The 345,395-nt window shown below is 56.2% G+C and carries 315 protein-coding genes, 2 rRNA genes, 1 other RNA gene, 2 pseudogenes and 1 riboswitch (1 of these 321 running past the window's edge); of the genes and pseudogenes, 172 read left to right on the top strand and 148 right to left on the bottom strand.

Annotation, left to right across the window (positions count from 1 at the left end):
* From M2407_RS12880 to M2407_RS12870, 3 genes are all read left to right on the top strand, one after another.
* Nucleotides 1-197, top strand: a 23S ribosomal RNA gene (locus M2407_RS12880); the annotation flags it as partial.
* Between the two features lie 102 nt (nucleotides 198-299).
* A 5S ribosomal RNA gene (gene rrf / locus M2407_RS12875) occupies nucleotides 300-415 on the top strand.
* A 233-nt stretch (nucleotides 416-648) separates the two neighbouring features.
* On the top strand, nucleotides 649-1,959 hold the full coding sequence (locus tag M2407_RS12870; RefSeq protein ID WP_020828328.1) for an MFS family transporter: 1,311 nt from the start codon (nucleotides 649-651) through the stop codon (nucleotides 1,957-1,959).
* Between the two features lies 1 nt (nucleotide 1,960).
* Here M2407_RS12870 and M2407_RS12865 read toward each other — a convergent pair whose 3' ends face one another.
* From M2407_RS12865 to trxC, 5 genes are all read right to left on the bottom strand, one after another.
* Complete coding sequence (locus M2407_RS12865) at nucleotides 1,961-2,293, bottom strand: YfiM family lipoprotein (RefSeq protein WP_020828327.1); 333 nt, start codon at nucleotides 2,291-2,293, stop codon at nucleotides 1,961-1,963.
* Nucleotides 2,294-2,532: 239 nt separating this feature from the next.
* Nucleotides 2,533-3,888, bottom strand: a complete 1,356-nt coding sequence (pssA, locus tag M2407_RS12860; RefSeq protein WP_020828326.1) for a CDP-diacylglycerol--serine O-phosphatidyltransferase — start codon at nucleotides 3,886-3,888, stop codon at nucleotides 2,533-2,535.
* Nucleotides 3,889-4,041: 153 nt separating this feature from the next.
* A complete protein-coding gene (locus M2407_RS12855; RefSeq protein WP_122080066.1) occupies nucleotides 4,042-6,690 on the bottom strand; it encodes a bifunctional acetate--CoA ligase family protein/GNAT family N-acetyltransferase in 2,649 nt (882 codons plus the stop codon).
* 169 nt (nucleotides 6,691-6,859) lie between these two features.
* On the bottom strand, nucleotides 6,860-7,555 hold the full coding sequence (locus M2407_RS12850; RefSeq protein ID WP_259218358.1) for a tRNA-uridine aminocarboxypropyltransferase: 696 nt from the start codon (nucleotides 7,553-7,555) through the stop codon (nucleotides 6,860-6,862).
* Nucleotides 7,556-7,675: 120 nt separating this feature from the next.
* Nucleotides 7,676-8,095, bottom strand: a complete 420-nt coding sequence (gene trxC, locus M2407_RS12845) for a thioredoxin TrxC (RefSeq protein WP_041414882.1) — start codon at nucleotides 8,093-8,095, stop codon at nucleotides 7,676-7,678.
* A gap of 208 nt (nucleotides 8,096-8,303) precedes the next feature.
* Here trxC and M2407_RS12840 point away from each other — a divergent pair, with 208 nt between their 5' ends.
* A complete protein-coding gene (locus M2407_RS12840; RefSeq protein WP_020828322.1) occupies nucleotides 8,304-9,404 on the top strand; it encodes a tRNA/rRNA methyltransferase in 1,101 nt (366 codons plus the stop codon).
* Between the two features lie 72 nt (nucleotides 9,405-9,476).
* Here the strand turns inward: M2407_RS12840 and emrB are convergent, their stop codons facing one another.
* From emrB to M2407_RS12805, 7 genes are all read right to left on the bottom strand, one after another.
* Nucleotides 9,477-11,012, bottom strand: coding sequence for a multidrug efflux MFS transporter permease subunit EmrB (gene emrB / locus M2407_RS12835; RefSeq protein WP_048761023.1), 1,536 nt, complete (start codon nucleotides 11,010-11,012; stop codon nucleotides 9,477-9,479).
* Between the two features lie 17 nt (nucleotides 11,013-11,029).
* On the bottom strand, nucleotides 11,030-12,202 hold the full coding sequence (emrA, locus tag M2407_RS12830) for a multidrug efflux MFS transporter periplasmic adaptor subunit EmrA (protein WP_259218357.1): 1,173 nt from the start codon (nucleotides 12,200-12,202) through the stop codon (nucleotides 11,030-11,032).
* A 25-nt stretch (nucleotides 12,203-12,227) separates the two neighbouring features.
* Nucleotides 12,228-13,679 carry an efflux transporter outer membrane subunit gene (locus tag M2407_RS12825; RefSeq protein WP_116691875.1) on the bottom strand — a complete coding sequence of 484 codons (1,452 nt, stop codon included), beginning with the start codon at nucleotides 13,677-13,679 and terminating at the stop codon, nucleotides 12,228-12,230.
* A 24-nt stretch (nucleotides 13,680-13,703) separates the two neighbouring features.
* A complete protein-coding gene (gene mprA / locus M2407_RS12820) occupies nucleotides 13,704-14,225 on the bottom strand; it encodes a transcriptional repressor MprA (protein ID WP_020828318.1) in 522 nt (173 codons plus the stop codon).
* A gap of 159 nt (nucleotides 14,226-14,384) precedes the next feature.
* The gene (ygaH, locus tag M2407_RS12815; RefSeq protein WP_020828317.1) at nucleotides 14,385-14,738 is read right to left on the bottom strand and encodes an L-valine transporter subunit YgaH; all 354 of its coding nucleotides are present in this window, start codon (nucleotides 14,736-14,738) and stop codon (nucleotides 14,385-14,387) included.
* Complete coding sequence (locus tag M2407_RS12810) at nucleotides 14,728-15,474, bottom strand: AzlC family ABC transporter permease (protein ID WP_020828316.1); 747 nt, start codon at nucleotides 15,472-15,474, stop codon at nucleotides 14,728-14,730. Before M2407_RS12810 ends, ygaH begins: the two co-directional genes overlap by 11 nt.
* Before the next feature lie 124 nt (nucleotides 15,475-15,598).
* Nucleotides 15,599-16,798: an MFS transporter gene (locus tag M2407_RS12805; protein WP_048761032.1), complete on the bottom strand. Its 1,200-nt coding sequence runs from the start codon at nucleotides 16,796-16,798 to the stop codon at nucleotides 15,599-15,601.
* Nucleotides 16,799-16,899: 101 nt separating this feature from the next.
* Between M2407_RS12805 and M2407_RS12800 the strand changes: the two genes are divergently transcribed.
* Entirely contained in the window at nucleotides 16,900-17,778 is an 879-nt protein-coding gene (locus tag M2407_RS12800; protein WP_020828314.1) for a LysR family transcriptional regulator, read from the top strand.
* A 29-nt stretch (nucleotides 17,779-17,807) separates the two neighbouring features.
* On the opposite strand, the gene proX (M2407_RS12795) is transcribed toward M2407_RS12800, so the two are convergent.
* The 6 genes from proX (M2407_RS12795) to M2407_RS12770 all read right to left on the bottom strand — a co-directional run bounded on the left by proX (M2407_RS12795) (nucleotide 17,808) and on the right by M2407_RS12770 (nucleotide 24,935).
* The gene (gene proX, locus M2407_RS12795) at nucleotides 17,808-18,809 is read right to left on the bottom strand and encodes a glycine betaine/L-proline ABC transporter substrate-binding protein ProX (RefSeq protein ID WP_259218355.1); all 1,002 of its coding nucleotides are present in this window, start codon (nucleotides 18,807-18,809) and stop codon (nucleotides 17,808-17,810) included.
* Between the two features lie 50 nt (nucleotides 18,810-18,859).
* Nucleotides 18,860-19,855 (bottom strand): glycine betaine/L-proline ABC transporter substrate-binding protein ProX, encoded by a 996-nt coding sequence (gene proX, locus M2407_RS12790; RefSeq protein ID WP_020828312.1) that lies wholly within the window; start codon nucleotides 19,853-19,855, stop codon nucleotides 18,860-18,862.
* A 63-nt stretch (nucleotides 19,856-19,918) separates the two neighbouring features.
* Nucleotides 19,919-21,037, bottom strand: coding sequence for a glycine betaine/L-proline ABC transporter permease ProW (gene proW / locus M2407_RS12785; protein WP_115058162.1), 1,119 nt, complete (start codon nucleotides 21,035-21,037; stop codon nucleotides 19,919-19,921).
* Nucleotides 21,030-22,232 carry a glycine betaine/L-proline ABC transporter ATP-binding protein ProV gene (proV, locus tag M2407_RS12780; protein ID WP_020828310.1) on the bottom strand — a complete coding sequence of 401 codons (1,203 nt, stop codon included), beginning with the start codon at nucleotides 22,230-22,232 and terminating at the stop codon, nucleotides 21,030-21,032. Before proV ends, proW begins: the two co-directional genes overlap by 8 nt.
* A gap of 406 nt (nucleotides 22,233-22,638) precedes the next feature.
* Nucleotides 22,639-23,325, bottom strand: coding sequence for a response regulator (locus M2407_RS12775; protein ID WP_041415640.1), 687 nt, complete (start codon nucleotides 23,323-23,325; stop codon nucleotides 22,639-22,641).
* An 11-nt stretch (nucleotides 23,326-23,336) separates the two neighbouring features.
* Nucleotides 23,337-24,935 carry a sensor histidine kinase gene (locus M2407_RS12770; protein WP_020828308.1) on the bottom strand — a complete coding sequence of 533 codons (1,599 nt, stop codon included), beginning with the start codon at nucleotides 24,933-24,935 and terminating at the stop codon, nucleotides 23,337-23,339.
* A 326-nt stretch (nucleotides 24,936-25,261) separates the two neighbouring features.
* Between M2407_RS12770 and M2407_RS12765 the strand changes: the two genes are divergently transcribed.
* On the top strand, nucleotides 25,262-26,617 hold the full coding sequence (locus M2407_RS12765) for a 2-hydroxycarboxylate transporter family protein (protein WP_020828307.1): 1,356 nt from the start codon (nucleotides 25,262-25,264) through the stop codon (nucleotides 26,615-26,617).
* Between the two features lie 134 nt (nucleotides 26,618-26,751).
* Nucleotides 26,752-27,696: an MBL fold metallo-hydrolase gene (locus tag M2407_RS12760; RefSeq protein WP_259218352.1), complete on the top strand. Its 945-nt coding sequence runs from the start codon at nucleotides 26,752-26,754 to the stop codon at nucleotides 27,694-27,696.
* Between the two features lie 5 nt (nucleotides 27,697-27,701).
* Here M2407_RS12760 and M2407_RS12755 read toward each other — a convergent pair whose 3' ends face one another.
* Nucleotides 27,702-28,595 carry a LysR family transcriptional regulator gene (locus M2407_RS12755; protein WP_259218351.1) on the bottom strand — a complete coding sequence of 298 codons (894 nt, stop codon included), beginning with the start codon at nucleotides 28,593-28,595 and terminating at the stop codon, nucleotides 27,702-27,704.
* A 123-nt stretch (nucleotides 28,596-28,718) separates the two neighbouring features.
* Between M2407_RS12755 and M2407_RS12750 the strand changes: the two genes are divergently transcribed.
* Together M2407_RS12750 and M2407_RS12745 are read left to right on the top strand one after the other, a co-directional pair.
* Nucleotides 28,719-29,459, top strand: a complete 741-nt coding sequence (locus tag M2407_RS12750; RefSeq protein ID WP_115058164.1) for an SDR family oxidoreductase — start codon at nucleotides 28,719-28,721, stop codon at nucleotides 29,457-29,459.
* A gap of 73 nt (nucleotides 29,460-29,532) precedes the next feature.
* A complete protein-coding gene (locus M2407_RS12745; RefSeq protein WP_130016836.1) occupies nucleotides 29,533-29,745 on the top strand; it encodes a DUF1289 domain-containing protein in 213 nt (70 codons plus the stop codon).
* Between the two features lie 76 nt (nucleotides 29,746-29,821).
* Here the strand turns inward: M2407_RS12745 and nrdF are convergent, their stop codons facing one another.
* The 5 genes from nrdF to M2407_RS12720 all read right to left on the bottom strand — a co-directional run bounded on the left by nrdF (nucleotide 29,822) and on the right by M2407_RS12720 (nucleotide 34,291).
* Nucleotides 29,822-30,793 carry a class 1b ribonucleoside-diphosphate reductase subunit beta gene (gene nrdF, locus M2407_RS12740; RefSeq protein WP_020828302.1) on the bottom strand — a complete coding sequence of 324 codons (972 nt, stop codon included), beginning with the start codon at nucleotides 30,791-30,793 and terminating at the stop codon, nucleotides 29,822-29,824.
* Nucleotides 30,794-30,801: 8 nt separating this feature from the next.
* Entirely contained in the window at nucleotides 30,802-32,946 is a 2,145-nt protein-coding gene (gene nrdE, locus M2407_RS12735; RefSeq protein ID WP_020828301.1) for a class 1b ribonucleoside-diphosphate reductase subunit alpha, read from the bottom strand.
* Entirely contained in the window at nucleotides 32,928-33,332 is a 405-nt protein-coding gene (gene nrdI, locus M2407_RS12730) for a class Ib ribonucleoside-diphosphate reductase assembly flavoprotein NrdI (protein WP_020828300.1), read from the bottom strand. Before nrdI ends, nrdE begins: the two co-directional genes overlap by 19 nt.
* Before the next feature lie 8 nt (nucleotides 33,333-33,340).
* Nucleotides 33,341-33,577 (bottom strand): glutaredoxin-like protein NrdH, encoded by a 237-nt coding sequence (gene nrdH / locus M2407_RS12725; RefSeq protein ID WP_259218348.1) that lies wholly within the window; start codon nucleotides 33,575-33,577, stop codon nucleotides 33,341-33,343.
* 282 nt (nucleotides 33,578-33,859) lie between these two features.
* Nucleotides 33,860-34,291, bottom strand: coding sequence for a carboxymuconolactone decarboxylase family protein (locus M2407_RS12720; RefSeq protein WP_020828298.1), 432 nt, complete (start codon nucleotides 34,289-34,291; stop codon nucleotides 33,860-33,862).
* A gap of 96 nt (nucleotides 34,292-34,387) precedes the next feature.
* Between M2407_RS12720 and M2407_RS12715 the strand changes: the two genes are divergently transcribed.
* The gene (locus M2407_RS12715; protein WP_259218347.1) at nucleotides 34,388-35,821 is read left to right on the top strand and encodes a PLP-dependent aminotransferase family protein; all 1,434 of its coding nucleotides are present in this window, start codon (nucleotides 34,388-34,390) and stop codon (nucleotides 35,819-35,821) included.
* 66 nt (nucleotides 35,822-35,887) lie between these two features.
* Here the strand turns inward: M2407_RS12715 and M2407_RS12710 are convergent, their stop codons facing one another.
* Nucleotides 35,888-36,196, bottom strand: coding sequence for a YqjD family protein (locus tag M2407_RS12710; protein WP_020828296.1), 309 nt, complete (start codon nucleotides 36,194-36,196; stop codon nucleotides 35,888-35,890).
* 231 nt (nucleotides 36,197-36,427) lie between these two features.
* On the opposite strand from M2407_RS12710, the gene asr reads away from it, so the two are divergent.
* Nucleotides 36,428-36,904, top strand: coding sequence for an acid resistance repetitive basic protein Asr (gene asr / locus M2407_RS12705; RefSeq protein WP_048761059.1), 477 nt, complete (start codon nucleotides 36,428-36,430; stop codon nucleotides 36,902-36,904).
* 196 nt (nucleotides 36,905-37,100) lie between these two features.
* Here the strand turns inward: asr and M2407_RS12700 are convergent, their stop codons facing one another.
* Both M2407_RS12700 and M2407_RS12695 read right to left on the bottom strand, forming a co-directional pair.
* Nucleotides 37,101-37,481: a cytoplasmic protein gene (locus tag M2407_RS12700; RefSeq protein ID WP_048761063.1), complete on the bottom strand. Its 381-nt coding sequence runs from the start codon at nucleotides 37,479-37,481 to the stop codon at nucleotides 37,101-37,103.
* Nucleotides 37,478-38,860 carry an MFS transporter gene (locus tag M2407_RS12695; RefSeq protein ID WP_259218346.1) on the bottom strand — a complete coding sequence of 461 codons (1,383 nt, stop codon included), beginning with the start codon at nucleotides 38,858-38,860 and terminating at the stop codon, nucleotides 37,478-37,480. Before M2407_RS12695 ends, M2407_RS12700 begins: the two co-directional genes overlap by 4 nt.
* Before the next feature lie 106 nt (nucleotides 38,861-38,966).
* Between M2407_RS12695 and M2407_RS12690 the strand changes: the two genes are divergently transcribed.
* Nucleotides 38,967-39,863 carry a LysR family transcriptional regulator gene (locus tag M2407_RS12690; RefSeq protein ID WP_259218345.1) on the top strand — a complete coding sequence of 299 codons (897 nt, stop codon included), beginning with the start codon at nucleotides 38,967-38,969 and terminating at the stop codon, nucleotides 39,861-39,863.
* On the opposite strand, the gene M2407_RS12685 is transcribed toward M2407_RS12690, so the two are convergent.
* Nucleotides 39,823-40,863, bottom strand: a complete 1,041-nt coding sequence (locus M2407_RS12685) for a dienelactone hydrolase (protein WP_259218344.1) — start codon at nucleotides 40,861-40,863, stop codon at nucleotides 39,823-39,825. The genes M2407_RS12690 and M2407_RS12685 overlap by 41 nt on opposite strands.
* Before the next feature lie 138 nt (nucleotides 40,864-41,001).
* Here M2407_RS12685 and M2407_RS12680 point away from each other — a divergent pair, with 138 nt between their 5' ends.
* Together M2407_RS12680 and M2407_RS12675 are read left to right on the top strand one after the other, a co-directional pair.
* A complete protein-coding gene (locus M2407_RS12680; protein ID WP_259218343.1) occupies nucleotides 41,002-42,006 on the top strand; it encodes an AraC family transcriptional regulator in 1,005 nt (334 codons plus the stop codon).
* A gap of 267 nt (nucleotides 42,007-42,273) precedes the next feature.
* Nucleotides 42,274-42,612: a DUF2002 family protein gene (locus tag M2407_RS12675; RefSeq protein ID WP_020828289.1), complete on the top strand. Its 339-nt coding sequence runs from the start codon at nucleotides 42,274-42,276 to the stop codon at nucleotides 42,610-42,612.
* Between the two features lie 27 nt (nucleotides 42,613-42,639).
* On the opposite strand, the gene M2407_RS12670 is transcribed toward M2407_RS12675, so the two are convergent.
* Together M2407_RS12670 and M2407_RS12665 are read right to left on the bottom strand one after the other, a co-directional pair.
* A complete protein-coding gene (locus tag M2407_RS12670) occupies nucleotides 42,640-43,086 on the bottom strand; it encodes a DUF1198 family protein (protein WP_020828288.1) in 447 nt (148 codons plus the stop codon).
* Between the two features lie 66 nt (nucleotides 43,087-43,152).
* Nucleotides 43,153-43,491, bottom strand: a complete 339-nt coding sequence (locus M2407_RS12665) for an MbeD/MobD family mobilization/exclusion protein (RefSeq protein ID WP_020828287.1) — start codon at nucleotides 43,489-43,491, stop codon at nucleotides 43,153-43,155.
* 173 nt (nucleotides 43,492-43,664) lie between these two features.
* Between M2407_RS12665 and smrA the strand changes: the two genes are divergently transcribed.
* Nucleotides 43,665-44,237 carry a DNA endonuclease SmrA gene (smrA, locus tag M2407_RS12660; RefSeq protein WP_041415633.1) on the top strand — a complete coding sequence of 191 codons (573 nt, stop codon included), beginning with the start codon at nucleotides 43,665-43,667 and terminating at the stop codon, nucleotides 44,235-44,237.
* A 49-nt stretch (nucleotides 44,238-44,286) separates the two neighbouring features.
* Here smrA and M2407_RS12655 read toward each other — a convergent pair whose 3' ends face one another.
* A complete protein-coding gene (locus M2407_RS12655; RefSeq protein ID WP_020828285.1) occupies nucleotides 44,287-44,700 on the bottom strand; it encodes a DoxX family protein in 414 nt (137 codons plus the stop codon).
* A 118-nt stretch (nucleotides 44,701-44,818) separates the two neighbouring features.
* On the opposite strand from M2407_RS12655, the gene M2407_RS12650 reads away from it, so the two are divergent.
* On the top strand, nucleotides 44,819-45,097 hold the full coding sequence (locus M2407_RS12650) for a GNAT family N-acetyltransferase (RefSeq protein ID WP_020828284.1): 279 nt from the start codon (nucleotides 44,819-44,821) through the stop codon (nucleotides 45,095-45,097).
* 211 nt (nucleotides 45,098-45,308) lie between these two features.
* Complete coding sequence (locus tag M2407_RS12645) at nucleotides 45,309-45,815, top strand: DUF1543 domain-containing protein (protein ID WP_259218342.1); 507 nt, start codon at nucleotides 45,309-45,311, stop codon at nucleotides 45,813-45,815.
* A gap of 104 nt (nucleotides 45,816-45,919) precedes the next feature.
* Here M2407_RS12645 and M2407_RS12640 read toward each other — a convergent pair whose 3' ends face one another.
* Entirely contained in the window at nucleotides 45,920-46,654 is a 735-nt protein-coding gene (locus M2407_RS12640; RefSeq protein WP_020828282.1) for a bifunctional 2-polyprenyl-6-hydroxyphenol methylase/3-demethylubiquinol 3-O-methyltransferase UbiG, read from the bottom strand.
* A gap of 161 nt (nucleotides 46,655-46,815) precedes the next feature.
* Between M2407_RS12640 and M2407_RS12635 the strand changes: the two genes are divergently transcribed.
* A complete protein-coding gene (locus M2407_RS12635) occupies nucleotides 46,816-47,268 on the top strand; it encodes a GNAT family N-acetyltransferase (RefSeq protein ID WP_259218341.1) in 453 nt (150 codons plus the stop codon).
* A gap of 26 nt (nucleotides 47,269-47,294) precedes the next feature.
* On the opposite strand, the gene M2407_RS12630 is transcribed toward M2407_RS12635, so the two are convergent.
* Nucleotides 47,295-47,966, bottom strand: coding sequence for a winged helix-turn-helix transcriptional regulator (locus tag M2407_RS12630; protein ID WP_259218340.1), 672 nt, complete (start codon nucleotides 47,964-47,966; stop codon nucleotides 47,295-47,297).
* Between the two features lie 264 nt (nucleotides 47,967-48,230).
* Between M2407_RS12630 and M2407_RS12625 the strand changes: the two genes are divergently transcribed.
* Nucleotides 48,231-49,016, top strand: a complete 786-nt coding sequence (locus M2407_RS12625; RefSeq protein ID WP_259218338.1) for a MipA/OmpV family protein — start codon at nucleotides 48,231-48,233, stop codon at nucleotides 49,014-49,016.
* Nucleotides 49,017-49,206: 190 nt separating this feature from the next.
* On the opposite strand, the gene M2407_RS12620 is transcribed toward M2407_RS12625, so the two are convergent.
* Nucleotides 49,207-50,142 (bottom strand): LysR family transcriptional regulator, encoded by a 936-nt coding sequence (locus M2407_RS12620; protein WP_020828278.1) that lies wholly within the window; start codon nucleotides 50,140-50,142, stop codon nucleotides 49,207-49,209.
* 136 nt (nucleotides 50,143-50,278) lie between these two features.
* On the opposite strand from M2407_RS12620, the gene M2407_RS12615 reads away from it, so the two are divergent.
* The 3 genes and pseudogenes from M2407_RS12615 (at nucleotide 50,279) to M2407_RS12605 (ending at nucleotide 52,465) form a co-directional block, all read left to right on the top strand.
* Nucleotides 50,279-50,932 carry a DUF3313 domain-containing protein gene (locus tag M2407_RS12615; protein WP_115058173.1) on the top strand — a complete coding sequence of 218 codons (654 nt, stop codon included), beginning with the start codon at nucleotides 50,279-50,281 and terminating at the stop codon, nucleotides 50,930-50,932.
* A 40-nt stretch (nucleotides 50,933-50,972) separates the two neighbouring features.
* Nucleotides 50,973-51,322 (top strand): annotated as a pseudogene (locus M2407_RS12610) (DUF3302 domain-containing protein).
* Between the two features lie 6 nt (nucleotides 51,323-51,328).
* Nucleotides 51,329-52,465, top strand: coding sequence for an HlyD family secretion protein (locus M2407_RS12605; RefSeq protein WP_122080054.1), 1,137 nt, complete (start codon nucleotides 51,329-51,331; stop codon nucleotides 52,463-52,465).
* Nucleotides 52,466-52,564: 99 nt separating this feature from the next.
* On the opposite strand, the gene ssrA is transcribed toward M2407_RS12605, so the two are convergent.
* Nucleotides 52,565-52,928, bottom strand: a transfer-messenger RNA (tmRNA) gene (ssrA, locus tag M2407_RS12600).
* Nucleotides 52,929-52,977: 49 nt separating this feature from the next.
* Complete coding sequence (gene smpB / locus M2407_RS12595; RefSeq protein ID WP_020828274.1) at nucleotides 52,978-53,460, bottom strand: SsrA-binding protein SmpB; 483 nt, start codon at nucleotides 53,458-53,460, stop codon at nucleotides 52,978-52,980.
* 161 nt (nucleotides 53,461-53,621) lie between these two features.
* Between smpB and M2407_RS12590 the strand changes: the two genes are divergently transcribed.
* Together M2407_RS12590 and M2407_RS12585 are read left to right on the top strand one after the other, a co-directional pair.
* Nucleotides 53,622-54,056 carry a type II toxin-antitoxin system RatA family toxin gene (locus M2407_RS12590; protein WP_020828273.1) on the top strand — a complete coding sequence of 145 codons (435 nt, stop codon included), beginning with the start codon at nucleotides 53,622-53,624 and terminating at the stop codon, nucleotides 54,054-54,056.
* Nucleotides 54,049-54,333 carry an RnfH family protein gene (locus tag M2407_RS12585; RefSeq protein WP_020828272.1) on the top strand — a complete coding sequence of 95 codons (285 nt, stop codon included), beginning with the start codon at nucleotides 54,049-54,051 and terminating at the stop codon, nucleotides 54,331-54,333. Before M2407_RS12590 ends, M2407_RS12585 begins: the two co-directional genes overlap by 8 nt.
* A gap of 114 nt (nucleotides 54,334-54,447) precedes the next feature.
* On the opposite strand, the gene bamE is transcribed toward M2407_RS12585, so the two are convergent.
* From bamE to nadK, 3 genes are all read right to left on the bottom strand, one after another.
* Nucleotides 54,448-54,786, bottom strand: coding sequence for an outer membrane protein assembly factor BamE (gene bamE / locus M2407_RS12580; protein ID WP_012146393.1), 339 nt, complete (start codon nucleotides 54,784-54,786; stop codon nucleotides 54,448-54,450).
* A gap of 113 nt (nucleotides 54,787-54,899) precedes the next feature.
* Nucleotides 54,900-56,561, bottom strand: coding sequence for a DNA repair protein RecN (recN, locus tag M2407_RS12575; protein ID WP_259218331.1), 1,662 nt, complete (start codon nucleotides 56,559-56,561; stop codon nucleotides 54,900-54,902).
* 86 nt (nucleotides 56,562-56,647) lie between these two features.
* Entirely contained in the window at nucleotides 56,648-57,526 is an 879-nt protein-coding gene (nadK, locus tag M2407_RS12570) for an NAD(+) kinase (protein ID WP_020828270.1), read from the bottom strand.
* A gap of 124 nt (nucleotides 57,527-57,650) precedes the next feature.
* On the opposite strand from nadK, the gene grpE reads away from it, so the two are divergent.
* A complete protein-coding gene (gene grpE, locus M2407_RS12565) occupies nucleotides 57,651-58,223 on the top strand; it encodes a nucleotide exchange factor GrpE (RefSeq protein ID WP_020828269.1) in 573 nt (190 codons plus the stop codon).
* Between the two features lie 51 nt (nucleotides 58,224-58,274).
* Here grpE and ung read toward each other — a convergent pair whose 3' ends face one another.
* A complete protein-coding gene (gene ung / locus M2407_RS12560; RefSeq protein WP_020828268.1) occupies nucleotides 58,275-58,958 on the bottom strand; it encodes a uracil-DNA glycosylase in 684 nt (227 codons plus the stop codon).
* 346 nt (nucleotides 58,959-59,304) lie between these two features.
* On the opposite strand from ung, the gene grcA reads away from it, so the two are divergent.
* The 3 genes from grcA (at nucleotide 59,305) to M2407_RS12545 (ending at nucleotide 61,587) form a co-directional block, all read left to right on the top strand.
* Nucleotides 59,305-59,688: an autonomous glycyl radical cofactor GrcA gene (grcA, locus tag M2407_RS12555; protein WP_020828267.1), complete on the top strand. Its 384-nt coding sequence runs from the start codon at nucleotides 59,305-59,307 to the stop codon at nucleotides 59,686-59,688.
* 188 nt (nucleotides 59,689-59,876) lie between these two features.
* Nucleotides 59,877-60,839, top strand: a complete 963-nt coding sequence (locus M2407_RS12550) for a phospholipase (RefSeq protein WP_259218328.1) — start codon at nucleotides 59,877-59,879, stop codon at nucleotides 60,837-60,839.
* A complete protein-coding gene (locus tag M2407_RS12545) occupies nucleotides 60,832-61,587 on the top strand; it encodes an ankyrin repeat domain-containing protein (protein WP_259218326.1) in 756 nt (251 codons plus the stop codon). The genes M2407_RS12550 and M2407_RS12545 overlap by 8 nt, the downstream gene beginning before the upstream one ends.
* Before the next feature lie 58 nt (nucleotides 61,588-61,645).
* Here the strand turns inward: M2407_RS12545 and srmB are convergent, their stop codons facing one another.
* On the bottom strand, nucleotides 61,646-62,971 hold the full coding sequence (srmB, locus tag M2407_RS12540) for an ATP-dependent RNA helicase SrmB (RefSeq protein ID WP_020828264.1): 1,326 nt from the start codon (nucleotides 62,969-62,971) through the stop codon (nucleotides 61,646-61,648).
* Nucleotides 62,972-63,070: 99 nt separating this feature from the next.
* Between srmB and trmN the strand changes: the two genes are divergently transcribed.
* The gene (trmN, locus tag M2407_RS12535; RefSeq protein ID WP_259218324.1) at nucleotides 63,071-63,853 is read left to right on the top strand and encodes a tRNA(1)(Val) (adenine(37)-N(6))-methyltransferase TrmN; all 783 of its coding nucleotides are present in this window, start codon (nucleotides 63,071-63,073) and stop codon (nucleotides 63,851-63,853) included.
* Between the two features lie 42 nt (nucleotides 63,854-63,895).
* Here the strand turns inward: trmN and nadB are convergent, their stop codons facing one another.
* Nucleotides 63,896-65,497: an L-aspartate oxidase gene (gene nadB / locus M2407_RS12530; RefSeq protein WP_020828262.1), complete on the bottom strand. Its 1,602-nt coding sequence runs from the start codon at nucleotides 65,495-65,497 to the stop codon at nucleotides 63,896-63,898.
* Nucleotides 65,498-65,710: 213 nt separating this feature from the next.
* Between nadB and rpoE the strand changes: the two genes are divergently transcribed.
* From rpoE to rseC, 4 genes are read left to right on the top strand one after another with little or no spacing between them, the layout of a single operon-like run.
* Complete coding sequence (gene rpoE / locus M2407_RS12525) at nucleotides 65,711-66,286, top strand: RNA polymerase sigma factor RpoE (protein ID WP_012146382.1); 576 nt, start codon at nucleotides 65,711-65,713, stop codon at nucleotides 66,284-66,286.
* Nucleotides 66,287-66,316: 30 nt separating this feature from the next.
* Entirely contained in the window at nucleotides 66,317-66,970 is a 654-nt protein-coding gene (gene rseA / locus M2407_RS12520) for an anti-sigma-E factor RseA (RefSeq protein WP_128865105.1), read from the top strand.
* On the top strand, nucleotides 66,970-67,929 hold the full coding sequence (gene rseB / locus M2407_RS12515) for a sigma-E factor regulatory protein RseB (RefSeq protein WP_020828260.1): 960 nt from the start codon (nucleotides 66,970-66,972) through the stop codon (nucleotides 67,927-67,929). Before rseA ends, rseB begins: the two co-directional genes overlap by 1 nt.
* Nucleotides 67,926-68,402 (top strand): SoxR-reducing system protein RseC, encoded by a 477-nt coding sequence (rseC, locus tag M2407_RS12510; RefSeq protein WP_046372820.1) that lies wholly within the window; start codon nucleotides 67,926-67,928, stop codon nucleotides 68,400-68,402. The genes rseB and rseC overlap by 4 nt, the downstream gene beginning before the upstream one ends.
* Here the strand turns inward: rseC and M2407_RS12505 are convergent.
* Nucleotides 68,399-69,237, bottom strand: a pseudogene (locus M2407_RS12505) (hypothetical protein). The gene rseC and the pseudogene M2407_RS12505 sit on opposite strands and share 4 nt — an antisense overlap.
* 542 nt (nucleotides 69,238-69,779) lie before the next feature.
* Between M2407_RS12505 and lepA the strand changes: the two are divergent.
* The 7 genes from lepA to acpS all read left to right on the top strand — a co-directional run bounded on the left by lepA (nucleotide 69,780) and on the right by acpS (nucleotide 76,282).
* Entirely contained in the window at nucleotides 69,780-71,579 is a 1,800-nt protein-coding gene (lepA, locus tag M2407_RS12500; protein WP_020828257.1) for a translation elongation factor 4, read from the top strand.
* Nucleotides 71,580-71,611: 32 nt separating this feature from the next.
* Nucleotides 71,612-72,589, top strand: coding sequence for a signal peptidase I (lepB, locus tag M2407_RS12495; RefSeq protein ID WP_128865102.1), 978 nt, complete (start codon nucleotides 71,612-71,614; stop codon nucleotides 72,587-72,589).
* Nucleotides 72,590-72,771: 182 nt separating this feature from the next.
* The gene (rnc, locus tag M2407_RS12490; protein ID WP_041414862.1) at nucleotides 72,772-73,452 is read left to right on the top strand and encodes a ribonuclease III; all 681 of its coding nucleotides are present in this window, start codon (nucleotides 72,772-72,774) and stop codon (nucleotides 73,450-73,452) included.
* Nucleotides 73,449-74,357: a GTPase Era gene (gene era / locus M2407_RS12485; protein WP_020828254.1), complete on the top strand. Its 909-nt coding sequence runs from the start codon at nucleotides 73,449-73,451 to the stop codon at nucleotides 74,355-74,357. Before rnc ends, era begins: the two co-directional genes overlap by 4 nt.
* An 8-nt stretch (nucleotides 74,358-74,365) precedes the next feature.
* Entirely contained in the window at nucleotides 74,366-75,097 is a 732-nt protein-coding gene (gene recO, locus M2407_RS12480) for a DNA repair protein RecO (RefSeq protein ID WP_020828253.1), read from the top strand.
* Nucleotides 75,098-75,170: 73 nt separating this feature from the next.
* Nucleotides 75,171-75,902: a pyridoxine 5'-phosphate synthase gene (gene pdxJ / locus M2407_RS12475; protein ID WP_020828252.1), complete on the top strand. Its 732-nt coding sequence runs from the start codon at nucleotides 75,171-75,173 to the stop codon at nucleotides 75,900-75,902.
* Nucleotides 75,902-76,282: a holo-ACP synthase gene (gene acpS, locus M2407_RS12470; RefSeq protein ID WP_020828251.1), complete on the top strand. Its 381-nt coding sequence runs from the start codon at nucleotides 75,902-75,904 to the stop codon at nucleotides 76,280-76,282. The genes pdxJ and acpS overlap by 1 nt, the downstream gene beginning before the upstream one ends.
* Before the next feature lie 63 nt (nucleotides 76,283-76,345).
* On the opposite strand, the gene M2407_RS12465 is transcribed toward acpS, so the two are convergent.
* The 3 genes from M2407_RS12465 to M2407_RS12455 form a co-directional block, all read right to left on the bottom strand.
* The gene (locus M2407_RS12465; RefSeq protein WP_044554541.1) at nucleotides 76,346-76,606 is read right to left on the bottom strand and encodes a YfhL family 4Fe-4S dicluster ferredoxin; all 261 of its coding nucleotides are present in this window, start codon (nucleotides 76,604-76,606) and stop codon (nucleotides 76,346-76,348) included.
* Between the two features lie 128 nt (nucleotides 76,607-76,734).
* The gene (locus M2407_RS12460) at nucleotides 76,735-78,273 is read right to left on the bottom strand and encodes a phosphoethanolamine transferase (protein ID WP_259218313.1); all 1,539 of its coding nucleotides are present in this window, start codon (nucleotides 78,271-78,273) and stop codon (nucleotides 76,735-76,737) included.
* Nucleotides 78,274-78,407: 134 nt separating this feature from the next.
* Nucleotides 78,408-79,256, bottom strand: coding sequence for a MurR/RpiR family transcriptional regulator (locus M2407_RS12455; protein ID WP_041414843.1), 849 nt, complete (start codon nucleotides 79,254-79,256; stop codon nucleotides 78,408-78,410).
* Nucleotides 79,257-79,424: 168 nt separating this feature from the next.
* On the opposite strand from M2407_RS12455, the gene murQ reads away from it, so the two are divergent.
* The 3 genes from murQ to yfhb are packed head-to-tail and all read left to right on the top strand — an operon-like array spanning nucleotide 79,425 to nucleotide 82,370.
* Complete coding sequence (murQ, locus tag M2407_RS12450) at nucleotides 79,425-80,318, top strand: N-acetylmuramic acid 6-phosphate etherase (protein ID WP_122080034.1); 894 nt, start codon at nucleotides 79,425-79,427, stop codon at nucleotides 80,316-80,318.
* 18 nt (nucleotides 80,319-80,336) lie between these two features.
* On the top strand, nucleotides 80,337-81,710 hold the full coding sequence (locus M2407_RS12445; RefSeq protein WP_259218307.1) for a PTS transporter subunit EIIC: 1,374 nt from the start codon (nucleotides 80,337-80,339) through the stop codon (nucleotides 81,708-81,710).
* A 3-nt stretch (nucleotides 81,711-81,713) separates the two neighbouring features.
* Nucleotides 81,714-82,370, top strand: coding sequence for a phosphatidylglycerophosphatase C (gene yfhb, locus M2407_RS12440; RefSeq protein ID WP_020828194.1), 657 nt, complete (start codon nucleotides 81,714-81,716; stop codon nucleotides 82,368-82,370).
* Between the two features lie 40 nt (nucleotides 82,371-82,410).
* Here yfhb and yiaY read toward each other — a convergent pair whose 3' ends face one another.
* Both yiaY and M2407_RS12430 read right to left on the bottom strand, forming a co-directional pair.
* Nucleotides 82,411-83,562 (bottom strand): L-threonine dehydrogenase, encoded by a 1,152-nt coding sequence (yiaY, locus tag M2407_RS12435; protein WP_130016685.1) that lies wholly within the window; start codon nucleotides 83,560-83,562, stop codon nucleotides 82,411-82,413.
* Nucleotides 83,563-83,761: 199 nt separating this feature from the next.
* The gene (locus M2407_RS12430) at nucleotides 83,762-84,814 is read right to left on the bottom strand and encodes a DUF2157 domain-containing protein (protein ID WP_128865098.1); all 1,053 of its coding nucleotides are present in this window, start codon (nucleotides 84,812-84,814) and stop codon (nucleotides 83,762-83,764) included.
* A 183-nt stretch (nucleotides 84,815-84,997) separates the two neighbouring features.
* Between M2407_RS12430 and tadA the strand changes: the two genes are divergently transcribed.
* Complete coding sequence (gene tadA / locus M2407_RS12425; protein WP_044554547.1) at nucleotides 84,998-85,510, top strand: tRNA adenosine(34) deaminase TadA; 513 nt, start codon at nucleotides 84,998-85,000, stop codon at nucleotides 85,508-85,510.
* Here tadA and mltF read toward each other — a convergent pair whose 3' ends face one another.
* Nucleotides 85,511-86,971 carry a membrane-bound lytic murein transglycosylase MltF gene (gene mltF / locus M2407_RS12420; RefSeq protein ID WP_128865118.1) on the bottom strand — a complete coding sequence of 487 codons (1,461 nt, stop codon included), beginning with the start codon at nucleotides 86,969-86,971 and terminating at the stop codon, nucleotides 85,511-85,513.
* Nucleotides 86,972-87,247: 276 nt separating this feature from the next.
* Between mltF and purL the strand changes: the two genes are divergently transcribed.
* From purL to M2407_RS12345, 15 genes are all read left to right on the top strand, one after another.
* A complete protein-coding gene (gene purL / locus M2407_RS12415; protein WP_217331814.1) occupies nucleotides 87,248-91,141 on the top strand; it encodes a phosphoribosylformylglycinamidine synthase in 3,894 nt (1,297 codons plus the stop codon).
* An 810-nt stretch (nucleotides 91,142-91,951) separates the two neighbouring features.
* Nucleotides 91,952-93,388 (top strand): HAMP domain-containing sensor histidine kinase, encoded by a 1,437-nt coding sequence (locus M2407_RS12410; protein WP_046372891.1) that lies wholly within the window; start codon nucleotides 91,952-91,954, stop codon nucleotides 93,386-93,388.
* A gap of 2 nt (nucleotides 93,389-93,390) precedes the next feature.
* The gene (gene qseG / locus M2407_RS12405) at nucleotides 93,391-94,263 is read left to right on the top strand and encodes a two-component system QseEF-associated lipoprotein QseG (protein ID WP_130016682.1); all 873 of its coding nucleotides are present in this window, start codon (nucleotides 93,391-93,393) and stop codon (nucleotides 94,261-94,263) included.
* Nucleotides 94,260-95,597 (top strand): two-component system response regulator GlrR, encoded by a 1,338-nt coding sequence (gene glrR, locus M2407_RS12400; RefSeq protein ID WP_020828186.1) that lies wholly within the window; start codon nucleotides 94,260-94,262, stop codon nucleotides 95,595-95,597. Before qseG ends, glrR begins: the two co-directional genes overlap by 4 nt.
* A gap of 128 nt (nucleotides 95,598-95,725) precedes the next feature.
* A complete protein-coding gene (locus M2407_RS12395; RefSeq protein ID WP_115058250.1) occupies nucleotides 95,726-97,348 on the top strand; it encodes an NAD+ synthase in 1,623 nt (540 codons plus the stop codon).
* A gap of 10 nt (nucleotides 97,349-97,358) precedes the next feature.
* Nucleotides 97,359-97,697, top strand: a complete 339-nt coding sequence (glnB, locus tag M2407_RS12390; RefSeq protein WP_004847623.1) for a nitrogen regulatory protein P-II — start codon at nucleotides 97,359-97,361, stop codon at nucleotides 97,695-97,697.
* A gap of 530 nt (nucleotides 97,698-98,227) precedes the next feature.
* Nucleotides 98,228-99,151, top strand: a complete 924-nt coding sequence (locus tag M2407_RS12385; protein WP_020828183.1) for a LysR substrate-binding domain-containing protein — start codon at nucleotides 98,228-98,230, stop codon at nucleotides 99,149-99,151.
* Between the two features lie 116 nt (nucleotides 99,152-99,267).
* A complete protein-coding gene (locus M2407_RS12380; protein WP_259218298.1) occupies nucleotides 99,268-100,731 on the top strand; it encodes a gamma-aminobutyraldehyde dehydrogenase in 1,464 nt (487 codons plus the stop codon).
* A 247-nt stretch (nucleotides 100,732-100,978) separates the two neighbouring features.
* A complete protein-coding gene (gene ydcS, locus M2407_RS12375) occupies nucleotides 100,979-102,133 on the top strand; it encodes a putative ABC transporter substrate-binding protein YdcS (RefSeq protein ID WP_259218296.1) in 1,155 nt (384 codons plus the stop codon).
* A gap of 54 nt (nucleotides 102,134-102,187) precedes the next feature.
* Entirely contained in the window at nucleotides 102,188-103,216 is a 1,029-nt protein-coding gene (locus M2407_RS12370; RefSeq protein ID WP_128865094.1) for an ABC transporter ATP-binding protein, read from the top strand.
* Between the two features lies 1 nt (nucleotide 103,217).
* Complete coding sequence (locus M2407_RS12365) at nucleotides 103,218-104,162, top strand: ABC transporter permease (protein WP_046372894.1); 945 nt, start codon at nucleotides 103,218-103,220, stop codon at nucleotides 104,160-104,162.
* Nucleotides 104,152-104,958: an ABC transporter permease gene (locus tag M2407_RS12360; RefSeq protein WP_128865093.1), complete on the top strand. Its 807-nt coding sequence runs from the start codon at nucleotides 104,152-104,154 to the stop codon at nucleotides 104,956-104,958. The genes M2407_RS12365 and M2407_RS12360 overlap by 11 nt, the downstream gene beginning before the upstream one ends.
* Before the next feature lie 172 nt (nucleotides 104,959-105,130).
* On the top strand, nucleotides 105,131-106,555 hold the full coding sequence (gene patD / locus M2407_RS12355) for an aminobutyraldehyde dehydrogenase (RefSeq protein ID WP_259218294.1): 1,425 nt from the start codon (nucleotides 105,131-105,133) through the stop codon (nucleotides 106,553-106,555).
* An 86-nt stretch (nucleotides 106,556-106,641) separates the two neighbouring features.
* Entirely contained in the window at nucleotides 106,642-108,552 is a 1,911-nt protein-coding gene (locus M2407_RS12350; RefSeq protein WP_046372897.1) for an FAD/NAD(P)-binding protein, read from the top strand.
* Nucleotides 108,549-109,736, top strand: coding sequence for a cytochrome c (locus tag M2407_RS12345; RefSeq protein WP_129983508.1), 1,188 nt, complete (start codon nucleotides 108,549-108,551; stop codon nucleotides 109,734-109,736). Before M2407_RS12350 ends, M2407_RS12345 begins: the two co-directional genes overlap by 4 nt.
* 163 nt (nucleotides 109,737-109,899) lie before the next feature.
* On the opposite strand, the gene hmpA is transcribed toward M2407_RS12345, so the two are convergent.
* Nucleotides 109,900-111,090, bottom strand: coding sequence for an NO-inducible flavohemoprotein (gene hmpA / locus M2407_RS12340; protein ID WP_201896083.1), 1,191 nt, complete (start codon nucleotides 111,088-111,090; stop codon nucleotides 109,900-109,902).
* 373 nt (nucleotides 111,091-111,463) lie between these two features.
* Between hmpA and glyA the strand changes: the two genes are divergently transcribed.
* Both glyA and M2407_RS12330 read left to right on the top strand, forming a co-directional pair.
* Nucleotides 111,464-112,717: a serine hydroxymethyltransferase gene (gene glyA / locus M2407_RS12335; RefSeq protein ID WP_020828173.1), complete on the top strand. Its 1,254-nt coding sequence runs from the start codon at nucleotides 111,464-111,466 to the stop codon at nucleotides 112,715-112,717.
* A gap of 155 nt (nucleotides 112,718-112,872) precedes the next feature.
* Nucleotides 112,873-114,024 (top strand): 3-phenylpropionate MFS transporter, encoded by a 1,152-nt coding sequence (locus M2407_RS12330; RefSeq protein WP_020828172.1) that lies wholly within the window; start codon nucleotides 112,873-112,875, stop codon nucleotides 114,022-114,024.
* Here M2407_RS12330 and csiE read toward each other — a convergent pair.
* A complete protein-coding gene (gene csiE, locus M2407_RS12325) occupies nucleotides 114,021-115,286 on the bottom strand; it encodes a stationary phase inducible protein CsiE (RefSeq protein ID WP_142814575.1) in 1,266 nt (421 codons plus the stop codon). The two genes, M2407_RS12330 and csiE, sit on opposite strands and share 4 nt — an antisense overlap.
* A gap of 144 nt (nucleotides 115,287-115,430) precedes the next feature.
* Here csiE and M2407_RS12320 point away from each other — a divergent pair, with 144 nt between their 5' ends.
* Both M2407_RS12320 and M2407_RS12315 read left to right on the top strand, forming a co-directional pair.
* Nucleotides 115,431-116,099: a DUF1007 family protein gene (locus M2407_RS12320; RefSeq protein WP_259218290.1), complete on the top strand. Its 669-nt coding sequence runs from the start codon at nucleotides 115,431-115,433 to the stop codon at nucleotides 116,097-116,099.
* On the top strand, nucleotides 116,090-117,112 hold the full coding sequence (locus tag M2407_RS12315; RefSeq protein WP_259218289.1) for a nickel/cobalt transporter: 1,023 nt from the start codon (nucleotides 116,090-116,092) through the stop codon (nucleotides 117,110-117,112). The genes M2407_RS12320 and M2407_RS12315 overlap by 10 nt, the downstream gene beginning before the upstream one ends.
* A 175-nt stretch (nucleotides 117,113-117,287) precedes the next feature.
* On the opposite strand, the gene suhB is transcribed toward M2407_RS12315, so the two are convergent.
* Nucleotides 117,288-118,091, bottom strand: coding sequence for an inositol-1-monophosphatase (suhB, locus tag M2407_RS12310; RefSeq protein WP_020828168.1), 804 nt, complete (start codon nucleotides 118,089-118,091; stop codon nucleotides 117,288-117,290).
* 119 nt (nucleotides 118,092-118,210) lie between these two features.
* Here suhB and trmJ point away from each other — a divergent pair, with 119 nt between their 5' ends.
* The 11 genes from trmJ to sseB all read left to right on the top strand — a co-directional run bounded on the left by trmJ (nucleotide 118,211) and on the right by sseB (nucleotide 127,222).
* The gene (trmJ, locus tag M2407_RS12305; protein ID WP_020828167.1) at nucleotides 118,211-118,945 is read left to right on the top strand and encodes a tRNA (cytosine(32)/uridine(32)-2'-O)-methyltransferase TrmJ; all 735 of its coding nucleotides are present in this window, start codon (nucleotides 118,211-118,213) and stop codon (nucleotides 118,943-118,945) included.
* Between the two features lie 195 nt (nucleotides 118,946-119,140).
* Nucleotides 119,141-119,635: a Fe-S cluster assembly transcriptional regulator IscR gene (gene iscR, locus M2407_RS12300; RefSeq protein ID WP_020828166.1), complete on the top strand. Its 495-nt coding sequence runs from the start codon at nucleotides 119,141-119,143 to the stop codon at nucleotides 119,633-119,635.
* A 55-nt stretch (nucleotides 119,636-119,690) separates the two neighbouring features.
* Nucleotides 119,691-120,905, top strand: coding sequence for an IscS subfamily cysteine desulfurase (locus M2407_RS12295; RefSeq protein WP_020828165.1), 1,215 nt, complete (start codon nucleotides 119,691-119,693; stop codon nucleotides 120,903-120,905).
* 24 nt (nucleotides 120,906-120,929) lie between these two features.
* Complete coding sequence (iscU, locus tag M2407_RS12290) at nucleotides 120,930-121,316, top strand: Fe-S cluster assembly scaffold IscU (protein ID WP_020828164.1); 387 nt, start codon at nucleotides 120,930-120,932, stop codon at nucleotides 121,314-121,316.
* A gap of 125 nt (nucleotides 121,317-121,441) precedes the next feature.
* Complete coding sequence (gene iscA / locus M2407_RS12285; RefSeq protein ID WP_004952089.1) at nucleotides 121,442-121,765, top strand: iron-sulfur cluster assembly protein IscA; 324 nt, start codon at nucleotides 121,442-121,444, stop codon at nucleotides 121,763-121,765.
* A gap of 62 nt (nucleotides 121,766-121,827) precedes the next feature.
* Complete coding sequence (gene hscB / locus M2407_RS12280; protein ID WP_259218286.1) at nucleotides 121,828-122,349, top strand: co-chaperone HscB; 522 nt, start codon at nucleotides 121,828-121,830, stop codon at nucleotides 122,347-122,349.
* Nucleotides 122,350-122,499: 150 nt separating this feature from the next.
* Nucleotides 122,500-124,350 (top strand): Fe-S protein assembly chaperone HscA, encoded by a 1,851-nt coding sequence (gene hscA, locus M2407_RS12275; RefSeq protein ID WP_128865087.1) that lies wholly within the window; start codon nucleotides 122,500-122,502, stop codon nucleotides 124,348-124,350.
* 2 nt (nucleotides 124,351-124,352) lie between these two features.
* Nucleotides 124,353-124,688, top strand: coding sequence for an ISC system 2Fe-2S type ferredoxin (gene fdx, locus M2407_RS12270; protein WP_004952086.1), 336 nt, complete (start codon nucleotides 124,353-124,355; stop codon nucleotides 124,686-124,688).
* A 32-nt stretch (nucleotides 124,689-124,720) separates the two neighbouring features.
* Nucleotides 124,721-124,921: a Fe-S cluster assembly protein IscX gene (gene iscX, locus M2407_RS12265; protein ID WP_020828161.1), complete on the top strand. Its 201-nt coding sequence runs from the start codon at nucleotides 124,721-124,723 to the stop codon at nucleotides 124,919-124,921.
* Nucleotides 124,922-125,004: 83 nt separating this feature from the next.
* A complete protein-coding gene (pepB, locus tag M2407_RS12260) occupies nucleotides 125,005-126,300 on the top strand; it encodes an aminopeptidase PepB (RefSeq protein ID WP_044554573.1) in 1,296 nt (431 codons plus the stop codon).
* A gap of 91 nt (nucleotides 126,301-126,391) precedes the next feature.
* A complete protein-coding gene (gene sseB, locus M2407_RS12255; RefSeq protein ID WP_020828159.1) occupies nucleotides 126,392-127,222 on the top strand; it encodes an enhanced serine sensitivity protein SseB in 831 nt (276 codons plus the stop codon).
* A gap of 57 nt (nucleotides 127,223-127,279) precedes the next feature.
* Here sseB and M2407_RS12250 read toward each other — a convergent pair whose 3' ends face one another.
* The 3 genes from M2407_RS12250 to M2407_RS12240 form a co-directional block, all read right to left on the bottom strand.
* Nucleotides 127,280-128,464, bottom strand: a complete 1,185-nt coding sequence (locus M2407_RS12250) for a MalY/PatB family protein (protein ID WP_259218278.1) — start codon at nucleotides 128,462-128,464, stop codon at nucleotides 127,280-127,282.
* A gap of 1 nt (nucleotide 128,465) precedes the next feature.
* Nucleotides 128,466-129,905, bottom strand: coding sequence for a Na+/H+ antiporter NhaC (gene nhaC, locus M2407_RS12245; RefSeq protein WP_020828157.1), 1,440 nt, complete (start codon nucleotides 129,903-129,905; stop codon nucleotides 128,466-128,468).
* 123 nt (nucleotides 129,906-130,028) lie between these two features.
* Complete coding sequence (locus M2407_RS12240) at nucleotides 130,029-131,066, bottom strand: LacI family DNA-binding transcriptional regulator (RefSeq protein WP_115058259.1); 1,038 nt, start codon at nucleotides 131,064-131,066, stop codon at nucleotides 130,029-130,031.
* Between the two features lie 370 nt (nucleotides 131,067-131,436).
* Here M2407_RS12240 and ndk point away from each other — a divergent pair, with 370 nt between their 5' ends.
* The 11 genes from ndk to M2407_RS12185 all read left to right on the top strand — a co-directional run bounded on the left by ndk (nucleotide 131,437) and on the right by M2407_RS12185 (nucleotide 142,552).
* A complete protein-coding gene (gene ndk / locus M2407_RS12235) occupies nucleotides 131,437-131,862 on the top strand; it encodes a nucleoside-diphosphate kinase (protein ID WP_004952077.1) in 426 nt (141 codons plus the stop codon).
* Between the two features lie 237 nt (nucleotides 131,863-132,099).
* Nucleotides 132,100-133,296: a bifunctional tRNA (adenosine(37)-C2)-methyltransferase TrmG/ribosomal RNA large subunit methyltransferase RlmN gene (locus M2407_RS12230; RefSeq protein WP_020828155.1), complete on the top strand. Its 1,197-nt coding sequence runs from the start codon at nucleotides 132,100-132,102 to the stop codon at nucleotides 133,294-133,296.
* Between the two features lie 85 nt (nucleotides 133,297-133,381).
* On the top strand, nucleotides 133,382-134,131 hold the full coding sequence (pilW, locus tag M2407_RS12225; RefSeq protein ID WP_046372902.1) for a type IV pilus biogenesis/stability protein PilW: 750 nt from the start codon (nucleotides 133,382-133,384) through the stop codon (nucleotides 134,129-134,131).
* Nucleotides 134,121-135,098, top strand: coding sequence for a cytoskeleton protein RodZ (rodZ, locus tag M2407_RS12220; protein ID WP_020828153.1), 978 nt, complete (start codon nucleotides 134,121-134,123; stop codon nucleotides 135,096-135,098). The genes pilW and rodZ overlap by 11 nt, the downstream gene beginning before the upstream one ends.
* Nucleotides 135,099-135,145: 47 nt before the next feature.
* Nucleotides 135,146-136,267 carry a flavodoxin-dependent (E)-4-hydroxy-3-methylbut-2-enyl-diphosphate synthase gene (gene ispG / locus M2407_RS12215; RefSeq protein WP_020828152.1) on the top strand — a complete coding sequence of 374 codons (1,122 nt, stop codon included), beginning with the start codon at nucleotides 135,146-135,148 and terminating at the stop codon, nucleotides 136,265-136,267.
* A gap of 138 nt (nucleotides 136,268-136,405) precedes the next feature.
* Entirely contained in the window at nucleotides 136,406-137,680 is a 1,275-nt protein-coding gene (gene hisS, locus M2407_RS12210; RefSeq protein ID WP_020828151.1) for a histidine--tRNA ligase, read from the top strand.
* A gap of 13 nt (nucleotides 137,681-137,693) precedes the next feature.
* Complete coding sequence (locus M2407_RS12205; protein ID WP_046372904.1) at nucleotides 137,694-138,314, top strand: YfgM family protein; 621 nt, start codon at nucleotides 137,694-137,696, stop codon at nucleotides 138,312-138,314.
* Nucleotides 138,315-138,325: 11 nt separating this feature from the next.
* Nucleotides 138,326-139,507, top strand: a complete 1,182-nt coding sequence (gene bamB, locus M2407_RS12200) for an outer membrane protein assembly factor BamB (RefSeq protein WP_142814583.1) — start codon at nucleotides 138,326-138,328, stop codon at nucleotides 139,505-139,507.
* 254 nt (nucleotides 139,508-139,761) lie between these two features.
* A complete protein-coding gene (der, locus tag M2407_RS12195; RefSeq protein WP_020828148.1) occupies nucleotides 139,762-141,249 on the top strand; it encodes a ribosome biogenesis GTPase Der in 1,488 nt (495 codons plus the stop codon).
* 99 nt (nucleotides 141,250-141,348) lie between these two features.
* Nucleotides 141,349-142,305 carry an AEC family transporter gene (locus tag M2407_RS12190; protein WP_020828147.1) on the top strand — a complete coding sequence of 319 codons (957 nt, stop codon included), beginning with the start codon at nucleotides 141,349-141,351 and terminating at the stop codon, nucleotides 142,303-142,305.
* A gap of 13 nt (nucleotides 142,306-142,318) precedes the next feature.
* Nucleotides 142,319-142,552, top strand: coding sequence for a zinc ribbon domain-containing protein (locus M2407_RS12185; RefSeq protein ID WP_128865081.1), 234 nt, complete (start codon nucleotides 142,319-142,321; stop codon nucleotides 142,550-142,552).
* A gap of 46 nt (nucleotides 142,553-142,598) precedes the next feature.
* Here M2407_RS12185 and M2407_RS12180 read toward each other — a convergent pair whose 3' ends face one another.
* The 3 genes from M2407_RS12180 to M2407_RS12170 form a co-directional block, all read right to left on the bottom strand.
* Nucleotides 142,599-142,940: a protealysin inhibitor emfourin gene (locus tag M2407_RS12180; RefSeq protein WP_046372907.1), complete on the bottom strand. Its 342-nt coding sequence runs from the start codon at nucleotides 142,938-142,940 to the stop codon at nucleotides 142,599-142,601.
* On the bottom strand, nucleotides 142,940-143,965 hold the full coding sequence (locus M2407_RS12175; protein ID WP_115058262.1) for a M4 family metallopeptidase: 1,026 nt from the start codon (nucleotides 143,963-143,965) through the stop codon (nucleotides 142,940-142,942). The genes M2407_RS12180 and M2407_RS12175 overlap by 1 nt, the downstream gene beginning before the upstream one ends.
* A gap of 82 nt (nucleotides 143,966-144,047) precedes the next feature.
* Nucleotides 144,048-145,130, bottom strand: a complete 1,083-nt coding sequence (locus M2407_RS12170; RefSeq protein WP_020828142.1) for a LacI family DNA-binding transcriptional regulator — start codon at nucleotides 145,128-145,130, stop codon at nucleotides 144,048-144,050.
* 365 nt (nucleotides 145,131-145,495) lie between these two features.
* Between M2407_RS12170 and M2407_RS12165 the strand changes: the two genes are divergently transcribed.
* Both M2407_RS12165 and M2407_RS12160 read left to right on the top strand, forming a co-directional pair.
* Complete coding sequence (locus M2407_RS12165; RefSeq protein WP_020828141.1) at nucleotides 145,496-146,803, top strand: MFS transporter; 1,308 nt, start codon at nucleotides 145,496-145,498, stop codon at nucleotides 146,801-146,803.
* 11 nt (nucleotides 146,804-146,814) lie between these two features.
* The gene (locus tag M2407_RS12160) at nucleotides 146,815-149,181 is read left to right on the top strand and encodes a glycoside hydrolase family 31 protein (RefSeq protein ID WP_259218264.1); all 2,367 of its coding nucleotides are present in this window, start codon (nucleotides 146,815-146,817) and stop codon (nucleotides 149,179-149,181) included.
* 131 nt (nucleotides 149,182-149,312) lie between these two features.
* On the opposite strand, the gene xseA is transcribed toward M2407_RS12160, so the two are convergent.
* Complete coding sequence (gene xseA / locus M2407_RS12155) at nucleotides 149,313-150,689, bottom strand: exodeoxyribonuclease VII large subunit (RefSeq protein WP_259218263.1); 1,377 nt, start codon at nucleotides 150,687-150,689, stop codon at nucleotides 149,313-149,315.
* 170 nt (nucleotides 150,690-150,859) lie between these two features.
* Between xseA and guaB the strand changes: the two genes are divergently transcribed.
* The 5 genes from guaB (at nucleotide 150,860) to M2407_RS12130 (ending at nucleotide 157,986) form a co-directional block, all read left to right on the top strand.
* Nucleotides 150,860-152,323 carry an IMP dehydrogenase gene (gene guaB, locus M2407_RS12150; protein WP_020828138.1) on the top strand — a complete coding sequence of 488 codons (1,464 nt, stop codon included), beginning with the start codon at nucleotides 150,860-150,862 and terminating at the stop codon, nucleotides 152,321-152,323.
* Nucleotides 152,324-152,499: 176 nt separating this feature from the next.
* Nucleotides 152,500-154,077, top strand: a complete 1,578-nt coding sequence (gene guaA, locus M2407_RS12145) for a glutamine-hydrolyzing GMP synthase (RefSeq protein WP_020828137.1) — start codon at nucleotides 152,500-152,502, stop codon at nucleotides 154,075-154,077.
* Nucleotides 154,078-154,476: 399 nt separating this feature from the next.
* Nucleotides 154,477-155,823, top strand: a complete 1,347-nt coding sequence (locus tag M2407_RS12140; protein ID WP_259218259.1) for an MFS transporter — start codon at nucleotides 154,477-154,479, stop codon at nucleotides 155,821-155,823.
* 41 nt (nucleotides 155,824-155,864) lie between these two features.
* Nucleotides 155,865-157,001: an NAD(P)/FAD-dependent oxidoreductase gene (locus M2407_RS12135; protein ID WP_259218257.1), complete on the top strand. Its 1,137-nt coding sequence runs from the start codon at nucleotides 155,865-155,867 to the stop codon at nucleotides 156,999-157,001.
* Nucleotides 157,002-157,095: 94 nt separating this feature from the next.
* Nucleotides 157,096-157,986 (top strand): alpha/beta hydrolase, encoded by an 891-nt coding sequence (locus M2407_RS12130; protein WP_259218256.1) that lies wholly within the window; start codon nucleotides 157,096-157,098, stop codon nucleotides 157,984-157,986.
* Between the two features lie 93 nt (nucleotides 157,987-158,079).
* Here M2407_RS12130 and M2407_RS12125 read toward each other — a convergent pair whose 3' ends face one another.
* The gene (locus M2407_RS12125; protein ID WP_020828133.1) at nucleotides 158,080-158,454 is read right to left on the bottom strand and encodes a helix-turn-helix domain-containing protein; all 375 of its coding nucleotides are present in this window, start codon (nucleotides 158,452-158,454) and stop codon (nucleotides 158,080-158,082) included.
* Nucleotides 158,455-158,578: 124 nt separating this feature from the next.
* Between M2407_RS12125 and M2407_RS12120 the strand changes: the two genes are divergently transcribed.
* Complete coding sequence (locus M2407_RS12120) at nucleotides 158,579-159,412, top strand: enoyl-CoA hydratase/isomerase family protein (RefSeq protein WP_217331791.1); 834 nt, start codon at nucleotides 158,579-158,581, stop codon at nucleotides 159,410-159,412.
* An 80-nt stretch (nucleotides 159,413-159,492) separates the two neighbouring features.
* On the opposite strand, the gene M2407_RS12115 is transcribed toward M2407_RS12120, so the two are convergent.
* Both M2407_RS12115 and M2407_RS12110 read right to left on the bottom strand, forming a co-directional pair.
* On the bottom strand, nucleotides 159,493-161,274 hold the full coding sequence (locus M2407_RS12115) for a hybrid sensor histidine kinase/response regulator (protein ID WP_217331792.1): 1,782 nt from the start codon (nucleotides 161,272-161,274) through the stop codon (nucleotides 159,493-159,495).
* Nucleotides 161,271-161,903 carry a response regulator transcription factor gene (locus tag M2407_RS12110; protein WP_129983491.1) on the bottom strand — a complete coding sequence of 211 codons (633 nt, stop codon included), beginning with the start codon at nucleotides 161,901-161,903 and terminating at the stop codon, nucleotides 161,271-161,273. Before M2407_RS12110 ends, M2407_RS12115 begins: the two co-directional genes overlap by 4 nt.
* 178 nt (nucleotides 161,904-162,081) lie before the next feature.
* Between M2407_RS12110 and M2407_RS12105 the strand changes: the two genes are divergently transcribed.
* A complete protein-coding gene (locus M2407_RS12105; protein ID WP_041414827.1) occupies nucleotides 162,082-162,396 on the top strand; it encodes a lipoprotein in 315 nt (104 codons plus the stop codon).
* A gap of 218 nt (nucleotides 162,397-162,614) precedes the next feature.
* A complete protein-coding gene (locus tag M2407_RS12100) occupies nucleotides 162,615-165,701 on the top strand; it encodes an autotransporter domain-containing protein (RefSeq protein WP_259218252.1) in 3,087 nt (1,028 codons plus the stop codon).
* 94 nt (nucleotides 165,702-165,795) lie between these two features.
* Here M2407_RS12100 and rluF read toward each other — a convergent pair whose 3' ends face one another.
* Nucleotides 165,796-166,581, bottom strand: coding sequence for a 23S rRNA pseudouridine(2604) synthase RluF (rluF, locus tag M2407_RS12095; protein WP_259218251.1), 786 nt, complete (start codon nucleotides 166,579-166,581; stop codon nucleotides 165,796-165,798).
* A gap of 166 nt (nucleotides 166,582-166,747) precedes the next feature.
* Between rluF and M2407_RS12090 the strand changes: the two genes are divergently transcribed.
* Nucleotides 166,748-167,008, top strand: coding sequence for a type II toxin-antitoxin system Phd/YefM family antitoxin (locus M2407_RS12090; RefSeq protein WP_130016662.1), 261 nt, complete (start codon nucleotides 166,748-166,750; stop codon nucleotides 167,006-167,008).
* Nucleotides 167,009-167,137: 129 nt separating this feature from the next.
* Nucleotides 167,138-167,314 (top strand): type II toxin-antitoxin system RelE/ParE family toxin, encoded by a 177-nt coding sequence (locus tag M2407_RS12085; RefSeq protein ID WP_310445667.1) that lies wholly within the window; start codon nucleotides 167,138-167,140, stop codon nucleotides 167,312-167,314.
* An 18-nt stretch (nucleotides 167,315-167,332) separates the two neighbouring features.
* Here M2407_RS12085 and M2407_RS12080 read toward each other — a convergent pair whose 3' ends face one another.
* Complete coding sequence (locus M2407_RS12080; protein ID WP_020828124.1) at nucleotides 167,333-167,782, bottom strand: helix-turn-helix domain-containing protein; 450 nt, start codon at nucleotides 167,780-167,782, stop codon at nucleotides 167,333-167,335.
* 93 nt (nucleotides 167,783-167,875) lie between these two features.
* Between M2407_RS12080 and M2407_RS12075 the strand changes: the two genes are divergently transcribed.
* The 4 genes from M2407_RS12075 to M2407_RS12060 all read left to right on the top strand — a co-directional run bounded on the left by M2407_RS12075 (nucleotide 167,876) and on the right by M2407_RS12060 (nucleotide 172,371).
* A complete protein-coding gene (locus tag M2407_RS12075) occupies nucleotides 167,876-169,108 on the top strand; it encodes an MFS transporter (protein ID WP_259218248.1) in 1,233 nt (410 codons plus the stop codon).
* Nucleotides 169,109-169,303: 195 nt separating this feature from the next.
* Nucleotides 169,304-170,011, top strand: a complete 708-nt coding sequence (locus tag M2407_RS12070) for a GntR family transcriptional regulator (protein WP_020828122.1) — start codon at nucleotides 169,304-169,306, stop codon at nucleotides 170,009-170,011.
* 9 nt (nucleotides 170,012-170,020) lie between these two features.
* Nucleotides 170,021-170,998 (top strand): sugar phosphate isomerase/epimerase, encoded by a 978-nt coding sequence (locus M2407_RS12065; protein ID WP_259218245.1) that lies wholly within the window; start codon nucleotides 170,021-170,023, stop codon nucleotides 170,996-170,998.
* A 107-nt stretch (nucleotides 170,999-171,105) separates the two neighbouring features.
* Complete coding sequence (locus M2407_RS12060) at nucleotides 171,106-172,371, top strand: MFS transporter (RefSeq protein WP_259218243.1); 1,266 nt, start codon at nucleotides 171,106-171,108, stop codon at nucleotides 172,369-172,371.
* A gap of 46 nt (nucleotides 172,372-172,417) precedes the next feature.
* On the opposite strand, the gene M2407_RS12055 is transcribed toward M2407_RS12060, so the two are convergent.
* Nucleotides 172,418-172,843 carry a GNAT family N-acetyltransferase gene (locus M2407_RS12055; protein WP_046372925.1) on the bottom strand — a complete coding sequence of 142 codons (426 nt, stop codon included), beginning with the start codon at nucleotides 172,841-172,843 and terminating at the stop codon, nucleotides 172,418-172,420.
* Nucleotides 172,844-172,911: 68 nt separating this feature from the next.
* A riboswitch (TPP riboswitch) is annotated at nucleotides 172,912-173,013 on the top strand.
* 36 nt (nucleotides 173,014-173,049) lie between these two features.
* On the opposite strand from M2407_RS12055, the gene thiM reads away from it, so the two are divergent.
* The 4 genes from thiM to M2407_RS12035 all read left to right on the top strand — a co-directional run bounded on the left by thiM (nucleotide 173,050) and on the right by M2407_RS12035 (nucleotide 176,578).
* On the top strand, nucleotides 173,050-173,844 hold the full coding sequence (thiM, locus tag M2407_RS12050) for a hydroxyethylthiazole kinase (RefSeq protein WP_259218240.1): 795 nt from the start codon (nucleotides 173,050-173,052) through the stop codon (nucleotides 173,842-173,844).
* Nucleotides 173,841-174,641 carry a bifunctional hydroxymethylpyrimidine kinase/phosphomethylpyrimidine kinase gene (thiD, locus tag M2407_RS12045; protein ID WP_046372927.1) on the top strand — a complete coding sequence of 267 codons (801 nt, stop codon included), beginning with the start codon at nucleotides 173,841-173,843 and terminating at the stop codon, nucleotides 174,639-174,641. Before thiM ends, thiD begins: the two co-directional genes overlap by 4 nt.
* Nucleotides 174,642-174,726: 85 nt before the next feature.
* The gene (locus tag M2407_RS12040) at nucleotides 174,727-175,185 is read left to right on the top strand and encodes an inhibitor of vertebrate lysozyme family protein (RefSeq protein ID WP_115058278.1); all 459 of its coding nucleotides are present in this window, start codon (nucleotides 174,727-174,729) and stop codon (nucleotides 175,183-175,185) included.
* A 358-nt stretch (nucleotides 175,186-175,543) separates the two neighbouring features.
* Nucleotides 175,544-176,578, top strand: coding sequence for a methyltransferase (locus M2407_RS12035; protein WP_061069179.1), 1,035 nt, complete (start codon nucleotides 175,544-175,546; stop codon nucleotides 176,576-176,578).
* A 57-nt stretch (nucleotides 176,579-176,635) separates the two neighbouring features.
* On the opposite strand, the gene gutQ is transcribed toward M2407_RS12035, so the two are convergent.
* The 16 genes from gutQ to M2407_RS11955 all read right to left on the bottom strand — a co-directional run bounded on the left by gutQ (nucleotide 176,636) and on the right by M2407_RS11955 (nucleotide 192,685).
* Entirely contained in the window at nucleotides 176,636-177,607 is a 972-nt protein-coding gene (gene gutQ, locus M2407_RS12030) for an arabinose-5-phosphate isomerase GutQ (protein WP_142814649.1), read from the bottom strand.
* Nucleotides 177,600-178,373, bottom strand: a complete 774-nt coding sequence (locus M2407_RS12025) for a DNA-binding transcriptional repressor (RefSeq protein WP_020828112.1) — start codon at nucleotides 178,371-178,373, stop codon at nucleotides 177,600-177,602. The genes gutQ and M2407_RS12025 overlap by 8 nt, the downstream gene beginning before the upstream one ends.
* Nucleotides 178,374-178,456: 83 nt before the next feature.
* Entirely contained in the window at nucleotides 178,457-178,813 is a 357-nt protein-coding gene (gutM, locus tag M2407_RS12020) for a transcriptional regulator GutM (RefSeq protein WP_259218233.1), read from the bottom strand.
* 52 nt (nucleotides 178,814-178,865) lie between these two features.
* Complete coding sequence (gene srlD / locus M2407_RS12015; RefSeq protein ID WP_130016651.1) at nucleotides 178,866-179,645, bottom strand: sorbitol-6-phosphate dehydrogenase; 780 nt, start codon at nucleotides 179,643-179,645, stop codon at nucleotides 178,866-178,868.
* 10 nt (nucleotides 179,646-179,655) lie between these two features.
* A complete protein-coding gene (gene srlB / locus M2407_RS12010) occupies nucleotides 179,656-180,018 on the bottom strand; it encodes a PTS glucitol/sorbitol transporter subunit IIA (protein WP_046372931.1) in 363 nt (120 codons plus the stop codon).
* A 22-nt stretch (nucleotides 180,019-180,040) separates the two neighbouring features.
* Nucleotides 180,041-181,018: a PTS glucitol/sorbitol transporter subunit IIB gene (locus M2407_RS12005; RefSeq protein ID WP_020828108.1), complete on the bottom strand. Its 978-nt coding sequence runs from the start codon at nucleotides 181,016-181,018 to the stop codon at nucleotides 180,041-180,043.
* Between the two features lie 15 nt (nucleotides 181,019-181,033).
* The gene (locus tag M2407_RS12000) at nucleotides 181,034-181,582 is read right to left on the bottom strand and encodes a PTS glucitol/sorbitol transporter subunit IIC (RefSeq protein ID WP_020828107.1); all 549 of its coding nucleotides are present in this window, start codon (nucleotides 181,580-181,582) and stop codon (nucleotides 181,034-181,036) included.
* A 264-nt stretch (nucleotides 181,583-181,846) separates the two neighbouring features.
* Nucleotides 181,847-182,896 carry a class I fructose-bisphosphate aldolase gene (gene fbaB, locus M2407_RS11995; RefSeq protein ID WP_012146277.1) on the bottom strand — a complete coding sequence of 350 codons (1,050 nt, stop codon included), beginning with the start codon at nucleotides 182,894-182,896 and terminating at the stop codon, nucleotides 181,847-181,849.
* 205 nt (nucleotides 182,897-183,101) lie between these two features.
* Nucleotides 183,102-183,788, bottom strand: a complete 687-nt coding sequence (locus tag M2407_RS11990) for a GntR family transcriptional regulator (RefSeq protein WP_259218230.1) — start codon at nucleotides 183,786-183,788, stop codon at nucleotides 183,102-183,104.
* Nucleotides 183,789-183,933: 145 nt separating this feature from the next.
* Nucleotides 183,934-185,427 carry a mannitol dehydrogenase family protein gene (locus M2407_RS11985; RefSeq protein ID WP_259218228.1) on the bottom strand — a complete coding sequence of 498 codons (1,494 nt, stop codon included), beginning with the start codon at nucleotides 185,425-185,427 and terminating at the stop codon, nucleotides 183,934-183,936.
* Nucleotides 185,428-185,481: 54 nt separating this feature from the next.
* Complete coding sequence (locus M2407_RS11980; protein WP_020828104.1) at nucleotides 185,482-186,771, bottom strand: MFS transporter; 1,290 nt, start codon at nucleotides 186,769-186,771, stop codon at nucleotides 185,482-185,484.
* 67 nt (nucleotides 186,772-186,838) lie between these two features.
* Nucleotides 186,839-187,855 (bottom strand): Zn-dependent oxidoreductase, encoded by a 1,017-nt coding sequence (locus tag M2407_RS11975; protein WP_259218367.1) that lies wholly within the window; start codon nucleotides 187,853-187,855, stop codon nucleotides 186,839-186,841.
* A gap of 14 nt (nucleotides 187,856-187,869) precedes the next feature.
* A complete protein-coding gene (gene manD / locus M2407_RS11970) occupies nucleotides 187,870-189,084 on the bottom strand; it encodes a D-mannonate dehydratase ManD (RefSeq protein ID WP_020828102.1) in 1,215 nt (404 codons plus the stop codon).
* A 212-nt stretch (nucleotides 189,085-189,296) separates the two neighbouring features.
* Nucleotides 189,297-190,214: a lipid kinase YegS gene (gene yegS / locus M2407_RS11965; protein ID WP_020828101.1), complete on the bottom strand. Its 918-nt coding sequence runs from the start codon at nucleotides 190,212-190,214 to the stop codon at nucleotides 189,297-189,299.
* 473 nt (nucleotides 190,215-190,687) lie between these two features.
* Nucleotides 190,688-192,040: a tRNA 5-hydroxyuridine modification protein YegQ gene (gene yegQ / locus M2407_RS11960; protein ID WP_041414820.1), complete on the bottom strand. Its 1,353-nt coding sequence runs from the start codon at nucleotides 192,038-192,040 to the stop codon at nucleotides 190,688-190,690.
* A gap of 306 nt (nucleotides 192,041-192,346) precedes the next feature.
* Nucleotides 192,347-192,685, bottom strand: a complete 339-nt coding sequence (locus M2407_RS11955) for a YegP family protein (RefSeq protein WP_020828098.1) — start codon at nucleotides 192,683-192,685, stop codon at nucleotides 192,347-192,349.
* 350 nt (nucleotides 192,686-193,035) lie between these two features.
* Here M2407_RS11955 and M2407_RS11950 point away from each other — a divergent pair, with 350 nt between their 5' ends.
* Complete coding sequence (locus tag M2407_RS11950; protein WP_020828097.1) at nucleotides 193,036-193,299, top strand: antitoxin; 264 nt, start codon at nucleotides 193,036-193,038, stop codon at nucleotides 193,297-193,299.
* 2 nt (nucleotides 193,300-193,301) lie between these two features.
* Nucleotides 193,302-193,688 (top strand): type II toxin-antitoxin system VapC family toxin, encoded by a 387-nt coding sequence (locus tag M2407_RS11945; RefSeq protein ID WP_020828096.1) that lies wholly within the window; start codon nucleotides 193,302-193,304, stop codon nucleotides 193,686-193,688.
* 6 nt (nucleotides 193,689-193,694) lie between these two features.
* Here M2407_RS11945 and baeR read toward each other — a convergent pair whose 3' ends face one another.
* From baeR to M2407_RS11915, 6 genes are read right to left on the bottom strand one after another with little or no spacing between them, the layout of a single operon-like run.
* A complete protein-coding gene (baeR, locus tag M2407_RS11940; protein WP_020828095.1) occupies nucleotides 193,695-194,411 on the bottom strand; it encodes a two-component system response regulator BaeR in 717 nt (238 codons plus the stop codon).
* Nucleotides 194,411-195,793, bottom strand: coding sequence for a two-component system sensor histidine kinase BaeS (gene baeS / locus M2407_RS11935; RefSeq protein ID WP_046372938.1), 1,383 nt, complete (start codon nucleotides 195,791-195,793; stop codon nucleotides 194,411-194,413). The genes baeR and baeS overlap by 1 nt, the downstream gene beginning before the upstream one ends.
* Nucleotides 195,793-197,223, bottom strand: a complete 1,431-nt coding sequence (locus M2407_RS11930; RefSeq protein WP_020828093.1) for an MFS transporter — start codon at nucleotides 197,221-197,223, stop codon at nucleotides 195,793-195,795. Before M2407_RS11930 ends, baeS begins: the two co-directional genes overlap by 1 nt.
* Nucleotides 197,224-197,233: 10 nt before the next feature.
* Nucleotides 197,234-200,314 (bottom strand): multidrug efflux RND transporter permease subunit MdtC, encoded by a 3,081-nt coding sequence (gene mdtC, locus M2407_RS11925; protein WP_259218206.1) that lies wholly within the window; start codon nucleotides 200,312-200,314, stop codon nucleotides 197,234-197,236.
* Nucleotides 200,311-203,430: an MdtB/MuxB family multidrug efflux RND transporter permease subunit gene (locus tag M2407_RS11920; protein ID WP_259218205.1), complete on the bottom strand. Its 3,120-nt coding sequence runs from the start codon at nucleotides 203,428-203,430 to the stop codon at nucleotides 200,311-200,313. The genes mdtC and M2407_RS11920 overlap by 4 nt, the downstream gene beginning before the upstream one ends.
* A complete protein-coding gene (locus tag M2407_RS11915) occupies nucleotides 203,430-204,677 on the bottom strand; it encodes an MdtA/MuxA family multidrug efflux RND transporter periplasmic adaptor subunit (RefSeq protein WP_041415587.1) in 1,248 nt (415 codons plus the stop codon). Before M2407_RS11915 ends, M2407_RS11920 begins: the two co-directional genes overlap by 1 nt.
* A gap of 269 nt (nucleotides 204,678-204,946) precedes the next feature.
* On the opposite strand from M2407_RS11915, the gene M2407_RS11910 reads away from it, so the two are divergent.
* Entirely contained in the window at nucleotides 204,947-205,900 is a 954-nt protein-coding gene (locus M2407_RS11910; RefSeq protein ID WP_128865061.1) for an aldo/keto reductase, read from the top strand.
* 5 nt (nucleotides 205,901-205,905) lie between these two features.
* On the opposite strand, the gene M2407_RS11905 is transcribed toward M2407_RS11910, so the two are convergent.
* Both M2407_RS11905 and yegD read right to left on the bottom strand, forming a co-directional pair.
* Nucleotides 205,906-206,430: an AAA family ATPase gene (locus tag M2407_RS11905; RefSeq protein ID WP_115058291.1), complete on the bottom strand. Its 525-nt coding sequence runs from the start codon at nucleotides 206,428-206,430 to the stop codon at nucleotides 205,906-205,908.
* A gap of 89 nt (nucleotides 206,431-206,519) precedes the next feature.
* Nucleotides 206,520-207,872, bottom strand: coding sequence for a molecular chaperone (yegD, locus tag M2407_RS11900; RefSeq protein ID WP_020828087.1), 1,353 nt, complete (start codon nucleotides 207,870-207,872; stop codon nucleotides 206,520-206,522).
* A gap of 166 nt (nucleotides 207,873-208,038) precedes the next feature.
* Between yegD and alkA the strand changes: the two genes are divergently transcribed.
* Nucleotides 208,039-209,535, top strand: coding sequence for a DNA-3-methyladenine glycosylase 2 (gene alkA, locus M2407_RS11895; RefSeq protein ID WP_259218203.1), 1,497 nt, complete (start codon nucleotides 208,039-208,041; stop codon nucleotides 209,533-209,535).
* Nucleotides 209,536-209,545: 10 nt separating this feature from the next.
* Here the strand turns inward: alkA and M2407_RS11890 are convergent, their stop codons facing one another.
* From M2407_RS11890 to M2407_RS11875, 4 genes are all read right to left on the bottom strand, one after another.
* Nucleotides 209,546-209,896, bottom strand: coding sequence for a DNA-binding protein (locus M2407_RS11890; protein WP_115058292.1), 351 nt, complete (start codon nucleotides 209,894-209,896; stop codon nucleotides 209,546-209,548).
* Between the two features lie 212 nt (nucleotides 209,897-210,108).
* A complete protein-coding gene (locus M2407_RS11885) occupies nucleotides 210,109-213,450 on the bottom strand; it encodes a diguanylate cyclase (RefSeq protein ID WP_201896104.1) in 3,342 nt (1,113 codons plus the stop codon).
* 164 nt (nucleotides 213,451-213,614) lie between these two features.
* Nucleotides 213,615-215,048 (bottom strand): magnesium transporter, encoded by a 1,434-nt coding sequence (mgtE, locus tag M2407_RS11880; RefSeq protein WP_020828083.1) that lies wholly within the window; start codon nucleotides 215,046-215,048, stop codon nucleotides 213,615-213,617.
* 196 nt (nucleotides 215,049-215,244) lie between these two features.
* Nucleotides 215,245-215,424, bottom strand: coding sequence for a YfgG family protein (locus M2407_RS11875; protein ID WP_020828082.1), 180 nt, complete (start codon nucleotides 215,422-215,424; stop codon nucleotides 215,245-215,247).
* Between the two features lie 575 nt (nucleotides 215,425-215,999).
* Between M2407_RS11875 and M2407_RS11870 the strand changes: the two genes are divergently transcribed.
* Nucleotides 216,000-218,219 carry an EAL domain-containing protein gene (locus tag M2407_RS11870; protein ID WP_240504899.1) on the top strand — a complete coding sequence of 740 codons (2,220 nt, stop codon included), beginning with the start codon at nucleotides 216,000-216,002 and terminating at the stop codon, nucleotides 218,217-218,219.
* A 31-nt stretch (nucleotides 218,220-218,250) separates the two neighbouring features.
* On the opposite strand, the gene ppx is transcribed toward M2407_RS11870, so the two are convergent.
* A complete protein-coding gene (gene ppx, locus M2407_RS11865) occupies nucleotides 218,251-219,801 on the bottom strand; it encodes an exopolyphosphatase (protein ID WP_128865056.1) in 1,551 nt (516 codons plus the stop codon).
* A 10-nt stretch (nucleotides 219,802-219,811) separates the two neighbouring features.
* Nucleotides 219,812-221,875 carry a polyphosphate kinase 1 gene (ppk1, locus tag M2407_RS11860; RefSeq protein ID WP_020828079.1) on the bottom strand — a complete coding sequence of 688 codons (2,064 nt, stop codon included), beginning with the start codon at nucleotides 221,873-221,875 and terminating at the stop codon, nucleotides 219,812-219,814.
* Nucleotides 221,876-222,271: 396 nt separating this feature from the next.
* Between ppk1 and M2407_RS11855 the strand changes: the two genes are divergently transcribed.
* From M2407_RS11855 to pstB, 3 genes are read left to right on the top strand one after another with little or no spacing between them, the layout of a single operon-like run.
* Nucleotides 222,272-224,434 carry an ABC transporter permease subunit gene (locus M2407_RS11855; RefSeq protein WP_259218195.1) on the top strand — a complete coding sequence of 721 codons (2,163 nt, stop codon included), beginning with the start codon at nucleotides 222,272-222,274 and terminating at the stop codon, nucleotides 224,432-224,434.
* Nucleotides 224,431-226,083 (top strand): phosphate ABC transporter permease PstA, encoded by a 1,653-nt coding sequence (gene pstA, locus M2407_RS11850; protein ID WP_116689996.1) that lies wholly within the window; start codon nucleotides 224,431-224,433, stop codon nucleotides 226,081-226,083. The genes M2407_RS11855 and pstA overlap by 4 nt, the downstream gene beginning before the upstream one ends.
* Nucleotides 226,084-226,111: 28 nt before the next feature.
* A complete protein-coding gene (gene pstB / locus M2407_RS11845; RefSeq protein ID WP_020828076.1) occupies nucleotides 226,112-226,924 on the top strand; it encodes a phosphate ABC transporter ATP-binding protein PstB in 813 nt (270 codons plus the stop codon).
* 80 nt (nucleotides 226,925-227,004) lie between these two features.
* Here the strand turns inward: pstB and speG are convergent, their stop codons facing one another.
* From speG to purM, 3 genes are all read right to left on the bottom strand, one after another.
* The gene (gene speG, locus M2407_RS11840) at nucleotides 227,005-227,559 is read right to left on the bottom strand and encodes a spermidine N1-acetyltransferase (RefSeq protein WP_020828075.1); all 555 of its coding nucleotides are present in this window, start codon (nucleotides 227,557-227,559) and stop codon (nucleotides 227,005-227,007) included.
* Nucleotides 227,560-227,690: 131 nt separating this feature from the next.
* Nucleotides 227,691-228,329, bottom strand: a complete 639-nt coding sequence (gene purN / locus M2407_RS11835; RefSeq protein ID WP_198640018.1) for a phosphoribosylglycinamide formyltransferase — start codon at nucleotides 228,327-228,329, stop codon at nucleotides 227,691-227,693.
* Nucleotides 228,326-229,366 (bottom strand): phosphoribosylformylglycinamidine cyclo-ligase, encoded by a 1,041-nt coding sequence (purM, locus tag M2407_RS11830; protein ID WP_128865052.1) that lies wholly within the window; start codon nucleotides 229,364-229,366, stop codon nucleotides 228,326-228,328. The genes purN and purM overlap by 4 nt, the downstream gene beginning before the upstream one ends.
* A gap of 255 nt (nucleotides 229,367-229,621) precedes the next feature.
* On the opposite strand from purM, the gene upp reads away from it, so the two are divergent.
* Both upp and uraA read left to right on the top strand, forming a co-directional pair.
* Entirely contained in the window at nucleotides 229,622-230,248 is a 627-nt protein-coding gene (upp, locus tag M2407_RS11825; protein WP_020828072.1) for a uracil phosphoribosyltransferase, read from the top strand.
* A gap of 209 nt (nucleotides 230,249-230,457) precedes the next feature.
* The gene (gene uraA / locus M2407_RS11820) at nucleotides 230,458-231,747 is read left to right on the top strand and encodes a uracil permease (protein WP_259218191.1); all 1,290 of its coding nucleotides are present in this window, start codon (nucleotides 230,458-230,460) and stop codon (nucleotides 231,745-231,747) included.
* Nucleotides 231,748-231,798: 51 nt separating this feature from the next.
* Here the strand turns inward: uraA and M2407_RS11815 are convergent, their stop codons facing one another.
* Nucleotides 231,799-232,047, bottom strand: coding sequence for a GlsB/YeaQ/YmgE family stress response membrane protein (locus tag M2407_RS11815; RefSeq protein WP_002487967.1), 249 nt, complete (start codon nucleotides 232,045-232,047; stop codon nucleotides 231,799-231,801).
* Between the two features lie 28 nt (nucleotides 232,048-232,075).
* Complete coding sequence (locus tag M2407_RS11810; protein WP_020828070.1) at nucleotides 232,076-232,591, bottom strand: hypothetical protein; 516 nt, start codon at nucleotides 232,589-232,591, stop codon at nucleotides 232,076-232,078.
* Nucleotides 232,592-232,819: 228 nt separating this feature from the next.
* Here M2407_RS11810 and hda point away from each other — a divergent pair, with 228 nt between their 5' ends.
* A complete protein-coding gene (hda, locus tag M2407_RS11805) occupies nucleotides 232,820-233,521 on the top strand; it encodes a DnaA inactivator Hda (RefSeq protein WP_044554653.1) in 702 nt (233 codons plus the stop codon).
* Nucleotides 233,522-233,537: 16 nt separating this feature from the next.
* Here hda and M2407_RS11800 read toward each other — a convergent pair whose 3' ends face one another.
* The 4 genes from M2407_RS11800 to M2407_RS11785 all read right to left on the bottom strand — a co-directional run bounded on the left by M2407_RS11800 (nucleotide 233,538) and on the right by M2407_RS11785 (nucleotide 236,364).
* Nucleotides 233,538-234,077: an AlpA family transcriptional regulator gene (locus M2407_RS11800; RefSeq protein ID WP_142814659.1), complete on the bottom strand. Its 540-nt coding sequence runs from the start codon at nucleotides 234,075-234,077 to the stop codon at nucleotides 233,538-233,540.
* A gap of 11 nt (nucleotides 234,078-234,088) precedes the next feature.
* Nucleotides 234,089-234,319 (bottom strand): hypothetical protein, encoded by a 231-nt coding sequence (locus M2407_RS11795; protein WP_130016636.1) that lies wholly within the window; start codon nucleotides 234,317-234,319, stop codon nucleotides 234,089-234,091.
* A gap of 199 nt (nucleotides 234,320-234,518) precedes the next feature.
* Nucleotides 234,519-234,872, bottom strand: a complete 354-nt coding sequence (gene arsC, locus M2407_RS11790; protein ID WP_020828066.1) for an arsenate reductase (glutaredoxin) — start codon at nucleotides 234,870-234,872, stop codon at nucleotides 234,519-234,521.
* Nucleotides 234,873-234,894: 22 nt separating this feature from the next.
* Nucleotides 234,895-236,364 (bottom strand): M48 family metallopeptidase, encoded by a 1,470-nt coding sequence (locus M2407_RS11785; protein ID WP_020828065.1) that lies wholly within the window; start codon nucleotides 236,362-236,364, stop codon nucleotides 234,895-234,897.
* Nucleotides 236,365-236,748: 384 nt separating this feature from the next.
* Here M2407_RS11785 and M2407_RS11780 point away from each other — a divergent pair, with 384 nt between their 5' ends.
* Together M2407_RS11780 and M2407_RS11775 are read left to right on the top strand one after the other, a co-directional pair.
* Nucleotides 236,749-237,291, top strand: coding sequence for an Rrf2 family transcriptional regulator (locus M2407_RS11780; protein ID WP_048762778.1), 543 nt, complete (start codon nucleotides 236,749-236,751; stop codon nucleotides 237,289-237,291).
* A 146-nt stretch (nucleotides 237,292-237,437) separates the two neighbouring features.
* Nucleotides 237,438-238,646 (top strand): NAD(P)/FAD-dependent oxidoreductase, encoded by a 1,209-nt coding sequence (locus M2407_RS11775; RefSeq protein WP_259218181.1) that lies wholly within the window; start codon nucleotides 237,438-237,440, stop codon nucleotides 238,644-238,646.
* 106 nt (nucleotides 238,647-238,752) lie between these two features.
* Here the strand turns inward: M2407_RS11775 and M2407_RS11770 are convergent, their stop codons facing one another.
* Together M2407_RS11770 and M2407_RS11765 are read right to left on the bottom strand one after the other, a co-directional pair.
* On the bottom strand, nucleotides 238,753-238,959 hold the full coding sequence (locus M2407_RS11770; protein ID WP_020828062.1) for a DUF2767 family protein: 207 nt from the start codon (nucleotides 238,957-238,959) through the stop codon (nucleotides 238,753-238,755).
* Nucleotides 238,960-238,988: 29 nt separating this feature from the next.
* Nucleotides 238,989-239,444: an Lrp/AsnC family transcriptional regulator gene (locus M2407_RS11765; protein WP_020828061.1), complete on the bottom strand. Its 456-nt coding sequence runs from the start codon at nucleotides 239,442-239,444 to the stop codon at nucleotides 238,989-238,991.
* A gap of 200 nt (nucleotides 239,445-239,644) precedes the next feature.
* Between M2407_RS11765 and M2407_RS11760 the strand changes: the two genes are divergently transcribed.
* On the top strand, nucleotides 239,645-240,262 hold the full coding sequence (locus tag M2407_RS11760) for a LysE family translocator (protein ID WP_046374993.1): 618 nt from the start codon (nucleotides 239,645-239,647) through the stop codon (nucleotides 240,260-240,262).
* 60 nt (nucleotides 240,263-240,322) lie between these two features.
* Here M2407_RS11760 and M2407_RS11755 read toward each other — a convergent pair whose 3' ends face one another.
* On the bottom strand, nucleotides 240,323-240,751 hold the full coding sequence (locus tag M2407_RS11755; RefSeq protein ID WP_122079986.1) for a molybdopterin-binding protein: 429 nt from the start codon (nucleotides 240,749-240,751) through the stop codon (nucleotides 240,323-240,325).
* A 351-nt stretch (nucleotides 240,752-241,102) separates the two neighbouring features.
* Here M2407_RS11755 and M2407_RS11750 point away from each other — a divergent pair, with 351 nt between their 5' ends.
* The 3 genes from M2407_RS11750 (at nucleotide 241,103) to M2407_RS11740 (ending at nucleotide 245,775) form a co-directional block, all read left to right on the top strand.
* Nucleotides 241,103-242,188: a YncE family protein gene (locus tag M2407_RS11750; protein ID WP_259218175.1), complete on the top strand. Its 1,086-nt coding sequence runs from the start codon at nucleotides 241,103-241,105 to the stop codon at nucleotides 242,186-242,188.
* A 59-nt stretch (nucleotides 242,189-242,247) separates the two neighbouring features.
* Complete coding sequence (locus M2407_RS11745) at nucleotides 242,248-244,446, top strand: TonB-dependent siderophore receptor (RefSeq protein WP_115058303.1); 2,199 nt, start codon at nucleotides 242,248-242,250, stop codon at nucleotides 244,444-244,446.
* A 258-nt stretch (nucleotides 244,447-244,704) separates the two neighbouring features.
* A complete protein-coding gene (locus tag M2407_RS11740) occupies nucleotides 244,705-245,775 on the top strand; it encodes an AI-2E family transporter (protein ID WP_020828056.1) in 1,071 nt (356 codons plus the stop codon).
* Nucleotides 245,776-245,818: 43 nt separating this feature from the next.
* On the opposite strand, the gene bcp is transcribed toward M2407_RS11740, so the two are convergent.
* Entirely contained in the window at nucleotides 245,819-246,283 is a 465-nt protein-coding gene (bcp, locus tag M2407_RS11735) for a thioredoxin-dependent thiol peroxidase (RefSeq protein WP_020828055.1), read from the bottom strand.
* Between the two features lie 2 nt (nucleotides 246,284-246,285).
* On the bottom strand, nucleotides 246,286-246,891 hold the full coding sequence (locus M2407_RS11730) for a glycine cleavage system transcriptional repressor (protein WP_197022814.1): 606 nt from the start codon (nucleotides 246,889-246,891) through the stop codon (nucleotides 246,286-246,288).
* Between the two features lie 110 nt (nucleotides 246,892-247,001).
* Here M2407_RS11730 and dapA point away from each other — a divergent pair, with 110 nt between their 5' ends.
* The 6 genes from dapA (at nucleotide 247,002) to ypfH (ending at nucleotide 254,092) form a co-directional block, all read left to right on the top strand.
* Nucleotides 247,002-247,883 (top strand): 4-hydroxy-tetrahydrodipicolinate synthase, encoded by an 882-nt coding sequence (gene dapA / locus M2407_RS11725; RefSeq protein ID WP_259218162.1) that lies wholly within the window; start codon nucleotides 247,002-247,004, stop codon nucleotides 247,881-247,883.
* 16 nt (nucleotides 247,884-247,899) lie between these two features.
* Nucleotides 247,900-248,952 (top strand): outer membrane protein assembly factor BamC, encoded by a 1,053-nt coding sequence (gene bamC / locus M2407_RS11720; RefSeq protein ID WP_020828052.1) that lies wholly within the window; start codon nucleotides 247,900-247,902, stop codon nucleotides 248,950-248,952.
* 249 nt (nucleotides 248,953-249,201) lie between these two features.
* Nucleotides 249,202-249,915, top strand: coding sequence for a phosphoribosylaminoimidazolesuccinocarboxamide synthase (gene purC / locus M2407_RS11715; RefSeq protein ID WP_020828051.1), 714 nt, complete (start codon nucleotides 249,202-249,204; stop codon nucleotides 249,913-249,915).
* A 436-nt stretch (nucleotides 249,916-250,351) separates the two neighbouring features.
* Nucleotides 250,352-251,218, top strand: a complete 867-nt coding sequence (locus tag M2407_RS11710; RefSeq protein ID WP_012146218.1) for a neutral zinc metallopeptidase — start codon at nucleotides 250,352-250,354, stop codon at nucleotides 251,216-251,218.
* Nucleotides 251,219-251,272: 54 nt separating this feature from the next.
* Nucleotides 251,273-253,285 (top strand): tRNA(Met) cytidine acetyltransferase TmcA, encoded by a 2,013-nt coding sequence (locus M2407_RS11705; protein ID WP_259218158.1) that lies wholly within the window; start codon nucleotides 251,273-251,275, stop codon nucleotides 253,283-253,285.
* A 117-nt stretch (nucleotides 253,286-253,402) separates the two neighbouring features.
* Entirely contained in the window at nucleotides 253,403-254,092 is a 690-nt protein-coding gene (gene ypfH, locus M2407_RS11700; protein WP_020828049.1) for an esterase, read from the top strand.
* A gap of 28 nt (nucleotides 254,093-254,120) precedes the next feature.
* On the opposite strand, the gene M2407_RS11695 is transcribed toward ypfH, so the two are convergent.
* Genes M2407_RS11695 through M2407_RS11680 form a run of 4 tightly spaced genes read right to left on the bottom strand, consistent with a single transcriptional unit; the run spans nucleotide 254,121 to nucleotide 256,469 of the window.
* The gene (locus M2407_RS11695; protein WP_020828048.1) at nucleotides 254,121-254,306 is read right to left on the bottom strand and encodes a YpfN family protein; all 186 of its coding nucleotides are present in this window, start codon (nucleotides 254,304-254,306) and stop codon (nucleotides 254,121-254,123) included.
* A gap of 2 nt (nucleotides 254,307-254,308) precedes the next feature.
* The gene (locus M2407_RS11690; protein WP_234529409.1) at nucleotides 254,309-254,983 is read right to left on the bottom strand and encodes a M15 family metallopeptidase; all 675 of its coding nucleotides are present in this window, start codon (nucleotides 254,981-254,983) and stop codon (nucleotides 254,309-254,311) included.
* Nucleotides 254,980-256,107: a succinyl-diaminopimelate desuccinylase gene (dapE, locus tag M2407_RS11685; protein ID WP_020828046.1), complete on the bottom strand. Its 1,128-nt coding sequence runs from the start codon at nucleotides 256,105-256,107 to the stop codon at nucleotides 254,980-254,982. Before dapE ends, M2407_RS11690 begins: the two co-directional genes overlap by 4 nt.
* Nucleotides 256,104-256,469, bottom strand: coding sequence for an ArsC family reductase (locus M2407_RS11680; protein WP_046374994.1), 366 nt, complete (start codon nucleotides 256,467-256,469; stop codon nucleotides 256,104-256,106). The genes dapE and M2407_RS11680 overlap by 4 nt, the downstream gene beginning before the upstream one ends.
* 231 nt (nucleotides 256,470-256,700) lie before the next feature.
* Here M2407_RS11680 and M2407_RS11675 point away from each other — a divergent pair, with 231 nt between their 5' ends.
* Entirely contained in the window at nucleotides 256,701-257,126 is a 426-nt protein-coding gene (locus tag M2407_RS11675) for a GNAT family N-acetyltransferase (protein WP_122080661.1), read from the top strand.
* A 12-nt stretch (nucleotides 257,127-257,138) separates the two neighbouring features.
* Here M2407_RS11675 and M2407_RS11670 read toward each other — a convergent pair whose 3' ends face one another.
* The 5 genes from M2407_RS11670 to M2407_RS11650 all read right to left on the bottom strand — a co-directional run bounded on the left by M2407_RS11670 (nucleotide 257,139) and on the right by M2407_RS11650 (nucleotide 262,084).
* The gene (locus tag M2407_RS11670; protein WP_020828043.1) at nucleotides 257,139-257,747 is read right to left on the bottom strand and encodes a GNAT family N-acetyltransferase; all 609 of its coding nucleotides are present in this window, start codon (nucleotides 257,745-257,747) and stop codon (nucleotides 257,139-257,141) included.
* 31 nt (nucleotides 257,748-257,778) lie between these two features.
* Complete coding sequence (locus M2407_RS11665; protein ID WP_259218155.1) at nucleotides 257,779-258,210, bottom strand: GNAT family N-acetyltransferase; 432 nt, start codon at nucleotides 258,208-258,210, stop codon at nucleotides 257,779-257,781.
* A 9-nt stretch (nucleotides 258,211-258,219) separates the two neighbouring features.
* Nucleotides 258,220-258,699, bottom strand: coding sequence for a tetratricopeptide repeat protein (locus M2407_RS11660; protein ID WP_020828041.1), 480 nt, complete (start codon nucleotides 258,697-258,699; stop codon nucleotides 258,220-258,222).
* A gap of 133 nt (nucleotides 258,700-258,832) precedes the next feature.
* Nucleotides 258,833-261,004, bottom strand: a complete 2,172-nt coding sequence (locus tag M2407_RS11655) for a TonB-dependent siderophore receptor (protein ID WP_020828040.1) — start codon at nucleotides 261,002-261,004, stop codon at nucleotides 258,833-258,835.
* A gap of 9 nt (nucleotides 261,005-261,013) precedes the next feature.
* On the bottom strand, nucleotides 261,014-262,084 hold the full coding sequence (locus M2407_RS11650) for a YncE family protein (RefSeq protein ID WP_259218151.1): 1,071 nt from the start codon (nucleotides 262,082-262,084) through the stop codon (nucleotides 261,014-261,016).
* Nucleotides 262,085-262,477: 393 nt separating this feature from the next.
* Between M2407_RS11650 and M2407_RS11645 the strand changes: the two genes are divergently transcribed.
* Nucleotides 262,478-264,517, top strand: coding sequence for a TonB-dependent receptor domain-containing protein (locus M2407_RS11645; protein WP_048762771.1), 2,040 nt, complete (start codon nucleotides 262,478-262,480; stop codon nucleotides 264,515-264,517).
* A gap of 238 nt (nucleotides 264,518-264,755) precedes the next feature.
* On the top strand, nucleotides 264,756-264,815 hold the full coding sequence (gene ypfM, locus M2407_RS11640; protein ID WP_100396732.1) for a protein YpfM: 60 nt from the start codon (nucleotides 264,756-264,758) through the stop codon (nucleotides 264,813-264,815).
* A gap of 269 nt (nucleotides 264,816-265,084) precedes the next feature.
* On the opposite strand, the gene acrD is transcribed toward ypfM, so the two are convergent.
* Nucleotides 265,085-268,198 carry a multidrug efflux RND transporter permease AcrD gene (acrD, locus tag M2407_RS11635; RefSeq protein ID WP_259218144.1) on the bottom strand — a complete coding sequence of 1,038 codons (3,114 nt, stop codon included), beginning with the start codon at nucleotides 268,196-268,198 and terminating at the stop codon, nucleotides 265,085-265,087.
* 280 nt (nucleotides 268,199-268,478) lie between these two features.
* Here acrD and M2407_RS11630 point away from each other — a divergent pair, with 280 nt between their 5' ends.
* On the top strand, nucleotides 268,479-268,757 hold the full coding sequence (locus M2407_RS11630) for a helix-turn-helix domain-containing protein (RefSeq protein ID WP_020828036.1): 279 nt from the start codon (nucleotides 268,479-268,481) through the stop codon (nucleotides 268,755-268,757).
* Between the two features lie 26 nt (nucleotides 268,758-268,783).
* Here the strand turns inward: M2407_RS11630 and narL are convergent, their stop codons facing one another.
* Entirely contained in the window at nucleotides 268,784-269,416 is a 633-nt protein-coding gene (gene narL, locus M2407_RS11625) for a two-component system response regulator NarL (protein WP_020828035.1), read from the bottom strand.
* A gap of 161 nt (nucleotides 269,417-269,577) precedes the next feature.
* Nucleotides 269,578-271,260 (bottom strand): nitrate/nitrite two-component system sensor histidine kinase NarQ, encoded by a 1,683-nt coding sequence (narQ, locus tag M2407_RS11620; protein ID WP_046372966.1) that lies wholly within the window; start codon nucleotides 271,258-271,260, stop codon nucleotides 269,578-269,580.
* 401 nt (nucleotides 271,261-271,661) lie between these two features.
* Here narQ and napF point away from each other — a divergent pair, with 401 nt between their 5' ends.
* From napF to nudK, 6 genes are all read left to right on the top strand, one after another.
* Complete coding sequence (gene napF / locus M2407_RS11615; protein ID WP_048762772.1) at nucleotides 271,662-272,162, top strand: ferredoxin-type protein NapF; 501 nt, start codon at nucleotides 271,662-271,664, stop codon at nucleotides 272,160-272,162.
* Nucleotides 272,152-272,418, top strand: coding sequence for a chaperone NapD (napD, locus tag M2407_RS11610; RefSeq protein ID WP_259218138.1), 267 nt, complete (start codon nucleotides 272,152-272,154; stop codon nucleotides 272,416-272,418). The genes napF and napD overlap by 11 nt, the downstream gene beginning before the upstream one ends.
* Nucleotides 272,415-274,901: a nitrate reductase catalytic subunit NapA gene (gene napA / locus M2407_RS11605; RefSeq protein ID WP_046372967.1), complete on the top strand. Its 2,487-nt coding sequence runs from the start codon at nucleotides 272,415-272,417 to the stop codon at nucleotides 274,899-274,901. The genes napD and napA overlap by 4 nt, the downstream gene beginning before the upstream one ends.
* Before the next feature lie 54 nt (nucleotides 274,902-274,955).
* Nucleotides 274,956-275,405 (top strand): nitrate reductase cytochrome c-type subunit, encoded by a 450-nt coding sequence (gene napB, locus M2407_RS11600; protein WP_041414810.1) that lies wholly within the window; start codon nucleotides 274,956-274,958, stop codon nucleotides 275,403-275,405.
* Nucleotides 275,406-275,416: 11 nt separating this feature from the next.
* Nucleotides 275,417-276,034, top strand: coding sequence for a cytochrome c-type protein NapC (napC, locus tag M2407_RS11595; RefSeq protein WP_020828029.1), 618 nt, complete (start codon nucleotides 275,417-275,419; stop codon nucleotides 276,032-276,034).
* Nucleotides 276,035-276,164: 130 nt separating this feature from the next.
* A complete protein-coding gene (gene nudK, locus M2407_RS11590; RefSeq protein ID WP_046372968.1) occupies nucleotides 276,165-276,740 on the top strand; it encodes a GDP-mannose pyrophosphatase NudK in 576 nt (191 codons plus the stop codon).
* A gap of 48 nt (nucleotides 276,741-276,788) precedes the next feature.
* Here nudK and M2407_RS11585 read toward each other — a convergent pair whose 3' ends face one another.
* The 5 genes from M2407_RS11585 to M2407_RS11565 all read right to left on the bottom strand — a co-directional run bounded on the left by M2407_RS11585 (nucleotide 276,789) and on the right by M2407_RS11565 (nucleotide 282,504).
* A complete protein-coding gene (locus tag M2407_RS11585) occupies nucleotides 276,789-277,211 on the bottom strand; it encodes a helix-turn-helix domain-containing protein (protein ID WP_122079973.1) in 423 nt (140 codons plus the stop codon).
* A 114-nt stretch (nucleotides 277,212-277,325) separates the two neighbouring features.
* Complete coding sequence (gene ureE / locus M2407_RS11580; protein ID WP_259218132.1) at nucleotides 277,326-277,874, bottom strand: urease accessory protein UreE; 549 nt, start codon at nucleotides 277,872-277,874, stop codon at nucleotides 277,326-277,328.
* Between the two features lie 778 nt (nucleotides 277,875-278,652).
* Nucleotides 278,653-280,647 carry a transketolase gene (gene tkt / locus M2407_RS11575; RefSeq protein WP_020828025.1) on the bottom strand — a complete coding sequence of 665 codons (1,995 nt, stop codon included), beginning with the start codon at nucleotides 280,645-280,647 and terminating at the stop codon, nucleotides 278,653-278,655.
* Between the two features lie 17 nt (nucleotides 280,648-280,664).
* Nucleotides 280,665-281,615, bottom strand: a complete 951-nt coding sequence (tal, locus tag M2407_RS11570; RefSeq protein WP_046372969.1) for a transaldolase — start codon at nucleotides 281,613-281,615, stop codon at nucleotides 280,665-280,667.
* Between the two features lie 295 nt (nucleotides 281,616-281,910).
* On the bottom strand, nucleotides 281,911-282,504 hold the full coding sequence (locus M2407_RS11565) for a lytic polysaccharide monooxygenase (RefSeq protein WP_020828023.1): 594 nt from the start codon (nucleotides 282,502-282,504) through the stop codon (nucleotides 281,911-281,913).
* Nucleotides 282,505-282,909: 405 nt separating this feature from the next.
* Here M2407_RS11565 and M2407_RS11560 point away from each other — a divergent pair, with 405 nt between their 5' ends.
* A complete protein-coding gene (locus M2407_RS11560; protein WP_020828022.1) occupies nucleotides 282,910-283,851 on the top strand; it encodes a LysR family transcriptional regulator in 942 nt (313 codons plus the stop codon).
* 361 nt (nucleotides 283,852-284,212) lie between these two features.
* On the opposite strand, the gene M2407_RS11555 is transcribed toward M2407_RS11560, so the two are convergent.
* Nucleotides 284,213-285,712 carry a glycosyl hydrolase family 18 protein gene (locus M2407_RS11555; RefSeq protein ID WP_115058347.1) on the bottom strand — a complete coding sequence of 500 codons (1,500 nt, stop codon included), beginning with the start codon at nucleotides 285,710-285,712 and terminating at the stop codon, nucleotides 284,213-284,215.
* A gap of 296 nt (nucleotides 285,713-286,008) precedes the next feature.
* On the opposite strand from M2407_RS11555, the gene M2407_RS11550 reads away from it, so the two are divergent.
* From M2407_RS11550 to maeB, 5 genes are all read left to right on the top strand, one after another.
* Complete coding sequence (locus M2407_RS11550) at nucleotides 286,009-286,335, top strand: phage holin, lambda family (protein ID WP_020828020.1); 327 nt, start codon at nucleotides 286,009-286,011, stop codon at nucleotides 286,333-286,335.
* On the top strand, nucleotides 286,325-286,726 hold the full coding sequence (locus M2407_RS11545) for a M15 family metallopeptidase (RefSeq protein ID WP_259218124.1): 402 nt from the start codon (nucleotides 286,325-286,327) through the stop codon (nucleotides 286,724-286,726). The genes M2407_RS11550 and M2407_RS11545 overlap by 11 nt, the downstream gene beginning before the upstream one ends.
* Nucleotides 286,723-287,106 carry a hypothetical protein gene (locus M2407_RS11540; protein ID WP_259218123.1) on the top strand — a complete coding sequence of 128 codons (384 nt, stop codon included), beginning with the start codon at nucleotides 286,723-286,725 and terminating at the stop codon, nucleotides 287,104-287,106. Before M2407_RS11545 ends, M2407_RS11540 begins: the two co-directional genes overlap by 4 nt.
* Entirely contained in the window at nucleotides 287,096-287,260 is a 165-nt protein-coding gene (locus tag M2407_RS11535; protein WP_162302858.1) for a hypothetical protein, read from the top strand. The genes M2407_RS11540 and M2407_RS11535 overlap by 11 nt, the downstream gene beginning before the upstream one ends.
* Nucleotides 287,261-287,591: 331 nt before the next feature.
* A complete protein-coding gene (gene maeB / locus M2407_RS11530) occupies nucleotides 287,592-289,871 on the top strand; it encodes an NADP-dependent oxaloacetate-decarboxylating malate dehydrogenase (RefSeq protein WP_259218122.1) in 2,280 nt (759 codons plus the stop codon).
* A gap of 48 nt (nucleotides 289,872-289,919) precedes the next feature.
* Here the strand turns inward: maeB and mmuM are convergent, their stop codons facing one another.
* Together mmuM and mmuP are read right to left on the bottom strand one after the other, a co-directional pair.
* On the bottom strand, nucleotides 289,920-290,858 hold the full coding sequence (gene mmuM / locus M2407_RS11525; protein ID WP_259218120.1) for a homocysteine S-methyltransferase: 939 nt from the start codon (nucleotides 290,856-290,858) through the stop codon (nucleotides 289,920-289,922).
* Entirely contained in the window at nucleotides 290,848-292,257 is a 1,410-nt protein-coding gene (gene mmuP / locus M2407_RS11520) for an S-methylmethionine permease (protein WP_020828013.1), read from the bottom strand. Before mmuP ends, mmuM begins: the two co-directional genes overlap by 11 nt.
* Nucleotides 292,258-292,451: 194 nt before the next feature.
* On the opposite strand from mmuP, the gene M2407_RS11515 reads away from it, so the two are divergent.
* From M2407_RS11515 to M2407_RS11500, 4 genes are all read left to right on the top strand, one after another.
* Nucleotides 292,452-293,291, top strand: coding sequence for a ChaN family lipoprotein (locus M2407_RS11515; RefSeq protein WP_048760987.1), 840 nt, complete (start codon nucleotides 292,452-292,454; stop codon nucleotides 293,289-293,291).
* A gap of 102 nt (nucleotides 293,292-293,393) precedes the next feature.
* Nucleotides 293,394-294,194, top strand: a complete 801-nt coding sequence (locus M2407_RS11510) for an energy transducer TonB (protein ID WP_259218117.1) — start codon at nucleotides 293,394-293,396, stop codon at nucleotides 294,192-294,194.
* Nucleotides 294,195-294,271: 77 nt separating this feature from the next.
* Nucleotides 294,272-296,404 carry a S9 family peptidase gene (locus M2407_RS11505; protein WP_259218116.1) on the top strand — a complete coding sequence of 711 codons (2,133 nt, stop codon included), beginning with the start codon at nucleotides 294,272-294,274 and terminating at the stop codon, nucleotides 296,402-296,404.
* A gap of 131 nt (nucleotides 296,405-296,535) precedes the next feature.
* The gene (locus tag M2407_RS11500; RefSeq protein WP_115058354.1) at nucleotides 296,536-298,776 is read left to right on the top strand and encodes a TonB-dependent receptor domain-containing protein; all 2,241 of its coding nucleotides are present in this window, start codon (nucleotides 296,536-296,538) and stop codon (nucleotides 298,774-298,776) included.
* Nucleotides 298,777-298,793: 17 nt separating this feature from the next.
* Here the strand turns inward: M2407_RS11500 and M2407_RS11495 are convergent, their stop codons facing one another.
* The 3 genes from M2407_RS11495 to amiA all read right to left on the bottom strand — a co-directional run bounded on the left by M2407_RS11495 (nucleotide 298,794) and on the right by amiA (nucleotide 301,126).
* The gene (locus tag M2407_RS11495; protein ID WP_020828008.1) at nucleotides 298,794-299,249 is read right to left on the bottom strand and encodes a YaiI/YqxD family protein; all 456 of its coding nucleotides are present in this window, start codon (nucleotides 299,247-299,249) and stop codon (nucleotides 298,794-298,796) included.
* Entirely contained in the window at nucleotides 299,249-300,169 is a 921-nt protein-coding gene (gene hemF / locus M2407_RS11490; protein WP_259218112.1) for an oxygen-dependent coproporphyrinogen oxidase, read from the bottom strand. Before hemF ends, M2407_RS11495 begins: the two co-directional genes overlap by 1 nt.
* A gap of 69 nt (nucleotides 300,170-300,238) precedes the next feature.
* Complete coding sequence (amiA, locus tag M2407_RS11485) at nucleotides 300,239-301,126, bottom strand: N-acetylmuramoyl-L-alanine amidase AmiA (protein ID WP_198639918.1); 888 nt, start codon at nucleotides 301,124-301,126, stop codon at nucleotides 300,239-300,241.
* A gap of 205 nt (nucleotides 301,127-301,331) precedes the next feature.
* On the opposite strand from amiA, the gene M2407_RS11480 reads away from it, so the two are divergent.
* Nucleotides 301,332-301,757, top strand: coding sequence for a GNAT family acetyltransferase (locus tag M2407_RS11480; RefSeq protein ID WP_020828005.1), 426 nt, complete (start codon nucleotides 301,332-301,334; stop codon nucleotides 301,755-301,757).
* A 42-nt stretch (nucleotides 301,758-301,799) separates the two neighbouring features.
* On the opposite strand, the gene M2407_RS11475 is transcribed toward M2407_RS11480, so the two are convergent.
* Nucleotides 301,800-302,198, bottom strand: coding sequence for a YgiW/YdeI family stress tolerance OB fold protein (locus tag M2407_RS11475; protein WP_020828004.1), 399 nt, complete (start codon nucleotides 302,196-302,198; stop codon nucleotides 301,800-301,802).
* A gap of 171 nt (nucleotides 302,199-302,369) precedes the next feature.
* Here M2407_RS11475 and M2407_RS11470 point away from each other — a divergent pair, with 171 nt between their 5' ends.
* The 8 genes from M2407_RS11470 to cysM all read left to right on the top strand — a co-directional run bounded on the left by M2407_RS11470 (nucleotide 302,370) and on the right by cysM (nucleotide 309,880).
* A complete protein-coding gene (locus M2407_RS11470) occupies nucleotides 302,370-302,834 on the top strand; it encodes a DUF2919 domain-containing protein (RefSeq protein ID WP_046374996.1) in 465 nt (154 codons plus the stop codon).
* Between the two features lie 156 nt (nucleotides 302,835-302,990).
* Nucleotides 302,991-303,575 (top strand): RpoE-regulated lipoprotein, encoded by a 585-nt coding sequence (locus tag M2407_RS11465; protein ID WP_046372982.1) that lies wholly within the window; start codon nucleotides 302,991-302,993, stop codon nucleotides 303,573-303,575.
* Between the two features lie 433 nt (nucleotides 303,576-304,008).
* On the top strand, nucleotides 304,009-304,908 hold the full coding sequence (locus M2407_RS11460; protein ID WP_115058356.1) for a Dyp-type peroxidase: 900 nt from the start codon (nucleotides 304,009-304,011) through the stop codon (nucleotides 304,906-304,908).
* Between the two features lie 200 nt (nucleotides 304,909-305,108).
* Nucleotides 305,109-306,131 (top strand): sulfate ABC transporter substrate-binding protein, encoded by a 1,023-nt coding sequence (locus tag M2407_RS11455; RefSeq protein ID WP_020828000.1) that lies wholly within the window; start codon nucleotides 305,109-305,111, stop codon nucleotides 306,129-306,131.
* Entirely contained in the window at nucleotides 306,131-306,961 is an 831-nt protein-coding gene (gene cysT / locus M2407_RS11450) for a sulfate/thiosulfate ABC transporter permease CysT (RefSeq protein ID WP_020827999.1), read from the top strand. Before M2407_RS11455 ends, cysT begins: the two co-directional genes overlap by 1 nt.
* Nucleotides 306,961-307,836: a sulfate/thiosulfate ABC transporter permease CysW gene (gene cysW, locus M2407_RS11445; protein WP_115058357.1), complete on the top strand. Its 876-nt coding sequence runs from the start codon at nucleotides 306,961-306,963 to the stop codon at nucleotides 307,834-307,836. Before cysT ends, cysW begins: the two co-directional genes overlap by 1 nt.
* Nucleotides 307,826-308,914, top strand: coding sequence for a sulfate/thiosulfate ABC transporter ATP-binding protein CysA (gene cysA, locus M2407_RS11440; RefSeq protein ID WP_020827997.1), 1,089 nt, complete (start codon nucleotides 307,826-307,828; stop codon nucleotides 308,912-308,914). The genes cysW and cysA overlap by 11 nt, the downstream gene beginning before the upstream one ends.
* 84 nt (nucleotides 308,915-308,998) lie before the next feature.
* A complete protein-coding gene (cysM, locus tag M2407_RS11435) occupies nucleotides 308,999-309,880 on the top strand; it encodes a cysteine synthase CysM (protein ID WP_142814721.1) in 882 nt (293 codons plus the stop codon).
* 3 nt (nucleotides 309,881-309,883) lie between these two features.
* On the opposite strand, the gene M2407_RS11430 is transcribed toward cysM, so the two are convergent.
* Both M2407_RS11430 and M2407_RS11425 read right to left on the bottom strand, forming a co-directional pair.
* The gene (locus M2407_RS11430; protein WP_259218365.1) at nucleotides 309,884-311,836 is read right to left on the bottom strand and encodes a MacB family efflux pump subunit; all 1,953 of its coding nucleotides are present in this window, start codon (nucleotides 311,834-311,836) and stop codon (nucleotides 309,884-309,886) included.
* Nucleotides 311,837-311,838: 2 nt separating this feature from the next.
* Complete coding sequence (locus tag M2407_RS11425) at nucleotides 311,839-313,032, bottom strand: efflux RND transporter periplasmic adaptor subunit (protein WP_122079960.1); 1,194 nt, start codon at nucleotides 313,030-313,032, stop codon at nucleotides 311,839-311,841.
* A gap of 174 nt (nucleotides 313,033-313,206) precedes the next feature.
* On the opposite strand from M2407_RS11425, the gene M2407_RS11420 reads away from it, so the two are divergent.
* Nucleotides 313,207-313,887 (top strand): response regulator transcription factor, encoded by a 681-nt coding sequence (locus tag M2407_RS11420; protein WP_020827993.1) that lies wholly within the window; start codon nucleotides 313,207-313,209, stop codon nucleotides 313,885-313,887.
* 5 nt (nucleotides 313,888-313,892) lie between these two features.
* Nucleotides 313,893-315,209 carry an ATP-binding protein gene (locus tag M2407_RS11415; RefSeq protein WP_041415561.1) on the top strand — a complete coding sequence of 439 codons (1,317 nt, stop codon included), beginning with the start codon at nucleotides 313,893-313,895 and terminating at the stop codon, nucleotides 315,207-315,209.
* Nucleotides 315,210-315,473: 264 nt separating this feature from the next.
* On the opposite strand, the gene crr is transcribed toward M2407_RS11415, so the two are convergent.
* Genes crr through ptsH form a run of 3 tightly spaced genes read right to left on the bottom strand, consistent with a single transcriptional unit; the run spans nucleotide 315,474 to nucleotide 318,064 of the window.
* Nucleotides 315,474-315,983 (bottom strand): PTS glucose transporter subunit IIA, encoded by a 510-nt coding sequence (gene crr / locus M2407_RS11410; RefSeq protein ID WP_012146162.1) that lies wholly within the window; start codon nucleotides 315,981-315,983, stop codon nucleotides 315,474-315,476.
* Nucleotides 315,984-316,032: 49 nt separating this feature from the next.
* On the bottom strand, nucleotides 316,033-317,760 hold the full coding sequence (gene ptsI / locus M2407_RS11405; RefSeq protein ID WP_020827991.1) for a phosphoenolpyruvate-protein phosphotransferase PtsI: 1,728 nt from the start codon (nucleotides 317,758-317,760) through the stop codon (nucleotides 316,033-316,035).
* A 46-nt stretch (nucleotides 317,761-317,806) separates the two neighbouring features.
* On the bottom strand, nucleotides 317,807-318,064 hold the full coding sequence (gene ptsH, locus M2407_RS11400) for a phosphocarrier protein Hpr (RefSeq protein ID WP_004936458.1): 258 nt from the start codon (nucleotides 318,062-318,064) through the stop codon (nucleotides 317,807-317,809).
* 107 nt (nucleotides 318,065-318,171) lie between these two features.
* On the opposite strand from ptsH, the gene M2407_RS11395 reads away from it, so the two are divergent.
* Nucleotides 318,172-318,321 carry a hypothetical protein gene (locus tag M2407_RS11395; protein ID WP_020827990.1) on the top strand — a complete coding sequence of 50 codons (150 nt, stop codon included), beginning with the start codon at nucleotides 318,172-318,174 and terminating at the stop codon, nucleotides 318,319-318,321.
* Between the two features lie 138 nt (nucleotides 318,322-318,459).
* On the opposite strand, the gene cysK is transcribed toward M2407_RS11395, so the two are convergent.
* Together cysK and cysZ are read right to left on the bottom strand one after the other, a co-directional pair.
* The gene (gene cysK, locus M2407_RS11390) at nucleotides 318,460-319,428 is read right to left on the bottom strand and encodes a cysteine synthase A (protein ID WP_128864650.1); all 969 of its coding nucleotides are present in this window, start codon (nucleotides 319,426-319,428) and stop codon (nucleotides 318,460-318,462) included.
* Nucleotides 319,429-319,612: 184 nt separating this feature from the next.
* On the bottom strand, nucleotides 319,613-320,374 hold the full coding sequence (gene cysZ / locus M2407_RS11385) for a sulfate transporter CysZ (protein ID WP_020827988.1): 762 nt from the start codon (nucleotides 320,372-320,374) through the stop codon (nucleotides 319,613-319,615).
* A 221-nt stretch (nucleotides 320,375-320,595) separates the two neighbouring features.
* On the opposite strand from cysZ, the gene zipA reads away from it, so the two are divergent.
* From zipA to M2407_RS11370, 3 genes are all read left to right on the top strand, one after another.
* A complete protein-coding gene (gene zipA / locus M2407_RS11380) occupies nucleotides 320,596-321,594 on the top strand; it encodes a cell division protein ZipA (protein ID WP_020827987.1) in 999 nt (332 codons plus the stop codon).
* Between the two features lie 78 nt (nucleotides 321,595-321,672).
* Nucleotides 321,673-323,694, top strand: a complete 2,022-nt coding sequence (ligA, locus tag M2407_RS11375) for an NAD-dependent DNA ligase LigA (protein WP_020827986.1) — start codon at nucleotides 321,673-321,675, stop codon at nucleotides 323,692-323,694.
* Entirely contained in the window at nucleotides 323,694-323,909 is a 216-nt protein-coding gene (locus M2407_RS11370) for a DUF3820 family protein (RefSeq protein WP_020827985.1), read from the top strand. The genes ligA and M2407_RS11370 overlap by 1 nt, the downstream gene beginning before the upstream one ends.
* A 34-nt stretch (nucleotides 323,910-323,943) precedes the next feature.
* Here M2407_RS11370 and M2407_RS11365 read toward each other — a convergent pair whose 3' ends face one another.
* Nucleotides 323,944-324,936, bottom strand: a complete 993-nt coding sequence (locus M2407_RS11365) for a bile acid:sodium symporter family protein (RefSeq protein ID WP_048760964.1) — start codon at nucleotides 324,934-324,936, stop codon at nucleotides 323,944-323,946.
* A 96-nt stretch (nucleotides 324,937-325,032) separates the two neighbouring features.
* On the opposite strand from M2407_RS11365, the gene M2407_RS11360 reads away from it, so the two are divergent.
* Nucleotides 325,033-325,953, top strand: a complete 921-nt coding sequence (locus M2407_RS11360; RefSeq protein WP_020827983.1) for a LysR family transcriptional regulator — start codon at nucleotides 325,033-325,035, stop codon at nucleotides 325,951-325,953.
* Between the two features lies 1 nt (nucleotide 325,954).
* Here M2407_RS11360 and M2407_RS11355 read toward each other — a convergent pair whose 3' ends face one another.
* Entirely contained in the window at nucleotides 325,955-326,431 is a 477-nt protein-coding gene (locus M2407_RS11355) for a FlxA-like family protein (RefSeq protein WP_020827982.1), read from the bottom strand.
* Between the two features lie 59 nt (nucleotides 326,432-326,490).
* The gene (locus tag M2407_RS11350; protein WP_115058363.1) at nucleotides 326,491-327,039 is read right to left on the bottom strand and encodes a nucleotidyltransferase family protein; all 549 of its coding nucleotides are present in this window, start codon (nucleotides 327,037-327,039) and stop codon (nucleotides 326,491-326,493) included.
* Nucleotides 327,040-327,251: 212 nt separating this feature from the next.
* Between M2407_RS11350 and M2407_RS11345 the strand changes: the two genes are divergently transcribed.
* On the top strand, nucleotides 327,252-328,637 hold the full coding sequence (locus M2407_RS11345; protein ID WP_259218098.1) for an ethanolamine ammonia-lyase subunit EutB: 1,386 nt from the start codon (nucleotides 327,252-327,254) through the stop codon (nucleotides 328,635-328,637).
* A complete protein-coding gene (eutC, locus tag M2407_RS11340; RefSeq protein ID WP_259218096.1) occupies nucleotides 328,634-329,425 on the top strand; it encodes an ethanolamine ammonia-lyase subunit EutC in 792 nt (263 codons plus the stop codon). The genes M2407_RS11345 and eutC overlap by 4 nt, the downstream gene beginning before the upstream one ends.
* Here the strand turns inward: eutC and M2407_RS11335 are convergent.
* On the bottom strand, nucleotides 329,404-330,306 hold the full coding sequence (locus tag M2407_RS11335; protein ID WP_020827978.1) for a LysR family transcriptional regulator: 903 nt from the start codon (nucleotides 330,304-330,306) through the stop codon (nucleotides 329,404-329,406). The two genes, eutC and M2407_RS11335, sit on opposite strands and share 22 nt — an antisense overlap.
* Nucleotides 330,307-330,743: 437 nt before the next feature.
* On the opposite strand from M2407_RS11335, the gene budA reads away from it, so the two are divergent.
* The 3 genes from budA (at nucleotide 330,744) to M2407_RS11320 (ending at nucleotide 334,983) form a co-directional block, all read left to right on the top strand.
* A complete protein-coding gene (budA, locus tag M2407_RS11330; protein ID WP_122079954.1) occupies nucleotides 330,744-331,523 on the top strand; it encodes an acetolactate decarboxylase in 780 nt (259 codons plus the stop codon).
* Nucleotides 331,524-331,562: 39 nt separating this feature from the next.
* Nucleotides 331,563-333,248 carry an acetolactate synthase AlsS gene (gene alsS / locus M2407_RS11325; RefSeq protein ID WP_020827976.1) on the top strand — a complete coding sequence of 562 codons (1,686 nt, stop codon included), beginning with the start codon at nucleotides 331,563-331,565 and terminating at the stop codon, nucleotides 333,246-333,248.
* A 160-nt stretch (nucleotides 333,249-333,408) separates the two neighbouring features.
* Nucleotides 333,409-334,983, top strand: a complete 1,575-nt coding sequence (locus tag M2407_RS11320; protein WP_409049651.1) for an ABC transporter substrate-binding protein — start codon at nucleotides 333,409-333,411, stop codon at nucleotides 334,981-334,983.
* 181 nt (nucleotides 334,984-335,164) lie between these two features.
* On the opposite strand, the gene M2407_RS11315 is transcribed toward M2407_RS11320, so the two are convergent.
* Nucleotides 335,165-337,444, bottom strand: a complete 2,280-nt coding sequence (locus M2407_RS11315; RefSeq protein ID WP_122079953.1) for a TonB-dependent siderophore receptor — start codon at nucleotides 337,442-337,444, stop codon at nucleotides 335,165-335,167.
* Nucleotides 337,445-337,763: 319 nt separating this feature from the next.
* Between M2407_RS11315 and fes the strand changes: the two genes are divergently transcribed.
* Genes fes through M2407_RS11300 form a run of 3 tightly spaced genes read left to right on the top strand, consistent with a single transcriptional unit; the run spans nucleotide 337,764 to nucleotide 343,292 of the window.
* Nucleotides 337,764-339,134 carry an enterochelin esterase gene (fes, locus tag M2407_RS11310; RefSeq protein ID WP_071844543.1) on the top strand — a complete coding sequence of 457 codons (1,371 nt, stop codon included), beginning with the start codon at nucleotides 337,764-337,766 and terminating at the stop codon, nucleotides 339,132-339,134.
* Nucleotides 339,109-339,315 (top strand): MbtH family NRPS accessory protein, encoded by a 207-nt coding sequence (locus M2407_RS11305; protein ID WP_020827972.1) that lies wholly within the window; start codon nucleotides 339,109-339,111, stop codon nucleotides 339,313-339,315. Before fes ends, M2407_RS11305 begins: the two co-directional genes overlap by 26 nt.
* Before the next feature lie 32 nt (nucleotides 339,316-339,347).
* Complete coding sequence (locus M2407_RS11300) at nucleotides 339,348-343,292, top strand: enterobactin synthase subunit F (RefSeq protein ID WP_259218088.1); 3,945 nt, start codon at nucleotides 339,348-339,350, stop codon at nucleotides 343,290-343,292.
* Nucleotides 343,293-343,369: 77 nt separating this feature from the next.
* Here M2407_RS11300 and M2407_RS11295 read toward each other — a convergent pair whose 3' ends face one another.
* The 3 genes in view from M2407_RS11295 to fepD are tightly spaced (each overlapping or abutting the next) and all read right to left on the bottom strand, a layout consistent with a single transcriptional unit that may run on beyond the window.
* Nucleotides 343,370-344,170, bottom strand: coding sequence for an ATP-binding cassette domain-containing protein (locus tag M2407_RS11295; protein ID WP_020827970.1), 801 nt, complete (start codon nucleotides 344,168-344,170; stop codon nucleotides 343,370-343,372).
* On the bottom strand, nucleotides 344,167-345,192 hold the full coding sequence (fepG, locus tag M2407_RS11290; protein ID WP_020827969.1) for an iron-enterobactin ABC transporter permease: 1,026 nt from the start codon (nucleotides 345,190-345,192) through the stop codon (nucleotides 344,167-344,169). The genes M2407_RS11295 and fepG overlap by 4 nt, the downstream gene beginning before the upstream one ends.
* Nucleotides 345,192-345,395: the 3' end of a Fe(3+)-siderophore ABC transporter permease gene (fepD, locus tag M2407_RS11285; protein ID WP_129983444.1), read on the bottom strand. It continues 870 nt past the right edge of the window; 204 of the gene's 1,074 nt are visible here — the last part of the coding sequence; the start codon falls outside the window, past its right edge; its stop codon occupies nucleotides 345,192-345,194. The genes fepG and fepD overlap by 1 nt, the downstream gene beginning before the upstream one ends.

Below are 345,395 nucleotides of genomic sequence, written 5' to 3'. Positions count from 1 at the left end.
GGCACTGCCCGGTAGCTAAGTGCGGAAAAGATAAGCGCTGAAAGCATCTAAGCGCGAAACTTGCCTCGAGATGAGTCTTCCCTGGGCCTTTAAGGCCCCTGAAGGAACGTTTAAGACTAAGACGTTGATAGGCTGGGTGTGTAAGTGCAGCGATGCATTGAGCTAACCAGTACTAATGATCCGTGAGGCTTAACCTTACAACACCAAAGGTGTTTTAGAGAGATTGTAGAGATTTTCAGCGAGTTCCGAGATTGGTTTCAATGGCTACGGGAGTAGCGGTTGGAATGAAACAGAATTTGCCTGGCGGCAATAGCGCGGTGGTCCCACCTGACCCCATGCCGAACTCAGAAGTGAAACGCCGTAGCGCCGATGGTAGTGTGGGGTCTCCCCATGCGAGAGTAGGACACTGCCAGGCATCAATTAAGCCAAGAGGCCATCCGCAAGGATGGCCTTTTTGCTATGTCCGCTATATAAATATTTGCTGTTATTTCGCCCAATTTTCACGCCAGTCTTCAATGTGCATCACAAAAATCACGCTATATTCTTCGCCCGCTATTTGTTTTAATTGTTAACTCAATATTAACAATTGAGTTACATTTAAACGGCAGGACGCCGACTTCACGGTTTATCTGGCTCGGAGAATAGAAAATGACAGAAACAACCTCGGCCATTGAGGATGGAAATACCGTCGATCCGGCAGTGCAGGACAAAAAGAAACGCATTTTCGCTATTGTTGGCGCTTCATCGGGTAACCTGGTGGAGTGGTTTGATTTTTACGTCTATTCCTTCTGTTCTATCTACTTTGCCGCTTCATTTTTCCCCGCCGGTAACAGCACCACCCAATTGCTGCAAACTGCCGGCGTGTTCGCCGCCGGTTTCTTCATGCGCCCGATCGGCGGCTGGTTGTTCGGTTATATTGCCGATAAGCATGGTCGCAAAAACTCGATGCTGATCTCTGTTTGCATGATGTGTGCAGGATCGCTGGTGATCGCCTGTTTACCGACCTATGAGTCGATCGGAAGTTGGGCTCCGGTGCTACTGTTGGTTGCGCGTCTGTTCCAGGGCCTGTCGGTCGGCGGTGAGTACGGTACCAGCGCCACCTATATGAGCGAGGTGGCAATAAAAGGGCGACGTGGTTTCTATGCTTCTTTCCAGTATGTCACGCTGATTGGTGGCCAATTGCTGGCGTTGCTGGTTCTGGTGGCTCTGCAGCAGATCCTCTCTGCTGAGGAATTAAAAGCTTGGGGCTGGCGTATTCCCTTTGCGATTGGCGCGGTATTGGCGGTAGTGGCGTTATATCTGCGTCGGTCGCTGAATGAAACCTCCGATGCCAAAACCCGTAACCATAAAGATGCGGGTTCACTGAAGGGGCTATGGAAAAATCGTAAAGCCTTCCTGATGGTGTTGGGCTTTACCGCCGGTGGTTCGCTGAGTTTTTATACTTTCACGACCTATATGCAAAAGTATCTGGTCAATACTTCCGGGATGGACGCCAAGCTGGCCAGCGGCATTATGACCGCTGCACTCTTTATCTACATGCTGCTGCAGCCCTTGGTCGGGGCATTGTCAGACAAGATCGGTCGCCGCAGTTCAATGCTGATCTTTGCCTCGTTGGCGACCTTGCTGACCGTGCCTATCTTGCTGACGCTGAAAAATGTCAGCAACCCTTATGCGGCCTTCGGTCTGATTGTGCTGGCGTTATTTATCGTCAGTTTCTATACCTCGATCAGCGGGCTGCTGAAGGCTGAAATGTTCCCGCCGGAGGTGCGCGCGTTAGGCGTTGGTCTGTCTTATGCGGTGGCTAATGCGATGTTTGGCGGCTCGGCGGAATATGTTGCACTGTCGCTGAAGTCGTTTGGCTTCGAGAATGCCTTCTTCTGGTATGTTTCCGGCATGTGTCTGCTGGCGCTGATCGTTTCTCTTCGCTTGCACCGCAAAGGGAAAGAGATCCAGCTGTGAATCAGCGGGTTGCGTGGTAAAGGCTATAGCCGGTCGCTGCTCCCGCGACATCCCAGGCAAAATCTTTCCAACTCCAGCCGGTGCCGCCTTCGCGACTGTCATACAGTTCTTTGGCGGCGCCGAGCCCGATTGAAAACATCAGGCCAAAGCTGCGGCTGCGTGCCTCATTCCAGTTTTGATGATCGCCATAAGCCGCACCGGCGGCAGCGAAAGCCGCAGAGGCGACAAAGTGTTGTGCCTTGTCTTTCCCGGTCCAGCTGTCATTTGCAAGGTGGGTACAGCCGCTGGTGAGCAATAAAAAGGGGAGCACGGCCAGGCAGCGGAGTGGGCGCATAATGAAAACATCCTGTTGTCATGACACATAAAAACCCCGGCATAGGCCGGGGTGAGACTGCTGAAAAACATACAATGTTTGTCAGCAGGCGTTAAAGGTTTTGAAAATAAATCAGGAAAATCAATTTATTGATTTTCGGCTGATGACACAAAGGGGGAAAAACCACGCTTTTATCCCCCTTTGTCAACAATCTGACCCCGACATAGGCCGGGGTCTGCGATAGCTAAATTATAGCGGGATTACAGTATACGGCTAATCAACCGGTCAATACGGATACGGCGCAGACGGCGGATCAGCTTGCGTACTTTGATCGGGTACTGCTGGATGCTTTGCAGTTCCAGGTAGTTCCCCACCACGGTGGTGTGAGTGCGGATGCACTCCAGCTCTTTATGCCGTTGCTCACGCATCTCCTGCTTGGGATCGTGGATCAGAATGGCATTCTCCAGATCCAGCCGCCAGGCGCGCGGATTGAGGTTATTACCGGTAATCAACTGCCATTCGTCATCCACCCACATGCCTTTCAGGTGGTAGCTGTTATCGCCGTCTTTCCACAGGCGAACAATCAACTGGCCGGTATCGACGTAGCGCTGCAGGCGACTGAGAAAGCGTCGCAGGTTGATTTCGTACAGATAAGGCAGGGCGCCGATAATTTTGAACGGCTGATCTTCCGGAATATAGAAATCATTGGCGGTTTTGTCGCCCACAATAATTTCCACCTGTTTGCCCTGGCGCAGCAGATAGATGATATTGCGCACCAGCAGGGCCGGCAGGTTGAAGTAAGGGGTGCACAGCGTCAGTTTCTGATCGGCACAGGACATCAGATGGTGAATGGTTTTATTCAACACGCTTTGCTTACCCAGCCCAACCAGCGGCGTTACCGCCAGCTCATCGTTGCCCGCCTGGTTGCGAAACTGATAACCGGCTCGGCGCAGACCGAAACGAAATAAGCGAGTTTCGTTTTTGATCTCCGGGCTCTTGGGGCGATCGTCACGATCCAAACGTTGCACGGCACCGGCGGTCAGCAGGTGCTGCTTGATGTAATCGATCATGGTATTGGCCAATTCGCCATTGGTGATCAACTGGTAACGATCGTAGCGGTATTTCTCATGCTGATGCAGGTAAACGTCATTGATGCTGGCACCGCTGTAAACCACGGTATCGTCGATCACAAAACCTTTCAGGTGCAACACGCCCAGGGCTTCGCGGGTATTCACCGGCACGCCGTAGATTGGCACGGCAAGCTCTGGGTGCTGGTCTGCCATTGAGCAATACCAATCGGCGTTGGTATTGGCGGCCGCGGCGCCGATGCGCCCACGCTGGGCACGATGCCAGTCGACCAGAATGCAAATCTCCAGCGCCGGGCACCGCTGCTTGGCTTGATAAAGCGCGTTGAGAATATCGCGTCCGGCGTCGTCATGCTCCAGATACAGAGCGACCAGATAAATGCGTTGGGTGGCGTTAGCGATCAATTCCAGCAGCGTGGCACGGTAATCAGACGGTGTGTACAAAGTACGTACATCAGCTACCGTCTGGGGGAGTTTGGGCAGTTGTGCAAGGTGTTGTTGATGTTTGCTACGTTTAAATTTTGACAACATCACAGTGCGCTTCTTCTCTCATGATTAGATGGCCGGAACGCCAAATACGGGAAAACAGTAAATCGAATAATCGGGCGATAATACCACTAGTTGTCCCGATTGTGCGTATGTTTTGGCGTTAAGTGGTGGATTCGTAGCGCATTGCGACACAGGTCACTGCGCTTCTTCCGCCTGCAGCGGCAGGGTCAAATTGACGATACCGTCCTCAAGCTGCACATCGATGCCAAAGCCCAGCCGTTGCGCCAGCGCTATCATTCCGCGGTTATTAGGCATGGTGATGCCGGTCAGGCGGGCCAACCCGTGGGCGCGGGCATAGGCAATCATTTTTTCCAACAGTTGACGCCCCAGACCGAGCCCTTTCAGATCTGAACGCACCAGCACGGCAAATTCCGCGTCGGTATTATCCGGGTCGGAGAGGGCTCGTGTTACGCCAATGATTTGGTCATCCCGCACCGCGACAAAAGCCATCTCCCGATCGTAGTCGATCTGCGTCATGTTAGCCAAATCGTCATGGGTAAACTCGTTGATCTCACTGAAGTAGCGATAGTAGAGATCTTCCTTGGTCACGCGATCGATAAAGTGTTTCAGCGCGGGTTCATCTTCCGGCAGGATTGGCCTGAACAGGCATTGCGAGCCGTCTTTCAATCCGATGGTTTCTTCCAGCTCATGAGGGTAAGGACGGATCGCCAAGCGTGCCTGCGGATCACCTTCGAACGGAGCAAGCTGCATGGAAACGTCGAGCAGGGTGAATTCGCTGCCAGAGGCCAGAACCGGGTGGATATCCAGACGGGTAATTTCCGGGCAGTCGAGGATCAGATTGGACACCTGCACCAGCAAGCGGCTCAGTCCAGGGATATCCAGCGGTCGTAAAGCGCTGCGGCCGCGAATTTTTCCGCCTTTCACCGCCTGCAATACCAGATAACGTGCCAGCGCCATATTCAGCGGCGGCAGCGCTACGGCGACCTGATTTTCCTGGCGCCATTCGATACCGCCTTCACCCAGCATGATCAGCGGGCCGAAAATGGCATCTTGCTCCACCGCGATACGAAGCTCCTGCGCTCCGGCGCGGTTGGCCATGCTCTGAACCAGCAGGCCGTGAATGCGCGCTTGTGGATAGGTACGTTTAACGCGGTCGAGAATTGCCTCAGCGGCGCGTTGTACCTCGGTAGCGGTGCGCAAATAGAGCATTACACCCTGAACTTCAGACTTGTGCGGAATATCGGGGGAGCGCAGCTTCAGGGCCACCGGATAGCCAATTTGCTCGGCAATATGCACGGCTTCGGCGCTGTCTTCGGCAATCCAGGTAGGCAGCGTCGTCAGGTCATAGGCCTTTAGAATCGACTGTACCTCGTGGGTATCGAGCTGCGTTGCGCCTTCCGCCAGCGCCTGCTGAATCAATCGGTGAGCGTCGGCGGTGTTGGCCGTCAGACCGACCGGAAGCGCCGGGGTTTCTTTAAGCTGTTTCTGATTACGGCGATATTCCACCATATGCATAAACGCGGTTACTGCACCTTCCGGCGTTCGGTAGGTGGGAATACCGGCTTCGGTAAATAACCGGCGGGCTTCTTGCGAAGAGTACTCGCCGCACCAGTTGGTCAGCAAAGTCACGCGTTTGCCACGCGGGTGCTGACGCACGGCCTCGATAATACGTTCGGCGGTCAGGGTGCCTGGGGCTGCCGCGCTAGGTGCGTGGATCAGCAATAAAGCGTCGTAGTCGTGGCTGTCGAGCAGGGTCTTGACCGCCGCCAGATAGCGCTGCGGTGTTGCATCGTCTCGCAGGTCAATCGGGTTGCCGGCGCGTATAAAGTCGGGCAAGGCGTCACCCAACTGCGCCAGGATCTCGTCTCCCAGCGGCGCCAGCTTGCCGTTGCGTCCCAGCAGTTCGTCCAACGCCATTGCCGCCGGTGCCGCACCGTTGCTGACGATCATCAACCGCTCTCCGCGCAACGGATGCATATGGCTCAGCGTTTCCACTGCCGAGAACAGCTCGTGGGTATCCTGTACGCGCAGTAAACCGGCGCGTTGGATTGCGGCATCGTAAGCGGCATCCAGCCCCTGCTGACTGTTTAGCAACAGCTGGGCCTGCTGACTGCGTCCGCTTTTGACCACCAGAATGGGTTTGTTGCGCGAAGCACTGCGCGAGGCAGATAAAAAGCGGCGCGCATCGCTGATGTTTTCCAGATACAGCAGGATGGCGCTGGTTTTACTGTCGCGCGCCAGAAAATCCAGCAGGTCGTCGACGTCAATATCCAGGCTGTCGCCCAGCGCGATAAAATAGGAAAAGCCGACTTCGCGTTGCTGTGCCCAGTCGAGAATGGTATTGGCCACCGCGGCGGACTGGGAAATAAACGCCAGCTTGCCCTTGAGGATCGGTACCGGCGAGAAACTGGCGTTGATGCCTTGCCAGGGGGCCAGCAGGCCCAGGCTGTTCGGCCCCAGCAGGCGCATCGAATAACGCTGCGCGCAGGCTTTCAGCTCGGCGAACTGTTCTGGCGGCGAGGAGAGCACAATGGCCGTTTTGCAGCCGCGTTTGCCCAAATCCTCAATCAAGGCCAGATTGCGATGCGCATGGGTACACAGTATGGCCAGATCGGGGCTGAGCGGCAGGCTGGCGACGTCCGGGTAGGCCATGACTCCGCATACCGCCTTATAACGCGGCGTGACGGGCATGACCGGCCCGTTGAAGCCGCCGGCCAGCAGGTTGCTCATCATCAGGTTGCCGGCGCGGCCAGGCTGCTGTGAAGCGCCGAGAACGGCAATCGATTTAGGACGTAAAAGCGCTTCTAACCCTCGCTGGCTCATGCACGGCTCCTTTATATCCGTTATCCTTCAAAAGACAGGGGTGTTGGCTGCCCTCTCTCACCCTGGTCACTTAGTTAACTAAGCTCCCTGGGATGCGTTCAGTTGCCGCCTACCTGTCTTTCGAATGCTATTGGCTATAGGCAACATTACCGCCTTGATTCTAGGCGTTTTACAACGGCTTTGCTGTGACCGATGCCTCCGGGCGAGTAGGTTTCCCTGCCAGATACTGTTGACGGAAGTAGCGAAAATGCTCAGCCAGGCCGTCGGCCGCGGCGGTATCACCGGCCTGTTGCAACAGCGCTGTCGCCACTTCCGCGGTGCAGTGCTGCTCGGTGCGGCTGGCTTCACGCAGTTGGTAATTTGAGGCAGCGGTAACATTGAGCGAAAACACCGGAAACTGATTGAGGTACGGGCTTTTGCGGAACATCTTGCTCGCCTCGGTCCAGGTGCCGTCGAGCATAATAAACAGCGGCGGTTTGCCACCGACGGGCAGTTCGCTGAATACCGGTCGTTCAGGGGCGGCATAAGATGCGGGAAACACCACGTAAGGCTGGCGTTCGGGATCGTTAATCGCCGCCAGCAGGCCAGGGTCAACCTCGGTACGCGACCAAAGAAACGCCTGGGTGTCCGGCAGAATATCGGCGATCAATCTGCCGGTATTGCTTGGTTTGAGCGGTTCTGCGCCAAACATGATCAGGTAAAAACGGCTGGCGGCCGGCTGCGGCTGGATAGTGTCACACAGGCAGTTTTTTTGTGGCAGCAGACACCCCTGACAACGCGTAATGCGGTTGCCACGCGCCAGAAAAGGGCGGGTTGATCGTTCCAGGCGAAACTGGCGCAGGCGAAGTACGGCGTTGTCGGTCATAAAGATCCCGGGGAAAAAAACGCCATTGTAACGCAGAAAAAAGCCCGACGGGAGCGTTCGGGCCGGTTTGAAATGCGGCGGTGTCATTGACAATGGGCAACACCGCCTGGACTTTCTGCGTTAAACTAGTTCATTGAGCCAGTTATCAAACGGCGTTTTCGGCATGGCGCCATTGAGCATGTCGACCATTTTTCCGTCGCGGAAGAGCATAATGGTCGGGATGCTGCGGATGCGGAAACGGGCGCTCAGTTCCGGTTCAGCCTCGGTATTCACTTTTACGAAGCGGACTTTACCGGCGCGCTCTTCGGCAACGTCTTCGAAGATCGGCGCAAAGCTGACGCAAGGACCACACCACGGTGCCCAAAAGTCGACCACCACCGGCAGGCCATCCTGCAGCAGCGCGTCCAGTGTCGCGGCGGTGGCATTGATCACTTCACCGTCAAAAAGCGCATGGCCGCAACGGCCGCATTTTGCGCCGTCAGCCACACGATCTTCAGGTACGCGGTTGGTGGCATTACAAGCGGGACAAACTGTATTCATGATGACCTCGGATACTGGGAAAGCACGACATACCGCATTCGGGTTGCGGAGATGTATCTTTAATGCTGCTTATTATCGTTAAAAGCGCGTCAATGAACAAAGAGGTTTGTTCAATGAATACGATAGTTGTTAGCTTTTAGCGCAAGTAGGTGGCTTAGCACCCCAACATCAGGTAATCTTCGCGCCCTGCGCGTTGGTGGAGAAGAAAATGAACGATTCATTTAGTGGCAAGAACGGTAAAGTTAAAGTGATGTACGTCCGCAGTGACGACGACAGTAACGGCGACGACCGTAACAAGAATAAGCGTCCGGCCGGCAAAGGCCGTCCGGCAGACGGTGCTCGCTCTTCGGGCCGTACCGGTCAGGACAAGCCGCGCGGTAACAACGATCGCCGTGGCTCTGGCTCTGATTCCCGCCGCAGTGAAAGCGATCGTCCTCGCCGTCCAGCGCGTACTGAAGACCGTGGCGGTTATGATTCGCCATGGAAAACCGTGTCTCGTGGTCCGGAAGAAGAGCCGGCGTTCGATCACGGTGGCATCAGCGGCAAAAGCTTTATCGATCCAGAGCAACTGCGTCGCCAGCGTGCGGAAGAAACCCGCGTGTACGGTGAAAACGCCTGTCAGGCGCTGTTTGCCAGCCGTCCGGACGCGATCGTCCGCGCCTGGTTCGTGCAGTCGGTCACGCCGCGTTTTCGTGAAGCGCTGCGCTGGATGGCAGCCAACCGCAAAGCCTACCACGTGGTAGATGAAGAAGAGCTGGCCAAAGCGTCCGGCACCGAGCACCACGGCGGCGTATGCTTCCTGATCAAAAAACGTCAGGGCCTGGATGCGCAAACCTATCTGAAAGAAGCACCGGCGAAAGACTGCGTGCTGGCATTGGAAGAGGTGGGCAACCCGCACAACCTGGGCGCTATCGTCCGTTCTTGCGCACACTTTGGCGTGAATGGCGTTCTGTTGCAGGATCCGGCATTGCTGGAGTCCGGTGCGGCGGTACGTACCGCAGAAGGCGGCGCGGAACACATCAAGGCGATCAGCGCAGATGACTTCCTGTCGGTGCTGGATACTTTCCGCAAGGCCGGTTACGCCATCGTGACCACATCTAGCCATAAAGGCACCCCATTGGCACAGGCTAAGCTGCCGGCCAAAATGGTGCTGGTGTTGGGGCAGGAGCGTGATGGCCTGAGCGACAGCGCCTGGCAGCAGGGTGATATGAACGTGTCTATCGGCGGTACCGGCAAGGTAGAAAGCCTGAACGTATCAGTCGCGACCGGCATTTTGCTGGCCGATTGGTGGCGTCAAAACCAGGCTTAATATCCGTCGCCTGGCTGCAACGGTATAAATAAAAAACGGGCGCCTCTGGGCGCCCGTTTTGCTTTCTCTGGTTTAGTGAGCGCCGCCGCCCCCACCGCCGGAGCTGAACGGCGGTTTCGCCACCCAGACCAGCACCAGCAGGACCAGGAACACCCCGGCCGACAGCCAGAAGATCTCGTTGGCGGAGATAATCAGCCCCTGCGCGGTGATCTCGTTGGCGATGTAGGCCGAAGCCTGCTGCTTGCTCATGCCAATTTGTTCCAACTGCCGGTACATCTCTTGCGACTGTGGGTTGTAAGGATTCACAAACTCCGTCAGCTGCGAGTGATGCTGCGATTCTCGCTGGGTCCACAAGGTCGTGGTGATCGATGTCCCGATCGACCCCGCCAGTGTTCGAGTAAAGTTCGACAGGCTCGATGCCGCCGCCATGCGCTCCGGCGGCAGGCCGGACAGCGTAATGGTGGTCAATGGCATAAAGAAGCAGGCGATGGCGAAGCCCTGAATAAACTGCGGCCAGGCCGAGGCGCCAAAGTCCATTCCCGGTTCAAAGGTATAGGCGCGCCAGTAGAAGCACACCGCATACATAATGAAACTGAAGGTCACCAATCGTCTCATATCGAGCCGGTTGCCGAACTTACCGATGATCGGCGACAGCAATACCGGTATCAACCCGACGGGCGCCGAAGCCAGTCCTGCCCAGGTGGCGGTATAGCCATAAACCTCCTGCAGCAACTGTGGCAATAGCACAATGGCGCCGAAGTACAGCATGTAGGCCAGGCTGATACACAGGCAGCCGACGGTAAAGTTGCGCGATTTGAACAGTGACAAATCCACCACCGGGTGGTCGTCCGTCAGTTCCCAGACAATCAGGAACAGCAGCGCCACCACCGCCACCACCGTCAGAACGATGATCTCGGTCGAGTTGAACCAGTCGAGCTCCTTGCCCTGATCGAGCATCACCTGCAACGACCCTATACCGACGATCAGCAGCACCAGACCGACGGTATCGATCGGTTTGATCTCGGTTTTGGTTTCCCTGCCTTTCAGCGTCGACATCGCCACCAGGATCACCACGGCACCGATCGGGATGTTGATGAAGAAGATCCAGCCCCAGTGATAGTTGTCACTGATATAACCGCCGAGGATAGGCCCGAAAATGGGCGCAACGATCACCGTCATCGACCATAGTGCCAGGGCCATCGCTCGCTTGGCGGGCGGATAGTTGTTCAGCAACAGACTCTGCGACAGCGGGATCAACGGCCCCGCGACCACACCCTGGATCACGCGGAAGAAGATCAGCATGCCCAGACTGTTGGAAATGCCGCACAGCCAGGAGGCGAGTACGAACAGCGCGGTGGACCAAAGGAACAACCGCACTTCACCGATGCGCTTTGCCAACCAGCCGGTGATCGGGATGGAAATGGCGTTCGCCACGCCAAACGAGGTGATCACCCAGGTTCCCTGCGAGTTGGAAGACCCGAGGTTACCCGCAATCGTTGGGATCGCCACGTTGGCAATGGTGGAGTCCAGCACCTGCATAAAGGTCGCCAGGGCAAGCGCGACCGTCATCCAGGCGAGCTGAGCGCCTTCAAGCGGTTTCTGTGCCAAGGTAGCCTCCCGCGCGCTTAACCGGCATTCGCATGGATCACGTCGGTGATCATTTGGTTAACCGGTGCCAGGTTCAACGCCAGGGCGTCGCTTTGGTACAGCGGTTTGTCGCGCACCACGTCAGACAGCACGCGGCCGTCCAGATTGGTGGTGTCAACTTTAACCAGGGTCGACAGACCGATGCGCAGCGGATGATCGGCGATTTGCTTGGCGTCCAGTTCAATACGTACCGGCAGACGCTGAACCACTTTGATCCAGTTACCGGTGGCGTTCTGCGCAGGCAGCAGTGAGAAGGCGCTGCCGGTACCCATATCGATACCGACCACTTTGCCGTTATACACCACGTCATCACCGTAAATGTCACTGACTACGGTAGCCGACTGGCCGATACGCATATTGGCGATTTGGGTTTCTTTGAAGTTGGCATCAACCCAGATGTGATCGGCTGGCACCACTGCCATCAGCGGGGAACCGGCGGCGATTTGCGCGCCAACCTGTACGCTGCGGCGTGAGACATAACCGGTGATCGGGCTGATGATTTTGGTCCGTTGCAATGCCAGCCAGGCGTCACGCATTTGCGCTGCGGCCTGTTGAATGGCCGGCTGCTGCTCCAGCGGGGTATTCAATACCATCGCCTGGTTAGCGTTGTATTGCTGCACCGCCACTTCCAACGCCGCCTTGGCGCTGTCGACTGCATCGCGAGCATGTTGCAGCTCTTCACGGCCGATAGCGTCAACGCTGCCGAGCACGACGCGGCGTTTCAGATCGTTTTCAGCCTTGCTCAGGTCAGACTTGCGCAGGGCAATGTTGGCCTGATACTGCTTGCTGTTGATGATCAGCTGGTGGGTCTGACGCACGCTATTGGCCAGGCCGGTTTTGGCGCGTTCCAGCGCCTGTTCGGCATCGGTCGGATCAAGGGTAATCAACACGTCACCCTGTTTCACATAGTCGGTATTGTCGAAGTTGACGCGGTTAACGCTGCCGTTCACCTGGGCCATGATCTGGACCTGGTTACCGGAAACATAGGCGTCGTCGGTTTCCTGATGATGACGTAACACCAGGAACCAATAGACTAAATATGCCACCCCAATAACGATGAAAATAACCGTCAGCAGCAGCAGCCAAAATTTACGCTGCTTCTTTTTGCCTGCCGGTTGCTGCGGGTTTTGAGTCTCCGCGCTTGCGCTCATGGTGTTCTCCAAGCTCTCTATTTTATTATGCTTTTGAACCCGTAGCGGCCGGGGCCTGATAGCCACCGCCCAGCGCACGGATCAGTCCTATCTTCGCCTGCAGCAAATTGCTGCTGGCATTCAGTTCCGCCTGCTGCTGCTGCAAAAGCTGCGTTTGGCTGGTCAACAACTGGTCGCGCCCGATAATCCCTGCCTGGTATCGAGCGTTAGCGACGCGGTACACCTGTTGCATCGATTCGGACGCAGATGCCGCCTGCAGCTGCTGTTGCGCAGTGCTTTGTTGGACGGTGATGGCATCGGCGGTTTCCTGCACGGCATTCAGGATGGTTTGGTTATAGGACTCCACCGCCTGGTCATACAGCGCGGACTCCTCACCCAGCTTGCTGCGCAGCGCACCGGCATGGAAGATCGGCAATGAAATTGCCGGCATCACGTTCCAGGCCTGGCTGGCCGCTTCAAACAGATTCGGGCTGGTCCCACTGGTGTTGGTGGTGGTCAGGCCGGCAAAAGCTGAAATGGTCAGGCTGGGGTAAAATTCTTTACGGGCGGCGCTGACGCGCTGGTTATAGGACTCCACCAACTGGCGCTGTGCGGCGATATCCGGACGTTTACCGAGCAGATCGGCGGTCAGTTCACCTTTTGGTGCCATCAAACTGCTGGCGGGAAGGGCCACCGGGCGCAGGTGCTGCATGGCGTTCGGGCCCTGGCCTGCCAATGCGGCCAGTTGGTGTCTGAGCTGTTCAATCTGCGATTGCAGTTGCAGGATCTGCTGCTTGGCGCCGTCGGCTTGCGCCTGGGTTTGTTGCGGAACATCAACGCCGGTGATGCCGGCCTTGTATTGCTGTTGGCGCAAGTCCGCCAGGCGTTGGTTGTTGTCCACTTCCTGCTGCAACAGCTTTTCAAGCGCGAAATTGCTCTGCAACTGGTAATAGGCGGAGGCTACCGAACTGGTCAGCGTCAACGCGGCCTGTTCCTGCTCGGCGCGGGCCGCATCGACCTGTGCCTTGGCGGCGTTGACCTGGTTGCGGTATTTGCCCCACCAGTCGAATTCATAGGCCAGGTTCAGCCCTAGCGAGTTGGAGGTTTCGTAGATCGGTTGATGAGGATACCCCAGCCCCAGGTTCACGTTTTGCGGCACTTTCTGGCGGTTGCTGCTGGCGTTGAGATCCAGATTCGGCCCGTTGGCGGCACTGGCTTCCCCCATTACGCTTTGTGCTTCGCGTACGCGTGCCGCTGCCTGTCGCAGCGAAGGGGAGCTTTGCAGCGTCTGGGTCATCAGCGCGTCAAGTTGCTGGTCGTTAAGCGCGCGCCACCACTGCGGGCTGACGTTCAACGAGCTGACCTTCGGCTGCGCAAGCTGCAGAGCCTGCGGATCCATCAGGGTGGATTGCGGGGCAATATTATCGGTAGACGCACACCCGGCCAGCAGTAATACGGCGAACAGTGGGGTGAATCTCCAGTTAAATGGGGATCGCATAGTATGTATGTACCTGAACAGAAATTATTGGGATAACTGTTCTGTAACTTCCATCTGGTCCAGGCGCGTCAACAGCTTACGCGTCAGCTTTTCAAGCTGTTGCTGTTCATCATCGTTCAGCGTGGACCACAGGAAATGCAGACACTTGTGCTGCGGCGGCAGCAATTGATTGAGAAACTCTTCTCCCTGCGGCGTCATGTGCAGGTGCAGGCAGCGACGATCGTTGTCGCTTTCACGGCGTTCAATCCAACCGCGTTTCTCAAGTTCGTCGGCAATGCGCGTGGCATTGGTCCGTGACGAGCCCAGGGCAGAGCTTAGCTCAGAAGGCTGAATGCTGTGGCTTTCCTGCGCATCCAGGGTAATCAGCGCCATAAACAATGTTTCGTTAATCCCTTGTGCTTTCAGCATTTTATTGCGGTTTTCCAGCAGCTTGCTTTGCATGTGCATGCACAGGCGGGTCAGCAGGATTTCCTGATAAGGGAAATCTTTCTGACGCTTGGCGCGGAAATTAAGCATTTGTTCAATGGGAGCAAACGAGCTTTCCATAATTTTGGGCCTCATTAGTTTCGTCCGAGATAGTAACGATAGTGATTAATAATGTAAATGTTCAGCAGGGTGATTAATTTAGCAATTCGTGTCATTTGTCAGCGGATTGTCAATAAACCCACTTTAAGCAAAAGGGTTAATGCGACGTGCTGCCTAAGATTAAAGGTTACCCTGACTGAAAATCATAAATAACTTTAATGTAATGCCAAAGGATGCCGCGCCAATCAGCGTCGACAAAATGATGCTTTTGGTTCGGTAAAAACACAGGCCCAGCGCGGCGAAACCGACCAGAGTGGGCCACAGCTTGTCCGGTTCACGCATCACTACCGGGGTGCTGGAAACCACCAGCAACGCGCAGATTGAGGCGATGCCGATGCTGTCGAGCAACAGTGCGGTTTTACCGCGTTTGATTCCCGGTTGTGCCCGCGCAGGCGCCAAACGCAAGGGTAAGTAGCGGAACAGATAATTAGCACAGCCGACCACCAGGCCGATCACCAGCACATCAGTGTTCATCAATGGACTCCGTTGCTGTGGGTTGGAACAGGGCTGCGATACAACCGGCGCTGATGCCGGCCAAAATGGCCACTGGGATAGAGAACAGCACTACGCCAAGCAGCGCACCGGCCAGCGCGGCGGCGATGGTCAGGCTTTGCGGGCGTTTGAATGCCGCCAGCAGGAAGCTGAGGAACAGCGCCGGCAACATAAAGGATAATGAGGCTTCAATCACCGGGAACTGCTCTAGTGGCCCATTGCCGAACACGGCACCCAGCGCGGTGCCTGCGACCCAAGACAGCCAGGAGCATAGCGAGATGCCGATCATCCAGTTCTCGCTCCAACTGCGGTTATTGCGCATCAATTTAGCGGTGGCCGCGGCGAACACTTCATCAGTCAGGCCAAAGGCCCAGAGCGCAGTTTTGCCAGCCGACATGCGCGAGACGATGCGGTGGCGCAAAGCAGGACCATACAACAGGTGCCGTATATCCATTGCCATCACGGTCAGCGCGGAAACCCACAGTGACATACCGGCGCTTAACAAGGCGGTGATCACGAACTGGCTGGCGCCCGCATAGATGATGCAGGAGAAGAAAATGCTCTCTAGCGGGGAGAACCCCAGCTTAACGGCGCTAAGGCCAAACGCAAAAGCCACCGGCACATAGCCGATAACGATCGGTAGACTGTCGACAATGCCGTGGGTGAAGGTGGAACTGACGGCTGGGGGATTGATACTTTCTGCAGCTTGGCTTTGCATAATGTATTTGAATCGCAGGGTATATAGGGAACCAATAGTTTATCCCCAGAACATTACCAGAGAGTAAGTAATGTTTATACCCTGCGCCGCTAATAAATTTCCGCTATGACTATTCGCGTGCTAATCAGATGGCCGCCGGTCCCTGGGGATCATGGCGCTTGCCCAACCACCAGGTGAGCAGGTTAAACAGGCACAAAATGCCCCCTGCTGCAGCGACCCCTGTCCACCCCGCGTGCTGATAGGCTGAGGCAGACAGCAGCGAACCCAGAGCGCCGCCGATAAAATAGCTGGTCATGTAGCCGGCCGTCAGGCGATTGCGCGCTTCCGGCATAATGCGATAAATCACGCTCTGGTTGGTAACGTGTACGGCCTGCACGGCCAGATCGAGGATCAGAATGCCGACGATCAGTGCCCACAGCGATTGTTTAGCGAAAGCGATAGGTATCCACGACAGCAGCAGCAGTACCAGGCCTACCGTAGTGGTTAATCCCGCCTTGCCCTGATCCGCCAAATGCCCGGCGCGGGAGGCGGCCAACGCTCCGGCGGCCCCCACCAGCCCGAACAGGCCGATGACCCCTTCGGAATAACCAAAAGGCGGGGCCGCCAACAGGAAGGCCATTGAGGTCCAGAGCACGCTGAAGTTGGCAAAGGACAGCGCACCGAGCACTGCACGGGTTCGCAGCAGCGGTGAACCGCAAAACAGGGTGAAAATAGACTTCAGCAACTGAGGGTAATTCAGTCCGGAGTGCTGTTTGTAACGTGGCAGCGCGCGCCACAAGATCAACGCCATCAGGATCATCAGCACGCTGGCCACCCAGTAAATGGTGCGCCAACCGCCGATTGATGCCAGTGCGCCCGCTACGGTACGTGCCAGCAGAATGCCGAGCAGCAGGCCGCTCATAATGATGCCAACGGTTTTCCCGCGTTTTTCCGGGTGTGCCAGCGTAGCGGCCAACGGCACCAAAATTTGCGCCACTACCGAGAACAACCCGGTGAGGGCAGTCCCCAGGATCATCATCGGCAGCGTGGTGGAGCTGGCGGTGATCAGCATGCCTCCGGCGGCCAGCAGCGTCATAAAGACGATCAGCCCACGACGTTCAAACATATCGCCGAGCGGCACCAGCAGCAGCAGGCCTACGGCGTAGCCCATTTGGGCGGCGGTGACGATAAAACCGGCCTGATTGACCGATAGCCCAAAGTTTTGAGCGATGGTTTCCAGCAGTGGCTGCGCGTAGTAGTTACTGGCGACGGCCAAACCGGTGGCGATGGCGATCAGCACAATCAGTGCCGGGCTGAGGCCTGGAGGTGAATTTTGTTGGCTCATTGGTTTCAATCACAAGAAAAAGTGGTGCAAGTATCGGGCAGGACAGCGGGTTAAACCAATGTATAATTTTCATCTGATTAATCTCATTTAGAGATAAATGAATGAACCTGAAACAGATCCGTTTTGCGCTGGCGGTTGCCGAAGAGCAGAGTTTTACCCGGGCGGCGCAGCGCTGTCATACGGTGCAATCGGCGCTCAGCCACCAGATCGCCAAATTGGAAGAGGAGCTGGGCTGTGCATTGTTTGAGCGTACTTCGCGCCGGGTCAGGTTGACCACCGCCGGGCAGGCATTTATTCAACCGGCGCAGCGACTGCTGGCGGCAAAACAGATGCTGGTGGAAGAGGTTGTCGCCGCCAGCGGCACGGTTTCCGGTACCCTGACCATCGGCACAATTTCCACCATAAACGCGATTGATCTGACCGAAAAATTGGGTAACTTTCACCGCCATTATCCCGCAGTGAATATCCGGCTGTACGTGGGCATGAGTGAAGAGTTGTTGGAAGACGTTCGTCAGCAAAAGACCGATGTGGCGTTTGTCGGCCTCTGGCCGGGGGATATCGATATGCTGCCGGTGTCCCATCGGCAACTGACCGACGAGCCACTGGTGGCGTTGGTGTCACCACAACACCCGTTAGCCAGTCGGGAACGCGTGAATTTGCAAACCTTGTCGGAAGTGCCGCTGGTGGACTTTTACAGCGGGACCGGTGCCCGGCGCCAGACCGACCGCGCGTTTCAGGCGGCAGGCATCAAGCGTCACGTCAGTTTTGAGATTGACCATATCGAATGGCTGGAGAATTTGGTACGCCGTGGGTTGGCGACGGGCATTGTGCCGATTTCGACGGCGCAGCGCTTGAGCACGCTGGTGTCGATTCCGATAGAAGATGGTCCACGGCGTCAGGTGTACTGCGTTTGGCCACAGCCGCTGCCACGGACCGCCGAGCGTTTTTTACAGTTTAGCGGGATTGAAATCAGCGAATAGGGCGCGACAGGCTGCCGCGCCCAGGGTGATTATTTCTTCGCGGCTTCCGCGGCGGTTTTCACCCAGCCGTCGAAAGTGGCCTGATGCGCCTTGATCCAGCCATTTACATGGTTTTGGATATCGGCTTCGGAGGCCTGGCCTTCATGCATCCGCAGGTTCTGCGCATTCACGTCGGCAATCGGCAGCTTCATGATGGCAAACAGCTTGGCGGCCGCCGGGTTGGCTTCGGCCCACTGCTTGTTGGCGGCGATGCGCATGGTGTTGACCGGGAAACCATAGTTGGCACCGTTAGGCAGCTTGGTATCGAGGTTTTTCTGCTCGCCCGGCATGGCGGAGAACGGCACCTGCAACCAAACAACGTCGCGGCCCGGCACCAGCACGTCACTCACCCAGTACGGCGTCCAGGTGTAGTACAGCACCGGCTTACCTTCTTTGTAGCGAGTAATGGTATCGGCAATCATCGCCGCGTAGTTGCCCTGGTTGTGCTCGACGGTTTTCTCCAGGCCGTAGGCTTTGATGTGATGGTTAATGGCCGCCTCGCAGCCCCAGCCTGGCGTACAGCCGGTCAGGTCGGCCTTGCCGTCGCCATTGGTATCGAACAGCTTGGCAATATTGGGATCTTTCAACTGTTCAACGTTGGTGATGTGGTATTTATCGGCGGTTTTCTTGTCGATCAGATACCCCTGGGCCGCCCCGTTGACGTAAACCCCTTCACGGTAAAACTTGGCGTCGCCGCCTGCAGCCTTGTATTGATCGGCGTGGAGCGGATCCCAGTTTACCGCCAGGAAGGTCGCGTCGCCGGAGGCGATGGAGGTGTAGGCGACGTTGTAGTCCACTTCTCGGGTGTCTTTAACGTCATAGCCCAGCTTTTCCAGCGCCTTGCTGACCAGCTGCGTCTGGAAGGTCTCTTCTGAAATGGTGCTTTGCACCGGTTGAACGGTGACGCCTTTACCGGGCAAATCGGCGGCGGAAACCGCCTGTGAGCTAATCAGTGTGGTAAGGGCAACCGCCCAGATTCCTGTAGTGCGCATAGTGAAATACCTTTTTATGTTATGAAGCCGGGATTTCCGGCACCCTGGGATTATTTCGCTGCTGCCGCAGCCGTAGTGATCCAGCCGTCAAAAGTGGCCTGATGCGCTTTGATCCAGCCGTCTACGTGACGTTGTATGTCGGCGGCGCTGTTCTCGCCTTTATGCATGCGCAGGTTCTGCGCGTTCACGTCCGCCAACGGCAGTTTCATGATGGCGAACAGTTTGGCGGCGGCCGGGTTAGCCTCGGCCCATTGCTTGTTGGCGACGATATGTTCGTTGTTGACGGAAAAGCCGTAATTTTTGCCGTTCGGCAAGGCGGTATCGTTGTCTTTCAACGAACCTGGGCTGGCGGAGAACGGCACGGTTAACCAAACCACATCACGACCCGGTGCCAGTTCGTCGCTGACCCAGTACGGCGTCCAGGTGAAATACAGCACCGGTTTACCCTGTTTGTAGCGAGTCAGGGTGTCGGCGATGATGGCGGAGTAATTGCCCTGGTTTTGAGTGACGGTGTCGCTCAGGCCATAGGCTTTGATATGGGTGTTAATGACGTTGCCGCACACCCAGCCCGGTTCGCAGCCGGCCAGATCGGCCTTGCCGTCGCCGTCGGCATCGAACAACTTCGCCAGCTTGGGATCTTTTAACTGGGAGATATCGCTGATGTGGTATTGATCGGCGGTTTTCTTGTCGATCAAATAACCCTGGGCCGCATTGGTAATATAGGCACCCTGGCGATAGAACTTCTTGTCGCCGCCGGCGCTTTGGTACATGTCGGTTTGCAGCGGATCCCAGTTCACCGCCATATAGGTGGCGTCGCCGGAAGCGATAGAGGTGTAGGCGATATTGTATTCCACCTCGTCGGTAGGCTGGACGTCATAGCCCAGCTTGACCAGGGCGCGGTTGACCAATTCGGTCTGGAAGCTTTCTTCGGCGAGGGTGCTTTGCAACGGTTTTACCGTGACGCCTTTGCCGGGTAATTCGACGGCGAACGCCTGTGTGCTTAGCAATGAAGTCAGGGCCAGGGCCCAAATTCCTGTCGAGCGCATAGTGGTTCCTTCGTTTTTATAAATGCTGTCGGTGCCCCCGACGTTTGGCCGGGGGCAGGGCGATTAAGGCTTTTTGATGAAGGGCCGGGTGACTAACCCGATCGGGCCGTGAGCATACCAACGGCCGATGCCTTTGCTGCGGCGATCGCGCCCCAGCGATTGGGTGAGGCGGTCGAGAATAATCGCCAGGATCACGATACCGACCCCGCCAACGGCGGCCAGCCCCATATCCAGACGACCGATACCGCGCAATACCATCTGGCCCAGGCCGCCAACGGCGATCATCGAGGCGATAACCACCATCGACAGCGCCAACATCAGCGTTTGGTTTACGCCGGCCATAATGGTCGGCATCGCCAGTGGCAGTTGCACTTTAAACAGCAGTTGGCGCGGGCTGGCACCAAAGGATTCGGCGGCTTCGATCAGATCCTCAGGCACTTGGTTAATGCCCAGAATGGTCAGTCGCACGATCGGCGGCAGCGCAAAGATAATGGTCACCACCACCCCCGGCACGTTACCGATACCGAACAGCATGACGATCGGCACCAGATAGACGAAGGCCGGCGTGGTCTGCATGGCGTCGAGCAGTGGCCGGATCACCTTGCCGGCATGTTTGCTGCGCGCCAGCCAAATGCCGAGCGGCAGACCGATGACGATACAGAAGAACAGGGCGGTCAGGACCAGCGCCAGGGTCACCATGGCTTGCGACCAGGCGCCAATCGCACCAATGGCAATCAGCGAGACCAGCGTCGCAGCACCCATACCCAGGCTGGAGAGCTGCCAGGCAATCAGCGAGAACAGCAAAATGGCGATCGGGGCAGGCATGCCGAGCAGCAACTGCTGAAAGCCGCTGAGAATAAAATCGACCGGTACGCGAATGCCCTGAAACAGCGGGCGAAAGTGCAGCACCAGCCAGTCGATGCCGTGGGTCACCCAGGAGTCAAACGGCACCCAGGTTTTGTGGAACGGATCCAGCAGGCTGAAATGTTCCTGTTGGACCGGTGCGCTGTTAAGCCAGTCGGCACCCTGAGCGGCCTGATTGGCGGCGTCATGGGTTTCTGGTGGCGGTGCGCTGGACCAGGCATCGCCGGCGGGCGCTGTCGAGGTTGCGGCGTCAGTCGCCGGTGCGGCGCTGGGGTCGGCAGGCGCAGTCGCCCATGGATCCTGTGTAGTGTCACTCATTCGCTGGGCCCTCTTTATCTAAGGCCTGCAACAGCATGGCCTTGGAAATAATTCCGATATAGTTATTTTCTTCGCAGACCACGGGGACCGCACAGGGCGCCAGGGCAACCAATGAAATCAGTTCGCTCAGCGGCATGTCGGCCGGGACCGGGGCAGGGGCTTCCAGCAGGGCGTCATCCAACGTCTGGTTGGCCGCCAGCGCCTGCTTGAGTGAATCTACCGACACCACGCCGATAAATTTCTTCCCGCGTTCAATAACATAACCATAATCGCGGTCTTCATCGCGCAGCAGCTGCAGTGCTGAACGCGGACCAAAACCGGGGGTTTTACGAATAAGGGCGACAGGACGACGCTGGGCGATATCCTTGGCGCTGAAAACGTGGCTGATATCGACGCCACGGAAGAAGGTGCGGACATAATCGTTGGCCGGATTATTTAATATTTCCTCCGGCGTACCGACCTGAATAACCTCTCCACCTTGCATAATGGCAATACGATCGCCAATACGCATTGCCTCATCCAAATCATGGGAAATAAAGACGATGGTGCGCTGATGCTGGGCCTGTAATTTGACCAGCTCATCTTGCATCTCGGTACGGATTAATGGATCCAGTGCCGAGAAGGCTTCATCCATCAATAATATGTCCGGATTATTCGCCATGGCACGGGCTAATCCCACGCGCTGACGCATCCCGCCGGAAAGTTCATCGGGATAAGAATAGGCATAATTCTCCAGCCCGACCTGACGTAATGCTTCCAGGGCTTTTTCCTGGCGCTCCTGCGGTGGAATGCCGGCCAATTCCATACCGAACGCGGTGTTATTCAATACATTCATATGCGGCATTAAAGCGAATGATTGGAACACCATGCTGATCTTATTACGGCGTACGGCGCGCAGTGCGCTGTCGGATATTTTAGATATATCCTCGCCATCAATCAGCACCTGACCGCGGGTGGGTTCTATCAGACGATTGAGAAGGCGTACCAGGGTAGATTTTCCAGAACCGGAAAGCCCCATGATGACAAATATCTCGCCTTCTTCAATGGCCAGAGAGGCGTCTTTTACGCCCAGTGATAATCCGGTTTTTTCAAGCAATTGGTCTTTTGTCAGGCCTTTTTCAATCAGTTTGAAAGCGCGATCCGGATGTTCGCCAAATATCTTATACAGGTTCTTTACTTCGAGTTTAATTGCCATGCAATTTGCTGTTTCCTCTGATGAATTATCAAACGATAAAAATTTCCCAATAGAAAATAATAGTCCCCTATACCCTAACACAGTGAATATCTGAGACAACCCTCAATGTCCGATGAATGGGATATTGACGATTTACATCAAGTTTTCGATTAGTTATGGTAATGAGGTGAGTGCTCAATTATCAGTGGCTGATATTTCCGATAAACGGTTGGTTTTAAGTAAGAATAATCCGCTCGGATTATTGCTGTTATTTGCCTGCCCAAGCCTGTTTTCGGACAATAAAAAACCCGACCAGAGGCCGGGTAAAAGTCATCAGTATTTCATCAATTTTCAACGACAGGTGCCGATATCGAGGGGATATCGCCGAAGTTATATTACCCCTTAAATATGACAGCCAGATGGCAGCTTATGCCTTGCGATACAGACGCCGCGGATGACCAATATTGCCGTACATCATTTCAACGCGCACAAACTGGGTGGCGACGCAGTATTCCAGATAACGTCGGGCCGTGGTTTTGCTGATCCCGACCTGTTCGACCACGTCTTCTACCGCATGCGCGGCTTCCGGTTGCTTGATAAACAGCGCCTGCACCAGCTCCAGCGTGTTGGTTTCTATGCCTTTGGCGCTGGGTTCGCTGGAGAACTGCTTGGATTGCAGGTTATACAGCGCGTCGACGTTGCTTTGGTCGATTACCTTGAAGGTGCGCTGGGTTTGCACAAACTGCATAAAGCGCTCCAGTGAGTTGCGCAGCCGCTTGTAGGAGACCGGTTTAATGATGTAATCGAAGGCGCCATTGCGGATCGCCTGGCTGCAGGTATTCATGTCGCTGGCGGCGGTAATAAAAATCACTGAACAGCCGGGGTTTTTCACCGCCGCTTCTTCCATCAGTTCAATGCCCTGGCCGTCAGGCAAAAAATTGTCCAGCAGGATCAGCCGTGGCTGGTGGGCATTGACTTTGACTCTGGCCTCGGCCAGCGTGGCGGCATAAGCCACCACCCGCAGAGCAAAGTTCTGCTCAATAAATTCCGCGTGCAGCGTCGCCAGCTGTGGCTCATCTTCCACGATCAAAACGTCCAGTGCTTCTGGTTGCATCATTCGGGTGCTCAAGATTGTTTAGGGATAAACAAAGAAAAAATAGCGCCGTGCGGATCGTTGTCCGACACTTCTATGCTGCCGTGCGCCTGCGCCACGTGGCTGGCAACCAGGTGCAGGCCGATGCCGTGGTCACCCTTGTCATCTTTGGTGGTGACGCCCTGTTCGAACAGCGTATCGCGCACCTCAGGGGCAATACCGGTGCCGCGATCGGCCACTTCAATCACCAGTTCATTGCTGCTGTCGCTGATATAAAGTTCTACCGCCTCATAGGGCGCGCCGTAATGCAGCGTAGCGTCTACCGCATTATCCAGCAAATTGCCGATGATCGACATCAATTCGGTTTCATTCAATGCCGCCGGGATCTGCCGCAGCTGGCAGGCCGGGTCGAAGCGAAGCTCCACGCCTTTTTCCTTCGCGCTGGAGTATTTGCCCAGCAGCAGGCCGCATAATGCCGCCGAACTGAAACGCTGTGAGATAAAGTCGAGGATCTCCTGCGCACCTTCCGATTGCGCCTCCACATAGCGGATGGCCTCGTCGTAGCGTTGCATATGCAGCAGGCCGGCGAGGGTGGCGGTCCAGTTCAGCTGTTCGTGGCGCATGATGCGCAGATTGTCAGCATAGCGCTTCACCTGGCTAAGCTGGCTGCTCAGGGTGTTGATGTCGTTTTTGTCGCGGAAGCTGATCACCCAGCCCTGCAGCTCTTCTTCCTGCATGATGCGTACCCGGCTGGCGATAACCCGGACATGGTTGAAGCGACAGACCTCGTCATGGGTGTCATGCCCTAGCTGTGAGGCGCCGAAGAAATCCGGCTGGGATTGGATCACCTCACCGATTTCTCTGCCCATCAGGGCGGCGGCGGGCTGACGCAAATCCAGCAGTTCGCGGGCCGCGTGGTTAATGGTGATGATCCGCAACTGAGGATCGACGGCAATCACCCCTTCATAGATTGCTTCCAGCAATGCTTTCTGTTGGCGTACCAACAGGGCAATTTCTTTCGGTTCCAGCCAGAACATTTGGCGTTTTAAATTCTTCGATAACAGCCACGAAAATACGAACAGCGCGATTAATAAAAGCACTATCGACCCAAGAATTTGCGTCAGAGTTCTGGAATTTAAATTGTCGATATGTGATTTGAGATAACCCACCGAAACAATGCCGATGACGTTATTATTTTCGTCCAAAATGGGCGCTTTACTGCGCAATGAAATGCCGATGCCGCCTTTGCGAATGGAAATAATGCTTTTGCCTTCGAGAACCTCTTTATTATCGCCGCCGACCATCGGCGTGCCGATACGGTTGGCATATTCAGAGTGATAAAGATGCCGGGTTTGCTTATCGCCGATAACGATATAGCTGGCATCGCTGCTGGCGCGAATTTTCTTCATTAGCGCTGCAATTTTAACCGGGTCTTTTTTTTCCACTGCGGTGATCAGGGAAGGGATCAGGGCAATCTCTCGTGCCTGCACCTGCGCTCGTGCACCGAGGTCGCGGTGCAGTTGCGCATCGAGCTGGTAGTAGGTGTAAGCACCAATAAACGTCAACAGCAGGCAGGAGAAGGCAACCAGGCACAGGAATAGCTTGATTTGAAATGAGAGTTTTATACGCATGACCGGGGTTCGCCCTGATAAATCCTGAAGGCTTACCCTATCATGAGTGGCCGTTAATGTAATATTGCGCCGGATCAACTTGTGATCGCAGCCACGGGATTATTCTTGTCGGGGGGGGTAATGCAGCAGCTGCAATAAAACTGATAATTCTTAAAGTAAAAATAACGTTAACACCATTAAAACCACGGCAAATTTTACATAATCCTAATTAACACCATAGAAACCATAACCACCATTAAAAACCCTTTTTAACTTTGAACAAAATCACAGCAGATAATCCGTGCGTTTCTCTATGATGGCTGAACAAACTAATAAGAGGCCAGATTATGAGCACAACAGATGATTCTTTCCTCGCCGCCAAAGACAAAACCGCTGAAATACCGCTGCGGGAAAAATGGTGGCATATACTGGACAATTACAAAGTAGGAATTATTCCGTTGCCGTTCTTTGTTCTGGCCGGCGTACTTATTTTATTGGATTGCCTGGAAGGGAAATTACCGAGCGATATCGTGGTCATGGTTGCCACATTGGCGTTCTTTGGTTTTGCCTGCGGCGAGTTTGGCAAACGCCTGCCGCTGATCGGCAAAATGGGGGCCGCGGCGATCTGCGCCACCTTTATTCCTTCTGCGTTGGTGCATTACGGCTTGCTGCCGGACGTGGTGGTGGAATCGACCACCAAATTCTATAAATCGACCAATATTCTGTATCTCTACATCTGCTGCATTATCGTTGGCAGCATTATGAGCATGAACCGTCAGGTGCTGATCCAGGGCTTTCTGCGCATTTTCGCGCCGATGCTGTGCGGTGAGATTGTCGGCATGCTGGTAGGAATGGCGGTGGGCATGGCGTTGGGGCTGGAGCCGTTCCAAATCTTCTTCTTCCTGATTTTGCCGATCATGGCCGGTGGCGTCGGTGAAGGCGCGATCCCGCTGTCGATGGGGTATGCGGCGATTCTGCATATGGAGCAGGGGGTAGCCTTGGGGCGCATTCTGCCTATCGTCATGCTTGGCAGCCTGACCGCCATTGTTCTGGCCGGCTTGCTTAACCAACTGGGTAAACGTTACCCGCACCTGACCGGCGAAGGCAGCCTGATGCCGAGCAAGCAGGGCGAAAGCGAGATGAGCGCGGTGGAAAAAATCAGCGGTAAGGTGGATGTCAGCACCATTGCCTGCGGTGCGCTGCTGGCTATCCTGCTGTACATGGTAGGGATGTTGCTGCACCGCATGATTGGCCTGCCGGCACCGGTTGGCATGCTGTTCGCCGCGGTGGCGGTGAAGCTGGCACATGGCGTGTCCCCACGCATTCAGGAAGGTTCGCAGGTGGTCTATAAATTCTTCCGTACTGCGGTCACCTACCCGATTCTGTTCGCCGTCGGCGTAGCGATCACTCCGTGGCAGGAACTGGTTAACGCCTTCACCTTCCAAAATCTGGTGGTGATCGTCAGCACCGTGTCTGCACTGGTGGCGACCGGCTTCTTCGTCGGCAAGAAAATTGGCATGCACCCGATCGACGTGGCGATTGTCTCCTGCTGCCAGAGTGGGCAGGGTGGCACTGGCGATGTTGCCATCCTCACCGCCGGCAACCGTATGTCGCTGATGCCTTTTGCTCAGATAGCTACCCGTATCGGCGGCGCGATCAATGTCTCGCTCTCTTTGCTGGTACTGGCCAAATTCTTCGTATAACTCAAAAAAATCCTTAGTGTTTCTTTGCCTTTCCCCGCCCCCGCGGGGATTTTTTTATTCATTTTTTGCCTCCGGCAGGCGTCATTTCCGCTTTGGGTTAATACTTAGCGCTCAAATGACAACAAGGAGTCACCATGTTCTGGAAACGTTACCTGCTGGGGGCGGCGCTGGCCGTTATGTCGCTGCAAACCCTGGCCGCCGCACCGCAGGTGAAAACCCCCGCGCCGGGTTTTTATCGCATCATGCTGGGCAGCTATGAAGTCACTGCCTTGTTTGATGGCGTGCTCCGCTTGCCGGTTGACAGACTGCTGCTGAACAGTTCGCCAAAGCAGATAGAGACCGCTCTGGCTGAGCACCATCAGGGCCTGCCGGTCGTCACCTCTGTTAATGCCTACCTGATCAATACCGGCAGCAAGCTGATCCTGGTTGATACCGGTGCGGGTTCGCTGCTGGGGGACGGGTTGGGCAAACTGGTCGTAAACCTCAAGGCTGCCGGTTATCAGCCACAGCAGGTGGATGAAATTTACCTGACGCATATGCACCCGGATCATCTCGGCGGTTTAACGCAAAACGGTAAAGCTGCTTTTCCAAATGCAGTGGTGCGTGCCGGGCAGCAGGATGCGGATTTTTGGCTTAGCGAGAGTCGGTTGAAACAGGCGCCGCCGAAGGAGAAAGCCTCGTTCGAGAATGTTATCGCCGCGCTCAAGCCTTATCAGGCCGCCGGACATTTTAAAACGTTCAGTAATGATGGTGAGCTGTCGCCGGGGATCAGTGCGTTTGCCGCCCATGGACATACGCCAGGCCACAGCATCTATCTGGTGGAAAGCCAGGGCAAAAAATTGTTGCTGCTGGGGGATTTGATCCACGTGGCGGCGGTGCAGTTCGCCCATCCGCGTGTCGCGATAAGTTTTGATAAAGATGCCAAAGCGGCAGTAGCCCAGCGGCTGCGGGTGTTTAGTGATAGCGCTCAGCGCAGTGTGCTGGTGGGCGGACCGCATCTGTCATTCCCCGGGCTGGGTTACCTGAATAAACAGGGCGAAGGCTACGACTGGGTGCCGCTGGAATATGGCGCCATGTAAGGCGTTTATCGGTTACGGGCGGCGAACACTTTGCTGAACCAGTCGATGAAGACCCGAACGCGCGGTGAAAGTTGGCGGTTGCGCGGGTAGAGCAAGGAGACCGGCATCGGAGTGGAGGGGAATTGCGGCAGCAGGGGCAGCAAGCTGCCGTTGTCCAGGCTGTCGCGCAGGTGATAACGCGGCACCTGAATGATCCCCAGCCCCATGCGCGCCGCAGCAACCAGGCTTTCCGCCGCGCTGACCGACACCGTGCAAGGCAATGTCACCTGCCGCGCCTGGCCGGCCATAGTAAATTCCAGCGGCATCAGGGTGCCGCTGGCCGAGGAACGGAAGCCCACCATGCGGTGGCCTTCAAGTTCGCTGATGGAATGCGGCGTGCCAAAACGTTGCAGGTAGTCCGGGGCGGCGCAGGTAACCTCTTCAAGCTCGCCTAACCGACGCGCCACCATATCGCTGTCTTTCAGTTTGCCGACCCGCACCACGCAGTCGATACCTTCGCGCACCGGATCTACCAGCCGATCGCCCTCGCTCATAAAAAGTTCGATATCCGGATATTGCGTCAAAAAGTCGGGAAGTTCCGGCATTAAAAAGTGACGTGCCAACGTGCCGTGCACGTCGATGCGCAGCAGCCCACGCGGTTTGGCACCGGCAAACGCCATCTCGGCATCTTCGATATCCGCCAGAATAGTCAGGCAGCGTTGATAGTAAGCTTCGCCATCCAGCGTTGGGCTGACGTGACGGGTGGTGCGTTGCAACAACCGCACCTGCAGCCGGGTTTCCAGTTGCTTGATGGCATCGGTCACCGTCGATCGCGGCAGGTTCAGATCCTGTGCGGCCTGGGTAAAGCTGCGTTGTTCCACCACGCGGGTAAACAAGCGCATGGCATCGATTCTGTCCATGGTTATTGTTCGCTAAATTCGGATAGTGATAACGAAGAGTAGGGGATTATTCGCCGGGGCGAAAGGTGCATGATGTTGTCACGCCGGTAAGTCGCCGGCGCATAGCCGACGAGGATAGAGAGCATGAACACCAAGACTCAGCAAGTTGCCATTGTCACCGGCGCATCGCGCGGTATAGGCGCGGCCATTGCCGAACGCCTGGCTGCCGACGGTTTTACCGTGATCGTCAACTATTCAGGCAATCAGGCATTGGCCGATGAGCTGGTGCGCAAAATTGAACAAAGCGGGGGGCGGGCGCTGAGCGCCAGGGCGGACGTCAGCGACGCCGCCGCCGTTGCCCAGCTGTTTGACCGGGCCGAGCAGGCTTTCGGCGGCGTGGATATCCTGGTGAATAACGCCGGGGTGATTGCGCTGGCTCCGGTCGCAGAAATGAGCGATGCCGATGTCGATCGGCTGATCGACATTAACCTGAAGGGGACCTTCAACACGCTGCGAGAGGCGGCGAAACGCCTGCGCGACAACGGGCGCATCATCAACTTTTCATCCAGCGTGGTCGGGCTGCTGCAGCCGAGCTACGGCATGTATGCCGCCAGCAAGGCCGCCGTCGAAGCGCTGACCAGCGTGCTGGCGAAAGAGCTGCGGGGGCGCAATATTACCGTCAACGCTATCGCGCCGGGCCCGACCGCCACCGGGCTGTTCCTGGACGGTAAAACGCCGGAGCTGATCGACCGGCTGGCGAAAATGGCCCCATTGGAGCGTCTGGGTCAGCCGCAGGATATCGCCGCGGCAGTGTCATTCCTGGCCGGTGCAGACGGTGCCTGGATCAACGGCCAAACCCTGCGGGCCAACGGCGGCATTATCTGATTTTACCGGGGCGGTTTCTCTCGCGGCAGGATCGGGTATCCTGTCGCGAGAAATCCACCGGAGGAAGCGCCTTATGGTAGGCCGCAGCAGAAGAAAAAAAACCGGCAGTCAGATTGACGATGGCGTGCGTTCACCCTGCAATAATGTTTGCCAGATCGACACCGAAAACGCGTGGTGCCGGGGCTGTTGGCGCACGCTGGAGGAAATCGCCGCCTGGTCGAGTGCCGATGACGAGGAAAAGCGGGCCATTTGGCAGCGCATCCGACAGCGTACCGGAAATATCTAAACTGTAAGGGCGCGGTAGCCTGCGCCCGTTCAGCGGTTATGGTTTAGAGCGAAGTGATTCGCCCCCGCGATTTCACTCAGAAATCCCAGTCGTCATCTTCAGTGTTGACCGCTTTACCAATCACGTAAGACGAGCCTGAGCCGGAGAAGAAGTCGTGGTTCTCGTCGGCGTTTGGCGACAGCGCCGACAGAATGGCCGGATTCACCTGCGCCATCGACGGCGGGAACAGCGCTTCGTATCCCAGATTCATCAACGCCTTGTTGGCGTTATAGTGCAGGAAGGTTTTCACGTCCTCAGTCCAGCCTACACCGTCGTACAGCTCTTCGGTGTAACGCACCTCGTTATCGTACAAATCCTGCATCAGATCGAAGGCGAAATTTTTCACCTGTTGGCGGCGCGCCGCGTCGACCTTCTCCAATCCTTTTTGGAATTTATAACCGATGTAATAACCGTGCACCGCCTCATCGCGGATGATCAGACGGATCAAATCGGCGGTGTTGGTCAACTTGGCGCGGCTCGACCAGTACATCGGCAGATAAAAGCCCGAATAGAACAGGAACGACTCCAGGAATACGCTGGCGACCTTCTTCATCAGCGGATCGTCGCTGCGGTAGTGGGCCAGAATGATGCTGGCTTTTTTCTGCAGCGCGCGGTTTTCCTCGCTCCAGCGGTAGGCATCGTCGACGTCCGGCGTCTGGCACAGCGTAGAGAAAATTGAGCTGTACGAACGAGCATGCACCGCTTCCATAAAGCTGATGTTGGAGTACACCGCCTCCTCATGCGGCGTAATCGCATCTTCGATCAGCGCCGGCGCGCCCACGGTATTTTGAATGGTGTCCAGCAGCGTCAGGCCGGTGAACACCCGAATGGTCAACTGCTGTTCCTTTGGCGTCAACGTTGCCCACGACGGAATGTCGTTCGACAGTGGCACCTTCTCCGGTAGCCAGAAGTTGGAGGTCAGGCGGTTCCACACCTCCAGATCCTTGTCGTCTTCGATGATGTTCCAGTTGATCGCGCGCACCAACTGCGCCGGTTTAGGGGTATTCATAGATTGCCTCACAGTGCGCAGGACACGCAGCCCTGCACCTCGGTGCCTTCCAACGCCATCTGGCGCAGGCGGATGTAATAGATGGTTTTGATGCCTTTACGCCAGGCATAAATCTGCGCGCGGTTGATGTCGCGGGTGCTGGCGGTATCGCGGAAAAACAGCGTCAGCGACAGCCCCTGATCGACGTGCTGAGTGGCGGCGGCATAGGTATCGATAATTTTTTCCGGCCCTATGTCGTAGGCATCCTGGTAGTACTCCAGGTTGTCGTTGGTCATATAGGGCGCCGGATAATAGACGCGACCAATTTTTCCCTCTTTGCGGATCTCGATGCGTGACACGATCGGATGGATGCTGGAGGTCGAGTTATTGATGTAGGAGATGGAACCGGTGGGCGGTACCGCCTGCAGGTTCTGGTTGTACAAGCCGTGCATCATCACCGACTGGCGCAGTGCCAGCCACTCTTCGCGGCCAGGGATGGCGATATTGGCGTCGGCGAACAGCGCGCGAACCCGTTCGGTTTGCGGCTGCCATTCCCGTTCGGTGTATTTGCTGAAGTATTCACCTGAAGCATAGGTCGACTCTTCGAAGCCGCCGAATGCGCTACCGCGCTCGATGGCCAACCGGTTAGAGGCGCGAATGGCGTGGTAAGCGACGGTATAGAAATAGATGTTGGTGAAATCAATCCCTTCTTCTGAGCCGTAGAAGATGCGTTCGCGGGCCAGGTAGCCGTGCAGGTTCATCTGGCCGAGGCCAATGGCATGCGAACTGCGGTTGCCTTCGGCAATCGACGGCACCGAGCGAATGTCGCTCATGTCCGCCACCGCCGTCAGCGCACGGATCGCGGTGTCGACCGCTTTGCCAAAGTCGGGGGCATCCATGGTTTTGGCGATGTTGAGCGAACCGAGGTTGCAGGAAATATCCTTGCCTACCTGGTCGTAGCTCAAGTCATCGTGATAGGTGCTGGCGCGGTTAACCTGCAAAATCTCGGAGCACAGGTTGCTCATGTTGATGCGCCCGGCGATCGGGTTTTCACGATTGACCGTATCTTCAAACATCATGTACGGATAACCGGATTCAAACTGGATCTCCGCCAGTACCTGGAAGAATTCACGCGCATTGATGCGTGATTTGCGGATGCGCTTGTCATCCACCATTTCGCGGTACTTCTCGCTGACGCTGATTTCCGAGAACGGCACGCCATACACCTGCTCGACGTCATAGGGCGAGAACAGGTACATCTCTTCGTTATTCTTCGCCAGTTCGAAAGTGATATCCGGGATCACCACCCCCAGCGACAGCGTCTTGATGCGGATTTTCTCGTCGGCATTTTCACGCTTGGTGTCGAGGAAACGCAGAATATCCGGGTGATGAGCGTTGAGATAGACCGCACCGGCACCCTGACGCGCACCCAGTTGGTTGGCGTAAGAGAAGGCGTCCTCAAGCATCTTCATGATAGGGATCACCCCTGAAGACTGGTTCTCTATGCGTTTGATCGGAGCACCGACCTCGCGAATGTTGGTCAGTAAAAACGCCACGCCACCGCCGCGTTTTGACAGTTGCAGCGCAGAGTTCACCGCCCGACCGATGGACTCCATATTGTCTTCGATGCGTAACAGAAAACAGGACACCAGTTCGCCGCGCTGCTGCTTACCGCAGTTGAGGAAAGTGGGCGTCGCCGGCTGGAAGCGGCCCGAGATCATCTCCTCCACCAAATCTTGTGCCAACGCGGTATCACCTGCCGCCAGCGTTAAGGCGACCATGCACACCCGGTCTTCGTAGCGTTCCAGGTAGCGCTTACCGTCGAAGGTTTTCAGCGTATAGCTGGTGTAATACTTAAAGGCGCCGAGGAAGGTCTCAAAGCGGAATTTTTTCGCATAGGCCTGTTGGAAAAGCTGTTTGATAAAGGCGAACTCGTATTGCGCCAACACGCTCTGTTCATAATAACCTTCCTCCACCAGATAGCGCAGCTTCTCCTCCAGGTTATGGAAGAACACGGTGTTTTGGTTCACGTGCTGCAGGAAGTAGTGCCGCGCTGCTAACCGATCCTTGTCGAACTGGATACGGCCTTCGGCATCATAAAGATTGAGCATCGCGTTGAGCGAATGGTAATCCAGCGCGCTTGCGGCGGGCCGGGTCAGTTCTGTCGTTGCCAAAATGCGGTTACTCCCTGTCGAACGTTTGCAACGTCTTGTGTGGTGCCGAGCAGCTCAAAGCGGTAAAGAAAAGGCACCTGACATTTTTTGGCGATGATGTCGCCGGCAATGCCGTACGCTGCGCCGAAATTGGTATTCCCGGCGGCGATAACGCCGCGCAGGAAAGCGCGATTTTGTGGATCGTTGAGAAAGCGGATCACCTGGATCGGCACGGCTCCTACGGCGCTGCCGCCGCCATAGCTGGGCACGATCAAAATATAGGGTTTATCCATCAGCAGTTTGCTGCGGGCGCCGGCGATAGGGATACGTATCGCCGGCAATCCCAGTTTTTCAACGAACCTGTGGGTGTTCTCCGAACTGCTGGAGAAATAGACCAGCGGGTTCATGGGCAACCTCAGGACGCCAGGGCGTGGGCCAGCGCGCCGATTTTGTCCGGCCGGAAGCCAGACCAGTGATCTTCACCGGCGATAATCACCGGAACTTGCTGATAGCCAAGGGATTTAACATGCTTCAGCGCCTGCTGATCCTGGGTGAGGTCGATCACCTGATAACCAATCCCTTGTTTATCGAATGCGCGATAGGTGGCGTTGCACTGGACACAGTCCGGTTTACTGTAAATAATAATGCTCATGATTCGCATTTACCTTTTAGGCTGAAGGAAAGGCGGACAGGTCAGATAACGGAGCATTGAACGGCGTTTCTGACGGCGTTACCAACCGCTACATGTTCCCTGCGGTTGATGGGTTAAATACTATATGTGGATATTTAATTTATCAACCACGCTATATATGGTGTTTTGGTGGGATTCACGTTGAGACCGCATCAGGGCTGGAAAAGCAGAGGGAAAAATTTTTTTTGGCGGTTGTTGGCGGGAAACCCCTCTCGGGCGAGAGGGGGGATAAGTGCGGTTTCGTCATTGACGCATGCTGATGGCCAGGCGGTTAAAGGCGTTCATGATGCTGATGGCGAAGGTTAAATCGGCAATTTCCGCTTCGCTAAAGTGCGTCTGCAGCGCTTCAAACGCGCTGTCCGGTGCGCCAGTTGCGGCGATCAGGGTCACGGAGTCTGCCCACTCAAGCGCCGCGCGCTCGCGGTCGCTGAACGCATGACTCACGCGCCAGCCCGCAAGTTGGTCCAGCTTGGCGTTGTCAACGCCACTTTCTCTCAGTGCTTTACCATGCATATCCAGGCAGTAGGCACAGCCGTTAATCTGCGATACGCGCATAAACATCAGCTCAATTGTCGCCTTGTCCAGCGCGCCTTTCTCCAGTGCCATCAGGGCGGTCACCATGCCTTTGTAAGGGGCGGGAGAGAGTTCGGAATATTTCAAACGTTGCTTAATCATGGTCAACCTCAGTTAGCGAACAGCAGAATAATGAGGCTACTTTAATGGCGATATGGACTATGCTATAGAGCCATAAAATGATTATTTAACCAGGCCATGATGCGTCAGTTTCTCTCCTCTTTGCGGCTGGATGCTCAGCTCGCAGATCCTTTGTACCGGCAGATTTATCTGCGGATTAAAGACGCCATTGCGCAAGGAAGCCTGCTGGCGGGCAGTCGGCTGCCTTCGGTGCGTGGGCTGGCGAGCGATCTGGGCGTGGCGCGGGCCACGGTGGAAAGCGCTTACGGCCAACTTATCGCCGAAGGTTTTCTGCAAAGCCGGGGACAGGCTGGCACTTATATTTCGCCGCAGTTGCAGAATCTGCCGGTACGCGCAGCATTGACGACGGAAGTGTTGCCGGCGGTGGCGGCGAATCCATTGCATCCGAGTGGGGCAACGCAGCCTTTTCAATTGGGGTTGCCGGCGCTGGATGCTTTCCCGCGCGCACTATGGCAGCGGATTGTCGGTCGCCAATTGCGTACTGCTCCTTTGGCGGCCATGGCTCATCCGTCAACTCAAGGGTTGCCAGAGCTGCGCGCGGCGATCGTGAATTATTTGCAGCTTTCGCGTGGTATCAATTGTCGACCGGAACAGGTTTTTATTTGTGCCGGCTATCAGGCATTGCTGGATTTGGTGATCGGCACTTTACTCAAGACCGGTGACGAGGTGTGGCTGGAAGACCCTGGCTACCCGGTGACCCTACCGCTATTTCGCGCCGCCGGCATGCAGCCGGTGGCCGTGCCGGTTGATGAGCAGGGGATGAATATCGCCGTCGGTGTTGCCGCTGCACCTCGAGCACGCATGGCGGTGCTGACGCCGACCCACCAGAGTCCCCTGGGCGTCTCGCTTAGCCTGGCGCGGCGTATGGCCTTACTGGAGTGGGCACAGCAGCAGGGGGCATGGATACTTGAAGACGATTACGACAGCGAGGTTCGTTATCATGGTCGGCCGCTGCCGCCGTTGAAAAGTCTCGATCGTCAGGGCAGGGTGCTGTACGCCGGGACTTTCAGTAAAACCTTGTTTCCGGCACTGCGTATGGCTTATTTGGTCGTGCCGCTTGAACAGGTGGACGCTTTTGGACGCAGCAGCCGGTTACGCGGTTGCGGCTGCCCGCCACTGATGCAGGCCAGCGTGGCTGATTTTATCCATCAGGGGCATTTCTATCGCCATCTGAAACGTATGCGGCCTCTCTATCGCCAGCGCCGTGAATGGCTGGCGCAGGCGCTTGCACGACAGCTGGGGGAGTATTTGACGGTATCGTCGCAGGCTGGCGGCATTCAATTACTGGCACGATTGACGGCAAAAGGCTTGGATCGGAGGATCGCGCAAGAGGCCTGGCAACGCGGGTTGTCGATACAGGCACTTTCGGATTGGCACATAGCCAGTGCGGCGGGAGATGGCCTGCTGATGGGGTTTGCCAACTTTACCCAGCAGAGCGAGGCTGAGCGGGCAGTGGCCAGGCTAGCCGAGTTGTTTGACGCCACAAATTAAACGGCCCGCGGTTTCCCACGGGCCAGACGCACATCTGTTGTTTTATCTTTATGACTGCAAGGGGTGTTAACGCCGGGCCAGCAGAACGCCGAGGACGATGCCAACCGCGGCCCCGATCCCTACGCCCTGCCAAGGTTTGTCGCGCACGTAACTGTCGGCTTGTTCGACGGCATCGCGGGCGTGCTGTGTCAGATTGCTGGAACCATTGAAGCGAGCACGGGCGTCGCGTAACACGCCTTTGGCTTTGCTGTGCAGCTCTTTCAGTTCCTCTTTGGTTTTGTCACCGGATGCACGTAGCACCTCATCCAATGTATCAGCCAAAAGAGTGACGTCCTGATCAATGTCGCGTTCTACTTTTTCTGATTTCTTAAACATTCGACTCTCCGTTTTTGACACATGTCTCTTAAGTGTAGACCATTTCTCAAAATGTGCCGGCGATCACGGTAAAATACCTTGTGGGATAACGTCACCGGCGATGCCTGTCTGTGTTGTACATTTGGTTACTCGGCGAAACCAATCACTCACGGAAGCGGCTCATCGATTCCTCTAGTATCTGCTTCAACGGCCCAACGGGGCTTACTGAAAAAACACTCTGAGGAATTAAAGATGAAAAAAGTATTAGCCCTGATCGTTGCTGCCACCATGGGTCTGTCTTCTGTTGCTTTCGCTGCTGATACTGCTGCAGCTCCGGCAACGGCTGCTCCGGCTGCAACCACCACTACCGCTGCGCCAGCTGCTGCTGAGAAGGCTCCTGCTAAAGCCACTCATCATAAGAAAGCGCACCACAAAGCGACCAAGAAAGCCCCAGCTCAGAAAGCCCAGGCGGCTAAAAAGCACCACAAAGCCACCAAGAAAGCCCCAGCTCAAAAAGCTCAGGCCGCTAAAAAGCACCAAAAAGTAAGCAAAAAAGCTCCAGCACAGAAAGCTCAGGCTGCTAAAACTCACCACAAAGTAAGCAAAAAAGCGCCAGCTCAAAAAGCCCAGGCTGCTAAAAAACACCACAAAAAAGCGCCAGTGCAGAAAGCTCAGGCCGCTAAAAAACACCACAAAGCCACCAAAAAAGCAGCAACTCCAGCCGCTTAATTGAGTGAGGAATGCGGTGCCTGAGGGGGCCGCATCATCCCGACGTTATTGAGACACCCGGCTTAGCCGGGTGTCTTCTTTTGAGGGCTAGCTCATGATGATCAATCGCTATCTGTTCGAAGTGATTTTCAGCGCCGTCACGCTGTGTGGGCTGATCGTGGCCTGGGAACTGTTTCTGGCCGACGGTTTTCTCTGATTACTGCGCGATGGGCGTTTCATGCAGGTGCCGCCAGCCCAGCCCGGTTTCGGTTTGCTCAAACACCACGGTGGAATTGCGCAGCGTCGCCGCCTGTCCAGGCAGCCTCTGTTTCTCGCGATAGCTGACCACCGCTCCCGTCGGCCATTCGGCCACCAACGTCATCTCTTCTATGCTGATTGCCAACCCCGGTTTGGCGGCCCGATGCGCACGGAAAAACGCGCTCAGTGCGGCAAAATCCAGTCGGCTGCCGTTCAGCGCGATCATGCTGAAGGCGGGATCAAAACGTGCCAACAGCCCTTGTTCATCTCCGGCCCCTTTTTCCAGCCAGTTTTCAATGGCGACGTGTGCGTCGATCACTTCGGTAAAATATTGGTTCATTGGTGTTCCTGTTGAGTATTGAGACGGCGCACTATGGCGCGGTTTGCGATGCGCAGGCACAGCAGCATGGGGATCAGCGTGCTGGCGGCGGCCAGGTAAAAACAACTTTTGTAGGCGACGGCGGGGGTAAAATGTTCCAGCAGCAGGTTGAGTAACAAGCTGAGCAGGGCGACACCCAGGCAGAAGCTGAGCTGTCGGTTGATATTCCACAGCGCACTGGCGTCGGCCAATTGCTCATCGGCAATATGCAAAAATGCGCTGCTCTGCGCGGTGCTGCTGCACAGGCTGCCGCCAAAGCCCATCAGGGCGAAGGCCGCAACCTGCAATCCGTAATCCCCAGCGTGCGCAATCTGCGACAGCGCCAAAATGCCCAACCCTTGCAGCAGACAGCCGAAGATAAACAGCGGTTTCGGGCCAAAATGGTTAAATTTTCTGCCGGTCAACGTGATGGCCAGGAACGAGGCCAGCGACCAGGGCAGCATCAGGCTGCCGACCTGCGCGGCATGCATGCCCAACTGATTTTGCAAATACAGCATGGCGATCAGGCTGACGCCGATAAACAGGCCGGGGATGCACTGATAAATCATCATCGACGTGCGCAACAGCGGATCCTGAACCAGGCGCAGGTTCAGCAAAGGGTGGGTAATGCGCAGGCTACGGCGCAGGAAATAGGTCAAGGCGATCGCTCCTGCGGCCAACAGTAACGCGCCTTGCGCAAGGCCCCCGTTTTCCCCCAGTCGGGTGAGGCCCAGTAAGATCAGCGTCAGGGCCGTACAGGCGCTAAGCAGCCCCTTGATCTCGAGCGGTCGACGTTGCGGATCGGGTACCTGAGGGCGCAGCCAGAGTGCGGCCAACAGCAGCGCCAGCGCGGCGAGCGGCAGGTTGGCAAAGAACACCCAGCGCCAGTCGAGCCGGTCAACAATAAGCCCTCCCAATGCCGGTGACAGTGCCGGGGCCAGCAGGCCTACCAGCATAATGGCGGCGGAAAGCCCCGCGCGCTCATGGCTACGGTACAGTTGGTAGGTCAGCGTTTGGCCGATCGGGATCAGCAGTCCGCCGCCCATGCCCTGCAGCACTCTCCAGCCAACCAGTTCGCCGATGGAATCGGCATAGCCCGCCGCCGTCGTTGCCAGCATAAACAAGGTTAACGACAGCAAAAACACCCGCCGTCCGCCAATGCGCTGCGCTAACCAGGCGCTGAGCGGGATCACCAGCGTCAGGCCGAGAATGTAGCCGTTACTGACCCAGGCCAATTCACCGACCGAAGCCTGCAGCGCATGACCGATTGAGGGGTAAGCGACGTTGGCGATAAACATGTTGATCAGATCGACAAAAAATCCGAGCAGGTAGACGATTGCGACTTTGATGCGATAGGGCATGGTGCCTCCGGTTGAAGGCCAGCAGTGTAACGGGCGGGAAAGTGCGGATAAATCGGCTACGAGCGATTACACTGTCAAAATTATTTTGACAATAAGGGGCGACAACATGCTTAACCTGCAGCGTTTGGCTATCTTCGTGGCCGTGGTGGACGCCGGCAGTTTCACCGCTGCTGCGGTGGTGTTGGGGCAAACCAAGGCGGTGGTCAGCTTCAATGTCAAACAGCTGGAGGGCGAACTGGGGGTGTCGCTGCTGGTGCGCAGCACCCGACGGCTGGCACTGACCGACGCCGGCGAACGTTTTTATCAACGTTGTCTGCGGTTGTTGCAGGATGCGGAAAACCTCTTGGATGACGTACGTCGGGATCACCATGGATTGAGCGGCGTATTGCGCATCACCACTACGCCGGAATACGGCGCTCAGGTGGTGGTACCGGCGCTGGCGGCGTTTTCCCAATTGCATCCGCGCCTGCGCATTCAGCACGTTTCCTCTTCCTATCATGCCGATTTGATTTCAGAGCGTTTCGACGTGGCCATCCGGCTGGGACAACTGGCGGATTCCAGCCTGCGGGCGGCACTGCTCGACAGCTTTGCTATTGTGCCGGTCGCCTCGCCAGCCTACCTGGCCCGCCATCCCATTGCGTCTCTGGCCCAACTGGCACAGGCACAGTGGATTGCCCACAGTCGCCTCAGTTCGCCGCTGAGTTGGCAGGTCATTACCCCTGAGCGCCAGGCGGTGCTGTTCAAGGTGGAAGATGCCGCCACGTTGATGGGCGACAGTGCCGCAGCGCTGTTGGCGTTTGCTTTGCACGGTGCCGGGGTGGCGCTGTTGCCCGAATGGCTGGTGCGGCCTGCCCTCGCCGAGGGCAAGCTGTGTCCGCTACTCACGGACCATCAGTTTCCTGCGCAGAGTATTTATGCGCTATACCCCAACACCCGCCACGTACCGGAAAAGGTGAGGGCGTTTATCGATTTCCTGCGGGCGCGGGTAGCCACGGATGAATAAATGCCATGATGGCGGCCAGCGTTTGCCGGTGTACGGCTTCGCGTTGTTCGCTGGAAGAGGCGCAAAGCACCGCCCCATCATCTTCTTCACTCGCCAGGATTTGCCGGCCTTTGGGCTGACAAACCGGCAGGAAATCGAAATGATTGCCGCTGGATAGCCTCAGTGCATGAATAGGTTGCTTTCCGTTATCCGCCGCCAGCGTGGCACCGCCAAGCCCGGGTTCCTGGCCGTCGGGCAAAAAGTGCTGTGGCTCGACGATCAGTAACGGTGCGCTGAGCCGACGCAGGCTGGTCGGCAGCAGGTAGGGCACCATGCCGGGATCTAGAGCCACCGCAAAGCGAATGCGCGGGTCGGTGTAGTCGGCGTCAAATGCCCTGGCGGAAAGCTTGGTCAGTGCGACGTTGGCTTGTGTATAAAACTGACAGTTGGGCGACTGCGGTGCTTGTCGGCAGCCATCGATGAAATCGCTCAGCCGGACTTTACCGCCGATAGCTGCAATGGTGCTGTAACCACCCTTGGAGTGGCCGATAACGCCAATCGCCTGAGGGTTGAGCATCGGCTTCCAGCGAGGGTCGGTGGTAACGCCGCTAATCAAGGCGGAAATATCGCTGGTTTGTAACCACAGCTCGGCAGATAAAGCCGGAACCGAGTTACCGGTAGTGCTGCCTGGGTGGTTGGCCGCCACCACGATCGCGCCTTGTTGGGCCAGCGCTGCCGCCAGCCAGGCCTGGCTGGCGTTATTGCCGCCGCTGCCGTGGCTGATCACGATCAGCGGAAAATGCCCACTTGCTGCCGGCGCGTCCGGCTGACTCTCAATGCCGGTAAAGACCCGGTTTGCACCGATGAGCTGCGGTTTAGCCGTTTCAGTGGTGGGGTAGTAAATTCGGCTGACTAACGAACGCGAGCCGGCCTGAAAGGTTTCATCGTGGGTGGCGACCTGATAGGGGGACGCGCTCGCAGTACCGCACCACAGCATCAATAACAACAAGGTTGTTTTCATTTTCACTCCTCAAGGTATCGAGATTGAGAGGGTGGCATTGGCGGTGCCATCCGGCGACCTCGATCGCGATCCGGGTCGTTAAATGATTGTTTTAACAGTACACTGTTGATTCCGTGTGCAAACGACAAGACCTTGATGATGCCGCTTATTCCTCTCACATTTCTGTTCGGTCTGCTGTGCCTGGGGCTGCTGTATCGCCTCGGTCGTCCAACGGCGCGGCGCTGGGTCTTTCAGCTATTGTTGTTGCTGTGCGCGTGGCAAAGCCTGCTGGTGGGTATCCGTTATGGCTACGGCATAACGCAATTCAATGGGCTGCAACCGTTCGGCGCGATGGCGATCCCTTCACTGGCTTATGTCGCGTTTTTGGTGAGTACCCAGGGCCGTTTGCGGCGGCGCGAACTGTGGCATCTGATGCCACTGTGCCTGACGCTGTTGGCCAGCCTGACGGCGCCCTTTTTGCTGGATGCCATGATTGTCGGGGGTTATCTGGGGTATGGAGCCGCATTGCTGTATGCGTTGCGGCGCGGTGAAAACGCTTTGCCGCAGGTGGCGCTGGCGGAAAGTTGGCTGAGCTATCGACTGTGGCGCGGTTTGGGGGGCCTGCTGATCATGGTGGCGGTAGCCGAAGGGGTGATTGCGCTCGACTTTTCCCTGTTTGACGGGCGGCACGCCGGTTGGCTGGCAACGATCGATAATCTGTTGGTGGCGTTGAGCCTATGCTTGGTACTGTCGCGCAGCCGACCTGCGGAAAGCCCGGTTGAGGTCATATCGGAAACGGCGGATAGCGGGGGGGAAGATGAGGATCAACTGGCCGAGTGGTTTGAGCGGGTGCAACAACGGCTGCTACAAGATGACTTCTACCTGGAGCCTGAGCTGAACCTGGCCCGGCTGGCGCGCAAGGTGGGCTTGCCGGCGCGACGGGTTTCGCAGGCTATCAATCGGCATACGGGAATGAATGTGTCGCAATATGTGAATCAACTGCGTATTCGTCAGGCGGCGCAGTGGTTGCTCGCCGGTGATGAGCCGGTGACTGATATTATGCAAAAGGCCGGATTCACTACCAAATCGAATTTTAACCGCGAATTCTTGCGCATTCAGGGTGTGAGCCCAAGTGAATGGCGCAGGCAACAACAGCGGCTTTAAATAATACTTTGTTATCCCTTGCCGGGTTTGGATCGGAACTATGCTAAATGCTGTTGATGAGCCGTACGGGCGTGCCGTCAATCTCTTGATTTTGCGGTACTGAGGGTGTTTCCGGGCGTGATGTTGACGCTGTGCCTGCTGTTGCAAAAACGGCAAAATACCTGGTTAAGGAATATTCCTAAACCCACATCCATACCGAAAAATTTATTGTTTCATCTCATGATTACGGTAAGGTCGCTCAGCGGTCCAGAACGAGAGGAGAAATCGATGTATTTACGGCCGGATGAAGTGGCTAGAGTGTTGGAGAATACGGGGTTTGAGCGTGATTATGTCACCGATCAAGCCTATGGTTACCGCAAGGGTGAGCACTACGTGTATGTGAATCGTGAAGCGCGGATGGGCAGAACCGCGTTGGTGATCCACCCGGCGCTGAAAGAGAAAAGCGTGCATTTCGCCACGCCGACCTCGCCGATACGCACCAGCGATCAGTACCTTGAGTTTCCCCTGGATTTAAGCAGCGATACCCCGAGTGCGCGTTATGGCATTCCCCACGGTTTCAGCTCGCGTGACGCGCTTTCGCGCTATATCTACAGCATGTTTCTGTAATGCATCCCCCGCCTGCGGGGGACATCTTCACCAATTGGCAATGGCTTCCTGGTTAAAACGCTCGTTGTAGGCGCGGCGGAACTGTGCCAGCTCGAAAGCATCGATATCCAGATCGGCAAAATAAAACAGCGCGGCTTCGGTGTGCTCGGCATGTAACTCTGGCGACAGACCGGCACGCAGCAGGGTTTCCCGCCACAGGGCAATCTGGTGGTCGTCTGCCTGTTTGATAAAGGTCAGATAGATAAACAGCAAATAGGCCGCCTGGTGCATCTCTTCGGTGTAACCGTTGTTCAGCATGCGGATAAAGGTCTGGCTGTTGCGGCTCCCCATCTCCTGAATCATCGATTCAATCAGCATAGGTTTCACTTTCAACAGGTGGGCCAGAGAGTCAATGGCTTTGCGGGTATCGGAAGTCAGAATGCGGTAACCAATAATAAATACAACGATCAGGGCAGCGATGATGATCCAGGTCATTTATGATTTATTACACTCTCGGAACGCCAGTATTTGGCAGGAGGCGCTGCAGGACAGCGCCCGGTGTCAACGTTGTTCGCCGCTGAAATTGTCGGCTGCCCGCTGCTGATTGCGCAGGTGGTGGTTGAAGCTGGCGGCATCTTTGGCCAGTGCGTCCAGATGGGCGCCCAGCATTTTAATTTGCTTCACCAATGCGTGCTGCTCCGGCACTGAACTGGCGGTGCTCAGCTTGCGTACCAACTGTTCGTTCTGCATACGCAGTGCGACTTCGCGCTGTTTAGCCTCTTCCAGCAACTGCTGCAGGGCCTGATAGCTGTGCTGCCATTCACGGTGCTGCTTTTCGAAGCTGGCCTGCAACTCACTCATGGCATTTTGAAACTGGGTTTCCAGCTCGCGCATTTTCATGGGATCGATCCTTTGCGGCACTCAATAATGGTTTTGCAGTATAACGAAAACTGCACAGAACCTCACCCGTTGACGACGATTGCGGAAAATTCCCGGCTTGCAACCGGAGCTGTGGGTCTTACAATCAGGCTTATTCCGGCATGAAAGGCTTAGTGTCCAAGAGTGGCTTTGAGATGAGCAACCAAGACAAAGATTTTTTTGAACAGGCGATGGCGGATGTCATTCCGTTATCCCGCGGCCCCGAGACGTTGTACTTGAAGCCGCAGGAGACCATGGATAAGCGCGCGCGCCGTGAAGCGCAGGCGCTGCAGCAGGAAAACTTTCTCAGTACCGGCTTTCTCGAACTGATCCCCTGTGAGCAACCGTTGGAATATAAAGGCGAGGGCATTCAACAGGGCGTGCTCGATAAGCTGAGCCATGGCCGCTACCCGCCACAGGCCAGTCTGAACCTGTTGAAACAGCCGGTGGAGGCCTGTCGGCAAGCTCTGTTCCGCTTTATTGTACAGGCGGAAAAGCAAAGTCTGCGTTCGCTGCTGATCGTTCACGGCCGTGGGCGAGATGATGAAAGCCACGCCAACGTGATCCGCAGCTATGTCGCCAAGTGGCTGGCCCAGTTTGAGCAGGTGCAGGCTTTTTGTCGGGCGTTGCCGCGCGATGGCGGTGAAGGTGCCTGTTACGTGACGTTGCGCAAATCTGCACAGGCGAAAGCCGATAACTTCGAACGTCACGCCAAACGTAGTCGATAAACGGGGCAACAGAAGGCCAGCCGGTAGCGAGGCCACCGGCTGGTGGGGGTTATTTATTGAAGAATTTATAATCCAGTGAATAACGTCCGGCGCCGGTGACCGCCAGCAGCAATAGCCCGCCAATAATGCTGATGTTTTTGAAGAAGTTTATTTCATTGCCCATCATTTCCATGCCGGTCATTTTCCAGAATGGGTGGCCGATAAACGCGGTGCCGAGTACGTAAAGGGCAAAAATAACCGCGATAGGGCGGGTAAATAACCCAAGAATAAGCGCAATGCCGAAAAAGAACTCCACCACCACGGCGATAATCGCCGCTAAATAAGGCATGGGCGTACCATACCCTTCCATTGCCGTGACGGTTGCACCAAAGCCAACCAGCTTCATCCAGCCAAATATGATAAACAGGATCATCAACAATATTCGGGATAGCAGAATAACGCCGTCTTTTGAGCTTTCACCCATTTTGAACTCCTCAGCCACTGTCACAATTATGTTGTGTTACTGATTAAAGAGTAGACTAATATTGGCTTTGTTGTAGCGACAACCGAGAGTTACGCACTTTTTTATAGGAATAAATTCTATGGATCTTAAATTTTTGGAAGATGAAAAGCGTTTCTATATAAACGATCAGCAGGGGAAGATGATTGCCGAGATATCTTTTGTGCCCAGCGGCGACAAATTAACCATCATTGATCACACCTGGGTTGACGAAGTGCTAAAAGGCCAGGGGGTAGGTAAAAAGTTGGTGGCGCTGGTGGTCGCCAAAATGCGCGCGGAAAACCGCAAAATCATTCCGTTATGCCCGTTCGCCAAACACGAATTCGACACCACGCCAGAATATCAGGATATACGCGCCTGAAACCTAGCGGGGCGTAACCACGTCCCGCTGCTCAGCGCATGTCAAAGTTGTTACTACTGCGTTGGCCGGAACCTGCGGTCTTTGCGCGTAATCCATGCTGATAAGCTTTTCCCCCAATAGCGAACTCGCTCTTTGTGGCAGCGCTGGTTGCATAATAATCGCTATATAATATATTACATAACGATTATTAAAACAGAGGGATAGCAATCTAATGCCGGGATTATTGATGTTCTATGTGGGCGGCACCGCACCGGGTGCCAATATCGAATTGCACGACGTACAATTCGTTGCAGCGGAGCGGCCAGAACAGGCTTATCCCTTGCTGCGCGAGAAATGGTTTGGCGATAAGAACAAGGTGCATGTTGATGGCTATGCGCGTATTGAATGGGCGGATGGCTATGACGTGGCGCTGAAGGCAGAGCCGTTCGTCGGGCCGGAGAAGCTGTTCTTCGTTAACGTGGGCGGTTACCGCAGTGACGAGTTGGCTGAGCTGCACGAGTTTGGCCTGTTTGTCGCGCACAGTGCGGATGAAGCCAAAGAAAAAGCCAAGCAGACGCTACTGACCGGCAGCTTCAAGCTGCATAAGGATGATCTGGCAGAGGTGGATGATTGCCTGCTGTTGCAGTCACTGCAGGGTTACCATGTTCATTTGCAGGCCAATGCGCAGGGTAAAGCGGCGCAACCGCTGTGGCAGGGCTATTTACCGATCGGCGAGTAGAACGTGATAGCGGCGCCGATGCCTGCAACCGCGGCCTAAGCCATTGGGGGGAGGCAGCCTCCCCAATATTGGATGTGTTCAGGATTTATTGCGGAAAAAAAGCATTAAGCAGGTTTATGAGCGGCGAGAATAAATATCATTGGGCGCTCTTTTTCTTCGTCCAGCGCTGGGTTTTCTGCGATTTGTTGAGCCGAAGGGCCCCATTCGTTCAGATAGCTAATGACGAAGCCTTGCCGGATCAGCAAGTTTACGTAGCTGCCAAGCGTGCGGTGCTGCTTGATGACCCCATCTGCCAACCAATTTGAAATCCGCTGACCTTCCTGCTGATAGCCGTTAACCGGCCACGACTTCTGCCCGTTTTGATCGACCCACCATCCCTGATGCTGCGGTGCGGTATAAATGGGGTGCTCAGCGGTGAAGATAAACTGCCCGCCAGCCGCCAGCGCCTGATAAACCGTGGCGAACAACCGCGCCAGATCTTCGATGTAGTGCAGCGTCAGTGAGCTGTAGGCGATATCAAAAGACGCCTGCGGCAACTGAAGCTGTTCCAGATCCTGCTGGCGGTATTCAATGCCGGCATCCTGGGTCATCGACTGCGCTTTACCGAGCATTTTTTCTGAGACGTCCAACCCCAGTACGCTTACGGCACCTTGTTCACGAGCGCTGCGGCAGAACCACCCGTAGCCGCACCCGAGATCGACTACGCGCTTGCCGTGCAAATCCGGCAGTATGCTGCGGATAGTCGGCCATTCCGGTGCGCCGTCCAGCCCGTTCACCGAGCGGCTGAGCTGGGCATAGCCGTCGAAGAAGGCCTGATTGTCATAAATATTTTGCGTCATAATGACTCCTGTTTTGGTGAAATCGCTGCCGGTTAAGGGGCAGCGTCGCCATATTATCTGCCCACCCTGCTGATTTCCATGATAAAGGCCGTGCTAACCTCTACGGGTTACCGCATAATTTTACGCCAGAAAAAGAATGAAAAATCACCTCAGGAAAAGATATGAAGATTATTTCGGTGCGTCAGTCCCCCGAGTTTAAACAGCAAGCGATCGGTTATTTCCAACAACAATGGGCTTCGCATGAAACGTTGATGATGTATGAGGATGCCATCACTCGTTGCATCGGTGCGGCTAATCCATTGCCGCAGTGGTATTTGCTGGTGGATAACAGTCAGATCCTGGGGTGCGCAGGATTAATCACCAATGATTTCATTAGCCGCGGTGAACTCTATCCATGGCTGTGCGCGCTGTATGTGGAGGAGGCCCACCGTAACCGCGGTTACGGCAGGTTGTTGATTAACCATGTGGCGCAGGAGACTCGTCAGTTGGGTTTCCCACAGTTGCATTTGTGTACCGATCTGGAAGGCTACTACGAGAAACAGGGGTTTGCCTTTAATGGGTTGGGTTACCACCCCTGGGGTGAGGCTTCTCGAGTGTATACGCGTGATCTGTAAGAGGATTAACGGGCTCTGATAGCCAGTTAATAACGCTTTGGCAGCCGGTTAACCGCCAGCAAAATACCTTTTTCGACGGTAATATAATCTCCCTTGCGCAGGTCAGATAATATTTTCATGATGCCACTGCGCGAGAGCTGGGTTCGTTGCTGAATATAGCGCGGAACCGTGGTGGATAAGCGAAAGGCTTCTTTTTCATTCATTAGCATCAGCAAGTGATTGCAGACAACTTCGTAGGCATCGTTGCCTGACAATAACCTGTCGCGGATGCTCAGAACTTGGATGATATAAGCTTGTATATGCACTAAGTTTTGCCAAAGGTTTTCCCGTTCCAGCGTTTCCAGCACATCACTTTCCTGGTACATCACCAGTTCAACCGGTGATTCGGCCAGGAAAAAGATCAACTCTTTAGGGAAGAAGGTTTCCGCGATACCGGCGAGCGAGGGTTCTCTAAAGTTGGCTATTTTCAAACCATCACTGTCGCGGCATGCGGACATTTCACCGGACTGGAGCAAGAACCAATGCCGAATGCCATTGTGAAATAAGCGAATTTTTTTGCCTGCTGGAAAAGAACATTTTTTACCATAGGGCATTAAGGCATGCTTAATCGCCAATATATGCTCTATCGGCTTATCATCTTTATTAAATAAAGTGGCTGAGTTTCTTTTCCCAAGAGTGAAGGGAACGTCTGTTTCCATAATGTCATGTTCCAGGGGCGTAAATTTATTACGGTGAAGCCAGGGTCGAATTTTTCCGCATACTATATTATGCCTTGTAGCTATGCAATTATGCGGCTCTGTCTGGTGGGTGATGGCGGGCAGTGAATGGTAAAATAGGGTGAATGTGATTAAAAATCAATTTGTTGCCTGGTGTGCATTTTTGGACACTTAAGCCGCTATCAGACAATTACCCTGGTGGAGTAGTATGCACGGCGTTTGATGCTCCCACTATGGATGATAATAATGAAACCGTGCTCAGATTTTCTAACTCCTCGCATTAGGGGGAGTAAGTTTAGTATTTCTCTTTCGCTAATTTTCGCTTACCTTATTTATTCGCCTTTTTCAGCTGCAGCGAGCTGGTCCTTAGGGGCAGCTGCGATGGTGAATGATTATGGTTATGTTGATACCGATGCTAAAACCCAGGGATTGCCCACGTTAAACTATGAGAAAGGGAACTTTTATATTCACTCTTTGGCGGCGGGATATTATCTGCTGAATATGCCAAAGGATCAGATTTCGATCATCACCTATTATTCCCCCCTGGGTTTTGATCCGGATGATAGCAATAACAGCCAAATGAAAAAGCTGGATAAGCGCGATGGCACATTAATGGCCGGGATGGCCTTCACCCATAAAGAAAAATGGGGGGTTATTCGCGCCTCGCTGGCTGGTGATACCCTTGATAACAGTAACGGTGTGGTAGGGGACGTGGCCTTCCTGTATCCAATCAAGGCGGGCAAGCTACGCCTTGTTCCCGGTATTGGCGCGGTCTACAACAACGGTAACCAGAACGATTACTACTATGGCATTGGCCATGCGGAGGCAAAAAGCAGCGGTTTCTCAACGTATTCGGCCGGAGAGAGCTGGAGCCCTTATGTGGAGCTGAGCGCCAACTACCAGTTTAACGAACATTGGTATGCCTTGGCGTCAGTGCGTGCCGTGCAGCTGAGCAGTGAAATCACCGATAGCCCAATGGTGGATAAAGATATCTCTAGCCAGGCTTTACTGGGCGGTGGATACCGATTTTAAGCTACATGTTCGTAAGCCTGTGCCGCCTTCAGGGCATGCGTGCCTGTCTGCTCTGGCGACGCGACCAGGTTGCGAGCGAAGTGACGATCGGGAAAGACCGGTAAACGAGTAACTGTCGACGGTTCGGAAAGACGAACAGCATCACCTCGCTTCGGCGGGGTTTTGCTTTTAGTGTTTGTGGCCGTTATCGCTAAATCAGGCGCTGCTCATGCAATTTCATGTTATGCATGATGCTGTCCATCATCACCTGAACCCTGTGGGGTAACACCCCACGCTGGCGATAAATAAGAAAGGCTTGCATATCGATACAGCGCTCACGTTCAATGCAAGGCATCAGTGACCCCGATTCCAGCGCAGAAGCGACGGAGTAATAAGGGGCATAGACGATGCCAAGCCCCTGTTTTGCCAGCTCGATGGCCGGCAGAATATTGTCGCATATGCTGCTGCCGGTGACTGCTACCTGCATCAATTGGCCCTGAGAACTATAACAGCTCCAGGTATTGTGGCTCCCTCCCAGCACCCGCAAGGTAATGCAGCGATGCGCAGTCAGCTCCTCTGGCTCGACAAGAGGGGCGTTCGCGATATAGTCCGGTGAGGCAAATAACCCGACGCGAAAACGGGTCAGGGGCCTGGCGATCAGGCTTTCATTTTGCGGCTGGAAGAAACTGATCAACAGATCGCAGTCACTGTCGAATACTGCACCGTACTTCTTCTCACGTTCATCCGGATTGCGGGTGACCAAATCGACGATCAGCTCCGGCGATTCGCGTAACAGCGGCGGCAGCAGATAACGGGTCAGGAATGAATGGATACCAATAGGTGCGCCCAGCGTCACCATGCCATTCAGACTGCGTTTATAGGTACCTGATATATCGAGCAGATCGTTATGCTCATCTAACAGTTGAGTGGCTCGGCGTAAAAATTGTTCGCCAAATTCGGTTAGCGACAAGCTGCGCGGGGTGCGTAAGAAGATCTCCAGGCCAAGCCGGCGCTCCAGCGCCGTCAGGGTGCGCGACACATTTGACTGTGGCATGTCTAGCCGCTGAGCGGCCTTGCTGACGCTGGCCGTTTCGGCAATGCAGCGAACGATCCTGAGTTCGTCGATCTTGAAGTCTTTTGATTTCACTCTACGCGCCAGTCTGATTTAGTATATCAAAAATGATATACATTTTTGCCTGTATTGTCATATGACTTATCAGTCACTAGCGGGTACTATTTCGATTAATTATTTATTGCTTATTAAATTAATATTGGAAGTTATGATGAGAAAAAAACGTGCGGCCATTTTGCCCTTGGTATTCATTCTGGCCGCTTGTTCATCCAAGGTCACCGAAAAAGAAAAGTATTCTACGTTCCTGAATAATTACAATGATATTACCCAGGGGAAATCGGCCTCCGGTAAGGACGTTTTATATTGGAAACAAACTAACGTTGACTATTCTAAATATAAATATTTGGTTTATCAGCCGATGATCTATTTCCCGCGTCCGAAACCCACTGAGATGGTAAGCCAGCGCGCACTTGATAATATCCTGAACTACACCAACCAGCAGTTTAAGCAGTCCATGGCATCCCATTTTATCTTGGAGGATGTGCCACGTGAAAATACGCTTATTTTCCGAGGGGCTATAACGGCTATCGATACCCATAAAAAAGGGCTTCAGGTGTATGAGGTATTGCCAATCACGCTACTGGTGGCGGCAACACAGAGCGTAACCGGTCACCGCACCATGGAGAGCTCTGTGTATATGGAAGGCGAGTTTATCGATGCTTCGACTAATCAGCCGGTTATCAAAGTGGTGCGCAAAGCGTCCGGAAATAATTTGAATAATGAAAAGGCAAAACTCACCGTAGACGATGTTAAAAATGCCATTGATATCATTGCCAAAGATATCAAAGAGTATAAGACAACATAAGCCTCGATGTGTTATTTAGCGTTACCACCCAGGGTGTAGCATGTTTCTAGATTATTTTGCTTTAGGCGTATTGATCGCCGTGTTTTTGATTTTATTTTACGGCGTGATAATTATTCACGACATTCCTTATTTGCTGCCAAAAAACGGCAACATCCCCATCAGGATGCCATTCACGTGGCAGGCTGGGTAAGCCTGTTTACCCTGCATGCTATTTGGCCACTGCTGTGGATCTGGGCGACGTTATATCGGCCAGAGCGGGGATGGGGCATGAGCGAGAAGGCCGAACACCCTGAAGTGCTGCAAGCGCGAATTCATCAGTTACAAAGCGAGTTACAGCGAATGCAGATGCCCGTTGCAGATGAAAGCTCGTCGTCCAATAAAGGGTGTTGAAAGGGTATGGATCTCTTAATTATTCTCAGCTACGTAGCGCTGAGCTACGGCGTTTTCAAACTGTTCCGTATCCCCATCAATAAATGGACCGTGCCGACCGCAGTATTGGGCGGCATTTTTATCGTAGGAGCTTTGATTCTGGGGATGAATTACAACCATCCTTATACCTACCGGGCGCAGAAAATCGCTGTTTCGGTGCCCATTGTTCCCCAGGTATCGGGAGTGATTGTCGAGGTTACGGATAAGACCAATGTGCTATTGCATAAGGGCGATGTGCTGTTTCGCCTGGATGATACCCGCTACCGTGCCCGGCTGAACAAGCTGCAGGCAGATCTTGCCAGCGCGCAGGCGGATGTCAGAACACGACAGGCTACGCTAAATGAGTCCTCGGCCAATGTGCAGCGGGTTTATGCCGAGTATGAACGCACGCGCCAGGATTATCAGCGTTACGCCAAAGGCGCGGCAATGGCAGTTAACCCTTTCTCGGAACAAGACATCAGTCATGCCCGGCAGCAGTATCAAGCGCAATCTGCAGCGCTGCAGGCTGCCAAAGCTCAGCATCAGCAGGCGCAGGAGCGGCTTTCGGGCCACTACAATGGTGAGGACGCCCGCATTGCCAGCCTGAAATCACAGATTGCGGAAGCGACCTACAATTTGGAACAAACAACCATTCGAGCACCCAGCGAGGGTTATGTTACCCAGGTGCTGGCTCGGCCTGGCACCACCGCAGTGCGCTTGCCGTTCAAGCCGGTGATGATTTTTATTCCGCAGCAAAAACGGCAGGTGGTGGCGGTATTCCGTCAAAACTCGATCCTGCGTTTAACCCAGGGCGATAAAGCCGAGGTGGTATTTAACGGCTTGCCGGGGAAAATCTATGGCGGCTCGGTCACGCGGGTGCTGCCGGTAGTCCCCGACGGCAGCTATCAGGCCAGTGGTGTTATGCAAGGGCTAAACGTTGGCGCTCAGCAGGAGGGTGTTTACGTGATGATCGATTTAGACCCTGTTCCCGCGCTGGACAAATTGCCCGATGGCGTTACCGCACAGGCTGCGGTCTACACCGAGCACTTTGAGCATCTTTCCATCATGCGCAAAGTCCTGCTGCGCATGACCAGCTGGCTGCATTATCTCTATCTGGATCACTAACGACCAGTCTGCGCTACAGACACAAAAAAGCCCGCAACGTGAATTGCGGGCTTTTTCGTTATTGCCACCGGATCTATCTGGGGTCACCGGTGACCTATTTGGTGGAGCTGGGGGGATTTGAACCCCCGTCCGAAATTACTACACCGTCGGCACTACATGCTTAGTCCAATCTTTACATTCGCCGGTCAGCTGCGGATGGACACGCCACTAACAAACTAGCCTGATTGGATTTAACGCTTCAGCCCCAGGCAGGACATCCACGCGATCTCTTTTGGGTTTGACCTCTCTTGATCCCCGTCCTAAGAGCGGAGGCTAGGGAGAGAGGGCTCTTAGCAGGGTATTAAGCTGCTAGGGCGTAGTTTTCGTCGTTTGCGACTATTTTTTTGCGGCTTTTTACGAGGCCAACCGCCCCTCGGCATGCTCCTAGGGCTTCGCAAATCCCGTCGAATCCAGAATCAGCCCCAAGTAACTTTGTGCAGTATACCAGAAGTTTAACCCGTTAAGCCAGAGGCTTATCGGTTGGCGTGCTTCATGATACGGGCTTTCGCCGTCTGCCACTCACGATCTTTGATGTCATCGCGCTTATCGTGTTCTTTCTTGCCTTTGGCTACGCCGATTTTGACCTTGACCCAGGCATTTTTCCAATACATGGACAGGGCAACAACGGTATAGCCTTCGCGGTTAACGCGGCCGAACAGCGAGTCCAGCTCGCGCTTGTTCAACAGCAGTTTGCGGGTACGTGTCGGGTCGCAGACCACATGCGATGAAGCCACGCTGAGCGGCGTGATGGTGGCGCCAAAAAGATAGGCTTCACCGTCACGGAAGGTCACGTAGCTGTCGCTGAGGTTGGCTTTGCCGGCACGCAACGATTTGACTTCCCACCCTTGCAGGGACAGGCCCGCCTCGATTTCTTCTTCAATGAAGTATTCGAAACGTGCTCGCTTGTTTTGCGCAATGGTGGCTGAACCAGGTTTGTGAGCTTTTTTCTTTGTCATAGTGCGTTCATTATACTGGATGCGTCAGCGAAAGAAATCCTTTACCGCTCAGCACCTGCGCAATTTTTCGCATTTTTGGCTCCTGTCTTGCATAGCAGATTTTTTGTTTGCCGATAGATAAATGGTATGATTTGTATGTTTTGTGTCTCACAGGAAATGATATGCCCCAGATCAGTCGGTCTGCGTTAGTGCCGTTCAGCGCCGAGCAGATGTATCAGTTGGTTAACGATGTTCATTCTTATCCCGATTTTCTGCCAGGTTGTACCGGTAGCCGGGTGATTAACGCGTCCAACAATGAAATGACCGCCGCGGTGGACGTTGCCAAAGCCGGTATCAGCAAAACTTTTACCACGCGCAATACGCTGCTGGATAACCAGAGCATCAATATGCAACTGGTTGACGGCCCGTTCCGCAAGTTGATGGGGGGCTGGCACTTTACGCCGCTCAGTCCGGAAGCCTGTAAGGTTGAGCTGCACCTGGACTTCGAATTTACCAACAAACTGATCGAGTTGGCGTTCGGCAAGGTATTTAAAGAGTTGGCCGGCAATATGGTGCAGGCATTCACCCAGCGGGCGAAAGAGGTTTACAGTGTCTGAGATACGGGTTGAGGTGGTTTATGCCTTGCCGGAGCGTCAGTATCTGCGCAACGTGAAACTGGCAGAGGGCAGCAATGTTGAGCAGGCGATTGTGGCCTCCGGATTGCTGGAACTGCGCAGTGACATTGATTTGCAAAGTAACAAGGTGGGCATTTATAGCCGACCGGCCAAGTTGGGCGATGTGCTCAATGATGGCGACCGGGTGGAAATCTATCGCCCATTGATTGCCGATCCCAAAGAGCTGCGCCGTCAACGGGCAGAGAAGGCAAAAAAATAAGGCGCTGAGTGCGCCTTATTTTTTATCAGAATTTTATCTTCCGAGTTGCAGCCTGTGACTGTCATGAAGAACTTGATTCGTCCCTCACGGGCCGGACGACAGTTCCTGTACTGATTATTTGGTCAGCGCAGGCTTGTTCTGAATATCCGTCAATACGCCCGCGCTGTTAAAGGTCAGCGTCAGAGTTTGCTGGGTGATATTTTCATGACCCGGCTGCTGGCGGAACACATAGAACCACGTCTGAGTACCGAACGGATCCTGCAGCATTGGGGTTCCCAATGTATAAGCGACCTGTTGCTGGGTCATACCTTTTTGGATTTTAGCTACGTCGGTTGACGTCAGGTAGTTCCCTTGGTTGATGTCAGGCCGGTAAACCACCTTCTCAAAAGTAGAACAGCCTGCAGTCAGCATCACAAGAACCACAGCGGCGGCAGTCAGCGTTTTACAGCGCATAGTAATCACATTCCTTTAGGGCATAGGATGCCGATGATAATAGACCTTGCAGCAGTTGGAAACCTTTACAGGGCCCCAATATGACCTCAGGAAAGTAAAAAAGTTGAGCTTTTCTATGCAGCAAGCAGTTCTTTTGCGTTCGCCAGGGTGTTTCGGGTGACTTCACTGCCGCCAAGAAGGCGCGCCAATTCTTGCAAACGAGCACGTTTATCCAACGGTGACATCTGCGTTTCGGTTTCCGTGCCGTCAGTCTGCTTGCTGACAAACAGGTGCTGATGCCCACAACCGGCCACCTGTGGAAGGTGGGTGACGCACATAACTTGGGTAGATTCTCCAAGTTGACGCAACAGGCGCCCAACAATGGCTGCCGTCGGGCCGCTGATGCCGACGTCCACTTCGTCGAAAATCAGCGCCGGGGTTTCCATCTTGCGAGCGGTAATCACCTGGATAGCCAGCGCAATGCGGGACAGTTCGCCACCGGAGGCCACTTTCGCCAGCGCTTGCAGCGGTTGACCTGGGTTGGTGGACACACAGAATTCAGTGCGGCTGGCCCCTTCAGCACTCAAATGCTGCGGCTCGAAGCGAACGTCGATATTGAATTTGCCGTGCGGCATGGAGAGGGCCTGCATGCTGTCGGTAATCAACGTGGTCAGTTCTGCAGCATAGTGCAGACGCTTCTGGTGCAATTGTTCCGCTAACAGCAACGCCTGCTGATGATGCAGATTGACCGCCTCGTTAAGGTGTTCATGGTCGTTCTCTTGCTGCGACAGCAACTGCTGCTCATCCAGCATCTGTTGGTGCAGCTGTGGCAGTTCCTCTGGCGCAACGTGATGTTTCCGCGCCAGGTTAATTTGGCGCGACAGACGCTGTTCAAGTTCTTGCAGGCGGTTGGGGTCCAGATCCATGCGATCGGCATAGTGACGCAGTTCGTCGCTGGCCTCACTGATTTGGATCGACGCCTCTTCCAGCATGTCCAGCAGCCCGCTGAGTTTCTCATCCATGCCGGCAAGCTCAACCAGCAGATGTTTGGCGGTGTAAAGCTGGCTCAGCATGTTGTTTTCTTCATCGTCAGCCAGCAATTGCAGGGTCTGCTGGCTGATGGTCAGCAATTGGCCGCTGTTGGCCAGGCGTTTGAACTCCGAATCTATCTGTTCGAACTCACCGGCCACGGGCGCAAACTCGTTCAGCTCTTTCAATTGGTATTGCAGCAACTGTTGGCGTGCGTCGCGTTCGATGGACTGTTGCTGATGATGGGCCAGTTCGCGACAGCTTTGGTGCCAACGCTGATAAGCCTGTTGCATCTGCGCCAACAGGGCAGGTTCGTCGGCATAGGCGTCGAGCAGCTGCTTCTGGTGATCGGGCTTGAGCAGCAACTGGTGGGCATGCTGACCGTGGATTTGAATCAGCAACTGACCGAGTTCGCGCAGTTGCGAAAGCGGTACGGAAGTGCCGTTGATAAAGCCGCGTGAGCGGCCGTCTGCATTGATGACCCGGCGCAGCAGGCACTCATTGCTGTCGTCCAGGTGATTCTGTTCGAGCCATTGGCGTGCAGAAGGGGTATCTGCCAGTGAAAAACGGGCGCAGATATCGGCACGGGCGGCTCCCAGCCTGACGACGTTACCGTCGGCGCGGTTGCCGAGGCACAGCCCCAGCGCGTCGATGGCGATAGATTTACCGGCGCCGGTTTCACCGGTAATCGCCGTCATACCCGGTTGAAAATCAATTTCCAACTCACGAACGATAGCAAAATTGCTGATGGTCAATTGCGCCAGCATGGGAACCTTCCTGTGTATAAACACATAACTGTAGTTTCATACAGTATAAACTGGTTTTATATACAGTAAAGGGGCTGGCGATATTTTTAGAACAATTTTTTAGACCAGCCCAGCTTGGTGCTTAACGTGTTGAAATAGCTGTAGTCCTTTGGATGAATAAGATTCAAATGGAAATCACTGCGGCGTATCAATACTTCCTCGCCTTCCTGGATAGGCAGTGCGATCTGGCTGTCGCAGCTGATTTCCAGATCGCTGCCAATCTGCGAAAACTTCAGGCGAATGGTGCTGTTGCCGTTGATCACCAACGGGCGGGCCGAGAGGGTATGCGGGAACATCGGCACCAGCGCGATGGCTTCCAGCGATGGCGTCAGGATCGGGCCGCCGGCAGAAAGCGAATAGGCAGTCGAACCGGTCGGGGTAGCGATAATCAGACCGTCTGAGCGTTGCGAGAAGGCGAAGCGATCGTCGATATACACTTCGAACTCGATCATGTGCGCCACTTTACCGGGGTGCAGTACCACTTCGTTGATAGCAGTGCTGATGCGGCACTGCTGGTTCTCTTTGTGCACGATGGTTTCCAGCAGGAAGCGCTGTTCATCGATGTATTCGCCCTCCAGCACGTCGGCCAGTTGCTGCAGTGCGTTGTCGGGATCAAGATCGGTCAGAAAACCGAGATTGCCGCGGTTAACGCCGATCACCTTGATGTCGTAGCGGGCCAGAACGCGGGCTGCGCCGAGCATATTGCCGTCGCCGCCGACCACTACCGCCAGGTCGGCCTTTTGGCCAATATCCGCCAGGCTGCCGGTAACCGCATCTTTTAACCCCAAATCCTGAGCGATTTGGCGTTCAATCATCACTGAATAGCCTCGGGCGACTAACCAGTGAAACAACATCTCATGCGTTGCCAGCGCCGAAGGGTGACGCGGGTGGCCAACAATGCCAATACAGGCGAATTTTTTATTCATTGTTGTGATTTTCCTCACCGGGACCAGTTTATGCCCCACATTGTGACCGGTTGACTTGAAACCCCGGTTTTGATCCCCATAATAAGCCAAGTTGCGAGATTAATGCTAAAACGCGGAGATATTCATGAGTAGTAAAGAACAGAAGACGCCAAACGAGCAAGTCTCGGAAGAAATGGAACAGCAGGAAGTCTTGCCGGAAGCGGCTGAGGGCGTCGATCTGCGGGATGAGCGCATTGCTGAGCTGGAAGCTCAACTGGCCGAAGCCCAGCAGCATGAACGCGACAGCCTGCTGCGTGCCAAAGCGGAAATGGAAAACGTCCGCCGCCGCACCGAGCTGGATATCGAAAAAGCACACAAATTTGCGCTGGAGAAGTTTTCCGGTGATCTGCTGCCGGTGCTGGATAACCTGGAGCGCGCGCTGGAACTGGCGGATAAAAACAATCCGGAACTGACGGCGATGATTGAAGGCATCGAGCTGACGCTGAAGTCCCTGCAGGACGTTGTGCGTAAGTACGGGATTGAAATCGTTGGTGATATTAACGTGCCGTTCAACCCGGATGTGCACCAGGCAATGAGCCTGATGGAATCTGCCGATCACCAGCCGAACCACGTCATGATGGTGATGCAGAAAGGCTATACGCTGAATGGTCGCCTGCTGCGCCCGGCGATGGTGGCGGTTTCCAAAGCCAAGGCTTAAGCCGAATTCAATAAGGAAAAGGCACCTGCGGGTGCCTTTTTTGCGTCAGGGTTATGCCTGCGGCAGTCGCGGTAGCCAGTCGATAGGCGCCAGCCCCTGCTGTTCCAACAGTTGGTTGGTTTGCGAGAAGTGGCGACAGCCCAAGAACCCTCGGTGGGCGGAAAGCGGCGATGGATGTGGCGCTTTCAACACGTGGTGGCGGTTGCGATCGATAAAGTTGCCTTTTTTCTGCGCATGCGATCCCCAGAGCAGGAACACGATGCCTTCGCGGTTTTCATTCAGCGCGGCGATCACTCTGTCGGTAAAGGTTTCCCAGCCCAGTTTGGCATGGGAGTGCGCCTGGCCGCCTTCAACGGTCAATACCGTGTTTAACAACAGCACACCCTGTTCCGCCCAGCTTTGCAGGTAGCCATGGCTGGGGCGCTCAAAGCCCGGGATATCCGTCGCCAGCTCTTTGTACATGTTTACCAGCGAAGGGGGCGCGGGTACGCCAGGGAGCACCGAAAAGGACAGCCCGTGGGCCTGATTCGGGCCGTGATAGGGATCCTGACCGAGGATTACCACCTTCACGTCCGCCAGCTCGGTATAACGAAAGGCGTTGAACACGTCTTTTTGCGGTGGATAAATGGTCTTACCGGCCTGGCGTTCAGCGGCAACAAAGGCAAGCGTTTCATGAAAATAGGGCTGCTCTTTCTCCTTGCCGATAACATCATGCCAGGTGAGGGAGGTGGACATAAACGCTCTCCTTTGTTTTCGTTAACAATTCACTGGGCATAGCTTACCGTTTAGTGCCACGCAGCGAAACCCGCTTTTCTTTTTCCACCGCGCCCCTGCATATAAATATTTTTTAAAATTTACAAAAATAATTGCGATGTGCTCTACAGGGAAAATTGACATAAAACATAAACTTGCCCATTCTCGCTCTGTGGGTACCCCGTGAAAATTGACTTTAATCAAAGAATTGCCCCGGCCAGACTGGTATACAGAACAACAAGACAACAATGGTTTTACCAAATGGCCGAAACCAACATTGGGTTTTCTTTCGAAGTAGAATTTTTCGCCCTTGTACGGAGGCAACAAAATGATTACTGGTATTCAAATCACTAAAGCGAACGACCAGGCGCTGGTGAACTCTTTCTGGCTGCTGGACGACGAAACATCAGAAGCCCGCTGCGTTTGCGCTAAAGCCAACTATGCGGAAGATCAGGTGGTACCGGTCAGCGAACTGGGCCAGATCGAGTACCGTGAAGTGCCATTGGAAATGCAATCGACCGTTCGCGTAGAAGGTGGCCAGCACCTGAATGTGAACGTGTTGCGTCGCGAAACTCTGGAAGACGCGGTTAAGCATCCGGAAAAATACCCGCAGCTGACCATCCGCGTGTCCGGCTATGCAGTGCGTTTCAACTCGCTGACGCCAGAACAGCAGCGTGACGTGATTACACGTACTTTTACAGAAAGTCTGTAATTTTACGCACGCTTAATATAAGGGAGCTTCGGCTCCCTTTTTTCTTGTCGCAACGGCCAGAAAGTGAATCCGGATCACATTCCTCGCAAAGATAATTCTTCTCATTACAGAACTGCTCCGACCTGCCGATAGCTACATCAGCACCCAATGAGGTGCGGCATTGATAAGTCTATCGACAAGGAGTCGGCATGAGTATGTCTTTGAGTTTTACCTCTGCGGTCAGCCCTGCGGCGATTCACCCCCCGGCAACGCGTACGCTGCCAGAGCGTTTGGATCCTTCCCAGCCTACTGAACCCTCGGCATCAAAGGCCCCCGCGGCCACGCTTTCCCAGAATAGCCTGAATGCCCAGAACCTGCTGAACACGCTGGCGAGCGATTTGTCGGCAGCAGCGCCGGCGGCGGCGAATCAGGGCGTGACACGCGGTCAGCAGCCACAGCAGGGGGACTATACGCTGGCGTTACTGGCTAAAGACGTTTACAGCATCGGCAGTCAGGGCATCGAGGGGTTCAATCGGTTGAGTGCCGATGCTTTGCTGGGGGTTGGCATTGATCCTGCCAGTCTGCAAGATGCAGCGTCGGGTTTTCAGGCCGGGATTTACAGTGATAATCAGCAGTATGTGTTGGCCTTCGCCGGCACCAATGATATGCGCGACTGGTTGAGCAACGTGCGCCAGGCGACCGGCTATGACGATGTGCAGTACAATCAGGCGGTATCCCTTGCGAAAAGCGCCAAGGCAGCCTTTGGTGATGCGCTGGTGATCACCGGTCATTCGCTTGGCGGCGGTCTGGCGGCTACGGCAGCGCTGGCAACGGGCACGGTGGCGGTGACTTTTAACGCTGCCGGGGTTTCCGATTATACGCTGAATCGTATGGGGATCGATCCGGCAGCGGCGAAGCAGGATGCACAAGCCGGCGGTATCCGCCGTTACAGCGAGCAATACGACATGCTGACCGGCACGCAGGAATCCACTTCGCTGATCCCGGATGCCATTGGGCATAAAATCACGCTGGCCAATAACGACACCCTGAGCGGCATTGACGACTGGCGCCCGAGCAAACACCTGGATCGCAGCCTGACTGCTCATGGGATTGATAAGGTGATCGGCTCGATGGCGGAGCAAAAGCCATGGGAGACGAAGGCCAATGCCTGAACGGCGGCGCCTATGGCAGACGTTAATGGTCGCCACGCTGGCGGTAATCGCGATCGCCGGTTTGCTGATGATGGCTAAGGAACAACAGATGAATCAGGAAATTTCTCCGTTTAACGGGCGCAGCAATCTGGCACTGGCTCAGGCAGTGGCGCGTGGTGACACCAACGGGATTGCCGAACAGGCAACTGAGGCGCGCCTGCATGAACAGGGGGACCGTCAGGTCACTTTGCTGCAATGGGCCATACTGTCGCAGCAAACGCAAAGCCTAAGCTTGCTGCTGGCGTTGGGGGCCGATGCGACCACTCCGGGCCTGGATGGCAATAGCGCGTTGCATACTGCCGCTGCGGTGCAGGACCCGCAGTATCTTCGATTGCTGTTGGCACACGGAGTGCCGCTGAATCCGCGCAATGCGGTGACCGGTGCTACGCCGCTGGCAGCGGCAGTCTTGGCGGGGCGTGAGGAGCAAGTACGGCTGCTGTTGGTGTCCGGTGCCGATGTCACCCTTAGCGATCGGCTGGGGGATACGCCTTTGCACCTGGCGGCAAAAATCAATGCGCCGCAGTTGGCGCTGATGCTGTTGCAGGCGGGGGCGGACGCCAAAGCGCGCAATCAGCAAGGCGTGGCCTTCCAGTTCTATTTATCGCAGACGCCGACGGCATTGCAGAATGAAGAAATGCGCGATCGCTATCGTCAACTGAACGCCTGGTTGAAAGCCCATCAACAGGCGGCGCAATACGGACAGCAGTAACGGGGCATAAAAAAACCGCCTGCGGAAAAGGAGGCGGTTTTTATTCACTGCGGCGGTATTACTTCGCGCCGCTGCCCTCAGGCTTGGCCTTTGGCTGGCGGCGTTTGCCTACGTTTTTCGCATCGCGATGACGTACTTTTACCTTGGCTTTTTCTTTGTTCTTTTCTTTGTCTGACGCGCGTTTGGCCAGTACCTTCTTCGAAGGCTTGCCGTTGCTCTTTTCGCTTGGCACTTTGGTTGATGGACGCAGCTCATCGATCACGCGTGCTTTCAGCGGCTCGTTCAGATAACGGCCCACTTTGCCCAGCAGCAGGTGGTCGTGTGCTTCAACCAGCGAAATTGCGGTGCCCTTACGCCCGGCACGACCGGTACGGCCGATACGGTGCAGATAGGTATCTGCGGTGCGCGGCATGTCGAAGTTGAACACGTGGGTGATATCCAGGATATCCAGACCTCGGGCGGCAACGTCGGTTGCGACCAGCACGTTCACACGGCCGTCCATCATACGTTTTACCGCTTCGTTGCGCTTGGCCTGCACCATTTCGCCTTCGAGGTAACAGGTGTTGATGCCTGCCTCGCGCAGCCAGCCGGCCAGCTCATGCACACGCTCACGTTTGCGCACGAAGATAACGGATTTCTGCACGTCCGGTTGCTGCAGCAAGTGCACCAACAGGGCGGTTTTATGCTGTACGTCGTCGGCGCGGTAGTACCATTGCAGGATCTTTTTACGTTCGCGGCGTGACGGATCGGCTTCGACCTCTACCGGTTCTTTCAGAATGCGTTCGGCGAATTCGCGGATGGCATCGCCTTCCAGCGTCGCGGAGAACAGCAGGGTCTGGTTACGCCAGCGGGTCTCGGCGGAAATGGTTTCGATGTCCTGCGCGAAGCCCATGTCGAGCATGCGGTCGGCTTCATCGAGGATCAGCGTCTCTACTGCGCGGCAGTCGAAGTTTTCTTCTTTAATATACTGCAGCAGGCGGCCGGTGGTCGCGACCACCACGTCCTGGTTTTCACTGAAGACTTCCGCGTGGTTCATATAGGCGACGCCGCCGGTGATGGTGGCGATATCCAGCGAAGTATGAGCAGCCAGTTCACGAGCCTGATCGGCTACCTGCATCGCCAGCTCGCGCGTCGGAGTCAGGATCAGTACGCGCGGTGGGCCGGACTTCTTACGTGGGAAGTCGAGCAGATGTTGCAATACCGGCAGCAAAAATGCCGCGGTCTTGCCGGTGCCGGTTGGCGCCGAACCCAATACGTCGCGCCCATCCATCGCAGGCGGGATCGCCTCGGCTTGAATGGCGGTTGGGCGTTCGTAGCCTTTATCGCGCAGGGCGTTTATCAGGCGTTCATCGAGTTCGAGTTCGGAAAAATTGGTTACTGTCATGGTCTACCTCTACTTGGGGCGCCGATTATAGACGGGTTGGCCGCGTTCTTCACCTATTTAAGCGGAAAGCATCTCTTTTCCCAAAAATCAGATTGCCTTATGCTACGCCAGTTTTGTCTTCAGGTGGTTATTGTGAGTACTCAATCGAAAGCAAATTTCACCCCGCGTCGCGGTGGTTTTACCTTTAAGCAGTTTTTTGTTGCTCACGATCGCTGTGCAATGAAGGTGGGCACCGATGGCGTGCTGCTCGGCGCATGGGCGCCCTTGGCACAGGCGCAACGCGTGCTGGATATCGGTAGCGGTAGCGGACTGATCGCGCTGATGTTGGCACAGCGTTCAGCCGAGTCCGTGCTGATTGACGCCGTGGAGCTGGACGAGGCTGCCGCCGCGCAGGCGCGTGACAACGTGCAGGAATCGCCTTGGCCTGAGCGTATCCGGGTGCATGCGCAGGACATTCATCATTATGCCCAGCACCATGCCGGCCAATACGACCTGATCGTCAGCAATCCGCCATATTTTGAGCCGGCTGTCGCCTGCCGGGACCAGGCTCGTCACAACGCGCGTTATACTGAAACGCTTACCCACGATGCTTTGTTGGAAAGCGCGGAACGGTTGATTGCCCCACAGGGGAATTTTTGCGTAGTGCTGCCGCATGATATTGGTGAGGCCTTTGAAAGTAATGCACAACGCCGTGGATGGCATACTGCGCAACGGCTGAACGTCAGCGATCGTGCTGATACGCCGTTGCATCGGGTGCTGCTGGCTCTGACCCGTCAACCGACGGAAGAAAAAGCGGCGCAAAGCCTGGCGATCAAGCTGGCTGATGGCAGTTACACCGAGGCGTTCCGCCGTTTGATTACCGATTTCTACTTGTTCTATTGAAATGAAAAGGGCACCACAGTGGGCGCCCTTGCGGTGTTGCTGCTAGGGTTGCAGTATGGTCGGCAGCGCTTCCGGCAGCATATCCGGATAGTCCAGCGTAAAGTGCAACCCACGGCTTTCCTTACGCGCCATGGCGCTGCGTACGATCAATTCCGCCACCTGCACCAGATTTCGCAGCTCCAGCAAATTGTTGGAGATACGGAAGTTGGCGTAGTACTCATCAATTTCCGCCTGCAGCGTATTGATGCGGCGCAGTGCACGCTCCAACCGTTTGGTGGTGCGCACAATACCCACGTAGTCCCACATAAATAGCCGCAACTCATGCCAGTTGTGCTGAATGACCACTCGTTCATCCGCGTCATCCACCCGGCTCTCATCCCATTGCGGCAGCTGTTTCGCCAACTTGATAAACGGCAGACGCATCTTGATGTCTTCTGCCGCTGACCAGCCGTAAACCAAGCACTCCAACAGCGAGTTGGACGCCATGCGGTTGGCGCCATGCAGGCCGGTATAGCTGACTTCGCCAATGGCATACAGCCCATCCAGATCGGTACGGCCATGCTGATCGACCATTACGCCGCCGCAGGTGTAGTGCGCGGCGGGTACGATAGGGATAGGTTGCGTAGTCAGATCGAAACCCAGCGTCAGCAGTTTTTCATGGATCATTGGGAAATGCTGAGTAATGAATTCAGCCGGTTTATGGCTGATATCCAGATACATGCAGTCCGCACCCAGGCGCTTCATTTCGTGGTCGATGGCGCGGGCAACGACATCGCGTGGTGCCAGTTCGCCCCGTGGGTCAAAATCGGGCATAAAGCGGCTGCCGTCCGGGCGCTTCAGATAAGCCCCTTCACCGCGCAAGGCTTCGGTCAGCAGGAAGTTACGTGCCTGCGGGTGGAACAGGCAGGTCGGGTGAAACTGGTTAAATTCGAGGTTGGCGACCCGGCATCCTGCGCGCCAGGCCATGGCGATGCCATCTCCGGAAGAGATATCAGGGTTGGTGGTGTATTGATACACCTTGGCGGCACCACCGGTTGCCAGCACCACCGTTTTGGCACGATAGGTTTCTACCTGCTCCAGCTCGCGGTTCCAGACGTAGGCGCCGACGACTCTGCGGGTGCCCGGCAGGCCGATTTTGTTGGAGGTGATCAGATCGACCGCATTGCGGCGTTCCATCACGCAAATATTGGGGTGGGCGCTTGCTTTCCCTACCAGTGTGGTCTCTACTTCTTTACCTGTAGCATCAGCGGCATGCAGGATACGGCGGTGGCTGTGCCCCCCCTCCCGCGTCAGGTGGTAATGCTCTTCGCCCTGAGCGTTGACTTCGGTGTCGAACAAGACCCCTTGGTCAATCAACCACTGCACGCAGTGGCGGGCATTGCCAGCGATAAACTCAACGGCGTCTCTGTCACACAGGCCGGCTCCGGCAATTAAAGTGTCATCAACGTGTGAGGCAATACTGTCCGTTTCATCGAAAACCGCGGCGATCCCGCCTTGGGCATAGAATGTTGCGCCTTCGTTGAGCGGCCCCTTGCTGAGTACGGTAACCTTGCAATGCTGCGCCAGGCGCAACGCCAGTGACAAGCCCGCAGCACCGCTGCCGACGATCAGTACATCGCTAACATGTTCAGATGATGGTTGCATAACGTATGATGTGTGCAGAAGAAGAGTGAAATTCATGTTAGCCTAATTGTCCGGGCAAAAGCCACGGATGGGTGACATCAACATAAAAAACAATGGCAATACGGAACTTCGCGTTCTGTATGAACTCCAAGCGAGTGCTTGCTCAGGAAAATAATGTATGGCTGGCAGTACAATTTTACGCGTGGAGACGGATTTGGGGAGAGTTTACCTCGGATGAGCGAGCAGTTAACGGATCAAGTTCTGGTTGAGCGGGTCCAAAAGGGCGATCAGAAATCGTTTAACTTACTGGTAATTCGTTACCAGCATAAAGTTGCGAGTCTGGTTTCCCGGTATGTACCGCAGGGCGATGTGCCGGATGTGGTGCAGGAGTCGTTTATTAAAGCCTATCGCGCACTGGAATCATTCCGTGGGGATAGCGCTTTCTATACCTGGTTGTATCGAATCGCCGTGAACACGGCAAAGAATTATTTGGTTGCTCAGGGCCGTCGTCCGCCATCCAGCGATGTGGATGCCAACGACGCAGAAAATTACGAAAGTGCGGGTGCACTGAAAGAAATTTCGAACCCTGAGAACTTAATGTTGTCAGAAGAGCTGAGACAGATAGTTTTCCGTACCATTGAGTCTCTCCCTGAGGATCTTCGCATGGCGATTACCCTGCGGGAGCTGGATGGTCTAAGCTACGAAGAGATAGCGGCCATCATGGATTGCCCGGTCGGAACCGTACGTTCGCGTATTTTCCGCGCCAGGGAGGCTATCGATAATAAAGTTCAACCGCTGATTCAACGTTAGCAATGGCGGACACAGGAAGGGTACTTAGGCATGCAGAAAGAAAAGCTTTCCGCTCTGATGGATGGAGAATCGCTCGACAGCGAGCTACTGAGTTCATTGTCTAAAGACAGGGCGCTTCAACAAAGCTGGCAGAGCTATCACCTGATACGTGACACACTACGGGGTGATATCGGGCAAGTCATGCATTTCGATATCGCAGATCGTGTTGCTGCTGCACTTGAGAAAGAACCCGCACGTCTGGTTCCTTCTGCCGTGCCGGAGTCTCAGCCGCAACCGCACACCTGGCAAAAAATGCCGTTCTGGGACAAAGTTCGTCCTTGGGCCAGCCAGATCACACAGATTGGCATGGCGGCCTGCGTGTCGCTCGCGGTGATTGTCGGCGTTCAGCAGTACAACCAGCCGGCTGAGCAATCGGCTGCCGCTGAATCACCAGCGTTCACTACCCTGCCAATCATGGGGCAGGCGTCACCGGTTAGCCTCGGCGTGCCGGCAGACAGTTTCTCTACCGGCAGCGGACAACAGCAGCAGGTGCAGGAACAGCGCAAACGCATTAACGCTATGCTGCAAGATTATGAGTTGCAACGTCGTTTGCATTCTGATCAGCTGCAGCTTGAGCAAAGCACACCACAACAGGCTGCCGTTCAGGTTCCCGGAACTCAGTCTTTAGGAATGCAACAGCAGTAATGAAGCAAATTTGGTTCTCCGTCTGTCTATTGACGGGCAGCCTGCTCTACTCAAGCATCGCCCCGGCGCAGCCCACTGCGTCCGGGGCGTTGTTGCAACAGATGAGCAGTGCCAGCCGTTCGCTCAATTATGAACTCGCCTATATCAGCATCAGCAAGCAGGGGATTGAATCGCTGCGTTATCGTCATGCGGTGATCGATCAATTGCCGCTCGGTCAATTGCTGCATATGGATGGTCCACGTCGTGAAGTGTTACAGCGCGGCGGCGGGATCAGCTATTTCGAACCCGGTTTGGAACCCTTTACGCTGTCCGGCGATCATATCGTCGATGCGTTGCCGGCGATTGTTTATGCCGATTTCAGCCGCCTGGCGAAATATTACGATTTCATCTCCGTTGGCAGCACCCGTATTTCCGATCGTCCCTGCGAAGTGATCCGCGTGGTTGCGCGTGATGGCTCGCGCTATAGCTATATAGTCTGGATGGACGAAGATACCAAGCTGCCACTGCGGGTTGATCTGATCGATCGCGACGGCGAAACGCTGGAGCAATATCGGGTGATTTCGTTCGTGGTCGGGCCGCAAGTGCAGGGCGTGATGGAAGGGCTGATCAAAGCTAACCTGCCACCATTGCTGTCGCTGCCTGCGGTAGATAAAATCAAGCTGAGCTGGAGCACGGGCTGGTTACCGGCTGGGGTGGACGAGGTGGCGCGTAATCGCCGTAAACTGCCGAATGTGACAGAGCCGGTAGAGTCACGGCTTTACAGCGATGGTTTATTCAGCTTCTCGGTCAATATCAGCCCTGCGGGCAGCGGTGCGGGCCAGCAGTATTATCGTCAGGGTCGACGCACGATTCAAACCGAAGTGCGTAACGGTAATGAAATTACCATTGTTGGCGAATTACCGCCGGCAACGGCCAAACGTATTGCAGACAGTATTTCCTTCAAGGTATCACCACAATGATGAAAGAGTGGGCCACGGTCGTTTCGTGGCAACAGGGCGTGGCGCTGTTGCGTTGTGAGCCGAAAGCCGGATGCGGCAGCTGCACTGCTCGCTCTGGATGCGGTGCGCGCGCGTTAAACGAATTGGTGCCGGAAACCGAACACCAACTGCAGGTACGCATTGAGCAGCCGCTCGAGCCGGGTCAACGCGTCGAAGTAGGCATTGCAGAAGGCAGCTTGCTGCGTTCTGCGATGCTGGTTTATCTGACGCCGCTGGTGGGAATGATGCTGGGTGGCAGCCTGTTGCAATACTGGCTGGGTACTGACGCTTCTGCCGCGCTCGGTGCATTGCTTGGCGGTGGCCTGGCTTTTATTCTGGCGCGTGGTCTGGCTCATCGTCTCGGCGAGCAAGCCAATTACCAACCTGTCGTTTTGCAAATTGGTTTACCGCCTGGGGCCATGCGCCTGCAGACGGAAAACGAACCTCTGCGTTAAAACTTCGGCCGCGTCACCGCCGGTTATGGTAGGCGGGGATGCGGCTGTAGATCATATGCTCTAACAGTGCGACAAACAGGTCTGCGCTGAGCAGCGAAAAATACCCTATCGTAAACAACGCATTCCCCTGGTTATCCAGCAGTCGAATGGTGCCACGTCGTGGATTATTCTCGAGTTCACGGATCTGTTCAATCGGGATTGATCCTTGTGCCGTGATAACCGCAGTTGCGCTCAACTGTAGCGTTTGAACCTGTTTTCCTTGTCGGTTTCCGGGCAATAAATGATTCAGCCAGCGAGCTCCGCAGCTGAGATAGTGAAACGACAGCACTTCCCCCTGATACAACGCATTCAGCGCCAGCGGCCCACGTTGCTGGATCTGCTGATTAATAATGGTATCCGCCAGCCGCCAGGAGTGAGACAGGTTGCTGAACACCGGGTACCAGGGGTGTTCAGCCGAGGCACGAAATGCCATTACGTCGAATAGCCCGCCAAACAGGCGCCCGCCGCGAAAACGATAAATATCCCCAATTTTTTCAAAGGGGATAAAGCGTTCTTTGTGACTATGTTGGTTTATCACCCTAACGCCATGTTCGTACAGACGGTAAGTCACCGCTGGCCGCAGATAGTGGCGTAGCGCCAGAAGAATACAGCCGAGTACAATAGTGGCTGCGCCGGTTTGCAGTAGGGTCAGTATTGCATTTTCATCCATATTGCTCAGCAGCGGCAGCAACAGCAGCGCCGCACCAATGGTTAACAGCAGCGCCGCTGCCGTCAGAATGCCCCAATTGACCTTAGAAAAATCGTGCCGGCTCAGCATTTGCCCTTTATCGATCATTTTGCACCTTCCAATCAATACGTAGAGATATGCTGGTGAACCCCGGTGGGCATGCCGATGTAGTGCCCTGAATTATGTTTTGTCACGGTGTTCACCTTCATTTCTATAGAAGCTACCGGGAGGCGTATATGGGGTTTTTCCTAAAGCCGAAGGGGGAGACTGCAATTCTAAGATATTGATCCAGATATTATTTAATCAATAACTCGGAGAGGGTTTATTGCGTTATTGGCGGTTATGTATTACTGCCGGATCCCGCCGATGGCGGAGAAAGAAATGCGGAGGGCAACGGCTGTTGCAACTCGGTGTTGTGAGCACGCTGAGTTTTGTTAACATCGGCTTTCATAACCCGGGGCGCTCTGTAACATTAAAGTGCACATAATAGAATGCCTTCACTGCACCGATCGCTAGGTTTTCAGTGTTGTGACATGTAGAATGCAGCGATTCAGGCGCAAGACGGCCGAACCCATTCACTGTCGCTTTAGGTCCATGCGGGTTTCTATAGGCGAGTAATTCAGAAATACCAAGGCAGAAAAACTTTTATAATGAAGCATATACGAAATTTCTCCATTATTGCCCACATTGACCACGGTAAGTCGACGCTGTCCGACCGCATCATTCAAATTTGCGGTGGCTTGACCGAACGTGAAATGGCCGCGCAGGTGCTCGATTCTATGGATCTGGAGCGCGAGCGCGGTATTACCATCAAAGCGCAGAGCGTTACGCTGGATTATAAGGCGCAGGACGGTCAAACCTATCAGCTCAACTTTATCGACACCCCAGGGCACGTTGACTTCTCTTACGAAGTTTCGCGCTCACTGGCCGCCTGTGAGGGCGCGCTGCTGGTGGTCGATGCCGGGCAGGGCGTAGAAGCTCAGACTCTGGCTAACTGTTACACCGCGCTGGATATGGATCTGGAAGTGGTGCCGGTACTGAACAAAATTGACTTGCCGGCTGCCGATCCTGACCGCGCCGCGCAGGAAATTGAAGATATCGTAGGCATCGACGCGACCGACGCGGTGCGTTGTTCCGCCAAAACCGGTGTTGGCGTGCCGGAAGTGCTCGAACGTCTGGTGCGCGATATCCCGGGGCCGCAAGGCGATCCGGATGCGCCACTGCAGGCCCTGATCATCGACTCCTGGTTCGATAACTACCTGGGCGTAGTTTCCCTGGTGCGCGTTAAAAACGGCACCATGCGCAAGGGCGACAAGATTAAAGTCATGAGCACCGGCCAAACCTACAACGCCGATCGTCTGGGTATCTTCACGCCGAAGCGTGTCGATCGCGACGTGTTGAACTGTGGCGAAGTAGGCTGGTTGGTCTGTGCAATCAAAGACATCCTCGGTGCGCCGGTGGGTGATACCCTGACGTTGGCGCGCCAGCCGGCGGACAAGGCCTTGCCGGGCTTCAAAAAAGTGAAGCCGCAGGTTTATGCAGGCCTGTTCCCGATCAGCTCCGACGACTATGAGTCCTTCCGCGATGCGTTGGGCAAGCTGAGCCTGAACGACGCCTCCCTGTTCTATGAGCCAGAGAGCTCCACCGCGCTGGGCTTCGGCTTCCGTTGTGGCTTCCTCGGCCTGCTGCACATGGAGATCATCCAGGAACGTCTGGAGCGTGAATACGATCTGGAGCTGATCACCACCGCACCGACGGTAGTGTATGAAGTGGAAACTACCAGCAAAGAGACGATTTACGTTGATAGCCCGTCCAAGCTGCCGCCTCTGAACAATATCGAAGAGTTGCGTGAGCCGATCGCCGAGTGTCACATGCTGATGCCGCAGGAATTCCTGGGTAACGTCATCACGCTGTGTATCGAAAAACGCGGCGTGCAAACCAACATGGTTTATCACGGCAATCAGGTTGCGCTGACTTACGAAATCCCGATGGCGGAAGTGGTACTCGACTTCTTCGACCGCCTGAAGTCTACGTCACGCGGTTATGCGTCGCTGGATTACAACTTCAAGCGCTTCCAGACCTCTGACATGGTGCGTGTCGACGTGCTGATCAACAACGAGCGTGTGGATGCGCTGGCGCTGATTACCCACCGCGACAATGCGCAATACCGTGGCCGCGAGCTGGTGGAGAAGATGAAAGAGCTGATCCCTCGTCAGCAGTTCGACATCGCCATTCAGGCGGCGATCGGCACCCATATCATCGCGCGCTCCACGGTGAAGCAGCTGCGTAAAAACGTTCTGGCAAAATGCTACGGCGGCGACGTTAGCCGTAAGAAGAAGCTGTTGCAGAAACAGAAAGACGGTAAGAAACGTATGAAGCAGGTCGGTAACGTAGAGTTGCCGCAAGAAGCGTTCCTGGCCATTCTGCACGTTGGCAAAGACAGTAAGTAAGAGCGATTAGTTCGCGTAATTAGGGAGTTTGCATGGCGAATATGTTTGCCCTGATCCTGGCGCTGGCAACGTTGGTCACCGGGATCATTTGGGCCTTTGAGCGCTTTAAATGGGCGCCTGCCCGCCGCGCCAAAATTGCGGCGGTGAATGCGCAGACTGCGGGTGCCGTGGACGACAAAACGCTGGCGAAAGTGGCGAAGCAGCCGGGTTGGATTGAAACCGGCGCGTCGGTGTTCCCGGTGTTGCTGCTGGTCTTTGTGGTGCGTTCGTTTATTTACGAACCTTTCCAGATCCCGTCCGGTTCGATGATGCCGACGTTGTTGATTGGCGATTTTATTCTGGTGGAGAAATATGCCTACGGCATTAAAGATCCTATTACCCAGACCACGCTAATTGAAACCGGCCATCCGAAACGCGGTGATATTGCGGTATTTAAATATCCGTTGGATCCTAAATTGGATTATATCAAGCGCGTAGTCGGCCTGCCGGGCGACCGTGTAAGTTACGATCCGGTCAATAAGCGCGTAACCGTTCAGCCATCCTGTAATAGCGGTCAGTCATGCGATACCGCGTTAGCGGTGACTTACAACGATGCGCAGCCAAGCGACTTTGTTCAATTGTTCAGCCGCAGCGGTATGGGCGAAGCCAGCAATGGCTTTTACCAGATCCCGCTGAGCGACAACGTGCCGCAGGGCGGTATCCGTCTGCGTGAACGCCAGGAGACGCTGGGCTCGGTTTCTCACCATATTCTGACCGTGCCGGGCACGCAGGATCAGGTGGGCGCTTACTACCAGCAGCCGGGTAAACAGTTGGCGGAATGGGTTGTGCCGGCGGGTCATTACTTCATGATGGGTGATAACCGCGACAACAGCGCCGACAGCCGTTACTGGGGCTTCGTACCGGAGAAAAATCTGGTGGGTAAAGCCACGGCTATCTGGATGAGTTTTGAAAAGCAGGAAGGCGAATGGCCTACCGGCGTAAGATTTAGCCGCATCGGTGGAATTCATTAATCAGGCGTCTATAAACGCAGCATTATATTTCCACTCGTTGTAGAATACCGGCTCGAGCGATAAAAAGTTGGCTCCCTGTTGGGAGCCACTGCAAACGAAACAGCTTTGGATTGGCTTTCGGCGAAGCAGGCCTGTTCCGTATGCTGCAAGTTTTTGACGCATTCTTGATCTATTGGTAACTCATGAACCCCATCGTAATAAATAGGCTACAGCGGAAGCTGGGCTACACTTTTCAACAGCAGGAGCTCTTGCTGCAAGCGTTAACTCACCGTAGCGCCAGCAGTAAACACAATGAACGTCTTGAGTTTCTGGGTGACTCTATTCTTAGTTTTGTCATCGCCAATGCGCTCTATCATCGTTTTCCTCGCGTAGACGAGGGCGATATGAGCCGCATGCGTGCCACGCTGGTGCGTGGCAATACGCTGGCGGAGATGGGGCGCGAGTTCGATCTGGGCGAGTGTCTTCGCCTCGGGCCGGGTGAGTTGAAAAGTGGTGGATTCCGCCGCGAATCAATCCTGGCGGATACGGTGGAAGCTTTAATTGGCGGCGTGTTCCTGGATAGCGATATTCAAACTGTTGAACGACTGATTTTGGACTGGTATCGCAGCCGGTTGGACGAAATCAGCCCCGGTGATAAGCAGAAAGACCCCAAAACCCGTTTACAGGAGTTTTTGCAAGGTCGTCATCTGCCATTACCTTCTTATCTGGTGGTGCAGGTTCGCGGTGAGGCGCACGATCAGGAGTTTACTATCCACTGTCAGGTGAGTGGTTTGAGCGAACCCGTGATGGGTACCGGCTCAAGCCGTCGTAAAGCCGAGCAGGCGGCAGCGGAACAAGCGCTGAAAAATCTGGAGCTTGAATGAGCGAAGTAAAACAATACTGTGGTTTTATTGCGATAGTCGGTCGTCCCAACGTGGGCAAATCCACGTTGCTGAACCAACTGCTGGGGCAAAAAGTCTCCATCACCTCGCGTAAACCGCAGACGACCCGTCACCGCATTATGGGTATCGACACCGATGGCGCCTATCAGGCCATTTACGTCGATACCCCGGGTCTGCACATCGAAGAAAAGCGCGCCATCAACCGTTTGATGAACCGCGCCGCCAGCAGCTCAATCGGCGACGTCGAGCTGGTGATCTTCGTAGTTGAAGGTACTAACTGGACCGCCGACGATGAAATGGTGGTCAACAAACTGCGCAGCCTGAAATGCCCGGTTGTGCTGGCGATCAACAAGGTCGACAACGTCACCGACAAGTCCAAGCTGTTGCCGCACATTGCGTTCCTCAGCCAACAGATGAACTTCCTCGATGTGGTGCCAATCTCTGCGGAGAAAGGCATGAATGTCGATACCATCGCCGCTATCGCGCGCAAGGTATTGCCGGAAGCGGAACACCACTTCCCGGACGATTACATCACCGACCGTTCCCAGCGCTTTATGGCGTCGGAAATCATCCGTGAAAAGCTGATGCGTTTCCTGGGTGAAGAGTTGCCTTACTCGGTGACGGTTGAGATCGAACAGTTTGTGCCGAACGAGCGCGGTGGTTACAACGTGCACGGTCTGATCCTGGTTGAGCGCGAAGGCCAGAAGAAAATGGTCATCGGCAACAAAGGTGCGAAGATCAAAACCATCGGTATCGAAGCCCGTCAGGACATGGAACAGATGTTTGAAACCAAAGTGCATCTGGAACTGTGGGTGAAAGTGAAATCGGGCTGGGCGGACGACGAACGTGCGTTGCGTAGCCTGGGCTATACCGACGATCTGAAATAACCTCTCCAATGGACGGCTGGGAGCGCGCTTTCGTCCTGCATGGACGCCCGTACAGTGAAACCAGCCTGATGCTGGATATGTTTACGGAAGGTCATGGACGGGTGCGCTTGCTGGCAAAAGGCGCGCGCAGCCGTCGTTCTAATCTGAAGGGTTGTCTGCAGCCCTTTACCCCTCTGTTAGTCCGCTGGGGCGGTCGTGGCGAAGTCAAAACGCTGCGTAACGCCGAAGCGGTGTCCCTAGGTTTACCTCTCAGCGGCATGATGCTGTACAGCGGCCTCTACGTGAATGAGCTGCTGTCACGGGTGCTTGAGCAGGAAGCCAATTACTCGGTATTGTTCTTCGACTATCTGCAATGTTTGCAGGCGCTGGCGGCAGAAGACGTTTCGCCGGAGCAGGCACTGCGCCAGTTCGAATTGGCCTTGCTGAATCACCTGGGTTACGGTCTGGACTTCCTGCACTGCGCCGGCAGCGGTCTGCCGGTCGATGATGGTATGACCTACCGCTACCGTGAGGAAAAAGGCTTTATCGCCAGCCTGGTGGTGGATCACTACAGCTTTACCGGCCGCGAATTACGCGCGCTGGCGGAGCGTCAGTTCCCTGATGTGCAAACCTTGCGTGCCGCCAAGCGTTTTACCCGTATGGCGCTTAAACCCTACCTGGGCGGTAAGCCGCTCAAGAGCCGTGAGCTGTTCCGTCAGTTTGTCCGTAAACAGCCGGATACGCCGGTCGACGACGCCTGACCTTTTCTCCTTTTGCGCTACTGCACCCGCGTGTAAACTACCGCTACTGAAAATCGTTTTTTAGAGGGTTGTCATGGCTGATTTGCTGCTGGGCGTCAATATCGATCACATCGCCACGTTACGTAACGCGCGCGGAACCCAATATCCGGATCCGGTTCAGGCGGCATTTATTGCCGAGCAAGCAGGGGCTGACGGGATCACGGTGCACCTGCGCGAAGACCGTCGTCATATCACCGATCGCGATGTTCGCATTTTGCGCCAGACCATCCAGACGCGCATGAATCTGGAAATGGCCGTGACCGATGAAATGGTGGATATCGCCGTTGAGCTGAAACCGCACTTTTGCTGTCTGGTACCGGAAAAGCGCGAAGAAGTGACGACCGAAGGTGGGCTGGACGTTGCCGGGCAGCAGGACAAAATGGCCATCGCCGTTGAACGCTTGGCGCAGGCCGGTATTCTGGTTTCGCTGTTTATCGATCCCGATCATCGCCAAATTGATGCAGCGGTCGCGGTGGGCGCCCCTTACATTGAAATTCATACCGGCGCCTATGCGGAAGCTGAAGGCGAACTTGCGGTCAAAGCCGAGCTGCATCGTATCGCCGTTGCCGCCACCTACGCCGCAGAGAAAGGCCTGAAGGTTAACGCTGGCCACGGCCTGACTTACCATAACGTTCAGCCGATCGCGGCCCTGCCGGAAATGCATGAGCTGAATATCGGTCATGCGATTATAGGCCAGGCGGTCATGTGCGGCCTGCCGGCGGCGGTGACGGATATGAAACTGCTGATGCGTGAAGCGCGCCGCTAATGGCCGTGCTGGGGCTGGGCACCGATATCGTTGAAATGGCGCGTATCGAAGCGGTCGTAGAGCGCAGCGGCGATCGCCTGGCGCGTCGCGTACTGAGCGATGCCGAATGGGAAGTGTATCAGCAGCATCAGCAGCCGGTGCGCTTTCTCGCCAAGCGTTTTGCAGTGAAAGAAGCTGCCGCCAAGGCCTTCGGCACCGGGATACGAAACGGATTGGCGTTTAATCAGTTTGAAGTGTTCAACGACGGTCTCGGCAAGCCGAATATCCGCTTGCATGCTCGCGCCGCCGAGCTGGCGCAGCAAATGGGGGTGACCTCCATTCACGTTTCGCTGGCAGATGAACGCCGTTATGCTTGCGCGACGGTGATTATCGAAGGGTAAGCCGGCGATCGGCCATTAAAAAAAGGGCGCCTGTTGGCGCCCTTGTCGATCTGAATTTCTGTGTCACAGCCGATCGGCATGATGCAGCACCACAAATTTGTCCCACAGCTGTTCGTTGGTTTCGCGGTGCTCTGGATTGACGATAATGGTGTTGTCGATCGGACACACCTGCTGGCAGGTTGGGATATCGTAATGACCGACGCATTCGGTACAGCGATCGGTATCGATCTGGTAGATATCATCGCCCATCGAAATGGCCTGATTTGGGCATTCCGGTTCGCACATGTCGCAGTTGATGCATTTTTTGGTAATCAGCAGTGCCATTTCAGTTATCTTTTAATCGGTGCACACGAACAGGCGCGCAATCTATCATAAAACCCATTTTATTGGGCGTTTTTCCACCGGCGCCCGCCAATGCGTTGCTGCAGAGCGCTCACCCCTTGAGATGGCCGTCATAATAACTCTGGCGGGTCATTGGCCAACTGATCGAAATCAACCATTTCCTGACCATTGAAAGTAGGCCGCTTACCAGGCCCTGCTACTCGCGTATTCAGTTCTGGATGAGTCACGACTATGCCTGCCTGCCGGGCAAAAAGACGGATAAACTCAAAGGCACTGTGTGGCTCGTCAACAAAGATACGTTGGCGATCGGTATCAGAAAGCACCAAGAGCGGGACTTCGTAATTCTGTCGTGTATCGCCGCTATGTCGCAGATACACTTTGCCATCAATAGTTCGCTGAGAGAGACCGTGATCAGAGAAATAGATTAATTTAAACGGTGAATGGGTATCTTGCAGCATTTGGTAAGTATGTTCGATGAACCTATCCGTCTTGCGGTAGGTGGAAAGGTAGCAGGCGAGCTCAGTATTGCTGCTGGTGAAAACCGGCGGCTCACCACCGAGTCGTTCGCAAAAGTCAGAATGCGAACCCATAATATGCAGAACATATAGGTTCCCCGGTGAGTTGTTAGCCAACGCGGTTTGTAACAATGGCAGCAGTTCATCATCATCGGTGTTACGCGATTGATAATCTCCTTTTTTCAGGAACTGATATTCATCACTGAACATGGCTATTTTGGATACCGGTGCATCAAATTGACCAAGCAGTCCCTGATTGGAAAACCAATAAGTATGTAATCCTGCTGCTTTTGCCAACGTGATAATATTATCTGAGATATAGCTGATTTTTCCGTCGCTCAGTGCCAGAGTTCTCGGCAGGGATTCGAAGGTGTTCGGCGCGGTAGAAATATAATTACTGTAAAAGGTGCCGTTTACGCGATCCAAAAATGGGGTTGTTGACGTCGGGTACCCAAATAAGGACATATAATCCCTGCGCATGCTCTCACCCACTATAATGACATAGTTAGTCTGATTACTATTTACGCTATCAATAGTCCAGCGGGGCTCGGCCAGCATGCCGGCATTGATTTCTATCATTTGCCGATTATAACTTTGGTATGAGGACATCAATGAGGAAAAGAAATCTATCAACTTAATATTTCCGGCGTTTCCACTGAGTATTCTGGCAAACAGTACCACAATTAAAATCAGAAAAAACGGCATAGCCTTACGCGCCGAGAGCGGTTGACGCCAGCAATAGCGGGCGAGAAGAAACAGCATCATCAGTGTAGCGAAGGGTAACAGATAACAGCCTGTCGGTATGGCATGCAGGAATTCAACGGCCTCGACCCTGTTGGTTTGAAACAGCGCCGAGACCACTGCAACGGAAGGTGGGCCATATATCATGCCGACAGGGGCATAGATAGCACAAAGTATAATGTAGGGAATGACCAGGAAATACCGAGTGAGAGGAGAAATAGACAATAATAATAGCGTAAGGGAAATAAAAATAATATCAACCCCTTTACCGCCGCCGTAGCCCATCGATTTTATTAATATCAACGAAGTGACAACGAAAAGTAATAAATCTCGGAGTGCGTAAAGTGTTACGGATGTGTGGAGTTTATTTAGAATGGCTGTGTGTGTTTTCATTAAGCTCAGTTGTCAATATATTGCTGTCCATGCCAGTTCAAACCCTGCTCGGAATTTGAACAATAAGAGCCACGTACTCTATTATTAGATAGGTTTTTTATACCTGGATATTTGTGGCCCGGACATTATACGACTCAGACGAGTTTTTTCATTAATTGTTCGCTGTGTTTGATGCGTTCGGGGGCGCGATCGAGATCGTGCTGAATTAAGGCCATAAACAGCAGGTCGGTGAGGGCATATTGAGCGGTACTGGAAGAAATGGCAGCGCTGCGGGTATTGGGCTCTTCGGCAATGGTATACAAACAGTGATCGGCACGTTGCTGCAGGCCGTTGGGTGAAAAACTGGTGAGCGCCAGCACTTTTGCGCCGGCAATGCGGGCTTCTTCCGCCGCCAGATTGATTTCCCGCCGTTCACCGCTGAACGAAATTGCCAGCAATAAATCCCGCTTATCCAGCGCCTGAACCGCCGCCAGCTGAACGTGCATATCCTGCTCGGCTACGGCAATAACGCCGATTTTCAACAGCTTGTATGAGAAGTCCTTGGCGACCAATCCGGAAGCGCCGATCCCCAATAAAATGACCCTCCGCGCCTGACGCAGCATTTCCAACGCTTGATGCAGACGCTCTTCACTGTTGATATCCAGCGTGGCGCGCAGTGCAGCCTGCTTTTCCACCAACAGTTTTTCGCCGACGGCTTTCAACGAGTCGCTGCTGAGGATCTGGTTATGCACCGTGACCACAGGTTCCTTTTGCGGCTGGGCTAGCGTTTCACTCAGTGCCAACTTTAGCGCCGGGAAGCCTTTGTAGCCCATCTTCTGAGCAAACTTCACCACGCTCGACTGGCTGATGCCGGCCAGTTGAGCCAGCTTCTGCGAACTGAGATGGCGTGCCTGCTCCGCGTTATGCAGCAGAAAGTCCGCCAGCTTGCGGTCATTTTGAGCCAGCGTTGGATACATCTGGCGAATACGAAGAAGGGTACTCATTCATTTTTCCCTTGAGGCCAGCGGCCATTCTGCCACGTGGGAGGCGAAAACGCGCGGTGAAAATTTTTTGTGAGCGAGACTTTAAAATAGCAAAAAGCGCTCGCTTTGTTGAATAAAATATTCAAATAATGATTTCAGTTTGTGAATTAAAAATTCAAAGGTGAAGAGATGAATTTAGGCGCATTAGTATCCGAAAGCCGCAACCCGGCCACGCTTCGACTCGACGAGATGACAACGTTGGAAATGGTGAGTTGCTTCAATCAGGAAGACCGCAAGGTGCCGGAGGCGATAGAAAAGGTGTTGCCGGCTATCGCACAGGCAGTGGACCTGGCGGCGGCGGCATTGAAGGCCGGCGGTCGGCTGATTTATCTCGGTGCCGGGACCAGCGGCCGCCTTGGCGTGTTGGATGCCTCTGAATGCCCACCAACCTTCGGCGTGCCGCACGGCATGGTCATCGGGTTGATTGCCGGCGGTCCAGGTGCGTTGCTCAAAGCGGTAGAAGGCGCGGAGGATGATGCGGCGTTGGGTGAAGCCGATCTTATCGCACTGGATTTGACCGCGACCGACATGGTGGTGGGGCTGGCGGCATCCGGGCGCACGCCTTATGTGATTGGTGCGCTGCGCTATGCGCGACAACTGGGCTGCCCGACGGCGGCAATCTCCTGCAATCCGGACTCACCGATCGCCCATGAAGCGCAGGTGGCGATTTCGCCGGTAGTGGGGCCAGAGGCCCTGACGGGGTCCACTCGGCTGAAGTCGGGCACCGCACAGAAGCTGGTGCTGAACATGTTGTCGACCGGGGCGATGGTCAAACTGGGGAAGGTCTACCAAAACCTGATGGTGGATGTAAAAGCCACCAACGTCAAACTGGTGGATCGTGCCTGCCGCATCGTGGTGGAGGCCACCGGTGCTGAACGCAGTCAGGCCGAAGCGGCGCTGACACAGACCGGTTTTGAGGTTAAACCGGCAATCCTGATGATTCTGGCCGGCGTCGACGCTGAAGAGGCGCAGTTGCGCTTAAAGCAGCACGACGGCTATTTACGCGCGGCGTTGACGCGCTAACGACACCTGGGGCGGGCGATGGACAAAACAACGGCACTGGCAACACAGATTCTGGCAGGCATGGGTGGGGAAGGGAATATCCTGCGGCTGGAGAACTGCATGACACGGGTACGCGTCGAGGTTAGCGACGAGCAACGCCTTGATCTGGCGGCGCTCAAGCAGTTGCCAGGCGTCAAGGGCTACATCAAACAGGGCGAACAGCATCAGTTCATTGTCGGGCCCGGCGCCGCCGCCAAAGTGGTGGACGCGATGCGCTCATTGCTTACGGGGGCCCCTGCGGTTGCAGTTGCGGCTGCCGGGGACAACATCGCCCGCAACAAGGCGCAGGCCAAGCAGAAATATGCCGCGCCGATGAGCGGCGCGCTGAAAAAGCTGGCCGATGTCTTTATCCCTTTGATCCCGGCTTTCATCGCCTCAGGCCTGATTACCGGCATCATCAACCTCTTGAAGCGGCCGGACATTGCCGGCGAACTGGCGGTGAATTACCCCAACGTGCTCGGGCTGCTGGCCATTTTCGGCAGCGCGGTGTTTGCCATCATGAATATTTTGGTGGGGGTTAACGCCGCACGGGTGTTTGGCGGTTCGCAGGCGATGGGCGGTGTGATGGCCGGGATTCTCTCAAGCCCGGCATTGGCGCAGATTACTTTATTCGGCGAAGCGCTGCAGCCGGGGCGCGGTGGGGTGATTGCCGTGCTGTTGGTGGTGGCGTTGATGTGTTGGGTAGAAAAACGCCTGCGCAACTGGCTGCCGGAGTCGATAGAGCTGATCCTCAACCCGCTGATCACCACCTTGGTGACCGCATCCCTGGCTATTGTGATCCTGCAGCCGTTGGGCGGTTATATTTCAGACGTGATTGCCCACGGCGCCAATCTGGCGATCGATAAAGGTGGCTTACTGGTGGGCGCGGTGCTGTCCGGGCTGTTTCTGCCGCTGGTGCTGTCCGGTTTGCATCAGGGCCTGGTGCCGATCCACGTCGAACTGGTTCAGGCGCATGGTTCCAACCCGCTATTGCCTATTTTGGCGATGGCCGGGGTTGGGCAGGTCGGGGCCGCGTTGGCGGTATTGATGAAAACCCGCAATGCGCGCCTCAAAAAGGTCATCAAAGGGGCGTTGCCGGTCGGCATTCTCGGTATTGGCGAACCCTTGATTTTTGGTGTCACTCTGCCGCTGGGCAAACCTTTTATTGCCGCCTGTCTCGGCGGTGCGGTGGGCGGGGCGCTGATCAGCTATTGGAAAGTGGCAACGGTGATCACCTTTGGCATCTCGGGTTTACCTTTGGCGTTAACCATCGTCTCGGGTAAGGTGATGTTGTATCTGACCGGCCTGGTGATTACCATTGCCGCTGGATTTATTTTCACCTGGATAATGGGATTCAACGATCCTGAGGAGTAGCCCTTGAGCGAGAAACAGAGCCAGCAGGCCGGGGAAGGCCGCCGCGTGGTGTTCTTTGATCTGGACGGCACGCTGCATCAGGAAGACATGTTTGGCAGTTTCTTGCGTTTTTTGCTGCGCCATCTGCCGTTGAATCTGCTGCTGGTGGTGCCGCTGCTGCCGGTTGTCGGGTTGGCGCTGCTGGTGATGGGCCGTGCAGCCCGTTGGCCAATGAGCGTACTGCTGTGGTCGATCACCTTTGGGCGTTCGGAGGCCAGGTTAAAGGCGCTGGAGCAGCGTTTTGTGACTTATTTCCGCAATAAGGTGACCGCTTTCCCGGTGGTGCAAATGCGTTTGCGGCAGTACCTCGAGGCGCATGATGCGCAGGTATGGTTGATTACCGGTTCACCGGAACGGCTGGTGGAGCAGGTGTATCAGGATTCGGCCTTTCTGCCGCAGATTCACTTGGTGGGCAGCCGCATCCTGCGGCGTTACGGTGGTTGGGTGCTGGCTTTACGTTGCCTGGGTGTCCAGAAGGTGACGCAGTTGGAACAACGTCTAGGCACGCCGCTTAAGCTGTATAGCGGCTATAGCGACAGCAAGCAGGATAACCCGCTGTTGTATTTCTGCGAGCACCGCTGGCGAGTCAGTAAACTGGGTGAGCTGCAGCAGTTGGAATAACCAAAGGGCGGATTTTCCGCCCTTTGCCGTTTTTGATGACTTACATTGCCGCGCGGAAAATGGCGACAATCTGCGCGTGAGTGGCCTGTATTGGGTTAGTGAAGCCGCAAGCGTCTTTCAGCGCGTTGGTGGCCAACGTATCCAGATCCTGTTCTTTCACCTGCAAATCACGCAGCCCGGCCGGGATGCCAACGTCTTGTGCCAGTAATCGAATGGCGGCAATACAGGCCGCGGCACCCTGCTGATCGTTAAGGTAGCTCACATCCAACCCCATGGCGGCGGCGATATCCTTCAGGCGAGACGCACAAACGCTGGCGTTAAATTCCTGCACGTGTGGCAGCAACACCGCATTACACACCCCATGCGGCAGGTCGTAGAAACCGCCGAGCTGGTGCGCCATCGCATGCACATAACCGAGAGAAGCGTTGTTGAAGGCCATCCCAGCCAGGAATTGGGCATAGGCCATATTTTCGCGCGCTTGCATATTGCTGCCGTCGGCAACGGCGTCGCGCAGCGATTCGGCGATCATGGTGACGGCCTTCAACGCACAGGCGTCGGTAATCGGGTTGGCGGCGCTGGAAACGTAGGCCTCAATCGCGTGGGTTAAGGCATCCATGCCGGTAGCGGCGGTCAGGCCTTTCGGCATCCCGGCCATCAGATGCGGATCGTTTACCGACAGGAGCGGCGTAACGTGTTTGTCGACAATCGCCATTTTTATGTGGCGTGCTTCATCGGTGATGATGCAAAAACGGGTCATTTCAGAGGCGGTGCCGGCGGTAGTATTAATGGCGATCATCGGTAACTGCGGTTTTGCAGAGCGGTCTACGCCTTCATAGTCCTTGATGTCGCCGCCGTTGGTGGCCAGCAACGCGATGCCTTTGGCACAATCGTGCGGTGAGCCGCCCCCCAGGGAGATCACGCAGTCGCATTGATGCTCTTGCAGCAGGGCCAGGCCCTGTTTCACGTTCAGCGTGGTGGGGTTAGGGTGAGTGCCGTCATAAACGCAGCTTTCGATTTGCTGCGCGGCGAGCAACTGTTGAACCTGGGCGACTACGCCAATGTTATTCAACACTTTGTCGGTCACGATCAACGCCTGACGCAATCCCTGCTGTTTCAGGGTTTTTGCCGCTTGGTCCAAACAGCCGGAGCCAATCATGTTGACGGAAGGGATAAAGAAAGTTGAGGCAGCCATAAGTCACTCCTGGATAAAAGCTTTATTGCTTGCCCCAAACACTACTCCGCTAATTATTAAGTCATCATGATCTATCGCAACATCACAGAGATTAGGTCAGGTGATTGATTTAGTTTTAGTTTAACCATTTACACTTTGTGGGTTTGGCCCGGTCAGAGTCAAACCCAGCAGTAACTCTTACCGTTAAAACCGGCGAGCCTTAATCATCGGTTTGGTCATGCGGTTTACGGCCCCATTGCCAGACTTTTTCCGCGTAATGTCCCAGCGCCCACAGGCTCAGGCCGAGCACCACAAAGAAAATCGCCTTGGGCATGGCGTCCCAGAAAAATTCGAAGAAGCGGGTATAGAGGTTAATACCGAGGAAGGTCAACCCAAACCCACGTAGCATGGCGTCGTCGCGTTTCAGCCCCAGCCAGATGCACCCGACGGCGGCGAGGCCGAACAACAGACTCCAGTGGAGCAGTTCAATCTGACGTGCGTTATACCAGCTGTCGAGATCGCCATAATTCCCGAAAATCGACAGCAACCATAGGGCGATGAACAGATACAGCAAGCCCATCGCCAGCGAAACTCGCTCCAGTCCACGGCGAGCGAGCAGTGGTTGCAACAGCAATGCTGCGGCGATCAGCACCACGCCAAAGGCGATAAAGCGAATCGGGAAGCTCATGCCCAGCCAATAAGCCCCCCAGCCGGACAGATAGCCGGTCTCGGCACCAAAAGCATTGCCGAGCGACAGCAGGGCAAACCACCACACCAGCCCGGAACGGCTGCACCAGCCAATCACGCCATACAGCAGCGCGGCGAACGTCAACAGCAACGAGACCCGGCCACTGCCGTTATCCAGCCAGACGCCCATTTGCCACAGGGCGCAGGCGGTGAACAGCACGGCAACGAACAAGGCGGCTTCATTACCGTAGCGTTTCTCCGGATGCCGACGGCGGCGTCTCAGCGCCCAGACATAGCAAAGCGCGGCCACTACGGCGGCGATCGCCATACGTACTGGCGCATCAAAGCGGAATAATTCCCCCAGGCGATAAAGCAATTTGCTGTCAGCGAACAGGCTGCTGATGGCAATCACCAGCGAAGCCAGCGCGGCGAGAAACGCATAACGTGCCAGCCGTCGCCAATCGAAGGGTTGTACCTCAACGTGTTGCAGCAGCTGTTGCTGCTGTTGCGCCGTCAGCGCACCTTCATCTACCCAGCCGTCCAGCGCTTTGCGCACGACGGTGGCGTTTTTCTTGCTGAGTTTCATGTTTCCTGTCCCTGAAAAACACCGTGATTCAATCAGTATATACCCGTTGTATTTCAAGCCGCAGTGAGTCATTTCTCCGCCGCTGAGAAGGGACGGCTATATTTTCCCCGGTTAACACGGGCGCAGCATGCAGCGCCGCTACTGTGTATAATGCCCGCCGCAAAGTGCACGAGGAATAATGCAATGACTGAATATAACGATGAATACTGGATGCGTCAGGCATTGCGGCTGGCCCTGCGTGCGCAGGAAGAGGGAGAGGTGCCGGTCGGGGCGCTGTTGGTACTGGACAATCAGGTGATTGGCGAAGGCTGGAACCGGCCGATTGGCCGCCACGATCCGACCGCGCATGCAGAAATCATGGCGCTGCGGCAGGGCGGGGCCGTGTTGCAGAATTACCGCCTGTTGAATGCGACCTTGTACGTGACCCTGGAGCCGTGCGTGATGTGTGCGGGGGCGATGGTGCATAGCCGCATTCGTCGATTGGTTTACGGTGCTGCCGATGTGAAAACCGGGGCAGCGGGATCGCTGGTGGATATTTTACGCCATCCCGGAATGAATCATCAGGTGGAGATCCTCTCCGGCGTGCTGGCCGAGGAATGCGCGGCTACCTTGAGCAACTTTTTCCGCATGCGTCGTGAACAGCAAAAGGCGTTGAAGCAAGCGCAACGCGCGCAGGCAGATAAGGATCCCGAATAATCAGAAGTTAAGTGCCAACTCCGGCGCCACTGCCGGATAGCCTTTCCCCAGCTCCGCCTGTTCGGCCGCTTCCTGCGCCGCCTTTCTTTCCCTTTCTTGCAGATACCCCACCAGGCTGACCTGATAGCGGCGGATGTTTTCCACGTAGTTATAGGCTTCGCGTCCGCGCGCATAGCCGTAGGTCAACTGCGGGTAGTAGCGCTTCTGGCTGAGCATCGGCAGGCGCTGTTTGACGTCGACCCAACTGTCCGGGTTGCCTTTTTGCATTTTGGTCAGCTTGCGGGCGTCGAGCATATGGCCCCAGCCCATGTTGTAGGCCGCCAGCGCAAACCAGATACGCTCATCTTCCGGCACGGTGTCGGGCACCTTGGCCATCAGCCGCTGTAAATAGAGTGCGCCGCCCTGAATGCTCTCCTCGGGATCGAGGCGATCGTTAACCCCCAGACCGTCGGCGGTGGCCCGCGTCAGCATCATCAGACCACGAACGCCGGTGGGTGAAGTGGCCTGCGGGTTCCAATGCGATTCCTGATAGGCAATGGCGGCCAGCAGCTTCCAGTCGATCTCGCTGGCGTATTTTTCAAACAGCGAACGGAAGGTGGGCAGTACCGAATCTATCGCCGACAGGAAGGTTTTGGTATCAACGTAATCGAAACTGCCCACGTGGCCGAGGTATTTCTCTTCCAGCCGCGCCAGCGTGCCGTCATCCACCATCTGGCTGTAAAAATCCAGCATGGCCGCGTACAGGCTGTCGTCGGTGCCGCGCTTCAGGTACCAGGTGACAGGTTCTTCATCGGTGACGTCGAAAGCCACCGCCAGCTGCGGATGGATGCGCTGCAGCAGGGCGATGGTCACGGAGTCGCCGAGGGTGTAATCCAGTTTGCCGTCGGCGACCTGCTCGAGCAGCTCTTTGGAGGTGAGATCGCTGGAAGCTTCCCAACTGAGGTCTGGGAACTTACTTTGTTTGAGCTGTTTCAGCGTACTGACGTGGGCCGAGCCGGAGGCGACCGCCAGCTTGCCTTTAATATCGGCAAAGCTTTTGGGGCGTGCGGTGCCCAGGCGATAAACCAACTGCTGGGAAACGGAATAGTAAGCCGGGCCGGTTCGGGCGCGACTGAGACGATCCTGATTGTAGATCAGGCCGGCGGCCAGCAGGTCGGCATCGTCATCGTCCAGATCGTCGAACAGGTCGTTGATGTTCTTATGCGGGATCACCACCAACTTCACCCCCAGATAGTTGGCGAAACGTTTCGCCAACTCGTAGTCGAGACCACTTGGCCCCTGCTTGGTGGTGAAATAGGTTAACGGCGAGTTTAGCGTACTGATACGCAACTCTCCGCGGGATTTGATCTCTTCGAGTTGCCCGCCCTGGCCGCCGCGCCAGGTAATATTGGGCCACAGGGCGAGCGCCAGAAGCAGGGTGACAACACCGATTAGAATGTAGTTTATTTTAAGGCGTTTCAAATAGTTATCCAGTGGTGGCACAGGTGCACTGCCGATTGTCATCCCGCTTTTTCTTATGGTTAAATCACCAGTGCCGGGGCATTTTGCGCAACAAAACGCCAGCGTGCAACTTTATTGATACGTTATGACAATTCGATGGCGCGAACAGCTTTTATCAATAATAGCTACGCAAACGGTTTCGTCTGTCGCGCAGATTCTCTATAATGGCGCGCGTTTTCCCCCTGTTGCGCCCAATGAAGTGCTGAAGTCAGTTGCTTCGAAGACGAGAGAACTTTGATTATGGAAATACTGCGTGGTTCGCCCGCTTTGTCGGCTTTTCGTGTTACCAAACTGTTGTCCCGCTGTCAGGACGCCCAACTTCCGGTCAGTGATATCTACGCCGAGTACGTCCACTTTGCCGATGTCAGCGCACCGCTCAATGCCGAAGAACACGGCAAGCTCACGCGCCTGCTCAAGTACGGTCCCTCTCTCGCCGAACATGCCCCTGAAGGTCGCCTGCTGTTGGTGACACCGCGTCCGGGCACCATTTCTCCCTGGTCTTCCAAAGCCACCGATATCGCCCATAACTGCGGTTTGAAGCAGGTGGTGCGGTTGGAGCGCGGTCTGGCGTTTTACGTCAAGGCACCGACGCTGACTGAAGCGCAGTGGCAACAGCTTGCCGCATTGCTGCACGACCGGATGATGGAAACCGTCTTCAGCAGCTTGCAACAGGCAGAACAGCTGTTTGCTCAGCATCAGCCGACGCCTTATCAGGCGATCGATATGCTGGGGGAAGGGCGCAGCGCGCTGGAACAGGCCAACCTCAAGCTGGGTCTGGCGCTGGCCGAAGATGAAATCGACTATCTGCTGAATGCCTTTACCGGGCTGGGGCGCAACCCGACGGATATCGAACTCTATATGTTCGCGCAGGCCAACTCGGAGCACTGCCGTCATAAAATTTTCAACGCCGATTGGATCATCGACGGCGAACAGCAGCCGAAGTCGCTGTTCAAAATGATCAAAAACACCTTCGAGCAGACGCCGGATTATGTGCTGTCGGCTTATAAAGACAACGCCGCCGTGATGGAAGGTTCGCAGGTTGGCCGTTTCTTCGCTGCGCCGCAAAGCGGTCAGTATGACTATCATCAGGAAGAGGCCCATATCCTGATGAAGGTGGAAACTCATAACCACCCGACGGCGATCTCCCCGTGGCCGGGTGCCGCTACCGGTTCCGGTGGCGAGATCCGCGACGAAGGCGCTACAGGTCGCGGTGCCAAACCCAAAGCCGGTCTGGTGGGCTTCTCTGTTTCCAACCTGCGCATTCCCGGCTTCGAGCAGCCCTGGGAGCAGGATTTTGGCAAGCCGGATCGCATCGTAACCGCACTGGATATCATGACCGACGGCCCACTGGGCGGCGCGGCGTTCAATAATGAATTTGGCCGTCCGGCGCTGGTGGGATACTTCCGTACCTACGAAGAACAGGTTAACAGCCATAACGGCGTCGAACTGCGCGGTTATCACAAACCGATCATGCTGGCGGGCGGTATCGGCAACATCCGCGCCGATCACGTGCAAAAAGGTGAAATCACCGTCGGCGCCAAACTGGTGGTGCTGGGTGGCCCGGCGATGAACATCGGTCTGGGCGGCGGCGCAGCCTCTTCTATGGCCTCCGGCCAGTCCGACGCCGATCTGGATTTTGCCTCGGTACAGCGCGACAACCCGGAAATGGAACGCCGCTGCCAGGAAGTGATAGACCGCTGCTGGCAGTTGGGCGAACAGAACCCGATTCTGTTTATCCACGATGTGGGGGCGGGCGGTTTGTCTAACGCCATGCCGGAGCTGGTCAGCGACGGTGGCCGCGGCGGCCGTTTCGAACTGCGCGATATTCTTAACGACGAACCGGGCATGAGCCCGCTGGAAGTCTGGTGCAATGAATCGCAGGAACGCTATGTGATGGCGATTGCCCCGGCGCAGATGGCGCAGTTCGACGAAATTTGCCGCCGTGAGCGTGCCCCTTATGCGGTGATCGGTGAAGCCACCGAAGAACAGCATTTGACGCTGAACGACAGCCATTTCGACAACCAGCCGATCGACATGCCGTTGGACGTGCTGCTGGGCAAAACGCCGAAGATGACGCGCGATGTGACTCGTTTGCAGGCTAAAGGCCAGCCGGTACAGCGCGACAACATTACTCTGGCCGATGCGGTAAAACGCGTTCTGCACCTGCCGGCAGTTGCCGAGAAAACTTTCCTGATCACCATCGGCGACCGTACCGTGACCGGCATGGTGGCACGCGATCAGATGGTCGGGCCATGGCAGATCCCGGTAGCCGACTGCGCGGTTACCACCGCCAGCCTGGACAGTTACTACGGTGAAGCGATGTCGATCGGCGAACGTGCGCCGGTTGCCCTGCTGGACTTTGCCGCTTCCGGCCGCCTGGCGGTGGGGGAAGCGCTGACCAACCTGGCGGCGACCGAGATCGGTTCGCTCAAGCGCGTCAAACTTTCCGCTAACTGGATGGCGGCAGCCGGTCACCCGGGTGAAGATGCCGGCCTGTATGAAGCGGTAAAAGCGGTGGGCGAAGAGCTTTGCCCGGCGCTGGGCATCACCATTCCGGTGGGCAAAGACTCAATGTCGATGAAAACCCGCTGGCAGGAAGGCAACGAGCAGCGCGAAATGACGTCGCCGTTGTCTCTGGTGATCACTGGTTTTGCCCGCGTGGAAGATGTTCGCCACACCGTGACGCCACAACTGCGTACCGACAAGGGCGACACGGCATTGCTGCTGGTTGACCTGGGTAACGGCCATAACGCGCTGGGTGCCACTGCGCTGGCGCAGGTTTACCGTCAACTGGGCGACAAACCGGCCGATGTGCGTAACGTCGAGCAACTGGCAGGCTTCTTCAACGCGATGCAACAATTGGTCGCCGACCGCGCACTGCTGGCCTACCACGACCGCTCCGATGGCGGCCTGTTGGTGACGCTGGCGGAAATGGCGTTTGCCGGCCACTGCGGTGTACAGGTAGATATTCAAGGGTTGGGCGACGACGCGCTGGCAGCGCTGTTCAACGAAGAGTTGGGCGCGGTGATTCAGGTGACGGCCGATCGGCTTGAAGCGGTCCAACAGGCGTTTGCTCAGCATGGCCTGACGGACAATGTGCACCACATCGGCAGCGTACAGGCCGGCGATCGCTTTGTGATTACCCAGGGCGACAAACCGGTGTACAGCGAAAGTCGTGCCACGTTACGCACCTGGTGGGCGGAAACGACCTGGCAGATGCAGCGCCTGCGCGATAACCCTGAATGTGCCGATCAGGAGCATCAGGCCAAGCAGAATGAACGCGATCCTGGCCTGAACGTCAAACTGAGCTTCGCACCTGAAGAAGATATTGCAGCACCTTATATCGCCAAGGGGGCTCGCCCTAAAGTGGCGGTACTGCGCGAGCAGGGCGTTAACTCCCACGTTGAGATGGCGGCGGCATTCCATCGCGCCGGTTTTGATGCGGTGGACGTACACATGAGCGATCTGCTGGAAGGGCGCCGTGACCTGCAGGACTTCCATACCCTGGTGGCCTGCGGCGGTTTCTCTTACGGTGACGTGTTGGGCGCAGGCGAAGGTTGGGCGAAGTCGATTCTGTTCAACGAGCGCGTGCGCGACGAGTTCGAATCTTTCTTCCACCGTCCGCAGACCCTGGCACTGGGCGTGTGCAACGGCTGTCAGATGATGTCGAACCTGCGCGATCTGATCCCCGGAGCCGAACATTGGCCGCGTTTCGTACGTAACCTGTCAGACCGTTTCGAGGCTCGTTTCAGCCTGGTGGAAGTGGCGGCCAGCCCGTCGCTGTTCATGCAGGGGATGGCGGGTTCGCGTATGCCGATTGCGGTATCGCATGGTGAAGGTCACGTCGAAGTGCGCGATACGGCACATCTGGCGGCGTTGGAGCATCATGGTCTGGTGGCGTTGCGCTTTGTCGATAATGCCGGTCAGGTAACGGAAAGCTACCCGGCCAACCCGAACGGTTCGCCGAACGGTATCACCGCCGTCACCAGCGCCAATGGGCGTGCGACGGTAATGATGCCGCATCCGGAGCGTGTGTTCCGCACCGTCAGCAACTCATGGCATCCGGAAGAATGGGGTGAAGACAGCCCGTGGATGCGCATGTTCCGCAACGCCCGTAAGCAGCTGGGCTAAGCGATAACGCTGTGCTAGCCGAAAGGGACGCAAGAGATTGCGTCCCTTTTCTATTTATTTATGGCCATGGTTAAGACGATGGCGATTGTCTGCATTTTGCGACAGAGGGTATTTTCATTGTCTCTAAAAAGAGACACGTAACTTATTGATTTTTAATGACCAGAAATTAATTGGCTTAAGTTGTCGGTTTTTGGCGACAGGACGGTGTTTTTTTCTTCGCCAGCACATCTGAAAATGAGAGTGCTTTGGCATGGGTTTTTGTTTTTTTTATTTTAAATTCAGTTGGTTAATAAATTTATTGAAAAGTTGGCACGTTAAGTGCATTATTCTGCTCAGTTGCTCATTCAACTTTTTATGACGGCCCCGTAAATAGACGGAACAGTTACCTCATAAGCCCCCCGAATGATGCCAAAGAAATGGTGCCTATCGTCCAACTAAACCGATAATAGCCGCGTAAGCGCTTTATCAAGCATCGGGCGACACGTGGAGTGAGGCACCGCCTGTATCCAACTGTGATGAGTGTTCATCAATTCCGGATACTTACGGATGCTATTCGTCCTGTTCGATGCCAGCCCTTGGGCTACATCACCCTGGGGACGAGAAATTAAGGGCATCCACACTTTCTTGCGATGGGGCAGTCTTGCCCCAACGTCAAATACCAAAGCATGCTCACCACTCTTTACCGATAAGTTCTGACCCGTACTCCCTACCTATGGCCTGATTCTCCTTATTTCCTGACGCTCCGCTGAACGCCGGGCTTTCCTCTCATCGGCGACTCGGTTAGCATCGAAGCAGACTAGAGACAATGAGATGATTTCGTTGAAAAGATGGCGTTTATTTCCCCGTTCGCTACGTCAACTGGTGTTGATGGCGTTCTTGCTGGTGCTGTTGCCGCTGCTGGTGTTGGCCTATCAGGCTTACCAGAGCCTGGATCACCTCAGCGCCCAGGCGGCGGACATCAACCGCACTACGTTGGTGGATGCACGACGCAGCGAGGCGATGACCAGCGTGGCGTTGGAAATGGAGCGTAGCTATCGCCAATATTGCGTGCTGGTGGATCCCACACTGGCGCGCCTCTATCAGAATCAGCGCAAACAGTATTCGCAAATGCTGGATGCCCATGCCCCAATCCTGCCGGATGAACGCTACTATCAAACCTTGCGCGATCTGTTGACTCAACTGGCAGCGATTAAATGCCAAAGCAGCGGTCCGGATCCGCAGGCTTCCACGCTGTTAGAATCGTTTTCACGCTCCAATGCCGAGATGGTACAGGCGACGCGTGCCGTGGTGTTTTCACGTGGCCAGCAGCTACAGCAGGCGATTGCCGAGCGCGGCCAGTTCTTCGGCTGGCAGGCGCTGATGCTGTTTTTAGTCAGCGTGATGCTGGTGGTATTGTTCACCCGCATGATTATCGGCCCGGTCAAGGCGGTAGAGCGAATGATCAACCGTTTGGGGGAAGGGCGAGCCTTGGGCAGTACGGCTTCCTTTAAGGGGCCGCGTGAATTACGTTCGCTGGCGCAGCGCATTATTTGGTTGAGCGAGCGCCTGGCCTGGCTGGAGTCGCAGCGCCATGAGTTCTTGCGCCATATCTCGCATGAACTGAAAACGCCGCTGGCCAGCATGCGTGAAGGCACCGAACTGCTGGCAGATGAAGTGGCAGGGCCGCTGACCTCCGATCAAAAAGAGGTGGTGACCATCCTCGATCAAAGCAGCCGACACCTGCAGCAACTGATTGAACAACTGCTGGATTACAACCGCAAACTGGCCGATGGCCCGGCAGAACATGAAAATGTCGAGTTGACCGAAATGGTCGAGATGGTCGTGGCTGCGCACAGTTTGCCGGCCCGGGCAAAAATGATCCGCACCGAGATCCAACTGGATGCGGAAATATGCTGGGCAGAGCCTACTCTATTAATGCGCGTGCTGGATAATCTCTACTCCAATGCGGTGCACTACGGCAAGGAATCCGGTAACATTTGGATCCGCAGCCGTCAGGTTGGACAACGGGTGCAGATTGATGTCGCCAACAGCGGCACGCCAATCCCCGAGGCCGAGCAAACCATGATTTTCGAGCCTTTTTTCCAGGGTAGCCACCAGCGAAAAGGGGCGGTAAAAGGAAGCGGTCTGGGGCTGAGCATCGCGCAGGATTGTATCCGCCGGATGCGCGGTGAACTGCAGCTGGTTGAAGTCGCCGGCGCAGACGTCTGTTTCCGTATTGAATTGCCATTAACCGCCGAGAATGAATAATAATGTACACATGGTCTAAACGCCTTCGTCTTACGCAGACCGAACGTTCACCGCGTGCCGCACTGGGTACGCCACTCGGCAAGCGTCGATTTTCTTTTTTAGGCAGCGTGCTTTTTATGCCGTTTCTGTTGGCAGGCTGTGTCGATCGCGCAGTCAGCGGTGGTCTGAATCAACCGCAGCAGGAAGCGATCCCGGACACCAAAGTGGTGGATTACCGCATTGCGGCCTGTGACAGTCTGTGGGCGCTGGATGATAAAGATGCGTTGAATAATTCACTGTACTGGCTGCGCGCTATGGACTGTGCCGATCGTATCGGTTCTACCCAGGCACGTGCGCTGGCGAAAACTCTACCCGGCAACAGCTGGGACGGCATTTTCAAACAGAGCATTCTGCTGGGCAGCGCCGAACCGACTTCGGGCGAGCGACGCCAGATAATTGACCGCCTGAACAGCTATCGCCTTGAGTTCCCAAGCTCGCTGCGCCCGCTGCTGCAGCTGTGGCGTCAACAGCAGGTACTGCAGGTCACCCTGTTTGATGAAAAAGCACGTTATCAGCACCTGCAGGAAAGCTCCGACAGCCAGATAGATCTGCTACGCCAGAATCAAATACGCCTACAAGCGCAGCTGCAGGACACGTCACGCAAGCTGGAAAACCTGACCGATATCGAACGTCAGCTCTCTTCACGCAAGCAGCTGCAAAGTGAAATCCCGGATAACAACGGGACACAGCCAAAAACCGACGCAGCGGGCAAGAAAGTGGCGCCGGCCAAGGCCGAAGAATCGGACGCCGAGCCGGAAAAGGGCACCGCCCTGCCGGTCGAGCCGGAAGATACTTACGCGCCGCCCCCCGCTAATAAGGAGTCTCACGCGCAATGACAGCACGCAAACCGGCCAATTTGTTATTGGTTGACGACGATCCCAGCCTGCTCAAGCTGTTGGGCATGCGCCTGACCAGCGAAGGGTTTCATGTCACCACCGCCGAAAGTGGCCAGGAAGCGCTACGCCTGTTAGGGCGCGAGAAGATTGATCTGGTGATCAGCGATCTGCGGATGGATGAAATGGACGGCATGGCGCTGTTTGCCGAGATCCAAAAGCACCAACCGGGCATGCCGGTGATCATCCTGACCGCCCACGGCTCGATCCCGGACGCGGTGGCGGCCACTCAGCAGGGGGTGTTTAGCTTCCTGACCAAACCGGTGGACCGCGATGCGCTTTACAAAGCCATCGACGAAGCGCTGTCCCAATCATTACCGGCCGGTGACGACAGCTGGCGTGAGGATATCGTCACCCGCAGCCCCATTATGCTGCGCCTGCTGGAGCAGGCAAAAATGGTGGCGCAGTCAGATGTCAGCGTCTTGATCAACGGCCATAGTGGCACTGGTAAAGAAGTGTTGGCACAGGCGATCCACGGCGCCAGCCCGCGCGGCAAGAAGGCGTTTATCGCCATTAACTGCGGTGCGTTGCCGGAGCAACTGCTGGAGTCCGAGCTGTTCGGTCATGCCAAAGGGGCGTTTACCGGCGCGGTTAGCAGCCGTGAAGGTTTGTTCCAGGCGGCGGCAGGTGGGACGCTGTTCCTCGACGAGATTGGCGATATGCCGCTTTCGCTGCAGGTGAAGTTGCTGCGCGTGCTGCAGGAACGCAAGGTGCGTCCGCTGGGCAGTAACCGCGATCTGGACATCGATGTACGCATTATTTCCGCCACCCACCGCGATCTGCAAAAGGCGATGGCGAAAAACGAATTCCGCGAGGATTTGTATTATCGCCTCAACGTGGTGAACCTGAAGATCCCGGCGCTGAACGAGCGGGCCGAGGATATTCCACTGCTGGCCAATCATCTGCTGCGCGAATCTGCCAAGCGACACAAGCCGTTTGTCCGCAGCTTCTCTTCGGACGCCATGAAACGCCTGATGACCGCCACCTGGCCGGGCAACGTGCGCCAATTGGTGAACGTGATCGAGCAGTGCGTAGCCCTGACTTCCGCACCTGTTATCAGCGAAGCGCTGGTAGAGCAGGCGTTGGAAGGGGAAAACACCGCCTTGCCGACCTTTGTCGAGGCGCGTAATCAGTTTGAATTGCATTACTTACGCAAACTGTTGCAGATCACCAAGGGTAACGTCACCCAGGCCGCGCGCATGGCGGGCCGTAACCGTACCGAGTTTTATAAATTGCTGTCGCGCCATGAGCTGGACGCCAACGATTTTAAAGAATGATGTTTTCCGCCGCGGCCTGCGCACGCAGGTTCTCAACAAACGCGGCGGAATGATTTACACTCCGTTCTCAATTGCTGGCATGACCAAACGCAAAGCACCATGGAACGTATTAAGCGGGACCCTAAACAATGAGCAGATCACTTTCCATCGCACTGGCCCAGTTGAATCTGTTGGTCGGTGACATCGAAGGCAACACCGAACGAATGTTGCAAACCGTGCAACAGCAGCAGAAGGCGGGAGCCGATCTGGTCATGTTCACCGAACTGGCGCTGTCCGGTTATCCGCCGGAAGACCTGCTGTATCGCAACGATTTTTACCAACGTTGTGACGAGCAACTTTTGCGTTTGCAGCAGGCCTCCACCGACGTGGCGATCCTGGTCGGCCACCCGTGGCGCGAAGGCGACAAACTCTATAATGCGCTGTCGCTGTTTTCTGAAGGGCAATTGCTGGCGCGTTACTTCAAGCAGCAGTTGCCGAACTACGGCGTATTCGACGAGAAGCGCTACTTCCAGGCCGGTAACGACACCTGCGTGGTTGAGCTGAAAGGCTACCGTTTGGGCCTGCTGATTTGCGAAGATCTGTGGTTCCCGGAGCCGGTGGATGCCGCCAAGGCCGCCGGAGCCGAAATGATTCTGTCGATCAACGCCTCACCTTACAACCGCGAAAAACCGTACATCCGTAAAACCCTGATGGCCGGTCATTGCCAGCGCACCCATTTGCCGCTGGTCTATCTGAACCAGATTGGCGGACAGGATGAGCTGATTTTTGACGGTTGTTCGAAAGTCTTCGACGCGGCTGGCAACATGACCCATCGCCTGGCGGCGTTTGCCGAGCAGGTAACCCTGCTGGAGTTCAACGAGCTGGACGTGGTGCCGATGACCGCTCCGGCCGCCGAGCTGCCGCAGTTGGCGCAGGTCTATGAAGCCCTGGTGCTGGCGGTGCGCGATTACGTGACCAAAAACGGCTTCAAGGGTGCCGTGCTGGGGCTTTCTGGCGGTATCGATTCGGCGTTGACGCTGGCGATTGCCGTCGATGCGCTGGGCAAAGACAAGGTGCAGGCGCTGATGATGCCGTTCCGTTATACCGCGGACATCAGTATTGCCGACGCCAGGGAAGAAGCAGAAATCCTGGGCATTGAATTCGATATCGTCTCGATTGAGCCGATGTTCGACGCCTTTATGGGCCAGCTGACGCCAATGTTCGCTGGGACCGAGCGTGATACCACGGAAGAGAACCTGCAGGCGCGCTGTCGCGGCGTGGTGTTGATGGCGCTCTCCAACAAGCGTCGCAGCATCGTGTTGACCACCGGCAACAAAAGCGAGATGGCCGTAGGTTACGCCACGCTGTATGGTGATATGGCCGGTGGCTTCGACGTGTTGAAGGACGTGCCTAAAACGCTGGTGTTCAAGCTGTCCGAATACCGCAATACCGTCTCTTACGTGATCCCGCAGCGCGTTATCGATCGTCCACCGTCCGCCGAGCTGGCGCCGGATCAGCTCGATCAGGACAGCCTGCCGCCGTACGACATTCTGGATGCGATTCTGGAAGGTTACGTCGAGCGCGATAAATCGGTTGCCGATCTGGTGGCAGAAGGCTTCGACGAGGCGATCGTTCGCAAGGTGATACGCCTGGTGGATATTAACGAATACAAGCGGCGTCAGGCCGCCGTCGGGCCGCGCATCACCGCCCGCAATTTCGGCAAAGACCGCCGCTACCCAATCACATCCGGCTTTGGCCGCAAAAATTGGTAAAGGAAAGAAGATGAAAAAGATCGACGCTATTATCAAGCCGTTCAAACTGGATGATGTCCGTGAAGCGCTGGCTGAAGTTGGCATTACCGGGATGACCGTGACCGAAGTGAAAGGCTTCGGCCGTCAGAAAGGGCACACTGAGCTGTACCGTGGCGCTGAGTACATGGTCGATTTTCTGCCGAAGGTGAAAATTGAGATCGTCGTGGCCGACGATATCGTCGATACCTGCGTGGAAACCATCATGCAGACCGCGCAGACCGGTAAAATCGGCGACGGTAAAATCTTTGTCTTCGACGTGGCGCGGGTGGTGCGTATCAGGACCGGCGAACAAGACGAAGAAGCTATTTAATGTGATCGTCTACCGAGCACCGCCAGCTTGAGCTTGGGCTGTGCTCGGCCTCCTCGTGTACTGCGTGTACACTCCGGGGCACTGCGCGCAGGCCGCACCCAATCTGGCTGGCGCTCGCTACGCCCTTGATTCCCGAGTCTGTGATCCTCTACCGAGCACCGCCAGCTTGAGTTTGGGCTGTGCTCGGCCTCCTCGTGTACTGCGTGTACACTCCGGGGCACTGCGCGCAGGCCGCACCCAATCTGGCTGGCGCTCGCTACGCCCCAAATCTCCTTCAACCTCTCCGCTGTTCTGATTGTTTTCATCATTAGCATTCTAAAAAAGCGAAGGCTATCGCGTTTTTGATACTTTTCCCGATCGCTTTACGCGCGGCGTCTACACTCAACTCAACTATTTTGATTAAGGCGATCCCCAATGAATTTCAGGTTGCGGCTAGGCGGCAAGGGCGTGCATCCCCAGGAGCTTACTCAAGTAAGTGACTGGGGTAAGCGCACGCAGACAACAACGCAGCGGCTTAAAAGGCGATGGGGATGATGACGCTGCGCCAAATCCGCCATTTTATCGCGGTGGCCGAAACCGGCTCGATCTCTGCCGCCGCCCAGGCGGTGTTTGTTTCCCAGTCTTCGCTGACGCTGGCTATTCAGCAGTTGGAAACCGACATCGGCGTACGTCTGTTTGAGCGTCACGCCAAGGGCATGAACCTGACGCATCAGGGTCACCAGTTTCTGCGCCAGTCATATCTGATCCTTGCCACGGTGGACAACGCCAAGCGCAGTTTGCAACTGGGAACCGAAAGCCTGACCGGCAAGCTGACCATCGGTGTGACCAGTCTGGTAGCGGGCTACTTTTTGGTCGAGCTGCTTAAGCGCTTTAAATCGGCATACCCCAACGTCACCATTCAGGTGATTGAAGACGAGCGGCCCTATATTGAGCATCTGCTGGTCAGTGGGGAAATCGATATCGGCGTGCTGATCTTGTCGAACATCGAAGACCGCGATGCGCTGCAAAGCGAAGTCCTGATGCATTCACCTTATCGCCTGTGGTTACCGCCGCTGCATCCACTGCTGGATCATGAAAGCATCAGCCTGGCGGATGTGGCGAAGCTGCCGCTGATCCAGCTTAATGCCGACGAAATGGACGTGCATGCGCGGCGTATCTGGGCGCGCGCAGGCTTAAAACCGGAAATAGCCATGAAAACCGCTTCAACGGAGGCGGTACGCAGCCTGGTGGCGGCGGGAATGGGCGTTTCTATCTTGCCGGACATGGCCTACCGTGCCTGGTCTCTGGAAGGCAATATGATTGAGGCGCGCAAGCTGGCGGATCTGCTGGAACCGTTGGATATCGGTTTGGCATGGCGGCGCGGCAGTGCGCGGCCGGAGCTGGTTACGCCGTTCCTCACTATTGCGCGTGAAAACGGCAATATGCACGCGGCTGGGCTGAAGCATTCGATTTAATCGAACGCGTCGTTCAGTATTTAGAATTTGTTGGCTGCCTGATGCTCGCTTAGTCTGATTAAAACTAACTTATTTCACATTTAGTTAACGTTTTTGTCACTCAGAGGCGATACGCAATGGCAGATGTGCACCTCCTTTCAGGTTTATCCTGTCAGCAATTTATTAACGGTCAATCGGTCGAAGGCGAAGGCCAGCAAGAGTGCATCGTTAATCCGGCGAATGGCGAGACGCTGGTCTCGATCACCGAAGCCTCATCTGTCCAGGTCGGCAACGCAGTGAAAGCGGCGCAACAGGCGTTCGCTTCCTGGTCGCGGACTACCCCCGCCTACCGCGCGGCTATTCTGTTGCGTATTGCCGATGCCATCGAGCGTCAGGCCGAGCGCCTGGCCGGTCTGGAGGCGCTCAACTGCGGCAAACCGCTGCATCAGGCGCTTAATGACGACCTGCCGGCGGCCATCGACGTCTTTCGCTTCTTTGCCGGCGCGGTGCGCACCCAGCAGGGGCAGTTGGCCGGGGAATATATCGAAGGGCACACTTCAATGATCCGCCGTGATCCGATCGGCGTGGTGGCCTCTATTGCGCCCTGGAATTACCCGTTGATGATGGCGGCGTGGAAAATTGCGCCAGCGCTGGCCGCGGGCAACACCGTGGTATTCAAACCTTCCGAACACACCCCTCTGACCATTTTGGCGCTGGTGCCCGCGTTACAGGAGATCCTGCCGCCGGGGGTGCTGAATATCGTCTACGGCGGCGGGGAAGGGGTCGGCAGCCATTTGGTCGGTCACCCGCAGGTGCGGTTGGTGTCGGTCACCGGCGATATCGTTACCGGGCAGAAAATTCTGCAGGCGGCGGCGAAAAGCGTCAAACGCACGCACCTGGAGTTGGGGGGCAAGGCACCGGTGATTGTCTGCGATGACGCCGATTTGGACGAGGTGGTCAACAGCATTCGCACCTATGGCTACTACAACGCCGGGCAAGACTGCACCGCGGCTTGCCGTATCTACGCGCAGGCGGGGATCTATCCAAAGCTGGTGGATGCGTTGGGCGAGGCGGTTGCCAGCCTGCGTTTTGCCCGTAAACGCGATGAGGATAACGAAATCGGTCCGCTGATCAGCAGTCGTCAGCGCGATCGCGTCGCCAGCTTTGTCGAACGTGCGCTCAGCCAGCCACACATTGAATTGATCACCGGCGCCGCCGCGCATTCCGGTCCGGGTTTCTATTACCAGCCCACGCTGCTTGCCGGCTGTCTGCAAAACGATGAAATCGTCCAGCGGGAGGTGTTTGGCCCGGTGGTGAGCATCACCCGCTTTGAACATCTGGAGCAGGCGGTCAACTGGGCAAACGATTCCGAATACGGCCTGGCCTCATCGGTCTGGACGCAGAATATCGATCGGGCGCTGCATATCGCCGCTCATCTGCAATACGGCAGTACCTGGATCAACACCCATTTCACCCTGGCGAGTGAAATGCCGCACGGGGGCCTGAAACGCTCCGGCTACGGCAAGGATCTTTCCAGCGATTCACTGCAGGACTACAGCGTTGTCAGGCATGTGATGGCGAAATTTAAAGCCAGCTTCTAAAGGCAGCATACCCGTCGCTTTTCAAGCTGCAGCGATGTTACCTGCACTCATCCCAGTAGCTTACTCAAGTAAGCGCCTGGGGATGAGTGAGCTGGTCGCCTGGCTGTGCTGTACAGGGATGTACAAATGCCGCGAGCGCATGGACGCGCTAGAGCGGCCAACTTGAAATTCATAGGGTAAATAAAATGAGACTAGGGCGGCAGCCGTTCCCTGCCGCACACAGATAGGCCACACAGGGGTAATTACGATGGGAAAAACTACCGCAGTCACCACCACAGTTTCCGCACTTTGTTTCACCGTACTTTGCGGTTTGGCCCAGGCGGCCGATCTGCCGCAGGTGCTCGGCAAGGGCGAAGGGCGACTGGATATCATTGCCTGGCCCGGTTACATCGAACGCGGTCAGTCCGATAAAAACTACGACTGGGTCAGCCAGTTTGAGAAGCAAACCAGCTGCGCGGTGAATGTGAAAACCGCCGCCACTTCCGACGAAATGGTCAGCCTGATGGCAAAAGGAGGCTACGACCTGGTCACCGCTTCCGGCGACGCTTCGCTGCGGCTGATTTTCGGCAAGCGGGTGCAGCCGATCAATACCGCGTTGATCCCTAACTGGAAAAACATCGACCCGCGCCTGTTAAACGGTGCCTGGTACACCCTGGACGGCAAAACTTACGGCACGCCCTATCAGTGGGGCCCGAACCTGCTGATGTATAACACCAAAACCTTCCCGACACCGCCGGACAGTTGGGCAGTAGTGTTCCAGCAGCAGAACCTGCCGGATGGCAAAACCAACCAGGGCCGGGTTCAGGCCTACGATGGGCCAATCTATATCGCCGATGCGGCGTTGTTCCTGAAGGCCACGCAACCGCAGCTTGGCATCAGCGATCCGTATCAGCTTAACGAAGAGCAGTATCAGGCGGCGTTGAAGCTGTTGCGTACCCAGCATGCACTGATCCACCGCTACTGGCATGACACCTCGGTACAAATGAGCGATTTCAAAAACGAAGGCGTGGTCGCCTCCAGCGCCTGGCCGTATCAGGCCAATGCCCTGAAAGGGGAAGGCCAGCCGATCGGTACGGTATTCCCGAAAGAGGGGGTGACCGGTTGGGCCGACACTACCATGCTGCACGCCGATGCCAAACACCCGAACTGCGCCTATCTGTGGATGAACTGGTCGCTGGAACCGAAAGTGCAGGGCGACGTTGCCGCCTGGTTCGGTTCTGTCCCGGCGTCACCGGCGGGTTGCAAGGCCAGCACGCTGTTGGGTGATAAAGGTTGCGAGACCAACGGTTTCAACCAGTTCGACAAGATTGCCTTCTGGAAAACGCCACAGGCGCAGGGCGGAAAATTCGTGCCCTACAGCCGCTGGACTCAGGATTACATTGCCATCATGGGCGGTCGGTAACCCGTGCGGGCGTAGTTCGCTACGCCCGATTAACGTCAATCAGGAGCGCAGATCATGACCATTGCCGTGCAATTTATCGATGTTTCGCGAAGCTTCGGCGAGGTTCGCGCCGTGGACCGGGTTTCAATCGAGATACAAGACGGGGAATTCTTCTCCATGCTCGGGCCTTCCGGCTCGGGGAAAACCACCTGCCTGCGGTTGATCGCCGGTTTCGAACAGCTTACTGCCGGCTCGATTCGTATTCACGGGCAGGAGGCCGCCAATTTGCCGCCGTATCAGCGCGACGTGAATACCGTCTTCCAGGATTACGCGCTGTTCCCACATATGTCGGTGCTGGAAAACGTCGCTTACGGGCTGATGGTTAAAGGCGTCGCCAAGCGTGAACGCCTGGCCCGTGCGCAGGAAGCGCTGGACAGCGTGGCGTTGGGGTTTGTAGCCGAGCGCAAACCGGCGCACCTTTCCGGCGGCCAGCGGCAGCGTGTCGCACTGGCTCGCGCACTGGTCAATCGGCCGCGGGTGCTGCTGTTGGATGAACCGCTCGGCGCGCTGGATCTCAAGCTGCGCGAGCAGATGCAGGGGGAGTTGAAAAAGCTGCAGCGCCAGCTCGGCATCACCTTTATTTTCGTCACCCACGATCAGAGCGAAGCATTGTCGATGTCCGACCGGGTGGCGGTGTTCAACAATGGCCGTATTGAACAGGTGGACGCGCCGCGCGAACTCTACATGCGACCGAAGACGCCGTTTGTCGCCGAGTTTGTCGGCACCTCTAACGTGGTGCACAGCGATTTGGCGCAGCGGTTGTTGGGCCAGGCCGCCACCTTCTCGATCCGTCCCGAGCATATTCGGCTCGCGGATCAGGCCGGCGCAGCGCAGGGGGAAATTCAGGTGCAGGGTACGCTGCAGGAGATCCATTACCAGGGGGCGGCGACGCGCTACGAAATTGCCTTGAACAGCGGTGAGAAACTGCTGGTCAGCCAGGCGAATCCTCAGTGGCACGCCGACGGGCAGCCACATCTGATCGGCCAACCGGTCACCGCCTGCTGGTCGCGTGAGGCGATGGTGCCATTGCTGGAGGCGAGGTGAAATGGAGATGAGCATCGATTATCCCGCGCCGCGCCGCGGTACCTTGCGCACCCTGTCGACCTACCTCTATCGCCGGCCGACGCTGTACCTGCTGCTGTTACTGGTGCCGCCGCTGCTGTGGTTTGGCGCGGTCTACCTCGGCTCATTGCTGACGCTGCTGTGGCAGGGTTTTTACACCTTCGACGACTTCACCATGACGGTGACGCCGGATCTGACCTTCGATAACCTGCGGGCGCTGTTCAATCCGGCCAATTACGACATCATTCTGCGCACGCTGACGATGGCGATACTGGTGTCCCTGGCCAGCGCGGTGCTGGCGTTTCCCATTGCCTATTACATGGCACGCTACACCAGCGGCCGCACCAAGGCGTTTTTCTACATCGCGGTAATGATGCCGATGTGGGCCAGCTATATCGTCAAGGCCTACGCCTGGACGCTGCTGTTGGCGAAGGATGGCGTAGCGCAATGGTTCCTGCAGCATCTCGGGCTGGAGCCGTTGCTGGCGGCGATCCTGACCGTACCGGGTGTCGGCGGTAACACGCTATCCACCTCCGGGTTAGGCCGTTTTCTGGTGTTTGTTTATATCTGGCTGCCGTTCATGATCCTGCCGATCCAGGCGGCACTGGAACGCCTGCCCCCTTCGCTGCTGCATGCTTCGGCGGATCTGGGCGCACGCCCTGCGCAGACCTTTCGTTACGTGATCCTGCCTTTGGCGGTGCCGGGGATCGCCGCCGGGTCAATCTTTACCTTTTCGCTGACGCTGGGGGACTTTATCGTGCCGCAACTGGTGGGGCCGCCGGGCTACTTTATCGGCAGCATGGTGTACGCCCAGCAAGGGGCGATCGGCAATATGCCGATGGCTGCGGCCTTTACTCTGGTGCCGATCGTGCTGATCGCGATTTATCTTTCCATTGTGAAACGTCTGGGGGCTTTCGATGCACTCTGAACGCGCGCCGTTAGGGCTAAAACTGGCCGCCTGGGGCGGACTGATTTTCCTGCATTTCCCGTTGGCGATTATCGCCATCTACGCCTTCAACACCGAGGATGCGGCTTTCAGCTTCCCGCCGCAGGGGTTTACGCTGCATTGGTTCAGCGTTGCCGCCGGGCGCCAGGACATTATCGATGCGATGCTGCTGTCCGCACAGATTGCCGCGCTGGCCACCGTCGTGGCGCTGGTGCTGGGCACGCTGGCGGCAGCGGCTCTCTACCGGCGTGACTTCTTCGGTAAAGACAGCATTTCGTTGCTGCTGCTGTTGCCGATCGCGCTGCCGGGCATTGTCACCGGTCTGGCACTGCTGGCGGCGTTTAAGGCGCTGAATATCGAACCTGGGGTGCTGACCATCGTTATTGGCCATGCCACCTTCTGCGTGGTGATCGTGTTCAACAACGTGATTGCCCGTTTCCGCCGAACCTCCTACAGCCTGATCGAGGCCTCTATGGATCTCGGTGCCGACGGCTGGCAAACCTTCCGCTACGTGATATTGCCCAACCTTGGTTCGGCGCTGCTGGCCGGGGGCATGCTGGCGTTCGCGTTGTCGTTTGATGAAATCATTGTCACCACCTTCACCGCCGGCCATGAGCGCACGCTGCCGCTGTGGTTGCTGAACCAGCTCGGTCGCCCGCGTGACGTGCCGATCACCAACGTGGTGGCGCTGTCGGTGATGTTGCTGACCATGATCCCGATTTTGGGGGCCTATTACCTGACCAAAGGTGGCGAAAGCGTCGCCGGCAGCGGCAAATAGCTTTCCCCTTCGTCTTTCAAGCTGCAGCGTTGTTGGCTGCGAGCGTAAACCCCAGTCACTTATTTTGTATAAGCTCCGGGGGATTTACGCTCTTGCCGCCTAGCTGCAACTTGAAATCCATTGGGGAAAGGGATCATGTCGCTAAAAATAAATAACTGAGGGGTTCGTCTATATGCAAAGCCAATTGTTGATTAACGGCCAACTGGTTGCCGGCCAGGGGGCGTTGTTGCCGGTGTATAACCCGGCGACCGGAGAGGTGGTGGTGCAGGTGGCTGAAGCCAGTGCAGAGCAGGTCGATCAGGCGGTGTTGGCAGCCGACGCCGCGTTTGTCGAATGGGGCCAGACCACACCGAAAGAGCGTGCCGAGCACCTGCTGAAGCTGGCGGACCTGATCGACCACCATGCGGAAACCTTTGCCCGTCTGGAGTCGCTTAACTGCGGCAAACCTTACCACTGTGTATTGAACGATGAGTTGCCGGCGGTGGCGGATGTCTTCCGCTTCTTCGCCGGTGCCAGCCGTTGCCTGAGTGGGCTGGCGGCCGGTGAATACCTTGCTGGGCACACGTCAATGATCCGCCGCGATGCGTTGGGGGTGGTTGCTTCAATCGCTCCCTGGAACTACCCGCTGATGATGGCGGCGTGGAAGCTGGCTCCGGCATTGGCGGCAGGTAACTGCGTGGTGCTTAAGCCTTCGGAACAAACCCCGCTGACCACCTTCAAGCTGGCGGAGCTGGCCGCCGATGTGTTCCCTGCGGGCGTATTCAACGTGCTGTTTGGCCGCGGCGCCAGCGTCGGTGACCGGCTGACCGGCCATGACAAGGTGCGCATGGTGTCGCTGACCGGCTCAATCGCTACCGGCGAACATATCATTGCCCATACCGCGCCCGGCATTAAACGTACCCATATGGAACTGGGCGGCAAGGCGCCGGTACTGGTGTTCGACGACGTCGATCTGCAACAGGTGGTGGACAGCATTCGCAGCTTTGGTTTCTACAACGCTGGCCAGGATTGCACCGCCGCCTGCCGGATTTACGCCCAGAAAGGCATTTACCCGCAGTTGGTAAAGGCCTTGGGTGAGGCTATTGGTAGCCTGAAGATAGGCCCGCCGGAAGATCCAGACAGCGAGCTGGGCCCGTTGATCACCGCTCAGCATCTGGAGCGGGTGGTGGGTTTTGTGGAGCGAGCCAAGGCGCTGCCGCACGTGCAGGTGGTAACCGGCGGTGAGCGAGTCAACGGCCCCGGCTACTATTTCCAGCCAACGCTGCTGGCCGGTGCGCGTCAGGAAGATGAGATTGTGCAGCGTGAAGTGTTCGGGCCGGTGGTAACCGTCACGGAGTTCGAAGATGAGGCGCAGGTATTGGCCTGGGCCAACGAGTCACAGTATGGCCTGGCGTCGTCGTTGTGGACCCGGGATGTTGGTCGGGCACACCGTCTAAGCGCTCGCCTGCAGTATGGCTGCACCTGGGTGAATACCCATTTCATGCTGGTGAGCGAGATGCCGCACGGTGGCCAGAAGCTGTCCGGCTACGGCAAGGATATGTCGATGTATGGCCTGGAAGACTACACTGCGATACGCCATGTGATGTTCAAACATTGATTTTACAGTATTTATCCGCAAAATAACGCGGCCTTCAGACCGGCCCCGCCGGTCTGATGATAATAAAAACTGAAAGGAAGCCAATTATGGGTATCACCAGACGCGATTTTCTTAATGGGGTGGCGATCACCATCGCTGCCGGGCTGACGCCGATGCAGATCCTGCGGGCATCGCCGCAAACCGCCAATCAAACCCTCTACTATCCGCCGACGCTGACCGGACTGCGGGGCAACCACCCCGGTTCCTTTGAACATGCGCACCAATTGGGGCGTGACGGCCGAGCCTTCGATTTTGCCGCCGTACCGGCGACGGAAGAGTTTGATCTGGTGGTGGTCGGTGCCGGGATCAGCGGGCTGGCCGCGGCCTGTTTCTGGCAGCAAATGAAGGGGACGCAGCAGCGTATTTTGCTGATCGACAACCATGATGATTTTGGTGGTCATGCCAAACGCAATGAATTCAGCAGTGAGAACGGGACCATCCTCGGCTATGGCGGCAGCGAGTCGCTGCAGTCGCCGCGTTCCAACTTTAGCCCGGTAGCGATGGGGCTGCTGAAAAAACTGGGTGTCAGCATCGACAACCTGGAAAAGGCTTTCGACACCACTTTTTACCCCAATCTGAACCTGAGCCGCGGTGTCTATTTCGACCGTAAGAACTTTGGCGTCGACAAAGTGGTGAGCGGCGATCCCGGGCGTATGGTGGCGGACGATATTCCGCATGACCGACTCAACGGCCGTTCCTATGAAGCTTTTATCGGCGATTTCCCGCTGCCGGAAAGCGACCGTCAGGCGCTGATTGCACTGCATACGGTGGACAAGGACTACCTGCCGGAAATGAGCCAGGAGCAGAAAAGCGAATGGCTCGACAAGCACAGCTATACCGAATTCCTGCGTGAAAAGGTGGGGCTGAGCGAAATGGCTATCCGCTATTTCCAGCAAACTACCAGTGATTTCCAGGCGGTGGGCATTGACGCGACTTCATGCAGCGACGCCCGTATTTGTGACCTGCCGGGCCTGAACGGTATGAACCTGCCGCCGCTGGACGAAGAGTCGCAGGCGGATCTCGACGATCCTTACGTGTTCCACTTCCCGGACGGCAACGCTACCCTGACGCGTCTGATGGTACGCCATCTGATCCCGGCGGTTTCACCGGGCGGCAAAGACATGAATGACATCGTTCTCGCCAGGTTCGATTACAGCCAGCTAGACCGGGCCGATTCGCCGGTAAAACTGCGATTGAACAGTACCGGATTGCACGCGGCTAACGTCGGTGACAAGGTCGAAGTGACCTATATGACCGGCGAGAAAATGACCAAGGTGCGCGCCGGGCAGGTGGTGATGGCCGGGTACAACATGATGATCCCGTACCTGGTACCGGAAATGTCGGCCGAACAGCAAGAGGCGCTGAAGCAGAACGTGAAGTCACCGCTGGTGTACAGCAAAGTGGTGATCCGCAACTGGCAGCCGTTTATCAAACTGGGCGTACATGAAGTTTACTCCCCAACCGCCCCTTATTGCCGCGTGAAGCTGGATTATCCAGTGAGTATGGGCGGCTATCAGCACCCGCGCGATCCCAACCAGCCCATTGGCCTGCATATGGTATACGTGCCGACGTTGGCGGGCAGCGGACTCAGCCCGCGCGAACAGTCACGTAAAGGCCGTGCCCTGCTGTTGGGTACGCCATTTGAAGTGCATGAGCAGATGATCCGCGAACAATTGCAGGGCATGCTGGGGTCGGCCGGATTCGATCACCAGCGTGATATTGAAGCCATTACCGTCAACCGCTGGTCGCACGGTTACTCCTATTTCCTCAACGGCTTGTTTGACGACGAGGACGAAGCGAAGAAAATCATTGAGACGGCGCGCCAGCCGATCGGCAAAATCGTGATTGCCAACTCGGATTCAGACTGGAGCCCGTACGCCAACTCGGCGATCGACCAGGCATGGCGTGCGGTCAATGAGCTGGCCTATGGCAAGGTTGCCGCGAAGGAGGGAGCATGAGAATGCGTTCACTGTATTTGCTGACCTTACTGGTGGCGGGCGGTTCGGCCCAGGCGATGTCGGCCGGGGAATACGTGGCCAAGGCCGGTGACTGTACCGCCTGCCATACCTCGCCAGGCGGCGCATTGTTTGCCGGCGGCATGAAGTTCCCGACGCCGCTGGGCAATATCTACGCCACCAATATCACGCCGGACAAACAGCAGGGCATCGGCGCTTATTCTTTTGATGAGTTTGACCGCGCCATGCGTCAGGGGATCGCTAAAGACGGCCACCGGCTTTACCCGGCGATGCCGTATACCTCTTACGCCAAAATGAATGCGGAAGATATGCGCGCGCTGTATGACTACCTGATGAACGAAGTGCCGGCGCAGAATACCGCCAACCGCGCCAGTGACATCAGTTGGCCGTTGTCGATGCGTTGGCCGCTGGCGGTATGGAATCAGCTGTTCCATGACGATACGCCTTACCAGCCTGACCACAACCAGAGCGCAGAGTGGAATCGCGGCGCCTATTTGGTTCAGGGGGCGGGGCACTGTGGCAGTTGCCATACGCCGCGTGGCTGGGCGATGCAGGAAAAAGGTCTGGACAGCAAAGAGCCAGCCTTCCTGAGCGGCGCCGAGCTGGACGGTTGGTACGCTTCCGGGTTACGCGGAATGAAGCAGGACGAAGTGGTTGCCCTGTTGAAAACCGGGCGCAGCCAACATGCCGCGGTTTCCGGGCCGATGAGCGAAGTGGTGAGCCACAGTACGCAGTATCTTACCGACGGCGATCTGAACGCTATTGCCACCTATTTGCACAGCCTGGCGGCGGAACAACCCGCGGCGCAGAAAGTGACGCCGCTGGCCGCCGACCATCAGCAGGCGGGGCAGCGCAGCTATGCGATGTACTGTTCAACCTGTCATGGCAATAAGGGCGAGGGCAGCGACAACACCATTCCTGCGCTGGCGGGCAACACGACGGTGACGGCGGAAAATCCGATCACTGCGCTACGCGTGGTGCTGGAAGGTGCACACACGCCAATCACCCAGCACGCCACCGCGATCGCCATGCCGGGCTACGCCTGGACGTTGAACGACCAGCAGGCAGCCGATCTGATGAGCTATCTAAGAGGCAGTTGGGGGAATCAGGCTGCGCCGGTGACGGCGCAGCAGGTGCAGGAGACACGCAAGCTGGCGGAGAAATAATCATACCCGTCATACTTGAAGCTGCCTCTTTGTTGGCTGCCTGCGCTTACCCCAGTCACGTACTTATTGTACATTTCTGGGGATGCGCTTAGTTGCCGCCGCGATGCAACGCCAATTATTTAGCGTATAGGGCGCGGTTGTGGATGAACTGCGCCCTTTTCAATTACATCACTTTATGTGGGCCGAAGCATTCGTAGTGGATACGATCGTCGCTGACGCCCATCTCCAGCAACTGTTTGCCCACGTGTTGCATAAACGGCACCGGTCCGCAGAAGTAGTAATGCATCTGCGGGGTGCTGAGCGTTTCGCGCAGGGCGCTGAGATCCATCAGGCCACGGCTCTGGTAGTCTCGGCCTTCCACATCATTAGCATTCGGTTGGTTGTACCACACGTGGCGGCTCAGGTTTGGCATGCGCCCGGCGATGTCCGCCACTTCATCGGCAAAGGCGTGAACGCTGCCATTTTCCGCCGCGTGCAGCCAGTGCACGTCCGCCTGATGCTGGTTATCGTGCAGGGTATTGAGCATGCCGAGCATAGGCGTTTGGCCAACGCCGGCGGAGATCAACGCCACCGGAGTATCCGGCTTGGCTTCGAGGAAGAAATCCCCGTGCGGCGGAGCAAGGTAAATTACGTCGCCTTCTTTGGCCTGCTGATGCAGGAAATTCGAAACCTTACCCTGATCTTCACGCTTCACCGCAATGCGATAGTATTCGCCGTTCGGTGAGGTGGTCAGCGAGTATTGGCGAATCTCCTGATTCTCCATGCTGTCGTGCTTGATATAGACCGCCAGGTATTGCCCCGGTTTGAAGTCGATCACCCGGCCACCGTCAACCGGCGCCAGCACGAAGCTGCAAATCACCTCGCTCTGCGGTTGTTTTTTGACGATGCGGAAAGCGCGCAGATCGCGCCAGCCGCCGTCGGCGCTTTCGCTGGCCTGATAAATCTGGCCTTCACGCTGGATAAACACGTCCGCCAATACGCCATAGGCTTTGCCCCAGGCGTCCAGCACTTCCTGACCCGGGCTGAACATTTCGTCCAGGGTCGCCAGTAAATGGCCACCGACAATCTGATATTGATCCGGCTGAATATTCAGGCTGGTGTGCTTCTGGGCAATACGTTCTACCGCCGGCAGCAGCGCCGCCAGATTTTCGATATTCGCGGCATAGGCGCAGATCGCATCGAACAGCGCCTGACGCTGATCGCCATTGCGCTGATTGTTCATATTGAACACGTCTTTGAGCTCGGGATTGTGCTCGAACATACGATCGTAGAAATGTGCGGTCAGCTTCGGCCCGGTAGCGGCCAGCAGGGGAATAGTAGATTTTACGGTGGCGATGGTTTGGCTATCCAGCATGGCAGCGCTCCTTGGTCGATCATTATTGGAATAATGTAATGATGCATTTTAAATGCATCTTTAAGTTTAAGCGCATCCTAACGGTTTCTGTGGTGGCTGTAAATACCCCTGTTTTTGTTGCGGGGTCGGCGAGCGGCGATCCCGCTCACAGAACATGAAAAAACCGCATTCCCAGCATGAGTAAAAGTCCGTTGCCGAATGGGGAGATTTATCGGATCAAAGCCTTGCCGCGCCTAATGCCAATCGTTTGCGTAAAAACCTCTGTCAAGGCCTATCCTCGGTGGGGGGAAACAGTTTACACTGTGCCCCAGAACCCAAACGGGTAGTTATTTGGTGATTTTTTAGTTAGCCGATTTAAGTCAGGAGAAGCCGGATGTTAAAGCGTGAAATGAACATTGCTGATTACGATGCCGAACTGTGGCGTGCAATGGAGCAAGAAGTGGTGCGTCAGGAAGAGCACATTGAGCTGATTGCGTCTGAGAACTACACCAGCCCGCGCGTAATGCAGGCTCAGGGTTCCCAACTGACCAACAAATACGCTGAAGGTTATCCGGGCAAGCGCTATTACGGCGGCTGCGAATACGTGGATATCGTTGAGCAACTGGCTATCGACCGTGCCAAAGAGCTGTTCGGTGCCGATTATGCCAACGTACAGCCGCACTCCGGCTCCCAGGCTAACTTCGCCGTTTACACCGCGCTGCTGCAGCCGGGCGATACCATTTTGGGGATGAACTTGGCGCACGGTGGCCACCTGACCCACGGTTCTCCGGTTAACCTGTCCGGCAAACTGTATAACGTGGTGCCTTACGGTATCGACGATAAAGGTCAAATCGATTACGAAGATCTGGCCAAGCAGGCGCAAACTCACAAGCCAAAAATGATCATCGGCGGCTTCTCTGCCTTCTCCGGTATCGTAGACTGGGCAAAAATGCGTGAAATCGCCGACAGCATCGGCGCTTACCTGTTCGTTGATATGGCGCACGTTGCGGGCCTGATCGCCGCCGGCGTTTATCCGAACCCGGTTCCACACGCTCACATCGTGACCACCACCACCCACAAAACCCTGGCGGGTCCGCGCGGCGGCCTGATCCTGGCGAAAGGCGGTGATGAAGATCTGTACAAGAAGCTGAACTCCGCCGTGTTCCCGGGCGGCCAGGGCGGCCCGCTGATGCACGTGATTGCCGGTAAAGCGGTAGCGCTGAAAGAAGCGATGGAGCCTGAGTTCAAGATCTACCAGCAGCAAGTGGCCGATAACGCCAAAGCGATGGTGGAAGTGTTCCTGGAGCGCGGCTACAAAGTGGTTTCCGGTGGCACCCATAACCACCTGTTCCTGTTGGATCTGGTTGACAAGAACCTGACCGGTAAAGAAGCCGACGCCGCCCTGGGCCGCGCCAACATCACCGTGAACAAAAACAGCGTGCCAAACGATCCTAAGAGCCCGTTCGTCACCTCAGGTGTGCGTATCGGTACTCCGGCTGTAACGCGTCGCGGCTTCAAAGAAGCGGAAGTGCGTGAGCTGGCCGGTTGGATCTGCGACGTGTTGGACAACATCAATGATGAGGCCACCATCGAACGCACCAAGAAGAAAGTGTTGGATATTTGCGCCCGCCTGCCGGTTTACGCTTAATTCCGCTTTCTGTTTAAAAACCCGCTTCGGCGGGTTTTTTTATGCCCGTGGCAGGCAAACTGTGAACTGCTTAGCAGTCTATGGCCTCGTACCTGAATGTACATTGCTAGCCAGTGTGAGCTCTGTCAAAGTATTGCCTTCACACCGGAGGGATCATGGTACTGCAATCAACGCGTTGGCTCGCTCTCAGTTATTTCACCTACTTCTTTTCTTACGGCATTTTCTTACCCTTTTGGGGCGTTTGGTTAAAAGGCGAGGGGATACCCCCTGAAACCATCGGTATTCTGCTCGGTGCCGGGTTGGTTGCGCGTTTCCTCGGAAGTTTGCTGATTGCTCCCCGGGTTAAGGATCCCTCTCATTTGGTGACGGCTTTGCGGCTGCTGGCATTGCTGACGCTGGCTTTTGCCATCGGGTTCTGTTTCGGTAACGGCTGGGGCTGGCTGATGCTGGTGATTGCCGGTTTCAACCTGTTCTTTTCGCCGCTGGTGCCGCTGACCGACGCACTGGCTGCGACCTGGCAAAAACAGATCACCATGGATTACGGCCGGGTCAGACTGTGGGGCTCGCTGGCGTTTGTCATCGGTTCGGCGCTGACCGGACAGATGGTTTCCGTCTGGGGGCATAACGCGATCCTTTACAGCCTGATCATCAGTATTTTGGCGATGCTGTTGGGCATGATGCTGAAACCGAGCGTGATGCCACAGGGAGAAGCGCGCAGCCACAGCGAAGCCGACCGTTCATTGTGGGAGATGTTAAAAGAGGGGCCGGTCTGGCGCTTCCTGCTGTGCGTCACCTTGTTGCAGGGCGCACATGCCGGCTATTACAGCTTCGGTTCGATCTATTGGCAGGAAGCGGGGTATTCGGCTTCGACCATTGGCTACCTGTGGTCGTTGGGTGTGGTAGCGGAAGTGATCATTTTCGCTAGCAGTAATTTCCTGTTCCGTCGCTGGAATGCCCGCAATCTGCTGCTGCTTTCCGCCTGCTGTGGCGTACTGCGCTGGGGCCTGATGGCGTCCAGTACCGAACTGGGGTGGTTGCTGGTGATCCAAATTCTGCATTGCGGCACTTTCACCGTTTGCCATCTGGCGGCCATGCGTTTTATCGCCGCGCGCAAGGGGCCGGAAGTGATCCGGTTGCAGGCGGTCTACTCGGCGCTGGCGATGGGCGGCGGCATTGCGATTATGACGGTGATTGCCGGCTTCCTGTTCGAACATCTGCAGGGCGGGGTGTTCTGGGTGATGGCAGCGGTGGCTCTGCCGGCGATGTTTATTCGCCCGCCGGCGGTGGCAGTCAGCGGCAGCCGTTAAGAGGTTTCCAGCAGCGCACGGATGGCTTTGCGCTGCTGGCGTTCCAGCGGTAATTCGGTGTAAATCAGCGGTGGCTCCGACTCGGTGTGTTCTGCGGCATAAGGGGTAATCACCAGCGTGATGCCCTGCGGCGCGCCAGAGCGCAGATAATCGCGTAGCGGCAAATATTTGATGTTCAACGGCAGCAGCGTTAATTCACGGATTTGATACTCCACTTGCTCTTCCAACTGCGGGTTGTCCAGCGTCAGCAACAGCACCTGCTTTTCCTGTAGCGCATTGCCCTGCATCAGCCAGGCGCCAAAACTGATGGCGACCAAGCCCGCCTCCTCACTGGAAAAATGAATATCGTACTCCTGCTCCAGCGGCGCCAGTGCCTCCTGAGCGGTACGCATCAGGCGTGGATACTTACGTTCGACCTCTTCCAGCAGTTGGTTATCGATGCCAATCTCAAAGCGACAGCGCTCCACCGCCGGCGCCAGATGAGCAAATAACTGGCTAATCAAATCCTCTTCACTGCTGAAGGTCATGCCGGAGATCTGTTGGAAGCGATCGACCATGTTTTTTATCGCCGCCATCAGCCGCAGATCTTCCGCTGAGTCGTTGCTGTGGTAACTGTGGTTTTTCAACATGGTGAACGTCAATACCAAAAAGTCACTTTCGTTGGCCACGGGCGGCAGGGTAAAGAGCTGATTTAACGAATGATGCAGCAAAGTGGCCGCCTGGTATTCCGGTTTCTGATGCAGCCAGTCGTGCTGAGCAGGGGTGAAAACAGGGTGTCGTTGGCGCTGGTTTTCCCAGACACAAAAGCGCAGGTAGTGCTGCAGAAACTGACGATCGCGTCGATCAAAACTGCGGTTGAGCAACGCTTCGCATTCGCCGATGCACTGCTCCAACTCTGGCGTCAGCTCTGCACCTCGTCCCAGCGCCTGCTGTAACCATTGGGAAAAGTGACGTTCGACAAACTCCGGGCTACAGCGCAGGGCTCGTCGCAGCCAGTGGATCAGGCAGAGGCGTTGGTTGAGCGCGCTGCCTCTGATCCGGTAGCCTTCGTCGGGATTGCCGTCAATTTCCAGGTGATGGAAACGCTGGATTTCACTGGCAACCTCGGCTATATCTTGCCGGGTGATGAGGGGGGCGACGCCATTAATTTGGCTGATAGTCTCCAGTTGTACTGCGGGCACCGGCGCGTACAGCATCAATAACAGATGGCAGCGTCGCTGTTGACCGGAGAGCTCAGGCACGGGGGAAGTGTCCAGGCTCATATCACCTTCTGGCGGGTAACGATTAAATTATGAATAAGCATAGCAAAAGGCGATGCGCGGCGCGGCGACGGCACCCGGTTTTACTTCGGCTTACAACTTTCGTCACAATTATTGGCTGTAATGGCGACGGTTTAAGGTTGGTTGATGTTACTTTATAACAATAATGAGTATCGTTTGATGATGAAGTTACGATTTATTCTGGCCGGTTTTTTGACGCTTTTCAGCACCGGTGCTGTCGCTCACCCACACAGCTTTATTGATATGAACACCACTTTCGTGGCTAAGGATCAACAGCTGGTTGGCTTGAAAATGGTTTGGGTTATGGATGAAATTACCTCGGCGGATCTGCTGTACGATGCGGAAAACGCCAAAGACGACTCGGAAGTGTGGAAGAAGTTGGCGGCGCAGGTGATGGCCAATGTGCTTGGCCAACACTATTTCACCGACATCTATCGCGACGGCAAACGAGTGAAGTACCTGAACCTGCCGACTGAATATCACCTGTCGCGTCAGGGGCATCAGGCGGTGCTGGAGTTTGTGTTGCCGTTGGCCGAGCCGCAGCCGCTGGCGGGCAAGCCGTTTGAAATCGCCACCTACGATCCCACCTACTTTGTTGATATGACCTATAAAGATAAAACGGCGCTGCATTTGCCGCCGGAAATGGCCGCTCAATGCAAGTTCAAGCTGATGACGCCAAAACCGAACTCCTCCTTGCAGGCTTATGCGTTATCCCTCGATAAGAACGATTCACCCGGTGAAGATATGGAGCTGGGGCAACAGTTTGCGCAGAAGGTCAGCCTGCAATGTCAGTAAATCTCAGCCAGCCCGCCACGCGTAAACGGCACTGGGTCTTCAGCCTGTGGCCGCTGTTGCTGTTTGCGCTGCTGCTGGCACTGGGGGCCCGGTTGGCGTGGCACTATTGGCCGCAGTTGCTGTTGCAAAGCGTGGTGTGGCAAAAAGGATTGCATCTGCAGATGGCCGGTCTGTTGCAGCAGGTCAAAGCGGCACCGCAGCAAGCCGGATTGGCTTTGATGCTGTTCAGCCTGAGCTATGGGGTGTTGCATGCGCTTGGCCCCGGTCACGGCAAGGTAGTGATTGCCACCTATCTGGCTACCCATCCGGCGCGGCTGAAAAGCAGTCTGAAACTGACTTTTGCCGCCTCGTTGGTGCAGGGGCTGGTGGCTATCGCCCTGGTAACGCTGATGCTGGTGGTGCTGCAACTGTCATCACGGCAGTTGCATCAGAGCAGTTTCTGGTTGGAGAAGGGCAGTTTTGTTCTGGTGATGTTGCTCGGGGTGCTGCTCACTTGGCGTGCGTTGAAGCGTTTGTATCACGCGGTGAAAACCCTGCGTCCGCAACCGGTGTTGCGAATCAACAGCCTGCAACCTCTGCCGGCGGATCACGTTCACAGCGAGCATTGTGGCTGTGGTCACCGCCATTTGCCGAGTGATACAGAGCTGCAGGCCGGCAGCGATTGGCGTACACAGACTGCCATCGTACTGGCGATGGGTATGCGGCCCTGCTCGGGGGCGATTCTGGTATTGCTGTTTTCCAAAGTGATTGGCGTTTTCGCCTGGGGAGTGGTTTCCGCATTGGCGATGGCACTCGGCACTTCACTGACTATCTCGTTGTTGGCCTTGCTGGTGCATTACAGCCGCCGATTGGCGGTGCGACTCAGCCGCTCACGTGCGCCTGCCGCCTGGAGTGCGGTGGCCTGGGGTTCGCTGGCGCTGGCCGGCGGTTTGATTTTGCTGTTTGCCGGGTTGTTGTTATACGCCAGTGCCCAGCCGGAATTCGGCGGCGGCATTCGGCCTTTCTCCCGCTAGCAGGCATAAAAAAAGCGCTGCAGTGGTTGCAGCGCTTCATTATTCAAAACAGGTTCAGGCGTGATGAGCGCAGGCAGTTTGGGTACGGCCAGCGCGGAGAACCCGGAGCGTACACGCAGTACGTGAGGAGTTCGAGCACTGCCCAAGCCTAAAATGGCCAGCGTAATAGCCTGAATTAACGCTTCAGCGCTTCGCTCAGTTCATCACGCATGGTAGAAAGCATGGCTTTCACAACGCGTGGGTTACCGGCTACCACGTTGCCGGAGCTGAAGTGGTTGTGGCCGCCAACGAAGTCGGTCACCAGGCCGCCAGATTCGCGCACCAGCAGTTCACCCGCGGCGAAATCCCATGGCTTCAGGCCAATTTCGAAGAAACCGTCCACGCGACCGGCAGCCACGTAGGCCAGATCCAGTGCGGCAGAACCGGTACGACGGAAGTCGGCACATTGGGTAAACAGCTTGCCAACCACGTTGATGTATGGCGTTGCGTGCTGCTTAACTTTGAACGGGAAGCCGGTTGCCAGGATGGTGCCATCCAGGTCTTTGGCGTTGGTGCCGCGCAGACGGTAACCGTTGAGCTGTGCGCCCTGACCGCGGGTAGCGGTGAACAGTTCGTTACGCATTGGATCGTAAACCACAGCGACTTCGGTACGGCCTTTAATGCGTACAGCGATAGAGACTGAGAAGTGTGGGAAACGTTTGATGAAGTTTGATGTGCCATCCAGTGGATCGATCACCCATTGTACGTCTTTATCTTCGCCGACCAATTCGCCGCGTTCTTCGGTAACAATAGTATGTTGCGGATAGGACTTGCGAATGACTTCGATGATCAGATGCTCTGCATCGCGATCGACGTTAGTGACAAAGTCATTGGTCCCTTTTTGACTCGCTTCTACAGCGTCTGGGGTTTCGTAGTTTTTGGCAATCAGGTTACCGGCCTTGCGCGCAGCGCGCACGGCGATCGTCAGCATCGGATGCATGGGTATCTTCCAACTAGGATGTTAAAGAACAGGAAACGGCGCGAAGTATAGCAGGTGTTCGGTAAAATGCCTACGGCTGTGTTAAGATGCTGTGATTTTCCGCTACGCTCAGAGTTTGTATGCTGCATAACATCCGCATTGTTCTGGTAGAAACCTCTCATACCGGCAACATGGGCTCGACCGCCAGAGCCATGAAAACCATGGGGCTAACCAACCTTTATCTGGTTAACCCGCTGATAAAACCCGATTCTCAGGCGATCGCCCTGGCCGCTGGCGCCAGCGACGTGATCGGCAACGCCACTATTGTTGACACTTTGGACGACGCCATTGCCGGCTGTAGCCTGGTGGTGGGTACCAGCGCGCGTTCACGTACTTTGCCGTGGCCGATGCTGGAACCCCGTGAATGCGGCGTACGCGCGGTGCACGAAGGTGAGCATGCGCCAGTGGCGTTGGTCTTCGGCCGTGAACGTGTCGGCCTGACCAATGACGAACTGCAAAAGTGTCATTATCACGTCGCCATTCCTGCCAACCCGGATTACAGCTCGCTGAATCTGGCGATGGCGGTGCAGATCCTGGCCTATGAAGTGCGCGTGGCTTACCTCGATCGTCAACAGGCGGGCGTGCCGCCGTTGGAAGAGACGCCGTATCCGCTGGTGGATGATCTCGAACGTTTCTATCAGCATCTGGAACAAACGCTGCAAAATAGCGGCTTCATTCGTCCGTCCCATCCGGGGCAGGTGATGAGTCGTTTACGCCGTTTATTCACCCGCGCACGGCCGGAAGCTCAAGAGCTGAATATTCTGCGCGGCATGCTGACGTCGATAGAGAAACAGGACAAACAGCAAGGTCATTAATTTTGGGGCTGCGTAACGGTTAACGGTAATAGCATTAGTTATCCAAGGGTTATAACATGTATTTTATATGCATTTTGCATGGCTAAGTACAAAATGTGCTAATACTTGAGTAAATTACTAGGTTAAATAGTTGACTGATTTACTCGGGAATGTCAGACTTTCGGCCATGTTTGACCAACAGGTAACCACTTAGCTATGAGACTGACATCTAAAGGCCGTTATGCCGTAACCGCTATGCTTGACGTGGCATTGCACTCCCAGGAAGGGCCAGTCCCTCTGGCGGATATTTCTGAGCGCCAAGGTATCTCGCTCTCTTATCTGGAACAATTATTCTCCCGTCTGCGTAAAAATGGCCTGGTTGCCAGCGTACGCGGACCGGGCGGTGGTTATCTGCTGGGCAAAGACGCGGGTGAGATTGCCGTTGGTGCAGTTATCACTGCCGTCGATGAATCGGTAGATGCAACCCGTTGCCAGGGTAAAGAAGGCTGTCAGGGTGGCGATCGCTGCCTGACCCATACCCTGTGGCGCGATCTGAGTGAGCGCATCAGCGGGTTCCTGAACAACATTACGCTGGCTGAACTGGTGAACAACCAGGAAGTGCTGGTGGTGGCGGACCGTCAAAACAACGATACCCGTCGCACGGCCAACGGTCGTCCGCAAGAAACTATCAACGTTAATCTGCGCGCATAAGCAGCTGGCGATACTTTTTTTAGTTTTTGGAAGTGATGTACGGAGCACAAGAGCAATGAAATTACCGATTTATCTGGATTACTCAGCAACGACGCCGGTTGATCCGCGCGTCGCTGAGAAAATGATGCAGTTTTTGACTCTGGACGGGACTTTCGGTAACCCGGCTTCCCGTTCCCACCGTTTCGGGTGGCAGGCGGAAGAAGCGGTAGATATCGCCCGTAACCAAATTGCTGAACTGGTTGGCGCTGACCCGCGCGAAATCGTGTTCACTTCCGGAGCAACCGAATCCGACAACCTGGCGATTAAAGGCGCTGCCAATTTCTATCAAAAGAAAGGCAAGCACATCATCACCAGCAAAACCGAACACAAAGCCGTGCTGGACACCTGTCGCCAGCTCGAGCGTGAAGGCTTTGAAGTGACCTACCTGGCACCGCAAAGCAACGGTATCATCAGCCTGCAAGCCCTCGAAGCCGCGATGCGCGACGACACCATTCTGGTTTCGATCATGCACGTGAACAACGAAATCGGCGTGGTGCAGGATATCGAAGCGATCGGCGAAATGTGCCGCGCACGCGGTATCATCTACCACGTTGATGCGACCCAGAGCGTGGGCAAACTGCCTATCGACCTGAGCAAATTGAAAGTCGATCTGATGTCCTTCTCCGGCCACAAGATTTATGGCCCGAAAGGTATCGGTGCGCTGTACGTGCGTCGTAAACCGCGTATCCGTATCGAAGCCCAGATCCACGGTGGCGGTCATGAGCGCGGTATGCGTTCAGGTACGTTGCCAGTGCATCAGATCGCCGGTATGGGTGAAGCCTACCGTATCGCCAAAGAAGAAATGCCGACCGAAATGGCGCGTCTGCGTACGCTGCGTGACCGACTGTGGAACGGCGTGAAAGATATGGAAGAAGTGTATCTGAACGGCGACCTGGAACACGGCGTTCCTAACATTCTGAATGTCAGCTTCAACTATGTTGAAGGTGAATCGCTGATCATGGCGCTGAAAGACCTTGCCGTCTCTTCAGGCTCCGCCTGTACCTCCGCTAGCCTTGAGCCATCTTACGTGCTGCGCGCGTTGGGTATGACCGACGAGTTGGCGCATAGCTCGATCCGTTTCTCCCTGGGGCGTTTCACCACGGAAGAAGAGATCGATTACACCATTCAACTGGTGCGTAAATCCATTGGCCGTCTGCGCGACTTGTCTCCACTGTGGGATATGTTCAAGCAGGGCGTGGATATCAACAGCATCGAATGGGCACATCATTAATTCTCAGGATTCAGGAGCAAGGTCATGGCTTACAGCGAAAAAGTAATCGATCACTATGAAAACCCGCGTAACGTGGGTTCTTTCGACAACGAAGATCCTAGCGTCGGTAGCGGTATGGTTGGCGCACCGGCTTGTGGCGACGTCATGAAGCTGCAGATCAAGGTCAACAATGAAGGCATCATTGAAGACGCGCGTTTTAAAACGTACGGCTGCGGTTCCGCCATCGCTTCCAGCTCGCTGGTGACCGAATGGATGAAAGGCAAATCTCTTGATCAGGCCGAAGCGATTAAAAACACCCAAATCGCCGAAGAACTGGAATTACCGCCGGTAAAAATTCACTGCTCTATCCTGGCGGAAGACGCCATTAAAGCAGCGATTGCCGACTACAAGAGCAAACATAACGCCAAGTAATTCTTGTGTAGGGGCGCCGTATGCCGCGCCCGCATTGATTGGGGCGAATATATTCGCCCCCTACACCGGTTAGCCCCCCAACATCGGTTTTGCTACAGGTTGGGAATATTGAGTATGAGGTTGTGATGTCAATTACCATGAGCGACAGCGCTGCGCAGCGTGTTCAGGCATTTATGAATAACCGCGGCAAGGGTCTTGGCCTGCGTCTGGGGGTGAGAACCTCTGGCTGCTCCGGGATGGCGTACGTGCTGGAATTTGTTGACGAAATGAACGATGACGACATCGTTTTTGAAAACAAAGGCGTTAAGGTGATCATTGACGGCAAGAGCCTGGTCTACCTTGACGGCACCGAGCTTGATTTCGTTAAGGAAGGCCTGAACGAAGGCTTCAAGTTCAACAACCCCAATGTCTCAAGCGAGTGCGGCTGCGGCGAAAGTTTCAACGTCTGACAGTCCGTCAAGCTCCCCCGCCGGCGCGGGGGAACTTCATCCGATAAAGCCCAGAGCACGCTATGGATTACTTTACTTTATTCGGGCTGCCAGTTCGCTATCTCGTGGACGGCAGCCTGCTTGCATCTCGCTATCAGGATATGCAACGCCAATTCCATCCCGATCGCAATGCTCTCCAGCCGGAACGCGAACGCCTGATGGCGTTGCAACAGGCGGCGACTATCAATGAAGCCTACCAAACGCTGAAGCACCCATTAAAACGCGCAGAGTATATGTTATCTTTGCACGGTTTTGATTTGGGCAACGAGCAGCATACTCTTCGGGATACCGCTTTCCTGATGGAACAGCTGGAATTGCGTGAAGAGCTCGACGCCATTGAGCGCAAAGCGGAGGCGGAAAGCCTGCTGGCCGACTTTGGCGCGCGGGTGAACGAAACGGTCAAACAGCGCACTGCGCTGATGGTGCAGCAGCTGGATAACCAGCAGTGGCCCGAGGCCGCCGATACCGTGCGCAAGCTACGCTTTTTGGACAAACTCCAGCAACAGGTTGAACAACTCGAAGAAAAACTGCTGGGTTTTGAGTAATTCTTTTCATTTATACCCAAAATAATTGGAGTTGCTTGTAGGCGGCAACTGAGTGAATCCCCAGGAGCTTACTCAAGTAAGAGACTGGGGTGAGTGAAGGCAGCCAACACCCAAGCAGCTTCAAGTATGAAGGATATGGGAAGCTTCAATATGGCCTTATTACAAATTAGTGAGCCCGGCCTTAGCGCCGCGCCGCACCAGCGCCGTCTGGCTGCCGGTATTGATTTAGGCACCACCAACTCTCTGGTCGCCACGGTGCGCAGCGGGCAGGCGGAAACGCTGGCCGATGCTCAGGGGCGCGATTTACTGCCCTCGGTGGTGCACTATCAGGCTGATACCTTGCGTGTCGGTTGGGATGCGCGCCAGCAGGCCGCACAGGATCCCGCTAACACCATCAGCTCAATCAAACGCATGATGGGTCGCTCTCTGGCCGACGTACAGCAGCGTTACCCGAACCTGCCGTACCAGTTCCAGGCCAGTGAAAACGGCTTGCCGATGATCCTGACCGCCGCCGGACCGGTTAACCCGGTAGGCGTTTCCGCCGATATCCTCAAAGCGCTTGCAGCGCGTGCGCAAACCGCGCTGGAAGGGGATTTAGACGGCGTGGTGATCACCGTTCCCGCATATTTTGACGATGCACAGCGCCAGGGCACCAAGGACGCTGCGCGTCTGGCCGGGCTGCACGTGCTGCGCCTGCTGAACGAACCTACGGCGGCAGCGATTGCCTATGGCCTGGATTCCGGGCAGGAAGGCATCATCGCGGTTTACGATTTGGGCGGCGGCACCTTTGATATTTCCATTCTGCGGCTGAGCCGCGGCGTGTTCGAAGTGTTGGCCACCGGCGGCGATTCCGCGTTGGGCGGCGACGACTTTGACCACCTGCTGGCCGATTGGCTGCGGGAACAGGCCGGCGTGGCCGACCGTAGCGATCACGGGGTTCAGCGTCAACTGCTGGACGCAGCCATTGCCGCCAAGATAGCTCTGAGCGATGCCGACAGCGTGAGCGTGGAAGTTGCCGGTTGGCAGGGCGAAGTGACGCGAGCACAGTTCGACGCTTTGATCGCCACACTGGTTAAACGCACCCTGATGGCTTGCCGCCGTGCGCTGAAAGACGCCGGCGTCAATGCTGAAGACGTGTTGGAAGTGGTGATGGTTGGCGGTTCCACTCGCGTACCTTTGGTGCGCGAGCAGGTAGGCGCGTTCTTTGGCCGCACGCCGCTGACCTCGATTGATCCCGATAAAGTGGTCGCCATCGGTGCCGCCATTCAGGCCGATATTCTGGTGGGCAACAAGCCGGACAGCGACATGCTGCTGCTGGACGTGATCCCGCTGTCGCTGGGTCTGGAAACCATGGGCGGTCTGGTCGAAAAAGTGATCCCGCGCAACACCACCATTCCGGTGGCGCGTGCCCAGGAATTCACCACTTTCAAAGACGGCCAAAGCGCGATGATGATCCACGTGCTGCAGGGTGAGCGTGAGCTGGTACAGGATTGCCGTTCGCTGGCGCGTTTCTCGCTGCGTGGCTTACCGCCGCTGCCTGCCGGTGGCGCGCATATTCGCGTCACCTTCCAGGTGGATGCCGACGGCCTGTTGAGCGTTACCGCGATGGAGAAATCCACCGGCGTTGAGGCTTCGATTCAGGTTAAACCTTCGTATGGCCTTTCTGACGCCGAAATCGCCGGTATGATCAAAGACTCGATGGCCAATGCGCAGAGCGATGTTGGCGCACGCAAACTGGCAGAACAGCGGGTAGAGGCGTCTCGGGTGCTGGAAAGTCTGCAGGGCGCACTGGCAAGCGATGCTGCTTTACTGAGCGAGGCCGAAAGTACGGCGATCGCCGCTGCGGTGGACGCTTTGCAACAGGCGACGCAGGGCACCGATCCTGCCGCTATCGAAGCCGCAATAAAAACATTAGATGCACAAACGCAAGACTTTGCCGCGCGCCGCATGGATGCTTCCATTCGCCGTGCGCTGGCTGGCCATTCTGTGGATGAGGTTTAATCATGCCTAAAATTGTTTTCCTGCCCCATCAAGATTTATGCCCGGAGGGGGCGGTACTGGAAGCTGAGCAAGGGGAGTCAATCCTCAACGTTGCACTGCGCAACGGTATCGAAATTGAGCACGCCTGCGAGAAATCCTGCGCCTGCACCACCTGTCACTGCATCGTGCGCGAAGGCTTTGACTCTCTTGAAGAGAGCAGCGAGCTGGAAGACGACATGCTGGACAAGGCCTGGGGTCTGGAGCCGGAAAGCCGCCTGAGCTGCCAGGCGCTGGTGGCCGACGAAGATTTGGTGGTCGAAATGCCGCGTTATACCGTTAACCATGCGCGTGAGCATTAATTGCTAGCCGCGGCGCAGAGCTGGAGATAATAATGGGACTGAAGTGGACCGATAGCCGTGAAATCGGCGAAGCCCTGTACGACCAATACCCGGATACCGATCCGAAAACCGTACGTTTTACCGACATGCATCAGTGGATTTGCGATCTGGAAGATTTTGACGACGATCCACAGGCTTCCAATGAGAAAATACTGGAAGCGATCCTGCTGGTCTGGTTAGATGAAGCGGAGTAAATAGCGTAACGGGCTGCCATAGGCGGCCCGTTTATTTTGTATCCGACACGATTAATAAAAGAATAATCCGGAGTAAGAAGGCTATGACAACTGAATTCATGCAGGTAACGCTGTCGAACCAACCTGCCGACGCTCGCTGGGGCGAAAAAGCGCTGCTGAGCACTGATGATCGAGGAATGACCATTCACCTGACCGGCAACGATAAGCTGGGGGGCATCCAGCGTGCTGCCCGCAAGATTGACGGCCAAGGTGTCAAAAACGTCAAACTGGCCGGCGATGGCTGGGATCTGGAGAACAGCTGGGCGTTCTGGCAAGGTTTCCGCGGGCCAAAAGGCAAGCGCAGCGTCGAATGGGCAGAGCTGCCGGAAGCGGAACGCAAAGAGCTGGAACAGCGTCTGAAGATTGTTGACTGGGTACGCGACACCATCAATATGCCGGCGGAAGAGCTGGGGCCGGAACAACTGGCTACGCGCGCGGTTGATCTGATGTGTGACGTTGGCTGCGATGCCGTCAGCTATCGTATTACCAAGGGTGAAGATCTGCGCGAGCAAAACTACGCCGGTATTCACACCGTGGGCCGGGGTTCCGATCGTTCACCGGTGCTGTTGGCACTGGACTTCAACCCGACCGGCAACCCGGAAGCGCCGGTATTTGCTTGCCTGGTGGGCAAAGGCATCACCTTTGACACCGGTGGCTACAGCCTGAAGCAAAGTGCATTTATGGATTCCATGAAAGCGGATATGGGCGGGGCGGCCACCATTACCGGCGCACTGGCGCTGGCGGCGGCACGTGGTCTGAAACAGCGCGTGAAACTCTATCTGTGCTGCGCCGATAACATGGTTAGCGGCAACGCCTTCAAACTGGGTGACATCATCCGTTATCGTAACGGCAAAACCGTTGAGGTTATGAACACCGATGCGGAAGGGCGCCTGGTACTGGCTGACGGACTGATCGATGCTTCTGCACAAAACCCTGAGTTGATCATCGACTGCGCCACCCTGACTGGTGCGGCGAAAACCGCGGTGGGTAACGATTACCATGCGTTGTTCAGCTTCGATGATGCTTTGGCACAGGAACTGCTGACCAGCGCGGCTGCCGAGCAAGAGCCTTTCTGGCGCCTGCCGTTGGCTGAGTTCCACCGCAGCCAACTGCCGTCCAACTTTGCTGAACTGAACAATATTGCCGGTCCGGCCTACACTGCCGGTGCCAGCACCGCGGCTGCATTCCTGTCGCATTTTGTGCAGAATTATCAGAAAGGCTGGTTGCACATTGACTGCTCCGCCACTTACCGTAAGGGCGCGGTGGATCAATGGTCTGCCGGTGCGACCGGTCTGGGTGTGCGTGCCCTGGCCAACCTGTTGCTGAGCAAAGCCAAATAATGGCATGCCCGCCTTGGCGGGCGGCTTGAACGTCGTTTTATTGTCGGGGCCCAGCATGCTGGGCCCCGTTATTTGATTGCTGGAGTTTGTCATGAGTTCTCACCATCACGATACCGCCACAGGCGAAAACGAACTTGAACGCCTGCTGAAGCTGGCGGTGACGGAGCCGGCCCATCGCCCGGCGTTTTTCCGTGAGTTGCTCGACGCGACGGTGTTGATCCTCGGTGACAGCGAACAGGTACAGCATGGCGGTGACATCACGCTGAACGCCGATACGCCGGTGAATATTCAGCACTGGGAAAAACAGGACGGCGGCAGCATCATTCCGTTTTTTAGCTCGGTAGAAGCGCTGCAAAAGGCCGTTGAAGACGAACAGCCGTTTATCGCCATGCCGGCGCGGGTATTGTTCGAAATCACTCAGGGCGCGGATCTGTTTCTCAACCCTAAGGCCGAGTACGGCAAAGAGTTTTATCCTGAAGAAGTGGCAATGCTGCTGGCTACCGGTGGCGTAGCCAAACCGGCGGAACGTTATATCGACAAGGATACCCAGATCCTGTTGGGTCAGCCGGAGGAGTACCCGTCGGCGATGGTCGATGCCTTGACCACGCTTTTCAGTCAACGCAAGCCGGTACGCCGTGCGTTTTTGGCGCTGATGCACGATCAGGCGGTCGACGAAAAACCAAATCTGTTGGTCGGACTGGAAGTGGACGGTGAGCCGGCGGAAATTGAAGCGCTGATCAACGAAGCAGGAAGCGTTGCCAGCGAAACTGCGCCCAACGACGAGCCGGTAGATTTTTGTCTGGTCTCTGAAAAGGAGCGTGGGGTCAGCCATTACCTGATCACCCATACCCAACCCTTCTACCAGCGCCGCTGGGGCAGTTGGCTGCGTAATATCATTCCTTCGACCGATAAAACCCAGTAATCCTGCTTTTCGCTACCGGCGCGCATTCTGCCGGTAGCGCTTGCTTTTTCCTGCTGATCAAAGCGACGGTTTTAATCGCGCAAGCCCTGCAATGGCGCTTTCAAGATATTGACGCGGGCAGCCGAGATTGAGGCGGATAAATCCTTTTCCCTGTTCGCCAAAACTGACGCCCATTGAAGCAGCAATTTTTGACTGGTGGATCAGCGCCTGTTGAAGCGCATTGTCATCCAGGCCCAAAGCGCGACAATTCAGCCAGGCAAGATAGGTGCCTTCGGCCCGGGTCATTTTGCACCAGGGGGCGGCATAGGCTAAGGCCTGTTCAAACCAGCGCCGGTTGTCTGCCAGATATTGCTGCAGAGCATCAAGCCAGGTTTCCCCTTGCTGATAGGCGGCCGTGGCGGCGGTCATCGACAGCGCATTGAAGACATCCAACCCATGGGCATTGAGGCGTTCGACAAACGCATTTCGGGTTTGATCGTTGGGGATCAGGAAGTTTGAGATGCGCAGTGACGACAGGCCAAAGCTCTTGCTGGCGGAAGTCGCAGAAATCACATGGTCTTGCCAGCTCTCGTCCAGATGCAGCACGGAGGTGAAGGTCTCGCCAGGCAGCAGCAGATCGGCCCAGATTTCATCGGAGATAACCGTTACGCCATAGCGGCTGCACAGCGTCATCAACTGCGTCAGTTCGTCGCGGGTCCAGCACCGGCCCGTTGGGTTATGCGGATTGCACAGCAGCAGCAACGGGGGCTTGCGCTGTTCAAAACACGCCTCCAGATGATCGAAGTCGAATTGATAGCCTTGCGGGCCGAGGGCTAAAGGATTTTCAAGCACCTCTCTGCCGTTCAGGGTAACGATCTTGGCAAAAGATCCGTAGTACGGCCCCTGGATCACGATCGGATCTCCGGGCTGGCTTAGCAGTTGGATCAGGATCGCCAGACCGGGAACCACGCCTTCGATGGAGGTGAACCACTCCCGCTGCAAAGGCAACTGGTGCCGTTTTGAGAACCAATCCATCACCGCCTGGTAATACTGGTCATCGCGTTCGCTGTAACCGAATATGCCGTGTTCAACGCGGTGATGCAGCGCCTGTCGGACTTCCAGCGGACACTGAAAGTCAAAATCGGACACCCACATCGGCAAAAGATCGGTTTCATCGAGCTGCAGATAGCGGTCGATAAAGTCCCATTTCACCGAGCCGGTGTGGTGGCGGTTGATGATCTGGTTAAAATCGGTTTGTTTCACGTCAGGCTTCCTTACGCTGTAAATCTTGCTGTGGCTGTATCTTGGCAATGCCGAAACCGGTAAATCCGTAAATCAGGGCGAATACTACGGCGGCGTAGCATTGAATGGCCCAGGGCAGCAAATCCAGCGTGCTGACTCCCAGGGTTGTCGCCATATAAATGCCCGCGGCGGTCCACGGGATTAACGGTTCGATGACGGTGCCTGCATCTTCTACGGTCCGCGACAGGTTTTTATTGTCCAGGCCCATGCGGCGATAGGCGCCTTTGAAGAGTTCAGCGGGGATCAGCAGCGCCAATTTGCCGTCGCTGGTGGCGCCGGTGACCAGAATGGTGGTTGCAACCGTTGCGGCGATCAGTTGGCCGGTAGTGTGAACCACTTTCAGCAGCCGATTGATGATGACGGTCAATGCCCCGGTCAGGGTTAATGCGCCCGCAAAGGAAAAGGCGCAGAAGACCAGCAGGATGGTACTCATCATCGAAAACATACCGCCCCGGTTGAGCAGGCGAGGCACATCTTCGACGATACCGTTGATGCCGTGCCCTTGAGTGGCAAACATTGAAAGGTTAAAACCATCCATCAGCGCATTTAAGCCTTGTTGCAGACTGAACCCCTGCAGAAGTACGCCGATGGCGATAGCCAGCGCACAGGCTGCCAGCATGACTGGGATCACCGGACGTTTGGTCACCGCGCCCCACAGCACCAGAACCGGGGGCAGGATTAGCAACAGGTTGAAGTGATAAAGGCTCTCTAGCGCCGTCACGATCTCGGTGACTTTTTCCGGTGTAGCCACGCTGCCGACGGCGCTGGTGTGTCCGGCAATCAGATACACCACCGCCGCTAAAATGAAGCTCGGAAGCGTTGTATACATCAGGTGCTGGATATGGCTGTAAAGGTCGGTGTCCGCAACGATGGCCGCGAAATTGGTTGAGTCAGACAATGGGGAGATTTTGTCGCCAAAATAGGCCCCGGAAACGACGGCGCCCGCGGCGGCGGCCAATGGCACATCCAGCCCGGCGGCTACGCCCATCAGCGCGACCCCGACGGTGCCTGCTGCCCCCCAGGATGTACCGGTACACACGGAAATCACGCTGGTAATGAAGAACGCGGCGATCAGGATATATTGAGGGCTGATCAGTTTGAGCCCCCAATAAACCATATAAGGAATGGTACCGCTGAACATCCAGGTGCCGATCAGCCCGCCCACGCAAATCAATATCATAATCACCGGCATGGCTTTGGCCAGTTTGGCGACGATGGAATCAATGATGTCGTCCCAGCGGTAGCCCTGCCAGTAGGCCAGCGCAGCGGCAATGCCAGCGGAAGCCAGCAGCAGCGGTTCGATCCGCAGTCCCAACTGGCCATAGCCTATGATAAGCAGCAACAGCATGGCCACAATGGGGAGCATCGCTAACCCCAGGTTGAGCTTCTTTTTGTCATTCATTTACAACTCCGGTTAAGGATGGGGAAGTGACGCAAGCCTAATGAATTTGCAGTGAATGAGGTGTGAGCGCGGGCCATTGGCGATGTAATCGGTTACATGAAGGCGCGTTATGTGAGAGATCTCTCACTTGGCGGCCTTGTTTTCTTCAAATGGGGGATTTTTTTCCACAAAGGCCACCGAGTCCCGCAGGATCAGCTCAGCGGAAAACCGATTGTTCTGCGGCGTAACGGCGGTGCCTGAATTGAGTTGCAGCGCCAAATTGGCCGCGCGTCGGGCCATTTTCTCAATCGGATAATGCACGGTGGTCAACGGCGGGTGGAGGTATTTTGCCAGGGCTACGTCATCGAAGCCGACAATCGAGATATCTTCGGGCAGGTTCATCCGCCGCTGGCGAAAGGTGCGCATCATGCCGGCGGCCATTACGTCGTTGAATGTCAGCGCGGCGGTAAAAGCCTGCTTACTGGCGAGGATTTTCTCTGCCGCTGCTTCGCCCCCTTGCTCATTGAAGGGGACGCTGATGATCCAGTCACCCGGCACCGCAATCCCGGCTTCGGCCATCGCGGTTCGATATCCCTCGAGACGCTGCTTGCGGTCATCGATCGGCAGATCTGTGGTGATGCAGGCAATGTTGCGGTGTCCGCGCTCGATGAGCATTCGGGTGGCAGCCTGAGAAGCGCTTACGTTGTCCAGCCAGATGCAGCGATTGGCGATGGCGGGCAAATAACGGTTGATCACCACCATCGCCGGAGTGTGGGCGGCATAGCGCAGAATATCGGCATCGCTCATGCGGGTGACGTGGGCAACAATCGATTCGCAGCCTTGATTGATCAGGAAATCCAGGCCGTTTTTCTCCAGTTCGGCCTGATGGCCACCGCTACAGACCATCAATTTTACACCGTCTTTGCGCGTGATATCTTCCACGCCTCGGGCCAGTCGCGAGAAAAACGGATCGTCGAGGTTACCGGTCAGCAACCCCAGCATATTGCCGCTGCGTTTCGCCAGCGCCAGCGCGGCGGCATTTCGATGATAGTTAAACTCGCGCATGGCTTTTTCAACGCGTTCACGGGTGACGGGTTCAACATAAGCGGTGCTGTTGATCACCCTGCTGACGGTGGCGGTGGAAACGCCAGCGCGTCGGGCAACGTCTTTCATGGTGGCCATATCATTTCCTGCTGGTTTCGCGGCTGCCGAAATGGGCGGGGCCAAGTCTGGATGATTTTTATTATCTTTTTGTTTTAAAAGAATATAGTCATAAACTCAACCCAGAGTGTCACGCACTGTGATCGGCATGGCAGTTCGTTGTGAAGCAGGGAAGGGTCGGTAACGGCAGCGCGTTTTGAGACTCGGTCCGTATGAGTTCGTACAACCTGTGCTCTGTGCCGCAAAGTGAAGAATCAGGATAATAATTTTTTAATGAAATGTTGATTTTCCCGTAGGCAAGCGTTAACGGCACACATATAATCTGCGCCACTTGAGAAGGCCGGCACCTGTTTTCAGACCGGCCTGTTTTGGAAGTTATACAGAGGCCATCATGACCGTAGAACGTACCTTTTCCATCATTAAACCAAACGCTGTAGCTAACAACGACATCGGCGCAATCTATGCTCGCTTTGAGCGTGCCGGTTTCAAAATCATCGCATCCAAAATGCTGCGTCTGACTCGCGAACAAGCCGAAGGCTTCTACGCTGAGCACAAAGGCCGCCCATTCTTCGATGGTCTGGTTGAATTCATGACCTCTGGCCCGATCGTGGTTCAGGTTCTGGAAGCGGAAAATGCAGTACAGCGCAACCGTGACATCATGGGCGCAACCAACCCAGACAACGCTCTGGCCGGCACCCTGCGTGCTGACTACGCGGACAGCTTCACTGCCAACGCCGTGCACGGTTCTGACGCAGTAGAATCTGCTCAGCGCGAAATCGCTTACTTCTTCAACGAAAGCGAAATCTGCCCGCGTTAATTGCTGTCATTTCGACGCTGAAGTATGGCATTCACTGGCTGAAACAATAAAAATGCCCTGAATGCCTTTCAGACGTGGAAAGCTACTACTAAAATTTGTACAATGCCGCGCCCCTGATGAGTCATCTTGTCAGGGGCGCGCTTTTAGCGCCGTCGCCCGATTTATACGGGCTGAGCGACGCACTTACTTTCCACTCTTTCGCGCCATAAAGTGTAACAACGAGGCCAGAGATCAATTATGTTAGAACCCATCACGTCCGAGCACATCGTGTCTGAAAATAATTCGCTGACTACTCAATCCGTTAACGCGGAAAAACCGGCTGTGGCCAAAATTAATCTGCTGGATCTGAACCGTCAGCAAATGCGTGAGTTTTTCGCCAAAATGGGCGAGAAACCCTTCCGTGCCGATCAGGTGATGAAGTGGATGTACCACTATTGCTGCGATGATTTTGAGCAGATGACCGATATCAACAAGGTCCTGCGCAATAAATTGCAAAGCGTCGCCGAAATCCGTGCGCCAGAAGTGGCGGAAGAACAACGCTCAGCCGACGGCACCATTAAATGGGCTATCAAGGTGGGCGATCAGCAGGTCGAAACCGTGTATATCCCGGACGGCGACCGTGCGACCCTGTGTGTTTCTTCCCAGGTGGGTTGCGCGCTGGAATGCAAATTCTGTTCGACCGCTCAGCAGGGCTTTAACCGCAACCTGCGCGTGTCGGAAATCATCGGCCAGGTGTGGCGTGCGGCGAAAATCATCGGTGCACTGAAAGTCACCGGCGAGCGCCCGATCACCAACGTGGTGATGATGGGCATGGGTGAGCCCTTGCTTAACCTGACCAACGTGGTGCCGGCGATGGAAATCATGCTGGATGATTTCGGTTTTGGCCTGTCAAAACGCCGCGTGACCCTGTCGACCTCGGGCGTAGTGCCTGCGCTGGACAAGCTGGGTGATATGATCGACGTCGCGCTGGCGATCTCGCTGCATGCGCCGAACGACAAGATCCGCGATGACATCGTGCCGATCAACCGCAAATACAACATTGAGACCTTCCTGGCTGCGGTACGCCGCTATCTGGAAAAATCCAACGCCAATCAGGGCAGGGTGACGGTCGAGTACGTGATGCTGGATCATATCAACGACAGCACCGACGACGCACACCAGCTGGCGGAAGTCCTCAAGGACACGCCATGCAAGATCAACCTGATCCCATGGAACCCGTTCCCGGGCGCACCTTACGGCCGCAGCTCCAACAGCCGCGTGGATCGTTTTTCCAAAGTGTTGATGGAATACGGCTTTACGACTATTGTTCGTAAAACCCGTGGTGACGATATCGATGCCGCCTGCGGGCAACTGGCGGGTGAAGTGATCGACCGCACCAAGCGTACCCTGAAAAAGAAAATGGCCGGGGAACCTATCACCGTGCGTGCGGTCTGAATCCTATAGCATGATTTTTGTTATCTTACAGTCTGTTATGTGAAAAGACGTCAAGGTAACATCAGACAAGGAAATGAATGCAGGCATGAAGCTGATTCTGTGGGGTACGTTGCTGGCGGCCGGGTTACTGGCCGGTTGTTCCGGTTCAGCGCCGGAAGAAAAAGACGCGCTGCCTGAAGCCGGTCAGACGCGATTGCAACTGGGTCTGGAATATCTGAAGCAGGGCGATTTAAACGCCGCGCGCCAGAATCTGGAGAAAGCGGCAGACGCCGCCCCACAGGATTACCGTACCCAATTGGGTATGGCGCTCTACGAGCAGCGGATTGGCGAGAACAGCGCGGCTGAACAGCGTTATCAGCAGGCGCTCAAACTTGCGCCGAACAATGGCACAGTGCTGAATAATTACGGTGCGTTTCTTTGCAGTTTAGGGCAGTATGTACCGGCACAACAGCAGTTTAGCGCAGCAGCCGTGGCACCGGATTACGGTCAGGTTGCCGACAGCCTGGAAAACGCAGGTTACTGTTTTCTCAAAGCCGGACAAAACGACGAGGCACGTATTTTGTTAACACGTGCTTTGAAGATCGATCCGGACAAGGGCACTCCACTGTTGGTGGAGGCGGAAAAGCAATTTGGAGAAGGGAAGCGCGCACAGTCGCAACTTTTATTGGATAGTTATCAACATGTTCTGCCGGCCAGCGCCGACAGCTTATGGTTACAGATTCGTTTCGCCGCGTTAGCCGGGCGCCAAGATAGCGTGCAACGTTATGGCAAGCAGTTATCGCGAAGTTTTCCACAATCCAAACAGTACCAGCAGTTCTTAGCTAATGAATACTGAAGCCTCCCAAGATAAAACCGTATCAATGACGACAGGCGAACGTCTGCGTCAGGCCCGTGAACAACTCGGGTTGAGTCAACAGGCCGTTGCAGAACGCCTGTGCCTCAAAATGTCTACCGTGCGCGATATTGAAGAAGACAATCTGTCCGCAGACCTGGCTTCAACCTTCGTGCGTGGTTATATCCGTTCCTATGCCAAGCTGGTGCGTTTGCCAGAGGATGAACTGCTGCCGATGCTGGCCAAGCAGGCACCGTTGAAGGTCGCGAAAGTGGCTCCGATGCAAAGCTTCTCTCTGGGCAAGCGCCGTAAAAAACGCGACGGCTGGCTGATGAGCTTCACCTGGTTGATCGTTTTCGTGGTGGTCGGCTTGACCGGTGCCTGGTGGTGGCAAAATCACAAGGCCCAGCAGGAAGAGATCGCCACTATGGCCGATCAATCTTCTGCCCAGCTTTCACAAAACAATGAAGGCCAATCCGTACCGTTGACCGACAGTAATGCCGACAACAGCGCACCTTTGGCCGACAATGGCTCCACACCGGTTGACACCGGTGCGGGCGCAGCAGCACAGCAATCACAGACTCCGGCCGTGACCGGCAGTGCAACCGCGCAGCAGCCTGCGGTGGTTTCACCAAGCCAAACCACGTTGCCTGAGACAACGCCTGCGGCGCCAACCGCACCGTTGCCGACGGCAGATGCGGGCGTAGCTGCACCGGCGGTTGATCCTAATGCGCTGGTGATGAACTTCACCGCCGACTGCTGGTTGCAGGTGACTGACGCCAGCGGCAAAACGCTGTACAGCGGTAGCCAGAAGAACGGCGGTAAGCTGAGCCTGGCGGGCACCGCGCCTTATAAACTGACCATTGGCGCACCGGCCGCAGTACAGATTCAATATCAAGGTAAGCCGGTTGATTTAAGCCGGTTTGTTAAGTCAAACCGTGTTGCTCGTCTGACCGTTGCCGCGCAGTAATTGCGCGGCCATTGTCGTTAAGTCAGAGCAACAATGGAGAGTAAGTAATGCATAACCAATCGCCCATCATCCGTCGAAAATCAACGCGAATTTACGTCGGCAATGTGCCTATTGGTGATGGTGCGCCGATTGCTGTGCAGTCGATGACTAACACCCGTACTACCGATGTCGAAGCCACGGTCAATCAGATTAAAGCGCTGGAGCGCGTCGGCGTCGATATCGTCCGCGTTTCAGTCCCCACCATGGATGCCGCCGAGGCATTCAAGCTGATCAAGCAACAGGTCAACGTGCCGCTGGTCGCCGATATCCACTTCGATTACCGCATTGCGCTGCAGGTGGCTGAATACGGCGTAGACTGCCTGCGTATCAACCCGGGCAATATCGGTAACGAGTCGCGTATCCGTTCAGTTGTGGACTGCGCACGCGATAAAAATATCCCAATCCGTATCGGGGTAAACGGCGGCTCGCTGGAGAAAGACATCCAGGAAAAGTACGGTGAACCTACGCCGGAAGCCCTGCTTGAATCCGCCATGCGCCACGTTGATATCCTCGATCGCCTCAACTTCGACCAGTTCAAGGTCAGCGTCAAGGCTTCCGATGTGTTCCTGGCGGTGCAATCCTACCGGCTGCTGGCGGCGCGTATCGATCAGCCGCTGCATCTCGGCATTACCGAAGCCGGTGGCGCACGCAGTGGTTCGGTCAAGTCGGCGATTGGCCTGGGTCTGCTGCTGTCGGAAGGCATTGGCGATACCCTGCGTATCTCGCTGGCGGCCGATCCGGTGGAAGAGGTTAAGGTTGGTTTCGACATTCTGAAGTCACTGCGTATCCGCGCTCGCGGCATTAACTTCATCGCGTGCCCGACCTGTTCACGTCAGGAGTTTGACGTTATCGGTACGGTGAACGCGCTGGAACAGCGCCTGGAAGATATCATCACGCCGATGGACATTTCGATTATCGGCTGCGTGGTCAATGGGCCGGGCGAAGCGCTGGTGTCCACGCTGGGCGTTACCGGCGGCCATAAAAAGAGCGGCTTCTACGAAGACGGCGTGCGCCAGAAAGATCGTTTCGACAACGAGCAGATGATTGACCAGTTGGAAGCCAAAATTCGCGCCAAGGCGTCGATGATGGATGAGAGCAATCGCATCTCGGTCAACCTGCTGGAAAAATAAGCATTATACCGATACGGCGGGCTTTTTAGCCCGCTTGTTTATGAACCCGGGAGCAGAACTCTGCATTCGCGTTGAATACGGGACGGCAAAGTCCCTATAATCGGGTTCATTTTTATAGACAACGGACAGAGAACTCACGTGGCAAAGAACATTCAAGCCATTCGCGGCATGAACGACTACCTGCCGGAAGAAACGGCATTATGGCAGCGTATTGAAGGCATCCTCAAGCAGGTGCTGAGCGGCTACGGTTACAGCGAAATCCGCTTGCCGATTGTAGAGCAGACCCCGTTATTCAAACGCGCGATCGGCGAAGTGACCGACGTCGTAGAAAAAGAGATGTATACCTTCGACGATCGCAATGGCGAAAGCCTGACGCTGCGTCCGGAAGGGACCGCTGGTTGCGTTCGCGCCGGCATCGAACATGGTCTGCTGTACAATCAGGAGCAGCGTCTTTGGTACGTCGGTCCGATGTTCCGCTACGAGCGTCCGCAAAAAGGCCGCTACCGTCAATTCCACCAACTGGGTGCCGAAGTGTTTGGCCTGCAGGGCCCGGATATCGACGCCGAGCTGATCCTGCTGAGCGCCCGCTGGTGGAAAGCGCTGGGCATCGCTGATCACGTTAAGCTGGAGCTGAATTCCATCGGCTCACTGGAAGCTCGCGCCAATTACCGTGATGCTTTGGTGGCGTTCCTGGAACAGCATCAAGACAAGCTGGACGAAGATTGCAAACGCCGTATGTACAGCAACCCGCTGCGCGTGCTGGACTCCAAAAACCCGGAAGTGCAAGCGTTGTTGAACGATGCGCCGCGCCTGTCCGAGTATCTGGATGAAGAATCCAAAGCCCACTTTGAAGGCCTGTGTGAACTTTTGGCCCAGGCAGGTATCCCATATACCATCAATGAACGCCTGGTGCGCGGTCTGGACTATTACAACCGTACGGTATTCGAATGGGTGACCACCAGTCTGGGCGCTCAGGGGACGGTGTGCGCCGGTGGCCGTTATGACGGTCTGGTCGAGCAACTGGGCGGGCGTGCAACGCCGGCAGTCGGTTTCGCGATGGGCCTGGAGCGTTTGGTGCTGCTGGTTCAGGCGGTCAACCCAGAGTTTAAAGCTCCGGCGACCATTGACGTGTACGTGATCTCTTCCGGTGCCGGTACGCAGAGCGCGGCGATGCAGTTGGCTGAACGCGTTCGCGATGCCGCGCCGCAGTTGAAACTGATGACCAACTACGGCGGCGGTAACTTTAAGAAGCAGATCACCCGTGCGGATAAATGGGGCGCGCGCGTTGCCTTGATCCTGGGCGAGAACGAAGTCGCAGCCGAGCAGGTGGTCGTCAAGGACCTGCGCAGTGGTGAACAAGAAACGCTGGCGCAGAGCGAAGTCGCTGTGCGTCTGGCTTTGATGTTAGGTTAAGGAGAAGGACACCGTGGAAGTCTATACCACTGAAAACGAACAAGTCGACGCCGTGCGTCGGTTCTTTGCCGAAAACGGCAAAGCGCTGGCAGTGGGCGTGGTGCTCGGAATTGGTGCCCTGGTCGGCTGGCGTTACTGGCAGAGCCACGAGAACTCCAACATGATGATTGCGTCCCAATCTTATCAGGAAGCCAGCGATCGTCTGGCGGTCGGTAAACCGGACGACGTGGCCGCTGCGGAGAAGTTCGCCCAGGCCAACAGCAACAGCTACGGCGTGCTGGCCTCGCTGGAACTGGCGAAGCATTTTGTTGAGCAGAACGACTTTGCCAAAGCGGACCAACAGCTGGTGCTGGCTCAGGGCCAGACCAAAGATGAAAACCTGCTTTCGATGATTAACCTGCGTCTGGCCCGTGTGCAGTTGCAGGAGAAAAAGCTGGATGAAGCGCTGAAAACGCTGGATGGCGTGAAAGGCGAAGGCTGGGCGGCGATGGCGCAGGATACGCGCGGCGACGTGCTGTTGGCCAAAGGTGACACCAAAGGTGCGCGCGAGGCGTACAGCAAAGGCATTGAGTCTAACGCTTCTCAGGCGCTGCAGGTTCTGCTGCGCATGAAATTGAATAACTTGTCCAGCTAAGGGGAATTCCCATGCAATTGCGTAAAACACTCTTGGTCGGACTGGTTTCCGTTGCCTTGTTGAGTGGTTGCTCACTGTTCAACAGTGAAGAAGACGTGGTTACCATGTCGCCGCTGCCGAAAGTTGAAAATCAGTTCACGCCAAGCAAGGCGTGGAGTACCTCGGTCGGCGACGGCGTCGGTGAGTTCTATTCTCACCTGCGTCCTGCTTTCCAGGACAACACCATTTATGCTGCCGATCGCCACGGTCTCGTGAAAGCGATGGATGCCGACAGCGGTAACGAAAAGTGGAAGGTTGATCTCTCCGAGAAGACCGGCTTCTTCTCCAGCAACCTGCCGGCGCTGCTGTCGGGCGGTATGGCTGTTTCGGGCGACAAAGTTTATGTCGGCAGCGAGAAAGCCGTCGTTTACGCTCTGAACACCGCTGACGGTAAGGTAGCCTGGCAGACCAAGGTGGCCGGGGAAGCGATTTCGCGTCCGGTGATCAGCGACGGCATGGTACTGATCCATACCTCCAACGGTCAATTGCAGGCGCTGAATGAATCTGATGGCGCAGTGAAGTGGACGGTTAACCTGGATATGCCTTCGCTGTCGTTGCGCGGCGAGTCTGCTCCGGCCGTTGCCTTTGGCGCAGCCATTGTCGGCGGTGATAACGGCCGCGTCAGTGCCGTGCTGATGCAGCAAGGTCAGTTGATCTGGCAGCAGCGTATTTCCCAGCCGAGCGGCGCGACCGAAATCGATCGTCTGAACGATGTCGACACTACGCCGGTGATTGTTGAAGGCGTTGTCTACGCATTAGGTTACAATGGCAACCTGACTGCGCTGGATCTGCGTTCCGGCCAGATTTTGTGGAAACGTGAACTGGGCTCGGTAAACGACTTTATCGTTGATGCAGGCCGCATTTACCTGGTCGATCAGAACGATCGCGTGGTCGCGCTGAGCACCGAAGGTGGCGTCACCGTATGGACGCAGAGCGAGCTGTTGCACCGCAACCTGACCCCGCCAGTGATGTATAATGGTTACCTGGTGACCGGTGACTCCGAAGGTTACCTGCACTGGATTAACACCACGGACGGCCGTTTTGTTGCCCAGCAGGAAGTGGATAGCTCCGGCTTCCTGTCTGCGCCGATGGTAGCCGGCGATAAGCTGGTCATCCAGGCGAAGGGCGGAAAAGTTTACGCTTTCACCCGCTAACGCCGCTCGTCGTGACCCTTCTTGCACCCGAAAGCTTTCGGGTTGCAGCCAGGCGGCAAGCGCATGAGTCCTCGGGAGCTTAGTGAACTAAGTGACCGGGGCGAAGGTGCGCAGACAACGCCGCTGTGGCGCGAAAGATGAAGGGGAAAACGGCTCCTGAGTGTTCAGGGGCCGTTTCGTATTTTATAAGCTGCACTTCTGGTGTCTATCCATAGTGCAGTAACGCATTGATTATTAAGTAATGAGGCTTCACAATGATACCTGTCGTCGCGCTAGTTGGGCGCCCGAATGTGGGTAAATCCACCTTGTTTAACCGTTTAACACATACGCGCGATGCGCTGGTGGCGGATTTCCCCGGGCTAACGCGAGACCGCAAGTATGGTCGTGCAGAAGTTGAGGGCAATGAATTCATCATCGTCGATACCGGGGGTATTGACGGTACCGAAGACGGCGTTGAAACCCGCATGGCTGGCCAGTCGCTATTGGCGATCGAAGAAGCAGACATCGTGCTGTTTATGGTCGATGCCCGCGCCGGTCTGATGCCTGCCGATCAGGGCATCGCCCAGCATCTGCGCAACCGCCAGAAAGCCACCTTCCTGGTCGCCAACAAAACCGACGGCATGGATCCAGACATGGCCACCGCCGATTTCTACTCGCTGGGGCTGGGTGACGTGCATGCGATTGCCGCTTCACACGGTCGTGGCGTGGCGCAGCTGATCGAACACGTGCTGGTGCCGTTTGTCGGTGAAAAACCGGAAGAAGTCGAGCTGACCGAAGAAGAGGCTAACGCTGCTTATTGGGCCGAGCAAGAAGGTGAACTGCCTGAAGACGAGGAAGAAGAGCCGGAAGACGACTTCAACCCGCAAGATTTGCCGATCAAGCTGGCAATCGTTGGCCGTCCTAACGTTGGTAAGTCCACACTGACTAACCGTATCCTCGGCGAGGAGCGTGTGGTGGTGTACGACATGCCGGGCACCACCCGTGACAGCATTTATATCCCGATGGTCCGCGACGAGCGCGAATACGTGCTGATCGACACCGCCGGGGTGCGTAAACGCGGCAAGGTAACGGAAACCGTAGAGAAATTCTCGGTAATCAAAACCCTGCAGGCGATCGAAGACGCAAACGTCGTGCTGCTGGTCGTCGATGCGCGCGAAGGCATTTCCGATCAGGATCTCTCGCTGCTCGGCTTTATCCTCAATAGTGGGCGCTCACTGGTGATTGCGGTCAACAAGTGGGATGGCATGAGCGAAGAAGATCGCGAGCACGTCAAAGAGATGCTCGATCTGCGCCTGGGCTTTGTCGACTTCGCCCGTGTGCACTTCATTTCCGCTTTGCACGGCAGCGGCGTGGGTAACCTGTTCGAATCGGTACAGGAAGCTTACGAGTGCGCGACGCGTCGTGTGAACACCTCGATGCTGACCAAAATCATGCAGATGGCTGCTGATGACCACCAGCCACCGTTGGTGCGTGGCCGCCGCGTGAAGCTGAAATACGCGCACGCCGGTGGGTACAACCCGCCGATTGTGGTGATCCACGGCAACCAGGTAACCGATCTGGCCGACTCGTACAAACGCTATCTGATGAACTACTTCCGTCGTTCTCTGAAGGTGATGGGTACGCCAATTCGCATCCAGTTCAAAGAGGGTGAAAACCCGTTCGCCGGCAAGCGCAACCTGCTGACGCCGAACCAGATGCGTAAACGTAAACGCCTGATGAGCCACCTGAAGAAAAGCAAATAATCAGTACGAGGGGCGCGGTAACCATACCGCGCCCCTTTTTTATTGCGCCAAAATCGTTTTATTATCTGAAGATTACCGCCGTCAGCCTGAAGGAACACCATGTCCTGGGAAACCTGGAGTTTTGCGTTCAGCGTCACCGTACCCAATCTGTTAATGATGTTGCTGGGCGTGCTGCTACGCCACTGGCGGATGATGGACGACCGCTTTATTGATGGCGCCACGCGGTTGGTGTTCAATCTGGCGCTGCCTTGCTTGCTGTTCTTCAGCATTGCCACCAATCATCCGCAACTGCTGGGTAACCTGTCGCTGGTGATCTACGGTGCGGTCGGCACCGTCGCCACTTTCCTGTTGCTGGAGATAGCCGCCGTCTGGCTGGTGAAAGAACCGCGTGAGCGCGGCGTCTTTGTTCAGGGAGGCTTTCGTGCCAATACCGCTATCGTCGGCCTGGCTTATGCCATGACCGCTTATGGCAGCGAAGGGGTTGCGCTGGGGTCGTTATACCTGACGGTCACGGTGATCCTGTTTAACGTACTGTCGGTGGTGACCCTGACCCGCAGCCTGCAGGGTGGAGAGGGTAAGAAGATCAGCCGGCTGTCGCTGTTGCGCAGTATCGTCACTAACCCGCTGATTATCGGCCTGGTATGTGGGTTGCTGTTCGCCCAGACCGGGCTGGAAATCCCACAGGTTATCCGGCAAACCGGCAGCTATATCTCAGGGTTGTCGTTGCCACTGGCGCTGCTGTGCACCGGTGCCAGCCTGGATTTGCGCGCCATGTTCCGCTCGTCTAATGTGGCGGCGCTGTCCTCCAGCGCCAAACTGTTTCTGGTGCCGATATTGATGACGTTGGGTGGCTGGCTATGCGGTTTCCAGGGCGCGGCATTGGGGATTATCTTCCTGTTCTCGGCCACGCCAACCGCCTCCGGCAGTTATGTCATGACGCGCGCCATGGGCGGCAATGCCACGCTGGCGGCGAACATTATCGCCATCACCACCGTCGGGTCGTTTTTCACCACCGCGCTGGGGATCTATTTCTTACGCTCATGGGGCGTAATTTAACTAGGGAGAGTCTATGGAAGCGCTATGTCCGCAATGTCACCAGGCAATGCAGTGGGTGAAGGGTCACTATCATTGCGAAGCCTGTCACCGCGATTATCGTCAGTTGGCCGAGTGTCCGGAATGCCGGCAGCCGCTGCAAGAATTGAAGGCCTGCGGTGCGGTAGATTATCTGTGCCAAAACGGTCATGGGCTGATATCGAAAAAGCGCGTGTTGTTCAGCTATACACCTTGGGTAGAGGGCGAATAGATTCGCCCCGATTAACTCGCCGTTGCGTCCCTCACTTTAGAACGGTTCACTCATCGACCTGACCGGTTTTCCAAAGGTCGATCAATGCCTGCGGGGCGCTGGTTTCCGGTATCAGCAGCACGATTTCACTACTCAATGTTTGGCTGTAATAGCTGATTTGCACGCGGAAGTAGCGCTGGTCGCCGCAGCCGGGAGAACCTGGCTGCCCCTCCTCTTGCGCGTAGGGCAGCGTCTGGTTCAACAGTTGATTCAGACGTTGCCGCTGTTCCGGCGTAATATCGGCCAGCGCAATGCGCCGCTGGCCAGCCAGTTTGGGAATAAAGGCGAAGCCGCCTTCACGTGCCAGCTCAATGACCGTGTCCTGATTGAGCGTCGGCAAGGGTTTCATTATTCCACCCCCACCTGATGCCAGGCCTGCTGCACCTTATCCGCCACGTCACCGTCGAAACGTTGTTGCGCATGTTTTACCGTAGTGCGGGCAAAGGTAGCGAAGTCGGCGTCCTGCGGCAGCGTCTTGTCGCAAAGCGTGTCGTACCAAATATAGCCCGCTTTTTCCCAGGCAAAACCCCCCAGTGCTTTAGCTGCCAGATAGAAAGCGCGGTTGGGAATGCCGGAGTTAAGGTGTACGCCGCCGTTATCCTCTTTGGTCTGAATATAGTCCTTCATGCTGGCCGGTTGCGGGTCTTTCCCCAGCAGCGGATCGTCGTAAGCCGTACCGGGGGCCGACATGGAACGCAGGCCCTTGCCGTTGATGCCTTTCGCCAGCAGTCCCTCGCCAATCAGCCAGTCGGCTTTATCCGCGGTCTGTTTGAGGTGGAATTGTTTAACCAGAGAACCAAACACGTCGGACAGCGACTCATTCAGCGCACCAGCCTGCTGGAAGTAAATTAACCCTGCTTCGCTTTCGGTAACGCCATGCGCCAGTTCATGGCCAACCACGTCGATGGCGATGGTAAAACGGTTAAATATTTCGCCGTCACCGTCGCCGAAGACCATCTGCTGGCCGTTCCAAAAGGCGTTTTGGTATTCCTTGCCGTAATGTACGCTGCCGGTCAGCGGCAGACCGCGATTGTCCAGAGAATTACGTTTGAATGCCTGCCAGAAGAAATCGTAGGTCACGCCGAGGTAGTCGTAAGCTTCATCTACTGCGACGTCGTGGTTACTGGGTTGGCCCTCATTACGCACCTGTTTTCCGGGCAGTTGGGTACCGTTTTCGGCGTCGTAAATATCGCGAATAACCTGGCCGGCGCTGGCGGTTTTCGCGCCGGGCGCACGCAACGGCTTGTTACCGAGCAGGCTCTGGACGTGGTTCAGGGTGTGCAATGCGCAGTCGCGCTGCGGTAGGCTGCCATGTTCAATGATTCGGCGCAGCATATAAGGGGGAATGACTGAACGTGCTGTCAGGGTCGGCATAGTGGCTCTCCTTAGGCAAAAAATTTAGCCCTCATCTTTCAAGCTATCGGGTATTTATAAATATTCTGCCACTAAGTGTAGTTCAGACATCGTAAAGGCGGTGGTCATGGGTGCTGACCGCCGGGCTGGTTTTATGGGGACTGATGCGTTTGACCGAGGCGCGTACCGCCAGTTTGCCGTGCAGCAGCAGGTTACAAGGCGGTGCATCGGCGCGCAGCATGCGGCGTTGCAGCAGTTGGATCGCCTCATAACCCAGCTCGTCGCGCGGTACCTGCACCGAGGTGAGCGGCACGTCGTGAATTTCCGCCAGATTGAAGCCGTCGGTGCTCATCACCGAGATATCGCCCGGCACGCTCAGCTGCAGTTTATTCAGTGCTTTGACCGCGCCGACCGCCATGTAGTCGCCACCGGCAAGAATGGCCGTTGGCAGCTGCGAGCGGTGGCTCACCCGGTTGATAAAGGTGGTAAGCGCCTGTTCGGCCTCTTCGCTGCCGAAGCCGGAAGTAGTCACCAGATGGCGGCCGTCGTCAAAGGCGATATTGTGCCGCGCATAGGCTTGTTTAATACCCGCCAGCCGCAGTTCCATGGTGTGGCGGCGCAGGCATTGCAGATTCAAAATATGGCTGTGCCCTTGTTGCATCAGATAGTTGGCGGAGAACTCGCCAATCAGTTGGTGATCGGGTGACACGCTGTCGAGCCGCATCTGGCGGTCGGTGCAGTTAATCAGTACGCAGGGTTTATTCAGGTCGGCGGCCAACTGGTGAATGTGTTCGTCGTCGATGCCGATAATCAGCGCCGCCTGAGTTTGCGGATCGCTCATTTTTTCCAGAAACAACGCGCCGTCGCTGTGCAGTTCTTCCAGCCCACAATAGCGGATCCGAACTTCATGCTCAGCTAATGCGGCGGAGATCCCCTGGATCACCTTGTAGTAGAAGATATCGGTGCGCACATCAAAAGCGCGCTGGGGGGCGAAGACCATCACGTTATTGAGCATCAGCCTGCCGCTGGAAATGCCCTGCAGAATGCCGTTCTGTTGAGCGCAGGCCAACACCTTTTGTCGAGCTTCGACGCTGGTATTGGACTTACCGGCTAATACACGTGAAACGGTGCTGATCGACAGCCCGGTTTGCCGGGCAATTTCCTGTATTTTCAGCTTTCCGTTCATTCTGTGATCTCCTTCAAATTCGGTAATGAAAATATTTTCACGGTGTTTTTTCAGCGTACTGTCAGGCTTCTGTCGCCATTATGGCGAGCTTTTATTCTATGCATGAGAATTTTTGCAAAAAACCTCGTTTCGCTCACGCTTCCGGCTGGTTAGTCTGAATTGGTATGTCAACTTTATAGATTTATCAGTCCAATTAATGGACTGAATTATAAATAAAACGAAAATAAATCATGTGGTTGTGATCGTGATGCGTTGGTCTTTGTCAGACATACCGCAGTTTTCCACGGCCCATACCTTCGATACCAAAACGTACCCTACCAAAAGGCGCGCTGTTGCACCGGGCAGCCGTCGTGGAGAGAAGACAGATGAGTGTTGAAATTAATCAAAGGGTCGCCGATACCGGCCGGCGCAAGTTCAAATCGCTGCGCTGGTGGATGTTGGCGCTGTTTTTACTGGGCGTAACGGTCAACTACATCACCCGTAATTCGTTGGGCATTCTGGCACCTGAACTGAAAACCAGCCTCAACATGACCACCGAGCAGTACTCCTGGGTGGTGGCGTCGTTCCAACTGGCCTATACGGTATTTCAGCCGATCTGCGGCTGGCTGATCGACGTGATTGGCCTGAAGATGGGCTTTCTGATCTGCGCCAGTATCTGGGCGGTTGTTTGCATGCTGCATGCCGGCGCGGGCAGTTGGGTTCAACTGGCTATCCTGCGGTTCTTTATGGGCGGGGCGGAAGCGGCGGCCACGCCGGCCAACGCCAAGGCGATTTCCGACTGGTTCCCTAAAAAGGAGCGGCCGATCGCCGCCGGTTGGGCGGGCGTCGGTTTCTCTATTGGCGCCATGCTGGCTCCGCCAATTATCGTGATTGCCCACGTTTCCTTTGGCTGGCAGGGCGCTTTTTTGTTCTCCGGCGCGCTGGCGTTGATCTGGGTAGTGTTGTGGTGGTTGTTCTATCACTCGCCGCAGCAGCACCCCAATCTGAGCCAGCAGGAACTGGATCTGATCCGCGAAGACAATGAACCGGAACTGCCCAGATTGCCGTTTCTCAAGTCGCTGGCGATTTTGTGCCGCAACAAAAAGTTCTATGGCATCGCCATTCCGGCCTTTCTCGCCGAACCGGCCTGGGCGGTGTTCAGTTTCTGGGTACCGCTGTACCTGGCCACCGAGCGCGGCATGGACTTAAAGCACATCGCCATGTTTGCCTGGCTGCCGTTTTTGGCGGCGGACATCGGCAGCGTCGCCAGCGGCTATCTCACCACCCTGTACCGCAAATGGTTCGGCTGCAGCCGCGTCAACTCGGTGGTTGCCAGCTCGGTGACGGGCGCCTTTATGATGGTTTCGCTGGCGTTTGTGGCGATCACCAAAGATCCCTACGTGGCGATCGCCCTGATCTCGATCGGTGGCTTCGGGCACCAGGTGATCTCCTGCATGCTCAGCGCGCTGGTGGTGGAGTCGTTCGATAAAAACCAAATGGCGACCGTCAACGGCATGCGCGGCTCCAGCGCCTGGATCGCCAGCTTCCTGTTTACGTTGCTGATCGGTGCGGTCTCCGACACCGTCGGTTTTAACCCCTTATTCATCGCCATGGGCTTCTTCGACCTGATCGGTGCCCTGTTCCTGATTGCTTTGATCGCCGAACGCGGCGGTAAAAAAACACTCAATAGTTAAGTTGGATGCCTATGAAAACCTTAAAAAACTGGACGCTGGCAGGACAGTATGCCGATCGTATTGAACTGTTGGTCGATGAACGCCATCTGTTTTGCCTGTACGTGTTGGAAAACCACCTGTGTCGCGTGTTGATCAAGCGCAGCGGAGAGCTGGCGCTGGACCGCACCTGGAGCATTGCGCCACAGACCGACGTGCCCTGGGAAGGGCGCGACCGGCTGAGCGTCGCCGGTTTCAGCCTGCCGGGTTACCACTTGCAGCAGCATGAGGATCGGTTGGTGCTGACCACCTCTACGCTGCGCGTGACCGTGCATCAGCCGCTGTGGCTGGAATGGGAACACTGTAACGCCGCCGGTGAATGGCGTCCGCTGGCAGCCGATCGGCCCACCAGCGCCTATTTGCTTAACCCGCACGGTGACGGCGTGGCCCATTATCAACGTCGCCATGCCGCCGAGCGCTATTATGGACTAGGCGAGAAGGCCGGTGATCTGGAACGCAGCGGCCGCCGTTTTGAAATGCGCAATCTGGATGCCATGGGTTACAACGCCGCCAGCACTGACCCGTTGTACAAGCACATTCCTTTCACCATCACCCGTGGAGAAGAGGCCAGCTTTGGGCTGTTTTACGACAACCTGAGCAGTTGCTGGCTGGATTTGGGTAACGAGATCGACAATTACCACCTGGCCTATCGCCGCTATCAGGCCGAGGCGGGGGATTTGGATTATTACCTGTTCCTCGGGCCAAAGGTGCTGGATGTCACCAAGGCGTTTGTGCGCCTGACCGGCAAGACACACTTCGGGCCAAAATGGAGCCTGGGCTACAGCGGATCCACCATGCATTACACCGACGCGCCGGATGCTCAACAGCAGCTACGGCAGTTTATTGAGCTTTGTCACCAACATGACATTCCCTGTGACTCCTTCCAGCTGTCCTCGGGTTATACCTCGATCGGCAACAAGCGTTACGTGTTCAACTGGAACTACGACAAGGTGCCGCAACCCAAGCAGCTGAGTCAGGCTTTCCACGATGCCGGATTGAAATTGGCGGCCAACATCAAGCCGTGCTTGTTGCAGGATCATCCGCAGTATCAACAGGCGGCGCAGTTAGGGCTGTTTATCCGCGATTCAGAAAGCGATAGGCCGGAGCGCTCCAGCTTTTGGGACGACGAAGGCTCACATCTGGACTTCACCAACCCGGCGGCAGTGCACTGGTGGCAGCAGGGCGTGACTCAGCAACTGCTGGAGATGGGCATCGATTCCACCTGGAATGACAATAACGAATATGAAGTGTGGGACGGCGAGGCGCGTTGCCACGGTTTTGGTCAGCCGATCGCCATCAAACATATTCGTCCGGTGATGCCGTTGCTGATGATGCGCGCCTCGATGGAGGCGCAGCAGCGCTTTGCCCCTGAGCTGCGGCCGTACCTGATTTCACGCTCCGGCTGTGCCGGTATGCAACGTTATGTGCAGACCTGGAGCGGCGATAACCGTACCAGTTGGCAAACCCTGCGTTACAACATTCGCATGGGGCTGGGCATGAGCCTGTCCGGTTTGTACAACCTCGGGCATGACGTGGGTGGTTTCTCCGGCGACAGGCCGGACGCCGAACTGCTGGTGCGTTGGGTGCAAAATGGCGTGATGCATCCGCGTTTCACCATCCACTCCTGGAACGACGACGCCACGGTTAACGAACCCTGGATGTACCCTGCGGTGACGCCGGCAGTGCGCGAGGCGATTGCTTTGCGTTATCGGCTGATGCCGTATTTCTACACCTTGCTGTGGCAGGCCTGCGTCGACGACGAACCGATGCTGCGCCCGACCTTCCTCGACCACGAGCATGATGAGCGCACGTTGAACGAAACCGATGATTTTATGATGGGGCGCAATCTGCTGGTGGCCAGCGTGGTGGAGCCGGGGCAGCGTCAGCGGCCGGTGTATCTGCCGGATAACGGCGACGGCTGGTACTGCTTCTACAGCGGCCAATGGTTCAGCGGCGGCCAGGAGGTGCTGCTGGAAGCACCGCTGGAGCGCTTGCCGCTGCTGGTACGTGCCGGTGCCGCGATACCTTTGTCGTCGCGATTGGCGCATGTTGACGTGACGGCGGACGATCGGCGCGAGCTGAAGCTGTATCCGCTCAAAGGCTGTGGCAGCGCTTCTGGGCTGTTATTCGAAGATGACGGGGAAAGTTATGGCTGGCAGCAGGGCGATGCGCTGTGGCTGCGCTGGGAGATGCTCAGCGACACTCAACGCATCATGCTGAACATCACTGCCGAAGGCCGGTTCAAACCGGCGTGGCAGACTTTGGCCTGCAGTTTGCCAACTGGAGAGACGCGAGAACTGTGGATTAACGGCGTGCCGCGCAGCCGTTTTACGCTGGAGTAGTAAAAGTTATACCCTAAATAATTGGAGTGGCATCAAGGCGGCAAGAACGCTCATCCCGACGAGCTTACTCAGGTAAGTGATTCGGGTGAGCGGGTGAAGCCAACACAGATGCGGCTTCAAGTATGACGGGATTATTCGGCCGCGCGTTTTTTGCGCGGCTTCTTGGCCACGGTGATGGTTTTCACCTCGCTTTCCACCCAGCCATCCTGCAGGCGGGTTTTCAGCAGTTCGCCAACCTGAGCCTGCTTAGTGGTTTTCAGCAGTTCGCCGCGCGGGGTTTGCGTCACGCTGTAGCCGCGGGCCAGCGTCGCCAGCGGGCTGACGGCCTCGAGTTGGCTGCAGGCGACGCCGAAGCGCTGGCGCAGGCCGTTAAGCTGGCGATCCCACGCCTGCTGCAAACGGTATTCCTGTTGCTGCACGCGTTGTTGGTAGCGGTGAATACGCGCCTGCGGTTGCATCTGCGCCAGCCGTTGCTGAACCCGCTCGCTGCGACGCGAAGACAGACGCAGTTGGTTTTGCATGCCGTCTTCCAACCGACGTTGCAGTTTGAACAACAGCGTTTGTTGGCGCGCCAGACGCAGGTGCGGGTGCTGCTGCTGCAAACGGTGGTTGATGCGGGTGAACTGCTGCTGGCGCTGCGCCAGGTAGTAGTCCATCGCCATTTCCATCCGCTGTTGCTGTGATTGCAACTGACGCAGCAGTTCCAACTGATTGCGACTGACCAGTTCGGCAGCGGCAGAAGGGGTTGGCGCACGCAGATCGGCGACAAAGTCGGCAATGGTGACGTCGGTTTCGTGGCCGACGGCGCTGACAATCGGAATGCGGCTGGCGAAAATCGCCCGCGCAACGCGTTCGTCGTTAAAGCTCCACAGGTCTTCCAGTGAACCCCCGCCACGGCCGACGATCAGCACGTCGCACTCGTCACGGCGGTTGGCCGTTTCGATGGCACGTACAATCTGCAGGGGGGCTTCCGCGCCCTGCACCGAAGTAGGGTAGATAACGATGGGCAACGAAGGATCGCGCCGTTGCAGCACCTGCAGCACATCGTGCAGCGCCGCGCCGCTGGCGGAGGTAATCACCCCGACGCGTTTGGCCGGGCTGGGCAGCGGCTGTTTGAACTGTTGGTCGAAAAGGCCTTCGGCGCTCAGTCGCTGTTTTAACTGATCGAACTGCTGTTGCAACAGGCCGTCGCCGGCGGGCTGCATGCTTTCGGCGATCAGCTGATAGTCGCCGCGCGGCTCATACAGCGTGATGCTGGCACGCACCAGCACCTGTTGGCCATTTTGCGGGCGGAAGGTAGTACGACGGTTAGTGTTGCGGAACATCGCGCAACGCACCTGCGCGCGGTCGTCTTTCAGCGTGAAATACCAATGACCGGAAGACGGCTGGGAGAAGTTGGAGATCTCGGCGGAGAGCCAAATCTGGCCCATTTCCATTTCCAGCAGCTGTCGAACCGTCTGATTCAGGCGGCTTACGGTAAAAATGGAAGGCGAAACAGGTATCGACATGTGACCCAGATCAAATTTCAAAACAAGCACTTAATTGGTCGATACTACATGGCTGAAAAAGGTAATCAAGAGTTTTTGTGAGAAAGTGCTGGAGGCAACCGATTACGCTCTGTATAATGCCGCGGCAATATTTTATCTTTTTCACAGCCCACTCTGGTGAGATATTGCCCATGCTACGTATCGCGAAAGAAGCACTAACGTTTGACGACGTTCTCCTGGTTCCAGCTCACTCTACGGTTCTGCCTAATACCGCTGAGCTCGGCACCCAACTGACCAAAAATATCCGCCTGAATATCCCTATGCTGTCCGCAGCCATGGATACCGTTACCGAATCCGGCCTGGCCATCGCGCTGGCGCAGGAAGGCGGTCTGGGCTTCATTCACAAAAACATGTCTATCGAGCGTCAGGCAGAAGAAGTCCGCCGCGTGAAAAAACATGAAAGCGGCGTGGTAACCGATCCACAAGCCGTAACCCCTGCCACTACCCTGAAAGAAGTGAAAGAGCTGACCGCACGTAACGGCTTCGCCGGTTACCCTGTCGTCACCGAAGAGAACGAACTGGTCGGTATCATTACCGGCCGCGACGTCCGCTTCGTCACCGATCTGAACCAGCCTGTTACCGCCGTGATGACGCCGAAAGAGCGTCTGGTTACGGTGAAAGAAGGCGAAGCGCGTGAAGTCGTGCTGCAGAAAATGCACGAAAAACGCGTTGAGAAAGCGCTGGTAGTGGACGACAGCTTCCACCTGCTGGGCATGATCACCGTAAAAGACTTCCAGAAAGCGGAACGCAAGCCAAACGCCTGTAAAGACGAGCATGGCCGTCTGCGCGTTGGCGCAGCGGTGGGTGCAGGTGCAGGTAACGAAGAGCGCGTTGATGCGCTGGTCGCCGCCGGCGTTGACGTGCTGCTGATCGACTCCTCGCATGGCCATTCCGAAGGCGTATTGCAGCGTATTCGCGAAACGCGCGCCAAATACCCGGATCTGCAGATCGTGGGCGGCAACGTGGCTACCGCAGCCGGTGCCAAAGCGCTGGCTGACGCTGGCGTCAGCGCGGTCAAAGTAGGTATCGGCCCTGGCTCCATCTGTACTACTCGTATCGTAACCGGCGTAGGCGTACCGCAGATCACGGCCATCGCCGATGCGGTTGAAGCGCTGGAAGGGACAGGTATCCCGGTCATCGCCGACGGCGGCATTCGCTTCTCCGGTGACATCGCCAAAGCTATCGCGGCCGGCGCATCCTGCGTAATGGTCGGCTCCATGCTGGCGGGTACCGAAGAATCACCGGGCGAAATCGAGCTGTATCAGGGCCGTTCGTTCAAATCCTACCGTGGTATGGGTTCACTGGGCGCGATGTCCAAAGGCTCTTCCGACCGTTACTTCCAGACCGATAACGCCGCCGACAAACTGGTGCCGGAAGGTATCGAAGGCCGCGTGGCTTACAAAGGCATGCTGAAAGCGATCGTACACCAGCAAATGGGCGGCCTGCGTTCTTGCATGGGCCTGACCGGCTGCGCCACCATCGACGACCTGCGTACCAAGGCTGAATTTGTTCGCATCAGCGGCGCCGGTATTCAGGAAAGCCACGTGCATGACGTGACCATCACCAAAGAGTCACCGAACTACCGCATGGGTTAATTTCAGGGGCTGCGGCCGGCGCATTTGTTCGCCGTCCGCTGCTCGCATTGCTCATTGACTTTATGTCAACTGCGCATGCTGTGCTGCGGGCGACCACCAACTGTTTGGCCTCGCCGACTGAAACTGTCCTAACGTTTTAGATTTTCCTTTTTCTCTGTTGCTGGAATTCGCCTCACATGACAAAAAATATCCATAAGCATCGCATTCTGATTCTGGACTTTGGTTCGCAATACACCCAACTGGTCGCCCGCCGCGTGCGCGAAATCGGCGTTTACTGCGAGCTGTGGGCCTGGGACGTTAGCGAAGAGCAAATCCGCGAATTCAATCCGAGCGGCATCATCCTGTCCGGCGGCCCGGAAAGCACCACCGAAACCAACAGCCCGCGTGCGCCAGAATACGTGTTCACCGCCGGTGTACCTGTGCTGGGCGTATGCTACGGCATGCAGACCATGGCAATGCAGCTGGGCGGCCATGTGCAAGGTTCCAACGAGCGTGAATTCGGTTACGCGCAGGTGGAAATTACCACCGACAGCGCACTGGTTCGCGGCATCGAAGACGCGCTGAGCCCAACCGGTAAACCGCTGCTCGACGTGTGGATGAGCCACGGCGACAAAGTGACCGCTATCCCGTCCGACTTCGTGACCGTTGCCAGCACCGATACCTGCCCGTTTGCCATTATGGCCAACGAAGAAAAACGCTTCTACGGCGTGCAGTTCCACCCGGAAGTGACCCACACCCGTCAGGGCCAGCGCATGCTGGAGCGTTTCGTGCTGGATATCTGCCAGTGTGAAGCCCTGTGGACCCCGGCGACCATCATCGAAGATGCGGTAGAGCGCATTCGTGAGCAGGTGGGCGAAGATCACGTGATCCTCGGCCTGTCCGGCGGCGTCGACTCTTCCGTGACCGCAATGCTGCTGCATCGCGCCATCGGTAAACGCCTGACCTGCGTGTTCGTCGATAACGGCCTGCTGCGTCTGAATGAAGCAGACCAGGTGCTGGAAATGTTTGGCGACCACTTCGGCCTGAACATCGTTCACGTGGCGGCGGAAGATCGCTTCCTGAGCGCGTTAGCCGGCGTTGACGAACCGGAAGCCAAGCGCAAGATCATCGGCCGCGTGTTCGTTGAACTGTTCGACGAAGAAGCCTGCAAGCAGACTGAAGTGAAATGGCTGGCGCAGGGCACCATCTACCCGGACGTGATCGAATCCGCCGCTTCCGCCACCGGCAAAGCGCACGTGATCAAATCGCACCACAACGTGGGTGGCCTGCCGAAAGAGATGAAGCTGGGCCTGGTCGAGCCGCTGAAAGAGCTGTTCAAAGACGAAGTGCGCAAAATCGGTCTGGAACTGGGCCTGCCGTACGACATGCTTTACCGTCACCCGTTCCCGGGCCCAGGTTTGGGCGTGCGCGTACTGGGCGAAGTGAAGAAAGAGTACTGCGATCTGCTGCGCCGTGCCGATGCGATCTTCATCGAAGAGCTGCACAAAGCCGATCTCTACAACAAAGTCAGCCAGGCATTCACCGTGTTCCTGCCGGTGCGTTCGGTTGGCGTGATGGGCGATGGCCGTAAATACGACTGGGTTGTTTCACTGCGCGCAGTGGAAACCATCGACTTTATGACCGCACATTGGGCGCACCTGCCGTACGATTTCCTCGGCCGCGTCTCCAACCGCATCATCAACGAAGTCAACGGCATTTCCCGTGTGGTTTATGACATCAGCGGTAAGCCACCGGCTACCATTGAGTGGGAATGATGAACCGCTAATCACTGACTATCAGTGATGATTTAAAAACCCCCGTTGCGGCTATGCTGTGCGGGGGTTTTCTTTTTTCCGACGCCCACGAAATATTCCCTTTGCGCGCCTCCTTGTATTCATTTTGGTTATACCAAAGATCCCTTTTTTGATTATTCCCTGATATCAGCACAGCCCTATACTCGATCAAACCCTGCTCTCTGGAAAACCTGCCCCTGCAGCGCTACCCAGTAAAACACCAGGTTATGCATAAGCTCCGGAACTGGCAGAAGGTAAATCATTACTAATCAGTATGTTGATGCCATTTTATTCACCGGTTAATCCCGGGTCTTCCTGCCGGTGGTGGCGTGCTTTTCATGATGCAAGGTAATACAAAAACAAGAAAAGAGGATTTTTGCCATGAACAAACAATCCGTCACCGACATTGTCGATCAAAGCCCGATCGGTGGTTTACAGATAATGACGCTGCTCTTCTGTTTTATTGTATTGATGATTAATGGTCTGGATGCCAGCGCGATGGGTTATATCGCCCCTGAATTGGCTCAAGAATGGGGGATTGATCGCGCCGAGTTGGGCCCGGCTTTCGCTGCAGGTCTGTTCGGCATGTTACTCGGCAGTTTCATTTGTGGCCCCGCGGCGGACCGTTATGGGCGCAAAACGGTGTTGCTGATCTGCTCGGTTATCGTCGCTTTAGGCACCCTGGGTTATGCCTTTTCCTCATCGATTACCGTGCTTGTGGCACTGCGGTTACTGACTGGCATGGGACTAGGCGGCGTATTGCCCGGTTGCATTACTCTGGTGTCAGAGTATTCGCCCATTCGCTGGCGCATGTTGCTGGTCACCTTGAGCTTTTCCGGTTTTACCTTGGGTATGGCGCTCGGCGGCTGGGTGGCCGACTTACTGCTGCCGGTGCTGGGCTGGAGAGGCCTGCTCTTTGTGGGCAGTATCGCTCCTTTGGTGATGCTGCCTGCACTGTATTTCATGCTCCCTGAGTCGATCTGTTTCCTGGCCAACAGGCCGCAACAGAGGGCTAAATTACTGCGGATCGTCGAGCGGATTGGCGGCCATAGGAATTGGCAGGACGTAATCTTTACCGACGGTATGGACAGAAAGCCCGGCGAAAAAAACCTGCAGCTGTCTCCCGTGGCAGCGCTATTTTCTGAAGGGCGAACCGAGCGTACGCTGCTACTCTGGCTGACCTTTTTCTGCTGCTTATTCTCGTTCTACCTGTTGAGCAATTGGCTACCCACGGTATTGCGCAGCAGCGGCTTTGACGCTCGGATGGCCTTACATGTTGCCGCAATGCTGCCGCTGGGGGGTATGATTGGTGGCATCATCACCGCACTTCTCATCGATCGTATCGGTATCGCCAAAATACTCCCTCCTTTAGCCTTATTGGCCTCGGTCGCGCTGCTGGTTACCGGCAGCCAGCTCGGCAGTTCTACCCGTTTATTGGTTTGCGTTTTTTTCGTGGGTTTTACCCTCACGGGAGCATTGAACAACATCAGTATTTTGAGCGCTGGCCTTTATCCCACCACGGCACGTGCGACCGGAGTGTCATGGGGGATCGGCGTGGGTCATGTGGGTTCCATCACGGGGGCTTATCTTGGCTCTTGGCTATATACCGTGGTTGGTGATTTGCAGAATTTTTTCTACTGGATGGCGATTCCCGCATTAATTGCCGCTTTGGCGTTGTTCTGCATGACCAGGAGAAAGGATCTGTTTGCGGTACAGGCGGGTTCTTAACGACGGGTACGATCAAAAACAAACGGGGCTGAGGAGAGGGTATGAAGCAACTGCATGCAGAAATTGCTGGGGCAGGTATCGCCGGGCTTACGGCGGCGGCGGCGCTGGCTCAGCGTGGCTGGAGCGTGAGAGTGCATGAGCGTTCGGCAAACCTGCGCACCTTTGGTGCGGGCATCTATATCTGGAGTAATGGGCTGCGTGTGCTCGAGGCGATTGGAGCCTATGACGAAGCTATGGTGGGGGCACACGAAGGGGCCGTATTCCAGACCCGGGATCACGGCAACGCAACGATGGAGGATATTCCGATCAACAGCAGCGGTGCCCCACGTCTGGTTACCATCCTGCGCGAGCGGCTGCTGCTGTCTTTGCTCAATGCGGCTCGCCGCGCCGGTGCTGAAATTGTCAGCGATTCCGAGGCGGTGGGGGCGACACCGGATGGAAAGCTGCTGATGGCGGACAAGCGAATGCTGTCAGCCGATTTGGTGATCGGCGCTGACGGTATCAACTCGCGGGTGAGAGAATCTCTGGACCTGCTGATGTACCGCAAGCCGCTGCACTATGGCGCGGTCAGAATGATGTTGAAGCGTGATGACGATGACGTACCGCCTGCAGATCGTTCGAACTACATTGAGTACTTTTCAGGCACGAGGCGGATCCTTTATACGCCCGCCAGCGCGACCGATCTTTATGTTGCACTGTGCTGCGCTGAGGACGATGTGGGTGCCTATCAGCTTCCGATTGCCCCGGAACTTTGGCGCAAATCCTTCCCACACCTTTCCGGCCTGATCGCACGTTTTGGCGAGGCCGGCCGCTGGGATGCGTTTGAGGTGCTGAAACTCAAGGCCTGGAGCAAAGGGCAGGTGGCGATCCTCGGCGATGCAGCCCATGCGATGCCGCCTTACCTCGGCCAAGGGGGCGGTTGCGCACTGATGAATGCTCTTGGATTGGCGGTCAGTCTGGAAAATAACCGGGATATTCCGGCGGCGCTGGCAGCCTGGGAAGCGCAGGAAAGGCCGTTGACCGAACATACCCAAGACACGGCGGAACGCATGGGGCATATGAACCTGTGGCCAGACGACGTTCGTTCGGCCGTTTTGCGTATCACCGGACGCTGCGAGCAGATCGGCGCAGAGCGTATGAAAACGGCGTTAAGCCTGCCGACGGGCACTTTGGCCTGATCATTGCTCCGGCCCGAGAAACGGGGCCGGGAGTAACCACTTTTTTAGTCCGCAGCCGCTGGGATAAGGCGGTGTTCATCAGGGAGGTTGAAAAATGACGCTTTTGGCAGACGAAGTGTTTATGGATCCGGCACGCCTCAATGAGGATTACGATGCACGCGCTACGGTAGGTGTTGACGGCTTCGCCAAAGAAATGGCGTGTTATCGCTCGCAGTCTGAAAAGATGAAACAGGCTTATGGCCTCCATTTTGATATCACCTATTGTCAGAAAAGTGGCCAGGCTCTGGATATTTATGGGCCAATGGTGAATGGAAACGGGCCGCTGCTGCCCGTTTTTCTTTTTATTCACGGGGGATACTGGCGAGCGCTGTCGAAAGCAGATTCCGCGATGATGGCGGGCACATTGGCGGTAAATGGCATTGCCACGGTGGTTATAGATTATCCACTCGCGCCGGCAGCCGGCATCGGTGACATCGTCCATGCCGTACGCAGTGCCGTGGCGTTCATTTGGCGGCGGGGACATGAGTTTGGGCTGGATCCGCAACGGATCTCGCTGGGTGGCAGCTCTGCTGGTGGCCATTTGCTTGCAACACTATTAGCACCAGGCTGGCATGTAGCTTTTGGCGTGCCGACCGATGTGGTGAAGTTTGCTTTTCCCATCAGCGGGCTTTTTGAACTCGCACCTTTGATGAAGACGCCCGTGCAGGCATGGCTGGCACTCTCCGACACCAGCGTGGCCGATTACAGCCCGATGCGTCACATCCCTGCGCCGGGGTGCCCCATCACCGTTGCCTGGGCTGAAGGCGATCCGCCCGGCTTCAAGCGACAGTCCGAAGCCTTTGCCTCTTTGTATAAAGCGGCCGGTGCGGAAACGAATATGCTCGAGGTGCCCCATTGCAACCATTTCGATGTGCTGATGGAGTGGGCTGACCCGACTTCTCTGCTTTCCAGGACGCTGATCTCGGGAATATTCCGCAACCTCTGATCGCCTCCCACTCATTTCTAGAGTTTCGGTTATCGCCGGGTGATTACTGGATGTACGCGGCCATTCATCGCAAGGAAAAGTGAGGCAGGAGCCTCACTGTTCAAGCTGCTGGTTTTGCTCATCATATCTGCGCCGGCAGTCCTGAATAGCCTCCATATTCCCCATAGTCCACTCAAACAGAATAGAGAACGGCCCTTGCAATGATTGGCCGAGCGGCGTCAGCGAATACTCGACGCCGAGCACCCGCCCATCCAAAACCTTGCGGTTCACCATGCCGTTACGCTCCAGCTTGCGCAGCGTCTGGGTGAGCACACGTTGAGTGACGCCATCAAGGCGACGCTTGATCGCATTGAAGCGCCTCGGCTCACGCAGCACCTCCAGCACCATCATTGACCATTTGTCCGCGATCTGGTCGAGAATGATTCGGCTCGGGCAGTCAGCGCGGTAGACAGTTTCATTCGTCTCCATCGGTATCCTCCAGCATCCCTGGGATGCTTCAAGTGCGTAATTGACGCCAGGTATGCAAAGTATACCATTCGATCGGCGGCGCGAAAGTCCAGCGCCGATATGCCTGACAAACAAGGACATCGACATGAAAGATACCGATTTCAGCAAACTCAGCTTGTCTCACGCAAAGGGGGTCTTGACGATCACCCTCAATAATCCGCCGGTCAACGTGCTTGATGTGGCTTTGATGTCGGAAATCAGCCGCTTACTGCGTGCCGTGCGCGACGACCCGGATACTCGCGTGCTGGTTTTCCAGAGTGCGGATCCGGAGTTCTTCATTGCTCATGTCGACATGACCTTAATCGATGAACCGCATGCTTTCGATGAGCTGGCGCGTAATGCGCCGGAAGGGCTCAACCCGTTCCAGGTATTCGGTGAGTTGCTGCGCAGCCAGCCCCAGGTGACTATCGTTAAGCTTGCCGGGCTGGCGCGTGGGGGCGGCGCAGAATTCGTTGCGGCGGCCGACATGGCTTTTGCCGCCGAAGGGCGGGCAGGACTGGCCCAATGCGAAGCCTTGATGGGCATTACGCCCGGTGGCGGCGCGACGCAATACCTGACGAACCGCATGACGCGTGGCCGAGCGCTTGAAGTGATCCTGGGGGCCGATCTTATCGATGCAGCGACCGCAGAGCGCTATGGCTGGATTAACCGCGCCTTGCCCGCATCCGAACTCGACGACTTTGTCGAACGCCTGGCGCACAACATTGCGGCACTGCCCGAAGGGGTTATCGCGGCGGCCAAGCAGGCGATGCCGGCGGCAGATCTGCGGGAAGGTTTTTATCGTGAGCATGAGGCCTGGGCGGGGCTTTTTGAACGCCCTGCAGCGGAGAGACTCATTCGGGACGGACTGAAGGCAGGCGCCCAAACCAAAGTGGGTGAGCGCAACCTCGAAGGCCTGCTGCGCAATCTTGGTGCCTAAGCGGCAGTCTCAGCCGCAATCTTGCCGATGTCGGAAATGCAACGTCGGCAGCATAAAGCCCCGAGCAGGCCTGGCACCGGCTAGCAGGATGACCACTGCGACAGCAAGGCATGCAGCTTCGCAGGTTCCAGCGGCTTTCTTAATACCAGATAACCTTCCTGTTCGGCCTCTTGCAAAATGGGGGAGTTAAATTCCCCGCTGACCATGGCGCCGCTGGTGTCCGGCAGGCGTTCGAACAGCGCTTTCAATATATCGAAGCCGCTTTCACCGGAGCGGAGCCGTTGATCGCAAAGCACGGCGAAGGGGGTGAAGCCTGCGTCGATAATCGAAAAAGCCTCCTCGGCGGAAGCGGCGCAACGCACGGTGATCCCCCAGGTACTCATCAAACTCGACCAGGCGGAGGTGACCAGCGGATCATCATCCACCACCAGGCAGGCGCCGCTCAATGACTCATAGCGGGTAGGGATCTGGCTGTGGGTATAGGCGTTGAGGTTTTCTGGCGCTTTGACTTCGCCGGTATAGAGGGCAAAACGCATCCAGAAATGCGATCCCTTGCCCTCCACGGAGCGCATGCCGTATTTCACCTTCATCAATTTGGCGCAGCGGGCCACTACCGCAAGGCCTAACCCATGACCGGCGCTATCGATTTTCCACGCCAGTTCGGGACGATAGTAGGGGGAGAAGATTTTGCCTTTCTCTTCGTCGGCGATGCCCACGCCGGTGTCCCAGACTTCGATCAGGCATTCTCCCTTTTGTGGGCGGATGGCGATCAAAACGCCGCCTTTCTGGGTGTAGCGCAGCGCATTTTGTATCAGATTAATCAGCGATTGTCGGATGAGCAATTGATCGCCCATAACGGCAATGCGTCGCTTGGGGCGCCATGTCCGCAGGGATAATCCCCGGCTGTTCGCTTCTTCACGGAACAGGGTTATCACCGAGTCAAGCAGGGTTCCAATATCGACATGGGTGGTCGCCGTACTGACGTTGCCGGACTCAATCTTGCTGAGATCGAGCAAAGAATTGAACATCAGGTGCACGGAGCGCACGCTCTGCTGCAGATCCAATAGCTGCGGGGTTAAAGAGGCATCGCGATTTTTATGGATGATGGCCTCGATCAGGAAACCCATGGCATGTACCGGTTGGCGCAAGTCGTGACTGGCGGTGGTCAGAAACTGGTTTTTATCGAGCAGGGCTTGTTCCGCCTCCTCTTTGGCCTGGCGAAATTGCTCCGCAAGGCGAGAGCTCTTCTCTTCGAGACGGGCTTGCTGAATAAAAAACTGATGAGAACTCAATGCGTGGCGGTAGATGGCGAACCCATAAAGCAGGTTGAGCATCAACACAATGAGCATGACGTCGTTTAAGCGCCAGATGATGCCAATGTTAAGCATGCCCCAGCAGGCAAAGAAGAACAGGGTAAAGGTACTGATGATGGGCGTCAAATGGGTCGCGTTCGCCGCGACGATGGCCGCGATGCTGATATTTAATAACAGGAAAAAATCGAAATTATTTATTTGTGGGGTTATTAAATATAATGAGGATATACCTATCCCATGTACGAAGGCAACTTTGTTGATATGTGGGAGCCAGCGGTTAAGAATAACGCCAGCATCCTCTTTCTCCGCTTCGCGTTGATATCTTTGGTGCCATAATCGGATAGCCAAAGCGCAGAATAAATACACTATTATCCAGCTGATTATCGGCCACAGCGGTTCACCCAGTAAATAAATCCAAATAGCAAAGGGGATGCCGACGCAGGGCACAGCACTGAAACTAAAGACCAATCGAATAAACGTATTGTTCAATAATCGGATTTGCGCGTGCGACGAAATGCCATCATCTTGTAAAGATTGAAGTAGTTTCATTCGGACGGCCCCTGCCTGCCATGCAGTAACGTAATAGCTTCTACCCGGCTGTTTACGCCTATCTTTTTAAGGATATTGCTGATGTGTTCTTTAACCGTAGGTTCGGAAATAGCAAGCTGAGAGGCTATTCTCTTATTGGGAAAACCGCGCATCATCATGGTCAAAACGTCAATTTGTCGCGGCGTTAAATTGAAGTTTTGAAGATGGTTTTTGGCACTGGAAGCCTCCAATAGATTATCCATAGGAAACCAGCTTTGATTTTCTAACAGCGCAGCAACGGCTTTGGCGAATAATTCTGGTGGCTCATTTTTGAGCACGAAACCATGGCCTCCGGCATCACGTACCTTTTGGCCTATTTCATTATTTTCATCGCCGCTGACCACTAATAATCTTACCTGTGGGTAAAGCTGTCTGATCTCTTTGAGTAATTTTAATGCCGTGCCGTCGGATAACCAAAAGTCGATGACGATTAAACGCGGGGCGCCATTTTCCAGAATATGTCGATAACAACTCTCCTCGTTTGTCATCACGTAGGCGTGTTTAAATCGACAGTGCGTATTCAGGAAATTGGCGATGCCACTTGCCACCAACGGATGGTCATCAACGACCAACGCATAATCCTGCCCCAAGGGTATCTCCTTTTGCTAAAACCTATCAGATTGGTCTGACGACTTGTTATTTTCTACCCTCCCTACTTTAGGAGGGTTTTTTCGGTTAGGAAAGGGAAATATATTATTCAGGGATTTTGATAAGGTAAAACATAAAGCCATTCAGCATTTGGAACTGTTTGGTTACAAAGGACATTTTATGAGAAAACCACTTATCGCATTAACCGTTACGCTTCTGGTAGCTGGCTGTTCCACATTGAAAACCGATCAGGCAATACCGCTGCTGCAGGCGGAAACGGCCAAAATGCTGGGCCTGGGTTCATCGGATGAAATTACCGTCACCAATGTTAATGGTGCCCAACCCGACGCCCTTGGCGGGCAAAAACTTTCTTACCGTGCCACTACGGAGAAAGGACGAATCTTTGACTGTTCCTCGATGATGATGCCGGGTATTTTAGGTTCAGCCCCGTCGTTAAGCACACCAAGCTGTACCCCGGTCGTTACGCATAAATAATTCACCTGACGCGTTTAGCGAGGGTGGATGATCAATACCGATCCGCAGTCCCCATAATTTTGGCATCGAGACGTTAGCGCTGGGGGGCAATAAGCTAGTGTCTCGATGACAAATCAGCCTGTGTTCTCGCAAAACGCGCCGCGCATCCTCTAATGCATTGAGTTTTTCATATAAATAATAACTTTGATGGCATCAGATAATTGGGCCGGAGAGAAAACATGAAAGATAAAACATCGCATAACTTAGCGGTAAGAAAACCGCTTTCGAAAGTTTACCTCGCACTTTTTTCCGCACCGTTGATATTGATTGGCCCAGCCGACGTGGCGCGTGCCGATGATGCTATTTTTGATGGTGAATCACGTATTACCGAATCTTTGACTTACACCGGGGATGTTTACGTCGGCCGTAATCAAAGCGGAAACCTGTTGATCGATAATGGCCAAATCAATGCCTATAACGTCAATATTGGCCGTCGTGCTAATGGCCAGATATACGAAAGCCTGGTCACGGTCAAAGGGCCGAATGCCGTATTAAATGCGATCAATGACCAATCCGTTATGCACGGCAGTCTGAATCTGGGACTGGGGACGTTACGGGTAGAAGAGGGAGGATTGGCGACGGCGGAAGAGATTATCGTCGGCACCACCGGGGGGTATGACAGCCATCTTAATGTCAAAGGGGCCGGTTCCCAGGTGATCAGTGAGAGACTCGGTCTCGGCTTCGGACAGGGCGCACGTTCAACCTTGCTGATTGAAGATGGCGGGGTAGTGACCACCACGGCCGCCGCCAGAATCGACAGCGGTTTTCGCCCCGATGAAGCTGACAAGCTCAACCCCAAAGCCACGGTGACCGGTAATAACTCTCTGTGGAATATCACCCAGTCGCTCACCGCCAATGGCGATGTGGACGTGCTGAACGGCGGTGCGGTCAACGTCGGTAGCGCGGAGATTGCCGGTGTTTCAGGCTCAAGAAAAACCGCAGAGCTTTACATCGCCGGCAACGGCTCGCGCTTTACCAGTGCGGGCAATGTCAACGTTGGGGATTATGGCAACGGGGTGCTGTCGGTTGTTGATGGCGGCTCATTCTCTGCCGGCAGCAACGAATTGCGGCTGGGGGATACCGGGTCCGGCTCTAACCGCGGCGCGTTGATTATCGGCAGCCGCGGCAACATGGATACCGGCACCGGCTTGACCGAACCTACGCTCGGCGCGGCGGGTGGTGCGGGTACTGTCGATGCCCAAACGGTGGTCAATCTGCGTGGCGGGTTGTTCGGCAGCTACGTTTACTTTAATCACAACTCAGATAACTACGACTTCCGCAACAAGATGGTCGGCGAAGGCGAAGTCATCAACACGGCCGGCCAGACGACGCTGAGCGGCGACCTGACTCAACTCCAGGCGAATGTCACCGCACGCGGCGGCAAAATCACCATCGCCAGCGACATCAATAAGCAGCAAGAAGACAACGTTTTCGATGTGCAGACGCTGAGCGCCGAGAATGGCGGCACGCTGATCCTGAACGCCACTGCCGGTTCCGACGTCAGCAATGGTCTGGGTTACAGCAGCGCCGCGTCAATCAAAGCCGGCGGGACGCTGGGCGGCAACGGCACCTTGGGGCAGACTGAAATCCAGTCCGGCGGCCATATTTCCCCTGGCGACGGCAACATCGGTACCCTGACGCTGAAACGCTATCTGAATTTCCTGGGTGAATCCTTCTATGACGTCGATATCGCCGGTGATGGCAGCAGCGACAAACTGGTCGTTTCAGGCAAAACCACCATCAGCGATCAGGCCAAGGTGCAGGTGACCGCGTTGGATCCGCAAACCAGCTATCAAACCGGCCAAAGCTATCGCATTTTGACCTCGGATGGCGGGATTGACGGTCGGTTTGCTGAAGCCGTCTCAAAATCTGCATTTTTGGACGTTGCGCTTAACCACAGCACCAACGCTGTGGATCTGACGATTGCACAAAAGGACGGTAATCCAGGCGAAGGTGGCAACCCAGGCGAGGGCGGTAACCCAGGTGAAGGTGGCAACCCAGGCGAAGGCGGTAACCCAGGTGAGGGCGGCAACCCAGGCGAGGGCGGTAACCCAGGCGAGGGCGGTAACCCAGGCGAGGGCGGTAACCCAGGCGAGGGCGGTAACCCAGGCGAAGGCGGCAACCCAGGTGAAGGCGGCAAGCCCGGTATTTTCCAAACGGTCGCGCAAACCAGTAACCAGTGGAATACCGCCGGTGCGCTCTCGACGTTAACGCAAAGCGGTCCTTCGCTGGCCTTGTATAACTCTGTGCTGCTGTTGAGCGCACCGGAAGCGCGCGAGGCGTTCAATCAACTGTCCGGTGAAGTTTATCCGTCCATTCAGTCTAACCTGATCGCCGGCAGTAGCATGCTGCTCAACGTGTTGAATCAGCGCATGCTTCGCGTATTTGATAATGATGCGCTGCCTGTTCCACCGATGGCGATGACGTTGGTTCAACCGGCTCAGGCTGAAAATAACGGCGTTTGGGGGCAGACGTTCGGCTCCTGGATGAGAAACAGCGGTAACGATAACGTTGGGAAATTGGACGGCCACACCAGCGGTTTCCTGTTGGGCGCCGATCGTAAACTCGCTGACCACAGTATCCGGGTTGGGGGATACGTAGGCTATAGCCGTGGCGACTATGATGTCGATAGCCGTCGCTCCAGTTCCGACAGCGATAATTACCACCTGGGTCTTTACGCTGCTGGGCAGCAGGATGCCTTCTCCCTGCGCGGTGCGCTGGGCTATACCTGGCACCGACTCGAAAATGAGCGCAACGTTAATTTCGGCAATTACTCGGATCGGCTCAAGGCGGACTATGACGCAGACTCGCTGCTGGCGTTCACCGAAGCGGGTTACCGTTTTGGTCAGTTGGATGCGAATATCGAGCCATTCGTCAACCTGAGTTATATCCGTTTGCATACCGATAACTTCCAGGAGAAAGGCGGGGCAGCGGCGCTGAGCGTCCGTAATGAAACGATGAATACGTTCTATTCAACGCTGGGCGTGCGGGGATCTACCGAACTGCCGAAAAATGTCAGCCTTTACGGTTCATTAGGCTGGCAGCACGCTTACGGCGATAAAAATACGTCATCGCGCATGGCATTTGCCGGCAGCGACGCATTTATCACGCAGGGACAGGCGGTAGATGACAATCTGCTGGTGGCGGATGTGGGGGTGAGCGTGAAGCTGTCGCGTTCCACTACGTTGGCTCTCGGTTATCAGGGGCAGTACGGTTCTGATACCCAGGTCAATTCGGTCAATGCCAATATCAGATGGTCGTTCTGATTCACTGAGGAAAAGGGCCTTTGGTCTTGAGATGTCGTTGGGCAACTTGCAGTTTTACCTGGTTGCCTGGCGATATCTCTGCTCCAGAAAACCTTCACTCCCTGTCGAGACTTTCGCTGACATCAGGCGCTAGCGAAACGGGCAGGCGAACATCCTCGCAAGATGAGTGCTCAATCAGTTTAAACAGCACGTTCTTTTCGTCACCGGTCAAATCTCGCCATTCGCCCAGCGGCAATCCTGTCAGATCGACATTCATAATGCGCACACGCTCAAGTTTGGTGACGTGATAACCAAAGTATTTGCTCATACGGCGGATTTGGCGGTTAAGGCCCTGAACCAGCGTGATGCGAAACATCTGCGGCGCGATTTTCTCCACCCGGCACTTTTTCGTCACCGTATCCAGGATGGGGACACCGGCGCTCATCCCCTGAATAAACGCGTCGGTCAGCGGCTTATCGACGGTAACCAGATACTCTTTTTCGTGGTTATTGCCGGCACGAAGGATCTTATTGACCAGTTCGCCGTGATTGGTCAGGAAAATCAGCCCCTGGGAATCTTTGTCCAGACGGCCTATAGGAAAGGTGCGCTTGCTGTGATTGACGAAATCACCGATGTTATTTTGCACGTGCTTTCCCATGCTGGTGATGATGCCCACCGGCTTGTTCAGCGCGATAAGCACCAAATCTTCCGCATTACGTGGCTCAATCCGCTGGCCGTTAACTTGCACCACGTCCCCGACAAATACCTGAGCGGCCACGGCGGCTACGTTGCCGTTGATGAAAACGTTGCCCTGTTTGATATGACGATCGGCACTGCGGCGTGAACAGATGCCGCTGTCGCTAATGTATTTATTAAGGCGAATGGATGATTGAGTCAGCATGATTTCCCCGTAAAACGCGGACTATACAGTAACCCTTAAGGCCTTGCGAAGGGGCATATGGGGTAATGCGTAAACCGAAAGATCGCCCCCAATAAAATCGTGTGAATAATTTTTGCTCAAGAAATCGAATGAGCGAATCGAACGATTCAGTCGAAAGGTAATGAAAATGCATATTCTGACAGCCAATGAAGCCAAAACCCAGTTTGGCGATTTGCTGCGTAAGGCTCAGCGTGAACCGGTACAAATCACCCGTAATGGCAAGCCCGTTGCGGTTGTGGTGTCTGCCGAAGATTACGAGCAAATTGAAGCGATGAAACTCCAACTGTTACAAATGAAGATTCAGCGTTCCCAGCATGATATGGCGATCGGCAATGCCGTTGATGGCGAGACGTTTTTCTCTGAGCTGCTGGAGCAGGATAAAGGATAAATGGCCAGTTAACGACTGACCGGTGAGGCGCAAAACGATATCCGGGAGATTCGCGACTACACATTGAGCAACTGGGGCATGCAGCAATCCAGAGATTACCTTGTAAGACTGCGCCAATGATTAACCAACCTGGCGGAAATACCAGGCATTGGGCAGCATCGAGTCGAGGATCTAGGGAACGGTGTTTATAGCTTTCCCTACCTCAGCCATATGATTTATTACGCTACAGCAAACAGCGAAATTACCATTCTTGCAGTTTTGCACCAAAGCCGCGTTCCAGCCAAACATCTGCCTCAGCGGCTCTAAGGTTCAACTAATGAGATTTTACTCTTCACCCACCTTTACCACCCGGGTATTCAGCGGTGTGAGCGTTTGCCCGACGCTGCCGGTCGGCGTCATGCGCGGGATCGGTTGGCCGCTGTCGCTTTCGACCAAGGTTGAATGCGCCTCTTGCTCGGCAAACAGATGGTCTTCCCCCCATTGGCGCAAGCCGACGATCACCGGGAACAGGGCTCGGCCCTTGTCGGTGAGAATATACTCCTGATAGGCGCTGCCGTCTGAGGCCGGTGCGATCTCCAGAATGCCCTGTGCCACCAGGGTGCGCAGACGGGTGGAAAGGATATTTTTCGCCATCCCCAGCCCCTTTTGGAATTCACTGAAGCGGCGCACGCCGTCGAACGCGTCGCGCACAATCAACAGTGACCACCAGTCGCCAATCACATCCAAAGTGCGTGCCACCGGGCACGGCGCATCTTCCAGGCTTTTACGTTTCACGTTATCCCTCCTGCCACACTATCTGGTTGCATTATAAAACCTCTGCGCGTAATGTCCATTGGGTTTAATAATGAAACCACTTTGGAGAAAACGATGAGTGACAAAACGCTGGATCCGATCTGCGTATCTCAGGCGAGGGGACTGAGCCGGCTGCCGGCTTCGCTGGTGTTGTTGCTGGCCGGCGCCAGCGCTTTTAGCGTGGCTAATGTCTATTACGCCCAGCCGTTGTTGGATGCCATAGCCCAGGAATTTGCTATCAGCGTGGCGTCGGTGGGTATGGTGATCACCGCCACCCAGCTTGGTTGCGCGTTGGCGCTGGTATTGGTGGTCCCGCTGGGGGATCGCATTAATCGCCATCGGCTGTTAGCGGTACAGCAACTGTTGTTGATTGCCGCATTGTGCATGGTCGGTTGGGCAAACAGCAGCCTGCTTATGCTGATCGGCATGTTGCTGGTGGGATTATTGGGCACCGCCATGACGCAAGGACTCATCGCTTTTGCCGCCACGCTCGCGGCACCTCATGAGCGTGGGCGGGTCGTGGGGGCGGCGCAGGGCGGCGTGGTGCTGGGTCTGCTATTGGCGAGAACCCTGTCCGGCGCGTTGGCAGACGCAGGAGGTTGGCGCACGGTGTATTTTTTTTCCGCCGGAGTGACGCTGATCTTGCTGCCGATTCTGGCACGTTTGCTGCCTGCACCGAGCACGCCGCCTTCAACGCTTAGCTACACCGCCTTGCTGCGTTCGATGCTGACGCTGTTGCTGCGCGATCGCACGTTGCAAATTCGCGGCATGCTGGCGCTGTTGATGTTTGCGGCATTCAGCATCTTCTGGAGCGCATTGGTGCTGCCGCTGAGTCAGGCACCGTTCAACTTTTCGCATGCGGTGATTGGCGCCTTTGGCCTGGTGGGCGCGGTGGGGGCGCTGGCGGCGGTAAGAGCAGGGCACCTGGCGGACCGCGGCTTGGCGCAGGTGGCGAGCGGTATCTGCCTGCTGCTGTTGGTGCTTGCCTGGCTGCCGCTCGGCATGCTGGATTATGGCCTGGGGTGGTTGATTATCGGCATTGTATTGCTCGATTTGGCAGGCCAAGCCATTCATGTGTTGAATCAGAGCCTGATTTTCAGCGCACATCCGCAGGCGCATAGCCGGTTAGTGGGCGTCTACATGCTGTTCTATGCCATTGGCAGTGGGCTCGGCGCTTTTGCCAGCACTCACGTATTCGCCCTGGCTGGTTGGCAGGGGGTGTGCTGGCTGGGGGCGGGCGTCAGCTTTATTGCCCTGGTGTTCTGGGGGCTGACGCTGCGTGCGATGCCGACGGCATTGGGAAAATGACGGCGTTTTTGATTCTGCCTGGCCCCTTGCTTAATCCGCAGTAAGAGAGGACCGGAGGGGGGATCTTGCCCAAGGTTGCCAAGATCCCTTCTGTTCTGGGACCGAAGTCACACATAAAATCCAATACCCCCATTGTTTGTCATAATTCACCGCGATACTGTTGTGCAATCTGGTTTAAACCAATTAGGTATGGATATGGAAAACAGCTCAACCGTTGAATTGGCAAAGGCCAGGTTGAATGACTGGCTGAGCCTGGGGGCAATCGCCCCCGGTGACAAGCTTCCTTCGGAGCGAGAACTGGGAGAATTGCTGAACATCAAACGCATGACGTTACGTCAGGCGCTGTTGTTCCTGGAAAGCGAATCGAGGATCTTCCGCAAGGATCGACGGGGTTGGTTTGCGGCACTGCCGCGTTTTAACTACAACCCTAATTCCTCTACCAGTTTCAAACAGGCGGCTATCGAGCAGGGCCGTTGTCCCTCCTGGGACTATATGACCAAAGAGTGCGTATTGGCAGCTCCGGGGTTTATCAAAGAGTTATTGCAGGTCGACGCGGCGAGCGAGATCTACAAGATTTCTGGTTGGGGAGCGCTGGATAATCACATCGTGTTTTATCACGAAACCTTTATCAGCCCGCGAGTGGCACCCGGTTTTATCGAACGTCTGGGTGAGAACTCGTTTGCCGAGGTCTGGGAACAGGCTTATGGCACTTCCACGCGAACCCGTCATCTGGCCTTTAAACCCACCCGGTTATCCGGAGAGGCCTGCAAGGTGATGGGCGGAAACGCCAGCACCCCTGCGATTTTGGTCGAAAAGCATCGTGCCGATGCCGAGCGTCGTATCGTGCAGGTGGATATCGAGCACTGGCGCTTCGAGTCGGTAGATTTCTTTATTAACTTATAGGTGAATATCATGGATCGCTTAACGGCGGAGAAAGTCCTTCTACGGGCGCAGAACTTGCCCCTTTACCTGCATGCTTACGCCTTTCATCTCAATATGCGTATGGAGAAGATCCTGCCAGAGGATTTGCTGGTCATCGCCCATCAGCAGCGGCTGCGAGGGGTGAAGGTGCATGTGCTGGATGGGGAAAGTCAGTCGCTTTGCCATGCTGATGATGCCCGGCTGCGCCGGTTTGGCGAACAGGCTCGGCGCTATGGATTGGATATTCATATCGAAACCAGCGCCTCCGACTCGCAAACTATCGATCAGGCGGTGAATATCGCGCTGAAATGTGGGGCCAGCTCAGTGCGTTTTTATCCGCGCTATCAGGGCCCTTTGCAAGAGGTGTTGGCGCGTATCGGTGCGGATATTCAGTACATCAAACAGCGTTATCAACACAGCGGTCTGAGTTTTACTCTGGAACAGCATGAAGATCTCAAGAGCCATGAATTGGTCAGCCTGGTCCGGGCGGCAGATTTCCCTCAGCTTTCCCTGCTGTTTGATTTCGCCAACATGATTAACGCCAATGAAGAGCCGCTGCCGGCACTGGCGGCAATGAGTGGGGAAATCACTCAGGTGCATATCAAGGACGCAATTATTGTGCGAGAGAACAAGGGGATGGGGCATCGTGCCTGTATTTCCGGACAGGGAGATCTGCCATTCCGAGAACTGTTATTGGGGCTGATCTGTCTGGGTGAAGATCAACCGCAGGTCACCGCCTACGGGCTGGAAGAAGAGGTGGATTATTACGCACCGCCGTTTCGTTTCAGCGACGAAGGGAATAATCCTCCCATTCCATGGCGAGAAATGAGTGAAACAGCGTTACCGGAGCAAGGGTTGGAAGCGCGATTAAAGAAAGAATCTCAAGATGCTTTAAATCAAATTCACTATGTTCGCACCATCATTGACAGTTTAAGGCAGCAAGCTCAGGAACTGCTAAATCCGGCATAATATAAAAATAAATCTATAAATCACATATTCTCGCTGATGAGCGATGAACGCTCGTCTCATAATCGGGTAAACAACACCGCTTATTAATTATTGGCTGTGAGGGGACTATGTTAACTAAAAAAAGATGGGCATTATTTAGCTTGTTGGTTTTATGTGGAGGGACAATCTATAAATTGCCTTCCCTTAAAGATGCTTTTTATGTTCCGATGCAACAGTATTTTCACTTGAGTAACGGCGAAATAGGCAATGCCATGTCGGTTAACTCGATTGTGACGACCATTGGCTTCTTCTTATCAATCTATTTTTCCGATCGTCTGCCGCGACGTTTTACCATGTCGTTTTCGCTGATTGCTACTGGCTTGCTTGGTATCTACCTGTCCAGCATGCCGGGGTACTGGGGCATACTGTTCGTCTGGGCGCTGTTCGGCGTGACCTGTGACATGCTGAATTGGCCGGTGCTGCTCAAATCGGTGAGTATGCTGGGGGATAATACTCAGCAGGGGCGGTTGTTCGGCTTTTTTGAAACCGGGCGCGGGGTTGTGGACACGGTGGTGGCCTTTTCTGCGCTGGCGCTGTTTACCGCATTTGGTAGCGGCTACCTGGGTTTTAAAGTCGGCATATTGTTTTATTCGGCCATCGCTATTTGCGTAGGGATTATTATTCTGTTGGTGATGAAAGAAAGCCCAGAGGAAAAATTACCCGCTAAAGAACAAACCCTCGTTAATAAAAAACCGGGCATGGGCAGCGTATTGAAAAACAAAACGGTATGGCTGATTGCCTTCAGCGTTTTCTGTGTTTACGCGGTGTATTGCGGATTGACGTTCTTTATTCCTTTCCTGAGTCATGTCTATGCGCTGCCGATTGCACTGGTGGGTGCTTACGGGATCATTAATCAATACTGCTTAAAAATGGTGGGGGGGCCGATTGGTGGTCTCATTGCCGATAAAGTATTAAAGTCTCCCAGCAAGTATTTATTCTATACCTTTATTATCAGCGCCATTGCGCTGGCGCTATTGATCCTGTTACCGCATGAACAAATGCCGGTTTACTTGGGCATGGCCTGTACGCTGGGATTTGGTGCAGTGGTCTTTACCCAAAGAGCGGTGTTCTTTGCCCCCATCGGTGAGGCCGGCATTGACGAAGAACATACCGGTGCGGCTATGGCGCTGGGCAGCTTTATCGGTTATGCCCCGGCGATGTTCTGTTTTAGCCTGTACGGTCATATTCTCGATGCCTTCCCAGGACTGACCGGTTACAAGATCGTTTTCGGGCTGATGGGCATGTTTGCCTGTGCCGGGATCATAGTATCAGGGCTGTTGGTCAGAAATATCCGCGCACGCGCAAAACTGACCCCGGCAGCTTCTGTCGCCTAAGCCGGGGGCTTTAATGAACGGGCACGGTTTGCGCTGTGCCCTTATTTTATTTTGCCGGGGAGTGCAGCAGGTAATATTCTTCCCCGCCGTCATTGCCGGTAGTGATGATTCGCCAACCATGCTTGTGGTAGAACGCCAGCGCCTTCTCATTTTTCACCAGGCATTTCAGCGAACCGGTGGCGGTAAAGGTCTGTTCCGCCGCTTGTAACAGTGCGCTGCCGACGCCGAGCGGCGGCAGATGCGGATCGACATACAGGTTGTGAATAAAGTTGTCCTGGCGATAAATCGACACAAATCCCAGCCGCTTCCCCTGATCTTCCGCCACCCAAATATCTTCGCCCAGCGTTGAGCGATCGAAATCCTCCAGCCGGTAATCTTCGGTATCGCGCCACGGAAATGCCGCTTTGCGCGAAGCCAGATACAGGGTGCGCAGGAAGGGGCGATCGGCCTCTTGGTATTTTCTTATCTGCATGGCGCCTCCTTTTTATTTTTTGACACTATAGCGCGATTGACCTCGCCGGCGGCAACCCCAATAATGGCCGTCTTGACTCGGGGTGCCCTGCGCGATGCGCGGTGGCTGAGATTTTACCCGTATTACCTGATCTGGATTATGCCAGCGTAGGGAAGTCTCGGTGCCCCAACCGGTACCCGCCTTCTTGAACGCCGGTTGGGAGGAATATGCTCGCTCGACCTGATGTTTTCCCCGGCGCCCGCGCCGCGGCCTGTTTGACTCAATTTAAACGCCAATCGCCCCTGATCCATTGCCTGACCAACGAAGTGGTGCAGGAACTGACGGCTAACGTCCTGTTGGCGCTCGGCGCTTCGCCGGCAATGGTGGTGGAACCGACCGAAGCGGCGCAGTTCAGCCGACTGGCGGATGCGGTGCTGATCAACATTGGCACCCTCAATGCATCACGCGCCGAATCCATGCTGGCCGCGGTGGAAGCTGCCAACGTGGCACAAACCCCCTGGACGCTGGATCCGGTAGCGGTCGGCGGGTTGGTGTATCGCACCGCGTTTGCCCATCGTTTGTTGGGTGAGAAGCCGGCGGCGATCCGCGGTAACGCTTCTGAAATCATGGCGCTGAGCGGTTTGCAGGCTAACGGACGTGGCGTAGACAGTGCAGACGACTCGCTGGCGGCATTGCCGGCGGCGCGCGAATTGGCGCGCAGCAGCGGTGCGGTAGTGACAGTAACCGGCGTTGTTGATTACATCACCGATGGCCAGCGTGACTGGGCGGTCACCGGCGGCGATGTGCTGATGACGCGGGTGGTCGGTACCGGTTGTGCACTTTCTGCGGTGGTGGCGGCATTTTGCAGTTTACCGGGCGATCGGCTCGATAACGTGGCGACCGCCTGCCGGGTGATGTCGCTTTGCGGTGAACGGGCCACGCGCCGTGCCGCCGGGCCGGGCAGTTTCACCCCAGCGTTCCTCGACGCACTGTATCAACTGCGCCCGGAGGAACTGCAATGAAACGCATTAACGCACTGACAATTGCCGGGACCGATCCGAGCGGCGGCGCCGGCATTCAGGCCGATCTAAAAGCTTTTTCTGCGTTGGGGGCCTATGGTGCCTCGGTGATTACCGCGCTGGTGGCGCAAAACACCCGTGGTGTGCAGTCGGTCTACAACATAGATCCGGCCTTTGTCGCCGCTCAGCTGGATTCCGTCTTCAGCGACCTGCGCATCGACAGCACCAAGATTGGCATGTTGGCCAACGCCGATATTGTGCAGGCGGTGGCGGAGCGTTTGCGCCATTATCAGCCGTCTTTTGTGGTACTGGATACCGTGATGCTGGCAAAAAGCGGCGATCCGCTGCTGGCGCCGGAAGCGGTGGATTCGATCCGTCGTGAACTGTTGCCGCTGGTGTCGATCATCACGCCGAACCTGCCGGAGGCGGCGGCGCTGCTGGCGTGCGCCCCGGCGGAAAATGAGCGCCAGATGCGCGAGCAGGGCCGGGCGCTCCTGGCGATGGGGTGTCAGGCGGTGTTGATGAAAGGGGGTCACCTTAGCGAAAGCGAAAGTCCGGATTGGCTGTTTACGGCCGAGCAGGAGCTGCGCTTTACCGCGCCGCGCGTGGCGACCCGACATACTCACGGCACCGGCTGTACGCTGTCTGCCGCCCTGGCGGCGCTGCGACCGCGTCACGATGACTGGGCCGGAACGGTCGCTGCCGCCAAGGACTATTTGCAACAGGCCCTGCTGCAGGCGGATACCCTGGAAGTGGGGCACGGTATTGGGCCGGTACATCATTTTCATGCCTGGTGGTAAGTCAACTTTTTGCTACCCTTGTGGTCTGACTAGATCCAGACCCGGCTTGGGCCGGGTGCAACCGAATTTTTCTAGGGAGAAGGCCATGACAGGACAAAACGCACTTCGCGGCGCCATCTTCGGCGCGTTACTCAGCTTCAGCGTGGGTGGTTTCGCTCAGCAGATCGTCACCACCTCGGACGTGATCCAACAACCGGGTTACCAGACCAGTTGGCAAAATATGGTCAAAGGTCAGGCTCGCTTGCCGGGTTGGGCGCGCAAGGGGATGGGAACCTCCACGCCGGCGCAGAGCCTGAGCTGGAAAGGGCAGAACTATCTGGTGGGCAATTTGTGCAAGCCGCATGACTGCGCCAACAACTTTATGATAGTGGCGTTTAAGGAAGACAAATCACAGGCCTGGGCGGTGCGCGTTGAGGTGGCGGATAAGCCGGAAGCGGTTGACCATCCAAAGAAATACGCCAAATACCAATGGTTGGGTAAGCCTGACGACAACATGAAGGCGTTGCTGAAACAACAGTTTGAGAATAATCCCGACTGGAAATAATCAGTTTTCGGCTGAAGGCATCTGCATTCAGCCGAATTTTTAAGGTATGTGTCTATTATTGAAATGAAATTTATATAAAATAAATCCTAGTGAGGAATATATTGCTTCACCATGAATTAATTATCTAATTGTATCTATGCTTTATCATTTTGTTTTTCTTGTTATATATATTCCTTTGTCATTTAATTGGTTGCATGATTTATGGTTATTTTTTCCTGATAACCTTGTTGGATTTATGGTTTTATTTTATTTAGTGTCTATGATCTTGTTTGGTGAATTTATTTCTCCTGAAATAAATAATCATTGTTAATTTTGCAATGGTGTCTGGGGTTAAATATCCAAACGGAGCATTATGATCATGGCAACTAATCACGTCACTCTTTCTGAAGATGAAAAAGCCTCTTTGTATTTGTTGGATCAAACGATGGGATTCACCGTGCAGGCCGCCTTGCGGGCTGCGGCTGAGCTGTGCGTGGCCGATCATCTGATCGACGGCCCCAAAACGGCCCAGGAGCTGGCAAGGAAGCTGGAAGTAAATAGCAGAATGCTGCATCGGGTCTTGAGTATTCTGGCATCGCGCAATATTTTTTCCGTTTCCGAAGACGGACGTTTCTCGCTTAACCCGGTAGCGCAATATTTACGTTCAGACTTGCCGGATTCACTGCGCGGCGGTGTAATGATGCTGACGGATGAAACAATGTGGCGTCCGTTGGGAAAATTGGCGGCAACGTTACGCGGCGAGCCGGTATTTAAACAAATATTCGGCATGCCATTCTATGATTATTGGTCGCAAGAGGATATTCCTGACGCGGAAAATGATTTCCATATCGGCATGGCATCGATGTCGGCGTTGGAAAATAAAATTTTGATGCGCAGTTATAAATTCCCCGAGCATTCTACGGTGGTAGATATCGCCGGGGGATTTGGCGGATTGCTGCTGAGCGTATTGCGCGCCAATCCGACGGTTAAAGGCATTCTTTTTGACCAACCGCAGGTATTGCCAAGAAACCGCCTTGGTGAATTGGGTGATGATTCGCGTTGGGAAACCTGCGCGGGCAGTTTCTTTGAAGCCTGTCCGACGGCAGACTTTTATCTGTTGAAATTTATCGTCATGGACTGGGCCGATGAGCCGGCCAGTCGCATATTACGCACCTGTCGTAATGCGATGCACCCGCAATCGAAGCTATTGCTTATTGAACCTGTAATAGTGCCGAATAACACCGCCTGGGACAGCTGCCGGGAGCTTGATTTGGTTCTGATGGGCAGTTTTGACGGTGGGCAGGTGCGCACCGAAGAAGAACTGAAGGCGCTGTTAGCCAGCGCCGACCTGAAGCTGAACCGGATTATCGATACCGGTTGTTATTTGTCGATCGTCGAGGCTGTACCGAATTGATAACCGAGATGAATAGGCAAGGAGGAACCCGCATTGCTGCGGGTTTCTTCAGTTTAATTAGCCGATCCCGGCCTGATGCAAATCGTGCAGGTTGATCGCGCCGACCAGCACGCCGTCCAGATTGACCACCGGTGCGGCACTGATATGCTGTTCGTGCAAAGCTTCCAGGGCTTCCCCTGCGCGCCACTGCTCCGGCAAGCGATAGCCAGGGCGGGTAATGGCCGGGCTCAACGCATCCTGCAGGCTATTGCCTTTTACCAGCCAGCGGCGCAGGTCGCCATCGGTAAATACCCCCACCACTTTCTGCTGTGCGTCGCACACCGCGACTAACCCCAGCCCGGTGCGGCTCAGTTCGAGCATGGCTTCCATCACGTTGGCGCTTTCACTGACTTTCGGCAGACGATCGCCGGTGCGCATCAGGTGATGTACCCGGTTGAGCAAACGCGCACCCAGGCTGCCGCCCGGATGGGAACGGGCAAAGTCCTCGGCGTTGAAACCGCGCTGGCGCATTAAAGCCATTGCCAATGCGTCGCCCATCATCAGCGTATTGACCGCGCTGGAGGTCGGCGCCAAACCCATCGGGCAAGCCTCGCGTTCGACGCTGATGTCCAGCATGCAGGCCGCAGCCAACGCCAGAGGTGACTCTTTTCCGCCGGTGATGGCAATCACCGGGATGTTATTTTCCGCCAGCAACGGCAGGATTAAATCCAGCTCTTTGGCGCGGCCGGAATAAGAGATAAACACCACCACGTCGTCGGCGCCAATCATGCCGAGATCGCCATGCAGTGCTTCTGCCGGGTGCACGAAGAACGACGGAGTGCCGGTACTGGCCAGCGAGGCGGCAATTTTTTTACCGACGTGGCCGGACTTGCCGATACCGGAAATCACCGCCTTGCCCCGGCAGTTCAGCAGCAGTTCGCAGGCGCAGACGAAATTATCGTCCAGTCGCGCCAGCAGGCGTTGTGCTTCAGTCAGCTCAATTTCCAGCGTTTCGCGGGCAAAGGCCAGCAGGGCAGCGGCGTTACTCATCAAAATCTCCTACCAGAATGATATTGATCCCTTTCGCCTGCAATGCGGCGAGGTAATCCGGATTGATGTTTTTATCGGTGATCAGGGTATCCACGGCGCTCAGGTCGCAGACCACGTTCGGGCTTTTGCGGCCGAACTTTGACGAGTCCACCAGCAGGATAATGCGGCTGGCGGCTTCGCACATCGCCTTGCTGACGTTGTGCACTTCGTTAAAGGTGGTGACGCCGGCATTAAGGTCCACGCCGTCCGCCCCGATAAACAGTTTGTCGAAGCTGAACTGCTGGAAAGCCGATTCCGCCAGGCTGCCGTGAAAGGACGCCGACTTTTTGCGATAGGTGCCGCCGGGCATCAAGATGGTTTGGTCGTTATCCAGCTCCACCAGCGCATTGACGATGTGCAGGCTATTGGTCATGACCGTGATGTTATTGAACTGCGCCAGATGCGGCACCATTTGCAGCACGGTGCTGCCGGCGTCGAAAATCAGCGAGTCGCCGTCGTTGATAAGCCCGATGGCGGCATAGGCGATCTGGCGTTTCTTTTCGGTATTGATATGGGTTTTGCGGTCGATAGGCTGATCGCCATCGTCGCGGCTGAGCACCACGCCGCCATAAGTGCGGATCACTTCACCTTCCTCTTCCAGCAGGGTGAGATCCTTGCGGATGGTGGTGCCGGTGGTGGCAAAGTGCGCTGCCAGGGCATCCACTGCCGTTTTGCCATGCCGCTGCAGATATTCAAGGATAGCGGCCTGCCGCTGCTTTGGTTTCATAGCCCGTCCTGTTCACAAGAGTTGCGCATTTCCCTTCGGCTAACAATTCAATATGAAAGGTAATGTCTTTTAATGTGAAAATATCATGATTTAGGGGCAATCGCTAACGATAGTGCAGTCTGGCATGCGGGATCCTCGGGGAAGATCACATCCGGGCGAAGATCGCGCTGATGCAGGCCGTGCAGCCTGGCGATAGGTTTCGGTTGGGCAAAGATGGTCAGGCCGCGCATTAACATGCTGCCGCAAACCCGCCGCTCGGAATCAAAGGCCAGCGCCAGCACCACCCGGGGTTGAAAGCGTCCGCCGGAACGCCCGACACCGACGGTACCCAGTCGGCACAGGCCGTCGAAGGCACGGTTGAAACGTTGGATCTGCCACCAGCCGAGGGCGATTTGCAGTAGCCAGGCCAGAACTGCGAAGGTGATTAATGCCTGAGTCATATAGCCTCCTGTTTGTTTTCCCTCTCCCGAAGGAGAGGGAGCGTTGACAAGATCAGAACATCACCTGACCGCCGGTAATGTTGATCGACTGGCCGGTGCAGTAAGAAGCCTTATCGCTGGCGTAAAACAGCAGGGTATTGAGCACGTCCTGGTAGTCACATCCGCGTTTCAGCGGCACCTTGTCGGTGTAATACTTTTCAACCTGATCCGGCGCGATCCCCAGTTTTTGTGCGTACTGCGGCAGCAGCGACTGGAACATCGGCGACTTCAACAGGTTACCCAGCATTAAGGAATGCACGGTAATGCCGTATTCCGCCAGATCGAGCGCCAACGACTGTGTCAGCCCCACGCCGCCGAACTTGGCGGCGCTGTAGCCGGAGTTGTGCTTGCTGCCGACCTTGCCGGATTTAGAGTTGATCTGAATGATGCGTCCGGCAATGCCGTCGCGGATCATCAGGCGAGAAAACTCGCGGGCACAGAGAAAATAGCCCACCAGATTGACCTGCAGCGAGCGGTCGAAATCCCCCAGCGGGAAATCGGTGATCGGTGCCGCCTTGGCGATACCGGCGCTGTACACCAGCAGGTTGGCCGGGCCGAATTCATCGTCAACCGCTGCCGCCAGCGCAATCACGCTTTGTTCGTCGGTGGCGTCGGCCTGGAAACCACGCGCGCTGCCCGCGCCGTATTGTTCGTTAATCTGTTGTGCTACCTGCCGGGCGTTATCCGCGTTTAAATCGGCGACCGCCACGCGATAGCCCGCCTGCGCCAGACCCTGGCACAGAAATGCACCCAACGTTTGGCCACCGCCAATCACTACAGCTACTTCAGACATGGTTTACTCCTTATGCGATAAATTTCAGCGTGCTGCCCAGCGGGATATCCGCCGGCGTGGTGCCGGATACGTGGATCGAACCGGGGAATTCGGCCTGTGGCTCTCCGTCGAAACGTACGGTGAGGTGACCCAATTCACGCAGGTTTTGAGTGGCGACGTCGCCGACGGCGGTGATTGGATAACGTTGCTCTGCCAGCTCCATCCACCCCCCGGCCTGCAATTCACCGGAGGTGTTGCCGTGCTGGTGGATGAAACAGAATTCTTCGATGTCTGCCGGTGCGCCTTCACGGAAGGTGATCAACATGTCATCTTGCAGCGCCTCGCGGGCGCAGTCGCCAATCTGGGTGATGGTGGTCTGGAAAATGGTATTCATAACGGCTCCCTGGCAAACGAAGTTATTGGTAGATGAAGGCGGATGCGGCCCAGGCGATCAGCACCGTCGGTGCGCCGGTCAGGAAACGTCCGACCAATACCGAAGGAACGCCGACCCGAACCGTGTCCTGCTTGGCCTCCGCCAGCGACAGGCCGACGGGAATAAAGTCACAGGCGGCCTGCGCGTTAATCGCGAACAGCGCGGGCAGCGCCAGCTGCGGCGGAATATGGCCGAGGCCTATCTGCACCCCGACCAATACGCCGATCACCTGAGCGATCACCGCGCCAGGGCCGAGGAACGGCGACAGCAGTGGGAAGGAGCAGATCAGCGCCAGCGTCACTAGCCCAATCGGGCTGTTGGCCAATGGCGTCAGGCCATGGGCGATAAAATCCCCCAGGCCGGAAGCCATGATGATGCCGATCAGCGCCGAGACGAACGCCATAAACGGCAGTATGGTCTTCAGCACCGTGTCGATGGTGTCGCGCCCGGCCTGGAAGAACACCGCCACCACCGATCCCATGCCCATACCCACTTTGGCCAACAGGCCGTCGCTCTGCTCGGTGATTTTTTTGCTGGTGTCGTAATCCCGTCCCTTGGGTTGCGACGTGGCTGTCGGGATCTGATCGGTAGCCGCTTCCACCCGGCTGATGTTGCTATCACGCACGCCGGAGACGTAAATATCCTCGAGGATAAACTTCGCCAACGGGCCGGATTGGCCGGTAGCGTGAATGTTGACCGTCGGAATACGGCGCTTCGGGTACAGGCCGCAGCGCAGGGTACCGCCGCAGTCGATCACCATGACGCCAATTTCGTCTGCTGGCGGTTCGCCTTCTTTAAAGCCATCGACGGCAGGCCAGCCGGTCAGTTCGCTAATCCGGTCGACGATCGATGGGCGGGTACCGGCAGTGATGTACACCACTTTTTTGCCAGGTTCGATCGGCAACGTTAATGGGCCACCCCAGCCGCTGGCGCCTTTCTCAATACGGATATAAGCACTCATGCTGCACTCCACGAATTAAAGTTGCACCTGGCGATCCAGGCGGATCCCCATCTTGCGTTCGAACAGGCTGGTGGTGAGATCGGTGATCCAGCCGCGGAAAAAGTTGGTGAACAGCCCGACCAGAAAATAGCTCACCGCCAGCGGCCCCAGTGGCAGGCCGAGGGTGGTCAACCCGCTGGCAATGCCGAGATAAACGAAGAGTTCGCCAGGGTTGATATGCGGGAATAGACCGTTCATCGAGTGGCAACTGTAGGACGCTGCCGCGTAATAGCTGGGTTTGTATTTCTCCGGCATAAAGCGCCCTAGGCTGAGGGTCATCGGGTTGCAAAAAACAAAGGTGCCGATCAGCGGCAGCAGCAGATAACGAGAAACCGGGTTTCCCGCACAGCGCTGCGCCAAGCGTTCGATACGTTCCTGGCCTACAAATTTGATCAGCGCGTTCATAATGACCAACAGGCTGATTAACAAAGGTAAAATGCCCGTCACCATGCCGACAAACACTTCACCGCCTTTCTGAAACAGGCCGATAAACCATTCGGCTCCGTGGGTGATTAGCTCAATCATTATTATTCTCCTGTGATGGAAGGTATGGCCTGGAGCGAACGGCGGCTCTGTCGCCATGGGCCTTACACTAATCACTTTATGGATTCATTTGTTTTAAATAGATCACAATTTGAAAGATAAATATTTTATTGTGAAAGTTAATAATGAAAGAAAAATAACATTAAGCGGCGGGGGAGCAGAAAAGGGGAGCGGGGATCGACAGAAAAATGCGACAAAAAAGCCCGGCGAACCGGGCTGGAGAAACGAACTGGGTGTGGCTTGGGATCAGGCGATGGTGACTTTCTTGTCCAGGTAGGTGTCCTGAACGGCATTGATCAACGCCACGCCTTCTTTCATCGATTTCTTGAACGCCTTGCGCCCCAGAATCAGGCCCATGCCGCCTGCGCGTTTGTTGATGACCGCGGTGCGAACCGACTCCTGCAGGTCATTCTCACCGGCGGCACCGCCGGAGTTAATCAACCCGGCGCGGCCCATATAGCAGTTGGCCAGTTGGTAGCGCACCAAATCGATCGGATGGTCGGTAGTTAGCTTGCTGTAAACGCGGTCATCGGTATAACCGAATTTCACCGCGCGGTAGCCGCCGTTGTTTTCCGCCATTTTTTGCTTAACGATATCGGCGCCGATAGTGGCGGCAATGTGGTTGGCCTGGCCGGTGAGATCGGCACTGGAATGATAGTCCACGCCATCTTTGTTGAACGCCGGGTTGCGCAGATAGGCCCACAGCACGGTGACCATACCCAGCTCGTGAGCGCGCTCGAAGGCGCTGGAAATTTCTTCAATCTGGCGGCGTGACTGCTCGGAACCAAAGTAAATAGTGGCGCCGACCGCAACCGCGCCCATGTTGAACGCTTGCTCGACGCTGGCGTACAGCGTCTGGTCGTATTGGGTCGGGTAGCTCAGGGTTTCGTTATGGTTCAGTTTGACCAGGAACGGAATTTTGTGCGCGTAGCGGCGCGAGACTGACGCCAGCACGCCATAAGTGGAGGCGACGCAGTTACAACCGGCCTCAATGGCCAGTTCGACGATATTTTTCGGATCAAAATACAGCGGGTTAGCGGCGAAAGACGCGCCGGCAGAATGCTCAATGCCCTGATCGACCGGCAGAATAGACAGGTAGCCGGTGCCGGCCAGGCGGCCATGGTTAAGCAGGCTTTGCATTGAACGCAACACGGTGTTGGGGCGGTTGTTATCGATCATTATCCGGTCAACAAAGTCGGCGCCCGGCAGGTAGAGATTTTCAGCAGGGATGGTAGTACAGCGGTGTTGCAACAGGTCTTCCGCTTCCTTTCCTAACAACTGTGCAATATCAGTCATGATTAACTCCCGATTTAGCTTCTTCATACACCGGCAACCTAAGGTATCTGACCACCGGCGTAGCAAAAAGCGGTGATTGAAGCTGATAGAACGATAGTAATGAAATCCTGACGGCAAGGAGAAACAATAGATGCGATTGAGAGGAATTGCCATTTGCGTGGCCAAATACGTGGGGACGATCGCCCCACGGAAGATTTGTGGCTGATTATTCGACCTCAAACCACTCGGTATTTTGCATAGAGATAGGGGTAATGGAGTAAATCATCTCTTGCAGGTGTTCATGAATGGCGCGCTCGGCAGCGTCGGTATCCTGTGCTTTCAGCGCTTCAAAAATGCGGTAATGCTGTTGGATCAGGCTTTCCGGCGGCGAAACCTCGCTCAGGCTGAGAAAGCGCACCCGATCCATGGTGGCCTTGATGGTTTCGATGGTTTCCCAGGCCAGCGGGCAGTCGGCAAACTGGGTTAGCAACTGGTGGAACTCGTCGTCCAGTGCCAAAAACTCACGGGTTTGCCGATTTTGCGCCGCCAACGTCTGGCGATGCAAATTATGCTCCAGCGTCATCAGCTGCTCCGCCGTGATCCGTTCTGCGACACGACGAACAATCGCGCATTCCACTGCCTGACGAATAAAGCGCCCGTCGGCTACCCGCTTGGCGGAAATCTTCATCACGAAAGTACCGCGCTGCGGCAGGATCTGCACCAGTCCCGCTTCCGCCAGCTTGATAAAGGCCTCGCGCACCGGCTGACGTGAAACGCTAAAGCGGGTGGAGATCTCTTTCTCAGACAACAAGGTGCCGGGGGGAATGGTGCAATCGACGATATCCTTACGTAGGAACCGATAGATTTGCTGATTGACCGGGAGGTTGTTGGTAAGGCTGTAGGTTTCAGACATGGTGAAGATCGGTAATCTGGCTGAGATTCGGGTGCCACCATACTAGCAGATTATTCTTTGATGGCGGGCGGATTAATCCACCCACTTAATATGATAACTCAATGATGTCATTCGCTGGCCAGGGGCTTCGGCACAGTGACATCCATCATCGTGCTTCCGATGTGTTTTCGATGACGGGCAGCGCGGCAACGGTGGCTCGAGCCCCCTGCGCCAGCAGCGTAAGGTAGGCATCGGTCACCACCTTGACGAACCGTAAGCTGTCCGGCAGATCGCACCCAAACACCGTTTCAAGCTGCAGCAGCGCCAATACCCGTTCGGCGCCTTCGCGGCTGTTGCCGACCCGTTCGGCAAGACGTTCACGCAGGGGATCGTTGATTTCGATAACCTGACCCTGTTCGTCCTGGCCGCCGACGTAACGCATCCAGGCGGCCACCCCTAAAGCCAGGCAGCTAAAATCGCTGCCCTGTGCCAGGTGCCAGCGGATGGCGTCCAGCAAACGCTGTGGCAGTTTTTGCGTGCCGTCCATGGCGATTTGTCCGGTGCGGTGTTTCAGCGCACCATTGCGATAGCGAGCCAGCAGCGATTCGGCGTACTGCGTCAGATCCACACCGCTGACTTGCAGCGTCGGCGCCTGTTCCGCCAGCATCAGATGGCGCGCCGCACCCACAAAATGCGCATCCTGCATGCAGTCGCTGATGTGCGCATAGCCGGCCAAATAGCCCAGATAAGCCAGAAAAGAATGGCTGCCGTTGAGCATCCGCAGCTTCATTTCTTCGTAAGGCAGCACGTCGTGGACCAGTTCGGCGCCGACCTTTTCCCACGCCGGACGCCCCTGTGGGAAGTTATCTTCTATTACCCATTGGCTGAAGGGCTCGCAGGCGACAGCGACCGGATCGACGATACCACCCAGTAAACCTTCAATCTGCCGCAGCGTTTCCGCCGTCATCGCTGGAACAATGCGGTCGACCATGGTGGAGGGAAAAGCGACATGCTGTTGAACCCACGCCGCCAGTTCCGCATCCTGTCGCAGCGCCAGTTGGCAGAGCAGGTTGCGGGTCACCTGGCCATTGGCCGGCATGTTGTCGCAGGACATCACGGCGAATGCCGGCAGCCCGCGCTCACGACGTAGCCGTAGCCCCGCCAGCAGCAAACCGGGGGCGGACTTTGGCCGCTGCGGGTGGGCGATATCATGCTGAATGTCCGGATGTTCAGCCAGCAACTGGCCACTGGCGGGATGATAACAGTAGCCTTTCTCGCTGATGGTCAGTGAAACGATAGCGACTTCCGGCTGCGCCATAGCTTCAAGTACGGCTTCCAGCCCGTCGACCTGCAGATGCAGCGCTTGCCTGATAATGCCGACAACCTGACCTCGCCAGCCGCTGTCGTCCATTTCGGCCACCGTATATAACAGGTCCTGACGTTGTATATCGGCGATTTTTTGCTGGCCGTTGTGCATGCTGATCACGCCGTAGCCCCAATCGCTGGCGTGATCCTTTGCCAGAAGCTCGGCGTAAATCGCCTGATGAGCCCGGAAAAATGCGCCAAAACCGAGGTGTACGATTCGGGGTTTTAGCCGTTGGCGATCGTAGCCTGGTGCTGCAATTGCCGCCGGTAGCGCGGCGGTGCTGGAAAGCGTCATGTTGTCGTTCCTGAAGAAGGGGAAAGCGGGGCGACCTTGGCCGCCCCTGAAGCATTAAGATTTCGAGATTTGCGGCTGTACGGTGTTGCGCGGTGCCTTGATCACCAACAGCACCAGCACTGCACCCAGCGCAGCCACGCCGCCAGCCAACATAAAGGCGCTGTCGAACTTACCGGTGTTTTGCACAATGTAGCCGGTCACGATAGGGCCAATGATGCCGGAAACGCTGCCGACCAAATGGATAAAGCCACTGGCACCGCCGACCCGGGACTTATGCACCACGTCCTGAATAATCGCCCAGTAAATGGCGCCGGTGATGTACAGGAAGAAGATCGATACTGACATCAGTACCACCGCCGGTACTACGCTGCTGACGGTACCCGCCAGGGCCACGCAGATGGCCGCCGCCAGCAGGCTGGTGACCAGCACGATCTTGCGCGACAGCAATAGCTTGCCGGTGATATTGAAAATCTTGTCGGAGATATAGCCGCCGAGCGCCAGCCCGACAAAGCCGACAATCCACGGGATCATGGTGGTGAGGCTCATTTCCTTGATGTTCAGGTTATGCGCCTGAACCAGATAGGAAGGGAACCAGCTCAGGAAGAAGAACAGGATGTAGTTGTAGCAGAAGAAAGCGAACGCAGTGACCAGGATGATCGGCTGTTTCAGGTAGTAACCCAACCCGTGTGCCGCGTTGCTCAGCTCTTCTTCCGCGCTGTGGGTTTCCTGTTTCATCCGGTTGACCAGCGCAAGTTCCTCATCGCTGACGCGTTTGCTTTTCGCCGGATTATCCGCCACCACGAAGAACCACACCAGCATCCAGACGATACCGATCGAGCAGATAATCATAAACGCCGGTCGCCAGCCGAACGCCAGTGCCAGATAGCCGACGATTGGCCCGGCGACGGCACCACCCAAAGGTGAACCGGCGCTGAGCAGCCCCATGGCGGTTGCGGCCTGTTTCTTCGGGAACCAGCCGTTGATCATCTTATTGGCCGAGGCGCAGATTGGCCCTTCTGCCATGCCGAACAGCACGCGCAGGATCAGCATGGAATAGAAACCGGTGGCTAATGCCGTCATGCCGCAGAAAATCGACCACAGGCCAACGGCGACACCGAGCACCAGCGTCGGGCCGAACTTGTCTACCGCCAGCCCGCCGACAAAGTTGAAGATGGCGTAACCGAAGAAGAAGCTGCCGAAGATGATGCCGAACTGTTCGGCATTTAACATCAGATCCTTCTCGATCATCGGCACGGTAATCGACAGCGCAACGCGGTCGAGGTAGTTGATCATGTATACCATAAACAGCAGGAATACGATGGTCCAACGCAGGTTTTTAAACATAAAGCACTCCACTTATGTTGTTTTCATTGTGATGCTTAGTTCTTTGCAAAGGTGGCGACGCCGGGTGCTAATCGAACTGTAATAACACCTTGCAGCAGGTGCGCTGGTCTTGTTCGAACATCAGCATCGCCTGCTCAACCTCGCTGGCCGACACGCAGTGGGTAATTAATCGTTGCGGATCGATTTTGCCGCAGGCCATCCAATCGATGACCTGCGGGAAGCGCCCGCTGTTTAGGCGTGAGGAGAAAATCGACAGCTCCTTGCTGGTGATGCTTTGCTGGGTCAGGGTGCAGGCCTCGCCGGAGAAGCCCATGATGCCGATACGCGCCGCCGGTGATGCCAGGTTAATCGCCTCCTGCAAAATGGCCGGATGGCAGGCGGCGTCGACGATCAGCGTCGGCTGGAGTCCGCGCCGCTCCAACTCGGCTTGCAGCGAGCCTTCAGCGTTATTGAAGGTCCAGTCGGCACCGTTTTCCTGCGCCATCACCAGGCGCTCACTGATGCGGTCGGTCACGATCACCTGCTTCACGCCGTAGACCCCTTTCAGCGTTTGGATCACCGTCAGCCCCATCGGCCCGGCGCCGTAGATCAGTGCGATGTCATCGGCAGTGGGTTGCAGGTGGGCGGTGATATTGGCGCCAATGGTGAAGGGTTCGACCATGGCGGCATGGCGATCGCTGATGCTGTCCGGGATGCGGTAGGCATTGCGCGCCGGGGCGCAGGCGTAGTCGCTGAATCCCCCGTCGCGGTGCACGCCAATTACCTGCAGCTCGGTGCAGACGTTAGGGCGGCCTATAGAGCAAGGGTAGCAATGCCCGCAACTGACGACCGGATCGACCGCAACGCGTTCCCCGATGCGTTGTGGATCGACATCGCACCCCACTTGGTCAATGACGCCAAAAAACTCATGCCCGATGACGCGCGGGTAGCGAGCGAAAGGGTTATGGCCATGGTAGATATGCACATCTGAGCCGCAAATACCGGCGAACTTTATCTTCACCCGCACTTCGTTGGCTGCCGGCTGCGGCAAGGGGCGTTGCTGGATAACCAGTTGGCCTGGTTTTTCAATGACCACGCTGTGCATGGTGCGTTCTTCTGTTACCAGTTCCATAAGGTGCCATCCTCCAGGCGTGCGACCGGCAGATAAGCCGGTTCATAGGGATAACGGGCCGCCAGTTTTTCATCGAACTCGATACCCAGCCCCGGCTTGTTGCCCGGATGCATGTAGCCGTCGTTGAAGCTCCAGCTGTGCGGGAATACTTCGAGCATCTGTTCGGAGTAGCCCATGTATTCTTGTACGCCGAAGTTAGGGACCCACAGATCAAAGTGCAGCGCCGCCGCCATGCAGATAGGGGACAAATCGGATGGCCCGTGTGAACCGGTACGTACCTGATACAGCGAGGCAAAGTCGGCGATACGGCGCATGCCGGTAATGCCGCCGGCGTGGGTCAGGGTGGTACGGATATAGTCGATCAGCTGTTCTTCGATCAGTTGCTTGCAGTCCCAAATACTGTTGAAGACTTCGCCGACGGCGATAGGGGTCACGGTATGCTGGCGGATCAAACGGAAGCATTCCTGATTTTCTGCCGGGGTCGGATCCTCCATCCAGAACAGGCGGTATTGTTCAATGCTTTTACCGAAGCGGGCGGCTTCGATAGGGGTCAGCCGATGGTGCATGTCGTGCAGCAGATGTTCGTCGAAACCGAAACGGTTACGTACTGCTTCAAACAGCTTGGGGGTGAAATCGAGGTATTTTTCCGTTGACCACAGCTGTTCTTCCGGCCAGTTGCCTTTGGTGGCGGGTTCATAAGCCAGGCCTTTGCCTTTGGCCATGCCGTAGGTGGTTTTCATGCCAGGCACACCGCATTGGGCACGAATGGCTTTAAAGCCCAACTCTTTATGTTTGGCGTAGTCGTCGAGCACTTCGTCGATGGAATGGCCGGTGGTGTGGCAGTACACCATGACGCCGGTACGCGATGCGCCACCGAGCAATTGGTACAGCGGCATATTGGCGGCCTTGCCCTTGATGTCCCACAGCGCCATGTCTACGGCAGAGATGGCGGACATGGTGACAGGCCCGCGGCGCCAGTAGGCGCCTTTATAGAAGAACTGCCATATGTCTTCGATCTGATGGGCGTCCCGGCCGATCAACTGCGGACAGACATGATCTTTCAGATAGGACGCCACCGGTAGTTCACGGCCATTAAGCGTGGCGTCACCGATACCGGTAATGCCCTCGTCGGTGGTGATCTTCAGCGTGACAAAATTCCTGCCTGGGCAGGTCACAAATACCTCTGCGTTAACAATCTTCATAACGTCTTTATCCTGTTCGCACGGGTCATCATATTGGACGGAAAATACGCCATGAACGAACTACCATACAAGTATGATTTAAAGGATTTGCCGGAGAGGATCACATTTCGATGCGGAATAAAGTGCAAGCGACAGGCGGTAAATTATTTGGGATAAAGGGGCTGATGCTATGACGAGTGGCGCTCAGCCTTGCCGGTGAGCGCCATAGACGGTTATTCGGGGGTAGGGCCTTGACCCAACAGCCCGCAGTTTGGCGGCAGGCGACATTCAATGGCATGCGGCAACACTTCAATGCGAAAATGCTTGCCCTTCAGGGGTTCACCGTCGAGGTTAAAGGTCATCTCGTGCGGGGCCTTGATCTCCAACCACGGCAGTGCGGCGCTGATGACGTTTTTGTTTTCTTCATCGTTAAACAGGCTGGCTACCAGCGCCGGCAGTAGTTCATCCGCGATCAACAGGCGCAGTTGCAGCAAGCCGTCGTTGATCAGCGCGTCCGGGCAGAGTTGCTGACCACCTCCGGCCTGTTTGCCATTGCCGATGCCGATGACCAACGCATTGCCTGCCCAGTGGAAATCCGGCCCGCGGATCTCGCAGCGGTCGGCCTTGAGCGTATCCATGCGCAACAAACCGTGGATAAAGTAGGACACGCCACCCAGCGCCGCCTTCAGCTTTTCTGGTGTTTCGGTGGTGATGCGTGTGCCGAATCCGCCGGTCGCCATATTGATGAAATAGCGTTCATCGTTCACTTTCGCCAGGTCTATCGGCACCGCGCGGCCTTTTACTGCCAACCGCAATGCCTGTTCCGGCATCAAAGGAATGTTGCAGGCCATGGCAAAGTCATTGGCGGTGCCCAGCGGCAGAATACCCAGTACCGGGCGCCCGGCCGCCGGCAAGGCCGTTAGCGCCGCAGCCACTTCGTTGATGGTGCCGTCACCACCGCCGGCAATCAGCGTTTTAACACCCAGTTGGCAGGCTTCCCGTGCGTAACGCGCTGCGTCACCCTGTTCCCAGGTTACGCGAACGTGAAGAGGCTGGCCTTCATCTCGCAACTTTTGTACTGCAAGGCGCACCTCGTCGTTGCCGGCGCCTTTGCCGTTAATGATAAGAAGCGCTGGTGCTGGTGAATGCATTCCCGATATCTCCCGGCTGTAAACTATAGGGCAACGATAAACTACCCATCGGCGGCAGGCCATCAGAATATTCAGTTAATTCTGATTAATCCTGACCTGGCAGAGATTATTTCTGCAGGATTGACTTAAATTAAGATATATCCGTGGGAAAGTTAGTGGTTTTTGTTAATGCATTAATTAATCGTTGTAGCTTTATTTTTATATCGCCATGACAACAGGCCGTAATGAAAAATAGGCAAGTCAGTGAATTGAAAGCTAATGGATATATTAGATAGGATTATTTTACGATATCAAAGAAAAAGCCAGTCCAAGGGAGATTGGACTGGCTAAGGAGGTGGTTCCTAGTATTGCTATGCAAATCTTTTTCGTTCTTAGTTTTAAGCAGCCTGATGTTAACCAAGCTGCGGAGTAATTGATGTGATCCAATTCTAATATTTGCTAAAAAATGCCATTAAAGGATCGCTCCCTGCATTTTATGCCGCAGGAGTATTGGTATCCGGCAAATTTCGGATCAGCAACGCGTAATTGAGATCGATATCTTGCGGGATCGGCAAATAAACGATATGGCCGTTACCCGGCGCTACGTCGATCGCTTCACCTTTCTTATTTTGCATGCTCTCCAGGGTAAACAAGACGTTACCTCCTGGGGTCATCATTTCTACGCTGTCGCCGAGTAGGAATTTGTTTTTCACGTCAACTTCAGCCCAGCCGTCACGCCGTACCCCGGTGAATTCGCCGACAAACTGTTGGCGCTCAGACAGCGATGAACCGTAATCGTAGTTTTGCTGCGCTTCGTGTACGTGACGGCGCAGGAAGCCTTCGGTGTAACCCCGATGTGCCAGGCCTTCGAGCGTGGTCAACAGAGTGGGATCGAAAGGCTTGCCGGCGACGGCGTCATCGATGGCGCGACGATAGACCTGCGCGGTACGCGCGCAGTAGTAGAAGGATTTGGTGCGGCCTTCAATCTTCAGCGAATGCACACCAAGTTGCGTCAGGCGTTCCACGTGCTGGATGGCGCGCAAATCCTTCGAGTTCATGATGTAAGTGCCGTGTTCATCCTCAAAGGCGCTCATGTATTCACCCGGTTTCTGCGCTTCGGACAGCATGAACACCTTGTCGGTGGGGGCCCCGATGCCCAGCGTCGGCTCGACGGTCTGTACCGGGATCGGTTCATGCATATGCACGATGTTGCCGGTCTCGTCTTCTTTACCTTCTTCCGCTTTGTACTGCCAGCGGCAGGCGTTGGTGCAGGTGCCCTGGTTAGGATCGCGTTTGTTGATATAGCCGGACAGCAGGCAGCGGCCGGAGTAGGCCATGCACAGCGCACCGTGGACGAAGATTTCCAGTTCCATCTCCGGCACCTGGGTGCGGATTTCGGCGATCTCCTCCAGCGACAGTTCACGCGACAGGATCACCCGCGTCAGGCCCATTTGCTGCCAGAATTTTACCGTCGCCCAGTTTACCGCGTTTGCCTGCACCGACAGGTGGATATCCATCTGCGGGAAGGCTTCACGTACCATCATGATCAGGCCGGGATCGGACATGATCAGCGCGTCCGGGCCCATGTCGATCACGGGTTTAAGATCGCGCAGGAAGGTTTTCAGCTTGGCATTGTGCGGGGCGATATTCACTACCACGTAGAAGCGTTTTCCCAACGCATGGGCTTCGTTAATCCCCTGCGCCAGATTCTCGTGGTTGAATTCATTGTTACGTACCCGCAGGCTGTAACGCGGCTGGCCTGCATAAACCGCGTCGGCGCCATAGGCAAAGGCGTAACGCATGTTTTTCAGCGTGCCGGCTGGGGAGAGGAGTTCCGGTGTAAACATAATGAGTCTCGGTCTGATTTCAGGTCAGTATACCTCTGTCTTTCTAACCGCAGCGTTGTTGGCTGCATTCGTTCACCCCAGTCACTTGGTCTACCAAGCTCCCGGAGACTCACGAACTTGCCGCCTAGCTGCTGTATGAAAGCCAGTGGGTATAACGCGCCCCAAATGGCGCAGTAACAGTAAAAGCGGGGAATTGTAGCCGCAGCGCGGCGAGAAATCAGCAGGTAACCGGATTTATTACAGGGAGATTGATCCTGGTCATAAGAAAAACGCGCGATGGCGGGCATCGCGCGCCTTACAGATGCATCACGCGCTCAGATCGCGCACGTCGGTGGCCGGACCGTTTTTGATCACCGACTGAATACCGTTCTTTGCCGCAGTTTCAGAGCTGTACATCTCACTGACGCCGATCACCTGATGGTTTTTGGCTTTCAGCACGAAATAAGGCTGATTGCTGGTGCTGTGCTTCAGTTCGTATTGTGCTTCGTGGGGGGAATTGGTTTGCACCGAGGCAATGCCATTCTCCGCCGAGGCCTTGCTGGCGTACATCTCGCTGGCCAGAATGATTTCGCCATTGCTGGCTTTCAGGTTGAAGTGGTATTGCCCATTCTTTGCTTTTTTCAGCTCATAGTGACCGATTGCCATGGTTCTTCTCCTGTGGGTTCCGATTAGTGATGTAAGTGTAGCCAATGGCTTGAAATTGAGCGGCTAATAAACCGGACTTGAGAAGGGTAGCGCAAAAAAAACGCCATTTTTTTGCGCTGACAGGGAGTTTTGTGCAGCGGATACTGCTGTAGCACGGGAAGCTAACGGGGGATTGTCATGCCGAAATTTTGCGCAGCCCGCCGCATTCTTGAGCCCGCAGTCTTTCAACCGCAACCTGGGAAGGCTAGGGTGAGGCCGTTGCATTATTGCGGTCAAAAAATAAGCGCGCATATTGGCATCTCCCCTTAACAGGCATATGCTTAGGCCTATGCCTGTTAAGGGGGATGGAAATGGAAAGAGTCGCGAAACTGTTTAAAAACGGCAGAAATCAGGCGGTGAGGTTACCCGTGGAATTCGAATTTGATACAGATCGTGTGTATATCCGCCGCGATCGGGAGGGAAACGTGATTTTATCTAAATATCCGGCCAAACCTGACAGCTGGGCTCCGCTGCTGCAAATGATCGAAAAAACGCAGGTACCGCATGACTTTCTGGCGGCTGATGAACGTCAGCAGGGCAGTGCCACCCGCGATCCGTTCGCCGGGGAAGAGTAAGCATGTATATGTTTGACACCAATACGGTCAGCCAACTGTTCCGTCGGCATCCCCGCTTGCTGAGCCTAATGGAAAAAATCCCGCCTTCTGCGGTATGCATTTCCAGCATTACGCAGGCGGAACTGCTTTATGGCGTAGCCAAGCGGCAGAACCTTGCGCTGAAAGCGACGGTCGCGGCATTTCTTGATTCCGTGACGGTATATGCCTGGGACAGTGAAGCCGCGCATTGCTATGGCACGCTGCGGGCGGAAATGACGCAAAAGGGGCGGGTGATGGGGGCCTTGGATCAGCTTATTGCCGCCCACGCGCAGAGCCGCGGAGCGACAATAGTGACTAACGACCGGGCGTTTGCCATGGTGCCAGGCCTGACGGTAGAAGACTGGACCTAGGGCCGATTAAAGCCCGTTCACCAGGCGGCAAGGTTCGGACTCCCAGCGGTAACCGACGCCGTACACGGAGCGGATAAATGATTTCTCGCCGTCGATCAGCTCCAGTTTGCGCCGCAGGTTTTTGATGTGGCTGTCGATGGTACGATCGGTCACCACCCGGTAGTCGTCATACAGATTATTCAGCAGCTGCTCGCGCGAGAACACGTTGCCCGGCTGGCTGGCCAGGGTTTTCAACAGGCGAAACTCCGCCGGAGTGAGATCCAGCATCTGCCCCTGATAGCTGGCCTGAAAGCGCGGTTCGTCAATGTGAAGCTGCGTTTCTTCCTGCATATTGTCCAATGGGCGATAGCAGCGGCGCAAAATGGTTTTTACGCGCGCAACCACTTCACGCGGGCTGTAAGGTTTGCAGATATAATCGTCTGCACCGATCTCCAGCCCCAGCAGGCGGTCGATCTCTTCAATTTTTGCCGTCACCATCACCACCGGAATATCGGTGAAACGGCGCAGTTCTCGGCATACCGTTAACCCATCGCTGCCCGGCAGCATCAGATCCAACAGGATCAGCGCCGGCGAATGTTCATGTACCGCCGGGACCACCTCGCTGCCGTTGGTCAGCCAACGCGTGGCATATCCCGCCGCCTGCAGGTAGTCCACCAGCAGTTGGCCGAGCTTGGGCTCATCTTCAACAATCATAATTTGCAACGGTTGATTCTGGGTTTCCATCATGACGCCTTATTCATTACCGGGGTGGCGAATTCTACTGTAATCCGCACGCCGCCCAAAGGCGAGTGCTGGGCGTAGATCGTCCCGTTGTGTGCTTCCACTATGTTTTGACAGATTGACAACCCCAGACCGGAGCCGCCACTGGCGCGGTTACGCGAACCTTCGGTACGGTAAAAACGTTCGAAAATGCGCGCCAACTGATCGTCATTGACGCCCGGCGCGCTATCCTGCCAGTAAATCAGCAGGCGGCCTGGCTGCGTCTGGGCGCCAATCTCCAGCTTGCCGCCGGCGTCGGTGTAACGCAGGCTGTTTTCCAGCAGGTTGTTGAATAGTTGGTTAAGCCTGTCCGGATCGCCAAACAGCGGTGCCTGTTCTGGCAGTTGGGTCACGATGTCCAACCCTTTGGCGTGAAAACGCTCGCGGAAGCTGGCAACCGCGATTTGCAGTAAATGCACGCAATCAACCTGCGATTTACGGTAGGCGAGCGCACCGAGATCGGATAACGACAGTTGATGCAGATCGTCCACCAGTTTGGTCAGGGTGGAGACTTCGGCCTGCAAGGAGCCCAGCGAAGCAGCCGTAGGCTGACGTACGCCGTCCTGCAGTGCCTCCAGCTCACCGCGCAGCACCGCCAGCGGGGTACGCAACTCGTGCGAGACGTCGGCCATTACGGCGCGCCGCATCTGCTCATTTTTTTCCAATGAGGTAGCGAGCTGGTTGAAGTCATGCGCTAGCCGGCCCAGTTCATCCTGGCTGCTGACGGCTACGCGGGTGCTGAAATCGCCAGCCGCCAGCCGGTGGGTACCGGCTACCAGCCGTTTGACCGGCGCCAGCAACCCGCGCGACATCAGCCAGGTGACCGCCGCTGCCAGCAGGGTGGACAGGGCGACAATCATCCAACTGGTGCGTCTTTGCTGCTGATCGAAACTGATGTCGGTATTACGTGTCAGCCTCTCTATGGGCGTCGTAATTACCCAGCCGACGATTTCATTGTTGTAGCGAATCGGATGACGCGGGCCCTCCTTCGGTACCGGGCCGGAATGCCCCACCAGCCGGTTGTACTGGCTGTCCACCACCCAAAACTGGGTGCGCCAGCCTTTGGGCGGCAAATTGTGGCTGCTGTCGCTGTTTTGTTCGAACGAACGCATGATCTGGTAAATCACCTGATCGTTATTGCGCAGAAAAACCCAGTTACCGTGACGACTGTACTGTTCTTCCAATGCTTCGCTCAGCATGTTGATGCGCTGCTCGTTGCTGTTTTTGATGTAGTCGATAAAACCGCGCTCGAAGCTGATGCGAACGCCCCAATGCATGGTAATGAGCACCAACATGCAGGTGGCGAAAATGGCCATGAACAGCTTGCCGGTGATGCCTATTTTCATTATTGCAACCTCGTGGAGCCGGTCCCCGGCTCTTTGGTCAGCGTACGGTTGGGGGCGGTATCGGCCGGAACGCGGGCGAAGGCCAGCGCGGGCAGCGCGATGATCAACGCCATGCAACAGTAGCTGTAAATAAATGCGCTATGGATGGCCGGGCTGTCGGTAACCACCTGATGATGGGCAAAGCTGCCGATCAGAATACCGGCGATGCTGACGCCGAGGCTCATCGACAGCTGCATCACCATCGACAGCAGGCTGTTGCCGCTGCTGGCCAGTCGATCCGGCAGATCTTTCAGCGTCAGGGTGTTCATGGCCGAGAAGCGCAATGAGTTGACCATGCCCTGGAAGAACAGTACTACCGGCAGCAGCCAGATCCAGCCCAGCATCGCCACCAGCGGGAAACTCAGGCTGATCAACGCCAGCATCAGCGTGGCGGCAACCAGCACGTTACGGTAACCGAAACGGTTAACCACCCGCACCACAATGCGTTTCATTCCCATGCTGCCGATAATCATCGGGATCATCATCAGCCCGGCGTGGAACGGGGAGAAGCCCATGCCGACCTGCATAAACAGCGGTGTCATAAAGGGCAACATGCCGCTGCCGATACGGCCCAGCAGGCTGGCCGTCAGCCCCACTTTATAGGTTTGGGTTTTGAATAACCGCAGTGAGAACAATGCGCGGCTGTTGCCATGCGCATGCCACCAGTAACCCGCCAGTGCCGCGATGCCGGCAACCACCAGCGCGGCGATGGCGGGAGAGGAGAGCCCCATTCCTTTGTGGCCGTCGAGCGCCAGCGTCAGCGTCGCCATGCCGATCGCCAGCATGATAAAGCCGCTGATGTCGAAGCGACGGGTCTGCATGCGGTAATTGGGCATCAGCAGCAACGTGGCGATGGCACCGGCGATCCCCACCGGGATATTGATCAGGAAAATCCAGTGCCAACTGGCGTACTGCACCAGAAAACCGCCCAACGCCGGCCCCATTAACGGGCCAATTTGGCCGGGCAGGGTGACGAAGGTCATCGCGGCCATATACTGTTCGCGCGGGACGATTTTCATCACCGTCAGGCGACCCACCGGTACCATCATGGCGCCGCCGATGCCCTGGATCACGCGCGAGGCGATCAGCTCATTCAGCGTCTCAGAACGGGCGCACAGAATGGACCCCAGAGTAAACAACACGATGGCGCTGAAGAACACCCGCTGAACCCCAAATCGATCCGCCAACCAGCCGCTGGCAGGCAGCATCACCGCCACCGTCAGCACATAGGAGACAATCACTGACTGCATGCGCAGCGGGTTCTCCCCCAGGCTGACGGCCATCGACGGCAGGGCGGTGTTGACGATAGTGGTGTCCAGCGTCTGCATAAAGAAGCCGAACGCCACGATCCAAAGTTGCCATTGTACGGAGGCGGTGTGTTTTATCAGCATCGGGTGGCCATTATTGAGACAATGGATCCAGTTTCTTGCCGCGACGGAATTTTATCTGCAGCCGGTCAAAATACAGGTACACCACCGGGGTGGTGTACAGCGTCAACAGCTGGCTGACGATCAGGCCTCCGGCGATGGTGATGCCAAGCGGTTGACGCAGCTCGGCGCCGTCGCCGTGGGTCAACACCAGCGGCAATGCGCCAAACAGCGCCGCCAGGGTGGTCATCATGATTGGCCTGAAGCGCAGCAGGCACGCCTGGAAAATGGCGTCATGTGCGCTGATGCCGCCATTGCGCTGCGCGTCGAGGGCAAAATCGACCATCATGATGGCGTTTTTCTTCACGATACCGATCAACAGCATAATGCCAATCAACGCTATCAGGCTGAACGGCGCACCGAACAGCTCCAGCGCCAGCAGGGCACCCACCCCGGCGGAGGGCAGGGTGGACAGAATGGTCAGCGGATGAATGTAACTTTCATAAAGAATGCCCAGCACGATATACACAGTAGCGATGGCGGCGGCGATCAGCAGCAACTGAGATTTCAGCGTTTCCTGGAACACCTGGGCGGTCCCGGCAAAAGCGCCGCGTACGGTGGAAGGCACGCCGAGCGCCGTCATGGTTCGCTCTACGGCGGAGGTGGCGTCCGACAGGCTGCCGCCGTCCGGCAGGTTAAACGAAATAGTCGACGCGGCCGACAGACCCTGATGATTGACCGACAGCGGTGCATTGGCGGGGCGCCAACTGGCAAAGTAGGACAGCGGGATTGCCTTGCCGTCTTTGTTGATCACAAACATTTTGTCCAGTGAGCTGACGTCCTGGGTGTATGGGGGGGCGACTTCCATCACCACTTTGTACTGATTGAGCGGTTGATAGATAGTCGAAATCTGACGTTGGCCAAAGGCGTTATTCAGCAGGTTGTTGGCATCGGAAACCGAAATACCCAAACGGGCCATGGTCTCGCGATCGTAAACCAGATCCATTTCTGAACCTTTGTCCTGCTGATCGGAGTTGACGTCTGCCAGCTCTGGCAGTGCAGCCAGCGCAATACGGATTTTCGGTTCCCATTCGCGCAGCGCGGCGAGATCGTCCGCCAACAGCGTGTACTGGTAACTGGCGTTAGCCTGCCGGCCGCCGACGCGGATATCCTGCACCGCCATCAGGAACAGACTGGCTCCTGGTTCTTTCGCTAACCGGGCACGCAGCCGGGCAATCACTTTCTGTGCATCGTCGCTGCGCACTGACAGCGGTTTTAACGAGATAAACATCGATCCGCTGTTGGTGCGTGAACCGCCGGTGAAACCGGTGACGTTTTCCACATCCGGATCTTCACGCACGATCTTCATGAAATCTTCCAGCTTAACGCGCATAGCCTGGAAGGAGATGCTCTGGTCTGCCTGGATAAAGCCCATCAGTCGGCCGGTGTCCTGCTCCGGGAAGAAGGTTTTCGGAATGCTGATATACAGCCAGACATTGAGCGCGATGGTGGCGAGAAATAGGGCCAATACCCAGCGTGAATGGCCAAGCACCCAGCTCAGCGAGCGTCCATAGCCTTTTTGCAGCGCCAGCAGCATTTTACCGAAACCACGAATGCGCCGCTGCGCTCGCGGCGGCTGGTGACGCAGCAGGTAGGCGCACATCATCGGCGTCAGCGTTAGAGAGATAATCAAAGACAGCCCGATCGAGACTGACAGAGTGACGGCAAACTCGCGGAACAGCCTGCCGGGCAGGCCTTCCATCAGCAGCAGCGGGATAAATACCGCCACCAGCGACACGCTCATCGACAGCACGGTAAAGCCGACCTCCCGAACCCCCTGCAACGCGGCGTTCAGCGGTTTCATGCCGGCTTCGACGTGGCGCGAAATATTTTCCAGCACCACGATGGCATCATCGACCACAAAGCCGGTGGCGATGGTCAGCGCCATCAGCGACAGGTTATTCAGGCTGAAGCCGCACAGGTACATCGCGGCAAAAGAGCCGATCAGCGACACCGGTACTGCCACCGCCGGGATCAGCGTCGCGCGCCCGGACCGCAGGAAGATGAACACCACCAATATCACCAGCCCAATGGCGATCACCAGCGACTGTTCCACTTCCGCCAGCGAAGCACGGATGGTTGGCGAGCGATCCTGCGCGATATTCAGCTGAATGGACGCCGGGATGTTGTCTTGCAAGGCGGGCAATTCGGCGCGAATGCGATCGACGGTTTCGATGATGTTGGCGTCCGGCGCCCGGCTGATGGCCAGAATAATCGCCGGTTTGGCGTTGGTCATCCCGGCGTTGCGTACGTCCTGTACCGAGTCTTTGATCTCGGCCACGTCGCTCAGGCGTACCGCCGCGCCGTTGTTGTAGTGGATAATCAGCGGGCGATAAGCCTCGGCGGTTTTCAATTCATCATTAGCCTGGATCTGCCAGCGCTGCTGCTGATTGTCTACCGAACCCTGCGGCCTGCGTACGTTGGCATCACTGATGGTTTGGCGCACCGCATCGAGCGATATCCCCTGATTGAACAGCGCACTTGGGTTAAGTTCGACCCGCACAGCAGGCAGTGAACTGCCGCCCACCGAGACGTCGCCCACCCCTTCGGTCTGGGCGATTTTTTGCGCCAGCTGAGTCGAGGCGAAGTCGTAAAGCTGTCCCTGGCTGTAGGTGTCGGAGGTCAGCGTCAGGATCATGATTGGCGCATCTGACGGATTGACCTTACGGTAGCTCGGGCGGCTCGGCATGCCGGTGGGCAACAGGCTTTGCGCCGCGTTGATCGCCGCCTGCACGTCACGGGCCGCGCCGTTGATATCACGGTCGAGATCGAACTGCAAAATGACCCGGGTGCTGCCGAGTGAACTCATCGAGGTCATTTCATTGACCCCGGCTATCCGGCCCAGAGCGCGTTCCAGCGGCGTAGCCACCGACGAGGCCATGGTTTCCGGATCGGCACCCGGCAACGAAGCGCTGATCGAAATCACCGGATAGTCGACCTGTGGCAGCGGCGATACTGGCAACAGGCTAAAACCAATCACACCGCTGATGGCAATTGCCAACGTCAGCAGCGTGGTGGCCACCGGTCGGTAGATGAACAGGGCGAAGAATTTCACGGCAGCTCCTGCACATCCGGCTGCCGGCGAGTGTTACGCGCCAGCTTGTCAAACAGCAGGTAGATCACCGGGGTGGTGAACAGCGTCAGGATCTGGCTCATTACCAGCCCGCCGACCATGCAAACCCCGAGCGGGTGTCGCAGTTCCGCGCCGACGCCGGTGCTGAGCATCAGCGGCAGTGCCCCCAGCAACGCCGCCAGCGTGGTCATCAGTATCGGCCGGAAACGCAGCAGGCAGGCCTGATAAATCGCATCGTACGGCGTCATACCTTGCTCACGTTCGGCGGCCAGCGCGAAGTCGATCATCATGATGGCGTTTTTCTTCACGATGCCGATCAGCAAGATGATGCCGATGATGGCGATCACATCCAGTTCGCTGCCGGCCATCATCAGTGCCAGCAAGGCACCGACCCCGGCGGTGGGCAAGGTTGAAAGAATGGTAACCGGGTGAATAAAGCTCTCATACAGCACGCCCAGCACGATATACATCGCTACCACCGCCGCCAGGATCAGCCACAGGGTCCCCCCCAACGCCGCCTGGAACGCCAGCGTCGCGCCCTGGAACTGGGTGGTGATATCTTTCGGCATATCGAGATTTTTTTCCGCCAGGGTGATGGCGTCGACCGCTTCCCCAAGCGAATAATTGCCGGCCACGTTAAAGGAGATGGTGGCCGCCGGGAACTGATCGAGATGATTGACCGATAGCGGCCCGAAACGCTCTTCGATTTTGGCAATGGTGTTCAGCGGCACGATGGTGCCGTTGCTGCTGGTCAGGCGGATCTCACTCAGCGCCGCCAACCCTGGCGTGGTGCTGACGTCATGTTCCAGCACCACCCGGTACTGATTGGCCTGGGTGTAAATGGTGGAGATCAACCGCTGGCCGAAAGCGTTGTACAGGGCGTTATCCACGTCACTCATACTGATACCGAGGCGGGAAGCCGAATCGCGATCGACGTTCACGTAGGCCACCAGTCCTTGATCCTGCCAGTTACTGGTGACGTCCGCCAACTGCGGTGCCTGTTTCAATTCCGCCATCAGCTGCGGTACCCACAGGCTGAGCTCGTCCAGCGACATGGCCTGCAGGGTAAACTGGTACTGGGTGCGGCTGACCTGGGTGTCGATGGTCAGATCCTGCACCGGTTGCAGATACAGCTTCACGCCAGGAAACTGTGTGCTCAACTGCTGCAGACGAGTGATGATGGCCGGAATACGGTCGCTGCGTTCGCTCAAGGGTTTGAGGTTGATTTGCAGCCGGCCGCTGTTGAGCGTGGCGTTGCTGCCATCGACGCCAACAAACGACGTCAGGCTCTCCACCGCCGGATCCTTGAGGATTTCTGCCGCCACCTGCTGTTGGCGCTCGGCCATATTACTGAACGACACCGACTGCGGCGCCTCCAGCGTGCCCTGAATAATGCCGTTGTCCTGTACCGGGAAGAATCCTTTCGGGATCAGCAGGTAAAGCAAGACGGTGAGCACCAGCGTGCTGAACGCCACGCCTAGCGTCAACCAGGGATGATTCAGCACGGTTTTCAGCCATTTGCCGTAGCGGGTGATGACCCGGTCAAAGAAGCGTTCAGAAGCGGCGGAAAAACGGTTCTGCTTGCGCAGGGATTCGTGGCTCAGCATGCGTGCGCACATCATCGGCGTCAGCGTCAGCGAAACCACCGCCGAAATCAAAATTGCCACCGCCAGCGTCACGGCAAATTCACGGAACAACCTGCCAACGATATCGCCCATAAACAGCAAGGGGATCAGCACGGCTACCAGCGAGAAGGTCAGTGAAATAATGGTGAAGCCGATTTCGCCGGCGCCTTTTAAGGCGGCGTCGAGCGGTTTCTCGCCCTTTTCGATATAGCGTGAAATGTTCTCGATCACCACGATGGCGTCATCGACCACAAAACCGGTGGCGATAGTCAGCGCCATCAGCGTCAGGTTATTGATCGAAAAGTCCAAAAAGTACATGGCGGCGAAGGTACCGATCAACGACAGCGGTACGGCGACGCTGGGAATAATAGTGGCCGGGACATTGCGCAAGAACACGTAAATCACCATCACCACCAGTGCTACCGCCAAGAGCAGCTCGAACTGCACGTCGCTGACTGAGGCGCGAATGGTGGTGGTTCGATCGGTCAGCACCTTGACGTCGACCGACTTGGGCAGGCTTTTAATCAACTGAGGCAGCATCTCGCGGATGCTGTCGGCGGTGGTGATGACGTTTACGCCTGGCTGGCGCTGAATATTGAGCACGATGGCCGGCTGCTTATTGGCCCAGGCCGCCAGCCGGGTATTTTCCGCGCCTTGTTCGATGGTGGCGATATCCTGCAGGCGGATAGCCGCACCGTTCTGGTAAGCGACAATCAGCTGACGATAGTCGTTGGCTGATTTCATCTGGTCATTGGCCGAAAGGGTGACCGAACGCGTCGGGCCGTCCAGGCTACCTTTGGCAGAGTTGACGTTGGCGTTGCTGATGGCGGTGCGGATGGTTTCGCTGTCCAGACCGTAGGCGGCAACGGCCGCCGCATTGAGCTTCACGCGGACTGCCGGCCGTTGGCCACCGGAAATGGTCACCAGTCCGACGCCGGTGACCTGAGATATTTTCTGCGCGACACGGGTTTCCACCATGTCTTCCACCTGGGTCATCGGCATGGCGCTGGAGGTCACGGCCAGCGTCAGGATCGGTGGATCGGCCGGGTTAACCTTGCTGTAAATCGGCGGGTAGGGCAGATCGTTCGGTAACAGGTTAGTGGCGGAGTTGATTGCCGCCTGCACTTCCTGTTCGGCGACGTCGAGCGGCAGCTCAAGCTGGAATTGCAAGGTGACGACCGAGGCGCCACCGGAACTTTGCGATGCCATCTGCTTGAGGCCGGACATCTGGCCAAACTGACGCTCCAGCGGAGCCGTGATCGCCGAGGTGACCACGTCCGGGCTGGCTCCGGGATACAGCGTGACCACCTGAATGGTCGGATAGTCGACCTCCGGCAGGGCGGACACCGGCAGAGCGCGATAACCGATGATCCCCGCCAGCAGGATCGCCAACATCAACAGCGTGGTGGCAACCGGCCGCAGTATAAACAGGCGGGATGGACCGCCGCCGGCGTTAGGTGGCATCACCTGCATCAGGATTTCCCCTGGGTGCGAGGTGAGTGGATTGGTTTGCCGGCCGCAGAAGCCGCCTGCGGCGTGACCACCTCAACCTGCATGCCTTCGGTCAGGCGATCTATGCCGTCGGTCACCACCCGGTCACCGGCGTTCAGCCCGGCGTTAATCACCACTTTTTGGCTGTCCTGCACGCCGGTGGTCACCAAATGTTTACTGACCTTGTTATCTTCGCTCAGGGTCCAGACGAAGTTGCCTTCGTTGCCCATCTGCAAGGCCGCCGTAGGGATAACGATCGCATCCAGCAGCGTGGCCACTTTCAGGCGTGCATTAACAAATTGGTTGGGGAACAGCGCGTCATCCTCGTTGGTGAAGCGCGCTTTCAGTTTGATGGTGCCGGTGGTGGTGTCGATTTGGTTATCCAGGCTCAGCAGTGAACCGGTCGAAAGCAGATTTTGGTTGGTGCGATCCCAGGCTTCGACGCTGACCGGGCCAGCTTTTTGCGCTTTGATCAAATCGCTGATAGTAGCCTCAGGCAGGGTAAATACCACATCGATAGGGTGAGTTTGGGTGATCACCACAATGCCGGTGGTGCTGCCGCTGGTGATGTAATTACCGACGTCCACCAGCTTCAGACCGACACGACCGTCAATTGGTGCGGTGATACGGCTGTAGGTGATTTGCAGCTTGGCGCTGTCGACGGAGCCCTGATCGGCTTTGATTGCGCCTTCGGTCTGTTGCACCAGCGACAGCTGAGTGTCCAGATCCTGCCGCGACACCAGATTGGTTTTGGCCAGTTGCTGATAACGTGCCAGATCGCGCCGGGCATTGGCGAGGGTGGCCTGATCTTTGGCCAGTTGTCCCTGCGCTTGAGCCAGTTGTACCTGGAACGGACGCGGGTCAATTTCAACCAGCAAATCGCCGGCTTTGACCTGTTGCCCTTCGGTGAAGTGGATCGCCATCAGTTGGCCATCGACCCGGCTGGTGACGGTCACGGTGTTGGCGGCGGTAGCCGTGCCCAGCCCGGAAAGGTAACGCGGCACCGTTTGCTGTGTGGCGGTCGCAGCCTGTACCGGTGACATTGGCGCTCCCCGTCGTCCTGCGCCTGCCGCCGCTTTGCCCCCACCGGCGTGACGCGCCCCAGGGGCAGCATTGTCGGCCGGCTGCGGAGCGCTGAAGTGACGCCAAATCAGCACGGCGGCAATAGCCACAATAACCACCACCAACAGGCGTAGTAACAGTGAACGACGTGGGTTTTTTGCATTCATGGTGGCGAAAATCTCTCCAAAAGGCAGGCGTGCGGGCACTCATTGCCAAAAAAGTTACACTCCTTACAGAATACTAGTTTAGCGAGGAAAGACGGCATAAAAATGAAGGAAATATGGAGGAACCGTCAGCATTGTCCGAATAAGTTGTAGATTTGATCATGCTATGTTTATAAGCGTTGCCATCCGGCTTATAGCGAATGCGTTTTAGCGGATTTCCTGCTTTCGCGCTAATAATTATCCTGCGAATCATCAACTCCATGGAGCATGCAATGAGTCATAAAGAACTGGGCCGTTCGGGCATCAAAGTGCCGGCATTGACCTTCGGCGGTAACGTGTTTGGCTGGACGGCGGATCGCGAAACTTCATTCAGCCTGTTGGATGCGCTGGTGGAAAATCAGCTCAACTTTATCGATACCGCCGACGTGTACTCGAGCTGGGTGCCGGGCAATCAGGGCGGTGAATCGGAAACCACCATCGGCCAGTGGCTAAAAAAGAGCGGCAAGCGTGACCAGGTGATCATCGCTACCAAAGTCGGCAAGCCGATGGGCGAGGGTAAGCAGGGGCTGTCACCACGCTATATCCAGCAGGCGGTAGAGGATTCACTGCGGCGTTTGCAGACCGATTATATCGACCTTTATCAATCGCATGACGACGACCGGGACACGCCGTTGGCGGAAACCCTGGCGGCGTTCGACGACTTGATCAAGGCCGGTAAGGTGCGGGCGATAGGCGCTTCCAACTATCAGGCCGATCGTCTGGAGGAGGCATTGAAAGTCAGTGAAGAGAATGGGTTGGCGCGCTATGAGACCCTGCAACCGGAGTACAATCTTTATGCGCGTGAGGAGTATGAACGCAGCCTGGCGCCGGTGGTGCAGCGCCATGGATTGGGCGTGATTAACTTCTTCTCGCTGGCCAGCGGTTTCCTGACCGGCAAATACCGCAGTGAAAAAGATATCGGCAAGAGCCAACGTGGTGACACCATCGTTGAGCGATACCTTAATCCACGCGGTTTCAAGATTTTGGCTGCGCTGGATCGGGTTGCGGAAAAACACCACACCTCGCCAACGCAGGTTTCACTGGCCTGGCTGATAGCGCGGCCGGACATCACCGCGCCGATCGTCAGCGCCACGTCGCTAAAGCAGTTGGATGAGCTGATCAGCGCTACCCGGCTGCGGCTGGATGCCGAGGATATCCGCATCCTGAACGACGCCAGCGCCTGGTGACCTGCTCAGTTGCCGACGGCGTTAATCAAGGACAGCAACTGAGCCACGCTGGCTTCCACTGGCTGGCCTGCGGTATCAATACGGGCCACCGGGGTATGCCAGGGTAGGTAATCGTGGCGGGTGACGCTGTGCCAGTTAGGGAGGCGCAGTCCGGCAACGTCCCCGTCGCGGGTTTCAACCCTGCGACGGTGCTCGGCACTGTCTGAGCAAACCACCTCAAAATCTATGCAGGCTACACCAGCCCGTTGTGCGACGTTATGCCAGGCTTCGCGAGTGACCGGCAACGGGTTGACCGAGTCGGCAATCACCCAGTGGCCCAGACGCAGGTTGTCTTCGGCAACGCCATAAGCGGCAAAATACCCGGCGGGGCCGACGTCATCGGCCAGGGAGCCACTGTTACGGATAGCTTGTTCAAGGGTATCGATACGCAGATGCATTGCCGGTAATGCGCGAGCCAGCGCCCGTGCGAGCGTAGTTTTACCACTGCCTGGCAGCCCGGAAAGAACGATCAGCATTGTTGTTCCTGCCATGATTATGGTTCCAGCCGATACAGTACCTGATTTCGCAGCGAATGGCTTGGCGGCAGGGCGCGGCATTGAGCTACCGCGCCCTGGTGCCCTTAACGGAACAGCGTCTGCGCCCAGCGAGCCAACCCGGCGGTGACCGAGCCGAAGTCGTTGCCGCCGACGATAGGAATGCCCGGCAACTGCTGTTGTAGCGCGGCGCGCAACAGCGGGGAACGTGCGCTGCCGCCGGTGAGATAAATCACCTGCGGTGCGGTCTGGCTACTGGCCAGCGCGGCGCTGACCTGTTCCTGAATGCGCAGCAGCGGCTGTGAGATGGCCTCGGCAAGCTGATCCTGGCTGATGGTTTCTGCCAAATCAGTCTGGACGAAGGCCAGCGGAGCGCTGATGTTTTGCTGTGCCGACAGGGCGATTTTACTCTCCTCCGCGGCGCGCACCAGACGGTAGCTCAGGCGTTGCTGATGCACTTTCAGCAGGCGTTTAACTTTTTCAGGCTCGGCGGCATCGCGGATCAAATCGCGCAGCATGCGGCCATTGGCAGCGCTGTAAAAGTCGATCTGCGCCGGAACGTCGTTGGTGGCTACCGCGTTCCAGTAAGGCAACGCAGGCAAAGCGATGCCTTTTTCAGTTTCGCCACCCATACCGAACAGCGGCATCAACTGTTTGAACGCCAGCATGATGTCCAGATCGTTACCGCCAACGCGGCAACCGCTGTGGCCCAGCAGGCTTTGCTGGCGATCGGCACGGTCACGCCATTGCGGCCCCATCAACAGCACCGAACAGTCGGTTGTCCCGCCGCCGATATCCACCACCAGCACGGTTTTTTCTTCTTCCAGGGTCGCTTCGAAATCCAGGCCTGCGGCGACCGGCTCGAACTGGAATTCAATGTCTTTGAAGCCTGCACGCTCGGCAGCGCGGTGCAAAATACCCTGCGCCTGGCGGTTGGCTTCTTCGCCACCGATGCCCTGGAAGTTGATCGGACGGCCGATCACCGCCTGGCTGATGCTGTCTTGCAGTACGTTTTCCGCCTGACGTTTGATGTGGAACATCATGGCGCACACCAGATCTTCAAACAGCGCGATCTGTTGTGGTTTCAGGCCGTTGGCGCCGAGGAAGGATTTCGGTGAGCGGACAAAATACACTTCTTCCGGATCTTCAACGTAGTGCGCCAGCGCCTGCAGGCCAAACAGCACGCTGTCGCTGGCGACCGGGATATCTTCTTCGCGGTTATAGTTGATTGCCCGGCGTAGCAACTGCTGGTTTTCCTCGCTGGCGGTCGGCACCTGCCAGTGGCGGTGCAAACACTCGCTGACGGCTTCGCGCGTCGGAGCACACAGCATCGACGGCAGATAGGGCTCGTTGTTTTCCAGCGTCAGCAGCTCGGGGCCATTTTCTCGCATCACTGCGACGGAACAGTTGGCCGTTCCGTAGTCAAATCCAATAAACATGTCTTTTCTCTATCCCCATGCCAATGAAGGGGGGCGACTTTACCCGAGACTCGGCCCCTGGGCAATCTGAGAGCGCTTAACTGACGAAAAATTTAGCGGCGACGGCGCTAGCATGCTTAACTTAATGTCCGAATCCCGCACGTCAGCGCACCCATCGAGTCGCATAATGCACAAAAAACTGACCCCGAGTGTGGCTATGAAAAACCAACAGCAGGCGTTGTATGAAGCACTGAGTGCGCGCGATCGCAAATTTGACGGTCGCTTCTTCGTCGGCGTTTCGTCGACCGGTATTTATTGTCGCCCGGTGTGCAGCGCCCGTACGCCAAAAATTGAAAACTGCACCTTTTACCCAAGCGCGGCGGCGGCGGAACTGGCGGGGTTTCGCCCCTGCCTGAAGTGTCGGCCGGAATTGGCGCCGGGGTTGGCGTTGATCGATCTCGGTAATCGTTATGCTCAGGTGGCGGTGCAGTTGATTGAGCAGGGGTATCTGTCGGAGCACAGCTGCGAGCAACTGGCGACGCGGCTAGGCATTTCCGATCGCCACCTGCGGCGTATTTTTGCCGATCAGTTTGGCGCCTCGCCGATTGATTATGCCCAGTCGCACCGGCTGTTGCAGGCCAAACGCCTGCTGGCGGATACCGATATGCCGTTGAGTGAGGTGGCCTTTGCCGCCGGTTTCGGCAGCCTGCGGCGTTTTAACGAACTGTTCAAGGCGCGCTACCGGCTGATCCCCTCGGCACTGCGCAGCAGCAGCGGCCGTAACGAACGTACCGTCGCCAGCGGGCTGGTGTTTCATCTGGGCTATCGACCGCCCTATGACTGGTCGCGCATGCTGGGTTTTTTGCAAACCCGTGCGGTGAGCGGTGTGGAGCGGGTGGAGGGGCAACAGTACCTGCGGGCGATAGCCATCACTCAGGGCTGCATCGAATATCGTGGCTGGGTCAGCGTGCAGCCGGAAGAGGCGCATAATCGGGTACGGGTGGAAATTGCACCTTCCCTGAGCCGGGTGACGACGGAAGTGCTGCGCCGCACTCGCCAACTGTTTGATCTCGACGCCGCGCCGGACCTTATCGCTCAGGCATTGGGGCCGTTGGCTGCCGATGCGCCGGGCCTGCGGCTACCGGGCTGCGTCAACGCATTCGAACAGGCGACCCGCGCGGTGCTTGGGCAGTTGGTCAGCGTCAAAATGGCGGCGACTTTTGCTGGACGGATGGCTGAACTCTGGGGTACCCCGCTGGAACAGCCCTACGGTGGCATTACCCACGTCTTTCCCACTGCCGAACAGATTGCGCGATTACAGCCTGAGGCGCTGCGCCCCTTGGGCGTGCAACTGAAACGGGCGGCGGCGTTAATCGGTATTGCGCAGGCGGTTACCGAAGGGCGGTTGCAACTGGAGAACGTGCTGGATATTGAGCAGGGGATCAAGGCGCTGACTGCGCTACCGGGGATTGGCAGTTGGACCGCCAGCTACATCGCCATGCGAGCCTGGTCGTGGCCGGACGTGTTCCTGGCGGGGGATTATCTGATCAAACAGCGTTTTCCCGGCATGACGCCACGCCAGATTGAGCGCTATGCTGAAAGCTGGCGACCCTGGCGTTCCTACGCCACGCTGCATCTGTGGCATAACGATGGCTGGGCGCCGTCAACGGAGGCTGTCGGGTAGCGGCTACGGGCTAGTCTTTGGCAGCAATGCGCGTCAGCAGGCCGTCTATTCCTTCGCGCATCAGGAAGGCCAGTACCTTCTCGCGCTCGCTTTCACTCAGATGATGGTAATACTCAATCCACACCGCCAGCGGATCCTGGCGTTCAACCTGATATTCAGCAGGATCTTCTTGCAGTATCAGTAAGCTGCGCGCGCCGATCGGCAGGCTGTTGATGTGGTATTCCACCGCTTTGCCCTGCACGCCTTTGCGCCGGCGACTGATCCAGCCCTCGCGGCGGGCCATTAAATTGATGCCCTGTGGCGAGGAGGGCAGTCCTGCAATGCCGGTCAGCTCTCTGGCGGCAAACCACTCTTTTTTCATAGCCATTCATCCCTGAACAATTAGGTGTATTGAGAGAGGAAAAAATTAATTCGCATGCTGATTTCCGTATCCACGTGTTATGCAAGCGATTAACTTTGACCTGTTAGTTATACCACTAACCTCAGGCGGGCTAAGCAAAAAAAGCAGAATGGATGAGATGCGGCGGCGAGGCCGCCGCTCGAAAGGCAGGGGGATATTGCTGGGAATAGCGACTAGCGGATACCAAAGTAACCGCCGCTGAGCAGTTCCGTCAGCGATTGTTCCAGTGCGATGGCGTCGCCGTCCGACAGATCGATGCCAATCGCCTGCAGGGTGTTCAGCGTTATCTGCTGGTGTGCCGGGCCGGCCAGCGTTTGGGCGTGCACCCGATGCGTCGCCCCATTGAGCATCGACACCATCAGTTCGTCCATCTGGTTGCAGTGCACGTTGGTGATGAAGCGTTCGTCGACGCGGATATAGTCAATCTTTTGGCCATGCAACTCGTCAAAGGCGTTGAGGCTGTGCCCAAAACCGTTAACGATCAGCTTGCAGCCCCGTTGCTGCAACTGCTGGAGGAACGGCCTGCAAATGCCGGCGTGCTCCAGCACCACCGCATCATCGACCGCCAGCAGCAATGCCCCTGGTTGCAAGGGGGAGGCGTCCAGCGCTGTCAGCAGCTCGTCCTGGAAGCTGGCGTCCAGCAGACTGTCGGTTGTCAGCGGCAGCGCGATGGACAACCCCTTGCGGGCAATATCAGGGGCGCGCTGCGTCAAAATCTGCCCGATGATCCAGCGGTCAACCTCTTTCGTCAGATCGTATAGCCGGGCAGCGGAGATAAAATCGTCGCTCGCCAGCGCCTGACCGTCCTGATCCCTCACCTGCAGTTTCAACTGATAGAAACAGACCGCCAGCGGCGTTTTTGGCGGTGCGACCGCCCTGACATGCAGCAATAATTGCCCATCGTTGATGATGTCCGTCACTTCCTGACGCGTCAGCAGTTCATGCTGACGTTCCAGGATCATTTTTTGACGCGCCTCATAGAGATAAACCTGGCCACGTCCGCGATGCTTGGCGGTATAACAGGCAATATCCGCCTGCGCCAGCAGCTCGCTGCTCTTGCCGGCATCGGCATCAATACGGGTTACGCCTGCACTGGCGCCGACGTGGTAAATCTTCCCTTCCCAAAAGAACGGGTGCTGGCTGATGTGATTAACCAATTGCTGTATCAGCGACTGGGCCTGTTCCCGCGTGCAGTCGAACAGGATCAGCCCGAACTCATCGCCGCCAAGCCGGGCCAGACAGTCGCTGTTACGCAGATGGTGCCGCATCAACAGGGAAAGATCTTTCAACAGCGCGTCGCCCGCGGCGTGGCCGGCATTGTCATTGACCGCCTTGAAACGGTCGAGATCGAGGAACACCAGCGCGTGCTGCAGTCGTTTTTCAGTGGCGTTGGCGATAGCGGCCTTCAGGCGCTTTTCAAAACTGGTGCGATTGGGCAGCGTGGTCAGGGCATCGTGCGACGCGCTGTAACTCAACTTCTGCATCAGTTCGCGCGAGGCCGTGACATCCTGCAGTACCATCACCGCGCCCATGACGTTGCCGTCGATCGTTTTCAATGGTGATACCGACTGCTGGATGTCAAAACAGCGACCGTCGCGACCATGCAGCACCAGGGCATAGTCTGCGGACAGCTGCCGGTTTTCCTGCAGGCAGCACTGGATCGGGTTTTCTACCTCTTCGCCGTCTTTGCCGTTGGTCATTCGAACCACGCCGGCGACGGGCATGCCGATCGCCAGACTGAGCGGCCAGCCGCACATTTGTTCGGCCACCGGGTTCATAAAGGTAATGTGCATTTCGTCGTCGGTGGATATCACCGCTTCGCCGATCGCATCGAGCGTAATGTGCAGACGCTCTTTTTCTTCGTGCAGCGCTTCGGTCAGATTACGGACCTCCGTCATGTCGATATTGGTGCCGATCATGCGCAGCGGCAGACCCTGAGCGTCTAAAATAACGTTACCCTGGCCGCGGATATGCCGCACTTTTCCCTCGCGGGTGAGCAGTCGGAACTCCAGAACAAAGGGGCCCGGCCGCTTCAACAATGTGGCCATCTCACGGTCGGTGCGTTCACGATCTTCCGGTACCAGCAGCGTCCGCCATAGCGAAAACGTTGGCGTCTGGTCCGGGCTGAGGTCGTAAAGTTCAAACATACGCTTGTCCCAGGTAAGCTCTTCGCCGTGCATCATCCATTCCCAAACGCCGATGCCGCCCACTTTATTCGCCAGCGTAATGCGCTCCATCAGTCGATGGTTCTCTGCGGCCGTGCGTTTCAATTCGCTGATGTCTTCTACCTGCGAAATAAAATACAGCGGTAGCCCTTCGGCATCGCGCACCAGCGATACAGCCAGTAACGCCCAGACGTGCTCGCCGTCGCTGCGAATATAGCGTTTCTCCAGGGTGTAACTGCTGATATGCCCGTCGAGCAGATCGTGCAGCTGCGTCAGATCGGCGTTCAGATCGTCCGGGTGGGTGATTTCCTGGAAAGTCAGGCGCCGCAGAGCCTCCGGGGTATAGTCGAGCAGTTTGCACAACGCCTGATTGACCTGCAGCCATTTCCCCTGCGGCGACACCAGCGCCATGCCGATGGCCGAATATTCCAACGCATTACGAAAGCGAGTTTCACTCTCGACGATATGCTGTTTCTCCACCCGGAAGGCGTGCATCACCATGGCCATCGAGTGCGCCGGGATCAAAATCAACAGGATCGGCAGGTAAATCTCGATATCGCTGAACGGACCGGTGGGCGCATGAAAATGCAGCAACCCGATGGAAATCATCACGGTGATCATCAGCGTGGTGCAAAAGCAGATGACGAAAGCCTCGAGCCGCGGCAGCGCGATTGCCGCCCACAGCAGCGGCAGAATGACGAAGGTGAACGGAAAGGGCAGGTAGCTCAGCGCCAGATAGCTGAAGGTCAGCGCGACTATCAACGTTAGCAGCAGAGTGTACAGATTCAGCGTATCCAGCATGCGACGGCGATAGACCAGCCCGATGGGCGTCAGCGACAGGACGCCAATAGCTTCTGAAATAAACCAGGTACTGAAGGGGTGCCAGAAAGGGTGCCCCGGGGCGGGAACCCACCAGGCGGCCAGCAGGGCGCTGAACAAAGGGGTGAATATCACCGCGCAGACGACAAATTTAAGCCAACTGGCCAGGCTGTTCAGCGGATCGTCCTGCAGCAGCATGCGGCGCAACAGCAGGGTGCAAACCACGGCTTCCAGCAGGTTGATCAGTGTCAGTTTTACCGGGAACCAGCTAAAGCCGAACAGCGTGAAGCTGGCGGCCACGATGCCAACCCCGCATGCCAGCAGCGGTAACCCCCATTGGCGTGGCGAGTGGCGAAACAGCACGGCAATAATGGCGGCAGTGGGGAACCACAGCGGGGTAAAGTGGCTGGATTCGTTCGACAGCGTCAGGCACAGCAATGCCAGTAAAAATACCGCCATCGCCGCCAGCAGGCTGTGCGTAAACAAGGCGCCCTGACGCGTGATGAGATGATTCGGTGCGCTGATATCCATAGACAACCCTTAACTCTGGCATCTGTCACTGAACGAGGTCATGACGCGAATGAGATGGAAAGTTTATTGGCAAAGGGTAGTACAGCGCGGCAATAAAACCCACTGAATCAGACAGCTTTAGTGAGCAAACGCAAAAGCCGGCGCGGGGCCGGCCTTCTGGAGGTTTAAAGCAGGAACAAGGTGGCCAGCCCGAGGAAGATAAAGAAGCCGCCGGTATCGGTCAGAGCGGTGATCAATACGCTGGAACCTACCGCCGGATCGCGCCCCAGTTTGAGCATGGTCATCGGGATCACCACCCCCATCAGCGCGGCTACCAGCAGGTTGAGGATCATCGCCAGCGTCATGACGCCGCCCATCGCCCAGTCGCCGTACAGCAGCCAGGTCACGACTCCCATGATGCCGCCCCAGACCACGCCGTTGATAATGGCCACCCCCAGTTCTCTGAACATCAGGCGGGAAATGTTGCCGACCTCAATTTGGTGCAGTGCCAGCGCGCGTACGATCATGGTGATGGTCTGATTACCGGTATTGCCGCCGATCCCCGCGACGATCGGCATTAACGCCGCCAGTGCCACCAGTTGTGAAATGGTGTGTTCGAACAGGCCGATGACGCGCGAGGCGATAAACGCGGTACACAGGTTGATGGCCAGCCATGCCCAACGGGTTTTCACCGCCTTGCTGACCGGGGCAAACACATCTTCTTCCGGGCTTAAGCCCCCCATGCGGCGCAGGTTACTGTCGCTTTCTTCATTGACCACATCGACGATTTCTTCGATGGTCAAACGGCCCATCAGCTTGCCCTTGGCGTCGACCACCGGGGCGCTGATCAGGTCATAACGTTCGAATGCGCTGGCTGCCGCTTCGGCCTTGTCATCCGGCTGGAAGCTGGTAGGGTCGCTGTCCATCACCGTCTGGACCAGGGTTTCCGGGTCATTAAGCAGCACGGCGGTGAGCGGCAGTTCGCCCAGCAGAGTATTTTTACGATCGGTGACGAAGAGCTTGTCGGTGGCTTCCGGGATGGTTTTGCGCAGGCGCAAGAAGCGATGTACGGCACCGATAGTGACGTCGGGGCGTACCGTGACCAGTTCAAAATCCATCATCCAGCCGACGGTGTCCTTGCCGTAGTGGATCATCTCGCGCACCTGTGCGCGTTGATCCGGCTCCATGGAGGTCAACAGGCGTCCCATCAGGTTACGCGGCAGGTATTGTGCCAAATAGGCCTGTTCATCGACGTCCAGCGTCTTGATCGCTTTGAGCAGGTCCTTGTCGCTCATCTCTTCGATCAGGCTGTCCCACACGGGCTCGGCAACTTCCACCAGCGTTTGACCGCGTTTGGCGTTCCCCACCAGCCGCCACAGTGCCAGTCGCTCGTCTTGGGGCAGCGCTTCCAGCAGGTCCGCGAGGTCAGCGGCGTGCATGTCGTCCAGCAGGCCGGTGATTTCTGCAGTCTGGTTTAGCAGCTCGCTTTTGCTGAGGGCGTTCTCATCCCCTGGCCGGCCGAGAATGCCATCGACCAGATCTTTGTTGTTTAACAGCAGAGAAAGAATGCGCTGGCGGTACTCAGCGACTTTTTTAACGTTATGTGTTGCAGCTGACATGGTCTTCCTTACTGGCACTCAGTGATCCTTAAGACCCACTCTGGACTAGATAGAGCATAGTGAATGCAGGCGTCATTTTTATGAAATGGGAGCAGTTGCTGAGGAATAAGTAAGGGGTCTGGCGCGCCGAGATACTGGCCGACGGCAGGCTGCTTAACTATTCGCAAGCCCTGCGGGATAACTTGAATCTGTGAGTTCAGGGAGTAGTGTCCCGGTTTTCGTCGCTCATCTCAGTGGTGCTTTGCTGAGGGGCGAGTTTTTTTTCCTGATGGTGGGGCACCGCGACGACCGCGGCATACAGCAGACGGCCGACTAAAATGATAAAGCTGACAAACAGCACTATTTTGGTCATCTGTCCGGTGGATTTTCTACGCATATATCACCCGGCATGCCGGTTTCCTGTGTTATGCCCGCCATCTTTCACGCTGGCCGTGCTGCGGCCACTTGAAATTTATAGAGATATTGAACGCTGATGCAGGCCCATAGAGTGTAAACGGAATTCTAGCCATTGATGACAAATATTGTCTATACCCGTCATACTTGAAGCTGCATCTTTGTTGGCTTTCCTCACTCACCCCAGTCACTTACTAGTGTAAGCTTCTGGGGATTCGCTGCGTTGCCGCCTCGATGCAACTCCAATTATTTAGAGTATATATTTCCGGGCAGCAAAACCCGGTATCTCGCCGCTGTTTAGCTTAAGTTTGGCTTTATCTGTCGGATCAGCAGCTTAAGATGAGGCAAAAAATAGGCTTACACATTTTTACCCAACTTTTCCTCTTTGGTTGATCGGAGTCAAGCCTCACCCCCGCCCGGCGCCTAAAATTTCCGCCATTCTCCTGTCGCATATGATACTTTCAGCTTGCCTCATGAATGGATAGAGGTACGAAAAGGAACCTGCCTTGTTACCCGAACGCGTGAATGGAATTACGCCCTGACGGACTCGTTATTTTTATGATCAAGCCAACATTCTGGAAGCATTTACGCGAGCGCTGGTGGGGGTGTCCCCTCCTCTGGAGCCTGTTATTGATCCCGTTCGCCGGTTGGCTATCGCCGCGGATAATGCTGCCTGAAGGCAAAGTCTATCTGCTCTATCTACCGCTCACCGCCTGTATTGCGCTGTTGATGGTCTACGACTGGCGGGCGCTGCCGGGTATTGCCCTCGCCATCATGCTGCGTTACGCCCACCGGCTGGGGCTGGAAAGTGGCTTGCTGGTGACGCTGCTGTACCTGTCTTGCCTGAGCCTGTGTTGGCTGGGGTATCGCAGGCAAACGCAACGCCGTTGGTGTGCGGCCCCGGGTGGCGCGGCGCTGGTGAAGGAGCGGCTAATCTGGCTGGTGGTGCTACCGGCATTGCTGTTTGTCTTCGGCCTGAAACTGCTGGTCGCCTTTGCCCGGTTGCCCGACGAACTCGGGATGATGCCCGGCGATAACAGCTACCTGATGGCACTGGTTAATTTTCAAGCGCTGTTGCTGGGCTGTCTCTCCGCCATGCCCTTGCTCTACATCATGTTGCGCATCTTGAATAAACCCCGTTTTGCCCTGACGCTCTGGCGACGCTTTGGTCGTGAAATGGCGCCAAACGTCGATAAAAAAGAGCTGTCGCTGTGGCTGTTGGTGCTGGTGGGGATGGTGGCGGTGCTGTCCCATCACGCTAAAGAGGCCATTCCCCTGTTGCTCGGGGGGTACGGATTGGTCTTACTGCTGCCGGTAATGCTCTACGGTGCGATGCGTTTTGGCTATCAATTCAACTGCCTTATCTGGTCTGCCACTCTGTTGGTGCTGTTTTTTCATTATCCCGGCGCTTCACAACCCGACAACCTGTTGCATAACCTGGCGGTCATCTCTTCGATGATGGTGGTGTTCACCCTGTGCATTTTCCTGATGTCGGCGCTCAATACTCACCAACGGTTAAGCCATGCCAGGGCACAAAGCGCCTCGCTACAAGATCCGGTAATTGGCCTGCCGAACCTGCGTGCCCTCAAGCGTGATCTGGCTCAGTCTCCGCCTTCAACCCTGTGTTTCCTGCGCGTCAGCGAACTGGATTTGCTGAGCCGTAACTATGGCATGCAGCTTCGTATTCGTTTCAAACAGCAACTGGCGGCGCTGCTGCATCAGGTATTGGCCCCCGGTGAAGGGGTTTATCATCTGCCGGGCTATGACTTGTTGCTGCGAGTGGATGCGGACAATAGCGAAGAAAAGGTCGAAGCGATTTACCGCGCATTGGAAAAATTCCGCCTGATCTGGAACGGTTTGCCGCTGCACCCCCCGCTGGGGTTAGGGTATTGCAGCGTGCTGCCCGATTTTGAACACCTCTACCAGTTGCTGGGGGAGCTTAGCGCGTTGGCGGAAGTGTCTCTGACCAGCGGTAAGCCGGAGAATGTGCAGAGCAGCGGTAATTTGGTGCAGGATGAAGTCAAACGCAAGGTGGCGCTCTTGCATGGGGTACAACGTTCGTTGGATAACGACGGCTTTATCTTGATGGCGCAGCCGATAGTGGGCCTGCGAGGTGATCGTTATTATGAGATTCTGCTGCGTATGCGCGACGATCAGGGGAACACAGTATCGCCGAATGATTTTCTGCCGGTGGCACATGAGTTTGGCCTGGCTTATCGGCTGGATCTGTGGGTCCTGCGCAATACGTTGAAGTTTATGGACCAGCACCGTATTGCGCTGCCCAGCGCGCGCTTTGCGGTGAACTTGTCGCCTTCTTCGCTGTGCCGTCCAATGCTCAGCCAGGATGTAGACAACCTGTTACAGCGGTACCGAATTGAGCCATATCAACTGACGTTGGAAGTGACCGAGTCGCATCTGCTGCAGAATACGGATTACGCCGGCGCCAATCTGCAGGCGCTGCGCGAGATGGGGTGCCGCATTGCTCTGGATGACTTCGGCACCGGTTATGCCGGTTACGATCGGCTCAAGATGTTGCCGGTTGATATGCTGAAAATCGACGGCAGCTTTGTACGTGACATGCTGACCAGCGCGGTGGATTTCCAGGTGATTGCGTCTATTTGTAAAGTCGCGCGAATGAAGCGCTTGACCATTGTGGCGGAATACGTAGAAAGCCTGGAGCAGTTGGTCGCGTTGAAAGGGGTGGGCGTAGACTATATGCAGGGGTATTTCGTCGGCGAACCGCAACCCTTGGCGACGTTGCTATCAGAACAGAATTGATTGTCGCCCCCGCAGTACGGGGGCGACAGACTCAGGCCGAGCGCTGCTCGTCTTGCGAACCTTCCTCTTCGCAAATCAGTTTCCAGCCCACGACGTCGTTCCAATAGGCCTGTTCACGTTCGAGATCCAGTTGCACCAGGTTGTTCAGCGCCAGATAACCGGTCGGGAAGCGCAGCGTCCAGTGGTTATCGTCGGTGCTCAGGCGCAGCGTTTCCGGCGTGGTGGTCGACTGGCGCTGGTTGTTGAGCAGGGTACTCAGACGCAACAGTTGGATCAGCGGCAGGTAATGCTTTTTCTTGAACAGGTTCAGGCGCGGCAATTCTTCCAGCTTGATACCCTTGCGATGGAAGCGTACCAGCGCCGACAGCAGCAACTGCTGCTCCTGGTTGAAGCCCGGCAGGTTGGTGTTTTGCAGAATGTAGGCCGAGTGGCGATGCATGCCGCTGTGGTTGATGCTCAACCCCACCTCGTGCAACATCGCTGCCCATTTCAGCAAGGCTTCCAACTGCGGGTTCGCCAGCTTGGTATTTTGCGCCATCCACTGCGCATACAATAGCTCAGTGGTATCCAGCACCCGTTTGGCCTGCTCGCGGTCGATATTGTAGTGATCGGCCAGGCTCTTGGCGGTGCGGCTGCGAATGTCCTGATGACGGAAACGGCCCTCCATCTCATACAGCACGCCTTCGCGCAGCGCACCGTCGGAAAGGCGCAGGTCGCGGATCGCCAACGCATCGAACACGCCGCACAGGATTGCCAACCCCGGCACAAACACCGACTGGCGGTCTTCCGACAGCCCCGGCAGGCTCATTGCGCTGAAATTTTTAAACTGCAGCACCTGTTCCGCCATCATTTCCAGCCGCTCGAGGGTGATCAGGCCATCTTTTTCGCCCATTGCCACCAGCACTTCGTGCGCGGCCTTGATGGTGCCCGACGCGCCCAGAGCATATTGCCAGCCCTGAATGCGGTACTGCCAGGCCAGCGTTTCCAGCTTCTGTGCCGCCGCCAGGCGTGCGCGTTTGAAGTTGTTTTTGCTGATTTCCCCGCCCGGGAAGAACTGTTGGGCGAAGCTGACGCAGCCCATGCGGCGGCTTTCCGCCAGCAGGGGTTCAAAATCTTCGCCGATCACCAGTTCGGTAGAACCGCCACCGATGTCGATCACCAGCTTGCGACCTTTTTCCGGTTGGGTATGTTCCACACCCATAAAGATCAGGCGCGCCTCTTCCTGCCCGGCGATGATTTCGATCGGGTAGGGGATCACTTTGGCTGCGCGCTTGAGGAATACCTCGGCGTTCACCGCCTGGCGCAAGGTGTGGGTACCGACGATGGTGACGTTATCCGCCGGGAAGCCTTGCAGCCGTTCGGCGAAAAGCGCCAGGCAGGCCAGGCCGCGTTCTATTGCCTCTTCACTGAGCACATTGTTGCTGTCCAATCCATCGGCGAGGTGGACCCGCTGTTTTAAACGCCCCAATACCTGTAAGGCGCCATTGACGACGCGGGCAATCACCATGTGGAAGCTGTTCGACCCGAGGTCGATGGCAGCGATTTCCTGCGGTTTGTTCGTTGCAGTGCTTTTTAGCGGCATAGTTGCTGGCCTACTGTCCTGGTTGTTCCAGAGCTTTTAAATACTCGTAAATGGCAACCTGAGAACGGACTTTGCGGCGGTTGCCGCGCGGCACGTACTGGTTGCTCAGTTCTTTATCGAGGTAACGCGCCTTGACCGTGTCGCTGAACAGGATTTCCAGAATATCCAGAACCCGTTGTTTCAGCGTTGGATCCAGCAGCGAGACCGCGACTTCGATGCGGTAATCTATGTTACGGGTCATCCAGTCGGCAGAGGACAGATAAACCAGTTTGTCACCTTTGTTTTCGAAAACGTAAACCCGATCGTGTTCCAGATAGCGGTCGACGATGCTGATTATCTGAATATTGTCACTGATCCCCGGCAGGTTGGGAATCAAAGAACACATCCCGCGCACCAACAGGCGGATTTTTACGCCGGCGCCGGAGGCGGTATATAACCGATCTACCAGCCCTTTATCCACCAGATTGTTGATTTTCAGCATAATGCCGGCCGGAAGCCCGGCTTCGGCGTTGGCAATTTCGTTGTCGATCAACTCATACAGTTTCAGACGCGAGTTCTGCGGCGACACCATCAGGTTGTCGAAGGTGACCGGCCGGTACGGGTTTTCGATAAAGTTGAACACCCGGCGTACTTCGTTGGTGATGCGCGAATCGGCGGTCAGCAATGAATAGTCGGTGTAAATGCGCGCGGTTTTCTCGTTAAAGTTACCGGTGCCGATATGAGCATAGCGCACAATCTCGTCGCCTTCACGGCGTGAGATCAGGAACAGTTTGGCGTGAATTTTCAAGCCAGGCGCGGAGAAAATAACGTGCACCCCGGCTTCCGTCAGGCGCTTGGCCCAGTGGATATTGGCCTCTTCATCAAAGCGCGCCTGCAGTTCCACCACCACCGTGACTTTTTTGCCGTTATGGGCGGCGTGGATCATCGATTCGATGATGCGCGAGTCTTTTGCCACGCGGTAAATATTGATTTTGATCGCCAGCACGCTGGGGTCGAACGACGCCTGGCGCACCAACTCCAGCACGTGTTCAAAGGTGTGGTACGGGTAGTAAAGCAGCACGTCGTGCTCGCGAATGGCGTCAAACCCGTTGCGGAATTTTTCGAACCAGGTATGGCGCAGGCGCGGCAGCGGTTTGTTGACCAGGTTGGCCTTGCCGACGTTCGGAAAACCGATGAAGTCTTTGAAGTTATGGTAACGGCCGCCGGCAATGACCGAATCATAGTTGGAAATACCGAGCTTGCCGCGCAGCAGTTCCACCATTTCATTGGGCATGTCGCGCTGATAAACAAAGCGCACCGGCTCTGCAGTCAGGCGCTGCTTCAGGCTGGAAGACATCAGTTCCAGCAGGCTGGATTCCATCTCGGTAACCAGATCGTATTCCGCATCGCGGGTCATTTTCATCGAATAGGCGTTGAGCGCGTCGTAATCGAAGAAGCCCTTGAAGATGTCGTCCAGGCAGTAGCGAAGAATGTTATCCAGCAGGATCATCGGCTTGCGGCGACGAGGGGCTTCCGGCGGCAGGTTGACGAAGCGCGGTACCTTGTCGGAGGGGATCTCCAGCAGCGCGTAATCGATGCGCGTACCGCGGATAATCTCCACCGCCAGATAGGTGTAATCGTCTTTCAGGAACTGCACCAGGTTGGTTTCATTGTTGATCAGGATCGGCGTGATGTGCTGGCGCAGATGCTGTTTAAAGTATTGCCGCAGCCAGATTTGCTGGTTTTCCGACACCTGGCGTTCGTTGATCAGGAAGATCTGGTTGCGTGCCATTTCCAGCAGCAAATCGTTATACAGGCTGTCGAATTCTTGATCGGTTTTTAATACCTTGGCCTGGATCTTTTTCAGCAGATGGCGTGAAGCGCCGCCAGAGCCCTGTTCTTCGCTGATCAGAATGCGTCGTTTGAGATCGGCAAAGCGGACCTTATAGAACTCGTCAAGGTTATTGGAATAAATGCCCAGAAAACGCATGCGCTCAATCAGGGGATTGCTCTTATCTGCGGCTTCCTGCAACACGCGTTCATTAAAGGATAACCAGCTTAGTTCTTTTTCGATGTAGAGCTTTTCCTGACCCATTGCCACTCCAGTTCAATTTTAGAAAAGGATCCGGGACGCAGCGCCCGGATGCCGCTCTAGTGTCCTTCATCATTATTGCGAGAGATTGACAGGAAAGTCCAACATATCCATTACCTTGGGGCGAGGCATTTTAAGGCGTAAAAATATTCTCTGCGGCGTCCGGGGCGTTGAACATGTCGGAGCAATATAAAATGAAGACAATAATGCTAAATATCTCTACAGATGATCGGCTTAACCATCATTTTTCAGCAATATATAGGGTTAATAATGCTAATGAATAGCGTTAAATTCGATAATGGCGGCAGGCAACTTTGTCATGCAAACGTCACAAAACTGACATAAGATGCCCGGTTATTCTATGGCGCAAGCCTGCTTACATCAGCGACAGCGAGAGACATGGCACAAACTACGGTAAACCAACATCCCCGGGATCGCCTGCGCGCGCGCATCGACCGTAGCGTTCAGGCGGCGGTTACCGTCAGCGGGCTGCTGGTGTTGATGACGCTGATGCTGATCTTCGTTTACCTGCTGTTTGCGGTGTTGCCGCTGTTTAAACCGGCGGCAATGGGGCAGGCGAAACCGCTGACGATCAGTGCCTCTGCACCTGCGCTGGCGCTGGGTATGGATGTGCAGCAGCGGATAGGTTACCGCATCGATGCGCAAGGGCAGGGGCAGTTCTATCCTCTGACGCAGCAGAACGCCCATCCTCTGACGCAACAGACGCTGCTGGCCAAACCGACGCTGCTGACTCAGGCGGCCGGCGAACGCGATCTGTTTGCTTTGGCACAGGCCGACGGCCGGTTTATCGTCGCCAGTGCGGACTTCGCAGCAGCCGGGGCGTCGGCACCGCAGTGGTTGTTTCCGCTTGGGCAACGACCGCTGACGTTGGATAAACAGGGGCGAGCATTAACGCTGCTGACGTTGGCTGAAGCACGCCATGGGCAGTACCTTCTGGCCGGTGTTACCGAAGATCGTCGTTTGGTGTTTGGCCGTTTCGGCAGCGACCACCCACCGCAGCTAAGTGAGATCACGCTGGACAGTGCGGTGCAGCAGTTGGTGTTGACGCCCGACGGTCGCCAATTGTATCTGCTGGCGGGGAATCGGCTGGCGCGCTACCAAATTAACGACACGCAGCTGCAGCTAAAAGAAACGCGTACGCTTGGCGAACATTCTCCTTATCAGCTGACGGCGTTGCCTGGCGGCAGCGCGTTGCTGATCGAAGCGCCTGACGGCAGCGTACGCGAATGGTTTGATGTCGAAAAAGATCGGCGCTGGCAACTGACGCCGGTGCAGCATTTCGACCACCAGTCCGAGCCGCAGGATTTGCTGGTGGCCGAACCTTATCGCCGGGTGTTCGCCACCCTGAGACCGGACGGCGGTTTCTCGCTGTTTTCCAGCATCCAGCCGCAGCCACTGTTGAACGGCAGGCTGAGCGCCGGGGTACAGCAGATGGCGTTCGCTCCACGCGGTGATGGCCTGCTGCTGGAAACGGCACAGGGCTGGCAACATTATGCGATCGACAACCCTTATCCCGACGTCACCTGGCGCTCGCTTTGGCACAAGGTGTGGTACGAGAATTACCCCGAACCGGCTTACGTCTGGCAATCCACCTCTGGCGAGGACAGCTATCAGGCCAAATTCAGCCTGATGCCGGTGATTTTTGGCACCTTCAAGGCCGCGGCCTATGCCATGCTGTTCGCCATTCCGCTGGCGCTGGCCGGGGCAGTTTATACCGCCTATTTCATGTCGGCCGGACTGCGGCGGGTGATTAAACCGGCGATTGAGGTGATGGGGGCTTTACCGACGGTGGTAATCGGGCTGGTGGCGGGCATCTGGCTGGCGCCGGTGATTGAATATTATCTGCTGGCGGTGTTGTCGCTCCCCTTGCTGTTGGCGGCGGTGGTGCTGGCATGCGGTGCGCTGATGAACCGGTTTGCCCCGCGGCGCCTGCCGCCGGGCGTCGATCTGCTGATCCTGTTGCCGCTGATTGTACTGACCGTCTGGCTGGCGTTTAGCGTGGGACCCTGGCTGGAAGTGAAACTGTTCGGCGAGCCGCTGCATTTCTGGCTGGGTGATGATTATGACCAGCGCAATGCGCTGGTGGTTGGCGTGGCGATGGGCTTTGCGTTAGTGCCGATTATTTTCTCTTTGGCGGAAGACGCGTTGTTCAGCGTACCGGCAACCCTGAGCCAAGGGTCGCTGGCGTTGGGGGCGACCCAGTGGCAAACCGTGATACGCGTGGTGCTGCCTTCGGCCAGCGCCGGCATTTTCTCGGCGCTGATGATTGGCTTTGGCCGCGCGGTGGGGGAGACCATGATTGTGCTGATGGCGACCGGAAATACGCCGGTTATCGACGGCAGCCTGTTCCAGGGCCTGCGCGCCCTGGCGGCCAATATCGCCATAGAAATGCCGGAAGCGGTCGCTGGCAGCAGCCATTACCGGGTGCTGTTCCTGACTGCGCTGGTGCTGTTTATTTTCACCTTTGTCTTCAACACGCTGGCGGAGGCGGTCCGACTGCGGCTGCGTGAGCGCTATACCCTGAACCAGGAGGCGCCATGAAGCGCTGGGCGAAGAGCGGTTCGCCGTGGATCTGGCTGACCGCCGGGTCGGTGGCCGTCAGCCTGTTGGCGCTGATCGGCATCATGCTGCTGCTGGCCGGACAGGGGATGCGCTATTTCTGGCCGAGCCCGGTCTATCAGTTTGAGCTCAACCAGAGTGCCGCAGGGCCGGTGACGATGATCGGCGAGCTGTATCAGCAGCAAAGCATTCCGCGCCGGCAACTGCTGGAGTCCGGTATCGCACTGCCGCCGGGGAATGCGCAGAGTTTTGAGCGCTATCTGATCAAGGTGGGCAACCGCGAGAGCGAAGGACAAGACTTCCGGACGCTGCTGGCCGGTGACATTGTTCGCCAAAGCACACCGCGCGATCTGCTGGTGCTGGAACGTAATAACAACGGCACCGCTTACGGTTATCTGGCCGGTATGCTGGAGGATGGTCAGCCGCTGACCGGCCGCAATCTTAGCCAGGCGCTGCTGCAACGTTTGCCGCAGATTGCCGCGCTTTCGCGTCAGGCCCATGATATTCAGTTTCGCGATATGGCGCGCATTAACCAGCGGTTCGATACGCTGCGTCTGCGAGAGAAAAGCTTACAGCGGGAAGATAAGCTAGACGCCCGCGCACAGGCGTCAATCAACGCCGAGCGGCTGGAACTGCAACGTCAATATCGACTGCTTTCCGACCGTCTGGAAGGTTTGAACCGCGATCGCCACCGCGATGCGCTGTTGCTGCGTGACATGCATGGCCAGACCCATACCATTGCGCTAAGCCAGGTGCGCGATGCCTGGTACCCCAACGCGATGAATACCACGCAAAAGCTGGTGCACTGGGCCGAACAGGTGAAGAAATTCCTCAGCGACAGCCCGCGAGAGGCCAATACCGAAGGCGGCGTATTCCCGGCGATTTTTGGCACGGTGCTGATGGTGATCCTGATGTCGATCGTGGTGATGCCGTTTGGCGTGATTGCCGCCGTTTACCTGCATGAATACGCAGGCAATAATCTGCTGACGCGGCTGATCCGCATTGCCGTGGTTAATCTGGCCGGCGTACCGTCGATTGTCTATGGCGTGTTTGGTCTTGGCTTCTTCGTCTATATGATTGGCGGCACGCTCGATCAGCTGTTCTACCCGGAGTCGTTGCCTAACCCGACCTTTGGCACGCCGGGCGTGCTGTGGGCGGCCTTGACGCTGGCGCTGTTGACGTTGCCGGTGGTGATTGTCGCTACCGAAGAGGGGCTGTCGCGCATTCCTGCTTCGTTGCGCCAGGGCTCGTTGGCGCTGGGCGCCAGCCGGGCGGAAACGCTGTGGCGTATTGTGTTGCCGATGGCGGCGCCGGCGATGATGACCGGCCTGATCCTGGCGGTGGCGCGCGCCGCCGGGGAGACGGCACCATTAATGCTGGTGGGGGTAGTGAAATCCGTGCCGGTGCTGCCGGTAGATGATATTTTCCCGTATCTGCATCTGGAGCGGAAGTTTATGCACCTGAGCTTCCAGATCTACGATATGGCCTTCCAGAGCCCGAGCGTGGAGGCAGCCCGGCCGCTGGTGTTCGCCACCGCCTTCCTGCTGGTGGCGATTGTCGTGGGCTTGAATCTGGCGGCGATGGGCATTCGCCATTCGCTGAGGGAGCGGTACAGAGCATGGTCGCAGTAACAACGATGTTATTCCTGGGGAGTGCCTAATGAGTTTGATGACGCCAGGCAGTTTGCCCCGGTTGGATGTCCAGCACCTTGATGATGAACATACCGCGCTGGCGGTAAACGACCTCAACCTGTTTTATGGCGAAAAACAGGTGCTGCACGATATCTCGCTGCGTATTCCCAAGCACCGGGTGACGGCGCTGATCGGCCCGTCCGGCTGCGGCAAATCCACGCTGCTGCGCTGTTTCAACCGTATGAATGATTTGGTGGACAACTGCCGGATTGAAGGCGATTTGCAACTGAACGGTCAAAGCATTGGCGGCGCGCAAATCGACGTTGCGGCGTTAAGACGGCGGGTCGGCATGGTTTTCCAACGGCCGAACCCTTTCCCGAAATCGATTTATGAAAACGTGGTTTACGGCCTGCGTCTGCAGGGCGTACGTGACCGACGGATCCTTGATGAGGCGGTGGAGCGTTCGCTGCGTGCCGCCGCGCTGTGGCACGAGGTCAAAGACCGGCTGCGCGAGAACGCGTTTCGTCTTTCCAGCGGCCAGCAGCAAAGGTTGGTGATTGCCCGGGCGATAGCCATCGAGCCGGAAGTGCTGCTGCTGGATGAGCCGACCTCGGCGTTGGATCCGATCTCCACATTGACCATTGAAGAGCTGATTTCCGCGCTGAAGCAGCAGTACAGCGTGGTGCTGGTGACGCACAACATGCAGCAGGCGGCACGCGTCTCGGATTACACGGCGTTTATTCACCAGGGCCGATTGGTGGAATACAACGACACCGACGACATCTTTACTTCACCGCGCCAGCGCCGCACCGAGGATTATATTACCGGACGCTATGGTTGATGCCGCTGCTGTCTTTTCCTGCCGTTGGGATAAGCCCGAATATCATGATAGTAAAAACCCGCTCTCGCGGGTTTTTGTTGTCACTTAACCAAAGGTTGATCGCTGGCGGCGGTTTTGAATTTCGCCATGTACTGCGGCTGGAAGATGCACATGCGCAGCACGGTACGGTATTCACCGTTAACGAAGAATTCGTCAATCAGCTCGCCTTCGACTTCAAAGCCCAATTTGCTGTAGATGTGGATTGCCTTCGGGTTTTCTTTATCGACGATCAGGTACAGCTTGTACAGGTTCAGTACCGAGAAACCGTAGTCCATCGCCAGCTTGGCGGCGATAGTGGCGTAGCCTTTGCCCTGATGCGTCGGGTCGATGATGATCTGAAATTCCGCGCGGCGGTGGATATGGTCGATCTCCACCAGTTCCACCAGCCCGACCTTGGCGCCCTGGTGTTCAATAATAAAGCGGCGTTCGCTCTGGTCGTGGATATGTTTGTCGTAGAGATCGGAAAGTTCTACGAAGGCTTCATAGGGTTCTTCAAACCAGTAGCGCATCACGCTGGCGTTGTTGTCCATCTGATGGACAAACGTCAAATCATCCCGTTCCAGTGGGCGTAGCCTGACGTTGGTAGTGCTGGACATGGGGGTTCCTCAATGTCGTTATAGATAGGGGCGGTTGCTACTGTGGGCAAGTATAACTTCGGCGATGGGTTGCGGCGAAAAAAAAACGGCGCCGTGAGCGGCACCGTTTAGAAGGGGTTAAGATTGGCTTTTTAGTCTGCCGCATGCCCTTGTTCGGGCAGGCGCTCGCCATCCAGCCAGGCGGCGTTATCGCGCATCGCCAGGCGGCCTTCGACAAACCAGTTCACCACCAGCGGGTAAAGGGTATGTTCCTGAGCCTGTACCCGTTCAACCACCTCGTCTTCCTCGTCACCGGGGAAGATTGGCACCTTGGCCTGCAGGATCACCGGGCCGCCGTCGAGCTGTTCGGTCACGAAGTGCACCGAAGTGCCGTGTTCGCTGTCGCCGTTGTCGATGGCCTGACGGTGAGTATGCAGCCCAGGGTATTTGGGCAGCAGGGAAGGGTGGATATTCAGCATGCGTCCGGCATAGCGCTGCACGAACTGCGGGCTGAGAATGCGCATGTAACCGGCCAGCACCACCAGGTCCGGTTGGTATTGGTCGATGGCATCCGCCAGGGCGACGTCAAACGCGGCCCGGTCGGCAAAGGCCTTGGCGTCCAGTGCATGAGCGACAATACCTGCCGCTTCTGCACGTTGCAAACCGTAAGCCTGCGCCCTGTTGCTGAACACCGCCACAATCTCGCCGGCAATTCTGCCCTGCTGGCAGGCGTCAATCAGCGCCTGGAGATTACTCCCCTGGCCGGAGACCAACACCACGATCTTTTTCATCCGTTGATGACCACTTGTTGTTCGTCAGAAGAAGCGGTCAGTTTACCGATCTTCCACGCTTTTTCACCGGCTGCGGTCAACAATGCGATGGCGGGTTCCACGGCTTCTTCCGGCAGCGCGATCACCATGCCCACGCCACAGTTAAAGGTGCGGTACATTTCGTGACGGCTGACGTTGCCGTTTTGCTGCAGCCAGTTGAAGACGGCCGGCCATTGCCAGCTGGATTCTTCGATAACGGCCTGCATGCCTTCCGGCAGCACGCGCGGGATGTTTTCCCAGAAGCCGCCACCGGTCAGGTGGGCGATAGCGTGCACGTCGATTTTCTCGATCAGCTCCAGCACCGATTTCACGTAAATCTTGGTCGGCGCCAGCAGGTGGTCCGCCAGCGGTCTGCCTTCCAAAACGGTAGTGGTCGGGTCGGTGTTGCTGACTTCCAGGATTTTGCGTACCAGCGAGTAGCCGTTGGAGTGCGGGCCGGAAGCGCCCAGGGCGATCAGTGCGTCGCCGGACTGCACCTTGCTGCCGTCGATAATCTCGGACTTTTCGACCACGCCGACGCAAAAGCCGGCCACGTCGTAGTCTTCGCCGTGGTACATGCCCGGCATTTCAGCGGTTTCACCGCCCACCAGAGCACAGCCAGACTGCTTACAGCCTTCGGCGATACCGGTGATCACGCTGGCCGCGGTGTCCACGTCCAGTTTGCCGGTGGCAAAGTAATCCAAGAAGAACAACGGCTCAGCACCCTGAACCACCAGGTCGTTCACACACATTGCGACCAGATCGATGCCGATGGTGTCGTGTCGTTTCAGGTCCATCGCCAGACGCAGCTTGGTGCCTACGCCGTCGGTACCGGAAACCAGTATCGGCTCGCGGTATTTCTGCGGCAACGCACACAGGGCGCCAAAACCGCCCAGACCACCCATCACTTCCGGGCGGCGGGTCTGTTTTACTACACCTTTGATGCGGTCTACCAATGCATTGCCAGCATCGATATCGACACCTGCGTCTTTATAGCTGAGAGAGGTTTTGTCGGTCACTGCGCGATCCCCACGACGGTTTGCGGTTTGAATACTGTGCTTCCGGCATTGATTCCGGAATAAGGCGCGGCAATTCTAACAGCGCAGGCAAACGTTTGCGAGTGGCTTGTGAACCAGCTCCGCTTTTTCGTCATCTATACTGTTATTCAAACTTTTGTTGATCCCGATCGGGCTATTGTGGGTGGCGCAGTCGGCAAAAGGAGGTATAATCCGGCGATTTTTTTGGCCGTAAACCACCTTAATAGGAGAAAAATGATGAAGATCGTTGAGGTGAAACACCCGCTGGTGAAACACAAGCTTGGCCTGATGCGTGAAAATGATATCAGCACCAAACGCTTCCGTGAGCTGGCCTCAGAAGTGGGTAGTTTGCTGACCTATGAAGCGACCGCCGATCTGGAAACAGAGAAAGTCACCATCGATGGCTGGTGCGGCCCGGTTGAAATAGACCAGATTAAAGGGAAAAAAATTACCGTTGTGCCTATTCTGCGTGCCGGTCTGGGCATGATGGAAGGGGTACTGGAAAACGTACCGAGCGCACGTATCAGCGTGGTTGGCGTTTACCGTGACGAAGAAACTCTGGAGCCGGTGCCGTATTTCCAAAAGCTGGTGTCCAACATCGAAGAGCGTTTGGCACTGGTTGTCGACCCTATGCTGGCTACCGGCGGCTCGATGATCGCCACTATCGATCTGCTGAAGAAAGCCGGCTGCAACAGCATCAAGGTGCTGGTGCTGGTTGCCGCGCCGGAAGGGATCGCCGCGCTGGAGAAAGCGCACCCGGACGTCGAGCTGTATACGGCCTCCATCGATCAATGCCTGAACGAGAAGGGCTACATCGTACCGGGCCTGGGTGATGCGGGCGACAAGATATTTGGTACCAAATAAACAAAAATAAAGCCGACTGATGAGTCGGCTTTTTAATGCTCGTCGTCTTTCAAGCTACAGCGTTGTTGTCTGCGGGCGCTAACCCCAGTCACTTATTATAAATAAGCTCCTGGGGATTAACGCCCTTGCCGCCTAGCTGTAATTTGAAATCCATTGAGCATATATCATTAGGCTTACACAACTGATAACGACCCAGAGGAAAAACATCCATGACCCGTCGCGTGATAGGCGTAAGCGAACGCCCGCCGCTACTCCAGACTATTCCGCTCAGCTTCCAACACCTGTTCGCCATGTTTGGCGCGACCGTGCTGGTGCCTATTTTGTTCAAGATTAACCCGGCGACGGTGCTGCTGTTTAACGGCGTCGGAACCTTGCTGTACCTGTTTATCTGCAAGGGCAAGATCCCGGCCTATCTCGGCTCCAGCTTTGCGTTCATTTCCCCGGTGCTGCTGCTGTTGCCGTTGGGTTATGAAGTGGCGTTGGGCGGTTTTATCATGTGCGGGGTGCTGTTTTGCCTGGTCGCGTTGCTGGTTAAAAAAGCCGGTACCGGCTGGCTGGACGTCATTTTCCCTCCGGCGGCGATGGGGGCGATTGTGGCGGTCATCGGCCTGGAATTGGCCGGTGTGGCGGCGAATATGGCGGGCTTGTTGCCGGCTGACGGCGTCAGCGCAGACACCACAACCATCACTATCTCGCTGGTGACGCTGGGTGTGACCATCCTGGGTTCCGTGCTGTTCCGTGGTTTTCTGGCGATTATCCCGATCCTGATCGGTGTGCTGGTAGGGTATGCGCTGTCGTTCTTTATGGGCGTGGTGGATCTGACCCCGATCCGCGAGGCGCACTGGTTCGCGCTGCCGACGTTCTACACCCCGCGTTTTGAATGGTTCGCAATCTTCACCATCCTGCCGGCGGCGCTGGTGGTGATCGCCGAGCACGTCGGCCACTTGGTGGTGACTGCGAATATCGTCAAAAAAGACCTGCTCCGTGACCCTGGCCTGCACCGTTCAATGTTCGCTAATGGCATATCGACAGTGATTTCAGGCTTCTTCGGCTCCACGCCAAACACCACCTACGGTGAGAATATCGGCGTGATGGCTATCACCAAGGTATACAGCACCTGGGTGATCGGCGGCGCGGCGGTTCTGGCCATTCTGCTGTCCTGCGTCGGTAAACTGGCGGCGGCTATCCAGGCGGTACCTGTGCCGGTGATGGGCGGGGTCTCTTTGCTGCTGTATGGGGTGATCGGCGCGTCAGGTATTCGTGTGCTGATTGAATCCAAAGTGGATTACAACAAGGCGCAAAACCTGATCCTGACCTCGGTGATCCTGATTATCGGCGTCAGCGGGGCTAAGGTGCACATCGGTGCTGCCGAATTGAAAGGCATGGCGCTGGCGACCATCGTCGGCATCGGCCTCAGCCTGCTGTTTAAGGTCATCAGCCTGTACCGCATGGAAGAGGAAGTGATCGAAGCGCCGGACGAGTCGGCCGAACAGAAGTAGTAAGGAAAACGGGCAGCCAATGGGCTGCCCGGTTTGTTGATGCGCAATAAATTAACTGCGGATTTTACGGTATACAAACAGCACCACGATGGCACCAATCACCGCCACCACGAAGCTGCCGAAGTTGAAACCGTCAACTCTGCCGTAGCCAAAGAAGGTGCTGATATAACCCCCAACCACGGCACCGACGATACCCAGGACAACGGTCAGAATAAAACCGCCGCCGTCTTTGCCTGGCATAATCCACTTGGCTAAAATACCGGCGATCAGACCGAAGATAATCCAGGAAATAATCCCCATTTACTGCTCCTTTCTTTATTGCTAAGTATTATTGTTGTGCGGCCGGCGGGGTATTTTCTTTCCCTGCTGCGTCGGCATCACTTTTTAATTCTTCCGCTTTATTTTCTGCGCTGTTTTTAATCGCTTCGGTTTTCGCTTTGGCTTGCTCGGTCAAATCATTGGCACCATTAATGGCATCGTTCTTAATGGTTTTAGCCTGATCAACCAACTGCTGGCTTTGCTTGCTGGCATCCTCTTTGATGGCGTCAGCCTTGGCTTTCGCATCATTGGTGATGGCATCAGCCTGCTTGGCGGCATCGTCTTTGATTGCCGAAGCCTTGTCTTTCAATTGGTCGGCCTGAGTGGTGGCCTCTTTCTTGATGTCCTTGGCCACTGCGGCGGCTTTATCGGTCAGATCGTCCGCTTTTTTCTGTGCGGCATCTTTCATTTGCTCAGCGCTGTCTTTGGCTTTTTCAAGATTGGCGTCGACTTTGGATGAGTCATCACAGCCGGCAAGCAATAGCCCAATGATTGAGGCCAAAAGCACTTTATTCCATACTTTCATTGTCTATATCCTTGTAGAAACCTTGTTTAAGGAGATTGCGTTTCGCCCCTCTATACTAGGATAACTCTTGGATAAAATACAAATTTCACCGGTGAAAGTCGTTGGCAATTTAATCTTGCTGCCGAGCGTTGTTCACTATTACGCCATAAAATCCTGCCGGTTCAACAGAGCCCGTTTTCTGTGGTAGACTTACCGCGTTTTCCTGCCAGTTTTGGTTGAGGTGCTTTTCTGAATACGCCGGCACAGCTTTCACTGCCACTTTATCTTCCCGATGATGAGACTTTCGCCAGTTTTTATCCGGGGGAGAACCCATCCCTATTGAGCGCGATCCAGTCCGCCGTTCGTCAGGAACATGGCAGCTATATCTATTTCTGGTCACGCGAGGGCGGTGGGCGCAGTCACCTGTTGCATGCGGCCTGTGCGGAGCTTTCGCAGCGTGGTGAAGCCGTGGGCTATGTGCCGCTGGATAAGCGAGCCTATTTCGTGCCGGAAGTCTTGGATGGGATGGAGCAGCTGGCGCTGGTGTGCATCGACAATATCGAATGCATTGCCGGTGACGAAGAGTGGGAAATGGCGATCTTTAATCTCTACAACCGCATTCTGGAAACCGGCCGCACGCGCCTGTTTATTACCGGCGATCGCCCACCACGCCAATTGAATCTGAACCTGCCGGACCTGGCTTCGCGCCTGGACTGGGGGCAAATCTACAAGTTACAGCCGCTGTCGGATGAAGAAAAACTGCTGGCCCTGCAACTGCGCGGCAAACTGCGCGGCTTTGAGCTGCCGGAAGACGTCGGTCGTTTCCTGCTGAAGCGGCTGGATCGCGAAATGCGCACCTTGTTTATGACCCTGGATCAACTCGATCACGCCTCGATCACCGCCCAACGCAAGCTGACCATCCCGTTTGTGAAAGAGATCCTCGGGTTATAATTCTGGCTCGCCAGGCTCAATTCTCGCCGTGCTCCAGCAGGGTTACGTAGCTATCGATCTGGCTGCGTTGATTGCTGGCCCGGAGCTGCAACGCCAAATTGATATTTTCCAGATACTGCGCATTCTCGGCCAGTGCCTGGCCAATTTTCCCCTTGCTTGCCAACCAGTCTGCAACGCTATGCCAACGCCACAAAGGGGATGACCCCTTAAGCCTTTGAATGGGAGAAGGGAAGTCTCCAGAGCCGCGAGTACCGTCCTTTAGCATCGCGATAGCTTGCCGAGACATGCCGGCGAGTGCTGCGATATCACTTAATCCTACCAGATGAGAATCGACTGCCATTACCTGCGCGCCCAGACCGGCGGATTCGATATTTTTGATGGCCCCAAGAATGGCGTTGGCGAAGCTATCGCTTTCTCTATCGAACTCCACGTAAACCGCTTTGCCATAGAAACAAATCAACCCGTCATCGCAACCACTGGCGTAGAGAGCATCTTCCAAACCCGGAGTTTGCGACGTCACACCGGAGAGTGTTAACGAGAAATTATAGAGCGCCATAATGACCTCCTTTATCCTTTCTGGGAAAGAGCCAGACATTCATCGACTTTACGGCGAATCTGTTTGGCATGTTGTTCTGGGTTCCTCGGTGTAGACCAGATACTCATCATATGCTCCCTGTGCTGAGGAAGAGCGCACTGGAGGCGGCCGAACGCATGTCCATTGCTGGCGCGAAATAACCAACCCTGCGAAATGGCATAGGCTAACGCAGCCTGAATATGTTTATTAGGATGGTTTTTCATCACCTGCCTGCCGTCTTTATTGAGAATATTTTAGCTGTTGACGTATGTCAACGCTGGCTGTGCGTTAATACAACACACCGGGAGGATAATATCAGTCAGGACTCAGGGGGATGATGAAAATTATTTATATAACAATCAATTAAAAATAGCCCAGGTAAGGGCTATTATCATAATGTTGCTCAATAGAGTGCCGAGAGACTTATAAAATCTCCAGCACCTGTTCCGGTGGCCGGCCGATGCGTGCCTGGGTGCCTTTGACCACGATGGGACGCTCAATCAGCTTTGGATTGTCTACCATCGCCTGCAACAGTTGGGCTTCGCTCAGGCTTTCATCCGCCAGCTTCAATGCCTTGTACAGATCTTCTTTTTTGCGCATTAACTCGCGTGCGGAACTGAAACCCAGTTCTTTCAGCAGTTTCTTCAGTTGGTCTACCGACGGCGGCGTTTCCAGATACAGCACCACGTCGGGTGTCACGCCATGCTGTTCCAACAGCGCCAGGGTTTCACGGCTCTTGGAGCAGCGTGGGTTGTGGTAAATAGTGACGTTTTTCATTTAACTTCATCCTTTATGAAAATCAGCTGCGCTGGTACTGGCGGAAACGCTGTTGCAACTGGCGCAGTTGGTCGATGCGAGCATCATAACGCGCCTGTTTCAGGCTGCCGAGTTTTTGCAGTGAACTGGCATTGCTGAGCAAGCCAATAGCCTGATCGAGACGGCCGGTCAGGGCCAGGCTTTCGGCACGGGCGGAAAGCTCTTCATCGCGCAGCCCCTGTGCGGCGCTGGCCTGCGCCAGCAGATCCCAGGCGTTGGGATCGTCCGGATGGGCGAAGGTATAACGGTTGAGAATTTTTGACGCCTGCGCCGGTTGGTTACCTTCCACGTAGGCGTTGGCCAGGTTGAGCTGCAGCACCGGGTTGTTGCTTTGAGCGGCATTGGCGGCCTGCAGACGGGCAATCGCCTGCGGTGCACGTTTCTGACCGAGGTCGATATCGGTCATCAGATCGATCAGCCAGACGTTTTTCGGATCTTGCGTCAGCAGTGGCTGAATGATGTTACGGGCATCGTCATACTTTTTGGCCTCGTAGAACAAAATGGCGCGGCCATATTTGGCTGCCGTCTGCTCGCGTACGTTACCTTTGCTGTAAGTATCGAGCAGCTCTTCACGCAGGCCGTACCCCTCTGAGCTGTACATACCAAGCGAACGCACCTTGGCCATCAGATAATCCTGCGTCGATTGCACCAGGTGCTTGGGCATCTGGTTGGCGCGGTTGCGCGCATCGGACAGGCGGCTGTCGGGCAGGGGGTGGGTCAACAGCATTTCCGGTGGTTTGGAGGCGTAGCGTGACTGATCGGACAGCTTTTGCAAAAAGTCGGGCATGGCTTCAGGATCGAACCCGGCGCGTTGCAGCACCTGAATGCCAATACGATCGGCTTCTTGTTCGTTCGATTGGGTAAAGCTGATCATGCCTTGCTGGGTACCGGCCAGAGTGCCGCTCAACGCCGCCATCCCCATGGTCGGGTTGGCCATCGCCAGCAGGATGGAGCCAAGGGCGCCTACCCAGGTCAGCGGGGCGTTGCGTTGCTGGTCTTCCATCGCACGCGCCAGGTGGCGTTGAGTCACGTGCGAGATTTCGTGCGCCAGTACCGAGGCGAGTTGGCTTTCGTTGTCGGTTTCGCGGAACAGGGCTGAGTGCAACACCACGTTACCGCCAAAGAAGGCGAAGGCGTTGATCTCGTCGTTGCGCACCAGATAAAAATGAAACGGCGTGCGTACCGAATAGGCGCTCGCCACCAACCGGTTACCCAATTGGTTAATATATTGTGTGAGTAGGGGATCGTTGATCAGGGGCGCGCTGGCGCGAAGCTGACGCACGTAGAAATCACCCATTGCCATTTCCTGGCCAATACTCAGGGTGCCACCCGCAGAGGTGCCCATATCCGGCAGTTGATCCTGGGTTTCCGCCTGCACCGGCGCCAGCGCCGTGGCGTTGAGTGTGCCGAGCAACAGTACTGCAATCGCTGTTTTGGTCAACCGGGTGGTCATAGTCAGGCCTTTCCCTTAAATAGTCATCTCTAAGACGTCAGCATCACACAAGAGTTCTTCTTCCTTGCCGGACTCGCCAAAACAATCAGTGCGAAAGCGTGTTGGCTCACAAAAATGCACGCATTGCGGCGCCCTGTCGGCAGATAACATCATAGTCAGCCGAAGACGACAAGGAAACTTCTGTTCGGCAATAATCAGACAGAATTGTTTGATTTTTCATTTCTGGATCTTCCCTTGATGATCAACGTCCTTGGGCCTCGTCGATGCCGCTTTTTCGTCACTCACAAAAACAAAGATAAAGTTTGTCCGCGTTTTAATTGACAGAATAAACGTGGACTAATATAGTCTGCGTTATTGAATTCAATAGTGCAGCGCAAACCCAATATGGCTTACATCACTACCAGCGTTGAATACGGCATCCACTGCTTGCTTTGGTTGGTCGGCGAGGATCAACGCGCGTTAAGCAGTCGCGATCTCGCGGAACTACAGGGAATTTCACCCAGTTTCCTGGCCAAGATTTTCCCCAAGCTGGAGAAGGCGGGGATCGTCGCCGCCAGCGAAGGCGTGCGCGGTGGGTATCGGTTGGCCCGTCCGGCAGAGGAAATCACTTTCCTGGAGATTATCGATGCCATTGAAGGGCACAAGCCGTTGTTCGATTGTCAGGAAGTCCGCGGTCGTTGCGCGGTATTCGATGATAGCCCGCCTGACTGGGCCATATCAGGCAAGTGTGCGATCCATGCAGTGATGCTGCAGGCCGAAAAGGCCATGCGCGATGCGCTGGCGCTACAAACACTGGGCACTGTCGCCTCTCGTTTTGGGCGCAAGGCGCCAGAAGGGTTCTTTGGCGAGGTCAATATCTGGCTTGATGAACGCCTGAGCGAGCGTACGACTCGCAGCGGCAAGCCCCCTCGCGCCAAACCGCAATAACGCCCCCGTCATTTTTCTGATGCTTTTTACCCGCCTGTGTGCCACAGGCGGTCACCCTTCTGCACCCTTTTTCAGGGGGGCAGCGGTAAAACTCGCCTGAAAAATACGTCAGGCGCTCGACAACAGGTATTTGAAGGAGTCATTCCATGACGCAGAAAATAGTGATCGCCGGTTCTGGTTTTGCCGGGTTTTGGGCCGCTGTCTCCGCCATGCGAGCCGTAGCGCTTGCCGGTAAGGAACAGAGCGTTGAGGTGACGATGGTTTCGCCGACCCCGAACGTCACCATCCGCCCTAGATTGTACGAAGCCGTACTGGAAAATATGAGCCCGGACATTTCGGCACAGCTCGCTGCGATTGGCGTTCGTCATTTGGCCGGTCTGGTTGAGCAGATAGACGGCGAAAACAAGACGCTGGTGGTGGAGAGCGCCGAAGGGAAAAAACTTCAGTTGGCGTATGACCGGCTGGTACTGGCAACCGGCAGCAAACTGTTCGTGCCTGCGGTCGCCGGTTTTGCCGAGCATGGTTTTAATGTTGATACGCTGCAAAGCGCGCAACGGCTGGATGCCCATTTAAAAGCGTTGGCGACTCAACCTGAGACCCCGGCACGCAATACCGTGGTGGTGGTCGGTGGTGGGCTTACCGGGCTGGAAAGCGCTGCTGAAATGCCGATGCGCTTACGTGCCATTTTGGGCAACCAAGCCGATATTCGCGTGGTGATTGTCGATACGGCGGCCGAAGTTGGCGCCGGCATGGGGGCTGAACCTGCCGTGGTGATCCGCCAGGCACTGGAAGAATGTGGCGTTGAGTCTCGAGCCGGGGTTCGCGTTACGGCTATTGACGCAGGCAGTGTGACCTTGTCGAGCGGTGAGCGCATCGCCACCGATACGGTGATTCTGGCCGCCGGGGTACGGGCGCATCCATTAGTTGAGCAAATCCCGGGTGAGCGCGACAGTGCTGGACGTATTGTCGGTGATGCCTTCCTGCACGCGCCCGCGGCGGACGGCGTGTTTGTTAGCGGGGACACGGTCAAGGCAGCGACCGACGAGCTGGGCAATCACAACCTGATGACCTGCCAGCATGCGATGAGTCTGGGCCGTGTAGCGGGCCACAATGCCGCAGCGGAACTGGTAGGTTTGCCGCTGCACCCTTACAGCCAGCCAAAGTATGTGACCTGCCTTGATCTTGGAGCCTGGGGCGCGCTCTACACCGAAGGTTGGGATCGTCAGGTGCGCTTTACGCGTGAAGAGGGCAAAAAGATCAAACAGGAAATCAATACGCAGTGGATTTATCCACCGGCAGCGGATCGGCAGGCGTTGTTCGCCGTTGCCAATCCCGACTACGTGATTGTGCCCTGAATACCCTATGGGAGCGGAGACGCTCCCATTTTTTTCACCAGAACGGCAGCCCAGAGCGCGGTAATGACCCTGGTAACGCCCGTAAAAGCAAGGTAACCGGCGCTACTTATCGCTCCAGCCATTCAATCGCCAATTCGCGCGCTTCATCCAAATTGACATCACGACCTTCGCGGGTGATCGCCGTTTTAAGCTCATTGATCACGTCCGCTTTTTGCGTTTCATGCTCTTCATTGGCCAACGCCAGAAAGGCATCGCCTACCACCGTGCATATGCCGATGTACAAGGCCTTTGAGTCCTCGAAACCACTGTTCATAACTGTATCCTTCTGGATTTGATTGTGATCTACAACGGCAGAAAGGGCCGATCCTGCACCACGCTTTTCATCACCAGCGTGGAGGTCAGGCGTTGAACGCCGGGCAGGGCGGAAAGCTGTTCGTCGTAAAGCCGCTGAAAAGCCGGTAAATCGCGGGCGATGACATGCAACAGGTAGTCGGGATCGCCGAACAATCGCTGCGCCTGGATAACCTGGGGAATATCCACCATGGCGTTTTCGAAGGCTTCAACAGCCTGGCGATCCCCTTCCCGCATGGTGACGAAAACCAGCGCGGAAAAGTTAAAGCCCAGACTGCCGGGATCGAGGTGAGCACGATAGCCTCTGATCACGCCAGATTGTTCCAACGCTCGCACCCTGCGGTGGCAGGGGGAAACGCTCAGCCCAATTCGGTCAGCCAGGTCGGTAACAGAAAGACGCCCATCAAACTGAAGTTCAGCAAGGATTTTGCGGTCAATCTTGTCCATTTGGAAAAATTTCCCTCAATTTGCGATTTATAAGCAAATAATTGAAACCACATTCTAACAACTTGGGGATATTCTTTTCAATAATTGAACAACTTTGGACATAAATGGCTTTTGGCCTGTTAACGCTGTCCAGCGGAGGAACGCGAAGTGATGAAATGGATAAGCCAGACTGCTGGGTGTCGGTGGCGGGGGCGATATTTATGACGCTCGCCATTTTTGCGGCTTTCTGGGCCGTTTCGATTCTGTTCGTTATCACGCCGGGGTTGGACTGGGCGTACATCATCTCGGCCGGCATCCGTGGGCGGGTGGTGGTGCCTGCGGTAGTAGGGTTGCTGTGTGGGCACCTTATCGCTATAGCGATCGTGGCGGCAGGCGTGGGCGCTTTGGTGACAGGCAGTCCTATGGCCCTCACGGCGCTCACCCTGCTGGGGGCCGGCTACCTGTTGTGGATTGGCATCAACATGCTGCGCCATCCCCCGACGCCGAGCGCCGGCGATGCGCAGGCGTCTGGCTCCTGGCTGCGTTGGGCTGGCAAGGGCATTTGCGTCAGCGGCCTGAACCCCAAGGTATTCCTGCTATTTTTGGCTTTACTGCCTCAGTTCACCGATGCGGGTGCCAGTTGGTCGATCCCCAACCAAATTCTCGCGCTTGGCTTGTTGCATCTGATCAGCTGCGGGGTGGTTTATTTGATCGTGGGGTATGGCTCGCAGTCGGTACTGCAGACGCGCCCGCAGGCTGCACGGGTTGTCAGCCGTTTTTCCGGCGCGGCCATGGTGTTGATCGCCGTCGGGCTGCTTGTCGAGCAGGGGATAAAGTAATGTCTCAGGCAGTTGCCTCACTAAAAAGCCCGCCGATGCGGGCTTGAAAGGGCCTGGACACTACGCCCTGACGGCAAGCAGCACGGAGGAGGCTTTGACCAGAGCGATGACACGGGCCCCGTTCTTTAACGCCATCTCCTGCAGGCTTTCATTGGTGATCACCGAGGTCAGTTTGAAACCGGCATCCGTTTTAATGTGCACGGTGCTGTTCACCGCCCCTTGCTCCACTGCACTGACTTCCCCGGCGAATTGATTGCGGGCGGAGAAACGCAGTCCGCAGTCTTCCGAAGCCAAAATAACCCAGGGGGCCTTAATCAGCGCCACCGCTTCCTTACCGGCGACCAGGCCAAGCGACTGCTGGCTTTGTACCGTCACAATAGCGACTAACTTCTCGCCGCCCGGCAAAGTGATTTCCACCTCGTCATTTACGGCGCCTTTAGCGACGGCAGACACGGTGCCGGATAACTGGTTACGGGCTGAAACTGACATAAATTCTCCTTGGTCAGACATGAGGATGAGATGGCCTTACAGCATGACCACTTCCCGCCGCGTTTGCCAATGTCGCGAGATAATTCTGTGAGCGGCGGAGGGCATTCGCAGCACGACGTTTTCCCACGTTCAAGATGACCAATTACATTTGCTCGCCAAAAAAGTAATGAGTATGATTATTATTCTCTTTGTTATTCGCAGCCAAGGCGGTCCAGCCGCCTGCGATAAAGTGAACCCCATTCACAAGGAAACATTGAGACGTACGGTGGAGCTCATTTCTCCTGTTGAGAAAGCCAAAAATAATCCGCAAGAGCCTCCACTCAATCAGTTTATATGGCCAAGGATTTCCTGATGAAGATGAAAGTTTCTGCGCTCGCCGTGGTGATGACCCTGGTGCTGAGCGGTTGCGTCGCCCCTAAGCAACACGCCGCTTCTCCGATTGCCCAACCTGTCGCTGCGGCGGCTCAATCTGCCGACAACGTGGTTAGACGCGATCTGGCGGATGGCCTGTATGAGATGGCGCTGACGCCGGCGGGCGATGCCTTGTACGTGGCCAGTTCCGAAGGCTTTAAAGATGTGCAGGGCGGGGTGGTTTATAAGCTGGATGCGAAAACGCTGAAAACGCTCGGCGCTACCCACACCGATCTGAAAAACTTCGCCATGCAGATCTCCCCGGATGGCAAAACCCTTTATGTCACTAACTCCCTGGACGGCGGCATCAGCGCGATCACTACCGCCGACGGCAAAGTGAAAGGCCGCTTGCTGTTTAGCGAGCGCAACGAGAAAGGGCTGCCGTATGGCGCGCGTCAAATTCTGCTGCACAAAGATACGCTGTACGTAGGTGCTGTGGCTGACCCGGCGTTGATTTGGGTGGTGGACGCCAACACGCTGAAATTAAAAGCGCGGATCAAAAACACCGGCAAATGGATGACCGGCCTGCATTACTCGGAACAAACTCAGCGTTTGTACGCCGCGAACGGCAACGGTGAAATTCTGGTCATCAACCCGAAAAACAACCGAATCGAAAAACGCTGGAAGCCATTGGGCGAGAAGCCGGCGCTGCTGCTTAACCTGGCAGAAGACAGCGAAACCGGGCGCCTGTTTGTGACCGACAATTCCAAAGCCAAAACCACGCTGGTGCTGGATATTCATAGTGGAAAACTGCTCAAGCAGCTGGATGTCGGCGACTCTCTGGCGGTGCTGTTCAATGCCAAACGCAATGAAATCTACCTCTCGCAGCGTGAGTCCGGCAAGGTGCTGAGCCTCAATGCCACGACCTATGCCGTGAAACAGAGCTGGGCGGTAACGCCAAATCCAAACAGCCTGCAGCTTTCCCCAGACGGCCAGGTGCTGTTTGTCACCGTCAAGCAACCCTTTAATAAGGATCACTCTACTCAGGGGCCGGACAGCGTCGTTCGCATTGATTTAAATAAATAAGCTCTATCGGCCCGGTAACGGGCCATTTTGTTCCACTTCTCCTCATACATGAGTGAATTATGCACAACACCAGTTCAACATCATTTCCGCAACGCCTGACGTTATTGGCGCTGGCCATCGGTGCGGTAAGCCAGGGCGCGCTGGCCGCTCCGGCAGAAAGCAGCAAAAAAAATCAGGAAGAAACCCTGGTGGTTCAGGCCACCAAAGAGAGCGATTTTAAAGCCGGCGGCGAAGATCTGGTTCCCGCTTATCTCGACGGACAAATCGCGCATGGCGGACGTCTGGGGATGCTGGGCGAACAAAAAGCCATGGACGTACCTTTTAACGTGGTCGGCTACACCGCGAAGCTGGTGCAGGATCAACAGGCGAAAACCATTGCCGATGTCATCAGCAATGACGCAGGCGTTCAGGCGGTGCAGGGCTACGGCAACTTCGCCGAAACCTACCGCATTCGCGGCTTCCAGTTGGATGGTGAGGACATGACCATGGGCGGCCTGTCGGGCGTGGTGCCGCGTCAGGTGATGGATACCCAAATGCTGGAGCGCGTGGAGGTGTTCAAAGGCGCTAACGCCTTGCTGAACGGCGTAGCCACCAGTGGGGTGGGCGGTATGATTAACCTCGAACCCAAACGTGCGGAAGAGACGCCTACCACGCAGGTGGGCATCGATTACACCTCTGACTCTCAGGTCGGCGGCAAGCTGGATGTAGGCCGTCGCTTCGGTGACGACAACCAGTTTGGCGCGCGGGTGAACCTGGTACACCGCGAAGGTGAAGCTGCCGTCAACGACGACAAACGCCGTACCACGCTGGCCTCGGTGGGACTGGATTACCGTGGCGATCGCTTCCGCACTTCGCTGGATTTCGGCTACCAGAAGAAGACCTTCCACGGTGGAACCATGGGGGTCAACATCAGCGGCGTCGACTTTATTCCAGCCGTGCCGGATCCGACCAAAAACTACAGCCAGAAATGGGGCTACAGCGATATCGAAAACGAATTCGGTATGGTGAAGGCGGAATACGACCTCACTCAACGCTGGAAAATTTATACCGGGCTGGGCGCGCAGCATGCTCATGAAACCGGGCTCTACAGCGCACCCAAGCTGATCAATGCCAACGGCGACGCCACGGTAGGGCGTCTGGACACCAACCGCATTATCGATGCGTTCAGCGGCATGGCCGGGGTCAGCGGCGAATTCAATACCTGGGATGTCTCGCACAAGGTGAACCTGGGTTATTCTGCGCAAATCAAACGCGACAAAACCGCCTGGCGCATGTCGGCCAACAACCCGACGACCAATATTTATGACAATCACGATGTGGCGGTGCCGGATAACGCTTACTTTGGCGGCAACTATTCCGATCCGTTAACCACCGCCCGTAATCGCACCCAGGGCTGGCTGTTCAGCGATACTTTGGGGTTCTTTAGCGATCGGGTGCTGTTTACCGCAGCGGCGCGCCATCAGAAAGTGGTGGTGCGCAACTACAGCAACGCGACCGGCCTGGAGGATACTTCATCCCGTTATACCCAAAGCCGCTGGATGCCGACCTTTGGTCTGGTCTACAAGCCGTGGGAAGAAGTGTCGCTCTACGCCAACCACACCGAAGCCCTGCAGCCGGGGAGCAACGCGCCGAAGGAAGCCACGAACTTTGGCCAGAGCACCGGTATTGCCCGTTCCAAACAAAATGAAGTGGGGGTGAAGGTCGATTTCGAACGCGTGGGCGGTTCGCTGGCGCTGTTTGAAATCAAGAAGCCTTCAGCCATGCTCAACAGCGAGAATTATTATGCGCTGGATGGCGAGCAACGTAACCGCGGCGTGGAACTGAACGTGTTCGGTGAGCCGATGCTCGGGCTGCGCCTTAACGGCAGCACCACCTGGCTGTCGCCTGAGCTGACCAAAACCAAAAATGGCACCAACGACGGCAAAGATGCTATCGGCGTTTCGAATTTCTATATGGTGATGGGCGCCGAGTATGACATCCAACCGGTTGAAGGCCTGACTGCGACCGCCAGGGTTCGCCATACCGGCTCGCAGTTTGCCGACGCGGCGAACACCAAGAAACTCGACAGTTACACCACGCTGGATCTCGGTGTGCGTTACCGGATGCGCATGAACGCGGATCAAAACACCCTGGTTTGGCGCGTTGGCGTGGATAACGTCACCAACGAGAAGTATTGGTCCAGCGTGGAGAGCAACGGCACCTATATCTTCCAGGGGCAATCGCGCACCCTTAAAGCCTCGCTGACTTACGACTTCTGATCTTCTCAGGCCTGATGGCATAGCGGCGGTTTGACTCACCGTTAAACCGCCGCGACTTTCCCCGCGGTAAATCGATCGTTTTCTTTCCCCCGGTCTGTGCCGACAATCGCTGGATGGCAAAGGGGCGGCATGGTACAACCATACGCTGAATGCCCGGCCTTCAGCCTTTCCTCTTTTTGGCTTGGCCAGCGTAGGGTCAATAATACTTATTACAGGAACAGCAATGCCTGCCAGTCAAACCTCTAGGAGCCCTCTCTGATGCTGGAGATGTTATTACAGTGGTACCGCCGCCGCTTCACCGATCCGCAAGCCATCGCGCTGTTGGTGATCCTGCTCGCCGGGTTCCTCATTCTCTATTTTCTGCATGGTATTCTGACCCCGCTGCTGGTGGCCATCGTGCTGGCGTATCTGCTGGAGTGGCCAACCGCGCGGTTGCAGCGCATCGGCTGTTCGCGAAATTGGGCGGCAAGCATGGTGATGATCCTGTTTGCCGGTATCGCGATGCTGCTGGTCTTCGTGGTGGCGCCGACCGCCTGGCAACAGGGCATCAACCTGATGACCGATCTGCCGGGCATGCTCAACCAGTTCTATAACTTCGCCGCGACGCTGCCGAAGCGTTACCCGGCGCTGGTGGATGCCGGCATCATCGACATGATGGCGGAGAACCTGCGCGGACGCCTGTCGGGCATGGGCGAGTCGGTGGTGAAATTCTCGCTGGCGTCGCTGGTGGGCCTGCTGACGCTGGCGATTTATCTGATCCTGGTCCCGATGATGATGTTCTTCCTGTTGAAGGACAAGGAACAGATGCTCAATGCCGTGCGCCGGGTACTGCCACGCAACCGTGGGCTGGCCGGGCAGGTGTGGATCGAAATGAACCAGCAGATCACCAACTATATTCGCGGCAAGGTGCTGGAGATGGTGATCGTCGGGGTGGCGACCTATCTGGTGTTCGCGGTTCTCGATATGCGCTATTCGCTGCTGCTGGCGGTGCTGGTCGGTTTTTCGGTGCTGATCCCCTATATCGGTGCGGTTCTGGTGACCATTCCGGTGGTGGTAGTGGCGATGTTCCAATGGGGTGTTGGCGCCGATTTCTGGACGCTGATCGTCGCCTATCTGGTGGTGCAGGGGCTGGATGGCAACCTGCTGGTGCCGATTCTGTTCTCTGAAGCGGTCAACCTGCATCCGCTGGTGATCATTCTGTCGGTGATTATCTTTGGCGGGCTGTGGGGTTTCTGGGGCGTGTTCTTCGCTATCCCGCTGGCAACCTTGGTGAAGGCGGTGATCCATGCCTGGCCGGACGAACTGCGGGTAGAAACGGAACAGGAATAAGCGTGGATAACGAAGCGCAGCAGGTCGCTGCGCTTCGTGAGGATTATTGTTTCAGGTAATCCAGAACGATGTCGTGATGATTGGTGGTCTTAAAATCATCAAACACTTTTTCAACCTTGCCTTTGGCGTCGATCAGGAAGCTGATGCGGTGGATGCCGTCATAGGTTTTCCCCATGAAGGTTTTCTCACCCCAAACGCCGAACTGCTGCGCCACCTGATGATCCTCATCAGACAACAACGTGAAGTTTAACAACTCTTTCTCGGCAAAACGCGACAGTTTCTCTGGTTTATCCGTGCTGATGCCCAGAACTTCGACACCCGCTTTTTTCAAGTCATCCATGTTATCCCGCAAACCGCAGGCCTGTACGGTACAGCCCGGCGTCATCGCCTTGGGATAAAAATAAACAAGCACTCGCTGTCCCTGGAAGTCGGCCAAATTAATTTCCTCACCGTCCTGGTCAGGCAAACTAAACTTCGGCGCTGTGTCACCGGCTTTCAATGGGCTCATCACTACTCTCCATCTTTCTCATCATGCTGTGGATAGTTCACAACGCTAATACTGCCTTGTGCTTTCAATTCTGTACATAGGCGATGAAAGGCTTGTTCAATATTTGAGGCATCCTGATTGCCGGGGCTGTGCGCGGTGATCTGGATATACAGCTGCGGCGGCAGGTCACCTTCCGCAGGCTGGGTGCGCGATACCAGCTCGGCAATGTTCATCTGGCTGGAGTCGAACAAATCGGTAAAGCGTTCGATGATGTGCGGCGAGTCTTTCACCTCAACCTGCACCCACACCGTGGCCGGCATCGGTGGCCTTTCGTGTGAGTTGGTGCGCTTCATCACAATCAGCAGCTCCAGCTCCGCGCCTTTTTGCGGCAGGGTTGATTCGATCAGGGTAATGGCGTTCCAACTGCCGGAAAGCAGCATGATGAAAGTGAACTCTTCACCCAGCATGGCCAGACGGCTATCTTCGATATTGCACCCGCAGCTGCTGACGTGGCGGGTGATGGCATTGACGATTCCGGGGCGATCGGCGCCGAGCGCGGTAATCACGAGATAGTGTTCATCTGGCTTAGGCAAAATGGAGCTTCCTGTCGTGCTCAATGGGGTTACCATGGTAAACATAAAAAAAACCGCCTGCCAAGCGCTTACAACGCCGTTGTTTGCTTGCTTTTGGATAGGCAGCAAAAGTACCATGAGTGACTTGTTTGTGGAGGGGACGGCCAATGTTTACGGGAAGTATTGTTGCACTGGTTACGCCGATGGACGACACAGGTGCTGTCGATCGCGCGAGCCTAAAAAAATTGATTGATTATCATGTAGCCAGTGGAACTGCGGCCATCGTTTCCGTAGGGACTACCGGCGAGTCCGCAACGCTTGCCCATGACGAGCACGTTGACGTGGTATTGCAGACGCTGGAACTGGCCGCAGGCCGTATTCCGGTGATCGCAGGTACCGGCGCCAACGCCACCGCCGAAGCCATTTCGCTGACCCAGCGCTTTGAAAATACCGGCGTAGTGGGTTGCCTGACGGTCACGCCTTACTACAACAAACCGACTCAGGAAGGGCTGTACCAGCACTTCAAGGCGATTGCCGAAAGCACCGCACTGCCGCAGATCCTCTATAACGTGCCTTCGCGCACCGGGTGTGACATGCTGCCGCCGGTGATTGCGCGTTTGGCAAAAATTAAGAATATTGTTGCTGTTAAAGAGGCAACAGGGAACTTAAGTCGTGTAAGTCAGATCCAAGTGCTGGTTGATGATGAAGATTTCATTTTGCTGAGCGGCGATGACGCCAGCGGTCTGGATTTCATGCAACTGGGCGGCAAAGGGGTGATTTCCGTGACGGCCAACGTGGCGGCGCGTGAAATGGCGCAGCTTTGCGCGCTGGCAGCACAGGGCGACTTTGCTGAAGCACGCCGCTTAAATCAGCGCTTGATGCCGTTGCATCAGGATTTGTTTGTAGAAGCAAACCCAATTCCGGTGAAATGGGCCTGTAAGGCATTGGGATTGATGGCAACCGATACGATGCGTCTGCCTATGACGCCGTTGACCGAGGCTGCCCGTCCGGTAGTGGAACGCGCGTTGAAAAGCGCCGGTTTGCTGTAACTCTAAGGGAAATTTGATGGTTTATTCATTGCAAAAGTCGACGGTAGCAAAAGTCGTGGGTATTTCGCTGGTTATGATGCTGGCCGCCTGCACCACCGATCAGCGTTACAAACGCCAGGTGAGCGGCGATGAGTCTTACCTCGATGCGTCGGTGCTCAAGCCACTGAACGCACCAGCCGGTATGATCCTGCCGGTGCAAAGCGGTAATTATGATGTTCCGGCCACCACGCTGAAAGGCGGCGTCGGCAAGCAACTGGATATTCGTCCGCCGGTGCAGCCACTGGCATTGCTGAGCGGTTCACGCGCGCAATATGCCGGCGACAGCGGTACGCTGCTGTTGGAAAACAACCCGCAGAACCAGAATCTGTGGTCGCGCGTTGTCAGCATGCTGCAGACGAAAAATATCGCAATCGCCTCACGTCAGGACGCCGGTCAGACGCTGACCACCGACTGGGTGAAGTGGAACCGTCTGGATGAAGACAACCAGTACGAAGGCCGCTACCAGATCAGCGTACAGCAGCAGGGTTACCAGCAGGCGCTGACGGTGAAAACCGTGGGCCTGCAGCAGCAGGGTAAAACCGAACAGATTACCGACCCGTCAGAAGTGCAGCGCTACAACGGCATGATGATGAACACCATCGTTGAAGGCCTGGACAAGCAGGACAACCTGGCAAGCAGCCAGACGGCCAACCGCTTCGGCGCGCTGGACGTGCAGAGCAGCGCTGATGACACCGGCCTGCCGATGCTGGTAGTGCGCGGCCCTTACACCGTGGTGTGGGATCGCCTGCCTGCGGCGTTGGAGAAACTGGGGATGAAAGTGGGTGACCGCAGCCGTCCGCAGGGCACCGTCGCCGTCACCTACAAATCCCTGAGCGGTAGCGATTGGGATGCGTTGGGCGCCAAGGATCCTGAACTGAAAGAGGGCGATTACAAACTGCAGGTCGGGGATTTGAACAACCGCACCAGCCTGCAATTTATCGATCCTAAAGGGAAGCCATTGACCCAGTCGCAAAACGACGGCTTGGTGGCGGCCTTCCAGGCAGCATTCAGTAAAACCAGCGTTAACTGATTGAAAAGGGGCTACGGCCCCTTTTTCTTTGAACAATACGGTATCGTTTGCGTCGCAGTTTTGGCACAATATACCCATCATTTTTGAAGCTACAACCGTGTTGGCTACGTGCACTCGCCCTGTCACTTACTTGAGTAAGCTCGCGGGGAGTTCCGCACCTGCCGCCTTGCTGTAACTCCAATTATTTTGGGTATATCACGCCTGTGTGTTAAAGCATTTTTAAAACAATTCTTTATTGGAGTATGTAAGATGCAAAAGCTAGCTGAGTTGTATCGCGGAAAGGCAAAAACCGTCTACACCACCGAAAACCCTGATTTGCTGGTGTTGGAGTTCCGCAACGATACGTCAGCACTGGATGGTCAGCGCATTGAGCAGTTCGATCGCAAAGGCATGGTGAACAACAAGTTTAACCATTTCATTATGAGCAAACTGGAAGAGGCCGGCATCCCGACACAAATGGAACGCCTGCTGTCAGACAACGAAGTGCTGGTGAAGAAGCTGGACATGGTGCCGGTCGAATGCGTGATCCGCAACCGCGCTGCCGGTTCACTGGTGAAGCGTCTGGGCATCGAAGAAGGCCTGGTACTGAACCCGCCGCTGTTCGACCTGTTCCTGAAAAACGATGCCATGCACGATCCGATGGTCAACGAATCCTACTGTGAAACCTTCGGCTGGGTGAACAAAGAGCACCTGGCGCGTATGCGCGAGCTGAGCTACAAGGCAAACGACGTGCTGAGCAAGCTGTTTGACGACGCGGGCCTGATCCTGGTCGACTTCAAGCTGGAGTTCGGCCTGTTCAACGGTGAAGTGGTGCTGGGCGATGAGTTCTCGCCGGACGGCAGCCGCCTGTGGGATAAAAACACCCTGGACAAGATGGATAAAGACCGCTTCCGCCAGAGCCTGGGTGGCCTGATCGAAGCCTACGAAGAAGTGGCCCGCCGCATCGGCGTCAAGCTCGACTAAGCGTTGTCGCGCTCTACGGGGTCATCCGGCCCCGTCAGATTTTGACAAAGGGGGATAAAGCGTGGTTTTTCCCCCTTTGTGTTATCAGCCGAAAATCAATAAATTGATTTTCCAGATTTATTTTCAAAACCTTTAGCGCCTGCCGCCAAACATTCTCTGTTTGTCAGCAGTCTCACGGAGCCATTCGGCCCGTTAACTTCCCGCAATATTTCTCTCTGACTGCATTTCCGGAAAAATTCTACATTTCCTCCGCTGCTCAGCACTTATAATGATAATACCCGGCATACTTGAAGCTGCATCTGTGTTGGCTGCACTCGTTCACCCGAATCACTTACATGAGTAAGTTCATTGGGATTCACTGATTTGCCGCCTTGATGCAACTCCAATTATTTTGGGTATTGCGTACAATGACAAAAACCTAATCTGGAGTTTATTTATGCGTTGGCAAGGGCGTCGTGAAAGTGACAATGTTGAGGATCGTCGCGGGCAGTCTTCAGGTCTGGGTGGCGGTGGTGGCGGCTTTCGTGTTCCTCGCGGCAAAGGCGGTATCGCCATTCTGGTGGTGGTGTTGGTGGCCGGCTATTACGGCATCGATCTCTCGCCGCTGTTGAACGGTGGGGACGTGAGCCCGCAAACTCAGCAACAAAGCGCCAGCATCAGTCCAAAAGACGATGAGCTGGCTAAATTTACCTCGGTGGTGCTGGCGTCTACCGAAGATAACTGGAAAGAAGTTTTCCAGCGTATGGGCAAAACCTATCAGCCACCCAAACTGGTGATGTATCGTGGCGTAACGCGCACCAGTTGCGGTACCGGCCAGGCGGCGATGGGGCCGTTCTATTGCCCGGGTGACAAAACGGTGTATATCGACCTGTCGTTCTATCAGGATATGAAAACCAAGCTGGGTGCCGGCGGTGACTTTGCCCAGGCCTACGTGGTGGCGCACGAAGTCGGCCACCATGTGCAGAACCTGCTGGGTATCGAGCCGAAAGTGCGCCAAATGCAGCAGGGTGCCAGCCAGGCGGAAGTGAACCGCCTGTCGGTGAAAATGGAACTGCAGGCGGACTGCTTTGCCGGCGTGTGGGGCAAATACGCCGAGAAACAGCAGATGTTGGAAGAGGGCGACTTGCAGGCGGCATTGAACGCCGCGCAGGCGATCGGCGATGACCGTTTGCAGCAGCAAGGGCAGGGACGGGTGGTGCCAGACAGCTTCACCCACGGTACTTCGCAGCAGCGCTACACCTGGTTTAAACAGGGCTTCGACAGCGGCGATCCGAACACCTGCAATACCTTCGCATCCCGTTAACATGCCATGCCGGAGCCTGACTCCGGCATTTTTTTCAGGTCTGGATCCACGGTTATGTTACTGGCAATGCAACAAATTATGCAGCAGCAGGGCATCAGGCGCCTGCTGGTGATCAGTGGCGAGCCGCAATGGTGTCGCCAGCAGGCGCTACAACTGGCGAGTACCCTGCCGGGTGACTGGCCGTGGGTAGGGGAAAACCCGCCGCCGGGCCTGCAGGCATTGGCGAGCGGTGCGGTGCGGACGCTGCTGGGGCAAGAGCGCCAGCACGCGGTATTTGATGCGACGAAAGGGCTGGACGTTGAAGCTCTGGCCGCGCTGTCGGGCACGCTGCGAGCCGGCAGTTGGCTGCTGTTGCTGACGCCGCCGTGGCAGCAGTGGCCTCAGCAACCGGATGACGACAGCCTGCGCTGGAGCGATTGCCCACAACCGATCACCACCCTAAATTTTATTCATCATCTGCAGCGGCATCTGACGGCGGACAGCGAAGTCACCGTCTGGCGGCAGGGTGAGGCGCTGACGCTGGCGCCATTGCCGCTGCGTCCGCAGTGGCAGGCACCAGACGGCCAACCCACCGCCGAGCAGCAGCGGCTGCTGGCGCAATTACTGAGCGCGGCATCGGGCATTTGGGTTTTGACCGCTGCACGCGGGCGCGGCAAGTCAACGGTAGCGGGGATGCTGGTGGCGAACACCTCGCACACCTGCTGGTTGGTCGGACCGAGCCGCGCCGCTACCGAAGTCGCCGCCGAATGGGCGCAGGGACGTGCGCAATTCTGGGCACCGGATGCGCTGTTGGCCCATTGCCGCGAACAGGACGTCAGCGACGTTGGGTGGTTGCTGGTGGACGAAGCGGCGGCGATACCTGGCCCGCTGCTGCAGCAGTTGGTGAGCTATTTCCCGCGCGTTTTGCTGACCACCACGGTGCAGGGTTATGAAGGCACCGGCCGGGGTTTTTTACTGAAATTCTGCGCCGGACTGCCTGCGTTCCAGCCATTGGGGTTAGATCAACCGATGCGTTGGGCGCAGGGCGATGCGCTGGAGCGCATTATAGATAACGCGCTGCTGTTTAACGAGCAACCCTCTTGGCAGGTAACGGATAAGCCGGTGAGCATCAGCGGGGCTGAGCAAGCCATGCTGTGCGCCGATCCGCAAAGGTTAGCGCGTTTTTACGCTTTGTTGAGCAGTGCCCATTACCGTACTTCACCACTGGATTTACGGCGGTTGATGGATGCGCCGGGCATGCACTTTGGTTTGGCTCAGGTAGACGATGAGGTTGTCGGCGCCCTGTGGCTGGTGGAGGAAGGCGGGTTGAGCGCCGAACTGGCACACGAAGTCTGGGCCGGTCGACGGCGTCCGCGTGGCAACCTGGTGGCACAATCGCTGGCGGCACACGGGGGGCAATGGTGGGCACCTACGCTACGTTCGCGGCGCATCACCCGCATTGCGGTGTTACCCGCACTGCGTCAACAGGGCATTGCCCGCGATCTCATTGCTCAGCAGCGCCAGCAAGTACAGGGGCTGGATTATCTCTCGGTCAGCTTTGGCTATACCGAGCCGCTGTGGCGTTTCTGGCAATCTTGCGGTTTTGAACTGGCTCGTATCGGCAGCAAGACGGAGGCCAGCAGTGGTTGTTACACCGCGATGGCGATCCTGCCGCTGAGCGAACAGGGCGAGGCGTTGCGCCATGCCGCCCATAAACACCTGGCACGTGACTGGCGCTGGTTGCAGCCGCGCATTGATCTGCAAATAGAGATCCCCGGAGACGACGGCGATACGCAGCTCGGGGAGGACGACTGGCGTGAGCTGGCAGGATTTGCCTTCGCGCATCGGCCGCTGGAGGCCAGTCTGGGGGCACTGCAACGCTTACTGTTGGCCAGTACGCTATCATTGCCCGCACTGCGGATGCATCTGCAGCAGTCGCTGGCGCCGGCAGTCTGCGTGGCACGGCTAGGGTTTAGCGGGCAGAAAGCCTTGCTGCGCCGCTGGCGACACGAGGCAGGACTGGCGCTCGAACAGCTGGATGCGCAGCACGGTCTGCGCTGGAAAGCGTGGGCCCAGTCGTTGCAATAAATTGAAGATGTTGCTCAATAAAACCCGATTTTCCTGATTTCTCAGCGGCGTATAGTAGCTGGCAGAAACCGGGGCATCTGGCGCCGGACAGGATCTTAATCACACGAGGAGTCACCGATGAAACATGAGCATTTCGTTGTCCAGAGCCCGGCAACACCGGCTGCGCAGCTGATCCTGCTGTTTCACGGTGTCGGCGATACCCCGGTGGCAATGGGGGAAATTGGCCGTTATTTCGCTAAAGAATTCCCGCAGGCGCTGGTGGTCAGCGTGGGTGGCCCCTCTGCTTTTGGTAACGGCAGCGGCCGCCAGTGGTTTTCAGTGCAGGACGTCACCGAAGAAAATCGCGTTGAGCGCATTGCCGAAGTGATGCCACTGTTTATTGAAACCGTGCGTTACTGGCAGCAACACAGCGGCGTGAATGACGCCGGCACGGCGTTGGTGGGCTTCTCTCAGGGGTCTATCATGGCGCTGGAAGCCCTGAAGGCGGAACCTAAATTGGCCGGCCGCGTGGTGGCTTTCAGCGGGCGCTTTGCCAGTCTGCCCGACCAGGCGTTCGGTGACAGCGTGGTGCATTTGATCCACGGTGAGCAGGATGCGGTGATTTCAGTGCAACATGCCCAGGCGGCGGCGGAAAGGCTGCAGGCCAACGGCGTCGATTTTACGCTGGATGTGGAAGAGGGCGTGGGGCATGCCATCAATCAGGACATGATGGACAGCGCGCTTGAACGGCTGCATTACTACGTGCCGCAGCGCTACTGGGAAGAGGCTATGTTCGGCAAGCGCGGCGACTTGATCGCCTTTAAATAAGCTTCAGGGCGCATAATGCGCCCTGATGTCATTTTTTCTTCGGCCAGTCGTCTTCGTCATCCCACTCGGCGTTGTTATCGCGGTGCGGCGGCAGCTTCGGCTTATCGGCCAGATAGCCTTTCACGTCGACGCGGCGTAGTTCTTTGATCCCGCTGATGATCATCCCTACTAGAATCAGCAGGATAATCCACCAGTAGTCAGCTAACCATTCCATATTCACTCCTTTCCTTCGGCGCGTATAAAACGCGAAAATATCGCTGGCAGATGGGCTTCAAGCCATTGAGCTCCGGCAATGTCCTTATCTTTCCAGGCCGCCAACAGCAGCGCAGGCGTCAGCAGATGTTCGGCTTCCTGCGCCAGCGGGCGGTAGCTCAGGTGCCAGGGCTCCACCGCCACGCCGTCGCCGTCTTCGGTGAACGGACGATAAAAGCCAAATTCGGCCATGTGTTCCGTCATCCACTGATTGAGCGGGTAAAAGTAACCGCCTTGTTCGTATTCCCACGGCTCCAGCTGCAGCTTTTGCCCTTCGGGCAACAGTGCGGGGTCATAGACATCCAGGTCGCTGCCCCAGTGATGGCGGCTGGCGCCCGGCAAGGCCGACCAACGCAGGATCGCTTCGCAGCGCTCGGCGTCAGACAGCGGCGTGATGTCGATCGGTCGGCTGTCCTTATCTAATACTGGTCGCTCGCCGCAGAATTTTCCATTCCAGATCGCCTGTTGCCGTTCAAAATCGCGAAATGTGCTGGCGGGTTGCAGATTGAACCCGGCGGCATGCGCCGCTTGCTGCATGGCGAGAAACGCGGCCACTGCGGCAGGCTGCATGCGGTGGTTACCGCTTAGCGGCGCCAGATGGTCGGTCGAGCGCCCGGTCAGCATTTCTGGCGTGATCATGCGATCAATTGCTCCATGATGCGTTGATACATGCGGCTCAGCAGTTGCAGATCGGCCGCGTGTACGCATTCGTTAACCTTATGGATGGTGGCGTTTACCGGGCCCAGCTCAACCACTTGCGCCCCCATCTGGGCGATGAAGCGACCGTCAGAAGTCCCGCCGGTGGTCAGCAACTGCGGCGTCAGCTCAGAATAATGTTCGACGGCATTAACCACCGCATCCACCAATGCGCCGCGCGCAGTGAGGAACGGCTGACCAGACAGACGCCATTCGATGCTGTAGTTCAGTTGATGACGCTCGAGCAGCTCTTCCACGCGTTGTTTGATCGTCGCATCGGTCGATTCGGTGCTGAAACGGAAGTTGAACTGGACGAACATCTCTCCGGGGATCACGTTGTTGCTGCCGGTACCGGCCTGCACGTTGGCGATCTGCATGCTGGTCGGCGGGAAGAATTCATTGCCGCGATCCCATTCTATCGCCACCAGCTCATTCAGCGCCGGCATGGCGCGATGTACCGGGTTATCCGCCAGGTGCGGGTAGGCGACGTGGCCCTGAATGCCGTGGATGTGCAGGTTTGCGGTGATAGAGCCACGACGGCCGTTTTTCACCACGTCACCAACGCGTTCGGTACTGGACGGCTCGCCGACCAGACAGTAATCCAGACGCTCGTTGCGTGCCATCAGGGCTTCGACCACTTTCACCGTGCCGTGGGTTGCGCTGGCCTCTTCATCGGAGGTGATCAGGAATGCCAGACGCCCCTGATGGTGCGGATTGGCGGCCACAAAGCGCTCGGCCGCCACTACCATGGCTGCCAACGAACCTTTCATGTCCGCCGCGCCGCGGCCATACAGCATGCCGTCGCGGATGGTCGGTTCAAACGGCGGGTTGTCCCAGCGTTTTTCGTCGCCGGTCGGCACCACGTCGGTGTGGCCGGCAAATGCCAGGGTTTGCCCCTCGCCACGCCAGGCCCAAAAATTCAGGGTATCGCCGAAAGGCATAGGCTCAACGGTAAAGCCGATGGCCTCAAGACGTTCAATCATCAACGCCTGACAGCCTTCGTCGTGCGGGCTGAGGGAAGGACGTTTAATCAGCTGTTGGGCCAGTTCGATTACCGGGCAAGTCATGCTGCCACCTCGGAAATAAATTGCTGATAGCTGTCGGCGTTGAAACCGAGCAGAGCATGCCCCTTGCCGTCGCTCAGCAGCGGGCGCTTGATGATGGCCGGCTGGGCCAGCATCAGTTCGATGGCCGCATCGGCATTATCGCAGGCGTTGCGCTGCGCTTCGTCCAGTTTGCGCCAGGTGGTGCCGCGAGTGTTCAGCAGCGGTTCCCAGCCCAAAAGTTCGACAAAACCCCGCAGTTGCTGTTCGTCCAGCCCGTCGGCGCGGTAGTCGTGAAAGTGATAAGCCACGCCCTGTTCTTCCAGCCAGCGGCGTGCTTTTTTGATAGTGTCACAATTTTTGATGCCGTACATGGTTAACGTCATGGAGTAAGAACCTTCTTTGCAACCCACACCGGCGCGTGTGGCCGGTGGTAAACCGCCGGGGGCGGTGAAATGAAAACCAGCGACCAGCATGCCGAAAAATGGCGGGGAGTTCCACCGTCCAATGGCCTGAAAGCCGGGGAAAAGCTGAAAAAAAACGGCGCGCATTTATTGCGGCGGATTTTGCTAATCTTAGTGCGCTATTCAGTCACCCTACATAAGAAGAAGATGAGCATGGAAAAATACCTGATTGAAGTTGCCGAAAATGCGACGGAAGAAATAGAAGCCCTGATCGAAGCCGGGCTGAATCAATATAACGACGAGATAACCGGCACCAACGATCGTCGCCCGTTGGCGGTGGTGGTGCGAGATCCGGCCAGCGGTGAAGTGTTGGGCGGCATCAGCGGACGTTCATCGTTGGGCATGCTGTTTGTGGATCTGTTTCATTTGCCAAAATCGCTGCGCGGATCGGGGTTGGGCAGCGAACTGCTGCGCCGTTTCGAGCTGGAAGGGCGGCGCAGAGGCTGTGTTTCCGCCGTGCTGTACACCATCAGCTTTCAGGCGCCGAAGTTTTATGAATTGAACGGCTGGACGCGCTTTGGCGAGGTACCCTGTCTGCCGGCGGGCACCAGCCGCGTTTTCATGATGAAGACGCTGTAGCTTAGCGGACCGTTACTCGTCTCTGACCTGTCGCAACTTATAACCCAGGTTCTTTTTCACCATCGGCCATTCGTGGTCGATGATGGAGAAAACCACCGTATCCCGATAGCTGCCATCCGCATTTTTCTGGTGATTCCGGAGGACTCCGTCTTGCTTGGCACCCAGTCGCGCGATAGCTGCTCTGGAAGCCTGGTTGTGCCAGTGAGTGCGAAACTCAACGGCAATCACCGCCAGAGAGTCAAACAGATAACTGAGTAGCAGTAGTTTGCACTCGGTGTTGACGGTGGTTTTTTGATGACTCTTGGCATACCAGGTGTAGCCAATTTCAACGCGACGGTTTTGCGCATCGGCATGACAAACACGGGTGGTACCGATGATTTTTTGCGTGGCGTTGTGCACGACGACGAACGGCAACGCTCGTCCTGCGGCCTGTTCACTCAAGGCAAAGTCGATGTAATCTGAGACGGTATTTTCTGTGGGTACCGAGGTAAACCAAAGTTCCCAAAGGCGTCCGTCGGCGGCTGCCTGTACCAGGGGCTGCGCATGCTCTCTACGCAGTGGGAGCAGGCTGACGTTGTCGCTTTTCAGCTCGGTTTCACCAAGCCAGCATAGGTCAGACATATTCTGCAACTTTCCTCGTTAAATTGACTGTTTAGCGGACATAGCCATTCTGCTCCAGGCGTTCCAAAGCGGCGCTGTCAGCATAGACCATACCGGTGGTCAGCTCGCGGAAGCGGTATTTTTTGTAGAATGCCAGCTTGTCGGGAACCGAGTAGATAAACACTTTGCCGAGCGGCGCCAAATCCTGCATCACCCGATCCATCAGCTGTCGCCCCAGTCCCAGCCCCTGAAAGTCCGGATGGATTGCCACGTCGGCCAGATAGGCTACTGAGGTCATGTCGCTGATGGCGTGGGCGGTGGCCATCAATCGGCCGTCGCGATAGCCCCAGTAGCAAAATTGGCTGTGTTGGTAAACGCGCTGCAGCACCTGCGGGTCACGCTGGCCCAGCCCTGCAGCTTCCAACAGCGCGGCCAATTGCGACCAGTCGACGCCATAGCGATTTGGATCGGTGACAATTTCCATGTTTTCCTCCTAGCCGATACGGTCCAGATCGGCAGCGTATTGGCGAATGGCGCGCTGATAACTGCTGATGTCGCTGTGTGAGGAGGTTTCCGCTAACAGCACCAACAAATCGGCCACCGCCTGTTTGGTTTCACCCAGGTTGTACAGCGTCATGGCGCGAAACAGGGTGATCTCTTTGGCCTCGGGAAATTCGGCCAACCCCTGGTCGAAGGTGGCCAGCGATTGCTGATACAGTCCAAGCGCCCGATAGGTGCTGCCCAGGCCAAGCCAGGCTTCCTGTCGCTGCGGAGCCGGTAAATTGCGCGCCAGCGCGGCCTGGTAGCAGGGAATTGCCTGTTGCTCGAATCCTTGCACGTCGTACAGACAGGCTAATTGGTAGTGCAGCACCGCGTCTTCCGGTTGTTGCAGCAACTGCTGCTGCGCCAGTTCGGTGGCGTCTTGATAACGGCCCAGCTCTTTCAGTTGTTCGATGGTCAGCGTAGGGGACATGACATGGCCTCAGAGAAATGGGGGTTTTTTATACCTTTGGCACGCTACTACGGAAGAATTCATCATACAAGGGATATAGCGGTTAGAAATAAATCGGCCCCGTTATCCGGGGCCGTTTAATACTGTAGGGCGATCAGAACTCGTGCTTCAGCGTCACCATAACGTTACGTGGCTCGCCATAGTTGCGGGTGCTGTAGAAATTCACCTGCGAGTAGTATTTCTCGTCGAAAACGTTGTTCAGGTTCAACTGCACCGAGGTTTGCGGCGTCAGCTTGTAACGCGCCATCGCATCGACCAGCACGTAGGACCCTTGCTCGGCTTTGCGCTCGACAAATTCACCGTTGCTGGCGCCCTGGACGTTGGCATAAACATTACTCTGCCAGCGTGCGCCACCGCCCAGCGTCAGATCGCGCAGCGCACCCGTCAACTGATAGGTGGTGAACAGAGTGATGCGAGTGCGGGGCTGCTCGGTGTTGAGATCAACCTTATCCTTGTCCTTCAAGGAGAAATGGGTGATGCCCAACTGGGCATTCCAGCCCTGCGCCAGTTCACCGCTCAGCTCGAACTCCACCCCTTTGCTGGTTGCGCCCTGACTCTCATGATAGGTCTGTTGCAGCGCGTTGATGTTTTCCGGATTTTCATCCAGTACGCCCAGATTATCCTGAGTAATGCGGAACGCCGACAGCGAAACGTTGAGACGCTCATCCAGCAGCGCGGCCTTGATGCCCACCTCTTTGTTGACCCCTTCGATTGGCGCCAGATAGTGGCCGCTGCTGTCGAGATAGTTCTGGTCCTTGAAGATGTCGGTGTAGCTGGCATAGGCAGAGACCTGATCGGTCAGCTTATACACCGCCCCCAGGAACGGAGTCACTTTGTTCGCCGTGGTGGTGGTGGTGTTTTTAAAGCTGTTGAAGCGGGCACCGAGCACCAGATCCAGTTGATCCGTCACCGAGAAGTCGGCGCTGCTGTAAATCCCGATTTGCCGCGTACGGAAATCCTGCTGCGGCATTTTGTCTGACCACGCAGGTTCACCCAGGCCGCCGTTCCAGTCCTTCAGGCTGCCGCTAAACAGCTGTGTGGTACTGGCACTGCGATAGGTGCTGTAGCTGTGTTGCCAGGCGGAGGAGCTGCCCACCACAAACTTGTGGGTGCGGCCCAGCAGTGAAAAGTCCCCGTTCAGCTTCAGGTCTACCGCGTGCTGATCCCGATAGCCTTCATAGCGCCCGGCGTAAGGGGTTGAAGGCTTCACCGCCCAGGTGTCCGGGTCGATCAGGCCGCCGAGACTCATCGCCATTTTGGCATCGAAGGCCTGACGGTTGTGGGTGTAGTTGGCTACGCCTTTCCAGTCGTTAGCGAACTGGTGTTCCAGCGTGGCGAACTGGGTGCTGAGGGTGGTGTCCCAGCTTGACCAGTCAGAAGCCCCGCTGTAGTGGCGATCCCAGTTGATCTCGCTGCCGTCGCTGAACCAGCCGGTCGGCAGCGCGCCGCCCCAGGTGGAAGCTTTTGGCCGGTTTTGCTGATAGTCAGCCCCCAGACGCAGCAGGGTGGCGCTGGTCAGGTCAGCTTCCAACGTCCCGTAGACCGTCCCTTTGCGTTCTTGATGGCGATCCATGAAAGAGTGGCTGCGTTCACCGGAGGCAGCGACGCGCACCCTGACGGTACCTTCATCATTGAGCGGGGTACCGGCATCGATCGTGGTGCGATAGTGATCCCAGGAACCGGCCGAAAGCTCGGTACGGGCAAAAGGAGAAAGGCTGGAGGCTTTTTTCCTGACCAGATTGATCGCAGCGCCCGGGTTTCCGACGCCGTTCAACAATCCTGCCGCACCCCTGACGATCTCCACGTGATCGAGCGTGATCGAGTCAATTTCGGATTCCCCGCCGGAATAGCCGGAGTCAAAGAAAGTAGGGATACCATCGTATTGATAGCTGTCCACACTGAAACCACGGTAGTTGAACGAAGAACGTTCACTATCGTAATTGCTTTCACTGACGCCGGTAGACCAGCGCAGAATTTCCTTCAGCGAGTTGGCGTTGAGATCGTCAATCAATTGGCGCGAGATCACCGAAACCGACTGTGGCGTATCCTTAATGCTCAACGGCAACCCGGTTGCCGTGGTCATCTGTTTGGTGGTGTAGGAGCCGGTATTCTCGGTGCTGCCGTCATCGCTGAAGGGGGACGCGACCACCTCCAGGGTTTCTTCTTTTTGGCTGTGGGCGGTCTGCTCGGTGCCTGCCGCCTGCGCCATCATCACCGGGACGCACAACAGTGCGCCGCCGGAGAGGCGAATCATAAAACTAGCCATGGAGATGCCTCACAATCCGCCAAGATCAATCTTGATCAGGTAATCCTGTTTTTTCTCCATCTCTTCCTTGGACTGCTTGATGCTGGCGAACAGCTGCTGGCCGTCAGAAGAAAGCGCCAGGCTGTTAGGCAATGCATGGGTAGTGATGCTGTTTTTCACCTGATAGCTGTTGCTGTCGACGATGCTGATGCGTTTGGCTTCACGGTGAGTGATGTAGATCTCGCTGCGCAGCGGGTTAAATAGCACCGCCAGAGAATTGATTACGTCAATCTGGTGCAAGATTTTCCCGCTGTTGACGTCCACGACCAGGACGTTTGGCAGATCCGGATCGGTGATAAACGCACGACCGGTTTTGCTGTCCAGAGCGATATTGAGGAAGAAGTGTTTCTTGGTCGGTTCGACCACCACGCGTTTGAGGATCTTATGGCTGGTGGCGTCCAGCGTAATCAGTTCGCCACGGCCGTTAACGCAGTAGATATGGCCGCGTTCACTGTCCAGCGCAATGCCGGTCGGGTATTCACCCATGTTGCCCAGCGTGGCAATTTTTTCCCGCTTGGCGGTATCGATGACCCACAGCACGCCTTTTTGCGCCGTGCCGGAAACATAAAGGCGCTGATTTTTCTTATCGAGCAGCAGTTCGCGCGTCGGGACAAACTGATCGTCTTTCACGCTTTCATTGAGTTGAATAGTAGCGAGTTCTTTACCGGTCTGGGTATCGATCACCGTGACTGATCCGTCGACGGTGTTGCCGATGTACAACAGATGGCGCTGCTCATCCAATGCGGTGGCGAAGGCACGTCGCTTAGTGACGATATTGGCGTCGGTGGCCAGCGTGGCGGGGTTGATTCTAAAGACGATACCGCCGTTTTTTTCTTTGGCGAAGGAAGGCGTAGAGGCGGCAAACAGGGTGTTGCTGGTGCCATCAAAAGCCAGTTCATACAGGCCGTGCCCGACCGGTTTGGTTTGAAATTGACTCTCGGAAAGGTCAGCGGCCAGCGTTGAACAAGACAACAGCAGCACGGCAGACGCCAGGGCGCTGAGGGAGAAACCTTTGCCTGAAGTGGACAGGTGTATCTTCATATACATTCCTTTACATCAGTTTACGATTCGCCGATGCTAATGATATTGATTATTAATATCAATATCATTTAATTAATCATATGAAGATATGGTTGCTTGGCATTGAAATATAATGATTTATTAAATATCCCTTATAAAATCATGTTATTGAATGGCGATGTTTCCGGTATGTTTAAACTATGTAATGATTTTCATTTCGTTTTAATGTCTGAAAATATCCGCTATATTCGCCCGGCGACTGTTAAGAAGTGTAAATAAAAAATCATAACGACAGATCGTTATGGCGACGCTGGTGGTGGCATTGATGCGTACTGCGTTTTATTGCGTCAGCCGTTTTGGGAAGGCTTTGTGGGCGACAACACCCACCGGAAACAGGCTTTATTAGGAAAGGAAATGATCAATCAACCCTCCATGGGAAAGGGCTCCCGCATCGCCACGGCCATAGCGCTGGCTTTGATGTGCGCACCCCAGGTTTACGCACAGGAAGGCGGGACAGAAAAAGACAAGGATGCCTTGCAAGAGGATCAGGTCGTGGTGACCGCCTCCGGGTTCAAGCAGAACAAAAAATATGCCCCCGCCAGTATCTCCGTCATCGATAAAAAGACCTTCGAAAAGCAGAACAGCCGGGATGTCGCCGAAGCGGTGCAGGATGTCTCCGGGGTGTTCGTCAGCAACGGGGCCGGGAGCGAAGTGACCGGCGATGTGATGATCCGCGGCATGGACTCGAGTTACACCTCGTTCATGGTCAACAGCATCAAACAAAATACCGGCGAGTCGCGCCCGTATGGTCAGAATATCGGTACCGAAGCCGGTTTTTTACCGCCGCTGGCGGCCATCGACCGCATTGAAGTGATCCGTGGCCCTATGTCATCGTTATACGGTTCCGACTCCATTGGCGGCGTGGTCAACGTGATCACCAAAAAGCCGTTTGGCGTACGGGAGTGGATTGGCTCGATTGCCGGCAACAGCTTCCTGCAACAGCATCAGGACTTCGGTAACACCCAACAAGCCAATCTGTTTTTGATGGGGCCCTTGGTGCCCGATGTACTGGGCCTCAGCCTGTCGGCGGACTACCTCGATCGCCGTGAAGATGAAAAACCTAACGCCTTCAGCAAAAACAACAAGAAGTCGCTCGACATGACGCTCGGCTTTGCCGCCAATGAAACTAACCTGTTCGATCTGAACCTGGCCAAAGGAGAGAAAAAACGCAGCCGTTCTGCCAAAGGTGGCGGTACGCCGTGGGGCTGGGACTTCGATCGCGATGCTCTGAGCCTGACTCATTCAGGTTGGTACGCGGATGACAGTGTCGCCACCACCAGTTATTTCCAGTACGAGAAAGGCGAATCGGTATATCGCTCCGTCAGCCTGGCCCCGCAGCATATCCAGACCGAAAATTATGTGCTGAATAGCCAGGCTAAACTGAGTTTGGGGGAACATAACCTGACCGTCGGTGCCAATTACAGCCGCGAAACGCTCAATGACGATTTCTACGCCGACAGTAAAAAAGCGCCGGGGATCGATCCGGTAACCAAAATTTCGCGTGATGGGTGGGCACTGTTTGCCGAAGGGCAGTGGAATATCGATGACTTTTCGCTGACAACCTCGGCGCGTATGGACAGGGACAACTACTTCGGCACCCACATCAGCCCGAAACTCTACGGCAACTGGATTTTAGACGAAGCCTGGGCGCTGAAGGGCGGTATCTCTTCCGGCTATAAAAAACCTTCGCTGCGGGAAAACTCGGATCAATTCATTACGCCGCGTGGCAGCAACCCGCCTTATCCCTATCTGTCGGTGGGCAACAGCGAGCTGAAGCCGGAAACCAGCGTGAATACCGAGCTGGGCCTGTACTGGAACAACAACCGTGATTTATCCCTCGACGCCACGGTGTTTTATACCGACTTCAAGGACAAAATCGCAGAAGTTAACATCTGCGAGGCGAGTGAGAATCACCCTTGCGTGGTTAACGGCTATAACGCCGATTCCATTGATAAATATTTCAATATCGGCAAGGCCAATGTCTACGGTGTGGAGCTCAATGCCGATTGGCAGGCGACCGATAGTTTGAACCTCAGCGCAAACTATACGTTTAACAAGAGTGAACAGAAAAACGGCATCAACAAGGGTTATGCGCTGAATGACTTCCCGAAACACATGGCCAACTTATCCGCCAAGTGGGCCGCAGCTTCGGCATTGGACGTTTGGTCCAAGGTCAATTATCGCAGCCGCAACGAGGATACCGGTAATCATACCCGCTATAGCGCTTATGCCTTGTTGGATGCCGGCGTGATTTATCGCCTGGATAAGCACACTCAGGTGATGGCCGGCGTGTATAACATCTTGGATACGGCCCCTAAACGCACCACCAATTGGGGCGCTTATCCGCAGCTTGAAGGCCGTCACTATAACCTTGGCCTGCGCGTTGATTTCTAAATCTCGCTGAGTTAAAGCTCCGGCCGCCAGCCAATGGCGGTCGGTTTAGATCTTTTATCTATCTCATTTGCTGGATTGATATCGGAAGGGAATAGCCGTAGTTCTTGCTCGATAAGATAAGTACGAAAATGTGCACTATCCCCTGTTTTCGCGGGTGGCATCGTTCCCGAGGTGCTTCACTTGCTCAAAAAACAGGCGTAGAATTCGCTTCGTCTATTAATTGAGGTTGTGAATTATTATGGTTGATCGTGAGTTGGGAAACTGGAAAGACTTCATCGATGAGATGTTAGGTAACTGACACTGCGGTAAAGTTGATAGCAAGGTTGGTTTATTGGTTGGTCATTGAAACACCTTGGGATCGAGCCTCGGGTTCGAAATAAAGCAGCATCGGTTACCCGACGCTGCTTTTTTATGTCCGTTATTCCCCTGCGTCTTCCGTTGTAGTGGCTAAATACCCGTCATACTTAAAGCTGCATCTTTGTTGGCTTTCCTCACTCACCCCAGTCACTTACTAGTGTAAGCTCCTGGGGATTCGCTGCGTTGCTGCCTCGATGCAACTCCAATTATTTAGGGTATAGGTTGCTTGCCTGGGTAACGGCGGCGTACCAGCACGAAGAATAATGGCACGAAGAAGATCGCCAGCAGGGTAGCGGAAATCATGCCGCCCATCACCCCGGTGCCCACCGCATGTTGGCTGCCGGAGCCGGCGCCGCTGCTGATGGTCATCGGCAGTACGCCGAAGATAAAGGCCAGCGAGGTCATCAAAATCGGCCGCAGGCGCATGCGCGAGGCTTCCAGCGTGGCCGACATCAGATCCTGCCCTTTTTGATTCAGCTCGTTGGCGAATTCGACGATCAGAATGGCGTTTTTCGCCGACAGCCCGATAATGGTCAGCATCCCCACCTGGAAGTAAACGTCATTTTCCAACCCACGCAGCCAGGTGGCGGCAACGGCACCAATCAGGCCGAGCGGCACCACCAGCATCACCGAGAACGGAATCGACCAGCTTTCATAAAGCGCCGCCAGGCACAGGAACACCACCAGCAGTGAAATGGCGTACAGCGCCGGCGCTTGCGAACCGGAAAGGCGTTCCTGGTAGGACATGGCGGTCCATTCCAGACCGAAGCCGGTCGGTAACTGGCTGACGATTTTCTCCATTTCCGCCATCGCGGTACCGCTACTGACGCCCTCAGCCGCTTCGCCGACAATCTCCAGCGCCGAGTTGCCGTTATAGCGTTCCAGGCGCGGTGAGCCGTATTCCCAATGCGAGGTGGCGAAGGCGGTGAACGGCACCATGCCGCCTGCGCTGTTACGCACGTACCATTTGTCGATATCGCCGGGCAGCATGCGGAACGGTGCGGCAGCCTGCACATACACCTTCTTCACCCGGCCGCGATCGACAAAGTCGTTAACGTAGGTGGAACCCCAGGCGGTCGACAGCGTGTTGTTGATGTCATCGATGGAGACGCCCAGCGCCTGCGCCTTGCGTTGGTCGATATCGATTTGCAACTGCGGGCTGTCATCCAGGCCATTGTGACGCACCCGTGAAAGCAGGGGATTGGCCGCAGCCAGTTGCAGCAGCTGATCGCGTGCCGCCATCAGTTTGTCGTGCCCCAGGCCTGCGTGATCTTCCAGTTCCATATCGAAACCGGATGAGTTGCCCAGGCCGGTGATGGCCGGCGGGCTGCTGGCTATCACCCGAGCCTCGTTAATCTTATTAAACTCATGAGTCGCGCGATCGATGATATCGAAAGAGCTATTGGCACCTGAGGTGCGCAACTCCCAGTCTTTCAAACGAATAAACATACGCGCCACGTTCTGTCCGTTACCGCCCGGCCCGGCACCGATGGTGGAGAACACCGACAGCACATCTTCTTTTTCTTTGGTCAGGAAGTAGTTTTCCACCTTTTCCACGACCTTGGTGGTTTGCTGCAGGGTCGATCCTGGCGGCAGCTGCACCTGAACGGTGAATACGCCACGGTCCTCCTGAGGCAGGAAGGAGGTCGGCAGCTTGATGAACAGCAGCGCCATCCCGCCGAGCAGCAACACGTAAATCAGCATATAACGCAGGCTGGAATGGAGCACCCGCGCCACACCACGCTCGTAGCGGTCGGCGTTGCGGTTGAACATGCGGTTGAACCAGCCGAAGAAGCCGCGCTTGCCGTGATGGTGGCCTTTGGCAATGGGTTTGAGCAGGGTGGCGCACAGGGCAGGGGTCAGGATCATCGCCACCAGCACCGACAGCACCATGGCGGAAACGATGGTGATGGAGAACTGGCGGTAAATGGCGCCGGTAGTGCCGCCGAAGAACGCCATCGGGATAAATACCGCCGACAGCACCATGGCGATACCGACCAACGCACTCTGGATTTGCCCCATGGATTTGCGCGTAGCTTCCCGTGGCGGCAAGCCTTCTTCGCTCATCACGCGTTCGACGTTTTCCACCACCACGATGGCGTCATCCACCAGCAGCCCGATGGCCAGCACCATGGCGAACATGGTCAGGGTGTTGATACTGAATCCGCAGGCGGAAAGGATGGCAAAGGTGCCCATCAGCACCACCGGCACGGCGATGGTGGGGATCAGCGTGGCGCGGAAATTCTGCAGGAACAGGTACATCACCAGGAACACCAATACAATGGCTTCCAGCAGGGTTTTCACCACGTCTTTGATTGAGGCCTTAACGAACGGGGTGGTTTCATAGGCGACTTTCGCCTCCAGCCCGTGCGGGAAATACTGCGACAGTTCGGCAATCTTGTCTTTAACCAACTGATCGGTTTGCAGCTCGTTGGCCCCGGAGGCCAGCTTGATGTTCATGCCGGCGGCCTGCATGCCGTTATAGCGGCTGAGGTAGTCGTAGTTTTCTCCACCCAGTTCAATGGTGGAAACATCGCCCAGCGTTACCAGTGAGCCGTCCTGATTGACCCGCAGGGTGATTTGCTTGAATTGTTCCGGCGTTTGCAACTGCGATTGTGCGTTAATGGTGGCGTTGAGCGCCTGCTTGTCGACCGACGGCGTACCACCAAGCTGGCCGACCGCCACCTGCGCATTCTGCGATTGGATCGCGCTGACCACATCCTGGGTGGTGAGCTGGTAGCTGTTGAGCTTGTTGGGATCGAGCCAGATGCGCATGGCGTATTGCGAGCCGTAGACGTCCATGCTGCCCACGCCGTTGATACGGCTGAGCGGATCCTGCAGGTTGGAAACGATGTAATCGGCAATGTCCTGCTTGTCCATGCTGCCGTCGGTGGAGACGAAGGCTACCATCATCAGCGTGGTATCGCCGGATTTCGACACCGTCACGCCCTGGGTCTGCACCGCCTGCGGCAGTCGTTTGATGGCCGCCTGCAGCTGGTTTTGCACCTGCTGCATCGCCTCGTTGGGATCGGTGCCGGCCTCAAAGGTCAGCGTGACCGTCGCCCGGCCTGTATTGGTGCTCTGTGACGACATATACATCATGTTGTCCAGGCCGGTCATGTTCTGTTCGATAATTTGGGTGACGGTGTTTTCCAGCGTTTGCGCCGAGGCGCCAGGGTAGTTGGCGCTGATGCGAACGTTTGGCGGCGCGAGGTTAGGGTACTGTTCCACCGGTAATGAAAAAATCGCCAAGGCGCCGGTCAGGCAAAGAATAATTGCCAGAACCCAGGCGAAAATCGGGCGATCAATAAAAAAATTGGCCATGCAGCGCGAACCTCGTTGTGACTTGTTCTATCTTTAAGACGCATCAGAATTGCGTTTATCAGCGGCTGGGAAGGATTCCGGCGCTTATGCACTTTACTCGGGAAGTGGGAGTAAAGCGTGGAGAAAAAAAGGAGATAATGTAAATAACGGTAGGATAAACGCGCAATATTGCCATCATTGCCGTTAAAAACGTCATTAAGACAATTTTATTGCAATCAAGGACCTGACCGCTGGGGTTCCCGCGACGTCATCAGGACTCACCTTAAAGCAGGAGCAAGGCATGGAAATTAACCCGGTATTTGCCCGTCGTCTTTATCTGTGCTGGTTAATCAGCCACAGCGAACGGCCAAACGTCCCGCGGCTGATGGAATTGACCGGCTGGCCGCGTCGCACCCTGCAAGACGTGTTGAAAGCCTTGCCGGGCTTGGGAGTGGCATTGCAGTTTGTTCAGCAGGGCGTGCGCAATAACGACGGTTTTTACCAGTTGGAAAGCTGGGGGCCGATCAACAAGAGCTGGGTTCACCAGCATCATCAGGCGCTGCTTGCCGCCATCGAATAAACCCTCCCCGGCGCGCCGGGGAAGCCTTATTGACTCCGGTGTTCCAGATACATCACCGTCGCGGCCACGCGTGAACGCACGTCCAGTTTGCGCAGCATGTTACGGATATGCACCTTCACCGTCTCTTCAGAAATATGCAGTTGCGCCGCCACCTGTTTATTGGACAGGCCACGCGCCACTTCCTGCAAGACGTCCAGCTCGCGTTCGGTCAACTCGGCAAAGGGATTATGTTGTTCACTGCGGGATAACAGGTAGTCCGCCACCGCGTCGCTGATCACGTTTTGTCCTTCCGCCGCTGAGCGAATATGCTCCAGCAGCTGTTCAGGTTCGCTGTCTTTCAGCAGGTAGCCGTCGGCTCCCGCGTCAATCAGCGCATAAACGTCGTTGCGCGAGTCTGATACCGTCAGCACGATGATCCGCGCATCGACGCCTTCATTGCGCAGCGCTTTCAGCGTGTCCAGGCCGGACAAACCTTTCATATTCAGATCGAGCAGGATCACGTCCGGAGCCTGCTGCAGCGCGAAAGTAATGGCTTCGTTGCCGTTGCTGGCTTCGGCGACCACGTTGAACAGCGGATCCAGCCCCAACAGCTGCTTGATGCCTCGGCGCATCAGCGGGTGGTCGTCGACGATCATCACTCGGTAATTCTTCATCACCATGAAATATGCTCCCTGTAGCGAGTAAAGCCACTCAAACGCGCTGTCCAGCACGCTTCACAGTGGGACTGACTCTTATAAAATAGTGGCAATTGGCGCCACAAACATCCTGAAATGACCGTCGGACATCGTTAAACCGTAACGAAGGGTGAACGGCCGTGGTTTTATGGCGGAAATGTCAGGCGGACTTCCGTGCCGTCTGGCTCACCCCGCTGGATGCGCAGCGTTCCCCCCAGCCGCGCGGCGCGTTCGCTCATGATGGTCAGCCCGTAGTGACCTTCTGGTTCATTCAGGCTGGCAATACCGCAGCCATCGTCAGCGATGCTGATCCTGTTGTCCCCCTCGGCCGTGACCTCACAGCGAATCACGATCTCCCGTGCATCGGCATGTTTGATGGCGTTGAGCACCGCTTCACGCACAATTTGCAGCGCATGTACCTGCTGCTGAGCGTTAAGCGCCTGAGAAGAAAGCCGACAGTGTAACTGAATCCGCGCTGCGGTAAGAACCTTTAATGGCGCCAACAATTGGTTCAATGCGGTGTTCAAGTCGGCTTCCTGAATGTTCAGGCGGAAGGTGGTCAATAGCTCGCGCAGCTGGCGATAAGCATCGGCCAGAGCCCGATCAAAATCGGCGATAATCTCTTGTGCGTCGGGGGTGCTGTCCGCCAACGTGCGCTTGAGCAAGGTGAGCTGAATGCGTAAAAAGGAGAGGGCCTGCGCCAGAGAGTCGTGCAGTTCCCGGGCGATGGTGGCGCGCTCTTCCATCAACAGGAATTGCATGTGCTGTTTCTGCGCCCGGTTAAAATAAACCCCGCGGCTGAGCATGTTGGCCACGCTCTGCATCAGGTGCGGATGCGGCGGATGTTCCTGATATTGCCAGCTCAGTTCCCCCAGCGGTTTGTCGCCCTGGATGATGGTCAGCGATTGCCAGTCCAGCGTCGATGAAGGGAGACCGCTGTGCAACTGCCATTCGCTGAGGCTGTCCGCCACTTTTAAGCGGATGCAATGCAAATCTTCACTTTGACGCACGATATGCAGGATTTTCTCAAAAGCCTGCTGATCTATCTGCCGCACGCTCAGCGCCTGCGAGCAGTTGTACAGCACCTCCAGCGTCTTGTTCGCCTGTTGCAGGCGCTGGGTTTTCACCTGCACTTTCTGTTCCAGCGACTGGTAGAGTTTGGCCAGATCGCCGGACATGGCGGTAAAGGCCTGCGACAGCACGCCCAGCTCGTTCGGCAGTGCGGTATCCAACGGGAGATGGTTAAAGTCGCGCTGTTGCACACGCTGGCTGGCGTCTACCAGATGCTTGAGCGGCGCCACTACCTGACGGCGCATAAAACGGATGCAAAACAGCACCAGACCGATGATGGCGATATAGCCCACGACGCTAATGGTGGCCACGATGGTCAGTTTCAACTCGGAATAACGCTGCAGCGCTAACACGAAATGGTCAATCTGGTTCACATAGCCGGCGATATTGGCCTGATAATCGGCCGACTGACCGGCCTGGATTTGCTGTGCCAGTGGTTGCCAGGCGTGCTGCAGCGACAGGTATTTTTCCCGCACGTCTGCAGGCACGTAAAAACGATCGAGCTTTTGCAATGCCGGGGCTTGCAGAGACTGCTGATACTGCAGCAGGTGTTGTTCCAGCTCCGGGGCGGAGCGGGTGAGATCATACGCCAGCCGGTAGCTCTGCATGCGCAGTGAACCGGCGATGTTGACCGCTTCGGCATCGCGCAGGCTGTCCGCGACGGTGGTCAGCGCCAACCCGGTAGAGAGCACGGACAGAATCACAATGCAAAACAGCGCCTTGGCCAGGCTGCTGGTCACTGAACGTTTAACAAGCAATCCTTCATCCTTCTCTTGCAGGCAATGGGTATTGCCGGGTTTCATTCGAAAGCAAAATTATAACTTTTGCAACTAAAATGCGTGGCATTGTGCGCCAGGTCGTTCGTCGCAGCGGTAAGCATCTACGTTATATAATCAACTAGATAGCGTTTGACGGCAGATCGGGGATGAAAACCCCGTGACCCCCATTAATAGATTGATCTGGCGCAAGCTACCCCCGTATTTACCCCTTTAGGGGGATTATATACCCCCCGCGCTCCTCTTATCTTACCCCCGTCTTTCTCAGGGGTTTATGCCTGTCAGCATGATGAAACCCACTGGGCACAGCAGCAACAATAACAATACAAAAACAGGTTCTATTTACACGCGATGCCGTGTTTGCAATGTCAAGGATAACCAGCATGACCATATTGTCGCGACGCAAACTGCTCGGAGGACAATGGCGTCAGCCAACCGCTGCGATCCGTCCCCCGTGGTCGCGGCAAGGATCCCTTTTTATTACCGATTGCACCCGCTGTCAGGCCTGCGTTCGCGCCTGTGAAACCGGGGTGCTCATCAGCGGCAGCGGCGGTTTTCCCGAAATTGATTTCCAACGCGCGGAATGCACGTTTTGCGGGCGTTGTGCGCAGGCCTGCGCGGAACCCGTGTTTCGTCCACTGACGGAAACCCCCTGGCGACAACACGCGGTATTCGGTACTGCCTGCCTGGCACAGCGGGGCGTGGAGTGCCGCAGCTGCCAGGACAGCTGCGAGCCCCAGGCGATCCGCTTTCGGCCCCGCTTGGGCGAAATGGCGCAGCCGGTACTGGATGTAGCAGCCTGCAACGGCTGCGGTGCCTGTGTCGCCGGTTGCCCGACCGGCGCCGTCACCTTAACCCAGAGCGAAAATAATAATGATGAATAGCGAATGGCATGTCAGCGGTCTGGTCGTGCAGGCGAGACCGGAAAGCTTTCCCCAACTCGTCACGGCCTTGCTGGCGATCGCTGACACGGAAATTCCGGCGCAGGATCAGCAGAACGGCAAGCTGGTGGTAGTGATGCAAGCGGCATGCTCTCAAGGGCTGCTGGAAAAAATTGAGTCGGTGCGCAATCTGGACGGCGTGCTGGCGGTATCGCTGGTTTATCACCAGCTGGACACTCAAGGTGAGGTAACGCCATGAAACTCAGTCGTCGAGACTTCATGAAAGCTAATGCCGCGGTAGCCGCTGCGGCCGCCGCCGGACTGACTATTCCCACGGTGGCACAGGCGGTGGCGGGCAGTGCTGACGCTATCAAATGGGACAAAGCGCCATGCCGTTTCTGCGGCACCGGCTGCGGGGTGCTGGTCGGCACTCAGAATGGCCGTATCGTTGCCTCGCAGGGCGATCCGGACGCGGCGGTCAACCGTGGGTTGAGCTGCATCAAAGGCTATTTCCTGCCAAAAATCATGTACGGCAAAGACCGTCTGACTCAGCCGCTGCTGCGCATGAAAGACGGCCAGTACCATAAAGAAGGCGAATTTACCCCGGTCAGTTGGCAGCAGGCTTTCGACGTCATGGCCGACAAGTTCAAGCAGGCTTTGAAAGAGAAAGGCCCAGAGGCGGTCGGTATGTTCGGCTCCGGCCAGTGGACGGTGTGGGAAGGCTACGCTGCCGCCAAGTTGCTCAAGGCCGGGCTGCGTTCCAATAACCTGGATCCTAACGCACGTCACTGCATGGCGTCGGCGGTGGTGGGCTTTATGCGTACTTTCGGCATGGACGAGCCTATGGGCTGCTATGACGATATCGAGCAGGCCGACGCCTTCGTGCTGTGGGGCTCCAACATGGCGGAGATGCACCCGATCCTGTGGTCGCGCATTACCGACCGTCGCCTGAGCAACCAGCACGTCAACGTCTCGGTGTTGTCCACCTTTGAGCACCGCAGCTTCGAACTGGCGGACAACGGCATGGTGTTCACGCCGCAGACCGATTTGGCGATCATGAACTACATCGCCAACTACATCATTCAAAACAACGCGGTGGATCAGGACTTCCTGAATCGGCACGTCAACTTCCGCCGCGGTGCGACGGATATCGGCTACGGCTTGCGCCCGACGCATCCGCTGGAGAAAAAAGCGAAAAACCCGGGTTCAGATGCCTCCGAGCCGATGAGTTTCGAAGAGTACAAAACCTTCGTGGCGGAATACACGCTGGAAAAAACGGCCCAAATGAGCGGCGTGCCGGAAGACCAGTTGGAAGCGCTGGCGAAGCTGTATGCCGACCCGAACATCAAGGTGGTGTCGTACTGGACCATGGGCTTCAACCAGCATACGCGCGGCGTGTGGGCCAATAACCTGTGCTACAACCTGCATTTGCTGACCGGCAAGATCTCCAAGCCCGGCTGCGGGCCGTTCTCCCTGACCGGCCAGCCTTCTGCGTGCGGCACCGCACGTGAGGTCGGGACTTTCTCTCACCGTCTGCCGGCTGACATGGTGGTCACCAATGAGAAACACCGCCAAATCGCCGAACAGAAATGGCTACTGCCGGCCGGCACCATCCCGGCGAAAGTCGGTTTGCATGCGGTGGCGCAAGACCGTGCGCTGAAAGACGGCAAGCTGAACGCCTACTGGGTGATGTGTAACAACAACATGCAGGCCGGGCCGAACATCAATGAAGAAAGGATGCCGGGCTGGCGCGATCCGCGCAACTTTGTGGTGGTGTCCGATCCCTATCCGACCGTCAGCGCATTAGCCGCCGATCTGATCCTGCCGACTGCCATGTGGGTGGAGAAAGAGGGCGCCTATGGCAATGCGGAGCGTCGTACTCAGTTCTGGCGTCAGCAGGTGAAAGCGCCGGGCGAGGCAAAATCCGATCTGTGGCAACTGGTGGAGTTCTCCAAACGCTTCAAGGTTGAGGAAGTGTGGCCGGCCGATCTGCTGGCGCAAAAACCGGAATATCGCGGCAAAACGTTGTACGACGTGCTGTTCGCCAACGGCCAGGTCAATAAGTACCCGCTGTCGGAAATCCCGGCGGACCAGCTCAACGATGAAGCGCGGGAAGTCGGCTTCTATCTGCAGAAAGGGTTGTTTGAGGAGTATGCCGGTTTCGGGCGTGGCCACGGTCACGATTTGGCGCCGTTCGACAGTTACCACCAGGCACGCGGTCTGCGTTGGCCGGTGGTGGACGGCAAAGAAACGCTGTGGCGCTACCGCGAAGGAACGGATCCGTATGTGAAGGCGGGCGAAGCGGTGCGTTTCTACGGTAAACCCGACGGCAAGGCGGTGATCTTTGCGCTGCCGTTTGAACCGGCGGCGGAAAGCCCGGACGGCGAATACGATCTTTGGCTTTCCACCGGTCGGGTACTGGAGCATTGGCACACCGGCACCATGACCCGACGGGTACCGGAGCTGCATCGCGCCTTCCCGCAGGCGGTGTTGTTTATCCATCCGCTGGATGCCAAAAGCCGTGGCCTGCGTCGTGGTGACAAAGTCAAGGTGCTGTCGCGCCGCGGTGAGGTGATCAGTTCTGTCGAAACTCGTGGCCGCAACCGCCCGCCAAGAGGGCTGGTGTACATGCCGTTCTTCGATGCGGCGCAGTTGGTGAACAACCTGACGCTGGACGCCACCGATCCGCTTTCTAAAGAAGTCGACTTCAAGAAATGCGCCGTGAAGTTGCAGAAGGTGTGAGGCTGACGAATTGCGAATGAAGACCCCATTTTATTACCCGGGAGCCAAATAAAAATGAAAAGCCCTGTTATGAAAAAGACGCTTGCCCTGTGGGTGACCTTATTGTCGCTGGCGTTCGCCGGCCTGGCGTTTGCCGCGGGTGATGTTGATCTCAGCAAGTCTCCGGAAGTGTCCGCCTCGGTCGGCGGGCCGATTTCGATGCCGAAACAGCAGGAACGGATGGCGCTGAACTATGTCAATCAGCCGCCGATGATCCCGCACAGCGTTGACGGTTACCAGATCAGCAAGAACACCAACCGTTGCCTGCAGTGCCACGGGGTGGAGCATTACCGCACCACTGGCGCACCGCGCATCAGCCCGACGCACTTTATGGACCGGGACGGCAAGGTGCTGAGCGATGTCGCGCCACGTCGCTACTTCTGCCTGCAGTGCCACGTACCGCAAACCGACGCGGCGCCGATTGTCGGCAATGATTTCCAGCCCATGCCGGGCTTTGGGCGCTAAGCGGGGGAGCTATGAGCGAACGCAAACACACCACGACTGAGAAAAAGCCCGGCCTGCTGTTACGTTTATGGCGCTGGTGGCGCAGGCCAAGCCGCCTGGCGTTGGGCACGCTGTTGCTGCTGGGCTTTGGCGCCGGGATCATCTTCTGGGGCGGCTTCAATACCGGCATGGAGGCGGCGAATACCGAGCAGTTCTGTATCGGCTGCCATGAAATGCGTGAAAACGTCTACGAGGAGTACATGGGCACGGTTCATTACAACAACCGCAGCGGCGTGCGTGCGACCTGCCCGGATTGCCATGTGCCTCATGAATGGGCGCCGAAAATGCTGCGCAAGATAAAGGCCAGCAAGGAGTTGTACGCCAAGGCGTTCGGCCTGATCGACACGCCGCAGAAGTTTGACCAGCATCGGTTGGCGATGGCGAGCAACGAATGGGCGCGAATGAAGGCCAACGATTCTCAGGAGTGCCGTAACTGCCACAACTTCGAGTATATGGACTTCACCGCGCAGAAAACCGTGGCGGCGAAGATGCACGACAAGGCGGTAACGGAAGGCAAGACCTGCATCGATTGCCACAAGGGGATTGCGCACAAGCTGCCGGACATGCGCGACGTTCCTAACGGGTTCTAAATCTTTTGCGGTCAAATGCCCCGTAGCGCTCCATGAGCCGCGGGGCTTTTTGTTGCAAATCCATTGCCCCTTCGGCGCTTAATCGCGGTATCATTTTTGCGTTTCAGCTAACGGAAAAGAAGAAGGGTTCATGTCGGCGAAAATTGAGAATGTGAAGAAAGAGCTGCTTTCTGATAACTGGTATGTGCTGCACAAATATACTTTTGATCTCAAGCGTAAGGATGGCGGCTCCGTTCAGCAGATGCGCGAAGTCTACGATCGTGGCAATGGCGCCACCATTTTGTTGTACAACCGTGCCAAAGGGACCGTGGTGCTGACCAATCAGTTCCGCATGCCGACCTATGTGAACGGCAACGACAGCGGCATGCTGTTAGAGGCCTGTGCCGGCTTGTTGGATGCCGATTCTCCAGAGCAATGCGCCCGTCGCGAAGCGGTAGAAGAAACCGGTTTTCAGGTCGGTGACGTGCAGAAGATTTTCGAAGCCTATATGTCGCCAGGCGGCGTAACCGAGATCGTCCATTTCTTTATTGCCGAGTACCATGACGACGAGCGCAATGCGGCCGGCGGCGGTATCGAAGACGAAGATATTGAGGTAGTAGAAATGCCCTTTACCGAAGCGGTGGCGATGATTGCCGACGGCCGTATTAAAGACGGCAAAACCATCATGCTGCTGCAGTACCTGCAAATTCATCGGATCATGGGCTGAGACCTGCTGGTCATCTCGCCGGTGAACGGCGAGATGACCCCACGTTCGCTAACTATGCTTGTGGGCGTTAGGTGGGCCCGTCGGTATTTTTTGTGGCATCGTCGGCATGTATAAGGAATGGCAGAGCCGCTTATTGTTCAATTGCTTGCTTCTCCTCAGCTCGCCTGGCGTGGTCTTTAGCTGTTTTTTGAATATTCGGGTAAAAACCTGCTGAGAGTCAAAGCCATAGTCTAGTGCGATATCCATGATTTTTCTGTCGGTGAACCTCAGGGCGATCGCCGCCTCGGTGACTCGTCGCATTCTGATATATTGGGCAATGGTCAGTCCGGCATGCAATTTGAAAAGCCGCTGAATATGGAATCTGCTGTAGCCGGATTTCTTGGCAATGGTCTCTATATCCAGCTCTGCGCCCAAATTGCTTTCTATCCATTTAAGCATGTCATTAATAAAAATCTGCATATTAATTGCCATGGAAAACTCCTTTTATCGCATCGGCTTTTTGGGGTGTTCATACTCTGTTGCTTGGGTGAATGGCCTCTGATTTATAAAAAGAATGCTGACAGCGAGCGGGGTAGGTTACTGGTGTCATGCATGGCTAGAGGGAAAGATACCGTCGAACAGCAGATCGATTTCATTGGGGGTTAACAAGGATGAAATATCGGCGCCGTTGACATACCAATAGGACAGCGAGTGGAAACTGTTTTCTTTGAACAGGGCGTCCAACGTGCTGGTCGCGATGGTGATCGGGACGTAAACCAGGTTGTTCTTTATCATGGCGTGCAGCTTATGCTGCCCCAAAATCAAACCCAGTTTGAACGTATAGTGAATAATGGCGTCTGCATTGACGCAGAGCAGGCGCTGCAGGTTAATTACCATAATGTCATGCGAGATAACCTTCACGATAACGGCGTTTTTCGTCTCTTCATCCCAGATTAAAATGTCGCCATCCGCCAGTGAGCTGTTGGGCGGCATAAACACGGCCAGCCTCAGCCCATCATGGGTGGATTGTTGATGACATTCCTTTTCCAACTGCGCAGCGTCCAAAATAAGGTAGTCTGGTGAGGTTCCGCTGATCTTGTCTTGCCACTCTTTGTGCTGATTTATGTTTCCAAGTGTTTCACTGATAATAATCATGGTGTCTCCCTCATGTTGGATGTAAATATCCCTATTTCATTTGTTGGGTGATTCTAAATGCGGAAGGAAACATTTTTTGTCTTATGATTTTTTATTTTATTCCTTTGTGGTTTTAAAATAGGAATGAAAATTACACGCTATAATCGTATCGTTCAATCTATTAATTTTTATTTTTTGATCGGTCAAATCTATCGGTGTCATCGATCGAAAAATAACTATCAATAGTTACAATCTATTGAATTATGATGTGTTTATTTTTAAGTTATTGATTTTTTTCTGTATTTTAACTTTATTGTTTGAGTGTGTGCGAATTATCCTAAGTAATACAGACTCATTGGTTATATGAGATGTTTACCAATATTCCGTTTTGCAATAAAAATAATGGCACTAAAAATCAATAAATATCTCAGGAATTGATTTCTTAATAAAACTATCGCGGGGGTTATTTTGTTTTAATTATGCCATTGTGATGGAGTGGGCGCCGTTTAAAATAAAGTAAGGGTATAAGCTACCCGATTATGATTAACTCAATCGAGGGGGAGGGGAATATAGAATTTAAAGCGCGTATCTGCCCAAATGAAAAAGCCCGGCAAGATGCCGGGCTCAGATTGATGACAAAGTCCTTTGCAGTTAAAAATTCCGATCTGGGGACGAATAAAAACAAAGGATTATGTCTTCAGATTTACCCCAAACAGCCGAAAACCACGTTTTTCGGCTGTTTGTCATTAGACTAAGCCCGGCAAGATGCCGGACCTGGGGTAATGCGACGCGAGATGCCTTATTTCAGCAGTGCCTGCGCCTTGGCCACCACGTTATCCACGGTGAAGCCAAACTCTTTGAACAGCTGCTCTGCCGGTGCCGACTCACCAAAGGTGGTCATGCCCACGATAGCGCCGTTCAGGCCCACGTACTTGTACCAGTAGTCCGCGATACCCGCTTCCACCGCCACGCGGGCAGTGACCGCCGCCGGCAGCACGGATTCACGGTAAGCCGCATCCTGCTTGTCGAAGGCGTCGGTAGACGGCATCGAGACCACGCGCACCTTGGTGCCCGCCGCGCTCAGCTTGTCTGCCGCTTCCACGGTGATGCCCACTTCCGAACCGGTGGCAATCAGGATGACGTCCGGCGTACCGGCACAGTCCTTCAGCACGTAGCCGCCGCGGTAAACGTTGGCCAGCTGCTCCGCGGTACGCGGCTGCTGGGTCAGGTTCTGACGCGAGAAAATCAGCGTGGTCGGGCCGTCATTGCGCTCGATGCCGTACTGCCAGGCAATCGCCGATTCCACCTGGTCACACGGACGCCAGGTGCTCATGTTCGGGGTCACGCGCAGGCTGGCAATCTGCTCAACCGGCTGGTGCGTCGGGCCGTCTTCGCCCAGACCGATGGAGTCGTGGGTATAAACGAACACGTTGCGGATTTTCATCAGCGCCGCCATGCGCACCGCGTTACGGGCGTATTCCACGAACATCAGGAAGGTCGCGGAGTACGGCAGGAAGCCGCCGTGCAGCGCGATGCCGTTGGTGATGGCGGTCATGCCGAACTCGCGCACGCCGTAGTGGATGTAGTTACCCGCCGGGTCAACGTTCAGCGCTTTCGAGCCGGACCACATGGTCAGGTTGCTTGGCGCCAGGTCAGCGGAGCCGCCGAGGAACTCAGGCAGCACCTTGCCGAAGGCTTCCAGCGCGTTCTGCGAGGCCTTGCGGCTGGCGATGTTGGCCGGGTTGGCCTGCAGCTGCTCAACGAAGGCTTTGGCGTCGGCTTTCCAGTTGGCCGGCAGTTCGCCGTTCATGCGGCGTTTGAACTCGGCAGCCAGTTCCGGGAAGGCCTTGGCGTAGGCGGCGAACTTGTCGTTCCAGGCCGCTTCTTTCGCCTTGCCGGCTTCTTTGGCATCCCACTGGGCATAGATGTCCTGCGGGATTTCGAAGGCGGCGTATTTCCAGCCCAGGGCTTCGCGGGTGGCGGCCACTTCGGCGGCGCCCAGCGCAGCACCGTGCACGTCGTGGGTACCGGCCTTGTTCGGGGAGCCGAAACCAATCACGGTTTTGCACATCAGCAGGGACGGCTTGTCAGTGACCTTGCGGGCTTCTTCAATCGCGGCCTTGATGGCATCCGGGTTGTGGCCGTCCACGTGACGCACCACGTGCCAGCCGTAGGCTTCAAAGCGCTCGGCGGTGTTGTCGGTGAACCAGCCTTCCACGTGACCGTCGATGGAGATGCCGTTGTCATCGTAGAACGCGGTCAGTTTGCCGAGCTTGAGGGTACCGGCCAGGGAACAGACTTCGTGAGAGATGCCTTCCATCATGCAGCCGTCGCCCATAAAGGCGTAGGTGTGGTGGTCGACCACGTCATGGCCCGGGCGGTTGAACTGCGCAGCCAGGGTGCGTTCGGCAATGGCGAAGCCGACGGCGTTGGCGATGCCCTGGCCCAGTGGGCCGGTGGTGGTTTCCACGCCTGGGGTGTAGCCGTATTCCGGGTGACCCGGGGTTTTGGAGTGCAGCTGGCGGAAGTTTTCCAGCTCGCTCATCGGCAGGTCGTAGCCGGTGAGGTGCAGCAGGCTGTAAATCAGCATGGAGCCATGGCCGTTGGAGAGGACGAAGCGGTCACGGTCAGCCCAGTGCGGGTTGGTCGGGTTGTGGTTCAGGTAGTCACGCCACAGGACTTCGGCGATGTCCGCCATGCCCATAGGTGCACCCGGGTGGCCGGAATTTGCTTTTTGTACGGCGTCCATGCTGAGTGCGCGGATGGCGTTGGCAAGCTCTTTACGAGAGGACATGTTTTACTCCTGAGTGATTACAGTTCAGCGGACAGCATGTCTTCCAGCTTTTGCTGGTCAACGGCGAACAGACGAATACCTTCGGCCAGTTTTTCAACGGCCATGGCGTCCTGATTATGCAGCCAGCGGAATTCGGCTTCGGCCAGCGGGGCAGGTTGGTGGAAGGCTTCGGTGGATGGCGTCAGTTTGCGTTCTACCGGTTGCTCGCTTTGTTTGAGCTGCTCCAGCAGGTTCGGCGCAATAGTCAGACGATCGCAACCGGCCAAAGCCAGGATCTGCTCTACCTTACGGAAGCTGGCACCCATAATCACGGTCTGATAGCGGTGCTGTTTGTAGTATTCATAAATGTTGCGCACCGATTTGACGCCCGGATCCTGCTCGGCGTCATAGTCTGCAGCAGGCTGTTTGGCCTGATACCAGTCATAGATACGCCCCACGAACGGGGAAATCAGGAACACGCCGGCTTCGGCACAGGCGCGGGCCTGGGCAAAAGAGAACAGCAGCGTCAGGTTGGTGTTGATGCCTTCTTTTTCCAGTTCTTCGGCGGCTTTGATGCCTTCCCAGGTGGAGGCCAGCTTGATCAGAATACGCGACTTATCAATACCCTGTTCCTGATACATGCCGATCAACTTACGCGCCTTGGCCACGCACATGCCGCGATCGAAGGACAGGCGTGCGTCCACTTCGGTGGAAATGCGGCCCGGCACGCTTTTGAGAATTTCGACGCCGATGTTCACCGCCAGTTTGTCGCTGGCGTTGATCAGTTGGGTTTCTTTATTGCCACCTTGCTGGCGGGCATAGTTCAGAGCTTCGATGATCAGTGGCTTATATTGAGGCAGCGCAGCGGCTTTCAGAATCAATGAAGGGTTAGTGGTGGCATCCTGCGGTTCGAACTGGCGGATGGATTCGATATCGCCGCTGTCGGCTACCACCGTGGTGAGCTGCTTGAGTGCGTCTAATTGGTTCATTAATAAGCTCCTTGACCAAACGTCAATGTAGGGAAATGAGAACGTTTTTCATCGTAGGCTGAACACACTGCATCAGAAGCCCGATGATTAAAATGCGCTTTTTCTGATTGTTGCGATGGATAAGAACAATGGATCCCGAAACGAGCCAGGTAGGGCGCGGTTTTGCAGCCGCTTACCTCACCTGCGAAGGCGGTGTCAGTATGGGCTGACCGAGGGGAAAAAGATGTGGCATAGCGCACTCGCAATAAAAAAGGGTTCAGCACCCGGCTGAACCCTGTGGTATTTCGCTTCCTTATTATTTGGTCAAGTTAACGTCAATCGCCTGATAGAAGGCATTGGTCGTATCTGCTACATCCCACACGGCGAGGATGACGTGCGAACCGCTGCGGTCTGCAGGTATGTTGCACTGGTGGGTGACCTGCGCGGCTGGAATCGCACCGCCGTCGTTCTGTTGACAGAACGGCGTCAGGTCAAAGGACGCACGGGTCAGTGGCTGTGACGCATCCCAGTTCGGCTTGGTAATGAAATAACGCCAACTGGTGGTGCTGTGGCGAGCGGTCAGTCTCCAGGTGAAGGAGTTGGCGCCGGTGTGCAGATTGATCTTGTTCCAACGGGTTGGCGTTTGCTGATCCAGTTCGAAGAAGGTGGATTTGTCGGCGCTGGCGATATGCCCGTCAGCCGGACCCGCCTGTGGGAAGCCTTTCAAGCCTTCAACGCTCTGTGGTTCGTATTGCACACTGCCGCATTGGGTATTGAGCTGCAGTTTGCACTGATAGGAGCGGCTGGCCGGCGTTTCGACGTAACCGTGGGCGGCGGCCTGTTGTGATACGCCGAACAACGCGGCGCTCAGCAGGCCAAGGGACATAAGGGTACGGGAAGTATTGTTCATAAGTCACTCCTGACTGAAGTTGTATTGTAAGTTGGGTTTATTTTCACCGACAAAAAGAGAGGTTATTAAAAAATTAAAAACATCATTCTTGGCGGCTTGTTTTATTTTTACCCTTAGACTCAGCTGTCAGGGTGGAATGTTTTATAGGCTATTAACTAAAATTATTATGATGATTGTCTTTTATTTCTTGATTGAATTTATTTAAACACTGCTGTCTAAAAAAACGGCGTCATGATGAATTTTATTTAAAGTGTTGATGAATAGTCTTTCAGATGACGTGCTGCAATATAGAGTATATTGCTTGTGGTTTTGCTTACTCTTGTGTGACTTGAACGACTTTTACGCGCCAACCACTTGGGAATTTAGTGTCATTTTTTTCTTATTTTATGTCAAAGAGGAATTTGTATGACTAGATTATCCCTGGATGCGATTAAAATAATCAGCACCATCAAAAGTACCGGCTCTTTCTCAATGGCGGCGGAGGCGTTGCATAAAACCCCTTCGGCAATATCTTACCGGGTTTCCAATATAGAAAGTAAACTCTGCGTGAAACTTTTTCATCGTAATGGGCCGATGATCACCCTGACAGATGAAGGGGAATTCTTATTGCAGGAAGGTGGCTGGATTTTAAATGCGGTACAGGATCTGGAGAGTAGGGTAAGAAACATCCCAAAGTTCGATAATAATATCCGCATCGTGGTTGATAATTTCTTTCCGCTGGAAACGCTCACCCAGGATATCCGCGACTATATCCAGCACAGCCCAAACGCCAACATATCCGTGCAGCGTGAAGCGCTGAATGGCACCTGGGATGCGTTGAAGAACAACCGGGCGGATTTGATTATTGCCATCGGCCAGATCCCGGACAGCGTGCAGGCCAAGACGCTGATGCTCGGCAAGCTGAATTTTGTGCTGTGCGTTTCTCCTTCTCATCCCTTTGCGGCGCAGAAAAAGCCGGTGGATAAAAACCAGCGGCTGAACGATATCGTGGTGGGCATTGCCGACAGCAGCCACGAGCTGCCCAAGCGTAACCACGGTGCCATGCCGTTGCAGCGCCAACTGATGGTATGCGACGTCGAGAGCAAATTGGCGCTGTTGAAGCGGGGTATTGGGCACGGCTTCTTGCCGCCGGCGCTGATAGAAAAAGAGCTGGCCAGCGGCGAGTTGGTGACGGTACCGGTCGATATGCAAAAAGGCGATGAAATGATTTGGCTGGCCTGGCATCCGGCCAGCAAAGGGGCCGGTTTTAGCTGGTGGCATGAGCGGCTGACGCGCAAGAGCGACGTCTTCAGTCTGCTGGGGCGGGAAGTAATACGTGATGGGGGTTATCCTTGGTGTAACAACTGAGGGAGTGACCACGAAGGGATGCGAAAATTAAACGTTTAATTTGCAGGCTGCGTCCCACCATTGCACGTGGGCGCCGCTGGCGGTCATTTGGACGCGCAGCAAGGCGCGAGTCGTGAGGTTTGGCAGGCCAAATAAGCGGCTCGTAACACAGGTGCGCGTTCAAATGGCCCCAGCCCTTCGGGTCGCGCCCCAAAAGCCCGTACTCTGCGTTGTCGGGCTTGAACGTAGGCCCGCTATGCCCAGCACCCTCCGCCTTGATTACGGGCTTTTGGGTCTGCGACGGCGTCATGTGCAATGGTGGGACGCAGCCTATAACCCCGTCGCCATCAGCCCCGGGGTTTTTTTATGTCGTCGCTGACCGTTACGCCACTCGACCCACTTTCAGCCAGGCGGTATCGGAACCCGGCACGGCAGTGATATAGCCCCACTTGGCCTGCCAGACATAGCCCTGATACGACACCAATGCTCCTTGGTTATAGGTGGTACCGGCAACGTAGGCCGGGGCGCTCATGATTGGCAGATTACCTGGGCCAACGCCGGTATAGCGCAAGCCGGTGCCCATATCCAACTGGCTGTCGTCATAGTCCGGTGCGTTGAAGTAACGGTCGAGTGAGGCCAACAGATCGCCATTGCGGTTGTCCTGGCCCAGGTGCCAGAACATCACGCCGCCCAACTGCTGCTGTTTGATGTACTTCGCCTTGTACTTGAAGCTTTCGGCATCGTCATAGGTGACGAACAGGCCATTGGCCGCGTGGTACAGATACGGCGTTTTGGTTTTATCGTTCCACAGGCGCTGATAGCCGTAGTTGCCCAACAGCATTTGCTCCAGCTGGCGGTAAGAGGCGATGCGGGGATCCTTGTCGCGGACGCACTCTTCACAGCCGACCAACCAGTAATCGGTGCCAGGGAAGGGATCTTCCCCCGGCGTGCTGTGGCTGCTGTACTGGCCGCCGTTAGTGGCGCTGACGCCTTTGAACGCCCGGCCGTAGAACGGCACGCCCATGACGATCTTGCTGCTCGGCACGCCTTCCAGCATCAGATGTTGCTGTACGGCGGCGTCTACCGTCAGGCTGAACGGGCTGGGGAAGGCGCGAGTCAGCTCTTCCCAACTCCAGCCGAGATTGGCTTCACGCAGCGCGTTATAGAAGGTTGGCCCGGCGCTGTCGCCGAACAAGCCTGCCTGGTGGTTGGTGATTTTTTCCCATGGGCCGGCCAGATCGTAGGTCATCAGGTTGATGTAATCGAGTGAGGCGACGATCTGCGGCAGCTTGCTGTAGTAGCGAGACAGGAAGAACGCGCCACCTGCACCGGCGATGGTCAGTTGGTAAGGCAGCGCCTGACGGCCGTCGGCCTGGGTTTGCTGATTGAGCAGGGTGCGGATTTCCTGCAGCGCGGCGACAAAACCGTCGACCTCGCTGCTCTGCGGGTATTCCCAGTCAATGTCTACGCCGTCAAAGCCATAATCTTTCATGATGCGGACGCAGGATTGCGCAAATTTGGTGCGTGCCGCCGGGGTTTTGACCGCGTTGACATAGTTGGCATGGGACACCCCCAGATCGTTGGAGTAATACCAGCCGCCGATAGAGAACATGATGCGCAGATTCGGGTTATGCGCCTTCAGCGCAGTCAAACGGCTAACCACATCACGCGCCTTGGCGTCATTGGTTTCCGGATCCCAGGCGCACTCCAGATTGCTGTTAATGTCGAGGAACGAGAAATTAATGTGGGTCAGTTGCCTGGCCTTAGCCGGTGTAATATTGGACACCGGGAAAGGTACGATTGAAGTATCGGACTCGGTATAGTGATTAATTTGGTTAGTAGGAATGAAATAATAACCAATAACGGCTTTACGTTCTGACATGGTATTTCTCCAGAGTTAAGGTTTTTGTCATTGAGAGTGAATCTCCCGCCGCTATTAATGTTTATTTATCGGATAAAGAGAAGTCGAAATAAATCACAATAAAGATGAATTTTTTATCGGCTTGCCAAGTTATTTGGCAGGGTGGTGTTGTGCCATGGGTGAGCATGAATGAATTTGACTTTAGAGGCTGTATTTATTCATTTGCTTTGTTATAGCATCCTTAACTAGATTCTGATGGTACCGATATTCCACCGGCCGTGATTGGCGTTTAATTAAAATAAAATAGGAGTGTAGCTATGTCCAGCTTAGAGCCAGACGCTGTTGGCTTAATTATCCAGCGAGCATGTGAATATCTTCAGCCGGTGATGAATGCCATTTTGGCAGGGCTCATGGCGCTATTGCACGGGGCTTATCGCAATGTCGGTATGCGGCGCCGTTTATTAAATGCAGGCATGTGCGCGTTATTGGCCTGGACGGTGCGCGACGCCTTGGCGCTGACCGGGCTGGAATTAAAGTGGGCGAACCTTGCCAGCGTGCTGATTGGTTTTCTTGGGGCTGATTATATCAGCGCATTAATTAAAAGATTTATTGGCAAAAAAACGGGGTTTAAAGATGACAAATGAAATTGAAGACATTCGTTTTACCGCACGCAGCGAGACCAATTTAATGGACGTGCATCCGGATCTGGTGCGGGTGATGCGGCTGGCGCTGCATTATTCGCTGGTGCCTTTTTCCATCACCGAAGGGCGCCGCAGCATGGCGCGTCAGCGTGACCTGGTGCGGGGTGGGCAAAGCCAGACGCTGAAAAGCCGCCATTTGACCGGCCACGCGGTGGACGTGGTGGCTATGCCGGCAGGCGTGGTGTCCTGGGAGTGGGACTATTATGCGCAAATCGCGGTGGCGGTCCGTCGTGCAGCGCGAGAGTGTGCGGTTGCCGTTGAGTGGGGCGGGGAATGGAAGACGCTGAAGGACGGGCCGCACTTCCAGCTTTCCTTTAAGGATTACCCGGCATGAGCGGTTGGCTGAGCAGGCTGGCGCAGGGCGGATTGCTGCTGTTGTTGTTGGTAGCCATCTGCCTTGGCGGCTACAGCTCGCTGTTGTCGCACCGGTTGGAGCTGGCGCGGCAGCAGGCGTTAGAGCAGCAAAAGACCCTGGCGCAGCAGGCGGGGTTGATTGCCACGCTGCAAACTCAGGATGCACAGAATCGTGCGCTGATGGCGGCTCAGCAGCAACAGGAGCAACTGCTGCGGCAGCAAAGCGATGTTTATCAGAGGAAATACCTTGAAGCGATTAAAAATGACGCCTGCGCTGGGCAGCCTATGCCTGGCGCTGTTATTGAGCTCCTGCGCCCAACCGCCGCAGCCGGCAGTGCCGGTGGTACTGTTGCCCCCTGAAACGGTGTTTATTCCGTGCGAGCAGCCGCAGCTGCTGGGCAATACCTGGGGCGATGCGCTGAGTTATACCCTGGCGCTACAAACCTCGTTACAAATCTGCGCAGGCCGGGTGGCCACGCTGAATGCCTGGCGCGCCCAACTGCCAGCGCACTGATGGCAGTGTTTTTCTTCTTCGTCCTGTGGTACTTCTTTTTTTACTTTTATAAAACTATTTCGATCAAGGTTTTGGCCCGCTTCAAAGTTTGTGACGTTTCTCTCACTATACTACAAGGCTGCGTCCTGCCATTGTACGTGAGCGCCAGCCCTTCGGGCCGCGCCCCAAAAAACCGTACTTAGCGTTGTCGGGTTTGAACATAGGCACGCTATGTCCAGCATCCTCCGCCTTGATTACGGGCTTTTGGGTCTGCGACGCTGGCACGAACAATGGCAGGACACAGCTTAATAGCCTTACCTCAACATAAAAGCAAAAAGCATAGGAACCTACAATGGACGAACAGCTCAAACAGAGTGCGCTTGATTTCCACCAATATCCGGTCCCAGGGAAGATCCAGGTATCCCCCACCAAGCCGCTGGCAACGCAACGCGATCTGGCGCTGGCCTATTCGCCGGGCGTCGCGGCACCTTGTCTGGAAATTGCTGCCGATCCGCTGGCGGCCTACAAATATACCGCGCGTGGCAACCTGGTGGCGGTCATTTCCAACGGCACGGCCGTGCTGGGCCTGGGCAATATCGGTGCGCTGGCCGGTAAACCAGTGATGGAAGGGAAGGGCGTCCTGTTCAAGAAATTTTCCGGTATCGACGTGTTTGATATCGAAGTCGATGAGCTAAACCCTGACAAGCTGATCGACATCATCGCCGCGCTGGAGCCGACTTTCGGCGGCATTAATCTGGAAGACATCAAAGCGCCGGAGTGTTTCTACATCGAGCAGAAACTGCGCGAGCGCATGAAGATCCCGGTGTTCCACGACGATCAGCACGGTACCGCGATCATCACGACCGCCGCAGTGTTGAACGGCCTGCGGGTAGTGAAAAAGAATATTTCCGACGTGCGGCTGGTGGTTTCCGGAGCCGGCGCCGCGTCGATCGCCTGTCTGAACCTGCTGGTGGCCCTGGGGCTGCGCCAGCAGAACATTACCGTCTGCGACTCCAAAGGGGTGATCTACAAAGGCCGTGACGCCAATATGGAGCAGACCAAGGCGGCTTATGCGATTGAAGATAACGGCCAGCGTACGCTGGGTGACGCTATCCCTAACGCCGACATCTTCCTCGGTTGTTCCGGCCCGGGTGTCTTGACTCAGGATATGGTGAAAACCATGGCCAGGGATCCGTTGATCATGGCGCTGGCCAACCCAGAACCGGAAATCCTGCCGCCGCTGGCGAAAGCCGTGCGCCCGGACGCCATTATCTGTACCGGCCGCTCCGATTACCCGAACCAGGTAAACAACGTGCTGTGCTTCCCGTTCATCTTCCGCGGTGCGCTGGACGTGGGGGCGACCACCATTAACGAAGAGATGAAGCTGGCCTGCGTACATGCGATTGCCGATCTGGCGCTGGCAGAGCAAAGCGACGTGGTGGCGTCGGCCTATGGTGATCAGGATCTGTCATTTGGCCCTGAATACATCATTCCCAAACCTTTCGATCCGCGCCTGATTGTTAAAATCGCTCCGGCAGTGGCCAAGGCGGCGATGGAGTCTGGCGTGGCGACGCGGCCGATCGAAGACTTTGATGCCTATGTCGAAAAGCTGTCTGAATTCGTTTACAAAACCAACCTGTTCATGAAACCGATCTTTGCCCAGGCGAAGAAGGAAATGAAGCGGGTGGTGATGGCGGAAGGCGAAGAAGAAAGGGTACTGCACGCCACTCAGGAACTGGTGTCGCAAGGCTTGGCCTATCCGATTCTGGTGGGGCGCCCGAGCGTGATCGAAATGCGGCTGAAAAAACTCGGTCTGCAGCTGACGCCGGGTAAAGACTTTGAAGTGGTGAACAACGAGTCCGATCCGCGTTTCAATGAATACTGGGGCGAGTACTACCAGATCATGAAACGCCGCGGCGTTTCGCAGGAACAGGCGCGCCGTGCGGTGATCGGCAACCCGACGCTGATTGCCGCCATCATGCTGCATCGTGGCGAGGCGGATGCGATGATCTGCGGCACCATCGGCAGCTATCACGAGCATTACGACGTGGTTGAAAAAGTATTTGGCTTCCGTGAGGGCGCCCATGTCGCCGGGGCGATGAATGCGCTGCTGCTGCCAAGCGGCAACACCTTTATCGCTGACACCTATGTCAATGACGATCCGACGCCGGAGCAACTGGCGGAAATCACCCTGATGGCGGCGGAAACCGTGCGTCGTTTCGGCATTGAGCCGAAGGTCGCGTTGCTGTCCCATTCCAGCTTTGGTTCTTCCGATAACCCGGCAGCCTGCAAGATGCGTAAAACGCTCGAGTTGGTGAATCAGATGGCACCGGAGCTGGAAATCGACGGCGAGATGCACGGCGATGCCGCGTTGGTTGAGAGCATTCGTAATGATCTGATGCCGGACAGCCCGCTGAAAGGCTCGGCCAACGTGCTGATTATGCCGAACATGGAAGCGGCGCGTATCAGCTACAACCTGCTGCGTGTGTCGTCTTCGGAAGGGGTTACCGTGGGGCCGGTGCTGATGGGAGTAGCGAAACCGGTACACATCCTGACGCCAATCGCCTCGGTGCGCCGCATCGTCAACATGGTGGCGCTGGCGGTTGTGGAAGCGCAGACCGCACCGTTATAAGCCTTCGGCATTAAACCGCCCCCTGACGCCTTGGCGCAGGGGGCTTTTTTATGCCTTGCAGAGTGCCGCGATCTGGCGAATATCCTTTGGCGTAGTCCGGCAGCAGCCGCCGATCAGCCGTGCGCCGATGCGTTGCCATTCTCCTACCTGATCAATCAGGCTGCCGTGCTCGCCGCCGCAGGCGTGCCAGGTTTTGCTCACCGCGTCGTAATGTTCGCCGGAGTTAGGATAGACCAACAGCGGTTTATCGGTCAGCACGGCAAATTGGCGCAGCGCCGGGGCCACATTTTCCAGCGCAATGCAGTTGATGCCAATCGCCAACGCCTGCGGATTGCCGTGCAGCGATGCCAGCACCTGCGTCAGCGGCGTGCCGTCGCTGAGGTGTTGGCTGTCGCGCAGGGTGAAGGCGAACCAGGCGCCGAGCGTCGGGAATTCTTGCAACAGCGTGAGCAACGCCTGCAGCTCACTGAACGAGGGCAGGGTTTCACAGGCCAACAGATCTACGCCGGCCTCGGCCAACGCACGGATGCGTGGGCGGTGGAAGGCGATCATTTCTTCCTGCGGTAATGCGTAATCGCCGCGATATTCAGAGCCGTCGGCCAGATAAGCGCCATAGGGGCCGACCGAGCCGGCGATCGGCAAGGGGGTTGCCTGCGGGTGCTGAGCCAGATAGTCGCTGCGCGCCTGTTGCGCCAGGTGCACGCTTTTGGCGATCAGCGCCAGTGACTGCTCGTGATCCAGCCCCCGGCGCAAAAATCCCTGCGGCGTGGCCTGATAGCTGGCGGTGATGGCGCACTGCGCCCCCGCGTTGAAATAGTCGAGATGAACCTGATAAATCAGCTCGGGGTTTTCGATCAGCACCTTGGCCGACCACAGGGGATCACTGAGGTCACAGCCGCGAGCCTCCAGTTCGGTCGCCAGTGCGCCGTCAAGGATCAGCGTGTTGTGGGTGGCCAACAGCGTGGCGACGGGGTTGTTAACCGACATGATTTTCTCCCAAAGATGTTTTTTGTCCGCTGCGGCGGGTCAGATAATAGGCGGCGTAGCACAGTGCGACGAACGGCAGCCCGCAGTAAAGCGCGATGCGCTGCTCCGGATCGAACGCCAGTCCGATACAGGCCAGCAGGCACAGGGAAAAACCGACGATCGGCGTTAACGGATAGCCCGGCGCGCGGTACTTCAGGCCGGCGATCGGCTGGCCGCTGCGCAGATAGTGGCGGCGGAAAGCGTAGTGTGAGGCGCAGATGCTCAACCAAACTGCCACCACGGCAAAGCCGGAAATGGCCGACAGGGCGACAAACACCGTGTCCGGCGCAATCACGCTGGTTAACAGCGCCAGTACGCCGCCAAGCATGCTGAAGGTCAGCGCATTGATCGGAATGCCACGTTTATTGACGCGAGAAAAATAGGCCGGCAGGGTGCGCTGGTTGGCCAGCGACCACAGCATGCGGCCCGAAGCGTACAGGCCTGAGTTGGCGGCAGACAGGATGGCGGTCAGGATGACGAAATTAAAAATATCGGCGGCATAGGGCACGCCGATGCGTTCAAACACCAACACAAACGGGCTTTTGACAATCCCGGCCTGATCCATCGGGATCAGCGCAGCCAGAATAAACACCGTGCCGACAAAGAACAGCATCAGGCGGATCACCGTGGTGCGTATCGCCCAGGGCACCACCTTTTCCGGATTTTCGGTTTCGCCTGCGGCAATGCCGATAAGCTCCGTGCCGGAGAAAGCGAAGTTGACCGCCACCATCGTCATCAGGATCGGCAGGGTGCCGTTGGGCAGCCAGCCGGAGGCGGTCAGGTTATGCAGAAAGGGAGCCGGAGTGCCGTCTTTCATCGGCAGCAGGCCAAACATGGCTGCTCCGCCGAGGATGATAAACGCCAAAATAGTGATCACCTTGATCAACGAGAACCAGAATTCGCTCTCCGCGAAGAAGCGAGTGGTGACTACGTTGAGCAGGAAAATGGCCGCGCAGAAAATCAAACACCACAGCCAAACCGGCGACTGTGGGAACCAATACTGCATGCAGAAACCGGCGGCGGTCAGGCTGGAACCGAGTGCGACGGTCCAGGTGAGCCAATAGAGCCAGGCCACGGTATAACCGGTCGCCGGACCAAGATAGCGGGAGGCGTAAACGTGGAAGGCGCCGGTTTCCGGCATCGCCACGGAAAGCTCGCCCAGGCACAGCATGACCAGATAGACCACCAGTGCGCCAATCAGATAGGCCAGCAGGGTACCCAGGGCGCCGGTGGTGGAAATGATATAGCCGGTGTTGAAAAACAGCCCGGTACCGATCACGCCACCCAGCGACAGCATCACCAGGTGCCGGGCCTTCATGGTGCGTTTGAATTGCCCTTCGGCGGGGACAGGTGAATGCATGGTATTTTACCCGTATAGACGTCTAAGCTGCTAAATGGCTATTGGTTATACCCGCAATACTTCATGAAATCAATGCGTAGTCAGGGATCCAAAAGTAAAAAAATAGTTATCGATGTCGCAGGAAAGGGGGTTGTCTATATGCAAATGATAATTATTATCTATAATGTCGCCACTTTTTATGACAGGGCAGCATCATGAGACTTTTGATTTTATTGGCCGCGCTGGCGCTCGCCGCCTGTAGCCAAACCCCGGTTTCCTCGCCAAAAACTACCCTTGATAGTTTGGGCAAAATTACGGATTTGCGCAGTGGAGAAAGCCTGTCACCTGACCAGCTTCTGGCCCGTTTGGCCGCTCAACCGCGGGTCATTGTCGGCGAAAAACACGATAACCCCTATCACCATCAGATTGAGCTGTGGCTGGTGCAAAACCTACCGCAGCAGCGTCCCCAGGGTAGCGTGCTGATGGAAATGATTAACCCGAATCAGCAAGACAAGGTTAACCAGGTGAAACAGTGGCTGCAGGGGGACCCCAGCGTTCGCGACGGACGCGTAGCGGAGTTGATCGGCTGGCAGTCGGGATGGAAATGGTCGCTGTACGGCGATGTGGTAATGGCGGCGATGCGTGCACCCTATCCGCTGTGGTCGGCTAATCTGGATCGCGATGAAATCATGGCTTTTTATCAGCAGCCAAGTTTCCCGCAGGGCCAACTGTCGGTGCGTCCGGTGGTGCAGAAAGCGCTGGAGGAAACTATCCGCACTTCGCACGGCGGCAAGATTGAACCTCAACAATTGCATGCGATGCTGGCGATCCAACAGCAGCGTGACCGCCGCATGGCCGAACGCCTGCTGGCCGCGCCCACTCCCGCGCTGTTGATTGCCGGTGGCTACCATGCCGCCAAATCCGTAGGAGTGCCACTGCACGTGCAGGATTTGCAACCGGCTGCGTTGCCAACGGTACTGATGCTGGCGGAACCCGGGGTGCAGGTCGACAAACAGGTGGCCGATTACCTGTGGATCACCCCGGCCGTAAAATGAATCTGTTAAGGCAGTGAAAAGGACTGTTAATAATAATTACAAATGATTATCATTAGCAAATGTGATCTGCAATCATTCGCAATTAAGTAATCTAATGTCCCTATGCTAAGTCAGTCTTTCTCTTTTTCGGCCCCTGCGATGCCGCAACCGCGCTGGGCGCGCGGTTTTTTGTGCGCTATCGCGGCACATGTGGCGCTGGTACTGTTGTTTTACTGGCCGCCACGCTCGCTGCCGCCGATGCAATTGCCGCCTCCGGCGGTAATGATGAGCTGGGCCGCGCAGATTGAAGCGCCGGAAAGTCCCAAACCCTTACCGCTAGGCGTACAGCAGGCGCAGTCGTCTGCTGCACAACCGGCTGAACAGCAAGAACAACCCGACTTACCAAAGCTGGCACGGGCTGAAAAAACCAAGATTGCCGTGGCCGAAAAGAAGCGAACTGAACAGCGGCCGCCGCAGAAAACTCAGCCGAAGCCCGAGGAGCAGGCAAAAGAGACCAAACACGCTGCGGCCTCCAGCGCCGCGGCACCGAAAGCGTTGAATGTTGCCCGGCAGGCGGCGGCACCGCTGAACAGTGATTCCGCCAGTCAACTGCAGGCCAAGCTGTCGTGGGAAAGTCAGGTTAAGGGGCTGCTGAACCGCATCAAACGCTATCCGTCGGATGCACAGCGCCGCCGCCGTACAGGCATGCCGCAGGTGGTCTTTACGGTGGATGTGCAGGGCCGGGTGTCTGATTTGAGATTGCAGGCGTCGTCAGGCACCGCCTCGCTGGATCGGGAGGCACTGGCGGTGGTGACTCGGGCGCAGCCTTTGCCGCAGCCGCCGGTGGAGATGCTTCAGCAGGACAAGGTTCGGGTGACGATGCCCATCGATTTTAATCTGGCGGCGTTGCACGCCGTCCAATAGTTTATGCCCACGGCAGCGGCCTTTTGTTTGCTGAAACAAAAGCAGGCGTTGCCGATGTCAAACCATCGTGAGGGACTATGAAATATCCACTTTTGCCGGGTCGTTGTTGGCGTGCGGCAACCTCTGTCGTGATCTCATTAAGCTTAATGGGCCAGGCCGTTCAGGCGGCACCGCAGGCTCCCAGCGCGGAAATCATCCCGAAAAAGTTGACCGCCCAGGGTGAAACCCGGGTAGATGATTACTATTGGTTGCGCGACGACAGCCGCCAGAATAAAAAGATGCTGGATTATTTGACGGCGGAAAACCGTTATACCGAACAGATGATGCAGCCGTACAAAAAACTGCGCGATACGCTGTACCAGGAAATGCTCGGCCGCATGAGCCCGGAAGATCGCTCGGTACCTTATCAACTGAACGGCTACCGCTATCAGGAAAGCTATGCGGCGGGCAAGGATTTTGCCCTGTACCAGCGTCAGGCCCTTACCGCCGATGCGCCATGGCAAACGTTGCTGGATGCCAACCAGCGCGCGACAGGGCAGGCTTATTACCGTGTTGGCGGTCTGGAGATCAGCCAGGACAATCAGCGGATGGCGATCGCCGAAGATTATCAGGGGCGCAGGCAGTACCGTATTTCGTTGCGTAATGTCGACAGCGAGAAATGGGCCGCGGAAGTGATTGAAAACACCTCTGGCGACATGGTGTGGGCCAACGATGGCAAGACGCTGTTTTATATTCGCAACCATCCGCAAACCCTGTTGCCGTATCAGGTTTATCGCCATCAGTTCGGTACGCCGGTCGCGGACGATAAACTGGTGTATCAGGAAGATGACGCGGCGTTTTATCTGAGCCTGGCTCATTCCTCCTCCCGCGACTACCTCATTATTACCATCAGCGGCAACACTACCTCTGAGGCGCGGCTGATCGATGCCAACCAACCGCTGAAAGCGCCGGTGCTGTTTGCCGCCCGTCGGAACGGCCATGAATATTACCTCGACCATTATCGCGGCGAGTTCTATTTACGCTCCAATCACCAAAGCCCGCATTTTGGTCTCTATCACACCGCGGCGCTCGATAAACCGTGGCAGACGCTGATTGCACCGCAGGAAAAGCGCGAGGTCGAAGGTTTCACCTTATTCCGCGACTGGCTGGTGGTGAAAGAGCGTGGCGATGGCCTGGTACAGCTACGGCAAATCAGTTGGGACGGCAAAACCCAGCGCAGCATTCCGTTCGATGATGCCAGCTACATGGCCTGGCTGGGCTATAACCCCGATCCGGACAATCAGCACCTGCGCTACGGCTATTCGGCGATGACCACGCCGACCAGCACCTACGAATGGGATCTTGATAAAGGCACTCGTACCCTGTTGAAACAGCAGGAAGTGAAAGGCGTTGATCCCAGCCAGTACCACAGCGAACGGGTGTGGATCAGCGCGCGTGACGGTGTGAAGGTACCCGTCTCGCTGGTCTACAACCGTGCGATGTTCAAACCGGGGCTCAGCCCGCTGCTGGTGTACGGCTATGGCGCCTATGGCATGAGTATGGATCCGGCCTTCAGCGCCAACCGCATCAGTTTACTGGATCGCGGTTTTGTTTATGCGCTGATCCACGTGCGTGGCGGCGGAGAATTGGGGCAGAACTGGTATCAGCAGGGCAAACTGAGCCATAAACCCAACACCTTCAGCGACTTTATCGATGCAACCCAGGCGTTAATCAAACAGGGTTACGGCCAGCCGGGGCGTATCTATGCCATGGGGGGCAGCGCCGGCGGCTTGCTGATGGGCGCGGTGATCAATCAGGCGCCGCAGCTGTATAACGCGGTGGTGGCGCAGGTGCCTTTCGTGGATGTTTTGACCACCATGCTCGACGACAGCATTCCACTGACCGTCGGTGAATATGAAGAGTGGGGCAACCCAAATCAACCAGAAGCCTATGAGCTGATGAAGTCTTATAGCCCCTACGACAACGTACGCAAGCAGACGTACCCGAACCTGTTGGTGACCAGCGGCCTGTATGATTCGCAGGTGCAATATTGGGAGCCGGCAAAATGGGTGGCCAAACTGCGTCGCTTTAAACAGGGCGATTCGCTGCTGCTGCTGGCCACCGATATGACGGCCGGGCACGGCGGAAAATCGGGCCGACTGACGCGGCTGGAAAATAGCGCCCTGGAATACAGCTTTATTTTGGCGGTGGATCAGAAAACGCGGAAATAACCCTTCTGGCCGCCAGGAAATAACCTGGCGGCTTATTAAAACGATAAAGCGTTAATTTTACCGTCGATTTCGGCGGGCTTTGTGCTGGGCATTGTCGGCCATAACATCTTTTTGGTCATTTCTGGGGATCTATGAAAATTAAATTACTGGTAAGCCTGATCGGTGCGGGAATAGCGCTGAGCGGGACGGCGACGGCTGCGCAAGACGGGGCAGACAATGGCAAGGGCAACGTGGTGTTTAGCCCGTTGAACGTTTCGGCTGCGACAGAAAGCGACCGTAGCGAAAAGGAGGCGTTGGAAAAACCGGGTGCCTTCAGCTCACGAGGGGAAAATAAGAATCTCGAATCGGTAGACAGCATTTTGCGCAGCATGCCGGGCACCTATACCCAAATCGATCCGGGCCAGGGATCGGTTAGCGTCAATATCCGCGGCATGAGCGGCTTTGGCCGCGTTAATACCATGGTGGACGGTATTACCCAGAACTACTACGGCAGTTCGCCGAGCGATGCAGCCCATGGCGGGTTACCCACCAGCCAGTTCGGTGCGCTGATCGACCCCAATTTTATCGTCGGCGTTGATGTAGCGCGCGGCAATGCGACGGGCTCCGCCGGAGTGAATGCGTTGGCAGGCAGCGCCAACTTCCGCACCCTGGGTGTGGATGACGTGGTGTTTTCCGATAATCCCTTTGGCGTGCGCACCAAATTTTCCGTGGGCAACAACGGCATTGGCCGCAGCGGCATGATTGCCGTGGGTGGGAAAACCGGCGCCTTTGGTGAAGGCGGCAGCCTGGGCGCGATGGCAGCCATCAGCGGCAGTTCCATCACGTCTAATTACAAAAACGGCTCCGGTTTTGACAGTGAAGAGTTTAACGTTGATAAAACTTATCGACAGAACCCTAAATCCCAGTTATTCAAAGTCGATATTAAGCCAGACGCTTTTAATAGTATCGAACTGTCGGCCAGGACCTACCAGAATAAAATAACCCGCCGTCATATCGACAGTAATGACTTCTATATTAAATATCACTATGCGCCTTTCTCCGAGCTGATTGATTTTAATCTGACAGCCAGTACCAGCCGCGGTGAGCAGAAATTCATGTCTGACAATATGGCAGGGTTTAGCGACAGCAAGGCGAAAAATATCTCGGACGCGCTGGACGTCAATAACACCAGCCGTTTCAGCCTGCAGGAGGTCGATTTTGCCTTCAGCTATGGTGGCAAGCTGATCCGTAACGAATACAAGAAGCACGCATCCGGGCTGGTAACCGACGATAACCAGGCGGAAAGTTCGCCGGTGGGGATCGCGGGTAAACAAAATATCGCCAGCCTTTACAGCGGGCTGCAGCTTAACTACGGCATCTGGCAGAGCAACTTTGATCTGAACTACAGTTCCTATGATATTTCCGGTTATAAACCTGCCTGTGATGAGCGCGTGGCCTGCTTCCCGCAGGGGGCCAGCAATATCAATTTGAAAGAGCACGGTTTTAATCCGTCGGTGCTGTTATCGGCGCAGGTGACGCCATGGTTGCAGCCGTTTGTCAGCTACAGCAAGTCGATGCGCGGGCCGAATATTCAGGAGGTATTCTTCGCCAACAGCGGCGGGCAGTCGATGAACCCGTTCCTGAAGGGCGAAACCGCTGAAACCTACCAGGCCGGCTTCAACGCCAATGCTCATGACCTGTTGTTCAAGCAGGACAGCTTCCAGCTGAAGGCGGTGTATTTTGAATCAAAGATCAAAAATTACATTTCCAGCCAAAACTACATGGTGTGCAGCAATCGCGAGAAGTGCAACCGCTCTCAGGCGACGCAGGAAGAGTGGGATAACGCCGATGTGAATGTCGTGATGACCATGTACAGCAATGCTTATGAGCCGGTCAGAATGCGTGGGGTGGAAGTAGAGGCAATGTATGATGCCGGTTTCGCCTACACCAAACTCTCCCTGAGCAAAGAGCACACCAGCCAACCGACCAATCAGGCCAGCAACGAATTCGGTGCCGGTGACATCAGCGAACTGCCGGAATTTTATTTCACGTTAGATTCTGGGGTTCGTTTGCTGGACGAGAAACTGACGCTGGGCGGATTGGTCAAATACACGGGTAAAGCGGTTCGCCTGTCGCCAAATTCGGATCGGGACGAAAATGAGCAATTGCTGAAAGAGCCTGCGCCGCACATCCCGACGATTATCGATCTGTACAGCACCTATCAGTTCAACCGTAACCTGCTGTTGAAATTCAGCGTACAGAACCTGATGGACAGAGACTATTCCGATGCGTTGAACAAGATGAACTCGATGCCATCCCAGTCACAGGACTTCACACCGACCAACACCGCCCGCGGCCGAACCTATATCTTCGGCGGGGAGGTGCGATTCTAAGCTGAGTACGGGCGCAATCACTGCGCCCGTTTTGCCTGCTGCAACCACTTGTCCAGCTCGTTGGCGAACTGCTGACGGTCGCGCTGGTTCAGCGTATTCGGGCCGCCGGTCTGGATACCGCTGGAGCGCAGGGTGTCCATAAAGTCGCGCATGTTCAGGCGCTCACGAATGGTGTCCGGCGTATAGCGTTCCCCGCGCGGATTCAGCGCCACCGCGCCTTTTTCGATCACCTCGGCAGCCAGCGGGATATCGGCGGTGATCACCAGATCGCCTTTCTCGCAGCGGCGCACGATTTCGTTATCCGCCACGTCAAAACCGGCCGCCACCTGCAGAGTGTGGATATGCCTGGAAGGCGGCGTTCTCAGCGGTTGGTTGGCAACCAGCGTTACCGACATGGCGGTACGATCCGCCGCGCGGAACAGCACTTCTTTGATCACGTTGGGACAGGCGTCCGCATCGACCCAAATCTGCATTATTCCGGCTCCTTCAACCAATCGCGCACCGGCAGGAAATCACGGTACAGCGCCGCTTCCGGGCTGTCATCCGCCGGTTGATAGTTGTATTCCCAGCGTACCAGCGGCGGCATCGACATCAGGATGGATTCGGTACGTCCGCCGGTTTGCAAGCCAAACAGCGTGCCGCGATCCCAGACTAAATTGAACTCGACGTAGCGGCCACGGCGATACAGCTGGAACTGACGTTGGTTATCGCCCCAACTCAGCGCCTTGCGTTTTTCCACGATCGGCAAATAGGCATCGAGGAAGCCTTCGCCCACCGCTTGGGTAAACGCGAAACAGGTAGCGAAGTCGGGCGTGTTGAGATCGTCAAAGAACAGGCCGCCGATGCCGCGCGCTTCGTTGCGGTGCTTGATAAAGAAATAGTCATCGCACCACTTTTTGTATTTGGAATACACCTGCTCGCCGAAGGGGGCGCACAGCTGTTCGGCGGTGCGGTGCCAATGAATGGCATCTTCTTTAAAGCCGTAGAAGGGGGTCAGATCAAAGCCGCCGCCAAACCACCACACCGGTTCTTCGCCCGGCTTTTCCGCAATGAAAAACCGCACGTTGGCGTGGCTGGTTGGGATATAAGGGCTGCGCGGGTGGATCACCAACGACACGCCCATCGCCTGGAAGCTGCGGCCGGCCAGCTCGGGGCGGTGCGCGGTAGCGGAGGCGGGCAGGGTGGCACCGGAGACGTGTGAGAAGTTGACGCCCGCTTGTTCGAACACCGCGCCGTCGGTCAATACCCGGCTGCGGCCACCGCCGCCTTCTTCCCGCGTCCAGCGGTCCTCGTTGAAAACGGCGCCGCCGTCGGCCTGAGCCAGCTGCGTGCAGATGCGGTCCTGCAGTGCCAGCAGGAAGGATTTTACTTCTGCGATGGTCGATAAACTCATACGGATTAATTCACAGCGTCTGACTGAACAAGCCGCAGAGTATACCTTTATTCACCGTGGCTGGCAGTATCAGCCGGGTTTTCGTTGGTGTGAATCGTAATAGCTGAAGAAACTGATCACGCCGTCGGCGATGGCGCGGGCGATTTTCTCGCGGAATGCGGTGGTGCCAAGCAGGCGTTCTTCCGCCGGATTGGTGATAAACGAGGTTTCGACCAGTACCGACGGAATCGACGGGGATTTCAGAACCGCGAACGCCGCTTGTTCGGTGCTGTTGCTGTGCAGATGATGTACCGGACGGATCTGGCCGAGCACGTGGCGGCCGAGCGTCAGGCTGTTGTTGATGGTATCGGTTTGCACCAGGTCGAACAGCACCTGCTGCAGATAGTTGTCCTGATTTTTGTATTTGCCGCCGGCCACGTCATCGGCGGCATTTTCGCGGTTGGACAGATAACGCGCCATGGCGCTGCTGGCACCGCGATTGGATAGGGCAAACACCGAGGCGCCGGAGGCTTCCGGGCTGGTAAAACCGTCGGCATGGATAGAGATAAACAGATCGGCCTGATGCTGGTGGGCAATCTCCACCCGCTGAAACAGGGGGATAAACTCGTCTTCTTCCCGCGTCAGGCGCACTTCAACGTGTTCCTGTTCGTGCAGAATGCGACGCACGTGGTTGGCAATCTCCAGCACCACGTGTTTTTCCTGCGAACCTTCTCTGCCGACGGCGCCCGAATCGATGCCGCCGTGACCGGGGTCGATCATCACCAGCCTTTTGCTGCCGTTGGGTTTGGGCGCAGTTTTAGCGTGTTGCTTGCGCAGCATGCCGCCGGTTTCGGCTTGGGCCGTTTGGCTCTTGCTGCCGAGCAGCACCAGCGCCAGACCAGAAAGCAGTAATTGACGTCGCGTGGGGGAAACGGGGAGCGGTTTAAAATTGAGGAAGGGTTTAACCTGCTTTTTCATAACGCTACGCTCCATCGACAAATTCTATTTTGCGACGTTATATCGTATTGATAATCATTAATCGACCGGATAACTATGTCCATTTATTACGCGAGTTACCGGGGATTTCTGCATTATTGCCCGGGGAAATCGCAGTTTGATATTGCGTAAGTGAATAATCCCGCGATAATCAGATAAACATCTTAATTAACAGCGGCGAACATCGATGGAAATTCGCGTATTTCGACAAGACGACTTTGAAGAAGTCATTACCCTGTGGGAGCGCTGCGATCTGCTGCGGCCGTGGAACGATCCTGAGATGGATATTGAGCGCAAACTGAATCACGATCCGGATCTGTTTCTGGTCGCGGAAGTGGGCGGGGAAGTCGTGGGATCGGTGATGGGGGGATACGACGGTCATCGTGGCTCGGCGTATTATCTCGGGGTGCATCCGGATTATCGCGGACGCGGTATCGCCAATGCGTTGATCAGCCGGTTAGAGAAAAAATTGATCGCGCGCGGTTGCCCGAAGATCCAACTGATGGTGCGGGAAGATAACGACACGGTGATCGAGATGTACGAGAAACTCGGTTACGAGATCCAGAGCATTACCAGCCTGGGCAAGCGGCTGATCGAAGATCAGGAATATTGAGCGATACTTTGGGCGGTGAGGCTTCACCGCCCAAACTGCGCGTTAGGGCAGTTTTTTGATGGTTTTCACGTCGACTTCCACGTTGCTCCAGTCTTTATCCACTTTCCCTTCCAACTGCACTTTATCTTTCGGGGTGATGGTCTGACCGTTCCAGCGTTTTTTGTCGATCTCGACCGTCAGCGTGCCGCTGGCGTCGCGGAAGGTATAGGTCTCGTCGCCGACGCGTTGCTCAATGTTGCCTTGCAGCATCACCCAGGTGTCATCACTCATTGATTTGACCTTGTCGACGGTGGTCAACGCGGCGCTAGGGCCGGAAAATCCGCCTTGCTGCGTGTTTTGGGTGTGCGTTTGCGGTGCCGCAGGATCGAGGAACCCGCCTTGCTGAGCCAGAACCGGTGCGCTACACAGAGCAATTAATGCTGCCAGGGTATATTTTTTCATCTTAAGCTTCCTTATCTCAATCTAGAATCAAAGCCCTGCCAATCAGGACTGCTGGTTTGATGGGGTTAAGTAAAGCATGAAAATCTTAAGGGGTTCTTAAGCGCGCGCATTGAAAACAATAAACACGGCACCCATTTGAAAAATCATCATGATATTGGCAAGGAATCGATGTTGAAGCCACTCCCACCCCGTTTTTCCCCCGACGATTACGATCAGCACGGTGCGTTGCGTTTGCCGCTGTGGTTTTGGGGCGTACTGATTTTACAGGCCCGCACCTGGATCCTGTTTGTGATGGCCGGGGTTTCGCGCCAGCAGGGGGAAGGCCTGCTATCGCTGTTTTACCCGGACACCCAATGGTTCTGGTATGGCATCGTGCTGGGGCTGCCGGCGGCGTTGGCATTTTTGATTGCTCCGCGTCGTCACCAGTGGCCACGGCTATGGCGTGCCTGGCGCTGGGTATTGATTGCTTCGCTGCTGGCCGCGCTGGGTGGTTCCCTGTTTAGCCTGTGGCAGCAAGACGACAATCCTTCGGCGTTAGACATCGTGCTGGCGTTGCTCGATGCGTTGGCGCTGGCTTACTTGCTGCTGAGTGCGCGTCTTAAGGCCTGTTTCGTGGTACAGGATGAGGCGGGTTAATTGCCGCACAGTGCGGCACTTTTCTCATTTTCCGCACTCCAAGCTCGCAACCGATGGCGATGCGTGGACAGTTGTGAGAGGCTGACACGCAACAAAACGCCAAGTGCGGCAGGGCAGAGCAGGCTGTGCCCCGTCATTGATGTTAAGGAGCTAAAAATGAATGTTCGCCCACTGTTGTTAGGGCTTCCGCTGTTACTGACCGGCTGTTCGACGATGTCCAATTTCTCTTGGTCCAGCCTGTCGCCATTTAACTGGTTTGGCAGCAGCCTCGAAGTCAGCGCCAAGGGCGTTGGTGACCTCAACGCCGGTACCCCGATGTCGGAAAGCGCCATTAACGACGGGCTGAATGGCGATTACCGCCTGCGCGGTGGCATGGCTACCAGCCAGGGCAAAATAGTTTCCTACTACCAGGCGATGGACGGCAACGACGTGAAGCTGGTGATCACCGGGGAACCCAAGGGTCACGTGCAGCGCGTGGACGTGATGGACAGCAAAGTCGCGACCGAGTGGGGCAGCAAGCTGGGCACGCCGTTCAGTGACCTGTACAGCAAGGCGTTCGGTGCCTGTAAACCGGCCGACGGCGACGATGCCGGCAAGGTCGAGTGCGTCGCACAGCAGAGCAAGTACGTCACCTATATCTTCGACGGCAAGTGGGCCGGCCCGCAAGATATCATCCCACCGGATGACACGCTGAAAAGCTGGACGGTCAGCAAGATCATCTGGCACGCCAAACCGCAATAAAGCTTCCCCCTGGGCGCCCGATCCGCGGCGCCCCTGATTTATCTGGTTTCCATCCCCGCTGAACGTTAAATCACCGCTACCTTTGGGCGAGATTGCCCGGTTATGGGTAACCCTATTTTCTTTGCGCTGATGCAAGGCAATCCCGTTTTCATCGGGTATGATACTGCGCATTCGTAACAGGAAATCTAGACATATACCCTATGGCTTTAAAGTTGCAGCCAGGCGGCCAGCTCGCTCACCCCGGGCGCTTACTTGAGTAAGTAACGGGGGTGAGCGACAAATCTGTCGGGAACAGATTTGAACGCTGCTTGTAGCGGCCCCGAAGGGGCAAGACCTACGGAGGGGTCTTGTAAGCAGGTAACAACGCTGCGACTTTAAAGACGACGGGTATACAGCAGCCTGTTACTCGATTTCGATTTTGAGGATAACGATAATGACCCAGGTTCAGAGCGGTATTTTACTGGAACACTGCCGCTTCGCCATTTTTATGGAAGCCACCGTGCAGGGCGAATTCGCCGATTTGCGCCAGGGCTGCAAGCAGTTTTGCCAGACGTTGACCGAGCTGCAACAGCAGTTTCCCGATGCGCATTTGGGTGCGGTGATCGCCTTTGGCTATGACGTCTGGCACGACCTTTCCAGCGGTCAGGGCGCAAAAGAGCTGAAGCCATTCACCCCGCTGGGCAAAGGGTTGGCCCCGGCCACCCAGCGCGATCTGTTGATCCACATCCAATCCCTGCGTCATGACGTTAACTTTACGCTGGCGCAGGCGGCGCTGGCAGCGTTCGGCAACGCCATCAAGATTGAAGAAGAAACCCACGGATTCCGCTGGGTGGAAGAGCGCGATCTGAGCGGCTTTATCGACGGCACTGAAAACCCGCAGGGCGATAAACGTCCTGAAGTGGCTGTTATCGCCGAAGGTGAAGAAGACGCAGGTGGTAGCTATGTGCTGGTGCAGCGTTATGAACATAACCTGCGTCAGTGGCAGCGCTTTACCACCGAGCAGCAGGAGCAGATTATCGGCCGCACCAAGCACGACAGCGAAGAGTTGCCGCCGGAGCAGCGTCCTGACACCTCGCATGTCAGCCGTGTCGATCTGAAAGAAGACGGCAAAGGCCTGAAGATTTTGCGTCAGAGCCTGCCTTACGGTACTGCCAGCGGTAAACACGGGCTGTATTTCATCGCCTATTGCGCCCGCCTGCATAACATCGAAAAACAGCTGCTGAGCATGTTTGGCGATTTGGACGGCAAACGTGATGCGATGCTGCGTTTCAGCCGCGCGGTGACCGGCAGCTATTACTTTGCGCCTTCGCTGACGCGCCTGCTGTCGCTTTAACCTTTCCTCCGGGGTCGGCCATGCCGGCTCCGGATTAACTTCCTCCTCTGCCACACCGCTCTGCCCCTGCCTTATAGCGTTTGATGCTTGAAAATCACTAAACGGTATATAAAAGCGTTACAGCTCCGCACCTAGTTATAAATACACTGGTCAACATCAGGGCGAAAGCCCGGCGGATTGATTCAGCTATAAGGTGCACAATGAAACAAACACGGGTTAAAAATTTCATGCTGAAAGGATGGTTGGCGGCGGCGCTGTTAGCCAGCGGTACCGTTTCGGCCGCTGAGCTGCTGAACAGCTCCTATGACGTTTCCCGTGAATTGTTTACCGCACTGAACCCGGGTTTTGAACAGCAGTGGAACCAGCAGCATCCGGGCGACAAGCTGACCATCAAACAATCTCACGCTGGCTCTTCCAAGCAGGCGCTGGCCATATTGCAGGGGTTACGTGCCGACGTCGTGACCTACAACCAGGTGACCGACGTGCAGATCCTGCACGATCGCGGCCAACTTATTCCGGCTGACTGGCAGGCTCGCTTACCGAACAACAGCTCACCTTTCTATTCCACCATGGCTTTCCTGGTGCGCAAGGACAACCCAAAAGGTATCCATAGCTGGAACGATTTGGTGCGCGACGATGTGAAGCTGGTGTTCCCGAACCCGAAAACCTCCGGCAACGGCCGTTATACCTATCTGGCTGCCTGGGGAGCCGCCAGCCAGGCTGACGGCAACGATCAGGCCAAAACCCGTGCCTTTATGACCCGTTTCCTGAAAAACGTGCTGGTGTTTGACACCGGCGGTCGCGGTGCGACCACTACCTTTGTGGAACGCGGCCTGGGTGATGTGCTGATCAGTTTTGAGTCGGAAGTGAACAATATCCGCAAGCAGTATGGCGAAGACAAGTATCAGGTGATCGTGCCGCCGGTCGATATTCTGGCGGAGTTCCCGGTCGCCTGGGTCGACAAAAACGTGGAAAGAAACGGCACTGAACAGGCCGCCAAAGATTATTTGAATTACCTCTACAGCCCGGCTGCGCAGCAGGTGATCACCAGCTTCTACTATCGCGTGTATGACAAGCAGGCGATGGCGGCCGCGAAGGGCCAGTTCCCGCAGACCAAACTGTTCCGTGTAGAAGATCAGTTTGGTGGCTGGCCACAGGTGATGAAGACGCACTTTTCTACCGGTGGCGAGTTGGATCAACTGTTAGCGGCAGGGCATAAGTAATGTTGTTGTCCAGCAAACGGGTTCTGCCTGGGTTTGGTCTCAGTCTGGGAAGCAGCCTGTTTTACACTTGCCTGATCCTGCTGCTGCCGCTCAGCGCACTGGTGATGCAGCTGGCGCAGATGAGCCTGGCGCAATATTGGGAAGTGGTTTCCAACCCGCAGGTGGTTGCAGCCTATAAGGTCACGTTGCTGGCGGCGGGCGTCGCCAGCTTGTTCAACGCGGTGTTCGGCATGCTGATGGCCTGGATCCTGACTCGCTATCGTTTCCCCGGGCGCACGCTGCTGGACGGCCTGATCGACCTGCCGTTTGCGCTGCCGACGGCGGTGGCCGGTTTGACGCTGGCGGGGCTGTTCTCCACCACCGGATGGTATGGCCAATGGTTGGCGCATTTTGACATCAAGGTGACGTTCACCTGGCTTGGCATCGCGGTGGCGATGGCCTTCACCAGCTTGCCCTTCGTGGTGCGTACCGTTCAACCGGTGCTGGAAGAGCTGGGGCCCGAATATGAAGAGGCCGCAGAGACCCTGGGCGCAACCCGCTGGCAGAGTTTTCGCCGCGTGGTGATGCCTGAGCTGGCACCGGCGCTGCTGGCCGGTACGGCCATTTCCTTTACCCGCAGCCTGGGCGAGTTTGGCGCGGTGATTTTCATCGCCGGCAACATCGCCTGGAAGACGGAAGTGACCTCGCTGATGATTTTCGTTCGTCTGCAGGAGTTCGATTATCCGGCGGCCAGTGCGATTGCCTCGGTGATCCTGGCGGCTTCGCTGCTGTTGCTGTTCAGCATTAACGTTCTGCAAAGCCGCTTTGGCCGACGCATCGGGGGGCACTGATGGCGGATATCTCTGAGTTCAACGGCGTCGAACGCCCGCGCGTCAATTGGGGCAAGTGGACGCTGATCGGTATCGGCGTGCTGTTTTCGGTATTGCTGCTGGTGGTGCCGATCGTTTCGATTTTCGCCGAAGCCTTTTCCAAGGGCGCTGGCGCGATGTGGAGCAACCTGGTCGATCGCGACATGTTGCACGCTATCTGGCTGACGGTGCTGATTGCCCTGATTACCGTGCCGTTCAACCTGGTGTTCGGCACCTTGCTGGCCTGGCTGGTGACGCGGTTCACTTTCCCGGGCCGCCAGCTGCTGCTGACGCTGATCGACATCCCGTTTGCCGTTTCACCGGTAGTAGCGGGGCTGATTTACCTGCTGTTTTACGGCAGCAATGGCCTGCTGGGCGGTTGGCTGGATGCGCACAATATCCAGATCATGTTCTCCTGGCCGGGCATGGTGTTGGTGACCATTTTCGTGACCTGTCCGTTCGTGGTGCGTGAGCTGGTGCCGATGATGCTGAGCCAGGGTAGCCAGGAAGACGAGGCCGCCATTTTACTGGGCGCTTCCGGCTGGCAGATGTTCCGCCGGGTGACGTTGCCGAACATTCGCTGGGCGCTGCTGTACGGCGTGGTGCTGACCAACGCGCGCGCCATTGGCGAATTCGGCGCGGTGTCGGTGGTGTCCGGTTCTATTCGCGGCGAGACCTTTAGCCTGCCGCTGCAGGTCGAGTTATTGCAACAGGATTACAACACTGTTGGCTCCTTTACCGCCGCCGGGTTACTGACCCTGATGGCGATAGTGACCCTATTTTTGAAGAGTGGCCTGCAATGGCGTCTGGAACGTCAAAATGCACGTCTCGAGCGGGAGGAAAGTCATGAGCATTGAGATTAACGGTATCAACAAGTTCTTCGGTCGTACCAAGGTATTGAACGATATCTCGCTCGATATTGCCTCCGGTGAGATGGTGGCGTTGTTGGGGCCGTCGGGCTCCGGCAAAACCACGCTGCTGCGCATTATTGCCGGGCTGGAAAACCAGAGCGGCGGCAAGCTGGGCTTCCACGGCACCGACGTCAGCCATGTGCATGCCCGCGATCGCCGGGTGGGTTTCGTGTTCCAGCATTACGCGCTGTTCCGCCATATGACGGTGTTCGACAACATTGCCTTTGGCCTGAGCGTGCTGCCGCGTCGTGAGCGTCCGAATGCCGCGGCAATCAAACAAAAAGTGACCCAACTGCTGGAGATGGTGCAGCTGGGTCATTTGGCCAACCGCTATCCCTCACAGCTTTCCGGCGGCCAGAAGCAACGCGTAGCTTTGGCTCGTGCACTGGCGGTAGAGCCGCAGATTCTGCTGCTGGACGAACCTTTTGGTGCGCTGGATGCCCAGGTGCGTAAAGAGCTGCGCCGTTGGTTGCGTCAGTTGCATGAAGAGCTGAAGTTTACCAGCGTGTTCGTCACCCACGATCAGGAAGAGGCGATGGAAGTGGCCGACCGCATCGTGGTGATGAGCCAGGGTAATATTGAGCAGGTAGGTTCGCCGGAAGAAATTGTCCGCGAACCGGCCAGCCGCTTTGTGCTGGAGTTCATGGGCGAAGTGAACCGCCTGAGCGGCGAAATCCGCGGCTCGCAACTGTTCGTCGGCGCGCACCAGTGGCCGCTGTCGTTCCAGCCGATGCATCAGGGCAGCGTGGATCTGTTCCTGCGGCCTTGGGAGATGGAAGTGGGCACCGAGAGCAGCGAACGCTGCCCGTTGCCGGTGCAGGTGCTGGAGGTTAGCCCGCGTGGCCACTTCTGGCAGATGACCGTTCAGCCGATCGGTTGGCACCAGGAACCTATCAGCGTGGTGTTGCCTGACGGCAACGAGCCGCCGGTTCGCGGTGGCCGTTATTACGTCGGCAGCCTGAATGCGCGCCTGTACGCTGGCGATCGGCTGCTACAACCAGTTGCGTTAGCTAAAAGCGCCTGATAGTTTTTACCTCCCAACATCATTTTAAAGGCAACCCTGGGGTTGCCTTTTTACTTTACGCACTTCAACACACAGGCAAAGCACGTGACAACGCTCGAACAATGCATCGGCAATACCCCGCTGGTAAAATTACAACGTCTGGCCGCAGGACTGGGCAGCGAGGTTTGGGTCAAGCTGGAAGGCAATAATCCGGCGGGCTCGGTGAAGGACCGCGCCGCGCTGGCGATGATCCAGCAGGCGGAATTGCGCGGTGAGATAAAACCCGGTGACCGGCTGATTGAGGCCACCAGCGGCAATACCGGCATTGCGCTGGCGATGATCGCGGCGTTGAAAGGCTACGCTTTGACGCTGCTGATGCCGGAAAACATGAGTCTGGAACGCCAGGCGGCGATGCGCGCCTACGGGGCAGATCTGATCCTGGTCAGCCGGGAAGTGGGCATGGAAGGGGCGCGTGACCTGGCGTTGGACATGCAGAATCAGGGGCAGGGCAAGGTGCTGGATCAGTTCAACAATCTGGACAATCCCTACGCCCACTTCACCACCACCGGCCCGGAAATTTGGCAGCAGAGCCAGCAGCGGGTCACCCATTTCGTCTCCAGCATGGGCACCACCGGCACCATTACCGGCGTGGGCGGCTACCTGAAGAGCCAAAATCCGCAGGTGCAGATCATTGGCCTGCAACCGGCGGAAGGCAGCAATATTCCCGGTATTCGCCGCTGGGCACCGGCCTATCTGCCGGGTATTTTCCGCCCGGATCTGGTGGATCAGGTGTTGGATATCGAGCAAACCGACGCCGAGCAGACCATGCGTCAGCTGGCGCAGCGCGAAGGCATTTTCTGCGGCGTCAGCTCCGGCGGTGCGGTAGCCGGTGCGTTGCGGATCGCAGCGGCGAACCCGGGCAGCGTGATTGTGGCGATCATCTGCGATCGCGGCGATCGCTACCTCTCCACCGGCGTTTTCGGTTGAGGGTTACTCCCTTTCCAACGCATGTATCGGATCCATCCCGGCAGCGCGTCTTGCCGGGAAGAAGCCAAAAATCACCCCGATCAGCGTCGAACAGATAAACGCGGCGATAATGGACTCGGTGGAATACACCATCGTGAAATTGTCGCTGAATTGACTGAACACCACGCCAATCCCCAGCGACAGCAGAACCCCCAATGTGCCGCCCAGCAGGCACACCAGTACCGCCTCAATTAAAAATTGTTGCATGATGTCGCTGGCGCGGGCACCGACCGCCATACGCACGCCGATTTCTCGGGTGCGTTCGGTCACCGACACCAGCATGATATTCATTACCCCAATGCCACCCACCACCAGAGAAATCAATGCGATCATCGACACCAGCAGCGTCAGGGTGGCGGTGGTTTTCTCAATGGTTTGGCGAATGCTGTCGGTATTCATCACAAAGAAGTCCTTGCCGCCATGGCGCTGGCTCAGCTGACGGGTGACGCCGTCTTCGGCGCTGGTGAGATCGATATCGTCGTTCACCCGCACGGTGATGCTTTTCAGGTAGCTCTGGCCCAGCATGCGTTTCATGGCGGTGGTGTAGGGGATCCAGACGTTCAGATTCTCGTCGCTGCCGAAACCGCTCTGTTTTTTGGCGGCGACGCCGATAATGCGACACGGCAGCGAGCCGAGCAGGATCACTTCGCCAAGCGGGTTGGCGCCGTGAGGAAACAGTTTGTTGCGGGTGTTTTCGTCAATCACCGCTTCCTGCATCAACTGGTCGACGCTATGGCGGTTAAACGCCATGCCGCTGTCGATGCTGTAACCGCGCACCAGAAAATACTGCTCACCGACGCCATTGACCGTGCCGCTGACCGACTGATTGCCATAGCGGAAGGTGGTGCTGCTTGAAACGGTCGGCGTGACGCTGTGCACGTAGCCCTGCTGCGCCAGCGCATCGGCGTCGGTGGCCCGCAGCGTCTGTACTGCAGCAGAACGCATATCGCCGAAATCTTTGCCCGGATAGACCTCCAGCGTGCTGGTGCCCATGGCGTTGATGTTGGCCAGCACCTGCTGCTGAGAGCCTTTGCCCAGCGCCACCACCGATACTACCGAGGCAATGCCGATGATAATGCCGAGCATGGTCAGTAGGGTGCGCAGGCGTTGGGAGGCCATCGCCAGCAGCGCCATTTTGAATGCTTCGTACAGGCGATCGCGTTGCGATTGCCAGCGGCTGACGGCGTTATCCAGCGCTATCGGTAGGCGTGCCACGGTGTGGGCCGTTGTTTTCCGTCGGTCGGCGACAATCTCGCCGTCACTAAGCTCAATGATGCGCTGAGCATGTTCGGCAACTTGCATATCGTGAGTGACAATCACCACCGTATGGCCGCGAGCGTGCAAGTCTTTCAGGATGCTCATCACTTCTTGCCCGCTGTGGCTGTCCAGCGCGCCGGTGGGTTCGTCTGCCAAAATCACCTCGCCACCGTTCATCAATGCGCGAGCGATACTGACGCGTTGCTGCTGGCCACCGGAGAGCTGGCTGGGACGATAATTCAACCGTTGCGCCAGGCCGAGCTTTTGCAGCAGATCGGCGGCGCGTTGTTGGCGTGCGCTGCGGGCATGGCCGGCATACACCGCAGGGACTTCCACGTTGCCTTGGGCGCTAAGATCTCCCAGCAAATGATAGCGTTGGAAGATAAAACCGAAATGTTCGCGGCGCAGTTCGGCCAGGCTGTCGCGATCCAGCTGTGCGGTACTGCGGCCGGCCACCTGATAATCCCCTTCGCTTGGGCGATCGAGGCAGCCGAGAATGTTCATCAAGGTTGATTTACCCGAGCCGGAGGCGCCCACGATGGCCACCATCTCGCCTTGGGCAATGCTGAGATTGATCTCCTTGAGCACGGTGACGTTTTGGTCACCGGCCTGAAAACGGCGGCTGATACCGTGCAGTTGCAGTAGGGGTTGTGGGGTCATCATCACATCCCCATCGGTGGCGGGCCCATACGACGGGCGGGGCTTTGGCTCGTGGCATTGGCCTGGCTGACGATCACTTTCTCACCGGCCAACACGCCGCTGATAATCTGTGCGTCGACGTTATTATTGATACCGACCTTGACCGGACGGCGGGCGATATTGCCCTGCTTATCCACCACCTGTACCCAGTCGCCTTCCAGCGCGGTAGCCGGGATCACCACCGCATTTTCCGCTTTGGCCAACACGATATACACCTGCGCAGTCATTGAAATACGCAGCGCGCCGTCCGGGTTTGCCACATCAAACAGGCCGTTGTAGTAAATCGCGGTGCTGGAGCTGGACGTGCTGCTGGACGTGCTGGTGCTGGTCGAAGTGGTTTCGTCGTTGATCGAGTCTGGTGCCGGCTCTATGGCCCGCAGCTGAGTGCTATAACGCTTGCCCGGTTCGCCGAGGATGGTGAAATAGACCGGCATGCCGGTTTTCACCTTGACCACATCGGCTTCGGATATTTGCGCTTCGACAGTCATGGTCGCCAACTGAGCGACTTTGACGATGGTGGGGGCGCTTTGGACTGCGTTCACCGTTTGGCCTTCTTCTACCGGTAACGCGACGATGGTGCCGTCGATCGGCGAGGTGATTTTGGTGTAACCGAGGTTAACCTGCGCGGTGTTGACCGCGATTTGCGCCTGAATGATCTGCGCATCCAGCGCGTTGATATCGGCGCGGGTGGCAATCAACGTGGCCTGAGCGCTGTCCAAATCTGCGCGGACCCCGACGCCACGCGCCACTATGGCCTGCTGACGCTGATAAACCAGCTGATTGTTGTGCAGCGCCGCCATTTTGGACGCGCGCTGTGCCTGAACGTTCTTCAATGCCGCTTCCGCGTCCCTCAGGGCATTCTGCTGGGTTAAGTCATCAATCTCAGCCACTCGCTGGCCTTTATGCACTTTGTCGCCCAGCGCCACGTACAGGGCCTTAATCTGGCCCGATACCTGAGCGCCGACGCTAACCTGTTTTTGCGCTTCTATCGTACCGTCGGCCAGCACCGTTTGTTCCAGGTCACGGGTTTGCGCTACCGCAGTGATATACCGGGGCGTTTCTGTAGCGTCGTGGGATCGGAAGTAGAGAAATAGGGCGATAGCGGCCACAATAACAGTGGGCGGCAGATAGCGTTTTAAGCGTTGAAACGATGGCATGAGGAGAAGCTTCCCTGGCATAAAGCGTGGCGAAAATCTGTTGGTACTAATTTAACGCGCCGTCGGCCGGGCTGCGGTTAAGTGGCATTCAGGAATATGTAAGGATTGAGTAAAACCGGCTGCGAAGCAGGCAAATAGGCGTGAAAATGACGAAAATCCGCGAAGGAGCAAGGCATGAAAATTTTATTGGTCGATGATGACCTCGAGCTCGGCACCATGCTGAGTGAATATCTGACTGGCGAAGGTTTCAATGCCACGCTGGTGCTGACCGGCAAAGCGGGCGTGGAAGGCGCGCTGTCTGGCGATTACACCGCAATGATCCTCGACATCATGCTGCCGGACATGAGCGGCATCGACGTGCTGCGCGACGTGCGTAAAAAGAGCCGCATGCCAATCATTATGCTGACGGCCAAAGGCGACAATATCGACCGGGTCATCGGGTTGGAGATGGGGGCCGACGACTACATGCCCAAGCCATGCTATCCCCGCGAACTGGTGGCGCGCCTGCGCGCGGTACTGCGTCGTTTCGACGAGCGCCCGGAAGAAGTGGACGACGAAATTGCCATTAACTTCGGTGAGCTGACCCTCAACCCATCGACCCGCAGCAGCGAATGGCGCGGTAAACCTTTCGATCTGACCGCTTCCGAATTCAACTTGCTGGAGCTGTTGCTGCGCGCGCCTGAACGCGTGGTATCAAAAGACGAGCTATCGGAAAAAGGGTTGGGGCGCCCGCGCGAAGCCTATGACCGCAGCGTTGACGTTCACATCAGCAACATTCGCCAGAAGTTGGGGGCGTTGACGGATAATGCACTCAGCATTGAAACGGTGCGCAGCATCGGCTACCGCATTCGGTAATGGCCATGCGCGGAAGACTATTCTGGAAAATCCTGCTCGGCTTCTGGCTGACCTTTATCATCATGACCCAGGCGCTGTGGGTCGCTTTTTCTTTGTATGGCGATCGCTATGAGCCGCCGGAAAACGCGATGGCCCGGCGTGCGGTTACGCTGCAACTGACTTCGGCCGCCACCCAATTGCGCGAGGGCGGACTGCCGGCATTGAATGCCATGCTGAAAGACTGGTCGGATGATGACCGGCGCTTGTTGTCCGTAACGCCGATGGCGCAGCCGCCTGCAGCGGAGGAACCGGTATTTGAGGGGCGCCGCAGGTTAAAGGAGGTGACTGCGTGGGTGAAAGATTCGGGTGGCACGGGCTATCTGTTGAGTTACGACATGCGGGCCCTGCGGGAAGAATATAGCCCGAACCGGCGTCCGCACGTGTTCAATATCCCTATGCCGATGCTTTGGGTGGGGGGGCTGGCGGGGCTGCTGTTCAGTACGGTGCTGGCCTGGAACCTGACCCGGCCGATGCGCAAGTTGCGCGATGGTTTTGACCGCGTAGCCCAGGGCGACTTATCGGTGCGTTTGTTCCCGGCGATGCGCCGGCGGCATGATGAACTGTCCGAGGTAGCGCGCGATTTTGACAGCATGGCCGAGCGGCTGGAGCTGTTGGTCAGCGCCCGCGAACAGTTGTTGCATGACGTTTCGCACGAGCTTCGTTCACCGTTGGCCCGGTTGCAGTTGGCCATTGGCCTGGCGCGGCAAAATGCAGGCAACGTCGAGAACTCGCTGCAACGCATTGAGCATGAAGCGGGGCGGCTGGATAAAATGATTGGCGAACTGTTGGCGCTGTCACGTGCCGAGAGCAACAGTCTGCCGGACGAAGAGTATTTCGATCTGTACGGGCTGGTGGATGCGGTAGTGAGCGACGCGCGTTACGAAGCGCAAATCCCTGGCGTCGAGATTGTGCTACAGGCCAGTTCGGACGTGGAATATACCGTTAAGGGCAATGCCGAGCTGATGCGGCGCGCGGTGGATAATATCGTGCGCAACGCGTTACGTTTCTCCAGCCATGGTCAGCGGGTGACGGTGGTGTTGACGCGAATCGACCAACTGTTCCAAATAGAGGTCAGCGATCAGGGGCCTGGGGTAGAAGAGTCGAAGCTTTCCAGCATCTTTGATCCGTTCGTCAGGGTAAAATCGTCGATGTCGGGCAAGGGTTACGGACTGGGACTGGCGATCACCCGCAAGGTGGTGCTGGCACATGGCGGACAGGTTGAGGCGCGCAACGGCGAACAGGAAGGATTGGTGATTACTCTGCGCATTCCGCGTTGGCAGTAATAACCCCCTTCGCCTTTAGAACCGCCGCGTTGTTGGTTGGCTGCTCGTGCGCACACCAGTCACTTACTTGAGTAAGCTCCTGGGGATTCCCCCGCTTGCCGCCTGGCTGCAATTCGAAATTCGTTGGGTATTCTCAGTTGTGCAATAGGCGTTATCTGCGCAGGCAGTTTGAAAATGCCTCGGAGTGTACGTGCAGTACATACTGATTCAGCCTGGTGACATAAAAAAACGGCGCCAAGGGCGCCGTTCTTATTTCATTCGCAATTACTTCTTGATGCGGATGATTGGGGTCTCACCAACGGTTACGTTACCGGTCAGTTTGATCAGCTCTTTGATCTCGTCCATGTTGGAGATAACCACCGGCGTCAGGATAGACTTGGCTTTCTCTTCCAGCAGGGCCAGGTTGAACTCGATAACGACGTCACCTTTCTTGACGCGCTGGCCTTCTTCAGCGATGCGTTTGAAGCCTTCGCCTTTCAGTTCAACGGTGTCGATACCGAAGTGGACAAACAGCTCGATGCCGCTGTCGGATTCGATAGAGAAAGCATGGTTGGTTTCGAAAATTTTACCGATAGTACCGTCAACCGGGGCAACCATTTTGTTGCCGGTAGGTTTGATGGCAATACCGTCGCCAACGATTTTTTCAGCAAATACTACGTCAGGCACATCTTCGATATTAACGATTTCGCCAGAAAGTGGAGCTACGATCTCGATAGTGCCCGTGTCTTTCTTGTCATCAGAAACCAGAGATTTCAGTTTATCGAACAAACCCATGATCTTCTCCTAAGCATTAAATTGGGCGGCGTTCCAGTGTCGTGGAAGTTTAGCAGAGCGTCTTTTCTTCGATGAATTTATTCACGCAATTCATCAGATCTTGCGCCGTTGGCTGTGCCAAGGCTTGCGCTGCCAACGCCTTCACATCTTCGAAATTAGTATTACGAATAATTTTCTTGATGCGCGGGATTGAAATCGCACTCATGCTGAACTCATCCAGCCCCATGCCCAATAACAACAGTGTAGCACGCTCATCGCCAGCCAGTTCACCGCACATACCGGTCCACTTGCCTTCTGCATGAGATGCATCAATAACCTGTTTGATCAGGCCAAGCACTGATGGGGACATCGGGTTATAGAGATGAGAAATCAGCTCATTGCCGCGATCTACCGCCAGAGTATACTGGGTTAGATCGTTTGTCCCAATACTAAAGAAGTCGACTTCTTTCGCCAGGTGATGAGCAATCACTGCCGCGGCCGGTGTTTCCACCATTACGCCCACTTCAATGGTCTCGTCAAAGGCCTTGGATTCTTCACGCAGCTGCGCCTTCAGCGTCTCGATTTCACCTTTCAGATCGCGGACTTCTTCCACGGAAATGATCATCGGGAACATGATGCGCAGTTTGCCGAACGCGGAAGCGCGCAGGATGGCGCGCAGTTGCGCGTGCAGGATTTCTCTGCGGTCCATGGCGATACGAATCGCGCGCCAGCCGAGGAACGGGTTCTCTTCTTTCGGCAGGTTCATGTATGGCAGGTCTTTGTCGCCGCCGATGTCCATGGTACGGACGATCACGGCCTGTGAGCCCATGGCTTCCGCAACGGCTTTGTAAGCCTGGAACTGCTCGTCTTCAGTCGGCAGTGAATCGCGGTCCATGAACAGGAATTCGGTACGATACAGGCCAACACCTTCTGCGCCGTTGCGCTCTGCACCGGCGACGTCGCGCACGGTACCGATGTTGGCACAGACTTCAACCTGATGACCGTCCAGCGTAATCGCCGGCAGATCTTTCAGCTTGGCCAGATCGTTTTTCTCGGTGACGTACTGGTTCTGTTCGGCTTTCAGCTGATCGATAACGTCAGCGGTCGGGTTAACGTAAATTTTGTTGTTAACCGCATCCAGAATCAGATAGTCGTCGTTCTTCACCTGCTTGGTCACGTCGCTGGTGCCTACAATTGCCGGCAATTCCAGGGAGCGAGCCATGATGGAGGTGTGGGAAGTCCGGCCGCCGAGATCGGTAATGAAGCCCAGCACTTTGTCCAGGTTCAACTGTGCGGTCTCAGACGGGGTCAAATCGGTAGCGACCAGGATAACTTCGTCCTGGATGGCGCTCAGATCGACGATAGCCAGGCCCAGAATGTTCTGCAGCAGGCGTTTACCGATGTCGCGTACGTCGGCCGCACGCTCTTTCAGGTATTCATCGTCAAGTTCTTCCAGTGCTTTCGCCTGGCCTTCGATGATGGTGTAGGCCGCAGCGTCTGCAGAAGCCAACTCATCTTTGATTAGGGCTATGATTTCCTGCTCAAGCTCTTCGTCTTCCAACAGCATGATGTGGCCTTCGAAGATAGCTTCTTTCTCTTCGCCGAAGGTTTCGCCAGCTTTGGTCTTGATCGCTTCCAACTGCTCGGACGCTTTGGCGCGGCCGGCAAGAAAACGTGAGACTTCCTGCTCTACATCATCTGCAGAGATTTTCTTCCGGTTGATGACAATTTCATCTTCTTTCAGTAGGAGAGCCTTACCAAAAGCGATACCCGGTGATACTAAAATGCCTGAAATCATAACCCTACCTTACTCTTGACTGGTGTTAACTAAGAAGACGGGCCGATTACTCAAGCTCTGCCATCAGTTTTACCAAGTGCTCAACGGCTTTCTGCTCGTCTTCACCTTCAGCGGAGATGGTCACTACGGTCCCTTGAGTCAGCCCCAGAGTTTGCAGTTTGAACAGGCTTTTGGCGCTGGCGCTTTTCCCGTTAGAGGTCACGGTGATGTCAGAAGTGAAGCCTTTGGCTTCTTTAACGAACTGAGCGGCAGGGCGAGTGTGCAGACCATTCGGAGCGGTAATAGTAACTTCTTGCTGGAACATTGATGTTTCCCCAACTTATTGGTGTGTCGTGGAGCTAAAGTTTAGCCCAAGGGTATGACTTTAGCTTGTCTGGTTAGCGCCTGACTATGGTACAGGGGCGAGCATTGATGCAACAGAAAACGACGAGTTTGGCACTTCAGATCAAAAAATTTGGCTTCCGCCGTCGTTTCAATCCGCGCTTCATTATGCCGTGTTTAACGCATCAGCGACAAATGAGTAAATCGATTCAGCCTAAACAAGAAATGAAGGGCGATTAATTTTGCGCATCGAAATAATGCACCGTTAAATACTAAAGCTGACGGGTAAAATCAATCTTTGACTGCTATAAACTTTGATCCAGCCCACAAAAAAGCACCCCGAAAGGTGCTTTTTTAGCGATTTATGCGCGGCTGGCACTACTGTTGCAATTCTTGCTCGGTGAACAAATCGGCGAACAGGGCGGTGCTCAAATAACGTTCGCCGGAAGACGGCAAAATCACCACGATAGTTTTGTCGGCGAACGCCGGTTCTTCGGCCAATTTCACCGCTGCGGCTACCGCGGCACCGGAGGAAATGCCCGCCAGGATGCCTTCTTCGTCCATCAGGCGGCGCGCCATGCTGATGGCCTCGTCGTTGGTGATTTGTTCCACGCGGTCCACCAGATCGAGATCCAGGTTGCCGGGGATAAAGCCTGCGCCGATGCCCTGAATTTTGTGCGGGCCCGGTTTGATTTCTTCACCCGCCAGCGCCTGGCTGATGACCGGTGAATCGGTTGGCTCCACCGCCACGGTGGTGATCGCCTTGCCCTTGGTGTTTTTGATGTAGCGGCTGACACCGGTCAGCGTGCCGCCGGTACCGACGCCGGAGATGAATACGTCAACTTCGCCATCGGTGTCGTCCCAGATTTCCGGGCCGGTAGTTTGTTCGTGGATCGCCGGGTTAGCCGGGTTGCTGAACTGCTGCAGGATGATGTAGCGGTTCGGATCGGTGGCGACGATTTCTTCCGCCTTGGCGATCGCGCCCTTCATGCCTTTTGCACCTTCGGTCAGTACCAGGTTGGCGCCCAGCGCTTTAAGCAGCTTGCGGCGTTCGATGCTCATGGTTTCCGGCATGGTCAGCGTCAGCTTGTAGCCACGCGCCGCGGCGACGAACGCCAGCGCGATGCCGGTGTTGCCGCTGGTCGGCTCCACCAGTTCTTTACCGGCGACCAAAATGCCACGTTTTTCTGCGTCCCAAATCATATTGGCACCGATGCGGCATTTAACGCTAAAGCTGGGGTTGCGTGATTCAACCTTGGCCAGAATGCGTCCGTTGCCGATACGGTTCAGACGAACCAGCGGCGTATGGCCGATTGTTAATGAGTTGTCTTCATATATCTTGCTCATAGCCCGTCCTTTAACTCTATGAAAAATGTGGGGAACGTCGAAAGCATACGCTAACAGTACCGGCAGGGAAGTAAAGAATTGGTATATCTATATGTTATTAGGAAATAAGTTTTAAGCACAAGGATAAGGGCGCAAATTGCGCGCCCTGTCGAAGAATTAATCGTAATGCGGCCAATAAAACGGCTCAGGAACGGACGAATTGTGGGCGATAACGATCGACCCACATGGCGGTGGCACCGCACACCGCGACCGGCAGGATCACCAGGTTAAGGATGGGGATCATGGTGAACAGGCTGACCATGGCGCCAAACTGCAGGTTGTCGGTTTTATGCTGGCGCAGCGCGCGACGCATATCGGCAAAGCTTACCTTATGGTTATCGAACGGGTAGTCGCAATACTGGATGGCCAACATCCAGGCGCTGAACAGGAACCACAGCACCGGCGCCACCGTTTGGCCGATGCCCGGGATGAAATAGAGTATCAACAGCACCAGCGCGCGCGGCAGGTAGTAGGCCAGCTTGCGCCATTCGCGCGCCATAATGCGCGGCAGATCTTTCACAATGCCAAAAATGCCGGTATCCGGCAGCGGTTTGCCGGTCAGGCTGCCTTCCAACTGTTCGGCCAGCAAGCCACAGAACGGGGCGGCAATCAGGTTGGTAATGGTGCTGAACAGATAGCTGAACACCAACAGGACGGAAATCACCGCCAGCGGCCACAAAACGTAGCTTAGCCACTGCAGCCAGGTCGGCACATGGCTCATCATGCTGGGGATCCAGTCACCAAGCTGACTGAACAGCCACCAGAAGGCGGATCCCATCAACAGCACGTTGACCAGTAACGGCAAGACGACATAGCGTTTAATCCCCGGGCGCGAAATCAGGCGCCAGCCTTCGGCAAAATAATGAAGGCCGCTGGTGGAGTGAGAAGGTGACTGCGAATAGGACATATCTTAAGTTATCTCTTTGTCTGAACAGGCATCGCTATCATATCGGGATGATTTTCTACTGGCTAGGGTGACATTGGCTGAAAAAACAGCAAAAAAAGGCAGAATAATCATCTTTATTGGCATAAAGTTCAGCACGGACTTGCACTTGTGTGCTTGGGCAAATAGAGTTAAAGAGTGAATGTTTGCCGCGGTGGCAATGTATTGGAACAACAGAGATAGCAATGATGCAGGATTTGCGTCTGATATTAATCGTTGTTGGCGCGATCGCCATAATAGCGTTGTTATTGCACGGTCTTTGGACCAGTCGTAAGGAACGCTCATCGCTTTTTCGCGATCGCCCAGCCAAACGTTCCAAAAAGGAACGTGAACAATCCCCGATCGACGATCTCGATGAAGGCGTGGGAGAGGTGCGTGTACGCTCCGCTCACCCGCAAGATGAGCCGTCCTTTGGTCATTTTGATGCCGCTCGCGAAGAACCCGTGGTTGCGCCCAAGCCCGCTCCGGCGGCTGAGCCAGCACCGCGTGCCGTTCAACCGGCTGCTCATCAGTCTCCGCCACCGCTGTCTCAGCGACCGGATTATGATGACATCCTGCTGGACAACTACGCGCAGGATGAAGACGACGAGCCGCAGCAGCCTGCGCCGCGCCGTGAACCGCGCGTTGACGATCTGCCGCCAGTGGCGCATGCAGCGGAGCCGGCGTTCCACGCCGAACCTGCTCATCAGCCACAGCCGGAAGAGAAGCCAGCGGTGGTGCACGAGCCTCAGCCTGCACCTGCTGCCGTCAAACCGGCAAAACTGAAAGAAACCGTACTGGTGCTGCACGTTACCGCACATCAGGGTGGCGTGATCGGCGGCGAAGTTCTGCTGCAGAGCGTGCTGCAGGCGGGCTTCCAGTTTGGCGAAATGGGCATCTTCCATCGCCATATCAGCCCTGCGGGCAGCGGTCCTGTGCTGTTTAGCCTGGCGAATATGGTTAAACCAGGGTCCTTTGATCCTGAGATGATGTCCGATTTCTCGACGCCGGGCGTATCGATGTTCATGATGGTGCCGTCGTATGGCGACGCTAATCAGAACTTCAAGCTGATGCTGCAGTCGGCACAGCGGATCGCCGACGACGTGGGTGGTGTGGTGCTGGACGACGAGCGCCGCATGATGACCCCGCAGAAGCTGGAAACCTACAAAGCGCGCATTCGTGAAGTGTTGGATAACAACGACTAAACGGCTGCTACGCGCACTGAACATCCGTAACAACAAAGCCCCCGCCTGCCGGGGGTTTTTTATCTTTGATGGTGAGCCATGGAATCGATAATCCAACAAATCAATCAACTACGAGCCTCACTGCGCCATCACGAATATCAATATCATGTGCTCGACGCGCCGGAAGTGCCGGATGCGGAATACGATCGCCTGATGCGTGAACTGCGCGAGCTGGAAAGCGCACATCCTGAGTTGATCACCGCCGACTCGCCCACCCAGCGCGTGGGCGCGGCCCCTTTGGCGGCGTTCGATCAGGTACGCCATGAAGTGCCGATGCTGTCGCTGGACAACGTTTTTGACGAAGAGAGCTTCCTGGCGTTCTACAAGCGGGTGCAGGATCGCCTGAAGAGCAGCGAGCCGCTGACCTTCTGCTGTGAACTGAAACTGGACGGCCTGGCGGTCAGTTTGCTGTACGAAGACGGCGAACTGGTGCGCGCTGCCACGCGCGGCGACGGCACCACCGGTGAAAACATTACCTCCAACGTGCGTACCATCCGCGCCATTCCGCTGCGTCTGACCGGTGACAACATCCCGCGTCGGCTGGAAGTGCGTGGCGAAGTCTTTATGCCGCAGGCCGGTTTCGAGCAGATGAACGAAGAGGCGCGTCGCAAAGACGGCAAAATCTTTGCCAATCCGCGTAACGCCGCCGCCGGGTCGATCCGTCAGCTTGATCCGCGCATCACCGCCAAGCGTCCACTGACCTTCTTCTGCTATGGCGTTGGCCTGCTGGAAGGGGGCGAATTGCCGCGCAGCCACTGGCAGCGGCTGATGCAGTTCAAAGCGTGGGGCTTGCCGGTTAGCGATCGCGCCAAATGTTGTACCGGCAGTGACGAGGTATTGGCGTTCTATCGTCAGGTAGAGCAGGACCGTGCGCAGCTCGGCTTTGATATCGACGGCGTGGTGGTGAAGATCGACGATATCGATCTGCAAGAAACGCTCGGCTTTGTGGCGCGTGCGCCACGTTGGGCAACGGCGTTCAAATTCCCGGCGCAGGAACAGATTACCCTGGTGCGCGAGGTGGAGTTCCAGGTTGGTCGTACCGGGGCTATTACCCCCGTGGCGCGCCTGGAGCCGGTGCTGGTTGCCGGGGTGATTGTTAGCAACGCCACGCTGCACAACGCCGACGAAATTGAACGTTTGGGCCTGCGCATTGGCGACACGGTGATCGTGCGCCGCGCGGGTGATGTGATCCCGCAGGTGGTTGGGGTGATGACCGATCGCCGCCCTGCAGACGCGCGTGAAGTTGTATTCCCGCAACACTGTCCGGTATGCGGTTCCGATGTCGAAAGAGTCGAAGGCGAAGCGGTGGCACGCTGCACCGGCGGGCTGATTTGCGCCGCGCAGCGTAAAGAAGCACTGAAGCATTTCGTTTCCCGCAGAGCGTTGGACGTCGACGGCATGGGTGACAAAATCATCGAACAGCTGGTGGAAAAAGAGTACGTCAAGAACCCGGCCGATCTGTTCCGCCTGTCCGCCGGCATTCTCACCGGGTTGGATCGCATGGGGCCGAAATCAGCGCAGAATCTGGTCAATGCGCTGGAGAAGTCCAAGCAAACCACCTTCGCCCGCTTCCTGTACGCGTTGGGCATCCGTGAGGTCGGTGAAGCCACGGCCGCCAATCTGGCCGCGCATTTTGGCACGCTGGAGAAGCTGTTTGCGGCTGACATCGAGGCTTTGAAAGAAGTGCCGGACGTCGGTGAAGTGGTGGCGAAACACACGCGGCATTTCCTGGACGAGGAGCTTAACCAGAAGGTTATCAATGAACTGATCAGCGACGAAATAGGCATCAACTGGCCGGCGCCGGTGGTGATAGTCGCGGACGAAATCGACAGCCCGTTTGCCGGTAAAACCGTGGTGCTGACGGGCTCATTGAGCCAGCTTTCACGCGATGAGGCCAAAGATCGCCTGACGGCGTTGGGCGCCAAGGTCAGCGGCAGCGTCTCGAAGAAAACCGATTTGGTGATTGCCGGGGAAGCCGCCGGTTCCAAGCTGGTGAAGGCGCAAGAACTGGGCATTGCGGTGATCGACGAAGCGGAAATGATCCGCCTGTTGGGTGCCTGATGGAAAAAGAGAACCTGCTGGAAATCGCCAACACCGTGATGCCGTTCGGTAAATACCAGGGGCGGGTGCTGATTGACCTGCCCGAGGAGTACCTGCTGTGGTTTGCTCGCAAGGGGGAGTTCCCGAACGGCAAACTCGGCATGCTGATGGAAATGACGTTGGCGATTAAAATCGAAGGGCTCGACCACCTGGTCAAGCCGCTGAAGAAAAGTTGAGTAGCCGGGCGCGGCAATCGTCGCGCCCGTTTGATTATCCCCGCGCCGTTTCGGCGTTTGGCACCGCCTGTTTTTCCTGCTGTTTCTTTTGATAGCGCCGCGCCAGCACGGCGCAGGTCATCAGCTGTACCTGGTGGAACACCATCAGCGGCAGCACCATAATCCCCACGGTAGCGGCCGGGAACAGGATATTGGCCATCGGGATACCGTTCGCCAGGCTTTTCTTCGAGCCGCAGAACACGATGGTGATCTCATCGGCTTTACTAAAGCCCAGCCAGCGCGCCATGTAAGTGTTCACCACCAGCACGATCGTCAGCAGCACCAGGCTGCCGACGATGATAAACACCAGCGAACCCAACCCGACCTGATGCCAGATACCGTGGGTGACGGCTTCGCTGAAGGCCGCGTAAACCACCAACAGGATCGAAGTCTGATCGGTCTTGCCAATCAGCTTACGGTTGCGTTCAATCCATTTACCAATCAGCGGGCGCGACAGGTGACCGGCCACAAAGGGCACTAACAGCTGCAGGACGATGGAACCTACCTGCTGCAGGCTGCCGGTTTCACCGTGAACGTTCATCAGCAGCCCCACCAGCAGCGGCGAAACGAAAATCCCCAACAGGCTTGACGCTGAAGCGCTGCATACCGCCGCCGCCACGTTGCCGCCTGCCAGCGAAGTAAAGGCGATGGCCGATTGCACGGTGGCGGGCAGAATGCACAGATAAATAAAGCCGGAATACAGCTCGGGGCTGACGTTGACCGGCGACCACCATTTAAACAGCACGCCCAGCGCCGGGAAAATAATGAAGGTGCTGAACATCACCCACAGATGCAGCCGCCAGTTGTTGCTGCCAGCCAGAATGGCTTCGCGCGACAGCTTGGCGCCGTGCATAAAGAACAGCAGGGCGATGGCGGCGATGGTCAGTGCATTCAGCCAGCCGACGAACTCGCCGCGCGCAGGCAGGAACGAAGCCAGCAGCACGGTGGCGATCAACGTCAGGGTAAAGCGATCGGGCAAGAATCTCATGGCGGCGTACTCGGATGAAAAATCAATGCGCCCATTGTCGCGCGGCGGGATATAATAATTAAATTGATTTATTTAATTCATTTATGAATAAAAAACATGAATTACTCGATTAAGCAGCTCAAGGTGTTTGTCGCCATTGCCCGCCACCGCAGTTTCAGCCGGGCCGGTGAGGCCATTGGTCTGACGCAGTCGGCGGTCAGCCACAGCGTGAAAGAGCTGGAAGCGGAGGTCGGCGTTCGCCTGCTCGATCGCACCACTCGCGAAGTGGTGCTGACCGACGCCGGACAGCGGTTGGCCAACCGCGTTGAGCGCTTGCTGGATGAGCTGCAGTCGTCATTGCTGGATGCGCGCAGCTTCGGCGTGCAGCGCAGCGGTACGGTACGGGTGGCGTCCAGCCAAACCATCTCCGCACACCTGATGCCGCAATGCATTGCGGCAGGGGAAAAGCAGTATCCGGATATTCGCATTATGCTGCGCGATCAGGCACAGCAACAGGTCCTGCACAGCATTCGCAACGCCGAAGTGGATTTTGGCATCGTGGTGGATCCGGTCCAGGCGGTGGATCTGGACTGCGAACCCATCCTGCACGAGCCCTTCCTGCTGCTGTGCCGTAACGATCACCCCTTCGCCGGGCTGGCCGAGGTGCACTGGTCGGCGCTGAACGGCAGTCGTCTGGTATTGCAGGACTATGCGTCCGGTAGCCGGCCGCTGATTGACAGCGCGTTGCGCCAGCAAGGCGTGGAAGCGCAGGTGGTACAAGAGATAGGCCACCCGGCAACGTTGTTCCCGATGGTGGCGGCAGGTATCGGCATCAGTATTTTTCCTGCGCTGGCGTTACCGCTGCCGGAAGGGGGGCAATTAAAGGTGCGTCGGCTGCTGCCGGAAATCAACCGCGCGCTGATGCTGGTGCGGCGTAAAAACCGTTCGCTGACACCCGCGGCGGAAGCCATCTGGCAAGTGGTTGGCCAGCAGGCGGCATTGTTGCAGCAGCAACGCCGACAACAGGCGGACTACTGAGTCAGATATACACGTCCACGGCGTTGGCCGCCGTCGGGCGGTTGATGCCATCGCCCTTGGCAGGGACAATGCTCTCATTGGCCTTGGCCATCTGCTCGGCCTGCTGTTTTTCCATCTCTTCTTTTTGAATCCGCGCGATCTCGGCCTGCAGCATCTTGATCTGCGCCTGAATCAGCTGTTTCTGTTTTTCGATCTCTTTGGGATCGCTGTCTGAATCTTTCAGGTCTACCAGTTTTTGCTGCAGAGCCTGAATCTGTTTGTTCAGCACTTTGATGCGCGCTGAAGCGCTGCTGTCGGAAACGCTAACCCGGTCGCTACCGCCCGCCGCTTTGGTTTCATTAGACTTGTCGCCTTCAGGTTGCTGATGTACCGGCTTGGCCATCAGCACCTGGCCTGTATTACCGGGGGCGCTAAAAACGTTGCTGACGCCGGGTACGGTATTTTTCACCGGAACAATCATGGTAATGCTGGTCGACATAATGCTCTCCCTGAGTCTTGATATGGCTACTCAGGGTATCGGCAGCGTGGGGAAAAACTTTACCCGCGAATTTGCCGCAGGCGCGGCCAGCGTTGTAACCAGCCCTTGCCGACAACCCGCTGTTCATAGGCATCGAGGTCGCCGTTTTTGGCATTGAAGGTAATAGTGTCGGCAAACAGCCCCTCGAGACCGAACGGCGCGACCAGCGTAATGCTGTCATCTGCATTCAGGCGTGCACCCACGGCTGTTTCCACCTCGGTCCAAAAGCTGATGGCGTCTTCGCTATTGCGATAAGGAGCCCGACCGCTACGCAAATGCATACGCGCCTGGTTTTTCACCGACCAGGGCTGTGGCAGCCACTCTTGCAGCCGCGTTTCCAGCATGTGGTCACGTTCCGCCTCCGGGCGCTGTGGGTCGAAATGGATCACGTCGATGTCGTTGAGCGGCGTAGATGTAACGTAACCGTGGCGCTGATCCCACACCAGATTGCGCACAAAACCGGCCCCCAGGCACCAGTCATTCAGCCCGAGGCGTCGCGCGGTGCGCAATGCCATCATTCTTTCGTTATCTTGCTGTAACCATTGGATAATTTTCTGCTGCAGACTCATTACCGCTCCTTAGTTGCGGCTACTGTAACCCGAAGCGACCGCAGGCGGAATGCCGTGCATGATTTTAGTGCACGCCACTGCAGCGTGGATAGCCCGAGATATGGGGATAATAGGCTGATTTCCGCCAAAAAATAATTTCACACGCCCACTGACTACACTTGGTACAGGGTTTGCAACTTCCACCGACCATTCAGGGCAGAACAGGGGGCGTTATGTATCAGGCCACGCTTAGCCGGCGCAGCTACCGCTTCAACGATTTACGCCAGTTGTTGGCCAAGGCATCGCCGGCACGTTCCGGCGATTATCTGGCGGAGGTGGCGGCGGACAGCGCAGAAGAACGCATGGCGGCGCGCATCGCGTTGGCGGATGTGCCGCTGAAAACCTTTCTTCAGCAACTGCTGGTGCCTTATGAACATGACGAGGTCACACGGCTGATTGTCGATAGCCACGATGCGTTGGCCTTTGCGCCGATATCGCACCTGACGGTGGGGGACTTCCGCGATTGGCTCTTGAGCGAGCAGGCGGACAGCGCGATGTTGGCACGGGTAGCTGCAGGCATTACGCCGGAAATGGCGGCGGCAGTGAGTAAATTGATGCGCAATCAGGATCTGATCCTGGTGGCGAAGAAGTGCCGGGTCATCACGCGTTTTCGCAATACCCTCGGCCTGCCGGGGCGACTCAGCGTGCGGTTGCAACCGAATCATCCTACCGACAGTCTGCAGGGCATCGCCGCCAGCATGCTCGACGGCCTGCTGTATGGTTGCGGGGATGCGGTCGTCGGCATCAATCCGGCCAGCGACAGCCTGCCGCTGCTGGAAAAGCTCAACTACATGCTGGACGACGTGATCCAGCGCTTCGCCATTCCGACGCAATCCTGTGTGCTGACCCATGTGACCAATACGCTACGGTTGATGGAGCGTGGCGTCCCTGTGGATTTGGTGTTCCAGTCGATCGCGGGTACCGAAGCGGCCAATCAGGGGTTCGGCATCAATCTGGCGCTGCTGGCGGAAGCGCAGCAGGCGGCACTGAGCCTTAACCGCGGCACCTTGGGCAATAACGTGATGTATTTCGAAACCGGGCAGGGCAGCTGTTTGTCGTCCAACGCACATCATGGTGTCGATCAGCAAACCTGCGAAGCGCGTGCCTATGCGGTGGCGCGTCATTTCTCCCCGTTGTTGATCAACACCGTGGTCGGCTTTATCGGCCCGGAATATCTGTACGATGGTAAACAAATTATCCGCGCCGGCTTGGAGGATCATTTTTGCGGCAAGCTACTTGGTCTGCCGCTAGGGTGCGACGTGTGCTACACCAATCATGCGGAGGCGGATCAGGACGACATGGACACGCTGCTGACGCTGTTGGCCACCGGCGGGCTGACTTTCCTGATTGGCGTGCCGGGTGCCGACGACATCATGCTCAATTATCAAAGCACCTCATTCCACGACGCGCTCTATATCCGCGAGCTGCTGGGGTTGAAACACGCACCGGAGTTTGCCGACTGGCTGACTAAAATGCAGATTACCGACGAACGGGGTCAACTGCGCGATACCGCCGCCAATCACCCTTTGCTACTGGCCTTGCAGGGAGAGAGACGATGAGCAAACCGGTGCACGTTAACCGTTGGGACGCGCTGCGCGCCTTTACCGATGCGCGCATTGCATTGGGGCGTACCGGTTCCAGCCTGCCTACGGCGGAGTTGCTTAAATTCGGTCTGGCGCATGCGCAGGCGCGTGATGCGGTACATCAGCCGTTTGATAGCGATACGCTGGCCGGGACATTGCAGGAGCAAGGTTGGCAAACCCTGACGGTGCACAGTCAGGCCGCCGATCGCACCGCCTATCTCCGTCGGCCGGACCTCGGGCGGCGTTTGGCTCCTGACAGCCGCAGCCTGCTGCTGGGCCTGCCGGAAAAACCGGCCGATCTGCTGCTGGTGGTGGCGGACGGTTTATCCTCCAAGGCGGTGCACCGTCAGGCGCTACCGTTGTTGCAGGCGCTGCGACCCTATCTCGATGGGATGGGGCTTTCGGTTGCCCCTGTGGTATTGGCACACCAATCGCGGGTCGCGCTGGGGGATGATATCGGCGAGTGTTTGCAGGCCAGAGCGGTGGCGATGTTGATCGGCGAGCGGCCGGGCTTATCGTCGCCGGACAGCCTTGGTATCTACCTTACCTGGGGGCCGAACACCCGGCGGCGCGAGTCGGAGCGCAACTGCATCTCCAACGTGCGTCCGGAAGGGCTGGATTATCCGCAGGCGGCGTTCAAACTGGCCTGGCTGCTGGAGCAGGCTTTCCAGCGTCGGCTGACCGGGGTGGAGCTGAAAGATGAAAGCGACAACCCGGCGCTGCAGGGACAGGTTTCCCCGCGTTACTCCCAGCTCGGTGGCTGACCGATGCTTTGTTTTAGCAGGGTAATAAACAGGTTCAGCCGCGCGGATACCTTCGCCACCGGCCGTAACAGGTAAATGCCCTGTTGCTCCTGGCGCGGGTCTTCCAGCACCTGCAGCAAGCGGCCGGCCTGAATATCCGGCCCGACCACCCAGTTGGGCAAAAAGGTGAGCCCCAACCCCAGTAGCGCCGCCTGGCGTTGAGCGGTAAAGTCGTCACAGCGCAGCACCATGCTGCAGCGGCTCATCAGAGGAACGCTGAGGATTTGCGCCCAACAGGCCGGTTGTTGCTTATGGTAGCGGGCAATCAGTCGATGCTGCGGCAATGCATTGAGGTCGGCCGGCTGTCCGTAACGGGCGATATAATCAGGGCTGGCGCACATCACCCAGCGCTGGGTCGCGATGCGGCTGGCGTACAGCCCGCTGTCTTTTTGCTCGCCGATACGAATGGCGGCATCCAACAGTTCCTGGGTCGGATCGGTTTGGCGTTCGGTCAAATCCAGGTCGACAAACAGTTGCGGATAGCGCTCGGCCAGCGTCGGCAACAGCGGCAGGATATAGGTTTTGCCGAAGGTGGGCAGACAGCTGATACGCAGCGTGCCTTGCGGCATATCGTTCCACGAAGCCAGTTCGGCACGGATGTCGGTGATATCCGTCAGCAGCGTGCTTGCTCGCGCCTGCAGCCTTTCGCCCGCATCCGTCAGCATCAAACCCCGCGTAGAGCGGATAAACAGCGTGGCGTCCAGCGCGTTTTCCAGCGCATCAATGTGGCGTACCAGCGAAGAAGGCACCATTCCCAGCTTGCGAGCGGCGGCGGAGAAGCTGCCCAACAGGGCCACCTCGAGAAATATCGGCAGATGTTCAACATAGCGGGCGTCATTCATCTTTGCATTATATGCAAAAGCGTTTCTTATGAATACCAGGTTCTCCGTCCGTCGCAATGCGGCTACTCTTTTTTCGGGCTTACGGAAAGCGATGGCATGCCGTGAACCCCGCCGCACAGAGAGAAAATGCATAAAACTCGCGGTTTTTAGAACTTTAAATACAGAATTTCCCCCAGGTTCCACCGTGTACCTGCGGTATTGATGATGACTTCAACACCAGATTAACCGTTCAAATTGATGCCCTGTTTACCAACAATGATTAGTGAATCTAAACCGTTGTTGACATTGGGCATCGCCGGCCTGCCGTGCCGGTTTTTTTGTCGCCGTTGGCTGAATCGTTCCAACTGAACGCGTTGCCGGCGACATCTTTGTTCACCTACGGGTGGGCATTTTTGAACGCGCGGAGCATTTCACTCCGCGCTGGTGGAGGAGTAGTTATGAACGAAGAGCATGGGTGTTCCTGCGCGCAGCATTTGGCGCAAGGGTTTGCCAGGCAGTCGCTGAGCGTTGGGGAGGGCGAGATCTATCAAATCTCGCTGATGAGCGCACTGATCAGCGGCGTTTACGAAGGGGAGGTCACCATTGCCGAATTGCTCAAGCACGGCAACTTTGGCCTGGGAACGTTCAATCACCTCGACGGCGAACTGATCGCCTTCGACCAGGAAATTCACCAGTTGCGCGCCGACGGCAGCGCACGACCGGCCAGTTTGCAGCAGAAAACCCCGTTTGCCGTTGTCACCTTTTTCCAACCTAGCGTTACCCAACACTTCGACAGTCCGATCACCAAGGCGCAGTTGCACCAGTGCATCGATGAGCAGGTGGCTTCGCCGAACCTGTTCTGCGCGCTGCGCGTCGACGGCGAATTCAGCCATGTGGAAACCCGCACCGTGCCGCGTCAGGAGCGGCCTTATCGTCCGATGCTGGAGGCGATAGAAGAGCAGCCGACCTTTGCCTTCCATCGACGTCAGGGTACCCTGGTTGGCTTCCGTTCGCCTGATTATATGCAGGGCGTTGGCGTGGCCGGTTATCACGAGCACTTTGTCACCGACGATCGCAACGGTGGCGGTCACGTGCTTGATTACCAACTTGACCACGGTCGCCTGCAATTTGGCGTGATCACCCGTCTCAATCTTCAATTGCCGCATGATGCGGATTTTCTGCGCGCCGACCTCTGTCCCGAGGATTTGGATAGCGCAATTCGTTCTGCCGAGGGTTAATTCCGCGACAGTCCTGGGTGTATTTTCAGGAGGTATTCCATGAACAAGGCAAAAACAGACAATAACTGGGCATGTGGCGCAGATTTGGTGGTGAAAAATCTGGAGGCGCAGGGGGTTAAACACGTATTCGGTATTCCGGGCGCCAAGATTGACCGGGTATTCGATTCGCTGGAAGACGCGCCGTCGATAGAAACGGTGGTGGTGCGCCACGAGGCCAACGCGGCGTTTATGGCGGCGGCGGTGGGGCGTTTGACCGGCAAGGCCGGGGTGGCGTTGGTGACCTCCGGGCCGGGCAGTTCCAATTTGATCACCGGGCTGGCGACCGCCACCTCGGAAGGGGATGCGGTCGTGGCGTTCGGCGGGGCGGTGAAGCGTGCCGACAACCTCAAACAGACCCACCAGAGCATGGATACCGTCAGTATGTTTCGGCCGGTGACCAAGTATTGTGCCGAAGTGCATGCCGGTTCGGCGATTTCTGAAGTGATTGCCAACGCTTTCCGCCACGCCGAATTCGGCCGTCCGGGGGCGTCTTTTGTCAGCCTGCCGATGGACATCGTCAATGAGCCGGTCAGCGCCCCGGTGCTGGCGGGGTGTCGGTTGCCGCGAATGGGGGCCGCCGCTGCCGAGGATATTCGCGCCGCAGTTAAGCTGATCCAACAGGCGAAGTGCCCGGTGTTGTTGCTCGGGCTGCAGGCCAGCCGCCCGGAAAACAGCGAGGCGGTGCGCCAACTGCTGCATCGCACCCATATGCCGGTAGTGGGGACCTACCAGGCGGCAGGGGTGATCGACGTTAATCACTTTGCACGCTTTGCCGGCCGCGTCGGCTTGTTCAACAACCAACCGGCCGACCAACTGCTGCAGAAAGCCGATTTGGTGGTCAGCGTCGGCTATGGCCCGATCGAATACGATCCCTGCATGTGGAACAGCCAGGGGCGATTGAAACTGGTGCATATCGACGTGCTGCCGGCGGACATCGATACCTGCTATCGTCCGGACGTCGAGCTGGTGGGCAATATCAGCGCCACGCTCGACATGATGACCGAAGCCTTTAACAGCGTGGTGAGCGTGCCGGCCGAAGTGGAATCGATCCTCAGCGATCTTGGTCGCCAGCGTACCGAACTGGCGGAACGTGCCGCACGGCGCGGCGGCATGCCAATCCACCCGCTGCGCATCGTCAAAGAGCTGCAGGATATTGTCAGCGACGACGTGACGTTGTGTGTGGACATGGGCAGTTTCCACATTTGGATTGCGCGTTACCTTTACAGCTTCCGTGCGCGCCAACTGCTGATTTCCAACGGCCAGCAGACCATGGGGGTGGCGCTGCCGTGGGCTATCGGCGCGGCGCTGGTGCGGCCGGGCGACAAAGTGGTGTCGATTTCCGGCGACGGCGGTTTTATGCAGTCGAGCATGGAACTGGAAACCGCCGTGCGGCTGAAAAATAACATCGTGCACGTGATTTGGGTGGATAACGCCTACAACATGGTGGAAATGCAGGAGGTGAACAAATACCGCCGCAAATCCGGGGTGGAATTCGGCCCTATCGATTTTAAAGCCTATGCCGAGGCGTGCGGGGCGGTCGGGTTTGCGGTGCAGTCGGTGGATGACCTGCGGCCCATGTTGCGCAAGGCGATGGAAATCCAGGGGCCGGTCGTGGTGGCCATTCCGGTCGATTACGCCGACAACTACAAGCTGATGGCGCAGATGAACTTCAGCCAGATGATTTAATTTCATCAGGCGTAAAAACCACGGGGAATGCCGTACGCGGTGCTCCCCGTTTTTTATGCCTAAAATTTGTTCTTTACATCCCTAACTTCATGATTTATTGGTATCCATCGAGTCTATTTTCTATACCGGGGATGGCAGGATGAAAACAAAAACACTCACAATGACGCTGGGATTATTGGCTTTGGCAGCGATGGGCGGTGCGCGCGCCAGTACGCTGGTTTATTGTTCCGAAAGCTCACCGGAAGGGTTTAACCCGCAGCTGTTTACCTCGGGCCCGACGGTGGACGCCAGTTCGGCGACGATCTACAACCGATTGGTGGACTTCAAAACCGGCACCGTTGAGCTGCAGCCCAGCCTGGCCGAAAGCTGGCAGGTGAGCGAAGACGGCAAAAATTACACTTTTCACCTGCGCAAGGGGGTGAAATTCCAGAGCAATAAATACTTTACCCCCACCCGCGATTTCAACGCCGACGACGTCATCTTCTCCTTCATGCGGCAAAAAGACGCCAATAACCCTTATCACAAGGTTTCCAACGGCGCTTACACCAACTTTGAGTCGATGGAGTTCGGCACGTTGATCAACAACATTGTCAAAGTGGACGATAACACCGTGCGCTTTGAACTTTCACGCGCTGAAGCGCCATTCGTGGCCGATCTCGGCATGTATTTCGCCACCATTCTCTCCGCCGAATATGCCGATGCGATGCTAAAGGCCGGTACCCCGCAGCGGGTGGACAACGACCCGATCGGCACCGGTCCCTTCCAGTTGGTGCAGTACCAGAAGGATGCGAAGATCCTCTATAAGGCGTTCAACCACTATTGGGAAGGCAAACCCAAGGTTGACCGTCTGGTGTTCTCAATTACCCCGGATGCGGCGGTGCGTTATGCCAAGCTGCAAAAAAATGAGTGCCAGGTCATGCCGTTTCCTAACCCGGCGGATCTGACACGCATGCGTCAGGATCCCAATATCCAGGTCATGGAGAAGTCCGGTCTGAATATCGGTTTCCTGGCGTTCAATACCCAGAAAAAACCGCTGGATAACGTCAAGGTGCGGCAGGCGCTGGCGCTGGCGGTGAACAAACCAGCGATCCTCGAAGCGGTGTTCCACGGCGCGGGCCAGCCGGCGAAGAACCTGTTGCCGCCGACCCAGTGGGGCAGCAATGACAAGATTGAGGATTACCCGTATTCCCCGGAGAAAGCCAAAAAGTTACTGCAAGAGGCAGGGCTGGGGCAGGGCTTTGCGATAGATCTGTGGGCGATGCCGGTACAGCGGCCCTACAACCCGAATGCCAAGCGCATGGCGGAGATGATCCAGTCCGACTGGGCGAAGATTGGCGTGAAGGCCAAAATTGTCACCTTCGAGTGGGGCGAATATCTGCAGCGGATAAAAAATGGCGAGCATCAAACGGCATTGATGGGCTGGACTACGGCCAATGGCGATCCGGATAACTTCTTTGGCCCGTTGTTTACCTGCGTATCGGCCAACGGCGGTTCGAACTCGGCCAAGTGGTGCTATCCGCCGTTCGACAAGTTGATTTCGCAAGCGCGTGAGGAAAACGATCACGCCAAGCGGGTGGCAATGTATGAACAGGCACAGGTGATGATGCATGATCAGATGCCGGCGTTGATGATTGCCCATTCGACCATTTTTGAACCGGTGCGCAAAGAGGTGAAAGGCTACGAGATCGATCCCTTCGGCAAACACATCTTCAAACAGGTTTCGCTGGAGAAATAATAAAAAAGGGGCTGCATGGCAGCCCCTTAGGTCGTTGGCAATCGGCTCTGCTTTTTTATGGTAGGGGCGCTGCATGCTGCGCCCAGTTGCATAAACACTGGATTTAATCGGGTCGAACATGTTCGACCCCTACCGGTTTAGCCCCTTAGTGGGGGTTAGCAGTCTTGATTAAGCCGGCCGTTTAGAAATGGGTATTCACGCTCATATAGTAAGTACGACCCGGTTCGTTGTAGGTGGCGGCACCTGCACCGGCAATGTTAATGGCACCGGTGGTTGGGTCACCCACGTTCTGCGAGTTACCTTCGCGGAACTGACGTTTGTCGAACAGGTTGTCGATACCCGCCGTCAGGCTGATGTTTTTGGTCACATCATAGGTCGCGCTGGCACCTACCACGGCGTAAGGGCTGACCTCCTTGGTTTCGGTACCGCTGACCGGTTTACCCTGGTAGTTGTACTTCTTCGGTTTCTGACGGCCGTACCAGGTCAGGGTCGATTGCATCGACAGATCCTGGGTCGCCTGCCAGCTCAGCGTCGAGTTGATGGTGAACTTGGGGATCACCGACAGGTAGTCGCCGGTGCTCTTGTTCTTGTTCTCGATCATATAGGTGGCGTTGTTGCTCCAGGAGACGGTCTCGCTGACCGGCACGTTCAACGTGCCTTCCAGGCCCTGGACTACCGCTTTCGGCACGTTTTCCCATTGGTACACGGCTGTGCCGGTGCTGCTGGTGCCGATACGGCTATTACCCGCTTCGATTTTATTGTGGTAATCGTTGCGGAAATAAGTCACGCCGGCCAGCCAGCCTTCATTGTGGAATTCCAACCCGACTTCTTTATTGACGCTGGTTTCTGCCTTCAGGTCGTCGTTACCCAGCAGGTAGCAGCCATTTTTGACATCGCTGGACGAACAACCCTGACCTTTGCTGTACAGCAAATAGTTCTGGTTGGTCTGGTACAGGTTAGGCGCTTTGTAGGCGCGGGCGATGCCCATTTTCAGGGTGAAGTTGTCGCCCAGTTCCTGTGACAGGTTCAGCGACGGGCTCCAGTTGTTACCGGCTTCGGAGTGCAGATCGTAACGCAGGCCCGGCGTCAGCATGGTGCTGTCGGTCAGCTCCATGTTGTCTTCGGCAAACAGCGAGAAGATATGGGCGGATGCGTAAGGGCTACGAGTACCGCTACCTTGACCGGGAATGGTGCCCCCCATCATCGTTTGGCTGGTGGATGAACCGTCCTTCATGCGTTGCTGGTTCCATTCGGTACCCAGGGTGGCGGTTTGCGTCACGCCCAGTTCAAATGGCACGCTGACTTCGCTGTGCGCCAGGAAATCATCCAGCTTGGTGGTGCCGAAGCCTTCGTTTTTAGCGTCAAAGATACCTTCGGTACCGCCGGCCAATCCTTCGTTCAGGCGGGTATTGCGAGTGCGCTCGAACTGAACGTAGTTATTGGTGCTGACGCCATTGTCCCAGGCACCGCGGTGGTTAAGGCCGAAGGTCTCGCGATAGATACGGTTGGTTTCTTTGCCGTAGTTGCTCTGTACCAGCGCATTGGTGTTGGTGTTCTGAGTGTCACCGGCGTACAGGTTGCCCTGACGGCCATAGGAATACTCAAACTCCAGCGACTGCAGGTGCGCGAAGTCCCAGTGCAGCAAGGCGTCGATATTTTTATCTACCACCCCTTCACGGCCGGAAGGAATGCTGCTGGCGTAGGCACCCACTCGCTCGGATTTATGCGATTCGTTAATGTCCCAGGCATCGGCCTGAGTTTTGCTGTAACCCCCGAACAGGCGGAAGCTCAACTGGTCGGTCAGCGGGCCGGACAGGCTGAAGTCGGTACGCTTGGTGGAGCCTTCCTGCTTGTGCTCCGGCACGTCGAAATAGGTGTTCAGCGAGCCGTGCAGCTCTTTGGTGTTCTTCTTGGTGATGATGTTGACCACGCCGCCGGCGGCGCCGTTACCGTAACGGGCTGCCGCGGGGCCGCGCAGCACTTCGATACGTTCAATCATTTCCGGCGGGACCCAGGCGGTATCGCCGCGGGTATCACGCTCACCGCGCCAGCCCTGACGCACCGAGTTGCGGCTGCTGGCCGGTTTTCCGTCAATCAGGATCAGGGTATTTTCCGGGCCCATGCCGCGGATATCGATCTGGCGGTTGTTGCCGCGCTGGCCGCTGGTGGAGTTACCGGTCAGGTTAACGCCGGGCATGGTGCGGATCAGCTCGCTGATATCACGGGCAGGTGGGCGTTTTTTGATTTCGTCGGCGGTAATGGTAGAAACCCCAGGTGCCTGCAGGTTTTGCTTGGCGGCAGTGACGACAATAGTGTCCTCGGCGGCTTCTTTTTTACTTTTGGCGACCTTGTCTGTTTCTGGGCTGGTGTCGGTTTGCTGTGCGGCGTGTGCAAAAGCGGACGCGCCTAACCCTAACCCGATGAGTGTGGCTAAGGAATAACGTGATAATTTGCTGTTCATCTGAGAGTTCCTACCTTGCTGCCTTTCTCCGGGCACCGAAGCAGTAGCTCTCCGGCTATGAGAAGGGCGGTTGTAGTTTTTTGTTTTCGGAAAGAGAAACCCAATCGGCCAAGACGCAGCGGCCACGACATTGGATTCAGCGCTTAAATTCGGCATCCGTCCCTGTTGAAGAATACCTGCCCTGTTTACGAGCCTACACACACTATTGCAAACGCAAATAATTATCAATAGTATTCGACTTACCGTTTTCTTGGGCAGCGCCTCGCGCCGCGAAATTACCGGCTTTCCTGAAGCTGCCAGCTAAATAGTGAATAGGCGTTTGAAAACAAAATCCGAGTCAGAAAGCAGCAGATTATTATCAAGCAAGCACGCCGGGCGCCATGGATGGTGGCTGAATATCGCCAAACGCGGCACGCCGCTGGTGGAGCTGCAAGGGGATGGACGCGGGAAGGTCACCTTTTTATGGCGTGACCCCCAGGGATGTGAACTCACTTCCGCCTATCGACGCGTCTGGATCCACATCAATTGTCTGACCGACCATCATCAGTCGTCGCCGCCGCAGAGCCTGCAACGGCTGGAAGGGACCGACGTTTGGTACTGGCAAACCGAGCTCAGCGCCGACTGGCGCGGCAGCTACTGCTTTATCCCCTGTATGGACGACCGGCCACTGGCCCCCAGTGATGAGGATGCGCACGTTAATATGCATTCGGTCCGCCATTGGTGGCATCAGGTGTTTGCCGGTGCGACCCAGGACCTGCTGAATCCCCATCGTTCCTGGGCCGGTGTCGGCGGGCATGTATTGTCAGGCCTGCATATGCCGGAAGCGCTGCCGCAACCGGCCTGGCAGGATTTCGATCGCTATGCGGTCGCCAGCGGGCGTTGTACTCCAGCTCCCCCGGCGAAACTGCAGCGCCACAGCTGGCACAGCGAGCGTCTGGGCAATACCCGTAACGTCTGGGTTTATACCACCGGCGAAGGCGATCCAACACAACGTCCGCTGGCGATATTGCTGGACGGTCAATTCTGGGCGAGCAACATGCCGGTCTGGGATCCGCTGATGCAGTTGACCCGCGAGGGCAAGCTGCCGGAAGCGGTTTATCTGCTGATTGACATTATCGATCTCAAACACCGCTCCCAGGAGCTGGCCTGCAATGCAGATTTCTGGCTGGCGGTACAAGAAGAATTGCTGCCGCAGGTCGCCGAATGGGCGCCGTACCAGCGCGATCCTGCCCGTACTCTGGTGTGCGGCCAAAGTTTTGGCGGCTTGTCATCGCTGTATGCCGGGCTGCACTGGCCGCAGAGCTTCGGCGGGGTGATTTGCCAGTCCAGCTCTTTCTGGTGGCCACGTCGCGACATGTATCAGCTTGCGGAAATTCCGGCCGATGCCGGTTGGTTACTGCATCAGGTTGAGCAGGGCGTTGGCAAAGGCAAGCTGAAGGTGTTTATGGAAGCCGGCGTGCATGAAAAAGTGGCGCGCCGGGTCAACGATCGGATGGCGGACTTGCTGCGTGATGCCGGTCACCGGGTGCAATACCGGGTGGTGGCCGGGGGACACGATCATTTGTGCTGGCGTGGCGGTCTGATAGACGGTCTGCAGGCACTGTGGGCGGACCAATCCTCTGCCCCCTCGATCAAGCTAACCTTCACTGCCCAAGGAGTCCGCGATGGAAACTCTGAACCCGTTCGATGACGAGCAACAAAGCTGCCTGATTGTGCAGAATGATGAATTGCAATACAGCCTGTGGCCAGACTTTAGCGCAGTGCCGGCGGGGTGGACGCCGGTGTTTGGCCCGGCGGCGCGTCCGCTGTGCGTGATTTGGCTGGAACAGCATTGGCAGGATATGCGGCCCGCCTCGCTGCGTAAGGCGTGATGGCGCCAATACCGATAACAGGAGTCAGTACCTTGTCAGACCGGAATTTATTACCGACCGAACGGCCGTTCGCCACTGAACTGCCGTTGGTCGCCGCGCAACCCGGGATCTGGGTTGCCGATCAGATTTCGCCGCATGCCAACGCCTATGCGGTTTCCCACTATATTGAGCTGAATGGCCCGCTGGATCAGGCGTGCCTGTTGCGTGCGATTGAGCAGGGGCTGTCGGAAGTAGATACCCTGCAGTTCCGCTTTGAAGAGCGTGACGGGGTGCCGATGCAGTGGCATGACCCCGAGCTGGCGATCCTGCCGGTAGAATACTTCGATCTCAGCGAATCTCCCGATGCCGCTGCAGCAGCGCGTGCCCTCATGCAGTTGGATATGTCCGGTGATTTGCGCATCGGTAGCGGCAATGCGTTATATCGTCATATGCTGATCCGCCTGTCGGAACAGCGCTGGTTTTGGTATCAGCGTTATCATCATATTCTGGTAGATGGCTTCAGTTTTACCGCCATTGCCCGCAGAATCGCCCATATTTACACCCGGACGTTGCACAATGAACGGCCGGATCCGACGCCCTTCAGCGCATTCAGCGAAGTGGTCGAGGAATATCAGCGTTATGCGCAATCGTCCACCTCTCAGCGCGACGCTGCCTTCTGGTTGAACAAGGCACAGCAATTGCCGACGCCTGCCACCCTTTGCCCGCAACCGTTGGCCGGGCAGACGCCAACCACCCGTATTCACCGCTTGTCACAGCTGTGCGACCGACAAGATTTCACGCAGTTGGTGAACGCCGGTCAGCAGCAGTTCAGCGTGGCAGATATGGCACTGGCGTTGGTTGCGTTGTGGGTTTCACGCCTGAGCGGACATGCCAGCTTCAGCGCCGGTTTTATCTTTATGCGCCGTACCGGTTCGGCCGCGCTCTGTGCCAACGGACCGGTGATTAACGTCTTGCCGATCGAAATGCACCTCGACCCTCAGGCTACGCTGAGCGAGGTCGCCGGTAATATTGGTCGTGAGTTAAAAACCGTTCGCCGCCATCAGCGCTACGAGGCGGAGCAGGTGCAGCGCGATCTGGGGCGAATTGGCGATGCCCAACCGCTGTACGGCACGGTATTCAACTTTAAGATGTTTGATTTCCAGTTGGACTTCGGCGGTATCGAAGGCATCACCCATGAGCTGGCCTCCGGGCCGGTCCGTGATCTGGAGATTGCGTTGTACCTCGACGAGGCCGGTACGCTGAAGGTCGATCTGTTGGCTAATGCCGAACGTTATCAGCGTGATGAGCTGGCGGCGCATCTGCAACGCCTGCCTCTGTTGTTGCGTCAGTTTGCCGCACAGCCTCAGATGCCGATTGGCGATGCCGATTTGCTCACCGAGCAAGACCGCCAACTGTTGGCCCGGGTTAATGACACGGCACATCCGGTGAAGGCGCAAACCCTTAGCGGGCTGCTGGCGGAGCAGGCGCAGAAAACCCCTGACGCCCCGGCGCTGGCCGATGCGCAGTACCAATTTACCTATCGCGAAACTCGTGAGCAGGTTGCCGCGCTGGCGCGTCAGTTGACGGAGCAGGGCGTACAACCGGGTGATATCGTTGCCGTCGCCTTACCGCGCTCGGTCTTTTTGTCTCTGGCGTTAATGGCCATCGTCGAAGCCGGGGCGGCCTATTTGCCGCTGGATACCGGTTATCCTGACGAGCGTCTTGGCATGATGCTGGAGGACGCTGCGCCGCGCCTGATTATCACCGAACCGACCCAGCAGGCACGTTTTGCCGGCAAGGGTGAGATCTTGCTGTATGACGCGCCGTTGCCGATAGACAGCGCAGCCAACGTCACGCTCAATGGACCGACGCCGCATCACCCGGCCTACATTATCTTTACCTCCGGCTCGACCGGGCGACCGAAAGGCGTGTTGGTGGGGCATCAGGCGATCGTCAACCGGTTGCTGTGGATGCAACATCAGTATCCTATGGCGGCAGGCGATGTGGTGCTGCAGAAAACGCCTTGCAGTTTTGACGTTTCGGTATGGGAATTCTTCTGGCCGCTGATAGTGGGGGCCCAGTTAGTGATGGCCCCGCCTGAAGCGCACCGCGATCCGGAACAGCTGCTCCAGCTGATTGATCAACATCGTGTCACCACCATGCACTTTGTCCCTTCGATGCTGGCGGCCTTCGTCAGCGCGTTGGATAGCCCGCAGGCGGTGGCGTGTTGTGCGCCGTTACGTCAGGTATTTTGCAGTGGTGAAGCCTTGCCGGCGGAACTGTGCCGCCTGTGGCAAAGCCGCACTGCGGTGCCGTTGCATAACCTGTACGGGCCGACCGAAGCGGCGGTGGACGTCAGCTGGCATCCGGCCTGGGGCGAAGCCTTGGCTGCCGTCACTGGCGCCAATGTGCCGATTGGTTTACCGGTTTGGAATACCGGTTTACGCATCCTCGATACGCGCCTGCGGCCAGTGCCGCCGGGCGTCGCCGGTGATTTGTACCTTACCGGTGTGCAACTGGCGCACGGCTATCTGGGACGACCGGAACTGACCGCCAGCCGCTTTGTAGCCGATCCTGACGGCGATGGTGGGCGGATGTATCGCACGGGTGACGTCGCCCGTTGGTTGCCGGGAGGCGAGGTGGAATACCTTGGCCGCAGTGACGATCAGTTAAAAATACGTGGGCAACGCATTGAATTGAGTGAAATCGATCATGCTTTGCTGTCGCTGCCGGGGATTAAACAGGCGGTGACTCACGCGCTGGTGCTGGAAAATACGCCAACCGATCCTGGCGGCGGCGATGCCCGTCAACTGGTGGGCTATCTGGTGGCGCAGCCCGGTGTGCGCCTTGATCTGGACGCGCTCCGCGCAGCGTTGGCCGATCGGCTGCCGCCGCATATGGTGCCGGTGGCGCTGGTCGAGATGGATACTCTGCCGCTGAGTGCCAATGGCAAGCTGGATCGTAAAGCGTTGCCGCAACCGCAGGGCGCAACCCGCGCGGCAGGGCGTGAGCCACATGCGGGGCTGGAGACGGCGATTGCTGCGGTGTTCGCTCGCCTGCTGCAACGCGGAACCGTGTTTGCCGACGATGACTTCTTTGCCCTCGGCGGGCACTCGCTGTTGGCGATGCGTTTGGCGGCGGAGCTGCGGCGTGAGCTGGGCAAGGCGGTGTCGGTAGGGCAGGTGATGGTGGCTTCCCGCGTGGAACAGCTGGCGCAGCTGTTGGCCGAAGAACGCACCCAGGAAGAAGCTGACAAAACCGGTTTTGACCGCGTTCTGCCGCTGCGCACCACCGAAGGACCAACGCTGTTCTGCCTGCATCCGGCGTCCGGCTTCTCATGGCAGTTCAGCGTGTTGCCGCGCTATATCGATCAGCACTGGTCGCTGGTGGGTATTCAGTCTCCACGGCCGGATGGCCCGTTGGCGCTGAGCGAAAATATGGACCAGGTATGCGACGCGCATCTGGAGACGGTGTTGCAAGTGCAACCGCACGGCCCGTATCACTTTATCGGTTACTCGCTGGGCGGTACTCTGGCACAAGGCATTGCCGCGCGCTTACAGGCAAGGGGCGAAGAAGTGGCTTTCCTTGGGCTGCTGGATACCTATCCGCCGGAAACGCAAAACTGGGACGTGATGTTGGATGACAACGTGTTGAAAGAAGTTCAGCGCGAACGTCAGCAGTTCCTGGCGGTGTCTGAAGATGCGCTGGATCCGGCATTGGGCGAAACCCGCGTAGCCATGTTCGATAATATCGAAGCCAACTATGCCGATTCGGTTCGTCTGCTTTCAGCCACCCATACGGCGAACTTCAAAGGACAGGCGACGCTGTTTGTCGCGCGCCAGACGTTGCAGGAGGGGATGGATGTTCAGCAGACCTGGTCGCAATATGTGGACGCGCTACAGGTTCATGAACTGGACTGCGCGCACGTGGATATCGTTTCACCAACGTCGTTCAAGGTATTAGGACCGTTGTTGAACCGCATACTTCGCGCTTTATAATACCCAGGGATGGTAGGGGACGAATACATTCGTCCCGATTAACGCGGGCCCAGCATGCTGGGCCCCTACAATCTCGATTACTTACCCAGCGGTACCACCAACGGCGTGTGCGAGACGGGATCGTCAATGATCATGCAGCGCAGACCGTAGACCTTTTCGATCAATTCCGGCGTCACAATATCCTTCGGTGCACCCTCGGCGACCACTTTACCGTCGCGCATGGCAATCAGATGTGTGGCGTAACGGCAGGCATGGTTGAGATCGTGCAGCACCACCACCAGCGTATGGCCATTTTCACGGTTTAACTGGCGCATCAGTTCCAGCAAGTCGATCTGATGGCTGATATCCAGCCAGGTGGTCGGCTCATCCAACAGCAGCAACGGCGTTTGCTGCGCCAATACCATGGCAATCCAGACCCGCTGACGCTGTCCGCCGGAAAGCGTATCAACCGGCTGTTCAGCCAGTTCAAACACGCCGGTGGAGCGCATGGCCTGTTCGACCGCTTGCTGGTCTTCTTCACGCCAGCGGCTGAACAGGCGCTGATGCGGATAGCGACCGCGTGCCACCAGATCAAACACGGTAATGTCACCTGGCGCGGTCGAGCTTTGTGGCAACAGCCCCAACTGGCGAGCCACCTCTTTGGTGGCATAGTCGCTAATGTGTTTGCCGTTGAGCCAGATGGCACCGGCCTGCGGCTGCATCAGGCGGCTAAGAGTGCGCAGCAAGGTCGATTTACCGCAGGCATTCGGCCCGATAATGACCGTCAGTTCACCGTGCGGAATAGAAACGGAAAGGTCGCGCGCGACGATTTTTTTGTCATAGCCGAGCGTCAGGTTTTCGGCGCGTAACGGCGCGGGCTGTAAGAGTTCAGCATTCATTTTTTTCGTGACTCACGGATTAATAGCCAAATCAGATAAATGCCGCCCAGGCTGACGGTCAACACCCCGACCGGCAACTGATAAGGCATAAACAGGCGTTGCGCCGCGACATCGGCGAGCAGCAGCAACAGGGCACCCGTCAGGGCTGTCAGCAACAGGACGCTGCGGTTGGCGCACAGGCGTCGCGCAATCTGTGGGGCTACCAGCGCAATAAAGGAGATCGGCCCGGCGACGGCGGTGGCGGCGGCAGTCAGGGTAACGCCGACCAATAACAGCAGCACGCGTGAGCGCTCTACCGGCACACCGAGTGCGCAGGCGGTGTCATCGCCCATCTCCAGCAGCCGCATGCGGCGGGCCAGCATCAACAGCAACAGACAGCACAGCGCAATCACCGCCAGCACCGGCAAACTTTTCGCCCAGGTCACGCCGTTGAGCGAACCGGCGCTCCACAGTCCGGCGGTCATGGCGGATTCCAGCGAAGCGCTGATGATCAGCCAGGTATTGCCGGCCACCAGCAGGGCGCGAACGGCAATACCGACGATAATCAAACGGAATGACTCGACGCCGTTGCGCCATGCCAGCAGATAAATCAGCGCGGCGGTCAGCAAGCCACCGGCCAGTGCCCCGGAGGTGATGCCGAGAATGCCGCCGTTAAACAGCACTATTGCCACCAGTACGCCGCTGTAAGCACCGGTATTAAAACCGATGACGTCCGGGCTGCCGAGCGGGTTACGCAGCAGCGATTGGAAGATGGCGCCGCTGATACCGAGCGCGGCACCCAACAACAGCGCCATTATCACGCGAGGCAAACGCCACTGGGTAACGATCACCGCCAGGTTGGCCGGGCCTTCACCGCGTAGGGCGTCGATCACCTGCAGAGCGCTGAGCGACAGAGCGCCGGAACCCAGGGCATAAATCGCCAGTGCCAGAGCGGCAAGCAACAGCAGCAGCGCGGTTAGCGCCGGGCGCGACAAGGCGCGCATTTTGTGGTTGGCCATCAGGCGGGCTGCGGACATCGACATTAGCGCTGCCTCCTGAACATATGGCGTTGGCGCACCAGCATGATCAGCAGCGGTGCGCCAATAAGCGCGGTGACGATGGAAACGCGCAGTTCACCGGCGACCAGGAAGCGGCCGATCAGGTCGGCGCTCAGCAGCAGGATCGGGGTCAATACCAAGGTCCACGGCAGCATCCAGTGCAACTCGGAGCCGGCCAGTCGCCGGGC

Origin of the sequence: Serratia sp. BIGb0234, assembly GCF_024809915.1 — a bacterium.
In the GTDB taxonomy this organism is placed as follows: Bacteria; Pseudomonadota; Gammaproteobacteria; order Enterobacterales; family Enterobacteriaceae; genus Serratia; species Serratia liquefaciens.
Note: the sequence above shows the minus strand (reverse complement) of the source record. Positions and strands in the feature narration are given on the sequence as shown.

What these genes read in the sequence shown, in the direction of transcription:
- M2407_RS12870 (WP_020828328.1), top strand. Translation starts at nt 649, where the DNA reads ATGACAGAAACAACCTCGGCCATTGAGGATGGAAATACCGTCGATCCG.
- M2407_RS12865 (WP_020828327.1), bottom strand. Translation starts at nt 2,293, where the DNA reads ATGCGCCCACTCCGCTGCCTGGCCGTGCTCCCCTTTTTATTGCTCACC.
- pssA (WP_020828326.1), bottom strand. Translation starts at nt 3,888, where the DNA reads ATGTTGTCAAAATTTAAACGTAGCAAACATCAACAACACCTTGCACAA.
- M2407_RS12855 (WP_122080066.1), bottom strand. Translation starts at nt 6,690, where the DNA reads ATGAGCCAGCGAGGGTTAGAAGCGCTTTTACGTCCTAAATCGATTGCC.
- M2407_RS12850 (WP_259218358.1), bottom strand. Translation starts at nt 7,555, where the DNA reads ATGACCGACAACGCCGTACTTCGCCTGCGCCAGTTTCGCCTGGAACGA.
- trxC (WP_041414882.1), bottom strand. Translation starts at nt 8,095, where the DNA reads ATGAATACAGTTTGTCCCGCTTGTAATGCCACCAACCGCGTACCTGAA.
- M2407_RS12840 (WP_020828322.1), top strand. Translation starts at nt 8,304, where the DNA reads ATGAACGATTCATTTAGTGGCAAGAACGGTAAAGTTAAAGTGATGTAC.
- emrA (WP_259218357.1), bottom strand. Translation starts at nt 12,202, where the DNA reads ATGAGCGCAAGCGCGGAGACTCAAAACCCGCAGCAACCGGCAGGCAAA.
- M2407_RS12825 (WP_116691875.1), bottom strand. Translation starts at nt 13,679, where the DNA reads ATGCGATCCCCATTTAACTGGAGATTCACCCCACTGTTCGCCGTATTA.
- mprA (WP_020828318.1), bottom strand. Translation starts at nt 14,225, where the DNA reads ATGGAAAGCTCGTTTGCTCCCATTGAACAAATGCTTAATTTCCGCGCC.
- ygaH (WP_020828317.1), bottom strand. Translation starts at nt 14,738, where the DNA reads ATGAACACTGATGTGCTGGTGATCGGCCTGGTGGTCGGCTGTGCTAAT.
- M2407_RS12810 (WP_020828316.1), bottom strand. Translation starts at nt 15,474, where the DNA reads ATGCAAAGCCAAGCTGCAGAAAGTATCAATCCCCCAGCCGTCAGTTCC.
- M2407_RS12805 (WP_048761032.1), bottom strand. Translation starts at nt 16,798, where the DNA reads ATGAGCCAACAAAATTCACCTCCAGGCCTCAGCCCGGCACTGATTGTG.
- M2407_RS12800 (WP_020828314.1), top strand. Translation starts at nt 16,900, where the DNA reads ATGAACCTGAAACAGATCCGTTTTGCGCTGGCGGTTGCCGAAGAGCAG.
- proX (WP_259218355.1), bottom strand. Translation starts at nt 18,809, where the DNA reads ATGCGCACTACAGGAATCTGGGCGGTTGCCCTTACCACACTGATTAGC.
- proX (WP_020828312.1), bottom strand. Translation starts at nt 19,855, where the DNA reads ATGCGCTCGACAGGAATTTGGGCCCTGGCCCTGACTTCATTGCTAAGC.
- proW (WP_115058162.1), bottom strand. Translation starts at nt 21,037, where the DNA reads ATGAGTGACACTACACAGGATCCATGGGCGACTGCGCCTGCCGACCCC.
- proV (WP_020828310.1), bottom strand. Translation starts at nt 22,232, where the DNA reads ATGGCAATTAAACTCGAAGTAAAGAACCTGTATAAGATATTTGGCGAA.
- M2407_RS12775 (WP_041415640.1), bottom strand. Translation starts at nt 23,325, where the DNA reads ATGCAACCAGAAGCACTGGACGTTTTGATCGTGGAAGATGAGCCACAG.
- M2407_RS12770 (WP_020828308.1), bottom strand. Translation starts at nt 24,935, where the DNA reads ATGCGTATAAAACTCTCATTTCAAATCAAGCTATTCCTGTGCCTGGTT.
- M2407_RS12765 (WP_020828307.1), top strand. Translation starts at nt 25,262, where the DNA reads ATGAGCACAACAGATGATTCTTTCCTCGCCGCCAAAGACAAAACCGCT.
- M2407_RS12760 (WP_259218352.1), top strand. Translation starts at nt 26,752, where the DNA reads ATGTTCTGGAAACGTTACCTGCTGGGGGCGGCGCTGGCCGTTATGTCG.
- M2407_RS12755 (WP_259218351.1), bottom strand. Translation starts at nt 28,595, where the DNA reads ATGGACAGAATCGATGCCATGCGCTTGTTTACCCGCGTGGTGGAACAA.
- M2407_RS12750 (WP_115058164.1), top strand. Translation starts at nt 28,719, where the DNA reads ATGAACACCAAGACTCAGCAAGTTGCCATTGTCACCGGCGCATCGCGC.
- M2407_RS12745 (WP_130016836.1), top strand. Translation starts at nt 29,533, where the DNA reads ATGGTAGGCCGCAGCAGAAGAAAAAAAACCGGCAGTCAGATTGACGAT.
- nrdF (WP_020828302.1), bottom strand. Translation starts at nt 30,793, where the DNA reads ATGAATACCCCTAAACCGGCGCAGTTGGTGCGCGCGATCAACTGGAAC.
- nrdI (WP_020828300.1), bottom strand. Translation starts at nt 33,332, where the DNA reads ATGAACCCGCTGGTCTATTTCTCCAGCAGTTCGGAGAACACCCACAGG.
- nrdH (WP_259218348.1), bottom strand. Translation starts at nt 33,577, where the DNA reads ATGAGCATTATTATTTACAGTAAACCGGACTGTGTCCAGTGCAACGCC.
- M2407_RS12720 (WP_020828298.1), bottom strand. Translation starts at nt 34,291, where the DNA reads ATGATTAAGCAACGTTTGAAATATTCCGAACTCTCTCCCGCCCCTTAC.
- M2407_RS12715 (WP_259218347.1), top strand. Translation starts at nt 34,388, where the DNA reads ATGATGCGTCAGTTTCTCTCCTCTTTGCGGCTGGATGCTCAGCTCGCA.
- M2407_RS12710 (WP_020828296.1), bottom strand. Translation starts at nt 36,196, where the DNA reads ATGTTTAAGAAATCAGAAAAAGTAGAACGCGACATTGATCAGGACGTC.
- asr (WP_048761059.1), top strand. Translation starts at nt 36,428, where the DNA reads ATGAAAAAAGTATTAGCCCTGATCGTTGCTGCCACCATGGGTCTGTCT.
- M2407_RS12700 (WP_048761063.1), bottom strand. Translation starts at nt 37,481, where the DNA reads ATGAACCAATATTTTACCGAAGTGATCGACGCACACGTCGCCATTGAA.
- M2407_RS12695 (WP_259218346.1), bottom strand. Translation starts at nt 38,860, where the DNA reads ATGCCCTATCGCATCAAAGTCGCAATCGTCTACCTGCTCGGATTTTTT.
- M2407_RS12690 (WP_259218345.1), top strand. Translation starts at nt 38,967, where the DNA reads ATGCTTAACCTGCAGCGTTTGGCTATCTTCGTGGCCGTGGTGGACGCC.
- M2407_RS12685 (WP_259218344.1), bottom strand. Translation starts at nt 40,863, where the DNA reads ATGAAAACAACCTTGTTGTTATTGATGCTGTGGTGCGGTACTGCGAGC.
- M2407_RS12680 (WP_259218343.1), top strand. Translation starts at nt 41,002, where the DNA reads ATGCCGCTTATTCCTCTCACATTTCTGTTCGGTCTGCTGTGCCTGGGG.
- M2407_RS12675 (WP_020828289.1), top strand. Translation starts at nt 42,274, where the DNA reads ATGTATTTACGGCCGGATGAAGTGGCTAGAGTGTTGGAGAATACGGGG.
- M2407_RS12670 (WP_020828288.1), bottom strand. Translation starts at nt 43,086, where the DNA reads ATGACCTGGATCATCATCGCTGCCCTGATCGTTGTATTTATTATTGGT.
- M2407_RS12665 (WP_020828287.1), bottom strand. Translation starts at nt 43,491, where the DNA reads ATGAAAATGCGCGAGCTGGAAACCCAGTTTCAAAATGCCATGAGTGAG.
- smrA (WP_041415633.1), top strand. Translation starts at nt 43,665, where the DNA reads ATGAGCAACCAAGACAAAGATTTTTTTGAACAGGCGATGGCGGATGTC.
- M2407_RS12655 (WP_020828285.1), bottom strand. Translation starts at nt 44,700, where the DNA reads ATGGGTGAAAGCTCAAAAGACGGCGTTATTCTGCTATCCCGAATATTG.
- M2407_RS12650 (WP_020828284.1), top strand. Translation starts at nt 44,819, where the DNA reads ATGGATCTTAAATTTTTGGAAGATGAAAAGCGTTTCTATATAAACGAT.
- M2407_RS12645 (WP_259218342.1), top strand. Translation starts at nt 45,309, where the DNA reads ATGCCGGGATTATTGATGTTCTATGTGGGCGGCACCGCACCGGGTGCC.
- M2407_RS12640 (WP_020828282.1), bottom strand. Translation starts at nt 46,654, where the DNA reads ATGACGCAAAATATTTATGACAATCAGGCCTTCTTCGACGGCTATGCC.
- M2407_RS12635 (WP_259218341.1), top strand. Translation starts at nt 46,816, where the DNA reads ATGAAGATTATTTCGGTGCGTCAGTCCCCCGAGTTTAAACAGCAAGCG.
- M2407_RS12630 (WP_259218340.1), bottom strand. Translation starts at nt 47,966, where the DNA reads ATGGAAACAGACGTTCCCTTCACTCTTGGGAAAAGAAACTCAGCCACT.
- M2407_RS12625 (WP_259218338.1), top strand. Translation starts at nt 48,231, where the DNA reads ATGAAACCGTGCTCAGATTTTCTAACTCCTCGCATTAGGGGGAGTAAG.
- M2407_RS12615 (WP_115058173.1), top strand. Translation starts at nt 50,279, where the DNA reads ATGAGAAAAAAACGTGCGGCCATTTTGCCCTTGGTATTCATTCTGGCC.
- M2407_RS12605 (WP_122080054.1), top strand. Translation starts at nt 51,329, where the DNA reads ATGGATCTCTTAATTATTCTCAGCTACGTAGCGCTGAGCTACGGCGTT.
- smpB (WP_020828274.1), bottom strand. Translation starts at nt 53,460, where the DNA reads ATGACAAAGAAAAAAGCTCACAAACCTGGTTCAGCCACCATTGCGCAA.
- M2407_RS12590 (WP_020828273.1), top strand. Translation starts at nt 53,622, where the DNA reads ATGCCCCAGATCAGTCGGTCTGCGTTAGTGCCGTTCAGCGCCGAGCAG.
- bamE (WP_012146393.1), bottom strand. Translation starts at nt 54,786, where the DNA reads ATGCGCTGTAAAACGCTGACTGCCGCCGCTGTGGTTCTTGTGATGCTG.
- recN (WP_259218331.1), bottom strand. Translation starts at nt 56,561, where the DNA reads ATGCTGGCGCAATTGACCATCAGCAATTTTGCTATCGTTCGTGAGTTG.
- nadK (WP_020828270.1), bottom strand. Translation starts at nt 57,526, where the DNA reads ATGAATAAAAAATTCGCCTGTATTGGCATTGTTGGCCACCCGCGTCAC.
- grpE (WP_020828269.1), top strand. Translation starts at nt 57,651, where the DNA reads ATGAGTAGTAAAGAACAGAAGACGCCAAACGAGCAAGTCTCGGAAGAA.
- ung (WP_020828268.1), bottom strand. Translation starts at nt 58,958, where the DNA reads ATGTCCACCTCCCTCACCTGGCATGATGTTATCGGCAAGGAGAAAGAG.
- grcA (WP_020828267.1), top strand. Translation starts at nt 59,305, where the DNA reads ATGATTACTGGTATTCAAATCACTAAAGCGAACGACCAGGCGCTGGTG.
- M2407_RS12550 (WP_259218328.1), top strand. Translation starts at nt 59,877, where the DNA reads ATGAGTATGTCTTTGAGTTTTACCTCTGCGGTCAGCCCTGCGGCGATT.
- M2407_RS12545 (WP_259218326.1), top strand. Translation starts at nt 60,832, where the DNA reads ATGCCTGAACGGCGGCGCCTATGGCAGACGTTAATGGTCGCCACGCTG.
- srmB (WP_020828264.1), bottom strand. Translation starts at nt 62,971, where the DNA reads ATGACAGTAACCAATTTTTCCGAACTCGAACTCGATGAACGCCTGATA.
- trmN (WP_259218324.1), top strand. Translation starts at nt 63,071, where the DNA reads ATGCTACGCCAGTTTTGTCTTCAGGTGGTTATTGTGAGTACTCAATCG.
- nadB (WP_020828262.1), bottom strand. Translation starts at nt 65,497, where the DNA reads ATGCAACCATCATCTGAACATGTTAGCGATGTACTGATCGTCGGCAGC.
- rpoE (WP_012146382.1), top strand. Translation starts at nt 65,711, where the DNA reads ATGAGCGAGCAGTTAACGGATCAAGTTCTGGTTGAGCGGGTCCAAAAG.
- rseA (WP_128865105.1), top strand. Translation starts at nt 66,317, where the DNA reads ATGCAGAAAGAAAAGCTTTCCGCTCTGATGGATGGAGAATCGCTCGAC.
- rseB (WP_020828260.1), top strand. Translation starts at nt 66,970, where the DNA reads ATGAAGCAAATTTGGTTCTCCGTCTGTCTATTGACGGGCAGCCTGCTC.
- rseC (WP_046372820.1), top strand. Translation starts at nt 67,926, where the DNA reads ATGATGAAAGAGTGGGCCACGGTCGTTTCGTGGCAACAGGGCGTGGCG.
- lepA (WP_020828257.1), top strand. Translation starts at nt 69,780, where the DNA reads ATGAAGCATATACGAAATTTCTCCATTATTGCCCACATTGACCACGGT.
- lepB (WP_128865102.1), top strand. Translation starts at nt 71,612, where the DNA reads ATGGCGAATATGTTTGCCCTGATCCTGGCGCTGGCAACGTTGGTCACC.
- rnc (WP_041414862.1), top strand. Translation starts at nt 72,772, where the DNA reads ATGAACCCCATCGTAATAAATAGGCTACAGCGGAAGCTGGGCTACACT.
- era (WP_020828254.1), top strand. Translation starts at nt 73,449, where the DNA reads ATGAGCGAAGTAAAACAATACTGTGGTTTTATTGCGATAGTCGGTCGT.
- recO (WP_020828253.1), top strand. Translation starts at nt 74,366, where the DNA reads ATGGACGGCTGGGAGCGCGCTTTCGTCCTGCATGGACGCCCGTACAGT.
- pdxJ (WP_020828252.1), top strand. Translation starts at nt 75,171, where the DNA reads ATGGCTGATTTGCTGCTGGGCGTCAATATCGATCACATCGCCACGTTA.
- acpS (WP_020828251.1), top strand. Translation starts at nt 75,902, where the DNA reads ATGGCCGTGCTGGGGCTGGGCACCGATATCGTTGAAATGGCGCGTATC.
- M2407_RS12465 (WP_044554541.1), bottom strand. Translation starts at nt 76,606, where the DNA reads ATGGCACTGCTGATTACCAAAAAATGCATCAACTGCGACATGTGCGAA.
- M2407_RS12460 (WP_259218313.1), bottom strand. Translation starts at nt 78,273, where the DNA reads ATGAAAACACACACAGCCATTCTAAATAAACTCCACACATCCGTAACA.
- M2407_RS12455 (WP_041414843.1), bottom strand. Translation starts at nt 79,256, where the DNA reads ATGAGTACCCTTCTTCGTATTCGCCAGATGTATCCAACGCTGGCTCAA.
- murQ (WP_122080034.1), top strand. Translation starts at nt 79,425, where the DNA reads ATGAATTTAGGCGCATTAGTATCCGAAAGCCGCAACCCGGCCACGCTT.
- M2407_RS12445 (WP_259218307.1), top strand. Translation starts at nt 80,337, where the DNA reads ATGGACAAAACAACGGCACTGGCAACACAGATTCTGGCAGGCATGGGT.
- yiaY (WP_130016685.1), bottom strand. Translation starts at nt 83,562, where the DNA reads ATGGCTGCCTCAACTTTCTTTATCCCTTCCGTCAACATGATTGGCTCC.
- M2407_RS12430 (WP_128865098.1), bottom strand. Translation starts at nt 84,814, where the DNA reads ATGAAACTCAGCAAGAAAAACGCCACCGTCGTGCGCAAAGCGCTGGAC.
- tadA (WP_044554547.1), top strand. Translation starts at nt 84,998, where the DNA reads ATGACTGAATATAACGATGAATACTGGATGCGTCAGGCATTGCGGCTG.
- M2407_RS12410 (WP_046372891.1), top strand. Translation starts at nt 91,952, where the DNA reads ATGATTTCGTTGAAAAGATGGCGTTTATTTCCCCGTTCGCTACGTCAA.
- qseG (WP_130016682.1), top strand. Translation starts at nt 93,391, where the DNA reads ATGTACACATGGTCTAAACGCCTTCGTCTTACGCAGACCGAACGTTCA.
- glrR (WP_020828186.1), top strand. Translation starts at nt 94,260, where the DNA reads ATGACAGCACGCAAACCGGCCAATTTGTTATTGGTTGACGACGATCCC.
- M2407_RS12395 (WP_115058250.1), top strand. Translation starts at nt 95,726, where the DNA reads ATGAGCAGATCACTTTCCATCGCACTGGCCCAGTTGAATCTGTTGGTC.
- glnB (WP_004847623.1), top strand. Translation starts at nt 97,359, where the DNA reads ATGAAAAAGATCGACGCTATTATCAAGCCGTTCAAACTGGATGATGTC.
- M2407_RS12385 (WP_020828183.1), top strand. Translation starts at nt 98,228, where the DNA reads ATGATGACGCTGCGCCAAATCCGCCATTTTATCGCGGTGGCCGAAACC.
- M2407_RS12380 (WP_259218298.1), top strand. Translation starts at nt 99,268, where the DNA reads ATGGCAGATGTGCACCTCCTTTCAGGTTTATCCTGTCAGCAATTTATT.
- ydcS (WP_259218296.1), top strand. Translation starts at nt 100,979, where the DNA reads ATGGGAAAAACTACCGCAGTCACCACCACAGTTTCCGCACTTTGTTTC.
- M2407_RS12370 (WP_128865094.1), top strand. Translation starts at nt 102,188, where the DNA reads ATGACCATTGCCGTGCAATTTATCGATGTTTCGCGAAGCTTCGGCGAG.
- M2407_RS12365 (WP_046372894.1), top strand. Translation starts at nt 103,218, where the DNA reads ATGGAGATGAGCATCGATTATCCCGCGCCGCGCCGCGGTACCTTGCGC.
- M2407_RS12360 (WP_128865093.1), top strand. Translation starts at nt 104,152, where the DNA reads ATGCACTCTGAACGCGCGCCGTTAGGGCTAAAACTGGCCGCCTGGGGC.
- patD (WP_259218294.1), top strand. Translation starts at nt 105,131, where the DNA reads ATGCAAAGCCAATTGTTGATTAACGGCCAACTGGTTGCCGGCCAGGGG.
- M2407_RS12350 (WP_046372897.1), top strand. Translation starts at nt 106,642, where the DNA reads ATGGGTATCACCAGACGCGATTTTCTTAATGGGGTGGCGATCACCATC.
- M2407_RS12345 (WP_129983508.1), top strand. Translation starts at nt 108,549, where the DNA reads ATGAGAATGCGTTCACTGTATTTGCTGACCTTACTGGTGGCGGGCGGT.
- hmpA (WP_201896083.1), bottom strand. Translation starts at nt 111,090, where the DNA reads ATGCTGGATAGCCAAACCATCGCCACCGTAAAATCTACTATTCCCCTG.
- glyA (WP_020828173.1), top strand. Translation starts at nt 111,464, where the DNA reads ATGTTAAAGCGTGAAATGAACATTGCTGATTACGATGCCGAACTGTGG.
- M2407_RS12330 (WP_020828172.1), top strand. Translation starts at nt 112,873, where the DNA reads ATGGTACTGCAATCAACGCGTTGGCTCGCTCTCAGTTATTTCACCTAC.
- csiE (WP_142814575.1), bottom strand. Translation starts at nt 115,286, where the DNA reads ATGAGCCTGGACACTTCCCCCGTGCCTGAGCTCTCCGGTCAACAGCGA.
- M2407_RS12320 (WP_259218290.1), top strand. Translation starts at nt 115,431, where the DNA reads ATGTTACTTTATAACAATAATGAGTATCGTTTGATGATGAAGTTACGA.
- M2407_RS12315 (WP_259218289.1), top strand. Translation starts at nt 116,090, where the DNA reads ATGTCAGTAAATCTCAGCCAGCCCGCCACGCGTAAACGGCACTGGGTC.
- suhB (WP_020828168.1), bottom strand. Translation starts at nt 118,091, where the DNA reads ATGCATCCGATGCTGACGATCGCCGTGCGCGCTGCGCGCAAGGCCGGT.
- trmJ (WP_020828167.1), top strand. Translation starts at nt 118,211, where the DNA reads ATGCTGCATAACATCCGCATTGTTCTGGTAGAAACCTCTCATACCGGC.
- iscR (WP_020828166.1), top strand. Translation starts at nt 119,141, where the DNA reads ATGAGACTGACATCTAAAGGCCGTTATGCCGTAACCGCTATGCTTGAC.
- M2407_RS12295 (WP_020828165.1), top strand. Translation starts at nt 119,691, where the DNA reads ATGAAATTACCGATTTATCTGGATTACTCAGCAACGACGCCGGTTGAT.
- iscU (WP_020828164.1), top strand. Translation starts at nt 120,930, where the DNA reads ATGGCTTACAGCGAAAAAGTAATCGATCACTATGAAAACCCGCGTAAC.
- iscA (WP_004952089.1), top strand. Translation starts at nt 121,442, where the DNA reads ATGTCAATTACCATGAGCGACAGCGCTGCGCAGCGTGTTCAGGCATTT.
- hscB (WP_259218286.1), top strand. Translation starts at nt 121,828, where the DNA reads ATGGATTACTTTACTTTATTCGGGCTGCCAGTTCGCTATCTCGTGGAC.
- hscA (WP_128865087.1), top strand. Translation starts at nt 122,500, where the DNA reads ATGGCCTTATTACAAATTAGTGAGCCCGGCCTTAGCGCCGCGCCGCAC.
- fdx (WP_004952086.1), top strand. Translation starts at nt 124,353, where the DNA reads ATGCCTAAAATTGTTTTCCTGCCCCATCAAGATTTATGCCCGGAGGGG.
- iscX (WP_020828161.1), top strand. Translation starts at nt 124,721, where the DNA reads ATGGGACTGAAGTGGACCGATAGCCGTGAAATCGGCGAAGCCCTGTAC.
- pepB (WP_044554573.1), top strand. Translation starts at nt 125,005, where the DNA reads ATGACAACTGAATTCATGCAGGTAACGCTGTCGAACCAACCTGCCGAC.
- sseB (WP_020828159.1), top strand. Translation starts at nt 126,392, where the DNA reads ATGAGTTCTCACCATCACGATACCGCCACAGGCGAAAACGAACTTGAA.
- nhaC (WP_020828157.1), bottom strand. Translation starts at nt 129,905, where the DNA reads ATGAATGACAAAAAGAAGCTCAACCTGGGGTTAGCGATGCTCCCCATT.
- M2407_RS12240 (WP_115058259.1), bottom strand. Translation starts at nt 131,066, where the DNA reads ATGGCCACCATGAAAGACGTTGCCCGACGCGCTGGCGTTTCCACCGCC.
- ndk (WP_004952077.1), top strand. Translation starts at nt 131,437, where the DNA reads ATGACCGTAGAACGTACCTTTTCCATCATTAAACCAAACGCTGTAGCT.
- M2407_RS12230 (WP_020828155.1), top strand. Translation starts at nt 132,100, where the DNA reads ATGTTAGAACCCATCACGTCCGAGCACATCGTGTCTGAAAATAATTCG.
- pilW (WP_046372902.1), top strand. Translation starts at nt 133,382, where the DNA reads ATGAAGCTGATTCTGTGGGGTACGTTGCTGGCGGCCGGGTTACTGGCC.
- rodZ (WP_020828153.1), top strand. Translation starts at nt 134,121, where the DNA reads ATGAATACTGAAGCCTCCCAAGATAAAACCGTATCAATGACGACAGGC.
- ispG (WP_020828152.1), top strand. Translation starts at nt 135,146, where the DNA reads ATGCATAACCAATCGCCCATCATCCGTCGAAAATCAACGCGAATTTAC.
- bamB (WP_142814583.1), top strand. Translation starts at nt 138,326, where the DNA reads ATGCAATTGCGTAAAACACTCTTGGTCGGACTGGTTTCCGTTGCCTTG.
- der (WP_020828148.1), top strand. Translation starts at nt 139,762, where the DNA reads ATGATACCTGTCGTCGCGCTAGTTGGGCGCCCGAATGTGGGTAAATCC.
- M2407_RS12190 (WP_020828147.1), top strand. Translation starts at nt 141,349, where the DNA reads ATGTCCTGGGAAACCTGGAGTTTTGCGTTCAGCGTCACCGTACCCAAT.
- M2407_RS12185 (WP_128865081.1), top strand. Translation starts at nt 142,319, where the DNA reads ATGGAAGCGCTATGTCCGCAATGTCACCAGGCAATGCAGTGGGTGAAG.
- M2407_RS12180 (WP_046372907.1), bottom strand. Translation starts at nt 142,940, where the DNA reads ATGAAACCCTTGCCGACGCTCAATCAGGACACGGTCATTGAGCTGGCA.
- M2407_RS12175 (WP_115058262.1), bottom strand. Translation starts at nt 143,965, where the DNA reads ATGCCGACCCTGACAGCACGTTCAGTCATTCCCCCTTATATGCTGCGC.
- M2407_RS12170 (WP_020828142.1), bottom strand. Translation starts at nt 145,130, where the DNA reads ATGAACGGAAAGCTGAAAATACAGGAAATTGCCCGGCAAACCGGGCTG.
- M2407_RS12165 (WP_020828141.1), top strand. Translation starts at nt 145,496, where the DNA reads ATGAGTGTTGAAATTAATCAAAGGGTCGCCGATACCGGCCGGCGCAAG.
- M2407_RS12160 (WP_259218264.1), top strand. Translation starts at nt 146,815, where the DNA reads ATGAAAACCTTAAAAAACTGGACGCTGGCAGGACAGTATGCCGATCGT.
- xseA (WP_259218263.1), bottom strand. Translation starts at nt 150,689, where the DNA reads ATGTCGATACCTGTTTCGCCTTCCATTTTTACCGTAAGCCGCCTGAAT.
- guaB (WP_020828138.1), top strand. Translation starts at nt 150,860, where the DNA reads ATGCTACGTATCGCGAAAGAAGCACTAACGTTTGACGACGTTCTCCTG.
- guaA (WP_020828137.1), top strand. Translation starts at nt 152,500, where the DNA reads ATGACAAAAAATATCCATAAGCATCGCATTCTGATTCTGGACTTTGGT.
- M2407_RS12140 (WP_259218259.1), top strand. Translation starts at nt 154,477, where the DNA reads ATGAACAAACAATCCGTCACCGACATTGTCGATCAAAGCCCGATCGGT.
- M2407_RS12135 (WP_259218257.1), top strand. Translation starts at nt 155,865, where the DNA reads ATGAAGCAACTGCATGCAGAAATTGCTGGGGCAGGTATCGCCGGGCTT.
- M2407_RS12130 (WP_259218256.1), top strand. Translation starts at nt 157,096, where the DNA reads ATGACGCTTTTGGCAGACGAAGTGTTTATGGATCCGGCACGCCTCAAT.
- M2407_RS12125 (WP_020828133.1), bottom strand. Translation starts at nt 158,454, where the DNA reads ATGGAGACGAATGAAACTGTCTACCGCGCTGACTGCCCGAGCCGAATC.
- M2407_RS12120 (WP_217331791.1), top strand. Translation starts at nt 158,579, where the DNA reads ATGAAAGATACCGATTTCAGCAAACTCAGCTTGTCTCACGCAAAGGGG.
- M2407_RS12115 (WP_217331792.1), bottom strand. Translation starts at nt 161,274, where the DNA reads ATGAAACTACTTCAATCTTTACAAGATGATGGCATTTCGTCGCACGCG.
- M2407_RS12105 (WP_041414827.1), top strand. Translation starts at nt 162,082, where the DNA reads ATGAGAAAACCACTTATCGCATTAACCGTTACGCTTCTGGTAGCTGGC.
- M2407_RS12100 (WP_259218252.1), top strand. Translation starts at nt 162,615, where the DNA reads ATGAAAGATAAAACATCGCATAACTTAGCGGTAAGAAAACCGCTTTCG.
- rluF (WP_259218251.1), bottom strand. Translation starts at nt 166,581, where the DNA reads ATGCTGACTCAATCATCCATTCGCCTTAATAAATACATTAGCGACAGC.
- M2407_RS12090 (WP_130016662.1), top strand. Translation starts at nt 166,748, where the DNA reads ATGCATATTCTGACAGCCAATGAAGCCAAAACCCAGTTTGGCGATTTG.
- M2407_RS12075 (WP_259218248.1), top strand. Translation starts at nt 167,876, where the DNA reads ATGAGTGACAAAACGCTGGATCCGATCTGCGTATCTCAGGCGAGGGGA.
- M2407_RS12070 (WP_020828122.1), top strand. Translation starts at nt 169,304, where the DNA reads ATGGAAAACAGCTCAACCGTTGAATTGGCAAAGGCCAGGTTGAATGAC.
- M2407_RS12065 (WP_259218245.1), top strand. Translation starts at nt 170,021, where the DNA reads ATGGATCGCTTAACGGCGGAGAAAGTCCTTCTACGGGCGCAGAACTTG.
- M2407_RS12060 (WP_259218243.1), top strand. Translation starts at nt 171,106, where the DNA reads ATGTTAACTAAAAAAAGATGGGCATTATTTAGCTTGTTGGTTTTATGT.
- M2407_RS12055 (WP_046372925.1), bottom strand. Translation starts at nt 172,843, where the DNA reads ATGCAGATAAGAAAATACCAAGAGGCCGATCGCCCCTTCCTGCGCACC.
- thiM (WP_259218240.1), top strand. Translation starts at nt 173,050, where the DNA reads ATGCTCGCTCGACCTGATGTTTTCCCCGGCGCCCGCGCCGCGGCCTGT.
- thiD (WP_046372927.1), top strand. Translation starts at nt 173,841, where the DNA reads ATGAAACGCATTAACGCACTGACAATTGCCGGGACCGATCCGAGCGGC.
- M2407_RS12040 (WP_115058278.1), top strand. Translation starts at nt 174,727, where the DNA reads ATGACAGGACAAAACGCACTTCGCGGCGCCATCTTCGGCGCGTTACTC.
- M2407_RS12035 (WP_061069179.1), top strand. Translation starts at nt 175,544, where the DNA reads ATGGCAACTAATCACGTCACTCTTTCTGAAGATGAAAAAGCCTCTTTG.
- gutQ (WP_142814649.1), bottom strand. Translation starts at nt 177,607, where the DNA reads ATGAGTAACGCCGCTGCCCTGCTGGCCTTTGCCCGCGAAACGCTGGAA.
- M2407_RS12025 (WP_020828112.1), bottom strand. Translation starts at nt 178,373, where the DNA reads ATGAAACCAAAGCAGCGGCAGGCCGCTATCCTTGAATATCTGCAGCGG.
- gutM (WP_259218233.1), bottom strand. Translation starts at nt 178,813, where the DNA reads ATGACTCAGGCATTAATCACCTTCGCAGTTCTGGCCTGGCTACTGCAA.
- srlD (WP_130016651.1), bottom strand. Translation starts at nt 179,645, where the DNA reads ATGTCTGAAGTAGCTGTAGTGATTGGCGGTGGCCAAACGTTGGGTGCA.
- srlB (WP_046372931.1), bottom strand. Translation starts at nt 180,018, where the DNA reads ATGAATACCATTTTCCAGACCACCATCACCCAGATTGGCGACTGCGCC.
- M2407_RS12005 (WP_020828108.1), bottom strand. Translation starts at nt 181,018, where the DNA reads ATGAGTGCTTATATCCGTATTGAGAAAGGCGCCAGCGGCTGGGGTGGC.
- M2407_RS12000 (WP_020828107.1), bottom strand. Translation starts at nt 181,582, where the DNA reads ATGATTGAGCTAATCACCCACGGAGCCGAATGGTTTATCGGCCTGTTT.
- fbaB (WP_012146277.1), bottom strand. Translation starts at nt 182,896, where the DNA reads ATGACTGATATTGCACAGTTGTTAGGAAAGGAAGCGGAAGACCTGTTG.
- M2407_RS11990 (WP_259218230.1), bottom strand. Translation starts at nt 183,788, where the DNA reads ATGTCTGAAACCTACAGCCTTACCAACAACCTCCCGGTCAATCAGCAA.
- M2407_RS11985 (WP_259218228.1), bottom strand. Translation starts at nt 185,427, where the DNA reads ATGACGCTTTCCAGCACCGCCGCGCTACCGGCGGCAATTGCAGCACCA.
- M2407_RS11980 (WP_020828104.1), bottom strand. Translation starts at nt 186,771, where the DNA reads ATGTTTAAAAACCTGCGTTGGACCATCGTATTCCTGCTGTTTATGGTA.
- M2407_RS11975 (WP_259218367.1), bottom strand. Translation starts at nt 187,855, where the DNA reads ATGCACAGCGTGGTCATTGAAAAACCAGGCCAACTGGTTATCCAGCAA.
- manD (WP_020828102.1), bottom strand. Translation starts at nt 189,084, where the DNA reads ATGAAGATTGTTAACGCAGAGGTATTTGTGACCTGCCCAGGCAGGAAT.
- yegS (WP_020828101.1), bottom strand. Translation starts at nt 190,214, where the DNA reads ATGCATTCACCAGCACCAGCGCTTCTTATCATTAACGGCAAAGGCGCC.
- yegQ (WP_041414820.1), bottom strand. Translation starts at nt 192,040, where the DNA reads ATGTTTACACCGGAACTCCTCTCCCCAGCCGGCACGCTGAAAAACATG.
- M2407_RS11955 (WP_020828098.1), bottom strand. Translation starts at nt 192,685, where the DNA reads ATGGCAATCGGTCACTATGAGCTGAAAAAAGCAAAGAATGGGCAATAC.
- M2407_RS11950 (WP_020828097.1), top strand. Translation starts at nt 193,036, where the DNA reads ATGGAAAGAGTCGCGAAACTGTTTAAAAACGGCAGAAATCAGGCGGTG.
- M2407_RS11945 (WP_020828096.1), top strand. Translation starts at nt 193,302, where the DNA reads ATGTATATGTTTGACACCAATACGGTCAGCCAACTGTTCCGTCGGCAT.
- baeR (WP_020828095.1), bottom strand. Translation starts at nt 194,411, where the DNA reads ATGGAAACCCAGAATCAACCGTTGCAAATTATGATTGTTGAAGATGAG.
- baeS (WP_046372938.1), bottom strand. Translation starts at nt 195,793, where the DNA reads ATGAAAATAGGCATCACCGGCAAGCTGTTCATGGCCATTTTCGCCACC.
- M2407_RS11930 (WP_020828093.1), bottom strand. Translation starts at nt 197,223, where the DNA reads ATGCTGATAAAACACACCGCCTCCGTACAATGGCAACTTTGGATCGTG.
- M2407_RS11920 (WP_259218205.1), bottom strand. Translation starts at nt 203,430, where the DNA reads ATGCAGGTGATGCCACCTAACGCCGGCGGCGGTCCATCCCGCCTGTTT.
- M2407_RS11915 (WP_041415587.1), bottom strand. Translation starts at nt 204,677, where the DNA reads ATGAATGCAAAAAACCCACGTCGTTCACTGTTACTACGCCTGTTGGTG.
- M2407_RS11910 (WP_128865061.1), top strand. Translation starts at nt 204,947, where the DNA reads ATGAGTCATAAAGAACTGGGCCGTTCGGGCATCAAAGTGCCGGCATTG.
- M2407_RS11905 (WP_115058291.1), bottom strand. Translation starts at nt 206,430, where the DNA reads ATGGCAGGAACAACAATGCTGATCGTTCTTTCCGGGCTGCCAGGCAGT.
- yegD (WP_020828087.1), bottom strand. Translation starts at nt 207,872, where the DNA reads ATGTTTATTGGATTTGACTACGGAACGGCCAACTGTTCCGTCGCAGTG.
- alkA (WP_259218203.1), top strand. Translation starts at nt 208,039, where the DNA reads ATGCACAAAAAACTGACCCCGAGTGTGGCTATGAAAAACCAACAGCAG.
- M2407_RS11890 (WP_115058292.1), bottom strand. Translation starts at nt 209,896, where the DNA reads ATGAAAAAAGAGTGGTTTGCCGCCAGAGAGCTGACCGGCATTGCAGGA.
- M2407_RS11885 (WP_201896104.1), bottom strand. Translation starts at nt 213,450, where the DNA reads ATGGATATCAGCGCACCGAATCATCTCATCACGCGTCAGGGCGCCTTG.
- mgtE (WP_020828083.1), bottom strand. Translation starts at nt 215,048, where the DNA reads ATGTCAGCTGCAACACATAACGTTAAAAAAGTCGCTGAGTACCGCCAG.
- M2407_RS11875 (WP_020828082.1), bottom strand. Translation starts at nt 215,424, where the DNA reads ATGCGTAGAAAATCCACCGGACAGATGACCAAAATAGTGCTGTTTGTC.
- M2407_RS11870 (WP_240504899.1), top strand. Translation starts at nt 216,000, where the DNA reads ATGATCAAGCCAACATTCTGGAAGCATTTACGCGAGCGCTGGTGGGGG.
- ppx (WP_128865056.1), bottom strand. Translation starts at nt 219,801, where the DNA reads ATGCCGCTAAAAAGCACTGCAACGAACAAACCGCAGGAAATCGCTGCC.
- ppk1 (WP_020828079.1), bottom strand. Translation starts at nt 221,875, where the DNA reads ATGGGTCAGGAAAAGCTCTACATCGAAAAAGAACTAAGCTGGTTATCC.
- M2407_RS11855 (WP_259218195.1), top strand. Translation starts at nt 222,272, where the DNA reads ATGGCACAAACTACGGTAAACCAACATCCCCGGGATCGCCTGCGCGCG.
- pstA (WP_116689996.1), top strand. Translation starts at nt 224,431, where the DNA reads ATGAAGCGCTGGGCGAAGAGCGGTTCGCCGTGGATCTGGCTGACCGCC.
- pstB (WP_020828076.1), top strand. Translation starts at nt 226,112, where the DNA reads ATGAGTTTGATGACGCCAGGCAGTTTGCCCCGGTTGGATGTCCAGCAC.
- speG (WP_020828075.1), bottom strand. Translation starts at nt 227,559, where the DNA reads ATGTCCAGCACTACCAACGTCAGGCTACGCCCACTGGAACGGGATGAT.
- purN (WP_198640018.1), bottom strand. Translation starts at nt 228,329, where the DNA reads ATGAAAAAGATCGTGGTGTTGGTCTCCGGCCAGGGGAGTAATCTCCAG.
- upp (WP_020828072.1), top strand. Translation starts at nt 229,622, where the DNA reads ATGAAGATCGTTGAGGTGAAACACCCGCTGGTGAAACACAAGCTTGGC.
- uraA (WP_259218191.1), top strand. Translation starts at nt 230,458, where the DNA reads ATGACCCGTCGCGTGATAGGCGTAAGCGAACGCCCGCCGCTACTCCAG.
- M2407_RS11815 (WP_002487967.1), bottom strand. Translation starts at nt 232,047, where the DNA reads ATGGGGATTATTTCCTGGATTATCTTCGGTCTGATCGCCGGTATTTTA.
- M2407_RS11810 (WP_020828070.1), bottom strand. Translation starts at nt 232,591, where the DNA reads ATGAAAGTATGGAATAAAGTGCTTTTGGCCTCAATCATTGGGCTATTG.
- M2407_RS11800 (WP_142814659.1), bottom strand. Translation starts at nt 234,077, where the DNA reads ATGGCGCTCTATAATTTCTCGTTAACACTCTCCGGTGTGACGTCGCAA.
- M2407_RS11795 (WP_130016636.1), bottom strand. Translation starts at nt 234,319, where the DNA reads ATGAAAAACCATCCTAATAAACATATTCAGGCTGCGTTAGCCTATGCC.
- arsC (WP_020828066.1), bottom strand. Translation starts at nt 234,872, where the DNA reads ATGAAAAACGTCACTATTTACCACAACCCACGCTGCTCCAAGAGCCGT.
- M2407_RS11785 (WP_020828065.1), bottom strand. Translation starts at nt 236,364, where the DNA reads ATGACCACCCGGTTGACCAAAACAGCGATTGCAGTACTGTTGCTCGGC.
- M2407_RS11780 (WP_048762778.1), top strand. Translation starts at nt 236,749, where the DNA reads ATGGCTTACATCACTACCAGCGTTGAATACGGCATCCACTGCTTGCTT.
- M2407_RS11775 (WP_259218181.1), top strand. Translation starts at nt 237,438, where the DNA reads ATGACGCAGAAAATAGTGATCGCCGGTTCTGGTTTTGCCGGGTTTTGG.
- M2407_RS11770 (WP_020828062.1), bottom strand. Translation starts at nt 238,959, where the DNA reads ATGAACAGTGGTTTCGAGGACTCAAAGGCCTTGTACATCGGCATATGC.
- M2407_RS11765 (WP_020828061.1), bottom strand. Translation starts at nt 239,444, where the DNA reads ATGGACAAGATTGACCGCAAAATCCTTGCTGAACTTCAGTTTGATGGG.
- M2407_RS11760 (WP_046374993.1), top strand. Translation starts at nt 239,645, where the DNA reads ATGACGCTCGCCATTTTTGCGGCTTTCTGGGCCGTTTCGATTCTGTTC.
- M2407_RS11755 (WP_122079986.1), bottom strand. Translation starts at nt 240,751, where the DNA reads ATGTCAGTTTCAGCCCGTAACCAGTTATCCGGCACCGTGTCTGCCGTC.
- M2407_RS11750 (WP_259218175.1), top strand. Translation starts at nt 241,103, where the DNA reads ATGAAGATGAAAGTTTCTGCGCTCGCCGTGGTGATGACCCTGGTGCTG.
- M2407_RS11745 (WP_115058303.1), top strand. Translation starts at nt 242,248, where the DNA reads ATGCACAACACCAGTTCAACATCATTTCCGCAACGCCTGACGTTATTG.
- M2407_RS11740 (WP_020828056.1), top strand. Translation starts at nt 244,705, where the DNA reads ATGCTGGAGATGTTATTACAGTGGTACCGCCGCCGCTTCACCGATCCG.
- bcp (WP_020828055.1), bottom strand. Translation starts at nt 246,283, where the DNA reads ATGAGCCCATTGAAAGCCGGTGACACAGCGCCGAAGTTTAGTTTGCCT.
- M2407_RS11730 (WP_197022814.1), bottom strand. Translation starts at nt 246,891, where the DNA reads ATGGTAACCCCATTGAGCACGACAGGAAGCTCCATTTTGCCTAAGCCA.
- dapA (WP_259218162.1), top strand. Translation starts at nt 247,002, where the DNA reads ATGTTTACGGGAAGTATTGTTGCACTGGTTACGCCGATGGACGACACA.
- bamC (WP_020828052.1), top strand. Translation starts at nt 247,900, where the DNA reads ATGGTTTATTCATTGCAAAAGTCGACGGTAGCAAAAGTCGTGGGTATT.
- purC (WP_020828051.1), top strand. Translation starts at nt 249,202, where the DNA reads ATGCAAAAGCTAGCTGAGTTGTATCGCGGAAAGGCAAAAACCGTCTAC.
- M2407_RS11710 (WP_012146218.1), top strand. Translation starts at nt 250,352, where the DNA reads ATGCGTTGGCAAGGGCGTCGTGAAAGTGACAATGTTGAGGATCGTCGC.
- M2407_RS11705 (WP_259218158.1), top strand. Translation starts at nt 251,273, where the DNA reads ATGTTACTGGCAATGCAACAAATTATGCAGCAGCAGGGCATCAGGCGC.
- ypfH (WP_020828049.1), top strand. Translation starts at nt 253,403, where the DNA reads ATGAAACATGAGCATTTCGTTGTCCAGAGCCCGGCAACACCGGCTGCG.
- M2407_RS11695 (WP_020828048.1), bottom strand. Translation starts at nt 254,306, where the DNA reads ATGGAATGGTTAGCTGACTACTGGTGGATTATCCTGCTGATTCTAGTA.
- M2407_RS11690 (WP_234529409.1), bottom strand. Translation starts at nt 254,983, where the DNA reads ATGATCACGCCAGAAATGCTGACCGGGCGCTCGACCGACCATCTGGCG.
- dapE (WP_020828046.1), bottom strand. Translation starts at nt 256,107, where the DNA reads ATGACTTGCCCGGTAATCGAACTGGCCCAACAGCTGATTAAACGTCCT.
- M2407_RS11680 (WP_046374994.1), bottom strand. Translation starts at nt 256,469, where the DNA reads ATGACGTTAACCATGTACGGCATCAAAAATTGTGACACTATCAAAAAA.
- M2407_RS11675 (WP_122080661.1), top strand. Translation starts at nt 256,701, where the DNA reads ATGGAAAAATACCTGATTGAAGTTGCCGAAAATGCGACGGAAGAAATA.
- M2407_RS11670 (WP_020828043.1), bottom strand. Translation starts at nt 257,747, where the DNA reads ATGTCTGACCTATGCTGGCTTGGTGAAACCGAGCTGAAAAGCGACAAC.
- M2407_RS11665 (WP_259218155.1), bottom strand. Translation starts at nt 258,210, where the DNA reads ATGGAAATTGTCACCGATCCAAATCGCTATGGCGTCGACTGGTCGCAA.
- M2407_RS11660 (WP_020828041.1), bottom strand. Translation starts at nt 258,699, where the DNA reads ATGTCCCCTACGCTGACCATCGAACAACTGAAAGAGCTGGGCCGTTAT.
- M2407_RS11655 (WP_020828040.1), bottom strand. Translation starts at nt 261,004, where the DNA reads ATGGCTAGTTTTATGATTCGCCTCTCCGGCGGCGCACTGTTGTGCGTC.
- M2407_RS11650 (WP_259218151.1), bottom strand. Translation starts at nt 262,084, where the DNA reads ATGAAGATACACCTGTCCACTTCAGGCAAAGGTTTCTCCCTCAGCGCC.
- M2407_RS11645 (WP_048762771.1), top strand. Translation starts at nt 262,478, where the DNA reads ATGATCAATCAACCCTCCATGGGAAAGGGCTCCCGCATCGCCACGGCC.
- acrD (WP_259218144.1), bottom strand. Translation starts at nt 268,198, where the DNA reads ATGGCCAATTTTTTTATTGATCGCCCGATTTTCGCCTGGGTTCTGGCA.
- M2407_RS11630 (WP_020828036.1), top strand. Translation starts at nt 268,479, where the DNA reads ATGGAAATTAACCCGGTATTTGCCCGTCGTCTTTATCTGTGCTGGTTA.
- narL (WP_020828035.1), bottom strand. Translation starts at nt 269,416, where the DNA reads ATGGTGATGAAGAATTACCGAGTGATGATCGTCGACGACCACCCGCTG.
- napF (WP_048762772.1), top strand. Translation starts at nt 271,662, where the DNA reads ATGACCATATTGTCGCGACGCAAACTGCTCGGAGGACAATGGCGTCAG.
- napD (WP_259218138.1), top strand. Translation starts at nt 272,152, where the DNA reads ATGATGAATAGCGAATGGCATGTCAGCGGTCTGGTCGTGCAGGCGAGA.
- napA (WP_046372967.1), top strand. Translation starts at nt 272,415, where the DNA reads ATGAAACTCAGTCGTCGAGACTTCATGAAAGCTAATGCCGCGGTAGCC.
- napB (WP_041414810.1), top strand. Translation starts at nt 274,956, where the DNA reads ATGAAAAGCCCTGTTATGAAAAAGACGCTTGCCCTGTGGGTGACCTTA.
- napC (WP_020828029.1), top strand. Translation starts at nt 275,417, where the DNA reads ATGAGCGAACGCAAACACACCACGACTGAGAAAAAGCCCGGCCTGCTG.
- nudK (WP_046372968.1), top strand. Translation starts at nt 276,165, where the DNA reads ATGTCGGCGAAAATTGAGAATGTGAAGAAAGAGCTGCTTTCTGATAAC.
- M2407_RS11585 (WP_122079973.1), bottom strand. Translation starts at nt 277,211, where the DNA reads ATGGCAATTAATATGCAGATTTTTATTAATGACATGCTTAAATGGATA.
- ureE (WP_259218132.1), bottom strand. Translation starts at nt 277,874, where the DNA reads ATGATTATTATCAGTGAAACACTTGGAAACATAAATCAGCACAAAGAG.
- tkt (WP_020828025.1), bottom strand. Translation starts at nt 280,647, where the DNA reads ATGTCCTCTCGTAAAGAGCTTGCCAACGCCATCCGCGCACTCAGCATG.
- tal (WP_046372969.1), bottom strand. Translation starts at nt 281,615, where the DNA reads ATGAACCAATTAGACGCACTCAAGCAGCTCACCACGGTGGTAGCCGAC.
- M2407_RS11565 (WP_020828023.1), bottom strand. Translation starts at nt 282,504, where the DNA reads ATGAACAATACTTCCCGTACCCTTATGTCCCTTGGCCTGCTGAGCGCC.
- M2407_RS11560 (WP_020828022.1), top strand. Translation starts at nt 282,910, where the DNA reads ATGACTAGATTATCCCTGGATGCGATTAAAATAATCAGCACCATCAAA.
- M2407_RS11555 (WP_115058347.1), bottom strand. Translation starts at nt 285,712, where the DNA reads ATGTCAGAACGTAAAGCCGTTATTGGTTATTATTTCATTCCTACTAAC.
- M2407_RS11550 (WP_020828020.1), top strand. Translation starts at nt 286,009, where the DNA reads ATGTCCAGCTTAGAGCCAGACGCTGTTGGCTTAATTATCCAGCGAGCA.
- M2407_RS11545 (WP_259218124.1), top strand. Translation starts at nt 286,325, where the DNA reads ATGACAAATGAAATTGAAGACATTCGTTTTACCGCACGCAGCGAGACC.
- M2407_RS11540 (WP_259218123.1), top strand. Translation starts at nt 286,723, where the DNA reads ATGAGCGGTTGGCTGAGCAGGCTGGCGCAGGGCGGATTGCTGCTGTTG.
- maeB (WP_259218122.1), top strand. Translation starts at nt 287,592, where the DNA reads ATGGACGAACAGCTCAAACAGAGTGCGCTTGATTTCCACCAATATCCG.
- mmuM (WP_259218120.1), bottom strand. Translation starts at nt 290,858, where the DNA reads ATGTCGGTTAACAACCCCGTCGCCACGCTGTTGGCCACCCACAACACG.
- mmuP (WP_020828013.1), bottom strand. Translation starts at nt 292,257, where the DNA reads ATGCATTCACCTGTCCCCGCCGAAGGGCAATTCAAACGCACCATGAAG.
- M2407_RS11515 (WP_048760987.1), top strand. Translation starts at nt 292,452, where the DNA reads ATGAGACTTTTGATTTTATTGGCCGCGCTGGCGCTCGCCGCCTGTAGC.
- M2407_RS11510 (WP_259218117.1), top strand. Translation starts at nt 293,394, where the DNA reads ATGCTAAGTCAGTCTTTCTCTTTTTCGGCCCCTGCGATGCCGCAACCG.
- M2407_RS11505 (WP_259218116.1), top strand. Translation starts at nt 294,272, where the DNA reads ATGAAATATCCACTTTTGCCGGGTCGTTGTTGGCGTGCGGCAACCTCT.
- M2407_RS11500 (WP_115058354.1), top strand. Translation starts at nt 296,536, where the DNA reads ATGAAAATTAAATTACTGGTAAGCCTGATCGGTGCGGGAATAGCGCTG.
- M2407_RS11495 (WP_020828008.1), bottom strand. Translation starts at nt 299,249, where the DNA reads ATGCAGATTTGGGTCGATGCGGACGCCTGTCCCAACGTGATCAAAGAA.
- hemF (WP_259218112.1), bottom strand. Translation starts at nt 300,169, where the DNA reads ATGAGTTTATCGACCATCGCAGAAGTAAAATCCTTCCTGCTGGCACTG.
- amiA (WP_198639918.1), bottom strand. Translation starts at nt 301,126, where the DNA reads ATGAAAAAGCAGGTTAAACCCTTCCTCAATTTTAAACCGCTCCCCGTT.
- M2407_RS11480 (WP_020828005.1), top strand. Translation starts at nt 301,332, where the DNA reads ATGGAAATTCGCGTATTTCGACAAGACGACTTTGAAGAAGTCATTACC.
- M2407_RS11475 (WP_020828004.1), bottom strand. Translation starts at nt 302,198, where the DNA reads ATGAAAAAATATACCCTGGCAGCATTAATTGCTCTGTGTAGCGCACCG.
- M2407_RS11465 (WP_046372982.1), top strand. Translation starts at nt 302,991, where the DNA reads ATGAATGTTCGCCCACTGTTGTTAGGGCTTCCGCTGTTACTGACCGGC.
- M2407_RS11460 (WP_115058356.1), top strand. Translation starts at nt 304,009, where the DNA reads ATGACCCAGGTTCAGAGCGGTATTTTACTGGAACACTGCCGCTTCGCC.
- M2407_RS11455 (WP_020828000.1), top strand. Translation starts at nt 305,109, where the DNA reads ATGAAACAAACACGGGTTAAAAATTTCATGCTGAAAGGATGGTTGGCG.
- cysT (WP_020827999.1), top strand. Translation starts at nt 306,131, where the DNA reads ATGTTGTTGTCCAGCAAACGGGTTCTGCCTGGGTTTGGTCTCAGTCTG.
- cysW (WP_115058357.1), top strand. Translation starts at nt 306,961, where the DNA reads ATGGCGGATATCTCTGAGTTCAACGGCGTCGAACGCCCGCGCGTCAAT.
- cysA (WP_020827997.1), top strand. Translation starts at nt 307,826, where the DNA reads ATGAGCATTGAGATTAACGGTATCAACAAGTTCTTCGGTCGTACCAAG.
- M2407_RS11430 (WP_259218365.1), bottom strand. Translation starts at nt 311,836, where the DNA reads ATGACCCCACAACCCCTACTGCAACTGCACGGTATCAGCCGCCGTTTT.
- M2407_RS11425 (WP_122079960.1), bottom strand. Translation starts at nt 313,032, where the DNA reads ATGCCATCGTTTCAACGCTTAAAACGCTATCTGCCGCCCACTGTTATT.
- M2407_RS11420 (WP_020827993.1), top strand. Translation starts at nt 313,207, where the DNA reads ATGAAAATTTTATTGGTCGATGATGACCTCGAGCTCGGCACCATGCTG.
- M2407_RS11415 (WP_041415561.1), top strand. Translation starts at nt 313,893, where the DNA reads ATGCGCGGAAGACTATTCTGGAAAATCCTGCTCGGCTTCTGGCTGACC.
- crr (WP_012146162.1), bottom strand. Translation starts at nt 315,983, where the DNA reads ATGGGTTTGTTCGATAAACTGAAATCTCTGGTTTCTGATGACAAGAAA.
- ptsI (WP_020827991.1), bottom strand. Translation starts at nt 317,760, where the DNA reads ATGATTTCAGGCATTTTAGTATCACCGGGTATCGCTTTTGGTAAGGCT.
- ptsH (WP_004936458.1), bottom strand. Translation starts at nt 318,064, where the DNA reads ATGTTCCAGCAAGAAGTTACTATTACCGCTCCGAATGGTCTGCACACT.
- M2407_RS11395 (WP_020827990.1), top strand. Translation starts at nt 318,172, where the DNA reads ATGCAACAGAAAACGACGAGTTTGGCACTTCAGATCAAAAAATTTGGC.
- cysK (WP_128864650.1), bottom strand. Translation starts at nt 319,428, where the DNA reads ATGAGCAAGATATATGAAGACAACTCATTAACAATCGGCCATACGCCG.
- cysZ (WP_020827988.1), bottom strand. Translation starts at nt 320,374, where the DNA reads ATGTCCTATTCGCAGTCACCTTCTCACTCCACCAGCGGCCTTCATTAT.
- zipA (WP_020827987.1), top strand. Translation starts at nt 320,596, where the DNA reads ATGATGCAGGATTTGCGTCTGATATTAATCGTTGTTGGCGCGATCGCC.
- ligA (WP_020827986.1), top strand. Translation starts at nt 321,673, where the DNA reads ATGGAATCGATAATCCAACAAATCAATCAACTACGAGCCTCACTGCGC.
- M2407_RS11370 (WP_020827985.1), top strand. Translation starts at nt 323,694, where the DNA reads ATGGAAAAAGAGAACCTGCTGGAAATCGCCAACACCGTGATGCCGTTC.
- M2407_RS11365 (WP_048760964.1), bottom strand. Translation starts at nt 324,936, where the DNA reads ATGAGATTCTTGCCCGATCGCTTTACCCTGACGTTGATCGCCACCGTG.
- M2407_RS11360 (WP_020827983.1), top strand. Translation starts at nt 325,033, where the DNA reads ATGAATTACTCGATTAAGCAGCTCAAGGTGTTTGTCGCCATTGCCCGC.
- M2407_RS11355 (WP_020827982.1), bottom strand. Translation starts at nt 326,431, where the DNA reads ATGTCGACCAGCATTACCATGATTGTTCCGGTGAAAAATACCGTACCC.
- M2407_RS11350 (WP_115058363.1), bottom strand. Translation starts at nt 327,039, where the DNA reads ATGAGTCTGCAGCAGAAAATTATCCAATGGTTACAGCAAGATAACGAA.
- M2407_RS11345 (WP_259218098.1), top strand. Translation starts at nt 327,252, where the DNA reads ATGTATCAGGCCACGCTTAGCCGGCGCAGCTACCGCTTCAACGATTTA.
- eutC (WP_259218096.1), top strand. Translation starts at nt 328,634, where the DNA reads ATGAGCAAACCGGTGCACGTTAACCGTTGGGACGCGCTGCGCGCCTTT.
- M2407_RS11335 (WP_020827978.1), bottom strand. Translation starts at nt 330,306, where the DNA reads ATGAATGACGCCCGCTATGTTGAACATCTGCCGATATTTCTCGAGGTG.
- budA (WP_122079954.1), top strand. Translation starts at nt 330,744, where the DNA reads ATGAACGAAGAGCATGGGTGTTCCTGCGCGCAGCATTTGGCGCAAGGG.
- alsS (WP_020827976.1), top strand. Translation starts at nt 331,563, where the DNA reads ATGAACAAGGCAAAAACAGACAATAACTGGGCATGTGGCGCAGATTTG.
- M2407_RS11320 (WP_409049651.1), top strand. Translation starts at nt 333,409, where the DNA reads ATGACGCTGGGATTATTGGCTTTGGCAGCGATGGGCGGTGCGCGCGCC.
- M2407_RS11315 (WP_122079953.1), bottom strand. Translation starts at nt 337,444, where the DNA reads ATGAACAGCAAATTATCACGTTATTCCTTAGCCACACTCATCGGGTTA.
- M2407_RS11305 (WP_020827972.1), top strand. Translation starts at nt 339,109, where the DNA reads ATGGAAACTCTGAACCCGTTCGATGACGAGCAACAAAGCTGCCTGATT.
- M2407_RS11295 (WP_020827970.1), bottom strand. Translation starts at nt 344,170, where the DNA reads ATGAATGCTGAACTCTTACAGCCCGCGCCGTTACGCGCCGAAAACCTG.
- fepG (WP_020827969.1), bottom strand. Translation starts at nt 345,192, where the DNA reads ATGTCGATGTCCGCAGCCCGCCTGATGGCCAACCACAAAATGCGCGCC.